Source organism: Mycobacterium paraseoulense, from assembly GCF_010731655.1.
Classification (GTDB): domain Bacteria; phylum Actinomycetota; class Actinomycetes; order Mycobacteriales; family Mycobacteriaceae; genus Mycobacterium; species Mycobacterium paraseoulense.
Genome location: NZ_AP022619.1, coordinates 5,030,418 through 5,486,154, shown reverse-complemented (window position 1 = coordinate 5,486,154; position 455,737 = coordinate 5,030,418). Strand labels below are relative to the sequence as shown.

The 455,737-nt window shown below is 69.5% G+C and carries 412 protein-coding genes, 1 tRNA gene, 11 pseudogenes and 1 riboswitch (1 of these 425 running past the window's edge); of the genes and pseudogenes, 180 read left to right on the top strand and 244 right to left on the bottom strand.

Annotated features, from left to right (window positions below; all coding sequences use genetic code 11):
• A protein-coding gene (locus G6N51_RS25610) for an alpha/beta fold hydrolase (RefSeq protein WP_083173389.1) crosses the window boundary here: on the bottom strand, positions 1-306 show its beginning. The gene continues 651 nt to the left of window position 1, outside the view; 306 of the gene's 957 nt are visible here — the first part of the coding sequence; it begins with the start codon at positions 304-306; its stop codon lies beyond the left edge, outside the window.
• A gap of 131 nt (positions 307-437) precedes the next feature.
• On the opposite strand from G6N51_RS25610, the gene G6N51_RS25605 reads away from it, so the two are divergent.
• Positions 438-1,796, top strand: coding sequence for a flavin monoamine oxidase family protein (locus G6N51_RS25605; protein WP_083173439.1), 1,359 nt, complete (start codon positions 438-440; stop codon positions 1,794-1,796).
• Here G6N51_RS25605 and G6N51_RS25600 read toward each other — a convergent pair.
• The 5 genes and pseudogenes from G6N51_RS25600 to G6N51_RS25580 form a co-directional block, all read right to left on the bottom strand.
• Positions 1,793-2,323, bottom strand: a complete 531-nt coding sequence (locus G6N51_RS25600) for an STAS domain-containing protein (protein WP_083173388.1) — start codon at positions 2,321-2,323, stop codon at positions 1,793-1,795. The two genes, G6N51_RS25605 and G6N51_RS25600, sit on opposite strands and share 4 nt — an antisense overlap.
• A gap of 319 nt (positions 2,324-2,642) precedes the next feature.
• A complete protein-coding gene (locus tag G6N51_RS25595; RefSeq protein ID WP_083173387.1) occupies positions 2,643-3,740 on the bottom strand; it encodes a helix-turn-helix domain-containing protein in 1,098 nt (365 codons plus the stop codon).
• A gap of 44 nt (positions 3,741-3,784) precedes the next feature.
• Positions 3,785-4,963 (bottom strand): glycosyltransferase, encoded by a 1,179-nt coding sequence (locus tag G6N51_RS25590; RefSeq protein WP_083173386.1) that lies wholly within the window; start codon positions 4,961-4,963, stop codon positions 3,785-3,787.
• Between the two features lie 510 nt (positions 4,964-5,473).
• Positions 5,474-6,229, bottom strand: coding sequence for a sulfate transporter (locus G6N51_RS25585; RefSeq protein ID WP_083173438.1), 756 nt, complete (start codon positions 6,227-6,229; stop codon positions 5,474-5,476).
• Positions 6,222-7,213 (bottom strand): annotated as a pseudogene (locus G6N51_RS25580) (chemotaxis protein CheB). Before G6N51_RS25580 ends, G6N51_RS25585 begins: the two are co-directional and overlap by 8 nt.
• A gap of 281 nt (positions 7,214-7,494) precedes the next feature.
• On the opposite strand from G6N51_RS25580, the gene G6N51_RS25575 reads away from it, so the two are divergent.
• Complete coding sequence (locus G6N51_RS25575) at positions 7,495-7,752, top strand: DUF7218 family protein (RefSeq protein WP_083173385.1); 258 nt, start codon at positions 7,495-7,497, stop codon at positions 7,750-7,752.
• Here G6N51_RS25575 and G6N51_RS25570 read toward each other — a convergent pair.
• Positions 7,746-8,336 carry a nucleotidyltransferase family protein gene (locus G6N51_RS25570; RefSeq protein WP_083173384.1) on the bottom strand — a complete coding sequence of 197 codons (591 nt, stop codon included), beginning with the start codon at positions 8,334-8,336 and terminating at the stop codon, positions 7,746-7,748. The two genes, G6N51_RS25575 and G6N51_RS25570, sit on opposite strands and share 7 nt — an antisense overlap.
• A gap of 105 nt (positions 8,337-8,441) precedes the next feature.
• Between G6N51_RS25570 and G6N51_RS25565 the strand changes: the two genes are divergently transcribed.
• Genes G6N51_RS25565 through G6N51_RS25545 form a run of 5 tightly spaced genes read left to right on the top strand, consistent with a single transcriptional unit; the run spans position 8,442 to position 12,326 of the window.
• Positions 8,442-9,167 (top strand): glycosyltransferase, encoded by a 726-nt coding sequence (locus G6N51_RS25565; protein WP_083173383.1) that lies wholly within the window; start codon positions 8,442-8,444, stop codon positions 9,165-9,167.
• Positions 9,164-10,105: an acyl-CoA dehydrogenase family protein gene (locus G6N51_RS25560; RefSeq protein ID WP_083173382.1), complete on the top strand. Its 942-nt coding sequence runs from the start codon at positions 9,164-9,166 to the stop codon at positions 10,103-10,105. The genes G6N51_RS25565 and G6N51_RS25560 overlap by 4 nt, the downstream gene beginning before the upstream one ends.
• A 7-nt stretch (positions 10,106-10,112) precedes the next feature.
• The gene (locus G6N51_RS25555; protein WP_083173437.1) at positions 10,113-10,886 is read left to right on the top strand and encodes a PIG-L deacetylase family protein; all 774 of its coding nucleotides are present in this window, start codon (positions 10,113-10,115) and stop codon (positions 10,884-10,886) included.
• On the top strand, positions 10,883-11,509 hold the full coding sequence (locus G6N51_RS25550; RefSeq protein ID WP_232078480.1) for an SAM-dependent methyltransferase: 627 nt from the start codon (positions 10,883-10,885) through the stop codon (positions 11,507-11,509). The genes G6N51_RS25555 and G6N51_RS25550 overlap by 4 nt, the downstream gene beginning before the upstream one ends.
• A gap of 52 nt (positions 11,510-11,561) precedes the next feature.
• Positions 11,562-12,326: an endonuclease/exonuclease/phosphatase family protein gene (locus tag G6N51_RS25545; protein WP_083173381.1), complete on the top strand. Its 765-nt coding sequence runs from the start codon at positions 11,562-11,564 to the stop codon at positions 12,324-12,326.
• Positions 12,327-12,333: 7 nt separating this feature from the next.
• On the opposite strand, the gene G6N51_RS25540 is transcribed toward G6N51_RS25545, so the two are convergent.
• A complete protein-coding gene (locus G6N51_RS25540; protein ID WP_083173380.1) occupies positions 12,334-12,630 on the bottom strand; it encodes a DUF3349 domain-containing protein in 297 nt (98 codons plus the stop codon).
• A gap of 148 nt (positions 12,631-12,778) precedes the next feature.
• Positions 12,779-13,015, bottom strand: coding sequence for a microaggregate-binding protein 1 (gene mbp1 / locus G6N51_RS25535; protein ID WP_083173379.1), 237 nt, complete (start codon positions 13,013-13,015; stop codon positions 12,779-12,781).
• Between the two features lie 176 nt (positions 13,016-13,191).
• Here mbp1 and G6N51_RS25530 point away from each other — a divergent pair, with 176 nt between their 5' ends.
• The 5 genes from G6N51_RS25530 to G6N51_RS25510 all read left to right on the top strand — a co-directional run bounded on the left by G6N51_RS25530 (position 13,192) and on the right by G6N51_RS25510 (position 20,956).
• Positions 13,192-14,031, top strand: a complete 840-nt coding sequence (locus G6N51_RS25530; protein WP_083173378.1) for an SDR family oxidoreductase — start codon at positions 13,192-13,194, stop codon at positions 14,029-14,031.
• A gap of 348 nt (positions 14,032-14,379) precedes the next feature.
• Positions 14,380-14,778 carry a heme-binding protein gene (locus G6N51_RS25525; protein ID WP_083173435.1) on the top strand — a complete coding sequence of 133 codons (399 nt, stop codon included), beginning with the start codon at positions 14,380-14,382 and terminating at the stop codon, positions 14,776-14,778.
• 119 nt (positions 14,779-14,897) lie between these two features.
• A complete protein-coding gene (locus tag G6N51_RS25520) occupies positions 14,898-15,962 on the top strand; it encodes a DNA topoisomerase IB (protein WP_167528602.1) in 1,065 nt (354 codons plus the stop codon).
• A 297-nt stretch (positions 15,963-16,259) separates the two neighbouring features.
• Complete coding sequence (locus tag G6N51_RS25515) at positions 16,260-18,053, top strand: thiamine pyrophosphate-requiring protein (RefSeq protein WP_083173376.1); 1,794 nt, start codon at positions 16,260-16,262, stop codon at positions 18,051-18,053.
• Between the two features lie 2 nt (positions 18,054-18,055).
• Entirely contained in the window at positions 18,056-20,956 is a 2,901-nt protein-coding gene (locus tag G6N51_RS25510) for an FAD-binding and (Fe-S)-binding domain-containing protein (RefSeq protein WP_232078479.1), read from the top strand.
• On the opposite strand, the gene G6N51_RS25505 is transcribed toward G6N51_RS25510, so the two are convergent.
• Positions 20,946-21,608, bottom strand: coding sequence for a UdgX family uracil-DNA binding protein (locus G6N51_RS25505; RefSeq protein ID WP_083173374.1), 663 nt, complete (start codon positions 21,606-21,608; stop codon positions 20,946-20,948). The two genes, G6N51_RS25510 and G6N51_RS25505, sit on opposite strands and share 11 nt — an antisense overlap.
• Positions 21,609-21,673: 65 nt before the next feature.
• Complete coding sequence (locus G6N51_RS25500; RefSeq protein WP_083173373.1) at positions 21,674-22,234, bottom strand: hemerythrin domain-containing protein; 561 nt, start codon at positions 22,232-22,234, stop codon at positions 21,674-21,676.
• A 145-nt stretch (positions 22,235-22,379) separates the two neighbouring features.
• Between G6N51_RS25500 and G6N51_RS25495 the strand changes: the two genes are divergently transcribed.
• From G6N51_RS25495 to G6N51_RS25485, 3 genes are read left to right on the top strand one after another with little or no spacing between them, the layout of a single operon-like run.
• Positions 22,380-23,417, top strand: a complete 1,038-nt coding sequence (locus G6N51_RS25495; protein WP_083173372.1) for a hypothetical protein — start codon at positions 22,380-22,382, stop codon at positions 23,415-23,417.
• A 59-nt stretch (positions 23,418-23,476) separates the two neighbouring features.
• Positions 23,477-24,481 carry a sensor domain-containing protein gene (locus G6N51_RS25490; RefSeq protein ID WP_163750827.1) on the top strand — a complete coding sequence of 335 codons (1,005 nt, stop codon included), beginning with the start codon at positions 23,477-23,479 and terminating at the stop codon, positions 24,479-24,481.
• A 10-nt stretch (positions 24,482-24,491) separates the two neighbouring features.
• The gene (locus tag G6N51_RS25485; RefSeq protein WP_083173707.1) at positions 24,492-25,463 is read left to right on the top strand and encodes an aldo/keto reductase; all 972 of its coding nucleotides are present in this window, start codon (positions 24,492-24,494) and stop codon (positions 25,461-25,463) included.
• Here G6N51_RS25485 and G6N51_RS25480 read toward each other — a convergent pair.
• The 4 genes from G6N51_RS25480 to G6N51_RS25465 form a co-directional block, all read right to left on the bottom strand.
• On the bottom strand, positions 25,460-26,218 hold the full coding sequence (locus tag G6N51_RS25480; protein ID WP_083173698.1) for an SDR family oxidoreductase: 759 nt from the start codon (positions 26,216-26,218) through the stop codon (positions 25,460-25,462). The genes G6N51_RS25485 and G6N51_RS25480 overlap by 4 nt on opposite strands.
• A 91-nt stretch (positions 26,219-26,309) precedes the next feature.
• Positions 26,310-28,061, bottom strand: a complete 1,752-nt coding sequence (locus G6N51_RS25475; protein WP_083173697.1) for a sensor domain-containing diguanylate cyclase — start codon at positions 28,059-28,061, stop codon at positions 26,310-26,312.
• A gap of 142 nt (positions 28,062-28,203) precedes the next feature.
• A complete protein-coding gene (gene glgX / locus G6N51_RS25470) occupies positions 28,204-30,354 on the bottom strand; it encodes a glycogen debranching protein GlgX (protein ID WP_083173696.1) in 2,151 nt (716 codons plus the stop codon).
• 69 nt (positions 30,355-30,423) lie between these two features.
• Positions 30,424-31,605 (bottom strand): zinc-dependent alcohol dehydrogenase, encoded by a 1,182-nt coding sequence (locus tag G6N51_RS25465; RefSeq protein ID WP_083173695.1) that lies wholly within the window; start codon positions 31,603-31,605, stop codon positions 30,424-30,426.
• Between the two features lie 88 nt (positions 31,606-31,693).
• Between G6N51_RS25465 and G6N51_RS25460 the strand changes: the two genes are divergently transcribed.
• A complete protein-coding gene (locus G6N51_RS25460) occupies positions 31,694-32,845 on the top strand; it encodes an NAD(P)/FAD-dependent oxidoreductase (protein ID WP_232078478.1) in 1,152 nt (383 codons plus the stop codon).
• Positions 32,846-32,862: 17 nt separating this feature from the next.
• Here the strand turns inward: G6N51_RS25460 and G6N51_RS29320 are convergent.
• Positions 32,863-33,005: pseudogene (locus tag G6N51_RS29320) on the bottom strand (ANTAR domain-containing protein); the annotation flags it as partial.
• Positions 33,006-33,244: 239 nt separating this feature from the next.
• On the opposite strand from G6N51_RS29320, the gene G6N51_RS25450 reads away from it, so the two are divergent.
• Positions 33,245-34,555, top strand: coding sequence for an NAD(P)/FAD-dependent oxidoreductase (locus G6N51_RS25450; RefSeq protein WP_083173693.1), 1,311 nt, complete (start codon positions 33,245-33,247; stop codon positions 34,553-34,555).
• Positions 34,556-34,562: 7 nt separating this feature from the next.
• Here G6N51_RS25450 and G6N51_RS25445 read toward each other — a convergent pair whose 3' ends face one another.
• Together G6N51_RS25445 and G6N51_RS25440 are read right to left on the bottom strand one after the other, a co-directional pair.
• Positions 34,563-35,099, bottom strand: a complete 537-nt coding sequence (locus G6N51_RS25445; RefSeq protein ID WP_083173692.1) for a DUF1360 domain-containing protein — start codon at positions 35,097-35,099, stop codon at positions 34,563-34,565.
• A 77-nt stretch (positions 35,100-35,176) separates the two neighbouring features.
• Positions 35,177-35,560 (bottom strand): MerR family transcriptional regulator, encoded by a 384-nt coding sequence (locus G6N51_RS25440; protein ID WP_083173691.1) that lies wholly within the window; start codon positions 35,558-35,560, stop codon positions 35,177-35,179.
• Positions 35,561-35,704: 144 nt separating this feature from the next.
• Here G6N51_RS25440 and G6N51_RS25435 point away from each other — a divergent pair, with 144 nt between their 5' ends.
• Positions 35,705-36,154, top strand: coding sequence for an Hsp20/alpha crystallin family protein (locus G6N51_RS25435; protein ID WP_083173706.1), 450 nt, complete (start codon positions 35,705-35,707; stop codon positions 36,152-36,154).
• 90 nt (positions 36,155-36,244) lie between these two features.
• The gene (locus tag G6N51_RS25430) at positions 36,245-36,925 is read left to right on the top strand and encodes a PAS and ANTAR domain-containing protein (RefSeq protein ID WP_083173690.1); all 681 of its coding nucleotides are present in this window, start codon (positions 36,245-36,247) and stop codon (positions 36,923-36,925) included.
• On the opposite strand, the gene G6N51_RS25425 is transcribed toward G6N51_RS25430, so the two are convergent.
• Entirely contained in the window at positions 36,920-38,296 is a 1,377-nt protein-coding gene (locus G6N51_RS25425; protein ID WP_083173689.1) for a WS/DGAT/MGAT family O-acyltransferase, read from the bottom strand. The genes G6N51_RS25430 and G6N51_RS25425 overlap by 6 nt on opposite strands.
• 108 nt (positions 38,297-38,404) lie before the next feature.
• Between G6N51_RS25425 and G6N51_RS25420 the strand changes: the two genes are divergently transcribed.
• Genes G6N51_RS25420 through ppsA form a run of 4 tightly spaced genes read left to right on the top strand, consistent with a single transcriptional unit; the run spans position 38,405 to position 47,127 of the window.
• Positions 38,405-40,099 carry an NAD(P)-binding protein gene (locus G6N51_RS25420; RefSeq protein WP_372510071.1) on the top strand — a complete coding sequence of 565 codons (1,695 nt, stop codon included), beginning with the start codon at positions 38,405-38,407 and terminating at the stop codon, positions 40,097-40,099.
• Positions 40,096-43,668 (top strand): pyruvate:ferredoxin (flavodoxin) oxidoreductase, encoded by a 3,573-nt coding sequence (nifJ, locus tag G6N51_RS25415; protein WP_083173687.1) that lies wholly within the window; start codon positions 40,096-40,098, stop codon positions 43,666-43,668. The genes G6N51_RS25420 and nifJ overlap by 4 nt, the downstream gene beginning before the upstream one ends.
• Entirely contained in the window at positions 43,668-44,696 is a 1,029-nt protein-coding gene (locus G6N51_RS25410; RefSeq protein WP_083173686.1) for a dihydroorotate dehydrogenase-like protein, read from the top strand. The genes nifJ and G6N51_RS25410 overlap by 1 nt, the downstream gene beginning before the upstream one ends.
• Before the next feature lie 25 nt (positions 44,697-44,721).
• Positions 44,722-47,127: a phosphoenolpyruvate synthase gene (gene ppsA, locus G6N51_RS25405; RefSeq protein ID WP_083173685.1), complete on the top strand. Its 2,406-nt coding sequence runs from the start codon at positions 44,722-44,724 to the stop codon at positions 47,125-47,127.
• Between the two features lie 130 nt (positions 47,128-47,257).
• Here the strand turns inward: ppsA and G6N51_RS25400 are convergent, their stop codons facing one another.
• The 5 genes from G6N51_RS25400 to G6N51_RS25380 all read right to left on the bottom strand — a co-directional run bounded on the left by G6N51_RS25400 (position 47,258) and on the right by G6N51_RS25380 (position 52,752).
• Positions 47,258-48,154: a beta-ketoacyl-[acyl-carrier-protein] synthase family protein gene (locus tag G6N51_RS25400; RefSeq protein ID WP_083173684.1), complete on the bottom strand. Its 897-nt coding sequence runs from the start codon at positions 48,152-48,154 to the stop codon at positions 47,258-47,260.
• Entirely contained in the window at positions 48,138-49,241 is a 1,104-nt protein-coding gene (locus tag G6N51_RS25395; protein WP_083173705.1) for a 3-oxoacyl-ACP synthase III family protein, read from the bottom strand. Before G6N51_RS25395 ends, G6N51_RS25400 begins: the two co-directional genes overlap by 17 nt.
• A 49-nt stretch (positions 49,242-49,290) precedes the next feature.
• On the bottom strand, positions 49,291-50,289 hold the full coding sequence (locus tag G6N51_RS25390; RefSeq protein ID WP_083173683.1) for an Acg family FMN-binding oxidoreductase: 999 nt from the start codon (positions 50,287-50,289) through the stop codon (positions 49,291-49,293).
• 99 nt (positions 50,290-50,388) lie between these two features.
• A complete protein-coding gene (locus G6N51_RS25385; RefSeq protein WP_142275106.1) occupies positions 50,389-51,849 on the bottom strand; it encodes a bifunctional aminoglycoside phosphotransferase/ATP-binding protein in 1,461 nt (486 codons plus the stop codon).
• A gap of 15 nt (positions 51,850-51,864) precedes the next feature.
• On the bottom strand, positions 51,865-52,752 hold the full coding sequence (locus tag G6N51_RS25380) for a universal stress protein (protein ID WP_083173703.1): 888 nt from the start codon (positions 52,750-52,752) through the stop codon (positions 51,865-51,867).
• A gap of 187 nt (positions 52,753-52,939) precedes the next feature.
• Between G6N51_RS25380 and otsB (G6N51_RS25375) the strand changes: the two genes are divergently transcribed.
• On the top strand, positions 52,940-56,575 hold the full coding sequence (gene otsB / locus G6N51_RS25375; RefSeq protein WP_408632576.1) for a trehalose-phosphatase: 3,636 nt from the start codon (positions 52,940-52,942) through the stop codon (positions 56,573-56,575).
• Positions 56,576-56,696: 121 nt separating this feature from the next.
• Complete coding sequence (locus G6N51_RS25370) at positions 56,697-57,506, top strand: universal stress protein (RefSeq protein ID WP_083173681.1); 810 nt, start codon at positions 56,697-56,699, stop codon at positions 57,504-57,506.
• A 24-nt stretch (positions 57,507-57,530) separates the two neighbouring features.
• Here G6N51_RS25370 and G6N51_RS25365 read toward each other — a convergent pair whose 3' ends face one another.
• From G6N51_RS25365 to G6N51_RS25310, 12 genes are all read right to left on the bottom strand, one after another.
• On the bottom strand, positions 57,531-57,899 hold the full coding sequence (locus G6N51_RS25365; protein WP_083173680.1) for a SpoIIAA family protein: 369 nt from the start codon (positions 57,897-57,899) through the stop codon (positions 57,531-57,533).
• Positions 57,900-57,933: 34 nt separating this feature from the next.
• Positions 57,934-58,806: a universal stress protein gene (locus tag G6N51_RS25360; RefSeq protein ID WP_083173679.1), complete on the bottom strand. Its 873-nt coding sequence runs from the start codon at positions 58,804-58,806 to the stop codon at positions 57,934-57,936.
• Positions 58,807-58,817: 11 nt separating this feature from the next.
• Positions 58,818-59,351: a GNAT family N-acetyltransferase gene (locus G6N51_RS25355; RefSeq protein WP_158086246.1), complete on the bottom strand. Its 534-nt coding sequence runs from the start codon at positions 59,349-59,351 to the stop codon at positions 58,818-58,820.
• Between the two features lie 87 nt (positions 59,352-59,438).
• Complete coding sequence (locus G6N51_RS25350) at positions 59,439-61,085, bottom strand: sensor histidine kinase (protein ID WP_083173702.1); 1,647 nt, start codon at positions 61,083-61,085, stop codon at positions 59,439-59,441.
• Between the two features lie 281 nt (positions 61,086-61,366).
• Positions 61,367-62,038: a hypoxia response regulator transcription factor DosR/DevR gene (dosR, locus tag G6N51_RS25345; protein ID WP_083173677.1), complete on the bottom strand. Its 672-nt coding sequence runs from the start codon at positions 62,036-62,038 to the stop codon at positions 61,367-61,369.
• A 59-nt stretch (positions 62,039-62,097) separates the two neighbouring features.
• Positions 62,098-62,922, bottom strand: a complete 825-nt coding sequence (locus G6N51_RS25340) for a universal stress protein (protein ID WP_083173676.1) — start codon at positions 62,920-62,922, stop codon at positions 62,098-62,100.
• A 7-nt stretch (positions 62,923-62,929) separates the two neighbouring features.
• On the bottom strand, positions 62,930-63,700 hold the full coding sequence (locus tag G6N51_RS25335; protein ID WP_083173675.1) for a universal stress protein: 771 nt from the start codon (positions 63,698-63,700) through the stop codon (positions 62,930-62,932).
• Positions 63,701-63,768: 68 nt separating this feature from the next.
• The gene (locus G6N51_RS25330) at positions 63,769-64,773 is read right to left on the bottom strand and encodes a 1-phosphofructokinase family hexose kinase (RefSeq protein WP_083173674.1); all 1,005 of its coding nucleotides are present in this window, start codon (positions 64,771-64,773) and stop codon (positions 63,769-63,771) included.
• 15 nt (positions 64,774-64,788) lie between these two features.
• Complete coding sequence (locus tag G6N51_RS25325) at positions 64,789-66,828, bottom strand: erythromycin esterase family protein (RefSeq protein ID WP_142275104.1); 2,040 nt, start codon at positions 66,826-66,828, stop codon at positions 64,789-64,791.
• A 167-nt stretch (positions 66,829-66,995) separates the two neighbouring features.
• Entirely contained in the window at positions 66,996-67,235 is a 240-nt protein-coding gene (locus tag G6N51_RS25320) for a hypothetical protein (protein ID WP_083173672.1), read from the bottom strand.
• An 8-nt stretch (positions 67,236-67,243) separates the two neighbouring features.
• The gene (locus G6N51_RS25315; protein WP_083173671.1) at positions 67,244-67,513 is read right to left on the bottom strand and encodes a DUF1918 domain-containing protein; all 270 of its coding nucleotides are present in this window, start codon (positions 67,511-67,513) and stop codon (positions 67,244-67,246) included.
• Positions 67,514-67,555: 42 nt separating this feature from the next.
• Positions 67,556-68,533: an Acg family FMN-binding oxidoreductase gene (locus G6N51_RS25310; RefSeq protein WP_083173670.1), complete on the bottom strand. Its 978-nt coding sequence runs from the start codon at positions 68,531-68,533 to the stop codon at positions 67,556-67,558.
• Between the two features lie 186 nt (positions 68,534-68,719).
• On the opposite strand from G6N51_RS25310, the gene acsA reads away from it, so the two are divergent.
• The 7 genes from acsA to G6N51_RS25275 all read left to right on the top strand — a co-directional run bounded on the left by acsA (position 68,720) and on the right by G6N51_RS25275 (position 75,511).
• Positions 68,720-70,519 (top strand): acetate--CoA ligase, encoded by a 1,800-nt coding sequence (gene acsA / locus G6N51_RS25305; protein ID WP_083173669.1) that lies wholly within the window; start codon positions 68,720-68,722, stop codon positions 70,517-70,519.
• Positions 70,516-71,487, top strand: a complete 972-nt coding sequence (pdhA, locus tag G6N51_RS25300) for a pyruvate dehydrogenase (acetyl-transferring) E1 component subunit alpha (RefSeq protein ID WP_083173668.1) — start codon at positions 70,516-70,518, stop codon at positions 71,485-71,487. The genes acsA and pdhA overlap by 4 nt, the downstream gene beginning before the upstream one ends.
• Complete coding sequence (locus G6N51_RS25295; protein WP_083173667.1) at positions 71,484-72,461, top strand: alpha-ketoacid dehydrogenase subunit beta; 978 nt, start codon at positions 71,484-71,486, stop codon at positions 72,459-72,461. The genes pdhA and G6N51_RS25295 overlap by 4 nt, the downstream gene beginning before the upstream one ends.
• Positions 72,458-73,666: a dihydrolipoamide acetyltransferase family protein gene (locus tag G6N51_RS25290; RefSeq protein ID WP_083173666.1), complete on the top strand. Its 1,209-nt coding sequence runs from the start codon at positions 72,458-72,460 to the stop codon at positions 73,664-73,666. The genes G6N51_RS25295 and G6N51_RS25290 overlap by 4 nt, the downstream gene beginning before the upstream one ends.
• 6 nt (positions 73,667-73,672) lie before the next feature.
• Positions 73,673-73,924 (top strand): acyl carrier protein, encoded by a 252-nt coding sequence (locus G6N51_RS25285; RefSeq protein WP_083173665.1) that lies wholly within the window; start codon positions 73,673-73,675, stop codon positions 73,922-73,924.
• A 77-nt stretch (positions 73,925-74,001) separates the two neighbouring features.
• A complete protein-coding gene (locus tag G6N51_RS25280; RefSeq protein WP_142275110.1) occupies positions 74,002-74,961 on the top strand; it encodes an Acg family FMN-binding oxidoreductase in 960 nt (319 codons plus the stop codon).
• 133 nt (positions 74,962-75,094) lie between these two features.
• Positions 75,095-75,511, top strand: a complete 417-nt coding sequence (locus G6N51_RS25275) for a pyridoxamine 5'-phosphate oxidase family protein (protein WP_083173663.1) — start codon at positions 75,095-75,097, stop codon at positions 75,509-75,511.
• Here the strand turns inward: G6N51_RS25275 and G6N51_RS25270 are convergent.
• The 6 genes and pseudogenes from G6N51_RS25270 to G6N51_RS25245 form a co-directional block, all read right to left on the bottom strand.
• A complete protein-coding gene (locus G6N51_RS25270; RefSeq protein WP_232078477.1) occupies positions 75,471-76,910 on the bottom strand; it encodes a bifunctional lysylphosphatidylglycerol flippase/synthetase MprF in 1,440 nt (479 codons plus the stop codon). The genes G6N51_RS25275 and G6N51_RS25270 overlap by 41 nt on opposite strands.
• An 8-nt stretch (positions 76,911-76,918) precedes the next feature.
• A complete protein-coding gene (locus tag G6N51_RS25265; protein WP_083173661.1) occupies positions 76,919-77,710 on the bottom strand; it encodes a universal stress protein in 792 nt (263 codons plus the stop codon).
• A 12-nt stretch (positions 77,711-77,722) separates the two neighbouring features.
• Complete coding sequence (locus G6N51_RS25260; RefSeq protein ID WP_083173660.1) at positions 77,723-78,367, bottom strand: hypothetical protein; 645 nt, start codon at positions 78,365-78,367, stop codon at positions 77,723-77,725.
• Positions 78,368-78,458: 91 nt separating this feature from the next.
• A pseudogene (locus tag G6N51_RS25255) lies at positions 78,459-78,542 on the bottom strand (HPF/RaiA family ribosome-associated protein); the annotation flags it as partial.
• A gap of 48 nt (positions 78,543-78,590) precedes the next feature.
• Positions 78,591-79,409, bottom strand: a complete 819-nt coding sequence (locus G6N51_RS25250) for a slipin family protein (protein WP_142275109.1) — start codon at positions 79,407-79,409, stop codon at positions 78,591-78,593.
• Positions 79,410-79,414: 5 nt separating this feature from the next.
• Positions 79,415-79,918, bottom strand: coding sequence for a flavodoxin family protein (locus G6N51_RS25245; protein WP_083173658.1), 504 nt, complete (start codon positions 79,916-79,918; stop codon positions 79,415-79,417).
• Between the two features lie 201 nt (positions 79,919-80,119).
• Between G6N51_RS25245 and G6N51_RS25240 the strand changes: the two genes are divergently transcribed.
• From G6N51_RS25240 to G6N51_RS25230, 3 genes are read left to right on the top strand one after another with little or no spacing between them, the layout of a single operon-like run.
• Positions 80,120-80,323: a hypothetical protein gene (locus G6N51_RS25240; protein WP_232078475.1), complete on the top strand. Its 204-nt coding sequence runs from the start codon at positions 80,120-80,122 to the stop codon at positions 80,321-80,323.
• Entirely contained in the window at positions 80,320-81,741 is a 1,422-nt protein-coding gene (locus tag G6N51_RS25235) for a trypsin-like peptidase domain-containing protein (RefSeq protein WP_232078474.1), read from the top strand. The genes G6N51_RS25240 and G6N51_RS25235 overlap by 4 nt, the downstream gene beginning before the upstream one ends.
• 17 nt (positions 81,742-81,758) lie before the next feature.
• Complete coding sequence (locus tag G6N51_RS25230) at positions 81,759-82,163, top strand: DUF302 domain-containing protein (RefSeq protein ID WP_083173701.1); 405 nt, start codon at positions 81,759-81,761, stop codon at positions 82,161-82,163.
• On the opposite strand, the gene G6N51_RS25225 is transcribed toward G6N51_RS25230, so the two are convergent.
• The 11 genes from G6N51_RS25225 to G6N51_RS25175 all read right to left on the bottom strand — a co-directional run bounded on the left by G6N51_RS25225 (position 82,114) and on the right by G6N51_RS25175 (position 92,234).
• A complete protein-coding gene (locus tag G6N51_RS25225; RefSeq protein ID WP_083173656.1) occupies positions 82,114-82,614 on the bottom strand; it encodes a hydrogenase maturation protease in 501 nt (166 codons plus the stop codon). The two genes, G6N51_RS25230 and G6N51_RS25225, sit on opposite strands and share 50 nt — an antisense overlap.
• Entirely contained in the window at positions 82,611-83,903 is a 1,293-nt protein-coding gene (locus G6N51_RS25220; protein ID WP_083173655.1) for a Ni/Fe hydrogenase subunit alpha, read from the bottom strand. Before G6N51_RS25220 ends, G6N51_RS25225 begins: the two co-directional genes overlap by 4 nt.
• A complete protein-coding gene (locus G6N51_RS25215; protein WP_083173654.1) occupies positions 83,900-84,655 on the bottom strand; it encodes an NADH-quinone oxidoreductase subunit B family protein in 756 nt (251 codons plus the stop codon). The genes G6N51_RS25220 and G6N51_RS25215 overlap by 4 nt, the downstream gene beginning before the upstream one ends.
• The gene (locus G6N51_RS25210) at positions 84,655-85,497 is read right to left on the bottom strand and encodes an FAD/NAD(P)-binding protein (protein ID WP_083173653.1); all 843 of its coding nucleotides are present in this window, start codon (positions 85,495-85,497) and stop codon (positions 84,655-84,657) included. The genes G6N51_RS25215 and G6N51_RS25210 overlap by 1 nt, the downstream gene beginning before the upstream one ends.
• Complete coding sequence (locus G6N51_RS25205; RefSeq protein WP_083173652.1) at positions 85,490-86,614, bottom strand: 4Fe-4S dicluster domain-containing protein; 1,125 nt, start codon at positions 86,612-86,614, stop codon at positions 85,490-85,492. Before G6N51_RS25205 ends, G6N51_RS25210 begins: the two co-directional genes overlap by 8 nt.
• Before the next feature lie 59 nt (positions 86,615-86,673).
• The gene (locus G6N51_RS25200; RefSeq protein ID WP_083173651.1) at positions 86,674-87,237 is read right to left on the bottom strand and encodes an Rv1733c family protein; all 564 of its coding nucleotides are present in this window, start codon (positions 87,235-87,237) and stop codon (positions 86,674-86,676) included.
• Between the two features lie 41 nt (positions 87,238-87,278).
• Complete coding sequence (locus G6N51_RS25195; protein WP_083173650.1) at positions 87,279-88,277, bottom strand: Acg family FMN-binding oxidoreductase; 999 nt, start codon at positions 88,275-88,277, stop codon at positions 87,279-87,281.
• Between the two features lie 111 nt (positions 88,278-88,388).
• Positions 88,389-88,655: a hypothetical protein gene (locus G6N51_RS25190; RefSeq protein WP_083173700.1), complete on the bottom strand. Its 267-nt coding sequence runs from the start codon at positions 88,653-88,655 to the stop codon at positions 88,389-88,391.
• Positions 88,656-88,742: 87 nt separating this feature from the next.
• Positions 88,743-89,927, bottom strand: a complete 1,185-nt coding sequence (locus tag G6N51_RS25185) for a cation:proton antiporter (protein ID WP_232078473.1) — start codon at positions 89,925-89,927, stop codon at positions 88,743-88,745.
• A 56-nt stretch (positions 89,928-89,983) separates the two neighbouring features.
• Entirely contained in the window at positions 89,984-91,276 is a 1,293-nt protein-coding gene (locus G6N51_RS25180) for an MCE family protein (protein WP_163750959.1), read from the bottom strand.
• 283 nt (positions 91,277-91,559) lie between these two features.
• Positions 91,560-92,234 carry a TetR/AcrR family transcriptional regulator gene (locus G6N51_RS25175; RefSeq protein WP_083175978.1) on the bottom strand — a complete coding sequence of 225 codons (675 nt, stop codon included), beginning with the start codon at positions 92,232-92,234 and terminating at the stop codon, positions 91,560-91,562.
• Between the two features lie 212 nt (positions 92,235-92,446).
• Between G6N51_RS25175 and G6N51_RS25170 the strand changes: the two are divergent.
• From G6N51_RS25170 to G6N51_RS25155, 4 genes and pseudogenes are all read left to right on the top strand, one after another.
• Positions 92,447-92,935, top strand: a pseudogene (locus tag G6N51_RS25170) (glutathione peroxidase).
• Between the two features lie 481 nt (positions 92,936-93,416).
• Positions 93,417-94,460: an ABC transporter permease gene (locus tag G6N51_RS25165; protein WP_083176000.1), complete on the top strand. Its 1,044-nt coding sequence runs from the start codon at positions 93,417-93,419 to the stop codon at positions 94,458-94,460.
• 2 nt (positions 94,461-94,462) lie between these two features.
• Positions 94,463-102,424, top strand: a complete 7,962-nt coding sequence (locus tag G6N51_RS25160; RefSeq protein WP_158086266.1) for a type I polyketide synthase — start codon at positions 94,463-94,465, stop codon at positions 102,422-102,424.
• Entirely contained in the window at positions 102,417-107,735 is a 5,319-nt protein-coding gene (locus G6N51_RS25155; RefSeq protein ID WP_083175982.1) for a non-ribosomal peptide synthetase, read from the top strand. The genes G6N51_RS25160 and G6N51_RS25155 overlap by 8 nt, the downstream gene beginning before the upstream one ends.
• A 36-nt stretch (positions 107,736-107,771) precedes the next feature.
• On the opposite strand, the gene G6N51_RS25150 is transcribed toward G6N51_RS25155, so the two are convergent.
• Complete coding sequence (locus G6N51_RS25150) at positions 107,772-108,779, bottom strand: NAD-dependent epimerase/dehydratase family protein (RefSeq protein WP_083175984.1); 1,008 nt, start codon at positions 108,777-108,779, stop codon at positions 107,772-107,774.
• Positions 108,780-108,788: 9 nt separating this feature from the next.
• A pseudogene (locus tag G6N51_RS25145) lies at positions 108,789-110,236 on the bottom strand (amidase).
• A gap of 323 nt (positions 110,237-110,559) precedes the next feature.
• On the opposite strand from G6N51_RS25145, the gene G6N51_RS25135 reads away from it, so the two are divergent.
• Positions 110,560-111,030, top strand: a complete 471-nt coding sequence (locus G6N51_RS25135) for a glucose-6-phosphate dehydrogenase (RefSeq protein ID WP_083175990.1) — start codon at positions 110,560-110,562, stop codon at positions 111,028-111,030.
• 67 nt (positions 111,031-111,097) lie between these two features.
• On the opposite strand, the gene G6N51_RS25130 is transcribed toward G6N51_RS25135, so the two are convergent.
• On the bottom strand, positions 111,098-111,349 hold the full coding sequence (locus tag G6N51_RS25130; RefSeq protein ID WP_083175992.1) for a hypothetical protein: 252 nt from the start codon (positions 111,347-111,349) through the stop codon (positions 111,098-111,100).
• 256 nt (positions 111,350-111,605) lie between these two features.
• Here G6N51_RS25130 and G6N51_RS25125 point away from each other — a divergent pair.
• Positions 111,606-111,871 (top strand): annotated as a pseudogene (locus G6N51_RS25125) (Hsp20/alpha crystallin family protein); the annotation flags it as partial.
• A gap of 116 nt (positions 111,872-111,987) precedes the next feature.
• Here G6N51_RS25125 and G6N51_RS25120 read toward each other — a convergent pair.
• From G6N51_RS25120 to G6N51_RS25105, 4 genes are all read right to left on the bottom strand, one after another.
• A tRNA-Met gene (locus tag G6N51_RS25120) sits at positions 111,988-112,064 on the bottom strand.
• A 75-nt stretch (positions 112,065-112,139) separates the two neighbouring features.
• A complete protein-coding gene (locus G6N51_RS25115) occupies positions 112,140-112,676 on the bottom strand; it encodes a cupin domain-containing protein (RefSeq protein WP_083175994.1) in 537 nt (178 codons plus the stop codon).
• Between the two features lie 21 nt (positions 112,677-112,697).
• Positions 112,698-113,396 carry a nitroreductase family protein gene (locus G6N51_RS25110; protein ID WP_083175996.1) on the bottom strand — a complete coding sequence of 233 codons (699 nt, stop codon included), beginning with the start codon at positions 113,394-113,396 and terminating at the stop codon, positions 112,698-112,700.
• Between the two features lie 17 nt (positions 113,397-113,413).
• The gene (locus G6N51_RS25105) at positions 113,414-114,064 is read right to left on the bottom strand and encodes an HD domain-containing protein (protein WP_083175998.1); all 651 of its coding nucleotides are present in this window, start codon (positions 114,062-114,064) and stop codon (positions 113,414-113,416) included.
• A gap of 74 nt (positions 114,065-114,138) precedes the next feature.
• On the opposite strand from G6N51_RS25105, the gene G6N51_RS25100 reads away from it, so the two are divergent.
• Positions 114,139-115,119, top strand: a complete 981-nt coding sequence (locus G6N51_RS25100) for a GlxA family transcriptional regulator (protein WP_174814341.1) — start codon at positions 114,139-114,141, stop codon at positions 115,117-115,119.
• 110 nt (positions 115,120-115,229) lie between these two features.
• On the opposite strand, the gene G6N51_RS25095 is transcribed toward G6N51_RS25100, so the two are convergent.
• On the bottom strand, positions 115,230-118,214 hold the full coding sequence (locus tag G6N51_RS25095; RefSeq protein ID WP_163750824.1) for a UPF0182 family protein: 2,985 nt from the start codon (positions 118,212-118,214) through the stop codon (positions 115,230-115,232).
• A gap of 74 nt (positions 118,215-118,288) precedes the next feature.
• Positions 118,289-119,311, bottom strand: coding sequence for a YlbL family protein (locus tag G6N51_RS25090; protein WP_083170049.1), 1,023 nt, complete (start codon positions 119,309-119,311; stop codon positions 118,289-118,291).
• A 76-nt stretch (positions 119,312-119,387) separates the two neighbouring features.
• On the opposite strand from G6N51_RS25090, the gene G6N51_RS25085 reads away from it, so the two are divergent.
• The 3 genes from G6N51_RS25085 to G6N51_RS25075 all read left to right on the top strand — a co-directional run bounded on the left by G6N51_RS25085 (position 119,388) and on the right by G6N51_RS25075 (position 122,078).
• Positions 119,388-120,743, top strand: a complete 1,356-nt coding sequence (locus G6N51_RS25085; RefSeq protein WP_142274878.1) for a zinc-dependent metalloprotease — start codon at positions 119,388-119,390, stop codon at positions 120,741-120,743.
• Positions 120,744-120,924: 181 nt separating this feature from the next.
• Complete coding sequence (locus G6N51_RS25080; RefSeq protein WP_142274877.1) at positions 120,925-121,155, top strand: hypothetical protein; 231 nt, start codon at positions 120,925-120,927, stop codon at positions 121,153-121,155.
• 65 nt (positions 121,156-121,220) lie between these two features.
• Positions 121,221-122,078 (top strand): TOMM precursor leader peptide-binding protein, encoded by an 858-nt coding sequence (locus G6N51_RS25075; RefSeq protein WP_083170045.1) that lies wholly within the window; start codon positions 121,221-121,223, stop codon positions 122,076-122,078.
• Positions 122,079-122,086: 8 nt separating this feature from the next.
• Here the strand turns inward: G6N51_RS25075 and G6N51_RS28825 are convergent, their stop codons facing one another.
• Positions 122,087-122,260 (bottom strand): hypothetical protein, encoded by a 174-nt coding sequence (locus G6N51_RS28825; protein ID WP_167528600.1) that lies wholly within the window; start codon positions 122,258-122,260, stop codon positions 122,087-122,089.
• 87 nt (positions 122,261-122,347) lie between these two features.
• On the opposite strand from G6N51_RS28825, the gene G6N51_RS25070 reads away from it, so the two are divergent.
• The gene (locus G6N51_RS25070) at positions 122,348-123,691 is read left to right on the top strand and encodes a macrolide-binding ATPase MABP-1 (protein ID WP_083170043.1); all 1,344 of its coding nucleotides are present in this window, start codon (positions 122,348-122,350) and stop codon (positions 123,689-123,691) included.
• On the opposite strand, the gene G6N51_RS25065 is transcribed toward G6N51_RS25070, so the two are convergent.
• The 3 genes from G6N51_RS25065 to G6N51_RS25055 all read right to left on the bottom strand — a co-directional run bounded on the left by G6N51_RS25065 (position 123,688) and on the right by G6N51_RS25055 (position 126,465).
• The gene (locus tag G6N51_RS25065) at positions 123,688-123,960 is read right to left on the bottom strand and encodes a WhiB family transcriptional regulator (RefSeq protein WP_083170041.1); all 273 of its coding nucleotides are present in this window, start codon (positions 123,958-123,960) and stop codon (positions 123,688-123,690) included. The genes G6N51_RS25070 and G6N51_RS25065 overlap by 4 nt on opposite strands.
• 140 nt (positions 123,961-124,100) lie before the next feature.
• On the bottom strand, positions 124,101-124,265 hold the full coding sequence (locus G6N51_RS25060) for a hypothetical protein (RefSeq protein WP_163750578.1): 165 nt from the start codon (positions 124,263-124,265) through the stop codon (positions 124,101-124,103).
• A 100-nt stretch (positions 124,266-124,365) separates the two neighbouring features.
• Positions 124,366-126,465 carry an ATP-dependent DNA helicase UvrD2 gene (locus G6N51_RS25055; protein WP_163750822.1) on the bottom strand — a complete coding sequence of 700 codons (2,100 nt, stop codon included), beginning with the start codon at positions 126,463-126,465 and terminating at the stop codon, positions 124,366-124,368.
• 135 nt (positions 126,466-126,600) lie between these two features.
• Between G6N51_RS25055 and mrx1 the strand changes: the two genes are divergently transcribed.
• Positions 126,601-126,855: a mycoredoxin Mrx1 gene (gene mrx1 / locus G6N51_RS25050; protein ID WP_083170039.1), complete on the top strand. Its 255-nt coding sequence runs from the start codon at positions 126,601-126,603 to the stop codon at positions 126,853-126,855.
• Positions 126,856-126,934: 79 nt separating this feature from the next.
• The gene (locus G6N51_RS25045) at positions 126,935-127,567 is read left to right on the top strand and encodes a sensor domain-containing protein (RefSeq protein ID WP_158086205.1); all 633 of its coding nucleotides are present in this window, start codon (positions 126,935-126,937) and stop codon (positions 127,565-127,567) included.
• A 10-nt stretch (positions 127,568-127,577) separates the two neighbouring features.
• On the opposite strand, the gene nudC is transcribed toward G6N51_RS25045, so the two are convergent.
• The 4 genes from nudC to G6N51_RS25025 form a co-directional block, all read right to left on the bottom strand.
• A complete protein-coding gene (gene nudC / locus G6N51_RS25040; RefSeq protein ID WP_083170035.1) occupies positions 127,578-128,510 on the bottom strand; it encodes an NAD(+) diphosphatase in 933 nt (310 codons plus the stop codon).
• A gap of 82 nt (positions 128,511-128,592) precedes the next feature.
• Positions 128,593-129,663, bottom strand: coding sequence for a potassium channel family protein (locus tag G6N51_RS25035; RefSeq protein WP_083170033.1), 1,071 nt, complete (start codon positions 129,661-129,663; stop codon positions 128,593-128,595).
• A 90-nt stretch (positions 129,664-129,753) separates the two neighbouring features.
• On the bottom strand, positions 129,754-133,029 hold the full coding sequence (locus G6N51_RS25030; protein WP_083170106.1) for an ATP-dependent helicase: 3,276 nt from the start codon (positions 133,027-133,029) through the stop codon (positions 129,754-129,756).
• Positions 133,026-136,157, bottom strand: a complete 3,132-nt coding sequence (locus G6N51_RS25025) for an ATP-dependent helicase (RefSeq protein ID WP_083170031.1) — start codon at positions 136,155-136,157, stop codon at positions 133,026-133,028. The genes G6N51_RS25030 and G6N51_RS25025 overlap by 4 nt, the downstream gene beginning before the upstream one ends.
• 110 nt (positions 136,158-136,267) lie before the next feature.
• Between G6N51_RS25025 and G6N51_RS25020 the strand changes: the two genes are divergently transcribed.
• From G6N51_RS25020 to G6N51_RS25010, 3 genes are read left to right on the top strand one after another with little or no spacing between them, the layout of a single operon-like run.
• On the top strand, positions 136,268-136,471 hold the full coding sequence (locus G6N51_RS25020; RefSeq protein WP_083170029.1) for a hypothetical protein: 204 nt from the start codon (positions 136,268-136,270) through the stop codon (positions 136,469-136,471).
• A gap of 43 nt (positions 136,472-136,514) precedes the next feature.
• Positions 136,515-137,300 carry an alpha/beta hydrolase gene (locus G6N51_RS25015; protein ID WP_083170027.1) on the top strand — a complete coding sequence of 262 codons (786 nt, stop codon included), beginning with the start codon at positions 136,515-136,517 and terminating at the stop codon, positions 137,298-137,300.
• Between the two features lie 2 nt (positions 137,301-137,302).
• Entirely contained in the window at positions 137,303-137,605 is a 303-nt protein-coding gene (locus G6N51_RS25010; RefSeq protein ID WP_083170025.1) for an MGMT family protein, read from the top strand.
• Here the strand turns inward: G6N51_RS25010 and G6N51_RS25005 are convergent.
• From G6N51_RS25005 to G6N51_RS24995, 3 genes are all read right to left on the bottom strand, one after another.
• Positions 137,602-138,456 carry a TIGR02569 family protein gene (locus tag G6N51_RS25005; protein ID WP_083170023.1) on the bottom strand — a complete coding sequence of 285 codons (855 nt, stop codon included), beginning with the start codon at positions 138,454-138,456 and terminating at the stop codon, positions 137,602-137,604. The two genes, G6N51_RS25010 and G6N51_RS25005, sit on opposite strands and share 4 nt — an antisense overlap.
• An 89-nt stretch (positions 138,457-138,545) precedes the next feature.
• Positions 138,546-139,733 carry an adenylyltransferase/sulfurtransferase MoeZ gene (gene moeZ, locus G6N51_RS25000; RefSeq protein WP_083170021.1) on the bottom strand — a complete coding sequence of 396 codons (1,188 nt, stop codon included), beginning with the start codon at positions 139,731-139,733 and terminating at the stop codon, positions 138,546-138,548.
• An 83-nt stretch (positions 139,734-139,816) separates the two neighbouring features.
• Complete coding sequence (locus tag G6N51_RS24995) at positions 139,817-140,842, bottom strand: DUF3152 domain-containing protein (RefSeq protein ID WP_180134411.1); 1,026 nt, start codon at positions 140,840-140,842, stop codon at positions 139,817-139,819.
• Positions 140,843-141,040: 198 nt separating this feature from the next.
• Between G6N51_RS24995 and G6N51_RS24990 the strand changes: the two genes are divergently transcribed.
• Entirely contained in the window at positions 141,041-141,727 is a 687-nt protein-coding gene (locus G6N51_RS24990) for a TetR/AcrR family transcriptional regulator (RefSeq protein WP_083170019.1), read from the top strand.
• Here the strand turns inward: G6N51_RS24990 and G6N51_RS24985 are convergent.
• Positions 141,714-141,983 (bottom strand): DUF3107 domain-containing protein, encoded by a 270-nt coding sequence (locus G6N51_RS24985; RefSeq protein ID WP_083170102.1) that lies wholly within the window; start codon positions 141,981-141,983, stop codon positions 141,714-141,716. The genes G6N51_RS24990 and G6N51_RS24985 overlap by 14 nt on opposite strands.
• Positions 141,984-142,189: 206 nt before the next feature.
• On the opposite strand from G6N51_RS24985, the gene G6N51_RS24980 reads away from it, so the two are divergent.
• Entirely contained in the window at positions 142,190-142,909 is a 720-nt protein-coding gene (locus G6N51_RS24980) for an MmpS family transport accessory protein (protein WP_083170100.1), read from the top strand.
• Between the two features lie 3 nt (positions 142,910-142,912).
• On the opposite strand, the gene G6N51_RS24975 is transcribed toward G6N51_RS24980, so the two are convergent.
• The gene (locus G6N51_RS24975) at positions 142,913-143,632 is read right to left on the bottom strand and encodes a ferritin-like fold-containing protein (protein WP_083170017.1); all 720 of its coding nucleotides are present in this window, start codon (positions 143,630-143,632) and stop codon (positions 142,913-142,915) included.
• Between the two features lie 248 nt (positions 143,633-143,880).
• On the opposite strand from G6N51_RS24975, the gene G6N51_RS24970 reads away from it, so the two are divergent.
• Both G6N51_RS24970 and G6N51_RS24965 read left to right on the top strand, forming a co-directional pair.
• A complete protein-coding gene (locus G6N51_RS24970) occupies positions 143,881-145,374 on the top strand; it encodes a DEAD/DEAH box helicase (protein WP_083170015.1) in 1,494 nt (497 codons plus the stop codon).
• Positions 145,375-145,389: 15 nt separating this feature from the next.
• A complete protein-coding gene (locus G6N51_RS24965) occupies positions 145,390-146,610 on the top strand; it encodes an Rv3212 family protein (protein ID WP_083170013.1) in 1,221 nt (406 codons plus the stop codon).
• A 20-nt stretch (positions 146,611-146,630) separates the two neighbouring features.
• On the opposite strand, the gene G6N51_RS24960 is transcribed toward G6N51_RS24965, so the two are convergent.
• Entirely contained in the window at positions 146,631-147,434 is an 804-nt protein-coding gene (locus tag G6N51_RS24960; protein ID WP_083170011.1) for a ParA family protein, read from the bottom strand.
• Between the two features lie 119 nt (positions 147,435-147,553).
• Here G6N51_RS24960 and G6N51_RS24955 point away from each other — a divergent pair, with 119 nt between their 5' ends.
• Genes G6N51_RS24955 through G6N51_RS24945 form a run of 3 tightly spaced genes read left to right on the top strand, consistent with a single transcriptional unit; the run spans position 147,554 to position 149,732 of the window.
• Positions 147,554-148,165 carry an acid phosphatase gene (locus G6N51_RS24955; RefSeq protein ID WP_083170009.1) on the top strand — a complete coding sequence of 204 codons (612 nt, stop codon included), beginning with the start codon at positions 147,554-147,556 and terminating at the stop codon, positions 148,163-148,165.
• Positions 148,162-149,259, top strand: coding sequence for an isochorismate synthase (locus G6N51_RS24950; protein WP_083170007.1), 1,098 nt, complete (start codon positions 148,162-148,164; stop codon positions 149,257-149,259). Before G6N51_RS24955 ends, G6N51_RS24950 begins: the two co-directional genes overlap by 4 nt.
• Positions 149,256-149,732 (top strand): GNAT family N-acetyltransferase, encoded by a 477-nt coding sequence (locus tag G6N51_RS24945; protein WP_083170005.1) that lies wholly within the window; start codon positions 149,256-149,258, stop codon positions 149,730-149,732. Before G6N51_RS24950 ends, G6N51_RS24945 begins: the two co-directional genes overlap by 4 nt.
• On the opposite strand, the gene G6N51_RS24940 is transcribed toward G6N51_RS24945, so the two are convergent.
• The gene (locus tag G6N51_RS24940; protein WP_083170003.1) at positions 149,684-150,133 is read right to left on the bottom strand and encodes a hypothetical protein; all 450 of its coding nucleotides are present in this window, start codon (positions 150,131-150,133) and stop codon (positions 149,684-149,686) included. The two genes, G6N51_RS24945 and G6N51_RS24940, sit on opposite strands and share 49 nt — an antisense overlap.
• 80 nt (positions 150,134-150,213) lie before the next feature.
• On the opposite strand from G6N51_RS24940, the gene G6N51_RS24935 reads away from it, so the two are divergent.
• Together G6N51_RS24935 and whiB1 are read left to right on the top strand one after the other, a co-directional pair.
• Entirely contained in the window at positions 150,214-151,185 is a 972-nt protein-coding gene (locus G6N51_RS24935) for a diacylglycerol/lipid kinase family protein (protein ID WP_083169989.1), read from the top strand.
• 282 nt (positions 151,186-151,467) lie between these two features.
• Positions 151,468-151,722, top strand: coding sequence for a transcriptional regulator WhiB1 (whiB1, locus tag G6N51_RS24930; protein WP_007168139.1), 255 nt, complete (start codon positions 151,468-151,470; stop codon positions 151,720-151,722).
• A 60-nt stretch (positions 151,723-151,782) separates the two neighbouring features.
• On the opposite strand, the gene G6N51_RS24925 is transcribed toward whiB1, so the two are convergent.
• From G6N51_RS24925 to G6N51_RS24915, 3 genes are all read right to left on the bottom strand, one after another.
• Positions 151,783-153,282 (bottom strand): sensor histidine kinase, encoded by a 1,500-nt coding sequence (locus G6N51_RS24925; RefSeq protein WP_083169987.1) that lies wholly within the window; start codon positions 153,280-153,282, stop codon positions 151,783-151,785.
• A 43-nt stretch (positions 153,283-153,325) separates the two neighbouring features.
• Positions 153,326-153,541: a biotin/lipoyl-binding carrier protein gene (locus tag G6N51_RS24920; protein ID WP_083170098.1), complete on the bottom strand. Its 216-nt coding sequence runs from the start codon at positions 153,539-153,541 to the stop codon at positions 153,326-153,328.
• Between the two features lie 120 nt (positions 153,542-153,661).
• Positions 153,662-154,054, bottom strand: a complete 393-nt coding sequence (locus tag G6N51_RS24915; protein ID WP_142274875.1) for a hypothetical protein — start codon at positions 154,052-154,054, stop codon at positions 153,662-153,664.
• A gap of 194 nt (positions 154,055-154,248) precedes the next feature.
• Here G6N51_RS24915 and G6N51_RS29740 point away from each other — a divergent pair, with 194 nt between their 5' ends.
• Positions 154,249-154,323, top strand: a complete 75-nt coding sequence (locus tag G6N51_RS29740) for a 50S ribosomal protein bL37 (protein WP_011728008.1) — start codon at positions 154,249-154,251, stop codon at positions 154,321-154,323.
• A gap of 6 nt (positions 154,324-154,329) precedes the next feature.
• Here G6N51_RS29740 and rsrA read toward each other — a convergent pair whose 3' ends face one another.
• The gene (rsrA, locus tag G6N51_RS24910) at positions 154,330-154,632 is read right to left on the bottom strand and encodes a mycothiol system anti-sigma-R factor (protein ID WP_083169981.1); all 303 of its coding nucleotides are present in this window, start codon (positions 154,630-154,632) and stop codon (positions 154,330-154,332) included.
• Positions 154,629-155,276, bottom strand: coding sequence for a sigma-70 family RNA polymerase sigma factor (locus tag G6N51_RS24905; protein WP_163750955.1), 648 nt, complete (start codon positions 155,274-155,276; stop codon positions 154,629-154,631). The genes rsrA and G6N51_RS24905 overlap by 4 nt, the downstream gene beginning before the upstream one ends.
• A 303-nt stretch (positions 155,277-155,579) precedes the next feature.
• Between G6N51_RS24905 and G6N51_RS24900 the strand changes: the two genes are divergently transcribed.
• Complete coding sequence (locus G6N51_RS24900) at positions 155,580-156,440, top strand: SDR family oxidoreductase (protein ID WP_083169979.1); 861 nt, start codon at positions 155,580-155,582, stop codon at positions 156,438-156,440.
• A gap of 14 nt (positions 156,441-156,454) precedes the next feature.
• Entirely contained in the window at positions 156,455-156,940 is a 486-nt protein-coding gene (locus G6N51_RS24895; RefSeq protein WP_083169977.1) for a YbaK/EbsC family protein, read from the top strand.
• Positions 156,941-156,955: 15 nt separating this feature from the next.
• Here the strand turns inward: G6N51_RS24895 and G6N51_RS29315 are convergent.
• Positions 156,956-157,231, bottom strand: a pseudogene (locus G6N51_RS29315) (poly(3-hydroxyalkanoate) depolymerase); the annotation flags it as partial.
• A gap of 24 nt (positions 157,232-157,255) precedes the next feature.
• On the opposite strand from G6N51_RS29315, the gene G6N51_RS24890 reads away from it, so the two are divergent.
• A complete protein-coding gene (locus G6N51_RS24890; protein WP_232078472.1) occupies positions 157,256-157,699 on the top strand; it encodes a PucR family transcriptional regulator in 444 nt (147 codons plus the stop codon).
• On the opposite strand, the gene G6N51_RS24885 is transcribed toward G6N51_RS24890, so the two are convergent.
• A complete protein-coding gene (locus tag G6N51_RS24885) occupies positions 157,696-158,445 on the bottom strand; it encodes an HdeD family acid-resistance protein (protein WP_232078471.1) in 750 nt (249 codons plus the stop codon). The two genes, G6N51_RS24890 and G6N51_RS24885, sit on opposite strands and share 4 nt — an antisense overlap.
• Positions 158,446-158,558: 113 nt before the next feature.
• On the opposite strand from G6N51_RS24885, the gene G6N51_RS24880 reads away from it, so the two are divergent.
• Positions 158,559-158,855, top strand: coding sequence for a hypothetical protein (locus tag G6N51_RS24880; RefSeq protein WP_232078470.1), 297 nt, complete (start codon positions 158,559-158,561; stop codon positions 158,853-158,855).
• Positions 158,856-158,894: 39 nt separating this feature from the next.
• On the opposite strand, the gene G6N51_RS24875 is transcribed toward G6N51_RS24880, so the two are convergent.
• Both G6N51_RS24875 and G6N51_RS24870 read right to left on the bottom strand, forming a co-directional pair.
• On the bottom strand, positions 158,895-159,773 hold the full coding sequence (locus G6N51_RS24875) for a 3-hydroxyacyl-CoA dehydrogenase family protein (protein ID WP_083169971.1): 879 nt from the start codon (positions 159,771-159,773) through the stop codon (positions 158,895-158,897).
• Positions 159,774-159,800: 27 nt separating this feature from the next.
• A complete protein-coding gene (locus tag G6N51_RS24870) occupies positions 159,801-160,562 on the bottom strand; it encodes an SOS response-associated peptidase (protein WP_083169969.1) in 762 nt (253 codons plus the stop codon).
• A 44-nt stretch (positions 160,563-160,606) separates the two neighbouring features.
• On the opposite strand from G6N51_RS24870, the gene aroA reads away from it, so the two are divergent.
• Positions 160,607-161,899 carry a 3-phosphoshikimate 1-carboxyvinyltransferase gene (aroA, locus tag G6N51_RS24865; RefSeq protein ID WP_163750817.1) on the top strand — a complete coding sequence of 431 codons (1,293 nt, stop codon included), beginning with the start codon at positions 160,607-160,609 and terminating at the stop codon, positions 161,897-161,899.
• Complete coding sequence (gene rsgA, locus G6N51_RS24860; protein WP_083169965.1) at positions 161,896-162,876, top strand: ribosome small subunit-dependent GTPase A; 981 nt, start codon at positions 161,896-161,898, stop codon at positions 162,874-162,876. The genes aroA and rsgA overlap by 4 nt, the downstream gene beginning before the upstream one ends.
• On the opposite strand, the gene G6N51_RS24855 is transcribed toward rsgA, so the two are convergent.
• Entirely contained in the window at positions 162,863-163,336 is a 474-nt protein-coding gene (locus tag G6N51_RS24855) for a winged helix-turn-helix transcriptional regulator (protein WP_083169963.1), read from the bottom strand. The two genes, rsgA and G6N51_RS24855, sit on opposite strands and share 14 nt — an antisense overlap.
• Before the next feature lie 96 nt (positions 163,337-163,432).
• Here G6N51_RS24855 and G6N51_RS24850 point away from each other — a divergent pair, with 96 nt between their 5' ends.
• Genes G6N51_RS24850 through G6N51_RS24840 form a run of 3 tightly spaced genes read left to right on the top strand, consistent with a single transcriptional unit; the run spans position 163,433 to position 166,187 of the window.
• Positions 163,433-164,617 carry a thiolase family protein gene (locus G6N51_RS24850; RefSeq protein WP_083169961.1) on the top strand — a complete coding sequence of 395 codons (1,185 nt, stop codon included), beginning with the start codon at positions 163,433-163,435 and terminating at the stop codon, positions 164,615-164,617.
• On the top strand, positions 164,617-165,705 hold the full coding sequence (locus G6N51_RS24845) for an NmrA family NAD(P)-binding protein (protein ID WP_083169959.1): 1,089 nt from the start codon (positions 164,617-164,619) through the stop codon (positions 165,703-165,705). Before G6N51_RS24850 ends, G6N51_RS24845 begins: the two co-directional genes overlap by 1 nt.
• The gene (locus tag G6N51_RS24840; protein WP_083169957.1) at positions 165,702-166,187 is read left to right on the top strand and encodes a DUF302 domain-containing protein; all 486 of its coding nucleotides are present in this window, start codon (positions 165,702-165,704) and stop codon (positions 166,185-166,187) included. Before G6N51_RS24845 ends, G6N51_RS24840 begins: the two co-directional genes overlap by 4 nt.
• Here G6N51_RS24840 and G6N51_RS24835 read toward each other — a convergent pair.
• From G6N51_RS24835 to G6N51_RS28935, 8 genes are all read right to left on the bottom strand, one after another.
• Positions 166,184-166,720 (bottom strand): hypothetical protein, encoded by a 537-nt coding sequence (locus G6N51_RS24835; protein WP_083169955.1) that lies wholly within the window; start codon positions 166,718-166,720, stop codon positions 166,184-166,186. The genes G6N51_RS24840 and G6N51_RS24835 overlap by 4 nt on opposite strands.
• A gap of 33 nt (positions 166,721-166,753) precedes the next feature.
• A complete protein-coding gene (locus G6N51_RS24830) occupies positions 166,754-168,250 on the bottom strand; it encodes a flavin-containing monooxygenase (protein WP_083169953.1) in 1,497 nt (498 codons plus the stop codon).
• A gap of 75 nt (positions 168,251-168,325) precedes the next feature.
• Entirely contained in the window at positions 168,326-169,399 is a 1,074-nt protein-coding gene (locus G6N51_RS24825; RefSeq protein WP_083169951.1) for an AraC family transcriptional regulator, read from the bottom strand.
• 64 nt (positions 169,400-169,463) lie between these two features.
• On the bottom strand, positions 169,464-170,759 hold the full coding sequence (locus G6N51_RS24820; RefSeq protein ID WP_083169949.1) for a fatty acid desaturase family protein: 1,296 nt from the start codon (positions 170,757-170,759) through the stop codon (positions 169,464-169,466).
• Between the two features lie 83 nt (positions 170,760-170,842).
• Positions 170,843-172,036: a ferredoxin reductase gene (locus G6N51_RS24815; RefSeq protein ID WP_372510106.1), complete on the bottom strand. Its 1,194-nt coding sequence runs from the start codon at positions 172,034-172,036 to the stop codon at positions 170,843-170,845.
• Between the two features lie 98 nt (positions 172,037-172,134).
• Complete coding sequence (locus tag G6N51_RS24810; protein ID WP_142274874.1) at positions 172,135-172,641, bottom strand: DUF6912 family protein; 507 nt, start codon at positions 172,639-172,641, stop codon at positions 172,135-172,137.
• A gap of 1 nt (position 172,642) precedes the next feature.
• Entirely contained in the window at positions 172,643-173,503 is an 861-nt protein-coding gene (gene ppk2 / locus G6N51_RS24805; RefSeq protein WP_083169947.1) for a polyphosphate kinase 2, read from the bottom strand.
• Between the two features lie 44 nt (positions 173,504-173,547).
• Positions 173,548-174,966: a WS/DGAT/MGAT family O-acyltransferase gene (locus G6N51_RS28935; protein ID WP_083169945.1), complete on the bottom strand. Its 1,419-nt coding sequence runs from the start codon at positions 174,964-174,966 to the stop codon at positions 173,548-173,550.
• Between the two features lie 182 nt (positions 174,967-175,148).
• Between G6N51_RS28935 and G6N51_RS24790 the strand changes: the two genes are divergently transcribed.
• Positions 175,149-175,700: an Rv3235 family protein gene (locus G6N51_RS24790; RefSeq protein ID WP_167528599.1), complete on the top strand. Its 552-nt coding sequence runs from the start codon at positions 175,149-175,151 to the stop codon at positions 175,698-175,700.
• A gap of 7 nt (positions 175,701-175,707) precedes the next feature.
• Here G6N51_RS24790 and G6N51_RS24785 read toward each other — a convergent pair whose 3' ends face one another.
• From G6N51_RS24785 to mddA, 3 genes are read right to left on the bottom strand one after another with little or no spacing between them, the layout of a single operon-like run.
• Entirely contained in the window at positions 175,708-176,865 is a 1,158-nt protein-coding gene (locus G6N51_RS24785; RefSeq protein ID WP_083169943.1) for a cation:proton antiporter, read from the bottom strand.
• A gap of 4 nt (positions 176,866-176,869) precedes the next feature.
• Positions 176,870-177,352, bottom strand: coding sequence for a cation:proton antiporter regulatory subunit (locus G6N51_RS24780; protein WP_083169941.1), 483 nt, complete (start codon positions 177,350-177,352; stop codon positions 176,870-176,872).
• Between the two features lie 50 nt (positions 177,353-177,402).
• Positions 177,403-178,158, bottom strand: coding sequence for a methanethiol S-methyltransferase (gene mddA / locus G6N51_RS24775; RefSeq protein WP_083169939.1), 756 nt, complete (start codon positions 178,156-178,158; stop codon positions 177,403-177,405).
• 214 nt (positions 178,159-178,372) lie between these two features.
• Here mddA and G6N51_RS24770 point away from each other — a divergent pair, with 214 nt between their 5' ends.
• A complete protein-coding gene (locus G6N51_RS24770) occupies positions 178,373-180,076 on the top strand; it encodes an ABC transporter ATP-binding protein/permease (RefSeq protein WP_083169937.1) in 1,704 nt (567 codons plus the stop codon).
• 80 nt (positions 180,077-180,156) lie between these two features.
• On the opposite strand, the gene G6N51_RS24765 is transcribed toward G6N51_RS24770, so the two are convergent.
• From G6N51_RS24765 to G6N51_RS24695, 15 genes are all read right to left on the bottom strand, one after another.
• Positions 180,157-180,963, bottom strand: a complete 807-nt coding sequence (locus tag G6N51_RS24765) for an adenylate/guanylate cyclase domain-containing protein (protein WP_083169935.1) — start codon at positions 180,961-180,963, stop codon at positions 180,157-180,159.
• A 52-nt stretch (positions 180,964-181,015) separates the two neighbouring features.
• The gene (locus G6N51_RS24760; RefSeq protein WP_083170086.1) at positions 181,016-182,566 is read right to left on the bottom strand and encodes an HD domain-containing phosphohydrolase; all 1,551 of its coding nucleotides are present in this window, start codon (positions 182,564-182,566) and stop codon (positions 181,016-181,018) included.
• 126 nt (positions 182,567-182,692) lie between these two features.
• Complete coding sequence (secA, locus tag G6N51_RS24755; protein ID WP_083169933.1) at positions 182,693-185,527, bottom strand: preprotein translocase subunit SecA; 2,835 nt, start codon at positions 185,525-185,527, stop codon at positions 182,693-182,695.
• Positions 185,528-185,679: 152 nt separating this feature from the next.
• Positions 185,680-186,348 (bottom strand): ribosome hibernation-promoting factor, HPF/YfiA family, encoded by a 669-nt coding sequence (hpf, locus tag G6N51_RS24750; RefSeq protein WP_083169931.1) that lies wholly within the window; start codon positions 186,346-186,348, stop codon positions 185,680-185,682.
• Between the two features lie 324 nt (positions 186,349-186,672).
• The gene (locus G6N51_RS24745) at positions 186,673-187,314 is read right to left on the bottom strand and encodes a ComF family protein (protein ID WP_083169929.1); all 642 of its coding nucleotides are present in this window, start codon (positions 187,312-187,314) and stop codon (positions 186,673-186,675) included.
• Positions 187,315-187,520: 206 nt separating this feature from the next.
• Positions 187,521-189,278 (bottom strand): MtrAB system accessory lipoprotein LpqB, encoded by a 1,758-nt coding sequence (lpqB, locus tag G6N51_RS24740; protein ID WP_163750813.1) that lies wholly within the window; start codon positions 189,276-189,278, stop codon positions 187,521-187,523.
• Positions 189,278-190,963, bottom strand: a complete 1,686-nt coding sequence (gene mtrB, locus G6N51_RS24735) for an MtrAB system histidine kinase MtrB (protein ID WP_083169925.1) — start codon at positions 190,961-190,963, stop codon at positions 189,278-189,280. The genes lpqB and mtrB overlap by 1 nt, the downstream gene beginning before the upstream one ends.
• A gap of 43 nt (positions 190,964-191,006) precedes the next feature.
• Positions 191,007-191,693 carry a two-component system response regulator MtrA gene (gene mtrA, locus G6N51_RS24730; protein WP_007168097.1) on the bottom strand — a complete coding sequence of 229 codons (687 nt, stop codon included), beginning with the start codon at positions 191,691-191,693 and terminating at the stop codon, positions 191,007-191,009.
• Between the two features lie 80 nt (positions 191,694-191,773).
• Positions 191,774-192,463 carry a dTMP kinase gene (locus G6N51_RS24725; protein WP_083169923.1) on the bottom strand — a complete coding sequence of 230 codons (690 nt, stop codon included), beginning with the start codon at positions 192,461-192,463 and terminating at the stop codon, positions 191,774-191,776.
• Between the two features lie 93 nt (positions 192,464-192,556).
• Entirely contained in the window at positions 192,557-194,029 is a 1,473-nt protein-coding gene (gene ahcY / locus G6N51_RS24720; RefSeq protein ID WP_083169921.1) for an adenosylhomocysteinase, read from the bottom strand.
• Between the two features lie 97 nt (positions 194,030-194,126).
• The gene (gene alkX, locus G6N51_RS24715) at positions 194,127-194,723 is read right to left on the bottom strand and encodes a TetR family transcriptional regulator AlkX (RefSeq protein WP_083170084.1); all 597 of its coding nucleotides are present in this window, start codon (positions 194,721-194,723) and stop codon (positions 194,127-194,129) included.
• A gap of 50 nt (positions 194,724-194,773) precedes the next feature.
• Complete coding sequence (locus G6N51_RS24710; RefSeq protein ID WP_083169919.1) at positions 194,774-194,956, bottom strand: rubredoxin; 183 nt, start codon at positions 194,954-194,956, stop codon at positions 194,774-194,776.
• Entirely contained in the window at positions 194,953-195,126 is a 174-nt protein-coding gene (locus tag G6N51_RS24705; RefSeq protein WP_083169917.1) for a rubredoxin, read from the bottom strand. The genes G6N51_RS24710 and G6N51_RS24705 overlap by 4 nt, the downstream gene beginning before the upstream one ends.
• Positions 195,123-196,358 (bottom strand): alkane 1-monooxygenase, encoded by a 1,236-nt coding sequence (locus G6N51_RS24700; RefSeq protein ID WP_083169915.1) that lies wholly within the window; start codon positions 196,356-196,358, stop codon positions 195,123-195,125. The genes G6N51_RS24705 and G6N51_RS24700 overlap by 4 nt, the downstream gene beginning before the upstream one ends.
• A 99-nt stretch (positions 196,359-196,457) precedes the next feature.
• The gene (locus G6N51_RS24695) at positions 196,458-197,966 is read right to left on the bottom strand and encodes an APC family permease (RefSeq protein ID WP_083169913.1); all 1,509 of its coding nucleotides are present in this window, start codon (positions 197,964-197,966) and stop codon (positions 196,458-196,460) included.
• A gap of 99 nt (positions 197,967-198,065) precedes the next feature.
• Here G6N51_RS24695 and G6N51_RS24690 point away from each other — a divergent pair, with 99 nt between their 5' ends.
• Positions 198,066-199,445, top strand: a complete 1,380-nt coding sequence (locus G6N51_RS24690; protein WP_163750953.1) for an FAD-dependent oxidoreductase — start codon at positions 198,066-198,068, stop codon at positions 199,443-199,445.
• Here G6N51_RS24690 and manA read toward each other — a convergent pair.
• The 4 genes from manA to G6N51_RS24670 form a co-directional block, all read right to left on the bottom strand.
• On the bottom strand, positions 199,423-200,649 hold the full coding sequence (gene manA, locus G6N51_RS24685; protein ID WP_083169909.1) for a mannose-6-phosphate isomerase, class I: 1,227 nt from the start codon (positions 200,647-200,649) through the stop codon (positions 199,423-199,425). The two genes, G6N51_RS24690 and manA, sit on opposite strands and share 23 nt — an antisense overlap.
• Positions 200,650-200,657: 8 nt before the next feature.
• Positions 200,658-201,758, bottom strand: a complete 1,101-nt coding sequence (locus G6N51_RS24680) for a TobH protein (protein ID WP_083169907.1) — start codon at positions 201,756-201,758, stop codon at positions 200,658-200,660.
• Positions 201,755-203,152 (bottom strand): phosphomannomutase/phosphoglucomutase, encoded by a 1,398-nt coding sequence (locus G6N51_RS24675; RefSeq protein ID WP_083169905.1) that lies wholly within the window; start codon positions 203,150-203,152, stop codon positions 201,755-201,757. The genes G6N51_RS24680 and G6N51_RS24675 overlap by 4 nt, the downstream gene beginning before the upstream one ends.
• Positions 203,153-203,263: 111 nt before the next feature.
• Complete coding sequence (locus G6N51_RS24670) at positions 203,264-203,713, bottom strand: DUF3499 domain-containing protein (RefSeq protein ID WP_083169903.1); 450 nt, start codon at positions 203,711-203,713, stop codon at positions 203,264-203,266.
• Between the two features lie 172 nt (positions 203,714-203,885).
• Here G6N51_RS24670 and G6N51_RS24665 point away from each other — a divergent pair, with 172 nt between their 5' ends.
• A complete protein-coding gene (locus G6N51_RS24665; RefSeq protein WP_083169901.1) occupies positions 203,886-204,308 on the top strand; it encodes a metallopeptidase family protein in 423 nt (140 codons plus the stop codon).
• Between the two features lie 27 nt (positions 204,309-204,335).
• Here the strand turns inward: G6N51_RS24665 and G6N51_RS24660 are convergent, their stop codons facing one another.
• Positions 204,336-204,674 (bottom strand): WhiB family transcriptional regulator, encoded by a 339-nt coding sequence (locus tag G6N51_RS24660; protein ID WP_083169899.1) that lies wholly within the window; start codon positions 204,672-204,674, stop codon positions 204,336-204,338.
• Positions 204,675-205,026: 352 nt separating this feature from the next.
• Between G6N51_RS24660 and cofD the strand changes: the two genes are divergently transcribed.
• The 4 genes from cofD to G6N51_RS24640 are packed head-to-tail and all read left to right on the top strand — an operon-like array spanning position 205,027 to position 209,514.
• Positions 205,027-206,040, top strand: coding sequence for a 2-phospho-L-lactate transferase (gene cofD, locus G6N51_RS24655; RefSeq protein ID WP_083169897.1), 1,014 nt, complete (start codon positions 205,027-205,029; stop codon positions 206,038-206,040).
• Complete coding sequence (locus G6N51_RS24650) at positions 206,037-207,377, top strand: coenzyme F420-0:L-glutamate ligase (RefSeq protein ID WP_083169895.1); 1,341 nt, start codon at positions 206,037-206,039, stop codon at positions 207,375-207,377. Before cofD ends, G6N51_RS24650 begins: the two co-directional genes overlap by 4 nt.
• A gap of 29 nt (positions 207,378-207,406) precedes the next feature.
• A complete protein-coding gene (locus tag G6N51_RS24645; RefSeq protein ID WP_083169893.1) occupies positions 207,407-208,981 on the top strand; it encodes an Eco57I restriction-modification methylase domain-containing protein in 1,575 nt (524 codons plus the stop codon).
• Positions 208,978-209,514, top strand: coding sequence for an NUDIX hydrolase (locus G6N51_RS24640; protein WP_083169891.1), 537 nt, complete (start codon positions 208,978-208,980; stop codon positions 209,512-209,514). Before G6N51_RS24645 ends, G6N51_RS24640 begins: the two co-directional genes overlap by 4 nt.
• Positions 209,515-209,530: 16 nt before the next feature.
• Here G6N51_RS24640 and manB read toward each other — a convergent pair whose 3' ends face one another.
• From manB to rfbD, 3 genes are read right to left on the bottom strand one after another with little or no spacing between them, the layout of a single operon-like run.
• The gene (gene manB / locus G6N51_RS24635; protein WP_083169889.1) at positions 209,531-210,610 is read right to left on the bottom strand and encodes a mannose-1-phosphate guanylyltransferase; all 1,080 of its coding nucleotides are present in this window, start codon (positions 210,608-210,610) and stop codon (positions 209,531-209,533) included.
• Positions 210,603-211,511, bottom strand: a complete 909-nt coding sequence (locus tag G6N51_RS24630; protein WP_083169887.1) for a glycosyltransferase family 2 protein — start codon at positions 211,509-211,511, stop codon at positions 210,603-210,605. Before G6N51_RS24630 ends, manB begins: the two co-directional genes overlap by 8 nt.
• Positions 211,504-212,409 (bottom strand): dTDP-4-dehydrorhamnose reductase, encoded by a 906-nt coding sequence (rfbD, locus tag G6N51_RS24625; protein WP_083169885.1) that lies wholly within the window; start codon positions 212,407-212,409, stop codon positions 211,504-211,506. The genes G6N51_RS24630 and rfbD overlap by 8 nt, the downstream gene beginning before the upstream one ends.
• Before the next feature lie 99 nt (positions 212,410-212,508).
• Between rfbD and G6N51_RS24620 the strand changes: the two genes are divergently transcribed.
• From G6N51_RS24620 to ctpC, 4 genes are all read left to right on the top strand, one after another.
• Entirely contained in the window at positions 212,509-213,981 is a 1,473-nt protein-coding gene (locus G6N51_RS24620) for an LCP family protein (RefSeq protein ID WP_083169883.1), read from the top strand.
• Positions 213,969-214,682 (top strand): TIGR03089 family protein, encoded by a 714-nt coding sequence (locus tag G6N51_RS24615; protein WP_197747127.1) that lies wholly within the window; start codon positions 213,969-213,971, stop codon positions 214,680-214,682. Before G6N51_RS24620 ends, G6N51_RS24615 begins: the two co-directional genes overlap by 13 nt.
• A gap of 100 nt (positions 214,683-214,782) precedes the next feature.
• Positions 214,783-215,064, top strand: a complete 282-nt coding sequence (locus G6N51_RS24610; RefSeq protein WP_083169881.1) for a DUF1490 family protein — start codon at positions 214,783-214,785, stop codon at positions 215,062-215,064.
• 10 nt (positions 215,065-215,074) lie between these two features.
• Positions 215,075-217,252 carry a manganese-exporting P-type ATPase CtpC gene (gene ctpC / locus G6N51_RS24605; RefSeq protein ID WP_083169879.1) on the top strand — a complete coding sequence of 726 codons (2,178 nt, stop codon included), beginning with the start codon at positions 215,075-215,077 and terminating at the stop codon, positions 217,250-217,252.
• Here ctpC and G6N51_RS24600 read toward each other — a convergent pair.
• Entirely contained in the window at positions 217,199-218,854 is a 1,656-nt protein-coding gene (locus G6N51_RS24600) for an AMP-binding protein (protein ID WP_083169877.1), read from the bottom strand. The two genes, ctpC and G6N51_RS24600, sit on opposite strands and share 54 nt — an antisense overlap.
• Positions 218,855-218,969: 115 nt before the next feature.
• On the opposite strand from G6N51_RS24600, the gene G6N51_RS24595 reads away from it, so the two are divergent.
• On the top strand, positions 218,970-219,905 hold the full coding sequence (locus tag G6N51_RS24595; RefSeq protein ID WP_083170080.1) for a class I SAM-dependent methyltransferase: 936 nt from the start codon (positions 218,970-218,972) through the stop codon (positions 219,903-219,905).
• Between the two features lie 13 nt (positions 219,906-219,918).
• Positions 219,919-221,115 carry a CoA transferase gene (locus G6N51_RS24590; RefSeq protein WP_083169875.1) on the top strand — a complete coding sequence of 399 codons (1,197 nt, stop codon included), beginning with the start codon at positions 219,919-219,921 and terminating at the stop codon, positions 221,113-221,115.
• 10 nt (positions 221,116-221,125) lie between these two features.
• Here the strand turns inward: G6N51_RS24590 and G6N51_RS24585 are convergent, their stop codons facing one another.
• The 6 genes from G6N51_RS24585 to G6N51_RS24560 all read right to left on the bottom strand — a co-directional run bounded on the left by G6N51_RS24585 (position 221,126) and on the right by G6N51_RS24560 (position 227,432).
• Positions 221,126-221,566: a response regulator gene (locus G6N51_RS24585; RefSeq protein ID WP_083169873.1), complete on the bottom strand. Its 441-nt coding sequence runs from the start codon at positions 221,564-221,566 to the stop codon at positions 221,126-221,128.
• Positions 221,563-223,104: a sensor histidine kinase gene (locus G6N51_RS24580; RefSeq protein WP_083170078.1), complete on the bottom strand. Its 1,542-nt coding sequence runs from the start codon at positions 223,102-223,104 to the stop codon at positions 221,563-221,565. The genes G6N51_RS24585 and G6N51_RS24580 overlap by 4 nt, the downstream gene beginning before the upstream one ends.
• Positions 223,105-223,175: 71 nt before the next feature.
• A complete protein-coding gene (locus G6N51_RS24575) occupies positions 223,176-224,366 on the bottom strand; it encodes a PP2C family protein-serine/threonine phosphatase (RefSeq protein ID WP_083169871.1) in 1,191 nt (396 codons plus the stop codon).
• A gap of 136 nt (positions 224,367-224,502) precedes the next feature.
• The gene (locus tag G6N51_RS24570) at positions 224,503-225,672 is read right to left on the bottom strand and encodes an acyl-CoA dehydrogenase (RefSeq protein WP_083169869.1); all 1,170 of its coding nucleotides are present in this window, start codon (positions 225,670-225,672) and stop codon (positions 224,503-224,505) included.
• A gap of 16 nt (positions 225,673-225,688) precedes the next feature.
• On the bottom strand, positions 225,689-226,210 hold the full coding sequence (gene purE / locus G6N51_RS24565; protein ID WP_083169867.1) for a 5-(carboxyamino)imidazole ribonucleotide mutase: 522 nt from the start codon (positions 226,208-226,210) through the stop codon (positions 225,689-225,691).
• Positions 226,203-227,432: a 5-(carboxyamino)imidazole ribonucleotide synthase gene (locus G6N51_RS24560; RefSeq protein ID WP_180134410.1), complete on the bottom strand. Its 1,230-nt coding sequence runs from the start codon at positions 227,430-227,432 to the stop codon at positions 226,203-226,205. Before G6N51_RS24560 ends, purE begins: the two co-directional genes overlap by 8 nt.
• 97 nt (positions 227,433-227,529) lie before the next feature.
• Here G6N51_RS24560 and G6N51_RS24555 point away from each other — a divergent pair, with 97 nt between their 5' ends.
• Positions 227,530-228,189: a GtrA family protein gene (locus G6N51_RS24555; protein WP_083169865.1), complete on the top strand. Its 660-nt coding sequence runs from the start codon at positions 227,530-227,532 to the stop codon at positions 228,187-228,189.
• On the opposite strand, the gene G6N51_RS24550 is transcribed toward G6N51_RS24555, so the two are convergent.
• Both G6N51_RS24550 and G6N51_RS24545 read right to left on the bottom strand, forming a co-directional pair.
• Positions 228,144-228,662, bottom strand: coding sequence for a PH domain-containing protein (locus G6N51_RS24550; protein WP_083169863.1), 519 nt, complete (start codon positions 228,660-228,662; stop codon positions 228,144-228,146). The genes G6N51_RS24555 and G6N51_RS24550 overlap by 46 nt on opposite strands.
• A 10-nt stretch (positions 228,663-228,672) precedes the next feature.
• Entirely contained in the window at positions 228,673-229,485 is an 813-nt protein-coding gene (locus tag G6N51_RS24545) for a biotin--[acetyl-CoA-carboxylase] ligase (RefSeq protein ID WP_083169861.1), read from the bottom strand.
• Positions 229,486-229,534: 49 nt separating this feature from the next.
• Here G6N51_RS24545 and G6N51_RS24540 point away from each other — a divergent pair, with 49 nt between their 5' ends.
• The 7 genes from G6N51_RS24540 (at position 229,535) to G6N51_RS24510 (ending at position 236,086) form a co-directional block, all read left to right on the top strand.
• The gene (locus tag G6N51_RS24540) at positions 229,535-231,175 is read left to right on the top strand and encodes an acyl-CoA carboxylase subunit beta (RefSeq protein WP_083169859.1); all 1,641 of its coding nucleotides are present in this window, start codon (positions 229,535-229,537) and stop codon (positions 231,173-231,175) included.
• A 23-nt stretch (positions 231,176-231,198) separates the two neighbouring features.
• Complete coding sequence (locus G6N51_RS24535; protein ID WP_083169857.1) at positions 231,199-231,498, top strand: acyl-CoA carboxylase subunit epsilon; 300 nt, start codon at positions 231,199-231,201, stop codon at positions 231,496-231,498.
• Positions 231,495-232,151: a Maf family protein gene (locus G6N51_RS24530; RefSeq protein ID WP_083169855.1), complete on the top strand. Its 657-nt coding sequence runs from the start codon at positions 231,495-231,497 to the stop codon at positions 232,149-232,151. The genes G6N51_RS24535 and G6N51_RS24530 overlap by 4 nt, the downstream gene beginning before the upstream one ends.
• 91 nt (positions 232,152-232,242) lie before the next feature.
• Positions 232,243-233,136 (top strand): sulfurtransferase, encoded by an 894-nt coding sequence (locus G6N51_RS24525; protein ID WP_083169852.1) that lies wholly within the window; start codon positions 232,243-232,245, stop codon positions 233,134-233,136.
• Positions 233,133-233,579, top strand: a complete 447-nt coding sequence (locus tag G6N51_RS24520; RefSeq protein ID WP_083169850.1) for a SufE family protein — start codon at positions 233,133-233,135, stop codon at positions 233,577-233,579. The genes G6N51_RS24525 and G6N51_RS24520 overlap by 4 nt, the downstream gene beginning before the upstream one ends.
• Positions 233,580-233,678: 99 nt before the next feature.
• A complete protein-coding gene (locus G6N51_RS24515) occupies positions 233,679-235,475 on the top strand; it encodes an acetyl/propionyl/methylcrotonyl-CoA carboxylase subunit alpha (RefSeq protein WP_083169848.1) in 1,797 nt (598 codons plus the stop codon).
• Between the two features lie 179 nt (positions 235,476-235,654).
• Positions 235,655-236,086 carry an STAS domain-containing protein gene (locus G6N51_RS24510; protein WP_083169846.1) on the top strand — a complete coding sequence of 144 codons (432 nt, stop codon included), beginning with the start codon at positions 235,655-235,657 and terminating at the stop codon, positions 236,084-236,086.
• Here G6N51_RS24510 and G6N51_RS24505 read toward each other — a convergent pair.
• The 4 genes from G6N51_RS24505 to G6N51_RS24490 form a co-directional block, all read right to left on the bottom strand.
• Positions 236,057-236,845, bottom strand: a complete 789-nt coding sequence (locus G6N51_RS24505) for an RNA polymerase sigma factor SigF (protein ID WP_083169844.1) — start codon at positions 236,843-236,845, stop codon at positions 236,057-236,059. The genes G6N51_RS24510 and G6N51_RS24505 overlap by 30 nt on opposite strands.
• Positions 236,842-237,279 (bottom strand): ATP-binding protein, encoded by a 438-nt coding sequence (locus tag G6N51_RS24500; RefSeq protein ID WP_083169842.1) that lies wholly within the window; start codon positions 237,277-237,279, stop codon positions 236,842-236,844. The genes G6N51_RS24505 and G6N51_RS24500 overlap by 4 nt, the downstream gene beginning before the upstream one ends.
• Positions 237,280-237,669: 390 nt before the next feature.
• Positions 237,670-237,981, bottom strand: coding sequence for a protein UsfY (usfY, locus tag G6N51_RS24495; protein ID WP_083169841.1), 312 nt, complete (start codon positions 237,979-237,981; stop codon positions 237,670-237,672).
• Positions 237,982-238,075: 94 nt separating this feature from the next.
• Positions 238,076-238,459: a hypothetical protein gene (locus G6N51_RS24490; RefSeq protein ID WP_083169839.1), complete on the bottom strand. Its 384-nt coding sequence runs from the start codon at positions 238,457-238,459 to the stop codon at positions 238,076-238,078.
• 353 nt (positions 238,460-238,812) lie between these two features.
• Here G6N51_RS24490 and G6N51_RS24485 point away from each other — a divergent pair, with 353 nt between their 5' ends.
• Genes G6N51_RS24485 through nei2 form a run of 3 tightly spaced genes read left to right on the top strand, consistent with a single transcriptional unit; the run spans position 238,813 to position 244,863 of the window.
• Positions 238,813-239,484 (top strand): TetR/AcrR family transcriptional regulator, encoded by a 672-nt coding sequence (locus G6N51_RS24485; protein ID WP_083169837.1) that lies wholly within the window; start codon positions 238,813-238,815, stop codon positions 239,482-239,484.
• A gap of 39 nt (positions 239,485-239,523) precedes the next feature.
• Positions 239,524-244,095 (top strand): ATP-dependent helicase, encoded by a 4,572-nt coding sequence (locus tag G6N51_RS24480; RefSeq protein ID WP_083169835.1) that lies wholly within the window; start codon positions 239,524-239,526, stop codon positions 244,093-244,095.
• Between the two features lie 12 nt (positions 244,096-244,107).
• The gene (nei2, locus tag G6N51_RS24475; protein ID WP_083169833.1) at positions 244,108-244,863 is read left to right on the top strand and encodes an endonuclease VIII Nei2; all 756 of its coding nucleotides are present in this window, start codon (positions 244,108-244,110) and stop codon (positions 244,861-244,863) included.
• A 222-nt stretch (positions 244,864-245,085) separates the two neighbouring features.
• Here nei2 and G6N51_RS24470 read toward each other — a convergent pair whose 3' ends face one another.
• A complete protein-coding gene (locus tag G6N51_RS24470) occupies positions 245,086-246,003 on the bottom strand; it encodes an extracellular catalytic domain type 1 short-chain-length polyhydroxyalkanoate depolymerase (RefSeq protein ID WP_083169831.1) in 918 nt (305 codons plus the stop codon).
• A gap of 161 nt (positions 246,004-246,164) precedes the next feature.
• Here G6N51_RS24470 and G6N51_RS24465 point away from each other — a divergent pair, with 161 nt between their 5' ends.
• Both G6N51_RS24465 and G6N51_RS24460 read left to right on the top strand, forming a co-directional pair.
• A complete protein-coding gene (locus tag G6N51_RS24465; RefSeq protein ID WP_083169829.1) occupies positions 246,165-246,515 on the top strand; it encodes a DUF732 domain-containing protein in 351 nt (116 codons plus the stop codon).
• A 106-nt stretch (positions 246,516-246,621) separates the two neighbouring features.
• Positions 246,622-246,810 (top strand): hypothetical protein, encoded by a 189-nt coding sequence (locus G6N51_RS24460; protein ID WP_232078467.1) that lies wholly within the window; start codon positions 246,622-246,624, stop codon positions 246,808-246,810.
• 3 nt (positions 246,811-246,813) lie between these two features.
• Here G6N51_RS24460 and mgtA read toward each other — a convergent pair whose 3' ends face one another.
• From mgtA to phoU, 3 genes are read right to left on the bottom strand one after another with little or no spacing between them, the layout of a single operon-like run.
• Positions 246,814-249,444, bottom strand: coding sequence for a magnesium-translocating P-type ATPase (gene mgtA / locus G6N51_RS24455; protein WP_083169825.1), 2,631 nt, complete (start codon positions 249,442-249,444; stop codon positions 246,814-246,816).
• The gene (locus G6N51_RS24450; RefSeq protein ID WP_083169823.1) at positions 249,441-250,439 is read right to left on the bottom strand and encodes a magnesium transporter CorA family protein; all 999 of its coding nucleotides are present in this window, start codon (positions 250,437-250,439) and stop codon (positions 249,441-249,443) included. The genes mgtA and G6N51_RS24450 overlap by 4 nt, the downstream gene beginning before the upstream one ends.
• Before the next feature lie 36 nt (positions 250,440-250,475).
• Complete coding sequence (gene phoU, locus G6N51_RS24445; protein ID WP_083169821.1) at positions 250,476-251,141, bottom strand: phosphate signaling complex protein PhoU; 666 nt, start codon at positions 251,139-251,141, stop codon at positions 250,476-250,478.
• 163 nt (positions 251,142-251,304) lie between these two features.
• Between phoU and G6N51_RS24440 the strand changes: the two genes are divergently transcribed.
• Genes G6N51_RS24440 through G6N51_RS24430 form a run of 3 tightly spaced genes read left to right on the top strand, consistent with a single transcriptional unit; the run spans position 251,305 to position 259,082 of the window.
• The gene (locus G6N51_RS24440) at positions 251,305-255,780 is read left to right on the top strand and encodes a cation-translocating P-type ATPase (protein WP_142274873.1); all 4,476 of its coding nucleotides are present in this window, start codon (positions 251,305-251,307) and stop codon (positions 255,778-255,780) included.
• 9 nt (positions 255,781-255,789) lie between these two features.
• Positions 255,790-256,404 (top strand): DUF5994 family protein, encoded by a 615-nt coding sequence (locus G6N51_RS24435; protein WP_083169817.1) that lies wholly within the window; start codon positions 255,790-255,792, stop codon positions 256,402-256,404.
• Between the two features lie 17 nt (positions 256,405-256,421).
• Positions 256,422-259,082, top strand: coding sequence for a cation-translocating P-type ATPase (locus tag G6N51_RS24430; protein ID WP_083169815.1), 2,661 nt, complete (start codon positions 256,422-256,424; stop codon positions 259,080-259,082).
• On the opposite strand, the gene G6N51_RS24425 is transcribed toward G6N51_RS24430, so the two are convergent.
• Both G6N51_RS24425 and G6N51_RS24420 read right to left on the bottom strand, forming a co-directional pair.
• Positions 259,033-260,589 carry an FMN-binding glutamate synthase family protein gene (locus G6N51_RS24425; protein WP_083169813.1) on the bottom strand — a complete coding sequence of 519 codons (1,557 nt, stop codon included), beginning with the start codon at positions 260,587-260,589 and terminating at the stop codon, positions 259,033-259,035. The two genes, G6N51_RS24430 and G6N51_RS24425, sit on opposite strands and share 50 nt — an antisense overlap.
• A complete protein-coding gene (locus G6N51_RS24420; protein ID WP_083169811.1) occupies positions 260,586-260,990 on the bottom strand; it encodes a CBS domain-containing protein in 405 nt (134 codons plus the stop codon). The genes G6N51_RS24425 and G6N51_RS24420 overlap by 4 nt, the downstream gene beginning before the upstream one ends.
• 107 nt (positions 260,991-261,097) lie before the next feature.
• On the opposite strand from G6N51_RS24420, the gene G6N51_RS24415 reads away from it, so the two are divergent.
• The gene (locus G6N51_RS24415) at positions 261,098-263,470 is read left to right on the top strand and encodes a heavy metal translocating P-type ATPase (protein ID WP_083169809.1); all 2,373 of its coding nucleotides are present in this window, start codon (positions 261,098-261,100) and stop codon (positions 263,468-263,470) included.
• Here the strand turns inward: G6N51_RS24415 and G6N51_RS24410 are convergent.
• From G6N51_RS24410 to G6N51_RS24400, 3 genes are all read right to left on the bottom strand, one after another.
• The gene (locus G6N51_RS24410) at positions 263,459-264,592 is read right to left on the bottom strand and encodes a PPE family protein (RefSeq protein WP_083170075.1); all 1,134 of its coding nucleotides are present in this window, start codon (positions 264,590-264,592) and stop codon (positions 263,459-263,461) included. The genes G6N51_RS24415 and G6N51_RS24410 overlap by 12 nt on opposite strands.
• A gap of 128 nt (positions 264,593-264,720) precedes the next feature.
• Positions 264,721-265,860: a PPE family protein gene (locus G6N51_RS24405; RefSeq protein ID WP_083169807.1), complete on the bottom strand. Its 1,140-nt coding sequence runs from the start codon at positions 265,858-265,860 to the stop codon at positions 264,721-264,723.
• Positions 265,861-266,095: 235 nt separating this feature from the next.
• A complete protein-coding gene (locus G6N51_RS24400) occupies positions 266,096-266,452 on the bottom strand; it encodes a hypothetical protein (RefSeq protein WP_083169805.1) in 357 nt (118 codons plus the stop codon).
• 166 nt (positions 266,453-266,618) lie between these two features.
• On the opposite strand from G6N51_RS24400, the gene G6N51_RS24395 reads away from it, so the two are divergent.
• Together G6N51_RS24395 and G6N51_RS24390 are read left to right on the top strand one after the other, a co-directional pair.
• Positions 266,619-266,909: a CDGP domain-containing protein gene (locus tag G6N51_RS24395; RefSeq protein ID WP_083169803.1), complete on the top strand. Its 291-nt coding sequence runs from the start codon at positions 266,619-266,621 to the stop codon at positions 266,907-266,909.
• 18 nt (positions 266,910-266,927) lie between these two features.
• Complete coding sequence (locus G6N51_RS24390; RefSeq protein ID WP_083169801.1) at positions 266,928-268,238, top strand: adenylate/guanylate cyclase domain-containing protein; 1,311 nt, start codon at positions 266,928-266,930, stop codon at positions 268,236-268,238.
• An 18-nt stretch (positions 268,239-268,256) separates the two neighbouring features.
• On the opposite strand, the gene G6N51_RS24385 is transcribed toward G6N51_RS24390, so the two are convergent.
• The 4 genes from G6N51_RS24385 to G6N51_RS24370 form a co-directional block, all read right to left on the bottom strand.
• Entirely contained in the window at positions 268,257-269,759 is a 1,503-nt protein-coding gene (locus G6N51_RS24385; protein ID WP_083169799.1) for an HNH endonuclease signature motif containing protein, read from the bottom strand.
• Between the two features lie 35 nt (positions 269,760-269,794).
• Positions 269,795-270,655, bottom strand: a complete 861-nt coding sequence (locus G6N51_RS24380; protein WP_083169797.1) for a pseudouridine synthase — start codon at positions 270,653-270,655, stop codon at positions 269,795-269,797.
• The gene (locus tag G6N51_RS24375; RefSeq protein WP_083169795.1) at positions 270,652-272,409 is read right to left on the bottom strand and encodes a glycerol-3-phosphate dehydrogenase/oxidase; all 1,758 of its coding nucleotides are present in this window, start codon (positions 272,407-272,409) and stop codon (positions 270,652-270,654) included. Before G6N51_RS24375 ends, G6N51_RS24380 begins: the two co-directional genes overlap by 4 nt.
• Before the next feature lie 65 nt (positions 272,410-272,474).
• Positions 272,475-273,890, bottom strand: a complete 1,416-nt coding sequence (locus G6N51_RS24370; RefSeq protein ID WP_083169793.1) for an NAD(P)H-quinone dehydrogenase — start codon at positions 273,888-273,890, stop codon at positions 272,475-272,477.
• Between the two features lie 171 nt (positions 273,891-274,061).
• Between G6N51_RS24370 and G6N51_RS24365 the strand changes: the two genes are divergently transcribed.
• The gene (locus G6N51_RS24365; RefSeq protein WP_083169791.1) at positions 274,062-274,541 is read left to right on the top strand and encodes a gamma-glutamylcyclotransferase; all 480 of its coding nucleotides are present in this window, start codon (positions 274,062-274,064) and stop codon (positions 274,539-274,541) included.
• A gap of 83 nt (positions 274,542-274,624) precedes the next feature.
• On the opposite strand, the gene G6N51_RS24360 is transcribed toward G6N51_RS24365, so the two are convergent.
• The 4 genes from G6N51_RS24360 to G6N51_RS24345 form a co-directional block, all read right to left on the bottom strand.
• Complete coding sequence (locus G6N51_RS24360; RefSeq protein ID WP_083169789.1) at positions 274,625-275,506, bottom strand: endonuclease domain-containing protein; 882 nt, start codon at positions 275,504-275,506, stop codon at positions 274,625-274,627.
• A gap of 117 nt (positions 275,507-275,623) precedes the next feature.
• Positions 275,624-276,802: an amidohydrolase gene (locus tag G6N51_RS24355; RefSeq protein ID WP_083169787.1), complete on the bottom strand. Its 1,179-nt coding sequence runs from the start codon at positions 276,800-276,802 to the stop codon at positions 275,624-275,626.
• On the bottom strand, positions 276,799-277,980 hold the full coding sequence (locus tag G6N51_RS24350; RefSeq protein ID WP_083169785.1) for a M20 family metallopeptidase: 1,182 nt from the start codon (positions 277,978-277,980) through the stop codon (positions 276,799-276,801). Before G6N51_RS24350 ends, G6N51_RS24355 begins: the two co-directional genes overlap by 4 nt.
• Before the next feature lie 35 nt (positions 277,981-278,015).
• A complete protein-coding gene (locus tag G6N51_RS24345) occupies positions 278,016-278,681 on the bottom strand; it encodes a cutinase family protein (RefSeq protein WP_083170073.1) in 666 nt (221 codons plus the stop codon).
• A 56-nt stretch (positions 278,682-278,737) separates the two neighbouring features.
• On the opposite strand from G6N51_RS24345, the gene G6N51_RS24340 reads away from it, so the two are divergent.
• Together G6N51_RS24340 and G6N51_RS24335 are read left to right on the top strand one after the other, a co-directional pair.
• On the top strand, positions 278,738-279,544 hold the full coding sequence (locus G6N51_RS24340; RefSeq protein ID WP_083170071.1) for a purine-nucleoside phosphorylase: 807 nt from the start codon (positions 278,738-278,740) through the stop codon (positions 279,542-279,544).
• Positions 279,545-279,602: 58 nt separating this feature from the next.
• Complete coding sequence (locus tag G6N51_RS24335) at positions 279,603-281,186, top strand: phospho-sugar mutase (protein ID WP_232078586.1); 1,584 nt, start codon at positions 279,603-279,605, stop codon at positions 281,184-281,186.
• Positions 281,187-281,190: 4 nt separating this feature from the next.
• Here G6N51_RS24335 and upp read toward each other — a convergent pair whose 3' ends face one another.
• Complete coding sequence (gene upp, locus G6N51_RS24330) at positions 281,191-281,814, bottom strand: uracil phosphoribosyltransferase (protein ID WP_083169781.1); 624 nt, start codon at positions 281,812-281,814, stop codon at positions 281,191-281,193.
• Positions 281,815-281,949: 135 nt separating this feature from the next.
• Between upp and G6N51_RS24325 the strand changes: the two genes are divergently transcribed.
• The 3 genes from G6N51_RS24325 to G6N51_RS24315 are packed head-to-tail and all read left to right on the top strand — an operon-like array spanning position 281,950 to position 285,203.
• Positions 281,950-282,810: an alkaline phosphatase family protein gene (locus G6N51_RS24325; protein WP_438502040.1), complete on the top strand. Its 861-nt coding sequence runs from the start codon at positions 281,950-281,952 to the stop codon at positions 282,808-282,810.
• A 48-nt stretch (positions 282,811-282,858) separates the two neighbouring features.
• Positions 282,859-284,166 carry a protein export chaperone SatS gene (satS, locus tag G6N51_RS24320; protein ID WP_083169779.1) on the top strand — a complete coding sequence of 436 codons (1,308 nt, stop codon included), beginning with the start codon at positions 282,859-282,861 and terminating at the stop codon, positions 284,164-284,166.
• A 53-nt stretch (positions 284,167-284,219) separates the two neighbouring features.
• Positions 284,220-285,203 (top strand): VWA domain-containing protein, encoded by a 984-nt coding sequence (locus G6N51_RS24315; protein WP_083169777.1) that lies wholly within the window; start codon positions 284,220-284,222, stop codon positions 285,201-285,203.
• Between the two features lie 4 nt (positions 285,204-285,207).
• Here the strand turns inward: G6N51_RS24315 and G6N51_RS24310 are convergent, their stop codons facing one another.
• On the bottom strand, positions 285,208-286,215 hold the full coding sequence (locus G6N51_RS24310) for a VWA domain-containing protein (protein WP_083169775.1): 1,008 nt from the start codon (positions 286,213-286,215) through the stop codon (positions 285,208-285,210).
• 48 nt (positions 286,216-286,263) lie between these two features.
• A complete protein-coding gene (locus G6N51_RS24305; protein WP_083169773.1) occupies positions 286,264-287,292 on the bottom strand; it encodes a cupin domain-containing protein in 1,029 nt (342 codons plus the stop codon).
• A gap of 141 nt (positions 287,293-287,433) precedes the next feature.
• Here G6N51_RS24305 and G6N51_RS24300 point away from each other — a divergent pair, with 141 nt between their 5' ends.
• Positions 287,434-288,093 carry a GntR family transcriptional regulator gene (locus G6N51_RS24300; RefSeq protein ID WP_083169771.1) on the top strand — a complete coding sequence of 220 codons (660 nt, stop codon included), beginning with the start codon at positions 287,434-287,436 and terminating at the stop codon, positions 288,091-288,093.
• 98 nt (positions 288,094-288,191) lie between these two features.
• Complete coding sequence (locus G6N51_RS24295) at positions 288,192-288,476, top strand: GlsB/YeaQ/YmgE family stress response membrane protein (RefSeq protein ID WP_067943778.1); 285 nt, start codon at positions 288,192-288,194, stop codon at positions 288,474-288,476.
• A gap of 42 nt (positions 288,477-288,518) precedes the next feature.
• Here the strand turns inward: G6N51_RS24295 and G6N51_RS24290 are convergent, their stop codons facing one another.
• From G6N51_RS24290 to G6N51_RS24280, 3 genes are read right to left on the bottom strand one after another with little or no spacing between them, the layout of a single operon-like run.
• The gene (locus G6N51_RS24290; RefSeq protein ID WP_083169769.1) at positions 288,519-289,610 is read right to left on the bottom strand and encodes an adenosine deaminase; all 1,092 of its coding nucleotides are present in this window, start codon (positions 289,608-289,610) and stop codon (positions 288,519-288,521) included.
• A complete protein-coding gene (locus G6N51_RS24285) occupies positions 289,607-290,893 on the bottom strand; it encodes a thymidine phosphorylase (RefSeq protein WP_083169766.1) in 1,287 nt (428 codons plus the stop codon). The genes G6N51_RS24290 and G6N51_RS24285 overlap by 4 nt, the downstream gene beginning before the upstream one ends.
• Positions 290,890-291,288 carry a cytidine deaminase gene (locus G6N51_RS24280; RefSeq protein ID WP_083169764.1) on the bottom strand — a complete coding sequence of 133 codons (399 nt, stop codon included), beginning with the start codon at positions 291,286-291,288 and terminating at the stop codon, positions 290,890-290,892. Before G6N51_RS24280 ends, G6N51_RS24285 begins: the two co-directional genes overlap by 4 nt.
• Positions 291,289-291,529: 241 nt before the next feature.
• On the opposite strand from G6N51_RS24280, the gene sdhC reads away from it, so the two are divergent.
• The 4 genes from sdhC to G6N51_RS24260 are packed head-to-tail and all read left to right on the top strand — an operon-like array spanning position 291,530 to position 294,909.
• Positions 291,530-291,868: a succinate dehydrogenase, cytochrome b556 subunit gene (sdhC, locus tag G6N51_RS24275; protein WP_065444828.1), complete on the top strand. Its 339-nt coding sequence runs from the start codon at positions 291,530-291,532 to the stop codon at positions 291,866-291,868.
• A complete protein-coding gene (locus tag G6N51_RS24270; protein ID WP_007168001.1) occupies positions 291,865-292,335 on the top strand; it encodes a succinate dehydrogenase hydrophobic membrane anchor subunit in 471 nt (156 codons plus the stop codon). Before sdhC ends, G6N51_RS24270 begins: the two co-directional genes overlap by 4 nt.
• Before the next feature lies 1 nt (position 292,336).
• On the top strand, positions 292,337-294,109 hold the full coding sequence (gene sdhA, locus G6N51_RS24265; protein WP_083169760.1) for a succinate dehydrogenase flavoprotein subunit: 1,773 nt from the start codon (positions 292,337-292,339) through the stop codon (positions 294,107-294,109).
• Positions 294,109-294,909, top strand: a complete 801-nt coding sequence (locus G6N51_RS24260) for a succinate dehydrogenase iron-sulfur subunit (protein ID WP_083169758.1) — start codon at positions 294,109-294,111, stop codon at positions 294,907-294,909. Before sdhA ends, G6N51_RS24260 begins: the two co-directional genes overlap by 1 nt.
• Positions 294,910-294,917: 8 nt before the next feature.
• Here the strand turns inward: G6N51_RS24260 and G6N51_RS24255 are convergent, their stop codons facing one another.
• Positions 294,918-295,988: a GGDEF domain-containing protein gene (locus G6N51_RS24255; protein WP_083170067.1), complete on the bottom strand. Its 1,071-nt coding sequence runs from the start codon at positions 295,986-295,988 to the stop codon at positions 294,918-294,920.
• A 91-nt stretch (positions 295,989-296,079) separates the two neighbouring features.
• Here G6N51_RS24255 and G6N51_RS24250 point away from each other — a divergent pair.
• Positions 296,080-296,697: pseudogene (locus G6N51_RS24250) on the top strand (carboxymuconolactone decarboxylase family protein); the annotation flags it as partial.
• Positions 296,698-296,869: 172 nt separating this feature from the next.
• Positions 296,870-297,724 (top strand): aspartate/glutamate racemase family protein, encoded by an 855-nt coding sequence (locus tag G6N51_RS24245; RefSeq protein WP_158086204.1) that lies wholly within the window; start codon positions 296,870-296,872, stop codon positions 297,722-297,724.
• Here G6N51_RS24245 and G6N51_RS24240 read toward each other — a convergent pair.
• Positions 297,653-298,570 (bottom strand): sigma-70 family RNA polymerase sigma factor, encoded by a 918-nt coding sequence (locus G6N51_RS24240; protein WP_083169752.1) that lies wholly within the window; start codon positions 298,568-298,570, stop codon positions 297,653-297,655. The genes G6N51_RS24245 and G6N51_RS24240 overlap by 72 nt on opposite strands.
• Before the next feature lie 41 nt (positions 298,571-298,611).
• Here G6N51_RS24240 and G6N51_RS24235 point away from each other — a divergent pair, with 41 nt between their 5' ends.
• Complete coding sequence (locus G6N51_RS24235) at positions 298,612-299,946, top strand: aspartate aminotransferase family protein (protein ID WP_083169750.1); 1,335 nt, start codon at positions 298,612-298,614, stop codon at positions 299,944-299,946.
• A gap of 181 nt (positions 299,947-300,127) precedes the next feature.
• The gene (locus G6N51_RS24230) at positions 300,128-302,980 is read left to right on the top strand and encodes an MMPL/RND family transporter (RefSeq protein ID WP_083170065.1); all 2,853 of its coding nucleotides are present in this window, start codon (positions 300,128-300,130) and stop codon (positions 302,978-302,980) included.
• Here G6N51_RS24230 and G6N51_RS24225 read toward each other — a convergent pair.
• Both G6N51_RS24225 and G6N51_RS24220 read right to left on the bottom strand, forming a co-directional pair.
• Positions 302,977-304,218: a hypothetical protein gene (locus G6N51_RS24225; RefSeq protein ID WP_083169748.1), complete on the bottom strand. Its 1,242-nt coding sequence runs from the start codon at positions 304,216-304,218 to the stop codon at positions 302,977-302,979. The genes G6N51_RS24230 and G6N51_RS24225 overlap by 4 nt on opposite strands.
• A 99-nt stretch (positions 304,219-304,317) precedes the next feature.
• Entirely contained in the window at positions 304,318-304,554 is a 237-nt protein-coding gene (locus tag G6N51_RS24220; protein ID WP_083170063.1) for a hypothetical protein, read from the bottom strand.
• A 192-nt stretch (positions 304,555-304,746) separates the two neighbouring features.
• Here G6N51_RS24220 and G6N51_RS24215 point away from each other — a divergent pair, with 192 nt between their 5' ends.
• The 3 genes from G6N51_RS24215 (at position 304,747) to G6N51_RS24205 (ending at position 309,466) form a co-directional block, all read left to right on the top strand.
• On the top strand, positions 304,747-305,988 hold the full coding sequence (locus tag G6N51_RS24215) for a D-alanyl-D-alanine carboxypeptidase family protein (RefSeq protein ID WP_083169745.1): 1,242 nt from the start codon (positions 304,747-304,749) through the stop codon (positions 305,986-305,988).
• A 140-nt stretch (positions 305,989-306,128) separates the two neighbouring features.
• On the top strand, positions 306,129-306,566 hold the full coding sequence (locus G6N51_RS24210; RefSeq protein ID WP_083169743.1) for an MmpS family transport accessory protein: 438 nt from the start codon (positions 306,129-306,131) through the stop codon (positions 306,564-306,566).
• Positions 306,563-309,466 (top strand): MMPL/RND family transporter, encoded by a 2,904-nt coding sequence (locus tag G6N51_RS24205; protein WP_083169740.1) that lies wholly within the window; start codon positions 306,563-306,565, stop codon positions 309,464-309,466. Before G6N51_RS24210 ends, G6N51_RS24205 begins: the two co-directional genes overlap by 4 nt.
• Here the strand turns inward: G6N51_RS24205 and G6N51_RS24200 are convergent.
• Complete coding sequence (locus tag G6N51_RS24200) at positions 309,463-310,776, bottom strand: MFS transporter (RefSeq protein ID WP_083169738.1); 1,314 nt, start codon at positions 310,774-310,776, stop codon at positions 309,463-309,465. The genes G6N51_RS24205 and G6N51_RS24200 overlap by 4 nt on opposite strands.
• A 119-nt stretch (positions 310,777-310,895) precedes the next feature.
• Here G6N51_RS24200 and G6N51_RS24195 point away from each other — a divergent pair, with 119 nt between their 5' ends.
• Both G6N51_RS24195 and nagA read left to right on the top strand, forming a co-directional pair.
• Positions 310,896-312,245, top strand: a complete 1,350-nt coding sequence (locus tag G6N51_RS24195) for a sugar porter family MFS transporter (protein ID WP_083169736.1) — start codon at positions 310,896-310,898, stop codon at positions 312,243-312,245.
• Complete coding sequence (gene nagA / locus G6N51_RS24190; RefSeq protein ID WP_083169734.1) at positions 312,236-313,372, top strand: N-acetylglucosamine-6-phosphate deacetylase; 1,137 nt, start codon at positions 312,236-312,238, stop codon at positions 313,370-313,372. The genes G6N51_RS24195 and nagA overlap by 10 nt, the downstream gene beginning before the upstream one ends.
• On the opposite strand, the gene yhjD is transcribed toward nagA, so the two are convergent.
• Together yhjD and trpS are read right to left on the bottom strand one after the other, a co-directional pair.
• On the bottom strand, positions 313,353-314,381 hold the full coding sequence (yhjD, locus tag G6N51_RS24185; RefSeq protein ID WP_083170061.1) for an inner membrane protein YhjD: 1,029 nt from the start codon (positions 314,379-314,381) through the stop codon (positions 313,353-313,355). The genes nagA and yhjD overlap by 20 nt on opposite strands.
• An 8-nt stretch (positions 314,382-314,389) precedes the next feature.
• On the bottom strand, positions 314,390-315,409 hold the full coding sequence (gene trpS / locus G6N51_RS24180; protein ID WP_083169732.1) for a tryptophan--tRNA ligase: 1,020 nt from the start codon (positions 315,407-315,409) through the stop codon (positions 314,390-314,392).
• Between the two features lie 212 nt (positions 315,410-315,621).
• On the opposite strand from trpS, the gene G6N51_RS24175 reads away from it, so the two are divergent.
• Positions 315,622-316,419, top strand: a complete 798-nt coding sequence (locus G6N51_RS24175; protein ID WP_167528620.1) for an alpha/beta fold hydrolase — start codon at positions 315,622-315,624, stop codon at positions 316,417-316,419.
• On the opposite strand, the gene G6N51_RS24170 is transcribed toward G6N51_RS24175, so the two are convergent.
• Positions 316,412-317,641, bottom strand: coding sequence for an NADP-dependent isocitrate dehydrogenase (locus G6N51_RS24170; RefSeq protein ID WP_083169730.1), 1,230 nt, complete (start codon positions 317,639-317,641; stop codon positions 316,412-316,414). The two genes, G6N51_RS24175 and G6N51_RS24170, sit on opposite strands and share 8 nt — an antisense overlap.
• Positions 317,642-317,672: 31 nt before the next feature.
• Positions 317,673-319,907 carry an NADP-dependent isocitrate dehydrogenase gene (locus tag G6N51_RS24165; RefSeq protein ID WP_083169728.1) on the bottom strand — a complete coding sequence of 745 codons (2,235 nt, stop codon included), beginning with the start codon at positions 319,905-319,907 and terminating at the stop codon, positions 317,673-317,675.
• A 146-nt stretch (positions 319,908-320,053) separates the two neighbouring features.
• Positions 320,054-320,170: riboswitch (SAM riboswitch) on the top strand.
• Positions 320,171-320,335: 165 nt separating this feature from the next.
• Here G6N51_RS24165 and G6N51_RS24160 point away from each other — a divergent pair.
• Genes G6N51_RS24160 through G6N51_RS24150 form a run of 3 tightly spaced genes read left to right on the top strand, consistent with a single transcriptional unit; the run spans position 320,336 to position 323,584 of the window.
• Positions 320,336-321,715 carry a bifunctional o-acetylhomoserine/o-acetylserine sulfhydrylase gene (locus G6N51_RS24160; protein WP_083169726.1) on the top strand — a complete coding sequence of 460 codons (1,380 nt, stop codon included), beginning with the start codon at positions 320,336-320,338 and terminating at the stop codon, positions 321,713-321,715.
• Positions 321,716-321,725: 10 nt separating this feature from the next.
• Complete coding sequence (gene metX / locus G6N51_RS24155) at positions 321,726-322,853, top strand: homoserine O-acetyltransferase MetX (RefSeq protein WP_083169724.1); 1,128 nt, start codon at positions 321,726-321,728, stop codon at positions 322,851-322,853.
• Positions 322,850-323,584, top strand: coding sequence for a class I SAM-dependent methyltransferase (locus G6N51_RS24150; RefSeq protein ID WP_083170057.1), 735 nt, complete (start codon positions 322,850-322,852; stop codon positions 323,582-323,584). The genes metX and G6N51_RS24150 overlap by 4 nt, the downstream gene beginning before the upstream one ends.
• 104 nt (positions 323,585-323,688) lie before the next feature.
• Here G6N51_RS24150 and G6N51_RS24145 read toward each other — a convergent pair whose 3' ends face one another.
• Positions 323,689-324,141 carry a hypothetical protein gene (locus G6N51_RS24145; protein WP_083169722.1) on the bottom strand — a complete coding sequence of 151 codons (453 nt, stop codon included), beginning with the start codon at positions 324,139-324,141 and terminating at the stop codon, positions 323,689-323,691.
• Between the two features lie 130 nt (positions 324,142-324,271).
• Positions 324,272-325,696 carry an FAD-dependent oxidoreductase gene (locus G6N51_RS24140; protein WP_083170055.1) on the bottom strand — a complete coding sequence of 475 codons (1,425 nt, stop codon included), beginning with the start codon at positions 325,694-325,696 and terminating at the stop codon, positions 324,272-324,274.
• A gap of 295 nt (positions 325,697-325,991) precedes the next feature.
• On the opposite strand from G6N51_RS24140, the gene G6N51_RS24135 reads away from it, so the two are divergent.
• Positions 325,992-326,558: a DUF732 domain-containing protein gene (locus G6N51_RS24135; protein ID WP_083169720.1), complete on the top strand. Its 567-nt coding sequence runs from the start codon at positions 325,992-325,994 to the stop codon at positions 326,556-326,558.
• Positions 326,559-326,579: 21 nt separating this feature from the next.
• Here G6N51_RS24135 and G6N51_RS24130 read toward each other — a convergent pair whose 3' ends face one another.
• Both G6N51_RS24130 and G6N51_RS24125 read right to left on the bottom strand, forming a co-directional pair.
• Positions 326,580-326,861 (bottom strand): DUF3017 domain-containing protein, encoded by a 282-nt coding sequence (locus G6N51_RS24130; protein WP_083169718.1) that lies wholly within the window; start codon positions 326,859-326,861, stop codon positions 326,580-326,582.
• A complete protein-coding gene (locus G6N51_RS24125; RefSeq protein WP_083169716.1) occupies positions 326,858-327,703 on the bottom strand; it encodes a bifunctional methylenetetrahydrofolate dehydrogenase/methenyltetrahydrofolate cyclohydrolase in 846 nt (281 codons plus the stop codon). The genes G6N51_RS24130 and G6N51_RS24125 overlap by 4 nt, the downstream gene beginning before the upstream one ends.
• A gap of 138 nt (positions 327,704-327,841) precedes the next feature.
• On the opposite strand from G6N51_RS24125, the gene G6N51_RS24120 reads away from it, so the two are divergent.
• The 3 genes from G6N51_RS24120 (at position 327,842) to G6N51_RS24110 (ending at position 334,352) form a co-directional block, all read left to right on the top strand.
• Positions 327,842-329,059, top strand: a complete 1,218-nt coding sequence (locus G6N51_RS24120) for an NADH:flavin oxidoreductase (RefSeq protein ID WP_083169714.1) — start codon at positions 327,842-327,844, stop codon at positions 329,057-329,059.
• Positions 329,060-329,137: 78 nt separating this feature from the next.
• Positions 329,138-331,780, top strand: a complete 2,643-nt coding sequence (locus G6N51_RS24115) for an FHA domain-containing protein (RefSeq protein ID WP_163750810.1) — start codon at positions 329,138-329,140, stop codon at positions 331,778-331,780.
• A gap of 16 nt (positions 331,781-331,796) precedes the next feature.
• On the top strand, positions 331,797-334,352 hold the full coding sequence (locus G6N51_RS24110; protein WP_083169710.1) for an ATP-binding cassette domain-containing protein: 2,556 nt from the start codon (positions 331,797-331,799) through the stop codon (positions 334,350-334,352).
• 5 nt (positions 334,353-334,357) lie between these two features.
• On the opposite strand, the gene G6N51_RS24105 is transcribed toward G6N51_RS24110, so the two are convergent.
• The 7 genes from G6N51_RS24105 to G6N51_RS24075 all read right to left on the bottom strand — a co-directional run bounded on the left by G6N51_RS24105 (position 334,358) and on the right by G6N51_RS24075 (position 341,541).
• On the bottom strand, positions 334,358-334,909 hold the full coding sequence (locus tag G6N51_RS24105) for a pentapeptide repeat-containing protein (protein WP_083169708.1): 552 nt from the start codon (positions 334,907-334,909) through the stop codon (positions 334,358-334,360).
• Positions 334,906-335,472, bottom strand: a complete 567-nt coding sequence (locus tag G6N51_RS24100) for a GTP-binding protein (RefSeq protein ID WP_083169707.1) — start codon at positions 335,470-335,472, stop codon at positions 334,906-334,908. The genes G6N51_RS24105 and G6N51_RS24100 overlap by 4 nt, the downstream gene beginning before the upstream one ends.
• Positions 335,473-335,485: 13 nt before the next feature.
• Entirely contained in the window at positions 335,486-335,860 is a 375-nt protein-coding gene (locus G6N51_RS24095; protein ID WP_083169705.1) for a DUF742 domain-containing protein, read from the bottom strand.
• A 6-nt stretch (positions 335,861-335,866) separates the two neighbouring features.
• The gene (locus G6N51_RS24090; RefSeq protein WP_083169703.1) at positions 335,867-336,289 is read right to left on the bottom strand and encodes a roadblock/LC7 domain-containing protein; all 423 of its coding nucleotides are present in this window, start codon (positions 336,287-336,289) and stop codon (positions 335,867-335,869) included.
• Positions 336,286-339,030, bottom strand: coding sequence for an ATP-binding protein (locus G6N51_RS24085; RefSeq protein WP_083169701.1), 2,745 nt, complete (start codon positions 339,028-339,030; stop codon positions 336,286-336,288). The genes G6N51_RS24090 and G6N51_RS24085 overlap by 4 nt, the downstream gene beginning before the upstream one ends.
• A 286-nt stretch (positions 339,031-339,316) precedes the next feature.
• Positions 339,317-340,666, bottom strand: a complete 1,350-nt coding sequence (locus tag G6N51_RS24080) for a DUF2254 domain-containing protein (protein ID WP_083169699.1) — start codon at positions 340,664-340,666, stop codon at positions 339,317-339,319.
• A 269-nt stretch (positions 340,667-340,935) separates the two neighbouring features.
• A complete protein-coding gene (locus tag G6N51_RS24075) occupies positions 340,936-341,541 on the bottom strand; it encodes a class I SAM-dependent methyltransferase (protein ID WP_083169697.1) in 606 nt (201 codons plus the stop codon).
• Between the two features lie 17 nt (positions 341,542-341,558).
• Here G6N51_RS24075 and G6N51_RS24070 point away from each other — a divergent pair, with 17 nt between their 5' ends.
• The gene (locus tag G6N51_RS24070) at positions 341,559-342,023 is read left to right on the top strand and encodes a tRNA (cytidine(34)-2'-O)-methyltransferase (RefSeq protein WP_083169695.1); all 465 of its coding nucleotides are present in this window, start codon (positions 341,559-341,561) and stop codon (positions 342,021-342,023) included.
• A gap of 46 nt (positions 342,024-342,069) precedes the next feature.
• Positions 342,070-342,411, top strand: a complete 342-nt coding sequence (locus tag G6N51_RS24065; RefSeq protein ID WP_083169693.1) for a YciI family protein — start codon at positions 342,070-342,072, stop codon at positions 342,409-342,411.
• Here the strand turns inward: G6N51_RS24065 and G6N51_RS24060 are convergent.
• Positions 342,389-343,033 (bottom strand): nitroreductase family protein, encoded by a 645-nt coding sequence (locus G6N51_RS24060; RefSeq protein ID WP_083169691.1) that lies wholly within the window; start codon positions 343,031-343,033, stop codon positions 342,389-342,391. The genes G6N51_RS24065 and G6N51_RS24060 overlap by 23 nt on opposite strands.
• A 99-nt stretch (positions 343,034-343,132) precedes the next feature.
• Positions 343,133-346,414: an error-prone DNA polymerase gene (locus tag G6N51_RS24055; RefSeq protein ID WP_083169689.1), complete on the bottom strand. Its 3,282-nt coding sequence runs from the start codon at positions 346,412-346,414 to the stop codon at positions 343,133-343,135.
• A 164-nt stretch (positions 346,415-346,578) separates the two neighbouring features.
• Here G6N51_RS24055 and G6N51_RS24050 point away from each other — a divergent pair, with 164 nt between their 5' ends.
• Together G6N51_RS24050 and otsB (G6N51_RS24045) are read left to right on the top strand one after the other, a co-directional pair.
• A complete protein-coding gene (locus G6N51_RS24050; protein WP_083169687.1) occupies positions 346,579-347,925 on the top strand; it encodes a wax ester/triacylglycerol synthase domain-containing protein in 1,347 nt (448 codons plus the stop codon).
• Positions 347,926-347,966: 41 nt separating this feature from the next.
• Complete coding sequence (gene otsB, locus G6N51_RS24045; protein WP_083169685.1) at positions 347,967-349,100, top strand: trehalose-phosphatase; 1,134 nt, start codon at positions 347,967-347,969, stop codon at positions 349,098-349,100.
• Here otsB (G6N51_RS24045) and G6N51_RS24040 read toward each other — a convergent pair.
• Positions 349,097-349,969, bottom strand: a complete 873-nt coding sequence (locus G6N51_RS24040; protein ID WP_083170053.1) for a MaoC family dehydratase — start codon at positions 349,967-349,969, stop codon at positions 349,097-349,099. The two genes, otsB (G6N51_RS24045) and G6N51_RS24040, sit on opposite strands and share 4 nt — an antisense overlap.
• An 83-nt stretch (positions 349,970-350,052) precedes the next feature.
• Between G6N51_RS24040 and G6N51_RS24035 the strand changes: the two genes are divergently transcribed.
• The 3 genes from G6N51_RS24035 to G6N51_RS24025 are packed head-to-tail and all read left to right on the top strand — an operon-like array spanning position 350,053 to position 353,595.
• Entirely contained in the window at positions 350,053-350,766 is a 714-nt protein-coding gene (locus G6N51_RS24035) for a histidine phosphatase family protein (RefSeq protein WP_083169683.1), read from the top strand.
• A 49-nt stretch (positions 350,767-350,815) separates the two neighbouring features.
• Positions 350,816-352,810, top strand: a complete 1,995-nt coding sequence (locus tag G6N51_RS24030) for an SDR family oxidoreductase (protein WP_083170051.1) — start codon at positions 350,816-350,818, stop codon at positions 352,808-352,810.
• A 41-nt stretch (positions 352,811-352,851) separates the two neighbouring features.
• Positions 352,852-353,595, top strand: a complete 744-nt coding sequence (locus G6N51_RS24025; RefSeq protein ID WP_083169681.1) for a 2OG-Fe dioxygenase family protein — start codon at positions 352,852-352,854, stop codon at positions 353,593-353,595.
• Between the two features lie 34 nt (positions 353,596-353,629).
• Here the strand turns inward: G6N51_RS24025 and cmaA1 are convergent, their stop codons facing one another.
• Positions 353,630-354,517 carry a cyclopropane mycolic acid synthase CmaA1 gene (gene cmaA1, locus G6N51_RS24020; protein WP_083169679.1) on the bottom strand — a complete coding sequence of 296 codons (888 nt, stop codon included), beginning with the start codon at positions 354,515-354,517 and terminating at the stop codon, positions 353,630-353,632.
• A 39-nt stretch (positions 354,518-354,556) separates the two neighbouring features.
• Between cmaA1 and G6N51_RS24015 the strand changes: the two genes are divergently transcribed.
• From G6N51_RS24015 to G6N51_RS24005, 3 genes and pseudogenes are all read left to right on the top strand, one after another.
• On the top strand, positions 354,557-355,606 hold the full coding sequence (locus G6N51_RS24015; protein ID WP_083169677.1) for a nucleoside hydrolase: 1,050 nt from the start codon (positions 354,557-354,559) through the stop codon (positions 355,604-355,606).
• Positions 355,587-356,045, top strand: coding sequence for a hypothetical protein (locus G6N51_RS24010; RefSeq protein WP_083169675.1), 459 nt, complete (start codon positions 355,587-355,589; stop codon positions 356,043-356,045). The genes G6N51_RS24015 and G6N51_RS24010 overlap by 20 nt, the downstream gene beginning before the upstream one ends.
• 94 nt (positions 356,046-356,139) lie before the next feature.
• Positions 356,140-356,271: pseudogene (locus G6N51_RS24005) on the top strand (lactate 2-monooxygenase); the annotation flags it as partial.
• A 6-nt stretch (positions 356,272-356,277) separates the two neighbouring features.
• On the opposite strand, the gene G6N51_RS24000 reads toward G6N51_RS24005, so the two are convergent.
• The 3 genes from G6N51_RS24000 to guaA all read right to left on the bottom strand — a co-directional run bounded on the left by G6N51_RS24000 (position 356,278) and on the right by guaA (position 360,287).
• Positions 356,278-357,822 carry a DNA polymerase Y family protein gene (locus tag G6N51_RS24000; protein WP_276055417.1) on the bottom strand — a complete coding sequence of 515 codons (1,545 nt, stop codon included), beginning with the start codon at positions 357,820-357,822 and terminating at the stop codon, positions 356,278-356,280.
• Between the two features lie 36 nt (positions 357,823-357,858).
• The gene (locus G6N51_RS23995; RefSeq protein ID WP_083176217.1) at positions 357,859-358,548 is read right to left on the bottom strand and encodes a hypothetical protein; all 690 of its coding nucleotides are present in this window, start codon (positions 358,546-358,548) and stop codon (positions 357,859-357,861) included.
• Positions 358,549-358,718: 170 nt separating this feature from the next.
• On the bottom strand, positions 358,719-360,287 hold the full coding sequence (gene guaA / locus G6N51_RS23990; protein ID WP_174814419.1) for a glutamine-hydrolyzing GMP synthase: 1,569 nt from the start codon (positions 360,285-360,287) through the stop codon (positions 358,719-358,721).
• Positions 360,288-360,515: 228 nt separating this feature from the next.
• On the opposite strand from guaA, the gene G6N51_RS23985 reads away from it, so the two are divergent.
• The gene (locus G6N51_RS23985; RefSeq protein ID WP_083176221.1) at positions 360,516-361,070 is read left to right on the top strand and encodes a peroxiredoxin-like family protein; all 555 of its coding nucleotides are present in this window, start codon (positions 360,516-360,518) and stop codon (positions 361,068-361,070) included.
• On the opposite strand, the gene G6N51_RS23980 is transcribed toward G6N51_RS23985, so the two are convergent.
• Entirely contained in the window at positions 361,046-361,693 is a 648-nt protein-coding gene (locus G6N51_RS23980; RefSeq protein ID WP_083176223.1) for a winged helix-turn-helix transcriptional regulator, read from the bottom strand. The two genes, G6N51_RS23985 and G6N51_RS23980, sit on opposite strands and share 25 nt — an antisense overlap.
• A gap of 78 nt (positions 361,694-361,771) precedes the next feature.
• Here G6N51_RS23980 and G6N51_RS23975 point away from each other — a divergent pair, with 78 nt between their 5' ends.
• The 7 genes from G6N51_RS23975 (at position 361,772) to G6N51_RS23945 (ending at position 370,185) form a co-directional block, all read left to right on the top strand.
• Entirely contained in the window at positions 361,772-363,325 is a 1,554-nt protein-coding gene (locus tag G6N51_RS23975) for an MFS transporter (protein ID WP_083176262.1), read from the top strand.
• Entirely contained in the window at positions 363,322-364,410 is a 1,089-nt protein-coding gene (locus G6N51_RS23970; protein ID WP_083176225.1) for an NmrA family NAD(P)-binding protein, read from the top strand. The genes G6N51_RS23975 and G6N51_RS23970 overlap by 4 nt, the downstream gene beginning before the upstream one ends.
• On the top strand, positions 364,407-365,243 hold the full coding sequence (locus G6N51_RS23965) for a class I SAM-dependent methyltransferase (protein WP_083176227.1): 837 nt from the start codon (positions 364,407-364,409) through the stop codon (positions 365,241-365,243). Before G6N51_RS23970 ends, G6N51_RS23965 begins: the two co-directional genes overlap by 4 nt.
• Positions 365,240-366,043 (top strand): class I SAM-dependent methyltransferase, encoded by an 804-nt coding sequence (locus G6N51_RS23960; RefSeq protein ID WP_083176229.1) that lies wholly within the window; start codon positions 365,240-365,242, stop codon positions 366,041-366,043. Before G6N51_RS23965 ends, G6N51_RS23960 begins: the two co-directional genes overlap by 4 nt.
• A 5-nt stretch (positions 366,044-366,048) precedes the next feature.
• Positions 366,049-366,942, top strand: coding sequence for an alpha/beta fold hydrolase (locus tag G6N51_RS23955; RefSeq protein WP_083176264.1), 894 nt, complete (start codon positions 366,049-366,051; stop codon positions 366,940-366,942).
• Positions 366,943-367,063: 121 nt separating this feature from the next.
• Positions 367,064-367,822: a beta-phosphoglucomutase family hydrolase gene (locus G6N51_RS23950; protein WP_083176231.1), complete on the top strand. Its 759-nt coding sequence runs from the start codon at positions 367,064-367,066 to the stop codon at positions 367,820-367,822.
• Positions 367,819-370,185 (top strand): glycoside hydrolase family 65 protein, encoded by a 2,367-nt coding sequence (locus G6N51_RS23945; RefSeq protein ID WP_083176252.1) that lies wholly within the window; start codon positions 367,819-367,821, stop codon positions 370,183-370,185. The genes G6N51_RS23950 and G6N51_RS23945 overlap by 4 nt, the downstream gene beginning before the upstream one ends.
• 3 nt (positions 370,186-370,188) lie before the next feature.
• On the opposite strand, the gene G6N51_RS23940 is transcribed toward G6N51_RS23945, so the two are convergent.
• Positions 370,189-370,755 (bottom strand): TetR/AcrR family transcriptional regulator, encoded by a 567-nt coding sequence (locus G6N51_RS23940; RefSeq protein WP_083176254.1) that lies wholly within the window; start codon positions 370,753-370,755, stop codon positions 370,189-370,191.
• Positions 370,756-370,816: 61 nt separating this feature from the next.
• Between G6N51_RS23940 and G6N51_RS23935 the strand changes: the two genes are divergently transcribed.
• Positions 370,817-371,719 (top strand): TauD/TfdA dioxygenase family protein, encoded by a 903-nt coding sequence (locus G6N51_RS23935; protein ID WP_083176256.1) that lies wholly within the window; start codon positions 370,817-370,819, stop codon positions 371,717-371,719.
• Here G6N51_RS23935 and G6N51_RS23930 read toward each other — a convergent pair.
• Genes G6N51_RS23930 through guaB form a run of 3 tightly spaced genes read right to left on the bottom strand, consistent with a single transcriptional unit; the run spans position 371,716 to position 376,245 of the window.
• Complete coding sequence (locus tag G6N51_RS23930) at positions 371,716-373,452, bottom strand: GMC oxidoreductase (RefSeq protein ID WP_083176258.1); 1,737 nt, start codon at positions 373,450-373,452, stop codon at positions 371,716-371,718. The two genes, G6N51_RS23935 and G6N51_RS23930, sit on opposite strands and share 4 nt — an antisense overlap.
• A gap of 50 nt (positions 373,453-373,502) precedes the next feature.
• A complete protein-coding gene (locus tag G6N51_RS23925; RefSeq protein ID WP_083176260.1) occupies positions 373,503-374,630 on the bottom strand; it encodes a GuaB3 family IMP dehydrogenase-related protein in 1,128 nt (375 codons plus the stop codon).
• A gap of 7 nt (positions 374,631-374,637) precedes the next feature.
• Entirely contained in the window at positions 374,638-376,245 is a 1,608-nt protein-coding gene (gene guaB, locus G6N51_RS23920; protein ID WP_163750808.1) for an IMP dehydrogenase, read from the bottom strand.
• A 162-nt stretch (positions 376,246-376,407) separates the two neighbouring features.
• On the opposite strand from guaB, the gene G6N51_RS23915 reads away from it, so the two are divergent.
• The gene (locus G6N51_RS23915) at positions 376,408-376,815 is read left to right on the top strand and encodes a DUF5319 domain-containing protein (RefSeq protein WP_046186907.1); all 408 of its coding nucleotides are present in this window, start codon (positions 376,408-376,410) and stop codon (positions 376,813-376,815) included.
• 16 nt (positions 376,816-376,831) lie between these two features.
• Here G6N51_RS23915 and G6N51_RS23910 read toward each other — a convergent pair whose 3' ends face one another.
• From G6N51_RS23910 to G6N51_RS23900, 3 genes are all read right to left on the bottom strand, one after another.
• On the bottom strand, positions 376,832-377,596 hold the full coding sequence (locus G6N51_RS23910) for an anti-sigma-D factor RsdA (RefSeq protein ID WP_232078466.1): 765 nt from the start codon (positions 377,594-377,596) through the stop codon (positions 376,832-376,834).
• Entirely contained in the window at positions 377,583-378,158 is a 576-nt protein-coding gene (locus tag G6N51_RS23905; RefSeq protein WP_083175332.1) for a sigma-70 family RNA polymerase sigma factor, read from the bottom strand. The genes G6N51_RS23910 and G6N51_RS23905 overlap by 14 nt, the downstream gene beginning before the upstream one ends.
• 90 nt (positions 378,159-378,248) lie before the next feature.
• Entirely contained in the window at positions 378,249-379,076 is an 828-nt protein-coding gene (locus tag G6N51_RS23900) for a hypothetical protein (protein WP_232078585.1), read from the bottom strand.
• Positions 379,077-379,428: 352 nt separating this feature from the next.
• Between G6N51_RS23900 and G6N51_RS23895 the strand changes: the two genes are divergently transcribed.
• The 4 genes from G6N51_RS23895 (at position 379,429) to G6N51_RS23880 (ending at position 381,814) form a co-directional block, all read left to right on the top strand.
• On the top strand, positions 379,429-379,737 hold the full coding sequence (locus G6N51_RS23895; RefSeq protein ID WP_083175338.1) for a WhiB family transcriptional regulator: 309 nt from the start codon (positions 379,429-379,431) through the stop codon (positions 379,735-379,737).
• Positions 379,738-379,894: 157 nt separating this feature from the next.
• The gene (locus G6N51_RS23890; RefSeq protein ID WP_083175341.1) at positions 379,895-380,659 is read left to right on the top strand and encodes a superoxide dismutase family protein; all 765 of its coding nucleotides are present in this window, start codon (positions 379,895-379,897) and stop codon (positions 380,657-380,659) included.
• A gap of 55 nt (positions 380,660-380,714) precedes the next feature.
• A complete protein-coding gene (locus tag G6N51_RS23885; protein ID WP_083175343.1) occupies positions 380,715-381,119 on the top strand; it encodes a hydrogenase in 405 nt (134 codons plus the stop codon).
• 44 nt (positions 381,120-381,163) lie between these two features.
• Positions 381,164-381,814, top strand: coding sequence for a DUF1345 domain-containing protein (locus G6N51_RS23880; protein ID WP_083175346.1), 651 nt, complete (start codon positions 381,164-381,166; stop codon positions 381,812-381,814).
• A gap of 29 nt (positions 381,815-381,843) precedes the next feature.
• Here the strand turns inward: G6N51_RS23880 and G6N51_RS23875 are convergent, their stop codons facing one another.
• From G6N51_RS23875 to glmS, 20 genes are all read right to left on the bottom strand, one after another.
• Positions 381,844-382,323: a MarR family winged helix-turn-helix transcriptional regulator gene (locus G6N51_RS23875; RefSeq protein ID WP_083175411.1), complete on the bottom strand. Its 480-nt coding sequence runs from the start codon at positions 382,321-382,323 to the stop codon at positions 381,844-381,846.
• A 14-nt stretch (positions 382,324-382,337) separates the two neighbouring features.
• Complete coding sequence (locus tag G6N51_RS23870) at positions 382,338-383,063, bottom strand: nitroreductase (protein ID WP_083175414.1); 726 nt, start codon at positions 383,061-383,063, stop codon at positions 382,338-382,340.
• A 207-nt stretch (positions 383,064-383,270) separates the two neighbouring features.
• Positions 383,271-384,371, bottom strand: a complete 1,101-nt coding sequence (locus tag G6N51_RS23865) for a ferritin-like domain-containing protein (protein WP_083175349.1) — start codon at positions 384,369-384,371, stop codon at positions 383,271-383,273.
• A gap of 175 nt (positions 384,372-384,546) precedes the next feature.
• Entirely contained in the window at positions 384,547-385,290 is a 744-nt protein-coding gene (locus G6N51_RS23860; RefSeq protein ID WP_232078465.1) for a hypothetical protein, read from the bottom strand.
• A 61-nt stretch (positions 385,291-385,351) separates the two neighbouring features.
• Complete coding sequence (locus G6N51_RS23855) at positions 385,352-385,681, bottom strand: hypothetical protein (protein ID WP_083175352.1); 330 nt, start codon at positions 385,679-385,681, stop codon at positions 385,352-385,354.
• 165 nt (positions 385,682-385,846) lie between these two features.
• Positions 385,847-387,475: a chaperonin GroEL gene (gene groL, locus G6N51_RS23850; protein ID WP_083175355.1), complete on the bottom strand. Its 1,629-nt coding sequence runs from the start codon at positions 387,473-387,475 to the stop codon at positions 385,847-385,849.
• Positions 387,476-387,560: 85 nt separating this feature from the next.
• Positions 387,561-387,863, bottom strand: coding sequence for a co-chaperone GroES (gene groES, locus G6N51_RS23845; RefSeq protein WP_007167930.1), 303 nt, complete (start codon positions 387,861-387,863; stop codon positions 387,561-387,563).
• A gap of 199 nt (positions 387,864-388,062) precedes the next feature.
• Positions 388,063-389,085: a tRNA (adenosine(37)-N6)-threonylcarbamoyltransferase complex transferase subunit TsaD gene (tsaD, locus tag G6N51_RS23840; protein ID WP_083175358.1), complete on the bottom strand. Its 1,023-nt coding sequence runs from the start codon at positions 389,083-389,085 to the stop codon at positions 388,063-388,065.
• A complete protein-coding gene (rimI, locus tag G6N51_RS23835; protein ID WP_083175360.1) occupies positions 389,082-389,549 on the bottom strand; it encodes a ribosomal protein S18-alanine N-acetyltransferase in 468 nt (155 codons plus the stop codon). Before rimI ends, tsaD begins: the two co-directional genes overlap by 4 nt.
• Positions 389,546-390,169 (bottom strand): tRNA (adenosine(37)-N6)-threonylcarbamoyltransferase complex dimerization subunit type 1 TsaB, encoded by a 624-nt coding sequence (gene tsaB, locus G6N51_RS23830; protein WP_083175420.1) that lies wholly within the window; start codon positions 390,167-390,169, stop codon positions 389,546-389,548. The genes rimI and tsaB overlap by 4 nt, the downstream gene beginning before the upstream one ends.
• Complete coding sequence (gene tsaE, locus G6N51_RS23825; RefSeq protein ID WP_174814339.1) at positions 390,166-390,639, bottom strand: tRNA (adenosine(37)-N6)-threonylcarbamoyltransferase complex ATPase subunit type 1 TsaE; 474 nt, start codon at positions 390,637-390,639, stop codon at positions 390,166-390,168. The genes tsaB and tsaE overlap by 4 nt, the downstream gene beginning before the upstream one ends.
• Positions 390,629-391,684, bottom strand: a complete 1,056-nt coding sequence (locus G6N51_RS23820) for an alpha/beta fold hydrolase (protein ID WP_174814418.1) — start codon at positions 391,682-391,684, stop codon at positions 390,629-390,631. The genes tsaE and G6N51_RS23820 overlap by 11 nt, the downstream gene beginning before the upstream one ends.
• Positions 391,685-391,736: 52 nt before the next feature.
• On the bottom strand, positions 391,737-392,903 hold the full coding sequence (alr, locus tag G6N51_RS23815) for an alanine racemase (RefSeq protein ID WP_142275220.1): 1,167 nt from the start codon (positions 392,901-392,903) through the stop codon (positions 391,737-391,739).
• 280 nt (positions 392,904-393,183) lie between these two features.
• Positions 393,184-394,566: a glutamate decarboxylase gene (locus G6N51_RS23810; protein WP_083175369.1), complete on the bottom strand. Its 1,383-nt coding sequence runs from the start codon at positions 394,564-394,566 to the stop codon at positions 393,184-393,186.
• Positions 394,567-394,581: 15 nt separating this feature from the next.
• Positions 394,582-396,003 (bottom strand): NAD(P)H-hydrate dehydratase, encoded by a 1,422-nt coding sequence (locus tag G6N51_RS23805; protein ID WP_083175426.1) that lies wholly within the window; start codon positions 396,001-396,003, stop codon positions 394,582-394,584.
• A 33-nt stretch (positions 396,004-396,036) separates the two neighbouring features.
• On the bottom strand, positions 396,037-396,714 hold the full coding sequence (locus G6N51_RS23800; protein WP_083175371.1) for a rhomboid-like protein: 678 nt from the start codon (positions 396,712-396,714) through the stop codon (positions 396,037-396,039).
• A gap of 74 nt (positions 396,715-396,788) precedes the next feature.
• Positions 396,789-397,637 carry a DUF4436 domain-containing protein gene (locus G6N51_RS23795; protein ID WP_083175374.1) on the bottom strand — a complete coding sequence of 283 codons (849 nt, stop codon included), beginning with the start codon at positions 397,635-397,637 and terminating at the stop codon, positions 396,789-396,791.
• Between the two features lie 22 nt (positions 397,638-397,659).
• Positions 397,660-398,574 (bottom strand): DUF4436 domain-containing protein, encoded by a 915-nt coding sequence (locus G6N51_RS23790; protein WP_083175377.1) that lies wholly within the window; start codon positions 398,572-398,574, stop codon positions 397,660-397,662.
• Positions 398,575-398,634: 60 nt separating this feature from the next.
• Positions 398,635-399,525, bottom strand: coding sequence for a DUF4436 domain-containing protein (locus G6N51_RS23785; RefSeq protein WP_083175380.1), 891 nt, complete (start codon positions 399,523-399,525; stop codon positions 398,635-398,637).
• Between the two features lie 89 nt (positions 399,526-399,614).
• On the bottom strand, positions 399,615-401,480 hold the full coding sequence (gene glmS / locus G6N51_RS23780) for a glutamine--fructose-6-phosphate transaminase (isomerizing) (protein ID WP_083175382.1): 1,866 nt from the start codon (positions 401,478-401,480) through the stop codon (positions 399,615-399,617).
• Between the two features lie 613 nt (positions 401,481-402,093).
• Between glmS and G6N51_RS23775 the strand changes: the two genes are divergently transcribed.
• From G6N51_RS23775 to G6N51_RS23760, 4 genes are read left to right on the top strand one after another with little or no spacing between them, the layout of a single operon-like run.
• Positions 402,094-402,315, top strand: coding sequence for an Rv1535 family protein (locus tag G6N51_RS23775; RefSeq protein ID WP_083175385.1), 222 nt, complete (start codon positions 402,094-402,096; stop codon positions 402,313-402,315).
• 23 nt (positions 402,316-402,338) lie between these two features.
• Entirely contained in the window at positions 402,339-403,178 is an 840-nt protein-coding gene (locus G6N51_RS23770; RefSeq protein ID WP_083175388.1) for a dienelactone hydrolase family protein, read from the top strand.
• A gap of 25 nt (positions 403,179-403,203) precedes the next feature.
• Positions 403,204-403,554 (top strand): nuclear transport factor 2 family protein, encoded by a 351-nt coding sequence (locus tag G6N51_RS23765; RefSeq protein WP_083175391.1) that lies wholly within the window; start codon positions 403,204-403,206, stop codon positions 403,552-403,554.
• A gap of 51 nt (positions 403,555-403,605) precedes the next feature.
• Complete coding sequence (locus G6N51_RS23760; RefSeq protein WP_083175394.1) at positions 403,606-404,649, top strand: LLM class F420-dependent oxidoreductase; 1,044 nt, start codon at positions 403,606-403,608, stop codon at positions 404,647-404,649.
• 4 nt (positions 404,650-404,653) lie between these two features.
• Here the strand turns inward: G6N51_RS23760 and G6N51_RS23755 are convergent, their stop codons facing one another.
• From G6N51_RS23755 to eccCa, 11 genes are all read right to left on the bottom strand, one after another.
• Entirely contained in the window at positions 404,654-406,009 is a 1,356-nt protein-coding gene (locus G6N51_RS23755; protein ID WP_083175397.1) for a hypothetical protein, read from the bottom strand.
• A 2-nt stretch (positions 406,010-406,011) separates the two neighbouring features.
• Positions 406,012-406,341, bottom strand: coding sequence for a type VII secretion target (locus G6N51_RS23750; protein ID WP_083175400.1), 330 nt, complete (start codon positions 406,339-406,341; stop codon positions 406,012-406,014).
• Between the two features lie 123 nt (positions 406,342-406,464).
• Positions 406,465-407,298 (bottom strand): hypothetical protein, encoded by an 834-nt coding sequence (locus G6N51_RS23745; RefSeq protein ID WP_232078463.1) that lies wholly within the window; start codon positions 407,296-407,298, stop codon positions 406,465-406,467.
• Positions 407,298-409,637, bottom strand: a complete 2,340-nt coding sequence (locus G6N51_RS23740) for a putative alpha/beta hydrolase (protein ID WP_083175402.1) — start codon at positions 409,635-409,637, stop codon at positions 407,298-407,300. The genes G6N51_RS23745 and G6N51_RS23740 overlap by 1 nt, the downstream gene beginning before the upstream one ends.
• A gap of 198 nt (positions 409,638-409,835) precedes the next feature.
• A complete protein-coding gene (glmM, locus tag G6N51_RS23735; RefSeq protein ID WP_083175405.1) occupies positions 409,836-411,173 on the bottom strand; it encodes a phosphoglucosamine mutase in 1,338 nt (445 codons plus the stop codon).
• A 138-nt stretch (positions 411,174-411,311) separates the two neighbouring features.
• Positions 411,312-411,788, bottom strand: coding sequence for a 30S ribosomal protein S9 (gene rpsI / locus G6N51_RS23730; protein ID WP_174814417.1), 477 nt, complete (start codon positions 411,786-411,788; stop codon positions 411,312-411,314).
• 17 nt (positions 411,789-411,805) lie between these two features.
• Positions 411,806-412,249, bottom strand: a complete 444-nt coding sequence (rplM, locus tag G6N51_RS23725; RefSeq protein WP_007172542.1) for a 50S ribosomal protein L13 — start codon at positions 412,247-412,249, stop codon at positions 411,806-411,808.
• A 223-nt stretch (positions 412,250-412,472) separates the two neighbouring features.
• Complete coding sequence (locus G6N51_RS23720; RefSeq protein WP_083175669.1) at positions 412,473-412,769, bottom strand: WXG100 family type VII secretion target; 297 nt, start codon at positions 412,767-412,769, stop codon at positions 412,473-412,475.
• A gap of 16 nt (positions 412,770-412,785) precedes the next feature.
• Positions 412,786-413,103 carry a WXG100 family type VII secretion target gene (locus tag G6N51_RS23715; RefSeq protein WP_083175667.1) on the bottom strand — a complete coding sequence of 106 codons (318 nt, stop codon included), beginning with the start codon at positions 413,101-413,103 and terminating at the stop codon, positions 412,786-412,788.
• Between the two features lie 49 nt (positions 413,104-413,152).
• Entirely contained in the window at positions 413,153-414,385 is a 1,233-nt protein-coding gene (locus G6N51_RS23710) for a type VII secretion-associated protein (protein ID WP_083175665.1), read from the bottom strand.
• Positions 414,382-418,068 carry a type VII secretion protein EccCa gene (gene eccCa / locus G6N51_RS23705; protein WP_083175663.1) on the bottom strand — a complete coding sequence of 1,229 codons (3,687 nt, stop codon included), beginning with the start codon at positions 418,066-418,068 and terminating at the stop codon, positions 414,382-414,384. Before eccCa ends, G6N51_RS23710 begins: the two co-directional genes overlap by 4 nt.
• Before the next feature lie 94 nt (positions 418,069-418,162).
• Here eccCa and eccD point away from each other — a divergent pair, with 94 nt between their 5' ends.
• Together eccD and mycP are read left to right on the top strand one after the other, a co-directional pair.
• Positions 418,163-419,575 (top strand): type VII secretion integral membrane protein EccD, encoded by a 1,413-nt coding sequence (gene eccD, locus G6N51_RS23700; RefSeq protein ID WP_083175681.1) that lies wholly within the window; start codon positions 418,163-418,165, stop codon positions 419,573-419,575.
• Positions 419,572-420,873 (top strand): type VII secretion-associated serine protease mycosin, encoded by a 1,302-nt coding sequence (gene mycP, locus G6N51_RS23695; RefSeq protein ID WP_142275236.1) that lies wholly within the window; start codon positions 419,572-419,574, stop codon positions 420,871-420,873. Before eccD ends, mycP begins: the two co-directional genes overlap by 4 nt.
• On the opposite strand, the gene eccB is transcribed toward mycP, so the two are convergent.
• The gene (eccB, locus tag G6N51_RS23690) at positions 420,838-422,208 is read right to left on the bottom strand and encodes a type VII secretion protein EccB (protein ID WP_083175661.1); all 1,371 of its coding nucleotides are present in this window, start codon (positions 422,206-422,208) and stop codon (positions 420,838-420,840) included. The two genes, mycP and eccB, sit on opposite strands and share 36 nt — an antisense overlap.
• A gap of 120 nt (positions 422,209-422,328) precedes the next feature.
• On the opposite strand from eccB, the gene G6N51_RS23685 reads away from it, so the two are divergent.
• Together G6N51_RS23685 and G6N51_RS23680 are read left to right on the top strand one after the other, a co-directional pair.
• Positions 422,329-423,186 carry a cutinase family protein gene (locus G6N51_RS23685; protein ID WP_083175659.1) on the top strand — a complete coding sequence of 286 codons (858 nt, stop codon included), beginning with the start codon at positions 422,329-422,331 and terminating at the stop codon, positions 423,184-423,186.
• 57 nt (positions 423,187-423,243) lie between these two features.
• A complete protein-coding gene (locus tag G6N51_RS23680) occupies positions 423,244-423,864 on the top strand; it encodes a cutinase family protein (RefSeq protein ID WP_083175677.1) in 621 nt (206 codons plus the stop codon).
• Here the strand turns inward: G6N51_RS23680 and truA are convergent.
• From truA to infA, 8 genes are all read right to left on the bottom strand, one after another.
• On the bottom strand, positions 423,861-424,739 hold the full coding sequence (gene truA / locus G6N51_RS23675; RefSeq protein WP_083175675.1) for a tRNA pseudouridine(38-40) synthase TruA: 879 nt from the start codon (positions 424,737-424,739) through the stop codon (positions 423,861-423,863). The two genes, G6N51_RS23680 and truA, sit on opposite strands and share 4 nt — an antisense overlap.
• Positions 424,699-425,316, bottom strand: coding sequence for a 50S ribosomal protein L17 (rplQ, locus tag G6N51_RS23670; RefSeq protein WP_083175656.1), 618 nt, complete (start codon positions 425,314-425,316; stop codon positions 424,699-424,701). Before rplQ ends, truA begins: the two co-directional genes overlap by 41 nt.
• A gap of 57 nt (positions 425,317-425,373) precedes the next feature.
• A complete protein-coding gene (locus G6N51_RS23665) occupies positions 425,374-426,417 on the bottom strand; it encodes a DNA-directed RNA polymerase subunit alpha (protein WP_083175653.1) in 1,044 nt (347 codons plus the stop codon).
• Positions 426,418-426,501: 84 nt separating this feature from the next.
• Positions 426,502-427,107, bottom strand: coding sequence for a 30S ribosomal protein S4 (rpsD, locus tag G6N51_RS23660; protein ID WP_067950708.1), 606 nt, complete (start codon positions 427,105-427,107; stop codon positions 426,502-426,504).
• Positions 427,108-427,117: 10 nt separating this feature from the next.
• The gene (rpsK, locus tag G6N51_RS23655; protein WP_067203479.1) at positions 427,118-427,534 is read right to left on the bottom strand and encodes a 30S ribosomal protein S11; all 417 of its coding nucleotides are present in this window, start codon (positions 427,532-427,534) and stop codon (positions 427,118-427,120) included.
• A 6-nt stretch (positions 427,535-427,540) separates the two neighbouring features.
• Entirely contained in the window at positions 427,541-427,915 is a 375-nt protein-coding gene (gene rpsM, locus G6N51_RS23650) for a 30S ribosomal protein S13 (protein ID WP_083175650.1), read from the bottom strand.
• Positions 427,916-428,089: 174 nt separating this feature from the next.
• Positions 428,090-428,203 carry a 50S ribosomal protein L36 gene (rpmJ, locus tag G6N51_RS23645; protein WP_003879483.1) on the bottom strand — a complete coding sequence of 38 codons (114 nt, stop codon included), beginning with the start codon at positions 428,201-428,203 and terminating at the stop codon, positions 428,090-428,092.
• Between the two features lie 41 nt (positions 428,204-428,244).
• Positions 428,245-428,466, bottom strand: coding sequence for a translation initiation factor IF-1 (infA, locus tag G6N51_RS23640; RefSeq protein WP_003418601.1), 222 nt, complete (start codon positions 428,464-428,466; stop codon positions 428,245-428,247).
• Positions 428,467-428,741: 275 nt separating this feature from the next.
• Between infA and G6N51_RS23635 the strand changes: the two genes are divergently transcribed.
• From G6N51_RS23635 to G6N51_RS23590, 11 genes and pseudogenes are all read left to right on the top strand, one after another.
• On the top strand, positions 428,742-430,427 hold the full coding sequence (locus tag G6N51_RS23635; protein ID WP_083175673.1) for an FAD-dependent oxidoreductase: 1,686 nt from the start codon (positions 428,742-428,744) through the stop codon (positions 430,425-430,427).
• Positions 430,424-430,783: pseudogene (locus tag G6N51_RS29735) on the top strand (cyclic nucleotide-binding domain-containing protein); the annotation flags it as partial. The gene G6N51_RS23635 and the pseudogene G6N51_RS29735, both read left to right, overlap by 4 nt.
• Before the next feature lie 537 nt (positions 430,784-431,320).
• Positions 431,321-431,923, top strand: a complete 603-nt coding sequence (locus tag G6N51_RS29730) for a sensor histidine kinase (RefSeq protein WP_372510110.1) — start codon at positions 431,321-431,323, stop codon at positions 431,921-431,923.
• Positions 431,924-431,952: 29 nt separating this feature from the next.
• A complete protein-coding gene (locus tag G6N51_RS23625) occupies positions 431,953-432,795 on the top strand; it encodes an LLM class F420-dependent oxidoreductase (protein ID WP_083175644.1) in 843 nt (280 codons plus the stop codon).
• Between the two features lie 25 nt (positions 432,796-432,820).
• Positions 432,821-433,687, top strand: a complete 867-nt coding sequence (locus tag G6N51_RS23620; protein WP_083175642.1) for an LLM class F420-dependent oxidoreductase — start codon at positions 432,821-432,823, stop codon at positions 433,685-433,687.
• Positions 433,688-433,713: 26 nt separating this feature from the next.
• Positions 433,714-434,709 (top strand): dTDP-glucose 4,6-dehydratase, encoded by a 996-nt coding sequence (gene rfbB, locus G6N51_RS23615; RefSeq protein WP_083175639.1) that lies wholly within the window; start codon positions 433,714-433,716, stop codon positions 434,707-434,709.
• A gap of 1 nt (position 434,710) precedes the next feature.
• The gene (gene rfbC, locus G6N51_RS23610; RefSeq protein ID WP_083175636.1) at positions 434,711-435,319 is read left to right on the top strand and encodes a dTDP-4-dehydrorhamnose 3,5-epimerase; all 609 of its coding nucleotides are present in this window, start codon (positions 434,711-434,713) and stop codon (positions 435,317-435,319) included.
• 232 nt (positions 435,320-435,551) lie between these two features.
• Positions 435,552-436,730: an acyltransferase family protein gene (locus tag G6N51_RS23605; RefSeq protein WP_083175634.1), complete on the top strand. Its 1,179-nt coding sequence runs from the start codon at positions 435,552-435,554 to the stop codon at positions 436,728-436,730.
• An 86-nt stretch (positions 436,731-436,816) separates the two neighbouring features.
• Complete coding sequence (locus G6N51_RS23600; protein ID WP_083175632.1) at positions 436,817-437,995, top strand: acyltransferase family protein; 1,179 nt, start codon at positions 436,817-436,819, stop codon at positions 437,993-437,995.
• Positions 437,996-438,039: 44 nt separating this feature from the next.
• Positions 438,040-439,125, top strand: coding sequence for an acyltransferase family protein (locus G6N51_RS23595; RefSeq protein WP_083175629.1), 1,086 nt, complete (start codon positions 438,040-438,042; stop codon positions 439,123-439,125).
• A gap of 3 nt (positions 439,126-439,128) precedes the next feature.
• Positions 439,129-440,265 carry an acyltransferase family protein gene (locus tag G6N51_RS23590; protein ID WP_083175626.1) on the top strand — a complete coding sequence of 379 codons (1,137 nt, stop codon included), beginning with the start codon at positions 439,129-439,131 and terminating at the stop codon, positions 440,263-440,265.
• On the opposite strand, the gene G6N51_RS23585 is transcribed toward G6N51_RS23590, so the two are convergent.
• Genes G6N51_RS23585 through G6N51_RS23555 form a run of 7 tightly spaced genes read right to left on the bottom strand, consistent with a single transcriptional unit; the run spans position 440,222 to position 445,254 of the window.
• Positions 440,222-440,623 carry a hypothetical protein gene (locus G6N51_RS23585; protein WP_174814338.1) on the bottom strand — a complete coding sequence of 134 codons (402 nt, stop codon included), beginning with the start codon at positions 440,621-440,623 and terminating at the stop codon, positions 440,222-440,224. The genes G6N51_RS23590 and G6N51_RS23585 overlap by 44 nt on opposite strands.
• Entirely contained in the window at positions 440,620-441,528 is a 909-nt protein-coding gene (locus G6N51_RS23580; protein ID WP_083175671.1) for a metallophosphoesterase family protein, read from the bottom strand. Before G6N51_RS23580 ends, G6N51_RS23585 begins: the two co-directional genes overlap by 4 nt.
• Before the next feature lie 8 nt (positions 441,529-441,536).
• Positions 441,537-441,929 (bottom strand): cupredoxin domain-containing protein, encoded by a 393-nt coding sequence (locus G6N51_RS23575; protein WP_083175620.1) that lies wholly within the window; start codon positions 441,927-441,929, stop codon positions 441,537-441,539.
• A 24-nt stretch (positions 441,930-441,953) separates the two neighbouring features.
• Entirely contained in the window at positions 441,954-442,655 is a 702-nt protein-coding gene (locus tag G6N51_RS23570; RefSeq protein ID WP_083174616.1) for a Rieske (2Fe-2S) protein, read from the bottom strand.
• Positions 442,652-443,200, bottom strand: a complete 549-nt coding sequence (locus G6N51_RS23565) for an RNA polymerase sigma factor (protein WP_083174618.1) — start codon at positions 443,198-443,200, stop codon at positions 442,652-442,654. Before G6N51_RS23565 ends, G6N51_RS23570 begins: the two co-directional genes overlap by 4 nt.
• A gap of 45 nt (positions 443,201-443,245) precedes the next feature.
• Positions 443,246-444,661, bottom strand: a complete 1,416-nt coding sequence (locus G6N51_RS23560; protein WP_083174620.1) for an NAD(P)-binding protein — start codon at positions 444,659-444,661, stop codon at positions 443,246-443,248.
• A gap of 20 nt (positions 444,662-444,681) precedes the next feature.
• The gene (locus G6N51_RS23555) at positions 444,682-445,254 is read right to left on the bottom strand and encodes a helix-turn-helix domain-containing protein (RefSeq protein ID WP_083174622.1); all 573 of its coding nucleotides are present in this window, start codon (positions 445,252-445,254) and stop codon (positions 444,682-444,684) included.
• A gap of 84 nt (positions 445,255-445,338) precedes the next feature.
• Between G6N51_RS23555 and G6N51_RS23550 the strand changes: the two genes are divergently transcribed.
• From G6N51_RS23550 to mmsB, 4 genes are all read left to right on the top strand, one after another.
• Positions 445,339-446,217 (top strand): SDR family oxidoreductase, encoded by an 879-nt coding sequence (locus G6N51_RS23550; protein WP_083174624.1) that lies wholly within the window; start codon positions 445,339-445,341, stop codon positions 446,215-446,217.
• An 84-nt stretch (positions 446,218-446,301) separates the two neighbouring features.
• Positions 446,302-447,822, top strand: a complete 1,521-nt coding sequence (locus G6N51_RS23545) for a CoA-acylating methylmalonate-semialdehyde dehydrogenase (protein WP_083174626.1) — start codon at positions 446,302-446,304, stop codon at positions 447,820-447,822.
• A gap of 6 nt (positions 447,823-447,828) precedes the next feature.
• Positions 447,829-448,989 carry an acyl-CoA dehydrogenase family protein gene (locus G6N51_RS23540; protein ID WP_083174628.1) on the top strand — a complete coding sequence of 387 codons (1,161 nt, stop codon included), beginning with the start codon at positions 447,829-447,831 and terminating at the stop codon, positions 448,987-448,989.
• 10 nt (positions 448,990-448,999) lie between these two features.
• Positions 449,000-449,875, top strand: coding sequence for a 3-hydroxyisobutyrate dehydrogenase (gene mmsB / locus G6N51_RS23535; RefSeq protein WP_083174630.1), 876 nt, complete (start codon positions 449,000-449,002; stop codon positions 449,873-449,875).
• Positions 449,876-449,975: 100 nt separating this feature from the next.
• Here the strand turns inward: mmsB and G6N51_RS23530 are convergent, their stop codons facing one another.
• From G6N51_RS23530 to G6N51_RS23510, 5 genes and pseudogenes are all read right to left on the bottom strand, one after another.
• Positions 449,976-450,482: a MarR family winged helix-turn-helix transcriptional regulator gene (locus tag G6N51_RS23530; RefSeq protein WP_083174632.1), complete on the bottom strand. Its 507-nt coding sequence runs from the start codon at positions 450,480-450,482 to the stop codon at positions 449,976-449,978.
• Positions 450,380-451,556, bottom strand: a pseudogene (locus tag G6N51_RS23525) (pyridoxal phosphate-dependent aminotransferase). The gene G6N51_RS23530 and the pseudogene G6N51_RS23525 overlap by 103 nt, the downstream one beginning before the upstream one ends.
• The gene (locus G6N51_RS23520; protein WP_083174634.1) at positions 451,556-452,575 is read right to left on the bottom strand and encodes a 3-oxoacyl-ACP synthase III family protein; all 1,020 of its coding nucleotides are present in this window, start codon (positions 452,573-452,575) and stop codon (positions 451,556-451,558) included. The pseudogene G6N51_RS23525 and the gene G6N51_RS23520 overlap by 1 nt, the downstream one beginning before the upstream one ends.
• Before the next feature lie 4 nt (positions 452,576-452,579).
• Positions 452,580-453,227 (bottom strand): SRPBCC family protein, encoded by a 648-nt coding sequence (locus G6N51_RS23515; RefSeq protein ID WP_083174636.1) that lies wholly within the window; start codon positions 453,225-453,227, stop codon positions 452,580-452,582.
• On the bottom strand, positions 453,208-454,953 hold the full coding sequence (locus G6N51_RS23510; protein ID WP_083174740.1) for a thiamine pyrophosphate-binding protein: 1,746 nt from the start codon (positions 454,951-454,953) through the stop codon (positions 453,208-453,210). The genes G6N51_RS23515 and G6N51_RS23510 overlap by 20 nt, the downstream gene beginning before the upstream one ends.
• A gap of 79 nt (positions 454,954-455,032) precedes the next feature.
• Between G6N51_RS23510 and G6N51_RS23505 the strand changes: the two genes are divergently transcribed.
• A complete protein-coding gene (locus tag G6N51_RS23505; RefSeq protein WP_083174639.1) occupies positions 455,033-455,728 on the top strand; it encodes an ABC transporter ATP-binding protein in 696 nt (231 codons plus the stop codon).
• Positions 455,729-455,737 lie beyond the last annotated feature (9 nt).

Below are 455,737 nucleotides of genomic sequence, written 5' to 3'. Positions count from 1 at the left end.
CGAATTCAGGTCGGAGGCAAGGTGTTTCAGGCTGTAACCGTCGCGCCGAGGCATTCCGCTGCGCCCATGGCCGCGATGGTCGAAGGCGATCACCCGGTAGTCGTCGGCCAGATCGGCGATCTGGTAGGCCCAGGCCCGGATGGTGCAGGTGATGCCGTGTGCCAGGACAATCGGGTAGCCGCCCGGCGGCCCGAACACCTCGGCGTGCAACCGGGTGCCGTCGGTCGCCCGGACAGTGACCGTTTCGCTGGGTGGTAACACATCGGGGAACGGGTCGACGGCGCGAGCCGATCGTCGAGCACTCATCGCCGCTCCCCCCTCCAACGCGGCCTCGTCGCCGCAGTTAAGGACTGTCGCAAGTTTATCCCTAAGGTCCGTTCGGATTCGGTAAATCCGGCAAACGGTTCTTGTGTGAGACGCTAACACCCGTGTACCCGATGTCCCGTCGGGAATTCGGCGCGGCGGCCGCGGGCGTGGTCGGCGGCGGGCTGATGGCCGCCTGCACCACGCGGCGCCCGCTGACCGCCGGCCGACCGCGCCCGGGCCGCCCGCCGGTGCTCGTCATCGGCGCCGGCATGGCCGGCCTGTCCGCCGCCCGCAGCCTCGCCGATGCGGGCTGGCCGGTGCGGGTGATCGAGGCCCGCGACCGCATCGGCGGCCGAGTCCACACCGACCGCTCCTGGGGCGCACCGCTGGAGATGGGCGCGTCGTGGATCCACGGCACGGTGGACAACCCGCTGATGAAGCTGGCGCGGCAAGCGCAGGCGCAGCTGGTCACAACCGATTACTACAGCTGGGCCAAGCTGGTTGTCGATCCCAAACTTTCACCGCTCGACTACGACCCGACATTATGGCGGGCGTTTGTGGAACGAGCGCGGTTCCAGGTCGACGGTGGCAGCCTGGGCGCCGCGGTCGACGCCGCGGTCGGCGGCGTAGCACTGTCCGCCTCCGACCGCGCCCAATTGGCGTTCTACCTCACCACCGAGATCGAGAACGAGTTCGCCGCCGACGCGAATCAATTGTCAGCCATCACCTTTGACGAGGGCGACTACACCGGCGGCGATCAGGTTGTCATCACGAACGGCTACGACGCCCTGCCAAGGCTGCTCGCCGGCGGGCTGCAGATCGAACTGAACACCCCGGTCACCGCGATCGCGCAGCGCGACGACTCCGTCATCGTACGGTCGAAAGATCGCTCGTTCCAAGGACGCGCCGCCATCGTCACCGTTCCCCTCGGCGTGCTCAAATCCGGTGCGATCACTTTCGATCCGCCGCTGCCCGCCCGCCACCGCCACGCGGTCGACGCCCTGGGCTTCGGAGTGCTGTCCAAGAGCTTCTTCCGGTTCAACCGGCGCGGTTGGACATCGGACAACGCCTTCTACCAATATCTCGCCGCCGACCCCGGCGTGTGGGCCCAGTGGTTCACCATGCCGGCAGCGTCGGGTCCGATCGTACTGGCGCTCAACGCCGGTGACCGCGGTCGCGCCGTGGAGTCCTCCTCACCGCCGGATCTGATGGCGACCGCGCTGCCCGTCGCGCGCCGGCTGTTCGGCGACGTCTCGCCGGTGGAGGTCAAGACGTCGACCTGGAGCTCCGACCCGTACGCGCGGGGCGCCTACTCCTTTCACGCCCCCGGCTCCGGCCTCGACGACCGGCGCCGACTACAGGAACCGATCGGCGACCGGCTCTACCTGGCGGGCGAAGCGGTCGGCATCGACAATCCGGCCACGGTGCACGGCGCCGCGGCCAGTGGCCGGCACGCCGCCGAGCAGTTGCTGCGCCGCTTGAGTCGTTAGGAAGCCAGCCCGCGGACAACCGCCGACACGTCGCGCTGCGGCTCGTGCTGCCGCGCCGGGCCCGACACCAGCCGGCGGCGGGCCGTTGTGGCACATTCGATGTGCGCAAGGGCCGCGGCGACCGATTCGGCGAGGGGCAGCCCGTGGTCGGGCACGACCTGGGTGAGCCGGCGCAACGCCGCGCCGCTGACCACGCTGTATCGCAGCTGGGCCCGCTGCTGCTCCTCGTGGAGGACCAGCAGCGCGCGCAGGCCCGAGCCGGCGAGGAAGTCCAGGCCACCGAGGTCGAGCACCAGCGGGGCCCTCAGCCGCGCAAACCGGCGAACTGCCTCGGTGATCAGGTCGGCGTTGGACGCGTCGACCTCACCGTCGACGCGCAAGACGGTGGCTGTGCTGCGGGCGTGAACGTGGATTGTCGGTCCGGCGCAATCGATTTGGTAGCGGTTGCGCGGTTGGCCGAGCAACTCGGGAACATGTGGAACGGGAGCACGTGGATCGGGGACATGTGGATCGGGGAAAGCGGTCATGGGTTGTGCGCCCTTCAGGCTTGATATTGAGCAGGGCGAGCGACGACGGTGTCCGAGTGGCGCCCGTTGAAAACGGCAGCTGGGGACTCAACCTGTCTCGAGTCTACCGGGTATGGCGGCCGCCGGTGCGCATAAGCGCCGTCGCCGACCCACCGCTTGACCCGGAATAGACGGTCAACCAGGCGGTTTCACCCACGACTCGCGGTGCCGAAGATCACTTTCGGCGTGTACGCGTCGCGACGTGGCACCAAGGTGACGTCCGGTGGCATGCGCGGTGAACGCGGCCCCGCCGACCTGCGACCCGGCGGCGTGTCCGCCGTCACGACCCCGCAGTCATGTGCCGCAGCGTGGTGTGCGGACTCTGGCCGTACTTCTGGCGGTAGACCACCGCGAACCGGCCGGTGTGCGCGAAACCCCAACGCTGTGCGATCTCGGTGACCGTGACGTTGGGCGGCGAGGCCGCCAGCAGTTCATGATGGGCGCGCTCCAGCCTGACCCGGCGAATGTATTCGGTTGGCGTGGTGCCGAGTTGGCGACGGAACAGGTACTGTACCGCCCTGGGTGTCAGATGCACGGCGGCGGCGACGGCGTTGACGCTGACATCCTTGGCGGCGTGCCGATGGATGAAAGACATGGCGCCCCTGAGCGTTTCCGGCAGCGCGGGCTCGTTGACCGGATCCTGCTCGGTGATGTCGGACGGGTAACACTCCAGTAGTGCGCCGCCCAGCAGCGGAGCAAGCCCCGCCACGATCAGCGGCTGGTGGGCGGTGTCCGGGGACGCCAAGGTCATGGCCACGTGGTCGAGTGTCCGATGCCACGCCCGCGCGGCAGCGCGCGACCGTGGCCGCCAATTCAGGAAGTGGATCTGCGGCGGTAACGGCGCATGCCCTTCCGCAGCGACCTTGTGCAGCACTTCCGCGGCGACGCTCACCACGTCGAATCGCGCACCGTTGCACTGCAGCAAGCACGGCATGTCATCGGCGATCAGGATGGGAAAATCCACCGGGCCGAGAGGAGCGCCGGCGACGCCGATCGATCCCGCGCGAGGCTGGATCACGACGGCGCCGTCGGGGGCCGGGATCTCGAGGGCGACCCGGCCCTGAATCGTCACGTCGTCGACCGTCAACGCGCCCGCTTCGCAGCGCCGATGGGCAACGGCCGAGCGGCCGGTGAGTCCGCTGAGGCGCCAGCCCGGATGGTAGGCGCCGGCAAAGAACTGGCCCGCGGCCTGCGCATCGACGGTGCGGAACTGGTGGTATCGAATGGCCGAGGCCGGACCCCCCGCGCGCCCCCGATCATTTGCGATGCCAGGCCAGGCGGGGCCGAGATCGGCTTGCCGCGCGCCGGGCAGTCGATCGACCGGGCCGGCGGCCCCATCGGCGCCGGCCTTATCGGCGGTGCTCGTCATGGTGGTCATCGTTGGTGCTCGACGGCGTGGCCTCGCGTGCGGTCACCATTGCATCACCGGACCCCCGTGGACTGCAACCTCGACGGCGCCCAACCTGGATACCCCCCTCGGTAAATGTTGAGCGCGTCAAGGCCAATCCGGTCCCACGCATAACGTGACATGGCGCGGCTGCGACCCGCCGCGCCCATGCCCTCACATTGAAAACTCTGCGCGAGAAGGCTTCTCAAGGCAGTCGACAAGGCGCCCGGGCTCCCCGACGGAAGCACCAGCCCGGTGACATTGTCCACCACGACGTCGTTGAGCACCCCGACACCGAGGGCCACCACCGCCACACCACAGGCCATCGCCTGTAGCGCGGTTGTGGCGCGCGGTGGCTCTCGCGGCGTGCAGGCGATCACGTCGGCGGATCGCATCACCATCGGCAGTTCGTCACCGGCGACCGTGCCCGCGAACCGGACCCGGTCACCCACCCCCAAGTCGGCGGCGAGATGTCGCAGCCGGGCCCGTGCCTCGTCATGCTCCCGGTTGGTGACTTCGGTCTCCGCAACCACCACCTCCGCACCCGGAACCCGGCGTAGGGCGCCGATGACGATATCGAAGCCGTTGCAGGGCAATGGGTTCGGCGCGATGGACAGCACGCGGCGCAGGTCGGTCCGGACCAGCGCCGGACCGCTCGAGTTGTATCGCTCGACGTCGACACCGCTGGTCAGCGTGGACACGCGGGCGCGGCTGCGGCGCAGCCGGCTCAGCGTATCGACGTCGTCGGCGCTCTCACCGGTGACCCCCGTCGCGCTGCGCGCCAGTAGCGGTTCGATCCGCATCCGTTCGCTGTCTCGCGGCGCCTTCCCGCGAGCGTGGGCGCCACGGGTGGTGGCCAGGCCCAGGAAACTCTGGACGGTCGGCACTTCTCGCCGCGTCGCTGCCAATTGAGCGGCCAGACCGCCCAGCCAGCCGTAAGCATGCACGACGTCGGGTGGCTGCGCTGCCCACGCGCGCTCCAGCGCGCACGCCCACTCGCCCACGTACGGCAGCACGTCCGAGTCCGACTTCGCCGCACGGGGGCCGACGGGCACGCAGAATGTGCGATGACGGTCGGTGCCGGTCCGCGCCGCACGGTGATCGCCGTGGCGAACGAAGTGCGCCACGTCATGCCCGCGACCCGCGAGCGCGACGCACAACCGCCGCGGGTCGTCGCACCTGATGTCGTCGCCGCTCACGATCGCGATCTTCAAGGCACCCCTTTCGTGCCGGTGGCATACCCCCGTCGCCCACCGCGTTGTGCGTAGTTCTTACCCCATCGGGATTTACCCAGACCGGTATCCGGAAAACGCGGCCCCCCCGGTACTTTGTGCGCCCGCGCAATCATTTCGTTTTTTGGATAGTCGGGGCGACACGCGAACGGGGGGCATCGTCAGCGGTACTGCGGCGGGGCCGTCGAGTTGGGAGACTGGATGGGTGGCGAGCGACGCGCGGCAGCCCGTCGCGCTGGTAGTTCTGGTGGCCTCGGCGGGTGGTCTGGACGCCTTGTCGACCGTCTTGGGTGACCTGCCGGCCGAGTTCCGGCCGCGATCGTGGTGCAACAACACCTCGGGGCCCACGACAGCGTGCTGCCGACGATCCTCCGCCGGCTCACCGCCCGGCAGGCGAGCGCAGGAGGGCCTCGAAAGCCTCGTCGGTCGTGCCGTCCATCGATGTCGTCCGCTCCAGGGGGGCTTCGGAGGACTCGAACACTACTCGCGAGCTCACAATTGATTTTCGTGACCGAACAAGGCCCAGACCGTCTTCCCCGACGGGGTCGGCGTACTGCCCCACACGCGGCACAATGCCGAGACGATGGCCAAACCGGACACGATTTCGGCGCCACGCTCATCTTCGTGCCGGCTCGGCAGGCGGTCGCTGCAGTCCTCGACCGCGACGGTGACGGCGTCGCGATAGGTTTCCAGGAGTAGCACCGGCGAACTTTCGGTGTGCTCGAGGACATTCTCGACGAAGACCGTGGCGACCGTGGATGCCGCCGAGATGAGGTCTGGGCGGTCCCATTCCCTGAGCCAATCGGTGACGACGGCGCGGGCAAAGCCGGAGCTGCCGCGCGAGCGCGGGAGCTCCGTGCGCGCCCGCCGCCGGACGTGTAACGACGGGCTCGCGATTGCGTGCAGCGCCAGCTCACGGGTGGCGTGCACCGGCACGTACCGGGTGACGCCGCTGGCGGCGATCGCCCGCCGGGCGCGCTGTTCCGAGCACACCAGCATGATGGGCACGTCGGGCCAGATGCTGACGTGCCAGCGGGCGCTGGTGAACACGGTCCAGGCCGAGGCCGCCGGCGCGGAAAGCCGGTCGACATCGACGATCACCGCACGGGGCTCGTTCAGGGCGGCCTTGATCACCGCGTCGCGCACGCCTCGGTACGTGGAGCTGTCCAGCACCCCGGCGATCAGCAGAATCGGCAGCGCTTGCTCGGTATGTAAGTGGACCCGGATCGTCGGCGCGCCCTCAGCCATCGGCACCGCCGGCGGCTGAACCGCTGTTCGACAACCTCGCGCCGAGCAGGCTCAGCGCCCGTTCGGTTTCTTCGGCGCGGCCGTCGTACCGCCGTTTGAGCGGGCCCGGCCCCACCTTGGCGGCCAGTTCCCGGGCCGGTCGGGCCTTCTCCTGCAGGCTGCGCAGGGCCACCCACAGCGCGCCCCCGAGCTCGACGTCCCGCGCCCTGAGCAGCGCCTCGGCCGTTCGCGCGTGACCCACCTGGCAGCGAAAGTTGCCCTCGCTGATGGAAACCAGCGAGCCATTGCGGTCGGGGCAGGTGTACCCCGACGGGGGGCCCAGTTCCTGGGTGTCGAAGTTGGTCGCGAACCGCGACATCATCGCGATGCGATTCTCGAGTTCCATCGCGGCGTCGTGCTCCATCTCGGGGTCCTCGGGCTGTTGGTGCGAAAACCCCTTGAGGAGCGCGCCGGTCTCGGCGGCCGAGGCCTGCCGTCCAGCACGCCGGCGTCCCGCGCGTTGGTCGGCAACGCGGGGAACAATGCGTCGCCGGGCGACTGGCCGATGGTCGTTCCGCCGCGTGAGCGGATCGCGGCCAGACCGGGCAGGACGCCGACTGCGCGCGGGCCGAATGTCAATGCGACAGAATGGAACATCGCGTTGATCGCGGTTCGGTGCCCGTTCTCGGTAGGGCCGCGGGAGAGCAGGGCGCGATGATCGTCGACCATCAGATGGCGGTCAGGTGGTGAGACGCAGATGTGCGCCGGTCCCAGCCTCGCCCCGTCTTCGGCCGCGACGGCGGGCAGGGGACCGCTCCGGTCGACGATGCTGGCCAGAACGCCCGGCGCATCGGCGGGGATGTGCAGCGTCACCAGGCAGGCATACGGCACGTCCGGCGGCAGACCCGCGGCCAGGTTTGACGGGGCTTCCACTCCCCCCGCAGAGGCACCGATTGCCACCACGCCACGCAATTCGCCGTTGCCGCTGGTCGCCTCGATCACCACTTCCGACTACCCGCCTCAATGGTAGGTAACCCACTCGCCGATGGATAGTCGCCGATGGATAGTCGCCGATGGATAGTCGATGATGGATAGTCGCTTGTCGCGGTTCTTTGCAACATTCGCCCGCGTTCACCCGTGGCAGAGATGCTACGAGATCGCGGGATTCGACCGACGAAACGGGCCGGGAGGAATCGGTTTTGACCCGTTTTGAAAGTTTTCCCCCCGGGCCCGGCGGGCATTCTCACGGGGACGTCAGGGATGTCGCATCGTAGGGAGGATGGATCATGCCGAATTCGTCGATCAAGAACGAGAAGTTGTACAAAGATTTGCGTAAACAAGGCGACTCGAAGGAAAAGGCGGCCCGCATTTCCAATGCGGCCGCCGCACGCGGTAAGTCTTCCGTGGGGCGCAAGGGGGGCAAGTCGGGGTCCTATTCGGACTGGACCGTCCCGCAGTTGAGGAAGCGCGCGAAAGAGCTTGGCATGTCCGGGTATTCGAGCCTGACCAAGGACAAATTGGTGGCCAAGCTGCGTAATCACTGACTCGCGCCGACGCCGGCGAGCCCCAGCCGCTCGACCAACACCAGGAAGGCGACAGCGTAATCGTTGTCGGCGGTGAGCGCCCTCACCTGCTCCCAGTCGACCTGTTCGCGGACGGCGCGCACTGCCGGCAGCAGCTTGCCGAAGTCGCAGTAGTGCTCGCCCAGGGCGCGTAGTTGCTGGACGAGCACCTTGGTGGGCGGCAGCACCGGCATCCTGATGGCCAACACGTCGTGCTGCTCGGCGCAGTCGAGCGTGGACGGCTCCACGCGCACGCCGTTGAGACGGTGCAACACATCGACCACCGTGTCGCCGGTGCGCGCCTTGAACAGCCAATCCTCCGGCGGACGTTCGACGGCGAAACCGGCATTGGTCAGGGTGGCCACGGCGTCGTCCACATCGGACTCGGCCACCACCAGGTCCACGTCGTGAGTGGGTTCCGGTGCGCCGTAGGCCCACAACGCGTAGCTCCCGGCCAGCGCGAAGCGAGGCCCATTCTCCTTGAGCGCCGAGGCCGCGCCGCGCAGCGCCTCCCGCAATTGCGGGCTCGAACCCGGCACGTCGGCGTGGGTCTTGATGGGTGCCATGGTGCCTACGAGATACCCCGCTTACCAGCGGCGCAACCCGGCCGGATGGCCGTGCGCGATGTCAAGACCGTTTAACGTGCTGCTAATTGGGAAAGTCTTCGGGTTATGTCAGCCGCTTGGCACCGCGCCTATGACGCCGCCGCCATCGTGATCCCCGCCCGCAACGAGCGGGCGAAGCTGCCGATCTGCCTGCGAGCCGCGCTCACCGCAGCCCTGTGCGCACCGATCCCGGTCACCACCGTGGTGGTTCTTGACGACTGCGACGACGGCAGCGCCGAGCTGGCCGGTGAGTACGGGCCCGACGTGCATTTCATCAGCGTCGACGCGCACAGCGTCGGCGCCGCGCGGGCGGTCGGCTTCGGTTACGCGCGGTCGCTGTTCGGCGACGACACCAGGTGCTGGTATGCCACTACCGACGCCGACAGCCGGGTCGACCCCGGCTGGCTCGTGCATCAGCTGGCAGCCGACGCGGACATGGTCCTTGGCGTAGTGCGGGTTACCGATTGGCTCCGTCACGCGGCGACGGTCGTAGATCGCTATCTGCGTTCCTACCAAGGCAATCCGCTAGGTACCGAAGGCGATCACGAACACATTCACGGCGCCAACATGGGTTTCAGCGCGCGGGCGTACTGGCGGGTGGGCGGCTTTCGCGCGCTGGCCTCCGGCGAAGATGTCGACCTGGTGCGGCGATTCGAGGCCGCCGGCTACCGCATCCACCGCGACACCGAATTGTCCGTCATCACGTCGGCGCGAACCCGGGCTCGGGCGCCACAAGGGTTCGCTCACCACCTCAGGCAACTGGGGAGATCGGCGGCGGGTGATTGCGCGTGACGGCGGGATTGGTCAGGCACTGGCTGGAGTCCGGACGACTCGAGCTGCCCCTGCCCGCCTCTGGGCGCACCGCCGAACGCTGGCAACGCCTGGCATCGCTGGCCGAGGAGAACATCGTGGCGGCCAGGGTCGCCGAGGCGCATGTCGACGCGGTCGCGATACTTCACGAACTCGGCGGTAAGCCTCCGGAATCGGGCCAGCTGTGGGGCGTTTGGGCGGCCGAATCCCCCGACGCGGTGCTCACGGCAACCGACACCAACGGCGCGTTCACGCTGACGGGCACGAAGGTGTGGTGTTCGGGCGCCGGGTTTTGCACGCACGCGCTGGTGACCGCCCGCCTGGCAGACGCGACACGGGGCCTCTTCGCCGTCCAGCTGACGGATCCTGCCGTCAAACCGTTGCCCAGCACGTGGTGGAACGCCGGGATGGCCGGCAGCGACACCCGGCCGGTCCAGTTCACCAATGCACACGCCGTCGCCGTGGGCGACCCCGGCGACTATCTGCATCGGCCCGGGTTCTGGCACGGCGCAATCGGTGTCGCCGCCTGTTGGCTCGGCGGCGCCCGCAGGGTTGCCGATCCCCTATATCGTTGCGCCGCAAGCGAATCCGCCGACGCTTACTCGCTGGCACACCTCGGCGCGGTGGACGCCGCGCTGGCGGCCGGCGACGCCATCCTGGCCGCGGCTGCAATGCAGGTCGACTCCGATCCGTTCGACCGCACCGGCACGGCCCAGCTGCTGGCCCGTCGCGTGCGCACCGTCGTGGAACACGCGGTCGACGAAGCCATCACCCGCACCGGCCGCGCGCTGGGGCCGGGCCCGCTCTGCCAGGACGGACGGCACGCCCAGCGGGTCGCCGACCTGAGCATCTACATCCGCCAGAGCCATGCCGAACGGGACCTCGCCGAACTCGGTCGGCTCGCCGGCAGCCGGCATTGAGGGCGCCATGAGAACCGCGCCGATCAGCAACTGCGCCCGGTTCGCGGCCAAACCATTGACCCACGGCGGCACCCCGGCGCCGTTGTGGCTGGCCGCTTTCGAGCGTGGCCCCCTGCCACCACTGGATCTCTCGGGATGCCGTCGCCTTGTCGTCGTGGCGGCTCACCCGGACGACGAGACGCTGGGCCTGGGCGCGATGGTCGCGCAACTGGTCGCGGCGGGCGTCGACGTCCGGGTGGTGTCGGTCAGCGACGGGGGTGCCGCTCAGCCCGGGGCGACGCTGTCCGGCCGGATTCGCCTGGCGACCACTCGCCGATACGAACTACGCAGGGCCGCGGCCGCTTTGGGCGTGGCTCCGCCGATGCGGCTGGGTTTGCCCGACGGTGAGCTGGCCGACCACGAGGATCGGCTCGCCGAGTCGCTCGCGGGAGTCCTGCGGACCGCGGGTCCCGACACCTGGTGTGCCGCCACCTGGCGGGGCGACGGGCATCCCGACCACGAAGCCGTGGGACGGGCCGCCGCGGCGGCATGCGCGCGCACCGGCGTCGCGCTGCTGGAATATCCGGTCTGGATGTGGCACTGGGCGACCCCGGCCGACGCCGCCGTACCCTGGGACCGCGCCCGTGCGGTGCCCGCCACGGGTTGGGCCGTGAACCGCAAACGTCAAGCCGTGCAATGCTATCGGAGCCAACTGCGGCCCGGACGCGGTGAGTCGCCACCGGTATTGCCGCCGTTCGTCCTGCAGCGCTTGCTCGCCGTGGGCGAGGTTGTCTTCCGGTGAGCCCGCGGCTGCCCGATGCCTACTTCGACCAGATGTACGTCGGCACCGACGACCCCTGGCAGCTGTCGACGCGGTGGTATGAACAGCGTAAGTACGCCATCACACTCGCCATGTTGCCCGCCCGCCGCTACCGGCACGCCTTCGAACCGGGCTGCTCGATCGGCACGCTGACCGCGGAGCTGGCGCGCCGCTGTGATCACGTGACGGCCGTCGATGTGGCCGACGCGGCGCTGCGCGGCGCCGACGCCAGGCTGCGGGCGGCCGGCTGCCGGGACCGGGTCACGCTGATCCGCTCGTCCCTGGACGCCGCATGGCCGGCCGGACCCTTCGACCTGCTGGTGCTCAGTGAGGTCGCCTACTACCTGACGGCCGAGACGCTGGCCGCCGCGCTGCGCCGCGAATGCCCCCGGCTGCTACCCGGGGCGACGATCGTCGCCGCGCATTGGCGCCACGACGTGGCCGACTACCCGCTCTCGGGCGACGCGGCCCACGACATCATCGCGCGTACGCCCGGGCTGACGTCGCTGGGCCGTTATCGGGACCCGGACGTCGTCGTCGAGGCGTTCGACACCGGCGACGGGCGGTCGGTGGCGGCGCGCGAGGGGGTGCCCGGGGCGAGCTGACGCGGCGCCCGCCACAGGACTGCCTCAGCGGGAAAGTGGGTAGGAAAACCCTATGCGCGTGGCGACCTTCAACATCCTGCACGGCCGCACCGTCGGCGACGGGGTCAAAGTCGAGCGGCTGCGGGACTGCGTGCGCCGCCTCGATCCCGACGTGCTCAGCTTGCAAGAGGTCGACTGCGACCAGCCGCGGTCGGAACGGGCCGACCTCACCGCGGTGGCCGCCGAAGCCATGGGCGCCGTCGAGCACCGGTTCGTGGCCGCCATCTCCGGCACCCCTGGCGCGACGTGGATGGCCGCCACGGGCCGCGAACAACCCGGGACCGCGGCCTACGGAATCGCGCTGCTGTCCCGATACCCCGTGGCCAGCTGGCAGGTCGTGCGGCTGCCCCGCATCCCGATGCGCTTTCCCATGTACCTGCCCGGTCCCAACCGGGTGATGGTCGTCGACGAAGAACCACGGGCGGCGGTGATCGCGCGGTTGCGCACCCCAATGGGAGCGCTGACGGTCGCGAACACGCACCTGTCCTTCGTGCCCGGCTGGAATCGGCGCCAGCTGCGCCGGTTGGTTCACGACCTGCACGGCTTCCCCGGTCCGCGGCTGCTGACCGGCGATCTCAACATGACGCCCAAGACCGTGCGTCGCTGGTCGGGCATGCGGGCGCTGGCCGCCGCCGCGACGTTTCCCGCGGATGCTCCCGACCGCCAGCTGGATCACATCCTGACCGACGGCCGTCGCCTACGCGGCAGCGCCGTGGTGGCCGAGCCCATGGGAATCTCCGACCATCGGCCGCTGGTCGTCGACCTCGAATGCGCGTGAACCGCGCTCAACCGTGGTGGGGGCCGGCCCATCCCGTCGCGCTCAGCCGGCGCTGCACGCGCCCGATCTCGTCCACCGACGGCAGCTCGTCGGTGACCCTGGTGATTTCCACCCCGACGTCGACGTGGTCGACCGAACGACGCCTGGGCGCAAGCAGTTTCCTGGCAATGGTGGTGATTTCGTCATCGGACACCCGTCGCGGCAGCAGCGCCAGGAGCGGCGTGTAGCCGAGGGCGGGCGCACCGTTGGGGTGACCCGCGCGCAGAAACGCGACAATGCTCGCGACCCGGTCGCTCAGGCTCATCTTCCACCTCGTTCATCCGCCGCGCGACACGCACCGGCCCGCGACCCCAGCCAGGAGTAACCGGGCGTGGCGGTTTGAAACCCCGCCGGTCGGGCGGACTTGGAAGGGGTCCGGCCCCACAGCGGGACCGGACCCCTTCACCGATGACCTACTGGTTTTCCTTCTGGCGCTGTTCGGCGGCCTCCGCACCGGCGCGCGCGGACTCGGCTTCGGCCTCCTTCTTGCCCGCGTCACGCTGGGCGTCGGCCTTGTCCTGCTGGGCCTGACCCTCCTTGACCACATCGTCGCGGCCGAGGATCGTCCCGCCGACCTCCTTGACCTTGCCCTTGACGCCCTCGACGGCGCCCTGGACGGCTTCCTGCGGTCCGCTCTTCTGATCCCCCATGGATCTACCTCCCTTTCGTTGCTGACATCTCGCCCCTACGGCGTTCCCGTCGGTCGACCCGTCAAACGCCCCGGCAGGGTGTGCGCGATCACGGGAAAGCGCCTCGCCAAATCGCGGGAATCGGGCCGTTTGCACCGCAAGCCAGTGGGTAGTGCCTACCGACCAACGAAAGCGGGGTGAGGCGTCTGAGGACCATCGCAGTGATCGGAGCGACCGGGACCGCGGGATCCCGCGTCGTCGCGAGGCTAAAGGCCCGTGACGTCGCGGTCGTCGAGGTTTCCCGCGCACACGGCGTCGACCTGCTGGACGGGGCGGCCCTGTACCGGGCGCTCAAGGGAGTCGACGTGGCCATCGACGTGTCCAACCCGGCGCCGAAAGACGGACAGCAGAACGTCACCCACACCTTGACCACCGCCTCCCGCAACGTCATGGGAGTGTGCGCCGCGCGGGACGTGCGGCGTGTGGTGCTGTCGACGATGGCCTGCATCGACGATCCGGCGTTCGACGGGGTTCCCTACTTCGAGGCCAAACGGGCGGCGAAAGACATCCTGCTCGACGGACCGGTCCCGACCGCGGTGGTGAAGTCCACGCCATGGTACGAATCCGCCGCCGGCCCCACAGGGCCGGTGAATTGTGACGGGAACGAGGTGATCGTCGAGGACTGGTTGGTCCAGCCCATCGCCGCCGACACCGTCGCCGACGTGCTCGTCGAGGCGGCCCTGGGACAGACGTATGCGCCACGGACCATCACCGGTCCGGAGGCCATCCGGCTACCGGAACTGACCTCGAAAATTTTTGCGCGCCAGGGTGATAGCCGCCGGGTACGTGCGGTGAAGCCCGCCATTCCCGCGCTCGCCGCGGGAGCGCTGCTGGCCTCTGAACGAGCGGTGGTGGTCGGTCCCGACATCGACACCTGGCTGCGGTCGCTGCCGCCGGCGAGCGTCGACGGCCACGCGAGGGCCGGCAGCGAGATCGTGAGCGCGTCGCCGCACCGGCCCGATTTTTCCCGCACCTGAGCCGGGCGCGCCCCGGCTCGCCCCTCGTCGACCCCGGTACCGAAGCGCTCCAGCTGATCGGCCCGATAAAGTGCCGCGATGCGCCGATTTCAGGTCACGATTCCGTCACGATGTTGATCACGATTCATTAAGAACCCCGGTGTCCTTCTTAAGGGTTCTCAGCAATGCCGGACGGATTTGATGGTCCACTTAGTGAACGCCTTCGTTCCGTGGCCGTATCGATGGATTTCCCGTCAGCCCGGTCGTCTCGGGCGAACACGGCCACTTTCCATTTCCGCTACTTTGGATTTCGAGGATCGGGAGCCTCTGTCGAAGGACACATTCGCAATTTCGAAGGACACATTGATCATGAAAATCAGCAGTATTGTCGCGCGCCGGCGACTGGCCGGCATCAGCGCCGGCTGCCTGCTCGGGGGAATCACCCTGGGTATCGTCGGCGCGCCGTCGGCGGCCGCGACCCCCGACTGCAGCCCGGGCGGAGTGAACGCCACCGTGTCGTCGGTGCAGGGCTCGGCCGAGCAGTACCTGGCGGCGCACCCGGGCGCCAACCAGGTGGTCACGGCCGCCTACACCCAGCCGCGTCCAGATGCCGCGTCGAACCTGCGGAGCTACTTCACGGCCCATCCGCAGGAGTACTACGACCTGCGGGGCATCCTGGCGCCGATCGGCGACACCGAACGGCAGTGCAACGTCCAAGCCCTGCCGCCGACCCTGGAGTCCGCCTACCAGGAGTTCATGGCCGGCTGAGTTGAGCTGGGAGAGAGGACGACCCGCCACGGCGCCGTGGCGGGTCGTTCCTCTGCAACGTGTGAACCGCTCCCGCGGCGGGTAATTGTCCGGTCAGCGAACGTGACTGGAGGGAAATGATGCGGCTGCGTCGCAGCGTCCTCAGCGACCCGGGCATCGCGCGCAAGCGCCGGGGGAAAGGCTTCGCGTACTACGGGCCCGACGGCGAGCTGCTGTCCGACGCCGAAACCGTGCAGCGGATCAAGGATCTGGTCATTCCGCCGGCCTGGAAAAACGTGTGGATCTCGCCGCATCCCAACGGCCACATTCAGGCCGTCGGCGTGGACGCCGCCGGCCGCCGCCAGTACCTCTACCACACCGCATGGCAGCAGGAACGCGCCGAGGAGAAATTCGACCGCGTCCTGGAACTGTCCACCCGGTTGCCACAGTGGCGCGCCGTCATCGCGAAAGACCTGACGCGCAGCGGGTTGACCCGGAAGCGGGTGCTGGCGCTGGCGCTGCGCCTGCTGGATCGCGGTTACTTCCGCGCCGGGGGCGAGCAGTATGCCGAAGAGCACGAGTCGTATGGACTGGCGACCCTGCTGTGCGAGCACGTCGCGGTCCGCCGCGGGGCGGTCGAATTCGACTTTCCCGCCAAGAGTGGTGTGCGGCGCACCGTGGAGATCGAGGACCCCGAAGTGGTCCGGGCGGTGCGCGCGCTCATGCGCCGCCCAGAGCGTACCGAGCGACTGCTGGTGTGCCGCACCGCATCCGGCTGGGTAGATGTGCGATCCGACGACCTCAACGCCCGGTTCAAGGACCTCGTCGGCGACGAGTACACCGTCAAGGACCTGCGGACCTGGCACGGGACGGTGTTGGCGGCGACGGCGTTCGCCGACGCGGACCCGGCCGTCTCCCGGCGGGTGGCCAAACGCGTCGAGTCCGCCGTGATGAACGTGATGAAAGAGGTCGCCGAGGAGCTGGGCAACACCCCGGCCGTGGCCCGTGGGTCCTACGTCGACCCACGCGTCGTCACCGGGTACGAGCAGGGGCTGACCATCGCCGCGGCGACCCGGCGCGCCGAACGCGCCCGGGACCCCGACCGGGCCCAGGAGATCCTCGACAGGGCCACCCGCATGCTGATTCGGCGAGTGGCCAAGGGCCACAGCGCATCCGGAGCATCGACTCTGGCCGAGAGCGCGTGACCCGAAGCTTCGGCGCCGCCCGGCGACGCGTAGCGCTCGGCGTCAACCCCGGTTGATCGCCGCGGGCAGGTTACTGACAATCCGCTGAGAATCGCCGGGCCACCGCGACAGGCCGAATAACGGCGGCGATCGTGGGTATGCCCGTTGTGTGGGAAGCGCTTCAGCCCCCCATTCAGGCTGCGGTCGAAACAGACGGCCGTGGGCTTTCGCAGCAAACTGCACGCCCCCGCGGCCACCGCGTCGGCCGGCGTAGGTAGCGAATCGTCATCGAGAGTTGTCTGTCGAGGAGGAACACCAATGGCCAAGCAAGAGGTCTCGGACTATCTACTGGAGCGATTGCGGGCATGGGGCGTCGAGCACGTCTTCGCCTTCCCGGGCGACGGCATCAACGGTATCCTCGCCGCGTTCGGCCGAGCCGACAACAAGCCCATGTTCATCCAGTCGCGGCACGAGGAGATGAGCGCCTTCGAGGCCGTCGGTTACGCGAAGTTCACCGATCGCGTCGGAGTATGCATGGCCACCTCGGGCCCGGGGGCGATCCATCTGCTCAACGGCCTCTATGACGCGAAGCTCGACCACGTCCCGGTGGTGGCCATCGTCGGGCAGACCAACCGCAGCGCTATGGGCGGCTCCTACCAGCAGGAGGTCGACCTGCTGACGTTGTTCAAAGACGTCGCGAGCGACTACGTCCAAATGGTCACCGTGCCAGAGCAATTGCCCAACGTCTTGGACCGCGCCATCCGGGTGGCGATCGCTCAGCGCGCGCCGACGGCGATCATCATCCCTTCGGATGTGCAGGAATTGGAGTATTCGCCGCCCACGCACGCGTTCAAGATGGTGCCCTCCAGCCTGGGCATCGAGTGGCCGGCGGTGGACCCCGATGACGCGGCTGTCAGGCGCGCGGCCGACGTGCTCAACGCGGGCAAGAAGGTCGCCATGCTGGTCGGCAACGGCGCGAGCGGGGCTCGCGACGAGCTGATCGAGGTCGCCGACCTGCTCGGCGCCGGGGCGGCGAAGGCGTTGCTGGGCAAGGACGTGTTGAGCGACGAATTGCCTTGGGTCACCGGTTCTATCGGACTGCTGGGGACGCGGCCGAGCTATGAGCTGATGCGGGACTGCGACACGCTGCTCACGGTAGGATCCAGCTTCCCCTACACGCAGTTCCTACCGGAGTTCGATCAATGCCGCGCGGTGCAGATCGACATCGACGCCCGCTTCATCGGCATGCGTTATCCCTATGAGGTCAACCTGGTTTCCGACGCGAAGTCCGCACTGCGGGCCCTGATCCCGCACCTGCGTCGTAAAGACGACCGCAAGTGGCGCGAGACGGTCGAATCCAACGTGTCCCGCTGGTGGGAAACGATGGAGAAGGAGGCGAAGGTCAGCGCCGACCCGATCAACCCGATGCGAATGTTCTCCGAACTATCCCCGATGCTGCCGGACGACGCGATCGTCACCGCCGATTCGGGCTCAGCGGCCAACTGGTATGCGCGCCAGCTCAAGTTCCGCGGCAACATGCGCGGCTCGCTGTCGGGGACGCTGGCCACGATGGGCCCTGGGGTTCCCTACGCGATCGGCGCCAAGTTCGCTCACCCGCGGCGCCCGGTCATCGCGTTCGTGGGTGACGGCGCCATGCAAATGAACGGCATGGCGGAACTGATCACCATCAAGCGGTACTGGCAGGAATGGGGCGATCCGCGCCTGATCGTGGCGATCCTGCACAACAACGACCTCAACCAGGTCACCTGGGAGATGCGCGCGATGGCTGGCTCGCCGAAATTCGCCGAGTCCCAAAATCTTCCGGATGTGGACTTCGCGGCGTTCGCCGCCAGCCTTGGCCTCAACGCGATGGCCATCAAGGACCCCGACGAACTCGGGGGGGCGTGGCGCAACGCCTTGTCGGCCGACCGTCCCACCGTGCTCGACGTCTTCACCGACCCCGACATGCCGCCCATTCCGCCGCACGCCACCTGGGACCAGTTCAAGTCGGCCACAGCCGCCGTGCTGGGCGGCGACGAGGACCGCGTCGGCTTCGTCAAGGTCGGCCTCAAAACCAAGGCGCAGGAGTTCATGCCGCACAAGAGGGGGTGACGGTGACCCGACCGGAGCGAACACCCACGTTGTTCGAGGCGGTGGCCGCCGACCTGCGTGACCACGTGGACGGCGAAATCCGATTCGATCCCGGGTCGCGCGCGACCTACTCCACCGATGCATCCAACTACCGCCAGGTGCCCATCGGCGTGGTCGTTCCGCGCACCCCACAGGCCGCGGCCGACGCCATCGACGTCTGCCGCCGCCACGACGTGCCGGTGTTGTCGCGAGGCGGCGGCACCAGCCTGGCCGGGCAGTCCTGCAACGCGGCGGTGGTCGTCGACTGGAGCAAGTACTGCACCCGTATCGAATCGGTCGACCCGCAAGCCGGTGTCGCCGTGGTAGAACCCGGCATCAAGCTCGACGCGCTCAACGACCGGCTGGAGCCCTCGGGCTGGATGGTGGGGCCCAAACCGTCGACCCACGTCAGCTGCACGATCGGCGGCATGATCGGGAACAACTCCTGCGGTTCGACGGCGCAGGCGTACGGCAAGATGGTCGATTCGGTCCGCCGGCTCGAGGTGCTGACCTACGACGGGCTGCGCATGTGGGTGGGGCCGACCGGCGACGACGCACTCGCCGGGATCCTCGACGGCGGCGGGCGGCGGGCCGAAATCTATCGCGGCCTGAAGTCGCTGGCCGACCGCTACGGCGACGACGTCCGCTCGGCCTATCCGCAGATCCCGCGCCGGGTTTCGGGCTACAACCTCGATTCCCTGTTGCCCGAGAACGGGTTTGACGTCGCCAGGGCGCTGGTCGGATCCGAGAGCACACTCGTCACCGTGCTGCGCGCCGAATTGACGCTGGTGCGGATCCCGAAGGCCAGCGCGCTGGCGGTCCTGGGATTCGACGACATCGCCTCGGCCGCCGACGCCGTGCCCGCCATCCTCGAGCACCAGCCGGCGGCGCTCGAGGGCCTGGATCACCGCCTGGTCGAGCTCGAGCACTCGCGGCGGCTGGCCGAGAAGGCCCTGCGCCAACTGCCCGACGGCAGGGCCTGGCTGATGGTCCAGCTCGACGGTGACGACCAGGACGAGGCCGACCGCAAGGCCAACGCGATGATCGGCGCGCTGCGCAAACATGCCCAGGCCAGCGCGATCGTGGTCGACGACCCCGCCCGTAAGAAGGAAGTGTGGGCGGCGCGGGAAGCCGGCCTGGGCGCCACCGCCTACCCGCCCGACGGGCCAGAGACCCACGAGGGCTGGGAAGACGCGGCGGTGCCCCCAGACCGGCTGGGTGATTACCTGCGCGACTTTCACAAGCTTCTCGACCGCTACGACTACGGAACCGCCTCCCTGTACGGCCATTTCGGCCAGGGTTGCGTGCACACCCGGATCCCGTTCAACCTGCGCACGGCCGAGGGGGTGGCCAGGTTTCGCTCCTTCGTCGAGGATTCGGCGCGGCTGGTCGTGCAGTACGGCGGCTCGCTGTCCGGCGAGCACGGCGACGGCCAGGCCCGCGGCGAGTTGTTGCCGATCATGTTCGGCGACCGTGTCGTCGACGCCTTCGAACGGCTCAAAGCCCTCTTCGACCCGAACAACCGGATGAACCCCGGAAAGATCGTGCACCCCTACAAACTCGACGAGAACCTGCGGCAGGGAGTGCACTACCGCCCGGCCGAACCGCACACGCTGTTCGCCTATCCCCACGACGACCACCGGTTCTCGCGCGCCGCAGCGCGCTGCGTGGGCATCGGCAAGTGCCGCGGGCACGAATCGGGGGTGATGTGCCCCAGCTACCGGGCGACCGAGGAGGAAGAGCACTCGACCCGGGGGCGCGCGCGGTTGCTGTTCGAGATGGTCGAGGGCGATGTCATCACCGACGGCTGGCGGTCGACCGAGGTCCGCGACGCGCTTGATCTCTGCCTGGCGTGCAAGGGATGTCGCAGCGACTGTCCCGTCAACGTCGACATGGCCACCTATAAGGCCGAGTTTCTGTTTCATCACTATCGGCGGCGCTTGCGCCCGATGGCGCACTACTCGATGGGCTGGATCCCGCTGTGGGCGCGGCTCGCGGCCGCGGCGCCGCGCGCGCTCAACGCCGTGACTCACGCGCGCGGACTGTCCACGCTGATCAAGAAGGCGGGCGGTGTCGATACCCGGCGTGAACTACCCCAATTCGCCGGGCAGCGATTCACCAGTTGGTTCGCCGGCCGCCCGGCGCGGGCCGTCGAGCCGACGCGGGCGCGGGTGCTGCTCTGGCCGGACACGTTCGTCAACAACTTCGAGCCCGAAATCGGCCGCGCGGCCGTCGCTGTGCTGGAGTCGGCCGGCTTCGCCGTCCAGGTGCCACGCACCACGGTGTGCTGCGGGCTCACCTGGATCTCCACCGGACAGCTCCGCACCGCCAAACGGGTGCTGCGCCGGACGCTTTCGGTGCTGAGCCCGGCGCTGCGGGCGGGTACCCCCGTCGTGGTGCTCGAGCCGAGTTGCGCCGCGGTCTTCCGATCCGACCTGCCGGAACTGCTCTACGGTGACGAGGACGCACAGCGCCTGGCCGACCTGACGCACACGCTGGGTGACCTGCTGGCAAGCCAGGCGCCCGACTGGGAGCCGCCCCCGATCGGCGCCAGTGCCTTGGTCCAGCAGCACTGCCATCAACACGCGCTGCTGGGCTACAGTCACGAGCGGCAGTTGCTCGCCGACGCGGGGGTGAACACCGACCTGCTCGACGCGGGATGTTGCGGCCTCGCAGGCAATTTCGGATTCGAGAAGGGCCACTACGACGTGTCGGTGGCATGCGCCGAAGACAAGCTGATGCCGGCGCTTCGCCAGGCGGACCCCGATGCACTGGTGCTGGCGGACGGCTTCAGTTGTCGCACCCAGATCCGCGAACTCGCGACCGATCGCAGGCCGATGCATATCGCCCAGGTCCTCGCGGGTGCGCTGCCGGTCAGCCGTTAGCCACGATCACGGAACGCGCGTTGCGCAGGTCGTCGACGAAAAGCCGGTAGGCCTCGTCGTGCCGATCGCTGCGGTCGCGCAACACCGCCGACGGATGAACCGTCGCCACCACGATCGGTTCCGGCTCCACGTCCACGACGGACGAGGGCGGCCGCACTTGCCGGCCCCGCTGCGCGGAGACCCGAAAGGCCGTTCCCAGAAGGGATTGCGCGGCGGTCGCGCCGAGACACACGATGACTTGGGGCCGCACCGCCTCGATCTCGGCGATGAGCCAGGGCCGGCAGGCGACCACCTCGGTGCGGCCGGGCTTTTGGTGGATCCGCCGCTTGCCGCCCTTGCGGGTGAACTTGAAGTGCTTGACCGCGTTGGTCTCATACGTCGACGCCGGATCGATGCCGGCGTCTTCGAGGGCCCGGGCGAGCAGCCGGCCGGCCGGCCCGACGAACGGCTTCCCCGCGCGGTCCTCCTGGTCGCCCGGCTGCTCACCCACCAGCATGATGGGTGCGCCCCGGTCGCCGCGGCCGAACACCGTCTGGGTGGCATCGGCGAAAATCGGGCAGCCGCGGCAACATTCGGCCGCCGCCCGCAGCGAATCCAGCCCCCGCTCCTCGGGCAGGTAGCGGGCGGCGCCTGGAGCTTTGGTCGCGGTCACGGTGTTCGCCCAGAGCCGGGGCGGGGTGTCCCGCTCTGCTCGAGCGAGGCACCCCGTGAGGGTTCCTAGCCCTTGCCGACGATGGCGTCGCGGGCCCGGTCCAGCATCGCCGCGAACGGTCCGGCGGCCAGGTTGGCCGCCTGCGACTCGACGCCGGCGTGCGGGCGGGTCGGCGCGATCGCCTCGGCAAGCTTGGCCGCGCGGCCCATCCGTTCGAGTTCCTCGTCGCTCAATTCCTGCCCGAGCTTGGCGAATTCGTCGTGCTCCTCGTGCTCGGCATGCTCGAGGACCGCGTCACGCAGTTTCGTCAGCAGGCGGGTGAACTCCTCGCTGTCGACGTCGAGCTTCTCCAGCTTCTGCAGGACCGTCTTGGCCTCATGCTCTTCGTGCAGTCGCTCGTCGACCACCGCGGACCCGTCGGAGAGCTTCCGCTTGGCCCGCGGGTGCACGATCTCCTCTTCGGCCGTTTCGTGGACGGCCAGCAGTCGCCGGAGTTTTACGAACGCCTTCTCGCGTTCTTTCCCCGACGCCGCCAGCGTTTCGGCGAACAACGCTTTGATCTGCTGGTGTTGACTGACGAGAAAGTCGACCACATCGGTGGGCGACGTGATGGCGCTCTGAGCCATGGTGTCCTTCCCATCTCTGGTTCGCGCGCGGGCTGTTGCGCGCTTTCTTTCGGCTACCCGACGAAATCCGCCGCCAAACGGTACGGCCGCCCACCGGTGGGTAGTTCTCACCAGGTCGCGAGAAGTTCCGAGAAGGAGGAGACGCATGGGCACGGGTGTCCGCGCCAAGGCGGCGATCCTCGGCGCGCTGGCCGTGACGGCCGGTTGCGCCGCGCCGGGCGCGTCGCTGGAAAGCGCACCAGATGTGGTGCTGTGGTCGGTCGCGGCGCCCTTGCGCGCGCCGGTGTGGTCGTATCACTCCCACGTCCTCGTCGCGCTCACCGAAGACCACCGCCTGGCCGAGGTGGCCGCCGGTGACCGCCCGGGCGAGGCCACGACGCGGTTGTCGGCGCCCATGGCGGTCGGACGCAACCTGCAGATCAGCCAGAAGGACGATCGCATGGTGTTCGTGCCCCAGCCCGACCGCGGCCGCGTCGCCGAGGTCGACCTCGAAAGTCTGCGCCAGGTCGGCGATTTCGACGCCGGACCCGCCCCCGCGTATCTAGCCGAGGACGCCGGATTGCGGACGCTGCTCGCGCTGTCGTCGGATGGAACGTCCGTGACGCCGGTGGACCAGTACGGCTTCCGGAAGTTGCCCACCGCACCGATCGCCGGTGATCCCGCCGACAGCATCGACGGCGCCAACCGCGGCCGCGAGATCGAATACCACGTCTACGCGCCATCCGGAATCCGCCACTACCAAGGGACTTCGTCACCCGCGGAAGAGCGCGGCTCGCTGAACATGGATGTGGCGGTGTCGGCGGGCGACGGCACCGCGGTGACGCGCAGCTACGTGGCCGGCCACGACGACAGCACGCTGTACGCCGTGGACTCGCGCCGCGGCGGTGACGGCCTGACGGTGCTGGCCAGCACCCGGCTGCCGTCGCCGATCCGCGAACTGGGCACCGACGACACCAGAATCTACGCCGCCACGGACCACGAGGTGGTGGTGCTCGAGACGGCGAGCTTCACCGGCTTCCCGACGCGGACGATCCCCGTGATCCGCGTCATCGGCTACCGGGCGGGATTGCCGCCGGCGGCCCGATCGGCGGCCTTGTCCGGCATGGCGATTGGGCCCCATCGGGTGTACCTGACCTTGGCGGATACGCCGTATGTGGTCAGCGTCGCCAAACCGCGCCTGTGACGCATCGCCGGATCGTCGGCTACATTGCGGGCAGGTGCGGCCGGTAAGGAGGCGCTGGCGTGACCGACCCGCAGGACTCGTATTGGCAGAACCCGTACACGTACGACCCGCTGGGCCGGCTCCCGCCCGCCCCGCCCCCGGTGGAACCGCCGGTGTTCACGCCGCCGCCCGCACCGCCCCACCGGCAGCCCGTCAACGTGTTGGCGACGCTGTCGCTGGTGTTCGCGTTCGTGTTCGCCCCGGTCGGGGCGATCCTGGGGCACGCCGGGCTGGCGCAGATCCGGCGCACCGGCGAGCTCGGTCGGGACCGTGCGCGGGCGGGCTTGGCGTTGTCGTATGCGTTCATCGCCGTCGCCGTCGTCGCCCTGGTCGCGTGGGCGACCCTGGGCGGCGCCCCGTCCACCCGGACCGCCGCGCCCACGACGACCTCGACGAGCGCGGCGTCCCCGGCGGGCCCGGGCCCGGTCGCGCCCGGCGCCCTGGCGGCGCTGCTGCCCGGCGCCGACGCCCTGAAGAACATCACGACCGACCAGAACCTCGAGGCCGGCCAGACGTGGGACAACCCGGGGGGCGTCAGCGCGGGAGGGGCTATCGACCGGCCCGAATGCTGGGGCAGCATCGCGCCCGGGACGCCGGACGCCTATACCGGCGACGGGCTGGCCGGATACCACGCGGCGGAGTTCCGCGACTCGCGCAGCTTCCTCAAGTCGACCCAGGTCATCCAGGCGGTGGTGGCCTTCCGTGACCCGGCGGCGGCCCAGTCGCAGCTGGCGGCGCTGCTGGCGGGATGGCGTCGATGTGGCGGCCTGACCGTGACCCTGACACCACCCAACGGGGAGGGGCTCCAGTTTGCGGTCGGCGCGCCCGCCGATGCCGGCAACGGCATCACCACGTTGGACCTGACGCCCAGGGGCCTGCAGATCCGCTCGGCCCGCGCGATCGCCGCCAAGGCCAACGTCATCGTCGACCTGATGGTCTCCTGCAGCGGCACGACCGACGCCGAGCAGCCGCGGCTGGCCGGCGTGGGCATCGCCACCTACGTGCTGGGAAAGATCCCTGGCTAAGGTGGGGCGCATGAAGTATCTCGACGTGGACGGAGTGGGACGGGTCAGCCGGATCGGCTTGGGCACCTGGCAGTTCGGGTCACGGGAATGGGGCTACGGGGAGGGCTACGCCTCGGGCGCCGCGCGTGACATCGTGCGCCGCTCCCTCGCCCTGGGGGTGACGCTGTTCGACACCGCCGAGGTGTACGGGCTGGGCAAGAGCGAGCGGATCCTCGGCGAGGCGCTCGGTGACGAGCGCGCCGACGTCGCGGTGGCCAGCAAGATCATGCCGGTCGCGCCGTTCCCCGCAGTGGTCAAGCAGCGCGAGCGCGCCAGCGCGCGGCGGCTGGGCCTCGACCGCATCCCGCTCTACCAGATTCACCAGTCCAACCCGCTGGTCCCCGACACGGTGATCATGCCGGGCATGCGCGACCTGCTCGACGGCGGCAAGATCGGCGCGGTCGGCGTCTCCAACTACTCGCTCGCGCGCTGGCAGAAGGCCGACGCAGCGCTCGGCCGGCCGGTCGTCAGCAATCAGGTCCACTTCTCGCTCGCCCACGCCGGGCCGCTGGAGGACCTGGTGCCCTTCGCAGAGAGGGAGAACCGCATCGTGATCGCCTACAGCCCGCTCGAGCAGGGGCTGCTGGGCGGCAAATACGGCCTCGACAACCGCCCCGGCGGTGTGCGGGCGCTGAACTCGCTGTTCGGCACCGAGAACCTGCGCCGGGTCGAGCCGCTGTTGCAGACGCTGCGCGACGTGGCGACCACGGTCGGCGCCAAGCCGGCTCAGGTGGCGCTGGCCTGGCTGATCAGTTATCCAGGTGTCGTCGCCATCCCCGGCGCGTCGAGCGTCGAGCAACTGGAATTCAACGTCGCCGCCGCCGACATCGAACTGCCCCCGGACGCCCGCGAGGCACTCACCGGGGCGGCCCGCGCCTTCCGGCCGGTCTCGGCCGGGCGCTTCCTGACCGACCTGGCCCGCGAGAAGCTGGGCCGGAGTTAGGACTCCGCGAACGCGGCGGGGCTGGCGGGCGCTCCCCTGGCCACCACGACCGGCATCGAGGTCGCGGCGTTGGTCCGCAGGATGGTGTGCACCACGTCGATGAGGTCCTCGACCGGCATCAGCTTGCCGGGCATGCAGCCGCGGGAGGCCCACAGCGGGACGGCCTTCATGGCGAGGTCCATGTCCCAGCCGATGTTCATTCCCGTCGCCGCGTCCCCCTCGCCGCCCGGGCATTCGCCGACGATGAGGGTGGTGAAGCCGATGTCGGGGTGTTCGGCCCGCCACGCGTCGACCATTCTCTCCAGGGCCGCCTTGCTGACGCCGTAGGCGCCCAGGCCCGGCCACGGCGGCCCGAACGTGCCGGCGTCGGAGGACAGGTAGACCGCCTTGCCCGCGGAGACCGTCAGGTGGGGCACCGCCGCGGCCGTTACGAGCGCCGCGCCGATCACGTTGGTGTCGAAGATGCGCCGCCACGCGGCGGCGTCGGTGTCGACCATGCGGACCAGCGGCCCGACGGCGGGGGTGTAGACGATGTTGTCGATGCCGCCCAGGGCGTCGGCGGCGGCGGCGATCGCCGACCGGCACGACGCCTCGTCGGTGACGTCGCATTCGATGGCGATCGCGCCCCGGCCGGCCTCCTTGGCCGCCGCCTCGATGCGTTCGCGGCGCCGGGCCAACAGGGCGACCTGGTCGCCGCGCTGGGCGAGACCGATCCCGATACAACGACCCAGCCCGCTCGAGGCGCCCACCACCACTGTCCTTGACATATTTGCCCTCTCTTGTAACGAGCTGCCGTCGGCAAGAACCTACCGGATCTCGTGCATCGCGGGGCGAAAGGTCGGCCGCTCAATTCCGGACGACGGTGTTCCGGTCCCCGAACTTGGCCTGGTACATGGCCGCGTCCGCCCTGGCGGTGACCGTGTCGACGGAGTCGCCGGGAAGGGCGAGGGTGGCGCCGATGCTCAGGGTGGCGGAGAACGTCTTGCCGGAGACCTGGATCGGTTGGGCGGCGCGGCAGCGAATCTTCTCGGCGATCTGGGTGAGCTCGTCGATGCTGTGCACGCCGGGCAGCAGGACCAGCATTTCGTCGCCCCCTGTCCGGCCGACGGTGTCCCCGCGGCGGACGCCCTCCCGAACCCGCTCCGCCAGAGTCGCCAACACGAGGTCCCCGATGCCGTGACCCCAGGTGTCGTTGATTTCCTTGAAATGGTCGACGTCGCAGAACAAGACGCCGACATACGTTCCCGGCGGCTGCGCTTGCTCCAGCGCGGCGGCCAGCCGGCCGATCGCCTCGGCCCGGTTGACCAAGCCGGTCAGGGTGTCGAACCGGGCCAGCCGTTCGAGTCGTTGCTCGACCTCTACCTGATCGTCCACGATGCGCAGCGCGGCGATGAGACCATCGGTCCGGCCGTCGGCGTCGACATAGGGCTTCCCGTGGCCATCGACCCAGCGGAAGCTGCCGTCGGCGGAGCGGATCCGGAACCGCTGCAGCACCGATTCACCGCCGGCGATCCGCTGCAGGGCCGCCACGATTGCGTCGCGGTCGTCGCGGTGGATCTGGCGACTGAATCGCGCGCCGGTCCATCGTTCGGGTGGTCCGCCGAACGCGGCCTCCACCGACGGCGAGATCCATGCGACGTCGGCCCCGCGAAGGTGGACGATGACGTCCACCGCGTTGTCGGCGAGGATGCGGTACCGCGCCTCGGCGTCCGCGCGCTGCTTGCTGACCAGCTCCTTCTCGATCAGCAGTCGTTGCTCGTTCTGGATGAACGCAAAGGTGATGACCCCGACGAGGAGGGTGCCCAGCAGGATCGAGAAGGTCCAATCGGCTTGCTCGCCCAGCCCGAGCCGCGTGAAGATCGGCCGCGACACCGCGACGACGACCGGAAGCGCGGCGAGCAGGGCCGCCAACCGCAGCAGCGACGCCTTGTCGGGCCGGGCGAGCAGCCAGGCGACCGGAAAGCGGTCGGGGCGTGCCAGCGTCGTCGCGGCGGCCAGCAGCAACAGGGCCAGCGCCGTCATGAGCGCCTGACCGGTCCCGGGCGAGTAGCCCACCAGCGCCAAGGCGTTGAACAGGTAGGCCCCGACCGTGACGAAGGGGATGGCCCCGCCGGCCGCCATGCACGCGGGCCAGACCACGCGGGTCCACCGATCCACCCGTATCAGGCCGGCGGCCGCCGCCAGGAACAGCACCGACACGCACGTCTGCGGGCTCGGGCGTCCCGGCCACGCCTGTTGCGATGTGCGAACCGCGTCGCCGAACCACATCAGGTCCAGGCCGGGCAGGCCGTGAGTGGCGTACTCCAGGAGGGTGATGGCGGCCAGGGCGGCCACAAGCACGGCCAGGCCGCGACCGGCCCACACGCGCCACCGCGGGGGGTGACCCGACTGCGCCAGGATCGCCGCACCGAGCGCCACCAGCCACAGACCGGTCCACGGCATCATCTGCGGCCAGGTCGGATAGACCCGCGTCAGCGGGTCTATCCCGGCCGCCCAGCCCACCCAGGTCGTTGCGGCAATGGCAAACGACACCAGCAGCGCGATGCGCCTGCACCAGGCCACGTCTTTCAGGCACGCGTCGGGGCCGGCGCTGTCCATCGGCTGCCCCTTCCTCCCCCACGGCGGCGCACCCGACAGTGTGCGCGCACGGGCGACCCGAGTCTGAGGGCACAAGGTAACCAATCTATGGGCGAAACGTCACCAATGGTGCACGATAGCCGCGCCGCAACGCAGGTGAGGGTCAGCCGCCGTCGGGGGCCTGCAACACCACGGCCGTATGGGCGTCCACGGTCAGAATGCCTCCCCCGGGCACCTCCTCCGCGGGCGTCTCCTCTTCGGGTCCGGTGAACACCACCAGTTGCCAGGAGGCACCGAATTCCTTTGGTGGCAAAGTGAATTCGATCGGCTCGTAGTGGGCGTTGAAGCACATCAGGAACGAGTCGTCGAGCACCCGCTGCCCCCGCGCGTCGCGGTCGGGGATGCCGTGCCCGTTGAGGAACACCGCGACGGACTTCGCGAATCCCGCGCCCCAGTCCTCCTCGGTCATCTCGGTACCCTCCGGGGTGAACCAGGCGATGTCGGCCAGCCCGTCCTGGCCGCGGCGGCCCAGCGGCTTGCCGGAAAAGAATCGGCGCCTGCGGAAGACCGGGTGGCCGCCCCGCAGCGCAGAGACGACGCGAGTGAATTCCAGCAGGCCGTGATCCGCCTTCGCCCAGTCGATCCAGGTGAGCTCGTTGTCCTGGCAGTAGCCGTTGTTGTTGCCGTTCTGCGTGCGCCCCAGCTCGTCGCCGTGGCAGATCATCGGCACACCCTGCGACAGCAGCAGCGTGGTCAGGAAGTTGCGCTGCTGGCGGGCACGCAGCGCGTTGACGTCCGGGTCGTCGGTCGGCCCCTCCGCGCCGCAATTCCACGAGCGGTTGTGGCTCTCGCCGTCGTTGTTGTCCTCGCCGTTGGCCTCGTTGTGTTTCTCGTTGTAGGACACCAGGTCGCGCAATGTGAACCCGTCGTGGGCGATGACGAAGTTGATCGAGGCCACCGGCCGGCGTGCGGTGTGCTCGTAGAGGTCGGCGGACCCGGTCAACCGGTAGGCGAACTCGTCGAGCGTCGACGGCTCGCCGCGCCAGAAGTCGCGGACGGCGTCGCGGTACTTGCCGTTCCACTCCGTCCATTGCGGCGGGAAGTTGCCGACCTGGTAGCCGCCCGGTCCGACGTCCCACGGTTCGGCGATCAGCTTGACCTGGCTGATGGTCGGATCCTGTTGTACCAGTTCGAAAAACGTCGCCAGGCGGTCCACGTCGTAGAACTCGCGCGCCAGCGTGGCGGCCAGGTCGAACCGGAAGCCGTCGACGTGCATCTCGAGGACCCAGTAGCGCAGGGAGTCCATGATCAGCTGCAGCGCGTGCGGGTGTCCGACGTTGAGGCTGTTGCCCGTGCCGGTGTAGTCCATGTAGTAGCGCTTGTCGTCGTCGACCAGCCGGTAGTAGGCGGCGTTGTCGATACCCCGCATCGACAGCGTCGGGCCCATGTGATTGCCCTCGGCCGTGTGGTTGTAGACGACGTCGAGGATGACCTCGATGCCGGCGTCGTGCAGCGCCCGCACCATCGCCTTGAACTCCTGCACCTGCCCGCCCGGGGACGTGGCGCTGGAGTATTTGAAGTCGGGCGCGAAGAACCCGATCGTGTTGTAGCCCCAGTAATTCGAGAGGCCCTTGTCCACCAGGGTGGAGTCATTGGCGAAGTGGTGCACCGGCATCAGTTCGACCGCGGTGACGCCCAGGCTCTTGAGGTGGTCGATGATCACGGGGTGCGCCACGGCCGAATACGTGCCGCGCAGCTGTTCGGGGATGTCGGGGTGGGTCTGCGTCAAGCCCTTGACGTGCGCCTCGTAGATGACTGTGTCGGCGTACTGGTGGTCCGGCGGCCGGTCGTTGCCCCAGTCGAAGTAGGGGTTGATCACGACTGACTTGGGCATGAAGGCGGCGGAGTCGTCGTCGTTGCGGCTGTCGGGGTCGCCGAAGTTGTAGCTGAACAGGGCCTGATCCCACTCGAACGAGCCGTCGATGGCCTTCGAATACGGGTCGACCAGCAGCTTGTTCGGGTTGCACCGCAGACCGTTCTGCGGATCGTACGGGCCGTGGACCCGGTAGCCGTAGCGCTGGCCGGGTTCGATGTTGGGGATGTAGGCGTGCCAGACGAACCCGTCGACCTCGGGCAGGGTGACCCGGCTCTCGGTGCCGTCGGCGTCGAACAGGCACAGCTCCACCCGCTCGGCCACCTCGCTGAACACGGCGAAATTGGTGCCCGCCCCGTCGTAGGTGGCGCCCAGGGGGTAGGCGCGGCCCGGCCACACCTCTCCGGTGGGTGTGGGGGCTGGGGTCTCTGCGGAGGTCATGGCGCAATCAATACCCTGCCGGGGCCGCCTCCAAACGGCCGCCCCGGAAGGCCTTGCGTCACAGCGGGTTTACGGCTTGAGGATGACCTTCACCGCCCCGTCCTGCTTCTTCTGAAAGATCTCGTAGGCGTGCGGCGCCTGGTCGAGGGGGAGCTCGTGTGAGGCGAAGCTGTCGACGCCCAGGGGGTCGTCGTCGGTGAGCAGTGGCATGATGTCGGCCACCCACCGCTTCACGTTCGCCTGGCCCATCCGCAGCGTCACCTGCTTGTCGAACAGGGTGAGCATCGGCAGCGGGTCCGCCATCCCGCCGTACACGCCGATCAGGGAGATCGTCCCGCCGCGCCGCACGATGTCGATGGCGGAGTACAGGGCGCTGAGCCGGTCCACGCCGGCCGTCTGCATGAGCCGCTTGGCCACGAAGTCCGGCAGCAATCCGGTGGCCTGCTGCATCAGCTGGGCGGCCGGGGAACCGTGGGCCTCCATGCCGACCGCGTCGATCACCGAGTCGGTCCCGCGGCCGTCGGTGAGGTCGCGGATCGCATCCCCGAGCGGTGAGTCGAGGAGCGCCAGGTCGACGGTGTGGATGCCGCGTTGCGCGGCGCGCGCCAGGCGCTCTGGCACCAGGTCGACGGCGATCACCCGGTAGCCGAGGTGGTCGGCGATGCGTGCGGCCATGTCCCCGATGGGACCCAGGCCGAGCACGGCCACCGTGCCGCCCTCGGGTATGTCGGCGTACGCGACCGCCTGCCATGCCGTCGGCAACACGTCGGACAGATAGACGAACCGCGAATCCGGCGGTCCCACAGGGACTTTGATGTGGGTGAACTGCGCCTGGGGGACGCGCAGCAGTTCGGCTTGGCCGCCGGGGATTTCGCCGTAGAGCTCCGAGTAGCCGAAGAGTGCGGCTCCCATACCCTGCTCGCGCACCTGGGTCGTTTCGCACTGGGTGTAGAGCCGCTGGTCGCACATGTAGCAACTACCACAGGAGATTTGGAAGGGGATGACGACCCGGTCCCCGACCCGTAGGTCGCCCGTTTCGTCGCCGACCTCACGCACGATCCCCATCGGCTCGTGCCCCAGGATGTCCCCGGGCTTCATGAACGCCCCGAGGATCTCGTAGAGATGCAGATCGGATCCGCAGATGTTGGTCGACGTGACTTCGACGATGGCGTCGGTGGGCTTCTCGATCTTGGGGTCGGGCACCGATTCCACTCGCACGTCGCGCTTGCCGTGCCAGGTGACAGCCTTCATGTGCACAGCACATACCCGTCTGGGGCCCGCCGAAACTCCGGCGCGGGACGGGCGTGTTGAACCCTCGCGGCGCGGGTATCAGCCGGTGGTGAGTCCCGGGGTGATCATCGTCGGCAGCGGACCGGCCGGGGTGGCGGCGGCGGCGTCGTTCCGCGACCACGACGGCGACGCGCCGGTACGGATTTTCAGCGCCGACATCGACCTTCCCTATGCCCGGCCGCCGTTGAGCAAGGAGTACCTGCGCGGCCAGACCGACGACGTCGCCTTGCATCCCGCGCAATGGTTTGACGATCGGGCCATCGAATTGACCCCCGGCGCGCCGGTCGACCGGTTGGACGTTGCCGAAAGAGCAGTCTACGCAGGGGATCAGCGCCACACCTACGACACCCTGATCCTGGCCTGCGGCGCGGCTCCGGCGGCACCGCCGATCCCCGGTGGGCGGCGCGCACTCCCGCTGCGGTCGCTGGCCGACGCGGCCGCCCTTCGCGGCGCGGCAAGCACGGCCGCCTCGGCCGTGGTGATCGGCTCCGGATTCATCGGCTGCGAGGCCGCGGCGTCGTTGGCGATGCGCGGGATCCCGGTGACTTTGGTTGCCCCGGGCGCGCTTCCACAGGAGAAGCGGCTGGGCCCCGAAGCCGCCGAGCGGTTGCGCGACCTGGTGACCGCGTCGGGGGCCCGCCATGTGGGTGGGGTGGCGGTCGAGGAAATCACCGACGCCGGTGTGCGGCTGGGCAACGGCGTCACGATCGATTGCGACTTGGTGCTGGCCGCCACCGGTGTGACACCGCAGAGCGGGATCGCCGCCGCGGCCGGGCTGGACGTGCGTGACTCCCGCGTCGTCGTCGGCTCCGACATGGCCACCTCGGCGCCCGGCGTGTACGCCGCCGGCGACGTCGCGCTGGCACGCCACGAGGTCGCGGGGCGGCACCTGGCCATCGAGCACTGGCAAGACGCGACCGACCAGGGTGCCGTCGCCGGCGGCCGGGCAGCCGGCCGGCCTGCGAAATGGGATGCCGTACCGGGGTTTTGGACCTCGATCGGCGACTCGACGCTGAAGTACCACGCGTGGGGCGACGGCTACGAGCGCAGCCGGCTGCTCGAGCGTGACGACGGATTCACCGTCTGGTACGACTCGGGGAACGCGGTGGTCGGCGTCCTCACCTTCAACGCCGACGACGACTACGAGCTGGGTGAGCGCCTGATCGCCGAGCACCGGCCCGCCCCGGTGCCGATGGAATGACGGCCGTCGGCGGTGGCCCGCTCGAGCGGGTGCTCGCTGTCGATCAGCGATCTCGCGATGTCGATGATTTGGTGTTGGACTGTTGCGAGAGGCGGGTGAGCAGTTCGAACGCCTCGACAGCGTCGAGATTGAAGCGCTCCATGATGATTCCCCTGCCCCTGGGCGGCGAAATCCGGGCAGGCTTCTTGTCGAGCGTCGGTTCGGTGCGCCGGTTCCACCAAACGAAGCCCACGAGCCAAAAAACGAAGCGCGAGCTCGCGCGCCGATACCCCGCCTTGTCCGGCATCATCGCCGTATATACGTAACACCCTGGGAGAGAACAGTTTTCGTGCCAATCTCCGGTGGTGCGCCCGCCGTCGGCCCCGACCCGCCGCCCCGGGCCGTCCTACACTCGGATTCGTGACGTCAATAGTGATCGTTGGCAGCGGCTTCACCGGATTCACCTGCGCGCACCGCCTGGCCCGCATCCTGCGCCGACGGCGTGCGGAGGTGGACATCACCATCATCTCCCCGGTGGATTACATGCTGTACACGCCGTTGCTGCCCGACGTCGCCGGCGGGGTTGTCGATGCCAGGTTCGTCGCGATCCCGCTGGCCAACGCCCTCAAAGGGGTGCACGCGGTGCGCGGCCGCGTGGACGGTGTGGACTTCGCGCGACGAACGCTCGAGTTCTGCGATCCCGAGGAGCGCAGCCACACCATGTCCTGGGACCGGCTGGTGCTCACGCCGGGTTCGGTGACGCGGTTGTTCGACGTCCCGGGGCTCGCGACCTGCGCGCGCGGGTTGAAGACCACCGCCGAGGCCCTCTACCTGCGGGACCATTTCGTCGAACAGCTGGAGCTGGCCAACATCGAGGACGACCCACGGGTGGCCGCGGCGCGGCGCACCGTCGTCGTGGTGGGGGCCTCCTATTCGGGCACCGAACTGGTGGCGCAGCTGCGAGCGCTCGCCGACGCGGCGGCCAAGCAGATGAGGTTCGATCCCACCGCCGTCAGGTTCGTGCTCCTCGACCTCGCCGAGCAGGTGATGCCCGAAGTCGGCAAGAAACTGGGCGACGCCGCACAGAAGGTGCTCCGCAGGCGCGGCGTCGACGTCCGGCTCGGCGTGACGCTCAAGGAGGCGCACGCGGATCACGTTGTGCTCAGCGATGATTCGCGCATCGACACGCGTACGATCGCCTGGGTGACCGGCGTCACCGGTGCGCCGCTGATCCAGGAGCTGGGGCTACCGACGGAGCGGGGCCGGCTCAAAGTGCAGGCCGATTTGCAGGTGCCGGACCATCCGGAGGTGTTCGCGGCCGGCGACGCGGCCGCGGTTCCCGACCTGACCCAGCCGGGGAAGATCACGCCGCCGACCGCTCAGCACGCGACCCGGCAGGGCAAGGTGCTGGCGCGCAACGTGGCGGCCAGCCTCGGGTATGGCTCCCCCAAGCAGTACAAGCACCGCAACCTGGGCCTGGTGGTCGACCTGGGACCGTGGCAGGCGGTGGCCAACCCGCTGAACATCCACCTGTCCGGGCTGCCCGCGAAAGTCGTGACCAGGTCCTACCACCTGTACGCGATCCCGCGGGGCGTCAACCGATGGGCGGTGTCGCTGGCCTACCTGACCGACGCGTTGTTCGCTCGGTCGGTGGTCTCCATCGGGTTGGCGTCCGAACAGGACGCGCAGTTCGCGGCCAGCGAGGGCATCCCGATGCCCAAGACCGGATGAGCGCTCGTCAGCCTTCAGCCGACCGCTGGGCAATCGCGTAGCCGAGCTGCAGGAAGTCGGCGCCGGCCAGCACGGTGAAGACGCCGGCGATCAGGCGGGTGAATCGCGGTGCGAACACCAGACCGATGGCGAAGCCGGTCGCCACCCACATGTCCAGGCAGAACGGACAGGTCAACAGCTCCCCCAGGCTGTGCCGCAGTTGGCTCTCGTCCCTGACTTCCTCCTTGACCTCCGCCGGGCCGCCGGTGCCCGCATAGCGCGTGAACGGCGCGCGCAGCGGGCTCGTCACCGCGTCCTTGGTCAGCGTCCGCGAGAGCTTGTGGGTGCCCAGGGCGACCGTGATCAGGTCCTGGATTCGCCAACGCTCCGGTAGCGTGCGCCCGCTGAGCAGCGCGGCCGCGGTCGCGACAACCACCACGACGGAGTAGATCACCAGCACCGCCACGTAGCCGCCCAGCGGTCGGGGCGCCTCGCCGCGGTACGCGTCCGCCTCGCGCCGTGCGCCGTCGACCACCTGGGCCTTGGCCTCCGCCACCTCTGCCATTGCATCTCCTCCCATCAGGGGCACAGCAAGCTGGGTACCCGATGTCGGTGAGCGCAATCGGAGGGCGCCGGCGGCGGTCAGGCGCCTTGATCGCCCGCTCCGGTGGCCGCGTCGGTGAACTTCGCGGATTCGGCAGCCCTCCGCAGCGTCCGGTTGGTCGACCGTAGGTCGGTGTTGGCCGCCGAGAGCGACGCGTTGTGATCCTCGAGGTCGAGGATGCGGGCGACGCCGGCCAGGTTGACGCCGGCGTCGACGAGCTCGCTGATTCGCCTGAGCCGGGCCAGGTCGTGGGCGCTGTAGCGCCTCGTGCCGCCGTCGCTGCGCGCCGGCGTGACCAGTCCATGCCGTTCGTAGAGGCGCAACGATTGCACGGCGATGCCCGAAAGTTCGGCGGCCACCGAGATGCCGTATACGCCGTGATCGGGCGCCGGGGCGCCGGAATCGCCGCGTTGGTCGGTCATCACGCGTCTCCTCGAAGCTAGCGGGCTCAGAAAATCTATTTATCACAGTTGCGCTCTTGTGTCGACGGTGCTATACAAAATCTATGTCTTTGGACATAGGTAATTGCCGGACCACAGCCTAGATTGGAGTGAGAGGTGACCACCATGCTGATGCGGAGCGACCCCTTCCGTGACCTCGACCGGTTTGCCCACCAGGTGTTCGGCACGGCCGCCCGTCCGGCGGTGATGCCGATGGACGCCTGGCGCCAGGGCGAGGAATTCGTCGTCGAGTTCGACCTGCCGGGCATCGACGTCAACTCGCTCGACATCGACATCGAGCGCAACGTCGTGACCGTGCGCGCCGAGCGGCCCGGCCTCGATCCCAACCGCGAGATGCTGGCCACCGAGCGGCCGCGCGGGGTGTTCAGCCGGCAACTGGTGCTCGGCGACAACCTCGACACCGACAAGATCGAGGCGTCCTACCGCGAAGGCGTTCTGCGACTGCGTATTCCGGTAGCCGAGAAGGCAAAGCCGCGCAAGATCACCGTCGAGCGTGGTGGCGCGCAGACCGCCATCGACGAGAACACCTCGCAGCGCGAGGTCATCAACGCCTGATCGCCGGCGGGCAGGGCGGCGGCGCGGGCCCGTGCCAACCGCACGGTGCCGCCGCCCGACCCCCGGGCAGCAAGCTCGACGGGGTGCGAAATGAAGTGGGAACTCGACGGGCAAACGGCCGACGTCGAACGGGCCTTGGCCGGCGGTGCCGCGCAGCCGGCCGGCTGGTTTCGCTTCTACTTCACCGACCAGCGCTGGGAGTGGTCGGAACAGGTGCAACGCATGCACGGGTATGAGCCCGGCAGCGTCACGCCCACCACCGACCTGGTGCTCTCCCACAAGCATCCGGCCGACCGCGGGCAGGTCGCGGCCACCATCGATCAGATCGTGCACACCCGACAGGCGTTCAGCACTCGCCATCGGATCATCGACACCGCCGGGAACGTGCGCCACGTCGTCGTGGTGGGTGACCGGCTCTTCGACGACGACGGCGACGTGGTCGGAACGCATGGGTTCTACATCGACGTCACCCGGGCCCCCGGGCAGGCGAACGAGGAGGTCGTCAGCGCCAAGCTGGCCGAGATCAGCGAGAACCGAGCGGGCATCGAACAGGCCAAGGGCATGCTGATGCTCGTCTACGGCATCAGCGCCAGCGCGGCGTTCGAGTTGCTCAAATGGCTTTCCCAGGAAGCGAATATCAAACTACGACCGCTCGCCGAGCAGATCGCCGAAGATTTCCGCGGCGCCCGCCTGCGTCTGGGCGCCCAACCGGAGTTCGACCACTTACTGCTGACCGCGCATCTGCGCGTCACCCAAGCCGACGGGTCATGACGACTTGCGGCGCCGGGTGCGGGCGGCCGCCACGAGCCGCGCGAGGCCGTCCCCGATACCGGCGGCGAGCGTGTCGATGTCGGGTGCGGTGTCGTAGTCGGCGGTGATGCCGAAGACGAAGGTGTCGGCGTAGCTGAGCATCGCGACGCCGGTGCGCACCTGAAGGGCGATCGGCGGGATGGGCAGCAGCTCCAGCACCCGGCGGCCCATCAGCCGCTGCCGGCTGCGTGGACCGGGCACGTTGGTCGCCAAGGCCACCACCGCACGCTGGGGCAACCGGGAGAGCAAGCGAATCGCCCAGGCGGACAGGGCGAACGGGGTGCGCTGGGCCGCCACAACCATCGCGCTGCCGCCCTCGCTCTGGCTGCTCGCCTTGGCGTGGGCGAGCCGGTCGTGCACGCGCTTCAGCTGCTCCACCGGGTCCGCCTCATCGACCGGCAGCAACGGCAGCATCGCCGAGACCCGGTTGCCGGCGACGTTGAAGTGGTCGACCGCGCGAACCGAGACTGGTACCAGCGTGCGCAGTGAATCCGGGCCGGGCTGTTCCCCGCGTGCCAGCAAGACCTCGCGATAGCTGTGGGTAATCGCGGCCAGCGCAACGTCGTTCAGCGTGACACCGAACGTCCGGGCGACTTTGTGCATGTCGGCCAACCGGGCGCGCGCCGCGCTGTACCGCCGCATCGTGGTGACCGGCCCGTTCAGCGACGATTCGGGGGCGGGGTGCAGCAGGCCGGCGGCCAGCTCGGCCGCGCCGATCGCCGCGCGTTCGACCTCGGCCACGGCGCCGAGCGCGCTTCGACCGATTCCGCTCGCCCAGCTCAACGGGTTGAGGCTGACCTTGGGCAGACCCGCGCGCGCGGGTTTCTTGGCGGCGCCGACGTCGGCGGCGAAGGTGTCGCCGTCGCCGTCGTCGCTGAACTTCGCCAACAGCTGGGTCGTGGCGATGCCGTCGGCGATGCAGTGGTGGATCTTGGTCAGCACCGCCCACCGGCCTTTGCTGAGGCCCTCGATGATCCAGCATTCCCACAGCGGGCGCTCCCGGTCGAGCCGGTGCTCCATCAGCGCGGCGATCATCTCGAACAGCTCCGCGTCGCCACCGGGGTGTGGCAGCGCGACGCGGTGCAGGTGGCGTCCGAGGTCGAAGTGCGGGTCGTCCACCCATTCCGGCGGCCGCAGGTCGAGCGGATGTGTCCGCAGGACCTGCCGGCAGCGCGGGATCGTCTCAACCCGTTCGGCGAACGAAGCGGCGAACTCCTCGTATGTCGGGGCCGGCCCCTCGACGATCGACACCCCGCCGACCGCGAGGCTCACGTGCGGGTCGGAATCCTCCACCTCCAGGAATCCGGCGTCCAGGGCGGTCAATTGCTCCATGGTGCTACTTTCCGCGCCGCAATGCCCTGCTGGCAGGGCCGTAAGTCCTCAGGTACTGAGGCCAAACGGCGGCTGTGGCGGCGCGCCCCCGGCCATATCGTGAGGGGGGTGACGGGAGAGCAATTGAGCAGCGAGGCAGACGCTTTCGCCGCCGCGTCCCGCACCGACCTGGCCGCGCTGCCCGACCTCCTACACGGGCGGCCGCGCACGGGCCCGGTCCGCGAACGCCGCCCGATCTACGTCGATCTGCTGCCGCCGTGCAACGCCGGTTGCCCCGCCGGCGAGAACATCCAGGCGTGGCTCGCACAGGCCCGGGCCGGATGCTTCGAGCAAGCGTGGCGGCAGCTGACCGCCGACAACCCCTTCGCCGCGATCCACGGCCGCGTCTGCTACCACCCCTGCGAATCCGTCTGCAACCGGGCGCATCTGGACTCCTCGGTGTCGATCCACGCGGTGGAGCGGTTCCTCGGCGACACCGCGCGCGCACACGGATGGCTGTTCGACCCGCCGCCGCGGCCGACCGGCAAGCGGGTGCTGGTGGTCGGCGCCGGCCCCAGCGGGCTGTCGGCCGCTTACCACCTCGCCCGGCTCGGCCACCTGGTGGAGGTCCGTGACACCGGCGCGCAGCCGGGCGGAATGATGCGCTACGGCATACCGAAATACCGGCTGCCGCGCGACGTGTTGGACGCCGAGATCGACCGCATCGCCGCGCTGGGCGTGGAGTTCACCTGCGGGCACCGGGTGGAGGACCTGGCCGCCGAACGCGACGCCGGGGGCTTCGACGCGGTGTTCGTCGCCGTCGGTGCCCACCTCGCCAAGCGCGTGGACATCCCGGCCGCCGACGCCGGGTCGATGCTGGACGCCGTCTGCTTCCTGCGCGCCGTCGCCGCCGGGAAAACGCCCGAACTCGGCCGCCGCGTCGCCGTCTACGGCGGCGGCGACACCGCGGTGGACGCCGCGCGCGTCGCGCGCCGGCTGGGTGCCGAGGACGCCGTCATCATCTACCGCCGCACGGCGGCCCAGATGCCCGCGCACTCCCACGAGGTGCAGGAGGCCGAGCGCGAGGGCGTGCGGATCAACTGGCTGCGCACGATCACCGCCTTCGACGGCCCCGAGCTGCAGGTGGAGCTCATGGCGCTCGATGAATCCGGTCGCCCCGTGCCGACCGGGCAGTTCGAGACGCTGGCGGCCGACACGGTGATCATGGCGCTGGGCCAAGAAACCGAGTCGGCGTTCATGCGCAGCCTGCCCGGCGTGGAGTTCGACGACGACGGTTCCGTGCGGGTGTCGTCGTCGCTGATGACGGGCTGCCCGGGGGTGTTCGCCGGCGGCGACATGGTGCCCTGCGAACGCACCGTGACGGTCGCCGTCGGGCACGGCAAGAAGGCGGCCCGCCACATCGACACGTGGCTGCGCGGCGGCGACGTTGTCGGCGTGCAGCGCCCGCCCAAGCATCCGACCGCGGAGTTCGACCGGCTGCACCTGTGGTACTTCGGCGACGCCTCCCGGCGGTCCGAGCCCGAACTTCCTGCCGCGCAACGCATCAGCGGGTTCGACGAGGTGGTCGGCGGCCTGTCGGGGCAGGCCGCGACGTACGAGGCGGGCCGGTGCCTGTCGTGCGGCAACTGCTTCGAGTGCGACGGCTGCCTGGGCGCATGCCCCGAGGACGCGGTGATCAAGCTGGGGCCGGGTCACCGGTACCGCTTCGACTACGACCGCTGCACCGGGTGCGCCACCTGTTACGAGCAGTGCCCGGTACACGCCATCGAAATGGTCCCCGAGATGATCCCGGAGCCGCGATGACGCGCGCCACGATCGACGGCAACGAGGCGGCAGCATCGGTGGCCTACCGCCTCAACGAGGTGTGCTGCATCTACCCGATCACCCCGTCCTCGCCCATGGCGGAGCTGGCCGACGACTGGTCGAGCCGGCACCGGCCCAACCTCTGGGGCACGGTGCCCACGGTGGTGGAGATGCAAAGCGAGGGCGGGGCCGCCGGAGCGCTGCACGGCGCCCTGCAGGGCGGCGCGCTGGCCACGACGTTCACCTCGTCGCAGGGCCTGTTGCTGATGATCCCGAACATGTACAAGATCGCCGGCGAGCTGACCTCGGCGGTCATTCATGTCGCGGCGCGATCGATTGCTGCGCAGGGTCTTTCGATTTTCGGTGACCACCAGGACGTGATGGCGGTGCGCCAGACCGGCTTCGCGCTGCTGTCGTCGGCCTCGGTGCAGGAGGCACACGACCTGGCCCTGGTTGCGCAGGCGGCCGCGCTGCGCACCCGAATCCCGTTCCTGCACTTCTTCGATGGCTTCCGCACCTCGCACGAGCTGAACACGATCGAGCTGCTCGACGACGACGACCTGCGGGCCCTGGTTCCCGAGGAGCTGGTGCTCGCCCACCGCGAGCGCGCCCTGTCCCCTGAGCGGCCGTTCGTCCGCGGCACCGCGCAGAATCCCGACACCTACTTCCAGGCCCGCGAGACCGTCAACCCGTTCTACGCCCGGGTGCCCGAGGTGGTCGAGGACCTGATGAGCGAACTCGGCCGCCGCACCGGGCGGCCGATGCACATCGTCGAGTACACCGGACACCCGCAGGCCGACCGGGTGGTGGTGCTGATGGGATCGGGCGCCGAGACCGCCGCCGCGACGGTGGCGGCCCTGACCGCGCGCGGCGAGCGGGTCGGGGTGCTGCGGCTGCGGCTGTACCGGCCGTTCCCGGTGCGGGCACTGCTGGCCGCCCTGCCCCCGACCGTGCGCGCGGTCGGCGTGCTCGACCGCACCAAGGAACCCGGGTCGCACGGCGAGCCGCTGTATCTGGACGTCGTCGCCGCCCTCGCCGAGGCGTACGCGAGCGGCGAACGCTCGGCGCTGCCGATGGTGTGCGGTGGGCGCTACGGGCTGTCGTCGAAGGAATTTACCCCGGCCATGGTCGCCGGCGTGTTCGCCGAACTGGCGCGCGACCGGCCGCGGGCCCGCTTCACCGTGGGCATCGACGACGACGTCAGCGGCACGAGCATCGACTACGACCCGGCCTTCGACATCGAGCCGGCCGACGCGGTGCGCGCGGTGTTCTTCGGCATCGGCTCGGACGGCACCGTCGGGGCCAACAAGAACACCATCAAGATCCTCGGCGGCGAGGAAGACCTCTACGCCCAGGGCTACTTCGTCTACGACTCGAAAAAGTCCGGCTCGCAGACGGTTTCGCACCTACGGTTCGGGCCCGAGCCGATCCGCGCCCCCTACCTGGTGCAGCGGGCCTCCTTCGTCGGCTGCCACCACGAGCGGTTCCTGCACAAGCTCGACGTGCTGGGCCGAGCCGCCGAGGACGCCGCGCTGTTGCTCAACACCAGGCGCCCGCCCGAGAAGGTGTGGGACACCCTGCCCGGCAGCGTGCAGCGCCAGATCCTCGACAAGCGCATCCGGCTGTACGTCGTCGACGCCAGCGGCATCGCCCGCGAGGTCGGGCTGGCCGGGCGGATCAACATCGTGCTGCAGACCTGCTTCTTCGCCATCTCCGGTGTGCTGCCCCTCGAACAGGCGCTCGCCAGGATCAAGGACAGCGCGGCCAAGACCTACGCCGGGCAGGGCGCCGACGTGGTGGCCCGCGAGGCCGAGGCCGTCGACCGCGCCCTGCAGCGGCTGCACCAGGTCGACCTCCCGGACGCCGCGACGTCGGTCGTCGCGCTCGAACCACCGGTCGGAGCCGACGCGCCCGAATTCGTGCGGGCGGTGACCGGCGAGATGATCGCCGGCCGCGGCGACGCGCTGCCCGTCAGCGCCCTGCCGATCGACGGCACCTACCCCAGCGGCACCGCCGCCTACGAGAAGCGCAACGTCTCCGACCTCGTCGCCGTCTGGGACCCCGACACCTGCATCCAGTGCGGCAACTGCTCGTTCGTGTGCCCGCACAGCGTCATTCGCACCAAGTTCTACGACCAGGAACACCTCAACGACGCCCCCGCGGCGTTCCCCTCGGCACCGCTCGACGCGGTCGGCCTGCCCGACACCCGCTACACCCTGCAGGTCTATGTCGAGGACTGCACCGGATGCGACCTGTGCGTCCAGGCCTGCCCTGCCGTGGTGCCCGGCACGCCGGTGACCAAGGCGATCAACCTGGCGCCGCGCGAACCGCTGGTCGCCCCCGAACGCGTGAACATCGCGTTCTTCGAAACGCTGCCGGTGGCCGACCGCTCGAGGGTCGATTTCGGCACCGTCCGTGGCACGCAGTTCCTGCAGCCCTTGTTCGAATTCCCCGGCGCGTGCGCAGGTTGCGGGGAAACGCCCTACCTCAAATTGCTCTCGCAGCTCTTCGGCGACCGTTTGGTGATCGCCAACGCCACCGGCTGCTCGTCGATCTACGGCGGCAACCTGCCCACCACGCCCTGGACGGCCAACGCCGCGGGCCGCGGGCCCGCCTGGTCGAATTCGTTGTTCGAAGACAACGCCGAATTCGGGCTCGGGCTGCGGCTGGCCGCCGACACCCATCTCCGGCAGGCCCGCCAGCGGCTGACCGAACTGCGCGGCGCGCTGGGCCCCGACCTCGTCGACGCCGCCCTAGCCGCCCCGCAGCGCCGCGAATCCGAGCTGGACGAGCAGCGCCGGCGGGTCGCCCAGCTGCGGGACCGGCTGGACCGGCTGGACCCGGCCGCCGGCGACGAATTGCGCAGCGTCATGGAGCATTTGGTGCGCCGCAGCGTATGGATCGTCGGCGGGGACGGCTGGGCCTACGACATCGGCGCCGGCGGCCTGGACCACGTGCTGGCCAGCGGTCACAACGTCAACGTGCTGGTGCTCGACACCGAGGTGTACTCCAACACCGGCGGGCAGATGTCGAAGAGCACACCGCTGGGCGCGGTGGCCAAGTTCGCCGCCGGCGGCAAGACGGTGCCGCGTAAAGACCTTGCTTTGCAGGCGATCTCGTACGGCAACGTCTACGTCGCGCGGGTCGCCTTCGGCGCCGACCCGCAACAGACATTGCTGGCCTTCCGCGAGGCCGAGGCCTACGACGGGCCGTCGCTGATCATCGCCTACAGCCACTGCATCGCGCACGGCTTCGAGATGCGCAACGGCCTGGACCAGCAATACCGCGCCGTCGCCAGCGGCCACTGGCCGCTGATCCGCTACGACCCGGTGCTGCGCGCCACCGGCAACCCGCCGTTCCTGCTGGACTCGCACCGGCCCCGCCTGCCCCTGGCCGACTACCGCAACCGCGAGCTGCGCTACCGGAGCCTGACCAACACCCACCCTGACGAGGCCGAACGCCTCACGGCGCTGGCGCAGGAGTCGATCGACCAGCGCTGGGAAGTTTACGAGGACATGGCCTCCCGCGCCCCGCACCACTTCCCGTCCGACCCAAGGGGGGAGGGCTGATGGACCTGACCACCGACTACCTGGGGCTGAGGCTGCGCAACCCGCTGCTGGCATCGGCATCCCCGCTGAGCCGCACGCTCGACGGGGTGCGCCGGCTCGCCGACGCCGGCGTCGGCGCGGTGGTGCTGTACTCGCTGTTCGAGGAGCAACTGCGCCGCGAGGCGGCGCACAACGAGGCAATGGCGTTGCAGGGCAGCGAAAGCTACGCCGAGTCGCTCAGCTACTTCCCCGCCACCGTCCAGGCATCGGATAATGGCAGCGGCGCCCAGCGCTACCTGCGCCTGCTCGAGCGCGCGGTCGCCGCGGTCGACGTCCCCGTGATCGGCAGCCTCAACGCGGCCACGCCCGGCAACTGGGCACACTACGCCCGCAGCATGCAGGACGCCGGCGCGGCGGCCATCGAGCTGAACATCTACTACCTGCCCGGCGACGCCGGCGTGGACGGCCGCGCGGTGGAGCAGCGCCACCTCGACGTGCTGGCCGAGGTCAAGGGCGCGGCCGGCATCCCGGTCGCCGTCAAACTCAGCCCTTACTTCAGCGCGACCGCCGACATGGCGCACCGGCTGGACGCGGCGGGCGCCGACGGCCTGGTCCTGTTCAACCGATTCCTGCAGCCCGACATCGATCCCGAGACGCTGGGCGCCGTGCGCACCGTCGCCCTGTCCGGCCCGGCGGACACCCGCCTACCGCTGACGTGGATCACGTTGCTGCACCGGCAGATACACGCCTGCCTGGCCGCCAGCACCGGAGTCGAGACGGCCCGCGACGTGGCCAAGTACCTGCTCGCCGGGGCCGACGTCGTCCAGTCGGCGTCGGCGCTGCTGCGCCACGGTCCCGAGTACGCGGCCGTGCTGCTGCGGGACCTGGCCGACTGGATGGACCGCAAGGGTTTCCAGCGCCTCGACGAGGTGCGGGGGCTGCTGGCGGCGCCCGGCGGCGAGGAGCCGGGATCGTTGGCCGCCCGGGAACGCGCGGACTACGTCTGGGCCATGCGAAAAGCGAACAGCGGTATCTACGAAACGTATTGATGCAAACCACCGGAGGAAGAACACCATGAGCGATTTCACCTACATCCGCTTCTTCGAGGAGATCGGCATCTCCGACGTCCCGCTGGTCGGCGGGAAGAACGCCTCGCTGGGCGAGATGTTCCAGAAGCTGACCGGCCAGGGCGTGCGCGTCCCGCACGGGTTCGCGATCACCGCCGACGCCTACCGCCACATCCTGGACAGCGCGGGCGCCTGGGACGCGCTGCACGCCGCGCTCGACGACCTCGACCCCGACGACGTCACCGCGCTCGCCCGCAAGGGCAAGCGGGCCCGCGAAATCGTCTACGGCGCGGGGCTTCCCCCCGAGGTCGCCGCCGAGATCACGGCCGCATACCGCCGGCTTCAGGAGGAATACGGCGAAGACGTCAGCCTGGCCGTGCGCAGCTCGGCAACCGCCGAAGACCTGCCGAACGCCAGCTTCGCCGGCCAGCAGGAAACCTTCCTCAACATCACGGGCGCCGAGAGCCTGCTGGACGCGTGCCGCCGGTGTTTCGCCAGCCTGTTCACCGACCGGGCCATCCACTACCGGATCGACCAGGGCTTCGACCACTTCAAGGTCGCGCTGTCGATCGGCGTCATGAAGATGGTGCGCTCCGACCTCGCCTCGTCAGGGGTGATGTTCACCATCGACACCGAATCGGGCTTCAACGACGTCGTTTTCATCACCGGCGCCTACGGCCTCGGCGAGAACGTGGTCCAGGGCGCCGTCGACCCCGACGAGTTCTACGTGCACAAGCCGACGTATCAGGCCGGCCACCGCGCCGTGCTGCGCCGGCTGATCGGCGACAAGGCGGTGAAGATGATCTTCGTCGAGGGCGGCACCAAGCAGACGACCCGCAACGTCCCCACGCCGAAGGCCGACCGCGCCCGCTTCTGCGTCACCGACTCCGACGTGCTCGAGCTGGCCGGCTACGCCTGCGCCATCGAGGGCCACTACGGGCGGCCGATGGACATCGAATGGGCCAAGGACGGTCTCGACGGGAAGCTCTACATCGTCCAGGCGCGCCCCGAGACGGCGGCCTCCCAGCGCAGCCTGACGGTCGTCGAAAGCTACGTGCTCGAGGGTAAGGGCGCCGAAGGCAAGGAGGTGCTCGCCGAGGGCCGCTCGGTCGGCGAGAAGGTCGCCACGGGCATCGCCAGGCGGATGGACAACCTCGGGAAGCTGTCGGAGTTCCAGCCCGGCGACGTGCTGGTCGCCGACATCACCACGCCCGACTGGGAACCCATCATGAAGATCGCCGCGGCCATCGTCACCAACCGCGGCGGCCGCACCTGCCACGCGGCGATCATCGCCCGCGAGCTCGGCATCCCCGCGGTGGTCGGCGCGGGCAACGCCACCACGAGCGTGCCCGACGGCGAGGTCGTCACGGTGTCGTGCGTCGAGGGCGACACCGGGCGGGTTTACCGCGGCGAGTTGGGTTTTCGCGTCGATCGCACCGAGGTGTCCGACCAGGATCGGCCGCACACCGAGATCATGCTCAACCTCGGCAACCCGGATCTGGCGTTCAAGACGTCGTTCTTGCCCAACGACGGCGTGGGGCTGGCCCGGATGGAGTTCATCATCAACGAGTACATCCGGGTGCACCCGCTGGCCCTGCTCCACCCCGACCGGGTGGACGACCCCGAGGCCCGGCGGACCATCGAAACGCTGACGTACGCCTATTCCGACGGGGCGGAATTCTTCGTGGAGCGCCTCTCGGAGGGGATCGGCACCATCGCCGCGGCGTTCTGGCCCAAGCCCGTCGTCGTGCGGATGTCGGACTTCAAGACCAACGAGTACGCCAGCCTGGTCGGCGGCAGCGGCTTCGAGGCGACCGAGAGCAACCCGATGATCGGCTTCCGCGGCGCCTCGCGCTATGCGCACCCGGCCTACGCCGAGGGATTCGCGCTGGAGTGCCGGGCGATGAAGCGGGTGCGCGAACAGATGGGGCTGACCAACGTCGTGCTGATGTTGCCGTTCGTGCGCCGGGTGGCCGAGGCGGACCTGGTCCTGGCGGAGATGGCCAAACACGGTCTGCGCCGCGGGGAGAACGGACTCAAGGTGTACGCGATGTGCGAGATCCCCAACAACGTCATCCTCATCGACGAGTTCGCCAAGCGCTTCGACGGGTTCTCCATCGGGTCCAACGACCTCACCCAGCTGACCCTCGGCGTCGACCGGGACAGCGAGATCGTGGCCTTCGACTACGACGAACGCGACGAGGGCGTCAAGGAGATGATCCGCCTGGCCGTGGACGGCTGCCGGCGCAACGGGATTCACTCCGGGTTGTGCGGTCAGGCGCCGTCGGACTACCCCGACATGGCCGAGTTCCTGGTCCGCTGCGGCATCGACTCGATCAGCCTCAACCCCGACGTGGTGGTCAAGACCACCCGGCAGATCCTGGACCTCGAGCGCGCCGTGCAACTGCAGTGATCGAGGGGACTCCCGCCGAGATTGCCGGGAGGGTCGTCCAATGAGCGCATACACAACCCTGAACGCAATCTCGCGTGGATGTGCGCCGGCCAATCTCGCTGACGTGAGCGTCCAGTGACCAGTTCCGTCGTTATGACGCCGCGGCCCGGGGTGGCTGGCGATAGAGGGCGGCGCCGGCGACGACGTCGGCCCCGGCCGCGACGAACAGGACCCGCGCGCCCGCCGGCAACCGCTCGGCCCGCTGCCCGAACGCGGCGGCCAGGGCGGCGGTGTGCATGTGTTCGTCGTCGGCGACGCTGATCGCCTCGACCGGCACGCCCAGCCGAGCGCCCAGCGCGGCGCGGTATCCCGGCCGGGCGGGGGCGGCCACGATCGCGTCGACGTCGGACAGCCGCACCGACTGCTCGGCAAGGCACGCCAACACCGCCCGCCCGGCCGCCGCGGCGAACCGCTCGTTTGTCGCAGCCGACTCGGAGAATCTCAGGACGTTGCGGGAATCAGCGAATCCCACTGTGGCGCTGAAGGTTTCGTCGCCAGCGTCACTCGGGTCGTTCACCCAGGAGACCCGGCTGAGGCCGTAGTCGTCGTCGGACCAGCCGCACAGCATCGCCGCCCCGGCGGCCGAGAAGGGGAAGTGCTCGCTCATCCCGTGGCCGGGGTCGGCGTCGCTGGCGACGACCAGCGCGCGCCGGATGGCGCGGCTGCGCATGAACCCGTCGACGATCTGCAGCGCGGTCAGCAGCCCGCAGGTGCCGTTGGCGATGTCGAAGGAGAAGGTGCCGTGGGCGCCCGCGTGCGGGTCCCCGGGGTTGGCACCGATGTCGTCCTGGATCAGCGCGGCGAGCGCCGGCTCACCGAGGTTGCGGTCGCGGTAGATACCGGCGTTGACGACGAGGTCCAGGTCCGAGGCGTCACATCCGGCCCGCTTGAGGCAGTCCTTGGCGGCGACGACGGCCAGGTGCAGCGCGCTGTGGCGCCCCCGCAGCCGCGGATGCGAGACGTCGATCCGATCAATCACCGTGCCCATAGCGGCTCACCACATCCTCGTCCAGGGTCAACAAGACCACACCGATCTCCAGCCCGGAGGCCAACGCCAGCAACGCGATCCGCTCCCCGGGCTTGATCCGCCCGGCCTCGAGTTCCTCGACGAGCGCCACGGTGTGGGTCGTCGAGGCGGTGTTCCCGTAGCGGTCGACGGTGATCACCGCGTCGTGGCGCGGGCTGTCGCCGAACACCTCCGACATCCGGGCCATGCCCTTGCGGATGGCGCGCGCCGAGGTCTGGTGGGTGATGACGTGGTCGATGTCGTGGATCGAAAGACCAACGGTGTCAAGCACTTCGCTCAACAGCAACGGGGTGTCGGCGATCGCGGCCTTCTGGATGGCGCGGGAGTTGGTGAACATCCGCGCGCCCGGGTCGTCCCCCTGCGGATAAGCCAGGCAGAGCCGGCTGTAGTCGGCGACGGTGGTGAAGCCGGCCAGGGCGATGCCGGCCGAACCGGCCGGCGCCCGCTCCAGCAGCAGCGCCGCGCCGGCATCGCCCAGGGTCAGGCACGCCAGCTCCTTGCTCATGATGTTGCGGATGTGCCGGGCGGCGTTGTTGGACAGCTGCGAGATGTACTCGCCGCTGACGACGAGCCCGCGCTCGACGACGCCCTGTCGGATCCAATTGTTCAAAATCGTGACGCCCGTGAGCATTCCGGCGCACGCGTTGGACACGTCGAACGTCATCGCGTTGTTCGCCCCGATCCCGCGCGCCACGGCGCTGCTCATGGTCGGCTCGAGCCACTGGGTCAGCCCGTCGCGGAACTTCGTGATGCTGCAGCTGATCACCACGTCCAGCGCCGCCGGATCCTGCTGCGCGGTGGCCAGGCAGTTCAGCGCCGCCGAGCTGGCCAGGGAGTAGGAATCCTCGTCGCCCACCGACACCCGGCGTTCGCGGATCCCGGTCAGCCGCTCGAGGTCGATGTGGGTGCGGTGGCGGGTGGACGCCATGAGATCGTCGGTCGTCAGGTGGGTGCCGGGCAGATGCCGGCCCGCGGCCGCCACCCGCGCCACGAAGGGCGCCTCGCCGCCTTCCCCGGTTGTTTCCATCACCAGCCAGTGCCGAGTCATCGATGGCACCTCCTTGGCTTCGTCCTTGGTGTAGGGCTTGGCATGTCGGTTACTCACGTATCTCGAGGACTTCGGTCACCGGACGCCGGGCGGTGGGTTGCGCGTGTTGGTCGTGGGCCGGTGACCGGCCGACCCGGATCAGCAGCTGGGGCTGGCCGGAGCCGCCGGTGATCTGCCTGATGATGTCGCGGCTCAGCGCCATCTCCGTCATGTGGGTCAGCGTGCAGGTGGCCATGCCGGCCAACGTGCATTCGAGCAGCACCGCCGACAGCGCCTCACCGCAGCGCAGCACCTCGGCCGGCGCATCGTCGTGATGGGTGGACAGGACCACGATCTTGGAGTGGTCCTGGTCGATCGCGGGTCGCCGGCGGCCCCCGCCCGCCGGCGGGAACGCGCGGGCGACGTCGACGCGCGCCGCCTCGGAACTGGACAGCAGGGCGCTTTCTGGCACGTGGTCGCCGTTCGCCTCGAAGGGCGATGTCCACCAACGCAATTCGGTCAGATAGGACGTGTCGTTTCGGCGCAGCTGCTCGGTGAGCCGCGACGCCTCGGCCAGCCGCGGCCGCTCGTCGTCGTCGACCACGTCCAGCGACACGTCGTACGGGGTCACCGCGCGGCTCAGGGCCGAATGCAGAGTGGGCCACGCGGTCGGTGCGCCCAGAGGCAACCGGTCGGTGCGGCGGCGAAGGATCGCGTCGGCCCGCAGCCGGCACTGCGCCGTCACGTTCTCCACGGGCAAAAAGCCGACACTCGCGAGGTGATCCGGTCTGCCCGCGGTGGGAAAACGTTCGGTGACGCTTTCCCAGCCCGCGGCGGCCATGGCGACCCGCAGGTGGTCGAGGACGGCGCCGCAGCTCAGGATCAGCTCCCGGCCGGTGTGGTCGGTGGCGTGCATCGCGTGGCGTGGGTCGGCCCACAGGTGCAGCCTCGCGCCGTCGGCCACCCAGCGCCAGGGCTGGCTGTTGTGCAGCGAAGGCGCGCGGCACGCGAGCGTCACCGCGTCCCGGATGACCTGCTCGGTCGGCACTTTCGCGTCCATCTCCACCATTTCGTCGATTAGGTGAGCCAAACTCTATGCGCCGGGCGCCGGGTGCGGGCAGGGCCGTTGGTCCCCGACGGCCGGGACGTTGGAACCTCCTGGCGGCCGTTACGTCGCGCGCCGCCACAGGTCGTGCGCCTCGCCCGCGACGAGGTCGGGACTGCGGGAGGTGTCGATCCGGTACGCGCCGTCCCAGTCGGCGTGCCCGTCCGCCAGGGCGGCCGCGATCTCCGGGGTCACCTCGGAGTTGCCCGGGGGCCTGGTCTTGATCCGGCCGGCCGCCACGTCGGCCGTCGCCGAGCACACGAATTCGACCAGTGCCGAGTGCGTCTCGGCGGCCAGCCGGTGGGCCCGGGCGCGCGTCCGCGGATCGCGCCAGGTCCCGTCGAGGATCACCGAGCGCCCCTCGCCCAGCAACTGCCGCGCCCGGCCCAGGGCGGTCTCGTAGACCAGCGCCACCTTCTCGGGGCTGTACAGCCCGGCGTTCAGCACGCCGGGCTCACCGGCGATGGCGCCGGAGTCGCGAAGCTCCCGGCGCACGTCGTCGGTAGAGATCAGCTGCGCCCCAAACGATTCGGCCAGCCCACGGGCCACGGTGGACTTCCCGGTGCCCGGGCTGCCGCCGACGAGCGCCAGCCGAACGGTGCCACTCTGCAGGTGCCGGGTGGCGATGGCGAGATGGCGGGCGGCGTCATCGGACGCCCCGGGACTGCCCTGGGTGACCCGGACGCAGTCCACCTTCGCCCGCACCGCGGCCCGGTAGGCGATGTAGAAGTCGCACAGCGCCGGCGGCGCCGCGCGACCCGCGTGCTCGGCGTAACGCTGCAGGAAGTAGTCGCCGAAGTCCTTGCGGCCCAGGAACTCCAGGTCCATCGCGAGGAAGGCGGCGTCGTCGATGCAGTCGACGTGGCGCAGCCGGTCGTCGAACTCCAGGCAGTCCAGCAGCGCCGGCGTACCGCCGACCCAGAAGATGTCGTCGGCGAGCAGGTCGCCGTGCCCGTCGACGATGCGCCCCTCGCGGATGCGCCGCGCGAACAGCGGCGCGCGCCCGGCGACGAACTGGGCCACCAGGCGCTGCACATGAGCTACCGCACTTTCGACGACGCCCAAAATCGATTGGTTCGCATACCGTTCCAATTCGGACAGGTTCTCCCGCCAGCGCCCCTCGATCGCGGCGGCCTTGCCCTGGGCGTCGATCCGCTCGCCGCGCTCGGCGCGTTCGTGGAAGCGGGCCAACACGGCCGCGACCGCGTCCAGCACGCGGTGCACGGACTCTCCGGTGTCGTGGGCCACCAGGTACGCGAGGCGGTCCTCGTCGCGGTAGCGCCGCATGACCACGACCGGCTCGGCCGGCCCGCCGAGCGGGTCGGTGAGGTGGGCGACGCCGAGGTAGGTCTCGGGCGAGAGCCGGCTGTTGAGCTCGATCTCCCGGCGACAGGCGTGCTCGCGCTGCTGCGGCGCGCGGAAGTCGAGAAAGTCGGTCAGCACCGGCTTCTTGGCCTTGTATGCGCGGTCGCCAGCGAGAATGACGACGCCCGTGTGGGTTTCGTGCAGCTCGAGATACGGCACGGCGGCGGCGCGACCCTAGGACGGCCGCGCGACGATCACCGGCATCCGGGTGGCGTGGACCACGGCGTTGCTCACCGAACCCAGCAACACGCCGGACAGGCCGCCGCGGCCATGGCTGCCCACGACGACGAGTTGCGCGGATTCCGATTGCTCGATGAGCTGACGGGCCGGCCGGTCCGCGACGACGATCCGGCGCACCGTGACGTCGGGATAGCGTTCCTGCCAGCCCGCCAGTTGCTCGGCCAGGCTCCGCTCGGCTTCCGACTTCACCGCCGACCAATCCACCCCGGGGAGTTCGAAAACGTCGACGTCGCTCCACGCGTGCAGTGCGGTCAGCTCGACACCGCGACGCGACGCTTCGTCGAACGCGACGCCTACGGCTGCCTCCGAGGCGGGCGAGCCGTCGATGCCCACGAGCACCGGGGCTTGCTGCGGATGCTCCATGAGCGGATCTTCGTCGCGGACGACCGCGACCGGGCAGCGCGCGCTGCGTACCACGCTGCTGCTCACCGAACCCAGCAGCAGCCTCTCCAGCGCGCCGCGACCGTTGCTGCCGACGACGACCATCTCGGCCTCTTTGGACATCTCGACCAGGGTGGGCACCGGGGGCGCACACCTGAGCTCGCTTCGGACGTCGATCTTGCGGTCGGTGGTGACGGCGTCCTCGGCGATCTTCACCGCGTCTTCGAGGACCTGCCGGCCTTGCTCTTCCTGCCACACCGCCACACCGGTCGACAACGGCAGCGCCGGGTACATGGGCACGGTGGCGTTCACCATGTGGACCACCGTCAGCGGCACGTGCCGCATGGCCGCGTCACGGGCCGCCCAACAGACGGCGGCGTTGGCGGCCGGCGATCCGTCGATTCCGACGACGATGCCGTGGCGGTTTGCGAGTGCGGACATGATGTTCTCCCTCTCCTCCCCCAAAACGCTATGGCGGCTGCGACCGTCGATCATGAGGCTTTAGTCACCAACCGCATGGCCATGAGGCCCCCCTGCGCCGACGACCCTTGACGGGCTCCCGCACTGTGGCATCGTCGCAAAGGTGACCGAATGGCCAGTCATTGTCGATAGGCGCTACCACGATGCCGTGATTCTCGGGATCGACTGTGTGGTCGCAGAAACGGCACCGGGCGCGGTCGAGGCCCGCGAGTCGACCGCCGCATTCCTGCAGCGGCTGCGCGACGCCGGTGTCGCCACCGCCGTTTACTCGTCCACCCGTGACTGCGCGCCCCTGTTGCGCGCCGCCGGGATCGAGGAGCTCGTCGGCGTGGCGGTCGGCGCCGCCGGCACCGCCGAGGGGGTCGATGCGGCTCTGATGACGACGGTGACGCGCCTGGGGGTACGCCCGGTGCGTTGTGTCCTGATCGACTGTGGCGAAGCGGGGGTGGCGGCCGGCCGAGACGGTGACTTGGGCCTCGTCCTCGGCCTCGAGCGCAACGGGGGGGCCGACGAATTGCTGTCGCGCGGGGCGGACACCGTCGTCGCCGACCTCGCGGAGATCTCGGTGCGGCGCGGCGGCGTCCCGATCTCGACCATCGCCGACGCGATGGGTGTCTACAGCCAGCTCAAAGAGCTGGTGGCGAGCCGGCGACCGGCCGTGTTCCTGGACTTCGACGGCACGCTGTCCGAGATCGTCGGCCGGCCGGAATCCGCCACGCTGGTCGAGGGCGGCCTCGAAGCGCTGCGCGCGCTGGCCGCAGAGTGCCCCGTCGCGGTGATAAGCGGCCGCGATCTCGGCGATCTTCGCGAACGCGTGCCGGTCGACGGAATTTGGTACGCGGGCAGTCACGGCTTCGAACTCGTCGCGCCGGACGGGACCCAACAGGAGAACGCCGCCGCGGTCGACGCCATGGGTGCCCTGACGCGTGCGGCCGACCGGACGGCGGAGCTGCTCAACGACATCGCCGGGATCTGGGTGGAGCGCAAGCGATTTGCCGTCGCGATCCACTATCGCAACGTCGACCCGGCAGAGGTCGACCGCATCATCGCGACGACACGCAAACTCGCGCGATCCCAGGGCCTGCGGGTCACGATGGGCCGCAGAGTCATCGAGCTGCGCCCCAGCCTCGATTGGGACAAGGGGAAAACGCTGCACTGGATCCTCGAACGCATCGAGGGAGCGAGTTCCGGCGCCATGCTGCCGATCTACGTCGGCGACGATATCACCGACGAGGACGCTTTCGACGCCGTCCAATTCGACGGCGTGGGAATCGCGTTGCGCCACAACGAGGACGGGGATCGCCCGTCCGCCGCGCTGTTCAGCCTGGCCGATCCCCCCGCGGTGTGCGAATTCGTCCGGCGGCTGGCTCGCGATCTGCACGAGGCGGCGGCCGCCCCCAGCGATCCATGGCAGTTGGTTTATGAGGGTTACGACCCGAGTTACGAGCGGCTGCGCGAAACCCTGTGCACCGTCGGTAACGGCTACGTCGCCACCCGGGGCTGCGCTCCGGAGGCAGCGGCGGCCGAGGCGCACTACCCGGGGACATACGCGGCCGGTGTCTACAACACGCTGGCCGATCGCATCGCGGGCCGAACCGTCGAGAACGAAAGCCTGGTCAACCTACCCAATTGGTTGACGCTGACATTCCGGATCAACGACGGGCCGTGGTTTCACATCGACGACACCGAGTTGTTGTTCTACCGGCAGACTTTCGACCTGAGACATGCGACGTTGATCCGCACGATCCGATGCCGCGACGGTGCGGGCCGGATCACGACGATGACCCAAGAGCGGTTCGCCTCCATGCACCAGCCGCACGTGCTCGCGATGCGGACCACGATCGTTGCGGAGAACTGGTCGGGCACCGTCGAATTCCGGTCGCTGCTGGACGGGGGCGTGCGCAATACCATGGTCGAGCGCTACCGCTCGTTGTCGAGCACCCACCTCGCATCGCCGGTGATCGACGAAACCGCAACTGAATCGGTGGTATTGCGCACCGAGACGTCGCAGTCGCGGATCGCCATCGCGGTGGCCGCGCGCAGCACCGTGTGGAGCGGCGACACACCCGCCGATGCGCGGTACAAATTCGTGCGAGAAGCCGACCGGGGCGGTCACGATATCGCGGTGGAGCTGGCCGCCGGGCAATCGGTCACCTGCGAGAAGATCGCGACGATCTTCACGGGCAGGGACAGCGCGATCTCGGAGCCGGCGAGCACCGCCCAGCTGCACCTCGACGCCGCCGACCGCTATGCCGAGCTGCATCGTCAGCACGCCCGGGCCTGGGATTTGCTGTGGGAACAATGCACCATCGGCCTGACCGACGGCGCCGACGCGCTGCGCGTCCTCCGGCTGCACTTGGTGCACCTGCTGCAGACGCTCTCACCGCACACCGCCGAGCTCGACGCGGGAGTCCCCGCGCGCGGGCTGCACGGCGAGGCATACCGCGGACATGTCTTCTGGGACTCGCTCTTCGTCTCCCCGGTGCTCAGCGTGCGCATGCCCAACGTGGCCCGGTCACTGCTGCTCTACCGTTATCGGCGGCTCCCCGAGGCCCGCCGGGCGGCGCGCCGAGCCGGCTATCTGGGCGCGCTGTATCCCTGGCAATCGGGGAGCGACGGGCGCGAGGTGAGCCAGGAACTGCACCTCAATCCGCAGTCCGGCCGGTGGAATCCGGATGCCAGCGCCCGCGCACACCATGTCGGCCTCGCCATCGCGTTCAACGCCTGGCAGCACTACCAGGTGACCGGGGACCGCCAGTTCCTTGTCGACTACGGCGCCGAGATGCTGGTCGAGATCGCGCGTTTCTGGGTGGGGCTCGCGGGCTTTGACGAAAGCCGGGGCCGCTACACGATCAACGGCATCATCGGCCCCGACGAGTTCCATTCGGGCTACCCCGGCAAGGAGTACGACGGGATAGACAACAACGCCTACACGAATGTCATGGCGGTCTGGGTGATCCTGCGGGCGATGGACGCCCTGGACTTGCTGCCGCTGCGCGACCGACTCGATCTCGTCGGCAAGATCGATCTCACCAGCGACGAGCTCGACCGGTGGGATCACGTGACGCGGCGCATGTTCGTCCCCTTCCACGACAACGTGATCAGCCAGTTCGAGGGGTATTCCCAACTGGCGGAGCTGGATTGGGAGCAGTACCGGCAGCGCTACGGGAACATCCAGCGGCTCGACCGCATCCTGGAGGCCGAGAACGACAGCGTGAACAACTACAAGGCGTCCAAGCAGGCCGACGTGCTGATGCTGTTCTACCTGCTGTCCTCCGACGAGTTGCTGGCCGTGTTCGGCCGGCTCGGTTATCGCTTCGCGCCCGAGCGGATTCCGGAAACCGTGGACTATTACCTCGCGCGCACCTCGGACGGGTCGACGCTCAGCTCGCTCGTCCATTCATGGGTGCTCACCCGCGCCAACCGGCATCACGCCATGAAGTACTTCGTGCAGGTGCTCGCCTCCGACGTCGTCGACATCCAGGGCGGCACCACGTCGGAGGGGATACACCTGGCCGCGATGGCCGGCAGCATCGACCTGCTGCAACGTTGCTTCACCGGGCTGGAAACCCGCGACGACCGGCTGATCCTGAGCCCGCAGTGGCCGAAAGGGCTGGATCCCATCGAGTTCCCGTTCGTGTACCGGGGCCAGCGGCTGCACCTTCGGGTCAGCGGCCGGGCGGCCGACCTGACCTCCGAGGCGGGCAACAGCGCGTCGATCGCGGTGGAATGCCGCGGCCGGATGCAAGACCTGTTACCCGGGCACACCGTCCAGGTCGCCTGACCCGGTGTGACCAATGCCCCGGAACCGGGGTCGAACGGCCCTGCTGGACCAAGCCTGTCTTTCCATAACGTGGCCAGTGACGGGCCTTGGCGCCCGATAGCCAGTCACACGGGAGGACTCGATGAGCAATCCGTCGCAGCGGATCGTGGTGGGTATCGACGGCTCGGAGGCCGCCATCAACGCGGCCAAATGGGCCGTCGACGAGGCCGTCAGCCGCAACACCCCGCTGCGGCTCATCCATGCCGTTCCCGAGCGGCCCGCGGACACCGCGGGCGACGACAGCCTGGACATCCAGTACGCGCAGGCGTCGTTGCGCGCCGCCGATGCGGCGATTCAGGCCATGGGTAAGCCGGTCAAAATCGAATGCGACGTGGTGCGCGGTTCCCCGGAAAGTGCCTTGGTCGACGAATCGCGCAACGCCGCAATGGTTTGCGTGGGGTCGGTGGGGACGGGCTGGGTGGCCCGCAAGGTCCTCGGCTCGACCGCGGACACCGTGGCGCAGAAGGCGAACTGCCCGGTGGCCATCATCCGCACTAACCACGACGGGACGCAGCCCGATGGTGGATATGTCGCCGTTGCGGTCGACGAATCGGCCGGCAACGACGCGGTGCTCGAGCACGGCTTCCATCAGGCGCGCCTTCGGGAAGCACCCATCCTGGCGATGGGGGTCTGGCGGTGGGGCCTCGGCGAGATTCCCTACCAGCAGCTGAATCATCGGCTCGGGCCGTGGGTGTCGAGGCATCGCGAGGTGCACGTCCAGCCCGCCGCGGCACGACGTGGACCCGCCGAATTCCTCACGCACACATCCGAGCCCGTTCAACTCGCGGTGGTGGGCAGCGACGAGGCCGACAAGGTCGCGCGCATCGTCGGGCCGGTCACCACCCATCCGAACGGCCACCCGGGCTGTTCGGTGCTCGTCGTACGCGACTGAGTCGGACGCGACCGAGCGGTCGGGTTACCCGGCCGCCCATTGTTTGGCGCGCTCGAGCTCGTCGAGCCCGAACACGGCGATCTCGCCGGGGACCAGCCACGCCAGGGCGTGCAGGACGGGGGCCACCCAGTCCTTGTCGGAGACCACCGCGATCCGTTTGAACGCCGAATGGTGCGGCAGCACGGTGCCGAAGCCGAGCTTGAGATCCTCGAGGAATCCGCCGGGCCCGAATCCCTGGTAATCGGATTCGATCACCTCGACGATCCTGACCTCGCCCGTCTGTAGCACCCGGTCGATCTCGGGCTTGAAGTCACGCAGCTCGTCACCGCGCAGCCGGCCCGACACGCGGATGCCGATCACATTCTCCGGCATGTCTTCCAGCAGTTCGATCATCGCAAGCCTCCTGCAACGCCGTCGATTCTCTTCGTCAACGGACGACCAGCACCGGTATCCGGGCCGACTGTGCCACCGCGGAACTCACCGAGCCGAGCAGCATGCCGGGGAATCCGCCCCGCCCGCGGCTGCCGACCACCAGCAGTTGGGCGCGTTCGGACTCCTGCAGCAACCACTCGGACGGCTTGTCGCAGAACAGCTTCCGTTCGACGTGCACGTCGGGATAGCGTTCTTGCCAGCCGGCCAGGCGTTCGGCGAGGATTTCCTGAGCTTCCTTCTCCCGGTCATGCCAGTCCATGCCGAGGATGGGGAACACCCCCACGTCGCTCCACACGTGCAGCGCCACCAGCCCCACTCCCCGGCGTGACGCTTCGTCGAAGGCCAGGGTGGTCGCGGCTTCCGATGCCGGCGACCCGTCGATGCCCAGCACCACCGGGGCGCTGGAGTCCGGCGCCGCCCCCTCGTCGGAGTGGATGACCGCGACCGGGCAGTGCGCGTAGTGCAGGAGCCCCGCGGTCACCGAACCGAGCAGCAGGCGCCCAAGCGCACCAAGGCCCTGGCTTCCCGCGACGAGCATCCAGGCATCCTTCGATGCCTCGATCAACGCCGGGACGATGGCCGAATACACCGTCTCCGTGTGTATTTCGGGCGGTTCGGAATCGCCCAGGCTGGCGCGAAGCATCTTGCGGGCCTGGTCTATGACATGTTGAGCGCTGTCTTGCTGCCATTCGGGCATGTCCGCATACAGCTGGCCCACCGGCCAGCCCACCACGACGGGCGGGACAGCGTACATCAGCGTGATGGGCAATCCGCGCATGACGGCCTCACGGGTGCCCCAGGCGACGGCGGCGTCGGACGCCGCCGAACCGTCGACACACACCAGCACTCCGTGTTTCTTAGCACTCATGGTCCGCTCCTCTATGCCGACGCCTCGTCCAGTTCGGGTAGGTCGATCTCGAGATGGCGGATCGAGCCGTAATCGATTGGCCGGCACGGCCAGCCGAGATCGAAGAAGACCGTGAGCATGGGGTGGTTCTCGCCGAGGACGTCCGCGGTGAATCGCACGATCCCGTGCGCCCGGGCCACGGGAGCCAGCTGCTTGAGCAGCGCCGTGCCCACGCCCACCGAATGGTCTTCGTGGGCGACCACGATCGCGACCTCGGCGACCTTCGGGTCCTCGACCACGATGCAATGGGCCACCCCGATGAGCCGATCGGCGTCGAAGGCGCCAAGAGCGTACAACCCGTCCGCGGGCTCGGTCAGTTTCGCGACGAGCTCGTGCAGCGGCGACAGCTGCAGCGTGAAGAAGCGGAAGTACCGGTCATAGTCGGACAGGTGTTCGTGGAGCGCCAGGACGGCGTCGGCGTCGGCGGCGGTGAGGGGACGCAGCGAGACCAGGCGCCCGTCGAGCAGCCGCGCCGTGGCGGCGACGTCCACCGAGCGATCACTCACCTGCCCGAGGTTAATCGCGGGCCGACGGGGTTGGGCAGGGCCGTTAGACCCCTCGGCCGTCCCCATTGGTCCCGCCGCGGACGATCGCTACTGATCGAGGAGCGGGGCCACCCAGTGGACCCGGGTACCGCCCTCCGGCGGCCCGGTGATCTCGCACGCACCGCCCAGTTGTTCGGCGCGGCGCTTCATGTTGGCCAGACCGCTGTGGCGCGTGTTGCCGGCGGGTATGCCGGAGCCGTTGTCGATGATGTCGAGGACGAACATGTCGGCGACGCTGATCTCGACGGTCAGCCGCGAGGCGCCCGAATGACGCAGGGCGTTGCTGACGGCCTCCGTGCTCACCGCTTCGGCGTGGTCGGCAAGCTCACCCCCGACGGCGGTCATCGGTCCGTGCATGCGGAGGGTGGTGACGACGTCGCGGTGCTCGGTCAGGTCGGCGACCATTTGCTGGATGCGATGCCGGAAGTCGTTCTTACCCGGCGGGGATTTCAGCTGGAAGATCGTGGTGCGGATCTCCTCGATGATGGTTTGCAGATCGTCGAGCGTGCGGTTGAGCCGGTCGGACACCTCCGGGGAGCGCGCCCGGGCGAGCGTTCCCTGCAGATCCATGCCGGCGGCGAACAGCCGCTGGATGACGTGGTCGTGCAGGTCGTGCGCGATGCGTTCGCGCTCGGCCAGGATGGTCACCTGGCGCGCGTCGTCACGAGCCGACGCGAGCACGAGCGCTATCGCGGCGTGCGTGGCGAAATCGCTGACCAGATCGAGGTAGCTCTCGTCGAAGGGCGGCTGGTCGCTGGCGCGGGCGATGGCGATGACGCCGACGACCTCGTCGTGGGCGCGCAGCGGCATGAGGATGGCCGGGCGCTGCCCGACATCGGTGAAGGCCTGAATCGGGTAGCGCAGCGTCTCGGTGATCATCGGTTCGCCGGACCGGAAAACGGCGCCGCTGGTAGACCCGTCCACCGGGACGTGTTGGCCGACCACTTCGGTGGCGTGCACCCCCACCGCCGCCGAGACCACCAGCGTGTCGACCTCGTCATCGGGCAGGTCCGGATCGGCCGGCACCAGGACGATCGCCTGCTCGGCATCGGTCAGGGTACGGGCACGTTCGGCGATCAACTGCAACGGGCGCCGGTGCGGATCGGCGTTGGACAGCAGCGCGGTCGTGATTTCGCGGCTGGCCTCCATCCACTTGGCGGCTGTGCGTTCGCGTTCGAACACCTGCGCGTTGTCGATGGCGATCGCGGCGGCGAACGCCAGCGCGCGGGCGGCCACCTCGTCGGAGTCGGAGAACACCCGCTGCGGATCGACGTGAGTGAGGTACAGGTTGCCGAACACGCTGTCCCGGATGGTGATCGGCACGGCGAGGAAGGCGCGCATCGGGGGGTGGTGTTCGGGGAACCCCACGGCGGCCGCGTGGGCGGTGAGGTCGTCCATCCGCAGAGCCGGCGTGTCCAGCAGCGACAGGCTCAGCAGTCCCTTGCCGACCGGCAGGTGCCCGATCCGGGACGCCGTGTCGGCGTCCATTCCCTCATGGACGAACGAGAGCAACTCGCCGTCGGGATCGCGGATGGCCAGGGCGCCGTAGGGGGCGGAGGTCAACCTCCTGGCGGCGCCGATGATCCGGTGCAGGGTGGCGTCGAGGTCGAGGCCGGCGCCGATCTCGACGATGACCCGGAGCAATTGCTCCATCTGGTCGCGGGCCGCCAGCAATTCGTCGAGCTGCTGGTGCATCCTGCCGACCAGCCCGCGCTGGCCGAGGTCGGCGAACGCCGAACCCTTCTCGTCGTCAATCACCCGGACAGAAACCTCCCTGCTTTCTCAGGGCTATGGCTCTAAGGGCTGTGCGAAACGCGCAGTACACAACGCGAAGATGCCGCCACCAGCTTAGCCCTGACCGGTACCGGACGCCTAACAAAGCCGGCGGATGTCCTCCGCCAGTCGGCGACGGCTCAGCGACGCCTGGTAGCAAATACCTGTGGCCGCCGAAGCAGGACACCGCACGTCCGCGCCGATCAGTCCGGCGGGGCCTCTTTCGGGATACCGGTATGGTTGGAGTGTTGATCCAGCTTCGACGCGAACACCGCCGCCTGAGTGCGGCGCTCCATGCCGAGCTTGGCCAGCAAACGCGAAACGTAGTTCTTCACCGTCTTCTCGGCGAGGAACATCCGCGCGGCGATCTGCCTGTTCGTCAACCCTTCACTGAGCAGGCCCAGCAGCGTTCGCTCCTGTTCGGTCAATCCGGACAGCGGGTCTTCGCGTTCGGCCGCACCGCGCAGCTTCGCCATCAGCGCGGCCGCCGCCCGGTTGTCCAGCAGGGATTTTCCGGCGCCGACCTCCTTGATGGCGTGGGCCAGCTCCATGCCCTTGATGTCCTTGACGACGTAGCCGCTGGCGCCGGCCAGGATCGCCTCCAGCATCGCCTCGTCGGAGGTGAACGACGTCAGCATCAGGCAGCGCAGGTCGGGATGATCGGACACCAGGTCGCGGCACAGCTCGATGCCGTTGCCGTCCGGAAGCCGCACGTCAAGCACGGCCACGTCGGGTCGCAGTGCGGGTATCCGCGCCTTGGCTTCGGAGACGGAGCCCGCCTCGCCGACGATTTCCAGCTCGGGATCGGAGGCCAGCAGGTCGGCGAGGCCGCGCCGGACGACCTCGTGGTCATCGACCAGGAAAACCTTAACCATTACGAGCCCTTTCGCCGGTCATAGGACCTTCAATATCACATATCCATCATCGTCCAAGCTCACAAGTGTTGCCGATTTACGACCAACAGCGAACAGTTGGCGTCCTGCATCACCGAACTGCCGACCGGTCCGACGAGTTCGGCCACATGCGCACGATTGTGGGCGCCGACAATCACCAAGCCGACCGGCCCGCGCGGACCGGCCAGGTATTCCAGCAGACCGACGTGCACCGCGACCGACTCGAGCCGCAGCTGCGGATGGCGCCGCTTCCACCGGACCAGCCGGCGTTCCAGGTCGGCGAGCGCCTGGCGGTCGGCCTCGCTGATCCCCACAGCGCCTCCCGCCGGGCCGATCCGTCGCGAGATGACCGCCTCCAGGGTGGCGCCACGCAGCAGAGCCTCGTCGATGGCGGCGTCGAGCAGATGAGGGTCCGCGGACCCTTCGATCTCGACGACGGCTTTGTCCCCGGGTTGCGGGCGGTGACCGTCTCGGCCACGGACGATCCCGACCGGGCAGCGCGCCGATACTGCCAGGGCCGCTGCCGTGGAGCCGACCCGACCCGGTTGGAAGTGCCGGAGTCCCACGGCACCCACGCAGACCATGGCCGCCGACGCCGACGAGCGGATCAGCGACCCGACCGCGGGCCCGGCGACGACCTCCGTCTCGATCTGCACCGGCTTGCCCGCCGCCCGGACCGCGGTCACCGCCTGGCGCACCGCCAGCTCCGCGTGTTCGGGGGCGTCGTCGCGCTCGGTCGCGTGCAGGAGGCGCAGCGGAACGCCCCGACTCACCGCCTCGTCGACCGCCCACAGGGCCGCGCGGATCGCCGCCTTGGAGCCATCGATGCCGGCGACGATCGACTGGGTCCTGGCTGACTCGGGCATCGGTCTCTTAGTGGCGGACCACAAGTACCGAGCAGTCGGGATAGCCGACGATCGGATGGCAGTTCGGCGTGGCCAGCCCCACCATCTCTTCGGCATCGGCGCTACCCACCACCGCCAGGTCGATTGCCCCACCGAGCTTTTCGCTGGGCCTCACACCGGTCCCCGCCGCGACGGTCTGGACGTGGACATCCGGATAGCGGCGGACCCAGCTGTTCAGGCGCCGGTCGATCTGGCGCACGGTGGCGTGGCGACGCCGCCCCTCCTCCATGGCCTGGTGCACGACCTCGTCGTTGTCGGCGTCGTCGTTGAGCACCACGGCGATCACGCCGAGCTGCGTCGGCGATCCGTCGGGGTTGGTGCGGATGACGGCGACCGGGCAGTGCGCGTGTGCCACCAGGCCCGCTGCGGTGGGGCCCAACAGCCCGTCGGAGGCCCAGCCCCGCCTGGCGGTGCCGACGCAGACCAGCGCCGCGTCCTCGGATTGGCCCACCAGCACCTGCGCCGGGTCCCCCGAGAGGATCGCGGTCTCCACGTCGACCGGCTTCGCTGTCGTCTGCAGGGCCCACTCGGCCTGTGACAGCGCCGTTTCCGCGCGCTCGAGTGCCCATTCGGAGGTGGGGGCCGACCCGCCCGGCGCCTCTCGGCCGGCGATGACGTAGACGAGGCGCAGTGGCAGTTGCCGGCTCACCGCCTCGTCGACCGCCCATTTGGCGGCGTTTACCGCTGCTTGCGAGCCGTTGATGCCCACGACCACTGACTTCGCGTCCAGTTCCGTCATGTCGGCTCCTGACTGATTCTCATCGCTGCTGTCAGGGTATTGCGCCCGCGGCCGTCGCGGAGGGGCCGTTAGGCCTCAGCCCGGATGCCGTTCGTCCCGACGTCGGTGACGTCGCTGGGCTCGCCGACGAGGTCGAACAGTCTCTCCACATCCGCGCGCTCGCAGACCTGTGTGCCGGGCGTCATCAGCTTCGCGGTGCCGGCGGCGATTCCGAATCGCACGGACTTGGCCAGCGGCCATCCGCGACTGAGAGCCACCGTGATCGCGGCAACCATCGCGTCGCCCGCGCCGACGCCGCTTCCGCTGGGCATCGGTATCGCCGAAAACCGGTGGCTGGTATGGCGCGTCGCCAACAGCGCACCGTAAGAACCCAGGGACACCACCACCACGTGTGCGCGGCCAGTCTCGATCAGCTCGTGGGCGGCGGCGAATTGCTCGGGCTCGGTGGCGAGCCGGCGGCTGACGCATTCCCTGAGTTCCCGCACGCTCGCCTTGAGCAGAAACACCCCGGAGGAGATGTGCTGCAAGCCGCCGCCGGACGTATCCAAAATCAGTGGCACGCCCAGCTGTTGGCAGATATCGGCGACGCCCTGGTAGTAGTCGGCCCGCACACCCGGCGGCAGGCTGCCGCTGGCCACGACGAAGCGGGCCGATTCGGCCGCGATCTTCAGTAGGTCGAGGCAGCGCTCCTGCTCCGGAACGGTCAGCTCCGGGCCCGGCAGGACGAACCGGTATTGCTGGCCGGTGCTGGTCTCGTTGACCGTGAAGCTCTCCCGCGTCTGCGCGTCGATCGGAATCCGCCGGAACGGCACCTCCGCGTCGCTGAGCAGGCTCGTGACGAGACCGCCGTGCGAGCCGCCCGCGGGAAACACCGCCAGCACCGAGGCTCCCAGGGCCTGCGCGACCCGGGCCACGTTGATGCCTCCCCCGCCCGGGTCGTAACGAGTCGCGGAGCAGCGCAATTTATCGGTCGGCCGCACCACGCCGACGCTCGTCGTGATGTCGAGCGCCGGATTCATGGTCAGCGTCACGATCTGCGCGCGGTCCGCACCCCACTCGGCAGCCGTCTCCATGTCTTTCGTTGCCCCCTAGAGCCCGCTCGGGTAGGTTTCCGGCGTTTCGCCCGCCACCCACACGCTGGTGACCTCCAGGGGTTCCAGCGCCCGGGTGCGGTCGATGTGAATCATCGCGTCGAACTGGTCGGCCGGCCGGACGTGGAAGTAGTGGCTCTGCCGCTCGGTCTCGGGCCGGTAGATCACGCCGATGGCGCGCCCCAACCGGACCGCGCTCAGCGGCTCCGCGGCCCCCGAGCCGATGTGAGGCGACACCAGGAACTCGCCCCTGCCCGTCTCGTGCAGGAGCTCTTCGATGCTCCCGTTGAGCGCCGGGCGGACGACCTTTCGTTCGGCGATGCCACCCCAGTCGCTGGCCGCGGTGACCGTGCCCGAGTAGGTGCTGAAGCCGATCAGACGTGATTCGTCGCCGTGCCGCTGCCGGACCAGTTGACCCAGGGTGAGTTGTCCGTCGGACCACACTTCGGTGGCGCGCGCGTCCCCGACGTGGGAGTTGTGTGCCCACACCACGATTCGTGCCGACGGCACGTCGTGGTGGCGGTCAAGATGCTTCAGCAGCGCCTCGAGCGTCTGCGCCATGTGCTTGTCCCGGAGGTTCCACGAAGTGACCCGCCCGCTGAACATCGCCCGGTAGTACACCTCCGCGTTGTGCACCGTCTGGGCGTTTTGGTGGGCGTAGAACAACTCGTCCTCGGCGAGCAATCCGTCGCGGCGCGCATACGCCAACGCATTGCGCTGGATGTCGACCAGCTGGTCGATGGCTTCCCTCTCACACGACGGGCCGGCGCCGAAGGCCGCCGAGAACCCGTACGCCTGAGCGTCATCCGCCGAGGCGTGGTCGAAGCAGGCGTAGCGTTCGCGCGCCCGCGCCGCCGCCCTGGGGTCGATCTTGTCGAGGTAGGCGATCACCTCCTGCATCGACCGGTGCAGGCTGTAGAGATCCAGTCCGTAGAACCCGGCCTGCCGCTGGCCGTTGTTCTCGTGCCGCCGGTTTCGGGTGCGCAGCCACTCGGCGAAGTCACGGACGACGGTGTTGCGCCACATCCAGGCGGGGAAGCGCTCGAAACCGCTCAATGCCTCGTCGGCGCTCGTGTCGTCCCCGATGCCGCGGACGTAGCGATTCACCCGGTAGGCGTCGGGCCAGTCCGCCTCGGCGGCGACCGCGCAGAACCCCTTCTCCTCGATCAGCCACTTCGTGATCTCCGCGCGGGCCTCGTAGAACTCGTGCGTCCCGTGCGAGCTTTCACCGATCAGCACGATGCGCGCATCGCCGATCAGCTCGTCGAGCGTGTCGCGCGGGGGGACACCCGCGGGCGCGTCGATGGCCGCCCGGTCGATCAGCTCGGCGGGCGTGTGTGCCGCGGCGCTCTTCGGCGCCCCGGTCGTCGGGGTGGCCAGCAGCCGGCGCACCTCGTCGTCGGTGACCTGGCGGAAATCCCAGAACGACTCCCCGACCGCGAGGAACGGGGTGGGCATGCTTGCGCATACGACATCGTCTACCAGGCCGGCGAATTCCCGGCACGTCGACTCGGGCGCCGCCGGCACGGCGACGACGATGTGGGCCGGCTCGGCTTCGCGAAGCGCCTGCACCGCCGCGGACATGCTTGCGCCGGTGGCCAATCCGTCGTCGACGAGGATGACCGTCTTGCCGGCGACGTCCACGGGTGGGCGGCCGTCGCGATAGGCGGCCTCGCGCCGAACCAGTTCCCGGCCTTCGCGTTCGGCGACGGCACGCAATTCCTGCGGGGTGATCCGCAAACCCCGCACGACGTCGTCGTTGACCACGACGCGGCCCCCGCTCGCCAACGCCCCCACGGCGAACTCCTCGTGGCCGGGGGCGCCGAGCTTGCGCACAATGAAGGCGTCCAGCGGCGCGCGCAGCGCCGCCGCCACCTCCCACGCCACGGGGATGCCGCCGCGCGCCAGCCCCAGCACGATCACATCGGGCCGATCGCGGTAGGCGCCGAGGAGGTCGGCCAGGATCCGGCCGGCCTCACCGCGGTCCCGGAACACGCGCCGCGGCGAGCTCCGGGCAGCGTCAGCGGCTCTGGTCATCGCACACCGCGCTCGGTGCCCGTTGGACTGCGCTTGGGCGGCGGACGGTGAGGGGGGGCATGGGAATCTCCTCACGTCTTCGTGTCAACCTCGACGAATCCATCCGACCGCACCGGCGTAATCGGCGGTAGGGACCGAAGTCCCGGGCTTGCGGGTCGTTCGTCGGCTCAGCTTCGTCGGCGCAACTCGCCGATGTAGATCATGACGCGGTTGAGGATGAGGTCGTAGGCGTCGCCGTCTTCCACCAGACGAACCAGCCCACGGTTGCGGAGAAAGCCCTCCAGGCGCCGGTCCAGGCACCAGTCGACATAGGTGTCGCCGGCATACGGCGAGTGCAGGAACGTGTACGCGAGCTCGTCGACGTCGGAATCGGTCGGCGACGGACATCCGTCTGTGGTGGAGGGCATTTGGCTTCCTACGCGCCCCGCGCCCGGTCCCTGATCGCGGCCTGTATCGCGGTGAACCGGGACAGCGCGCGCTCGTCGGCGGCTTTCTGCTCCGCGGCCGTGACGATGATCGCGTCGGGGCCCGGGAACACGGTCGCTTCCTCCCCGGTGGCCAGCCACCGGACGCGGTAGGGCGGTTCACCGTTCGGCGAACGCACCGAGGTGATCAACCCGCGCACATCCGGGCGGCCGATCGTGCCGCTCTTGATGACGAGCCAGTCCCCCTCGTCGGCGTGCATGTCGTCTCCTTTCGAAAAGGTTGGGGCGCAACCGGTCTCGTGCTACTGGCGCATCTCCAAGACGTCGCGTATCGCCCGCCGCGGTGTCGGTTCCGGAGCCCCCCGGCCCGGGGGTGCGGCGCCGACGCGGATCAACACCTGGGGTACCGCTTCGGCATCGGGGATGAGTTCGCAGATCATGTCCCGACTGGGTCGCAGCTCCGTCACGTGTGTCACGGTGCAGGTCGCGAAGCCGGCCATGGTGCACTCCAGCAGGACCGCCGAAAGCGCCTGGCCGCAGCGGAAGGCGTCCGCGCGGGTGTCCCCGGGCGTGGACAGCACGAGCACCTCCGCGTGATCCTGCGGACCCGGCGAGCGCGCGCGGCTGTGCTCCTCGGCGGGAAACTGGCGGTTCACGTCGACGGCGCGCGTCTGGTTCACCAGGGCTTCGGGGATGCCGTCGTCGTGCCTGCCCGGCGCCGTCCACCAACGTAATTCGTGCTGATAGTCGTCGTCGTAGCGGCGTAACGCCTCGTTGAGTCGGGCGGCCTCGACCAGCCGTGGCCGCGCGTCGTCGGCCAGCACGTCGAGGCGGGCCAAGTCGGGGTCGAAGGCGCTGCGCAGCACCGGCTCGAACGACGCCCACCCCCGGGGCGCACCCAGCGGGCGCCGGTCGGTCCTGCGGCGCACGATCGCCGCGGCGCGGTCTCTTCGGGCGACGCCGACGTAGTCGGCGGAAGCGAAGTCGATCGACGCCAGGTGGTCGAGGTTGTTGGGATTGGGAAACTCGTCTACGCCGGTCTCCCACCCCTCGGCGGCCATCGCGACCCGGAAGTGATCGAGCACCGCGCCGCAGCTGATGATCGACTCGCGGCCCGAGCTGTCGGCCGAGGACACCATGCGGTCGGGGTCGGCGAACAGGTCGACGGTCCGACCGCCGGCAACCCATCGCCACGGCTGACTGTTGTGCAGCGAGGGTGCCCGGCACGCGAGCTCCACCCCCCGGGTGAGCACCTTGTTGTCGACCATCGTTGGGGTCATCGCTCGTCGCCTCTCCTGTCTTACTTGGACCCTCTGGTATGCGGGCAACGCGCGCCAGGGTCCTTGGTCCCCAGGGTCGGGTCATACGGCCCGCGGGAGGGCCGCCGCGACTGATGACCTTTGTCTCTATTGCGCCGTCGCCGCGCGGCAAACGATGAAGGCACCACGCACCCTGAGGACCCTGTTATGGACGTCATCCACAAAACGGCCGCCGACTCTCGTGTCCGGCCCAACCTCACCGACTACGAGCAGGAACGCGCCCGGTTCGACTGGTCCGATGTGCCGAACCTGTGCGAGGGCATGGGGCCGGGCTTGTGCAACATCGCCTACGCCGCCCTGGACAGACACGCCGCCGGCCCGGCCGCGACCCGCACCGCCCTGCGGTTCGTCACCGACAGGCCGGTGGACGGCGCGATCGCCACCCACGAGCTCAGTTACGCCGAACTCGGCCGGCTGGCCCGGCGATTCTCCAGCGCGCTGCGCTCGCTGGGCATCGACAAGGGCGCTCGCGTGTTCACCCTGATGGGCCGCACCCCCGAGCTCTACATCGCGATGCTGGGCGCGCTGCGCAACGGCAGCGTCGTCTCACCGCTGTTCTCGGCCTTCGGGCCCGAGCCGATCGCCACCCGGGTCAACATCGGGCAAGCCGACGTCCTGGTGACCACCCGGGCGATCTATCAGCGCAAGGTCGCCAAGATCCGCGACCGGCTGCCCTCGGTGCGGCACGTCTTCGTCGTCGACGACGGTCAGGGTGACGGCGTCCCGCCGGACACGCTCGACTTCCGGCAGTGGGTGGACGCGGCCGACGAGAACCCTCCGATCGAGCCCACCACCGCCGAAGACCCGGCTCTGCTGCACTTCACCAGCGGCACCACGGGTACGCCCAAAGGCGCCATCCATGTGCACGGCGCCGTCGCGATGCACTACGTCACCGGCCGGTACGCGCTTGACCTCCACCCCGACGACACCTATTGGTGCACAGCCGATCCGGGCTGGGTGACGGGCACGTCCTACGGCATCATCAGCCCGCTGCTGCACGGCGTCACCTCCATCGTCGACGAGGCGGACTTCGACGCCGAACGCTGGTATCGCATCCTGCAGGACCAGGGCGTGTCGGTGTGGTACACCGCACCGACCGCCATCCGGATGCTCATCAAGGCGGGACCGGAACTGCCTGCGCAATACCACTTTCCGCGGCTGCGCTTCATCGCCAGCGTCGGAGAACCGCTCAACCCCGAAGCGGTCTGGTGGGGAAAACGGGTGCTGGGCTTGCCGATTCACGACAATTGGTGGCAGACCGAGACCGGCGGCATCATGATCGCCAACACCCCGGCGTTCGACATCAAGCCCGGCTCGATGGGCCGGCCCCTGCCCGGTGTGGACGCATTCATCGTGCGGCGCGACGACGACGGGCCCGTCGAGGTGATCGACGAACCGGGTGTCGAGGGCGAGCTCGCGCTCAAACCGGGCTGGCCGTCGATGTTCCGCGGTTATCTCAACGCCGAGGAGAGATACCGGAACGCCTTCGCCAATGGGCTGTACCTGAGCGGGGATCTCGCCAAAAAGGACGCCGACGGCTATTTCTGGTTCGTCGGGCGCAAGGACGACGTGATCAAGTCCGCGGGACACCTGATCGGTCCGTTCGAGGTGGAGAGCGCCCTGACCGACCACCCCGCGGTCGCCGAGGCGGCCGTCATCGGCATACCCGACCCGACGGTCGGCGAAATGGTGAAAGCCTTTGTCACGCTGAAGAACGGCGTGGTGGCCGACGAAGACCTGCGGCTGGAGCTGCTGGGCCACGCCCGCAAGCGGCTGGGGGCGACGGTGGCGCCCAAGGAGATCGAGTTCGTCGACTCCTTGCCGCACACGAGCAGCGGCAAGATCATGCGGCGGCTGCTGAAGGCCCGAGAACTCGGGCTGCCCGAGGGGGACACCTCCACCATCGAGCGACAACCCGCCGGCCGAGCACAGGGAGTGCCGTCATGACCGATACCAAACTGGCCCACGAGCTCCTGTCGGACATGGTCCGCGTGCGGCGCATGGAGGAGAAGTGCGCGGAACTCTACAGCGCGGCCAAGATTCGCGGATTCCTGCACCTCTACGTCGGTGAGGAGGCCGTGGCCGCCGGGTCGCTGCGCGCGCTCGCCGACGACGACGCGGTGGTCGCGACCTACCGCGAGCACGCGCACGCGCTGCTGCGCGGCATCCCGATGCCCTCGATCATGGCCGAGATGTTCGGCAAGCAGGAGGGCTGCTCGCGCGGCCGGGGCGGCTCGATGCACCTGTTCGACGCGGCCAAGCGGTTCTACGGCGGCAACGCGATCGTGGCCGGCGGCCTGCCCCTCGCGGTGGGCATCGCGCTGGCCGACGCCATGCTGCAGCAGAAGCGGGTGACCGCCTGCTACTTCGGCGACGGCGCGGTGGCCGAAGGCGCGTTTCACGAGTCGTTGAACATGGCGGCGCTGTGGAACCTGCCGGTGCTGTTCTGTTGCGAGAACAACCTTTACGCGATGGGCACCGCGCTGGACCGGGCCCAGTCGCAGACCGACCTCACCGTCAAGGCGGCCGCCTACCGCGTCCCCACCCTGGCCGTCGACGGGATGGACGTCGAGGCGTGCCATGCGGCCGCGCAGCAGGGCGTCGACCACGTCCGCGACACCGGCGGCCCGTTCTTCATCGAATTCCGCACCTACCGCTTCCGCGCGCATTCGATGTTCGACCCGGAGCTGTATCGGGACAAGGCCGAGGTCGAACGGTGGCGCGAGCGCGACCCGATCCAGGCGTTCACCGAGAAGTGCTTGGGCGACGGCACGCTGTCCGACGCCGACGTGCGCGCGATCGAGGACGCGGCCGCCACCGAGATCGAGGAGGCGGTGGCGTTCGCCGACGCCGGAACCTGGGAGGACGTGGCGGATTTGGAGCGCGACGTGCTGACGGAAGAGGCGGTGCGATGAAGACCAGCTACCGGACCGCAGTCCACGACGCGCTGCGCGACGCGCTGCGCGACGACCCGCGCGTGGTGCTGATGGGCGAGGACGTCGGGCGGTATGGGGGAACGTATGCGGCCTCCAAGGGCCTGCTGGAGGAGTTCGGCCCCGATCGCGTGCGGGACACGCCGCTTTCGGAATTGGGGTTCGTCGGCATCGGGATCGGCGCGGCGCTGAACGGGTTGCGGCCGATCGTGGAGGTCATGACGGTGAACTTCAGCCTGTTGGCGCTCGATCAGATCGTCAATACCGCTGCGGCCCTGCGTCATATGTCCGGCGGGCAGTTCTCGGTGCCGATCGTCGTGCGGATGGCGACGGGAGCCGGGCGTCAGCTCGGCGCCCAGCACTCGCACAGCCTGGAGCCGTGGTACGCCCACATCCCCGGCATCAAGGTCCTCGCCCCGGCCACCGTCGAGGACGCGTACGGCATGCTCGGTCCGGCCCTGGCCGACCCGGACCCGGTGGTGATCTTCGAACACGTCCAGCTCTACAACACCTCGACGGACGTCGACGCTCTCGCGCCCACCGACATCTCGCGGGCGGCGGTCCGCCGCAACGGCGGCGACGTCAGCCTGATCACCTACGGCGGGAGCCTGCCCAAGACGCTCGACGCCGCCAACGAGCTGTCGCTGGCCGGAATCGACTGCGAGGTCATCGATCTGCGTGTGCTGCGCCCCCTCGACGACGCCACCATCCTGGACTCCGTCCGCAAGACCCATCGCGCGGTGGTCATCGACGAGGCGTGGCGCACCGGCAGCCTGGCCGCGGAAGTCACCGCACGCGTGATGGAGGGCGCGTTCTACGACCTCGATGCGCCGGTGGCCCGGGTGTGCAGCAACGAAGTGCCCATGCCCTACGCCAAGCACCTCGAAGAGGCCGCCCTGCCCCAGGCCGCCAAGATCGTCGCCGCCGTGCAGAGCCTGTTCGGGGAGCGGTCGTGATCGAATTCAAGATGCCCTCGCTCGGCTCCGACATGGATGAGGGCACCCTCAACGAGTGGCTGGTCAAACCCGGGGACAAGGTCACCCGCGGTCAGGTCGTGGCGATCGTCGAGACCACCAAGGCCGCGGTCGAGGTGGAATGCTGGCAGGAGGGCATCGTCAGCGAGCTCGTCGTCCCGGTCGGTGAAACCGTCCAGGTGGGAACGACATTGGCCACGCTGGCGGAGCCCGGCGAGCAAGCGGAGAAGCGGCCCGCGCCGCGCCCGTCGACGAAGGCCCCCGCAAAACCGGCGACGGCGCCGCCGAAGCCGCCGTCGGCCCCCAGCGCTCCCCCGGCCGCCGCCGGGCGGCGCCGCTGGGTCTCGCCCGCCGCGCGCCGGCTGGCGACGTCGCTCGGGGTCGACATCGACGCGGTGAGCGGCACGGGACCGCAGGGCGCCGTCACCATCAACGACGTCGAGCACGCGGCCGCGGCCAAGCCGGTCGCGGCCAAGCCGGCCGCCCAGCCCGGGGCCAAGCCGACCGCGGCCGACCGCGCGATGCAGATGCGTAAGTCGATCGCCGCGGCGATGAGCCGGTCGAAGCGGGAGATCCCGCACTACTACCTCGCCGAAGAGATCATGCTGGAAAAGGCGCTGTCCTGGCTGACGACGAGGAATGCGCAGCGGTCCATCGACGAACGGGTGTTGCCGGCCGTCCTGCTCCTGAAGGCCGTAGGTGTCGCCGCCCAGCGGTTCGCCGAGTTCAACGGATTCTGGCGGGAAGCGGGGTTCGAGCCCGCGGCCGGCGTACACGTCGGTGTCGGGATCTCGCTGCGGGGCGGGGGCCTGGTCGCGCCGGCCATCCACGACGTCCCGGAGAAGAAGCTCGATGAATTGATGGGCGACCTCACCGATCTGGTGGCCCGGGCGCGGTCCTTCTCACTGCGCAGTTCGGAGATGTCGGACCCGACCATCACGGTCACCAATCTCGGCGACCAGGGTGTCGACGCCGTCTTCGGTGTCATCTACCCGCCGCAGGTCGCGATCGTCGGCTTCGGCCAGCCGGCCGAGCGGGTCTGCGTCATCGACGGCGGGATCCGGGTCGTCACCACGGTTCAGGCCACGCTCGCCGCCGACCACCGCGCCAGCGACGGGCACCGGGGCGCGCTGTTCCTCGCCGCGATCAACGAGCTGCTCCAGCAGCCCGACCTCCTAGAAAAGTGATGTGCAATGACCAATGAAGACACTCGCGCCGTGGTGTTGTCGGTGCTGACGACCATCGCCCCCGAGATCGACCCCGACGACATTCGCGACGACGTCCTGCTTCGCGACCAGGTCGACCTGGATTCCATGGACTGGCTGAGCTTTCTGCGCGGGATCCACAAGCGGCTGCACGTCGACATCCCGGAATCGGACTACGCATCGTTGCGGACACTGGCCGATGTGGTCAGCTATGTGGAGACGAACGCGTCCACGGTCTGAGCCGCGAAGCGCAACGGACGCGGCGGTTTTCGGGACGCACTCAGCAGGGGGCAGTCGTGACGGGTACGACACCGGACATCGGGACGATCGAACGGGCCGTGCTGCTGGCCTGCCGCGCCCCCTCCGTGCACAACAGTCAGCCCTGGCGCTGGGTGATCGGGGACGGTGCGCTGCGCCTGTTCGTCGACCGGCACCGGGCGATAGGGGCCACCGACTATTCCGGCCGGGAAGTGATCCTGTCCTGCGGCGCGGTCCTGGACCACCTGTGCGTCGCCATGACAGCCGCGGGCTGGGAGCCGAAAGTCGAGCGGTTTCCCGACTCGGATGACCCCGACCAGCTGGCCGCCATCACCTTCAGCCCCATCGAGCGCGTCACCGAGGCCCAGCGCCGCCGGGGCGAGGCGATCCTGCAACGGCGCACCGACCGACTTCCGTTGGGACGCCCCACGTATTGGGACCTGTTCGAGCCCACGCTGCGGGGCACCTTCGACGACACCGAGGTCAGCCTGGAGGTTCTGGGTGATGACGTGCGGCCGCTGCTGGTGGAGGCGTCGCAACTCACCGAGGAGCTCCGCCGCGACGACTCCTACTATCACGCCGAACTCGAGTGGTGGACATCGTCTTTCGTGTTGACCGAGGGGATGCCACCAAGCGCGCTGGCCTCCGACAAGGAGAGCTGGCGGGTCGACGTGGCCCGCAGCTTCCCGGTCAGGAGTCACGCGGACCGGCGCGGCGAGGTCAAGGCGGACTGGGCGAAAATCCTTGTGCTGTCGACCCCTGAGGACACCAGGTCCGACGTGTTGCGGTGCGGCGAAGTGTTGTCGACGGTGTTGCTCGAATGCACGGTGGCCGGCATGGCGACGTGCCCGCTCACCCACCTCATCGAACTGGACGACAGCCGCGACATCGTGCGCGAACTCGTCGGCGGGCGCGGCGAACCGCAAGTCCTGATCCGCGTGGGGATAGCCCCGCCGCTGGAACACCTCCCGCCGGCGACACCGCGACGGGCGTTGGGCGATGTCCTGCGGGTCCGCTAGGCGTTGCGCGGTGCGACGGTATGGCCAGCCGGGTAGACAACCTTTGGCCCGGCCCCGCGGGACCTTCGGCCGCCGACCCCGGCGGCCGTCCGCAATACGATGTGTGTAGCGATGCCGACGAAGGGGATGACCGATGTCACTGACTCATGATGGGGTTTCCATCCTGCCGGTGAACGAATGCTGGGATCTCCTGGCGGGCGTGACGCTGGGCCGACTGGTCACCAGCGTTGACGGTCAACCCGAGATCTTCCCGGTCAATTACGTCGTCCAGCGGCGCACCGTGCTGTTCCGCACCGCCGAGGGCACCAAGTTGGTCAGCACCGCGATCAACAACCGGGTGCTGTTCGAGGTCGACGACCACAACGTCGCCGAGGGGTGGAGCGTGATCATCAAGGGCACCGCGCGCTCCCTGCACACCAACGAGGACATCGAGGAAGCCGAGCGCGCCCAGGTGCTGCCGTGGACGTCCTACGACAAGTCGCACTACGTGCGGATCGTTCCCGAGATCGTCACGGGCCGCCGGTTCCGCTTCGGTGTGCCCGTCCAGTGATCCCGCTACTCGGCCTCGTGTGGCGTGGCCGCGGCACGAACTCCAGCGACAGCAAGACCACCAGCGCGGCCGGAATATGGTGGACGCACAACACCACGTAGCGCCGCCGCGACAGCGCGTGGAATTTGCGCAGGTAGCGGTACAGGGACTCCAGCCGGATCAGGGGGTCCAGCAAGTGGATCAGCCGCAGCGCGATTCGTTGTAGCGGCCCCGGTCGAGCGGCCTCGAAGATCTCCGGGAACGCGGCGAACGCCAGCGAAAGCCGCCGTCCCCCCGTGTTTTTCGCGTGCGCGATCATGTCGACGCTGAGCCGCTCGTCGACACCGTTGGGGGCGTCCGGGCGGCGGAACGGAACGTCGAGGCTGACCTCCGATCCCGCACCGGCGGTCAGGTATCGGTGAAACGCGACCGCCCGTCCGCTCTGGTCCCGGGCAACGGCCAACGTGACACCGGGGAAGCGGCCCTGCAGCGCACCGTCGAGGTTCATGCAGAATCCGCGGTCGGTGCGCGCCGCGCGGTGAGCGGCGTACAGCACCTCGGTGAGTTCGGCCCGCGTTGGGCCGTCGAGTTCTTGCTCGTCGACGAACTGGGTCGTGACTGCGCAGTTGTGGGTGCGCTGCACCGCCTGGCGCAGATTGCGAAAGCGGCGCCCCCTCAGGGTGAAGTGGCGGATGTCGACCACGACGTCGCGGCCGATCGGCACCGCCAGCATGGGCTGCCCCACCGTGTCCCTGCGCCACAGCCCAAGGTGGCGTTCGCCGGCGGCCAACACGACGATCTGCCATCCCCGGCTGCGGCACATGCGGACGAAATCGGCTGCCAGGTCGTCGAATCGGGCCGCATCGCCGATCGGGTCGCCGCTGACCACGGCGAAGCCGAGCCGCGTGCGGTAGGCGATCGCGGCAGTCCCGTCGGTGTTGAAGTGATAACTCTTGCTCGAGTGCATCGCAAACGGCGCCAAGGGGTCCCCGCGGGTGGCGTTGACCAGCCCCCACACCTGGCTCAGCAGCTCCGGCTGCGGCCGGGCCGTGGTCGGCAGCATGAGCGCCAGCCCACCGCCGGCAATGAGGACGTTGCCCAGTACCGCCCAGGACAGGAAATGCGCCCCCACGCCGGCTCCCACGGCGCCGGCCGCGTACATTGCGTGCGCGCTGGTCACCGGGCGGCCGAGGAAGATGCCGCGCGCGATCAGGGCGGTCGCGCCCAGCAGCGCCACCGACCAGCCGAACCGGCCCGGGGCGACGCGTTCGTAGCCGAGATGTTCCCGCGCGACCAGCACCACCAGCCACAGCAGGACGCACAGCAGCAACAACACGCTGCCGCGGCGCGCCGCCGGGACATCGGCGCCGACCAGGACCCGTCCCCCGCCGGCGCGGCGGCTCCCGGGACTGATCTTCACGGCGCCCGCTAGCGCACGACGAGCACGGAGCATTCGGGATGGCGGAAGAGCGGATGCCCCTGCGGCCCGACCAATTGCGCGAGCTGACGGGCCTCGTCCCCGCTGATGACGGCGAGAAGCACTCTTTCGTCGTTGGCGTTCAGGTAGCTGGCGATCCCGTGCTTCGTGGTGATCGGGTAGACCCGCACCTCGGGACAGCGTTCCCGCCATTGGGCCACCCGGCGTTCGAATGCGCCGTCGGCGTGCTCGGTGAGCTCCTCGGGGCGGCCGCCGAGCACCAGCATGGGAGCCCTGCGCAGCTTCGCCTCCGCGGCGGCATAATTCACGACGGTGTCGTTACCGGGTGCGTCCGTCATCCGGACGACGATCCAATTGACTTCCGGCGGTGGCTGATCCGAGCCGGTCCGCAAGACCGCCACCGGGCAATGCGCCTTCTCGGCGAGTTCCGTCGCCGTCGAACCCACGATGGACCGGGCGTACCGCCCGATGCCGACACAACCGACGCAGATCAGGTCGGCCGCCGCGGACGCTTCCACCAGCACCGACCCGGCGGGACCGCGCGGCGTGTCCGTCTCGACCGCGACTGATTTGCCGGTGGCCTCGATCGCGAGTCTTGCTTGCTGGAGCGACTTCTCGGCATGCGCGACGTCGCGCTCGTAGTCGTCCGGGGACTCATGCGTCGGCTTGACGACGGAGATGAGTCGCAGTGGCACACCGCGGGTGATCGCCTCGTCGATGCCCCACAGCGCGGCCGCGATCGCCGCCGACGAACCGTCGATTCCTACGAGGACCGATTTCATCGTCCGACCCCGTCAATTCGTCCCGGCAGAGGAGCGGACCGGCGCCGTCAGCTCGACGCGCTCCGCCCGGCGCTTGACCGCGAGCAACAGCGCACGGGTCCCGAGCGAAATCGCCGGCCTGGCCAGTTCCAGGACGAACACTTCGCCCGGGTAGCGCAAGCCGATCCGGGCACGCGCGAGGAGTCGCACGCGGTCTTCCCAATGCGGCTGGAGGTGAAATGACAGGACCGCATTCCAGCGCGGCTCGGATCGCATGGCGTTGAGCACGACGTACTTTTCGGGCACGATCTCCGCGACGCGCAACGTCACCCCGTCGGGCAGCCCCAGCCAACCCTCGGGAGCCAGCCGGACCGCATCCCCGACCCGCAGCCCCTCGTTATTGTCCTGGCCGACAGCGCTTCCCATCCCGTCGACGTCGTCACGTTCGCCGCGTTCCTGGCCCATCTGCAGCAGTCGGGACCACACCGCGGGCACGGGGGCGTCGACGTCGACCGCCTCGGTGGTCTGGACCGCCGGATCGCTCACCGAGGCGTCGCCCGGAAATTGCATCTGCGACTCGGCCTTGGTCGCGCCCCAGTTGCGGTAGTACCTGCGCGCGCAATACAGGACGGTGAGCAGCCCGCCGACCTGGGCGATCCGCTTTGTCGTGTTGGCCATGGCGCCAGTCTGCGCGGGGCGCCGCCATGCCTGCGAGGGTCCTTGGTCCCCGGTGGGCCGCCGATGTGCCCTGCGCGCCCCGGTTACGTGCTTAGCCGGCCGGGGTGATCAAGCCGTAATGCCCGTCGTCGCGGTGATACAGCACGGCGGCGCAGCCGTCGGCGGCGTGGATGAACAGCCTGGTGCGGGACGGGGCCAAACGTCACCGGACCGCACGCGGCGTTCAGTGCAGCGCCGCCGCCCGCACCAGCTTCTCCCCGGATTGGTCGCTGCCGGCGGCGCCGGTCTCGCGCGCGAGGAAGGCGGTGAGTTCTCCGATCGCCGTCATCAGCGGGGCGGGGAACACGATCGTGGTGTTCTTCTCCACCCCGAGTTCGAGCAACGTCTGCAGATTGCGCAGCTGCAGTGCGAGTGGGTGCCTCATCATGGTGTCCGAGGCGTCGCCCAGCGCGGCCGCCGCACGCGCCTCCCCTTCGGCGGCAATGATTTTGGCCCGCTTCTCCCGCTCGGCCTCGGCCTCGCGCGCCATGGCGCGTTTCATGCTGTCCGGGAGCTGAATGTCCTTGAGCTCGACCAGGGTGACCTCCACGCCCCATTCCACCGTGGTGGCGTCAAGGATCTGGCGGATGCTGCCGTTGATCTTCTCGGTTTGGGCCAGCACCTCGTCGAGGGAGTGCTGCCCCACGACGTTGCGCAGGGTGGTCTGTGCGATTTGGTCGATGGCCGCGTTGACGTTTTCGATGACGACGACGGCCTTGCGGGCGTCGACGACGCGGAAGTAGGCGACCGCCGCGATGTCGACGCTCACGTTGTCGCGGGTGATGATGCCCTGGGACTGGATCGGCATGGTCACGATGCGCATGGAAATCCGCCACAGGCGGTCGATGACGGGAATGATGATCCGCAACCCGGGTTCGCGGACGCCGATCACCCGGCCGAGCCGGAAATGCACGCCGCGTTGGTATTCCTGCACCACCCTGATCGACGCCAGGGCCAGCAGCACCGCCACGACGCCCGCTGAGACCACCAGAGTGACGGCAATCTGGTTCACGAGGACGACCTCGATTCAGGTCGCTGGCGACCTCCGGCGGCGCGCCTGCGGACACGGGCGGCAAACGCCGCGGCGCGATCGAGGTCGTGATCGTCGGGCCGTCCCCTGTTGATGCCGCCGATGAATCCGAATGGCCCGACCGTGTCGAAGCCCCGGCAGGAGAAGGATCCGATCACCTCGAAACCCTTTTCTTCGAGCTTTTCCCGAATCGGCCTGTGGTAGCCCAACAGCGGAATCTCCCGGGCCCCGCTGGTGAAGAACGTGAACGCGGCGGTGTGATAGCCCGTCGCCGGAAGCTGACGGATCAATTTCCGCAGCCTCGCGTCCGTCATCATGTAGTAGATCCCGGACCCGAAACCGACGAGGTCGTAGTCACCGACGGTGCCGGGGTCGACCGACTCGGGGGTGACGACCTCGGCATCCAGCACCCCGGCCATCCGATCGGCCACCAGTCGGGTGTTGCCGTGTGATCTGGAAGCGCAGACGATAAGCGACCTCATGGCCAACTCCTTTGCGACGGCTGCTCGAACACTTCATGCTGCCCAGGAACCCGCGACCGGGTAAGGGCGCAAAGGCACAGCGGCCCGGGGCCTTGGTCACTTCCGGGCATCACCCCTGGTGAACGCGGGCGAACGGAGGTCCTTCGCGGTCGGGACTTCGGTCCCTATCGGCGTGTCCGGCGAACGGCTGGAATAGGGGTTGTGACTGTGACAGTTCCCGCAACGGAGCCAGGCACCGTGGCACCCGTCGTCGGCGCGAAGGTGATCGTCCTCGAGTCGCATCCGGCCTGGATCTCGGCGCAGCGGCATGCCGCCGAACTCGTCGAGGCCATGCGCCGTCATCCGTCCTCGATGGGCCGCCCCGCCCATCGGACTCCGACCCGGATCCGGCGGCCCCGGCCGTGACCGGGACAGCGGTGCGTGAGCGGGCGCGGAGGACCGTCGCACGAACGGCGGCTTTGTCGGCGGCCGCCCTCATGTTGTGGGCGGGTGCGCCGGGCCTCGCGGCTGCCGACAGCGGGCGTCCACAGGCCAAGCCCGAGGAGCGAGCGGCGGCCCTGATTCGGCCGTCCATCATGTATCTCGTCGGTGAGGGCTACGGCCTGGTCCGGCTGCCCAGCGGCGAGGTCCTGTCCCAATTCGGGCGGGGTACCAGCATGCCGTTCCTGGCCTCGTGGAATTGCACGGCTTTCGTCGTCAACCCGGACGGTTGGGTGGCGACCGCGGGCCACTGTGTCGACCCGGCGAGCGCCACGGAGCTGATACTCAAGCGGGCGGCCGCCGAATATCGGAGCCAGTTCCCCGATGCGCCCGAATCTAGCGATCCGGCAACGACTTTGGAGTGGCTGCAGAAGAACGCGAGGGTGGAGGGCGACACTCCCGGCCAAGCCCCCCACGTGGGCATCACGCTGATGTCCGGTGCGGGAACGAAGCTGGCGGACAAGGTGGTCGCCAACGTCGTCGATTTCCGGCCCCTCGGAAAGGGCGACGCCGCCCTTCTCAAGGTGGCCAAGCGCAACCTTCCGTCGTCCGAACTCGATACCGACGCCGACGTCACCATCGGGACTCCCGTTCTCGCGGTGGGCTTCCCCGAGAGCACCCAAAACGTCACCGGCCCTTCGCTCGACCCCACTTACAAAAGCGGCAAGGTCAGCAAGAAGTCGATCGCGGGATCCAATCCGGCCTACGAGATCGACGCCGCGATGACGGACGGCATGAGCGGCGGGCCGACGATCGGGCTGAACGGCAAGGTGATCGGCCTGAACAGCTTCGCCCCCGCCGGCGAGACGCAGCCGTTCAATTTCATCGCCCCGGCCGACGGGATCGCCGCGATATTGGCGAGCAAGGGCGTCAAGCCGATGCTCGGGCCCGCTGATCGGTTCTATCGCAAGGGGCTCACCGACTTCTACGCGGGCCACTACACCGATGCGATCGCCGAATTCGACCAGACGCTGGCCATGTCGCCCGGTTACCCCGGCCTTGACGAACTCAAGACCAACGCGGTCAATCTGCGCCAGCAGTACGGGGACGTCTCGTCGCTGAGCGGCCGGAATCTGGTGTGGTACATCGTCGTCAGCGTCGTCTCGGTGCTGGGCCTCGGCGCCGGGTTGACTGTCCTCTGGCTCAAGGCGCATCGCCGGATTCGCCCGGCACCCGACGTCCAACCGCTTCGTCTGATGCCCAGCCATGAGTTGGGGGCCGACGAACCGCACTTCTGCGCGCACTGCGGGGCCGAGCATCATCCGAGCGAGCGATTCTGCCCGAACTGCGGCAAGCACGTCGAGATTCCGGCGGCGGCGCGGGGAACCGGGCTGATCTCTTGACGGACGCGCCCACCGCGATGCATTCGGGATTGTCAACCAGATTGGCGATCCCGTTCGACGACGCGGTGGCCCGCACTCGGGCGGCCCTGGCGGGGCAGGGATTCGGGGTCCTGACCGAAATCGACGTCACGGCGACGTTGCGGGTCCAACTCGGCGTGGACATCGAGGATTATCTGATCCTCGGTGCCTGCAATCCGGCTGCGGCGTATCGCGCTATCAGCGTGGACCGGGAGATCGGGCTGCTACTGCCGTGCAACGTGTTGGTGCGCGCCGACCCGGGAGCCGCGGACACCGTGATCGTCGAGGCGATGGATCCCCGGCTCCTGGTCGAGGTGACCGGCGAGCCGGCCCTCATCACCCTCGCCGCCGAGGTCACCGAGAACCTGCGTGCCGCGATCGCTTCCCTGACCGGAAGCGATTGATCTCGGCGGCCACCATGGCGACCAGGATCGGTACGGCCGCGGCGACGCGAGGGGTCAGGCCGGCGCCCTGGCCGGTGTCCGCCGCCTCGACGGCGAAGACCACGACGGCGCCGGGCGCCCGCCCAAGTGCTCGAGCCAACGCGTGGGTGCGGCCGATGTCGATGCTGTGCGAGCTCAATCCCTCGCGCTGGTCGGGCAACTCAGCCAGCTTGTAGCGATGGATGCGCCCCGGAGTGGCCGCGGAGGCGTGCGCCGCGTCGATGACCACGGCCAGCCCCGCGCCCGACCAGGCCTCGAGAAGACCGGTCGGCTCCGCGATACCGGTTGTCACAACGACATTCGGCAAGGAGAGCCCTTCCAGCGCGGTGGCGGCCGCGACACCCACGCCGTCGTCGCGCCGGTAGCAGTTGCCGAGTCCGATCACGGCGACGGGTCGGTCACCCTCGGTCATTGTCGCTGCACGGTCAGCTTCAGGAAGTGCGCCGAGCAGGAAATGCAGGGATCGTAGCTGCGGATCACCCGCTCGCACAGGTCCGTCAGCGCGGCATCGTCCAGGGCGAGGTTCTCGGACACCACCCGGGCGAGATCCGCTTCAATGGCGGCCTGGTTCTGCGACGTGGGCGGGATCATCGTCGCCGCGGACACCAGCCCCTCGTCGTCGATCTCGTAGCTGTGATACAGCAGCCCCCGGGGCGCCTCGCTGACGCCGTGCCCGATCCCGGGGCGGGCCGGCACGTCGACGAAGGGCCGTGGCGGCCGCTCGTAGGAGTCGATGATGCGCAGCGCCTCCTCGATCGCGTAGACAACCTCGACCGCGCGAACGATGATGCTGCGGAACGGGTTTCGGCATTCGCCCGAGAGCCCGGCCGCGGCGGCGGCCTGGGCCGCGATCGGTGAAAGAGCCGACGAATTCAGGCTGTATCGCGCCAAGGGGCCGGTGAGGTAGCGGCCGCCGTCGAGTGTCGCGTGCAGGGCGGTGGAGTGCGGCACCTGCGACTCCCGGACGTGTGCGGTGAAGTCTTGCACCGGGAACGACGGGCCGGCGCTGCGCGCGATGACGCCGTTTTCGATGGGGTACTGCCCGTTCTGGCTCAGCGCCAGCATCTCGTGGTCGAGCTCGAGATCCGGGAAGTCGAAACCGGCCACCCACTCGACCGTCGCGACCGCGTCGTCGAGTGCCCGGCGCAACTGCTCGGCGACGGGGGCGAACTGCGAGCGGCTGGGCACCGAGTAGAACCCGCCCAGGCGCACGTTGATCGGGTGGATCGCTCGCCCGCCGACGAAGTCCATCAGCGCATTGCCGGCCTTCTTCAACCGCAGGCCGCGTTCCACGATCTCGCGCTCGTCGCGGGCCAGCGCGATCGCGTCGGGGTAGCCGAGGAAGTCGGGCGCGTGCAGCAGATAGATGTGCAGCATGTGGCTGTGGATCCATTCGCCGCAGTACAGCACTCGGCGCAGCGCCACGAGCTCTGGATCCACTTCGACGCCGCAAGCGCTTTCGATCGCGTTGCAGGAGCTCACCTGGTAGGCGACGGGGCAGATTCCGCATACCCGGGCGGTCAGATCCGGCGGCTCGGTGTAGGCGCGTCCCCGCAGGAACGCCTCGAAAAACCGTGGCGGCTCATAGATGTTCAGCTCGACGCTGTCCAGCTCGCCGTCCTTGAGCCTGACGTGCAGCGCACCCTCGCCTTCCACGCGCGTCAGCGTGCCGACGCTCAGCGTGCGGTTCTCCGGATTCACTGCTTGGCCCGTTCTTCCGTAAACGTCGCGACGTTGAACGTCGAGAACACCCGGTCGACGTCGCCGTCGGACATCCCGTCGCGGCGCAGCAGCGGAATCAGCGTCCCGATTTGCGGCGTCGCCGCCGGGCCGAAACAGCCGTAGCAGCCGCGACGATGGCTGGGGCACAACGCCCCACAGCCGGCGTGCGTCACCGGACCCAGGCACGGGGTGCCGTCGGCGACCACCACGCAGGTCACGCCGCGCATTTTGCACTCGGTGCACACCGTCTTGGCCGGCAGCCGGGGTTTGCGCCCGATCAGCAGCGCGGCCAGCGTGTCCAGCAGCTGGCCCCGGTCGATCGGGCAGCCCGGCACCTGGTAGTCGACCTTGACGTGCGCGGCCGCCGGGGTGGACGTCGCCAGCGTGTCGATGTAGTCGGGCCGGGCGTAGACGAGCGAGGCGAACTCCTCAACGTCGGCGAAGTTGCGCAGCGCCTGCACTCCCCCGGCCGTCGCGCACGCGCCGATGGTGACCAAAACCTTGGACTGCTCGCGGATTTCGCGGATGCGCTGCTCGTCGTGGCGGGTGGTGACGGAGCCTTCGACGAGCGACACGTCGTAGGGTCCGCCGACCATCGAGCTCGACGCTTCGGCGAAGGTGGCGATCTGCACCTGGTCGGCGAGCGTCAGCAGCTCGTCCTCGCAGTCGAGCAGCGTCAGCTGGCAACCGTCGCAGGAAGCGAACTTCCACACGGCCAGGGTGGGGACCATTACAGCTCCTTGACTGCCAGTAGCGGGCCGGCGACGTCGTAACCGACGACGGGCCCGTCGCGGCACACCAGCAGCTGGCCCAGCTGGCAGTGGCCGCAGGTTCCGATCCCGCATTGCATGTTGCGCTCCAGCGATACCCGAATATCCTTGGCGGCCAGGCCTTTGGCCAACAACGCCTCCGCGGCGAACCGCAGCATCGGCTCCGGACCGCACAGAAACGCCGTGGTGCGGTCGGTATTCAGCGCGAGTCGCTTCAGTGGCTCGGTGACCAGGCCGACTTCGCCGCGCCAGCCGTGGACCGGGACGTCGACGGTCATGTGCAGCTCGATCTGCGGGTCAGCGGACCATTTCTCGAGCTGGGCGGCGAACACGAAGTCCTCGCGCGAACGCGCACCCGCGATCAGGGTCAGCTTGCCGTACCGGGAGCGGCCCGCCAGCGCCCCCAGTATCGCCGGGCGCAGGGGGCACAACCCGACGCCACCGGCGACCATGACCAGGTCTCGCCCGGCGGCTTCCTCAAGCCCCCAGGTGGTGCCGAACGGGCCCCGCACCCCGATGATGGCGCCGGGCTGCGCGTCGTGCAGGGCGCGGCTCACCGCCCCGACCGCGCGGATGGTGTGCGTGATCGAACCGTCGGTGACCGTGGGGTCGCCGCTGATCGATATCGCCGCCTCGCCGATGCCGAAGGCGTACAGCATCATGAACTCCCCGGGCTGCGGGGTGCGCAGGACATCGCCGAGCGGTTCGAGGCACAGTGTCGCCGAATCGGGGCTTTCCACGACGCGGCTGCGTACCCGGTAGGGGTTGGGCGCCATCGAGGACGGTGGTGTGCCGTCAGTCATCGCGGGCCATCTTGTTCATCTCTTCGGTGATGTCGATCCCGGTGGGGCACCAAGCGATGCAGCGCCCGCAGCCGACACAGCCGGACATGTCGAACTGGTCGTGCCAGGTGCCCAGCTTGTGGGTGATCCAGTGCCGGTAGCGCGATTCCGGGGACTGGCGCACGCTGCCGCCGCCGTGCACGTAGGTGAAATCGAACTCGTAGCACGACGCCCAGTGCTGCCAGCGCTCGGCGTGCTCGCCGGTCAGGTCACTGACGTCTTCGGTGCTGGTGCAGTAGCAGGTCGGGCACACCATCGTGCAGTTGCCGCACGTCAGGCAGCGGCTGGCGACCTCCTCCCACTGCGGCGATTCGCGCGAACGAAGCAGCAAGTTCCGCAGGTCGGTGTCCGGCATCTGGCGGCCCATGTGGTGCGAGGCGGCCTCCACCGCGGCGTGCGCCGAGCCGATCTCCGCATCGTCGGCAACCCGATGGGGAACGGCCGCAAGGACGTCGGCGCCGTCTTCGGTGCCCACCTCGACCACGTAGGTCACGTCCTCGCCGTCTGGCCGCTCGGTCAGGGACAAGTCGTATCCCGGACCGGCCGCGGGGCCGGTGCCCATCGAGGCGCAGAAGCACAGGCCACCCGGTTCCGTGCAATTCACCGCGACCACGAAGATCTGCCGATGCCGGCGGACGAAGGAGTTGTCGGGGAACTGGCCACGGCCGAGGACGCGGTCGAGCGTCGCGATCGCGGCCAGGTCACACCCGCGCACTCCCAGGAATGCGTACCGCGGAACCTCCTCGTCGGAATCGGCCGTGCTGAACCCGTCCCGGCTGCCGGACCACAGCCGGCGCCGCGGCGGGTGCAGGAACTGCTTCCAGGACTGGGGCCCCGCCGAGTGCCCGAATGCCGCGCCGTCGTCGCGCCGGCGCACCCGGTAATGCCCGGGGGCCACGTCGACGCCCCACCCCCAGGGCAGGTCCGCGGCGGAGTCCAGTTGGTCGAGGACGATGGCGTCGTCGCGCAACGTCGGACCGATGACGCGGTATCCGCGCTCCATCAGGACCTCGACGAGGCGGTGCAGCCCGACCGCGTCCAACGTTGCGGCACCGGAATTTTCGCCGTATCGGCTCATCGCCACATCATCCGCCAGTCCGACTGTGCTGTATAGGGGTTGACAATCGGGGCCGCCGGCTACCAGGCCTCGGCGAGCAGTTCGATCTCGCGCTCCCACAGGGCGTCGCGAGCTCGATCCAGCCGCGACCGGACGACGGCCAGGAGAGCCGCCATCGCCATGGTCACTCCCAGCGCGGTCACCACCGCCACGCCGACCGCCTCCGCCGCGGCGAGCCAGGTCGGGGTGGGTGCGACCACCGGTTCGCCGTCCCGGTCCACCCAGATTTCGACGGTCCCACCCGCCCTGGCGGGTTCGGTGAGGTCCAGTGTTCCGCTGCGCTCGCCGTTGGGTCCCGGCCACTTCGCCTGCACGACGGTCACGCCCAAGTCCTCGACCCGGGCATCGGCGACCGTTGCCGTGACGCGGTGCCGTTCGTGCGCCTCTCGGGTGTAGACCCGCTCCCGCGCGCCGTAGGTCACCGCGCCGACGACGCCGCCGACGGGGACGGCGAGCAGGGTCACGACCAGCGCGACCAGGACGGCCAGTGCTTCGATGCGGTCCGTGCGACGAAGCAACGGGTTACCGCCGAAAACGCGCGCGACCTGCCAACGGCGTGGATCCCAAGTGAATGTCGTCTCCATCGTGTCCTTTGCGCCGCAACCGTTTCCGTAAATTCGCCGTCTCAGCCGACGGCCTGGTGCTGGTGATCGACCGTCCACTCGACGAAGTCGGGGAGGTCGCGCCGCGGTGTGGCCGGCAAGGGGTCGGCGTTGATCGGTGCCCAACCCACCCGGAGCAGCATCTGCGGATGGTTGCTGCCGCCGAAGATGTCGGATTCGACCTCCGCGCGCGTTCCGGGCGTCTCCAACGGTTCGGTCACCGGGCAACTGGCCAGCCCCAGCGACGTCGCGGTGAGCAGCACGACGCTGGTCGCCTCACCGGCACGCAGCTGGGCCAGGCGGTCGTCGTTGCGGGTCCCCAATGCCAGGACGACGGCGTTTTCGTCGGCCGATGAGGAGTCCGGCGGCATCGGCAGCACGGGGCCGGCGAAGAACCGACCCGGAATCTTCGCCGTCGGATCCGGCACGGGCGTGTTGCGGGCGGGAACGCCGGCCACCGACGCGTAGCGGCCACTCCATGTCGTGAGCTCGGCGAGATAGTCCTGGTTCAAGTGCTCCTGAACGGATTGGGCGACGATCGTCCGCAGGTTGTCGAGGTCTTCGACCTGGCACAGCGTCACCCCGCTGCGAGCCGCCCGCGCCGCCATCAGGGCGACGTCGCCCACCGGCACCGGCCAGGAGCTGTAGTAACGCCGGTCGGTTCGCCGTCGCGGAATCGCCGCGGCCAGCGCAATGTCGACGGAGTCGGCGCGGTGCGGCGAAAGTTCGATCGCCGCAAGGTGCGTGGGGTCGGCGGGATTCGGGAACCGGGTCACCTTGGAGAGCCACCCGACCGCCGCCAGCGCGACAACGCAGTGGTGCAGGGCCGCACCGCAACTCAACATCAGGTCCCGGCCGTCCGGGTCGATGTTGGGCAGCCGCCGGCTCTCGTCGGAGTAGAGGTGCAGGCTTGCCGCGTCCACCCGCCACCGCCAGGGTTGGGAGTTGTGCACCGAGGGTGCCCGGGATGCCAAACTCAAGACCGTCCGGACCGTGCCGGCATCCGGAAATCGGGTGTTCATGGCGGTCGTCCCCTTCGAGTTGCTGAGTCTTGTTTACGATCGCGGATTGCTGCCGGCTCTACGAGAGCCTGAGGGCTCTAGCTCGAGGGACTTTGGGCCAATACCGCGGGGCTAGGCGGCGGCCGAGACGGCCACGTCAACGGATAGCTGATCGCCGATCGCACAGGCCAGCGACCAGTCGCCGACACGGGCCGCCCGTGCCAGCTCGTCGACCAGGGGGCTGTGGGCGCCCAGCTCCGCCAGCCATGCCGACACGATGGGTGCGATCTCGTGACCGGGCACCCGGACGGTGCGTCCGCAGTGCAGACGATCGGTAACGCGGAACATCGTCGCGACCGGCACGGCCCGCAGGTGGTGACGTCGTGTCGCAAACCTCATGACGGCCTCCTCGATCGAGCTTGGAATCCATCCGACCACTTCCCGGCTTCGGGCCACAGGGCCGAACGCAACCGGGCGGCAAGTGCTTCAGTCGTGCTTTCGAGGATTCGGAGGTCCCGCGGCGGAAGGGCCCTTGGTCACTTGGGTGCGCGACGCGACCGCACCCGCGATCGAGGTGGCAGCGATGGTCAGCAAGGCGCCGAACATCAACGCCGACGCTTCGCCGGCCACGAGCAGGTGTTCCTCGGCACCGATGGTGGCGGCGGCCACCGGCACACCGAGTTGAGCCGCCGAGAGCACCGCCAGGGTGAACGGTTGACCGAGCAACCTGCCCGCGCAGTGCGCCAGCACGGCGCCGAGCCCCAGGCCGGCGCCGAGCAGGATGAGTCTCGGATGCGAACCCAGCTCGCGCACCTGCAGTGAGGCGCCCAGCCAGACGAAGAAGAGTGGGCTGAAGAACCCCTCGGTGATGCCGAAAAGCTGACGTGCCAGCCGCCGCGGTTCACCGGCCCTGGCGAACACCAGGCCGACCGCGAATCCCGCCAGCATGACGGACACGTGCGTGCTCACGGCCAGTGCTGCCAGAGCGAACAGCACGATGAGGTTGGTCCGCAATTCCAGCGCGAACCGGCGGTTCTCGGAGTAGACGTGCATGCGGCGACGCCAGCCCCTGACGTTGGAGACGCGCAGCAGCACGTAAAGCATCACGGCGCATGCGGCAACCGCCAGCGCGCCCAATGCGGCGGCGGGCGCATGCCGCAGGTCAATCACCAACGGCAGCAGGACGATACAGGCGGCATCGGCGATGGCGATCTGGGCGGTCACGGCGATCACCTGCGGTCCCTGCAACCGCAGGGAATCGATCACCGGCAATGCCAGCGCCGCCGACGACGAGGCCATCAGGACCGCGTACATCGCCGCATGGCCGGTTCCGAAGACCGCCGCCAGCGCGGCACCGAGCACCACCGCGACCGCGCCGGCCAGTGCCGCCCGGGCCAGCGCCCGCGGTAGCGACGACCGCAGCGCTTCGGCGCCGACCGGGACATGGGAGCCCACCACGAACATGACCAGCGCGAAGCCGACGTTGGCGAGCAGCTGGAACGTCGGGTTGGTGTAATCGAGGACGCCGAAGCCGGTACGGCCGACGACCAGGCCGGCGATCAGCTCACCGATGATCACCGGTATCCGTAGGCCCGGCAGCGCGGCCAACAGCGGACCGGCCAAGCCGATGGCGGTCAGCAGCGCCAGGGTGTGGAAGCCGAACCCCGGCACGTCAGCGGTCCCTCGGCGCCAGCACGAAGACATTCTGCATTCTTCACGTCGCAGATCTAGGGATTGATGGTGTTATCCCCGACCTGGCGGCCCCAGACGTACTCGATCGCATACGGCGATCCGGTGTCGAGGTGGTTGTACGGCGCGATGCTGTTCCCGGTGTCCATCACCAATTCCGGTGCTGGCCAAAGGTGTCGGGTGATCGGCTGCCAGCAACCCGGGGCACCGCCCGGCCCGCCGCGCGCGTTCACCCGCGGCAGGTTCTCCGGGTAGGTGTAGGGGTTCGGCGCGCCGCCGACCACCCCGGCCAAGCCGCCGACCAGGCTGGCGATGGTGGCCACCGCCGACACCGGGTTGGCCAGCAGCCCCAGCCCGGACAGCGCCTCGGTGTTCATGTTCAGCGAATAGCCGTTGAAACCGCCTTCGGACGCACCGGTCAGGGGCACCACGTCGTGGTAGTTGCGCAGCGTGCAATAGATCGCCGGGCTGTAGGTGTCCAGCAGCTGGGCGCTGGGCACCAGGTCCTGCGCGCCGCGCGCCAGGTACGGGCCGCCCCTGTTGAAGATGTCGGCGCCGGTGTTGCCGAACCCGGCCGCCGCCAGCAGCGCCTGGTCCAGATCCTTCTGCTGCGCGTTGATGGTCCGCGACGTGATCACCGCGTTGTTCAAGAAATCGAACAGGTCGGGCGCCGCGTTGGCGTAGGTGTCGCCCAGCCCGGCCAGCTGCTGAATGTCGCGGCGCGCCTGCGGCATCTGCGGGTTGACGTCATCGAGGACCGCGTTGGCGTTGACCACCGACTGCCCGAATTTGTCGCCCAGCCCGGTCAGCGCTTGGGCGGCCGCACTCAGGGTCAGGTTCAGCTTGACCGGATCCACCTTCTCGTTGATCGACACGATCGTCTGGAACAGCGTGTTGATCTCGGTGGTCACCGACCGCGCGTCGATCACGGTGTGCGGGTTGAGCTTTTGCGGCGACGGGTTGTCCGGGGCGGTCAGCGACACGTACTTGCCGCCGAACACCGTGGTCGCCTTGATGTCGGCGTTCACGTTGGACGGGATCAGCGACAGATACCGCGGATACACCTCCAGCGTGAACTTGGCGGCGGGCTTGCCGTCGCGCACCGTCTCGGAGATGTTGCCCACCCGGCCGATCTCGACCCCGTTGTAGGTGACCTTCGAGCCCGGATCCATCACCAGCCCGGCCCGCGACGCCAGCATCGTCAACTCCGTCTTGGGCGTGAAACCCCCGCGGAACTGCACATACACCAGCGCGAAGACGATGGCCAGGACCACCAGGACGGCAACGGCGATCCACCGGTACGGCGGGAGGCGCTGGGAATTGACCTGCACCGGGGAAGACGTGGTCACCAGTGCCCCTCACCTCTGCGCCGCGCCCCGGTGCCGCGGCGGAACCTCATCCCCTGCGCGGGGCTCTGTACACACTTGCAATAACGAACGCCACAGGAATGTACCTTGACCGCCGCCACTCGTGCGAACCGGCGTTCGCAGAATCGCGAGTCGCCGCAGCAGGACGCGCAGGCCGGCGGCCACACGCGGAAATGGCGGTACACCAATCCAATCGGCGCGGAAGCTCGACCGTGATCGACAGCCGCCGCGATGCCGTTCCGACCGCCTACCCGACCGCGCTCCCGCTACGCAGTGTCGGCGTCTGCTGCACGGCAAGCGCGGTGCGCCGCCGGAGGAATTGCTCGAAGTACTCGTGACGGTCGGGCTGCAGGATTCCGCTCATCAGCAGGGTCCAGCACTTCTGCAGGTCGGATAAGAATCGCTGCGGGTCGTCCAGGCTGCTCGTCTTTCGGAGTCCCATGTGCACGGACAACATCATCCGTCCCAGGCCATCGGGGGCACAGCCTTCAGAAATGTCGCCCTCACCGATGGCTTGCTCGACGACTGCGGCCAGGGCTTTGATCCATTGGCCGAACAAATTCCGATGCCGCCCTTCCGATTGCCCCACCGACTCGATCAGGTTCAACGCCGCCCTGAACAGATCCGACTTGATGTCCCGCGCGGCCACCAGAAACGAGAAGTCGATGAGGGTCTCCAAGCCGGACAGCCCCCGGGTCAGCAGGTCTTGCAACGAGCCCGTCGCCGCGGCGGTCTGCTCGTCGATGATCGCGAGTGCTAACGCGTATTTCGAGCTGAAATGGAAATACAGTGCGCCTTTGGTCAGCCGGGCCTCGGCGAGAACGTCGTCGAGACCGACCTCGTGATAGGGCCGCCTGGCGAACTGATGCGCGGCGGCCCGAATGATCTGTCGCCGAGTCGCGTCGGCCGAGGGGCTCGCCACGGTTAGGTTATTCGGCCCGGCAACGCCACGACCGGCTGAAATACCGACAAGTCCCCTCCCGCGCAGCTAAAACCCAAGCGATTCAACGATAACCGCTGCCGCCGCAGGTTAGCGGCGCGCCCACCCGTATTCTTCATCTCACTACCCGAACGGGCAGCGGCAGTTGAGCCGACTCTCGGTGGTTCTGGCCAGATTGCGTTAGCGTCGTCGGCGTGACCCTCAAAGACATCCCACTGACCACCCTCGATGGCCAACCCACCACGCTGGCCGAATTGTCCGACGGCGCAACGCTGGTCGTGAACGTGGCGTCCAAGTGCGGACTGACTCCGCAGTACACGGCGCTGGAGAAACTGGCGAAGGACTATGGTGACCGCGGCCTGACGGTCGTCGGCGTGCCCTGCAACCAGTTCATGGGCCAGGAACCGGGCACGGCCCAGGAAATCCAGGAGTTCTGCTCGACGACATACGGGGTGACGTTCCCGCTGCTGGCGAAGACCGACGTCAACGGCGCCGACCGGCACCCGCTCTACGCCGAGTTGACCAAGGCCGCCGATCCCGCCGGCGAGACGGGAGACATCCAGTGGAACTTCGAGAAGTTCCTCATCGCACCCGGCGGTGAGGTGGTGTAGCGATTTCGGCCCCGCACCGAGCCCGACGCCCCGGAGGTCATCAGCGCCATCGAGGCCGTGCTGCCGCGATAGGCGTGAAAACGGCCCGCGGAGTAGTTCCGGGGGCCGTCTTACCTGGTAGCGGGGACAGGATATTCCTCATGGCAGCCGGGTAGCTCATTACGAGAGTCGCCTTCCCGCGCCGGTAATGCCAAGCGATTCAACGGTAGCCGCTGAGGACACTCAGCTTAGCGTCGCGCGCTGGAGTGGGCTCCGCCCGAGTGGTCGTCGAGTTGAACGAGCCATCCGCACCGAGCGATGTTCTCGCCCAGGGCGTTTCGGCCCTCACTCGCCGTGATCGCGCGGCGGAACATGCGGACGGAGCCTCCCAGGGAGACCCAAGAACCACCACGTCGAGCCCGCCTGGCCTGCGAAAACGAGGCGTAGGTCATGTCCGATAAAGGCCCTTCGGCTCTACGCGAGCCACCGTCCAGCCGACATTGTTGCAAGGAACTCAGATCGGAGGTCGGCAGTGGGATCTATTGGTGACCTGCGAAAACAGCTGTGCGCGCCAATGCTGATCACCGCGTTCCGGGACATGCAATGGCGCCTGCGACGCTTCATCATCGCGGCCGTCGGCACCGGAATGGTATTCGCGCTGACCCTCATCCTGACCGGGCTGACGCACGGTTTTCGTGTCGAGGCGCAGCGTGTGGTCGACTCGATGGGCATTGACACCTACCTCATCCAGACGGGCGCAGTGGGTCCGTTCATGGGTTCATCGAGGTTCCCGGAGGCGGAAGTACAGGCGATCGCACGGCTCCCGGGCGTCGCATCGGCGATCCCGGTGGTCTATGGCAACACGATCCTGCAAGATCGGCGCTCGCCGCAAAACGTGAACGTCTACGGCGTGCCTGACCAAGCGATGCCGCCGATCGTTGCGGGACGGGCACCGTCGAATCCCGGTGAAGTCGCCATGTCGAACACGCTGGGGCGACCCGTTGGTGGCGACGTCGAGATGGGTTCGGAGATGCTGCGGATCGTAGGGCTGGTCGACAAGTCGACCACGCTCGCAGGCCAACCCAATGCGTTTCTGACCGTTGCGGGGGCGCAGCGGTTGATGTTTTCCGCGCAGCCGGTGGTCTCCGCCATCGGTGTTCGCGGCACACTCGCCCACATACCCTCCGGCTATCGCGCCGCGGATCGCCGCGCTGCGATCGACGACATGGTCCGCCCGCTGCACGGGGCTCGCCTGGCGATGTTCTATATGGCAATTCTGCTGTGGGGAGTGGCGGCGATGATCGTGGGATCGCTGATCTATCTCTCTGCGCTGGAGCGCACCCGCGACTTCGCGGTGTTCAAAGCCCTCGGCGTCCCCAGCCACTCGGTGCTCACCGGGCTCGCGCTACAGGCAGTGCTCGTCGCGTTGGTCGCCGCGGTCCTCGGTGGGCTGCTGGCGGTGGTGCTCGGCCCGATGTTTCCGATGCTCGTGGTGGTGACCACCTCGACCTTCCTGTCGTTGGTGGCGACCGCGGTGGTGATCGGCCTGCTGGCGAGCTTGGCCGGCGTGCGGCGCGCGGTGGCGGTCGACCCGGCGCTGGCGTTCGGAGGGTCATAGTCGTGGGTGATCTGCGCATCGACGATCTCGTCGTCGAGTACTCCAACGGTGGGCAGGCGCTCCGCGTCATCGACGGTCTGGACCTGGAAGTCAAGGCCGGATCTCTGGTGATCGTGTTGGGCCCCAGTGGGTGCGGGAAAAGTTCATTGCTGTCGTGTATCGGCGGCATCCTCAGCCCAACCGGCGGGCGCATCCTGGTCGGCGGCATCGACGTCACGACGCTGGACCGTCGCAGGCTGACCACTTACCGCCGCAGCACCGTGGGCATCATCTTTCAATCATTCAACCTGGTGGCAAGCCTCACCGCACTGGAGAACGTGATGGTGCCGCTGTGGGCGGCCGGGTGGTCGCGGCGCGCGGCGCGCGAACGCGCCGAGGAATTGCTGACTCGCGTCGGTCTGCGCGAACGCATGACACACCGGCCCGGCGACCTCAGCGGCGGTGAGCGCGAACGGGTTGCGGTGGCCCGCGCGATCGCGCTGGACCCGCCGCTGATCTTGGCCGACGAACCCACGGCCCACTTGGACCAAGTCCAGGTGCAAGGGGTGCTGCGGTTACTCCGGGAGTTGGCCAGCGGTGAGCGCATCGTCGTGGTCGCCACCCACGACACGCGAATCCTGCCGTTCGCCGACCACGTGGTCAGGCTACTGCCGGATGTCAACGCGACCGACTCCGAGCCCGAAACCGTGTGTCTACCAAGCGGTTCGGAGTTGTTCGAGCAAGGCAGCATTGGGGACCTGATCTACGTCGTCGCCGACGGCGAACTGGAAGTCGTCCGCGAATCGGCGGACGGGGCGCAGGATCTGCTCAAGGTCGCCACCGCCGGCGACTACGTCGGCGAGCTCGAGCCGTTGTTCCAGATGGCCCGCTCGGCGACGGTGCGTGCACGCACGGACGCGGTCGTTACCTGCTACACCGTGGAGGGATTCCGCGGATTTCTCGAGACCAACTCCGAGGGCGCCGTCATCGAAAGCCCCAAAAGCGGCTTGAGGCAGGGAAATGGCGAGACCAACCACCCACACGACGGGGCAATGCTGATGACACGAGTCCGCAAAACGAGTGGCCGGGCCAAGGCCGACGGGGGAAGCGAGACCGGCGTCGCCGACAAAAGCGATGCCGAGCGTGCGCGCGTCGAATCGGGTTGGAAAATGGCGGATTATCCGCCGCTCACCGCGCCGACGCTGGTCGGGCAATTGCAGCAGCGGGCCGCGCGCTACCGGGACAAGCTTGCGTTCACCTACTCTCGCGATGGCGAGGAAAAAGACGTCAGCCGGCTGAGCTATCAGCAACTGGATGCCCACGCTCGACAAATCGCGTCGACCCTCCAGAGCCTGGGCGCCACCGGCGAGCGCGTCCTGGTCCTGTGCCCGCCGGGCCTGGACTTCGTCGCCGGCTTGTTCGGGTGTCTTTACGCCGGAGCCATCGCCGTACCGATGCATCCACCGGTACGCGATCACCTTGTCCCGCGCGTCGAGGCGATCATCGCGGACGCGCAACCCGGCTTCGCCCTGTCCACCACCGAGATCCAGGCGAGGATCCGGCCCACGGTGGACGGTCTGGTCAGGGGGCGTCCGTTGCGCTGGGCCGTCACCGACACGGCGGGCGATGACCGGACGTGGATTCCACCAGACATTGACGCCGGCGCAATCGCAATGGTGCAGTACACCTCGGGCTCCACGGCCACACCGAAAGGCGTTGTGCTGTCGCACGGCAACCTGGTCCACAATCTGGAAACCATTCGGCGGACGTGGAAGTCGGGATTCGACGCGAACGCCCACGGTGTGTTCTGGCTGCCGCCCTACCACGACATGGGTCTCATCGGCGGTATCCTCGAGACCCTCTATGTCGGGGGGACTTCCGCCCTCATGCCGCCGGGCGCGTTCATCAAGCGCCCCATGCGGTGGTTGGAAGCGATGTCGAGGCACCGCGCCGTGATCACCGCAGCACCCAACTTCTCCTACGACCTCTGCGTCGAACTCAGTACCCCCGAAGAGCGTGCGGCGCTCGATCTGTCCAGCTGGTCGATCGCCATGTGCGGTGCGGAGCCGGTGCGTAGCGCGACCCTGCGGGGTTTCGCCGAGGCGTTCGCCCCGGCCGGTTTTCGGCCGGAGGCGTTCTATCCGGTGTATGGGTTGGCGGAGGCGACGCTGCTGGTCTCCGGCGGGTCGGACGCCCCGGTACCGTTGGTTCGGCACATCGATCGCATCGCACTGCGCGAACGCCGGGTCGCGGAGGTCATGCCGGAAAACCCCAACGCTACAACGCTTGTCGGTTGCGGTCGGCCCCAAGGTGGCCAGCAGGTCGTCGTCGTCGACCCCGAGACCCGGCGGCCGTGCGGGGCCGACGAGGTCGGCGAGATCTGGGTCGCCGGGCCGAGCGTTGCACAGGGTTACTGGCAAAAGCCCGAACAGACCGAAGCCGCATTCTCAGCGCACCTTGCGGGCACCGGCGACGGCCCGTTCCTCCGTACCGGAGACCTGGGCTTCTTACAGTCCGGGGAGCTGTTCGTCACGGGACGCCGCAAGGATCTGATCATCATCCGCGGCAGCAACCATTACCCCGAGGACATCGAGCTCACCGTGCAGGCCTGTCACCCGGCACTGCTGCGCGGCCGGGGTGCGGTCTTCTCCATCGCTCCCGGACCCGACGCCGCCGAGCAGCTCGTCGTCGTGCAGGAGGTGAGCCACCAACAGCTCGGTGCGGGCGAACTCAACGAAATAGTCGACGCGATCCGGACCGCGATCACCGAGCACCACGAGATTCAGGTAGACGCCGTTATCCTCTTGGAGCCGTTGCGGATTCCGACGACGTCCAGCGGCAAGATCCAGCGGTCCGCCTGCCGGCAGCAGTTCATCGACGGCCAGCTCGAGGCGGTCGTTGAATGGCGCGCACCGCGGCTCGAGATCCACCCCACGACCGCTTCGCCGGAACACGCCGGGCGCAGTGCCGCGGAACTCGCGGACTGGTTCGTCTCCCAGCTCTCTGGTGAACTCGGCATCCCCGCAACGGATATCGACCCATCCCGTCCATTCGCCTACTACGGCCTCGATTCCGTCCACGCCATCCGGCTGACCGCCGCATTGGAATCCTGGCTCGGACGCGAACTTTCGCCCACACTCCCCTACGAGTACCCCACGATCGACCTGCTCTCCCGCCATCTGGCCGAGGAGGTCCCCGCCAGCGACCGCACTGCCGCACCGGCCGGTGACGGCGGTGGCGCACGCGCCGCGGACGAGCCGATCGCCATCATCGGCATCGGCTGCCGTTTTCCGGGCGCCGACGGGCCGTCGGCCTTCTGGCGGGAGCTGTCGGACGGCGTGGACGCGATCAGCGAGGTACCGCCGGACCGCTGGGACGCCGACGCCTTCTACGACGCGGACCCGTCCGTGCCGGGCACCTCGGTCACCCGGCGGGCCGGTTTCGTGCCCGGGATCGACAAGTTCGACTTCGGATTCTTCGGCATCTCGCCGAGGGAGTCGGCGCAAATGGACCCCCAGCAGCGCCTGATCCTCGAAGTGGCTTGGGAGGCATTGGAAGACGCCGGGCAGGTGCCAGAGCGGCTTGCCGGTAGCGACACCGGCGTATTCGTCGGCATCTCCACCACCGACTACGCAAATCTGCGGGCCGGCCAACTGCAGCTCGTCGACGCCTACACCGGTACCGGAAACGCGTTGAGCATCGCCGCCAACCGGCTGTCCTACTTCTACGACTTCCACGGACCGAGCATGGCCATCGACACCGCCTGCTCGTCGTCGTTGGTCGCCGTGCACCTGGCCTGCCGCAGCCTGCGGGACGGCGAGTGCTCGCTGGCCTTGGCCGGAGGCGTGAACGTCATCCTGTCGCCGGCGCTCATGATCAACTTCACCAAGGCCAGGCTGATGGCGCCCGACGGCCGCTCCAAGACTTTCGACGCCGGCGCGGATGGCTACGTCCGCGGTGAAGGTGCCGGGATCGTGGTCCTCAAACCACTCAGCCGGGCGCTGGCCGACAACGACCCGATTTATGCGGTGATCCGTGGCACCGCGATCAACCAGGATGGCCGGACGAACGGGCTGATCGCACCCAGCCGGCAATCGCAGGAGGCGGTGCTGGCCGCGGCCTACCGCCGCGCCGGTCTTTCGCCCGGCACCGCCCAATACGTCGAGGCGCACGGCACCGGAACGTTCCTCGGTGACGCGATCGAGGCGAACGCGCTGGGCACCGTCCTGGCGGACGGCCGTCCGCCAAACAGCCCATGCCTGATCGGCTCGGTCAAGACCAACATCGGCCACCTGGAGGCGGCGGCCGGGGTGGCCGGGCTCATCAAGGTGGCGTTGGCGTTGCAGCACAAGATGATTCCACCGAGTCTGAACTTCGTCGAGCCCAACCCCGAGATCCCCTTCGACGACCTGCCGGTGCGGGTGGCGCGAACCCTCACCCCGTGGCCGGCAAATGGCGGGCGAGCGGTCGCCAGCGTCAGCTCGTTCGGCATGGGGGGCACCAACGCGCACGCCGTGCTCACCGAAGCCCCGCAGGTTCGGACCGCGGCCGAACCCGGCACGACAGCACCGGACCGCGCCGAGTTGCTGCCGCTTTCCGCGCACTCCCCCGAGGCCCTGGCCGCACTGGCCGACCGGTACGAGTCGGCGCTGGCATCCGGGGCGGGGCTGGCCGACCTGTGCTACACGGCCGGTGCCCGTCGCGGCCACTACGAGCATCGGTTGTCCGTGGTCGCAGACTCCCCCACCGCGATGTCGGAGTCCCTGGGCGCCCACCGGCACGGGCAGTCGCGGCCCGGGTTATCCGTCGGACAGTGCCGTACCGGCCAGCGACCCAGAGTGGTGTTCGCGTTTCCCGGCCAGGGCTCACAGTGGCGCGGCATGGGGCGGCGACTGCAAACCGAGGAGCCGGTGTTCCGCGACGCCTTGGCGGCGTGCGACCGCGCGCTCACGCCCCACCTCGGCCAATCAATCCTCACGCTGCTGGCCGAGGAAGAGGAATTCACCGACATCAGCCTGATCCAACCCGCGATCTTCGCCATGCAGGTCGCGCTGGCCGCCCTATGGCGCTCATGGGGGGTCGAGCCCACCGCGGTGGTGGGGCACAGCATGGGTGAGGTCGCGGCGGCGCACGTCGCCGGTGCGCTGAGCCTCGAAGACGCCGCGCGGGTGATCCACTTCCGTGCGCTCATGCTCCGCACGGTGCGCGGCCGCGGGACCATGATGGCGGCGGAGCTCAGCCTCGCCGAGGCGCAGGAGCTCATCGCCGGCCAGGAACGCAAGGTCTCGATCGCCGCCAGCAACAGCCACCGATCGACGGTGCTGTCCGGGGACCGAAAGGTTTTGGCAAAGCTGATGGCGGTGCTGCAGCAGCGCGACCGATTCTGCCGGTGGGTCGACGTCGACGTAGCCGCCCACAGCCCGCAGATGGACGCGTTGGCTCCCGCCCTGCGCGGCGGGCTCGCCGGACTGCGCCCGACCGCACCGGCGATACCCATTTACTCCACGGTGACCGGCGATCTGCTCACCGACCGCCTGGCCGACCCCGATTACTGGGCGGAGAATTTGCGTTCCCCCGTGCATTTCTCGCCCGCGCTGCGCCGGCTGCTCGAGGGCGGGCATGACGCTGTCATCGAGATCAGCCCGCACCCCGTTCTCTTGACCTCGATCCGGGAGGACGCCCAGGATCTGGGGCGGAGTTGCGCCGCGCTGCCGTCGATGCGGCGTGACGACGGGGGACGGGCGACGGCGCTGACATCGCTCGGCACCCTCTACACCCTCGGTCAGCCGGTCACCTGGGAAGCGGTGTACCCCCCGGGCAGCCACTACGTGCCCGCACCGACGTACCCGTGGCAGCGTGTCCATTCCTGGCTGGACGTCGGGGCGATCACCCCGAACGGCTCCGGCCCGCTGCCGCAGGCCCCCGGCGCGACCGAGGTCGCGGGCCTGCGCGACCGGATGTATCGGCTGCGCTGGCAGCCCACATCCAGCGCGGCGGAGCGGAACGGGTCGAGCCGGCCGGACGGAGCAGGCAGCTGGCTCATCCTGGGCGACGGCGGGGCTGCCGCGGACACCCTCCGGACGCACCTCGAATCGCATTCTCAACGGTGCGTGCTGGCCCAGCCGGCACCGACCGGCGGAGGCTACGAGCGTCTTACCCCGGACAGTTACCGCCTTGACCCCGCGCAGCCCGAACACTTCAAACAGCTGCTCGAAGACGCCTTCACCGACGACGGGCCGCCGTGCCGCGGGGTGGTGCACCTGTGGGACCTGCTGGCCGCGCCACCGGCCGACACGTCGCTCGAATCGCTGGATTCGGCAACCACTTTGGGCCCGGTGAGCGTCGTGCATCTGGTGCAAGCGCTGGCGCGGGCCGGTTGGTCGGCGTCGCCGCGGCTGTGGCTGGTGACGCGGGCGGCGCAGGTGACCGACGCCTCGGAGGCCGAAACCGTGTCGATCGCGCAGGCTCCGGTGTGGGGAATGGCCCGCACGATCGACCATGAGCACCCGGAACTGGGCTGCACCTGTGTCGACCTGTCCGCCGCCGGCGGTCCGGAAGATCTCGAAGCCCTGTTCCGCGAGGTGTGGGCCGATGACCGCGACGGCGACGTGGCGCTCAGGGGCGGCCGCCGCTATGTCGAGCGGCTGACCCGATACGACGAGCCGGAGCCCAACGAGACCGCGTCCTTCAAGGAGGACGCCACCTATCTCGTCACCGGCGGGCTCGGCGCGCTGGGCCTCGTGGTGGCCGCATGGATGGCCGAGCATGGTGCCCGGCACCTGGTCCTGATGGGACGTGGCGGCGCCTCGGCGGAGGCGCAAAAGGCGCTGGACGGCCTGCGCGCGGAGGGCACCGAGGTAACCGTCGCACAGGGCGACGTCGCCAAAGCCGACGATGTTGCGGCCATGCTCGAGTCGATCGCCGAGTCGATGCCACCTTTGCGCGGGGTGATGCATGCGGCGGGGATCACCGACGACGCCATTCTGCAACGCCTCGACGCGCGCAAACTCCGCAAAGTCATGGCGCCCAAGGTTCAAGGTGCCTGGAACCTGCACGCGCTGACCAGAGACGCGGAACTCGACTTCTTCGTGCTGTTCTCGTCGGCCGCTTCCTTGCTGGGCCCGCCCGGGGCGGCGAACTACGCGGCAGCAAACGCCTTCCTGGACGCGATGGCATGGCACCGCCGCGCCGAAGGCCTCCCGGCGTTGAGCGTCAACTGGGGGCCATGGGCCGAGCTCGGCTTCTTCAGCAGGTCTGAGCTGCAGAGCTACTTCGCCCAGTACGGCGTCGCGGCCATGCCCGCCGCCGATAGCCTCCGGGCGCTGTCGTCCTTGCTGGCGCGGTCGGCGACGCAGGCGGTGGTCCTCGACATCGACTGGTCGCGATGGCAACCCGACGTGCAGCCGCCGCTGCTCGCGGAGCTTGGCGTCGCGCCCTCGGGTGACAAGCCTCAAGGCGGGACCGCGCCCGGGCCGGGAAGTGGACTTTCCGACGCGCTGCAGGGCGCAACACCGGAGGAGCGCCAACGGCTGCTCGAGTCCTACCTGTGCGAGCTCGCCGCCGGCAAACTCGGTCTGGCGCCGGCGAGCCTGGACAAACAGACACCGCTGAACAGCCTCGGCGTCGACTCGCTCATCACGGTGGAGTTGCGTATGCAGGTCGAACGCGACCTGGGCGTCGTCGTGCCGGTCACCCGGCTGCTGGAGGGACCCAGCGTGGCCAGTCTCGCCGAATGGCTTCGTGAGCATCTGCCGGCGGTGGCGGCGGGCGCACCCGCGACGCCGCCCGACGGGGCGGCGCCGCAGCAGGCCACCCCGGAGCACACGACCTCGCAGCGAACGGACGGCGCGCCGTCACGCGGGATCGACCTGCTCACCCGTGTGCCTGAGCTTTCCGACGATGCCGTGGACGAACTGCTCCAGCAGGTCTTGGACGAGAGGGGCGCCCCGCGAGAGCTCGCCGTGAAGGACGGCGGAGATGACTGATAAGTCCATCGACATCTCCGGTCTGTCTCCCGAGAAAAAGCGCGCGCTGCTGTCCCAGCTGCTGATGGCGGAAGCCGAGGAATCGGCCTCGGCGCATCCGATGTCGTACGGACAGCGATCCATGTGGTTCATCCACAAACTTGCACCGACCAGCGCCGCCTACAACGTCACGTATGCCGGGCGGATCAGCGGCGAGCTCGATGTGCCGGCGCTGGAACGCGCGGCCCAGGCACTCGTCGACCGGCATCCGACGCTTCGGACCACGTACGCCGAGCGCGACGGGCAACCGGTCCAACTCGTTCATCCGCACTGGCCGGTGCGCATCGCAAGGCATCATCTCGGTTCCGGTGAGCCCGGGGTCGACGAGTGGATCCGCCGGGAGACCGACCGTCCTTTCGACCTGTACACCGGCCCGGTGCTGCGGCTGACGCTGCTGGAGCGCACACCCGAGGAACATGTATTGCTCTTGGGTTTGCATCACATCGCCGTCGACTTCTGGTCCATCGACGTCATTCTCGACGAGCTGCGCCTGCTCTACGCCGCCGAGCACGGTGCGGCCCCACCCCCGCCGCCCGCGGAAAGCTTCGTCGACTATGCCGACCAGCAGGCCCGCATGCTCGCGGGTGCCAAAGGCGACGACCTCTGGACCTATTGGCGTGAGCAGTTGGCCGGCGAACTGCCGGTCCTCCAATTGCCCACCGACCGGCCCCGACCGGCCGTCCAGACCTACCCCGGCACCGTGCACCGGTTCACCATCGACGACACGGTGACGGCCGGGATCATTCAACTGGGCCGACGCGTGGGTGCGACTCCCTACATGACGCTGCTGGCGGCCTACGCCGCGTTGCTGCACCGCTACAGCGGACAGGGCGAGGTGGTCATCGGCTCACCTTTCGCGTGCCGCGACCGGGTCGTGCTGGAGGATCTGGTCGGCTACCTCACCAACCCGGTCGCCCTGCGCGCCGACCTGCACGACAACCCGGCGTTCATGGCCCTGCTCGGCCGCATCAAGGACACCGTGCAGGGCGCCCTCGAACACCAGGACTATCCCTTCGCGCTGCTCGTGGAGCGGCTTCGGCCGGTGCGCGACCCGAGCCGCACGCCACTGTTCCAGGTCTCGTTCGCCTGGGAACAGACGCGCCGCTTCTCCGACGACCCGGACCCGCAACGCGGGGGGCTGCCGCTCGAGACGCTTCATGTCGGGCAGGGTGGCGCGCCGTTCGACCTGATGATGGAGATAGGCGAACGCGACGGGAAGCTGTCCGGTGTCCTGCAGTACAACACCGACCTCTTCGAGGCCGGGACGATCGAGCGGCTGGCCGGGCACTTCGTCACGCTCCTCGCCGGTATCGTCGCCGATCCCGGCCGGCGGGTCTCGCAGCTGCCGCTGCTCACCGACGGGGAGCGCCGTCAGCAGCGCGCCTGGAATCAATCCGAGGCCGCCTATGACGCCCCGGCCTGCCTGCACGAGATGGTCGCGGCCACAGTCGTGCGCACCCCGGATGCCGTCGCGGTGACGTGTGGTGACCGCGAGGTGACCTACGCGGAACTCGACCGCCGGGCCAACGGTCTCGCACACCGGCTGCGGCAGCTCGGCGTGGGCCCCGAGGTCGTCGTGCCCGTCCTGCTGGACCGCTCCGAGGACCTGGTGGTGGCGGTGCTGGGCGTCCTCAAGGCGGGTGGCGCCTTCATGCCGCTCGACTCGGCGCAGCCCGCGCAGCGCATGGCCACGATGCTGGACGACGTACCGGAAGCGCCGGTCTGCGTCACCCACCAGAGCAATCTGGTGCACCTGCCGCCCGGCTTCACCGGTCACCGGCTCTGCCTGGACCTGCCGTCGGCACCGTCGGGCGAGGACGCCGCCCCCACCGCCGAGACGTCACCGGCAAGCCTCGCCTACGTCATCCACACGTCCGGTTCCACGGGTAAGCCGAAGGGGACGCTCAACACTCACGCCGGGATCCGCAACCGGCTGTTGTGGATGCAGGACGCCTACCGGCTGACCCCCGAGGACCGGGTGCTGCACAAGACTCCGGTGAGCTTCGACCCATCCGTCTGGGAGCTCTTCTGGCCCTTGATCGTCGGCGCCCGGGTGGTCATCGCAAAACCCGAGGGCCACAAGGATGCCGCGTACCTGGTTCGGACCATCGTCGAACAGCGCGTCACCACAATGCATTTCGTGCCGTCGATGATGCGCCGGTTCCTCGCCGAGCCCGGGGTGGCCGCGTGCACCGCACTGCGCCAGGTGTTCTGCAGCGGTGAGGCGCTGCCGTACGACCTGCGCGACCACTTCCTGGCCACGCTGGACGCCGAGCTGTACAACCTCTACGGGCCCACCGAGGCGGCCATCGACGTCACCCACTTTCACTGCGAGCGAGGCGAATCCGGCACGCTGGTGCCGATCGGGCGACCGATCGCCAACATCCGCGCCTACATCCTGGACGCGCATCTGCAACCGGTGCCGGTGGGCGTGCCCGGCGAACTGTACATCGGCGGCGTGGGACTCGGCCGCGGCTACCTCAACCGGCCGGACCTGACCGCCGCCGTCTTCGTGGCCGATCCTTTCGCGGAGCACCCCGGTGAGCGGCTCTACCGCACCGGCGACCTGACCAGGTATCTGCCCGACGGCAACATCGATTACCTGGGGCGCATCGACTTCCAGGTCAAGATCCACGGCTTCCGGATCGAGCCGGGCGAGGTGGAGGCAGCGCTGGCGCAACACCCCGCGGTGGCCGAGAACGCGGTGGTGATCAGAACCGACAGCCGCGGAAACCTCATCCTGGTCGCGCATGTCGTGCCGGCCGGCGGCGGCGCGCCGTCGACGGCGGAGTTGCGCCGCTTCCTGATTGACTTGCTTCCCGCCGCCATGGTGCCCGCGGTCTTCGAGGTGACGGACGCGCTGCCGCTCACGTCGAGCGGAAAGGTGGACCGCAGGGCCTTGACGGCGGCCGACAGCGCATCGGGACCGCAGGAGCCGGTGTTCGTGGCTCCGCGCACGCCCACCGAACAGGTTCTGGCCGAGATCTGGTGCGAGGTAATGGGTCTGGAACGGGTCGGCGTCAACGACGACTTCTTCGCCCTCGGCGGCGCCTCGACCCAGAGCCTGGAAGTAGCGGTCCGGGCGAACGCGGCAGGCCTGCCCCTGCGACCGGAGTCGATGTTCGTCTACGGCACGATCGCCGAACTCGCCAGCGAATACGGCCCGATCGCCGGCGAGGCAACGGATCGGCGCGATAGCCCCGCCGAGGCGGACCTGACGGCGCCCGCCCCTGCGAATCCGGTGCAAACCACACCCGAGGATAAGCGAAACACGGTGATCGAAAGCCTCGGCGTGTACCTCCCGGCGCGAACCGTGTCGACCAAGACGGTCATGGCGGAGTGCGCCAACGAAATCCGCATACCGCTGGAACGCCTGACCGGCATCAAGAACCGGCGGGTGGCCGGCCAGGACGAGTTCTCGATCGACCTTGCGCGGAAGGCGGCGGAGGACTGCCTCTCCCGGTCCAGCTATCGCCGCGAGGAGATCGACCTGATCATCGCCTGCAACATCTCCCGCTGCGACGGACTCGGCCATCGGTTCACCTTCGAGCCCAGCACCTCCTCGCGGCTGCGCGACCAATGCGGCCTCGTCAACGCCTTGGCCTTCGACATCAGCAACGCCTGCGCCGGGATGTTCACCGGCATCACCGTGGCGGACGCATTCCTGCAGACCGGATTGGTTCGGAGCGCGATGGTGGTCAGCGGCGAATACATCAGCCACCTCACCGAGACCGCGCAAAAGGAAATCGAGGGGCCGATGGACCCGCGCCTTGCGTGCCTGACCCTCGGGGACGCCGGCGCGGCGGTGATCCTGGAGCGCGGGCCCAACAACCGGGTCGGCTTCCACGACATCGACATGACCACCCTCAGTCGCTACAGCAGACTGTGCATCGCCAAGGCGACCGAGGCCCCGCACGGCGGCGCGATCATGCTCACCGACTCCGTCACTCAGACCGCGATCGCAGTCAAGCACGCGGTGCCCTACGTCGCTGCAGTCATGCAACGGCACGGATGGCGGCCGGAGACCTGTGATCACCTCTTGATGCACCAGACGTCCGAGGCATCACTCAACGACGCGGTCGTCGCCGTCAATCGGATGTTCGGACCGGGCGCAGCCCACCGGGGAAACACCATCTACAACGTGGCAGAGCGCGGGAACACCGCCACCACGACACACTTCGTCGCGCTGAACGACTACATCCTCAGCAACCGGATCAACTCCGGAGACAACGTGGTCTTTTCCATCACCGGTTCCGGACAGACCGTCGGTGCCGCGCTGTACACCTTCGACGACCTGCCCGACCGGATGCGCCGAGGCGCCGGCGGGCAGGACGGCCGCAGCATGCGGACCAGCGCCCGCAGAGATGTACCGGCGACGCCCCGCGTGCGCATCGGCAGCCTGGGCATCGCTCCCGCAGCGCAATCGGCTGCTCCGAGCTCGATACGGTTCGCGGTTCAAGCGGCGACGGCGTGCCTTGACCAAAGCGGCCTTGATCGCGCGGCAGTCGGTCTGATCATTCACGCCGGCGTCTACCGTGACGACTTCCTCAGCGAACCGGCCGTTGCCTCGCTCGTCGCCGGCGAACTCGGCATCAACGGCGACGTGCAGTCGCCGGACGGTCCCAAGACCCTCGCCTTCGACGTCCTGGGCGGCGCGGTCGGCTTCCTGAACGCCTGCCACGTCGCCACGGTGATGATCGGGGCGGGAAAGGTTGAACATGCGATGGTCGTGGCCTCGGAGATAGAAAACAACACCCCCGAAAGCGGCGATCCGCTAATTGGCATCAACCAGACCGGCTCGGCCGTTCTGGTCAGCCGAAGCGACGGCACGGAAGGCTTCGGCCGCTTCATCTTCCAGCAACACCCGGAGTACGGCGCGGCGCTTGCCACCTACACACAGGACCGTGACGGCCGGACCCGGCTGCAGGTCGACCGCGACCCCAACCTCGCCGACATCTACCTGAGCTGTATCCCCTCCGCGGCCAAGGAACTCTTGGCGTTGGAGGGACTTGACCCCTCCGACATCGCGGTCGTGTTGCCGCCGTACCTGTCACGGGCCGCGCTCGACGAGCTGGGCGCCCAGATCGACATTCCGAGATCGCGATTCGTCGACCTCGCCGATGAGGAGCCGGCCGCCGACCCGTTCACCTCGTCGCTGCCGTATGGGCTGCAACAAGCCCGGCGGCGCGGGCTGGTGCGGCCGGGCGACATCGCGCTGATCGTGACGGTCGGCTCAGGTGTCCAGGTCGGTTGCGCCACCTACCGCTTCTGACTCTGGCGCTCCGGAGCGCCTACAGGCGCGTGTGCATCATGGAATGTCCACGGATGGGATCATGCCTCGAGCGCGAAACCATATGACCGCGTTGCGGATTGCAGGTTCAATCGGTCGCACTACATAGCCCAGCTCTCGCGCCGCCTTGTCGCACCGGTACCGGTACCGGTCGGTGAACGCGTATCCGACAGACATCGAGTTCACTGTGGTTTCCCGACCGGTGGCGACCTCGAACAGGTCGCCGGCCTTACCTGCTATCCATGCGACCGGGTAGGCCAGCCGTCTACGCGGCGGATCGACCCCGACCACGCGCGCCACTCGCTCGAGGTACTCGCGATACGTCAGCTCCTGGCCGCCCAGGATGTAGCGTTCGCCGCGTTTCCCGCGCAGCCACGCGGCGATCATGCCACGCGCCACCTCGCAGACATCCGCGAAGTTGTTGTATCCCGGTGTCCAATAAGGGATTCTGCGGTTGGCGACCTCGACGATGAGACGGCCGGAACTGGGCCTGGCATCGCGCGGGCCTACCAGGTAGGTCGGGTTGACGATGACTGCATCCAGCTTGTCGCAGGCCCGCTGCACGAGGATTTCGCCGCGCCGTTTGGTCACTGGGTAAGCGCCGGCCAGCCCGGCACGGTCCCAGCCCCATGGTGTCTGCTCGTCGGCGGGTGTGCCGTCGGGTGTGGGTCCGATCGTGTTCGCGGTCGAGGTGTGGACGACCCGCGGCGTACCGACGGCGATCGCGGCCTCGATGGCAGCTCGAGTCGCGTCAACATTGACCGCCGAGATCGCCGGCGTGACCCTCCGCCCGGTCGAAACGCATGCGGCGCAATGGAAGACAACGTCGGCGCCGACGAACACATCGCGGAGTTCTGCTACCGAGCCGAGGTCAGCGCAGACCCACTCGATCGGCAGATCGGCCAGCGAACTCGTATCGGTGCTCGGGCGACGCGTCGCGGTCACAGTGTGCCCCTGCGCGATCAGTTCGGCGGCCAGGTTGGCCCCCAGCAGCCCGCTTGCTCCGGTTATCACGGTGTGTGCCATCGGTGCGGGTCAACCGGACGCTGGGGTGCGATACGGCGCGACCGGTGGCCGGCGATGGGCCCATGGTTGTGCTGATTCCAGTTGCGCGGCAAGCGAAACGAGTGTGGATCCGTCGTGGGGTCGCCCGACCAGATGGACCGCTCCGGGCAGGCCGTCGACCGCGACGCCGGCCGGAATCGACATGGCTGGTTGCCCCGTGTAGTTCTGCGGCGGGGTGAACGGCATGAACGCCAACACCCGCGCCATGGCGCGGGTTGGCCCTATCCCCTCGAGGTGTCCGACAGGCACCGGAGGCTTAGCCAGTAGCGGCGTCATCAGCACGTCGCAATCGGCTATCGGCCGCAAACCCCGCTCGCTCATCCGGTCCCGCGCGGCCAGTGCGCGGTGAGCCAGCCAGTCGGGGACCAGCCGCGCGGTGCGACCCTCCGCCCGAATCCGCGGTTCCAGCAGCTCGGGTGTGGGCAGTCGGGCGATTTCATCGGCGAGACCATGCATCATCAGCGCGAATACCGAGAGGATCGCAGCCGGCGGATAGAGTGGGTCACGCTCGACGACCTCGTGGCCGAGCGAGCGCAGCAACTCGGCGGTTTCCCACACGGGCCGGCGCACCTCCTCGCTGACCGGCACGGGAACCACCGGCTTGAAGGACATCGCGATTCGCAGACGACGGGGCGGGCGCGATACCGCGTCCGTCAGCGGCGGTGCCGGTGACGCAGGGGGGATCTCGTCGTTGGGCTCGCCGCCGGCCATCGCGTCGTGCAGCAGCGCCGCATCGGCCACGCTGCGGGCCAGCGCGCCGATGTGGTGCAGCCCGTGGAACCGGTAAGCCCGCTCGGGTGATTGCTTGGTGCTGATCCATCCGCGTTGCCCCTTAATGCCTACCAGGCCGCAGCACGCGGCCGGGATGCGAACCGACCCGCCCCCATCGGTGCCCAGCGCGCCGGGCACCATGCCGGCTGCCACCGCGGCCGCCGAACCACCGCTGGAACCTCCGGTTGTGCGGGACGGATCCCACGGATTGCGCGTCACTCCCCAGGTCGGCGACTCGCACATCGGGACGGCACCGAACTCGGGCAGATGCGTCTTGCCGATGATCACCGCCCCGGCCGCCCGGAGGCGCCGCACCGCGGCGCTGTCGCTGCTCACCGGGCCCGTATCGATCCCGGTGCCGCACATCGACGAAACCCCGCCACATCGGTGTCGTCTTTGACCGCAACCGGCACCCCCGCCAGCGGCAGCACCTCCCCGGCGGCGAGCCGCCGTTCGACCTGCGCTGCATCGGCCATCGCCCGCTCGTCCAGCACGACGCGAAACGCGTTCAACACCGGGTCGAGTTGGGCGATCCGCTCCAAGTAGAGCGCCACCACGTCCCGCGGCGAAACCTCGCGACCGCGGACCAGCTGCGCCAGCCGTACCACCCCGGCAAAAACCAGGCCTTGATCATCAACGGTGGTCATCGGTGTCCTTCGCGCAAAACCCACTACTCAGCTTACGCATCAGCGCGAAACAAGGCGCACGACATGATCACGTGCCGGACGCTTTTTCAGCCCATATTCGTCGAAACCTGGCAATCTGCAATGGTTCTCGCCCTCGGCAGGCACCGCCGCGGTGTTTCACTGAGCCGCTTCTGGGGTTCGGCCGGCAACGCTGTCGTTCATGCCGTCGGTGTGCGGGCGATCGTTGCGTGTTCGCGGACCCCACGCCTTCCGGGCCAAACCGGTGCTCAGCTCACGGTGCGGGCGCATAATCGAGGTGCATGTCTGAAACTTAGGAAGCTGCCATGAGCGAGCTACGGTACGACTTTTTCGGCCAGATTTTCCAGCGGTACTTCCGCAACGCCGTCGACACATATCCGCGAACGGGTGGGGCACTCGTCGAAAAGTTACTCACGTTAAGTGACGATGCCCTGGACAGGCTGACGCAGCCCCGGTGCGCCGCAATTGCATCGGCTCAAGCCGAGATCCCGAATGCCAGAATCACCTCGGAATTTTTCGTGGTCACCCAACACGGACTGGTTTATGCCGCCGAGTTGAACGGGTCGCGCCGGTCGGTGTACTACCTGGCCACACCGCGCGCATTCTTCGATCCGTTCGTCGATCAGGTCGGCAGCGCCGAACTGCGCGATGGCGCGGTAGTCGTGGTGGACGCCCGGTTCACCCGCGATCTCGCATCATCCGGGGACCCGATGGACGCCGCGCTGCGCCGGATACTCGATGAGCACTTGGCGTTGCGGGTGGATCTGCCCGCTTAGCCGATTTTTCGCCGCGGTCTCCCCGATGCCGCGATGATCGACGCCTCGTGCACCACGCCGCAGCGTCTCACCCGTCAGGGGTGTCCACCAGGTCAACCCCACTGGCGAGCTGTTTGAGCTCGTCGAGCCGGTCGAATAGTGCCCGTCCCTCGATGATCCAGCCTGCGAAGTCGCGGTGACGCCGCGCTGGTTGCCGCGCATACCAATCAGCCATTCCCTGTTCCCAGCACCAGTATTCGATCATGAGCGCTCGCAGCAGTGGTTTGGCGAGGAGCTCCTGTGCCGACACCGAAGAAAACATCGCGGGCAGATCGACCAAGAACGACGATCGATGTACTGAATTACCGTTCGCCATTACACTTTTCGTTTCCTCGGGGTGCAGATACAAAGATCGGCGGGCAAGATGGCAACCCGGTCCTGGCTCATGGTCACCGAATCGCACAGATGACACCACGGCCGAAAGGCCCTTTGTCTGAGTCGAAGTGCTCATTGACCGAAAACTGCCTGGCAGGCCCCGAACCTTCTACCACCGTAGTCATCCCCTTCGGCCCACGAGTTCGGAGACGGAGACGTAACCCGGAATCGACCCGGCCAAGGACGTCGACATCACCGTGCGCGATGGCCGGTTGACGATCAAGGCCGAGTGCGTGAGAAGAAGGAAACCAAGGGCCGCTCGGAGTTTTGCTACGGCTCGTTCGTTCGCTCGGTTTCGCTGCCCGCCGGTGCGGATGAAGACGACATCAAAGCCACCTATGACAAGGGCATCGTGACCGTGTCGGTGGCCCTTTCCAAGGAGGCTGTGCCAGCAGAGAAACACATCCCCGTGCAGGCCACCAGCTGACTGACGCGGCAGACATGTCGCCGCGCACTGCCGGCGTGGGGGTGTTCGTGGCGCAAAGGTGTGTTGCCATCCGGCACGAAAACGGCCCCCGGAGTAGTTCCGGGGGCCGTTCTACCTGGTAGCGGGGACAGGATTCGAACCTGCGACCTCTGGGTTATGAGCCCAGCGAGCTACCGAGCTGCTCCACCCCGCGTTGGTGAATGCCAGGTTACCGAACCGGCGTCACGGCGACCAAATCGCGCGGTCACGGGGTCCGGCGCGGCTCGGTTCAGTGTGACGGCGGGTTCAGCCCGAACCGCTGGGCGATGTCGTCCATCCAGTCGGGCGAGCCGTAGGTCAGCCCGTACTTGTCGGCCAGCTCGGCGAACTCGGGCAACTCGTGCAGGACCATGCCGCCCGGGTCGTCGGCGTGCTCGAGGAGCAGCTCACCGAGCTCGCGGAAGTAGTTCTCGAACCCGCCGGGCGTGATGACCTCGATGATGCGCCCCGGCTCGCTGCCGGCGTTCCACATCGCGTGCATCTGCCCGCGGGGCTTGGTGATGTAGCCGCCGGGACCGAGGACGACCTCGCTGTCGTCGGAGCGGAAGCCGATCTCGCCCGTGAGCACGATCGAGTGCTCGTCCTCACGGGTGTGCATGTGCGCCGCCGTGAGCAGGCCGACCTCGAACGGGTGCTCGACGATCGACACCTCACCCCCGTTGGCCTTGCTGGACAGCTTGAACACCGCCCCGAATCCGGGGAGGGCGACGTACTCGCCCGCCCCCGGCTGCACCACGGTGACCCCGATATCGTTCGATCCGGTCATCTGACTCACCTTCCTCGGTCGTTATCCCGCCGCCGCGAGGCCGGCGGTTTCCCGCGGCGACCAGAGTGGCTCCGGCACCTCGACACCGAACGGCTCGCCCCAGTGGTTGCGGGATGAAACCTCGTGCACGGGACGACGGTTGGCCGCGACACCCCACCTGCCCCGCGGGTAGCCGAGGGCCAGCATGGCCGACATCTTCCAGCCTTGCCCGACGGGCACGCCCAGCAGTTCGTTCACCTTGTCCTCGAAATTACGGAGCACCATCGTCATGACGCCGCCGACGCCCTCGGCGCGGGCGGCGAGCAACGCGCTCCAGATCGCGGGGTAGATGTTGGCGCCGCCGAGGTCGTCGATCGCGAAGACGAAGAGCAACAGCGGGATTTCCTCGAAATGGTCGGCCAGGTAGTTCCCCGAGCCCTGCATGCGGCGCATCGTTTCGGCATGCGCGGCCGGGTCGGCACCCGGCGCCGGCGCCGCCATCGGCCCCGCCCCGGTGCGGTATTTCTCGTATTCGATGGCGCGGGCCTGACGGAAGAGTTCGGCGAACTCGCGGATGAGTCCGCGATCGTCCACCGCCACGAAGTGCCAGCGCTGGGTGTTGCCGCCGTTGGGGGCGCGCACGGCCGCGTCGAGGATGCGGGCCTGCGTCTCCAGCGGAATCGGGTCCGGCCGCAGCCGGCGCATCATCCTGGTGGTGTACAGCGCTTCATAGAGATCCATTTGTCTGCTCCTTCCCGCTACTCCGGCCAGCTGTTGTTGAGGATCTTGTCGACGAAGTCGACGCGCTCGAAGGCCGGATCGAAGTGCGCCAGCACGTCGGCGTTCATGGTGCCGGCGGTGGTCTGCGGACGGTGCTTCATGCCGTCGTGGAACGCCGCCAGGATGCGGTTCTTGAAATCGGGCCGCGGGTGGGCGGCGGTCACCGCCGCGAGGGCGTCGGGAGCCAGATCGTCGCGGCCCACGCCGACCACGTCGACTTCCACCCCGGCCTGCAGCAGGGCGACTTCGGGTGCGAGGAACTCGGGAACGCCGGGGGTGGTGTGCAGGGCGATCCCGAGCCACACCTTGTCCGCGTCGGCCCGGTCGACCCCGCGCGCCGTCAGGAAGTCGCGGGCCGCGTCGGCGCCGTCGACCTCGAAGCGGACGGTCGAGGTGCGGTAGCGCCCGGTGAGCCCGAGGTCGTGGAACATCGCGGCGACGTAGAGCAGCTCGAGATCCGGTTGCATTCCGCGGCGCAGGCCCCGCAGCGCACCGAAGAGGAATACCCGGCGCGAGTGGTTGAACAGCAGGTCGTCCTCGGCGTCGCGGATGAAATCGGTGGCCTCGCGCACCAGCGAGGTGTCGGGGATCTGGATGCCGGAGATGGTTTCCATTGATCGAGTATTCATGACCGTCAGTCTGCGACCGCACGGCCGAGCCGACCCTGGGCGTTCGGGCCGTCCTGTCCACAGAAAGCGACACAATGTGTTACGTGGCCGGAGCCGGAGCGCGTTCGCGGGTGGTGGTGATCGTCGTCTTCGACGACGTGACACTGTTGGACGTCGCCGGGGCCGGCGAGGTCTTCGTCGAAGCCAACCGGTTCGGCGCCGACTACCGGCTCAAGATCGCGTCGGTGGACGGGCGGGACGTGACCACCTCGATCGGGACTCGATTGGGTGTCAGCGACCGCATCGCGGCGATCGATTCGGCCGACACCGTCCTGGTCGCCGGCAGCGACCACCTGCCCGGGCGGCCGATCGACCCCGCGCTCGTCGAGGCGGTCAGATCGTTGTCGGCACGGTCGCGGCGGATGGCGTCCATCTGCACGGGGTCGTTCATCCTGGCCCAGGCCGGCCTGCTCAGCGGCCGGCGCGCCACCACGCACTGGCACGACGCCCGGCTGCTGGCCCGCGCCTTCCGGGATGTCACCGTCGAGCCGGACGCGATCTTCGTCCGCGACGGCGACGTCTTCACCTCGGCCGGGATTTCGTCGGGCATCGACCTGGCGCTGGCGTTGGTCGAAATGGATCACGGAACACAACTGGTCCGCGACGTGGCCCGCTGGCTGGTCGTCTACCTCAAACGCGCGGGGGGCCAATCGCAATTCTCGGTGCTGGTCGAGGCCGATCCGCCGCCGCGGTCGCCGCTGCGCGCGGTCATCGATGCGGTGGCGGCCGACCCCGCCGCCAACCACAGCGTGGCGTCGCTTGCGGCCCGCGCGTCACTGAGCACCCGTCAGCTGACCCGGCTCTTCCAATCCGAGCTCGGCATGAGCCCGGCGCGCTATGTCGAACTGGTTCGCGTCGACTTCGCCCGTGGCGCACTCGAATCCGGCCGCTCCGTCACCGAGACGGCGGGCATGGCCGGCTTCGGCAGCATCGAAACGCTGAGACGGGTGTTCGTCAACCACCTGGGCATCAGCCCGAAGGCCTATCGGGAGAGGTTCCGGACGGCCTACGCCTGAAAGCACCGCCACCTGACCGGCGGCCGCGCCGGCGAGCGTGCGCAGAATGCCATGTTTTGCGGCGTGTCCGCGTACAGACACGCACGCTCGCGACAGGCACCGCCTGAAAGCTATTTGGTGTTGTTGTACTTGGTGATGGCGTCGTCCAACCGCTGCAACGCCGCACCGTAACCGGCGAAGTCACCCTTCTTCTGGGCGTCCTTGGCCGCGCCTAGCGCCGCCTGAATCTCTTGCAGGGCAGCGGCTTTGGCTGGAGACAGCGTCACCGACCCGTCCGGGACCGGGGGAACCGCCGCGGCCGGCGGTGGCGATCCCGATGCTCCGGCCGGCGGGGGCGGGCTCACCGGCGGGGCCTGGGGGGCGGCGCCGCCTTCGGTGGGTTGAATGCTGGTCGCGGCGGCGCCGGCGCCGGGACCGAACAGCCCGGTCAGGGCGTCGCGCACGGTGGGTCCGTAGCCGATCTTGTCGTTGTACATCATCGCCACCCGGATCAACCGCGGATACGACGAGGCGGCGTCGCTGGCCCCCGGGGAGGCGTAGACCGGTTCGACATACAGCAGACCGCCCTGGCCGACCGGCAGGGTGAGCAGGTTGCCCCAGCGGATGCGGTTCTGGTTGTCGCGACCGATCACGCCGAGGTCCTGCGACACCGCCGGGTCGGTGGTGATCGCATTGTTGGCCAGCTTGGGCCCGTTCACCTGACCCGGGACGGTCAGCACGGTGATCCTGCCGTACGTCGCCGGGTCGGAGCTGGCGCTGATGTAGGCGGCCAGGTAGTCGCGCTTGAACCTGTTCATCGCGCTCGTCAACTGGTAGGACGACGAATTATCGTTCTTGGCAATGTTTTTCGCGACGATGTAGTAGGGCGGCTGATAGCTGCTGGCCGTCGGGTTCGGGTCCAGCGGCACGTCCCAGAAGTCGGATGTGGAGAAGAACGTCACCGGGTCGTTGACGTGGTACTTGGCCAGCAGCATCCGCTGCACCTTGAACAGGTCTTCGGGGTAGCGCAGGTGCTCGGCGAGCTCGGGGGTGATGTCGCTCTTCGGCTTGACCGTTCCGGGGAAGACCTGCATCCACGCCTTGAGCACCGGGTCCTGCTCGTCCTGCTGATACAGCGTGACGGTGCCGTCGTAGGCATCGACCGTGGCCTTGACCGAGTTGCGGATGTAGGAGACCTGCTTGTCGGGGGCCAGCTTGTTGAACGCCACCTCGTTGGAGTCGGCGGTCGCCGACTCCAACGAGGTGAGTTCGGAGTACGGGTAGTTGTCCAACGTGGTGTAGCCGTCGATGATCCACACCAGTCGCTTGTTGACGATCGCGGGGTACACGGAGCTGTCGGTGGTCAGCCACGGCGCCACCGCCTCCACCCGCCGGGCCGGATCGCGGTTGAACAGGATTCGGCTGTTGGAACCGATCACGTTGGAGAACAGGAAGTTTCGCTCCGCGAACTTGGCGGCGAACACGCTGCGGGACAACCAGTCCCCGACGGGCACTCCCCCCAGCCCGGTGTAGGTGTAGTTCTTGGTGTCGGCGCTGGTCTCGTAGTCGTATTCGCGGTCCGCACCGTTGCGGCCGACGATCGCGTAGTCGGCGGACGTGTTCGAGATGACGGGGCCGTAGTAGATGCGCGGCTGGTCGAGCTGTGCCGGGCCGTCGGACACGACGTTGCCGTTGGCGCCCACGACGTTGACCAGGAATTCGGGATAGCCACCGTTTTGGTTGGGGTCGTTGGCGATTCCGCGCACGGTGTTGGCCGGCGAGGCGATGAACCCGTTGCCGTGGGTGTAGACGGTGTGCCGGTTGATCCAGTCCCGCTGGTTGTCGATCAACCGGTCGGGGTTGAGTTCGCGGGCCGCGACGACATAGTCGCGCAGCGCGCCGGTGCGGTCCAGGTACCGGTCGATGGAGAGCTGGTCGGGGAAGTAGTAAAAGTTCTTGCCCTGCTGGAACTGGGTGAACGCCGGGCTGACGATCGTCGGGTCGAGCAACCGGATGTTGGAGGTGGTCGCCCGGTCGTCGGCCACCTGCTGGGCGGTGGCCTGCGTGTCGCCGGCGTACGTGCGGTAGGTCACCACGTCCGACGTCAGGCCGTACGCCTGCCGCGTCGCCGCGATGCTGCGGCTGATGTACTCGCTTTCCTTCTGTGCCGCATTTGGTTTGACGCTGATCTGCTCGACGATCAGCGGCCACCCCGCACCCACGATCAACGACGACAGCAGCAACAACACCAAGCCGATGGCGGGAATCCGCAAGTCGCGCAGCACGACCGCTGAGAACACCGCGGCCGCGCAGATCAGCGCGATCGCCATGAGGATCAGCTTCGCCGGCAGCACGGCGTTGATGTCGGTGTACCCGGCGCCGGTGAAGGGCTTGCCCCCGCGCGTGTGCGACAGCAACTCGTAGCGGTCCAGCCAATACGCGAGCGCCTTGAGCAGCACCAGCAACCCCACCACGGTCACCAGCTGGATTCGGGCCGAGCGGCTCAGCGTGCCGGTGCGCCCCGACAGGCGGATGCCACCAAAGACGTAGTGCGCCAACAGGTTGGCCACGAACGCCAGGAACACGGCGACGAACAGGTAGCTGAGCAGCAGCCGGTAGAACGGCAGGTCGAACGCGTAGAAGCCGAGGTCCTTGCCGAACTGCGGATCCCGGATGCCGAAGTCCCCGCCGTGCAGGAACAGCTGGATCCGCACCCAGTAGCTTTGCGCGACGATGCCGGCCAGCAGACCGATCGCGACCGGGACCCCGATGCCCACCAGCCGCAGCCGGGAGAGGACGACCGCCCGGTACCGGGCCACCGGATCGTTGTCGCTACTCGGCACGAACACCGGGCGGGTGCGGTAGGCCACCGCCAGGCCGGCGAACACGATCCCGCCCACCAGCAGACCGGCCACCAGAAAGACCACGAACCGGGTCACCAGCACGGTCGTGAACACCGAGCGGTAGCCGAGCTCACCGAACCACAGCCAGTCCACGTACGCGTCGACCAGCCGGGGGCCGGCGAGCAGCAAAGCGATCACACCGAGTGCGATCAGGATCAGAACCCGGCTACGCCGAGTCAGCTTCGGCATCCGTGCGGTGGGCCGCATCCCCACTGGCCACGCTCCCTGCTCGATTGATCGACGGTGACAACTCTACGCATCGCGCGACCTGCGATCCCGGCCGCGCTTCAGCAGCTCGGCGCCTGGCCCCCCGACGTGATCGCGTGCAGCGCGTCGACCGCCTGGCCGAGGGTCTCGACCTTCACCAGGCGCAGGCCGGACGGATTGTCCGAGTTGGCCTCGTAGCAGTTCTTGGCGGGCACCAGAAAGACGGTCGCGCCGGCCGCGTGGGCGGCGACCATCTTGTGCGTGATGCCGCCGATCTGGCCGACCTTCCCGTCGGCCGAAATGGTGCCGGTCCCCGCGATGAACTTCGACCCCGCCAAATCGCCGGTGGTCAGCTTGTCGACCACCGCCAGGCTGAACATCAAGCCGGCCGACGGCCCGCCCACGTTGGCGAGGTTGAAGTCGACGACGAACGGCGCCCACGGCGCGGTAAGCACGGCCACACCGAGGAAGCCGTAGTCGCGATCCTTGTTCGCGCCCAGCGTAATTTGCGTCACGCCGGCCGGCTCGTTCTTGCGTCGGTAATCGATGATGACGGTCTGGCCGGGCTTGGTGCCCTTCAGCAATCCGGTGAACTGGTCCACGTCGGCCACCGGGACGCCGTTGACCGCGTCGATCGCGTCGCCGGCCTTCAGCTTGCCCGCCGACGGGCCCGGATCGGTGACCCTGGCGACCGTCACCGCCGCCGGGTACTTGAGGTAGCCCAGGGCGGCGTACTCGGCGCTGTCCTCGGAATCCTTGAAGTCCGCGTTGTTGGCCTTGTCGACCTCGTCCCGCGACTTGCCCGGCGGGTAGATCAGGTCGCGCGGGACCAGCTGCTCCTGGCCCGAAAGCCACAGGGTGAGCGCTTCGCCCAGCGTCAGCTCGTCCCGCTGGGACACCGTGGTCATGTTCAGGTGCCCGGTGGTCGGATGCGTCGTGGTGCCCTCGATTGCCACCACCTGCTTGCCGTCGACCTCGCCGAGCGTGTCGAAGGTCGGCCCGGGGCCCAACGAGACGAACGGCACGGTCACCACCGCGAGCAACACGCCGAAGACCAGGATCGGCACCAGCGCGACCATCAAGGTCAGAATCCGCCTGTTCACGCCGATTACACTAGACGGAGCCCCCCGCCCCGGTTCAGCCACAAGCTGACCCGAGACCGCCCGCTCCGTTCCCGCGGTGAGTACCGTTGACGGTATGGCTGACCTGCCTTTCGGCTTCTCCCCCGGAGAAGACCCCGACAAACCCGGGAAGAAAGACCCCGATTCCGGCGGCTCCGATCCGTTCGGCGCTTTCGGCATGGGCGACCTCGGGCAGATCTTCACCCAGCTGGGTCAGATGTTTTCCAGCGCGGGCACCACGATGGCCGGGGGCGAAACCTCGGGACCGGTCAACTACGAACTGGCGCGCCGGGTGGCGACGAATTCGATCGGATTCGTCGCGCCTATCCCGCCGACGACGCACTCGGCGATCGCCGACGCGGTGCACCTCGCCGAGACCTGGCTGGACGGCGCCACGGCGCTGCCCGCCGGCACCAGCAGGGCGGTGGGCTGGAGCCCGGCCGACTGGGTCGACAACACGTTGGAGACTTGGAAACGGTTGTGCGACCCAATGGCACAACAGATTTCGACGGTATGGGCGTCATCGCTGCCCGAGGAGGCCAAGGGCATGGCCGGCCCGCTGATGGCGGTGATGTCGCAAATGGGAGGCATGGCCTTCGGCTCCCAGCTGGGGCAGGCGCTGGGCCGGTTGTCCCGCGAGGTGCTGACGTCGACCGACATCGGTCTGCCGTTGGGGCCCAAGGGCGTTGCCGCCGTCCTACCCGACGCAGTGGAGTCGTTCGCCTCGGGGCTCGAGCAGCCCCGCAGCGAGATCATGACGTTCCTGGCCGCGCGAGAGGCCGCCCACCACCGGCTGTTCGGCCACGTGCCGTGGCTGTCGAGCCAGCTGCTGGGCGCCGTGGAGGCCTACGCGATGGGCATGCAGATCGACATGAGCGGGATCGAGGAGCTGGCCCGCGACTTCAACCCGGCGACCCTGTCCGATCCGGCGGCCATCGAAAACCTATTGGGGCAGGGCGTTTTCGAGCCCAAGGCGACCCCGGCGCAGACGCAGGCGCTGGAACGCCTCGAGACGCTGCTCGCGTTGATCGAGGGTTGGGTGCAGGTGGTGGTGACCGCGGCCCTGGGCGACCGGATTCCGGGGGCGGCCGCGCTCAGCGAGACGCTGCGCCGGCGCCGCGCCACCGGCGGCCCGGCCGAGCAGACGTTCGCGACGCTGGTGGGCCTCGAGCTACGGCCCCGCAAGATGCGCGAAGCCGCCGCGCTGTGGGAGCGCCTCACCGAGGCCGCCGGCATGGATGCCCGCGACGCCATCTGGCAACACCCCGATCTGCTGCCCGACGCCGAGGACCTCGACGAGCCGGCCGGCTTCATCGACCGGGTCATCGGCGGCGACACCAGCGGTATCGACGAGGCGATCGCCAAACTCGAGGAGAACCCCGAGGGCCCGGACGCCGGCCCTGTGGATAACTGACCGGGGCGGCGGTCCCATGAAACATGCGCGTGCGCACAACGTAATTCGCGCATAGTGCACGCCACCGTTTCGAAGTCTACGAGCAGCGTGGGCGATGTCCCGTTGAGGTCGAGCGCATCGGCCCGATCCATTAGGCTGGGAACGCATGCTGGCTAGGGACGCTAGATATTAGGTGGGGCAAATGCGGAGACAACCAATCATCGCCGCGGGGCTGGCGACAGTCGCCCTGGCGTTCAGCGCCGGGGTCGCGCAAGCCGATCCGGCACCTGACCCGAATGATCCCGGCAACCAGGCCAACTGGCCCTGCGGCGTCACGGTCGGACCGGTGACCACGACGACCGGAACGATCATTGGAATACGCGGCGGCAAGCCGTGCCCACCGCCGCCGCCCGCACCGGCTGGACAACCCTGACGGTCCGGCGGTTCTGTGGATAACTGACCGGGCCCATCGCCACCGGCGTGGCACAGTCGGCATCCATGCCGCTGACGGCCTCTGCTCTCTTCGCGCTGGACCCGGCCATGCCGGTGCTGCTGCGGCCCGACGGCGCCGTGCAGGTCGGCTGGGATCCCCGCCGCGCCGTGCTGGTGCGTCGCCCGGGCGGCCTGGGCGCGGCGGAATTGGCCGCGTTGCTGCGGTCCATGCGCTCACCGACGCCGCTCTCGGAGCTGCAGCGCCGCGCCGCCGACCGCGGCCTGCTGGATGCCGACGGCCTGAGGGACCTGGTCGCCCGGCTGATCGGTGCCGGCGTCGCGACCGAATGCGCGAAGTCCCGCGGTCGTTCACCGTCCATCCGGATCCACGGCCGCGGCCCGCTCTCGGACCTGCTGGTCGAGGCGTTGCGCTGCTCGGGAGCCCGAATCGCGCACACCAGTCAACCGCACGCCACCGTGTCCGCCACCGACGTCGACCTGATGGTGCTGTCCGATTACCTGGTCGCCGATCCGCGCACGGTCCGCGACCTGCACACCCAGCGTGTCCCGCACCTGCCGGTGCGGGTCCGCGACGGCATCGGGCTGGTCGGCCCGCTGGTCATCCCCGGCAAGACCAGCTGCCTGGACTGCGCCGACTTGCACCGCCGGGACCGCGACGCCGCCTGGCCGGCCATCTCGGCGCAGCTGCGAGAAACGGTCGGGGTCGCCGACCGGGCGACGCTGCTGGCAACCGCGGCACTGGCGCTCAGCCAGGTGAACCGGGTGATCGCGGCGGTGCGCCGGCAAGAGGCGGTACCCGATCCGGGCCCGCCCCAGACGCTCAACGCCACACTGGAATTCGATCTCAACGCCGGCGCGATCGTCGCGCGGCAATGGACCCGGCACCCGCTGTGCGCATGCTGATGCGGGAGCTAACCCCGCTGCCCCTGGTCCGGAACGTTCGTCGATACCGATTCGTAGGCCGTGGCGAGCTGGTGCAGGATCTCCGCGGTCAAGGTGCGGTCGGTGCGATGTTTGTCCAGCGTCTCGATGATCGCCCTGAACAAGGAGTCCGCGGCGTCGTGCTGCGATTGCTTTGCTGACATGGCCTGGCCGCCCTTCGGATGCGCCCTTCGCGGAGCCGCGCGGGGACGAGGTGTTGTGAAGATCAAGCGCGAGCCGAGCCGGCCGTCATGGATGATGGATACGTGGCAGACATCAAACGCGGCCGGGCGGCGCGGAACGCGAAGCTGGCCAGCATCCCGGTCGGCTTCGCCGGGCGCGCGGCGCTCGGCTTCGGCAAACGGCTGACCGGCAAATCGAGGGACGAAGTCCAGGCCGAGCTGATGGAGAAAGCCGCCAACCAGCTGTTCACCGTCTTGGGCGAGCTCAAAGGCGGAGCGATGAAGGTGGGCCAGGCCTTATCGGTCATGGAGGCCGCCATCCCCGACGAGTACGGCGAGCCCTACCGCGAGGCGTTGACCAAGCTGCAGAAGGACGCCCCGCCGCTGCCCGCCAACAAGGTGCACCGGGTGCTCGACGCCCAGCTGGGCACCAAGTGGCGGGAGCGGTTCAGTTCGTTCGACGACAAGCCCATCGCCTCGGCCAGCATCGGCCAGGTGCACAAGGCGGTGTGGTCCGACGGCCGCGCGGTCGCCGTCAAGATCCAGTACCCGGGCGCCGACGAGGCGCTGCGTGCCGACCTGAAAACCATGCAGCGGATGGTCGGCGTGGTCAAACAGCTCGCCCCGGGGGCCGACGTCCAGGGCATCGTCGACGAACTGGTCGAACGCACCGAGATGGAACTCGACTATCGGCTGGAGGCCGACAACCAGCGCGCCTTCGCCAAGGCCTACGAGGGCCACCCCCACTTCGTGATACCCCACGTCGTGGCCAGCGCGCCGAAGGTCGTGGTCCAGGAGTGGATCGAGGGGTTGCCGCTGGCGGAGATTATCCGCAACGGGACCCGCGAGCAGCGCGACCTCATCGGCACCCGGCTGCTCGAGCTCACCTTCGACGCGCCGCGCCGGCTGGGGATGCTGCACGGCGATGCCCACCCGGGGAACTTCATGCTGCTGCCCGACGACCGGATGGGCGTCATCGACTTCGGCGCCGTGGCCCCCCTGCCCGGCGGCTATCCCATCGAGCTCGGGATGACGATCCGCCTGGCCCGCGACAAGAACTACGACCTGCTGTTGCCGACGATGGAGAAGGTGGGCTTCATCCAGAAGGGCCAGCAGGTGTCGGTGCGCGACATCGACGAGATGCTGCGCCAGTACGTCGAGCCCATCGAGGTCGACGAATTCCACTACACGCGCAAGTGGCTGCAGCGCATGACCGTGGGCCAGATTGACCGGTCGGTGTCGCAGATCAAGACCGCCCGGCAGATGGACCTGCCGCCGAAGCTGGCCATCCCGATGCGCGTCATCGCGTCGGTGGCCGCGATCCTGTGCCAGCTGGACGCGCGGGTGCCGATCAAGGCGCTCTCCGAGGAGCTGATCCCCGGCTTCGCCGAGCCCGACAGCGCGATCGTCTAAGCCGCGACCCCGTCGACTTTGCGGGGACGTCCGCGCGGTCGTTTGAAGCTCAGGATCGAGCCCCTGTCGAAGATCTCCCCGCCCCATACACCCCAGGGCTCGGCCCGCTCCAGCGCCGCCGCCAGGCACTGGCGGCGGATCGGGCAGCCCGCGCAGAGCGCCTTGGCGCGCTCGAGGTCGGCCGGGGTCTCGGCGAACCAGAGGTCGGGATCGCCGGCGTGGCACGGCAACACCGGCGACGGCTGTCGGGCGACTGTCTGTACCGACATGTCCTGCTCACCTGCTTCCTGGTCGGGGCTTCCTTCTTCTGATCCGGACCAGGTTGCGGGCTGTGAAAACTGGACGCCCTAAAACTGTGGCCACGGATCCTTTGACTTCGGGTCCGTGGCCGTTCGGTGAAACCGGGCTGTCAGGTGGCCATTCGGTGGACCTCGAGTCCCGCGGACGCGTGCGTCGCGGCGGCGGCGGCGCGATGCTTGAGCGCGGCCGCCGGCGTAGCGGTGTGGGCGGCGTGGAAGGTGCGCGCGGGCAGTGCCGCGGCGGCCACGCCCACATCGAACGCGTCGTTGATCATCGTGGCCACCTCCTTCCCGTTAGCGCGCAGAACGCGGTTTCGAGGGTAGATCGTAGCCGCCGTTCGCCACAACCGATTTTCTGACCTGCGCCTTCACCGGTCAGCGGCCGCGCACCAGCTCCAGCACGTCGGGTCCGTACTGTTCCAGCTTGCGCGCGCCGATGCCGGGGATCGCGATCAGCGCGTCCTCGTCGTCGGGGCGCAGCTCGGCGATCGCGATCAGCGTGTTGTCGGTGAACACCACATAGGCGGGCACCTTCTGCTCCTTGGCGATGTCCAGCCGCCATGCCTTGAGCCGCAGCAGCAACTCCTCGTCGACGTCGGCGGCACACGTTTCGCAGCGCCGCAGCATGACCGCCGCGGCGGTGGACAGGTCCTTGTTGCAGATCCGGCAGCGGGGTGCGGGTCCCCGGTTGCGTCGGGGCCGGCCCGGCGCGGTGTCGGCGCGGGCCTGCGGCGCGATCCCGTTGAGGAACCGCGACGGCTTGCGGCCCTGCCGCCCGCCCGGGCTGCGGGCCAGCGCCCAGCTGAGCGCCAAATGCGTTCGTGCCCTGGTGATTCCGACGTAGAGCAGCCGGCGCTCCTCTTCAACGGCCTCGCTTTCGGGCCCGTGTGCCAACGCGTGCGAGATGGGCAGCGTGCCGTCGGCCAGCCCGACCAAGAACACCGCATCCCACTCCAGGCCCTTGGCGGCGTGCAGTGACGCCAGCGTCACGCCCCGCACTACCGGCGGGTGCCGCGCGTCGGCCCGCAGCCGGAGTTCCGTCAGCAGGCCCGTGAGCTCCAGCTGTGGGCGCTGGGCCACCTCGTCGTCGACCAACTCGGCGAGCGCGGTCAGCGCCTCCCACCGCTCCCGGGCGCGGGTGCCGACCGGCGGCTCGGCGGTCAGCCCGAGGGGCTCCAGGACCGCCCGCACGACCGCGGGCAGCGGCCCCTCGGCGCCGCGCTCGGCCGCCCGCTGCAGCGCCAACAGCGCCTGCTTGATCTCCTGCCGGGTGAAGAACCCCTCGCCGCCGCGGACCTGATACGGGATGCCCGCCTCGGTCAGCGCCTCCTCGTAGGCCTCGGACTGCGCGTTGACCCGGTACAGCACGGCAATCTCCGGCGGCGGCGTACCAGATTCGATCAGCCGGGCGATCGAGGCGGCGACCGCGGCGGCCTCGGCCGGTTCGTCGGGATATTCGTGAAACGACGGCGCCGGGCCCGGCGGGCGTTGCCCCAACAGGTGCAGCTTGCTGCCGGCGACCCGGCCGCGGGCCGCGGCGATCACCTGGTTGGCCAACGACACCACCTGCGGGGTGGAGCGGTAGTCGCGCTCCAGACGGACCACGGTGGCGTCGGGATACCGCCGCGAGAAGTCGAGCAGGAAGCGGGGCGAGGCCCCGGTGAACGAGTAGATGGTCTGGTTGGCGTCGCCGACGACGGTCAGGTCGTCCCGGTCGCCCAGCCACGCCGTCAGCACCCGCTGCTGCAGAGGGGTGACGTCCTGGTATTCGTCGACGACGAAACACCGGTAGCGGCCGCGGAACTCATCGGCCACGGCGGCGTCGTTCTCGATCGCGGCCGCGGTGTGCAGCAGCAGGTCGTCGAAGTCGAGCAGCGTCACCGATTCGTCGCGGACCTTCAGCGCCTCGTAGGCGGCATACACCGTCGCGACCCGGGCCGCGTCCAGCGGGATGTCGCGCCCCGCCTCGGCCACGGCGGCCGGGTACTCCTCGGGGCTGATCAGCGACGCCTTGGCCCATTCGATCTCGCCCGCCAGGTCGCGGACGTCATCGGTGCTGGCGTTGATCCGGGAGCGGCTGGCCGCCCGCGCCACCACCGCGAACTTGGTGTCCAGCAGCTGCCAGCCGGTGTCCCCGACCACCCGCGGCCAGAAGTACCGCAGCTGCCGGTGCGCCGCGGCGTGAAACGTCAGGGCCTGCACCCCGCCGACGCCGGTGTCGGTGCCCGCGGCGGCGTCCAGCATCCGCAGCCGGGAACGCATCTCCCCCGCCGCGCGCTGGGTGAAGGTGACCGCCAGCACCTGCCCGGCGGCCACATGACCGCTCGCCACCAGCTGGGCGATCCGGTGTGTGATGGTGCGGGTCTTGCCCGTCCCGGCGCCCGCGAGCACGCAGACCGGTCCGCGCGGAGCCAGCACCGCCTCGCGCTGCTCGTCGTCCAGCTCGGCGGTCAAGGCGTCGGCGAGCATCGGCATGGCGTCCATCTTGACAGCGGCGGCCGACAAACCGGGGCCCCGCCCGGTGCGCGTCGGCGAGTTGTCGTGACACACCGGCGTACGCGTGGCGCCCGCGGCGCGGAACACATTTCCGCCGGGTTACGTTTAGCAGCTATGACCACTGCCCCGATCACGGTTTACACCACCTCATGGTGTGGCTACTGCCATCGCCTCATGACCGTGTTGAAGTCCAACGGAATCCCGTACGAGGCGGTCGACATCGAGCATGACCGCGCGGCGGCCGAGTTCGTCGGTTCGGTCAACGGCGGCAACAGGACGGTTCCCACGGTGAAGTTCGCCGACGGGTCCACGCTGACCAACCCGAGCGCGGCCGAGGTCAAGGCCAAGCTCGCCGAAACCGGCGCCTGAGGACCCCCGCGGCGGCCTAACATAGGTGACCATGGCGTCGAGTCTTCGGTCGAGCCGCTTTCTCCGGCGCCTACCGGGGATGGGCAGAACTTCGGCCGTGATCGCCTCCGGCGCGGTGGCTCTTGCGTCGGCGTGCGCGCACTCGCCGAGTAACACCGCGGCGCCGGCCCCCGATCACGCCTACGCCGAATCACTGGTCGTCAGCCTGGCGGACGCGCGTCGCATCGCCAATTTCGAAGGACTGCAACCGTATTCGTATGCCGACCGGCATGATCCGCCGCGGGAGACCGTCGGCAACCCACCCGCCCCCTGCCGGGCGGTGGGATCGACGGACCTCACATTCGCCGAGGGCTGGAAGGAGTACCGTTCGGTGGCCTACAGCGGCTCGACCGACGACCTGAGGCCCGGCGGCATCGCCCCGATCAACGAGATCACCAACACCGTCGTCATCTACCCGGACGCGGCCGCCGCGGGCGGAGCGCTCAACCAGCTGCACACCACCCTCGACCAGTGCGCCGCGCTGCACCACAGCGCCTACGACTTCGCCCTGAACAAGCCGGATTCTGCGACCCTCAAGCTCGGCTCCGACGGATGGATTCACCTGTACACGGTGAAGTCGTCGGTGCTGGTGTCGGTCGGCGTGCTCGGAATCGAACCCACCGAGCAGGTCGCCAACGCCGTCCTGCAGACGGTGACCGACCGCATCAAGTAGCCGCGCCGGGTCAGTCGAGCGCGGCCCAGGACTCGATGATCACGCGCGCGATCGAGATCGACCCGGGCAGCAGCAGTGTGGACTCCGCCGAACTGGACCAGTCACCGGCCGCCAGCGCCGCACGCACCTCGTCGCGGGTGAACCACGCCGCCTGCGCGATCTCGCCGTCGTTGAACGAGAAGTCCTCCGCCGGGTCGGCGACGGCGTGGAAGCCGACCATCAGTGAACGCGGGAACGGCCAGGGCTGGCTGCCCAGGTAGCGCACATCGCGGACGGTCAGGCCGATCTCCTCGCGGATCTCGCGGGCGACGCAGACCTCGAACGACTCGCCGGCCTCGACGAACCCCGCCAGCAGCGAGAACATCCGCTCCGGCCACACCGCCTGGCGGGCCAGCACCGCGCGGTCGCCGCCGTCGTGGACCAGGCAGATCACCGCCGGGTCGATGCGCGGGAACTCCTCGTGGCCGGTGACCGGGTTGACCCGCGCCCAGCCCGCCCGCGCCGGCCGGGTCGGTGAGCCGTCCACCGAGCTGAACCGCGCGGAGTCATGCCAATTGAGCAGCGCGAGCGCCGACGACACCAGCTGGCTGCTGGTGTCGTCGAGAATCGAGCCGAGGCCGCGCAGATTCACCACCTCGGCGCGCACGTCGGGGTCCTCGGGCGCCTCCAGCGCGCCGCGGATGGCCCACACGTGACGGTCGTCGGCTATGCGGCCCAGGAACACCGCCTCCGGTGGCGGCCTGTCGCCCAGACTGGCCGCGGCGCCCAACACCACCCGGCCGTCGGCGACCAGCACCTGACTGCGCGAATCCACCCGCAGCAGCGCCGCGTCCGCCCACCCCTTTGCGGCCGCCTCGACGTCGGTGCGCAGCTGGTCGGCCCGGTCGGCCCCCACGCGCGACAGCAGCGGAACGTTGCGCAGCTGAAAGTCCGCAACGGCCACTAGACCGTCACCTCGTGACGACCCGCCGCGACCGGTCCCCCGCACGCGGGAGGTGCCCCCATCGCCGCTCTTGCGATCGCCACTAGTGCCCCGCGTGCCGGATGTAGAGCAGCCGGTCGTTGGCCTCGACGGCGTCCACCTCGGGTGCGCCGATGCGCAGCAGGCGGCCGTCGCGCACCACACCGAGCACGATGTCGCGCAGATGCCGCGGGGAACCGCCGACCTCGGTCGGCTCGACCTCGCGCTCGGCGATCGCCAACCCGACGTCCGGCGTCAGCAGGTCTTCGATCATCTCCACGACGCTGGGAGTGGTGGTGGCGAGGCCGAGCAGCCGCCCGGCGGTCGCCGAGGACACCACCACCGAGTCCGCGCCCGACTGCTGCAGCAGGTGCTGGTTTTCGGACTCCCGGATGGACGCCACGATCTTGGCGTTCGGCGCGATCTCCCGCGCCGTCAACGTCACCAGCACCGCGGTGTCGTCGCGGCTGGTGGCGACGATGATCGACGCCGCGTGTTGCGCCCCGGCGAGCCGCAGCACGTCCGCCTTGGTGGCGTCGCCGTGCACGGTGACCAGGCCGGCGCTGGCGGCGTGCTCGAGGGTGCTGCGATCGGTGTCGACGACGACGACGTCCCCCTGGGCGGCCTCGTCACCGAGGATGGCGGCTACGGCCGTCTTGCCCTTGGTGCCGTAGCCGATCACGATCGTGTGGTTGCGCACTCTGCTCCTCCAACGCTGAATCTTCCACCCTTGCCGGGAACGCTCGGAGAGCACTTCGAGGGTCGTGCCGACCAACACGGCCAGGAACGCTATCCGCAGCGCGGTAAAAATCAGCGTGTGAACCAGCCGCGCGGTTTCGGTGTACGGGGTGATGTCGCCGTATCCGGTCGTCGACAGCGAGACCGCGGAGAAGTACACGCAGTCGAGGAAGGTCAGCGGCTGGCCCCGCACATCGCGGTACCCGTTGCGGTCCGCGTAAACGATCACGGCCGCGGCGAACAACACCACGAGCGCGATGGCCACGCGGCGGGTGATGACGCGGATGGGGCTGGCGTGCTCCTCGGGGATACGCACCACGCCGATCAACTGGTGGCCTCGCTGGGCGGTGAGCGTCTCTTCCAGGCCGCTCAGCTGTCGGGACTTACCGTTGCGCACGGCGGTCCGTCATCGGCTCGACGCCAGCGCAGGTGACACGCACGACTCAATGTAACCACGACCGCGACCCCCGTACCCGGGCAGCGCAGCTCACCCGGCGCCGGTGAGCAACCCGGCCAGCTCCGCGGGGGCGGGCAAATCATCGGGCGCGACCGTGGTGCGGGCGCGGACGTAGTAGAAGGCGGTCCGCACCGACGATTCCGGAACGCCGGACAAGGCGGCCCATGCCAAGCGGTAGACGGCGAGCTGGACGGCGGCCTGCCGTATGGCTTCGGGCTCGCGCGGCGGGTCACCGGTCTTCCAGTCCACGACCGTGACGCCGCCGTCGGGGTCGGCGAACACTGCGTCGATGCGGCCGCGCACCAGGGTGGCGCCGATCGGCATCTCGAACGGCACCTCGACGGCGATGGGAGTGCGGGCCGCCCAAGGAGATTCGGTGAACGCGGCCTGCAACTTGGCCAATTCCCGGGTATCGCCGACATCGGAGTCCGCCGCGCCCGGCAGGTCCGCGAGATCGAACAGGCACTCGGCGCCGTAGAATTGCTGGACCCAGGCGTGAAAAGTGCTGCCCAGCAACGCATGACGGTCGGGGCGGGTGGGCAGCCGATGCCTGAGCCGCTGCGCCGCGCCCCCGGGGTCGCGGGCCAGGTCCACCAGCCCGCTGACCGACAACTGGCTGGGCAGCGCGGCGGTGGGCGGTTCCACCAACCGCGCGCGCTCGGCCAGTAGCGCGTCGACGTCGGCAGCCCACCCCTCGATGTCGCCGCCGGCCGCGCCCGCATCGCCCGACATCGCCCGGGTCACCAACGCCGCGCCGCTTTCGACATCGCCGCGCCGGGCGGCCAGCGGATCGGCGGGCCATACCGCCTCGATAGTGTTGTCGCGCAACGGGTTCCGGTCACCGTCGGCGGGCGCGGCTGCCCACCGGTCCACCACCCCGCAGGGCTCCCCGGCCGCCGCCGAACTGTCGATGACCGACTTGATCTCGCGCAGGAAGTCCGAGGGGCCGCGCGGTTTGACCCCGGTGGTGCCCCAATGATGCCCCGACACGAGCAGGGTGTCTTCGGCCCGGGTGATGGCAACATACAGCAGCCGGCGTTCCTCGTCGACGCGCCGCTGCTCGAGCTGGCGGCGATGCTCGGAGATCCTGTCGGAGAGCTGCTTTCGATTGGTGACGTCCGACGTGTCGAGCAGCGGGATGCCCAGTGCGCCCGCCGTTGCGCGGTCGCCCCGCAGTAGCGGTGGCAGCTCCGCCGCGTCGGTGAGCCAGCTGCTCCGGGACGCGGTCGACGGGAAGATGCCGCCCGACAGGTGTGCCACGGCCACCACCTGCCATTCCAGGCCCTTGGCGGAGTGCACCGTGAGCACCTGGACCCGGTCGCGCGCCGCCACCGGCGGTGCCGGCGGCAAGCCGTTCTCGACGGACTCCGCCACCTCCAGGAAGGCCAGCAGGCCCGACACCGACGCCGTCGCGCACCGGTCCGGCCCTCCGGCGTCGGCCCGCTCCGCGTAGGCGGCGACCACGTCGGCGAACGCGTCGAGGTGCTCGGTGCCGGTCCAGCCCGCGTTCACCCCGGCCGCGGCGCGGACCTCGCAGTCGACGCCCAGCGCGCGGCGCACCTCGGCGACCAGGTCCGGCAGGGAATGGCTCAGGTGGCCGCGCAGGGCGCGCAGCTCGGCGGCCAGCGCGGCGATGCGCTGATAGCCCGGGGCCGAGTACGCCTCGGCCGGACCCGGATCGGCGATGGCGTCGGCGAGGCAGGCGGCGTCGGCGTCCGGGCCCGCCGCGATCGCGATGGATTCCGGCCCCGACGCCCCGCCCGGGCCCAGGCCTTCGCCGAGTGTGCGGGCTCGCCGCCAGAGGGCGGCGATGTCCCGACCGCCGAGGCGCCAGCGGGGACCGGTGAGCACCCGCATCGCCGCCGGGCCCGCGGTGGGATCGGCGACGAGCCGCAGCATGGCCACGACGTCGGCGACCTCGGGGATGGACAGCAGTCCCGCCAATCCGACGACCTCGACGGGGATCCCGCGGGCGCGCAGGGCATCGGCGATCGGGGCGGCGTCGGCGTTGCGGCGCACCAGGACCGCCGCGGTCGGCGGGCTCGCGCCATCAGCCCGGGCCGCCCGGTACCGCGCGGCCAGCTCGTCGACGATCCACTCCCGTTCGGCCTGTACGTCGGCAAGTAATGCGCAGCGGACGGTCCCGACCGGGGCGTCCGGGCGCGGCCGCAGCGCGTGCACGGCGACCGACCTGCGCCGCGCCTCCGCCGATATCGCGTTGGCCAGCTGCAGGGTCCGCGGCGGGTTGCGCCAGCTGGTCCGCAGCTCCAGGACCGGCGCGGGCGTGCCGTCGGACAGCGGGAAGTCGGTGGTGAAGCGCGGCAGGTTGGTTGCCGAGGCGCCGCGCCAGCCGTAGATCGACTGGATGGGGTCGCCCACGGCGGTCAGTGCCAGCCCGTCGTCGACCCCACCGCCGAACAACGCCGACAGGGCGACCCGCTGGGCATACCCGGTGTCCTGGTACTCGTCGAGCAGCACCACCCGGTAGCGGCCGCGCAGGTCCTCGCCGACCTGCGGGTAGTGCGCCGCCAGCCTTGCCGCGCAGGCCATCTGCACGCCGAAGTCCATCGCCTTCGCCGCCCGCATGCGCTCGCCCAGCGCGTCGAGCAACGGCACCAGCTCGGCGCGCTGGGTCTGCGTGGCCAGCAGCCGCAGCAGCCACTGGCTGGGCCCGCGGTCGCGTTGATAGGGGCCTGCCGGCAGCGCGTGGATCAACCGCTCGAGCTCCACGTGGGTGTCGCCGAGCTGCCGGGTGTCCACCAGGTGTTCGGCCAGCTGGCCCCACAACCGCAGCACCATCGCCGTGACCGCCGCGGGCGTCTTGTCGGTGCGCAGCTCCCCCCGGTAGCCGCTCACCACGTCGAAGGCCAGCTGCCACAGCTCGGTCTCGCCGAGCAGCCGGGTGTCGGGCTCGACCGGCAGCAACAGCCCGTAGTCGCGGATCAACGAGCCGGCGAAGGCGTGGTAGGTGCTGACCGTCGGGGCATCCGCCGGTTCCGCAGGAACGGCCCCATCGGGCCCCAAGCCGACGCCGGCCAGCCGGGCCAGCCGCGACCGGACCCGGCGCAGCAGCTGGCCGGCGGCCTTGCGGGTGAACGTCAACCCCAGCACCTGGCCGGGGTCGGCGTAGCCGTTGGCGACGAGCCACACGACCCGCGCGGCCATGGTCTCGGTTTTGCCGGCGCCCGCGCCGGCGATGACGACCAGCGGTCCCGGCGGTGCCGCGATGACGGCGGCCTGCTCATCGGTGGGTGGGAAAAGCCCAAGCGCACAAGCCAACTCGGCGGGGCTGTACCGCGGGTTCACTGTGCCGCCCCGTCGGCGTGGGCCGGACACGAGGGCCGAACCGGGCAGTGCGAGCACCCGTCGTTGCGGCGGGCGACGAAGCGGGGACCGGCGGTCGCCTCGGCCGCGCGCCGGACCAGCCGGCGCCATTCGTCGCGGGCGGCAGGCGTCAGCGGATCCTGCTCCCGTTCGGTGGCGCCCGCGGCGCCCGCCTTGCCGAGGTAGACCAGCCGCCCGCCGCCGGGCTCCTCGCCGGCGGCGACCATGCCTTCGGCCACCGCCAGCTGATACATCGCCAGCTGCGCGTGTTGCTGGGCATCGTCCTTGCTGACCGGCGTCTTGCCGGTCTTGATGTCGACGATCACCAGCCGGCCGGCGGCGTCGCGCTCCAGCCGGTCGACCCGGCCGCGCAGCCGGACCTCACCGCCGCCGCCCTCGCCGAGCGCCTCCATGGTTCCGTCGATCTCGATCTCGACGCCGACCTCGGTCAGCGCGCCCCGGGTCTGCGCCCGCCACTCGACGAAGGTTTCGATCATCGCGCGGTGCCGCGCCAGCTCGTTGGCCGAATGCCACGGCGCCTCGAACGGCAGGTGCCGCCACGCGCGGTCCAGCTCGGCCAGCAATTCCGTTGCGCTGCGCCGCGGTTCGGCGACCAGCGCGTGCAGCACCGAACCGATGGTGGAGCGCAGATCGCGGGGATTGGCTCCCCCATGCCGTTCGGCCAGCCAGCGCAGCGGGCAGTCGTTGAGCATCTGCAGGGTCGACGGGGTCAGCGTGACCGGCTCGTCGACGCCGCGCAGCGGTTCACTGGTGCTGACCGGGATCAGCCCGTGCCAGCCGGCCGGATCGGCGCCCGGCACCCCGGCGCGGGCCAGCCGCGCCAGTTGCTGTGCCGCGCAAGCGCGCGCGGCGTCGTCGACCGCACCGTCGGGGGCGCAGACGACGCCGCGCAGCCGGCCCACCAGCGCCGCGGCGGACAGCACCCGGGGCGCCCAGACGGGTTGCGCGGCGGCGACATCGCCGCCCTCGGCCCACTGCGCCAGTTCGTGGCAGAAGGCCGACGGCAGCGCCGCCTCGTGGTCCCCGCCGGTGTCGCCATCGACGGCGGTCACCAGCAACCGGCGGCGGGCCCGGCCCATCGCCGCCACCAGCAGCCGCCGTTCCTCGGCCAGCAGGGGCGCCCGCACCGACGCGTCCTCGGTCACGCCGTCGAGGACGTCCAGCAGCCGCTGGGTGCCCAGCACGCCGCCGCGCGGAACGGTGTTGGGCCAGAACCCCTCTTGCAGGCCCGCGATGACCACGAGGTCCCATTCGTGACCCAAGGCGGCGTGCGCGCTGAGCACCCGCACCTGCTCCACGAGGGATACCGGCTCCTCGTTCACGCCCGGCAGGTGCAGCGCGGCGACGTACTCGACGAGCCCGCGTAGCGACGCACCCGACGTGCGGGACACGTATTGATCGGTGATGTCGAACAGCGCGGTCACCGCCTCCAGGTCCCGGGCGGCCTGCGCTCCGGTCGGGCCGCCGCGCTCGGCGGCCGCCAGCCAGCGCCGCTGCAAGCCGGAGCGCTGCCAGGCGGCCCACAGCGTGTAGCGCGGGTCTTCGCCCGCTCGATGGGAGCGCGCGGCCGCATCCAGCACCGCGCGGACGTGGTGCACCGCACGAAACTGCGGGCCCGGTGGCGGAGCGTCGCCGGACAGCGCCTCGGAAAGCAGGTCCGCGACATCACCCGACGCGCGATCGGGGTTGGCGCGCTGCAGCTTTCGGCGCAGCTGCCGAAGCGAAACCGGGTCGACGCGCCCGATGGGGCCGGTCAGCAGCGCCAGGGCCCGGTCGCCGTCGAGCCCGTCGGCGGTGGCCTCCAGAACGGTGAGCAGCGCCCGGGCCGCCGGCTCGTCGGACAGCGGTCCGCTCGCCGCGGCAGCGGCCACCGGCACCCCCGCGGCGGCCAGCGCGCGCGGCAATCGGGCACCGACCCGTGGCACCGAACGGACAATGACCGCCATCTGCGACCACGGCACGCCGTCGACCAGGTGCGCGCGCCGCAGCGCGTCGGCGATCATCGCCGCCTCCGCGTGCGCCGACGCGGCCAGGCGCACCGTGACCGACCCCTCCTCGGACCCCGTGCCCTCGATCCGCCTGCCGCCGCTACCGCCGGGCAGCCGCTGCGCGACGCCACTGACGGCGCGCGCCACCGCCGGCGCGCAGCGGTGCGAGACCGTCAACGTCACCGACGGTGGATCGCCGGTTAGCAGCCCGGCGGATTCACCGCCGCGGAAGCCGAACACGGCCTGGTTGGGGTCGCCGGCGATCAATGCCAGCTCGGCGCCGGCCGCGAGCACCCGGACCAGCTGGGCCGCCTGCGGGTCGAGCTGCTGGGCGTCGTCGACCAACAGGACCCGCACCCGCGCCCGCTCGGCGGCCAGCAGCTCCGGATCGACGGCGAAGGCCTCCAGGGCGGCGCCCACCAGCTCGGCGGCCCCGAGGGCGGGCGTCGTCGCCTGGGGCGCCGCGGTTCCGGCCGCCGCCCGCAGCAGCATCACCTGCTCGTACTGCCGGGCGAATTGGCCCGCGGCGGTCCATTCCGGGCGCCGGTACCGACGGCCCAGCCGCTCCAGCTGCTGCGGGTCCACGCCACGTTCGGCGCAGCGCGCCAACATGTTTCGCAGCTCGGTGGCGAACCCCGCGGTCGTCAGCGCGGGGTGCAGATGGGCCGGCCACGCCGCCGCCGCGCGCGGCCCGTCCTCGAGGTCACCGGCCAGCAGCTCGCGGATGATGGCGTCCTGCTCGGCGCTGGTGACCAACCGCGGGGGCGCATCGCCGGCCCGCTCGGCGGCTCGGCGCAGCACCGCGTACGCGTAGCCGTGCACGGTGCGTACCAGCGGTTCGCGGACGGCGGCCCGGCAGGGCCCGGTGGAGCGGGGCCGCAGCAACGCCGTCGTCAACCTGCTGCGCGCCGCCGTCCCCAGCCGGCCGGAACCGGTAAGCAGCAGAACCGATTCCGGGGCGAGGCCGGCGTGGATCTGGGCGACCGCGGCCTCGATCAGCAGGCTGCTCTTACCGGTGCCGGGCCCGCCCAGCACCCGGACCGGGCCGCGCACGCCCGGCGCCAGCACGGCCTGCGCCTCGGTGCCCCAGGTGTACGCCATGGCTGCATGCAATCACCAGGGTCTGACAAGTCGGCCCGACCCGAACCGCCGACGGCCCCTACGCTGGAGGCCGCGAGCAGCCCGACGAACGGTGAGAAAGGTAGGTAATCGTGACAGACGTCGAACGCGGCTTTCCCGACGACGAAGCCCCCGAAGGCGACGCCGCGGAGCAACTGCAGCCCGTCGACTTCGAGGACGAGGCCGGCTTGGACACCGAGTATCTGACCGTTGCCGACCGCGAGGCGAACGAGGCCGACCTGATCGAACAGGCCTATGTCGTTCCCACCGACGACGAGTGGGACGACGAACGCTGAGCCGCCCACGCACGGCCGTCGCGGCGGCTGGCACGATCGACGAGTGAGCGCGGATCTTCATGTGCACCGCTACGGGCCCCCGGGTCCGGTGCGCGTACTGGCCTTGCACGGGTTGACCGGTCACGGGCAGCGCTGGCAGCGGCTGGCCGGCCTGTTGCCCGAAACCACCTTCGCCGCGCCGGATCTGATCGGACACGGCCGGTCGTCGTGGGCGGCGCCGTGGAGCATCGACGCCAACGTGGCGGCGATGGCCGCGCTGCTCGACGACGAGGCCGAGGCACCGGTGCTGGTGGTCGGGCACTCCTTCGGCGGCGCCCTCGCCATGCAGCTGGCCGCGACCCGACCCGACCGGGTGGCGGCGCTTCTCCTGCTCGACCCGGCGGTCGGGTTGGACGGGGAGTGGATGCGCGAGATCGCCGACGCGATGCTGGCCTCGCCCGACTACCCCGACGCCGAGGAAGCGCGCCTGGAAAAGGCGCACGGCTCCTGGTCGGACGTCGAGCCCGCGTTGCTCGACGCCGAGATCGACGAGCATCTGATCGAGCTGCCGGGCGGCCGGTACGGCTGGCGCGTCAGCCTGCCGGCGATGATGTCGTACTGGAGCGAGCTGGCCCGCGACGTCGTGCTCCCGCCGGCCGGGACGGCGACGACCCTGGTGCGCGCCAAGCGCACCTCCCCGCCATACGTGAGCGACCAATTGATCACCGGGCTGCGGGAACGGTTGGGATCGGACTTTCGTTTGCTGGATTTCGACTGCAACCACATGGTGCCCTACGCCGCCCCGGCGGAGGTGGCCGCGCTGACGCGCGAGCTGCTGGGGGTCCGCTGATCGTGGCGCCGGTCACCGACGAGCAGGTCGAGCTGGTGCGCGCGCTGGTCGCGGCCATCCCATCCGGCAGGGTCGCCACCTACGGCGACATCGCCGCCGCCGCAGGGCTTTCCAGCCCGCGGATCGTCGGTTGGATCATGCGGACCGATTCCTCGGACCTGCCGTGGCACCGGGTGATCACCGCCTCGGGGCGCCCGGCGCGTCATCTGACCACCCGGCAGCTGGAGCTGCTGCGCGCCGAGGGCATCCTGGCCACCGACGGCAGGATCGCGCTGGGCGAGGTCCGTCACGACTTCCGGCGCTAGAGGACCAGCCGGACCAGCGCCGCGGTGCGGGCCAGCCCGGGGAAGGCCTCGGCCGTCGACCGTGGGTGCAGCGCATGGACGGCCAGGCGGAACATCAAGGCGCGCAACAACATCTGCGACCACTCCGGCAGCGCGTTCCAGCGTTCGATGAGTCCGTCGTCGGCCTCGCCCCAGGACAGGGCGTCGACGACGACGACACCGGCCGCCCACGAGGCGGGCCGCCAGTAGGGGGTGATGTCGGTGATCCCCGGGGCGGCCGTGCCGATGAAAAGCACTGTCCCGTAAAGATCTCCGTGCACCAGCTGGTTCGGGCTCTTGGTCGGCCTGCGCAGCGTGGCCAGCTGGTTGATCAGCTCCACCGATCGCTGCGCGTCGGCGGTCGGCGGGGCGGTCCGGGCGCCCGGGGGCACCGAGGCCAGCGGCCGTTCCTCCCAGGCGGCGCGGTCGGCGGCGATGAAGATGTCGACATCGCCCCACGGCGCGGTGGGACCCTGAGTGAGGAATCGGGGACGCTCGAGTTTGCCGGTCGCCTCGTGCAGGCGGACCGCCGCCGAGACCACCTCGTCATGCCTCGGTTCGGGCGTGCCGGCGACGAAAGTGTCCGCCCGCCATCCGGAAACCACGTAGCGCCCGTCCGTCGAGCGGACCGGGCGGGCCAGCCGAACGCCGTCCACGAACAACGTCTCCCGCACCCGGGCAGACCAAGCCGCCCGGGCGTGGTCGGCCACCAGCGACAGCACGACTTCGCCGCAGCGCCAGCCGCCTTCCCAGCTGGCGCCCAGATAGACGGGCTGCACGCCGGTCAAACCAAACGCCGCCAGCACATGCTCCGGCGGTGGTTCGACTGTCACACGGGAAGCTTAGACGAGGCCAGCTGCGGCGATCGTGAGCGCGGCAAACGGGCGCGGCGGGTCGCCGCGGATATGCACGGCGTACCGGCTCAGTACATCACCATGTCGGGCTGCATCTGCTGCGCCCACGCCACAATGCCGCCCTGCAGGTGCACCGCATCGGAGAACCCGGCCTTGTGCACCGCGGCCAGCGCCTCGGCCGAGCGCACCCCCGTCTTGCAGTACAGCACCGGCATGCGGTCCTGCGGCAGCTTTGCCAGACCCTCACCGGAGTCGATCGACGACTGCGGGATCAGCTGGGCCCCCTCGATGTGCACGATGTCCCACTCCGCGGGCTCGCGAACGTCGATCAACGCCAGCTTCTTGCCCGAGTCCAGCAACTCGCGCAGCTCCCGCGGGGTGATCGTCGAGCCGGTGACGACCGGACCGGCGTCATCGGGCGTTGCACCGCAGTACTGCTCGTAGTCGATCAGTTCGGTGATCTTCGGCGAGGCGGGGTCCTTGCGGATCGCGATGGTGCGGTAGGACATTTCCAGCGCGTCGTAGATCATCAACCGGCCCAGCAGCGATTCGCCGATCCCCGTGATGAGTTTGATCGCCTCCGTGCCCATCACCGACGCGATCGAGGCGCACACGATGCCCAGCACCCCGCCTTCCGCGCACGACGGCACGGTGCCGGCCGGCGGCGGCTCGGGGTAGAGGTCGCGATAGTTGAGGCCGCGCCCGCCCGGCGCGTCCTCCCAGAACACCGAGACCTGCCCCTCGAACCGGTAGATCGACCCCCACACGTACGGCTTGGCGGCCAGCACGGCGGCGTCGTTGACCAGGTACCGGGTGGCGAAGTTGTCCGTGCCGTCCACGATCAGGTCGTACTGCGCGAACAGCTCGACGGCGTTGCCCGACTCGAGCCGGAACTCGTGCAGGCGCACCTTGACCAACGGATTGATCGCGGCGATCGACTCGCGCGCCGACCGGGCCTTGGGCCGCCCGATGTCGGCCACGCCGTGGATGATCTGGCGCTGCAGGTTGGACTCGTCCACGACGTCGAAATCGACGATGCCGATCGTCCCGACGCCGGCCGCGGCCAGGTACAGCAGCGTCGGCGCGCCGAGCCCGCCCGCGCCGATCACCAGCACGCGCGCGTTCTTGAGCCGCTTCTGCCCGTCGACGCCCAGGCCGGGAATGATCAGATGACGGCTGTAGCGGGACACCTCATCGCGGGTCAGCTGGTCAGCCGGCTCCACAAGGGGCGGCAGCGATGTCTGGGATGTCGACACGCCCGAACATCTCCTCGATCTCGATTTGCGGTCCGTCTACACCCACTACAGCAGCCGCCGCGGTGCACGGCAATCGAGCGGGGTCAGGCGATCGGGAACGGCCAGGGATTGAAGCGGCACGTCTTTCCGTCCGCCTTGACGAAATCGGGATCGAACTGGGCGGCGTCGTTATTCGATGTGGAGAACGTCTGTTGCATCATCACCGGCGCCAGGGCGCCCTGCTGTTCACACGGCTCGTGGCGCACGTACCCGATGGCGTGGCCGACCTCGTGGTTGATCACGTACTGCCGGTAGGAACCGATGTCCCCCTCGAACGGGACGGCGCCGCGTACCCAGCGCGCCTCGTTGATGAAGACCCGCGACTGCCGGTCCCTGCCGAATGACGGGTTGTAGCAGGAGGTCTCCAGCCGGAATTCGTAGCCACAACCCTCGCGGACCGTCACCGGAGACACCAGTGAGATCCGGAAATCGGGCTTTCCGTCGTCGATCCGGATGAACGCGAATTGCGGATTGTGGGTCCAGCCCTTGGGATTGGCCAGCGTCTGGTCGACCATCTGGGCAAAAGCGTTGTCGCCGCCGAACATCGTGGGGTCGATGCCGTCCTCCACCTCCACGGTGTACCGGAACACCTTGACGGTGCCCTGGCCGATCTGCGGCGTGGTGCCGGGCACCACGTGCCAGGTCTTGTCGCCCGCCTCGGTGAACGGGCCGCCGTCCGGCAGCGTCCCGGCGGGCAGGTTGGCGTCGAACGCGGCGAGCCCGCGAGGTGGCGCGTCGATGATCGACGTGCCCACCTCGCCGATGGCCTGCGGACTCTGGATGGGCTGGTTCGCCATGGGCTTCGTCGCCGCGGTGCCGGTCACCGTCTGGTAGACGACCACCGCGGTGACCGCCGCCAACACCGGCAGCGCGTAAGCGCGCCAGCCGTAGGTGGAGACGAACCGTCCAAGCCAGGTCTGTTTGCGCCACTGACGCGGCCGCTCCCGGTCGGCCCGGGTCCGTCCGGCGTCGCGGGCGATCGGGTCACGCAGGGCACGGAGCGGTTCCCGCCACTCGTCGCGCAGCACCGGAACTCGACCGGTGCCACGCGAGGGTCGCTGGGACGTCATTTCCCCAGGATTACACAGCCACCCGGCGCGGCCGTCCGTGGCGCGCCCGAATGCACCGCCCGGCACGCTTTCTGCCAGCGACGACGGCGGCGACGACACCGGCGCGAACCACACGGGTAGTAATGTCTGTCGCAACGAGCCGCGCGCGGCCGGCCAACGTGCCGACGGCCGGTTGCCGACACATCAGATGGGGACCCGATGAGCGAACTCGCCAAACCCGCGGCGCGGCGGGCCGTCAGGTCCGCCGAGCGTGGTCGGCCCGGGGACGGCATTGCGGCTTCGAACCGGCGCGGCAACCGGTTGCCCCGAGACGAGCGCCGCGGGCAGCTGCTGGTCGTGGCCAGCGACGTCTTCGTCGATCGCGGGTACCACGCCGCCGGCATGGACGAGATCGCCGACCGCGCAGGCGTGAGCAAACCGGTTCTGTATCAACATTTTTCGAGCAAGCTCGAACTCTACCTCGCCGTGCTGGCCCGGCACGTCGAGAACCTCGTCTCGGGCGTACAGCAGGCGTTGAACACCACCACCGACAACCGCCAGCGGTTGCACGCGGCGGTCCAGGCGTTCTTCGACTTCATCGAGCACGACAGCCAGGGGTACCGGCTGATCTTCGAGAACGACTACGTCACCGAACCCGAGGTGGCCGCGCAGGTGCGGGTGGCCACCGAATCGTGCATCGACGCGGTGTTCGCTTTGATCAGCGCGGATTCGGGTCTCGACCCGCACCGCGCCCGGATGATCGCGGTGGGACTGGTCGGCATCAGCGTCGACTGCGCCCGGTACTGGCTCGACTCCGACCGCCCGATCTCCAAGGCGGACGCCGTCGAGGGCACCGTCCAGTTCGCCTGGGGCGGGCTGTCACACGTGCCGCTTACTCGCCTTTAGCGCCCTTGCCGGTCAGTTTGGCCACTTCGGCGCCGATGCCGAAGCCCACGCGGCGCGCGTCGGCGGGGCCGATCTCGACGTAGGCGATCTTGCTGGTTTGCACGAGGAAGCGGCGGCCCCGCTCGTCGTCCAGCCTCAGCAGGCCCGATCCCTCGCTCAGCGCGGCGCTGACGAGCTCTTCGACTTCGGCCGGCGTCTGCGCGCTGGAGAGGACCAGCTCGCGCGGACTGTCCGTAATACCGATCTTGACCTCCACGGTCACCCCTTCCGTTGGTGTCGAAGTCGACAGACCTGTCAGCTGCAGGCTAGTGGACGCGGCGGGCCCGCTGCCCCGACGGCCCCCGCCGCGCGGTTCGCGGTCAGCGAAACGACGGTCGCGAGCAGGTAACGATTGGCTTGCAGAAGATCTCACACCCGGGTTCGCAACCCGATCCGTGTTTTCCCATCGCTAACTTCGGCACCATGGGTACCACACTGGCCGATCCCGACAAGGTGCGGGACTACCCCGACGACGAGACCGACGAGCTTTACCGAGCCGACTCCTACCCCGAGGGCGACTACACCTGGACCGGCTGGCCGGCCGAGCTGCGCTGGCGCCCGGCCACGGCGATCGTGGGCGCCATCGTGGCCGTCGGCGCGATCGCGACCGCGGTCATCATCAACAGCGGCGACAGCGCCACGACCAAGGCCACTGTCGCGCCGGCCCAGCAGCCGGTGACGTCCGCGCCGGCGACGACGAAGAGCTCCGCCGCGCCCAGCGCGCAGCCCAGCCCGACGCGCACGGCCCCCTTGCCGCCCGAAACGGTCACCACGCTGACCCCGCCCAGCGCTTCGGCGAGCCTGGCGCCGACCGGAACGCCCACCGCCGCCCCGCCCCTGACGCTGACGCCCCCGCCGTCGGCCGCGCTCAACCCACGCACCGTCGTCTACAGCGTGACCGGCAGCAAGCAGCTGCTGGATTTGGTGAACATCGTCTACACCGACGGGCAGGGCTACTCCCAGACCGAGTTCAACGTGTCGCTGCCGTGGACCAAGGCGGTGATCTTGAATCCCGGCGTGCAGAACCCGTCGGTGGTCGCGACCAGCTTCTACGGCCGGCTCAACTGCTCGATCGTCAACGCCGCCGGTCAGCTGGTGGCCGCGTCGACCACCAACTCGAGCCTGGCGACCTGCACGCGCTGACGGTCAGCTCAGACCCAGTTCGCGCATCCGCCTGTCGTGCGTGTGCTGCAGCCGGTCGAAGAACGCGCTGAGCTGGCCGAGGCTGCCGGTGCCCGACACCACCAGGTCGACCAGCTCGTCGTGGTCGGCCAGCAGGTACTGGGCCTGCGTGATCGCCTCGCCGAACAGGCGGCGCGACCACAGCGCCAGCCGGCTGCGCTGCTTGCCGCTGGCCGTCACGGCGGCGCGCACCTCGGCGACGACGAACTGCGAGTGCCCGGTCTCCGACAGCGCCGCCCGCACCACGCCGGCGATCTCGTCGGGCAGCCCGTCGGCGATCTCCAGGTACAAGTCGGCGGCCAGCGCGTCGCCGACATAGGTTTTCACCAAGGCCTCCAGCCAGGTGCTGGGCATCGTCAGCCGGTGGTAGTTCTCCAGCGCCGAGACGTACTTCGACATCGCCGACACCACGTCGACACCCCGCCTTTCCAGGGCGTCGCGCAGCAGCTCGTAGTGCTGCATCTCGGCGGCGGCCATGCTCGCCATCGAAATGCGTCCGCGCAGGTCGGGGGCCATCCGGGCCTCGTCGGTGAGCCGATAGAACGCGGCGATCTCGCCGTAGGCCAAGACGGCGAACAACTCGTTGACGCCGGGGTGATCGGCGGGCAGGCGAGGGGCGGGCGAATCGTCCCCCTGGTCGGCTTCCAGGTCGGCTTCGGACGGCTGCCAAGAGGGCCGGGTCATGGCAACACTGTAGTCGGCGGACCCCGCGCCAACGGGGGCCCAGCGGTCGACCGGCTATCATGTACGTAGATAGCGGCTGTATTTCTTCACCAAGCCGCTATCGGCGAAATGTGCGTGCACAGCTGGCCCGCCCAGAGCAGGGCCCGCGACTCGGCGACGTATTCGGAGTCGGAACTCGTGCGCGCGTGACCGCGACAGAGAAACACCGACACAAACCGATACGTCACCGAAAGGCTTCCTACCCACGCATGAGCACACTGACCAGCACAACTGAATTGACCTTTGCCAATCTCGGCGTTCGCGACGAAATCGTGCGCGCCCTCGCGGAAAAGGGCATCGAGCGGCCCTTCGCGATTCAAGAACTCACCCTGCCGCTGGCGCTCGCCGGCGACGACCTGATCGGCCAGGCCCGCACCGGCATGGGCAAGACGTTCGGCTTCGGCGTACCGCTGCTGCAACGCATCACCGCCCAGGCCGCGACGCGCCCGCTCAACGGGGCGCCCCGTGCCCTGATCGTGGTGCCGACGCGCGAGCTGTGCGTGCAGGTCACCGAGGACCTGGCCACCGCGGCCAAGTACCTGACCGCCGAGGGCGGCCGACGGCTGTCGGTGATCTCCATCTACGGCGGTCGCGCCTACGAGCCCCAGATCGACGCGCTGCGCGCCGGCGCCGACGTCGTGGTGGGGACCCCCGGCCGACTGCTCGACCTGGCCCAGCAGGGCCACCTGCAACTCGGCGGGCTCTCGGTGCTGGTGCTCGACGAGGCCGACGAGATGCTCGACCTGGGCTTCCTGCCCGACATCGAGCGCATCCTCCGCCAAATCCCCTCCGACCGGCAGTCGATGTTGTTCTCGGCGACCATGCCGGGGCCCATCATCACGCTGGCCCGCACGTTCATGAAGCAGCCGACCCACATCCGGGCGGAGGCACCGCATTCCTCGGCGGTGCACGACAAGACCGAGCAGTTCGTCTACCGCGCCCACGCCCTGGACAAGGTCGAACTGGTCAGCCGCGTGCTGCAGGCCGAGAGCCGGGGCGCGACGATGATCTTCACCCGCACCAAGCGCACCGCGCAGAAGGTCGCCGACGAGCTGGCCGAGCGGGGTTTCAAGGTCGGCGCCGTCCACGGCGACCTCAACCAGGCCGCCCGCGAGAAGGCGCTCAAGGCCTTCCGGTCCGGGGACATCGACGTGCTGGTCGCCACCGACGTGGCCGCGCGCGGCATCGACATCGACGACGTCACCCACGTCATCAACTACCAGATCCCCGAGGACGAACAGGCCTACGTGCACCGCATCGGCCGCACGGGCCGCGCCGGCAAGACCGGCGTCGCGGTCACCCTGGTGGACTGGGACGAGCTGCCCCGCTGGTCGATGATCGACAAGGCCCTGGGCCTGAACTGCCCCGAACCCGCCGAGACCTACTCGAGCTCGGCGCACCTGTACGAAGAGCTGGGCATCCCCGCCGAGACGAGCGGCACCGTCGGCGCGCCGAAGAAGCCGCAGGGCCACCGCCGCAGCGCCGAGCGTGACCCCCAGACGACGGAACGGTCCGGGCGTGCCCGCTCCGGCGCGCCGCGGCGCCGCACCCGCGGCGGCCAACCGGTCACCAGTCACCCCGGCGGGGCCGCGGCCAGCGCCACCAACGGTGAAGCCGCCGCGGAGGCGTCCGGCAACACCGGGACCAGCCGGCGCCGTCGTCGGCGCCGCAAGCCCGCCGAAGCCGGCACACACGCAAACTGAGCCGCGCGCCCACGGATGGTCAGACCCGAACGCCGCACCAAGGGTGACGTTTTGGCCGCCGCGGCGATCGCGGTCGTGGTCGCCGCCGTCGCCTCACTGATCTGGTGGACCAGCGACGCCCGGGCCACCATCAGCCGGCCGGCGGCCGTCGCGGCGCCCAACCCCAACCCCGCCAGGCAGGTACCGGCCACGCTGCATGAGCTGTGGACGGCGGCCAGCCCGGCCACCACCGCGCCCGTGGCGGTCGGCGGGACGGTGGTCACCGGCGAGGGGCGCCGGGTGGACGGGCGCGATCCCCGCTCCGGCCAGTCCCGCTGGAGCTACCAGCGCGGCAGCGACCTGTGCGGCGTGTCCTGGATCTACCACTACGCGGTCGCCGTCTACCGCGACGACCGCGGATGCGGGCAGGTGAGCACGCTCGACGGTTCCACGGGTCGGCGCGGGCCCGCCCGCAGCGGCTATGCCGACCCGCGCGTGCGGTTGTCCACAGACGGCACGACGGTGTTGTCGGCCGGCGACACCCGGCTGGAACTGTGGCGCTCCGACATGGTCCGGATGGTGGCCTACGGCGAGACCGACGCGCGGGTGAAGCCCTCGGCGCGCGGGCTGCACTCGGGCTGCAAGCTGGTGTCGGCGGCGGCCAGCTCGGCGGCCGTGTCGGTGCTGGAGAGCTGCGTGAACCAGGCCGACCTGCGGCTCGTGCTGCTGCGGCCCGGAAAGGACGACGACGAACCGCAGCAGCGCATCGTCGCCGAACCCGGGACCACCGCCGACTCTGGCGCCCGGGTGCTGGCCGTCTGGGAGAGCAACACCGCGGTGTACCTGCCGTCACCGCAGCCCCGGGTGGACGTGGTCGACGAGACCGGCACCACAGTGTCGAGCACCCTGCTGCCCAAGCCGCCGTCGGGCCCGGGGGCGGTCTCGCATGCCGGCAGCCTGATCACCTGGTGGACCGGGGATTCCGTCATGGTCTTCGAGACGGGCAACCTGTCGCTGCGCTACACGATCGCCGCCGGCGACACGACGGCGCCGTTGGGCCCGGGCGCGATGATGGCGGGCCGGCTACTGGTGCCGGTCACCGGCGCGATCGGCGTCTACGACCCGGTCAGCGGCGCCAGCGAGCGCTACATCCCGGTGAACCGGGCGCCGGGCGCGCCCGGGCGGGCGGTGGTGCCGGCCGTCGCGGGATCCCAGGTCTTCGAGCAGCGCGGCGACACCGTGGTGGCCCTGGGCTGATTTCGCGCCTGCGCCCCCGGCTAGACCTCGACGGCGAACGTCGGCAGCGGCTTGCCGGTCTTCCAGTGCTTGATCAACGCCTTCGCCAGGTCGGCGTACGCCGACGCGCCCTTGTTCTTACGCCCCGACATCACCGACGACCCCGAGGCGCTGGCCTCGGCGAAGCGCACGGTGCGCGGGATCGGCGGGGCCAGCACCGGCAGGTTGTAGCGGTCGGCGACGTCCAGCAACACGTCGCGGGTGTGGGTGGTCCGCGAGTCGTACAGCGTCGGCAACGCACCCAGCAGCCGCAGATCCGGGTTGGTGATCTGCTGCACGTCGGCGACCGTACGCAGGAACTGGCCGACGCCGCGGTGCGCGAGCGTCTCGCACTGCAGCGGCACGATCACCTCGTCGGCGGCGGTCAGCCCGTTGAGGGTGAGCACCCCCAGCGAGGGAGGGCAATCGATGATGACGACGTCGAAGTCGTCGGAGAGCTTTGCCAGCGCACGCTTGAGCGCGTATTCGCGGCCGGCACGCATCAGCAGCATCGCTTCGGCTCCCGCCAGGTCGATGTTGGCCGGCAGCAGCGTCATGCCCTCCATCGTGGTGACCAGCGCGGCGTTGGGCTCGACCTCGCCGAGCAGCACCTCGTGCACGGACACCGGGAGTTTGTCGGGATCCTGGCCGAGCGAGAAGGTCAGGCAGCCCTGCGGGTCGAGGTCGACCAGCAGCACCCGTTTACCCTCGTCGGCCATCGCCGCGCCCAGCGAGGCAACCGTCGTCGTCTTGGCGACGCCGCCCTTCTGGTTGGCCACCGCCAACACCCGGGTCTTACCAGCCATAGGCGCGGCTCTCCCCTCTGCCTCGTCGCCATGCGGTCAACAGTGCCCATCCTGGCACGTTCGCTCGCCCCGCGCCGCGGCTGACGGGCCCGGCATGTCGTCCGGCAGAATCGGTCGATATGGGCTTGCACAACCATCGACTGGTCCTACTCCGCCACGGCGAGACCCAGTGGTCGAAATCCGGCCAGCACACGGGTCGGACCGATCTCGAGCTCACCGACACCGGCCGCGTCCAGGCCGAGCTCGCCGGCCGCGTCCTGCGCGAGCTGAACCTCGCCGACCCGTTCGTGGTCAGCAGCCCGCGCATCCGCGCCCTGACCACCGCCAAACTCGCCGGGCTGGCCGTGGACGAGGTCTCTCCCCTGCTCGCCGAATGGGACTACGGCTCCTACGAGGGTTTGACGACCCCCCAGATCCACGAATCGGTCCCCGATTGGCTGGTCTGGACGCACGGCTGCCCCGGTGGCGAGAGCGTGGCGCAGGTCAGCGACCGCGCCGATCGCGCCGTCGCCTTCGCGTTGGAGCAGATGGATTCGCGCGACGTGGTGTTCGTCGGGCACAGCCACTTCTCCCGCTCGATCATCACGCGCTGGGTCGAGCTGCCGCTCGTCGAGGGCAGCCGCTTCTGGATGCTGGCCGGCTCCATCGCCGTGTGCGGTTTCGAGCACGGGGTGCGCCAACTCGCCGCGCTCGGATTGACCAGCCAGCCGCAGGCGATCAAGCCCGGGTGAATACCGAACCGGTGTTCGCGTTGTGCGGACCGAACCAAACCCTCGTTGCCGAGGGGGCGCGGCAGCGTTACCGCGAAGTGGGCGCCGCGCAGGACGCGCTGCATTCCGGGTTGATCCCAATAGTCTTGGGCGCGTTACCCTTTGATGTCGACCAGCCCGCGGCGCTGCTGGCGCCCGATGCGGTGCGGCGCACCGACGCGCCACCGGACTGGCCGACCGGCCCGCTGCCGCCGGTGCGCGTCGCCGTCGCCGACCCCCCGCCGGCCGAGTATCGCGCCCGCATCAGCCGGGCCCTCGATCAGCTCACCGCGCCCGACAGCCTGATCACCAAGGTGGTGCTGTCGCGCGCGCTGCGGCTGGTCGCCGACGCCCCCCTGGACGCCCGGGTCATCCTGCGCCGCCTGATCGCCGCCGACCCGGCCGCATACGGCTACCTCGCCGACCTGACCGGCGCCGGCGACGCCTACGCCGGCGTCGCGCTGGTGGGTGCCAGCCCGGAGCTGCTGGTGGCCCGCGCCGGGGACCGCGTCACGTGCCGGCCGTTCGCCGGTTCGGCACCCCGGGCCGCCGACCCCGAGATTGACGCCGCCAACGGCGCGGCGCTGGCCGGCTCGGCCAAGGACCGGCACGAGCATCAGCTGGTCATCGAGGCCATCCGGGCGGCCTTGGAGCCGCTGTGCGACGGGTTGACGATCGCCGCCGAGCCGGAGCTGAGCCGCACCGCCGCCGTTTGGCATCTGTGCACCCCGGTCAGCGGGCGGCTCCGCGACACGTCAACGAGTGCAATAGATTTGGCCCTCGCCCTGCATCCCACCCCGGCCGTCGGCGGCGTCCCGACCAAGGCCGCGGTCGAGCTCATCGCCGAGTTGGAAGGCGACCGCGGGTTCTACGCGGGGGCCGTGGGCTGGTGCGACGCGCGCGGCGACGGCCGCTGGGTGGTCTCCATCCGCTGCGCACAACTGTCCGCGGACCGCCGCACCGCGCTCGCCCGCTCGGGTGGCGGCATCGTCGCCGAATCCGACCCCGACGCCGAAGTCGCCGAAACCACAACAAAATTCACCACCATCCTGAATGCATTGGACGTCGAGCAATGACCGTCCGCCGCGCCACGCCCGAAGACGCCGGCGCGATCACCGAAATGATCCACGCACTGGCCGAATTCGAAAACGCCGCCGACCATTGCACGGTCACCGAAAACCAGATCGCGGCAGCGCTTTTCGGTGATGCGCCGGCGGTATGTGGGCATGTCGCGGAAGTCGACGGCCAGCTCGCCGCGATGGCGTTGTGGTTTCTCAACTTCTCCACGTGGGACGGCGTGGCGGGCATCTACCTCGAAGACCTGTTCGTGCGGCCGCGGTTCCGCCGGCGCGGCCTGGCCCGGGCGCTGCTGGCGGCCCTGGCGGCCGAATGCCTCGACAAGGGCTACACGCGGTTGTCCTGGGCCGTGCTGAACTGGAACGCCGATGCCATCACGCTGTACGACGCCGTCGGCGGCGAACCGCAGCGCGAGTGGACCACCTACCGGGTGTCCGGTCCGCGATTGGCCGAGCTGGCGGAGTCGCGCTGATCGCCGCCGGCGGCCCAGCGCACGCCCGCGGGGCTGAACAACAGCCCCAACACCGCCAGCGCCACCACGCCCGCGGGAATCCCGAACGCGGGGCGGTGCGAATCCGCCGTCAGATACCACGCCACCGGCAGTAACAGCAGCTGCGTGATCACGGCCGGCCCACGGCCCCAGCGCTTGCCGAGGATGAGCGCGCGGCCGGCGCCCAGCACCACCGCCCCGGCCAGGAGGAAGAACACCGCCGTGCCGAGCCCGTTGACCACGTGCTGGTCGGCCCCCGCGACGCCGCGCACCACCAGCACCGCCGCCATGACCAGCGCGGCCGCCCCCTGTACCACCACGAGGAGTCCGGCGCCGCGCACGGCGGACGGGACGCCCCCTGGGTTGCGGCGGAAACCTGTCACCCGCGTCAGCGTAGTCACCCGTGTCGGCGGGGGAGTTCCCCACAGCGCGGCCTTAAGCCGCCCGCATAAGCTCGTGCTTCATGCGCGCCGTGCTGATCGTGAATCCCACAGCCACCTCCACCACCCCGGCCGGTCGCGACCTGCTGGCGCACGCGCTCAAGAGCCGCCTGCAGCTCACGGTCGAACACACCAATCACCGCGGTCACGGCGCCGAACTCGCGGAGAAGGCGGTCGCGGACGGCGTCGACCTGGTCGTCGTGCACGGCGGCGACGGCACGGTGAGCGGGGTGGTCAACGGCCTGCTCGGCCGTCCCGGCGCCGCATCGGGGCCCATCGGCCCGGTGCCTGCGGTCGCGGTGGTACCCGGCGGCTCGGCGAACGTGCTGGCGCGGTCGCTGGGCATCTCGCGGGACCCGGTCGCCGCCACCAACCAGCTCATCCAGCTGCTCGACGACTACCACCGCCACCACACCTGGCGGCGCATCGGCCTGATCGACTGCGGCGAGCGGTGGGCGGTGTTCAACACCGGGATGGGCGTCGACGCGGAGGTGGTCGCCGCGGTCGAGGCCGAACGCGACAAGGGCGGGAAGGTGACGGCCTGGCGCTACATTCGCGCCGCGGTGCCCGCCGTCTGGGGCTACACGCGCCGCGAACCGATGCTCACCCTCGAACTGCCGGGCCGCGACCCCATCGCCGGGGTGAGCTTCGCGTTCGTCTCCAACTCCAGCCCCTGGACGTTCGCCAACGACCGGCCGGTATGGACCAATCCCGGCTGCACCTTCGAGTCGGGGCTGGGCGTGTTCGCGCCCACCACCATGAAAACGATTCCCACCCTGCGCATCGTGCGGCAGATGTTCGCCAAGCGGCCGAAGTTCGAGTTCGACCACCTCATCACCGCGGACGATGTGCCCTGCGTGCGCGTCACCTCGACCGGGGGCCCGGTCGCCTGCCAGTTCGACGGGGATTACCTCGGCGTGCGCGAAACCATGACGTACAGGGCGGTACCGGACGCGCTCGCGGTGGTCGCGCCACCCCGGAAGAATCCGCTCTGACCTGCGCCAACGACGGGCCTACGGGCGGGGCGGCGAAATTTTTCCGTGAGAGGGGCCCGTCAGTGTAGTACAACGGAGTAAGGGCTCGGCTACCGAATGATCAAAGTGAGATAGCCCACGAGCTAACTCGGGCCTATTGACTTCTGTTGAGCCTGTGAAACGATCGAAAGGTTGCATGCAGAAATTTAGATAGGGGTACGGACCCTTTTCTTGTGCACGCGTTAACAGCCGAAGAAAATTGGCCGTGCGCCTTGCTGCGCACTCAGTGAGGAGTGAGAACGTATGGATTGGCGCCACAAGGCGGTCTGTCGCGACGAGGACCCGGAGCTGTTCTTCCCGGTAGGGAACAGCGGCCCGGCGCTCGCGCAGATCGCTGACGCGAAACTGGTCTGCAATCGGTGCCCGGTGACCACGGATTGCCTGTCCTGGGCCCTGAATACCGGCCAGGACTCGGGCGTCTGGGGCGGCATGAGCGAAGACGAGCGGCGCGCCCTCAAGCGTCGCAATGCCCGGACGAAGGCCCGCAGCGGAGTCTGATTCACTCAGAGCAAACAGTGCGGCCCCGACGAAAGTCGGGGCCGCACTGTTGTGTCAGGCCTATATCACCAGTCGTGCCCGCCGGCCGATCGGCACCCGCAACACCACGTCGGTGCCGCGGGCCGGGGCCTGGCGCATGCCCAGCGTGCCGTCGAGCTCGGCCGACACCAAGGTCCGCACGATCTGCAGACCGAGGCTGTCGGACGTCTCCAGGCTGAAGCCCTCGGGCAACCCGCGGCCGTCGTCGTGGACGACGACGTCGAGCCAGCGGGCCGACCGCTCGGCACGGATGGTCACCGACCCCGCCTCGACCGCCGGGTCGAACGCATGCTCGATCGCGTTCTGAACCAATTCGGTGATCACCATGATCAGGGCGGTCGCCCGGTCGGAGTCCAGCACACCCAGGTCCCCGACCCGGTTGATCCGGATCGGCCGGTCCACCGACGCCACGTCGTTCATGATGGGCAGGATCCGGTCGATGACCTCGTCGAGGTTCACCTGTTCGTCGACCGACATCGACAGCGCATCGTGCACCAATGCGATCGACGAGACCCGGCGCACCGACTCGATCAGGGCTTCGCGCCCCTCGGCGTTGGCCGTCCGTCGGGCCTGCAGGCGCAGCAGCGCCGCCACCGTCTGCAGGTTGTTCTTCACCCGGTGGTGGATTTCGCGGATCGTGGCGTCCTTGGAGATCAGCGCCCGGTCGCGGCGCTTCACCTCGGTGACGTCGCGGATCAGCACCGCCGCCCCGGCGCCGGCGCCGTCGACCACCAGGGGCAGCGTCCGCAGCAGCACCGTGGCGCCGCCGGCGTCGACCTCCATCCGCATGCTCTTCCCCCCGGCGAGCAGGTCGAGCACGTGCTCGGCCAGCTCCTGCGCCTCGAAGGGATCCGAGATCAGCGGCCGCGTCACCTTGACCAGGTTGCGGCCCTCCAGCTCGCTCGTCAGGCCCATCCGGTGGTAGGCCGACACCGCGTTGGGGCTGGCGTACGCGACGACGCCGTTGACGTCCAGCCGGATGAAGCCGTCGCCCGCCCGGGGCGTGGAGCGGGACATGACGACGTCCCCGACGTCGGGAAAGGTGCCGTCGGCGAGCATGTGGACGAGGTCGCTCGCGCACTCCCGGTAGGCGGTCTCCAGTTGGCCGGAGGTGCGGTCGGCCGCGCCGGCGGTTTGATGGCGCGTCAGCACGGCCACCACCCGGCCGCCGTACCGCACGGGCGAGGCCTCGACGTGCGGGCCGGGCAGCAATGAATCCTTTTGGCCCGCACCGTAATCCCGCTGGGCGGTGCCGGATTCGAAGGCCTCGGCGACGAGCGTGAGCCGGTCGGCGGCGATCACACTGCCCACCGAGTCGGTGAGCAGCACCGTGGGCGCGGTGTTCGGCCGGCACTGCGCCACACACACCAACATGCCGTCGTCGCGGCGAACCCACATCAGGTAGTCGGCGAACGACAGGTCCGCCAGCAGCTGCCACTCCCCCACCACCGCATGCAGGTGGTCCACCGCGTTGCCCGGCAGCACGGTGTGTTCGGCAAGCAGATCACCGAGAGTCGACATCACTCACTCCCCGGGGCATCCCCGGCAACAGACGGTCCAACGGCTAGCTGATCACGGCAATCAGGTCGCCCGCCTGGATGACATCGCCCACCGAGACGCTCACCCTGCTGACGGTGCCGTCGACCTCGGCCAAGACCGGAATCTCCATCTTCATGGACTCCAGCAACACCACGACGTCGCCTTTGCCGATCTGATCGCCCTCGCTCACCACGACTTCGAGCACGCTGGCCACGATCTCGGCGCGGACATCCTCGGCCATCTTCACCCCACTCGTATCGGCCATTCGCGTGTGCTGGCTGCTGGTCAAGCTCAGCTATATCGAACCATAGGTGCGGCCGGGGCCGCGGCACGCGGGCCTCTGATGCTGTGCCGGTGGTAGTTACGTCAGGCCTGCGGGGGCTGTACGCGCACGATGCCGCCCTCTGAGCAGCATCAGGCTGCCGATGAGCGTGTAGGTGGCCCCGCCGCCGACGCCGATGAGCGCGCTCCTTCGCGTCATATGACGGCTCGCCAGCAGCGTGGCTGCGGTGTCAACGGCGTCGGCGACGATGCCGACCTTCAACCACAGCGAGTCGGGCGTAGCGTTCGCCACCAGGCCAAGCCCGATGCCCAGGTCCCGTCCGCCGATACAGCGCAAGAGCGCGGTGCCTGCCACTTCGGGATTGGGTTCGCCGAACCACAGTTCGCCGGGCCGTCGCGGCGCGAGCGCGAGCCACAGACCCAGTGCCATCCGAGATAGACCGAATGCCCGAATCGAGGCTGTCGTCTTCACGTGTAGCAGTGTGACGGAAGGATGGGACAAACCGAAGCCGGCGGGAATTTTTGGCGGCGAGCCGATTGACGCCGTTCGCTCGCCGAAGCGGCGCACGGGCCGTTGTCGCCGCGTCCGACTTCCGTGAGAGACTGGGCGGCAGGCTGACGGGCGCCGGGCGCCCGCATCACAGACAATCGACGGAGGGTTCGACCATGGCCAAACGGGGCCGTAAGAAGCGCGACCGCAAGCACAGCAAAGCCAACCACGGCAAGCGGCCCAACGCCTGAGGACCGCTACCGCGACTCACGGATGATGGTGGTCCGCCGGATCTCCAGCCGTAGCCGCTCGCGGAGGCCTTCGGGGGCCTTCTCGCCCCGGCATTTGGTGGCGATCAACGCCTTGATCCGCTCCTCGAGGCCGTAATGCTTGAAGCAGCCGGGGCACGCTTCGAGGTGGCGGCGCAACTGGTCCCGCGACTCCGGCGTGCACTCACCGTCGAGCAGGAGCCAGACCTGGCGGATCACCTCGGCGCAGCCGACGGCGCCGTGGGCGTCGTCGTTGGGGCAGGTGTCGCTGGGGCCGGAAAGCTCGCTCATGACGACACCTCCTCGTGCGCCTGCTGGCCGCGGTTGAAGCCCCGCTCTTTGGCCACGTCCGCCAACAGCCCACGCAGTTGACGCCGGCCGCGGTGCAGCCGTGACATTACCGTCCCGATGGGCGTGTCCATGATCTCGGCGATTTCCTTGTACGGGAACCCCTCGACATCGGCGTAGTAGACGGCCATCCGGAATTCCTCCGGCAACGCCTGCAGTGCTTCCTTGATCTCGGTGTCGGGCAGCGCCTCGAGCGCCTCGACCTCGGCCGAGCGCAGCCCGGTGGACGAGTGCTCGGCGTTGGAGGCCAGCTGCCAGTCGGTGATTTCCTCGGTCGGGTACTCGGCCGGCTGGCGCTGCCTCTTGCGGTAGCTGTTGATGTAGGTGTTGGTCAGGATCCGGTACAGCCACGCCTTGAGGTTGGTGCCGGCCCGGAAGGAACGAAACCCGGCGTACGCCTTCACCATCGTCTCTTGCAGCAGGTCTTCGGCGTCGGCGGGATTGCGCGTCATGCGCAGGGCGCCGCCGTAGAGCTGGTCCAGCAGCGGTATCGCGTCGCGCTCGAAACGCGCCATGAGCTCCGCGTCCGTCTCCTGCGGGGCGGCATCGGGAACCTCGCGTGCTGTCGCGCCGTCTTGGTCGGCCATGTCGATGAACCCGGTCCCTTCTGCTGCGGTGTCGCCGGGCAGCACTGAAAGCGCCACCGGGCTTGCAGGAACGCAAGCCAACTGCTCGGCACCCATTGGACGGTCCAACAGGCTCGTCGCCGCTGACACCAAACCGCTCCTCCCAATCTAGAGGCTGCCACCGACAGTGTCTGCCCGGGTGCACCCACGTCACATCAGAGACCGCTTGCTTCAACAGCGGGGGCCGACGTGCTATTTCCCCCGGAATCCGGGCCCGCCCGTCCCCCGATCCGCGCGAGCGGGCCAGGACGTTAATGTGACGCCATGTCCCACGCCACGTCCCTTGCGGGCAAAACCATGTTCATCTCCGGCGCCAGTCGCGGTATCGGCCTGGCGATCGCCAAGCGCGCCGCCCAAGACGGCGCCAACATCGCCCTGATCGCCAAGACCGCCGAGCCCCACCCCAAGCTGCCGGGCACGGTGTACACCGCCGCCAAGGAGCTCGAGGACGCGGGCGGGGCGGCCCTGCCGATCGTCGGGGACGTCCGCGACCCGGACTCCGTCGAGTCCGCGGTCGCCAAGACCGTCGAGCGGTTCGGCGGCATCGACATCTGCGTCAACAACGCGTCGGCGATCAACCTGGGGTCCATCACCGAGGTGCCGATGAAGCGGTTCGACCTGATGAACGGCATCCAGGTGCGCGGCACCTACGCGGTGTCGCAGGCCTGCATCCCGCACCTCAAGGCCGCGGAGAACCCGCACATCCTGACGCTTTCCCCGCCGGTGCTGCTCGGCAAGGAATGGCTGAAGCCGACGGCCTACATGATGGCCAAGTTCGGCATGACGCTGTGCGCGCTCGGGATCGCCGAGGAGATGCGCGAGGCGGGCATCGCGTCCAACACGCTGTGGCCGCGCACGCTGGTGGCCACCGCGGCGGTGCAGAACCTGCTCGGCGGCGACGAGGCGATGGGCCGCGCCCGCAAGCCGGAGGTGTACTCCGACGCGGCCTACGTCATCCTCAACAAGCCCGCCCGCGAGTACACCGGCAACACCCTGCTGTGCGAGGACGTGCTGGTCGAGTCCGGGGTCACCGACCTGTCGGTCTACAACTGCGTACCGGGAGGGCAGCTCGGTGTCGACTTCTGGGTCGACGGCGTGAACCCGCCGGGGTACTCCGGCCCCTAGTCGGGGCCTGCGCCGTGCCTGGCGCCGCCACGCCCGCGCTTACCGCGTTGGTGAAAGCCGGCGTGGCGCACGAGGTTGTCACCTTCGACCACGATCCCCGCGAGCGGTCGTTCGGCGTCGAGGCGGTCCACGCGCTGACGGAGCGCGGCATCGCGGCCGAACAGATCTTCAAGACCCTGGTCGTCGCCGTGCCGGGCGGGCTGGCGGTCGCGATGCTGCCGGTGCCGGCCCGGCTCTCGCTGAAGGCGGCCGCCGCGGCGCTCGGGGTGGCCAAGGCGAGCATGGCCGACCCGGCCGTGGCCCAGCGGGCCACCGGCTACCCGGTGGGCGCCGTGTCGCCGTTCGGGCAGCGCAAGGCCCTGCCGGCCGTCGTGGACGCGGGCGCGCTGGGCTGGGACCGGGTGTACTGCAGCGCGGGCCGCCGCGGCTGGGACGTCGGGGTTTCACCGCGGGACCTGATCCGGTTGACCGGCGCGGTCACGGCGGACCTTACGACCTAGAGAGTCCGCGGGCGCCTATGCCCGTTCGCCAGGTTCGGCCAAGAACTTCTCGATGACGGGCGCGAGCTCGGTCGCGTTGTGTACGACGTCGATGTGCCCGCCCGAATGCAGGTGCAGCATCGAATGGGGCAGCAAAGCGTGCAGGATGCGGGCGTTGACCACCGGGATGATCGGGTCGTCGGTGCCCGCCACGATCAGCGTCTCCTGCCGCACGGCCGGCAACGCGAACAGGCTGGTCCAGACGGCGCCCGCGAGCAGCTGGTGCAGGTAGCCCATCTTCGACCCAGCGTGCAAGCCCTGAACACCCTTGTCGAAATGCTCGGCCACGTCGCGATCGCGCGGGTCGGCATCAGCCCGCCGTTTCGCGAACTGGCCGAAACCAGCGACGCGTTGCGACTAGCCCGGTTGGCGCTCACCGGCAAACCGTCTGGTGCGTCCCTGATCTCGGTCTTCGACGACACCCCGCTGGCTGTGTTGGCGGTCAGCGCGCCCGAGGCGATGGCAAAGATCAGGTCGTCGCTGTTCCGGCGGGTGGACGAACTGCCCGCCGAGGAGCGCGCGGTCCTTCTCGATACCTTCCAGGCTTGGCTGGACTCGGGCGGCTCCGCCAGCGACGCCGCGTCGAAGATCTTCTGCCACCCCAACACGGTGCGGCACCGGCTGCGCCGCATCGAGGAGTTGACCGGCCGATCACTTTCGCGGCCAAGGGATGTCGCGGAGCTGTGTCTGGTGTTCGAGGCTGAGCGGCGGCTCCCCTAGACTCCCGCCACGCCCTTGGCCCGGCTGCGAACTTGAAGCGCCGTGATGATGTCCACTATGCCGATGGCGATCAGCCAGCAGCCGGCGACCAGGGTCAGGACGGCGATCGAGTCGAGCGGCGAGACGATCAGCACGGCGCCGCCGATCACGATGATCAGCCCGGACAGCACCTGCCAGCCGCGGCCGGGCAGGTGGTCGAACGACAGCGCCGCCGCGAGCAGGGTGAATCCGCGAAACAGCCAGCTAACTCCGATCCATATGGCCAGCAGGGTGACCGCCTCGAATTTGTCGCGGAAGCAAAAGAGGCCGAGGACCAGCGACACGATGCCGGTGATGAACGTCAACACCCGCATCGCGGCCCCGGTGTGTGTGCCGAACGCGGCAAACACGTATCCAATCCCGGAAACCACCAGGTAGATGCCGAACAGCACACCCGCCACGAATAGTGTCTTGCCTGGCCAAGCCAGCACGATGGCACCGAGTGCCACCGCCAGGACACCGATGAGCAAAAGCAACTGCCACGCGCTGCGGGCGAGTTGCTGCAGGGGACCCTCAAAAACGGTCTGGTCGGTATTCGTCATGCCAATATGGTTCGCCATCGTCGGCGCAAAGAAAATGTCTTTGGCGAAACAATTCGGTATCACGCGCGGGTCTCGCGGACAAACGTTGAACCAAATTCCCGTTGCATTGTCTGGGGCCGCGCGATAACCGCGCGTCCGCGCCGTCCATTCTTCGGCGGGAACCAAACGACGTTGCCCGGTTCGGGCGGCTCGTGGGCTCGTGTGGTCCTACACTTTGCGCTAACGCGGGTTCGTCTCCCCCTCACGGACCACCAGATGGAGCGCCACAGGAGGATTGAATGGAAACGAAGCGATCGTTCAACGGGACGCGGCCGGGTGTCAAGAAATCGGCCGGCAAAGCGCGCGCCGGGACAATCCTTGCCGCCGGCGCACTGGCATTCGCGGGGTTGATGACGACCGGCGTGGTCGTTAGCCACGCCGACACATTTCAGACCGAGGGTAACTACCCAACCCGGGAGGCGTGCCAGAACGCCGGGCCGGGCGTGAAGGCCACCACGCCGGGTACCTGGAACAACTTCTGGTGTATTCCGGATCGTAACGTCAACGGTAACTGGAAGCTGGTTCTCAGCAATTAGGCCGCGCGTTCGGCCGGGACTGGCTCGGCGGCGTCACGGTCACGCCCCGGACCGATAACTGTAGAAACCTTCGCCCGATTTCACGCCGAGCTTGCCGGCATCGACGTACGACTGCAGCAACTCCCGCACGTGCCTGGGGAGGTGCGGGAACTCGTCGGCGTAGTGGTTCTCGATGTCGAGCACCACGTCCAGCCCGACCGCGTCCATCATCTGGAACGGGCCGGCCGGCACGCCCAGGTTGCTCTTGAACATCCCGTCGACATCCTCTGGGCGGGCCACACCCTCGGCGACCACGGCCAGGGACTCGCGCTTGATCGCCGCCCAGATGCGATTGAAGATGAAGCCGGTGCATTTCTTGCGCGCCTCGAAGGGATGAACGCCGAACTCGGGCAGCACGGTCAGCAGGGTGTCGAGCAGGCCGCGGTCGGTCTGCCCGTCGGACATCAGGTCGACGGCGTTGGCCTCGGGCGGCATGTAGAAGTGCGTGTTGCACAAGCGGGTCTTGTCGCGCACGCCGCGGGCCACCAGGCGCGACGGATACGACGAAGAGTTGGTGCCGAAGATGGTGTCCGGCGGCGCGGCTTGGTCGATCTGGTCCCACGTTGCGATCTTGATCTCCAGTTTCTCCGGGACGGACTCCACGACAAGCCAGGCGTCGTCCAACGCCTCTTCCAGCGACCCCGCGGCCGTCGCGCCACCCAGTTCACCAAAGCCGCGGTCCTGCAACAGCTTCGGTAGGGCTTCCGCGACGTAGTGCACCGCGGCGGCGCGCTGTTCGGCGCGTGGGGCGAAGATACGGACGGTGCCGCCGCGGCTGGCGAACATCAACGCGATGCGGCGGCCCAGCGTTCCCGCCCCGACCACCGCGACCGGACGGTTCCGGATGTCGTCGAATGAGTATGTGTACGAGGCAGTCACACAAGCATGCTAAGTCCGCCTCAGCGACTAGAGCAGGGTCGCCTGCTCGGGTTCCGGGCCGGCCGGCTCGAGCAGCTGCGGGCCGTTGTTGCGGACGTTGTTGACCAGCGTCGAGACCTCGCGCATGCGGATGCCGCGCACGTCGGGCGGCCGGCGCAGCAGCTCTTCGTCGACCGGGGCGTCGGGGTCGAGCCAGCGGTCCCACTCCCGTTCGGGGACCACCAGCGGCATCCGGTCATGGATCTCGGCCAGCTCCCCGGGCGCGTCGGTGGTGATGATCGTGCAACTCAGCAGCGGCGACGCGTCCTTGGCGGGCTTCCACACCGACCACAGGCCCGCCATGAACAGCGGCTCGCCGTCCTCGCGGTACATGAAGAACGGCGTCTTGCGGGACTTCTTGCCGGCGACGGCGTCGTTCACGCGCCATTCGTAGTAGCCGTCCATCGGGATCAGGCACCGCTTCGACTTGGCGCTCGACCGGAACGCGGGCGAGGCGGTGACCTTGTCCGCGCGGGCGTTGATCAGCATCGGGCCTTTGGTCTCGGGTGCCCCGTCGGAACCGGCCTTGGCCCATGGCGGCACCAGGCCCCAGCGCATCAGCCGGACCCGTCGGGTGGGTTCGTCGTCGGGGTCGCTGTGCCGGCTGACGACAGTCGCGATGGTCGACGTCGGGGCCACGTTGTAATTGGGCGCGCCGGCGCCCTCCGAGGCGCCGGTGGCCTCGTCGATCGCCTTGATCTTCTGGGCCAGCAGCGCGGGATCCGTGGTGACCGCGAACCGTCCGCACATACCTTCCATGGTGGCAGAAGTCGGTGACACGCCATGATGGACCGGTGAGTATGTGGACGGCCCCCAGCGCGCCGAAACCGGTGCACGCGATCGTGACCGTTCCGGGCTCGAAGTCGCAGACCAACCGGGCGCTGGTGCTGGCGGCGCTGGCGGCCGCGCAGGGCTCGCCAATCGGGGGCACCCCGAGCATCAGCGGGGCGCTGCGCAGCCGGGACACCGACCTGATGATCGGTGCGCTGCGCGCACTGGGTTTGCGCGTCGACGGCGAGGGGTCCGAGCTGACGGTCAGCGGCCGCATCGCGCCCGGGCCCGACGCGCGGGTGGATTGCGGGCTGGCCGGCACGGTGCTGCGGTTCGTGCCGCCGCTGGCTGCGCTGGCCGAGGCGGTGGTCGAGTTCGACGGCGACGAGCAAGCCCGGGCGCGGCCCATCGCGCCGCTGCTCGACGCCCTGCGCGGCCTGGGCGTGCCGATCGAGGGCGCCGGTCTGCCCTTTCGGGTGCACGGCAGCGGGTCGGTCGCCGGGGGCGCCGTGGCCATCGACGCCTCGGCGTCGTCCCAGTTCGTCTCGGGGCTGCTGTTGTGCGCGCCGTCGTTCGCCGAGGGCCTGACCGTGCAGCACACCGGCGCGACGCTGCCGTCGGCGCCGCACATCGCGATGACCGTGCAGATGCTGCGGCAGGCCGGGGTCGACGTCGACGATTCGGTCCCCAACCAGTGGCGGGTGCGCCCCGGTCCGGTCGCGGCCCGGCACTGGGAGGTGGAACCCGATCTGACGAACGCCGTGCCGTTCCTGGCGGCGGCCGTGGTCAGCGGTGGAACGGTCCGCATCACCGGCTGGCCGGCCGCCAGCGTGCAACCCGCCGAGAACATCCTGACCGTTCTGGGCAAGCTGAACGCCGTTGTCAACCAAGGTGATTCGTTCCTCGAGGTGCAGGGTTCGGCCGACTACGACGGGTTCGACGTCGACCTGCGCGCCGTCGGCGAACTCACCCCGGCGGTCGCGGCCCTCGCCGCGCTGGCCAAGCCCGGCTCGGTGTCGCGCCTGGCCGGCATCGGCCACCTGCGGGGTCACGAGACCGACCGGCTCGCCGCCCTGAGCGCCGAGATCAAACGCCTCGGCGGCGATTGCATGGAAACACCCGACGGCTTGGTGATCACCGCGACGCCGTTGCGGCCCGGGGTGTGGCGCGCCTACGCCGACCACCGGATGGCGATGGCGGGCGCGATCATCGGGCTGCGAGTGACCGGGGTCCAGGTGGACGACATCGGCTCCACCTCCAAGACGCTGCCCGAGTTTCCGCAGCTGTGGGCACACATGCTGGAGTCCGATATTTGAGGCCCGGCGATTACGACGAGTCCGACGTCAAGGTCCGCTCCGGCAGGGGCTCGCGACCGCGCACCAAGACTCGTCCCGAGCACGCCGACGCCCAGCCCGCGATGGTGGTCAGCGTGGACCGGGGCCGCTGGGGGTGCGTGCTCGGCGGGGACCCCGATCGGCGGGTCACGGCCATGCGGGCCAGGGAACTGGGCCGGACCCCGATCGTGGTCGGTGACGACGTCGACATCGTCGGCGATCTGTCCGGGCGGCTGGACACCCTGGCCCGCATCGTGCGGCGCGGGGAACGGCGAACGGTGTTGCGCCGCACCGCCGACGACACCGACCCCGCCGAACGCGTGGTGGTCGCCAACGCCGACCAGTTGCTGATCGTGGTGGCGCTGGCCGACCCGCCGCCGCGCACCGGCCTGGTCGACCGCGCGCTCATCGCCGCCTTCGCCGGCGGGCTGACGCCGATTCTGTGCCTGACCAAGACCGACCTCGCGCCGGCGGAGCCGTTCGCCGCGCAGTTCGTCGACCTGGACCTGACGGTAGTCGTCGCGGGCCGCGATGACCCGCTGCTGGCGGTGGCCGACCTGCTGGCCGGCAAGATCACCGTGCTGCTCGGGCATTCCGGCGTCGGCAAATCGACGTTGGTGAATCGCCTTGTGCCCGAGGCGGAACGGGCCGTCGGCGAGGTCACCGACATCGGCCGGGGCCGGCACACCTCCACCCAATCGGTCGCGCTCCCCCTGGCCACATCGGGCTGGGTGATCGACACCCCGGGCATCCGTTCGTTCGGGCTGGCCCACATCCAACCCGACGACGTGCTGATGGCCTTCTCGGACCTCGCCGAGGCGATCGAGGACTGCCCGCGCGGCTGCGGGCACATGGGGCCGCCCGCCGACCCCGAATGCGCGCTGGACGCGTTGTCCGGCCCCGCCGCCCGCCGGGTGGCCGCGGCCCGGCGGCTGCTGGCCGCGCTCAACCAGACTTAGCCAGCCGCATGCCGAGCTCGTCGGGCGCCACCTTATGGCCTTGCGCGCAACGGATTTCGACGCCCGCCTCGGCACCGCACCCGAGGTGGGTCAGCCGGAGGCGGTTGTGCCCCGGCAGGTGGCGCCGGCCCCACTCGAACATCGCCCACACCACCGGCATGAAGTCGATGCCGGCCTCGGTGAGCACGTATTCCTGGCGGCGGCGCTGCCCGGGTTCGTGGTACGGCTGGCGCTTCAGTAGCCCCAGCTCGACCAACTCGGACAGCCGCGCCGAGGTGGCGGCCTTCGTGATGCCCACCCGGCGGGCGAAGTCGTCGAAGCGCGTGGTGCCGTAATACGCCTCGCGCATGATGAGCATCGCGGATTTGGTGCCCACCACCGCCATGGTCTTCTCGATCGCGCACTCGCCCACGGCCGACCAGGCATCGCGATCGGCCAGCGGTCCCTGCAGCAGTGTCATAGATCACCTCCCCGTCTGGGTTGCGTTTAGTGTACCTAGATGTTTATCTGGGTACAGCGATCTATACCTAGATCCGCAGGGACTCGAGGAGGAGCCATGAACCGCGACGCCGTCATCGTCGGAGCCGTCCGCACCCCCATCGGCAAGGGCAAACCCAGCGGTGCCCTGCACGAGGTTTTGCCCGCCGACCTGCTGGCGCACAGCCTGCGCGAACTGGTGGCGCGCACCGGGGTGGACGCGGCGCAGGTCGACGACGTCATCGCCGGCGCGGTGGCCCAGGTCGGCGACCAGGCCGTCAACATCGCCCGCAACGCGCTGCTGGGTGCCGGATTCCCCGAGTCGGTTCCCGGCGTCACGATCGACCGGCAGTGCGGCAGCAGCCAGCAGGCCATCAGCTTCGCCGCGCAGGGCGTCATCTCCGGCGCCTACGACCTGGTCGTGGCCGCCGGCGTGGAGTCGATGGGCCGTGTCCCCATGGGCAGCTCGGTGCTGCCGGGCAGCAATCCCTTCGGCGACGACATGACGCGTCGCTATCCCGATGGCCTGGTGCCGCAGGGCATCAGCGCCGAGCTGATCGCCGCGAAGTGGGGATTCTCGCGCACCCAGCTCGACGAATTCTCCGCCGGCAGCCACGACAAGGCCGCCCGCGCGACCAAGGATGGGCTCTTCGACAACGAGCTGATTCCCATCGCCGGCCTTGCCTCCGACGAATTCATCCGGCCCGGCACGACGATCGAGACCCTGGCCGGGCTGCAGCCCGCGTTCTACAGCGAGGCGATGAAAGCCCGTTTCCCGCAGATCAATTGGGAGATCACCGCCGGCAACTCCTCGCCGCTCTCCGACGGCAGCGCCGCGGTCATGATCGCCAGCAGCGAGACCGCCCGCAGGCTGGGCCTGCGTCCGCTGGCCCGCATCCACACCACCACCGTGGTCGGCTCCGATCCGCTCTACATGCTGACCGGGGTCATCCCGGCCACCGAGAAGGTGCTGCGGCGGGCCGGCTTGACGCTGGCCGACATCGACCTGTTCGAGGTGAACGAGGCCTTCGCACCCGTCGTGCTCGCCTGGGCCAAGGACGTAGATGGGGAGCAAACCGGCATCCTCGACCGGACCAACGTCAACGGGGGTGCCATCGCTATCGGCCACCCGCTTGGCGCGAGTGGTGCCCGCATCATGACCACACTGGTCAACGCTCTCGAACAGCGCGGCGGACGGTATGGGCTGCAGACGATGTGCGAGGGCGGCGGCATGGCCAACGCGACCATAATCGAGCGGCTGTAATGTCTTCCGACACCGGCTCGAGAGTCTTTGTCATCGGCGGCACCGGAGCCCAGGGCATGCCGGTCATACGTGCCCTGGTCTCGGACAAGAAGTACTCCGTTCGATTCCTCAGCCGCGACCCCGCTTCCCGGCGGGCCAAGGAGCTCCTCGCCCTCGACAACGTCGCCGTCCTGGAAGGTTCGTTCGCCGACGAAGAGGTTCTGCGCGAAGGGTTTCGCGGTGCCGACGCAGCGTTCATCAACATCGACGGGTTCAACACCGGAGAGAAGACCGAGATCTATTGGGCGATGCGCGCTTACGAGATAGCCATCGAAGAGGGCATCAAGTTCTTCGTCTATGGAAACCTCGACTACGGGCTCAAGAAGTCGGGATATGACTCCAGATTCCGCACCGGGCACTATGACGGCAAGGGCCGCGTGGGTGAGTGGATCCTGTTTCAGAATCAGGTGAACGGCAATCGAATGGGCGCGGCGGTGTTCACGTCCGGCCCGTACATCGAGATGGTGATTTCGCCCGGGACGCCGATGGCACCCACCATCGAGGACGGCGTGGTGACGTGGCGGGTTCCGCTTGGCGAGGGAGCCGTGCCGCACGTGGCCCTCGAAGACTGCGGATATTACGTCCGTTGGCTTTTCGACCATCCCGAGCGCGCGAATGGCCTCGACCTCGAAGTCGCCATCGACCAGATCCGCTACGCCGATCTTGCCGCGGCATTCGAGAGGGTCACCGGGCATCCGAGCCGCTACATCGACACCGATCTGGACACCTACTGGCGCGAGGGTCCCCTCAGCAGGGCCGCGGATGCGCCCGCCGGGTACAACGCGGACCCGAAAGACAAGAGCACCATGAACATCCGCGACAACTTCACGGGATTCTGGAATCTGTGGAAGCACGAGGTCATCAAGCGCGATTACGCCCTGCTCGACGAGATTCACCCGAATCGGATCAAGAGCGCCGAGGAGTGGTTCCGCAGGGAGGACCAGTCGGCAACGGCGCTGGGCACGGGCGGCCTGTGGGAAAGGGTTCAGCCGGAGAACCGGACTCCGATCCTTAAGATCGGCGAGGACCGAAGGACGGGGAAATTATGACCGAGACGGTTTTCAACGGCGTACGCGTGCGCTACCAGAGTGCCAAGAGCCACGACGAGGTGCTCGCCGCGCTCCTGGCCGACATCGGCGAGCGTCCCGTCCCGATCAACGACATCGCGGCGGCCACCGATGACTGGGCTGCTTACCGGCAGCGCGTCGAAACGCATGTCGGGCCAAGCGGGTTCATGCTGTTCGGGGCCTTCGACCACGGCGCCTGGATCACCAAGGCGGGCATCGACCGCAAGGTGGTCCGCGTCATCCTCGGCAACCCGTTGATCGCGATCACGATGCTGCGCCACGACGTGACCGCGGGCCTGTTCGCCCCCGTCGAGCTGCTGATCGCCGACGAGGGCGCCGGCAGCAGCCTGACCTACGTCAAGCCGTCGTCGCTGATGGTCGTCGCACCGAATCCCGAATTGCTCGAGGCCGCAACCGACCTCGACGCCAAGCTGGCGGCGCTGGCGGAGAAGGTGACCGGCTAGAGCCAGCCGGTGCGAGCGGCGGCGACAGGCTCTTCGGGCGACGGGGCCAATTCTCCGTCCCGCACGCCGTCGAGCATCCGTTTGACCGCGGCGACGATCTCCGGAGCCGCCGCGGCGAGCCCGGCCTTGTCGGCCTCGCTGACCTCGTCGGGGTCGACGCCCGCCCGCGTGAGCACGGCGGCCGGGTCGGCGAGCTGGCCGGCCAGCCAGCCCACCGGGTCGGCCGACAGCTCGGGGACGAAATGCCGGCGGCCGGGTTCCCACCCGTCGAAACGGGGGTGGTGATGGGCCCGGTCGAGCGTCCCGGGCGGGCTCTCGGTGGATCCGAACAGGTCCACCCGCCACACCGGGCGGTTGAAGGAGATCGGAACCCCCGCGTAGATCGACCCCTGCGGCTCGTCGCGGTCGACGAGGCGCAGTTCCAGTCTGACTCCCCGCTCCGGGGTCTCCTGGCCTTCGAGCGGGCGGGGGTCAACGAAGAACATGTCCCCGACGACCACACCCATGGTTTCGAATCCGAACGCTGCGAGCATGTTTGCGAGCGTAGTCCCGGCCGCCGAACAGGGTTAAGCGCCGACCTTCTTGGTTGCGCGTTCGGGAAGGACCACCTCGTAGTCCGCGAGCACCGCGGTCCGGGTGCGGCGTTGGTATTCGTGCACCAGGCCGGGCCAGTTGGTGGTGACGCGGCCGGAGGCGGTGCGGTACCAGGAGTCGCAGGTGGTCCACACGCCGGCATCGAGGCGGGCCTGGACCTCCGCGTCGTAGGCCTGCTCCACGGCGCGGCGAACCTCGAACGCGCGGGACACACCCCCGCGGGCAAGCTCCTCGGTGATCTGGCGGATGTAGCGGGCCTGCTGCTCCATCATCAGGATGATCGAGCTGCTGCCGAGGTTGGTGTTCGGCCCGTAGATCAGGAACATGTTCGGGAAACCCGGCACCGCCATGCCCAGATGCGCGCGGGCCCCCTCGGCCCACTCGGCGGACAGCTCCCGCCCGTCGCGGCCGGTGATCGTCACCGGCGCAAGGAATTCGGTGGCCTTGAACCCGGTGCCGTAGATGACGACGTCGACCTCGTGCAGGCGCCCGTCGGCGGTGCGCACACCCGTGGGCGTCACCTCGGCGATCGCGCCGGTCTCCACCTCGACGTTGTCGCTCGCCAGCGCGGGATACCAGTCGTTGCTGAACAGGACGCGCTTGCAGCCGACCGGGTAGTCGGGCGTGAGCTTGGCCCGCAGCACCGGGTCCTTGATGTGGTGCTTGAGGTTCGCCGACGCGACGACGCCTATCAGCCAGGCGAGCGGGGCGACCTTGGTCAGCGCAAGGCCGAAGAACTCCGAGATCTCCCAGATCAGGCCCCGCATCGCGGCGGCGAACCCGGGCACCTTCCGGAACGCGGCGTGGTGCGCACCGGTGTAGGCACGGTCGGGCTTGGGGATGATGTACGGCGCGGAGCGCTGAAAGACGGTGACCCGCCCGGCCGCCTCGCGGATGCGCGGGACGAATTGGATCGCCGACGCGCCGGTGCCGAGCACCGCCACGCGCTTGCCGGCCAGGTCGACGTCGTGGCGCCACTGCGCCGAATGGAACGACGGGCCCGCGAACGTGTCGAGCCCCGGGATGTTGGGAAACGCCGGCCGCGACAGCTGGCCGACCGCGGGCACCAGGACGTCGGCCTCGAAGACGTCACCCGACGCGGTCTCCACCCGCCAGGTGGCGGTGTCGTCGTCGTAGCGGGCGGAGGTGACCTCGACCCCGGTCCGCACCAGGTCCCGCAGGCCGAACCGGTCGGCGGTGTCGTGGATGTAGCCGAGGATGTCGGGCTGCTCGGCGTAGCGCCGCCCCCAGTCCGTCTTTCGGGCGAAGGAGTAGGAGTACAGGTTCGACGGGACGTCGCAGGCCGCGCCGGGGTAGGTGTTCTCCCGCCACACGCCGCCGATGTCGCCGGCCTTCTCCAGCACCGTCACGTCGGCGAGGCCGTCCCGGGAGAGCTCGTGGGCGGCGGCCAGGCCGCCGAATCCCGCGCCGATCACCAGCACGCGGGGCTTGCGAGTGGTCGAAGTCATGCGCCAAACGTTAGGCGTCGACGGCACGCCGCAGGCAGCCGATAGCGGTCGGCAAATCCATGATTCCGGCCACGATCAGCCGGCGGCCAACCGGGCGCGCGGCGCGACCGAACGCTGATAGCGTGCCGGCGTCGTGCCCGTCCACCGTTTGAACGCGGCGATGAAACTCGTCGCCTCGGCGTACCCCAGCCGCAGCGCGACGTCGTCGACCGACAGCGCGCCGGTTGCCAACAGCTCCTCGGCGAGGACACGGTGGACCTCCTCGACCAGGTCCCGGAAGCTCGTGTTCTCCTCGACCAGCCGGCGGCGCAGCGTCCGCTCGCTCATCGCCAACTGCCGCGCGACGGCCGCGATGGTGTGGGGTTCGCCGTCGATCGACGCCAGGCGCTCACGCACCCGCCGCGCCACCCCGGTCCGCTGCCGACGGCGTTCCAGCAATTCGCGGCACTGCTGCTCGCACGTGGCCACGGTCATCTCGCTGGCCCGGGGCAGCGGATTGTCCAGCAATGCGGCCGGCCAGCGTGCCACGTTGGCCGGCGAGTCGTAGCGCGGCGTCACACCAAAGGCCTTGCGGGCCAAGGCATCACCCGACGACGGGGCGGGTCCGGCGAACTCGATCGAGGTGAACGGGACGGGACGGCCCAGCATCTCGGCCATGACCCGGGCGATCGCCACCAGGTCGCGCCGCACCAGGAACTCCGCCACCGGACCGGTCAAGTCGGGCAGGTCGAGCCGCATCGCCGCCACGGGCCCGTCCACCGTGACGGTCGGCAGGCAGAAGCCGTAGCTCAGCTCGTAGAACCGGGCCGCGAACCGGACGGCGTCACCCAGCGTCGAACTGGTCAGGCAGGCGAAACCGAAGATGCCCAGCGCCCCGACGTGATAGCTGCCGCCCACCCGCACCCCCAGGTCGGCCGCTCCGCCCTCGTTGCCCAGCAGGTTCACCAGGTTCGTCGCGACCGCCAGTTCCTGGCGCCCGACGATCGTCCGGTTGGGGTCGCGCAGGTCGGCCTCCGACAGATCGGTCCCTTCCAAGACGTCGGCCACGGCACAGCCGTTGCGGCAAGCGAACTCGGCCATCAGCGCGACGCTGGCCGTGCTCCGCGGGAAATCCCAGTGGGACACCTGCGAGCCGACGAACACCTGCACTTACCCAGTATGGCGAACAGGCCGGCGTCGGCGCCCAGGCCGAGCGCCGGCTTCGATCCGAACGCTAGGCCGCGAGGTCGTCGGCCCCGCCGACCGTGCGCCGCGCATCGCGCTGCGCACGCTTGGCGCGCCGCCAGCCGCGCACGGTCGCGATGGCGGTCTTCAGCCCGCGCCGCCGGCCGGTCTGCGGGTCGGTGCCCGCGAAACCGGGCTCCAGCTCGGCGAACATCCGCTCGCTGCGGGTTTCCGGCGCGTCGTCGGCGCTGTCGCGCAGGTAGGAGTTCGGCAGCGACAGCTTGGCCAGCGTGCGCCAGGTCTTGGCGTACTGCACCAGGAACGAGCCGGTGGTGTAGGGCAGGTCGTACTTGTCGCACACCTCGCGCACCCGCACCGAGATCTCGGCGTATCGATTGCTCGGCAGATCCGGGAACAGGTGGTGCTCGATCTGGTGGCACAGGTTGCCGCTCATGAACCGCAGCGCGGGCCCGGCCTCGAAGTTGGCGCTGCCCAGCATCTGGCGCAGGTACCACTGGCCCTTGGTCTCGCCGATCATGTCGGTCTTGGTGAATTTCTCTGCGCCGTCGGGGAAATGGCCACAGAAGATCACGGCGTTCGCCCATACGTTGCGGATCACGTTGGCCAGCGCGTTGGCCTTCAATGTGGACGTGTACGTGGCCCCGGGCGACAGCGCGGTGAGCGCCGGGAACGCGACGTAGTCCTTGAGCACCTGCCGGCCGGCTTTGGCCAGGAACTCGTCGACCCGCTGCCGCGCGTCGTCGGAATCCATCCGTTTCTTGGCGATCTTGCCGAGCTCCACGTGCTGCAGGCCCACACCCCATTCGAACAGCAGCGCGAGGATGGTGTTGTAGACCAGGTTGAAGATGTTGAAGCGCTTCCACTTCTGGTCGCGCGTGACGCGCAGCAGGCCGTAGCCGACGTCGTCGTCCATCCCGAGGATGTTCGTGTATTTGTGGTGCACGAAGTTGTGGGTGTAGCGCCAGTGCTTGGACGACCCGCTCATGTCCCACTCCCACGCCGAGGAGTGGATCTCCGGATCGTTCATCCAGTCCCACTGGCCGTGCATGACGTTGTGGCCGATCTCCATGTTCTCGATGATCTTGGCCACGCCCAGGGTGACGGTTCCCGCCCACCATGCCGAGCGGCGGGAACTCGCGGTCAGCATCAGCCGGCCGGATACCTCCAGCGCGCGCTGCGCTGCGATGGTGCGGCGGATGTAGCGGGAGTCCCGCTCGCCGCGAGAGTCTTCGATGTCCTGGCGGATGGCGTCCAGCTCAACGGCCAGGCTCTCGATGTCGGCGTCCGTCAGATGGGCGAATACGTCGACGTCGGTGATCGCCATCGTCTTCCTCCCTGCGGTCGATTGTGTGTACTAGACCTACGCTATCGTAACCTACGAATCCGTAGGTTACCTGTGAGTAGCCTTTAGATGTCGAGCACACAATCGCCGGACGCGGCCGATATGCAGGTCTGAATCCGGGTGCCCGGCTCGTGCTCCGCGCCGGTGCGCAGGTCACGGACGTGGCCCTCCACGAGGCCAACCACGCACGACTGGCAGATACCCATTCGGCAGCCAAACGGCATCTGCACGCCGGCTCCCTCGCCCGCGTCCATCAACGACGTCGCGGCGTCGGCCGCGACGGCGCGACCGCTGCGGGCGAACGTGACCGTTCCGCCCGCACCGGCCGGCGCGGCCCTGGACACGGCGAACCGTTCGAGGTGCAGCCGGTCGCCGATACCCGCCGCCGACCAGATCTTCTCGGCCCGGGCCAGCATGCCCTCAGGTCCGCAGGCCCAGGTGTGGCGTTCGCGCCAGTCCGGTACCTCGTGGTCGAGCCGGGCGAGGTCGAGCCGGCCTTGGGTGCGCGTCTCCCGCAGGAGCAGGCGGTAACCCGGATGGTCGGCCGCCAGCGCGGCCAATTCGGCGCGAAACATCACGTCGGCTTCGCTGGGCGCCGAATGGACATGCGTAATGTCACCAATCTGGTTGCGGCGCACCAGGGTTCGCAGCATCGACATCACCGGCGTGATCCCCGAGCCGGCGGTGAGGAACAGGATCGACGGCGGCGCCGGGTCGGGCAGCACGAAGTTGCCCTGCGGGGCGGCCAGCCGGACGATGGTCCCCCGCGCGACGCCCGCCACCAGGTGGGTGGACAGGAACCCCTCGGGCATCGCCTTCACGGTGATGGTCACCGTGCGCGCCGAACTGGATCCCGATGTCTCGGCGGGGCTGGACGTGAGCGAATACGACCGCCAGCGCCAGCGTCCGTCAATCAGCAGGCCGATCCCGATGTACTGCCCCGGCTGGTAGTCGAAGTTGAAGCCCCAGCCCGGCTTGATCACCAGCGTCGCGGAGTCCTCGGTCTCACGGCGCACCGCCAGCACGCGGCCTCGCAGCTCGCGCGCCGACCACAGCGGATTGGCCAGATGCAGGTAGTCGTCGGGCAACAGCGGCGTGGTGATCCGCGCGGCCAGCTTGCGCAGCGCGTGCCAACCGGGATGCCGGTCGGTGCCGGCGACGACGGGCCGCCTGGTCTCGACGACGTCGCCCGTGATCGAGGGGTTACGTCTGCCCAGTGGATGCTCCTGCTCACGATGCTGCGTCTTGCTTGCACTCACCATTGTGGTCGACTCTTTGGGCATCACGAAACCTACGGTACCGTAACCTACGGTTCCGTAGCCAGCGCTCTGGTGGGCGCGGTTGCGTCACACCCCCGTCAGAGCAGCTCGAGCAGGAACGGCAGCTCCTGGTTGGCGTACCACGCCAAGTCATGGTCTTGAGCGTCGCCGACGATCAACTCGGCATCCTCGTCGCCCAGGTCGGCGGCGTCGATGGCCTCGATCGCCTTCGTCACGTCCGGCTCGGCGTCCGCGTTGTCGACGTAGGCGGCGATCACGTCCTCGAGCGCGACCGGCCCGCCGAGCCGCACCACCGCGTCGTCGAGGTCGGGCCGGTAGCTGACGTCGCCGGCCTCTGCGGCCAGCACCGCGCGCCGCGGCGGCAGCGATCCGGCCGCGGCGGCGTCATCCGCGAGCAGGCGCAGCGACGCCAGCGCCGCCTCACGCAGCGCAACCTCGGCGAGCTCGTCATCGTCACCCTCGGCGTAGGCCTCGCGCAAGGTCGGCGTCAGCGCGAACGCGGTGCCGTTGACGGGGCGGAACTCGCCGTCGGCGACCAGCCGCTGCAACATGGCCAGCGTGGCCGGAATGTAGACGAGCGTCACGTCATCGATCCCCGATCAGTGTGGCCGCGTAGTCGTCGACGTACTTGGACAGCTCGCGCGGCGGGCGCCGGTAATTCCCGCTCACCACCGGAGTCTTGGGCAGTTTGACGCGCGGCCGCTCGACGTCGTGATAGGAGATCGTCGACAGCAGATGCGCCATCATGTTCAGCCGCGCGTGCTTCTTGATGTCCGATTCCACGACATACCACGGGCTGACCGGGGTGTCGGTGTGCACCATCATCTCGTCCTTGGCGCGCGAATAATCCTCCCGCCGGTACAGCGATTCGGTGTCCATCGGGCTCAGTTTCCATTGGCGCACAGGGTCAGTCAGGCGAGCCTTGAACCGGCGCAGCTGCTCGCCCTCGGAGACCGAAAACCAATACTTGCGCAGCAGGAGCCCGTCGTCGATGAGCATCTGCTCGAAGATCGGGGTCTGCCGCAAAAACAGCGCATGCTCTTGCGGCGTGCAGAATCCCATGACCTTCTCCACGCCGGCGCGGTTGTACCACGACCGGTCGAACAACACGATCTCCCCTTTGGCGGGAAGCTGGGCAATGTAGCGCTGGTAATACCACTGGCCGCGTTCCCGCTCGGTCGGCGCCGGCAACGCCGCGATGCGGGCGACGCGCGGATTGAGGTATTCGGTGATCCGCTTGATGGTTCCGCCCTTGCCCGCCCCGTCGCGCCCTTCGAATACCACCACCAGGCGTTGGCCGGTATGCCGCACCCATTCCTGCAGCCTCACGAATTCCGTTTGCAGCCGGAATAATTCGGCCTGGTATACCTCGTCGGAAATCCTGGGCGCGTTCGGCGCCGCTGATTTCGCCGATTTCGCCTTGGGGCCCTTCGTCGTGGTGCTCACAACAACGAATGATAGAACCGGCCACCGCTTTTCACTGCGACTAATCAGCGGGAGGCTTCCAGCAATTCCTCGAGCGATTGGCTCAGCAGGCCGGGCAGCAGCTCGACGTCACTCATCGCCTCGCGGTCGGCGTTGATGCCGAAATACAGCATGCCGTTGTAGGACGTCACGCTGATCGCCAGCGCCTGGTTGTGCAGCAGCGGGGGGACGGCATACGTCTCGAGCAACTTGGTGCCCGCGATGTACATCTGCGACTGGGCCCCGGGCGCGTTGGTGATCAGCAGGTTGAACGTCCGCCGGGAAAAGCTGGGGAAACTGGTGGCGACCCGGATGCCCATGGCGTGCAGCGTGGGTGGGGCGAATCCCGACAGCGTGACGATGGTCCTGGCATCCACCAGGCGGGCGGCCGTCGGGTTGGACTCGGTGGCGTGCGCGATCTGCGACAGCCGCACCACCGGGTTCGGCTCCCCCACCGGCAGGTCGACCAGGAACGGCATCACCTGGCCGATGGCCTGGCCGGGGCCGGTCGCGTCGAGCTGACTATCGGCGTAGATGGACAGCGGCGCCATGGCCCGCACCGTCGCGGTCGGCGATACGGCGACCCCGCGCGACATCAGCCAGTTGCCCAAGGCGCCGGCGATCACCGCAAGCACCACGTCGTTGACGTCGCAGTCATACCGCGCGCGCACGGTGCGGTAGTCGTCGAGGTTGCAGCTGGCGACCGTGAACCGCCGGTGACGTGAAACGGTGGCATTGAGCGGGCTGCTCGGCGCGGTGCCCCGCGCCACAGCCCGCGCGTAATCGACGACCCGGCGACCCGCGGCGAGGAGTTCGCCATGGTTGGTCACCAGCCCCCCGAGGGCCGACCCGACGGCCTGCAGCTGGGTGCTCGGTCCCACGAACCAGTCGCCGACGGCGCCGAAGATCAGCCGCACGTTGCCGGGGTCGCGTTCCGGGACCCAGATGTCCTCGGGCAGCGCCGGGGGGCGTTTGGTGCGATCGGCGATGACGTGGTTGATCTCCAGCGCCGCCATGCCGTTGATCAAGGCTTGATGCGACTTGGTGTAGAGCGCGACGCGGTTCTTGGACAGGCCCTCGACCAGATACATCTCCCACAGCGGCCGCGACTTGTCCAGCGGCCGGGCGGCCAGCCGGGCGATCAGCTCGTGCAGCTGTTCATCGCTGCCCGGGGAGGGCAGCGCGGAGCGCCGCACGTGGTAGGTGATGTCGAAGTCGGCGTCGTCGATCCACACGGGCCGGGCCGAGCCGACCCGCACCTCCCGGACCTTCTGCCGATAGCGCGGGATTTGCGGCAACCGCCGTTCGACCGTGGACAACAGCGTCTCGTAGCTCAACCCCGCGCGCGGACGGCGCAGGATCGACAGCGATCCGACGTACATCGGGGTGGCCGTGTTTTCCAGCCGGAAAAACGACGCGTCCGATGGGGACAACCGGGTCACCATGGGGCGCTGTCCTCCTCATCGAATCATCGCCCTGCCGCAAAAGGAGATGCCTCGCCCACGGTAATCGTCCGGCCGGGCCGGGTCCGAGCGCGGGTACGCGCGAGCCGGAGTTGTGCCATGATGACCACTGCCTGCCACTCTCCAGCGGGCTCCGGTTCGGCCGAAGAGTTGGAGAGTGCGCGTTGAACACCAGTCCCGCCGTGAGTCCGTCCGACGCCTTCGCCGTCCTGCCCGTCGTCGACTACGAGCCGCCGGCGCAGGACGTATCGCGGAATGTCCCCGCATGCCGGCAATCGGCACGTGCGCCGTCGCTCCGGCGCGGCACCCATGCGCAGTACCGGCCCCATCCGGCCGCCAGGCAGCCTGCGGGCGGGCCGCGCGCCGCGATGTCCGCGCAGATGCGGCAGGCGGCGGCCTTCGCCGACGCGGCGCTGCGCCGGGTGCTCGAAGTCATCGACCGCCGCCGTCCGGTCGCCCAGCTGCGGCCGTTGCTGACGCCCAGCCTGGTGGATTCCGTGGTCTCGGTGGGCCACTCGGCCGCCGGCCGCCAGGGCGCCGCGGTGCTGCGGCGGATGCGGTTGCAGCCCGCCGGTCACCGGGACCCCGACGCCGCGGCCGAGGTTTCCGGCTCGTACAGCCGGGGCAACCGGATCCACGCCATCGCCTGCCGCGTCGAGCGGTTGCCGACCGCGACCGGCAACCGGTGGCTGGTGGTGGCCCTGCACATCGGTTGACCCGGCGTCAGTGCGGGGGCCCGGCGCTGGGCGCCAGCGGTCCGCCCGTGTAGCGGGCCAGCACCGGACCCGCGATCGCCATGATGAAGACGTAGGACGTCGCCAGCGCGGCGACCGCGGGGATCGACGTGCCCGCCAATCCGATGATGATCAACGAGAACTCGCCCCTGGCGATCAGCGCGGTGCCCGCGCGCAACTGCCCCCGGCGGGCCACCCCGTCGCGCCGGGCGGCGAAGATCCCGGTGGCCACCTTGGTCGCCGCGGTCACCGCGGCCACGATCAGCGCCGCCGGCAGCATCGGGATCAGCTCTTGCGGGTCGACCGAAAAGCCGATCGCCAGAAAGAAGATGGCGGCGAACAGGTCCCGCAGCGGGCCCAGCACCTTGCGCGCCCGGTCCGCCGTCTCCCCGGTGAGCGTCAGCCCGACCAGGAAGGCGCCCACCGCGGCCGACGCGTGCAGGGATTCCGCCACGGCCGCCACGATCAAGGTGATGCCCAGCACCCGCAGCAGCAGCTGTTCGGAGTCGGGGTGTTCGACCAACCGGCCCACGTGGTGGCCCCAGCGGTACGACGCGGCGAACGCCGCCAACAGGGCACCCACCGCCGCCACCATGCCGCCGACGGCGCGAAGCCAGCCGCCGCCCGACGCCAGGACGGCGAACAGCGGCAGGTAGGCCGCCATCGCGAAGTCCTCGAGGACCAGCACCGAGAGCACGGCCGGGGTCTCCCGGTTGCCCAGCCGGCGCAGGTCCACCAGCAGGCGCGCGATGACGCCCGACGAGGAGATGTAGGTGACGCCCGCCAGGCACAGGATCGCCACGCCGTCCAAACCCAGCAGCCAGCCGGCGATCGCGCCGGGCGCCGCGTTGAGGACGACGTCGACGCCCGCGGACGGCAGGTGGTGGCGCAGGCTGGTCGCGAATTCGGCGGCGGAGAACTCCAGGCCCAGGGTCAGCAGCAGCAGCACGACGCCGATGGGCGCGCTCGTCGTGATGAACTGGCCGCCCGCGTCCAGCGGGAGGATCCCCCCCTTACCCAGCGATAGACCGGCGAGCAGGTACACCGGGATCGGGGACAGCGCGAACCTGCGTGCGACGCCGCCCAATACGGCCAGCATGGCCAGGAGGGCGCCGAGTTCCAACAACAGCGCCCACGAAACTTGCACCGGCTCAGCCCTTGTCGATGATCTGCTCGACGCCGGCGATGCCGTCATTGGTACCGATGACGATCAAAACGTCTCGGGCATAAAGTGTTTCGGCCGGGCCGGGCGAGGCGAGCACCTCCTCGTTACGCACGATCGCGACGATGGAGGCCCCGGTGCGGGTGCGCGCATGGGTGTCACCCAACGGGTGGCCCACGAAGGGACTGCTGGCCAGGATGTGGACCTGCCCCGTCTCGAGTCCGGGTATCTCCCGGGCCAACTCGGTGAACCGCTCCGCGATCCGCGGGGCTCCCAGGATCTGGGCCACCGCCTCGGCCTCCTCGTCGCTGAGGTGCAGGAGCGGGCGGGCCTCGTCCGGATCGTCGCGGGCATAGACGACGACGTCGAAGTCGCCGCTTCGCCGCGCGATGATGCCGATGCGGTCGCCCTTGTGATCGGTGAACTCGTAGCGAAGGCCGACGCCCGGCAGCAGCACCTCCTTGACATCCATACCGTCAATCCTGACAGGTCGGTGGAGGCGCGGTCACCGGTGCGCGGGAATCAACCCTGCCGCGCCACGCCGGTGGGCTGCCGGCGTGGAATCGGCAGCAGCATCGATACCTCGCGCTGGTAAGCGCTGTATTGGTCGCCGAGCGACGTGACCAGGTCACGCTCCTCCAGCTGCGTGGCGACCAGGATGTAGCACGTCATCCCGGCCGAGAACAGCAGATGCCCGGCCGTCATGACGGGCGCGGCCCAGAACGCGATGACCATCCCGAGCATCAGCGGGTGGCGCACCACCCGGTAGAGCAGCCGGACCCGGAACTCGATGCTGGTGTAGGGCTGTTGGCGCGACGCCAGATACACCTGCCGAAGCCCGAACAGGTCGAAATGGTTGATCAGGAACGTCGCCAGCAGCGCGACCGCCCAGCCGAGCCAGAACAAGACCCACAGCAGCGCCCGGGCCGCCGGCATCCGCACGTCCCAGATGACCGTCGGCATCGTGCGCCACTGCCAATACAGCAGGGCCAGCACCGCGCTCGACAGCAGCACGTAGGTGCTGCGCTCGATCGACGGCGGCACGACGCGTACCCACCATCGCTTGAACGCGGGCCGGGCCATCACGCTGTGCTGGACCCCGAACGCGGCGATCAGCGCCGCGTTGATCAGCGCCGCCTCGGCGACGGGCGCGGTGAGCCCACGGTCGACGCTTCGTGGCAGCGCGAAGTTGCCTACGAAACCGATGAGATACAAGAAGGCCGCGAGGAAGAGCAGGTACGCCGCGGCGCCGTAACCCAGCGTCAGATATCGCTTCATGGGCTCAGTGTCCGCCGTGTGCGCGCGCTCGACTATAGGTCGTTTGCCTCATTTTTCGTTGCCGCGCTCTAGGCAATTTTGACTAGCTCATTTCCGAGCGCATACCCACCGGCGGACTTTGCCATTTGAGGCAAACGCCTCATGCGACGGCGGAAGCGGTGGACCGATGATCGATCCTGACGAAGTTACCTCAAGAAAGCACGGAGATCAGATCATGACCGAATTAGCATGTGCTGCAACGACATCCGATGTGCCAGTGGGTGCTCGGATCGATGCGATCGACATCGGCCGGCGCGCCGGCGGGCGGCAGGTCCTGCAAAAGATGTCGCTTTCAGTGGAACCCGGCGAATTGGTCGCCATCGCCGGCGGCAGCGGGGCGGGCAAAACCACCTTGCTGGAGGTCCTCGCGGGACTGCAACCGCCGTCAACCGGAGAGGTACGGCACGACGGCGTTGGCCGCCGTCCACGCATCGTCACCGACTCCCGAGTGGGCTACGTACCTCAGGACGACATCATCCACCTGGAGATGCCCCTGCGCCGAACGCTGCGGTACGCGGCACTGCTACGGCTTCCAGCCGGTACGTCCGCGGCGGAAACGGAACGGATCGTTGAGGAGACCCTGCAGGACCTCGACTTGGCCGACCGTGCCGACGTGCCGGTACGTGCGCTGTCCGGCGGTCAACGCAAGCGGGCCAGCATCGCCGTCGAGCTGCTGACCGGGCCGAGGCTGTTCTTTCTCGACGAACCCACCTCTGGGCTCGATCCGTCGACCGCGGCCGAAGTGATGCGCCTGCTGCGCCGGCTCAGCCGGCGCGGGGTAACCGTCATTCTCACCACGCACGAGCCGGCCGGAATCGATCGGTGTGACCGGGTGGTCTTCCTGGCTCGCGACGGCCACTTGGCCTTCACCGGCAGCCCGGCCGCGGCGCGGCGCTACTTCGGTGCGCAGGACCTCACCGAGGTGTACGAGCGCCTGGCGTGCGAAGGCACTCCGCAAATCTGGGCGGAGCGATTCGCGGGAAGCCGCGTCTACGCGTCAACTCGCCACGGCTCCCCTCAACGGCGCGTCCCCCACACCCCGCCCCGCCTCAAGCACACCGGCAGGGTCCGACAATGGTGGCTCCTGACCCGGCGCAATGTCGACGTTCTCTCTCGCAACCGGCTGACCCTTGCGATCCTGCTCGGCTCGCCGGTGCTGGTGACGGTGATGATGGCGACGCTGTTCAAGCGCGGAGAGTTCGATCCGCGTGCCGCAGCCGGTGTGGGTCCGGCCCAGATCGTGTTTTGGATCGCTTTCGACGGCTTCTTCTTCGGCCTCACGTACGGCCTGCTCCAGATCGTCGGCGAGATGGCCGTTTTCCGGCGCGAACGGCTGGCCGGGCTCAGCGTGGGCGCCTACGTGGCATCGAAGATCGCGGCGCTGCTACCGGTCTTGGCGGCAGTGAGCGCGGTGTTACTGGTTGTGTTGCGCGCGCTCGGTCGGCTCCCCGCGGTCGGATGGGACGTCTACGCCTTCCTGTTTGCGACGATTCTGATCGAAGCGACCTCTGCCCTGGCGTTGGGCCTGTTCGCCTCGGCCGCGGTCTCCAATGCCGCACAAGCGGCCCTCGCCCTGCCGATGCTCTGCTTCCCGCAGGTTCTGTTCGGCGGCGCCATCGTCCCCGTCGACCAGATGGCGACCCCCGGGCGCCTGATGAGCCTGATCCTGTCCAACCGCCACGCCTTCGACGCCTTGGGGCGCGGCCTGGCGCTCGACCGCTACACCGCCACGCTGCCGGCCATGTCGGCCTACCACGACACCTTCCACGGAGGCACGGCCGTGAGCCTGATCGCGCTCGCCTCTTTCGCCGTTACCCTCACGCTGGCCACCGCGTGGGTACTGGACCGGCGATCGAGGCCGGGCGCATCGCCGCGATAACGCCCCCGCGCGGTCCGGCCCGCGATCCTCAACAGGATCGCGGGCCGAGTCTGCCGGCCGCGTAAAGATTTTCGGAATACTCACATTTTCCGGATGAAGGCGCCGAGTGGGTCTTGCTGCCCGCGAAGATTCAGTGTGCGTTGCGGCGCACCGGCCATGAGTTCGTCGGCGACTCCGCGGGCAACCAGCAACTCGCCCCCGGCGGCGTGTTGTTGCATCCGGGCCGCGGCGTTGACCGGACTCCCGAGGGCGGTGAAGTCGACCACCGCCCCGCCGACGTTGCCGACGTATGCCACGCCCGCGTTCACCGCTATTCCCACGTCCAGCCAGGGCCCGTCGGGGGTGCCGTATCCGACCGCTTCGAGCAGCTCGATCCCCGCCTGAACCGCCCGCTGACGATACCGGGGGCCGCTGATGCCCTGGACGAAGAACGCCATCACCTCGTCGCCGATCAGCTTGTCGATCACCGCGTCGTGGCGCAGAAGTGTCTGCGTCGCGGCACCATAGAACCGGTTGAGCAACGCGGCGAAATCCGCGGCGGGCCGGCGGTCGCCGAGCGCCGTGGAGCCGCGGACGTCGGCGAACAGCACCGCGATGTCCACCTCCGCGCCGCCCCGCGGCAGTGCGTCGCAGCATCGCTCGCACAAGTTCGGGTTCTTGCGCGAACGGCGAAAACCGGCGGCGGCGAAGATCCGGCCGACGGGACCGCCGAACGGGTTGTTGCACAGCTTGCATCGCGGGGCCGAAGGCAGATAGCGGAACGCGCGCCTCGCTCGGATCAAGGAAGCGTGGCCGTCGGTGAGTACCTTGTCCCACAGACCCGACGAGGGGACCGACTGCCGGGTCGGCGCGACGACCGCGGATTGCCGTTGGGCAGTGCGAGTCATGGGAAAATGGTCTCGCCGATTTCCTGCCCGCACATGAGGCATCCGCCCCAAATCAGTCGAGCGCGCTGGCGGTCAGGCCGTGCCGTGTCGCGTACAAGCTGGCCCCGATCCTGTTCGAGACCCCGATTTTGGCATAGATGCGCTCGACGTGATTGCGAACGGTCTTCTCGGAAATCCAGAGGGCCGAGGCGATCTCGCGGTTGGATTGCCCGCGCGCAACGTGCAGCAACACCTCGGCTTCGCGCCGCGTCAGTCCCTCCGGCCTGACGGCTCTGCGCGACGGCCGGTGACCCGCAGCCTCCAGCACGGCTTCGACCACATCACCGTCGAGGCGCCCGCGGGCGGCCTCGCCTCGTAGCCGCCTTGCGGCGTCGGTGTCGTCGAGGGCGTCACGGTAGGGCCGTGGTTCCATTGAGGAGCAATAACTTTCGGCAGCGGCGAGGATCCGATCGCGAACGGACAGGTCTTCACCCCGCACACCGTTCGGATACCCCGACCCGTCGAGTCGCTCGTGATGGTTCACCGCGGCCTCCCGGACGGCCTTCAGCCCACCCACCCGGGCCAGAATTCTGCCGGTCAGGTACGGGTGGATCTGCACCCGCTCGCGTTCGGCACCGGTCAACCCGCCCGGCTTCTCCCAGACCCGGTTCGACACGCCGATCCGGCCGAGGTCGTGGACGTAGCCGGCGCGGCGCAAGATGTCGATCTCGTTCTGCGGCAGCCGAGCACATTTTCCGGCGTTCTCCGCCAGCTCGGCCACGGCGCGGGAATGGCCAAGCGTGAACGGGCACTTGAGGTCCACGAAATCACCCATGGCGCGCAGCAGTGCGTCGAGTGCGGGGCCGGTCAGCGCCTCCCCCGGGTCCGGGGCCAAGTCGGCGGCGGTCGACCATGCATCTTCGCTGTCGTTCAGCAGCTCGTCGGCGGCAGCTGTGAACACCGCGACGATATCCGGATCGAACTGTGTGCCGCTGCGTCGGCGGACCTCCGCGACGGCGGCGTTCGCGCCGTACGCGCGATGGTGCACCTCGGCGATGTCGGCAACCTGCGCCACGCGCATTGTCACCGGTATCTGCCCGCCGGCGGCGCCACCGGGAAGGCCGCTGCCGTCCCACCGTTCGTACGCATAGGGCAGGGCCTCGCACACGTCCGCACCCAGGCCGATCTCGTCGGCGAGCAATGCGGCCGACAGGCAATGGGACTGCACCAACGCGCCGAGGTTGCCACGCGCGTCCAAAAAGACTTTGGCCGCCAGCTGCGCCCGTTTCGGCAATGTCGACCCACGACCGAGGTTGCCCAGCAGAAATCGCCGGTACGGTGCCCCCGACCAGTCGATGAAGTGGCTGTCGTGTCGCATCGCGATGTCGTCGCCGAACCATCGCGTGTACTCGTGGGAGTCGGCGTGACACCCGATCCACATCACCAGACCGGTGTAGAAGACGGTCCCGCGCTCACGTTCACCGAGCCCCAGCCGCTCGGCGAGCCTGGTGCCCATGGCCGCCGACCGCAGCATGTGGTCCATCGGCTGGCCGAGCCCGAGGTCGACCGCCAAAGACAGCGCCGCCAGTACCTCGATTCGCGACACAGCTCCGTCGAAGGGCATGAAACTCGCCCCTTCCTTGACCGGGCGCGGTCGCGGGGTCATCTGTAGCCAGACAGCAGGTGATGCCTGATTAGCCTATGGCATCGGCGTTGCTGCCGGGTGGAGAAATGACGGCTCCGGGCGCGGCTAGCGCCGCTTCACCGATTTCGGCGGCTTGGCGCCGCGGCCCTGCTGCCGCGCGGCCGCGCGCCGCTCGCGCCGGCTGGCCCCGCCGGGCACCCCGGCCGGGGCCTTCCCGTCGCCGCCGTTGCGCTGCACCTGCGCCGAGCCGTCCTCCGACGGACCCGAGTAGGTCAGCGCGGGCCGCTCGTCGTCGATCCCCTTGGCGCGCAACATGCTTGGGGCCTCATCGCGCACGGCTGCCGGCGCGCCGCCCTGTTGCTCGGCCCCCGCGGCGGCGGTCGCGAATTCCGCCAGGCCCTCCGGCGCTTCCACCGGCGCGACCTGCGGTGCGGGCACCGCCTCGACGGTGACGTTGAACAGGAAGCCGACCGACTCCTCCTTCATCGCGTCGAGCATGGCCATGAACATGTCGTAACCCTCGCGCTGGTACTCCACCAGCGGGTCGCGCTGCGCCATCGCGCGCAGCCCGATGCCCTCCTTGAGGTAGTCCATCTCGTAGAGGTGTTCGCGCCACTTGCGATCGATGACGTTGAGCAGCACGTTGCGTTCCAGCTGCCGCATCGCGCCCTCGCCCGCGATCTCCTCGAGCTCGGCTTCCCTTGCGGCATAAGCGCGTTCGGCGTCTTTGAGCAGCTCGTCGAGCAGCTCCTCGCGGGTGAGGTCGTCGCGCTCGGAGTCACCGTCGAGGCGCACCAACGTCTCGTGATCGATGCCGACCGGGTACAGCGTCTTAAGCGCCGTCCACAACGCCTCCAGGTCCCAGTCCTCTGCGTAACCCTCGGCCGTCGCGCCGTTGACGTAGGCGGTGACCACGTCGCGCACCATGTCCAGCGCCTGCTCCCTGAGGTTCTCGCCCTCCAGGATGCGGCGGCGTTCGGCGTAGATCACCTTGCGCTGCTGGTTCATCACCTCGTCGTACTTGAGGACGTTCTTTCTGACCTCGAAGTTCTGCTGCTCGACCTGGGTCTGGGCGCTCTTGATCGCGCGGGTGACCATCTTGGCCTCGATGGGCACGTCGTCGGGCAGGTTCAGCCGGTTCAGCATCGCCTCGAGCGCGGCGCCGTTGAACCGGCGCATCAACTCGTCGCCCAGCGACAGGTAGAAACGCGACTCGCCCGGGTCGCCCTGGCGGCCCGAGCGGCCACGCAGCTGGTTGTCGATGCGCCGCGACTCGTGCCGCTCGGTGCCCAGCACGTAGAGACCGCCGGCCTCGACCACCTCATCGGCCTCCTTGCCGGCCTCCTCCTTGACCTTGGGCAGCTCCTCGTGCCAAGCCGCCTCGTATTCCTCGGGCGTCTCGACCGGATCGAGGCCGCGCTCGCGCAGCCGCTGGTCGGTGAGGAAGTCGACGTTGCCGCCGAGCACGATGTCGGTGCCGCGGCCGGCCATGTTGGTGGCGACGGTGATGCCGCCGCGGCGGCCGGCCACCGCGACGATGCCGGCCTCCTGCTCGTGGTATTTGGCGTTGAGCACGTTGTGCGGGATGCGCCGCTTCTGGAATTGCCTCGACAGGTACTCCGAGCGCTCGACGCTGGTGGTGCCGATCAGCACCGGCTGGCCCTTCTCGTAGCGCTCGGCGACGTCGTCGACCACCGCGATGTACTTGGCCTCCTCGGTCTTGTAGATGAGGTCGGAGCAGTCGGTGCGGATCATCGGCCTGTTGGTCGGGATCGGCACCACGCCGAGCTTGTAGATCTCGTGCAGCTCGGCCGCCTCGGTCTGGGCGGTGCCCGTCATCCCGGACAGCTTGTCGTAGAGCCGGAAGTAGTTCTGCAGCGTAATGGTGGCCAGCGTCTGGTTCTCGGCCTTGATCTCCACGTGCTCCTTGGCCTCGATGGCCTGGTGCATGCCCTCGTTGTAGCGCCGGCCGTAGAGCACGCGGCCGGTGAACTCGTCGACGATGAGGACCTCGCCGTCGCGGACGATGTAGTCCTTGTCGCGGTTGAACAGCTCCTTGGCCTTCAGCGCGTTGTTCAGGTAGCTGACCAGCGGCGAGTTGGCGGCCTCGTAGAGGTTGTCGATGCCGAGTTGGTCCTCGACGAACTCGACGCCGAGTTCGTGCACGCCGACGGTGCGCTTGCGCAGATCCACCTCGTAGTGGACGTCCTTCTCCATCATCGGGGCCAACCGGGCGAACTCGAGGTACCAGTTGGAGGCGCCGTCGGCGGGTCCGGAGATGATCAGCGGGGTGCGGGCCTCGTCGATCAGGATGGAGTCGACCTCGTCGACGATGGCGAAGTTGTGTCCGCGCTGCACCAGGTCGTCGAGCGAGTGCGCCATGTTGTCGCGCAGGTAGTCGAAGCCGAACTCGTTGTTGGTGCCGTAGGTGATGTCGGCGTTGTAGGCCACCCGGCGCTCGTCGGGCGTCATCTGGGCGAGGATCACGCCAACGTCCAGGCCGAGGAAGCGGTGCACGCGGCCCATCCACTCGCTGTCGCGTTTGGCCAGGTAGTCGTTGACCGTGACGACGTGCACGCCCTTGCCGCCGATGCCGTTGAGGTAGGCCGGCAACACGGAGGTCAGGGTCTTGCCCTCACCGGTCTTCATCTCCGCGACGTTGCCGAAGTGCAGCGCCGCCGCCCCCATCACCTGCACGTCGAACGGGCGCTGGTCGAGCACCCGCCAGGCCGCCTCGCGGGCCACCGCGAACGCCTCTGGCAGCAGGTCGTCGAGGCTTTCGCCGTCGGCGTGCCGCTTCTTGAACTCGTCGGTCTTGGCCCGCAGCTCCGCGTCGGTCAGCTTTTCGACCTCGTCGGACAAGGTGTTGACGTAGTCAGCCACCCGCTTGAGACGCTTGAGCATGCGACCTTCGCCGAGGCGCAGCAACTTCGACAGCACGGTGTTGTCCCCTTTTGGGATGTTCCCCTATTGGTAGGAGTCTCTTCTCGTAAGCGACTCCCATGGTAGGTGACAACCCCGCGAGGGCCGCCGCAGCGGCGATCGCGAGCGCGGCGCAGCCGGGCGCGGCGCGTCGCCGCCGACAGACGGCGTTAAGAGAGCCTGATCAGCCCGTAGTCGTAGGCGTGGCGGCGATACACCACGCACGGCCGCTCGGTCTGCTTGTCGTGGAACAGAAAGAAGTCGTGCCCGACGAGTTCCATCTCGTAGAGCGCTTCGTCGACCGTCATCGGCCTGGCCGGGTGCTCCTTGGTCCGCACGATGCGCCCGGGCTCGTGGTCCGCCTCGGCGCCGTCGTGGTCGCCGGCCGGCTCCGGCGCGCGTTCCTGCGGGGGTGGCGGCACGACCGCGGTGGCGGCGGCCAGCGACACCGGCGTCTTGTCGCCGTAGTGGACCTTGCGGCGGTCCTTGGCGCGGCGCAGCCGGTTCTCCAGCTTGTCGACCGCGGACTCGAACGCCGCGTAGAAGCTGTCGGCGCAGGCCTCCGCCCGGCTTACCGGCCCGCGGCCGCGGGCGGTGATCTCCACGCGCTGACACGATTTGCGCTGGCGCCGGTTGGGCGCGTGTTTGAGCTCGACATCGAAGAGGTAGATGGAGCGATCGAACCGCTCGAGGCGGGCGAGTTTCTGGGAGACGTAGACACGGTAGTGGTCGGGGATTTCTACGTTGCGGCCCTTGAAAACGACCTCGGCGGTCGCCGTCGGTTGAGGTTGGCCGTCGGTTTGCGTCGGCGGTTGGTCGAGAATCTGACCGGAATCCACGGATAGCCTTGACATACGTGACAACTCGTTTCTCTTTCACGTCGCACGCGCCCTGCGTGCCCGGCTTACTACGACGCGCCGACGAGGTGGGAGAGCGGTCCTTGTTTCAGAAGTCACCGCCGCAGGCTGCTCGCCGATGCAAGGTGTCGAATACTCACCCCTTCCCGCGAGTGGGGTCTCAACCTGGGAATGTCGCGACCAGTAAGTCAGACCAAGTGAGTCGATTGATGTTGTCCTCGACGTTAGCTCGTGTTCGCCTCGCCATGCCACTGATTTCGCGGAGCTGTTGCGAGTTCTTCACATACTCTTGGCGACCGCACAGCCTCACGCGGCCGCGACCGTCAGAACGGCGGTGACGCGGACACCGGCGGCGGTCAAGACCCGCACCGACTCGCGGGCCGTCGCCCCGGTGGTGACGATGTCGTCGAGGATCAACACCTCGGCGTCGAGCAGCCGTGCGCGCGTTCGGCGCAGCAGCACCCGGCCCGCGACGTTGCGTTCGCGGGCGGTGCTGTCCAGGCCCACCGAGTCGCGAACCAGCGCGCGCAGCCGCAGCGCCGGGGCCACGGTGATGGCCGGGTGGCCGGCCACCGCGGTGCGCGCCAGCCGGGTGACGGGGTCGCCGCCGCGCCGGCGTGCCGCCGAGCGCCGCGTCGGCGCGGGCACGACGATCAGCGGCGTCTCGACGATCCCCCACGACAGCAGCCGGTGCACGCCGGTGGCCAGCGCGCCGGCCAGCGGCCCGACGAGATCGGCGCGGCCGTGCTCCTTGAGCGCCAGGATCGCCTGCCGGCGCGCGCCCGCGTAGCGGCCCAGGGCGAACACCGGCACCTGCGGGTCGACGCGGGGGTTCACCACATGCGGCTGGTCCGCGGCCACCGACAGCTCCCGGGCGCAGGCGTCACACCAGCGGGTCGACGGCGCCCCGCAGCCGCCGCACTGCAGCGGCAGGATGAGGTCGAGCATGGGCGCCAGTGTCGCGGGCGGGGGTGACAACGCCCTGGCTGTCTCAGCCCGATGCGCGACCCGCCGCGCCCGGCTCCGCCGCGCTTGCGATCGCCACTAGCCCCACGGTGGCGACCCACCGCGCCCGGCTCCGCCGCGCTTGCGATCACCACTAGCCCCACGGTGGCGACCCGCCGCGCCCGGCTCCGCCGCGCTTGCGATCGCCACTAGCCCGGCAGCACCGGCGCGGCCCCGAACACCGTCAGCCCGGGCACCTCCGACCACGCCTGCTGGCTTTCGGCCGCCGCCGCCGAATACTGGAACACCCCCTGCGGGGCCCCCACGTAGATCGTCGACGGGTTGGCCGCAACGGTCAGTACCGGCATCTGCAGGCCCCGGGCGGGTGCGTCGGAGTTCACCCCGTCGAGGTTGACGTAGGACACCGGATGGCTGGCGTCGGTGCGGGTCACCACGATGTCGTCGCCGGTGCGCCAGGACAGCGACACCACCGAGTTGCCCAGCCCGAAGCCGAGCCGCCGCGGGTACGTCAGGGCGAACTGGCCGGCCTGGGTCTGCTCGACGCTGGCCAGGATCACCTGGCCGCCGATCACCATCGCGGCGCGGGCGCTGTCGCGCGACAGCTGCAGGTCGGTGATCGGCCCGGGGAACCGGCTGGAGACGGCGACGGAATCGACCGGGATGCGGGCAGGTTGCCCCGACGCCGGCTCCTGGATCGCGCGCAGCACGTTGTTGCCGTCCACCACCGTCCAGACCGCGTCGTCCAGCGACCAGCTGGGCCGCGTGAGGCTGTGACCGTCGGCGGATTGGACCGCCTCGCCGCCGAGGTCACCGATCCACAGCGACGCCGCCTCGTCGGGCGCGCCCCGGTGCAGCGTGACGACGGACGCCACCTGCCGCCCGCTGCGGGACAGCGCCGCACCGGTCTGGTCACCCATGCGCCCGAAGGCGCCGGGCACGTTGCTGAAGCGCTGTCCGTCCAGCGATACCAGCGAGCCGTTCACGAGGGCATGCAGCCCGGCGCCCGCGCCGTCGGCCACGCCGGGGTCGGTGGCGGCGACATCGGAGGTCGTCCAGCCCTCGGCGAACCTGTCGTCCAGCGGCGCGCCGTCGGCGTTTATCACGTACGGCCCCCGGATGTCGGCCCTGGCCAGCGTCCAAATGATCTGTGCGGCAAGCAATTGCCGGCTGTGCGGATCGGTGGTGGACAGCTTCTCCAGGTCGATGCGCGCGCCGCCGTACCCGCGCCCGATCCCGTTCTTGCCGCCGTCGGCCCGGGCCACCGGTCCGCGCAGCCGCAGCGGCGGGGCGAGCAGGTTGCGGACGGTGTGGGCCATCTCGGGGCGCGGACCGGCGATGAGCTTGGAGACCAACTCGGTGGCCAGCTGATCGTGATCGGCGACCGCAACGTAGCGCGGGTCTGGTACGACCGTCTTGCCGGTCGGGTCGGCGAAGTAGAGCGTGTTGCGCTTGTAGGTCGACTGGAACTGCTGCCAGTCCAGGAACACCCCGTTGGGCAGCCGGTCGATCCGCCACCCGCCCGAGGTCTTGACCAACTCGATCGGGCCCGGGTCGGGCAGCACCCCCTCGGCGGTTTCGAACACCCCCATGTCCGACAGCGACCCGAGGATGTCCGCCCGCATGTTCGCCGAAACGCGTTCGGCCGCACGGGTTTCCACGAACACCACGTGGTCGATCAGCAGGGCGCTACCGGCGTCGTCCCAGGCGTTGGACGCCGACTGGGTGAGGAACTGCCGGGCCGCCAGATGCCGGTTCGCGGGATCGGCGGTGGCCTTGAGGAATTCGCGCAGCAGCACGTCGGGATCCATGCCCGGCGTCGGCTTGGGCAGATTGGACGGGGCCGGGCGTTCGACGGTGCCGATGGCCTGGGGCGCCGACGAGCTGGGCACCCCCGCACACCCGGCCAGGACCACCGCGAGGAACAACAGGCCGAGCAGCCGCCGCATCACCCGCTCCTCTCGGCGTGTTCACGTTGCCGCGACCGGTCTTTGGTCTGTTGCGGGCCGGTCGCACTCGCCGTGGCGGTGGGCGGGATGGGCTTCATGGGCAGCGGGCTGGTGGTGACCTTGTGGCCGCGCACCAGGGGAAGCGTCAGCCGGAAGCACGAGCCCTCGCCGGGCTCGCCCCACGCCTCCAGCCGGCCCTGGTGCAGGCGGGCGTCCTCCACGCTGATCGCCAGGCCCAGCCCGGTGCCCCCGGACCGGCGCACCCGCGACGGGTCGGCCCGCCAGAACCGGCTGAACACCAGCTTCTCCTCGCCGGGCCGCAGCCCCACGCCGTAGTCGCGGACGGTGACGGCCACGGTGTCCTCGTCGGCGCCCATCCGGATCTGCACGGGCTTGTGTTCGGCGTGGTCGATGGCGTTGGCGATCAGGTTGCGCAGAATCCGCTCCACCCGCCGGGTGTCGACCTCGGCGATCACCTCGTCGGCGGGCAGGTCGACCAGCAGCTCGATGCCGGCGTCTTCGGCCAGGTGGCCCACGTTGCTCAGCGCGCTCTGCACGGTGGTGCGCAGGTCCACCGCCTCGACCGACAGCTCGGCCACCCCGGCGTCGTGCCGCGAGATCTCCAGCAGGTCGTTGAGCAGCGACTCGAACCGGTCGAGCTCGTTGACCATCAGCTCGGTGGACCGCGCCAGCGTGGGATCGAGGTCGGCGCTGTGGTCATAGATGAGGTCGGCGGCCATTCGCACGGTGGTCAGGGGGGTGCGCAGCTCGTGGCTGACGTCGGAGGTGAACCGGCGCTGCAGGTTGCCGAACTCCTCGAGCTGGGTGATCTGGCGGGACAGGCTTTCGGCCATGTCGTTGAAGGACACCGCCAGCCGGGCCATGTCGTCCTCGCCGCGCACCGGCATCCGTTCGGACAGGTGCCCCTCGGCGAACCGCTCGGCGATCCGCGACGCGGACCGCACCGGCACCACCACCTGGCGGGAGACCAGCAGCGCGATCCCGGCGAGCAGCACCAACAGCACCGCGCCGCCGGTGATCATGGTGCCGCGGACCAGCGTGATGGTGGCCTGCTCGTTCTTCAACGGGAAGATCAGGTACAGCTCCAGATTGGCCACCTGGGACGACGCCGGCGTGCCCATGACCAGCGCGGGACCGGAGAAGCCGTCGGTGTGCACGGTGGCGTACTGGTAGGACGCCTGCCCGGCCTTGACGAAGCCGCGCAGGGAATTGGGCACCTGGTCGACGGGGCCGGCCGTGGTCGCCGCGCGCGGCCCGTCGCCGGGCACGATCAGCACCGCGTCGAACGTGCCGGCCAGCCCGGCGCCCGACGCGGAGTCGGTCTTGGAGGTCAGCGTGTTGCGGGCCAGCTGCAGGCTGCTGTCCAGCGAGCGCGTCTCCTCGCCGCTGACGATCCCGCCGACGGTGGTGCGCGCCCGCTCGATCTGCTCGATGCCGGCCTTGACCTTGACATCGAGCACACGATTGGTGACCTGAGAGGTCAACACGAAGCCGAGCGCCAGGATCACCGCCAGGGACATTCCGAGCGTCAGCGCGACGACACGCAGCTGCAACGACCGGCGCCAGGCCACGGCAACGGCTCGACTCACCGCACCGATGCCGCGGGTCATGGGGCCGGAACGCCCCCAACGGCTCCGAGTGCGTCGCCGGGAGCCCCAAATCACCGCCGGCGCCCTCCCCCACGACGAACTAGATGGCGCTCGTGGGTCACGGAGGTCCGGCCTTGTAACCCACTCCTCGAACGGTCAACACCACGGTCGGGTTTTCGGGATCCTTCTCAACCTTGGCCCGCAGACGCTGGACGTGCACGTTCACCAGGCGGGTATCCGCCGGGTGCCGGTAGCCCCACACCTGTTCGAGCAGCACATCACGAGTAAACACCTGCCGCGGTTTGCGCGCCAACGCGACCAGCAGGTCGAACTCGAGCGGCGTCAGGGAGATCTGCTCGCCGTTGCGGGTCACCTTGTGCGCCGGCACGTCGATCTCGACGTCGGCGATGGAGAGCATCTCGGCGGGCTCGTCGTCGTTGCGCCGCAGCCGGGCCCGCACCCGGGCCACCAGCTCCTTGGGCTTGAACGGCTTCATGATGTAGTCGTCGGCGCCCGACTCCAGGCCCAACACCACGTCCACGGTGTCGGTCTTGGCGGTCAGCATCACGATCGGCACACCGGAGTCGGCGCGCAGCACGCGGCACACGTCGATGCCGTTCATGCCCGGCAGCATCAGGTCCAACAACACCAGATCGGGGCGCAGTTCGCGCACCGCAGTCAGGGCCTGGGTACCGTCACCGATGACCGCGGTGTCGAAACCCTCCCCACGCAACACGATGGTGAGCATCTCGGCCAGCGAAGCGTCGTCATCGACGACCAAAATCCTTTGCCTCATGGAGTCCATGGTGTCACCAGAACGGGACAAACCCGGCGCGCCACACGGGCGTTTCGTGCTCCGAGCCGCAAATATGGAGGCAAATCCGGTCAAAAACCCCTGCCCGGCGCCCGCGGCGTGCCCTCCCGGACGGTCGCGGGGACGTCCGCGGCGCCGATGAGGGTGGCGACCAGCCGGCCCGGATCGACGTCCGCGTCGGCGACCAGCCACGGCCCACCCCAGCCCGCGGCGGCCAGCTCCGCGTAGACCGCGCCCGTACGCAGTTGCAGTTCGGCGTCGCGTTCATAGCTGTCGCGCGCCCGCCCGGGGTCGGACTGCGCGCGGCTGCGCGCGCGCTGCCCGGCCAGCTCCGCGGGCACCGCGAGCAGCACCTGCCAGTCTGGCGCCGGCAAACGCAGCCGGCGGTACTCGAGCTCGAGTACCCAGGCGGCCGCCGCGCCGGCCGCGTCCTCGTGCAGGCGCGCGGCGCTGTAGGCGGCATTGGATGCGACGTAGCGATCCAGGATCACCACATCGTGGTCGCGGCGCAGCGCCTCGATGTCGTCGACGGCGCCCGCGCGGTCGAGCGCGAACAGCACCGCCATCGCGTAGACCGATGACGCGAGGTCACCGTGCTCGCCGTGCAGGGCCTCGGCCGCGACGTCGGCGGTCACCGACTTGCCGTAGCGCGGGAAGGCGAGGATCGCCACGGACTTCCCGGCCGCCTCGAAGGCCTTGCGCAGGCCCTCGGACAGCGTCCGCTTGCCCGCGCCGTCGACCCCTTCGATCGCGATCAGCACGGCGCCGAGCCTATCGGGCCGTCGAGTGCCCGGCTGGCCGGGCACTCGGTCCCGAACGCCCGGCTGGCCGGGCGTTCGGGCACCACGACAGACTCAGTAGCGGTAGTGGTCGGCCTTGTAGGGGCCGTCGACGTCGACGCCGATGTACTCGGCCTGCTCCTTGGTGAGCTTGGTGAGCGTGCCGCCGAGCGCCTCGACGTGGATGCGGGCCACCTTCTCGTCGAGGTGCTTGGGCAGCCGGTACACCTCGTTGTCGTACTCGTCGTTCTTGGTCCACAGTTCGATCTGCGCGATCACCTGGTTGGAGAAGCTGTTGCTCATCACGAACGACGGGTGCCCGGTGGCGTTGCCCAGGTTCAGCAGCCGGCCCTCGGAGAGCAGGATGATCGACTTGCCGCTGTCGGGGAACGTCCACACGTCCACCTGCGGCCGGATGTTGGTCTTGGTGGCGCCGGAGCGCTCGAGCTGGGCGACCTGGATCTCGTTGTCGAAGTGCCCGATGTTGCCCAGCACCGCGTAGTCCTTCATCGCCTTCATGTGCGCCAGCGTGATGATGTCCTTGTTGCCGGTGGCGGTGATGACGATGTCGGCGGTGCCGATCGCGTCCTCGACGGTGGCGACGTCGTAGCCCTCCATCAGGGCCTGCAGCGCGTTGATCGGGTCGATCTCGGTGACCACGACGCGCGCACCCTGGCCCTTGACCGACTCGGCGCAACCCTTGCCCACGTCGCCGTAGCCGCAGACCAGCACCTTCTTGCCGCCGATCAGGACGTCGGTGCCGCGGTTGATGCCGTCGATCAGCGAGTGCCGGCAGCCGTACTTGTTGTCGAACTTGGACTTGGTCACCGAGTCGTTGACATTGATCGCCGGGAAGGCCAGGTCACCGGCCGCGGCGAACTGGTAGAGCCGCAGGACGCCGGTGGTGGTCTCCTCGGTGACACCCTTGACCGACTCCGCGATCGTGGTCCACTTGTCCTTGTCGGTCTCGAAGCGCTTGCGCAGCAGCTCCAGGAAGACCTTCCACTCGGTGGGGTCGTCCTCTTCCGCGGGCGGCACCACGCCGGCCTTCTCGTACTGCGCGCCGCGCAGCACCAGCATGGTGGCGTCACCGCCGTCGTCGAGGATCATGTTGGCCGGCTCATCGGGCCAGGTCAGCATCTGCTCGGCGGCCCACCAGTACTCCTGAAGCGTCTCGCCCTTCCAGGCGAACACCGGCACACCCTTGGGCTCCTCGGGGGTGCCGTGCGGCCCGACGACGACGGCGGCGGCGGCGTGGTCCTGGGTGGAGAAGATGTTGCACGACGCCCACCGGACCTGCGCGCCCAGCGAGACCAGGGTCTCGATGAGCACGGCGGTCTGCACCGTCATGTGCAGCGAGCCCGAGATCCGCGCCCCCTTGAGGGGCTGCACGTCGTGGTACTCGCGGCGCAGCGACATCAGACCCGGCATTTCCTGCTCGGACAGTTCGATGTCCCGGCGACCGTATTCCGCCAACGACAGGTCGGCGACCTTGAAATCGATGCCGTTGCGGACGTCGGCGGTCAGCGAACTTTCGGTCGTCGTCATAAAAGTCTCATTCCTTACTACGGCTTGGGTTCCCAGCGGATTACTTAGCTTAGGTATGCGCTCTTGCGCCACTGTAGTCGGCGGCCGCGGCAGGGCGTCAGGGGACGTTGACGACGCCGTGACGCTCGGCGAACGGCGTCATCAGCCGCGCCAGGTCGGCCGCCACGTCGTGGTCGGCCTCCGGCGGCATCGACACGTAGCTCATCGCCAGCCGCACGATGGCCCGCGCCAGCACGCCGGCGTCGGAGTCACTGGTGGCCACCCAGCTCTGGGCGAAGGCCGCACCCAGCCGGTCGGACGCCCGCGTGATGATGGGTCCGCTGTCGGTGGTGATGATCTGCAGCAGGTCCGGCTTGGCGACACCGGTCAGCAGCGAGATCACCAGCGGGTCCGCCGCCGACTCCGCGAAGAAGTCGCGGAAGCCTTGCAGGAACGCCTCGTAAATGTTGCCGACGTTGGCGTCGATCGCGGCATGGACGGTGTCGACCAGCCGGTCGGCCAGGCGCAGGGCGTACCCCTGCGCCAGCCCCTGCCGCGAGCCGAACTCGTTGTAGATGGTCTGCCGGCTGATGCCCGCGGCGCGGGCGACGTCGGCCAGCGTGATCGCGGACCAGTCCCGGCTTCCCAGCAGCTCCCGCATCGCGTCGAGCACCGAGTCGCGCAACAGGACGCGGGACGCCTCGGCGTACTGCATCCGCTTCACAGGCGCGACAATAGCCGCTTGGGCCACGCCGTTGGTGCCGATCACGCCCGGGCTATCTCGACCATCTCGAAGTCGGATTTCGCCGCGCCGCAGTCCGGACAGCTCCAGTCGTCGGGAATGTCGTCCCAGCGGGTGCCGGGGGCGATGCCGTCCTCGGGCCAGCCCTTGGCCTCGTCGTACTCGAATCCGCACTGCACGCAGATGAAGAGCTTGTAGTCGCTCACCGGTTCACTCCTAAATTCTCGAAATCGACCTTCTCGCGCACCGCACAGTCGGGGCAGCACCAGTCGTCGGGGATGTCACTGAAGGGCGTGCCCGCGGGAAAGCCTTCCCGCGGAGCGCCTTTCGCTTCGTCGTAGGTGTAGTCGCAGCCGGGGCAACGGTAGGCGGTCATGCGGGCACCCCGTACTTGGCCAGCACCCGCTCCCGCATCCTCGGCTGGATGTTGACCTTGGTGACGTCGCCGTCGTAGTGCTCGAGCACCCGGCGGTCCATCACCTTGCGCCACAGCGGCGGGAAGTAGGTCAGCGAGATCATCGACGCGTATCCGCTCGGCAGGTTGGGCGCGCCTTCCATGCTGCGCAGGGTCTGGTAGCGCCGGGTGGGGTTGGCGTGGTGATCGCTGTGCCGCTGCAGGTGGTACAGGAACAGGTTGGTGACGATGTGGTCGGAATTCCAGCTGTGCACCGGGGCGCAGCGCTCGTAGCGGCCGTTGGCATTCTGCTGCCGCAGCAGCCCGTAGTGCTCCAGGTAGTTGACGGCCTCGAGCAGGCTGAAACCGAAGACGGCCTGGATGATCACGAACGGGACGAGCGCCGGGCCGAAGACCCCGATCAGCACACCCCACAGCACGACCGACATCAGCCAGGCGTTGAGCACGTCGTTGGACAGATACGTCTTGGGATTCCAGGGGCTCGAGCCCTGCCGGCGTATCCGTTGCGCTTCCAGCCGCAGCGACGAGCGCAGGCTGCCGAAAACGCTGCGCGGCAGGAACTCCCAGAACGTCTCGCCGAAGCGGGCCGATGCCGGGTCCTCCGGGGTCGAGACCCGCACGTGGTGGCCGCGGTTGTGCTCGATGTAGAAGTGGCCGTAGCAGGTCTGCGCCAGGGTGATCTTGGACAGCCACCGTTCCAGCGAATCCTTCTTGTGGCCCATCTCGTGCGCGGTGTTGATGCCGACGCCGCCGAGCACGCCGACCGACAGCGCCACGCCCAGCTTGCCCGCCCAGCCCAGCGCGCCGTCAAAGCCGAGCCAGTGCAGGTTGGACGCGGTGAACAGGTAGGCACCCATGATCACGCTGAGGTACTGGAACGGAACGTAGATATAGGTGCAGAAGCGGTAGTACTTGTCGTTCTCCAGCTGTTCCATCACCTCGTCGGGCGGGTTCTGCCCGTCGGGCCCGAACCGCAGGTCGAGGATCGGCAGCAGGACGTAGAGCAGGATGGGCCCGATCCACAGCGGCACCTGCGCGGCGACGTGCCAGCCGAGCTGGTTGAGCGCCCAGGTGATCGGCAGCATGACGAACAGCGCCGTAGGGGCGATCAGCCCCATCAGCCAGAGCCGGCGCTTCTTGTCCCGCCAGACGGGCGCCTCCGCGACGTCCGATTGCGGCCTCAATGTCGTCATATGCCAAACCTCCTTGTGAGTCACACCACGCTTGAGGTTGACAATATCGTCTATTGCGTCTCGTGTCTAGACACAAGAGGCCATTTTGTAAAGCGGTGCCTAGCGCACGGTGCCGGGTTCGGCCCGCGCGGGCGGCTGGATCCCCTCCGCGTCGCGACGGCCCTGCACCGAGTGCCGATATCCATAGCCGACGTAGATGGCGGTCCCCACCGCCAGCCAGACGCCGAACCGCACCCAGGTCAGCGCGGTGAGGTTGACCATCAGCCACACACAGGCGCAGATCGAGGCGATCGGCAGCACCGGCACCCACGGGGCCCGGAAGCCGCGCTCCAGGTCCGGGCGGGTCCGGCGCAGCACCATCACGCCGGCCGAGACCAGGACGAACGCGAACAGCGTTCCGACGTTGACCATCTCCTCGAGCTTGGTGATCGGGAACACCGAGGCGGTCGCGGCCACCACCACCGCAACGAGCACGGTGATGCGGACCGGGGTCCCGCGCGCGCCGGTCTTCGCCAGCTGCCGCGGTAACAGCCCGTCGCGCGCCATGGCGAACAGCACGCGGCACTGGCCGAGCATCAGCACCATCACGACGGTGGTCAGCCCGGCCAGCGCGCCGATCGCGATGATCTTGCTAGCCCAGTGGATCCCGTTGGCCGTGAACGCCGTGGCCAGGTTCGCCGGCTTGTGACCGGGGGCGGTTTTGAGCTGGGTGTAGGAGACCATCCCGGACAACACCACCGATACCGCCACGTACAGCACGGTCACGATGGCCAGCGACGCCAGGATCCCCCGCGGGACGTCGCGCTGGGGCCGCTTGGTCTCCTCGGCCATGGTGGCGACGATGTCGAACCCGATGAACGCGAAGAACACGATCGACGCCCCCGCCAGCACGCCGTACCAGCCGTAGTGGCTGCTGTGCGCGCCGGTCAGCAGCGACAGCACCGATTGATTGACGCCCGAGGCCTCATGCCCGGCCTCGGGCTTGGGAATGAACGGCGAATAGTTGGAGCCCTTGATGTAGAAGGCGCCGACGACGACGACCAACAGCACCACCGACACCTTGATGCCGGTGATGACCGCGGAAAACCTCGACGACAGCTTGGTGCCCACGGCGATCAGGGACGCCACCCCGGCGACGATCAGCAGCGCGCCCCAGTCCAGGTCGATCGACCCGAATTGGGAAGTGCCGCCCGCAAATCCGAAGACGTTGCCCAGGTAGCTGGACCACCCCTTGGCCACCACCGCCGCGCCGATCGCGAGCTCCAGCAGCAGGTTCCAGCCGATGATCCAGGCGAGGAACTCCCCGAAGGTGGCATAGGAGAAGGTGTAGGCGCTGCCGGCGACCGGCAGCGTCGAGGCGAACTCGGCGTAACACAATGCCGCCAGCGCGCAGGTGACCGCCGCGATGATGAACGAAACCCAGATCGCCGGTCCGGTGATGTCGCCGGTCGTCGACGCGGTCACCGTGAAGATACCGGCGCCGATCACCACCGCGACGCCGAAGACGACCAGGTCCAGCCAGGTCAGTTCCTTGCGTAACCGGGTGTCGGGCTCGTCGGTGTCGGCGATCGACTGTTCGACCGACTTCATCCGCCATCGGTTGGCCATCCGCCGCCCTTTCCCATCAACTGGGACCCATTGGTCCGTCACAGTACTGGGTACTCTGCCGAGATGCCGGACACCAAAGCAAACATCAGGGACCATGCGGTGGTCATCGGGGGCAGCATCGCCGGCCTGTGCGCGGCGCGGGTGCTCTCGGACTCCTATGCACGCGTCACCGTCTACGAACGCGACGAATTGCCGGACACACCGTCGAACCGCGCGACCGTCCCGCAGGACCGGCACCTGCACATGCTGATGGCCCGCGGCGCAATGGAGTTCGAGAGCCTGTTCCCCGGGCTACTCGAAGACATGGTGTCCGCGGGCGTGCCCATGCTGGAGAATCGGCCCGATTGCATTCACCTCGGCGCCGCCGGCCACGTGCTCGGGACCGGGCACACCCTGCGCGACGAATTCACCGCGTACGTGCCCAGCCGCCCGCATCTGGAGTGGCAGTTGCGCAAACGAGTCCGGGACACGGACAACGTCGCGATGGTGCGGCGCTCCGTGGCCGAACCGCGGTACGACCCGTCGCGCCAGCGGGTGACCGGGGTGCTGTTGGATCCCGCCGACGCCGACAAGGGCGACCCAGAATTTGTTGCCGCGGACCTCGTCGTCGACGCGGCGGGTCGCGGCACCCGGCTGCCGGTGTGGTTGGAGCAGTGGGGCTACGAGCGCCCGAGGGAAGACCTCCTCGACATCGGCATCTATTACGCCACGCAGCAGTTCCGCATCCCCGACGGGCTGATCGCCGAGAAGGTGGTGGTCGCCGGCGCCTCGCACGACAAATCGCTGGGGCTGGGCATGCTGTGTTACGAGGACGGCACCTGGGTGCTGACCACGTTCGGGGTGGCCAACGTCAAACCGCCGCAAACCTTCCCCGAGATGCTGGCCCTGGCCGAAGAGCTGGTCCCGGACCACGTCAACGCGGCGCTGAGGCGGGCCGAACCCCTGGGCGAGCCGGCGTTCCACGCCTTTCCGGCCAGTAAGTGGCGCCGGTACGACAAGCTGGACCGCTTCCCCGCCGGCATCATCCCCTTCGGCGACGCCGTCGCCAGCTTCAATCCGACCTTCGGGCAGGGCATGACGATGACCTCCCTGCAGGCCGGTCACCTGCGGCGCGCGCTGGGATCCCCCGATGACCAGTTGGCCGCGGAGCTGAGCCGGGCCACCGCCAAGACCACCTTCCCCGTCTGGACCATGAACGCCATCGGCGACGTCAGCTTCCACCACGCCGGGACCAAGGGGCCCCTCCCCTGGTGGTGGCGGCCGGTCGGCGCGCTGTTCGACCAGTTCCTGGGGGCCGCCGAGACCGATCCGGTTCTGGCGGAGTGGTTCTTGCGCCGCTTCTCGCTGCTCGACAGCCTCTATATGGTTCCGCCGCCGCGCATCGTGGGCCGGACCATGGCGCACAACCTGCGGCTGTGGCTGGGCGAGCGCCGCGCCGCCAAAGGCCGGCGGCGCCTCACAGCCCTACGGTCGCCCTGAACAGCTTGGTGGGCTCGTGCGCGACCAGCCGGATCGGGGCGTCGTCGGCCGCCACCCAGGCGGCCATCCCCCGGTGCAGCGTCAGCGATCCGGACTTGCCGTGCACGGTCGTGCGACCCTCGGTGCACAGCAGGATCTGCGGACCCTCATGGCTGCACGTGGCGTCGACCTCGTGGCCGAGGTAATCGCCGTCGAGCTCGAGCAGCGCGACCGCGAACTCGTCGGCCGGGGTCTCATAGATCAGGCCGAAGCCCTCGCGGCGGATGTGGGGCCGCACCTCCGCCTCGGTGGTCGGGGTGAAGTCGAGCACCCGCAGCAGCTCGGGGACGTCGACGTGCTTGGGGGTCAGGCCGCCGCGTAACACGTTGTCGGAGTTGGCCATCACCTCGACCGCGAAACCGCGCAGGTAGGTGTGCAGGCTGCCGGCCGACACGAAGATGGCCTCGCCCGGGGCCAGGATGATGCGGTTCAGCAACAGGGCCGCCAGCACGCCGGCGTCGCCGGGATAGCGTTCCCCGAGTTCCAGCACCGTCTTGACCTCACCGGCGAATTCCGTTGCCCCGGAGCTGATGTACTGGATGGCGCCGTCGAGCACGGCGGGGATCAGCACGTCGATGTCGGGCTGGGGTGCGGTGATCCAGGTGGTGAACAGCGCGCGCAGGCCGTCGGCGTCGGACTGGTCGTTGAGCAGGTCGATGAAAGGGTCGAGGTCGGAGACGGCCAGGGCCCGCAGCAGCTCGACCGTGCGGGAGACCTGACGGAATCCGGCGAGCGCCTCGAACGGCTGCAGCGCCACCAGCAGCTCGGGTTTGTGCGAGGTGTCCCGGTAGTTGCGCACCGGGGAGGACAGCGGGATGCCCAGCCGCTCCTCGCGCAGGTAACCCTCGGCGGCCTGCGCCGCGCTCGGGTGGGCCTGCAGGGACAGCGGCTCGTCGGCCGCGAGCACCTTGACCAGGAACGGCAGCACGTCACCGAAGCGGGCGCGCGCCGCGGGGCCGAGCTGACCCTCCGGATCGGCGACCAGCTCGTCGAGCAGTGAGATCTCGCCCGTGTCCGTTTCCAGCCAGGCCGGGTCGCCCGGATGCGCGCCGAACCAGAGCTCGGCCTCCGGATGGGCGGCCGGAACCGAACGCCCGGTGAATTCCGCTATGGCCGTACGCGATCCCCAGGCGTACGTACGTAAGGCCCCGCGAAGCAGTTCCACTGTTCTATCTATCCCCGCACCAGTCGCGCGTAAACCGCGGCCATCTCCAGCCGGACGGCCAGTACCGCCAGTTGCTGCTCGGCGCTGATGGCCCCGCCCAACGCCGGCGCGACGGTCGAACCGGCCGAGCCGCCGGGTCCGTCGGGCACGTCTTCGGCGGCGAGCAGGTACACGTCGTCGAGCCCGGCGGTGCGGGCGGCGACCACCGGCTGTTCGGCGGACAACGTCAGCGCCAACACCAGCAGCCGGGCGGGCAGCGGCCCGTCGATCTGCTCGTCGTGGAAGAGCGCCTCGTCGGGGTCCCGGAAGCCGCCGGCCACCACAGCGCGCAGCGCGGCGACCGCGTCCGACAACCCGGTGGCCGCGACCACCTGGTGGGCGGTCCGCAGCAGCACCGAGCTGCCGTGGCGCGCGAGCGCCAGCGTCGCGGCGCAGTCGCCGGCCAGCGCCACCTGGCGGTCGGCCAGGCGCGCGGCGATCGTCTTGGCCGGGTTGGTGAACAGCTCGCGGCCCGCGCTGTTGCGCAGCGCCTCGGCGTCCAGCTCGTCGGCGAGCGCCCGCAGGTCGACGGACGGTCGCTGGTCCACGGTTTGCACGACGGCCAGGCCGGCGGCCAGGTACCGGGACAGCCCGAACTCGTCGGAGATGGCGAGCCGGGGCGCCAGCACCGCCGCCCGGCCGGCCGCGGAATCCCGCAGCGGCCCCTCGTACGGCGCGACCACGACGACCCGGGCCCCGCGGCGCACCCCGGTCGCGGCGGCGGCGACCAGCGCGGGGTCGCCGGGATCATCGCCCGCGACGACCAGCACGTCGAGCGGGCCGATCCACGGCGGAACCTCGGCGGTCAGCGCGATCGGCTCGGAAGCCGCACCGCCCACCGTCGCGGCCAGCATGGCGCCGGCGCTGTCGGCGGCCCCGCGGCCGGCCACCCAGATCAGGCTGCGCGGGCGGTCGGCGGTTCGCAGCGCGTCCAGCGCGCCCTCGTCGACCGCGGCGGCTATCGCACGCACGTGCGCGCCGGCCGACGACGCCGAGCGCAGCAGCCCGTCGCGGTCGGCGGCGAGCAGGCCCTCGGTGTCCTCGAGATCGATCGCCCGAACGGCGCTCACGGGGAGACCTCGGCGGGCGCCGCCTGGGCCTCGATCTCCGCACTGATCTGGGCAACCACCGCGTCGACGTCCTCGGTGCTGCGCCCCTCCACATTGAGCCGCAGCAACGGCTCGGTGTTGGAGCTGCGCAGGTTGAACCAGCTGCCGCCGCCCAGGTCGACGGTGACCCCGTCCACGTGGTCGATGGAATGGATGCGGCTGCCGAAGGACTTCAGCACCGCCTCCGTGCACAGGGACGCGTCGGCGACCGTGAAGTTGATCTCGCCGGACGATTCGTAGCGCTGGTAGTCGGCGGTCAACTCCGACAACGGCCGGTCCTGCTCGCCCAGCGCGGCCAGCACGTACAGCGCCGCCAGCATGCCGGAGTCCGCACCCCAGAAGTCACGGAAGTAATAGTGCGCCGAGTGCTCGCCGCCGAAGATGGCGCCGGTGTCGGCCATCATCGCCTTGATATAGGAGTGTCCGACGCGGGAGCGCAGCGGTGTGCCGCCGCGTTCGGTGACCAGCTCGGGTACCGCCCTGGACGTGATCACGTTGTGGATGATGGTGGCGCCGATCTCCCGGCCGAGCTCGCGGGCGGCCACCAGGCTGGTGACCGTCGAGGGCGACACCGGCCGCCCGCGTTCGTCGACGACGAAGCAGCGGTCGGCGTCCCCGTCGAAGGCCAGCCCGACGTCCGCGCCCGTGTCGCGCACGTACGCCTGCAGGTCGGCCAGGTTGGCCGGGTCGAGCGGGTTGGCCTCGTGGTTGGGGAACGAGCCGTCGAGCTCGAAGTACAACGGCAGCAAGGTGATCGACTCGATCGCCCCGAGCACCGCCGGCGCGGTGAGCCCGGCCATGCCGTTGCCCGCGTCCACGGCCACCCGCAGGGGCCGCAGCCCCGACGTGTTGACCAGCGAACGCAGGAACGTCCCGTAGGCGTCCAGCACGTCGCGGTCGGTGACGGTGCCGGGCGGCCCGTCATAGGGCTGCACCCCGGCGATCACGTCCTCGCTGATGGTGCGCAGGCCGCTGTCGGCGCCGACCGGTTTGGCGGCGGCCCGGCACAGCTTGATCCCGTTGTAGACCGCCGGGTTGTGGCTCGCGGTGAACATCGCGCCGGGGCAGTCCAGCGACCCGGAGGCGAAGTAGAGCTGGTCGGTGGAGGCCAGGCCGATCCGCACCACGTCCAGGCCCTGGGCGGTCACCCCGGCGGCGAAGGCGGCGGCCAGTGCCGGCGAGCTGTCGCGCATGTCGTGGCCGATCGCCACCCGCCGGGCGCCTTCGCCGCGCATCAGTCTGGCGAAGGCCGCCCCCAGCGCGGTGACCAACGGCTCGTCGAGCTCCTCGCCGACCAGCCCTCGCACGTCGTAAGCCTTGACGACGCGGTGCACGGTCGCGGCGAGCCGAGACATGCGGGGCCTCCTGACGCCATCGATTCCTTCGCCTCTTGGCCGTCAGCCTATCGGCCCCCGGGAAACACGGACCGCCGCGGTGCGCGGTGATCGGGCGCGATGCCGCGACAGCTAGTCGCTGGGGTCGGGCAACACCCGCAGATGCCCGCGGCGGCGACCGGACCGATGCTCGGGCGGCGCGAGCACGCTGCTGCTGGGCGCGGTGGCCTGGGTCCCGCCGTGGGAGATGTGCGGGTCGGCGAAGCCGTTGAGCGGCGAGCCGGTGCCGCCGTAGGGCACGGCCCGCTCGCCGGGGCCGCCTTCGCGCACCGCGTCGGCCAGGGCGACCAGGTCGTCCTCATCCGGATGATGGGTGGGCAGTGGACCGGCGTGGCGCACGAGATCCCACCCACGGGGTGCGGTGATCCGGCCGGCGTGGCCGACGCACAGGTCCCACGAGTGCGGCTCCCGCGCGGTCGCGAGTGGCCCCACCACGGCCGTCGAGTCCGAGTAGACGAACGTCAAGGTCGCCACGGCGTAGTGCGGACACCCGGGCCGGCAACAGCGACGGGGAACGTTCACGCCGAAAGGCTATCGTGCACAAACGCCGCTGAACCGCCGGACACGCGCAACCGGCCGACCCCCGATGTTCAACCGTTACCATCGGCGCGTGGGCGATTCGCGCAGCTCCCCGCGGAGGGATCGGTCCCAGGGCCGGTTCGCTTCCCGTCGGTCCGCCCGGCGGGGCCGCGACGTGCGCGGCCCATTGCTGCCGCCGACCGTCCCCGGGTGGCGCAGCCGGGCCGAGCGGTTCGACATGGCGGTGCTGGAGGCCTACGAACCCATTGAGCGGCGCTGGCAGTCGCGCCTCGCCGAGCTCGACGTGGCGGTCGATGAGATTCCCCGCATCGCGGCCAAGGATCCCGACAGCGTGCAGTGGCCGCCGGAGGTCATCGCCGACGGGCCGATCCCGCTCGCGCGCCTGATCCCGGCCGGCGTCGACGTCCGCGGCAACGCCACGCGGGCGCGAATTGTGTTGTTCCGCAAGCCGATCGAGCGACGGGCCAAGGACACCGTCGAACTCGGTGATTTGCTGCACGAAATCTTGGTGGCCCAGGTGGCCATCTACCTCGATGTCGAGCCGTCGGTCATCGACCCGACGATCGAGGACGAATAGCGCTGGCGCGTTGGCGCCTTCGGCGCTTTAGATGATGCCGCGCTTGAGGCGGCGGCGCTCGCGCTCGGACAGGCCGCCCCAGATGCCGAAGCGCTCGTCGTGCTCGAGGGCGTACTCCAGGCACTCGTGGCGTACCTCGCACCCGAGGCAGATCTTCTTTGCCTCGCGGGTGGAGCCGCCCTTCTCCGGGAAGAAGGCCTCGGGATCGGTTTGGGCGCACAGCGCCCGGTCTTGCCATTGGTCCGCGACAGGCGCCAGCATCGGCTCGGGCTCGAATGCGACTGGCGCATCGGGAACCACGGTCAGGTGCGGCCGAACGGGTCGGACCGGCGCTGAGCCGATAGGGGTGTGCGGCGTGCTCGCCATGACTCCTCGAAGATGTTCGTAAGACATACGGTCGTCCGCCTCCTCAGTTTGATTGAGAGAGTGAGTGGTTCCCACTTTTCTGATGTGTACAGACAATTCGAACAAGTGATCGAATCTCGGTCTGCGACACCGGAACCGGCCGGCCAACCGGGAAATGACACTGTTGTGATTAGACACGGGTTGACCAGCCGGGTCAAGCACTTCGGCGCATTTCCATACCATCTCGTGACCGAATTACGGCGTTTCCGTTGTTTTGCGCATTCGGCGTGTCGATCACACCGCCCACGATTAGGCTTAAGGGCCGCGTAACGGGCCCGCCACCACACGGTCGTCGGGCAGTACTGTCGTCCACGTGAAGGTCACCGTTCTGGTCGGTGGGGTTGGCGGCGCCCGCTTCCTGCTGGGGGTTCAACAGCTGCTCGGGCTGGGGCAGTTCGAAACGCAACGGCACCCAGACGCGGGAGCCAGCAACCACGAACTTAGCGCGATCGTCAACATCGGCGACGACGCCTGGATTCATGGACTGCGGGTCTGCCCGGATTTGGACACCTGCATGTACACCTTAGGTGGAGGGGTAGACCCGGAGCGAGGGTGGGGTCACCGCGACGAAACCTGGCACGCCAAAGAGGAATTGGCGCGCTACGGCGTGCAGCCGGACTGGTTCGGGCTCGGCGACCGGGATATCGCCACCCACCTGGTGCGCACCCAGATGCTGGGCGCCGGCTACCCGCTGTCGCAGATCACCGCGGCGCTGTGCGATCGCTGGCAACCCGGCGCCCGGTTGCTGCCGGCCAGCGACGACCGCTGCGAGACGCACGTGGTGATCACCGATCCGGACGACGGCACCCGGCGGGCGATCCACTTCCAGGAGTGGTGGGTGCGCTACCGGGCCGGCGTGCCCACGCACAGCTTCGCTTTCATCGGCGCCGAAAAGGCCACCGCCACAAGTGAAGCTGTCGCGGCCATCGCCGACGCCGACGTCATCCTGCTGGCGCCGTCCAACCCGGTGGTGAGCGTCGGCGCCATCCTGGCCGTCCCCGGGATTCGCGCCGCGTTGCGCTCGGCGGCCGCCCCGGTCGTCGGCTACTCGCCGATCATCGGCGGAAAACCCCTGCGCGGCATGGCCGATGCCTGCCTGTCGGTGATCGGGGTGGAATCCACCGCGGAGGCGGTCGGCCGGCACTACGGCGCGCGCGGCGGCACCGGAATCCTGGATTGCTGGCTCGTGCACGAGGGCGACCTGGATACCTTCGAAGCCGACATCGACGGCGTCGCGGTGACCGCCGTGCCGCTGTTGATGACCGACCCGAAGGCGACGGCCGAGATGGTCCGCGCCGGGCTCGAGCTTGCGGGCGTGCACCCGTGACGGAACACGGCTCGGCGGCGGCGATCGAGATCCTGCCCGTTCCCGGGCTTCCCGAATTCCGGCCCGGCGACGACCTGGCCGCGGCGCTGGCCGCGGCCGCGCCCTGGCTGCGCGACGGCGACGTGGTGGTGGTGACCAGCAAGGTGGTGTCCAAGTGCGAGGGCCGGCTGGTGCCGGCTCCGCAGGACGCCGAGGAGCGCGACGAACTCCGGCGCAAGCTCGTCGACGCCGAGGCGGTGCGGGTGCTGGCGCGCAAGGGCCGCACCCTGATCACCGAGAACCGCATCGGCCTGATCCAGGCCGCCGCGGGCGTGGACGGATCCAACGTGGGCCGCGACGAGCTGGCGCTGCTGCCGGTCGACCCGGACGCCAGCGCCGCGGCGCTGCGCGCCGGCCTGGCCGAGCGGCTCGGCGTCGACGTCGCGGTGGTCATCACCGACACGATGGGCCGCGCCTGGCGCAACGGCCAGATCGATGCCGCCGTGGGCTCGGCCGGTCTGGCTGTGCTGCACGGCTATTCGGGGTCCGTCGACCCCCACGGCAACGAGCTGGTGGTCACCGAGATCGCGGTCGCCGACGAGGTCGCGGCGGCGGCCGATCTGGTGAAGGGCAAGTTGACCGCCATGCCGGTGGCGGTGGTGCGCGGCCTTGCCGTCTCCGACGACGGCTCGACGGCGCGGCAGCTGCTGCGCCCCGGCGAGGAGGATCTGTTCTGGCTCGGCACCGCCGAGGCCATCGACATGGGGCGCCGGCAGGCGCAGCTGTTACGCCGATCGGTGCGCCGGTTCGGCGCCGAACCGGTGCCGCCCGGGCTGATCGAAGCCGCCGTCGCCGAGGCGCTCACCGCCCCGGCGCCGCACCACACCCGCCCGGTCCGGTTCGTCTGGCTGCAGACCCCCGAGGTCCGGCTGCGGCTGCTGGACCGCATGAAGGACAAGTGGCGGTCCGACCTCGCCGGCGACGGCCGGCCGGCCGACGCGATCGAGCGCAGGGTGGCTCGCGGCCAGATCCTTTACGACGCACCCGAGGTCGTCATCCCGATGCTGGTTCCCGACGGCGCGCACGCCTATCCCGACGCCGCCCGCACCGGCGCGGAGCACACCATGTTCACCGTGGCGGTCGGGGCGGCCGTGCAGGCGCTGCTGGTCGGGCTGGCCGTGCGCGGGGTGGGCAGCTGCTGGATCGGCTCGACGATCTTCGCCGCCGACCTGGTGCGCGCCGAGCTGGAGCTGCCCGACGAGTGGGAGCCGTTAGGCGCCATCGCCATCGGCTACCCCGAGGAGCACGCCGGGCCGCGCGACCCGCCGGACGCCGGGGATCTGTTGATCCGCAAGTGAGCCGCGTCCGTTCGGAGATACTCAGGCCCATGGGATTCGCCGGTAAGGCGCCCGCGTCCGCCGAGAAGGCCCGCGGCGGCTACTACACGCCCGCGCCGGTGGCGCGCTTCCTGGCCGGCTGGGTGCGGGAAGCCGGGCCGCGCATCCTGGAACCGGCCTGCGGCGACGGCGCCATCCTGCGCGAGCTGGCCGGCCTCGGCGGAGGAGTCCACGGCGTCGAGCTGGTCGCCGAGGAGGCGGCCAAGTCAAGGGAATTCGCCCCCGTCGACGCCGCCAACCTGTTCACCTGGCTCGCCACCGCCGAACCCGGCGGGTGGGACGGGGTCGCCGGGAACCCGCCCTACATCCGGTTCGGCAACTGGGCGGCCGAGCAACGCGAGCCCGCGCTGGAACTGATGAGGCGCGCGGGATTGCGGCCCAGCCGCCTGACCAACGCCTGGGTCCCCTTCGTGGTGGCGAGCTCGATCCTGGTGCGCTACGGCGGCCGGGTGGGCCTGGTGCTTCCCGCCGAGCTGCTCCAGGTCAGCTACGCCGCGCAGCTGCGCGAGTTCCTGCTGAGCCGATTCAGCGACATCACGCTGGTGACGTTCCAGCGCTTGGTGTTCGACGGCATCCTGCAGGAGGTCGTGTTGTTCTGCGGGGTCGCGGGCGCCGGACCCGCCCGCATCCGCACGGTCCACCTCGCCGACGCCGATTCGCTCGCGGCAGCGGACCTCGACGTCGAATCGGCGCCCGCGCTCCTACACGAGAACGAGAAGTGGACCAAGTACTTCCTGGATCCGGGCGCGATCCGGCTGCTGCGCACGCTCAAGGGGTCTACGGCCCTGACCCGGCTCGGGTCGGTCGCCGCGGTGGATGTGGGCATCGTGACGGGCCGCAACAGCTTCTTCACCTTCACCGACGCGCAGGCCCGCGAACTCGGGCTGCTGCCGCACTGCGTCCCGCTCGTCTCACGCAGCGCCCAGCTGTCCGGGTTGGTATACGACACCGACTGCCGGGCAAGCGATGTGGCCGCCGGGCATCGGACCTGGCTGCTCGACGCGCCGCGCGCCCCGGCCGACCCCGCCTTGATCACACACATCCAGGCCGGTGAGTCCGCCGGGGTGGACCGGGGCTACAAGTGCTCGATCCGCAAACCGTGGTGGAGCACGCCGTCGCTGTGGATCCCCGACCTGTTCCTGCTGCGCCAGATCCACCTGGCGCCGCGGCTGACCGTCAACGCCGCCGCGGCGACGAGCACCGACACCGTGCACCGGGTCCGGCTCGCCGCCGGTGTGGACCCGGCCGCGCTGGCCGCGGTGTTCCACAACAGCGTCACGTTCGCCTTCGCCGAGATCCTCGGCCGCAGTTACGGCGGGGGCATCTTGGAGCTGGAACCCCGCGAGGCCGAGCAGCTGCCCATTCCCCCGCCGGCGCTCGCCGGCCCCGAGCTGGCCCGCGACGTCGACCTGCTGTTGAAGGCCGGCGAGACCGAGAAGGCGCTCGACCTCGTCGACCGCCACGTCCTGACCGACGGGTTGGGGCTGCGACCCGAGGCGGTGGGGCAGTGCCGCGCGGCCCGGGTCTGTCTGCGGGATCGCCGGACACGGCGGGGTTCTCGATGAGCGTCCGGGAGTCGGTGATCGCGCTGCTGTCCGACTGGCAAGCCCCCGACGCGGCGCAGGACGCGTTGCGGCACGCGGTGCTGGCCTTCGTGCTCGCCCGCCCCGACGCCTGCCGGCGCGAGTGCGTGCCGGGCCATGTCACCGCCTCGGCGCTGGTGCTCGACCACACCGGCGAGCGGGTGCTGCTCACCCTGCACCCCCGCGTGGGCCGGTGGGTGCAACTGGGCGGCCACTGCGACGAGGGCGACGGCGACATCGTCGCCGCCGCGCTGCGCGAGGCCACCGAGGAGTCCGGCGTCGACGGCCTGCGCATCGCGCCCGGGCTGGCCGCCATCCACGTCCACCCGGTCACCTGCTCGCTGGGCGTGCCCACCCGCCACCTCGACCTGCAGTTCGTCGCGCACGCGCCGCCCGGCGCGCGGATCGCGATCAGCGACGAGTCGGAGGACCTGCGGTGGTGGCCTGCCGACGCGTTGCCGGTCGGCGCCGACCACGCGCTGGCGTACCTGGTGGGGCGGGCCCGCCACCCGTAGCCGCGAACGAGGGGGGCTAGACGTCGGAGGAGTAGCGGATCCCGCCGTCGGGAATCGAAACACCGGGCCAGACGCGGGCGCCGCGCAGCAGCTCGCAGCGCGCGCCGATGTCGGCGCCATCGCCGATCACGCCGTCGCGGATCAGCGCCCGCGGGCCGATGCGCGCGCCGAAGCCGATGATGGAGCGCTCGATCACGCTGCCCGCCTCCACCTTGACGCCGTCGAAGATCACGGCGCCGTCCAGCCGGACGCCGGGGCCGATCTCGGCGCCCCGCCCGACGACGGTCCCGCCGACCAGCACCGCGCCCGGCGACACCGCCGCGCCGTCGTGCACCAGCTGCTCGCCGCGGTGCCCCTGCAGCGCCGGCGACGGCGCGATGCCGCGCACCAGGTCCGCCGAACCGCGCACGAAGTCTTCCGGCGTGCCCATGTCCCGCCAGTAGGTGGCGTCGACATAGCCGCACACCTTGACGTCCGGATCGGAGAGCAACGCGGGGAACACCTCGCGTTCGACCGACACCTCGCGGCCCCGCGGGATGCGGTCGATGATGTCGCGCGCGAACACATAGGTGCCGGCGTTGATCTGATCGGTGGGTGGATCCTGCGTCTTCTCCAAAAAGGCGGTGACGCGGCCGTTTTCGTCGGTGGTCACGCAGCCGAAGGCCCGCGGGTCGCCGACCCGGACCAGGTGCAGGGTGACGTCGGCCCGGCTGCCGTGGTGAAAGTCGAGCATCTGGCCCAGGTCGGCACCCGAGAGGACGTCGCCGTTGAACACCATCACGGTGTCGTGGCGCAGGTGGCCGGCGACGTTGGCGATGCCGCCGCCGGTCCCCAGCGGCCGCTCCTCGGTGACGTATTCGATCTGCAGGCCCAGCTTGGACCCGTCGCCGAACTCCGCCTCGAACACCGCGGCCTGATACGAGGTGCTCAGAATGACGTGCTCGATGCCCGCGGCGGCGATCCTCGACAGCAGGTGGGTCAGGAACGGCAGCCCGGCGGTGGGCAGCATCGGCTTGGGCGCCGACAGCGTCAACGGCCGCAGCCGGGTCCCCTTGCCGCCCACCAAGATCACGGCATCGACTTGCGGGTTAGCCATGTGAGCGCCGCCCTTCCGCCAGTTTCCGTCTCCGCCCGCGCAGCGCGCCGCGCACCATCAGCCGGGACCGTACCGCCAGCGCGGCCCACAGCACCCAGCGCAGCGGCGCGCGCCACCAACCCGAATGCCGGTCGGCCAGGAACATATAGGTGCTCTTGTGATGCGCTGCCAGGTGGCTCGCCGGGTCGTCCCCGGTGGAGTGGCCCTTGTGGTGCAGCACCTCGGCCGACGGCACGTAGACGCTCAGCCAGCCGGCCCGGCCGAGCCGGTCCCCGAGGTCGACGTCTTCCATGTACATGAAGTAGCGCTCGTCGAACCCGCCGACCTGGGCGAAGGCGGACCGGCGGACCAGCAGGCACGACCCCGACAGCCAGCCGACCGGGCGCTCCGTGGGCTCCAGCCGCTCCTGCCGGTACGCCGCTGTCCACGGGTTGCGCTTCCAGAGCGGCCCGACGACCGCGTGCATGCTGCCGCGGACCAGGCTGGGCAGGTGGCGCGCCGACGGGTAGACCGAGCCGTCCGGATCGCGGATGAGCGGGCCCAGCGCCCCGGCCCGCGGCCAGCGAGTGGCGGCGTCGAGCAGGGCGTCGATGCTGCCCGGGCCCCACTGCACGTCCGGGTTGGCCACGATCACCCAGTCGTCGTCGACCTCCGGTGTCTCGGCGAGCTGCGCGACCGCGCGGTTGATCGCGGTGCCGTACCCGAGGTTGGCCCCGGTGTGGAACAGCCGCGCGTTCGGGTAGCGCTCGAGGGCGGCCTGCGGGGTGCCGTCGGTGGAGCCGTTGTCGGCCATCACCACGCACACGGGCCGCTCGGTGGCCAGCGACAACGAGGCCAGGAAGCGCTCGAGGTGCGGGCCCGGTGAGTAGGTCACCGTCACGACCGGCAGGACGTCAGTCACGCGTAGAGGGTAACGGTCGATCAGCGGCGACGGTGGTATCGGTGGCGGCCAGCGCCGCGACAAGCGCAGCGCGCCAGGGCCTTAACGGCCGCAGCCCGGCCGCGGCGGACCGGCGCCCCGACAGCGCGGAGTAGCTGGGGCGCGGCGCGGGGCGGGGAAATTCCGCGGTGCTGACCGGATGTACCCGGGCCGGGTCGGCGCCGCACTCCTCGAAGATCGCCCGGGTCTGCTCGAAGCGGGAAACCGCGCCCTCGTTGGCGGCGTGCAGGATGGGCCCGGGCACGCGGTCGTCGACGATTTGCAGCAGGGCCGCCGCCAGGTCGCCCACGTAGGTCGGGGAGCCGACCTGGTCGTGGACCACCCGCACCGGTCCGTCCCCCGCGGCCAGCCGGCGCATGACGGCGACGAAGTCCTTGCCGTCGCCGCCGGTGTAGACCCAGGCGGTCCGGACGATGACGGCATCCGGCAGCGCCGCCAGCACGGCCTGCTCCCCGGCGAGCTTGCTGCGCCCGTACACGCCCACCGGGGCGGTTTGGTCGTCGGGTTCGTACGGACGCGGGTCCGCCCCGCCGAAGTCTCCGTTGAACACGTAGTCGGTGGAGACGTGGATGAACCGCGCGCCGGCGCGCGCGCAGGCCTTGGCGATGTTCTCGGGGCCGGCGGCGTTGACGGCGTAGGCGCCGGCCTCGTCGCTCTCGGCGCCGTCGACGTCGGTGTAGGCCGCGCAGTTGATCACCACGTCGCCGCGCTGGACGATCCGCCCGGCGGCGGCCGGATCGGTGATGTCCCACTGCGACGACGTCAGCGCCAGCACGTCGCGGCCCTCGGCGGCCGCCAACGAGCGCAAAAAGCCGCCGAGCTGCCCCCCGGCACCGGCGATCACGATCCTGCTCGACATCGTTCGAGTCTGGCATGCCCAGGAAAGCGGGGGCGAACGCCCGGGGCGCGCGGGGCCTCGCTACCCACGAAGCGTCTGTGTCGCAAGTAACCTAGTGGGATGCCTGTGCAACGTGTGATTCGTGTGATTGCCACTGCGCTCACGCTCGTCGTCGTCCTCGGCACCGGCCTGGCGTGGAGCAACGTCCGGTCCTTCGAGGACGGCATCTTTCACATGTCCGCACCCTCGCTCGGCAAGGGCGGCGACGACGGCGCGATCGACATCCTGCTGGTCGGGCTCGACAGCCGCACCGACGCCCACGGCAACCCCCTGTCGCAAGAGGAGCTGGCCACCTTGCGGGCCGGCGACGAGGAAGCCACCAACACCGACACGATCATCCTGATCCGGATCCCCAACAACGGGAAGTCGGCGACCGCCATCTCGATCCCCCGCGACTCCTACGTCGCGGCCCCCGGGCTGGGCAAGACGAAGATCAACGGCGTCTACGGCCAGACCCGCGAGGCCAAGCGCGCCAGCCTGGTAAAGGCCGGCGACTCGGCCGAGGACGCCGCGGCGCAGGGCACCGAGGCCGGGCGCGAGGCGCTGATCAAGACCGTCGCCGACCTCACCGGCGTCACCGTCGACCACTATGCCGAGATCGGCCTGCTCGGCTTCTCCTTGATCACCGACGCGCTCGGCGGCGTGGATGTCTGCCTCAAAGAGCCGGTGTTCGAACCGCTTTCGGGCGCCGACTTCCCTGCGGGCCCGCAGCGGCTCGACGGGCCGGAGGCGCTCAGCTTCGTCCGCCAACGCCACGAGTTGCCGCGCGGCGACCTGGACCGGGTGGTGCGCCAGCAGGTGGTGATGGCCTCGCTGGCCCACCGGGTCATCTCCGGCAAGACGCTGTCCAGCCCCACCACGGTCAAGAGGCTGGAGTCCGCCGTGCAGCGCTCGGTGGTGATCTCCCAGGGTTGGGACGTCATGGATTTCGTCCAGCAGATGCAGAAGCTGGCCGGCGGCAACGTCGCGTTCGCCACCATTCCGGTGCTGGACGGGGCCGGCTGGAGCGACGACGGCATGCAGAGCGTGGTGCGGGTGGACCCGCGTCAGGTGCAGGACTGGGTCAGCGGGCTGCTGCACGACCAGGAGCAGGGCAAGACCGAGGAGATCGCCTACACCCCGGCGAAGACGACCGCCAGCGTGGTCAACGACACCGACATCAACGGCCTGGCGTCGGCGGTCTCGCAGGTGCTGACCGCCAAGGGATTCGGCGCCGGCACGGTGGGCAACAACGACGGCGGCCACGTCAAGGGCAGCCAGGTGCGGGCCGCCAAGACCGACGACCTCGGCGCCCAGGAGGTGGCCAAGGAGCTGGGCGGGCTGCCGGTGGTCGCCGATCCCTCCGTCGCGGCGGGCTCGGTCCGGGTGGTGCTGGGCAACGACTACAGCGGCCCCGGCTCGGGGCTCTCCGGCACCGGGACGGTGATGCCCGCCAAGGTGTCCAACGTCGGTTCGGTGGCGGCCGACCCCAACGTCCCGGCGCCCTCGCCGATCCTGACCGCCGGTTCCGACAAGCCCGAGTGCATCAACTGAGCACGCTCTCCGGCGCCATCCTCGACCCGATGCTGCGGGCCGACCCGGTCGGCCCGCGCATCACCTACTACGACGACGCGTCCGGCGAGCGGATCGAGTTGTCCGCGGTGACGCTGGCCAACTGGGCGGCCAAGACCGGCAACCTGTTGCGCGACGAACTGGGCGCCGGGCCGGGCAGCCGGGTCGCGATCCTGCTGCCGGCGCACTGGCAGACCGCGGCCGTGCTGTTCGGGGTGTGGTGGATCGGCGCCGAGGCGGTGCTCTCCGGCGCGGGGGACATCGCCATGTGCACCGCCGAACGGCTGGACGAGGCGGACTCGGCGGTGGCCGGGGAGGTCGCGGTGCTGTCGCTGGATCCGTTCGGGCGCCCGGTCCCCGACCTGCCGATCGGGGTCACCGACTACGCCACGGCCGTGCGGGTGCACGGCGACCAGATCGTCGCCGAACGCCATCCCGGCCCGGCGCTCGAAGGCCGATCGGTCGACGAGGTCCTGGCCGATTGTCAAAGTTCAGCCGCCGCAAGGGAATTGACGGCCGCCGACAGGGTGCTTTCCACCGCGGCGTGGTCCGGGCCCGACGAGTTGGTGGACGGCCTGCTCGCGATCCTGGCAGTCGGCGGGTCGCTGGTGCAGGTGGCCAATCCCGACCCGTCGGCGCTGCAGCGCCGGGTCGAGACCGAGAAGGTCACCCGGGTGCTGTAGGGCCGCCGTCCCGCCCCGATTCATATTGATATCGCAATATTTCGATGTTAACGTCGAGCGAGCATCAACTGACGCCGCGACGACAGGGAGGTCCGGGCACATGGCGGGGTACGCGCTCTTGGCAAAGGCGGCATCGACGGTGGTCACCGGCCTCGTCGGCGTGACGGCCTACGAGGTGGTGCGCAAGGCCGTGGCCAAGGCGCCGCTGCACGAGACCGCCGTGTCGGCCGCCGAACTGGGGCTGCGGGGGACACGCAGGGCCGAGGAGGCCGCCGAGTCGGCCCGCCTGAAGATCGCCGACGTCATGGCCGAGGCCCGCGAACGCATCGGCGAGGAGTCCCCGACGCCGTCGGTCACCGACGCCCACCAGCACGAGCACTGATCGGGCGGGCATGTCCCCCGGTACGGTCGCGCTCCCCGACATCACCACGGAAGACCCCGCGCTGCAGATCGTTTCGGACGCGGCGGGGCGCATGCGGGTGTCCGTCGAATGGGTCCGGTGCAACTCGCGGCGCGCGGTGGCGGTCGAGGAGGCCGTCGCCACGTGCGACGGCGTGCGCGTGGTGCACGCCTACCCGCGCACCGGATCCGTCGTCGTCTGGTATTCGCCGCGGCGCTGCGACCGCTCCGCGGTGCTGGCGGCGATCGGGTCGGCCGCGCACGTCGCCGCCGAGCTGATCCCGGCGCGGGCGCCGCATTCGTCGGAGATCCGCAACACCGACGTGTTGCGGATGGTCGTCGGCGGTGCGGCGCTGGCCCTGCTCGGCGTGCGCCGCTACGTGTTCGCCCGGCCGCCGCTGCTCGGCCCGAACGGCCGGGCGCTGGCCACCGGCGTCACCGTCTTCACCGGCTACCCGTTCCTGCGCGGCGCGCTGCGCTCATTGCGCTCCGGCCGGGCCGGCACCGATGCCCTGGTGTCGGCCGCGACCGTGGCGAGCCTGGTGCTGCGCGAGAACGTGGTGGCGCTCACCGTGCTCTGGCTGCTCAACATCGGCGAGTACCTGCAAGACCTCACGCTGCGCCGGACCCGGCGCGCCATCTCCGAACTGCTGCGCGGCAGCCAGGACACGGCGTGGATCCGGCTGACCGACGGGACGGAAGTCCAGGTGCCCATCGACGGCGTGCAGATCGGCGACGAGGTGGTCATTCACGACCACGTCGCGATCCCGGTGGACGGCGAGGTGGTCGACGGCGAGGCGATCGTCAACCAGTCCGCGATCACCGGCGAGAACCTGCCGGTCAGCGTGGTGGTCGGCGCGCACGTACACGCCGGGTCCGTCGTGGTGCGCGGACGGCTGGTGGTACGCGCGCAGGCCGTCGGGAACCAGACCGCGATCGGGCGCATCATCAGCCGGGTCGAGGAGGCCCAACACGACCGGGCGCCCATCCAGACCGTCGGCGAGAACTTCTCCCGCCGTTTCGTTCCCACCTCGTTCGTCGTCTCGGCCCTGACCCTGGCGGTCACCGGCGACGTGCGCCGCGCGATGACCATGCTGCTGATCGCCTGCCCCTGCGCGGTGGGCCTGTCCACCCCGACCGCGATCAGCGCCGCGATCGGCAACGGCGCCCGCCGCGGCATCCTGATCAAGGGCGGCTCCCACCTCGAACAGGCCGGCAGGGTGGACGCGATCGTGTTCGACAAGACCGGGACGCTGACCGTCGGCCGCCCGGTGGTCACCAATATCATTGCCCTGCACAAGGACTGGGAGCCCGAGCAGGTGCTGGCGTACGCGGCGAGCTCGGAGATCCACTCGCGGCACCCGCTGGCCGAGGCGGTGATCCGCTCGACCGAGGAGCGCCACATCACCATCCCGCCGCACGAGGAGTGCGAGGTGCTGGTGGGCCTGGGCATGCGGACCTGGGCCGACGGCCGCACCCTGCTCCTCGGCAGTCCCGGGCTGCTGCGCGCCGAAAAGGTGCGGGTGTCGAAGAAGGCGTCGGAGTGGGTGGGCAGGCTGCGGCGCCAGGCCGAGACCCCGCTGTTGCTCGCGGTCGACGGCAAGCTGGTGGGGCTGATCAGCCTGCGCGACGAGGTGCGGCCCGAGGCGGTCGAGGTACTGAAGGAGTTGCGCGACAACGGCATCCGCCGGATCGTCATGCTCACCGGCGACCACCCCGACATCGCCGAGGTGGTCGCCGAGGAGCTGGGGATCGACGAGTGGCGCGCCGAGGTGATGCCCGAGGACAAGCTCGAGGTGGTGCGCGGGCTGCAGAACGACGGCTACGTGGTCGGCATGGTCGGCGACGGCATCAACGACGCGCCGGCCCTGGCCGCCGCCGACATCGGGATCGCCATGGGCCTGGCCGGGACCGACGTCGCCGTCGAGACCGCCGACGTGGCGCTGGCCAACGACGACCTGCACCGCCTGCTCGACGTGCGGGACCTGGGCGCCCGGGCCGTCGACGTCATCCGGGAGAACTACGGCATGTCCATCGCGGTCAACGCCGCCGGGCTGATCATCGGCGCCGGCGGGGCGCTGTCCCCCGTGCTGGCCGCCATCCTGCACAACGCGTCGTCAGTTGCCGTGGTGGCCAACAGCTCCCGGCTGATCCGCTACCGCCTGGACTGATCCGCCCGCGGCCAGCACCCGCTTGAGCACCTTGCCGCCCGCGTTGCGGGGCAGTGCGTCGACGAACAGGACGTCGCGGGGAACCTTGAAGCGGGCCAACCGGTTCCGCACGTACTCCTTGACGTCGTCCTCGGTCAGCGCCGCGCCCGGCCGGACCACCACGTACGCGCGCAACCGTTGGCCGAACTGCTCGTCGTCCACGCCGAGGACTGCGGCCTCGACGACGTCGGGATGATGCGCGAGCGCGTCTTCGACCTCGCCGGGGTACACGTTCTCCCCGCCGGAGACGATCATCTCGTCGTCGCGGCCGTCGATGAAAAGCCTTCCCTCGGAATCGAAATGGCCGATGTCGCCGGTCGACATCAGACCCCCGATCGACTCCTTGGTGCCGCCGCCGGTGTAGCCCTCGAAGGCCAGCACGTTACCGACGAAGATCCGGCCCGGCGTCCCCGGCGCAACCTCATGGCCGTCGTCGCCGAGGATCTTGACGACCGATCCGGGCACCACCGCACCCACGCATCCGGGCGCGGCGGCCAGGTCGGCGGGCGTGGCGATGGTGGCATAGGCCACCTCGGTGGACCCGTACATGTTGTAGACCACGGGACCGAGCGCCTCGAGCGCCCGGGTGGCCAGCGCGGCACCGAGCTGCGAGCCGCCGACGAACACGATGCGCAACGAGGACAGGTCGTGCTCGGCCAGGGCCGCCGGCCCCAGATCGAGGATGCGCCGCAACATGATCGGCACGACGATCATGGCGCTGGCCCGATGCGCGGCCACGCCGGCCAGCGCTTGGCGGGCGTCGAACTGGCGGCGCAGCACCAGGGTCGAGCCCAGCACCATCGCGTACATCGCGTGGCTGAACCCCATCGAATGGAACAGCGGCACACAGCATTCGGTGACCTCCCGGCCGCGGAACGGTGCCTTGCCGAGCAATCCGCCGACCGGTATCAGCGAACTGGGTTCGGAACGCGCGGCGCCGTTCGGCGTACCCGTGGTACCGCTGGTCGCGATGACGATCTTGGGCCGCCCACCCGACGGGGGCGGCGGACCGGGGTCACCGCGTTCGATCAGCGCGTCGAGGCTGTCGGGGGCGGGGGTCTGGGTCCAGGCCCGGATCCGGCCCAGCCTCGGCCGGACGTCGGCGACGACGGCGTCGTACTCCTCGTCGTACACCAGCAGGTCGGCGCGTTCACGGGACAGCATCTCGGCCAGCTGCGCGGCGCCGAACCCGGTGTTGAGCAGCAGGACACCGGCGCCGCACTTGGCGGCGGCGTACACGGCTTCCAGGAAGCCCCGGTGGTTGCCCACCAGGATCGCCACGCCGGCCCCCGGTCCGAGGCCGCGCCGCCGCCACTCGTTGGCCAACGCGTTGGTGCGCTCGTCCAGCTCGCCGAACGTCAGGGGGCCCCGCTCGTCGATCAGCGCCAGCCCGTCGCGGTCTCGCCCGGCCGCGATGGCCGTCGCCGCCCCGAGCAGGCCGAAGCGCTCCAGGGCGCGCAGCACCGAGGGGATTTGTCCGGGCGCGATCCACCGCAGGCCCCCGGACCGGGCATAAAGAAGCAGCGACCGGGCTTCCAGACCCGCGCGCCGGACGATTTGCACACGTCGATGCTGCCGCCCGGCCCGGTCCGGGGTAAGGGCGCAACGCCACTACCGGGTGGGGCCTTTGGTCACCATCGTTATTCTGGCTAACGACTAGACGGAAGGGGCGGTGCCGATGACGCGTACCGAGGACGACACCTGGGACCTGGCCACCAGTGTGGGGGCCACCGCGACCATGGTGGCCGCCGGACGGGCCCGGGCCACCCGCGACGGGCTCATCGACGACCCGTTCGCCGAGCCACTGGTGCGCGCCGTCGGCGTCGACTTCATGACCCGGTGGGCCGCCGGTGAATTGAGCTCCGCCGCCGTCGACGAGCCGGGCGCCCCGTGGGGCATGCAGCGCATGACCGACATGCTGGCCGCCCGCACGCGCTACATCGACGCGTTCTTCGCCGAGGCCGGCGCCCAACAAGACCCGGCCATCCGCCAGGTCGTCATCCTGGCCTCCGGCCTGGACGCGCGCGCCTACCGGCTGCCGTGGGCGGCGGGCACCACCGTCTTCGAGATCGACCAGCCGCAGGTCATCGAATTCAAGAACGCCACCATCGCCGCGCTCGGCGCCGAGCCCACCGCCGAGGTCCGGGCCGTCCCGATCGACCTGCGCCACGACTGGCCGTCGGCGCTGCGCAGGGCCGGGTTCGACACCGGGCGGCCCGCCGCCTGGGCCGCCGAGGGACTGCTCGGCTTCCTGCCGCCCGAGGCGCAGGACCGGCTGCTCGACGACATCACCGCGCTCAGCGCCGACGGCAGCCGGCTGGTGGCCGAGGTCTTCGTCAACTCCGGGACCAGTGGGGACGCCCTGAACGCCGCCAGCCAGAAGTGGCGGGACAACGGCCTGGACATCGCGCTGGGCGACCTGGGCTTCCCCGGCGAGCGCAACGACGCGGCGGCCTACCTGCAGCGGCGCGGCTGGCGCGCGGTTCGAACCCCCCTGAATCGGCTGTTGGCCGACAACGGGTTACCTTTGCAGCGCACCGACCCCGGTGCGCCGTTCGCCGAGAACTACTACTGCACGGCCATTTTGCCCAGGGCCGAGCGCGCTGCCCGTTGACGGAAGGCCACCCATGGCAAACAGCACCCCGGCCAAGCCCCTGGACGGATTCCGGGTACTCGATTTCACCCAGAACATCGCCGGGCCGCTGGCCGGGCAGGTGCTGGCCGACCTCGGTGCCGAGGTGATCAAGGTCGAGGCGCCCCACGGCGAGGCGGCCCGGCAGATCACCGCGGTGCTGCCCGGGCGCCCGCCGCTGCCCACGCTGTTCCTGCCGCACAACCGGGGCAAGAAATCGGTGGCGGTCGACCTCACCGACGACGCCGCCAAGCAGCAGATCCTGCGGCTGGTCGACACCGCCGACGTCGTGCTGGAGGGGTTTCGCCCCGGCGTGATGGAACGCATGGGTCTGGGCCCCGACGACCTGCGCGCCCGCAACCCCAGGCTGATCTACGCGCGGCTGTCGGCCTACGGCGGCAACGGCCCGCACGGCAGCCGGCCCGGCGTCGACCTGATGGTCGCGGCCGAGTCGGGCATGACCACCGGGATGCCGACGCCGACCGGCAAGCCGCAGATCATCCCCTTCCAGCTGGTGGACGCCGCGAGCGGGCACGTGCTGGCCCAGGCGGTGCTGGCCGCCCTGCTCAACCGCGAGCGCCACGGCGTGGCCGACGTGGTGCGGGTCGCCATGTACGACGTCGCGGTCAACCTGCAGGCCGGCCAGCTCACCATCCACCTGAACAAGCCGACGGAGGCGGCCAAGCCGAAGCCGGACTCCGAGCCGAAACCCAAGAAGCGCAAGGGTGTCGGCTTCGCGACCCAACCGTCGGACGCGTTCCGGGCCGCCGACGGGTACCTGGTGATCAGCGCGTACGTGCCCAAGCACTGGGCCAAGCTGTGCCGGATCATCGGCCGGCCGGACCTGCTGACCGACGAGCGATTCATCGACCAGCGTTCGCGCGCAATGAATTACCCCGAGCTGACCGAGGAGCTCGAGTCGGCGCTGGCGACCAAGACCGCGGCCGAATGGGTTGAGCTGCTTCAAGAAGGCGGCCTGATGGCCTGCCTGGCCTACACCTGGAAGCAGGTGGTGGACACCCCGCTGTTCGCGGAGAACGAGCTGGCCCTGCGGGTTGGCGGCGAGGACCCGATCACCGTGGTGCGCATGCCCGCGCGCTACTCGAGCTTCGACGCGGTGACCACCGATCCCCCGCCGGCGCCCGGGCAGCACAACGACGAGTTCCTGAGCGCGCCGCAGACGGCGGGCTAGGCGGACACCGTCACAGGCTGGGCAGGCGCACCACCTGGACGAAGAACTCGTCGATCTGCCGGACCGCCTTCATGAACTGGTCCAGGTCAACGGGTTTGGTCACGTAGGCGTTGGCGTGCAGCTTGTAGCTGCGCAGGATGTCCTCCTCCGCCGAGGAGGTGGTCAGCACGACCACCGGGATGCGGGCCAGGTCCGGGTCGGACTTGATCTTCTCCAGCAGCTGGCGGCCGTCGTACTTGGGCAGGTTGAGGTCCAACAGGATGAGGTCGGGCCGCGGCGCGTCGGTGAACTGGCCGCGCCGGTAGAGGTAGTCGAGACCCTCCTCGCCGTCGTGCGCCACGTGCAGCCGGTTCTGGAGTTTGTTGTGCTCGAAGGCTTCTCGCGTGATGAGCTCGTCTCCCGGGTCGTCTTCGACGAGCAGGATGTCGATGGCTCTACCGGCCGATGTCATTCATGCGCTCCTTCCAAAGCGGCTGGGCGTGACGCGTCCGCGTCCGGGTCGGGCTCGGGCCCGGCCATGGGCAGGGTGAACTCGAACCGCGTTCCCTCGGTGCGGGGCGTGTCGATCCGAATGGTGCCGCCATGGTGCTCGACGATCTTCTTGACCAGCGCGAGGCCGACGCCGGTCCCGGCGTACACCTCGCGGCCGTGCAGGCGCTGGAAGATGACGAAGACCTTGTCGGCGAATTCCGCCGGGATGCCGATGCCGTTGTCCGACACGGTGATCACCCATTCGCCGTCGTGGTTGCCGGCGCCCGGCACACACTCGATGACGACGCGAGGCCGGCGATCCTTGTGCCGGAACTTCACCGCGTTGCCGATGAGGTTCTGCCACAGCATCGTCAGCAGCATCGGATCGCCCTTGATACGCGGCAGGGCGTCGGGTCGCACGATCTCGGCCTCGGACTCCTCGACCGCGAGGGCCAGGTTGGCCAGGGCCGAATCCAGCGTCGCGTCGACGTTCACATCGGTTTCCGTGGTGCCCAGCCGGCCGACGCGCGAGAAGGTGAGCAGGTCGTTGATCAGCGCCTGCATCCGCTTGGCCCCGTCGACCGCGAACCCGATGTATTCGATGCCGCGCTCGTCGAGCTTGTCGCCGTAGCGACGCTCCAGCAGCTGACAGAACGAGGCGACCTTGCGCAGCGGCTCCTGCAGGTCGTGCGACGCGACGTAGGCGAACTGCTCGAGTTCGGCGTTGGACCGGCGCAATTCGGCCGCCTGCTCGTCCAGTTGCGCCTGGGCCGAACGCGACACCTCGAGCTCCTCGACCATCCGTTTGCGCATGTTCTCCACGTCGATCGCCATGTCGCGAACGTCCTTGGGCCGCCTCGGCGGTGTGATGCTCTCATCGAAGCTGCCCTGGGTGATCCGCCTGCACGCCGCGGCCAGCGCCGCGAGCGGACGGGCGACCGTGTCCCGGACCAGGAAGCCCAGCAGCCCGGCGGTGACGAAGAACAGCAACACCATGGCGCCGAGCACCCGGTTGCGCCAGGCGTCGGTGTGTTTGAGTTCGTAGGCGGCGGTCACCCGGGCCGCGGACAGGTTCGCGTTCTGCCGATCGAAAAGCGTTCGCAGATGGTCGAATTCGTTCTTTCCGCGCTCCGCCGACGGCTTGCTTGTGACGTTCTTGCCGGTGGGCATCACCGTGGCGATGACCGGTTCGGCGTAGCTCGCCCGCCAGTTGGCCGCGGCGTCCTCGATCGCCACCAGGTCGACGATGAGGTCCGGGCGCTGGCCCAGGCGGCGCCGGATCTCTTCCGCCGCCACCTGTTCGGCGTGCTGCCCGTCGTAGTACGGCGTGAGGAATTGCCGGTCCCCGGCGATCAGGTAGCCGCGGATTCCGGTCTCCTGGTCGCGCAACGCGGCCTGCAACTGGAAGGCCGCCACGCGCGCCGGCTGGATGTTGTCGACGAGCTGGTGCGTCATCTCGTCCGTGCGGTTCAGCAGTGCCGCGCCGATCAACGCGCCGGCCAGCACCATCACGCCCATGCTGACCAGGATGAGGGCCTGCCATCCGCGCACGGTGAGCTGCGACAGCCGCAGGCGGCGCAACCTGGGGGTCACCTGGTGGTCCTTTCGACCCGCAGCACGGCGATGTCGTCGGTCAGCCCGCCTTGGGGCTGAGCGAGGCGCTGGGCCCCGTCGATGAGCGCGTCGACGAACTCCGGACCCGGCCGGTCCGCGTGCGAGCGGGCGAGCTCGAGCAGGCCCTCCTCGCCGAGGCGGCGGGCGCCCTGCCCCGCATATCCCTCGAACAGCCCGTCGGTGAGCAGCAGCAGGCCGTGCCCCGCGGGCAGATCCATCTCGTGTAGCGGCCAGTCGTCATCGGCGCGCAGGCCCAGCGCCGGGCCCCCCGGCGGCTCCACCCATTCCACGGAACCGTCGCGCTGTAACAGCATCCCGGGATGGCCGGCCCGGATGGCGGTGATGCGCGAGCCGTCGGGCGGGATCTCCAGACTGAGCACCGTCGCGAAAACCCCTGTGCCCGTTCGTTCGGAGTGCAGCACCCGCTCGAGTTGCCGCATCAGTTCCACCCCGTGCACACCGGCGAAGGTGAGCGCGCGAAAGGCGATCCGCAGCGCCGCGCCCAGGGCGGCCTCGTGCGGCCCGTGCCCGGCGACGTCGCCGATCAGGACGTGGACGACACGGTCGGGCGTCTGCACCACGTCGTAGAAGTCCCCGCACAGCAGCGCGTCCTCCCGGCTCGGCCGGTACCGGGCGACGATGTCGACGCCCGGGTTGTCCAGCAGCAGCGGGGAGGGCAGCAACCCGCGCTCGAGTAGCGCGTTCTCGCGGGCCCGCAGCCGGGTCGCGTGCAAATCGGCGGCGATCAGCTCGGCGCGCTTGCGCTCGATCGCGTACAGCAGCGCGCGCCGCAGCATCTCGGGCTCGACGCGGCCCTTCACCAGGTAGTCCTGGGCGCCGGCCGCGACCGCGGAGGCCCCGAAGAACTCGTCGTTCAGGCCGGTCAGCACGACGATCGGGACGGTGGCGTCGCGCTTGGCGATGCGGTCCAGCGCGTCCATGCCGTTGGCGTCGGGCAGGTGCAGGTCCAGCAGCACACAGTCGGGCCGGGCGGAGGCCAGCTCGCGCTCGGCGTGCGCCATGGACTGCGCCCACACCACCCGGATGTCGGCGACCGCGTCGGCGATCAGGTCTTCCACCAGGACCGCGTCGGCGCGGTCGTCCTCGACCAACAGCAACGACAATGACTGCCAAGCCGCCGGTGTCATCGGAGCGCGCACGGGCATCAATTCCCGGTCATTCGAGGATGCGCAGAGGTAGCCACTCTGTTCACTTCAGACCCCCTGCCGCGGGCAAGACCCATCGCACGACTCTACGTCCGGCCTACCACCCCGAATGGTCAACCGTCGGAGATCCTATCGGTCAGCGCAGCAACGCCCGCGACATGACCACGCGCTGAATCTGATTGGTGCCCTCGTAGATCTGGGTGATCTTGGCGTCGCGCATCATCCGCTCGACCGGGAAGTCGACGGTGTAGCCGGCGCCGCCGAAGAGCTGCACCGCGTCGGTGGTCACCTCCATCGCGACGTCGGAGGCCCAGCACTTGGACGCCGCGGAGATGAAGCCCAGGTTGGATTCGCCGCGCTCGGCGCGGGCGGCCGCGTGGTAGACCATCAGCCGGGCGGACTCGAGCTTCATCGCCATGTCGGCGAGCATGAACTGCACACCCTGGTTGTCGCTGACCGGACGGCCGAACTGCTTGCGATCCCTGGTGTAGGCGATCGCGGCGTCCAGCGCGCCCTGGGCGATGCCCACCGCCTGGGCGCCGATCGTGGGCCGGGTGTGGTCCAGGGTCGCCAGCGCGGTCTTGAAACCGGTGCCGGGCTCGCCGATGATCCGGTCGCCCGGGATGCGGCAGTTCTCGAAGTACAGCTCGGTGGTCGGCGAGCCCTTGATGCCCAGCTTGCGTTCCTTGGGACCGACGGTGAAACCCTCGTCGTCGGCGTGCACCATGAACGACGAGATGCCGTTGGCGCCCTTGTCCGGGTCGGTGACCGCCATCACCGTGTACCAGGACGACTTGCCGCCGTTGGTGATCCAGCACTTCGCGCCGTTGAGGATCCAGTCGTCACCGTCGGCCTTGGCCCGGGTGCGCATCGAGGCGGCGTCGCTGCCTGCTTCCCGCTCGGAGAGCGCGTAGGACGCCATCGCGGTGCCGTCGGCGATCGACGGCAGCACCTGCTTCTTGAGCTCGTCGGAGCCGCGCAGGATCAGCCCCATGGTGCCCAGCTTGTTCACCGCGGGGATCAGCGACGCCGAGGCGTCGACGCGGGCGACCTCCTCGATCACGATGCACGCGGCGACGGAATCGGCGCCCTGGCCGCCGTACTCCTCGGGCACGTGCACCGCGTTGAACCCCGAGGCGTTCAACGCCTCGAGCGCCTCGTCCGGGAACCGGGAATTCTCGTCAACGTCGGCGGCGTGCGGGGCGATCTCCTTCTCCGCCAGCGCACGGATCGCGGCCCGCAGTTCCTGGTGTTCCTCGGGCAACTGGAACAGATCGAACGTGGGGTCTCCGGCCCAACCAGCCATCTCGAGCCTCCTATAGCTACTCGCCGGTAACTTTACCCTGACGCTGTTGCAGCGCCTCGTCCTTGGCCCGCACGCTCTCGGCCAGCTGGGCCTGGAACTCGACGATCCGCGCGCGCAGCGCCGGGTCGGACGCGCCGAGCATGCGCACGGCGAGCAGGCCCGCGTTGCGGGCGCCCCCGATGGAGACCGTGGCCACCGGGACGCCCGCCGGCATCTGCACGATGGACAGCAGCGAGTCCAGGCCGTCCAGCCGCGCCAGCGGCACCGGCACGCCGATCACCGGCAGCGGCGTCGCGGACGCAACCATCCCGGGCAGGTGCGCGGCGCCGCCGGCGCCGGCGATGATCACCTCGATGCCACGCTCGGCCGCCCCGCGCGCGTAGTCGAACATGACCTGGGGCGTGCGATGCGCCGAGACCACCCGGACCTCGGCCGGTATGTCGAATTCGGCCAGCGCCTCCGCGGCGTCGGCCATCACCGACCAGTCGCTGTCGCTGCCCATGATCACCCCGACGCGCGGCGCCTGAGTACTAGTCATGCGGATCCCATCCGTCCGTCCACTGCCCGTGTGACAACCAGTGTGCCGCCAGCTCGGCGCGCGTCCGCAGCGCGGCCACCTCCGCCATATCGGTGCCCAGGAAGTTGATGTGGCCGACCTTGCGACCGGGCCGTTCGTCCTTGCCGTACAGGTGAACCCGGGCGTCTGGCATCCGCGCGAACAGGTGGTGCAGCCGCTCGTCGATCGTCATCGCCGGCCGCTGCGGCGCGCCGAGCACGTTGGCCATCACCGTGACCGGCGCGACGGCGTCGGTGTCGCCGAGCGGATAGTCCAGCACCGCGCGCAGGTGCTGCTCGAACTGGCCGGTGCGCGAGCCGTCCATGGTCCAGTGCCCGGAGTTGTGCGGCCGCATCGCGAGCTCGTTGACCAGCAGGGCGCCGTCGGTGGTCTCGAAGAGCTCGACGGCGAGCACCCCGACCACGCCGAGCTCGGCGGCCAAGCGCAACGCCAGCTGCTGGGCGGCCGCGGCCATGTCGTCGGGCAGCTCGGGCGCGGGCGCGATCACCTGCACGCAGATCCCGTCCCGTTGCACGGTCTCGACCACCGGCCACGCCGCGCCCTGGCCGAACGGGGACCGCGCCACCAGCGCCGAGAGTTCGCGGCGCAGGTAGACCTGCTCCTCGGCCATCACCGGCACCTCGTCGGCCAGGAAAGTGGCCGCGATCTCTCGGGCGTGCAACGGGTCGCGCGCCATCCGCACCCCGCGCCCGTCGTAACCGCCGCGGACCGCCTTCACGACCACGGGACCGGCGATGCGGTGCGCGAAGGCATCGAGTTCGTCGAGGCTCCGGATCTCCGCATAGCTGGGCACGGGAACGCCCAGCGCCTCCAGCCGCCGGCGCATGACCAGCTTGTCCTGGGCGTGCACCAGCGCCTGCGGCGGCGGCGCGACGTTGACGCCTTCGGCGACCAGCTTGTCCAGCAGCTCGGCCGGCACGTGCTCGTGGTCGAACGTCAACACGTGGGCACCGGCCGCGACCCGGCGCAGGTCTTCCAGGTCGGTGTGCGAGCCGATCACGACGTCGGGGGTGACCTGCGCGGCCGACTCGTCGGCGGCGGTGGCCAGCACCCGCAGGGTCTGCCCGAGGGCGATCGCGGCCTGATGGGTCATCCGGGCCAGTTGACCGCCGCCGACCATGGCGACCAACGGCGATACTGCGGGGACGGGCCCGGGCGGGCGTGTACTCGGCACGGCCATCATGGTGTCATGGCACCGGCGGCGTGTTGACCGGCGGTGACGCCGAATCGTTATGTACCATTTTGCGTCGATTTTGTGTGCATCCGTACACTGACGACTTGTGCCCTTCGCCGAAGCCGCAATCGAGCGTCTGCCCGGGTTTATTCAGCCCTATTTGCTGCGCCACCACGAACTGATCAAATTCGCCATCGTCGGCGGAACGACGTTCGTGATCGACTCGGCGATTTTCTACACGCTGAAGCTGACAATTCTGGACTACAAGCCGGTCACCGCGAAGGTCATCGCCGGCATCGTCGCGGTGATCGCGTCCTACGTGTTGAACCGCGAATGGAGCTTCCGCGACCGCGGCGGCCGTGAACGCCACCACGAGGCGCTGCTGTTCTTCGCCTTCAGCGGCGTGGGGGTGCTGCTCTCGATGGCGCCGCTGTGGTTCTCCAGCTACGTCCTGCAGCTGCGGGAGCCCACGGTGTCGCTGACCGTGGAGAACATCGCCGACTTCATCTCGGCCTACGTCATCGGCAACCTGCTGCAGATGGCGTTCCGCTTCTGGGCGTTCCGGCGCTGGGTGTTCCCCGACGAGTTCGCGCGCAACCCCGACAAGGCGCTGGAGTCCGCGCTGACCGCCGGCGGCATCGCCGAGATGCTCGAGGACGAGATCGAGGGCGGGAACGTCACGCCGCTGCGGGCCTGGCGCAACCGGGCCAGCCGGTTGACTCAGCTGGGCGACTCCTCCGAGCCGAGGGTGTCGAAAACTTCGTGATACAGCAGCGCGTGCACGTCGCGCAGCCGCGGAATGTCGGAGAACTCCAACGGATCTTGTGACGCCGATTCGATAATCAGCGTTCCCGTGCGAAACATCCGTTCGGTAATCCGGTCGCGGAATTCCACGCTGTTGATCCGCGCCAGCGGGATATCGATTCCGCTGCGGGTCAGCACCCCGTGCCGAAACATCACCCGCCGGTTCGTCACGACGAAGTGCGTGGTCAGCCAGGACAGGAACGGCCACAGCGTCAGCCAGCCGACGATCACCAGCCAGACGCCCCAGATGACGCCGTAGATGACGTTCTTGGCCAGCTGGCCCCAATGCGTCGAGTTGAGGTAGCCGGAGCCGAACGACGCCAGCGCCGTCGCCAGCAGGAGAGCCACCACCGGCCAGATCAGCCGCTTCCAGTGCGGGTGGCGGTGGACGATCACCTGCTCGCCGGCCGCCAGGACGTTATCCGGATAGCTCACTCGCCCGAAGCTACCGCAAATGCACCACGTCACCGGCGGAAACGACGACGGTCTGTCCCCCGGCCTCGATGCACAGCCGGCCCTGGTCGTCGACGGCGCTCGCCAGGCCGACGACCTCCTTGCCGCCGGGCAGGTGTGCGCGCACCCGGTTGCCGAGGGTCAGGCTGCGCGCGCGGTAGTCGGCCGCCAGCGCCCAGTCGGCCCCGCGCGCGGCGCGCCAGGCCACGATCCGCCGGCCGAGCTCGGACAGCAGCCCGCACACCAGCCGGGTGCGGTCGGGCACCGGCACCCCCAGGTCGAGCAGCGAGGTGGCCCCCTCGATGCCGTCAGGGGCCTGGAATACGTTGAGCCCCAAGCCGATGACCACCACCGGCTTGGCCACCTCGGCCAGGATGCCCGCCAGCTTGCCCGGCGACTCCGGGGGACCCGCCAGCACGTCGTTGGGCCACTTGAGCCCGACCCGAAGCCCGTCGAGCAGCGGGGCGACCGTGTCGACCACCGCCACCCCGGTGGCCAGGGGCAGCCACCCCCACCCGGCGGTCGGCACGTCGACGATGCTGACGCCGACCGACATCGTGATCTGGGCCCGCGGGGTGGCCGACCAGTCGCGGCCGTGGCGCCCGCGACCGGCGGTCTGGTGCTCGGCGATCAGCACGGCGCCGGCCACGTCGGTCCCCGACGCCGCTTGCGCGAGCAGGTCGGCGTTGGTGGAGCCGGTCTGTTCGACGACGTCCAGCCGGCGCCAACCCAGCCCGGCGCCGATCAGTTCGGCACGCAGCGCGGCCTCATCCAGCGGTGCCCGGAGCTCATCGGTGTCCATCACCGCCCAGCCTAAAACTCCGCCCCGACGGCGGCCGATACCATCGGATCCCATGACAAGCGTTACCGACCACACCGCGGAGCCGGCCGCCGAGCACACCATCGACATTCACACCACCGCAGGCAAGCTGGCCGAACTGCACAAGCGCCGGGAAGAGTCGCTGCACCCGGTGGGCGAAGAGGCGGTCGAGAAGGTGCACGCCAAGGGCAAGCTGACCGCCCGCGAGCGCATCCTCGCCCTGCTCGACGAGGACTCGTTCGTCGAGCTCGACGCCCTGGCGCGGCACCGCAGCAAGAACTTCGGCCTGGAGCACAACCGACCGCTCGGCGACGGCGTGATCACCGGCTACGGCACCATCGACGGCCGCGACGTCTGCATCTTCAGCCAGGACGCCACGGTGTTCGGCGGGAGCCTCGGCGAGGTGTACGGCGAGAAGATCGTCAAAGTCCAGGAGCTGGCGATCAAGACCGGCCGCCCGCTGATCGGCATCAACGACGGCGCCGGCGCGCGGATCCAGGAGGGCGTGGTCTCGCTCGGCCTGTACAGCAAGATCTTCCGCAACAACATCCTGGCCTCGGGCGTGATCCCGCAGATCTCGCTGATCATGGGGGCGGCCGCCGGCGGGCACGTCTACTCCCCCGCCCTGACCGACTTCGTCGTGATGGTCGACCAGACCAGCCAGATGTTCATCACCGGGCCGGACGTCATCAAGACCGTCACGGGCGAGGACGTCACGATGGAGGAGCTCGGCGGCGCCCACACCCACATGGCCAAGTCGGGCACCCTGCACTACGTCGCCTCCGGCGAGCAGGACGCCTTCGACTGGGTGCGCGACCTGCTGAGCTACCTGCCGCCCAACAACGCCACCGACGCCCCGCGCTACGCCGTGCCCATTCCCGAGGGCGCGATCGAGGACAACCTCACCGAGGAGGACCTCGAGCTGGACACGTTGATCCCGGACTCGGCCAACCAGCCCTACGACATGCACGAGGTGATCACCCGCATCCTCGACGACGACGAGTTCCTGGAGATCCAGAACGGCTACGCCACCAACATCGTCGTCGGGTTCGGCCGCATCGAGGGCCGGCCGGTCGGCATCGTGGCCAATCAGCCCACGCAGTTCGCCGGCTGCCTGGACATCAACGCCTCGGAGAAGGCGGCCCGGTTCGTGCGGACCTGCGACTGCTTCAACATCCCGATCATCATGCTGGTGGACGTCCCGGGCTTCCTGCCGGGCACCGGCCAGGAATACAACGGCATCATCCGGCGCGGCGCCAAACTGCTGTTCGCCTACGGCGAGGCCACCGTCCCGAAGATCACCGTGATCACCCGCAAGGCCTACGGCGGCGCGTACTGCGTCATGGGCTCCAAGGACATGGGTTGCGACGTCAACATCGCCTGGCCGACCGCGCAGATCGCGGTCATGGGCGCCTCCGGGGCCGTCGGCTTCGTCTACCGCAAGCAGCTGGCCGAGGCGGCCAAGGAGGGCAAGGACGTCGACGCGCTGCGGCTGGAGCTGCAGCAGGAGTACGAGGACACCTTGGTCAACCCCTACGTCGCCGCCGAGCGGGGTTACGTCGACGCGGTGATCCCGCCGTCGCACACCCGCGGCTATATCGGCACGGCGCTGCGGCTGCTGGAACGCAAGATCTCGCACCTGCCCCCCAAGAAGCACGGGAACATTCCGCTGTGAGCCGAACGAGCGGAGCGAACGCAGTGAGCGACGGGAGTAAGGCGAACAATCGGGCTGTGACAGACAAAAACGGTTCCGCGCCAACCCAACCCGCGCACGAGGCACACGAGTCGCACGAGCCGCACATCCACATCGTCAAGGGGCATCCCACCGACGAGGAGCTGGCCGCGCTGGTCACCGCGCTCGGCCTGGTCGGCGGCGGCGTCCCCGAGCCCACCGAGCCCGAGCCCACCCGCTGGGGCCTGCCGGTGGACCGGCTGCGGTTCGCGATGTCCAACTACCAGCGGCTCACCATGCAGCAAATGACACACATGAAGCGTTGACCCGCCTGGTCCTCGCGTCGGCCTCGTCGGGCCGCCGCAAGGTGTTGCGGCAGGCCGGCGTCGATCCGCTGGTCGTGGTCTCCGGTGTGGACGAGGACGCCGTCGTCGCCGAGCTGGGGCCGGGCGCCGAGCCGGCCGAGGTGGTGTGCGCGCTGGCGGACGCCAAGGCCGCACGGGTGGCGGGCGAACTGGGCGGCGCCGTCGCCGCGGATTGCGTTGTGCTCGGCTGCGATTCGATGCTGCACCTCGACGGCGAGCTGTGCGGCAAGCCCGGCTCGGCCGACGCTGCGATGGCCCAGTGGCGGGGCATGGCCGGCCGGTCGGGCCGGCTGCACACCGGGCACTGCCTGTTGCGGCTGAGCGGCGGCGCGATCACCGGCCGCGAAGTGCAATCGGCTTGCACCACAGTGCGTTTCGCCGACCCCTCGGACGCGGACCTGCGGGCCTACGTCGGCGGCGGCGAGCCGCTGCACGTCGCCGGCGGGTTCACCCTCGACGGGCTCGGCGGCTGGTTCGTCGACGGCATCGACGGCGACCCGTCGAACGTGATCGGCGTGAGCCTGCCGCTGCTGCGGTCGATGTTGGGCCGCGTCGGCCTGTCGGTCGCCGCGTTGTGGGCGGCAAACCGGGCAGCCGACATCCCCGAGACGTGAACCACGGCGGCCCGATCCGGCGTCTCGTCGCCATGGCGTAAGTGTCGCGGCGGCAAACGGCGCTTCCGGCCCTGACGGTAGGCTCGGTTGCGTGGCATTACCCCCCGACCCAAGCCCGACGCTGAGCGACTACGCCCACCCCGAACGGCTGGTCACGGCCGACTGGGTCTCCGCCCACCTGGGCACCCCCGGCCTGGTGATCGTCGAATCCGACGAGGACGTCCTGCTCTACGACGTCGGCCACATCCCCGGTGCGGTCAAGATCGACTGGCACACCGACCTCAACGACCCGAGGGTCCGCGACTACATCAACGGCGAGCAGTTCGCCGAGTTGATGGACCGCAAGGGCATCTCGCGCGACGACACCGTGGTGATCTACGGCGACAAGAGCAACTGGTGGGCCGCCTACGCGTTGTGGGTCTTCACGCTGTTCGGCCACCCCGACGTGCGCCTGCTCAACGGCGGCCGCGACCTGTGGCTGGCCGAGCGCCGGGAGACCACCCTGGACGTGCCGACCAAGACCTCCACCGGCTACCCCGTCGTCGCGCGCAACGACGAACCCATCCGGGCCTTCAAGGACGACGTGCTGGCCATTCTGGGCACCCAGCCGCTGATCGACGTGCGCTCGCCGGACGAGTACACGGGCAAGCGCACCCACATGCCCGACTACCCCGAGGAGGGCGTGCTGCGCGGCGGCCACATCCCCACCGCCCGGTCCATACCGTGGGCCAAGGCGGTCGACGAGAGCGGGCGCTTCCGCAGCCGCGAGGAGCTCGAGGAGCTCTACGACTTCATCACCCCCGACGACAAGACCGTGGTGTACTGCCGCATCGGGGAACGATCCAGTCACACCTGGTTCGTGCTCACCTACCTGCTGGGCAAGCCCGGGGTGCGCAACTACGACGGATCGTGGACGGAGTGGGGCAACACCGTGCGCACGCCGATCGTCGGGGGCGAAGAGCCGGGGGACGTTCCCGCCCGATGACCCTGCCCGCCCCGCTGGCTGAGGTGGTGTCCGACTTCGCGGAGGTCGAGGGCCAGGACAAGCTTGCGCTGCTGCTGGAGTTCGCCAACGAGCTCCCGGCCCTGCCCGCCGAATTGGAAGAGCACGCCATGGAGCCGGTGCCCGAGTGCCAGACCCCGCTGTTCCTGCACGTCGACGCCTCCGACCCGAACCGGGTGCGGTTGCATTTCAGCGCGCCCGCCGAGGCGCCGACCACGCGGGGGTTCGCCGCGATCCTGGCCGCCGGTCTCGACGAGCAGCCGGCCGCCGATATTCTGGCGGTGCCCGAGGATTTCTACGCCGAACTGGGGTTGGCCGCGCTGATCAGCCCGCTGCGGTTGCGCGGCATGTCGGCGATGCTCGCGCGCATCAAGCGGCGGCTGCGCGAATCCGGTCAAAATACCGGCACCGCCTCACCGGCCTGACGGCGCGGCGCATAGACTTCCCGATCAGTGTAAGAAACTCTCTTAAAGAAGCCCACGGCGGAAACACGTCCGCTTCAGATATGCCAAACAGGAGGCGCAGTGGCTAATCACGCCAGCTCGAGGATCTCCAAAGTGCTTGTCGCCAACCGCGGCGAGATCGCTGTCCGGGTGATCCGGGCGGCCCGCGACGCGGGCCTGCCCAGCGTGGCGGTGTACGCCGAACCCGACGCCGACGCGCCACACGTGCGCCTCGCCGACGAGGCGTTCGCCCTCGGTGGCCAGACCTCCGCGGAGTCCTACCTGGACTTCGGCAAGCTGCTCGACGCGGCGGCCAAGTCGGGCGCCAACGCCGTGCACCCGGGCTACGGCTTCCTCTCGGAGAACGCCGATTTCGCGCAGGCGGTGATCGACGCCGGGCTGATCTGGATCGGCCCGAGCCCCCAGTCGATCCGCGACCTCGGTGACAAGGTCACCGCCCGCCACATCGCCGCCCGCGCCCAGGCCCCCCTGGTGCCCGGCACCCCCGACCCGGTCAAGGACGCCGACGAGGTGGTCGCCTTCGCCAAGGAGTACGGCGTGCCGATCGCCATCAAGGCGGCCTTCGGCGGCGGCGGGCGCGGCATGAAGGTGGCGCGCACCATCGAAGAGATTCCGCACCTCTACGAGTCGGCGGTGCGCGAAGCGGTCGCCGCGTTCGGCCGCGGCGAGTGCTTCGTCGAGCGCTACCTGGACAAGCCCCGCCACGTCGAGGCGCAGGTGATCGCCGACCAGCACGGCAACGTCATCGTGGCCGGCACCCGCGACTGCTCCCTGCAGCGTCGCTTCCAGAAGCTGGTGGAGGAGGCGCCCGCGCCGTTCCTGACCGACGCGCAGCGCAAGGAGATCCACGAGTCGGCCAAGCGCATCTGCAAGGAGGCGCACTACTACGGCGCCGGGACCGTCGAGTACCTGGTCGGCCAGGACGGCCTGATCTCGTTCCTGGAGGTCAACACCCGCCTGCAGGTCGAGCACCCGGTCACCGAGGAGACCGCGGGCATCGACCTGGTGTTGCAGCAGTTCAAGATCGCCAACGGCGAAAAGCTGGACCTCACCGAGGATCCCACGCCGCGCGGCCACGCCATCGAGTTCCGGATCAACGGCGAGGACGCCGGGCGCGGCTTCCTGCCGGCGCCCGGCCCCGTCACCCGCTATGACACCCCCAGCGGACCCGGGGTCCGGCTGGATTCCGGTGTCGAGGCCGGTTCGGTGATCGGCGGCCAGTTCGACTCGATGCTGGCCAAGCTCATCGTGTACGGCGCCACCCGCGAAGAGGCATTACGACGCGCCCGCCGTGCTCTTTCTGAATTCCACGTCGAAGGGCTGGCCACCGTCATCCCGTTCCATCGCGCCGTGGTGTCCGACCCGGCGTTCATCGGCGACGGCGACGGCTTCTCGGTGCACACCCGCTGGATCGAGACCGAATGGAACAACACGATCGAACCCTTCACCGGTGGCGAGCCCCTCGACGAGGACGACGCCCGTCCCCGCCAGAAGGTGGTCGTGGAGGTCGGCGGCCGCCGGCTCGAGGTGTCGCTGCCGGCTGACCTGGCACTGGGTAACGGTTCCGCCGCCGATCCGGCCGGTGTCATCCGCACGAAGCCCAAGCCGCGCAAGCGCGGTGCGCACGCGGGCGCCGCGGCTTCCGGTGACGCGGTGACCGCCCCGATGCAGGGCACCGTGGTCAAGGTCGCTGTCGAGGAGGGGCAGGAGGTCGCCAGCGGCGACCTGGTCGTGGTCCTCGAGGCGATGAAGATGGAGAACCCGGTCACCGCACACAAGGACGGAGTGATCACCGGACTCGCGGTCGAGGCCGGCGCCGCCATCACCCAGGGCACGGTACTCGCCGAGATCAAGTGATCCGGCGTTCCTGAGAATTACCACAGGAATCGTTGTCGGCCCGCAGCACCGCGGGTAGGGTCAGGTCAGGTTGAGTTCACAGCCGTGCGGATCAGTCGACGGGCGCCGGGATTTTGAACTCACAGCTCTCTCCCTTGGGTCCACGCCTGGCCCATTCCGCAGCACATCCTCCTCTATGGATGGAGTCAGCCATGCCTGTGGCCCAATCTTGGCAGCACAGCCGCGCGGCGCAGTTCACCGCGCGCGGCGAACCCTCGGGAACCCTGATCACGGTCGACGGTGAGCTCGACGCCGCCAACGCCGACCAGCTGGCGGCGTACGTCCGCCAAAGCATCGGTTCCTCGCGCCGCGCGGTCCTCGACCTTCGTGGCCTGAAATTCATTGGTACAGCGGGCTTTTCGGCACTGCACCGGATCAACGTCATGTGCTCGGGCGCCCAGGTCGATTGGGCCATGGCGCCGAGCCCGGCCGTGTCGCGGCTGCTGCGTATCTGCGACCCCGACGGCACGCTGCCCGTGACGACGCCCACGGCCGAGCCGCTGCTGGAACCGCTGCGGGCGGAAGGCGAAGAGTCGCTGTCCCTATTGCAATTGGTCACGCAGCCGCGCTAGCGACTTCGCCAGCAGCCGGGAGACGTGCATCTGCGAGATGCCCACCCGTTCGGCAATCTGTGTCTGCGTCATCGACTCGAAGAACCTGAGCACCAACACCGTTCGCTCCCGTTCGGGCAGCGCCTCGAGCAGCGGGCGCAGCGACTCCTGGTCCTCGATCCGGTCCAGACCGGTGTCCACGTCACCCAGGGTGTCGGCGATGGCGCGGGCCTCATCCTCGTCGCTGCCGCCGCCGCTGTCGATGGACAGCGTGTTGTACGAGCTCCCCGCCACCAGCCCCTCGACGACCTCCTCGCGGTCCATGCCGAGTTCGGCGGCGAGTTCGGTTGCGGTGGGCGCCCGGCCGAGCCGCTGCGACAGATCGGCCGTCGCGGTGCCCAGGCGCAGGTGCAGTTCCTTCAGGCGCCGCGGCACCTTGACCGACCAGCTGTTGTCGCGGAAGTGCCGACGGACCTCGCCCATGATCGTGGGCACCGCGAACGACACGAAGTCGGAGCCCGTCTCCACGTCGAAACGGACCACCGCGTTGACCAGTCCGACCCGCGCCACCTGGACGAGGTCGTCGCGCGGTTCGCCGCGACCCTCGAACCGGCGGGCGATGTGGTCGGCCAGCGGCAGGCAACGCTCGACGATCTTGTCCCGTTGGCGCTGGAATTCCATCGAGCCGGCGGTCACGGTAGCCAACTCGCGGAACATGTCCGGGACATCGGCGTACTCGTTCGGACGCGAGACCGAGCCGCCGGCAGCTGGTGGTGTCACCTGCTGGAGGCCGCCCGTCGCGCCGTCAGCGTGATACCGAATACGCTGCCGGTTTGGTTGGGTTCACGACCATCGTGGAAGGTCTGGACGTCATCGGCCAAGGACGTCAGCACGTGCCAACTGAAGCTGCCGGGCGCCACCACGTCGTGGGTGTCGCACGCCGCGGACGCCTCCACCACCAATTGATCGTCTTGCGGGTCCACCACGACGACCAGGACGGCGTCGGGGGTGGCGCAGCGGATCAACCGGGTGCACACTTCGTCGACCGCGAGCCGCAGATCCGCCACCGCGTCGAAGTCCAGGTCCTCGAAGGTGCCGATCGCACCGACCAGCGTCCGCAGCATCGCGAGGTTTTCCAGGCGCGCCGCGACGTGCAGTTCGACGGCGCGATGCCCGCGCTGACGCTGGTTGGTGCGCAATCCCGCATCGTTCATCTGGTCTCCCGGCAATGATTGACTGACAGTACTACCGCCCGGCAGACCGCCGTGGACCGTGCGTTCGAGCCGATTAGTCATGTTTGCCGCCGGGTATGCGACCCGTTATGGACGGGCCGGAAACCACCGAAACGCTCCGGACGCGACGGCTCAGGCGCGTGGCGATGGCAGCCGGGACCCCGCTGGCCGTAGTGGTGGTTCTGGCGGTAAGCATCTATGTCGGTGTCTTCGTGATCTTGTCCCCCATGCTGGGGTGACCACGCAGACGCAACCCTTCCGGCACTCATCATGGTGCACACCTGATACCCACTCGACGGGGCTGGTAACCCCCCGTATCTGCTCACCCGAAAAATGGTCTGGCGCTCACCCGGAGCGCGGCCGTCGCGCCCGCTAGCTGGCGGGCCGCTGCCGCCGCACCTCGGGATGCTCGGCGTACCAGCGATCCGCCAGCCGGCGGATCCGCCGGTGTTCGATCGCCACCCACGCCAGCCCGACGACCGCGGCGATCACGGCCAGCACGCCCGCGGTCACGCCCTCGTGATGATGTCCGCTTCCGAAGGCCGCCAGACTTCCGCACGCCCCGACCACGCCGGCCAACACCAGCAGATACCCGGGCCAGTGCAATACGTCGATCAATGACTCGCCGGCGAGCGGCCGCGTGGTCCTCAGATGGTCGACAGGGTCATGAAATGTGTCTCCCATGGCTGCTCCTCGTGGAGATTTCGTACTCGTGCGCAGCTCAATACGGGTTGCACCATCAACGGTAGATCCACCGGAAGGCTTTGGCGAGACCCGCTCAGAGCGCCAGCGCCGGACCGGCGATCGGAGCCACCCCCAGGGCCACCATCAGCACCATCAGGGTGAACAAGAACCAGCCGGCACCGTGCCATCCCCACCACGTGCCCTGCGACTTCCAGACCAGGTAGGTGCGCAGGAACGCCCAGAGTCCGGCCACCAGCAGAATCAGCGGCCCCCCCAGCGCCAGCAGCGTGCGCTGCGGAGCGCCGCAGGCCGCGGTGTCCACTCCGGTGCCCGGGCAGGTGCTCACCCACAGCGCCGCCATGACCAGAAACCCCACCGCCGCCGCGGCGGACAGCGCCGCGAACCGGACGGCGGCGCGCACTTCGCCGTCTTCCTGCCCCAAGCGATCACCACCCGATCGCTCCTCCGCTTTGTGCATCCCTACCCCTAATGTCCCCCGCGTCGTCAACGCTTTCTTCATCGTTTGCTGCGTCGCAATAGTTACCGCGCGATGACAAATGGGCGACGAAACTCGGCGCTGCGATCGCGCTGGCACCAGCGGAATACGCATGGGGACAGATACCCACCGGTAAAAGCGGTGAAACCGGGCCACGTTGCCACGGCCGGCGCCGTGCTGCAGAGCCCGGTTCCGGCGCGGGCCCCGGCCCCCGACGCGCGGGGGCCGCCGACGCCACCGTCAATTACTCCACCTATTGTCGCTGGCACAGGGCGCGGAGCCCGGATGAACACAATCCGGTCGGTGTCTCAGGACCGGTGAGTACTATCTCTCACATGCCGACAGCCAGAAGGCGGTTATCCCCCGAGGATCGACGCGCTGAGCTGCTCGCTTTGGGGGCAGAAGTCTTCGGAAAGCGGCCCTACGACGAGGTGCGCATCGACGAGATCGCCGAGCGCGCCGGAGTGTCGCGGGCGCTGATGTATCACTACTTTCCCGACAAGCGGGCCTTCTTCGCCGCCGTGGTCAAGGACGAGGCCGACCGGCTGTACGAGACCACCAACATGGACGACGCCACCGGCCTGACCATGTACGAAGAGGTGCGGATGGGGGTCATGGCATACATGGCGTACCACGAGCAGAACCCGGAGGCCGCGTGGGCCGCGTACGTCGGCCTGGGCCGGTCCGACCCGGTTCTGCTGGGCGTCGACGACGAAGCCAAGAACCGCCAGCTCGAACACATCATGAGCCGCATCCACGACCTGGTGGCCAACATCTCGGGGGCCAAGTTGGAAGGCGACGTCGAGCGGGACCTCCGGGTGATCTGTCACGGCTGGCTGGCGTTCACCTTCGAGCTGTGCCGCCAGCGCATCATCGATCCCACGATCGACGCCGACCGCCTCGCCGACGCGTGCGCGCACTCGCTGTTCGACGCCATCGAACGGGTTCCCGAGATACCCGAGGAACTGTCCCACGCGATGGCGACGGCCCGCATCCAGCCGCGCTAGGTCGCGCTCTTGTCGGTGCAGCTTGGCACCATGGTGTAGGTGACCACCCGTGACCCGCTAGGCCGGTTCAGCGCGACCACCCGCGAATGGTTCACCAGCACGTTCGCCGGGCCCACCACCGCGCAGGCCGAAGCCTGGGACGCCATCGCCGACGGCGACAACACGCTGGTGATCGCGCCGACGGGCTCCGGCAAGACACTCGCGGCGTTCCTGTGGGCCCTGGACTCCCTGGCCGCAGGTGCCGGCTCCGGCGACAGGCCGGGCGGCACCCGGGTGCTGTATGTGTCGCCGCTCAAGGCGCTGGCGGTCGACGTCGAGCGCAACCTGCGCACCCCGCTGGCCGGCCTGACCCGCATCGCCGAGCGCCACGGCCGGCCGCCACCGGACATCAGCGTCGGCGTCCGCTCGGGCGACACCCCGGCCGCCGAGCGCCGCCAGCTCATCGCGCGGCCACCCGACGTGCTGATCACCACGCCGGAGTCGCTGTTCTTGATGCTCACCTCGGCCGCGCGCGAGACCCTGGCCGGCGTGCAGACGGTGATCGTCGACGAGATCCACGCCATCGCCGCGGGCAAGCGCGGCGCCCACCTGGCGCTGTCACTGGAGCGGCTCGACGAACTGCGGGAAGCTCCGCCGGCCCAGCGCATCGGATTGTCGGCGACGGTGCGCCCGCCCGAAGAGCTCGCCCGGTTCCTGTCCGGTCAGCAACCGACGACCATCGTGGCGCCCCAAGCGGCCAAGACCGTGGAGCTGGCGGTGCAGGTGCCGGTGCCCGACATGGCCAACCTGGCCAACAACAGCATCTGGCCGGACGTCGAGGCCCGGCTGGTCGACCTGATCGAGGCGCACAATTCGACCATCGTGTTCGCCAATTCGCGGCGGCTGGCCGAGCGGCTGACCGCGCGGCTCAACGAGATCCACGCCGAACGCTGCGGGATCGAACTGGCCTCGGACGCCAACCGCGGGGTGCCGGGCGGGGCGCCCGCGCACATCATGGGCAGCGGCCAGACCTACGGCGCCGACCCGATACTGGCGCGCGCCCACCACGGCTCGGTGAGCAAGGAGCAGCGGGCCCTGGTGGAAGAGGACCTCAAGCGCGGGCTGCTCAAGGCTGTGGTGGCGACCTCGAGCCTGGAGCTGGGCATCGACATGGGCGCGGTCGACCTGGTGATCCAGGTGGAGGCGCCGCCGTCGGTGGCCAGCGGCCTGCAGCGCATCGGGCGGGCCGGCCACCAGGTCGGCGAGGTCTCCCAGGGCATCCTGTTCCCGAAGCACCGCACCGACCTGATCGGCTGCGCGGTGACCGTGCAGCGGATGCTGGCCGGCCAGATCGAGACGATGCGGGTGCCCGCCAACCCGCTGGACATCCTCGCGCAACAGACGGTGGCGGCCGCCGCGCTGGAGCCGCTGGACGCCGACCGGTGGTTCGACACCGTGCGCCGCAGCGCCCCGTTCGCGACGCTGCCGCGCAGTGTGTACGAGGCCACCCTGGACCTGTTGTCGGGCAAGTACCCGTCGACCGAGTTCGCCGAGCTGCGGCCGCGCCTGGTCTACGACCGCGACACCGGCACGCTGACCGCGCGGCCCGGCGCGCAGCGGCTGGCCGTCACCTCCGGCGGCGCCATCCCCGACCGCGGGCTGTTCACCGTGTACCTCGCGTCCGAGGCCGAAAAGCCCACGCGGGTGGGTGAGCTCGAGGAAGAGATGGTGTACGAGTCCCGGCCCGGCGACGTGATCTCGCTGGGCGCCACCAGCTGGCGGATCACCGAGATCACCCACGACCGGGTGCTGGTGATTCCCGCGCCCGGGCAGCCGGCCCGGTTGCCGTTCTGGCGGGGCGACGGCGTGGGACGGCCGGCCGAGCTGGGTGCCGCGCTCGGCGCGTTCACCGGCGAGCTGGCCGGGCTGGGCCGCGAGGCGTTCAATGCCCGCTGCGCCGGCCTGGGCTTCGACGCCTACGCGACGGACAACATGTGGGCGCTGCTGGACGAGCAGCGGACCGCCGCGGGGGTGGTTCCCACCGACACCACCCTGCTGGTCGAGCGGTTCCGCGACGAGCTGGGCGATTGGCGGGTGATCCTGCACTCGCCCTACGGGCTGCGCGTCAACGGGCCGCTGGCGCTGGCGGTGGGCCGCCGGCTGCGGGAGCGCTACGGCCTCGACGAGAAGCCGACCGCGTCCGACGACGGCATCGTGGTGCGGTTGCCCGACACGCTTTCGGATTCCGGCGAGACCCCGCCCGGCGCCGAACTGTTCGTTTTCGACCCCGACGAGATCGACCCCGTCGTCACCGCCGAGGTGGGCGGTTCGGCGCTGTTCGCATCGCGGTTCCGGGAGTGCGCGGCCCGGGCGCTGCTGCTGCCGCGCCGCCACCCCGGGCGCCGCTCGCCGCTGTGGCAGCAGCGCCGGCGCGCGGCGCAGCTGCTGGAAGTGGCGCGCAAATACCCCGACTTCCCCGTGGTGCTGGAGACCGTCCGCGAATGCCTGCAGGACGTCTACGACGTCCCCGCCCTGGTCGCGCTGATGGCCGGCATCGCCCAGCGCAAGGTGCGGATGCTCGAAACGGAGACGGCGCGGCCGTCCCCGTTCGCCGCGTCCCTGCTGTTCGGCTACGTCGGCGCGTTCATGTACGAGGGCGACTCGCCGCTGGCCGAGCGCCGGGCCGCCGCGCTGTCGCTGGACAGCACGCTGCTGGCCGAGCTGCTCGGCCGCGTCGAGCTGCGCGAGCTGCTCGACCCGGACGTCATCGCCGCGACCGGTCGCCAGCTGCAGCACCTGTCGGAGGACCGGGCCGCGCGCGACGCCGAAGGCGTCGCGGACCTGCTGCGGCTGCTGGGCCCGATGACCGAGGACGAGATCGCCGCCCGCGCCGGCGGGGCCGAGGTGGGCGGCTGGCTCGAAGGCCTGCTCGCGGCCCGGCGGGCGCTGACCGTGTCGTTCGCCGGCCGCAGCTGGTGGGTGGCCATCGAGGACATCGGCCGGCTGCGCGACGGGGTGGGCGCGCCGGTCCCGCTGGGCGTGCCCGCCGCCTTCACCGCGGCGGTGGCCGACCCGCTGGGCGAGCTGCTGGGCCGCTACGCGCGCACCCGCACCCCGTTCACCACCGCCGACGCCGCCGCCCGGTTCGGGCTGGGGCTGCGGGTGACGGCCGACGTGCTGGGCCGGCTGGCCGCCGACGGCCGGCTGGTACGCGGCGACTTCGTCGCCGCCGCCGAGATTTCCGGCGCGTCCGGCGGCGAGCAGTGGTGCGACGCCGACGTGCTGCGCGTGTTGCGGCGCCGCTCGCTGGCCGCGCTGCGCGCGCAGGTGGAACCGGTGAGCACCGCCGCGTACGGGCGGTTCCTGCCGGCCTGGCACCGGGTGGCCTCCCCCGGTTCGCCGGGCCCTTCGGGGCTGGACGGGCTGATGTCGGTGGTCGACCAACTGGCCGGTGTCCGGATGCCGGCCTCGGCGATCGAACCGCTGGTGCTGGGCCCCCGGGTCCGGGACTACTCCCCCGCCATGCTCGACGAGCTGCTCGCCACCGGGGAGGTGACCTGGTCGGGCGCCGGGCCGATTTCGGCCGGCGACGGCTGGGTCGCCCTGCACGTGAGCGATTCCGCGCCCTTGACCCTGGCCGGGCCCGCCGAGATCGACTTCACCGACGCCCATCGCGCGATCCTGGACACGCTGGCCGGCGGGGGTGCGTACTTCTTCCGCCAGCTGGCCCAGAGCGGGATCCCCGACGCCGAACTGAAAGCCGCGCTGTGGGAACTGGTCTGGGCCGGCTGGGTCACCGGTGACACGTTCGCCCCGGTGCGGGCCGTGCTGGGCGGCGGCGTGGGCAGCCGCAGGCGCGCGGCGCCGGCGCACCGGTCACACCGGCCGCCACGCCTGAGCCGCTACAGCGTCGCCCACGCGCAATCCCGCCCGGCCGACCCGACGGTGGCGGGCCGCTGGTCCGCCCTGCCCGCTCCCGAGCCCGACTCCACCGTGCGCGCCCACTACCAGGCGGAGCTGCTGTTGGGCCGCCACGGCGTGCTGACCCGGGGCGCGGTGGCGGCCGAGGGCGTCACCGGCGGGTTCGCCACGCTCTACAAGGTGCTGAGCGGCTTCGAGGAAGCCGGCCGGTGCCAGCGCGGTTACTTCGTCGAGTCGCTGGGCGGCGCCCAGTTCGCCGTCGCCTCGACCGTCGACCGGCTGCGCACCTACAGCGACGACGTCGACCCCGAGCGCCCCGAATACCGGGCGGTGGTGCTGGCCGCCGCAGACCCGGCCAACCCGTACGGCGCCGCCCTGCCATGGCCGACGCCCGGCGGCGAAGGCGTCGGGGTCGGCGCCCGGCCGGGCCGCAAGGCCGGCGCGCTCGTCGCGCTGGTGGACGGGCACCTGGCCTGGTTCCTCGAGCGCGGCGGGCGGTCCCTGCTCACCTTCACCGGCGACCCCGCCGCCCACCACGCGGCGGCCGCGGCGCTGGCCGACCTGGTCGCCACCCGGCGCGTCGCGTCGATCCTCATCGAACGCATCGACGGGGCGCCGGCGCTGCAGCCCCAGGATGGACCCGGCCAGGTGGCGAACGCGTTGCAGGAAGCCGGGTTCGCCCGCACCCCGCGCGGGCTGCGGCTGCGGTAAGGCCGGGTAGCCATGCCCGAAGGAGACACCGTCTTTCACACCGCGGCCGTCCTGCGAGAGCACCTGGTGGGGCGCACCCTGACGCGCTGCGACGTCCGCGTGCCGCGGTACGCCACCGTCGACCTCACCGGGCAGGCGGTCGACGAGGTGCTCAGCCGGGGGAAGCATCTGTTCATCCGGGTGGGCCAGGCGAGCATCCACTCGCACCTGAAGATGGACGGCAGCTGGCGGGTCGCCGGCCGGCCGGTCCGGGTCGACCACCGTGCGCGCATCGTCTTGGAAGCCGGCGCCGTCCGCGCCGTCGGCGTGGACCTGGGCGTCCTGGAGATTCTCGAGCGTGACCGCGACGGCGACGCCGTCGCGCATCTGGGACCCGATCTGCTGGGCCAGGACTGGGACCCGGGGCTCGCCGCCGCCAACCTGGCGGCTGAGACGGATCGGACGCTCGCCGAGGCGCTGCTCGACCAGCGGGTGCTGGCCGGCATCGGCAATGTCTACTGCAACGAGCTGTGCTTCGTGAGCGGACACCTGCCCAGCACGCCGGTGAGCGCGGTCTCCGACCCGCACCGGCTGGTCTCGCGTGCCCGAGACATGTTGTGGCTGAACCGGTTCCGTTGGAACCGCTGCACCACCGGCGACACCCGGACCGGGCGGCAGCTGTGGGTCTACGGGCGGGCCGGGCACAGTTGCCGTCGCTGCGGCACCCCCATCGGTTACGACGGCGCCGGGGAACGCGTGACGTACTGGTGCCCATCCTGCCAGCGCTGAGGCGGTGCCCACGGTGGCGACCCGCAGCGCCCGGCCACGCCGCGCTTGCGATCGCCACTAGCCCCACGGTGGCGACCCGCAGCGCCCGGCTCCGCCGCGCTTGCGATCGCCACTAGCCCCACGGTGGCGACCCGCAGCGCCCGGCCACGCCGCGCTTGCGATCGCCACCAGCCCCACGGTGGCGACCCGCAGCGCCCGGCTCCGCCGCGCTTGCGATCGCCACTAGCCCCGGGCGTGCGCCAGGAAGAACTGGGCGATGGCTTCCGACCCGTCGAGCGCACGGGTGGTGGGCCCGATGATCGCCTTGGGCAGGTACTGCCTGCCGCCCGGCCACGTGTGCCCGCCGCTGTCGATCTGGTAGAAGACCACCTCGGTGGACGCCGCGCACGACGTGGAGTCGAACCGGTGCACCACGGTGCCGTCCCCGACGTTGGGCAGCACCTGCACCACCGGGTCGCCTTGGCAACCGTCGGCGGAGCGCCACGTGTTCACCATGCTGTCGGCGGAGATGGCGTGGCTGACGCCGCCGCGACCGCGCACGACACCGCCGCGGAACGGTACCAGCGGGTCGGCGGTGCCGTGGGCCGCCCACACCGAGACCGGCCGCGACGGGTGGCATGCCACGCCCACGCCCAGGGTGCCGGCCACGGGCGCGACCGCGGCGAACACGTCGGCGCGGTCACACGCCAACCGGTTGGACATGAAGGCGCCGTTGGACATCCCCATGACGAAGACGTCTCCCGGCGCGATGCCGTAGTCGTTCCGCAGCTTGTCCACCAGCCCCACCAGGAAGCCGACATCGTCTATGCGGCGGCGATCCGCCGGCGACGCCCCCCGCCCGTCGGCCCAGCTCTTGTCGTAACCGTCGGGATACACCACCAGCAGGTTGTGGGCGTCGGCGACGGCGTCGAATCCGGTCAGGCCCCGCTGCCCGTTGCCGGTGCCGCCGCCGCCGTGCAGGCTCAACACCAGCCCGACCGGGGTACCCGGCGGCACGTGCAGCAGGTACGTTCGGTCCATGCCGCCGGAACGGAAGGTCCCGGAAGCATCCCGAGCGCTGGCCGCCGACACATCCCGCACACCACAGCCCGCCACGCACACCGCCACGACGACCAGCGCCAACCAACGCACATACGGCATATCGTCGCTACACCGACGGAACCGGCGCAGGAGCCGAGCTGGGTGTGGCAATGGTCGCAATATCATTGATCCTGCACCGTGCGAGCCCGCCGCGTGCAAATATTCGGGCAGCCCCCGCTGTCAGCGAGCAACGGCACTTCGATGTCACGGGAGTATCAGAAATGACGAGGACCCAGGTGCGCAACCCCGGCCTGCTGGTGTTGCTGGTGGCTGCCGGCGTCGTCCCGGCGGTCGGGCTGCTGGGCGCGCTGGCAGCGGCCCCGACCGCCCACGCCACCGCCGCCGATGACGCATTCCTCGCGGCGCTGACGGCCAAGGGCATCAACTACGAATCGCCCGAAACCGCGATCCGGTCCGGCCACCTGGTGTGCCAGCAACTCGAATCCGGTGAGGCGCCGCAACAGGTCGCAAACGACGTCATGTCCAACAGCCACCTCGACGGCTACCACGCCGGCTACTTCGTCGGCGTGAGCATCCGGGCGTACTGCCCGAAGTACGGCACCCAGGCCTGAAAGTTAACAGCTAGTTGACAGGGCCGTGACAAGCGCGCCGGTAAGATTAAGCCTGAACAAATCTCGAGAACTCGAAGGCCAAATGATTCCTAAACTTTTGGTCGGCGTGGCACTCACCATCGGCGCTGCATGCTGGACGGCAGCATCGGCCAACGCCGACCCAAGCCCTTTCAACACCCTCAGCTGCAGTTGCCAGGAGACGGCTCCGGCGGGCAGCACGACCCTGATGGACAAAGTCGACCGGGGAATCCAGCAAGGCCTTTCGGACGTGCCGACCCTGCAAGTCGAGCACTGAAACCTAGTTCCGCTTCCGCATCCCCCGCTCGGCGTAGTGGTGGTAGCGCGCGGCGCGTCGCCGGATGCGGTACGCGCTTCCGCGGGTGCGGCGCGGCTGCCCGTTGAGGCGCGTCGGCTCGCTGTAGAAAAGGAGCTTGCCGAGTTCCACCAGCACCAGGTAACAGACGACGAAGGTGCCCAGCACGGCGAAGAACTGCCACGGCAGCGGCGTGAACCCCAGCGTGCGGGCCAGCGGTGAAATCGTCAGCCCGGCGCCGACCGCGACCACGGTCAGACTGGTGAAGGCCAGCAGCGCGCTGGGCCGGCTCCGGAAGAACGGCACCATGCGGGTGCGGATGACGAAGATGATCAGCGTCTGCGTCGCAAGGGATTCCACGAACCAGCCGGTCCGGAACTCGATGGCGCCGGCGTGCAGCACTCCCAGCATCAAGCCGAACGTCAGGAAGTCGAACAGCGAACTGATCGGACCGAAGATCAGCATGAACCGGCGGATGAACGCGACGTCCCAGTGCGACGGCGCCTGCAGCTGCGCCGCGTCGACCCGGTCGCTCGGGATCGCCAGCTGCGAGGTGTCGTAGAGCAGATTGTTGAGCAGGATCTGGCTGGGCAGCATCGGCAGGAACGGCAACAGCGCCGACGCGGCCGCGGCGCTGAACATGTTGCCGAAGTTGCTCGACGTGCCCATCAGCACGTACTTGATGGTGTTGGCGAAGATGCGCCGGCCCTCGGCCACGCCGGTGGCCAACACACCGAGGTCCTTTTCCAGCAGCACCACGTCGGCGGCGTCCTTGGCCACGTCGGTGGCGCTGTCGACCGAGATCCCCACGTCGGCGGCGTGCAGGGCCAGCGCGTCGTTGACACCGTCGCCCAGGAAGCCCACCGATCGCCCCTCGCGCCGCAGCGCGACGATCAGCCGCGCCTTCTGCTCGGGCGAGATGCGCGCGAAGATCGTGTGGTTCTGCGCGATGCGGGTGAACGCGTGGTCGTCCAACCCGTCGAGCTCCGCGCCGGTGATGGTGCCCTTGGAGGCCAAACCCAGCTCGCCGCATACCTTTTCGGCAACCCGCGGGTTGTCGCCGGTGGCGATCTTGAGCTCGATGCCCAGGTTGGCCAGCTCCGAAAGCGATTGCCGCGCAGCGGATTTAGGCTCGTCGGCGAACACCAGGAATCCCGCGAGCGAGAGCTCGCATTCGTCCGTCCGAGTCAGCGTCGTCATCGCGGGCGCGGGTTTGGTGGCCACGGCCACCACCCGGCGCCCGGCGGCGAACAACGCCGACAGGGTCTGCTCGGCCGCCGGCGGGACCGCCCGGCATTGGGCCAGCACCTGCTCGGGCGCCCCCTTGACCACCAGCAGCCGGCCGCCGTCGTCGTCGACCAGCACCGACGTCGCCCGGCGCTCGTGGTCGAACGGCAGCATCGCGACCCGCGCGGCGCCGGCCACCAAGGGGTGCGCCTGCGGGGACTCCCAGAGCGCGGCGTCGAGCGAATTGGCGCTGGCGCCACCGGTTTCGGGGTCCACATCGGTGGCCAGCAGCCCCAGCCGACGGACCGCGTCGCTGGGTGCGCCGGTGGGTTCGACCGAGTCCACCAGACGGATCCGGCCTTCGGTCAGGGTTCCGGTCTTGTCGGTGATCAGGATGTCGATGTCGCCGAGGTCCTCGATGCACACCAGCCGCTTGACCAGCACCTTGGCCTTGGCCAGCTGCCGTGATCCGGTCGCCAGGCCGGTGCTGACCACGGCGGGCAGCAGCTGCGGCGTGATGCCGACCGCGATCGCCAGTGAGAACAGCACGGAATCGATGATCGGCTTGGACAGCAGCAGGTTGCTGATCAAGATGATCACCATCAGCGCGACGGCGACTTGCAGCAACAGGTAGGAGAACCGCCGCAGCCCCACCTGGAAGGCGGTTTCGGGCTGGTGTTCGTCCAAACCCGCGGCGATCCGCCCGAATTCGGCGTTCCTTCCGGTGGCGTACACCACCCCGGTGCCCTCGCCGGCACTGACGATGGTGCCCATGAAGGCCAGGTCGGTGGCGTCGGCCAGGCCGGTGCCGGCGGGCACCGGTTGCACCGATTTCTCCGATCCGGTCGATTCCCCGGTCAGGATGCTCTCGTTGCATTCCAGCCCGTTGACCTCGATCAGCCGAATGTCGGCGGGCACGGCCTCCCCCAGCGACAGCCGGATCACGTCGCCCGGCACCAGCGCGGTCACGGCGAGCGAGACGAACTTCCCGTCGCGGCGCACCACGGCGTTGTGGTGCACGCTGGCGTGCAGGTCGGCGGCGGCCCGCTCGGCGCGGTATTCGTTGATGAAGCCCAGGCCGATGCTGGCCGCCAGGATGATGCCGATGATGACGGCCTGCATGCTGTCGCCCAGAAAGTACGAGACGACGGCGGTGCCGGCCAGCAGGATGAGCACGGCGTTGCGCAGTTGACGGCCCAGCACCGCAAAGACGTTGACGCGATGGGTGCGCACCGCGTTGGGCCCGTAGCGCGTCAGCCGGGCGGCGGCCTCCGCACTGGACAACCCGGCGGCCGAGCTGTCCAGCCGGCGCAGCACCTCGTCGACGGGGGCGGCGGCGACCAGCGACGCGTTCGCGGCCGCGGACTCGGTCAGCAGGTCAACGGTCATAGCCAGTCCCGCCGTTTGAACATCACGTAGATGACCACCATCAGAACGAATATCAAGGTGGTGCTGGCAAGGAATCCGGCGAGGTGGCCGAAGCCCGGATAGGGGACGTTCTGGCCGTAGAAGCCCGTGATCGCGGTGGGGACGGCGATGATGGCCGCCCATCCCGTCAGCTTCTTCATGATGGTGTTCAGCCGGGCGTCCTGCAGGGACAGGTTGGTTTCGAAGATGGTGGTGACCATGTCCCGCAACGACTCCGTCCACTCCGACACGCGAAGCACGTGGTCGTAGAGGTCGGCATACAGCGGGTCCAGTTCGCGGGCCGTGCCGACCTCGTGGCGGTGGTGCTGGATCGAGTTGACGACCTCCCGCATGGGCAGCGCCACCCGCCGCAGCGCCACCAGGTCGCGTCTCATCTGGAAGGTGCGGCGCTGGAAGCCGGCCTGCCGGGGCGTGCCGTCGAACAGCTCGTCCTCGATGTCTTCGACGCAGTCGTCGAGGGCCTCCACCGCGGCGAAGTGACTGTCGACGACGACATCGAGCAACCCGTGCACCAGGGCGCCCACACCGTACTGCTGGGCACCGATCTCCTCCCAGCGCCGCGTGACCTGAGCCATGTCGAAGTCCTTCGTCAGGCGCACCGTGATCAGCCCGCGGGGAAGCACGAACGCCGAAATCCGGTGCATGGACAGCATCCGCCGCGGCTCGTCGCCGGCGTCCGCCGCGACCAGAACGGCGTAGACGGTGAAGAAGGTGTGCGTGTCGTACGCGGTGGCCTTGACCCGTTCGGCCGCCGCGACGGCGTCCTCGACGGCCCACGTGTTCAGGCCGAGCTCGGCCGCCAGATCGCACAAGGCGTCATGGTCGGGGGCGCACAGATCCACCCAGACGAGGGTGTCGGGCTCGCGCAGGTAGTCCGAGATGTCGTCGAACGTGAAGTCTTCCTGCGGCTTACCGTGGCGCCAGACGCGGCCCTGGATGTTCGATGTGCCCTGCACGGCGCAATCTTCTCAGCCCGGCCCCACCAGCGCCGTTCAGTAGGTCGTGATCTCGTCCGGCGCGGGGAGATCGCCGCTGACCACGAAGACGATGCGCCGGCCGATTTCCACGGCATGGTCGGCAAAGCGCTCGTAGAAACGCCCGAGTAACGCCGCGTCCACGGCGACGGGAATGTTGTCCCGCCAGTCGTCATCCAGCAGCGCGGTGAACAAGTTCCCGTACAGCTCGTCCATCGCGTCGTCTTGTTCGCGGAGCCGGGCGGCCCGCTCGGGGTCGCGGGTAATCAGCACCTGTTTTGCGTTTTCGCCCAGCGCGACGGCCACCTTGGCCATGTCGGCGAAGCACGCGCGGAGGTCGTCGGGCAGTATCCGGTTCGGGTGCTCCCGCCGGGCGATCTTGGCGATGTGCACCGCCAACGCCCCCATGCGTTCGATGTCGGCGATGATCTGGATGGCGCTGAAAATCGCCCGCAACTCACCGGCAACCGGTTGTTGCAGCGCCAGCAGGGCGAACGCTTCTCGTTCCGCCCGGGCCCGCATCTCCACCAACCGGTCATGCTCCCGGATGACGCGTTCGGCGGCGTCGAGGTCGGCTTCCAATAAAGCTTGGGTTGCGCGCCGCATGGCTTCGTTGGCCAGGCCGCACATCTCGCCGAGCTGGACGGTCAACTCGGCCAGCTGGTGGTGATAAGCGGTTCGCATAGCGCAACGGTGGCCAATGCGAGCGCTTTTGACAAGGGACAAAAGGCACCCGAAAAGGGCCTGAACGACTTTTCCCGCGCTCTTCACCGCCCGTTAAGCTGCCGCTGTAACCCTTGCGGCATAGCCGACACTGGTCGTCAACCCACCCGAGCCCGGAGAACACGTGAGCACACGACGGGGCCTGCCCGGCCTGGGCTTGCTGACGGCGCCATTGCGCGTCGCCGTGCTGGGCACCGAGATCGCCGCCGGCACCGCCCTGTTGGGTGGCCATGTCGCGGCGAGCCTGGGCAAGTCGCTGGCGCACGCCACCCCGGACGTACCCGCGCTGACCCGGGCGGCGGCGGGCGCGATGCTGGAGGCCGCGGGCGGCCCACCGGCCCGGCGGGTCAGCGACAACGGGCCGAGGCGCTGGATCGAGGTGCGCGGGCTCGACGGCGAGCACGGGGCGGCGATCGCCGCCGACGTGCTGGCGGCCGTCCGGGCGATGCCCGGCGTGCGGCGGGCCTATCTGAACGGCACCCTCGGGCGGGCGGTGGTCACCGTGGCCGACGACGGACCCTCGGCGGCCGAGCTGTGCCGGGCCGTCGCCCATGCGGAACGACGCCACGGAAGGGGCCCGGGCAGGTCGCTGCCGGCCAGCCTGCCGGGCGACGACGCGGTCTTGATGGGCCGGATGGTGGCGGCCACAGCCGCCTCCGTGGGGTTCGGCCTTTCGCTGACCGGCAGCCTGCTGCGGCTGCCGCGGCTCCCCGACCTGGTGGCCGTGCCGACGACGGTGGCCGACCACCTGCCGCGGGTGCGACGAGAGGTGGAGCGACGCCTCGGGCCGGAGGGCGCCGACGTGTTGTTCGGCATCGTCAACGCCGCCTCCGCCGCCTTGACGCTGTCGCCGACGGCGGCGGCCGCCGAGGCCGTCACCCGCACCATGCTGGCCGCCGAGGCGTGGAACGGCAGGCTGGCGTGGGTCCGGCACGAGCCCGGGTTGGCCGACCGGCCGGTGCCCGACGGTGCGGCGTTGGCACCCATCGGCAACCCGGCCCCGCCGGACGGGCCCGCGGAACGGTACGCCAACCGCGCCGGCTTGGCCGGCATCGGCGCCGCCGCGGCGGTCGGGCTGCTCACCCGCAACCCCGACGCGGCCGGCGCCGCCGCGCTGGCCGCCGTCCCCAAGCCGTTGCGGACGGTGCGGGAAGCGTTCGGTTGCACGATGAACCGCGGCCTGACCAGCCGCCACGACGCGCTGGTGCTGCGCCCCCGCGTGTTGCGGACCCTCGACCGGGTTGACGCGATCATGATCGACCCGCGAGCGCTGTACACCGACGAACTGACGGTCAGTCGTGTTCTCGGAGTGGAGAATTCGGCTCGCGCCCACGCCTGGGAGGCGGTGCGGGCCGCGCTCGACGATGACGGCCTGGAGCCGGGATGGCACCGGCTGGCCGACATCCCCGGGGCCGGCGACGTCGGCGAGGCGCTCATCAGCCCGGTCCGCGACCCGCTCGCGGCGGCGGTGCTCACCGAAGCGCGGCGGTCGCAACCGCGCGTGTACTCCCTCGACGACGACGGATTGCGTTCCCTGGCACAGGGTTTCGACCAGCTCTATCCCGCGGATGGGTCGATCGACCACGCCGTGGCGGCGGCCGTGGCGGAATTGAAGGCGGCCGGGAACACCGTGGCGCTGCTGACCACGTCCGACATGCGGGCCGCGCACCGCTCCGACGTCACGATCGGCCTGCTGCGGCCCGGGCACGCCCCGCCGTGGGCCGCCGACGTGATCGCGGACGACCTGACCGGCGCCTGGCGTGTGCTGCACGCGCTGCCCGCCGCGCGCGCCGCCACCGAGGGCGCCGTCCGGCTGTCCGCCTCGGCATCCGCGATCGGCGCGTTGATGCTGATTCCCGGTGTGCCCGGGCGCAGCTCGGCCTCGGTCAACGTCGGTATGGTCGCCAGCCTGTGGTTCGGCTACCGCGCCGCCATCAAAACCCTGCGGGATCCGCTGCCGGAGCCCGAAACCAGCCACGACTGGCACGCGTTGCCGGTCGCCGAGGTGCAGCGGCTGCTGCCCCGCCCGACCGAGGAGGACCGCGAGGCGGCGCCCGCGTGGTGGCAGCAGGTGCCCGCGGTGCGCGCGCTGCACGACGCGACCGCGGCGTCGTGGGGAGCCGTCCGCGACTTCGCCGAGGAGATGCGCGGTGACCTGGCGGACCCCATCACCCCGCTGCTGGCCACCGGCGCGGCGGCCAGCGCCCTGCTCGGCTCGCCGCTGGACGCGGTGCTGGTGGGAAGCGTGCTGTTGGTCAATGCCGCCCTGTCGGCCGAGCAGCAGCTGCACGCCGAACGCACGCTGAATCGCTTACTGGCCGTGCAGGATCCGCCCGCCAGGCGACGGGTGGGCGCGCTGGAGGCCAAGCGCCGCGAGAAGGTGCCGACCAAGCGGCTGCGGCTGGGCGACATCATCGAAGTCCACGCCGACGAGGTGGTCCCCGCGGACGCCCGGCTGCTGCACGCGTCGAACGTCGAGGTCGACGAGTCGACGCTGACCGGCGAGTCGCTGCCGGTGGCCAAGCAGACCGAGCCCACGCCGGGCGCGCCGCTGGCCGAACGGAACTGCATGCTCTACGCCGGCACCACGGTGGTCGCCGGGACGGCGGTGGCCGTGGTCACCGCCGTGGGATCACGGTCCGAGTCGCGCCGGGCGCTGGCGATGGCGCCGAGGAAGCTGCAGGAGATCGGGCTGCAGCGGCAGTTGCGGCACATCACCCGTCGGGCCCTGCCGTTCAGCGTGGCCGGCGGCGCACTGGTGGGACTGCTCAGCGTGGCGCGGGGCACCGGGCTGCGCGAGGCGGCGTCCAGCGCGGTCACCCTGATCGTCGCCGCCATTCCGGAGGGCCTGCCGCTGGTGGCGACGCTGGCCCAGCTGTCCGCCGCCCGCCGGCTCACCGGACAATCGGTGCTGATCCGCAACCCCCACTCGGTGGAGGCGCTGGCCCGGCTGGACGTGGTGTGCTTCGACAAGACCGGCACGCTCAGCGAAAACCGGCTGAAGGTCAAGGCGGTGCACCCGCTGACGGGCTACACCCCCGGCGCGGTGCTGGACGCGGCGTTGAGCACCAGCTATGCCAGGCACACCCACCGGGTCGACCACGCCACCGACGATGCGATACACCGGGCCGCCGACGATCCCGAGCTGCGCGGCGACGGCTCGAAGCCGCAGCGGCTGACCCGTGACGCGTTCCTGCCGTTCCAGTCCGGCCGCCCGTTCGCGGCCGCGCTGGTCGGCACCCGGCTGAGCATCAAGGGCTCACCGGAGGTGCTCGCGTCGGCGTTGCTGCACGACGACCACCCCCTGACGCAACGGGTCGACGAGATGGCGGCCAACGGATTTCGGGTACTGGCGGTGGCCGAGCGCGAACTCAGCCCGGACGAAGCGGCCGCCGCTGCCAAGGATCCCGACCACCTGGAGGCGCTGTGCACCGCCGGGCTCACCCCGATCGGCCTGCTCGGGCTGGCCGACACCCCGCGGGCCGCCGCCCCTGCGTTGCTGAAGGAGCTCGGCGAGCGTGGCATCGGCGTCCGGCTGATCACCGGTGACCACCCGGCGACCGCGGCGGTGATCGCCCGGGAGTTGGGGCTCGACGTCACGCCCGACCAGGTGATGACCGGGAGCGAGTGGGAGGCGCTGTCCGCCGACGGGCGCGCCGCCGCGGCCGCGTCGCGGGTGGTGTTCGCGCGGATGACGCCGGAGCACAAGATCGACGTCGTGCAGACCCTCGAGCGGGCCGGGCTGGTGACCGCGATGGTCGGCGACGGCGTCAACGACGCCGCCGCGATCCGGGCGGCCAGCGTGGGCATCGGCGTGGCGGCGCGCGGCAGCGACGCGGCCCGCACCGCGGCCGACGTGGTGCTGCTCGACGAACGGATCGAGGCGCTGCTCGACGCCCTCGACGAGGGTCAGCAGCTGTGGCGCCGCGTGCAATCCGCGGTGTCGATGCTGCTGGGCGGCAACCTCGGCGAGGTGTGCTTCGCCCTGATCACCACCATCCTGACCGGACGTTCGGTGCTCAACGCCCGGCAGATGCTGCTGGTCAACATGCTCACCGACGCGCTGCCGGCGGCCGCACTGGCGGTCAGCCCCCAGACCAGCACCGCCGGCGTCGACCGCGACGAGGCGGCGATGTGGCGGGCGATCGGTATCCGCGGCGCTGCCACCACCGTCGGCGCCACGGCGGGCTGGGCGATGGCCAGCGTGACCGGCACGCAGCGCCGCGCCGGGACGGTCGCGCTGGTCGCGTTGGTGGGCGCGCAACTCACCCAGACCCTGGTCGACTCCCGCGCCCCGCTGGTGGTGCTGACGTCGATCGGCTCGCTGGGGGCGCTGGCGGTGGTGATCAGCACCCCCGGGCTCAGCCAGCTGTTCGGCTGCACCCCGCTGGACCCGTTGGGCTGGGGTCAGGGCCTGTTGGCCGCGTCGGCGGCCAGCACCCTGTCCGCCGTCGCACCCGGCCTGCTGCTGCGCGCGTCGCAGGGCATGCAGCGGCGCTGGCTCGGGGTCGAGCCGGCGACCGGATCGGAAAGAGCAGAAAGTCCCATCCCTTCGGTGCGGCGGACCCTGCCGGGTTCCGATCACGCCGACCACGATTGAGGCGTGCACATGGATAATCGCTTACAGCTCAAGCCCTATCGGTCCGTATCGGAGCACATCGACGGTGCCTGGTGGCCGCGAACGACAAGCCTGGTCGACGAGTTGCCGGAACTGCTGACGTCGGTGTCCGAGCGGCTCGGCCCGGTCGTGATGGTCGGCTACCGCCGCAACGGCTGGCAAGAGACCCCTCCGCTGGTGCAGATCGGCGGCAAGACGGTCGAACTGCTGCCCTTCACCAGCGACGAGCCGTCCAGCGTCATCCTGATCGGGGAGGACGGCCACCACCTCACACTGCACGTCATCCGTCCGGACGCCGGCGAAGAGGTCGCCCGTCAAGCGCTGGAAGACGCGCGGATGCCCCCCGACGGCGGAGCTTTGCCGCAGAGCCGTTCGAACGTGGCGCGATCCGTGGCCGACGTGGCCGACAAGCTGGCCCGGCACGAAGGCCTCGGCGACGAGCGGCGGACCGCCCAGATCAAGCGCTGGTCGGAGGAGGCCGCCGAGCAGTTCGTCAACGCCCCGGTCCAGACCTTCGTGCCGATCCTGGTCGAACACATCGTGCGCAACCGGATGGTGGAGTCGCGCAGGCAAGCCCAGTCGCCGCTGCCGGCGAGCCACCACTGAACGGCTGAGCGCGCTCGGTGGACGCCGCACTGCTCGACCCCGACCCCGCGCTCCTCGACGTCACAGCGGTCGTCGCCAGGCTGCGCACCGACCCGGAAGCGGGACTGACCACGGCGGAAGCCGCCCGCCGGCTCGCCGTGGTGGGCGCGAACGATATCGACACCGTTCCACCCGCGCCGGCCTACCGAAGGCTGCTGGCGCAGTTCCGCAGCCCCCTGATCTACCTGCTGCTCGCCGCGCTGGTCGCCTCGCTCGCGGTCTGGGTCGTCGAGGGGGCCGGCGACTGGCCGGTCGACGCGGTGGTGATCGCCGTCATCCTCGTCCTGAACGCGATCCTGGGTTACGCGCAGGAGGCGCGGGCCGAGCGCGCGGTCGGCGCGTTGGCGCGGATGGCCGCGACCTCGGCGACGGTCGTTCGCGACGGGGCGCGTCGCGCCGTCCCGGCGAGCGAGGTGGTGCCCGGCGACGTGCTGCTGCTCACCGAGGGTGACGCCGTGGCGGCCGATGCCAGGCTGCTCTCGTCCGCGGGGCTGGAGGTGTCGGAGGCGGCGCTGACGGGCCTGAGCGAACCCGTCCTCAAGGATGCCCGGACGCTGGCGGAGCCGGCGGCGCTCGGGGACCGGGCGGACATGGTGTTCAAGGGCACCGCCGTCACCAAGGGCGTCGGGCGGGCGGTGGTGACCGCGACGGCGATGGCGACCCAGACCGGTCAGATCGCCGGCCTGGTCCGCACCGCCGACCACGAGCCGACGCCGCTGCAGCGTGAGGTGGCCCGCGCCAGCCGGCTGCTGGGGATCGCCGTGCTCGTGATCGCCGTGGTGGTGATCGCGACCATCGTCGTGGTATTCGGCATTCACAGCGCCCACGACGCGGTGACGGCGGCGCTGCTGGGCGTCTCGCTGGCCGTGGCGGCGGTGCCGGAAGGCCTGCCCGCGATCATGTCGGTCGTGCTCGCCCTGGGCATGCGGCGGATGGCCGGTCTGAATGCCGTCGTCAAGGAGCTGTCCTCAGCCGAGACCCTGGGCTCGGCGTCGGTGGTGTGCTCGGGCAAGACGGGCACGCTCACGACCGGGGAGATGACAATCGTGCGGGTGATCACCCTCCTCGGGGAGGTGAGGGTCACCGGCGCCGGGTATCGGCCCGAGGGTCGCCTCGAGCATGGCGGCGCGCCGCTGGGCGAGGGCGACGACCTGTGGCGCCAGGCCGCGCTGGTGCTCGACGCCGGCGCCGCCGCCGGCCGTGATGCCGCCCTCGACGTGCAGGACGGCCGGTGGACGGCCCGCGGCGATCCGGTCGACGCGGCCTTCGTGGTCGCCCGCGGGAAGCTCGGCGACGGGCCCCGGCCGACTCCGGCCGACGTGACGACGGGCGACCCCGACGAGCTGCTCGGCCGGTGCACGCACCTGCAGGCCGGTGATCGGCTTGCTCCGCTCGACGACCCGGCCCGGGCCACGATCCGAAGCGATGCCGAGCGGCTGGCGTTCGATGCCCTGCATACGGTGGCGGTCGCCTGCCGGTCCGACGGGCACCTGGTGTACCTGGGCATGGTGGGGATCACCGATCCGCCCCGGCCGGCGGCGGCGGCGGCGATCGCCGAGGCGCGCCGCGCCGGGGTCCGGGTCGTGATGATCACCGGCGACCATCCCCGGGTGGCGGCGCGCATCGCCCGGAAGCTGGGCATCGAAGACGGCGAGTCGGCCGTGTCCGGCGCTCAGCTCGCGACGCTGGACGACGAGCAGCTGCGCGAAACCGTGCGCCTGCACTCGCAGTACACCCAGGTCGATCCGGCGGACAAGCAGCGCATCATCGACGCGCTGCACGCCGACCATGAGATCGTCGCCGTCACCGGGGAGGGGATCAACGACGCGCCCGCGCTGAAGTCGGCCGACATCGGCATCGCCATGGGCCGCAGCGGCACCGACGTCGCCAGGGAGGCGGCGAACATGATCCTCGCCGACGACAACTTCGCGACGATCGTCCAGGCGATTCGTGAGGGCCGGGGCATCTTCGCCAACATCAAGAAGTCGCTGCGCTACCTGCTGTCCTCCAACATGGGGGAAATCTTCACGGTCTTCTTCGGCGTGGTGCTGGCCGGGACCGTCGGCCTGTCGCAGGGCGGTACCGTCGCGCTGCCGCTGCTGGCCACGCAGATCCTGTGGATCAACCTGCTGACCGACGGCGCGCCGGCCCTGGCGCTGGGCGTGGACCCGCAGACCGAAGAGGTGATGAGCCGGCCGCCGCGCTCGGTCTCGGACCGGGTGATCGACGCGCGGATGTGGAACAACATCATCGTGATCGGCGCGGCGGTGGCGGCCGCCACGCTCTTCACGATCCGGCTCTACGCGCCCGGCGGGCCCCTGCCGTCCTCCCTGGACACCGCCCGCACCGCCGGCTTCACCGTGCTGGTGATCGCCCAGCTGATCAACTGCATCAACGCCCGCTCGGAGACCCGGTCCGCTTTTCACCGGTTCTTCGCCAACCGGTGGCTGTGGGCGGCGATCGGGTTGTCGGCGCTGCTGCAGGTAGCCGTGGTTCAGCTGCCCGTGCTCAACACGGCCTTCACCACCACGCCCCTCTCGCTGAGCCAGTGGCTGGTGTGCATCGCGATGGCCAGCACGGTCCTGTGGGTCAGCGAGATCCGCAAACTCGTCCTGCGCCGGTGGACATCACGGCCGTGATCGCCTCGATGTCGGCCGGGCCGGGCAGGCCCCAGTCGGGCGGGTAGTCCACCAACTCGTCGACTCGCACCGTCTTCATGTCGATGTCGAGAAGTTCGATGGCTTCCAGCGGCACCAGCGCCGGATGGACGTAGCCGCAGGTGCGGGCCAGCTGCAGCAGCTCGAAGCGCAGGGTGGCGAGATAGTTGGCGCAGCGCACCGACTTCAGGGCCGGGTCGAGGCCGTGCTGCAGCCACGGCGACTGCGTGGCCACGCCCGAGGGGCAGCGGCCGGTGTGGCAGCGCTGGGCCTGAATGCAGCCGATGGCGAACATGGCCGTCCGGCCGACGTTGATCATGTCGCAGCCGGTGGCCAGCGCCAGCAGCGCGTTCTCCGGGATGCCGAGCTTGCCCGACCCGATGAACACCACATCGTGGTGCAGCCCGTGCTCGGCGAAGGCCCGGTAGACCCGCGGGAGGGCCCACTTGAACGGCAGGGCGACGTGGTCGGTGAACACCAGTGGGGCCGCGCCGGTGCCGCCCTCGCCGCCGTCGACGGTGACGAAGTCGACGCCGGTGCCGGTGCGGGCCATCCGCGCGGCCAGGTCGCACCAGAACCGGCCCTGTCCGACCGCCGACTTGATGCCCACCGGCAGGCCCGTCTCGGCGGCGATGGTCTCCACCAGCTCCAGCAGCCCGTCGACGTCGGCGAAGGCGGAGTGCCCGGCGGGGCTCTTGCAGTCCACGCCGGCCGGCACGCCGCGGATGGCGGCGATCTCGGGGGTGACCTTGGCCCCCGGCAGCACGCCGCCCAGGCCGGGCTTGGCGCCCTGGCTCAGCTTGATCTCGATGGCCCGGATCGCCGGAGTGGCCGCCACCCGGTCGATCAGGCGGGGCAGGCTGAAGCTGCCGTCGTCGTCGCGGCAGCCGAAGTAGCCGGTGCCGATCTGCCAGACCAGGTCGCCGCCGGCCAGGTGATACGGCGACACGCCGCCCTCGCCGGTGGTGTGCAGCGCGCCGGCGATACCCGCGCCCTTGTTCAGGGCGGTGGTGGCCGCGCCACCGAGCGCGCCGAAGCTCATGCCGGAGATGTTGACCAGCGACGACGGGCGGAAGGCCCGGGCGCGGCCCCGCGCGCCGCCGAGGACCTTCGCCGCCGGCAACGGCACGGCCGGGTCCGGATGCTCGGGTTCGCCGGCCGGCGCGGCGACGGGGAACGCCGCGTGCTTGATGATGGGATAGTTGTGCACCCGTTCCAGGTCGTTGTCGGTGCCGAAACCGAAGTAGCGGTTGGCCAGCTTCGACGACGTGTACACCCAGCGACGCTGGTCGCGGCTGAACGGCCGTTCCGCGTCGTTGTCGGTGACGATGTACTGGCGCAGCTCCGGGCCCACCGCTTCCAGCAGGAACCGCAGGTGCCCGATGATCGGGAAGTTGCGCAGGATGGTGTGGCGGCGCTGCAGCAGGTCCCATCCCGTCAGCCCGGCCAGGCCCCCGCCGACCACCGCGGCCACCGCTCGCGACCTCAAGAATCGGAATCCGCGTACACGCCCAGCAGGTCGCGGGCCGAGACGATGCCGAGCAGCGCGCCGTCGCGCTCCACCAGTACGTGGCGGATGTAGCGGTCCATCATCCGGGCGCCGACCTGGTCGACCGTGGCGTCGGCGTCACACCACACCAGCTTGGTGCTGGCCACGGCGGACACCGGGGCCGTCGCGGGATTTCGCCCGGCCGCCACCGCCCGCACGATGTCGCGCTCACTGACCAGCGCGGTGGGCAGCGCGTCGTCGCCGACCGCGATCGCGCCCACGTCGCAGGTCACCATGGCCCTGGCCACGTCGGCGATCGTGGCGTCGGCGGGAACGCGGGCCACGGGGTCACCGGTGATGGTGGAGATCGGCAGGGAACCGGCGCAATTGCTGTCGCTCACGTCACCATGCTGGCGGGGACACCTCACCCCGTACTAGTGACCTGAGTCCTCAATCCGCGTCCATCCGGCCCTAGCCGTCGCGGGGACGCCAGGGAAGGCTGGCAAGCATGGATGCGCCCGCGCTCGAGCGGTGGAGGTGGTCCGCGCGGCGGGTTGAACCGGTCCTTGCCGCGCTGACCGCCGTCGCCCTCACCGCCGGCGGGATCGCCTGGTTGGCCGGTGCGCCGCGGGTCGCCGACGGCTGCTGGATCGCGGGCACGGTAACGGCGGTGGTCCCCGCGGTGGTGTGGGTGCTCGCCGCGCTGCGCCGGGGCCGGTTCGGGGTTGATCTCATCGCGGTGTTGTCGCTGGTCGGCACGCTGCTGGTGGGCGAGTATCTCGCGGGCGCGCTGATCGCGGTGATGCTGGCCGGCGGGCGGGCCCTGGAGGCGGCGGCCGAACGCCGCGCGTCCCACGACCTGCGGGCGCTGCTGGAGCACGCGCCGCGGTTCGCCCGCCGCCGCGTCGGGTCGGCGGTGGACGTCATCGCGCTGGCGGACGTGGCGGTCGACGACTTGCTGGTGGTCGGCCCGGGCGAAGTGGTGCCCGTCGACGGGCGCATGGCCAGCCCGGTCGCGGTGCTCGACGAGTCGGTGCTGACCGGCGAACCCCTGCAGGTGGAGCGCACCGCCGGCGAACCGCTGCGTAGCGGGGTGGTCAACGCGGGCAGCGCCTTCGAGATGCAGGCCACCGCGACCGCCGCGGACAGCACCTACGCGCAGATCGTCCGCCTGGCCGCGGAGGCCGGAGCGGAGAACGCGCCGGTCGTGCGGCTGGCCGACCGGTACGCGGCGTGGTTCCTGCCGTTGACGCTGTTGGTGGCCGGCGCGGCATGGCTGGCCAGCGGTTCGCCGGTGCGGGCGGTGGCGGTGCTGGTGGTGGCGACCCCGTGCCCACTGTTGCTGGCCGCGCCGGTCGCCATCGTGTCCGGGCTGTCCCGGGCGTCGCGTCGCGGCGTGGTGATCCGCGGCGGCGGTGCATTGGAAAACCTCGGCCACGCAACCACTTTGGTGATGGACAAGACCGGCACCCTGACCATGGGGCGCCCGGTCGTCATCGACGTCGCCGCCGCGCCCGGCCGCGACGCCATCGAGATCCTGCGGGTGGCGGCCTCGGTGGATCAGATGTCTCCGCACGTGCTGGCCGAGGCGATCGTCACCGCGGCGCGGGCCCGCGGCCTGCAGCTGTCGTTGCCCGCCGATGTGGTCGAGGAGCCCGGCCGGGGGGTCACCGCCACCCTGGACGGCCGGCGGGTGCACGTCGGCAAGCTCTCGTCGGACACCGCGAACGCGGAATGGGCCCGCGCGGTAGTCAACCGCGCCCTGCTCGACGGCGCCGCCATCGCGTGGGTGTGCGTCGACGAGCGGCCGACGGGCGCGGTGCTGCTGCGTGACCCGCTGCGCCGCCACGCACCGCGCACCGTGCGCCGGCTGCGCGAGGCGGGGCTGAACCGGCTGGTCATGCTCACCGGAGACCGCGCCGAGCCCGCCCGGGAGGTCGGTGCTGTGCTGGGGTTGGACGAGGTGTACGCGGAACAGAGTCCGGCGGACAAGGTGGCCGCCGTGCGCGCCGAGAAGGACCGCGCGGTGACGGTGATGGTCGGCGACGGGGTCAACGACGCACCCGCGTTGGCCGCGGCCAGCGTCGGCGTGGCGATGGGCGCCCGCGGCGCCACCGCGTCCTCGGAGGCCGCCGGCATCGTGTTGACCACCGACCGGCTGGAGCGGCTCGCCGATGCGATGGACATCGCCCGGTGGTCACGGCGCATCGCCGTGCAGAGCGCGGTCGCCGGGATGACCCTGTCGCTGGCCGCGATGGCCGTCGCCGCCGTGGGGTGGCTCCCTCCGGCCGTCGGTGCGCTGGTGCAGGAGGGCATCGACGTCGCCGTGATCCTCAACGCACTGCGCGCCCTGCGCGGCAATCCGGACATCGAGGTCGACCTCCCCGCGACGACCGAACAGATGTTGCGGCGTTTCGACGCCGAACACGACGAACTGCGCGACGCCGTGGAGTTGTTGCGCGATGCCGCCGACCAATTGGCCGCCGCGCCCGACCAGCCGGCGATGGAGGGGATCCGCCACGCCTACACCATGCTCACCGAGCGGATCATCCCGCACGAACGCGCCGAGGAGACCCAGCTCTATCCCGCGCTGGCCCACCCGCTGGGCACCAGCGAAGCGACGGCCCCGATGAGCCGAACCCACGCGGAAATCCAGCGGCTCTCCGACCGGATCGGCACGCACCTGGCGTTGGCCCAAAGCAACGGAGCGATCGGCGCCGACCAGGTCGACGACCTGCTCTCGTGCCTTTATGGGCTGCACGCCCTGCTACGCCTGCATTTCCTGCAGGAGGAGGAAAGCTACTTCACGCTGGCCGACGACGAGCCCGGTTCGCCACCGCCGGAGCCACGCCAGGCCCTGGGGCACGAGCTATCCCGCTGACGGCGGCCGCTTCATGACGGTGCCGGGCAGCTCCGCGCCGATTTCGATGTCGTCGTAGTCCCGCCCTTCGCCACGACCCCCCTTGCCGCCCAGCGGCGGCCGGATCGGGGCCACCGGCACTCCCGGTGGCTGCGCCGCCCCCGGCGGGAGCGCGGAGACCGCCGAGGCCAGCTGCACCGGCGGCTGGGCGCCGGGCAGCATCCCCACCGTCGCGGGCGGCATGCTCAGCTTGCCCACCAGGACCGAGACACCCAACGCGCCTCGAGGCGCCAGCCCCCCGGAGCCGATCGCGCCGACCAGCCTGGCCTCCGCCGATGCCAGGGCGGCCGACCCCTCCGAGAGGCCCAGGCCGATGTCGCTGCTGACACCCTGAAGCGCCTGGGCCGCATTGACCTGCGCGATATAGCTGAGCAGGTTGACGGGAAGTCCGCCCGCGATGGTCTGATTGCCCCAGGTGCTGAAATACCCGAACCAGCCCTTGTTGGGGTCGAAGGGGGTGGCGCCGAGCGCGTCGAGAACCGACCCCGTGCCGGTGGTCGAGGAGCTGGTCAGCGCGTTCGCCGAGGGCACGATCGTGGCCTGGGTGGAGACCGCCGTGGGGTTGGCAACCTGCGGCGGCGGGGAGAACTGGGACAGCCGGACGGCGTTCAGCGACGTCGCGCCGTAGCGGTACATCGCCGTGGAGTTGTTCACCCACATGGCGTTGTACTCGGCTTCGGTTTCGGCGATGGCCGGAGCGTTGATCCCGAAGAAATTGGTGGCCAGCAACACGGCCAACCGCGCCCGGTTGGCCGCCACCACGGCGGGATGCACCACCGTCCAGTGGGTCAATTCGAATGAGGCCGTGACGGTTTCCACCGAGGCGGCGATCTCCTGGCACTGCGCCGCGGTGGTGCGCAACCAGGCGAGGTAGGGCTCGAAGGCCTGCGCCATGGCCAGCGCGGAGGGGCCGCGCCAAGTCGCCATCAGCGCCGCCAGCTCCGAGGCGTAGCTGCTTGCGGCCCCCTCCAATTCGGCGCTGAGCTCTTGCCATGCACCGGCGGCGTCGATCATCGACCAGGCGCCGGGTCCGGCATGGATCAGCGCGGAGGTGATTTCGGGCGGCAGCAGCCCAAAATCGATCACGGGTCGCCCAGACAGACATGCCACGCCCGAATCGCCGCGCGGGCGCAACGACTCGCTCGCGCCGCCATCGACCTATCCGGCGGCGAAATTCGACTTCCGGAGTGGTGAGGGACCGTCATCGGCTCTCATCCCCCGCTTGGCGGTCGGTGAATCACCTTCTTCGGGAGTTCCGCCCCGTATTCAAGGTCCTCAAACTTCTGCTGCTTGCGCTTGCGCCACCCGCTGCCCGCCGAGTTCGTCGACGGCGCCATCATCGGCATCAGCGGCATCCCGGTCAGTCCGGCGTCGGCCGGCAGGGGCGACACCGACGAGGCCAGCTGCACCGGTGTCTGCGTCGCCGGAAGCAGCCCCACCACCGCGGGCGGCGCCGTGAGCTTGCCCAGCGAAACCCCGACGCCCATCGCGGCCGCGGGCGCGCCCCCCGGGGCGGCTTGCAAGGCACTTGCCAGCCTGGTCACCGACGACGCCAGCGCCCCCTCGCCCTCCGAGAGGCCCAGGCCGATGTCGCTGCCCACGCCCTGCAGCGCCTGGGCCGAGGTGTTCTGCGCCAGGTAGCTGAGCATGTTGATCGGGAAGCCGGACGAGATGAACTGGTTGCCCCAGGTGCTGAAATAGCTGAACCAACCGGCGTTGGGGTCGAAGGGGGTGACCCCGAGCTGGTCGATGGCGTTCCCCGTGCTCGAGGCCGTGCTGAGCAAGGAAGCATTGGAGACCGCGGCGTTTTGGTTGATCGACGCCGCCGGGTCGGTGACGGCCATCGGCGAATTGAATTGGGACAGCTGGCTCGTGGTCTGGTTCGTGGCCGCCTGATACTGCGTCATCGCCGCCGAATTGTTCGCCCACATGGTCTGGTATTCGTCTTGGGTCGCGGCGATGGCCGCCGTGTTCTGGCCAAACCGGTTGGTGGCCAGCAGTTGCGCCAGCCGCGTCCGGTTGGCGGTCACCTGCGCGGGAGTGACCACCGCCGAGCGGACGGCGGCGAATGCCGTCGCCGCCGACTCCGCCGAGGTGGCCATTTGCTGGGCCTGTTGTGCGGTGGCGCGCAGCCAGATGAGATAGGGCTGCACGGCCTGCAGCATCGCCATGGAGGAGGGGCCATCCCAGGACTCGATGAGCGTCGAGAGGGACGACGCGTAGCCCGCCACGGAGTTCTCCAGCTCGACGGCCAGTTGCTGCCACGCGCCGGCGGCCTCGATCAGCGAACCCGCTCCCGGTCCGGAGTGGATGAGCGTCGAGGTGACCTCAGGTGGCGCGAATAGGTCCATCACATCTCACATTGTCTACGCCGAGTACGCGGCCGGAAAATTTCGTTTACCAGGTTGCAAAGACGCCGGAAACATTACGCATTCTCCCCCAGGGTGCGCCCGATATCCTTCGCCGTCGAGTCCCGGATGTGACGAACGATATACCCGTGTCGTTAGGGTAACCAAAGTATTAACCGAGCGGGCCTTTTCCAGCGCCGCTCGCGCGGCCGGCGACCCCGCTCGCCTTCGATGCCCGCTATAGCCCTGGCAGGCAGATGGGGGCTCCGTAGCAGGGCGGCGGGCCCAGCGGGCGCCGGGGTGCGTCTCCCTCCCAGACGAATTGGCCGACGTTGCCCATGCCCCCGACGGGGACCCAGTACCAGTGGTGGCAGACGCCCATGTCCCAACGCACATCGGGCATCGGCAGCGGCTGCCCCGGGCACCAGTCGTGCGGGACCGTGAAGTTGTCGACGGGCAGTGGGCGATTGAATTGCGGCAGGAAGCCGGGCTCCGCCTCTGCGGCGCCCGCGACCAGTCCCACACCGGCCGCCGCCATGCCGCCGGCCAGCAGCGCCCCGGCGATAAGATTCCCGATCTTGCGATTGTGCGACATTGCCTCGCGCCTTTCCGATATGGACTACGTGAATCAGCAGACGACAAAAGGTTCGCTACCGATCCCACAAAGGCGGTAGCGTCAAAGGTTGCTGGCTGGGTTGTCGACGGCGTTGGCACCACATGCGCTCGGCACCGCCCCAGCGGCGATGTGACGGGAGGCAACCATGAAGCGCGGCGTCGTCGCAGGAGTGGCCGCCCTGCTGATGGGCGCAGAGCTGATCGCCTTCGCGCCATCGGCGGGGGCCGGCTGCCAGTACGGAGGAGGGGTTCTCAGCAGGTGCGATGGGCCCGTCCAGCCCGACGGCACCTGGCAACGTTGCGTGGCAGTCGCCCGGTTGATCCCCAACGGCGCCAGTTCCTACCTCGTGCCCGACGGGCACTGCGACGTGATGGGTCCCGGCCGCCCCCCTTCGGATTTCACCTTCGCCGACCCGCCGACGCACATCGACGGCTGAGCCGAGAACACTGCCCCCGTGTTCTGCGAGACGCGCTACGCGATGAACGGGGATCTGCGCGTCGCCTACCGCACGTCGGGTGAGGGCGAGCGCGACATCGTGGTCGTGCCGAACTGGTTCACCAACTGCGAAGTCTTCCCGGAGCTGCCCGGCGTTCGAGGCTGGATGGAGGCGATGACGTCGCTCGGTCGGCTGATCCTCTTCGACCAGCCGGGCACCGGGGCGTCCGATCCGGTCGAGCCGGGCGCACTGCCGACCTTGGAGCAATGGGCCGACAGCATCACCGCGGTGCTCGACGCCCTCGGGATCCCCGAAGCGGCCCTGGTCACGTACGCCGGCGCGAATTCGACGGCGACGCTCTTCGCGGCCACGCACCCGTCCCGCACCACCGCCCTCGTCTTGGTCGAGAGCACCGCTGACGCGGCAGACCGCACGACTTCGATGCAGGAACTCGGCGACGTGGCTCCCGTCCTATGGGGCACCGGCGAATTGGAACACATGCTCAATCCGGACATGCCGTGGAACGAGGAGATCCGGGCCGCGTGGGCGCTACACGAGCGCCTGGCGGCGAGCCCGCGGACGTTTGAACTGATGTTGCCGCTGATCTCGGAAGCCAGCGCGCAGGCGATCCTTCCGACCGTCCGCGTACCCACCCTGGTGGTGCATCACCGCGACGATCCCCTCCTGCCGCCCGAGAAGGGCAAGGTAGTCGCCGACCAGATCGAGGGCGCGAAATTCGTTGAGATTCCGGGGCGAAACTTCTACCACGTCGTCGAACCGTGGCGCGAGTCCTTCCAGGAGATCGCCAAGTTCCTTACCGGCGAGCAGCCCGACGTGGCCGACGACCGCGTTCTCGCCACCGTGCTGTTCACCGACATCGTGGACTCGACGCGGCGCGCCGCAGCGATGGGTGACCGCGACTGGCGCGCCTTGCTCGATGCCCACGACGCCATCGTGCGGTCACAACTCAACCGCTTCCGTGGCCGTGAGGTGAACACGTCGGGCGACGGATTTCTCGCGACATTCGACGGCCCGCAGCGAGCGATCCGCTGCGCCATGGCAATTCGTGATGCGGTGCGGGCACTGGGCATCGAGGTGCGCGCCGGGTTGCACACCGGCGAGTGCGAGGTCCGTGGCGACGACATCGGTGGGATCGCCGTGCACATCGGCGCGCGGGTGTGCGCGCTCGCGGGGCCGAACGACGTACTGGTGTCCAGCACGCTGCGCGACCTCGTGATCGGATCGGGACTCGAGTTCGAGGACCGGGGCGCTCATGGACTCAAGGGCGTGCCCGGGCAGTGGCGTCTCTTCGGTGTCGCCTCTGCTTGACAGCGACGACGACCGGCTTCAGAAGGGCGGTGGGTCGTTATCGCCAGGTGGCGCGGGGCCGGTTTTCGCGGTTCGGCGGGCGAGCCGGGCCTGGCGGTTGTGTCGGCGTTCGGTGGCGATACGGGTGGCGCGGTCCTGGGTGCGGGTGCGGGTGCGGCGGGGCATCATGGCGCCGCGTTCGGCGCATAAGTCCTGCGGGGGGTCGGCTTCGGGGGCCGCCATGCCGCCCACGGCGTGGCACAGGCTGGGAAACAGCAGCGCGCTGCCCGGGGTGGTGACGTAGGTTTGCCCGGCCGGGGACGTCAAGATCAGCGTGCCGTCGGCGAGCTGTTTTTCCTGCCAGCCCCAAAACGTTTTCACCAAATGATGGGTGCGGCAGTAACACTTGAGGTTGCCCGCGTGGGTGGGGCCACCCCGGCTGTAGGGGATCGTGTGGTCGAGGTCGCAGGACACCGCCGGGCAGTCACAGCCCGGCCAGCGGCAGGTCAAATCCCGGCACCGCACGAAATCGGCCAACGCCTGCGAGGGCACATACCCTGGTTCAGGCGGGGCGTCGCCGGGGTGGACCAGCGGCGCCAGCCTCGCGGTGGCGGCCAACTCGGCGACCAGTTCCGGGGGAATCAATCCCTCAGCGCCCAGCTGGCAGCCCGCCGCGCCGCCGTCACCGGCCAGGGTTTCCTGCTCGGCGATCACATGGATCACCACCGGAGCGGCCGCGGGCCGGGCGCCGGCGGCGCAGTCCGCCCGTCCGCACCGGCATGCCAGCCGGTCGGCCCCGCCCGCCAGCGCCCCCAGCGCGTCGGCGCGGCGCTGCTCGCGGCTACGCGGATCGTGGGCGCACACCGTGGCAGCCACCGCATCCAGGCGCGCATCCAGGGCGGCAGCATCGGGGCTGAACATGACGCCCTCGATGCGGGCCAATCCCTCGCCCATCTCGCCGATCCATACCTCGCGCCCGGCCGCGCGGTCCCGACGCCGGCGCACCGCATCGGCATCGGCAGCCGCCACGATCCTGTCCACCCGCGCGGCCAACCGGGCGGGGGTCAGCGCCGGCCAGCGCCCCACCTGCGCGGCCAACTGCGCGTCCACCGCCGCCACCACCTCGGGGTCGGTGATCAGATCGCTGCGATACACCAGCGTCGCCACCAGCCGGAAATCGATGTCCCCGGCGACGAACACCTCGGCCACCTTCGGCAACCGCTCGCGCAGCGCCCGCGCATACCGCACCCGGCTGGCCGCCAACCCCTGACTGATCCCCAACTGCGCAGCCACCTCGGCGGCCACCGCCGCCTCGGTATCGATAGCCCAGTCCTTGGTCTCACCACACCGTGAGAGCCGATAGGCGAACAACTCACCGATCCCGGCCAACTGCGCGGCCACCGCCCGATTCTGCACCCGCGCAAAACAGCCGATCCGCTCCAGCAGCCCCGCCGACTCGACCGTCCTGGACGGATAACGCCGCTCAAAGAGCTCGTCGAACGCCGCGATCACCTCCACCGACGACCCCCTCGAATCGAACATACATTCGACTATGCCACCCCGGACCGACAAATGGTTCAGTCCAGCGTTCGACGGCTGACGAACTCGCGCCGAGCGCCCGTCAGTGGATCGTCGAACTCGATGCGCTGCGCCAGCAACCGCAGCGGCGTGCTGAAGTCCTCGGGCGGCACGTCGATAACGTTGGGATACAGCGGATCCCCGTCGATCGGCACGCCCAGCGCGGCCATGTGCACACGCAGCTGGTGGGTGCGCCCGGTGCGTGGGGTCAGCCGGTACAGGCCGTCCGGGCGGACGAGCTCCACCAGCGTCTCCGCGTTGGGGGCGCCCGGTTCGCAGACGGCCTGTAAAACCCCGCGCCGCTTGACGATCCGGCTGCGCACCACGCGCGGCAACACCAGGGCCGGGTCGACGCTCGCGCGCGCCAGATACGTCTTGCGCACCACTCCGCGGGAGAACAGGGTCTGATAGGCGCCACGCATGTCGCGGCGCACCGTGAACACCAGCACCCCGGCGGTCAGCCGGTCGAGCCGATGGGCCGGGCTCAGCTCGGGCAGGCCCAGCTCCCGGCGCAGCCGCACCAGCGCCGTCTGCGCCACGTGCCGGCCCCGGGGCATGGTGGCCAGGAAGTGCGGCTTGTCGACCACCACGATGTGCGCGTCACGATGAAGCACCGGGATATCGAAGGGGACGGGCACCTCGTCGGGCAGTTCCCGATACATGTAGACGAAGGACCCGGCACCAAGCACCGTGGCCTCGTCGACCACCGCGCCCCGGGCGTCGACCACCTCCCCGGCCAGCACCTTCGACCGCGCCGACGCGCCGAACCGGTCGGTCAGCTCGTCCAGCACCGGCCCGCCACGCAGCCGCACCCGCGCCGGGCCGAGGCCGTCCCGCACCGGAAGCGGCGCAGGCCTCAATTGAGCGGTACCGGTTCGAGGATCTCGGCGCGCGCCTCCGGGGCGCTGGCCCGCAACTCGTCGGCCGATACGTCGTCGGGCTGGGCCTGCGACAAGATCTCGGCCTCCACCCGCGCGGAGTAGTTGGCCACCTCACGTTCGATGTCCGCAGCGCTCCAGCCGAGGACGGGCGCCACCACGTCGGCGACCTCGCGGGCGCAGTCGACGCCGCGGTGGGAGTACTCGATGGAGATGCGCATCCGGCGGGCCAGAATGTCCTCCAGGTGCAGCGCCCCCTCGGCGGTGACGGCGTACAGCGCCTCCACCTTGAGGTAGCCCGGCGCCTCCTTGATGGGGTTGAGCAGGTCGGCGTTGCCGGCCGCCAAACCCAGCACGTCGCCGATCAGCGAGCCATAGCGGTCCAGCAGGTGCCGCACCCGGTAGGGATGCAAATCCTGAAGCGCCGCTACGTGTTCCGCCTGATTGACCAGCGCGAAGTAGCCGTCGGCGCCCAGCAGGCTGACCTTCTCGGTGATGGACGGTGCCACCCGGGCCGGGACGAACTGGGCCGCGGCGTCGATCGCGTCGGCGGCCATCACCCGATAGGTGGTGTACTTGCCGCCGGCGATGGCCACCAGGCCCGGCGCGGGGACCGCCACCGCGTGCTCGCGGGACAGCTTGGAGGTCTCCTCGCTCTCCCCGGCCAGCAGCGGCCGCAACCCGGCGTACACCCCGTCGATGTCGGCGTGGGTGAGCGGGATCGCGAGCACGGTGTTGACCGTCTGCAGGATGTAGTCGATGTCGGCCTTGGTGGCCGCGGGGTGGGCCAGGTCCAGGTTCCAGTCGGTGTCGGTGGTGCCGATGATCCAGTGGGTGCCCCACGGGATGACGAACATCACCGACTTCTCGGTGCGCAGGATGATGGCGACGTCGCTGACGATGCGGTCGCGCGGCACCACCACGTGCACGCCCTTGGACGCGCGCACCTGAAACCGGCCGCGCTGCTTGGACAGCGCCTGAATCTCGTCGGTCCATACTCCGGTCGCGTTGACGACGACGTGGCCGCGAACTTCGGCGACGGCGCCGTTCTCGGAGTCGCGGACCCGCACGCCGGTCACCCGGTCGCCCTCGCGCAGCATCGCGACCACCTGGGTGGAGGTCCGCACCACCGCGCCGTAGTGGGCGGCGGTGCGGGCGACGGTCATGGTGTGCCGGGCGTCGTCGACGACGGTGTCGTAGTAGCGGATACCGCCGATCAGCGCGCTGCGCTTGAGGCCCGGGCTCAACCGTAACGCGCCAGCCCGGGTCAGATGCTTTTGCGCGGGAACGGATTTCGCGCCGCCCATCCGGTCGTAGAGGAAGATGCCCGCGGCGACGTAGGGACGCTCCCACACCCGATTCGTCAGGGGGAACAAGAACGGCATCGGCTTGACCAGATGCGGCGCCAGGGTGGTCAGCGACAGCTCCCGCTCGTAGAGCGCCTCGCGCACCAGCCCGAACTCCAGCTGCTCGAGATAGCGCAGCCCGCCGTGGAACATCTTCGACGAGCGGCTCGACGTGCCCGACGCGAAATCGCGCGCCTCGACCAGCGCCACCTTGAGCCCGCGGGTGGCCGCGTCCAACGCGCAGCCGGAGCCCACCACGCCGCCGCCGATGACGACGACGTCGAACTGCTCGGCGCCCAGTCGCTCCCACGCCAGCGCGCGCTGCTGGGGTCCCAACGTGGAAGCCGCCCAGGTCTGGGCGCTGTCGGGCGCCTGTATCGGGTTGCTCACGGCAGCGGACTCCTCACCGGAAACTCCTGTCGGTTACTCGCCAGTAGGACGGTGTCGAACCAAGGCTAGTCCAGATCGTCGTGGGCCATCAGCCGACGAGCGGCCTCGGTGATCGACCCGGACAGCGACGGATAAACGGCGAGCGTCTGCGCCAGCTCGGTGACGGTGATGCGGTTTTGGACGGCCACCGCGATCGGCAGGATGAGTTCGGAAGCGATCGGGGCCACCACCACGCCGCCGATGACCACGCCCGTGGACTTGCGGCAGAACATCTTCACGAAACCCTGTCGCAGCCCGGACATTTTGGCCCGCGCGTTGGTCCGCAGCGGCAGCATGATCGTGCGGGCCGACACCGAACCGTCGTCGATCATCGTCTGCGGCACGCCGACGGCCGCGATCTCCGGCCGGGTGAACACCGTGGCCGCCACCGTGCGCAACCGGATCGGGCTGACGCCCTCGCCAAGCGCGTGATACATCGCGATCCGGCCCTGCATGGCGGCCACCGACGCCAGGGGCAGCAAGCCTGTGCAGTCCCCCGCGGCGTAGATGCCGGCCACCGAGGTCCGCGACACCCGGTCCACGGTCAGGTAGCCGCCGCGGCCCAGCTCGATGCCGACCCGGTCCAGGCCGAGGCCGCCGGTGTTGGGGACCGACCCGATGGTCATCAGGGCGTGGCTGCCCTCGACGGTGCGCCCGTCGGCCAGGGTGACCAGCACGCCGTCGTCGGTGCGGGTGACCGATTGGGCGCGGGCGTTCTTGACCAACTGGACGCCTCGTTCGGAGAACGCCTCCTCCAGGACCAGCGCGGCGTCGGCGTCCTCGTAGGGCAACACCCGGTCCCGGCTGGCGACCACGGTCACCGGCACGCCCAGCTCGGTGTAGGCGTGCACGAACTCGGCGCCGGTGACGCCCGACCCGACCACGACGAGGTGCTCGGGCAGCGCGTCGAGGTTGTAGAGCTGCCGCCAGGTCAGGATGCGCTCGCCGTCGGGCTGGGCCGACGGCAGGACACGGGGGCTGGCGCCGGTCGCGATCAGCACGACGTCGGCCGCGTACTCGCTGACGGTGCCGTCGGCCGCGGTCGCCTTGACGCGGTGGCAGGCCAGCCCCGGCGTGGGGTCGATCAGCTCGCCGTGCCCGGCGACCACGTGCACGCCCACGCTGAGCAGCTGTTCGGTGATGTCGGCCGACTGCTCCGTGGCCAGTTGCTTCACCCGGGCGTGAATCTGCGGCAGCGAGATCTTGGCGTCGTCGATGTCGATGTCCAGCCCCAGCCGCGGCGCGCGGCGCAGCTCGGTGCGCAGCCACGTCGAGGCGATGAACGTCTTGGACGGCACGCAGTCGTCCAGCACGGCCGCGCCGCCGATCCCGTCGGAGTCGATCACGGTCACGTGGGTGGTGTCGGGGTGGGAGGTCGCGGCCACCAGCGCGGCTTCGTAACCGGCAGGGCCGCCACCGAGGATCACGATGCGGGTCGCCACAGCCCCAACCTAGCGGGGAGACCGGGCACCCCGCAGCGCGGCGACGATGCACGCCGCAGGGCGGCGTGAGGTGGGGGTCCCCCCGCTTGCGGGGGAGAACCGCGCCATCGGACAGGGCGGCGAAATCCTTGGGACACGACCGCTCGTGCGGGTGACGTCTAAGATTTCCCCGTGCCGCTCTACGCCGCCTACGGGTCGAACATGGATCCTGAGCAGATGCTCGAGCGTGCACCCCATTCGCCGATGGCCGGAACCGGCTGGCTGCACGGCTGGCGGCTGACGTTCGGCGGCGAGGACATCGGCTGGGAAGGCGCGCTGGCCACCGTCGTCGAAGACCCCACCTCGAAGGTGTTCGTCGTCCTGTACGACATGACCCCGGCCGACGAGAAGAACCTCGACCGCTGGGAGGGCTCGGAGTTCGGCGTCCACAAGAAGATCCGCTGCCGGGTGGAACGCATCTCGTCGGACACCAACACCGACCCCGTGCTGGCGTGGCTTTACGTGCTCGACGCCTGGGAGGGCGGCCTGCCGTCGGCGCGGTATCTCGGTGTGATGGCCGACGCCGCCGAAGTCGCCGGGGCCCCAGCGGATTACGTGCACGGCCTGCGGACGCGGCCGGCCCACAACGTCGGCCCGGGAACCGGCTCCTAGGACCCAGACCGTGGCCCGCCAGCGTGCGTGTTTGTACGACGACACGCCGGCACACCTGGCAATCTACGCACCTTCGCGCGGCTTCAGGCGGCCCGGCGCAAATACGTGCTGAGTCGGCCGAGGAGTTCGTGGGGCCGATGTCTGACATCTTCGGCAACGATGGGCACCACCAACCACCCGAGCTGTTGGAGTGCGGATAAGCGACGGCGATCCCGCAGGAAAGCCTCGGGCCCACTGTGCCAATCGACGCCGTCGTACTCCGCACCGACGCGAATTCCGGGCCAAGCGAAGTCGAGCCGCCACGTGCGGCCCTGCAGGTCGACCACCTCGTACTGCAGGACGGGAGGCGGCAAACCCGCGTCGATCATGACGAGGCGCGTTTCGCTTTCCATGGGCGACTCCGCCAGCGGCGAGGCCAACCCGAGGAGGTCGCGCACGGCCGCGATGCCACGACGGCCGGATTGGCCCCTCGCTGCGTCTTCCAGGTGCTCAGGCTTGCACGTGCCGCTGCGCAGCGCCGCGTCCAAGGTCGCCAGCGCGCGGGGCCGGCTCAAGGCGCGCGAGACCTCGACCGCCGTCCATGCCGGTGTGGTCAGCGGCCGGCCCGCGACCGCAGTCAACGGCGCACCGGTGCGTCGATGCACTGTCAGGCCCTCCGTCGATCGCAACTGCCGGCCGATGGGATTGAGGATGTGCATATCGGGGGTGCGCTCGGTGTCGAAGCCGTAGGCAGCGGCGGCAGTACCCATGCACGCGGCGACCTTCGTACCGGCAGCCAAGTCAAGGCCCCGCAGTCGCAAAGCAGTGGTCGGCTCACCGCGACCGTAGATGCCGTACCAAACCCTGTGCAGCGCACCATATTCCAGGTGTGCTTCCAGCTCTCGCCTGGTGAGGAATCTCAGTGCCTGAGCAGAGGTGACCACTCCGCCCTGGACATCGAGCAGGCGGCTGAGCTGTGAATGCATGCCGGCAATGGTCGGGGCTGACCGATAGGTCGACAATTCAGCTTGCCGACCGTGCACAGAATGCCGGTCAGTCCGGCGTGTCCCTGTGCAAACACGCACGCTCGCGGCCGGGACGACCTAGGCCAAGGAGAACGCCGCCGACTGCTCGACGATGTTGACCATCACGCGCAGCCCGATCGCCAGGGCCCGCTCGTCGAGGTCGAACGTCGGCTGGTGCAGGTCCAGCTGCGGCCCCTGTCCCGGCCAGACCCCCAGGCGCGCCATCGCGCCGGGAATCTCCTCGAGGTACCAGGAGAAGTCCTCGCCCCCGCCGGACTGGCGGGTATCGGCCAGCGCGTCCGGGCCGATGGCCTCGATCGCGTGGGTGAGGATGCGCGTCGAGACGTCCTCGTTGACCACCGGCGGCACGCCGCGCCGGTACTGCAGCGTGTGGTCGATGCCCAGCGGCGCCAGCAGCGCCGACACGGTCTCCCGGATGATCTCCTCGAGGCCGACCCAGGTCTGCCGGCTCGCGGTGCGGACCGTGCCGCCCAGCACCCCGGCCTGCGGGATGGCGTTCGCGGCCACCCCCGCGTTGACCGCCCCCCACACCAGCACGGTGCCGTTGCGCGGGTCGATGCGGCGCGAGAGCACCCCGGGCAGCCCGGTGATCAGCGTGCCGAGGCCGTAGACCAGGTCGGCGGTCAGGTGGGGGCGCGACGTGTGGCCGCCCGGGGAGTGCAGCGTGATCTCGATCTGGTCGGCCGCCGAGGTGATGGGGCCGTGCCGGACCGCGACCTTGCCGACCTCCAGCCGGGGGTCGCAGTGCAGGGCGAAGATCCGCGACACGCCGGAGATCGCGCCGGCGGCGATGGCGTCGATTGCGCCCCCGGGCATCAGCTCCTCGGCGGCCTGGAAGATCAGCCGGACCCCGACCGGCAGCTCGGGCACCGACGCCAGGGTGAGCGCGGTGCCGAGCAGGATCGCGGTGTGGGCGTCGTGCCCGCAGGCGTGCGCGACGTTGGGCATGGTGGAGGTGTAGGGCGCGCCGGTCCGCTCGGCCATGGGCAGCGCGTCCATGTCGGCCCGCAGCGCGATCCTCGGCTCGTGTTCGGGGCCCAGATCGCAGACCAGCCCGGTGCCGCCGGGCAGCACCTTGGGGTTGAGCCCGGCGTCGGCCAATCGCTCGGCGACGAACTGGGTGGTGGCGTACTCCTGCCGGCCCAGCTCGGGGTAGCGGTGGATGTGCCGGCGCCAGTCGACCAGGTCGTCGTGGTGTGCGGCCAGCCAGGAGGTGGCGGCGTCGGCGAGGCTCATGCGGACGCCCGCCGTTCCCGCGCGGCCAGCACGCGGTCGCGTTCCGCGGGCGTCTGGGCCAGCTGGACCACCGTGCGGGCCAGCATGATGGCACCCTCGACGACGGCGCGGTCGGCGCTGGGGCTGGCGGCGGCGGTGGTGAACGCACGCTGGTGAACCATGGCGCCGCCGGCGTCGACCCCGACCACCGGATGGATCCCCGGCAGCACCTGGGTCACGTTGCCCATGTCGGTGCTGCCCATGGGCAGCGCCGCCTCGAACTCGCGGGCCACGGGCTCGCGCCCGAGCCGGCGCATCTCCTCGCGGAAGACGTCGGCCAGCCACTCGTCGGGCGTGAGTTCGTCGTACGCGGGTGCCGGGTTGTCGATGTCGTATTCGCAGCCGGTGGCCAGCGCGCCCGCGGCGAAGCACGCGTACATCCTGCCCTCCAGCTGTCGCAGCGAATCCGATTCCACCGCCCGCATCGCGTACTGCAGCGCCGCGTGCCCGGGGATGACGTTGACCGCCTGCCCGCCGTCGGTGACGATCCCGTGCACCAGTTGGCCCGGGGCAAGTTGCTGCCGCAACAGCCCGACGGCCACCTGCGCCACCGTCACGGCGTCCGCGGCGTTGATCCCCTGATACGGCGCGACGGCGGCGTGGGATTCCTTGCCACGGTAGTGCACGGTCGCCTCCGACAGCGCCAGCGAGCGGGCCGCCGCGATGTCGGTGGGCCCGGGGTGCAGCATCACCGCCGCCGCGATGTCGTCGAACACCCCGGCCTGAAGCAGCAGCGCCTTGCCGCCGCCGGCCTCCTCGGCGGGCGTGCCGATCAGGGCCACCCGCAGGCCCAGGTCGTCGGCCACCTCGGCGAGCGCCAGCGCGGTGCCCACCGCCGACGCGGCGATGATGTTGTGGCCGCAGGCGTGCCCGATCTCGGGCAGCGCGTCGTATTCGGCGCAGATCCCGACGGTCAGCGGGCCGCTGCCGAAGTCGGCGCGAAACGCGGTGTCCAGGCCGCCGGCCGGCGCGGTGATCTCGAAACCGCGTTCGGCGACCAGCGCCTGGGCCTTGGCGCAGCTGCGATGCTCGGCGAACGCCAGCTCGGGCTCGGCGTGGATGGCGTGGGACAGCTCAACCAGCTCGGAGCCACGTCGCCGCACGACATCCTCGACGTCATCCAATGCGGTGGTGGGCATTCTCGCAGTATCCCACCGCGACCTCGGGGACCGGGCTATACCAGCCCGGAGATGAATCCCGCCGCCTGTCCGGGGTAGGGCGGCACGCCGTAATCGTGGTGGGCATCGCGGTCCCGGCCGCCGACCACGCACACCGGATCACCGGGGCTGCAGATGTCGATGGCGCGTCCGGCGAACAGCCCCGTCGTCGACAGGGGCGTGTTGAAGCGGTTGCCGGGGTTGCCGAACACCGCGACGGCCGCAACCTTGTTCGCCAGACCGGGATCGAGCGCCGGAGCCGACCCGAAGTTGCCGATCCGCTCGCCCAGCGGCGGCACCCCGGCGAGCATCGAGACCGCCGCGGCGCCCTGCGAGAAACCGCCGAGCACCAGCTTCGTCGACGGGCACTGGTCGACCATCTGCGCGATGTGGTCGCGCGCGTCGTTGGCGCCGTCGGCGGTCTGCAGGAAGTTGTAGCTGGCCGGGTAGTTCACCGGGTAGGCGTCGACGCTGCGCGAGCCGAGGTCCGCGCGCAGCGCGCCGAGCAGCGCGTCACCGGCGACCCCAAGGCCGGGCGGCTCGGCGGTGCCGCGGGCGAAGATCAGCTGCACGTCTGGGCACCCGTCGGCCCGCGCCGACGGCAGCGCGCCGCTGGTGATCGAAAACACCGCCGCCGCAACGGCGACGGCCAGGCCGACGACCGGCCACCTACGAAGACTCATGCGGCAGATTTTCACATATTCCGGCGGGCACCTGCGCAGGGCTAAGGTCGATGGCCGTGGCCGAACCCCCGACCGACCCCGACGACCTCGCCCGGCGGGCGGCGCAATTCATCGCCGAACGCACCGGCGTAGCCGAGCACGACGTCGCCGTCGTCCTCGGCTCGGGGTGGCGCCCCGCGGCGGACGCCCTCGGCGCCCCCACCGCCGTGCTGCCCCAGGCCGACGTCCCCGGCTTCGCGCCGCCCACCGCCGTGGGGCACACCGGCGAGCTGATGTCGACGCGCGTCGGCGAGCGCCGCGTGCTGGTGCTGGTCGGCCGGGTGCACGCCTACGAGGGCCACGACCTGTGCCACGTGGTGCACCCGGTGCGGGCGGCCTGCGCGGCCGGGGCGCGCATCGTCGTGCTCACCAACGCGGCCGGCGGGCTGCGGCCCGACCTGGCGGTCGGCCGGCCGGTGCTGATCAGCGACCATCTCAACCTCACCGCGCGGTCGCCGTTGGTCGGCCCGCAGTTCGTCGACCTGACCGACGCGTACGCACCGCGGCTGCGCGACCTCGCGCGCCTCGTCGACCCGGACCTGACCGAGGGCGTCTACGCCGGCCTCCCGGGGCCGCACTACGAGACGCCGGCCGAGGTGCGGATGCTGCGGATGCTGGGCGCCGACCTGGTCGGGATGTCCACCGTGCACGAGACCATCGCGGCCCGGGCGGCCGGCGCCGAGGTGCTGGGGATCTCGCTGGTGACCAACCTGGCCGCGGGGATCGGCGGTGAGCCGCTGAGCCACGCCGAGGTGCTCGCCGCCGGCGCCGCGTCGGCGAGCCGGATGGGCACGCTGCTGGCCGACGTCCTGGCCCGGTTCTGATGCGATGACGCCCGACCAATGGCGGCGACCCGCGGCCCCCGGCCACGCCGGGCCTGCGATCGCCGCGGCGGAATGGATCGCGCACGACCCCGACCCCGCCACGGCCGCCGAGCTCGCGGCGTGCGGGCCCGACGAGCTTGCCGCGCGCTTTGCCCATCCCCTCGTGTTCGGCACCGCGGGCCTGCGCGGTCCGGTGCGCGGCGGGCCCGACGCGATGAACGTGGCGGTGGTGTCGCGCGTGAGCTGGGCGGTGGCGCAGGTGCTGCGCGGGCGGGGCCTGGCCGGCGCGCACGTGATCGTCGGGCGCGACTCCCGGCACGGCTCCGCCGTCTTCGCCACCGTCACCGCTGAAGTTCTTTCGGCACAAGGGTTTTCGGTCCAGCTGCTGCCCGGTCCGGTCCCCACGCCGGTGGTCGCGTTCGCGGTGCGCGATACCGGCGCCGCCGCCGGGATACAGATCACCGCGTCGCACAACCCGTCGACCGACAACGGCTACAAGGTCTACGCCGACGGCGGCATCCAGATCGTCTCCCCCACCGACCGCGAGATCGAGGCCGCGATGGCCGCTGCTCCCCCGGCCGACGAAATCGGCCGGGCACCCGTGGAACCCGCCGTCACCGATCTGGTCGAGCGCTACATCGCGCGGGCCGCGGGGGTGCGCCGCGCCGCCGGTTCGGCTCGGGTGGCGCTCACCCCGCTGCACGGGGTGGGCGGCGTCGTGGCCGTGGAAGCGTTGCAGCGCGCCGGCTTCGGGCAGGTGCACACCGTCGGAGCACAGTTCGCACCGGACCCCGACTTCCCCACCGTGGCCTTCCCGAATCCCGAGGAGCCCGGCGCCACCGACGCGCTGCTCGCGCTGGCCGCGGACGTCGGGGCCGACGTCGCGATCGCGCTGGATCCCGACGCCGACCGGTGTGCGGTCGCCATCCCGGCCGGCTCGGGGTGGCGGATGCTCTCGGGAGACGAAACCGGTTGGCTGCTCGGCGATTACATCTTGTCGCGGGCAGCCGATCCCCGGACGGCGGTGGTCGCCAGCACCGTGGTGTCGTCGCGGATGCTGGCGGCGATCGCGCGTCACCGCGGAGCCACCCACGTCGAAACCCTCACCGGCTTCAAGTGGCTGGCGCGCGCCGACGCCGACGTGCCCGGCGCCACCCTGGTGTACGCCTATGAGGAGGCGATCGGGCACTGCGTCGACCCCGGCGCCGTGCGCGACAAGGACGGCATCAGCGCCGCGGTGCTGGTGTGCGATCTGGTGGCCGCGCTGAAGGACCGGGGCCGTTCGGTGGCCGACGCGCTCGACGACCTCGCCCGGCAATACGGCGTGCACGACGTCGCGGCGGTGTCGCGCCGAGTCGCCGGCGCCGCCGAGGCCGCCGAGCTGATGCGGCGGCTGCGGGCCACGCCACCGCGGACACTGGCCGGCTACGCCGCGACCGTCACCGACAGCGCCGACGCGCTGATCTGCACCGGCGGTGACGACGACGCGTCGGTCAGGCTGGTGGTGCGGCCGTCCGGGACCGAGCCGAAGCTGAAGTGCTACATCGAGGTTCGCTGCGCGGTGAGCGGAGACCTGCCCGAGGCGCGGCAGCGGGCCGGCGCACTGCGCGACCAGCTGGTGTCCGCGGCCCACAGCCTGTAGGCGGCTAGCGGGGCCCGTACTGACGGTCGCCCGCGTCACCGAGACCCGGCACGATGTAGGCGTTCTCGTTGAGGCCGTCGTCGACCGCCACGGTGAACAGCCGCGCCTCGGGCACCGTTTTCTCAAGCGCGGCAATGCCTTCGGGCGCAGCCACCGCGCACAACACCGTGATATCGGTTGCGCCGCGGTCCAGCAGCAGGCCCAGCGTGTACTTCACCGACCCGCCCGTGGCCAGCATGGGGTCCAGGACCAGCACCGGCAGGCCGGAAAGGTCGTCGGGCAGCGACTCGAAATACCCACTCGCCTCATGGGTTTCCTCGTTGCGCGCGACACCGACGAACCCGACCCGCGCCCGCGGCAGCAGCGCAAGTGCCTGATCGACCATGCCCAGCCCGGCCCGCAACACCGGCACCAGCAGGGGCGGCTTCGCCAGCCGCACGCCCAGCGTCTCGGCCACCGGCGTGTGGATCGGGAAGGTCTCCCGGGGCGCGTCCCGCGTGGCCTCGTAGATCAGCATCGCCGTCAGATCCCGCAACGCGGCCCGGAAACCGTCGTTGTCGGTGCGTTCGTCGCGCATCGTCGTCAGCCGGGCGACCGCCAGCGGGTGATCGACAACGTGCACCTCCACGGTGTTCGACCCTATATAACGATGCGGCAGCAATTCGCTAACGCCCCGCCGAAGCCGTCCGCGTCGGCGCCGCCGCCGCGGTGGCTCCGCGCCTATGCTCGCTTGGTGCTGAGCGGAGTCGCGGGTTCAACAGGATTGACGGGCAGCGCATTTCGAGTCTTGCGGCTGCTCGGCGCACTGGCCTTGGTGGGGTTGGCGGGCGGCCCGCTCGCTTCGCGGATACACCTGGTGGCAGCGGCCATTCCCCAGCCGGCGCACATCGTGATCGTGGTGGAGGAGAACCACTCCGAAAACGGCATCATCGGCAACAAGTCGGCCCCCTTCCTCACCGCGCTGGCCGCGGGCGGCGCCAACATGACCCAGTCGTTCGCCGAAACACACCCCAGCGAGCCGAATTACCTGGCGCTGTTCGCCGGCAGCACCTTCGGGGTGACCAGAGACCTGTGCCCCGTCAACGCCGGCGCCGCCCCCAACCTCGGTTCCGAATTGCTGGCCGCCGGTTACACGTTCGCCGGCTTCGCCGAAGGCCTGCCCGCGGTCGGCTCGCCGGCGTGCACCGCAGGCAAGTACGCGCGCAAGCACGTGCCCTGGGCCAACTTCGCCAACGTGCCGCCGGCGAACTCCCTGCCCTTCTCGGCGTTCCCGATGGGCAATTACGCCGGTCTGCCCACCGTGTCGTTCGTCATCCCCAACAACGACGACAACATGCACGACGGGTCGATCGCGCAGGCCGACGCCTGGCTGAACCGCCAGCTGTCGGGCTACGCCAACTGGGCGGCCGCCAACAACAGCCTGTTGATCGTGACGTTCGACGAGGACGACGGCGGAACCCGCAACCAGATCCCCACGGTGTTCTACGGCGCCCACGTCCGTCCCGGCAATTACGCCGAACAGATCAACCACTACAACGTGCTGTCCACGATCGAGGAGATGTACGGGCTGCCCAAAACCGGCTACGCGGCCGGCGCGCCGCCGATCACCGACATCTGGGGCTAGGCGTCCCGACGGCGGGCACCTCCCCGGGCCGTCGCTATTGTGTGCCGCATGGCTGCTGACCTCGTGCCCATCCGCCTGAGCCTGTCCGACGGTGACCGCTACACCGTGTGGGCACCCCGCTGGCGCGACGCCGGCGACGAGTGGGAGGCGTTCCTGGGCAAGGACGAGGACCTGTACGTCTTCTCCTCCGTCGCCGACCTGGTCGCGTTCGTGCGCACCGATACCGACAACGACCTGGTCGATCACCCGGCGTGGAAGGACCTGACCGCGGCGCACGCGCACAAGTTCTCCCCGGCCGAGGACAGGCAGTTCGATCTGGTCGCGGTCGAGGAGCTGGTATCGGAGAAGCCGACCGAGGAGTCGGTGACCGAGCTGGCCCGCACGCTGGCGCTCGTCTCGTCCATCGGATCGGTGTGCGAGCTCGCGGCGGTGCTGAAGTTCTTCAACGGCAACCCCACGCTGGGCACGGTGTCGGGCGGGATCGACCACTTCAGCGGCAAGGCCGGCCTCAAGCGCTGGAACGCGATCGGCGAGGTCATCGGGCGCAGCTGGGACGACGTGCTCAGCGCGATCGACGACATCGCCACCACCCCCGACGTCGACGACAAACTGTCGGCCAAGGCGGCCGACGAGCTCGCCGAGGAGCCCGAGGAGCCCGAGGAGCCCGCGGAGGAGGACGCGGAGGACACCGAAGCCGCCGACGAGTCCGACGAGGAAGACGACGCGGAAGCCGACGAGTCCGCGGGGGCCGGCGACGAAGACGACGACGAATCGCGCGCGGCCGGCGACACCGTCATCCTGGGCAGCGACGAGGATTTCTGGCTGCAGGTGGGCATCGACCCGATTCGGATCATGACGAGTTCGGGCACCTTCTTCACGCTGCGGTGCTACCTGGACGACCGCCCGATCTTCCTGGGCCGCAACGGGCGAATCAGCGTGTTCAGCTCGGAGCGGGCGCTGGCCCGCTACCTCGCCGACGAGCACGACCACGACTTGGCCGACCTGAGCACCTACGACGACATCCGCACCGCCGCCACCGACGGGTCGCTGGAAGTCAAGGTCAGCGAGGACAACATCTACGTGCTCAGCGGGCTGGCCGACGACATCGCCGACGGGCCCGACGCCGTCGACCGCGAGCAGCTGGACCTGGCCGTCGAGCTGCTCCGCGACATCGGCGACTACTCGGAAGAGGGCACGGTCGACAAGGCGCTCGAGCCGGGACGCCCGCTCGGCAAGCTGGTGGCCTACGTGCTCGAGCCCGGCTCGGTCGGCAAGCCCTCGGCCCCGTACGCCGCGGCGGTACGGGAATGGGAGAACCTCGAGCAATTCGTGGACGGGCGGCTCAGGCGCGAGTAGGGCGGGAGCGGCTCCCCGTTTGACGGGCCTGCGAGTCTCATCTTTACTGGCGGGTGTCGCTTCCCGGGGTAGGCCCGTTACCGCTGTACGGCTTTCAACGCCCGGGGATGCTGTTGTTCGGCTTGCTCCCGCTGGGTCTGCTCGCGGTCTACGTCCTGGTTCAGGCCCGCCGCCGGCGCCGGCTGCGCCGGTTCACCGAGGCGGACGTGCCGCAGTCGCCGACGCGGCACCTCCCGATCGCCGTGGCACTGCTCAGCCTGGTCCTGTTGACCATCGCGCTGGCCACGCCCACCCATGACATGCGCATCCCGCGCAACCGGGCGGTCGTCGTGCTGGTCATCGACATGTCGCAGTCCATGCGGGCAACCGACGTCCCACCCAACCGGCTCAAGGCCGCCGAGGAGGCGGCCAGCCAGTTCGCCAGTCAGCTGACGCCGGGCATCAACCTCGGGCTGGTCGGCTTCGCGGGCACCCCGTATCTGCTGGTGCCGCCGACACCGCAGCACCAGGCGACCATCGATGCGCTCAAGAAGCTCGACTTCGCCGACAGCACGGCCACCGGCGAGGCCATCTTCACCGCCCTGCACGCGGTCAGCGCCAACGCCATCACGGGCGGCGACACCCCGCCGCCGGCCCGCATCGTGCTGCTGTCCGACGGCAAGGAGAACAAGCCGTCCAACCCCAGCGACCCGCACGACGGGGTCTACACGGCGGCGCGGCTGGCGCGGGACGAGGGGGTGCCCATCTCGACGATCTCGTTCGGCACCAAGACCGGCGAGATCGAGATGGACGGGCAGCGGGTCGCCGTCCCGGTCTCGACGGACCAGATGAAGATGATCGCCAAACTCTCCGGCGGGCAGTCCTACACCGCCGGCAACCTCGCCGACCTTTCCAAGAGCTACAACGCCATCGAGAAGGACATCGGCTACCGCACCGTGGCGGGTCCGGGCAGCGCCGGGTGGCTGCGCCTGGGCGTGCTGGCCGCCCTGATCGCGACGGCGCTGGCGCTGCTGATCAACCGGCGGCTGCCGGTCTGAGCGCTCAGGACGGCAGCCGGCGGTTCAGGAACAGTCCCGCCAGGATGGCGCCGGCCATGGCGACCGCGCCCAGCAGCATCCAGGCCAGGCTGGCGTCGCCCTTGACGGTCTCGTAGCCGATCTGCCGCTGCAGGGTCGCGTAGACGTTCTTCAGCGATTCCAGGCTGTCGGCGTGGAACGACTGGCCGTCGGTGATCTCACAGATCTTCTGCAGCGTCTGGTCGTCGACGGGAACCGGGATGGTGGCGCCCTCGTACTCGACGGTGCCGTAGGGCGTCCCGAAGGAGATCGTCGAGATCTGCACCCCCTCGGCCTTGGCGGCGCGGGCGGCGGTGAACGCCCCCTGTGGCGCGTTGGGGTCCAGCGGCACGTTCTCGGCGCCGTCGGACTCCAGCACGATGCGCGCCGGCGGCGGGCCCTCCCCGCCGCCCATCACCGAGCCCACCGTCGCGATGGCCTGCAGCGCGGTGAACAGTCCTTCGCCCGTCGCGGTCTTGGGCGCCGGCTTGAGGCTGTCGATGGCCGCCTTCACCGCCGCGCGGTTGGTCGTCGGCGAGACCAGCAGCGAGGCGTTGGCGGCGAACTCCACCAGCCCCAGGTTGATGGCGGGGGTGAGCTCGTCGGCGAACTGCTTGCCGGCCACCTTGGCGGCGGTCAGCCGGTCGGGTGTCACGTCGGTGGAGGCCATGGACTCCGACACGTCGATGACCAGCATGACGACCGCCCGGTTCAGCGGGATCCGGACGTCGGAGGTCGGGCCCGCCATCGCGGTGGTCAGCAGCACCAGCGAGGTGGCCAGCAGGATCGTCGGGACGTGCCGCCACCGGCTCGGATGGGCCGGCGCGACCCGCTCCAGCACCTCCATGTTGGCGAAGCGCAGCACGCGCCGGCGGCGGGCGAATTGCAGCACGACGTAGATGCCCAGGACCAGCAGAACGACCAGCAGGACCAGGAAGAACCACGCGTTCTGGAAGCCGGTGACCGACACGGGGCCGAGCAGGGGCAACTTCATGTCCAGCCACACTATGCGGCAACTGTGGACCGTGCACGGCCCGGCGGGTCAGCCGGCGACGAGGTCGCGGCGCTGCGTGAACTTGATGTCGAGGCTGCGGAGGTGGGTCTGCAGGCCGGCGTCCTGGATCGGGATCAGGTGCGCGGGCTGGTCGGTCTCGTTGTAGTGCGCGTGCCACATGCCCGGCGGGGTGGTGAAGGCACAGCCCGCCCGCCAGTCCACCCGGATCGGGTCGACGATGTCGCCGTGCTCGTCGAGCCGGGTGCCCAGCAGGGTGTAGCAGCCGTGGGCCGGCGCGTCGAGGATCAGGTCGAGCGCCACCGACTGGTGCCGGTGCGGGCGCTGCACCTGGTTGGCGGGCAGCACACCGAACATGGCCCACAGCACGTGGGTGATGGTCAGCGTCTGTTCCTGGTTGGCGTTGGCCAGCAGCACGCTGACCCGGCTCTTCTCGTTGGCGCCCGGTCGCGACGCGATCTCCTCCAGCTTGGCCACCGCGTCCGAACGGCGGAACTTGGTCGCGCGGAACCGCGGCTGGGTGGCTTGGGCGCCCAGGTAACGCATGAGCGGCTCGTCGTGCACCCAGTACATGGCCGTGTCGGCGGCCGCGTAGAACACCGAGTGGGTGCCCGCGGGCAGGGTCAGGAAGTCGCCCTTCTCCCACCCGACCAGCTGGCCGTTGACGGCCGCGAAGCCCCGCCCGTACAGCACGTAGTACAGCTGCGAGGTGGCGTTGGGGCTGGTGTCGATCTGTTCACCGGGGCGGATGCGCACGAAGTTGGCCAGCAGCGCGGGGCTGGTCGCCGCGCCGGTCTCGATACCCAGCTGCATGGACAGATCCAGCGGGATCACACCGGTCGGCTGGTCGGTGTAGACCTCCGGATCGAAGCGGGTAATCGGGACCTGCGGGACATGACCCGAGCCGATGGGGTTGGCGGCCTTGGAGTATTCGAAGTACTCCGCGTCCTGCGCCCAGTCCTGGAAACGGCCTTCGAACCCGTACTCGGCCACGTTGACCATCGGGGCGGGGATCGTCGGGTCGAGGTTCGGGGACAGGGCTTGTTCCGTGACCGGCATTTCGCGTCTCCTTCGGACGGCTCGAGTGCACCTTGCGTCTATCTGGTATCTATCTTGTATCTAAGTTGCCGGATTGTCAATGCCGAGTTGGTGTACCGTCACCACACTGCTGGGATACGACTTAGCTACCGGAAGGCTGCAGTGGCAACGGGGAACCCCAGGCCGGTCACGGCCAAGGACCGCGCGCTCGATTACGTCAAGACGCAGGTGCTCACCGGCGCGTTCCCGGGCGGGGAGCTGATCAGCGAGGGCGACGTCGCCGCGGCGCTGGGAATGTCCCGCACCCCGGTGCGCGAGGCGTTCCTGCGGCTGGAGGCCGACGGGCTGCTGCGGCTCTACCCGCAGCGCGGCGCCCTGGTGGTCCCCGTGTCGCCGGACGAGGTCCGCTCGGTGATGGAGGCGCGGCTGGTGCTCGAGCAGTTCGCCGCGACGAAGGTGGTGGGCCGCGGGCCGGCCGCGTGCGCCGCGGTCTTCGAGCGGTTGTCGGGCGAGCTGGCGCGGCAGCGCACCGCCGTCGACCGCGCCGATTGGGCCGAGTTCCTCGACGCCGACCGCGCCTTCCACGCCGTGACGCTGGCCGAGTCGGGGAACGCCATCCTGTCGGGTTTCTATGCGTCGCTGCGGGATCGTCAGATGCGCATGATCGGCGAGTCGGCGCTGCGCGAACCCGACCGGGTGACGACGATCCTGGACGAGCACCGCGAGATCGCCGAGGCGCTGCGCGACGGCGACGGCCCGCGAGCGCTGCGCGCGGTGCAGACGCACCTGGCCGGCACGGTGCGCGCCATCGGGCTCGCCTGATCTGGCTTCCGACCGAATTGTGTTAGAAGTCCGTCTTTTCGGGGAAGTCCCCCTCGAAGATGGCGCCCACCCCGGGAGCCGTTATGACAGGAGCTGAAATGGTCGGATCCATCATCCTCGCCATCATCGTGGGCGCCATCATCGGTGTGGTCGCGCGTCTGGTGATGCCGGGTAAACAGAACGTCGGCATGATCATGACCGTCGTGATCGGCGCCGTGGGCGGTTTGATCGGCTCGGCGGTCGCCAGCCAGTTCGGATACCACAACGCCAATGGCGGCATCGCGTGGATTCCGTTCTTCATCGGAGTCGGCGCCGCCATCGTCTTGATCGCGCTCTACGAGGCGCTGACGGGGCGTCGCACGGGCACGCGCCTCACCCGCTGAGCCGAAAGCTGGGCCGCTCGCCCGTTTTTCGGGCGAGCGGCGTCAGCCCGCGATCAGCACGGCGTACCGCGGCTTGATCACGTCGTCGATGATCGCCAGTCGCTCGTCGAACGGAAGGAACGCCGACTTCATCGCGTTGATGGTGAACCGCTCCAGGTCGCTCCACCCGTAGCCGAAAGCCTGTACCAGCCGGTGCATTTCGAGGCTCATCGAGGTGTCACTCATCAACCGGTTGTCCGTGTTGACGGTCACCCGGAAGCGCGTGCGGGCCAGCAGGTCGAACGGATGGTCCGCGATACTTTTCACCGCACCGGTCTGCACGTTGGAGCTGGGACACAGCTCCAACGGAATTCGCTTGTCCCGCAGAATCGATGCCAGCCTGCCCAATCGGACCCGGCCGTCGCCGAGGATGTCGATGTCGTCGACGATGCGTACGCCGTGGCCCAGGCGGTCGGCGCCGCAGAACGCGATCGCCTCGTGAATCGAGGGCAGCCCGAACGCCTCGCCCGCGTGAATGGTGAAGCGCGCGTTGTGGTCTCGCATGTATTCGAAGGCGTCCAGGTGTCGCGTCGGCGGGTTGCCGGCCTCGGCGCCCGCGATGTCGAAACCGACGACGCCCTTGTCCCGGAACCGGATCGCCAGCGCGGCTATCTCGCGGGACACCGCGGCGTGCCGCATGGCGGTCACCAGCAGCCGCACCACGATCGGCCGGCCCGCGGCGGCGCAGGCCTTCTCCCCGTCGGCGAAACCGGCCAGCACGGCGTCGACGATCGCATCGAAGGACAGCCCCCGGTCGATGTGCAACTCGGGCGCGAACCGGACCTCGGCGTAAACGACGGAGTCGGCGGCCAGGTCTTCCACGCACTCGTAGGCGACGCGGTGCAGGGCCTCTGGTGTCTGCATCACCGCCACGGTGTGGGAGAACGGCTCTAAGTAGCGCTCCAGCGAGCCGCTGTGCGACTGGGTGCGAAACCAGGTGGCCAGCTCGTCGACGTCGGTGGTGGGCAACCCGTCGTAGCCGACCTGGCCGGCGATCTCCACCACGGTCGAAGGTCGCAGTCCGCCGTCGAGGTGATCGTGCAGCAGCGCCTTGGGCGCCTTCCTGATCTGCTCGAGGCCCAGGGGGGTCCTCACGTGACGATCCGATCGATGATCAGGGGCCGCGCGGCCGGCGGCGCGTCACCGACGCTGTAGCCGCGGTCCAGCTCGGCCAGCGCGGCGCCGAGTCGCTCCGGGGTGTCGGTGTACACGGTGAACAGCGGCGCACCGGCGGTGACCGGCTCGCCGGGGCGGCGGTGGATCCGGACGCCGGCGCCGGCCTGCACCCGTTCGCCCGGACGGGACCTGCCCGCGCCGAGCCGCCAAGCCGCCAGCCCCACTGCCATCGCGTCGATATCGCCCATTGTGCCGCCCCGCGCGGCGGTCACGGTGTCGGAATGCGCACCGATCGGCAACGGAACCGACAAATCACCGCCCTGCGCGGCGATCATCCGGCGAAACCGGTCCATCGCGGTGCCGTCGCGCAGCGTGTCGGCGGGGTCGCGGCCGTCCAGCCCGGCCAGCTCGAGCATCTCGCCGGCCAGCCGCAGCGTCAGCTCGACCACGTCGGGCGGGCCGCCGCCGGCCAGCACGTCCAGCGACTCGGCGACCTCGAGGGCGTTCCCGACGGTCGCGCCGAGCGGGACGTTCATGTCGGTCAACAGCGCGCGGGTGGGCACCCCGTGCGCGGCGCCCAGCTCCACCATGGTGTGGGCCAGTTCGCGGCACCGCTCCGGCGAGCTCAGCAGCGCCCCGGAGCCGACCTTCACGTCGAGCACCAGCGCCCCGGCCCCCTCGGCCAGCTTCTTGCTCATCACCGAGCTGGCGATCAGCGGCAGCGACTCGACGGTGGCGGTGACGTCGCGCAGCGCGTAGAGCTTGGCGTCGGCCGGTGCCAGCTCCCCGGCGGCGAAGATGGCCGCGCCGACGTCGCGGAGTTGCTCGCGCACCCGCCGGTTGGGCAGCGCCGCGGTGAACCCGGCGATGGACTCGAGCTTGTCCAGCGTGCCGCCGGTGTGCCCGAGCCCCCGCCCCGACGCCTGGGGCACCGCCGCGCCGCAGGCCGCGACGACAGCCACCAGCGGCAGGGTGATCTTGTCCCCCACGCCGCCCGTGGAGTGCTTGTCCACCGTCGGGGTCCGCAGGTCGCGGAAGTCGAGCCGGTCGCCGGACGCCAGCATCGCCGCGGTCCAGCTGGCGGTCTCGTCGCGGTCCATGCCGCGCAGGAAGATCGCCATCAGCAGCGCCGACATCTGTTCCTCGGCGACCCGGCCGTCGGTGTAGGCGTCGATGACCCACTCGATCGCGGCGTCGGACAGCCTGCCGCCGTCGCGCTTGGTCCGGATCACGGTCGGCGCGTCGAAGTCGAAGTCGGTCAACGGGCTTCCCGTGGCAGGTCGGCGCTGAAGGCGTCGGGGAGCAGTTCGCCGAGGGGTCGCGGCCCGGCCGGATGGTCGATCAGCAGGCCGGGGCCGCCGTGTTCGAGCAGCACCTGGCGGCATCGCCCGCACGGCATCAGCGTGGCCCCCCGGCCGTCGACGCAGGCCAACGCGATCAGCCGGCCGCCGCCGGTCGTGTGTAGGGCGCACACCACACCGCATTCGGCGCAGAGACCAAGGCCATATGAGATGTTTTCCACATTGCAGCCGGTGACCACGCGGCCGTCGTCGACCAGCGCGGCCGCCCCCACCGGGAACCGCGAGTACGGCGCGTAGGCCCCCGCCGCGGCACCGATTGCCTTGTGACGCAGCGCATCCCAATCGACATCTGGCATAACGCAACCCCGCTCGGGTAAGGGGACGTGAGACTGCCACCCTAACTCTGGCATGGCACGTGGATGGGGCGGACTGCTCGGCGCGGACCCCGCCCCGGCCGGGTTAGGCTGAACTGCCCCGATGTCAGAAGGCGGTGAGGACTGGGTGACCACACAGGCGACGACCGCGGATCCGGCAAAAGAATCTGCACCCTCGCGCAAGCGACGTCCACCCCGAACCCTGTATCGGGGCGACCCGGGCATGTGGTCGTGGGTGTTGCATCGCATCAGCGGCGCGACCATCTTCTTCTTCCTGTTCGTCCACGTGCTGGACGCCGCGATGCTGCGGGTCAGCCCGCAGACCTACAACGCGGTGATCCACGACTATCAGACCCCGGTCGTCGGCCTGATGGAGTACGGCCTGGTGGCCGCGGTGGCATTCCACGGGCTCAACGGCATCCGCGTCATCCTCATCGACTTCTGGTCCGAGGGCACCCGCTACCAGAAGCTGATGTTCTGGATCGTCGGCGTCGTCTTCCTGCTCCTCATGGTCCCGGCCGGCGTGGTGACCGGCATTCATATCGCCGAGCACCTCCGATGAGCTCCCCCGACCTGCAGCTGGGCCGGGGCCAGGTGGCCCCGGTGCGGCAGCGCAGTCACGACCGGCCGGCCAGCCTCGACAACCCGCGCTCACCGCGGCGCCGGGCCGGCATCCCCAACTTCGAGAAGTTCGCGTGGCTGTTCATGCGGTTCTCCGGGGTCGCGCTGATCGTCCTGGCCGTCGGCCACCTGTTCATCATGCTGATGTGGGACGACGGCGTGTACCGCATCGACTTCAATTACGTGGCGCAGCGCTGGGCCTCGCCGTTCTGGCAATTCTGGGATCTGGCGCTGCTGTGGCTGGCGCAGTTGCACGGCGGCAACGGCCTGCGCACCATCATCGACGACTACAGCCGCAAGGACAGCACCCGCTTCTGGCTCAACAGCCTGCTGCTGCTGTCGATGGGTTTCACATTGGTGCTCGGCACCTACGTGCTGGTGACATTCGACCCGAATATCGGAGGCTGAGGTGATCCAGCAACACCGATACGACGTCGTGATCGTCGGGGCCGGCGGTGCCGGCATGCGCGCGGCGGTGGAGGCCGGTCCGCGGGTCCGCACCGCGGTGTTGACCAAGCTGTACCCCACCCGCAGCCACACCGGCGCCGCCCAGGGCGGCATGTGCGCGGCGCTGGCCAACGTCGAGGACGACAACTGGGAATGGCACACCTTCGACACCGTCAAGGGCGGCGATTATCTCGCCGACCAGGACGCGGTGGAGATCATGTGCAAGGAGGCCATCGACGCGGTGCTCGACCTGGAAAAGATGGGGATGCCGTTCAACCGCACCCCGGAGGGCCGCATCGACCAGCGCCGGTTCGGCGGGCACACCCGCGAACACGGCAAGGCCCCGGTCCGCCGGGCGTGCTACGCGGCCGACCGCACCGGCCACATGATCCTGCAGACGCTCTACCAGAACTGCGTCAAGCACGACGTCCAGTTCTTCAACGAGTTCTACGCGCTCGACCTGGTCCTCACCGAGACGCCCGGCGGGCCGGTGGCCACCGGCGTGGTGGCCTACGAGCTGGCCACCGGCGAGATCCACGTCTTCCACGCCAAGGCCGTGGTGATCGCCACCGGCGGTTCGGGCCGGATGTACAAGACCACCTCCAACGCGCATACGCTCACCGGTGACGGCATCGGGATCGTGTTCCGCAAGGGACTTCCGCTGGAGGACATGGAGTTTCACCAGTTCCACCCGACCGGGCTGGCGGGGCTGGGCATCTTGATCTCCGAGGCGGTGCGCGGCGAGGGCGGCCGGCTGCTCAACGGCGAGGGCGAGCGGTTCATGGAGCGCTACGCGCCGACGATCGTGGACCTGGCGCCGCGCGACATCGTCGCCCGCTCGATGGTGCTGGAGGTGCTCGAGGGCCGCGGCGCCGGGCCGCACAAGGACTACGTCTACATCGATGTCCGCCACCTCGGCGAGGACGTGCTCGAGGCCAAGCTGCCCGACATCACCGAGTTCGCCCGTACCTACCTGGGTGTGGACCCGGTACACGAACTGGTCCCGGTGTACCCGACGTGTCACTACGTGATGGGCGGCATCCCCACCACCGTCACCGGACAGGTGTTGCGGGACAACACGTCGACGGTGCCGGGCCTGTACGCGGCGGGCGAGTGCGCGTGCGTGTCGGTGCACGGCGCCAACCGGCTGGGCACCAACTCGCTGTTGGACATCAACGTCTTCGGTCGCCGCGCCGGCATCGCCGCCGTCAATTACGCGCGGGGGCACGACTTCGTCGACATGCCACCGAATCCCGAGGCGATGGTCGTCGGCTGGGTGGCCGACATCTTGAACGAGCACGGCAACGAGCGGGTGGCCGACATCCGCGGCGCGCTGCAGCAGACGATGGACAACAACGCCGCGGTGTTCCGCACCGAGGAGACGCTGAAGCAGGCGCTGACCGACATCCACGCGCTCAAGGAGCGGTACTCCCGAATCACCGTGCACGACAAGGGGAAGCGCTTCAACAGCGACCTGCTGGAGGCCATCGAGCTGGGCTTCCTGCTGGAGCTGGCCGAGGTCACGGTGGTCGGCGCCCTGAACCGCAAGGAGTCCCGCGGCGGGCATGCCCGCGAGGACTACCCGAACCGCGACGACGTCAACTACATGCGTCACACGATGGCCTATAAGGAAATTGGGGCCGATAAACAGGGCCCCGATCTGCTGAGCGACATCGCGCTGGACTTCAAGCCCGTCGTGCAGACCCGCTACGAGCCGAAGGAGCGGAAGTACTGATGTCCGAGAGCGTCGATGTCGAGGTGGACCGGGGACCGGAGCCGCCCTTGCCACCCATCCCCGATGGGGCGGTGATGGTGACCCTCAAGATCGCCCGGTTCAACCCCGACGATCCCGACGCCTTCGCGAAAACCGCTGGCTGGCAAAGCTTTCGGGTGCCATGCCTGCCCAGCGACCGGCTGCTCAACCTGCTGATCTACATCAAGAGCTACCTGGACGGAACGCTGACCTTCCGGCGTTCCTGCGCCCACGGGGTGTGCGGTTCGGACGCCATGCGCATCAACGGCGTCAACCGGCTGGCCTGCAAGGTGCTGATGCGCGACCTGCTGCCCGAGAAGAAGGGCAAGCAACTCACCGTCACGGTCGAACCGATCCGCGGCCTGCCCGTGGAGAAGGATCTGGTCGTCAACATGGAGCCCTTCTTCGACGCCTACCGCGCGGTCAAGCCGTACCTGGTCACCAGCGGGAATCCGCCGACGCGGGAACGCATTCAGAGTCCCACCGACCGCGCGCGCTACGACGACACCACCAAATGCATCCTGTGCGCGGCCTGCACCACCAGCTGCCCCGTGTTCTGGCACGAGGGCAGCTATTACGGCCCCGCGGCGATCGTCAACGCGCACCGGTTCATCTTCGACAGCCGCGACGAGGCCGCCGCCGAACGCCTTGACATCCTCAACGAGGTGGACGGCGTGTGGCGGTGCCGCACCACCTTCAACTGCACCGAGTGCTGCCCGCGCGGCATCCAGATCACCAAGGCCATCCAGGAGGTCAAGCGCGCGCTGATGTTCACGCGCTGACCGGCGGGTCAACAGAGTTCGTGATGACTACTTCGGTTGCCCCCCAACCGTTTAGCCTGGTACATCGCCGCGTCGGCGGCGGTGATCAACTCGCCCAGAAGAGCTTGCGGTTCGACCGACGTGTCGTCGAGGCGGGCGCAGGCGGTGCCGATGCTGGCGGTGACGCCCGCGGTCGAGGCCGCGATGGCCCGGCACATCCGCGCGGCCAACGACTCGGCGTTGCAGGCCGCCGACGTGCCGGCCAACAGGAATTCCTCGCCGCCGCTTCGCGCCACCACCGCCTGGCCGTCGGCGGCAGCCAACAGCGCCTGCGCGACCTGGACCAGCGCATGGTCGCCGGCGGCGTGGCCGCACCTGTCGTTGAGGGCTTTGAATCTGTCGAGGTCGATCAGCATGACCACGAGGTGGGAGTCGATGCCCCGGCGCGCCAGGATCATCCCCAGCGCCTCGTGCTGAAATGCGCGCCTGTTGAGCAGGCCCGTCAACGGATCGCGGTCCGCGGTCAGCAGGTCTCCCGACAGGGCGCGCACCAGGACCCGGATCGCCAACGGCAGGGCGATGTTCACCTCGATCACCAGCCACAAATCCACCCCGGCAAGGTTGGGGTGCCCGGATCGCGCCAGCGACAAGGCCTCCCATGAGCCGACCGCGGCGGCCACCGCGAAGTTGTACAGCACCAATCCCGTCGTGTGGAAGAACGCCATGTAGGCGCCGAACGTCGCGAAAGCGATGCACCCGATCAGGGCGGCCAGCGGGTTCGGGTGCGCCAGACACGCCAGGGCGACCGCGGTGTTGCACGTGACGGCGAAGACCACCGACTGCCGGTGTGTGGGCCAGCGCCATACCCACAACAACACTCCAGCGACCCCGCCGGCGACGGCGACCCACGTCATCGCCACCGGGACCTGCCCGCGGGGACCGTCCGAACCGGCCAGCAGCGCGAGGAGGCACAACACCATCGACGCGGCGATCGATGCCATCACCGCCCGGGTGGCTCCGCTGAGACGTCGCGAAGCGAGGTAACCGGAGAGCCAGTCGTACTGATCGGCGCGCCACCACGGGCTGAACAGCGCGGTCATCGTCGGCTCCCCATTGCTGACCACCGGTCATTGATGCCGAGTGGCTAGCGGCATGGTACGACCCGCGCGGGGCCGACGAGGCGCATTCCGCCCGTCACACTTGTCCGGCCCGGTTCGTCTCAGGGGTATGACTCAGAAAACCCGCATCGAGCCCCTGTCCCCCAAGCGAGCCGGGCTGCTGACCCGCGCGATGTACCGGATCGCCAAGCGGCGCTACGGCCAGGTTCCCGAGCCCTTCACCGTGGCCGCCCACCATCGCAAGCTGATGGTTGCGGGCGCCGTGCACGAGACGATGATCGACCGGGCATCCACGCAGCTGCCGGTGAGCGTGCGCGAACTCGCCGTGCTGTGGACGGCGCGCAGCATCGGCTGCTCCTGGTGCGTCGACTTCGGGTCCATGCTGCAGCGCCTGGACGGCCTCGACATCCAGCGGCTCAAAGACATCGACAACTACGCCACCTCAACGGCTTTCACCGACGACGAACGGGCCGCGATCAGCTACGCGGATGCGATGACCACCGATCCGCACACCGTCACCGACGAGCAGGTCGCCGACCTGCGGGCCCGCTTCGGCGACGCCGGGGTGTTCGAGCTGACGTATCAGATCGGCGTCGAGAACATGCGGGCCCGCATGAACACCGCGCTGGGCATCACCGAACAGGGCTTCAACTCCGGCGACGCCTGCCGCATCCCGTGGGCGAACGTCTAGCCGAAGAAATCCCTCCCCCGATCGGCGGACCCGGCGATCATCCGAAATGGGGAAACCCAACTCCGCCGACGCACGAACCGATTGGTGGAAAGACACCGCCCCGGTTAGCGGAGATAGTCGTCGTGTACCCGAATGCGGCCACCGCATCAGACACCCGACTGGGAGAACCGACATGGACCAACTGACGAGCCCGGCACCGGATCGGCGGGCGCGGCAACGGCGGCTGGGGGTCGTGGACGGGCTGGGCCCCCACGCCACCGCCCAGTTTTACGCGATGCTGTGCGAGCACCATCGGGCGCTGACGGGTGGTTCCAGTCCGGACGTGATGGTGCACACCATCACCGTGCAGCGGCAGCCCGGTAGACCGGCCTCGACCGGCCTGTCCCGGCCCGGGCGCCCGGAGGGGTTGCCGCAGTTGGTGACCCGGACATCTCGATCGCTCGCCGGAAGCGGCGCCGACGTCGTCGCCGTCGCATGCAATGCCACCACGATCGACCCCGCGGCGGGCGCACCGGCATGCATCGGGATGGTCGAGGCGACGGCCCGGACGCTGCAACGGCTCAACGTCCGCCGGGTTGGCCTGCTCGCGTCGAGCGTCATGGTGTCCACGGCGGCCTACGAACGCGGCCTGGGCCAGGTAGGGGTCGCCGTCGTGGCACCGGGCCCGCGCGATCAGGAGATCATCGACCGGTTCATCGAGTCGCTGCGACGGTCACGGATTCCGGTCCCCCTCCCGGGAGAAGTCCTGCGGGCCATCACCGGGCTCGGCGACGACGTGGACGCGCTGCTCCTCGACTGCGCCGAGCTCTCCGGCGTCCTCGACGCCGAGATCGCGGGCAAACCCGTCATCGACAGCGTGCGCGCGCTCGTCGAGCAGTCGTGTCGCGCACTGCTGGATCCGGGCTCCGAGGTGGTCAGACCCCTTGCCGGAACACGACCGCCCAGCCGCCGGTCGCTATCCGGTTGGCGGCCTTATCGACCGCAGCGGAGAGCCGGTGAACTTGTCCGGGTTGGCGATATCCCATAGGGCACAAACCTTTCCGTCGCGCACGGTCAGCGCGGTGATCCGCGGCAACATCTCCCGATACCCGTCGGAAGCGGGACAGCCGGCCGTGTAGATGCCCAGTTCGCCGTTGACCAGCCCCAGCTGATACGAGGTGAACATCGCCGGTCCGTAACGTTGCGCAAGGCCCAGCATGAACCGGACCACCTTGTCCGGGCCGCGAATGACCTGAACGGCCGTGGGCGCCTTGCCATTCGAATCGCCGGTGAAGGTGACGTCGGGATGCAGCAGCGAGACCACGGCGTCCAGGTCGCCGGCGGCCATCGCGGCCATCAGCAGTCCCACCACCTCGTCGTGCGACGGGTCGGGCTTGGGCGGGGGTTCCGCCGCGACCGCTTTGCGGGCCCGCGACGCCAGCTGGCGGGCTGCGGCCTCGCTGGTGCCCAGCACGGCGGCAACTTCGGCGAAGGGCACCGCGAACCCGTCGTGCAGCACGAAGGCGACCCGCTGATCCGGCGACAGGCGCTCCAGCACCACCATCGCCGCGAACCGGGCGTCCTCGCGGGCCACCACGGCCGACAGCGGATCCGCGCGGTCGAGGCCGGTCACCACCGGCTCCGGCAGCCAGTTGCCGGTGTAGGTCTCGCGCCGATGCGCCGCCGAACGCAGCTTGTCCAGGGCCAGCCGGCTCACCACGGTCGTCAGCCAGGCCCGCAGGTCGGTGATCTCGGCCTCTTGGCCGTCCCACCGCAGCCAGGCTTCCTGGACCAGGTCCTCGGCGTCGGCCACCGTGCCCGTGAGCCGGTAGGCGACCGCCATGAGGTGCGGCCGCAGGGCTTCGAATTGTGAGACCTGTTCGGTCCCGGTCATATGCGAAGCCTAGCCCGCCGAGCGTTACGCTCACGGTCGAGATGACTGAACACCTGTGGCTGCACTTCGCCCGGCACGGCGCCGGCATCACGCCGCCGATCATCGTCCGCGGCGACGGCGTCACCATCTACGACGACCGCGGCAAGAGCTACCTCGACGCGCTGTCCGGGCTGTTCACCGTGCAGGTCGGCCACGGCCGCACCGAGCTCGCCGAGGTCGCCGCGCGGCAGGCGAGCACGCTGGCGTACTTCCCGCTGTGGGGCTATGCGACCCCGACCGCCATCGAGCTCGCCGAACGCCTCGCGCGCTACGCCCCGGGTGATTTGAACCGGGTGTTCTTCACCACCGGCGGGACCGAGGCCGTCGAGACCGCGTGGAAACTGGCGAAGCAGTATTTCAAGCTGACCGGCAAACCCGGTAAGCACAAAGTCATTTCGCGCTCGATCGCCTACCACGGCACCACCCAGGGCGCCCTGGCCATCACCGGCCTGCCGGCGTACAAGGCGCCGTTCGAACCGGTGACGCCGGGCGGCTTCCGGGTGCCCAACACGAACTTCTACCGCGCGCCCGAACCGTTTGCCAACGACCCCAAGGCCTTCGGGCAATGGGCCGCCGACCGGATCGCCGAGGCGATCGAGTTCGAGGGCCCGGCGACCGTCGCCGCGGTGTTCCTGGAACCGGTGCAGAACGCGGGCGGCGCGATCCCCCCTCCCCCGGGGTATTTCGAACGGGTGCGCCAGATCTGCGACGAATACGACGTGCTGCTGGTATCCGACGAGGTGATCTGCGCCTTCGGCCGGATCGGCTCGATGTTCGCCTGCTGCAGTGAGATCGGAGACTTCGGCTACGTGCCCGACATGATCACCTGCGCCAAGGGCCTGACGTCGGGCTACTCGCCGCTGGGTGCGATGATCGCCAGCGAGCGATTGTTCGAACCGTTCAACGACGGTGCCACGGTCTTTCCGCACGGCTATACCTTTGGCGGACACCCGGTTTCGACGGCGGTGGCGCTGGCTAACCTCGACATCTTCGAGCGCGAGGGCCTCAACGACCGCGTCAGGCAACACGCGCCCGCGTTCCGCGCGACGCTGGAGAAGCTGTACGACCTGCCCGTCGTCGGCGACGTCCGCGGCGAGGGCTACTTCTACGGCATCGAGCTGGTCAAGGACAAGGCCACCAAGGAAACGTTCAGCGACGCCGAATGCGAACGGCTGCTGCACGGCTACGTGTCGCCCGCCCTGTTCGAGGCGGGCCTGTATTGCCGCGCCGACGACCGCGGCGATCCCGTCGTCCAGGTGGCGCCGCCGCTGATCAGCGGCCAGGCCGAATTCGACACCATCGAATCGATCCTGCGCGCCGTGCTCCGCGAGGTGTAGCCGCTGCCCGGGCGAGCGCCGGCAAACATAACGATTAACTGAAATACAAGTCGCGCTCGGCCTTCGCAGGTGTACGTTCGCCGCGATGGGCGCTCTCAGCCGAACCTCTTAAAGGAGCCGCGGCAGGGTGAAGACCGGACCAGGGGCCGGACCGGCCGGCAAAGCGCCGTTTCTGCCGCGGATGATCACCCGCTTTGCGGTGCCGATCGTCCTGTTATGGCTGGGCCTCACCGCGATCCTCAATCTCGCCGTCCCGCAGCTCGAAGTGGTCGGAAAAGCGCACTCGGTGTCGTTGAGCCCGAAAGACGCGGCCGCGGTCCAGGCGATCAAGCACGTGGGTCAGGTGTTCGGCGAGTTTGATTCCAACACCGCGGTGACGATTGTGCTGGAAGGCGACAAGCCGCTCGGTACCGATGCGCACCGGTTCTACACCGAGCTGATGCGCAAGCTTTCGGCGGACACCGGGCACGTCGCGCACATCCAGGACTTCTGGAGTGATCCGCTGACCGCCGGGGGATCGCAAAGCGCGGACGGCAAGGCCGCGTACGTCCTGGTCTACCTCGTCGGCAACAACGAAACGCAGGCGTACAACTCGGTTCACGCGGTCCGGCACGTCGTGAACAGCACACCGGCGCCGCGCGGGGTCAAGGCATATGTCACCGGCCCGTACGCATTAATCGCCGACCAAACCGAGGCCGGCGACCAGAGCGTCGCCAAGGTCACCGTGATCACCACCTTGGTGATCGCGGCGATGTTGCTCTTCATCTACCGGTCCGTGGTCACCATGGTTCTCGTCCTCGCCATGGTCGGTATCGACCTGGGGGCGATCCGCGGGGCCGTCGCATTCCTCGCCTACCACAACGTTTTCGGGCTTTCGACCTTCGCCACGAACCTGCTCACGCTGCTGGCCATCGCCGCCAGCACGGACTATGCGATATTCATGCTCGGCCGTTACCACGAGGCGCGCTACGCGGGCGACGATCGAAAAGCCGCGTTCTTCACCATGTTTCACGGGACCGCCCATGTGATCATGGGCTCGGGCTTGACCATCGCCGGCGCCATGTACTGCCTGAGCCTCGCCCGACTGCCGTACTTCAAGACGCTCGGCGCGCCCTGCGCCGTCGGCATGTTGGTGGCGGTCTTCGCCGCGCTCACGCTCGGACCGGCGGTGCTCACCGTCGCCGGCTTCTTCAAGCTCTTGGACCCCAGACGACGGCTGAACACTCGCCGGTGGCGCCGGGTGGGCACCGCGATCGTGCGCTGGCCCGGCCCGGTGCTAGCCGCAACGTGCGCGGTGGCGTCCATCGGCCTGCTGGCATTGCCCAATTACCAGACCACCTACGATCTGCGCGGGTTCATGTCGGCCAACATGCCGTCCCTGGTCGGCGATGCGGCCGCGGGTCGACACTTCTCGCAGGCCCGGCTCAACCCCGAGGTGCTCTTGCTCGAGACCGATCACGACATGCGCAACCCGGTGGACATGCTGGTGCTCGACAAGGTCGCAAAGGCCATCTTTCACAGCCCCGGGGTCGCACAGGTCAAAGCGATAACCAGGCCGCTGGGAACGGCCATCAAGCACACGTCGATCCCGTTCATCCTCAGCATGCAAGGCGTGATGAACGCCGAGAACATGCAATTCATGAATGGCCGGCTGGACGACATGCTGGTCCAGGAGCACGCGATGGATGCATCGATCGAAGCGATGCAGCGCATGTATCAATTGATGGGCGAGATGGTCGACAACACCGTCGACATGGACCACCTCACCCACGACATGTCGAACATCACCGACACCATCAGGGATCACCTTGCGGACCTCTCGGATTTCCTCCGGCCGATCGGCAGCTATTTCTACTGGGAAAGGCATTGCTACGACATCCCGGCGTGCTGGGCCATCCGGTCGGTGTTCGACACGTTCGACAACATCGATCAGGTGAGCGAGAAGCTGCAATTTCTCGCCAAGGATATGGATACCTTGACCAAGCTTTTGCCGCAGATGCGCGCGCAGATGCTGCCCATGCTTTCGACGATGACGATCATGCGCGACATGCTGGTGGTCTGGCACGGCACCCTGGCGTCCTTCAGCAAGGAGCAGGAGATGAACAGCAAGGACCCCGGCGAACTGGGCCGGGTCTTTGACGCCGCCCAGGTGGACGACTCGTTCTACCTGCCCCAGTCGGCATTCGACAGTCCGGATTTTCAGCGGGTCCTGAGGATGTTCCTGTCGCCGGACGGCAAGGCGGCCCGCTTCATCATCTCCCTGCAGGGAGATCCCGCGACGCCCGAGGGCATCTCGCGCGTCGAGCCGATCCAGCAGGCCGCACGGGAGGCCGTCAAGGGAACTCCGGTGCAGGGCGCCGCGATCTCGATGGGCGGTGTCGCCGCGACGTTCAAAGACCTCCAGGAGGGCGCCCTCTACGACCTGCTGATCGCCGTCGTGGCCGCGATCAGCCTCATCTTGATCATCATGATGATCGTCACCCGAAGCGTGATCGCCGCCGCGGTCATCGTCGGAACCGTGCTGGTTTCCCTGGGCTCCTCGTTCGGCCTGTCCGTGCTCGTCTGGCAGGACATTCTCGGCGTCGACCTGTACTGGCTGGTGTTGGCGATGTCGGTGATGCTGCTGCTGGCGGTGGGATCGGACTACAACCTGTTGCTGATCTCCCGCCTCAAAGAGGAGATCGGCGCCGGCTTGAACACGGGAATCATCCGCGCGATGGCCGGCACCGGAGGGGTGGTGACCGCCGCCGGCCTGGTGTTCGCCGTCACCATGTCCCTGTTCGTGTTCAGCGATCTGCGCATCATCGGCCAGATCGGCACCACCATCGGCCTGGGCCTGCTCTTCGACACCCTGATCGTGCGTTCGTTCATGACGCCGTCGATGGCCGCGCTGCTCGGACGCTGGTTCTGGTGGCCGCAACGGGTGCGCCCGCGCCCCGCCAGCCAGATGCTTCGGCCCTACGCGACCCGCCGTCTGGTGCGCGCCCTGTTGCTGACGCCCCCCGAAAAGCCGGAGGCGACAGGCCGGCGCTAGGCGGGCACCGCCGCAGGGCGCGGCCGCGACGCGGGCGCGCCCAGCGCCGCGACGGCGGCGGCGACGGCCAGGATGAGGACGATGCCGACCGGCCAGACCGTGGAGTGGTTTTGTGCGATGCCGCCGAGCGCTCCTCCCAGCGCCGTGGTCTCGATGGCAAGCAGCGTCGAACAAAAGCCGATCAGCGTGCCACGGTGGGGTTCGGCCGCCACCACGCCGACCCACGAGATCGCCGCGGCGAAGACTGCCAGGGCGGCCACCGTCGCCAGTAAGAACACGGTGCCGTAGGCCCAGATGTGCGACCACTGGCCGCACGACTCGGCCGCGATGCACAGCACGCCACCGGCGGCGCTGAGCAGGGCACTGCCCAGCAGCATGCCGCGCACCCCGAACAGCTGGTAGACCTTGCGCCACAGCGCGGACCCGACGACCAGTCCGGTGCTGGACAGGAACACCAGCACATGCAACGTGCCGCTCTGGTGCGCGGTGCGCAGGGCATAGAAGGTGGTGCCCAGCGTGAGCGGGGCGAACAACAGGCACGTGATCACATACCGGCGAAACCACGGCTGGGCGCGGGCGACCCCGAAGCCCTGCCTGCAGGTGTCCCGGACGGACATCCGTGGGGCGATTGACGTGGGCCGCGCCGGGCCGACGAACAGGGCCGCGAAGCCGGAGGCGGCCAGTCCGAACGCGCCCAGACCCAGCAGATCGCGGTGCAACGCCATCTTGTCGCCGGTGGCCAGCCCCGGCACGACGAACACCGCGGCGACGGTGGCCACCACCGAGGCGATGGCCCCCTGGACCACCAGCAGCTTCAAGGCGGAGATCTTGCCGGAGGTCGTGTCGGGGCAGGCGATATTGGATACCGCGACGATCACCCCGCCCCCGGCGCTCGTCAGCAGGAATACCGCCGCCGCGAGCACGCCATTCCAGGCGATCAGGGCGTCACACAAGATCAGCGCGGCCGCGCTCGCCGCCATCGCCGCCAGCAGCAGGTGTCGCATCTGGCCGACTCGCCGCAGCACCGCCGGCGACACCGAATTTCCCACGATCGAGCCCAGGCCGTAGGCCGGAAACAGCAGCGCGGCCAGCCAGGTGAGACCCAGGTGTGCGCAGATGAACGGCAGCACCACCGCGCCATTGCTGAACTGCATCCCGGCCGTGTAAAAGGCGCCCTGGGAGGGCAGGCGCGGGAACGGGTTCGTCTGCGCTGGGACCCCCTCGAGCAATCCGGCCATGACACCGAGGCTATGGGCGCTGAACAGGCAAAACTATCCCCCGATCGGACACCGGCGGACGAATCGCGGGTCCCCCGATCGGGGGACGGCGGCAGCGGCTCAGCCGGCCGCGAGGGTCCGATTCACCTCGTAGGCGGCCAACGACATCTCCCGGGCTCGCTGAGCCGTCGGCTCGTTCAGAAACCGCGCCACGGCGTTGCACAGCCAGGTGAGCGCGGAACGCAGGTCGGCGTCGTGTGTGCCATCACGATGCGCCTTCAACTCGGTCAACACCCGGTCGAGCCCCGAGCGGCGAACCTGCGTCGCCTTTTCGACCTGCTTGATCAGGTGTTTCAGCGGTCGCAGGTCGGGCGCGCCGCTACCATCGCGGGACGCCCGCAGCCGAGACCACAACCCACCGTTTGGAATAGCCGCCAGTGTAGGGGCTTCACGCGGCCGCCGCGCAGCGACCAGCTTGCAACTTGCGCCCCACCAGTCACAGCGCGGCTCCCCCGGATCGGGCCCGCGATCGCCTAGTCTGCACAAGCAATGGACTTGCTACGTTCCGCATCATGCCTGGCAGCGACCCTTTTCCTGACGGCCGCTCCGGTGGCATTCGCCGCGCCGATCGCGAGCGCCGAGCCCGGCGCCGAACCCAACGCCGCCCCCGCGAACTGCCCATTCAAGGTGAACACCCCGCCCGCGGTGGATTCCTCGGAGGTGCCCCAAGCCGGCGATCCGCCGATACCGCTCGCGGTGCCCGCCAAGCCGGTCGGCGGCGACGCGCTGGGCGGCTGCGGCATCGTCGCCGCCCCCGATACGCCGGCGCTGCCGACCGACGTCTCCGTCGACGCGTGGCTGGTGGCGGACCTGGACAGCGGCGCGGTGATCGCGGCCAAGGACCCGCACGGCCGTCACCGCCCCGCCAGCATCATCAAGGTGCTCGTCGCGATGGCGTCCATCAACGCGCTCAACCTGAACAAGTCGGTTCCCGGCACCGCGGAAGACGCGGCCGCCGAGGGCACCAAGGTCGGTGTCGAAGAAGGCGGGGTGTTCACCGTCAACCAGCTGCTGCACGGCCTGCTCATGCACTCCGGCAACGACGCCGCGCACGCGCTGGCCATGCAACTCGGCGGCATGCAGCAGGCGGTGGAGAAGATCAACGTGCTGGCCGCCAAGCTCGGCGGCAAGGACACCCGGGTCGCGACGCCGTCCGGGCTGGACGGGCCCGGCATGAGCACCTCGGCCTACGACATCGGCCTGTTCTACCGCTACGCCTGGCAGAACCCGACTTTCGCCGACATCGTGGCGACGCGGACGTTCGACTTCCCCGGCCACGGCGACCACCCCGGCTACGAGTTGGAAAACGACAACCAGCTGCTCTACAAGTACCCGGGCGCCCTGGGCGGCAAGACCGGTTACACCGACGACGCGGGCCAAACCTTCGTCGGTGCGGCCAACCACAACGGGCGGCGCCTGATGGCGGTGCTGTTGCACGGCACGCGGCAGCCGATCGCCCCGTGGGAGCAGGCGGCGCACCTGCTCGACTACGGGTTCAGCACGCCGCAGGGCACCCAGGTCGGCAATCTGATCGAGCCCGACCCATCGCTGGCCCCCGCCAAACGCGACAGCGCCGCCGACCGACAGGGCAACGGCGCGCAGGCCGCCGGCCTGCTGCCGTCGGCCGATGCGTTGCCGGTGCGGGTGGGCGTCGCCGTCATCGGAACGATCATCGTGTTCAGTCTGATCATGGTGGCGCGCGCGATGAACCGCCGGCCCCAGCATCGCTGACGGCAACACCCCGCCTTTTCGAAAAGGGCATATAACGATTAGCTGAAAACCCAGGATGCTGCGGTCCCCCGGCGGTAGCGTCTACGTCGCTATCGCACGGGACAAGAAATTGCGACGCGGGGCACAGCGCGAGGGTAAAAATGAATTCGGTTACCAGAGCCGTGAAGCGAATGTGGTTGCTGCTGGCCGTCATCGCCATTGCCGGTGTCGCGAGTTTCGGTATCTATCGTCTCCATAGCATGTTCGGCGTTCACGGACATCCCGTTGTCAGGGTCAAAGCCGATCTCGACGATCCATTGTTCGACCCGAAACACGTGACCTATGAGGTCTTTGGCCCCGCCGCGACCGCCAAGATCGCCTATCTGGATCCCGACGCGCGCGTGCAACGTCTGGAAGACACTCCCCTGCCGTGGTCGCAGACGCTGACGACGACGCTGACATCGGTCACCGTCAACCTGCTGGCGCAAAGCAACGGCGGCGAGATCGGCTGTCGCATCAAGGTGAACGGCGCAACGAAGGACGAGCGGTCCGAGACCGGGCCGAAAGCGCTGACCTTCTGCCAGGTCAACGCCGGATGAGCGAAACAACCACCCCACCGGCCTTTCGGCCCCCGCCTTTTCCGCGGCAGATCCGCCGGTTTGCGGTGCCGATCGCCCTGTTGTGGCTCGGGCTGACCGCCGTCCTCAACGTCGCGATCCCGCAGCTGGAAGCCGTGGGCAAAGCGCACTCGGTTTCGATGAGTCCGGCGGGCGGCGCTTCGATTCAGGCGCTCAAACGCGTGGGCAAGGTGTTCGGCGAATCCGGCTCCGACAACGTGGCCACGATAGTGCTGGAAGACAGCAAGCCGCTCGGCGACGACGCCCACCGCTTCTATAACAAGCTGTTGCAACGCCTTTCGGCCGACACCCGCCACGTCGCGCACATCCAGGACTTCTGGAGCGATCCCCTGACCGCGGGGGGATCCCAAAGTCCCGACGACAAGGCCGCCTACGTCGTGGTCTACCTCGCCGGCAAGAGTGAGACGGCGGCATACGATTCGGTGTACGCCGTGCGGCACATCGTGGACACCACGCCGGCGCCCCGCGGGCTCAAGGCGTACGTGACCGGCATGACGGCGATGATCGCCGATCAGTCGGAGGCCGGCGACAAGAGCATCGCGAGGGTCACCCTGATCACCGGTGTGGTGATCGCGGCGATGTTGCTCTTCATCTACCGGTCCGTGGTCACCATGATTCTCGTCCTCGCCATGGTCGGTATCGAGCTGGGGGCGATTCGCGGGGTGGTCAGTTTTCTGGCTTCCCACAACGTTTTCGGGCTTTCGACCTTCGCGGTCAATCTGCTCACGCTGCTGGCCATCGCCGCCAGCACGGACTATGCGATATTCATGCTCGGCCGTTACCACGAGGCGCGCTACGCGGGCGACGATCGAGAAGCCGCGTTCTTCGCCATGTTTCACGGGACCGCGCACGTGATCTTGGGCTCCGGGCTGACCATCGCCGGTGCCATGTACTGCCTCAGCTTCGCCCGGTTGCCGTACTTCAAGTCGCTCGGGCCGCCCTGCGCGGTGGGCATGTTGGTCGCGGTGCTGGCCGCGCTCACGCTCGGACCGGCGGTGCTCACCGTCGCCGGCTTCTTCGGGTTCTTCGACCCCAAGCGGAGGATGGCGACCCGGCGGTGGCGCCGGGTGGGCACCGCGATCGTGCGCTGGCCCGGCCCGGTGCTCGCGGCGACCTGCGCGGTGGCGTTCATCGGGTTGCTGGCGTTGCCGAGTTACCGGACCACCTACGATCTGCGCGGGTTCATGCCGGCCAGCATGCCGTCCCTGGTCGGGGACAGGGCCGCCGGTCGACACTTCTCGCAGGCCCTGCTGAACCCCGATGTGCTGTTACTCGAGACCGATCACGATATGCGCAACCCGGTCGACATGCTGGTGCTCGACAAGGTCGCGAAATATATCTTTCACAGCCCGGGAATCGCGCAGGTGAAATCGATAACCCGTCCCCTGGGAACGTCGCTCAAACACACCTCGATCCCGTTCATCATCAGCATGCAGGGCGTCTCTAATGCCGAGAACATGCAATTCATGAAGGACCGATTGGACGACATGGTGGTGCAGCAGCAGGCCATGACCGTGTCCATCGAAACCATGAAGCACATGTACGACCTGATGGGTCAGATCGTCGACAACACCGTCGACATGGACCACCTCACCCACGACATGTCGAACACCACCGACACCATCAGGGATCACCTCGCGGACCTCTCGGATTTCCTCCGGCCGATCGGCAGCTACTTCTACTGGGAAAGGCATTGCTACGACATCCCGGCGTGCTGGGCCATCCGGTCGGTGTTCGACACGTTCGACAACGTCGATCAGCTGAGCCAGAAATTAGAGGGCCTCGTCAAGGATTTGGACGTCCTCACCCGGCTCCTGCCGGAGATGCGGGCGCAAATGCCGCCCATGATTTCGACGATGACGATCATGCGCGACATGCTGGTGGTCTGGCACGGCACCCTGTTGTCCTTCTACAAGGAGCAGGAGATGAACAGCAAGGACCCCGGCGCCATGGGCCGGGTCTTTGACGCCGCTCAGGTGGACGACTCGTTCTACCTGCCCCAGTCGGCCTTCGACAATCCCGATTTCCAGCGCGGCCTGAAGATGTTCCTGTCTCCGGATGGCAAGGCGGCCCGCTTCATCATCGCGATGGAGGGAGATCCGTCGACGACGGAGGGGATTTCTCGCGTCGAGCCGATTCAGCTGGCGGCCAAGGAGGCCATCAAGGGAACGCCGGTGCAGGGCGCCGCGATCTCGATGGGCGGCACCGCTTCGACGTACCGGGATATCCAGGAGGGCGCCGTCTACGATCTGTTGATCGCCGGGGTCGCCGCGATCAGCCTCATCTTGATCATCATGATGATCGTCACCCGAAGCGTGATCGCCGCCGCCGTGATCGTCGGGACGGTCCTGCTTTCCCTGGGCTCCTCCTTCGGCCTGTCCGTCCTGCTCTGGCAGGACATTCTCGGCGTCGACCTGTACTGGCTGGTGTTGGCGATGTCGATGATCCTGCTGCTGGCGGTGGGATCGGACTACAACCTGTTGCTGATCTCCCGCCTCAAAGAGGAGATCGGCGCCGGCTTGAACACGGGAATCATCCGCGCGATGGCCGGCACCGGAGGAGTGGTGACCGCCGCCGGCCTGGTGTTCGCCGTCACCATGTCCCTGTTCGTGTTCAGCGATCTGCGCATCATCGGCCAGATCGGCACCACCATCGGCCTGGGCCTGCTCTTCGACACCCTGATCGTGCGTTCGTTCATGACGCCGTCGATGGCCGCGCTGCTCGGACGCTGGTTCTGGTGGCCGCAACGGGTGCGCCCGCGCCCCGCCAGCCAGATGCTTCGGCCCTACGCGACCCGCCGTCTGGTGCGCGCCCTGTTGCTGACGCCCCCCGACAAATCGCCGGAGACGGTGCGGCCCTAGGCGGCCTGCAGGCTCAGCGACGGCGACGCCGCGGGGACGGACCGGTCCGGGCTTGCGACGCGAACCTGGACCGCCCGCCGCCGCTCCGGCGCGGGCGCGCCCAGCGCGGCAAGGGCGGCGGCGATAGTCAGGATCAGCAGGATGACGTCCGGCCAGACGGTGGTGTGGATCTGGGCGATCGCGCCGAGGGCGGCTCCCAGCACGGCGGATGCGACGTTGAACAGTGTCGAGGCGAAGCCGATCAGTGTTCCGCGATGCTGCTCGGCGGCCAGGACGCTGATCCACGAGACCGCCGAGGGGAAGATGGCCTGAGCGCCCACCGTGGCCAGGAAGAACGCCGTGCCGTACGCCCACGCGTGGGACCACTGGCCGCTCGACTCCGCCGCCAGGCACATCACCACGGCGGCGACGCTGAGCAAGGCACTGCCCAGCAGCATGCCGCGCACCCCGAACAGCCGGAACACCTTGCGCCACAGCGTCGAACCGACAACCAGTCCGATGCTGGAAAGGACGATCAGCACATGCAGGCTGCCGTGGTGGTGGGCGGCGCGCAGGGTGTAGAAGAAGGTGCCGAGGTTGACCGGAGCGAACAACAGGTACGTGAGGACGTACCGGCGAAACCACGGCTGGGACCTGGCGACCGCGAAGCCCTGGCGGTAGGTGTCCCGCACCGACATCCGGGTGGCGATCGAAGCGGACCGCATCGGGCCGACGAACAGCGCCGCGACGGCAGACGCGATCAGCCCCGCCGCGCCCAGCCACAGCAGGTCGCGGCGATATGCCATTTCGTTGCCATGGGCAAGCATCGGCACGACCAACAGCGTGACGCCGGTGGCCAGCACCGACCCGATGGCCCCTTGGACCAGCAGCAGTTCGCCCCGCCGCGATGCCGACAGCTTGTTGGACACCATGTCGGGATAGGCGACGCAGCCGATCCCGACGGCGACCCCGCTGACCACGCAGGTCAGCAGGAACACCGCGGCGGTCAACCTGCCCGTCCAGGGAATCAAAGCGTCGAGCAGGACCATGGCCGCCGCGGTCGCCCCGATCCCCGCCAGCAACAGGTGGCGCATCCGGCCCGATCGCTGCAGGACCGCCGGCGAGATCGAGTTTCCGGTGATCGCGCCCATTCCGTACGCCGGAAAGATCAGGCCGGCCGCCCAGCTGATGCCCTGGTGCGTGCAGATGATGGGCAGGACGACGGCGCAATTGCTGAGTTGCATCCCCGTCGTGTAGAGCGTGCCCTGCGACAGCAGTCGCCCGAAGGCGTTGGTCTGTGCGGGGGCGGTGGGCACCAGCGTGAGGGGCATGAATGGAATTTATGGGCGCTGAGCAGCCACGAACATCCCCCGATCGGACATGACGGGTGGAATTGCCTGTCCCCCGATCGGGGGACAAGCGGCCCGGGCGCGACACTAGACTCACCCAGATGACTGACGCCCGGCGGGGATTGCTGGTCGGGCTGACCGCCGCCAGCGTCGGCGTCATCTACGGCTACGACCTGTCCATCATCGCCGGCGCGCAGCTCTACGTCACCGAGGACTTCGGGCTGTCGACGCGGCAACAGGAGCTGCTGACGACGATGGTGGTGCTCGGGCAGATCGCCGGGGCGCTCGGTGCGGGCGTACTGGCCAACGCGATCGGTCGCAAGAAATCCGTGGTGCTGCTGCTGGTCGCCTACGCGGCGTTCGCGCTACTGGGTGCGCTCTCGGTGTCGCTGCCGATGCTGTTGGCGGCCCGGCTGCTGCTGGGCTTGACCCTCGGGGTGGCGGTGGTGGTCGTCCCGGTCTACGTGGCGGAGTCGGCCCCGACGGCGGTGCGCGGCTCGCTGCTGACGGCCTACCAGCTGGCCATCGTCAGCGGACTCATCGTCGGATACCTGACCGGCTACCTGCTGGCCGGCACCCACAGCTGGCGCTGGATGCTGGGACTGGCCACCGTGCCCGCAATGTTGTTGCTGCCCATGCTGATTCGAGCGCCCGACACGGCGCGGTGGTACGTCCTGAAGGGCCGGTACGACGACGCCCGAACGGCGCTGCTGCGCGTCGAGCCCACCGCCAAGGTCGACGAGGAACTGGCCGAGATGGCCCGCGCGCTGGGTGAAGGTGGTGGCGGCTGGTCGGAGATGCTGCGCCCGCCGTATTCGCGGGCCACCGCCTTCGTGATCACGCTCGGCTTTCTGATCCAGATCACCGGCATCAACGCGATCATCTACTACAGCCCGCGGATATTCGCGGCCATGGGCTTCACCGGCAATTTCGCGTTGCTGGGACTGCCCGCCCTGGTCCAGGTCGCCGGCCTCGCGGCCGTGGGCGCATCGCTGCTGCTCGTCGACCGGGTGGGCCGGCGCCCAATCCTGTTGTCCGGCATCGCCATGATGATCGCCGCCGACGTCGTGCTGATGGCAGTGTTCGGACGGGGCCTCGGCGGCGCATTCCTCGGCTTCACCGGCATACTGCTGTTCATCATCGGCTACACCATGGGGTTCGGCTCGCTGGGCTGGGTGTACGCGAGCGAGAGCTTCCCGTCCCGGCTACGGTCCATCGGGTCGAGCACGATGCTCACGTCGAACCTGGTGGGCAACGCGATTGTCGCCGCCGTGTTCCTCACCATGCTGCATTCCCTCGGGGGCGCGGGTACTTTCGCGGTGTTCGCGTCCCTCGCGGTGGTCGCGCTCGTCGTCGTCTACCGGTATGCGCCGGAGACCAAGGGCCGCCAGTTGGAGGAAATCCGGCACTTCTGGGAAAACGGCGGCCGCTGGGAGGACCCGTGCCAGTGATCGCCGCGGGCACGATGGTGCTCGACGGGCAGGTCCGCCGGCCGGGCTGGCTGGAGACGGACGGCGGGCGGATCCTGGCCTGCGGCCGGGGCGCTCCGCCCCGCCCGGCCGACGCGGACTTCCCCGACGGCACGGTGGTGCCCGGCTTCGTCGACATGCACGTACACGGGGGCGGCGGGGCGTCCTACACCGACGCCGACGGGATCACCGCGGCGGCGGAATTCCACCGGCGGCGCGGCACCACGACGACCCTCGCCAGCTTGGTGACCGCCCCGCCGGCCGAGCTGCTGGCCGGGGTGCGCGCGCTCGCCGACGCCACCCGGCGAGGCGTCGTCGCGGGCGTCCACCTGGAGGGGCCGTGGCTGAGCCGGGCCCGCTGCGGCGCGCACGACCCCGCCCAGATGCGCGAGCCGGACCCCGCCGAAATCGACGCCGTACTCGACGCCGGCGCCGGCACGATCCGGATGGTCACCCTGGCCCCCGAGCTGCCCGGGGCCGACGATGCGATCCGGCGTTTTCGTGACGCCGGAGTCGTTGTGGCGGTGGGGCATACGGACGCCACCTACGAGCAGACCGAGCACGCCGTCGCGCTGGGCGCCACGGTCGGCACCCACCTGTTCAACGCCATGCCGCCGCTGCATCATCGCGAGCCCGGGCCGGCGCTCGCCCTGCTGCGCCACCCTGGCGTCACCGTGGAGGTCATCGCCGACGGCGTGCACGTGCACCCGGCCGTCGTGCGCGCGGTGATCGAGACCGCGGGCCCCGACCGCGTCGCCGTAATCACCGACGCCATCGCCGCGGCCGGCCGCGACGACGGGGCGTTTCGCCTCGGCGCTGTCGCCGTCGACGTCGTGTCCGGTGTGGCGCGGGTGCGCGGGACGCCGACGATCGCGGGCAGCACCGCCACCATGGACCGCATCTTTCGCGCCGTGTACGCGGGCGCGGGGCTGGCCGTCGCGGCGCAGACCACCTCGGCGACGCCGGCGCGGGCGCTGGGCCTCGAGCGGGTGGGCAGCCTGCGCGCCGGGTATAACGCGAATCTCGTTGTGCTGGACGGCGATTTGGGAGTCGTCACCATCATGGTGGCAGGCCGTTGGCAGGGTTCGGCTAACGAAGCCGCCGGGTGAACCGGGAAAGTGCCAGCGCCCCAAGGGCTCCCATCGCCGCCGCGGTCAATGTCTGCCGCGTGCTGATCCCCTCGTCCAGTTGCACGCGGGGGGCGATGACCGCCGGCGCGGGAGGCGGGACGTGGCGGGTGCGCGGGCGACCGGATGCCGTCGCCGCCCACGCCGTGCAGAAGAGCACGAGATACGCGGTGACGTAGGCGAACACCATCAGGCCCAGCACCGGGCCGAAGGTGGCGCCGGCGGGACTGCGCAGCACCACCCGCAGATAGATTGAGCCGACCTGTTTGAACGCTTCGAACCCGATCGCCGCCATCAGCGCGGCCCGCGCCGAATCGGCGACGCTGACCTTCTCGCGGGGCAGCCGGGCGATCATCCAGGCGAACAACAACCACGACACCGCCGTCGAGATGACGATCGCCAGCAGCCCGAAGAGCCAGTCCAGCACCGAAAGTTTCGGAACGCCAAGCCATTTCAGCGCCGCGGCGAGGGGCGCGTCATGACTGAGGGTGGTGAGGGCGACGGTGGCCATGGTCACCGCGAACGTCCCCATCAGGGCCAGCAGGTCGGAGAGCTTGTTGTGCACGAAGCCCGGCGACTCGATGCGCTCGTCCCACCACATCTCCGTCAGCGCCTGGCGCAAGTGCGATATCCAGCCCAGGCCCGCCCAGAGCGCGGTCGCCAGGCCGATGATGCCCACCGACGTCCGCGCGTCGATCGCCGAGTTGATCAAGTGCCGCAGCTGATCCCCCAGGGCGCCGGTCACCTGGGCCCGGATGTGCGCGTCGATCGTCTTCAGCAGCTCCGGGCGCCGGACGAGGACGAACCCGAAGGCCGCGAAACCGACCATCAGCAAAGGGAATAGCGCGAAGATCGTGTAATAGGTGAGGCCGGCCGCGAAGAACCCGCCGTTGCGGTCGTCGAAGCGCTGGTAGGCACGGATGACATGGTCGAGCCACCCGTGCCGGTCCCGCAGCCGGTCGAGGATGCCCGCCTTGCCCGGCTCGTTCATGGTGTGACTCATCCCCGCTGCGGAAGGAAACCCAGCCGATCGTAGACCCGCCGGACGGTCTTGCCGGCGACGTCCTCGGCCCGCTGCGCCCCGGCCGCGAGTATCGCCTCCAATTCGGCCGGGTCGGCCAACAATTCGTCGACGCGGGCCTTGATCGGGCTGACGAACTCGACCACCGCCTCGGCGGTGTCCTTCTTCAGGTCGCCGTAACCCCGCCCGGCGTAACCGTCCACGAGCTTGTCGATGCCGGCACCGGTGACCGCGGACTGGATGCTCAGCAGGTTGGACACGCCCGGCTTGGCGTCGGTGTCGAAGCGGATCTCGCGCTCGCTGTCGGTGACCGCCGAGCGGATCTTCTTGGCCGACGCGGCCGGGTCGTCGAGCAGGTTGATCAAGCCGGCATCGGTGGCCGCCGACTTGCTCATCTTCGACGTCGGATCCTGCAGGTCGTAGATCTTGGCGGTGACCTTCGGGATGAGGAGGTCGGGAACCACGAACGTGTCGGGAAACCGGCTGTTGAACCGCTGCGCCACGTCGCGCGCCAGCTCGAGGTGCTGGCGCTGGTCCTCGCCCACCGGCACCAGCTCGGCGTCGTAGGCCAGGACGTCGGCGGCCTGCAACACCGGGTAGGTGAACAGGCCCACGGTGGTGGAGTCACCGCCCTGGCGGGCCGACTTGTCTTTGAACTGCGTCATCCGGGAGGCCTGCCCGAAGCCGGTGAAGCAGCCCAGCACCCAGGCCAGCTGGGAGTGGGCGGGCACGTGGCTCTGCACGAAGATGGTGCTGCGGGCGGGGTCGATGCCCAGCGCCAGGTATTGGGCGGCGGTGACCAGGGTCCGGCGCCGCAGCGCCTCGGGGTCCTGGGGGATGGTGATGGCGTGCAGGTCGACCACGCAGAAGAAGGGGTCGTGGTCGTCCTGCAGCGCCACCCACTGGGTGATGGCACCCAACGCGTTCCCGAGGTGGAGCGAATCGGAGGTGGGCTGCACGCCGGAGAAGATCCGGCGGGATCCGGTAGCGGTGCTCATGATGCCCCGATCTTTTCACGCGACCCGCTTCCGCCGAGTCCCCGGCCAGCCGGGCGCTCGCCCTCGGATGCCCGGCCGGCCGGGCGCCCGCGCCGCACCTCGCTTGCGGTACCGGCGGTACCGCCTTTAATGTCGGCGGTATGGGGAGCAAGCGGACCAACAGCAACACGGGGACCCGGCCACCGATCCACCTCGGCTCGGGGGAGCCGGTGCTGTTGCTGCATCCGTTCCTGCTGTCGCAGGCGGTCTGGGAGGACGTCGCCCGGCGGCTGGCCGACACCGGGCGCTACGAGGTTTTCGCCCCGACGATGGCCGGCCACAACGGCGGGCCGCCGGCGGGGACCTGGTTTCTGTCCTCGGCGGTGCTGGCCGACCACGTCGAGCGGCAGATGGACGAGCTGGGCTGGGATACCGCGCACATCGTGGGCAACTCGCTGGGTGGATGGGTCGCGTTCGAACTCGAGCGGCGCGGACGGGCGCGCAGCGTGATGGGCATCGCCCCGGCCGGCGGGTGGACGCGATGGAGCCCGGCCAAGTTCGAGGTGATCGCCAAGTTCATCCTGGGCATTCCGCTGCTGGTGCTCGCCTGGCTGTTCGGCCCGAAGGTGATGCGCCTGCCGTTCAGCCGCCAGCTGGCCACCTACGCGATCAGCGCGTCGCCGGACGGGGTGAGCGATGAACAGCTGCTGGGCTGCATCGACGACGTCGCGCACTGCCCGGCCTACTTCCAGCTGCTGGTCAAGTCGCTGCTGCTGCACGGCCTGCGCGAGCTGGCCGACAACGCCGTCCCGGCGCACCTGGTGATCTGCGAAAAGGACCGGATCGTGCCCGCACCCAGGTTCAGCCGGCATTTCACCACGCATCTGCCCGACGACCACCAGGTCACCAAGCTCGACGCCGTGGGGCACATCCCGATGTTCGAGGCGCCGGAGCGCGTCGCCGACCTGATCACCGAATTCCTCGACGAGTGCTGCCCGGCGAGCCGGGGCGCCAACCCCTCGGCTAGTTAGCCAGCTTCTTTTCCAGGTTCTCGGCGATCGAGTCGAGGAACTCCTCGCTCTGCTGCCATTCCTGGTCGGGGCCGATGAGGATGGCGAGGTCCTTGGTCATCTTGCCGCTCTCGACCGTCGCGACGACCACGTCCTCCAGGGTCTGCGCGAACTCGATCACCTCGGGCGTGTTGTCAAGCTTGCCGCGATGCTGCAGCCCACGCGTCCAGGCGAAGATCGAGGCGATCGGGTTGGTCGACGTCGGCTTGCCGGCCTGGTACTGCCGGAAATGCCGGGTGACGGTTCCGTGCGCGGCTTCGGCCTCGACCGTCTTGCCGTCGGCGGTCATCAGCACCGACGTCATCAGCCCCAGCGAGCCGTAACCCTGCGCGACGAGGTCCGACTGGACGTCACCGTCGTAGTTCTTGCAGGCCCACACGTACCCGCCCTCCCACTTGAGGCAGGCGGCCACCATGTCGTCGATCAGCCGGTGCTCGTAGGTCAGCCCCTCGGCCTCGAACTTGTCCTTGAACTCCTCGTCGTAGATGCGCTGGAACTCGTCTTTGAACATGCCGTCGTAGGCCTTGAGGATGGTGTTCTTGGTGGACAGGTACACCGGCCACTTGGCGTTCAGGCCGTAGGCCAGCGAGGCGCGGGCGAAGTCGCGGACGGATTCCTTGAAGTTGTACATCCCCATCACGACGCCGCCGTCCTCGGGGATGGACACCACCTCGTGCACCATCGGCTCGCTGCCGTCCGACGGCGTGAACGTGATGCTGACGGTGCCCGGCTTGTCCACCTTGAAGTTCGTCGCCCGGTACTGGTCGCCGAAGGCGTGCCGGCCGATGACGATCGGCTTGGTCCAGCCCGGCACCAGACGCGGCACGTTGGAGATCACGATCGGCTCGCGGAAGATGGTGCCGCCCAGGATGTTTCGGATCGTACCGTTGGGCGACAGCCACATCTTCTTCAGGTTGAATTCGGAGACGCGGGCCTCGTCGGGGGTGATGGTGGCGCACTTGACGCCGACGCCGTGCCTCTTGATGGCGTACGCGGCGTCGATCGTCACCTGGTCGTTGGTGCGATCGCGGTTTTCGATGCCGAGGTCGTAGTAATCCAGGTTGATGTCGAGATGCGGCAGGATCAGCAGGTCCTTGATGAACTTCCAGATGACGCGGGTCATCTCGTCACCGTCGAGCTCGACTACGGGCCCCTTGACTTTGATCTTGTGTTCGCCTGACATGTCGAGTCCGACTTTCTCTTCGCGGCGGCCCTTAGCCCTGCGAAGCGGCTAGCGCTTCGTTGAATGTCTTGCTCGGCCGCATGACTGCAGTCGTCTTCTCGCTGTCCGGGTAGTAGTAGCCGCCGATGTCGACCGTCTCGCCCTGCGCCTCGGCGAGCTCGGCCACGATGGTCTCCTCGTTCTTGCTCAACGAGTCGGCCAGCGCGGCGAAGTGCTCACGCAGCTCCTCGTCGTCGGATTGCGCGAGTTCCTGCGCCCAGTACAGCGCCAGGTAGAACTGGCTGCCGCGGTTGTCGAGCTCCCCGGCCTTGCGCGACGGGCTCTTGTTGTCCTCCAGCAGCCTGCCGATCGCGGCGTCCAGCGTCTTGGCCAGGATCTTGGCGCGCTCGTTGTCGGTCTTGATGCCGATGTCTTCGAAACACGCTCCGAGAGCGAGGAATTCACCGAGAGAGTCCCAACGCAGGTGGTTCTCCTCGAGCAACTGGTGGACGTGCTTGGGCGCCGAACCGCCCGCCCCGGTTTCGTACATGCCGCCACCGGCCATCAGCGGCACGATCGACAGCATCTTGGCGCTGGTGCCCAGCTCCAGGATGGGGAACAGGTCGGTGAGGTAGTCGCGCAGGATGTTTCCGGTCACGGCGATGGTGTCCTGCCCGCGCATCGCGCGCTCCAGCGTGTACCTCATCGCCCACACCTGCGGCATGATGTTGATGTCCAGGCCCTCGGTGTCGTGCTCCTTGAGGTAGGCCTTGACCTTCTTGCGCAGCTCCACCTCGTGCGGCCGTTCGGTGTCGAGCCAGAACACCGCCGTCATGCCCGAGTTACGCGCCCGGGTGACGGCCAGCTTGACCCAGTCCCGGATCGCCTCGTCGGTGACGATCGGCATCCGCCAGATGTCGCCCTCCTCCACGTTCTGGGTGAGCAGCACCTCCCCGGTGTCGAGGTCGACGATGTCGGCGACGCCGTCCTCGGGGATCTCGAACGTCTTGTCGTGCGAGCCGTACTCCTCGGCCTGCTGCGCCATCAGGCCGACGTTGGGCACGGTGCCCATCGTCGTCGGGTCGAACTGCCCGTGGGTCTTACAGAAATTGATGATCTCTTGGTAGATGCGGGAGAAGGTGGACTCGGGGTTGACGGCCTTGGTGTCCTTCTGCCGCCCGTCGGCGCCCCACATCTTGCCGCCGGCGCGGATCATCGCCGGCATCGACGCGTCCACGATCACGTCGCTGGGCGAATGAAAGTTGGTGATGCCCTTGGCCGAATCGACCATCGCCAGCTCCGGGCGGTGCTCGTGGCAGGCATGCAGGTCGCGGATGATCTCCTCGTGCAACGACGCGGGCAGCGACTCGATCTTGCTGTAGAGATCGACCAGCCCGTTGTTGACGTCGACGCCGAGCTCGTCGAAGAGCTCCTGGTGCTTGGCGAAGGCGTCCTTGTAGAAGACCTTCACGGCGTGGCCGAAGACGATCGGATGCGACACCTTCATCATGGTCGCCTTGACGTGCAGCGAGAACATCACGCCGGTCTCGTAGGCGTCCTGCATCTGTTCCTCGTAGAACTCGACCAGGGCCTTCTTGCTCATGAACATGGAATCGATGACGTCGCCTTCGCGCAGCTCGACCCTGGGCTTGAGCTCCAGGGTCTTCCCGCTCTTGGTCTGAAGCACCATCTTCACGTTGCGCGCGCGATCCAGCGTCATCGACTTCTCGCCGTGATAGAAGTCGCCCTGGCGCATGGTGGCGACGTGCGTGCGCGAGGCCGGGGACCACTCCCCCATGCTGTGCGGGTGCCTGCGCGCGTACTCCTTGACGGCCTTGGGCGCGCGCCGGTCCGAGTTGCCCTGCCGCAGCACCGGGTTGACCGCACTGCCCAGGCACTTGCCGTAGCGGGCGCGGATCTCTTTGTCCTCGTCGGTCTTCGGACTCTGCGGGAAGTCCGGAATCTTGAATCCCTTGCCCTGCAGCTCCTTGACGGCGGCGATCAGCTGGGGCACCGAGGCGCTGATGTTCGGCAGCTTGATGATGTTGGTGTCCGGCAGCTTCGTCAGCCGGCCCAGCTCCCCCAGGTTGTCGGGAACGCGCTGGTCTTCGGTCAGGTCGTCGCCGAACTCGGCGAGGATCCGTGCAGCCACGGAGATGTCACTGGTCTTGATCTCGATGCCCGCCGGCTCGGCGAACGCGCGCACGATCGGAAGGAACGCGTAGGTCGCCAGCAACGGCGCCTCGTCGGTCAGTGTGTAGATGACGGTCGGCTGTACGGCGCTCACGGTCCCTCTCCCGGCGTCAAAATATTCAAATATCGGTCAGATCTCTGGGGGGCTCAGCGTTCTTGCTGCCACGTTATCAAGGGCGTTTGGGCAGGTGTCGACCTGCCATTGGCACTGAGTCGGCACAGTAAGCTAGTCTTTGTATCGGTCATGAGCGCCAGCATCAAGCCCCGGCTTGCTGGCCGGCAACCCTCCAACCGCGGTGGGGTGCCCCGGGTGATGACCAGGTCTAGTAGCCACAGGCTGCGCGGCAAGCGCGGGTCCGCCATAACGGACCCCTGACTAGAGGGGAAGACGTGATGTGCACATCTTTAGCTCCTTGCGATCGGCTCATGTGTCGAAGCGTGTGTCGCTGTTAACCCACGGCCACCCGGCCGCCGCGACCCCGACACCCGATCCGCAAATCTCGAAGCAGAAAGCAAACCCACGTGAGCCCCGACAACAGCACCACCAGCAACGACGACGCCGACCCGACCGCGCAATGGTCCTTTGAGACCAAGCAGGTACACGCCGGCCAGCAACCGGACCCGGCGACCCACGCCCGCGCCCTGCCGATCTACCAGACCACGTCCTACACCTTCGACGACACCTCGCACGCCGCGGCCCTGTTCGGGCTGGAGATTCCGGGCAACATCTACACCCGGATCGGCAACCCCACCACCGATGTCGTCGAGCAGCGCGTGGCCGCGCTCGAGGGCGGCGTGGCCGCGCTGTTCCTGAGCTCGGGTCAGGCCGCTGAGACCTTCGCCATATTGAACCTCGCGTGTGCCGGGGATCACATCGTGTCCAGCCCGCGGCTCTACGGCGGCACCTACAACCTGTTCCACTACTCGCTGGCCAAGCTCGGCATCGACGTGAGCTTCATCGACGATCCGGACGACCTGGACTCCTGGCAGGCCGCGGTGCGACCCAACACCAAGGCGTTCTTCGCCGAGACCATCTCGAACCCGCAGATCGACGTGCTGGACATCCCCGGGGTGGCCGGCGTCGCCCACGCCAACGGGATACCGCTGATCGTCGACAACACCATCGCCACGCCCTACCTGATCCAGCCGTTCTCCCACGGCGCCGACATCGTGGTGCACTCCGCCACCAAGTACCTGGGTGGGCACGGTTCCGCGATCGCCGGGGTCATCGTCGACGGCGGCACCTTCGACTGGACGCAGGGCCGCTTCCCAGGGTTCACCACGCCCGACCCCAGCTACCACGGGGTGGTGTTCGCCGAGCTCGGAGCGCCGGCGTACGCGCTCAAGGCGCGCGTGCAGCTGCTGCGCGACCTCGGCTCCGCCGCCTCGCCGTTCAACGCGTTCCTGGTGGCCCAGGGCATCGAGACGCTGAGCCTGCGCGTCGAGCGCCACGTCGCCAACGCGCAACGGGTCGCCGAGTTCCTCGAGGGACACGACGGCGTCCTGTCGGTCAACTACGCGGGGCTGCCCAGCTCGCCGTGGCACGAGCGGGCGAAGAAGCTGGCGCCCAAGGGAACCGGCGCGGTGCTCTCATTCGAGCTGGCCGGGGGCGTAGAGGCCGGCAAGGCGTTCGTCAACGCGCTGAAACTGCACAGCCACGTCGCCAACATCGGCGACGTGCGCTCCCTGGTGATCCACCCGGCGTCGACCACCCACGCCCAGCTCAGCCCGGCCGAGCAGCTGAGCACCGGCGTCAGCCCGGGCCTGGTGCGGTTGGCCGTCGGGATCGAGGGCATCGAGGACATCCTGGCCGACCTGGAACTTGGCTTCGCCGCGGCGCGCAAGTTCCGGGCGGACGCGCAGACGTCGGGCGCCGACCCGCAAGCAGTGGCGGCGTTCTAGGAGCCCGGCCGTGACGATCTCCGACGTCCCCACCCAGACGCTGCCGGCCGAAGGCGAGATCGGCCTGGTGCACATCGGCTCGCTGACCACGGAGAGCGGCGCCGTGATCGATGACGTCTGTATCGCCGTTCAGCGCTGGGGTGAGCTGTCGCCGACCCGCGACAACGTGGTGGTGGTGCTGCACGCACTGACCGGCGATTCGCACATCACCGGCCCCGCCGGCCCGGGACATCCGACCGGCGGCTGGTGGGACGGGGTGGCCGGGCCCGGCGCGCCGATCGACACCGACCGCTGGTGCGCGGTGGCCACCAACGTGCTGGGCGGGTGCCGCGGTTCCACCGGGCCCAGCTCGCTGGCCCGGGACGGAAAACCTTGGGGCTCAAGGTTTCCGGTGATCTCCGTGCGCGACCAGGTGGAGGCCGATATCGCCGCCCTGGCCGCGCTGGGAATCGACCAGGTGGCCGCCGTCGTCGGTGGATCCATGGGCGGCGCAAGGGCTTTGGAGTGGATGGTGGGCCATCCCAGCCGGGTCCGGGCCGGGCTGCTGCTTGCGGTCGGCGCGCGCGCGACCGCCGACCAGATCGGCACGCAGACCACGCAGATCGCGGCCATCCAGGCCGACCCGAACTGGCAGGGCGGCGACTACCACGGCACCGGCCGCACACCGGACACCGGGCTGACCATCGCCCGTCGCTTCGCCCACCTGACCTACCGGGGGGAGGCGGAGCTCGACACCCGGTTCGGCAACGACAAGCAGGGGGGCGAGGACAGCCGCTACGCCGTGCAGAGCTACCTGGAGCATCAGGGCGACAAGCTGTTGGCCCGCTTTGACGCGGGCAGCTACGTGACGCTGACCGAGGCGCTGAACAGCCACGACGTCGGCCGCGGTCGCGGCGGGGTGCGCAAGGCCCTGACCGGTTGCCCGGTGCCGGCCGTGGTTGGCGGCATCACCTCCGACCGGCTCTATCCGCTGCGGTTGCAGGAGGAGCTCGCCGAGCTGCTGCCGGGCTGCGGCGGCCTGCAGATCGTCGAGTCGATCTGCGGGCACGACGGCTTCCTGGTGGAATCCGAGGCGGTCGGGGAACTGATTCGCAAGACGCTGGATCTCGCCGCCAACGAAGGCACGTGCCGGCGGTGACCCGTTCTCGCCACGACCGCTCCCTGTCGTTCGGTTCGGCGGCGGCGGCCTATGAGCGGGGACGTCCCTCCTACCCACCGGAGGCCATCGACTGGCTGTTGCCGCGCGGCGCGCGGCAGGTGTTGGACCTGGGTGCGGGCACCGGCAAGCTCACCACCCGGCTGGTGGAACGCGGGCTGGATGTGGTGGCCGTCGACCCGATTCCCGACATGCTGGAGGTCTTGCGCACCTCTTTGCCGGAGACCCGGGCACTGCTGGGCACGGCGGAGGGCATTCCGTTGCCGGACAACAGCGTCGACGTCGTCCTGGTCGCCCAGGCCTGGCATTGGGTGGATCCCGAGCGCGCCATTCCCGAGGTGGCGCGCGTGCTGCGGCCGGGCGGGCGACTGGGCCTGGTGTGGAACACCCGCGACGAGCGGCTGGGCTGGGTGCGGGAGCTGGGCGAGATCATCGGCTCCGACGGTGACCGGGACCGCTTCGACGTCGCGCTGTCCGATGCGTTCACCCAGCCGGAGCGCCACCAGGTCGAGTGGACCAATTACCTTACGCCGCAGGCCCTGATCGACCTCGTCGCGTCGCGCAGCTACTGCATCACCTCACCCACCGAGGTTCGCACCAGGACCCTGGACCAGGTGCGTGAACTGCTGGCCACCCATCCGGCGCTGGCGAATTCGACCGGGCTGGCGCTGCCCTATGTGACCGTGTGCATCAGGGCGACCCTCGCCGGGTGATCGGGCTGAGGCTGGTCGCCGCCACCACCGGCGGACGCTCGCTCTGATCCGTTCTACGAGGGAGCACGCCGCCACGGACCTCGTGGTCACCGGCTGAAAAGGCCTCAGCCCAGGTCTTCGACGAGGATGTCGTTGACCGTCTTGAGGTCGTCGATCGCGCGCTGGGTGAACAAGTCGGCTTGGTCCAGATCGGCCAGTGTGCTGTTCGGCCCCAGCGACATGCAGAGGTGCGTCGCCGTGTGGAAGTCGTTGATCTCGGACTGCAGCGCCTTGGTCAGCGCGGGGTCCGGCGTGGGCAGGTGGGCCTGCAGACCGATCGTTTGCTCGTCGTGGACGGCCGAACACGCCGATCGCAGAGCGCCGAGGTCGTTGGCTTCGATCGCATCGACCACCGCCTGCATGTACTTCGCCGTGTTGGCCAGATGCTCTTGGGCCTGGGAGTACCACTCCGGGACACCGGCGTAGTCCGCGCCGGCCGTTCCCGTTGTACCCATGGTGCAAAGACCCGCCGCGACAGCGACGGCACCGCCCCAGCGCTTGAGTGCCTGCGTGAACATGTCTGACCTGCCTTGGGTGTGCAGCCGTGATACCCAAAGTTTCCGCACCAGGCCGCCACGTTCGCTAGGGCCTTCGGGCCCGCTTTGTGGGCCAAAGGACCCGCGCTGGACGTTCCGACGGACGCAAACCTCAGAAGTTCAACCCGGAGAACATGATCCGGTTCGGGTCGTACTTCTGCCGCACCGTCGTCAGCCGCGACAGATTCGAGCCGAAGTACCGCGCGGGCGCGCCGCCGGCCTCCAGATAGTTGACGTATCCGCCGACCGAAATCTGTTGCACCGCTTGGTGTGCCGAGCTCAGCCAGGTGTTTGCGGCGGTGACCTGGTTGCCGGCCGGCTCGACGTACCACTGCAAGACGGCGGACTGATTGCGCCAGGGGAACGCGGTGTCGCCCGATGCCACGTCCGCGACGGCGCCACCGAGCGGGTCGACGAGGACCGATGCCTGCCCGGCGCCCGAGGGCCACTGCCCGATCGCAGTGGCAATGGCGCGCGCCGCGGTGGAATCGACCGGGCCGATGACGTCCGACCCGGCGACGAACGAACGCGCCGGCGGCGTGGAAGTACCGCCGGCCAGGAACATCATCAAGTCGGTCCGGCTCATCGTCTTGTTCGAAACCGAGGTGGGCGCCACCCCGACCGCGGACTTGATCGCATCGACCACTCCAGACCCCGCCCCCGCGGGGCAGGTCGCCAGCACGTGGCAATTCGGCGCCGAGCCGACCATGAGATCGACGATGCCCCAGGTGTTTCGGTCGGCCGCGCTGAGCCAGGACTGCCAGCCGACGAGCACCTGCGTGGCCGACGCGGGCGGGAAGTCGAGCCGCACGACGTCGCTGTCGGTCGTCGCGAAGGTGGAGAACGTCATCGACGTCGTCACCCCGAAGTTTCCTCCGCCCCCGCCACGCAGCGCCCAGAACAGATCCGGATTGTCGTTGGCGGACGCGGTCACCACGTCGCCGCTGGGCAACACCACCGTCGCCGACTGCAGCGCGTCACAGGTCAGGCCGGCGTGGCGGCTGTCGGGGCCTATCCCCCCGCCCAGCGCGAGTCCCGCGACGCCCACCGTCGGGCAGGTGCCGCTCGGTATCGCCCGACCGGTCAACGCCTGCTGGATCGCGTAGAGCGTGGTCGCCGGGGTGACGGTGACGTTGTTGCCATCGAAGTTGGCACCACCCGGGAGCCCGCGCAGGTCCAGCACCAACGTGCCGTTGGCGCTGGACGCACCGACGTACGAATGCCCACCCCCGCGCGGGGCGATCTTGAGGTTGTTGGCCGTCGCGAACGCGACCGCCTTCTGCACGTCCGCCTGCGATGAAACCGTCACTACCGCGGCTGGACTGGAGCTGTCGTAGAACGAGTTGAAAACCTTTTTGCTGGTGGCGAATTGAGCGCTGTTGGTGGGCAGCACAACGGTGCCGCCGATGGAGGACGCCAGCCCGCCCCAGCCGACGGCGGGGTCGGCGGCCGCCCGCGCGGTGCCCAAAACCGCGCCGGTGGCCAACATTCCGACGGCGCCGCGAAGAAAGGCCTGGCGCGAGATGGTCCGCTGCAAGCAGGGGTCCGGCGGACGGCTGTGATTCGTCGTCATGTGCGGAGATTCTCAAACATTTCTCACGCAAAAGCCCGATGTCGGCGCCCGTGTCAGATCACAGTGTGGCTTCGATCCGCCGGGCGGCCCGGCGCCGCGCGTGGCGCCTTTTAAGCGACGTCCGGGGATCGGCGACCCCGCAAAACGCTTATTGTGCGAACCTTTACCCCACCGTGTCGTAAACGTGACTGTGATGGCTCAGAGTTCGTAACGTGACTCGAGTGCCCTCGGCGCACTCCACGAACGAGGGGGAGGCTGCATGAGGGCAGCGGCGCGAACGCATCACTGGATCTGGCTGTTTCGGAACCAGCCCCTCACCGTTCGCCTGCTGGCCGTGGCCGCCGCCCTGCTCACCGCGGCGTCGGCGTTCGCCGCGCCCGCCGGGGCGGACAACCCCGACGACAACTTCATCGACGCGCTCAACCACGCGGGCATCGACTTCGGCGAACCCGGAAACGCGATGTCGGTGGGCCAGTCCATCTGCCCGATGCTCGCCCAGCCGGGCGGCAACTTCGCCGCGGCCGCCTCGAGCGTCTCCGGCAGGGGCATGTCACCGATGATGGCGCGCATGTTCACCACCATCGCGATACAGACCTACTGCCCCGAGCAGATGGCGAACCTGGCCAACGGCAATCTTTCGGTGCCACAAGTGCCGGGAATGCCCGGGATGCCCGGGCAGATCCCCGGCATGGCCGGGCAGATCCCCGGGATGACGGGCCAGATCCCCGGGATGACGGGCCAGATCCCCGGGATGGCGGGCCAGATCCCCGGGATGGCGGGCCAGATCCCCGGGGTGGCGGGGCAGATCCCCGGCCTGCCACGGTAGATCTCGACGGGCGCCGGGTTTCTAGCCGGTGCCCAGCGGGTCGATGGTCCACGCAATGTAGACCATCGCCGTCGCGACCGTCGCGGTGGTGACGAAATCAATTCCCTTGCTGCGCACCACCAGAAGACCGGACCGCTCGTCGGGCAGCACCAGTCGCAGCGCCGCGGCCAGGCCGACACCGATGCCGATCAGCAGCGAGCCCCGGCGCCAGAAGTTTGCCCCCACCAGGACAAGCGCCGTGGCGAAGGTCAAGCCCACCAGCAGGATTGGCCACTGGGCCCTGACGACGGACCTCGCGCTCATTCCCGCTCGGCGAGCTCGACGACGTTGCTCAGCAGGAACGCCCGGGTCAATGGGCCCACGCCGCCGGGATTCGGCGACACGTGGCCGGCCACCTCCCACACGTCGGGGTGCACGTCGCCCACCAATCCGTTGTCGGTTCGGCTGACGCCCACGTCGACGACCGCGGCGCCGGGACGCACCATGTCGGCGGTCAGCATGTGCGGCACCCCGACCGCGGCGACGACGATGTCCGCCTGCCTGGTGTAGGCCGCCAGATCACGAGTTCCGGTGTGGCACAACGTGACCGTGGCGTTCTCGGAACGGCGGGTCAACAGCAGCCCCAACGGGCGACCGACCGTCACGCCGCGGCCGATGATGACGACGTGCGCCCCCGCGATCTCGATGTCGTAGCGCCGCAGCAGGTGCACGATCCCACGTGCGGTGCACGGCAGCGGCGCGGGAACGCTGAGCACCAGCCGGCCCAGGTTCGTCGGGTGCAGCCCGTCGGCATCCTTGTCCGGGTCGACCCGCTCCAGCGCCGCGTTCTCGTCCAGATGCTTGGGCAGCGGCAACTGCACGATGTACCCGGTGCAGTCCGGGTTGGCGTTCAGCTCGTCGATGGTGTCGTGCAGGGCCGCGGTGCTGATGTCGGCGGGCAGGTCGCGGCGAATCGACGTGATGCCGACCTTGGCGCAGTCCGCGTGCTTGCCCCGGACGTAGGCCTGCGACCCCGGATCATCACCGACCAGGATGGTGCCCAGGCCCGGGGTGCGGCCCGACGCTGTCAGGGCGGCCACCCGTTGTTTGAGGTCGACGAAGATCTCGTCACGGGTGGCCTTGCCGTCCAGTGTGATTGCGCCCACGCCTGACAGTCTGGCACGGTCGACGACGGCGACCCGCCGCGCCCGGCTTCGCCGCGCTTGCGATCGCCGTCACGGCCGATGATGGCGACCCGCCAAGCCCGGCTTCGCCGCGCTTGCGATCGCCATTAAGCTCCCGATATGTCTACCCCTCCGGACGTGTTCAGCCCCGCCAAGCTCGGCCCGATCACGCTGCGCAACCGCACCATCAAGTCGGCCACGTTCGAGGCCCGCACGCCCGACACCCTGGTGACCGACGATCTGATCGAATACCACCGGCAGCCGGCCGCCGGCGGCGTCGGCATGACGACCGTCGCCTACTGCGCCATCTCCCCCGGCGGCCGCACCGAGGGCAACGGGATCTGGCTGCGGCCCGAGGCGGTGCCCGGGTTCCGCCGGCTCACCGACGCGATCCACGCCGAGGGCGCCGCCGTCAGCGCACAGATCGGCCACGCGGGCCCGGTCGCCAATGCCAAATCGAACAAGGCCAAGGCCCTGGCGCCGGTGCGGTTCTTCAATCCCATCGGAATGCGATTCGCCAAGAAGGCGACCCGTGACGACATCGACGACGTCATCGAGGGGCACGCCAACGCGGCCCGCCTGGCCATCGAAGCCGGCTTCGACGCGGTCGAAATCCATTTGGGCCACAACTACTTGGCGAGCTCGTTCCTGTCCCCGCTGATCAACCGCCGCGACGACGAGTTCGGCGGGTCGCTTCAGAACCGGGCGAAGGTGGCCCGCGGCATCGTCATGGCCGTGCGCCGCGCGGTGGAAAAGGAGGGCACGCCGATCGCGGTGACCGCCAAGCTCAACATGGCCGACGGCGTTCGCGGCGGCATCAGCACCGAGGAATCGCTGACCACCGCGAAGTGGCTGCAGGACGACGGTGGCCTGGACGCGATCGAACTCACCGCGGGCAGCTCGCTGGTCAACCCGATGTATCTGTTCCGCGGCGACGCGCCGCTCAAGGAGTTCGCCGGTGCATTCAAACCGCCGCTGAGTTGGGGAATGCGCATGACGGGCAAGAAGTTCCTGCGCGAGTACCCCTACCGCGAGGCCTATCTGTTGCGCGACGCCAAGCTGTTCCGCGCGGAGCTGACGATGCCGCTGATCCTGCTCGGCGGCATCACCAACCGGGAAACGATGGACCTGGCGATGGCCGAGGGATTCGACTTCGTCGCGATGGCCCGCGCGCTGCTGGCCGAGCCGGACCTGATCAATCGGATCGCCGCCGACGGCGCCCAACACAGCGTGCGGTCGGCATGCACCCACTGCAACCAATGCATGCCCACGATCTACACCCGGACACGCTGCGTGGTCACGGGCGCCCCGGATGTCTTGGCGGGCAATCGCACCTAGCGCACCCACGAGAGCCGGACCGCTGACGCACATTTGGGCCTCAGGGTGGCCTTGGGTTCACGAGATACAGTTGGACCGATGAGTGCACCAGCCCAGCCCGTCTTGACGGTTCGCCATGACGGGTCAGAACGCACCTTCGCCGCCGGTCACGACGTGGTGGTGGGGCGCGATCTGCGCGCCGACATGCGCATCACGCACCCACTGATCTCGCGCGCCCACCTGCTGCTGCGCTTCGACCAGGGCCGGTGGCTGGCGATCGACAACGGTTCGCTCAACGGCACTTTCGTGAACGGCCGGCGCGTGCCGGTGGTCGAGATCCACGACGGGCAGTGTCTCAACATCGGGAACCCCGACGGGCCGCAGCTCACGTTCGAGGTCGGCCGGCACCAGGGGATGGCCGGGCGCCCACCGCAAACCGAGTCGATGGGCATCCCGATGGCGGCCCAACAGTCCGGGATGGCGTGGTCCGCCGCGCCCGCGGGCCCTCCGGCCGCCGCCCCGCCCGGCCCGCCACCCGGCCCGACGGGCCGCCCGCCCAGCTGGGCGTCGCCGCCGCGCAGGCCGCACCCGGGCGCGCCGGGGCCGCGCCCCGCACCGCCGCCTCAACCGATGTATGCCGGCGGCGGCCGCGCGCCGGCCCCACCGCCACCACCGCCCAACTTCCCTCCGCAGCCCAAGGTCTCCGGCCTGGCGTCGCCGCAGACCGAGATGTCGCGCAGAGCCGCCAAGCAGCCCGAGGTGGCGAACCTGGCGACCAAGATGTTCCAGGCGCTCAGGCCTTCTCGGTCCGGGGCGCTGCAGAAGCCGTCCGGCGCACTGACGATCGGCCGTGCCACCGACAACGACGTCGTCATCCAGGACGTCCTGGCGTCCCGCCATCACGCGTTCCTGACCCAGACGCCGCTGGGCACCGAGATCCGCGACGCCCACAGCGTCAACGGCACCTTCGTCAACGGCGTGCGGGTGGGGTCCGCGGTACTCACCGAGGGTGACGTGGTCACCATCGGCAACGTCGACCTGGTGTTCACCCGCGGTGAGCTGCTGCGCCGTACCGAGGCCGCGACGCGCACCGGCGGGCTGGAGGTGAACTCGGTCTGCTTCAAAATCGACGGCAAGCAGCTGATCGACCACATCTCGCTGAGCGCCCGGCCCGGGACGCTGACGGCCATCATCGGCGGTTCGGGCGCCGGCAAGACCACGCTGTCGCGGCTGATGGTGGGCTACACCAGCCCCAGCTCTGGCTCGGTGACGTTCGAGGGCCACGACATCCACGCCGAATACGCGTCGATGCGCAGCAGGATCGGGATGGTGCCGCAGGACGACGTCGTGCACCGGCAACTGACCGTCAACCAGGCCCTGAACTACGCCGCCGAGCTGCGGCTGCCCCCGGACACCAGCAAAGCCGAGCGGGCCCAGATCGTCGCCCAGGTCCTCGAAGAACTCGACATGACCAAGCACGCCGAAACCCGGGTCGACAAGCTTTCGGGCGGCCAGCGCAAACGCGCCTCGGTGGCGCTCGAGCTGCTCACCCAACCGTCGCTGCTGCTGCTCGACGAGCCGACCTCCGGCCTGGACCCGGCGCTGGACCGCCAGGTCATGCTGATGCTCCGCCAGCTCGCCGACGCGGGCCGCGTGGTGATGGTGGTGACCCACTCGGTGTCGTACCTGGACGTCTGCGACCAGATCCTGCTGGTCGCACCGGGCGGCAAGACCGCCTTCTGCGGCCCGCCCGACCAGGTCGAGGCGGCCATGGGCACCCGCAACTGGGCCGACATCTTCGCCAAGGTGGGTGCCGACCCCGACGAGGCCAATCGCCGCTTCCGGGAGCGCAATCAGCAGCAGTCCCAGGCGCCGTCCGCGCAAAGCCCCGCCGACCTGGGCGAGCCACCGAGGACCGACCTCTGGCGGCAGTTGTCCACGATCGCCCGCCGCCAGGTCCGCCTGGTCGTGTCCGACCGCGGCTACACGGTCTTTCTGGCGGTCCTGCCTTTCCTGATCGGCGCGTTGTCGCTGACGGTGAAGGGCCCGCACCCCGGGCTGGGCCCCGCCGACCCGCTCGGCCCCGCGCCCACCCAGCCGCAGTACATCATGGTGCTGCTGAACATCGGCGCCGTCTTCATGGGCACCGCGCTGACCATCCGCGACCTGATCGGCGAGCGCCCGATCTTCCGCCGCGAGCAGGCCGTCGGCCTGTCCACCACCGCCTACCTGCTGGCCAAGATCGCGGTGTTCTGCGTGTTCGCGACGGGCCAGGCGGCCGTGGCCACCATCATCGTGCGGCTCGGCAAGGGCGCGCCGACGGCACACCCGCCGTTCTTCGGCAACTCCACCTTCTCGCTGTTCGTCACCGTCGCCGGGACCTGTGTGGCCTCGGCGATGCTGGGCCTGCTGCTGTCGGCCCTGGCGCAGTCCAACGAACAGATCATGCCGCTCCTCGTCGTGTCGATCATGTCGCAGCTGGTGTTCTCCAGCGGCATGATTCCGGTGTATCAGCGCTTCGGCCTCGAGGAGCTCGCATGGCTGACACCGGCACGGTGGGGCTACGCCGCGGGCGCCTCGTCGATCGACTTTCCGTCGCTGGTGAAGGTCAAACAGATCCCGACCAACGACCCGATCTGGCAGCACTCGAAACACATCTTCGTGTTCGACATGGCGATGCTGGCGTTCCTGTCCGTCGCCTACACCGGCTTCGTCCGGTGGCACATCCGGCTGAAACGCTGAGCTTGCGGCCGGTCCGATGACTCAAGCCGCCGAGCAAGTGCTGACTGTTCGATCCGACCGATCGAAGGGCAGCTTCGCGGCCGGCCGCGACGTGGTCGTCGGCAGCGACCTGCGCGCGGACCTGCGGGTCGCACACCCGCTGGTCGCCCGCGCGCACTTGCTGCTGCGCTTCGATCGCGGCAAATGGGTGGCGCTGGACAACAAGTCGCTGAACGGCTTGTACGTCGACGGCCGGCGGGTGCCGGCGGTCGACATCGAGGACGGCCAGACCATCAACATCGGCAAACCCGACGGTCCACGGATCACCTTCGAGATCGGCCACCACACCGGGACCGTGGGCATGCTTCCGCCGACCACGGAATCGATCCCGGTCATCGCGCCACCCGGCGACGCCGGCCGCGCGAAGCCCGCCGCGCAGCGGCCACCGGCCCCGCCGCGGCAGCCCCCGGCCCCACCGCCGCGCCCGCACCCATGGCAGGGCCCGAGCCGCACGACGGCCGTCCCGATCGTGCGGCCGGACGCCGCGACCCGGTCGGTGCCGCAGTCCGGTGGGCCGCCCGAACTGAACCAGCCGACCGAGATCGGCGTGAGCGGCCAGGCGGCGGAGTTCCCGACCACGCGGGTGAAGAACCTGGGGCCCGACGGCGAGCGGGTGACCGACCGGCCCGGACGCCCCGCCTGGATCGGGCGCGCGCTCGACAACGACATCGTCATCCACGACGTGCTGGCGTCGCGCCACCACGCGTTCCTGACCCCGACGCCCGCGGGTCCCGAGATCCGCGACGCCAACAGCAGCAACGGGACCTTCGTCAACGGCGTCAAGGCCGCGTCGGCCGTGCTGTCCGAGGGTGACGTGGTGACCATCGGGAACGTCGACCTGGTGTTCTCCGGGGGCATCCTGGTCCGCCGGCAGGAGGCGGCGACGCGCACCGGCGGTTTGGAGGTGCGCGGCGTCGACTTCGCCGTCAACGGCAAGAACCTGCTCGAGAAGGTCTCGCTGACCGCCCGCCCGGGCACGCTGACCGCCCTCATCGGCGGGTCCGGCGCGGGCAAGACCACGCTGTCGCGGCTGATCGCCGGGTACGCCACCCCGACCTCGGGGCTGGTCACCTTCGAGGGCCACGACATCCACACCGAGTACGCGTCGCTGCGGACCCGGATCGGGATGGTGCCCCAGGACGACGTCGTGCACCGCCAGCTCACGGTCAACCAGGCCCTCGGCTACGCGGCCGAACTGCGGCTGCCACCCGACACCACCAAGGCCGACCGCGAAGAGGTCGTCGCGCAGGTGCTCGACGAACTGGGGCTGACCCAGCACGCGGACACCCGGGTCGACAAGCTCTCCGGCGGGCAGCGCAAGCGCGCCTCGGTGGCCCTCGAGCTGCTCACCGGGCCGTCGCTGCTGATCCTCGACGAGCCGACCTCGGGCCTGGACCCGGCGCTGGACCTGCAGGTCATGACGATGCTGCGCCAGCTGGCCGACGCGGGCCGGGTGGTGCTGGTGGTCACCCACTCGCTGACCTACCTCGACGTGTGCGACCAGGTGCTGCTGATGGCGCCCGGCGGCAAGACCGCCTTCCTGGGCCCGCCCGACCAGATCGGCTCGGTCATGGGGACCACCAACTGGGCGCAGATCTTCGCGAAGGTGGGCGCCGACCCCGACGAGGCCAACCGCCGCTTTTTGGCACAGAACAAACCGCCGCCGCCCGTGGAGACGGAGGCACCGGCCGATCTGGGCGTCGCGCCGCGCACCGGCATGCGCCGCCAGTTCTCCACCGTGGCCCGCCGCCAGGTTCGCCTCGTCGTCTCCGACCGCGCCTATTTCGTGTTCCTGGCGCTGCTGCCGTTCATCATGGGGGCGCTGTCGCTGACCGTGCCAGGCCACACCGGGTTCGGCTACGCCGACCCGACGAGCGATTCGGCCGGCGAGGCCGGGACGATCCTGACCCTGCTGACCATGGCCGCAGCGTTCATGGGCACGGCGCTGACGATCCGCGACCTGATCGGCGAGCGCCCCATCTTCCGCCGCGAGCAGGCCGTCGGGCTGTCCACCACCGCCTACCTGCTCGCGAAGATCGCCGTGTTCTGCGTGTTCGCCGTCGTGCAGGCGGCGATCGCCACCGCCATCGTGGTGATCGGCAAGGGCGCGCCCAAGCGGCCGGCCGTGCTGCTCGGGAACGCCACCCTCGAGCTGTTCGTCGCCGTCGCGGCGACGTGCGTGGCGGCGGCGATGCTGGGGCTGCTGCTGTCGGCGCTGGCGCGCTCCAACGAGCAGATCATGCCGCTGCTGGTGGTGTCGCTCATGGGACAGATGGTGCTTTCCGGCGGAATGGTGCCGGTCACCAACCGGATCTTCCTCGACCAGCTGTCCTGGGTGGTGCCCTCGCGCTGGGGGTACGCCGCGCAGGCGTCGACCGTCGACCTGTGGACCGTGGCGCCCGGCCCGCAGAACCCGCGGGACAGCCACTTCCAGCACACGCCGGGAGCCTGGCTGTTCGACATGGGCATGCTCGCGGCCTTGTCGGTCGCCTATGCCGGCCTGGTGCGGTGGCGCATCCGGCTCAAGCACTGAGCCGATCAGCCGTCGAGGCGCAGGCCCTGCGCCGCCGCGAAGGCCACCGCCTGGCCGACGTCCACGCGGGCGCCCGCCAGCGAGGCGGTCCGCCACAATGCGGGATCCACGGCCGCGCCGCGCAGGTCGGCGCCGTCGAGCCGGGCGCCCGTCGCCCGCGCGCCGGACAGGTCGGCCCCGCGCAACACCGCCTTGCGCAGGTCCGCCTCCACCAGGCTGGCCTCCCGCAACCGGCAGCCGCTCAGGTCGACGCCGCGCAGGTCGTTACCGCCGAGCACCGCCAGCGTGAAGTCGACCTCGTCGAAGGTGATGGGCCGCAGCCGGCACTGCACGAACACCGAGCCCAGCATGCTGCACTGGGTAAACACGCTGTGCCACAACGAGCTTCGCCGGAAGGTGCAATTGCGGAACGCCGACCCGCGGTGTTGGGACTCGGCCAGGTTGGCGCCGTTGAAGTTGCACCCGTCGAACACGGCCCGCTCGGTGTGCAGCCGGCTGAGGTCCTCGTCGGTGAAGTCGTGGCCTTCGAAGTGGCGATCAGCCCACCGCTCGCTCAACTGGCGGTCAGGCTGGTCAGGGCGTATTCGCTGACCGCGATCAGCGCGTCGGTGGCCGACCGGCGGTCCCGGGCGTCGACCGTGATCACCGGGATATGCGCGGGCAGGGTCAGCGCTTCGCGCACCTCCGCGACGGGATAGCGTGGCGCGCCGTCGAACTCGTTGACCGCGACCAGGAACGGTAGGTTGCGGTGCTCGAAGAAGTCGACCGCGGCGAAGCTGTCCTCCAGGCGCCGGCAGTCCACCAGCACGATCGCCCCGATGGCCCCGCGAACCAGGTCGTCCCACATGAACCAGAACCGGCGCTGACCCGGCGTCCCGAACAGGTAGAGCACCAGGTCCTCGTCCAGCGTGATCCGGCCGAAGTCCATCGCGACCGTGGTGGTCCGCTTGTCCGGCGTGGCGTCCAGCGCATCGACGACGGCCGAGGCGTCGGTGAGCATCGCCTCGGTGCGCAACGGCATGATCTCCGACACCGCCCCCACAAACGTCGTCTTGCCGGCGCCGAATCCGCCGGCGATGACGATCTTCGTCGAGGCGTGGGCCCCGGAGTCGGGCCGCATCTCGGAGTGCGTGTCAGAGTGCCTTAAGGCCACGCAGCGTCCTTCCTATCAGTTCGTGGCGCTCATCTCTGGTCGAACGCTCGGACAACGTCCTATGCACCCGAAGGTAGCCGGACAAAACCAGATCACCGACCAGGACGCGCGTGACGCCGAGCGGAAGATCCAGCCGGGCAGAGATTTCCGCCACCGACGGGCTGCCGACGCACAGTTGAATGATCTTGCCTTTCGCGTCGTCGGGGGGCCATCGGTGAGCCAGGCCGGCCTGCAGCGTCTGAATCGGCGCTTCCACGGGAAGGTCGACGTCGGTGCCGGTCCGTCCGGACGTCAGGGTGTAGGGGCGGACCAGGTTGCCTTTACGTGCGGTCGGCCGGGGCTCGCGTTCGTCCATCGCGGCTCACGAGACGCCAGACCGGCGGGTGGACTGCACCACGCCCCCGACCCGCTCGACCAGGATGGCCATCTCGTAGCCGATTTGACCGATGTCGCACGATGTCGCGGCCAGCGTGGCCAGATGCGAGCCGTCGCCGACGCGCATCAACAGCAGGTAGCCGTGCTGCATCTCGACCACCGACTGCAGCACCTGGCCGCCCTCGAACAGCTGCGCGGCGCCGGTCGCGAGGCTGGCCAGCCCGGAGGCCACCGCGGCCAGCTGGTCGGCGCGCTCGCGCGGGAGATGCTCGCTGGCGGCGATCGGCAGCCCGTCGACCGAGACCAGCAGGGCGTGCGCCACGCCGGGGACCTCGCGGGCGAACCGCGTCACCAGCCAGTCCAGGGAGGGGACACCGCCCGCTTGCGGGGGATTTCCGGGTGCGGTCATTGCTCATCGGGCCCTTGGGGATCGCGGGCGTGCGACCGGCCGGTGCGCACCCCGCCGAAGTGGCTGCTGAAGGAGGCGCGCACCGCCTCGGGATCACGGCCCGCGGCGGCGTGCTGCGGTTCGCGGTCGGAGGCGGGCTGGTCCTGGTCGGGCAGGCTCGTCCCGTTGGCCGCGCCGGGAACCAGCCGGGCGCCGGGCGTGCGGACCGGCAGGCCGTGCTCGGCGGTGCGCGACTCCACGGGCTTGTCCTCGGCCGCGGCGGCCAGCGTCCAGCCGCGGTCCCACACCGACTGCCAGTCCAGGTCGGCGCTGTTGACGAGGTCGTGCGGATCGCCGAGCATCTCCGACAGCATCCGCCGGTAGATCACGTCGTCGTCGGCCGGGGCCGTTTCGCTCTTGGGTGCGGCCGGGATCGACGGGCCAGGCGCGCTGGGCGCCGCGGTCGCCGGCTTGTCGGCCTCGCGCGAGCGCGCGGAGAAGAACGCCGACGTGTCCGACGCCGTCCGCGCCGGCGCGGGCTTGGGCTCCGGCTCGGCCGGGGTCACCGGTGCCGCCGGGGCCCCGCTCTCCCACCACGGGGTGGGCAGCTCGCGCCGGTGCCGCCGGGGCGGCTGTTCGGCGGGCTGGGCGGGCACCTCGGTGATGCCGCTGGAACCGGGGTTGCGCCGCGGCAGCAGCGTGACCGGCGGCGCGGGCTTCTCGCCCGCGGGCTGGACGGAGGGTTCGGCGGTGGGTTCCGGCGCGGCGATCGCCGCGGCGAGTTGCGCGCTGGGCGACGAAACCGCGCGGATCCGCGCGGTGCGGACCGGCTGGGCAGCGCCCTCGAGGATGGCCGGCGGCAGGTAGATCTCGGCGGTGGTACCCGAGCCCGTCTCGTTGGCCGCCGGGCCGCGCAGCCCCACCCGGATGCCGTGCCGGGCCGCGATCCGGCCCACCACGAACAGGCCCATGTGGCGGGCGTTGTCGGGGCTGACCTCGCCCCCGGCCTGCAGCCGCATGTTGGCGATGCGCCGATCGGTGTCGTTCATGCCCAGGCCGGCGTCGGCGATCCGCACCACGACTCCCCCCTGGGGATCCGAGCCGCCGCGGGCCGCCGACACCCGCACGGTCGTCGACGGCGGCGAGTAGCGCAGGGCGTTGTCGATCAGCTCGGCGAACAGGTGGATGGCCCCGCCGGCGGCCGCACCGATCAGCGTGCTGTTGTCGGGCAGCCCGGCGATTTCGACGCGGCGGTAGTCCTCGACCTCGGACACCGCGGCGTTGAGCACCGTCGACAGCGGCACCGGGTCGCGCTGGTCGCGGGCGAGCTGCGCGCCGGCCAGCACCAGCAGGTTGGCGCTGTTGCGGCGCAGCCTGGCCGCCAGGTGGTCCAGCCGGAACAGGCTGTCCAGGCGTTCGGGGTCCTCCTCGTTGCGTTCCAGCCGGTCGATGAGCGACAGCTGCTGGTCGACCAGCGAGCGGCTGCGCCGCGACATGGTCTCGAACATGTCGTTGACCAGCAGCCGCAATCGGGCCTCGTCGCCGGCGAGCAGCAGGGCCTGGGTGTGCAGTTCGTCGACCGCGTGGGCGACCTGGCCGATCTCCTCGGTGGTGTAGACCGGCAGCGGCTGCGGCGTCGGCTCGGCGCCGCCCGCCTTGACCCGGGCGATCTCCTCCTCGAGGTCGGTGTGGGCCACCTTGAGGGCGCCGTCGCGCAGGATGCGCAGCGGGCGCACGAGGGCGCGCGCCACCAGCAGCACGACGCCCAGCGCGATGACGATGGCGGAGAGCACCAGGACGGTGTCGACGATCGCGGCGTTGCGCTTGTCGGCGGCCTGGGCATGCACGGACTTGGTCACCGACGCGGTGGCGTCCTTGATGACCTGGTCGGCGATCTCGTCGGTGGTCTGTATCGAGCGCAGCAGGTCGGCGTTGTCGACGAGCACGCTGGCCGGATCGGACATGATCGCCATCCGGGTCACCAGTTGCTGCTGGAGCGTCTTGGCCTCGGGCGAACCGGCGCCGAGGACTTCGCTCATCCCGAACAGCGTCGACGGCTCGGTCCCCGCCAGGGTGATCATCGACGTCCGCAGTTGCGGCTCGGGCAGCTCCGCGCCCCGGGTGACCAGGATCTTCTGCATCGTCATCTGGCCGCGGGCCCCGACCGCCCGGCTCAGGCCCTGGGTCTGGGCGCGGATCTTCTCGTCGTCGACGCGCACCGACGCGTTGATGACGTCCTCCGCGGTCAGCAGGATGGGGGCGTACAGGGTCACCCGCTCCCGCAAACCGAGGCCGTTGTCGGTCGCCTTATTCACGAGCATCTGACCGCCGTCGAGCAGGTTGTTGACTCCCGATCGGACCTCGGGGCTCACGTCGGTGTCACGCAGCCGCGTGTCCAGTTCGTACTTGCGCGCCTCGAAGTTCTTCTTGGCCCCCTCCACGTCGCGCCCTGTGCTGCCCGCCACCAGGGCGACGTCCAGGGCGGACATGTACTTGGTGATCACCGGGACCACGTCGGCGCGGGCCGCGGCCAGCCGCAGGCCACTCGAATTCGCCATCGCGCCCTCGATGCGCAGCGCCCCGAACACCGTCGCCAACAGCAGCGGGACCAGCACGATGGCCAGGACTTTCCACCCGACCGGCCAGTTGCTCAGCGACCAGGCCGGCGGGCGTTTGGCCGGCGCCGCGTCGGCGGCGCCGGGCTGTGCGAACTCGGGCGCGGCCGCCTCGGCCGAGTGGGCCGGGCGGGCGAACATGGTCACGTCGCCACGGCCGCGCGACCGGCCGCTGCGCTGATGCTCAGCGCTCGAGAAAACGAGAGGCTCATGAGACTTCCTGCTTTATCCACCCGTGCCACGCCAGAGGGGGCGCGAGCGCGTTGACGTGGCAATCCGACGAGTATGACAGCCCGCGGCCCAGCTCACCAGAATCCGTACTGAGCAGACAGGCCCCTCCAAGGTGAACCCGCGCGCGGGCGGACGATTCTGGCAAACAGGGGCCGCCGGAAAGCTACGCCGGGCGGAGGCGGAAGATCGCGCATCGCACCTGTTAGCGGTTCGGACGTGCATCGCTTCGATCGACGAGGTGGGTGAGGGCGTGCTCGACCCGGCGCGCCGCCTCCTGCAGTTGTTCGATCTCCGTGTCGTCGAAGTTCGAGCGGGCGACCGTGCCCCGCAACCGGTCGAGCTGCCCACGAACGGACGACTCGTCATCGACGTGCCAGGCCAGTTCCTCCAGGAGCAGGAACAGGCGGGCGATCACCTGTGGATCACTGGAGCCGTACCGACGTGGCTGAGTGATCGCGAGGTCGAGGATGTGGGTGAAGCTGGGGCGGCGCAGCGTCACCCGCACCCGGTCGTCGTCGTCGCGCAGCAGCACCGGGCCGAGATCACGGCCGGCCAGTTGGCACAACAGCGCGGAAATATGCCCCAGCGCGTGGATGGCGGTCGTCGGGTCGTTGATGCCCGGCGAGAGCGCCTTGTTCGCGACGTCGGTGAGCTGCCGCAGACCGTAAGACACGTCCTGCGCCGCGGTGCGCTCATAGCCCACCCTGATGGAGCGCTGCACCGCGCGCTGAAGCCGTTCGAAGGCCTCGTCGGTCATGCGGTCCTGCCGGGGCCATGCCACTCCGATCGGAACCCCTTCGACCAATGAGCTGCCGGGATAACAGTCGATGATCAGGTTGGCGTCCGAGTCGATTGCCGCGCAACGCATCCCGGCCTCGTCGATGCTGGTCAGGAATCCCGATGACGGGGCGGTGATGGCCAGAGCGTCGGCGGGCGGGGCGGGGAGAGCGGGAGGCGGGCGCCGATCGTCGAGCGGGCCCGTCGCGATGCGCACCGTGCGGCTCGCATCATCATGGACATCGCGCAGCATGGTCTCGACGCGGATCTGGCGCGCCAGGTGGGCCAGGAACAACACCAGGCCCAAGACGCTCACGATGCCGAGCAGGAAGGCGACCGTCACCGAGACCCGTGGCACGGACGCCGCCCCGCCGCCGTCGCCGCCACGGACCGCACGCAGGACTGTCAGCGCATAGGTGAACGTGGACAAGAACACCGCCAACGTCGCCTGAACGAAAAGGTCGCTGGTAAAGGTCCGCAGCAGTCGTGGAGAGAACTGACTGCTCGCCAGCTGCAACGTCACCACGGTGAGAGAGAACGTCAACGATGTCACGGTGATCAGTGAGGTGGCGATTGCACTGAGAAGAGCGCGAGCCGCGCCCCCGTCGCCACCGAACAACGCATCGGTCACCCATGGCGGCAACCCCTCGTCTATCCGCGCGTCCAGCATGGGCAGACACACCCCTGCCAGCGCCGCGCAGATGACACTCGCCAGCGGCAACGGCCACAACCGGGTCCGGACGCCGTCGCGCGCGGACTCGAATGTCCGCCTCACCGAAATGTCCGCCTCACCGAACAGCCGCCCCGACGGACCGTCCCAACGGCTGCGACGCCATCCCGGACGGAAAAGATCCGCCGTCGGCGGGCCGGGTTTCTGTTGGGCAAGGGCGGCGGTGGGGATGGGCGCGATCGCGTCGACGTGGCAATCCGACGAGTATGACAGCCCGCGGGCCAGCTCACCAGAATCCGTGCTGAGCAGACGGGCCCCTCCAAGGTGAACCCGCCCGCGGGCGCACGGCCCTGGCAAACAGGGACCGCCGGAAGCTACGCCGGGCGGAGGACCGCGACGAGGAAATCCGAGTCATCGGTGAACGGTCGCAGGTCCCAGGTGGACAGCAGCAGGTCGGGCGCGAACCCGGCCGCCGCCGCGTCGCCGAGGAACTCCGCGAAATCGTAGTCGCGGCCGGCGCCGAAGCCGATCGCCGCCCGGCCGTCGTCCGCGAGGTGGGCCCGCAGCCGGCTCAGCACCGGTCCCCGGGTGCTCGGGGCGAGGAACGCCATGACGTTGCCGGCGGACACGATCACGTCGAACGGTTCGGCGATGCCGCGCGCGGGCAGGTCCAGCTCGGCGAGGTCTCCGACGAGCCAGCGCGGGCCGGCGTAATCCTGCTCGGCGGCCTCGATGAGCGCCGGGTCGACGTCGACGCCGACGACGTGGTGACCGGCGGCGGCCAAGTACCCGCCCAACCGGCCGGGACCGCAACCGGCGTCCAGGATCCGCGCGCCGCGGGGCGCGATCGCGTCGACGAAGCGGGCCTCGCCGGCCAGATCGTCACCGGCCCGCGCCATGGCGCGGAACCGCTCGATATACCAGTGCGAATGTCCGGGATCGGCAGCGACTTTCCGCATCCAGAGGCTCTGCTCGACCATGCGACCATTATCGCGTTGTGTTCAAGCTGATGTTCTACTCCCCGCGCATCCCCCCGAATACGGGCAACGCCATCCGGACCGCGGCGGCCACCGGCTGCGAACTGCATCTGGTCGAGCCGCTGGGGTTCGACCTGTCCGAGCCCCAGCTCCGGCGGGCCGGGCTCGACTACCACGACCTGGCGTCCGTCACCGTCCACCCGTCGCTTCAGGCCGCGTGGGACGCGCTCTCGCCGGCGCGGGTGTTCGCCTTCACCGCGCAATCGACCACCTCGTTCGCCGACGTCGGTTACCGGGCGGGCGACGTGCTGCTGTTCGGGCCCGAACCCACGGGCCTGGACGCCGCGACGCTGGCCGATCCGCACATCACCGAGCGGGTGCGCATCCCGATGCTCGCGGGCCGCCGATCCCTGAACCTGTCCAACGCCGCGGCCGTCGCGGTCTACGAGGCGTGGCGGCAACACGGCTATGACGGGGCGGTGTAGTCGACCGCCGCGATGAGAATCGGGCCGCGCGGCGGTCAACAATGGCATGGCAACCTTCATCACGATCGGTTATGGCGACGAAGCCGGCTACCACCGGGTCAGCGACGAATGCAAACAGGCCGCGCACGCGCGCGACGATGAATTGGGCGCTGCCGGCGCAGTTGTGGGGATCGCGGGACGGCCCGTGACGGTGCGCAATCCGGACCGGGCGGGCGTGCGGGTCGAGGAGGGCCCGTTCCAGCGGTCGGCGCTGCCGATCGCGGGGTTCGCCGTGTTGGAGGCCGACGACCTCGACGCGGCGATCGAGCGGGTGAGTCACACGCCCTGCGCGGTCGCGCATGGGGTTGTCGAGGTGTGGCCGCTCGTTACCAGCCGTTCCAGTGCGTGACCTGCTCGGCGGGCAGCCGCTTGGCGGGGCGGAAGTCGGTGCCCTTGGTGTAGGCGATCGGGAACAAGCCGCCCTGGCTGTACTTGCCGTAGGGAATGCCCAGCACGTCGGCCACCTGCTGCTCACCGTCGCGGAGCAGGTGCAACGTCGTCCAGCACGAGCCCAGCCCGCGGGAACGCAGCGCCAGGCAGAAACTCCAGACCGCGGGGAACAGCGAGGCCCAGAACGACACCCCGCCCAACGGCGTCTGGTCGTCGCGGCCCTCGATGCACGGGATCAACAACACGGGCGCCTCGTGCATGTGCTCGGCGAGGTAGGTCGCGGAGTCGCGGACCTTGCCCATCCGCTCGCCACGGGTGTCCCCCTCGCCGTACTCGGGAGCGGGTGAGCTGAGGTAGGCCCGGGCGTTTTTCAGGTAGACGTCGCCGATCGCCTTTTTCTTCTCGGCGTCCTCGACGAACACCCATTGCCAGCCCTGCGAATTGGATCCCGTGGGCGCCTGCAGCGCCAGTTCGAGGCATTCCATCAGCACGTCGCGGCCGACGGGCTTGTCGAAGTCGAGGCGTTTGCGGACCGAGCGGGTGGTGGTGAGGACTTCGTCGACGGACAGGTTGAGGGTCATGCTTGGAGACTACCGAGGCGGCCGACCCCCGCCGAGCGTGCACTCAGCGCGAAAAATGAGCCGGAATCTCCGCAGTGGATACACGTTCGGCCAAAGAGGTCACCGGAAGTCGCGCGAGCGCGAGCCGACCGCCAGGGTGATGCGGCCCAGCCGCTCGGCGACGACGGTGACTGCGCCGCTTGCGTTTTGGACCTGGCCGCGCACCAGCATCGCGGGCGCGGTGTTGGCCAGCTTGCGGTGCCGCGCCCACACCGCCGGCGTGCAGAGGACGTTGACCATCCCCGTCTCGTCCTCGAGGTTGAGGAACGTCACCCCCTGGGCCGTCCCGGGCCGCTGCCGGTGGGTCACCGCGCCGGCGATCAGCACCCGGTCGCCGTCGGGCACGCCGAGCAGCTTCTCGGCGGGCACCACCCCCATCGCGTCCAGGTCCGCCCGCAGGAACTGCGTCGGGTAGCTGTCCGGGGACACGCCGGTGGCCCACACGTCGGCGGCGGCCAGCTCCAGCTCGCTCATCCCGGGCAACGCCGGGACATGCGACGACGAGCCCACGCCCGGTAACCGGTCCGGGCGTTGGGTGGCGGCCGCCCCGGCCGCCCACAGCGCCTCGCGCCGGGACATGGAAAAGCAACCCAGCGCCCCGGCCGTCGCCAGCGCCTCCGTCTGCGGCACCGAGAGCTGCAGCCGGGTCGTCAGGTCCAGCAGGGAAGCGAACGCGCCGTTGGTGTTTCGCTCCTCGACCAGCCGCTCGGCGAGGTCGTCGCCGATGTGGCGAACGGCGCCCAGCCCGAGGCGGACGGCGTTCCCTGCATCTTCCAAGGTGGCGTGCGCCAGGCTGGCGTTGACGTCCGGGCCGTGCACCGTCACGCCGTGCCGGCGTGCGTCGGCCACCAGCGACTGCGGCGAATAGAAACCCATCGGCTGCGCCCGCAGCAGCGCCGCGCAGAACGCCGCCGGGTGATGCAGCTTGAACCACGACGAATAGAACACCAGCGACGCGAAACTCAGCGCGTGGCTCTCCGGGAAGCCGAAATTGGCGAAGGCCTCCAGCTTTTCGTAGGTCCGGTCGATCACCTCGTCGGGGGCACCGTGCAGCGCGCGCATGCCGTCATAGAACCGGCCGCGCAGCCGCCGCATGCGCTCGGTGGAACGCTTGGAGCCCATCGCGCGGCGCAGCTGGTCGGCCTCGGCGGCCGAAAAGCCGGCGCAGTCGACCGCGAGCTGCATCAGCTGCTCCTGAAAGAGCGGCACCCCCAGCGTCTTTCGCAGCGCCGGCTCCATGGACGGGTGGTCGTAGACGACCGGGTCCAGCCCGTTGCGCCGGCGGATGTAGGGGTGCACCGATCCGCCCTGGATGGGCCCGGGCCGGATCAGGGCGACCTCGACCACCAGGTCGTAGAAGATCCGCGGCTTCAGCCGCGGCAGGGTCGCCATCTGCGCCCGCGACTCCACCTGGAACACGCCGACGGAGTCGGCGTGCGCCAGCATCTCGTACACCGCCGGCTCCGAGAGGTCGAGCCTGGCCAGGTCCACGTCGATCCCCTTGTGCTCTGCCACCAGGTCGATCGCGTAGTGCAGCGCTGACAGCATGCCCAGCCCGAGCAGGTCGAACTTCACCAAACCGATTGCCGCGCAGTCATCCTTGTCCCACTGCAGGACGCTGCGGTTCTCCATGCGCGCCCACTCAACCGGGCACACGTCGGCGATCGGCCGGTCGCAGATCACCATGCCGCCGGAGTGAATACCCATGTGCCGCGGCAAGTTACGAATCTGGTTGGCCAGGTCGACCACCGGCGGTGGGATGCCCTCGACATCGGGCGAATCGGCGAGCCCGTCCCAATGGCCGAGCTGCTTGCTCCAGGCGTCCTGCTGGCCCTGCGAGAACCCCAGGGCGCGGGCCATGTCGCGCACCGCGATCCGTCCCCGGTAGGTGATGACGTTGGCGACCTGGGCGGCGTAGTCGCGGCCGTAGCGGTCGTAGACGTACTGGATGACCTTTTCGCGCTGGTCGGACTCGATGTCCATGTCGATGTCGGGCGGTCCGTCACGGGCGGGCGACAGAAAGCGCTCGAACAACAGCTCGTTGGCCACCGGATCCACCGCGGTGACGCCCAGGGCGTAACAAACCGCGGAGTTGGCCGCCGATCCCCTGCCCTGACACAGGATGTTGTTGCACCGGCAGAACCGGGCGATGTCGTGGACCACCAGGAAGTAGCCCGGGAACGTCAGGTGCGCAATGACTTTCAACTCGTGTTCGATCTGGGAGTACGCGCGCGGCGCGGCATCGGCCGGCCCGTAGCGGTCTCGCGCCCCCATCATGGTCAGTTGCCGCAGCCAGCTGTCCTCGGTGTGCCCGGCGGGCACGTCGAAGGGCGGCAGCTGCGGGGCGATCAACGCCAGCCCGAATGCGCACTGTTCACCGAGCTCGGCGGCGGCGGTCACCGCCTCGGGCCGCTGGCCGAACAGCCGGGCCATCTCCTCGCCGGACCGCAGGTGCGAACCACCCAGTGGGGCCAGCCAGCCCGCGGCGGCGTCCAGGGACTGCCGCGCCCGGATGGCGCCCATCGCCATGGCCAGCCGACGCCGCGACGGCCCCGCGAAATGCGCCCCGGTGGTGGCGACGACGCCGACGCCGAAGCGCGGCGCGAGGGCGGCCAGCGCCGCGTTGCGCTCGTCGTCGAGCGGTTGACCGTGGTGGGTCAACTCGATGCTGACCCGCCCAGCGCCGAAACGATCCACCAGGTCGGCCAGCGCTCGCTCCGCCGCGTCCGGACCGCCATTGGAAAGCGCTTGGCGGACATGGCCTTTGCGGCATCCGGTGAGGATGTGCCAGTGCCCGCCGGCGGCCTCGGTCAGCGCGTCGACGTCGTAGCGCGGCTTCCCTTTCTCCCCGCCGGCCAAGTGCGCCGCGGCCAGCTGCCGCGACAGCCGCCGGTAGCCCTCCGGGCCGCGGGCCAGCACCAGCAGGTGCGGGCCGGGCGGATCGGGCGTCTCGGTGCGGGCCCCGCGCCCCAGGGACAGTTCCGCGCCGAACACGGTGCGCAGCTCGAGCTCGGCGGCCGCTTCGGCGAACCGCACCGCACCGTACAGGCCGTCGTGGTCGGTCAGCGCCAGCGCGCGCAACCCCAGCCGGGCGGCCTCCTCGACCAGCTCCTCCGGCGTGCTGGCCCCGTCGAGGAAGCTGAACGCCGAATGCGCGTGCAGCTCGGCGTATGGAACGGACGAGCGGGCCGCCCGGGTGTCGTCCGGCGGCCGGTACGTTCCGCGCCTGGGTGACAGGGGGGCGTCTTCCCCGGGCACCACCGGCACGCCGGCATGGCGGGGCTTGCCGTTGAGCACCCGCTCCATTTCCGCCCAGCTCGGCGGGCCGTTAAACCAACCCACGGCCGACAGTCTATCGAATGTGTGTTCGAATTTCCTCCGGCCCGGCCAACCGTTGTTAAACCGATCTTCAACTCATAAACAAGCTCTTAACGCCGCGCGCCTACCGCGGGCGCGGGGGCCGGGCAGACACTGGTAACCAGGCGAGATTTTCGGCGGGGGCGAGCATGGCGCAGGTGAGGGCACTGGATACGGCATTCCTGACGGCGCGGGATCCCGACCAGCACGCCGGCCTGGCGATCGCCGCCGTGGCGATCGTCGACGGCGGCGCACCCGATTACCGGCGCCTCAGTCGCCTTCTGGCCGAACGCATTCGGACGATACCGCGCTGCACGCAAGTGCCGCGTGCGCACCCGCCGGATCAGGACTGGGTCGACTGCCCGGGATTCGACCTCGCCCAGCACGTGCACAAGGTGGCGATCCCCCGGCCGGGCGACGACGCCGAGCTGGCCGGGGCCATCTCCCACGCCCTCGAGCGCCCCCTGCGCCCGGACCGTCCGCCGTGGGAGTGCTGGGTGATCGAGGGCCTGAAGGGTGGCCGGTGGGCGATCCTGATGAAGACCCATCACCGCCTGCTCGGCGGCAGCTCACCCGCGCATCTGCTCACCAGGCTGTGTGACGACGCCGACGACGACGCCTTCGCGGATGCCTCCGTGGACAAGCAGCTTTCGCGGCCGTCGAGGCGGCGGGAGGTCTGGGCCGATGCGCTGTGGCGGGCGTCGTGGACCGCGACCGGCGCCGTGCTCGCCGCGGTCTGGCCCGCGCTGCGGACGGGGGACCGGGCCGCCATCCTGCGCCGCTACGCCACGGTGCGCGTCCCGATCGCCGACGTTGACCGCGTCTGCCGCCGGTTCGATGTCACCATCGACGACGTCGCGCTGGCCGCGGCCACCGAGGGCTTCCGGACCGTGCTGCTCGGCCGCGGGGAGGAGCCGCGGGCGGGCTCGCTGCGCGCCCTGGTGCCGGCGCCCGCCCGTTCGCCTTACCTGCCGGTCGAACACGACGACCCGGTCCAGCGCTTGCGCGCGGTGCAGGCGAGGTGGAACGACAAGGAAACTCACCCGCCCCACACCGGCGGCATCGTCGAGTCGGCGCTCAACTCCTTGCCGAGCGTGGTGCGGGACAACGTCATACAGCTGCTGTCGCGGCTGCCGCAGCGCGCCGTCGTGACCTTGACGACGAACGTGCCCGGACCCCGGCACCGGCTGCGCCTCATGGGCCAGACGATGGTGCGCGTGCTGCCCGTCCCGCCGACCGCCGTTCAGTTGAGCACCGGGGTCGCGGTGCTGAGCTACGGCGACGAACTCGTCTTCGGCATCACCGCCGAGCCCGGCGCCGCGTTCGACGTCACGTGCCTGGCCGCCGGGATCGAGCTGGGCATGGCGCGGCTGGTCGCGCTCAGCCAGGACTCGGTCCTGCTGTTCAGCGGTCGCCGCCGCAAGCGGTCGCCGCGCGCGTTCCCCGGCCGCGCGCCGGGGCCGCGCCCGCCTTTCCCCGGACAAGCGCGGCACTGACCCGCTCCCGGCCGGTCCGACCATCGTGAGAAGGTTGGGGCATGCCACAGTCGGGGCCGGTCGTCATCGACCCACGCCGCCATGACGCCGTGCTCTTCGACGCATCCGACGCCGCCCTGGACGGGCGGCTGCGTGAGATCGGGGTGGGCACCGCCGCTTTCTCCTCCCCCGAAAGCCTGTCGAGGGTGGCCGACGGCCTGGGCGCGCGACCGGGCCGGTGCGTGGTCGTCACCACCGACGCGGCGGCCGTCGAGGCCGCGCGTGCCGGCGGGTTCGCGTTGGTCATCGGCGTCGACGCCGGGCCTGGTGACGCGCTGCGAGGCGCCGGCGCGGACGCGGTCGTCGCCGACCTCGGCGAGGTGACCGTGCGCACCGGGGACCGGCGAATGTCGCAGCTGCCCGACGCGCTGGTGGCCCTCGACGACCTGGCCGCTCGGCGGCCGGCGGTGTTCTTCGACTTCGACGGCACGCTGTCCGACATCGTCAACGACCCGGATGCCGCCACCCCGGTCGCGGGCGCCACCGAGGCGCTGCAGCAGCTGGCCGCCCGGTGCCCGGTCGCGGTGCTGTCGGGCCGGGATCTGGCCGACGTGACGAAACGGGTTGGGGTGCAAGGAATCTGGTATGCCGGTAGTCACGGCTTCGAGCTGACGGCGCCCGACGGCGCGCATCACCAGAACGACGCCGCCGCGACGGCCGTGCCGGTGCTGGAGCGTGCGGCCGGCGAGCTGCGGGAGCGGCTGGGCGCCATCCCCGGTGTGGTGGTGGAGCACAAGCGCTTCGGGGTCGCCGTGCACTACCGCAACGCCGCGCGCGACCGGGTCGGCGAGGTGGCGGCCGCGGTGCGCGCGGCGGGCCGGCGCGACGGGCTCCGGGTGACCACCGGCCGCGAGGTCATCGAGCTGCGCCCGGACCTGGACTGGGACAAGGGCAAAACGCTGCGCTGGGTGCTCGATCACCTGACCGAGGCCGAGTCCGGTGTCCGGACGCCGGTCTATCTCGGCGACGACATCACCGACGAAGACGCGTTCGACGCGGTGCGCGACGGTGGCGTGCCGATCCTGGTGCGGCACTACGACGACGGCGACCGCGCTACCGCGGCGCAGTTCGCGCTGGACAGCCCGGCGCGGGCCAGCGAGTTCACCGCCCGCCTTGCGGGCCGGCTGTCCCGCTAGGCCTGGACGTATTCCACCGCGCCGTCGTCGAGCACCACGCGAGGGCCGGAACCCTCGGCGTCCGACGCCTCGGTCCGGAACACCGCCTTGCCCGGTTCGGTGCGCCAGATCAGCGTGGTCAGCGTCTCGCCGGGAAACACCGGCGAGGTGAACCGCGACGCGATCGAGGTGACGTTGGCCGCGACGCCGCCACCGAGCTCGGCGACCAGCGCGCGGCCCGCCACCCCATAGCTGCACAGCCCGTGCAGGATCGGCTTGGGAAACCCGGCCATCTCCCGGGCGAACCACGGATCGCTGTGCAGCGGGTTGCGGTCACCGGAAAGCCGGTAGATCAGCGCCTGGTCCTCCCGGGTGGGCAGCGGGACCCGGGCGTCGGGCTCGCGGTCGGGGATCTCCGGAGCCACCGGCCGCTGACCGGGCACTCCCCCGAACCCGCCCTCGCCCCGGATCACCAGGGTGGTCAGCGTCTCGGCGATCAGCTTCTCCGAGTCGGGGTCGGTGCCCCGGCCGCGCAACACCAGGATCGCGTTCTTGCCCTCGCCCTTGTCCTGGATGTCGGCGACCTCGGTGACCACCGACAGCTTGCCCGCGGGCGGCAGCGGCGCGTGCAGCCGGATTTCCTGCGAGCCGTGTAACAGCATGGCCCAGTTGAACGTTCCGACCTTGCCGGCCGCCCCGAACGCCGGGCAGCAGATCACCGCGTACGTGGGCAGCACCTGCTGGTCGATGCCGTGGCTGTTCTCGGTGGTGAAGGACAGATCGTCGAGGCCGGCGCCGACGCCGAGCGCGTACAGCAGCGTGTCGCGGTCGGTCCACTCCAACAGCATGGGTTCGGTCACCGCGCCGACCGCACTCGGGTCAATCGCCATCTGAGTCTCCTTCTGACGTATTTTCTCCACCTAACCATCGCAAACCCTTCCCACCGATGCGGTCGGCAGGGCAGGCTATCGACATGCCGAAGCGCAGGTTGGTCCGGAATGTCTCGAAGGTCGTCGCGGCGCTCACCGCGGCCGTAATCGTCGGCGCCTGTGGCGGATCGCCGCAGGCACGCAGCATCACGGTGACGTTCATCCGGCACGCCGAGTCCGAAGCCAACGCCAGCGGGATCATCGACACCTCGGTGCCGGGCCCGGGCCTGAGCCCCGAGGGCAAGGGGCAGGCCCAGCAGGTCGCCCACCAGGCGGGTCATAAGGACTACGACGGCATCTACGCCTCCACCATGGCCAGAGCCCAGCAGACCGCCGCGCCGCTGGCCGCCGAGCTGGGCAAGCAGGTCGAGGTGCTGCAAGGCATCCAGGAGATCAACGCCGGCTGGTTCGAGGGCAAGCCGGTTGCCCAGGAGGGCGCGACATACCTGCTGGCGCCGGCGGACTGGCTCAGGGGCGACAGGCAAGACAGCATCCCCGGGTCGGTCAACGGCAGGGAGTTCAACGACAGGTTCACCGCGGCCATCCAGAAGGTCTACGCCAGCGGCCAGCACAATCCCGTGCTGTTCTCGCACAAGTTCGCCATCGAGTACTGGACGCTGATGAACGCCAAGAACGCCAAGGACACCCTGCTGACCAGCCACCCGCTGCCCAACATCGGGCGCGTGGTGATCACGGGTAACCCGGTGACCGGCTGGACCCTGGTGGACTGGGACGGCATTCGCGACTTCCACAGCTGACGCGCGGGAACGGTTGACGCGGTGGCCCCCAGCCGCCACGATGGGCTGCATGCGGTATGTCGTTACCGGCGGTACCGGGTTTATTGGGCGCCACGTCGTCGGTCGCCTGCTGGAGGCCCGGCCCGATGCGCAGGTGTGGGTGCTGGTCCGGCGGCCGTCGCTGGGCCGCTTCGAACGGCTCGCCTCCGAGTGGGGTGAGCGGGTCAAACCACTGGTCGCGGGGCTGCCGGAGCTGGAGCTGACCGACGAGACCCTCGCCGAGCTGGGCCGCATCGACCACGTCGTGCACTGCGCGGCCATCTACGACATCACCGCCGGCGAAGCCGAGCAGCGGGCCACCAACGTCGAAGGCACCCGCGCCGTGATCGAGCTGGCGCAACGGCTGGGCGCGACGCTGCATCACGTGTCCTCGATCGCCGTGGCGGGCGAGCACCCCGGCGAGTACACCGAGGACGACTTCGACGTCGGCCAGCAGCTGCCGACCCCGTACCACCGGACGAAGTTCGAAGCCGAGCTGCTGGTGCGGTCGACGCCCGGGCTGCGTTACCGGATCTACCGCCCGGCGGTAGTGGTGGGCGACTCCCGCACCGGCGAGATGGACAAGATCGACGGGCCGTACTACTTCTTCGGCGTATTGTCGGCGCTGGCCGTATTGCCCAAGGTCACGCCGATCCTGCTGCCCGACACCGGCCGCACCAACATCGTGCCGGTCGACTACGTCGCCGACGCGCTCGCCGCGCTCATGCATATCGACGGCTTGGACGGCCGCGCGTTCCACCTCACCGCCCCCAAAACCGTTGGGCTGCGCGGCATTTACCGTGGTGTCGCGAAAGCGGCCGGGCTGCCGCCGGTGCGCGGATCGCTGCCCGGCTCGGTGGCCGCACCGGTGCTGAAGGTGCGCGGGCGGGCCAGGGTGCTGCGCAACATGGCCGCCACCCAGTTGGGAATCCCGGCCGAGGTTTTCGACCTCGTCGACCTCAAGCCGACGTTCGTCAGCGACAAGACCCGGGAAGCGCTGCGGGGCAGCGGAATCGGCGTACCCGAGTTCTCCAGTTATGCCCCCAAGCTGTGGCGCTACTGGGCCGAACACCTCGACCCCGACCGAGCCCGGCGCAGCGATCCGCTGCGCGGCCGGCACGTCATCATCACCGGCGCCTCCAGTGGCATCGGCCGGGCGGCGGCGATCGCGGTGGCGGAAAGGGGAGCGACGGTCTTCGCCCTGGCCCGCAACGCCGACGCGCTGGACCAACTGGTCGCCGAGATCCGCACGGGCGGCGGCGACGCCCACGCCTTCACCTGCGACGTCACCGATTCCACCTCGGTCGAGCACACCATCAAGGACATCCTGGGCCGCTTCGACCACGTCGACTACCTGGTGAACAACGCCGGCCGGTCGATCCGCCGCTCGGTGGTCAACTCCACCGACCGCCTGCACGACTACGAGCGGGTGATGGCGGTCAACTACTTCGGCGCGGTGCGCATGGTGCTGGCTTTGTTGCCGCACTGGCGCGAGCGCCGCTTCGGCCACGTGGTCAACGTCTCCAGCGCCGGCGTGCAGGCGCGCAACCCCAAGTACAGCTCGTACCTGCCCACCAAGGCTGCGCTGGACGCATTCGCCGACGTGGTCTCCTCGGAGACGCTGTCCGACCACATCACGTTCACCAATATCCATATGCCCCTGGTGCATACGCCGATGATCGCGCCGTCGCACCGGCTCAACCCGGTGCCCGCGATCAGCCCGGAGCGGGCGGCCGCCATGGTGGTGCGGGCCCTGGTGGAAAAGCCGGCGCGCATCGACACCCCGCTGGGCACCCTCGCCGAGGCCGGCAACTATTTCGCGCCGCGGACGTCCCGGCGCATCCTGCACCAGCTCTACCTGGGTTACCCCGACTCCGCCGCCGCCCGCGGGCTGCCCACCGAACCGCCCGCGGCCGCCCAGGCCCCACGCAAACCGAGGCGGCCCGTCCGCGCGGTCACCGCCGGCATCCGGACACCGCGAGGAGTCAAGCGGTTGGTGCGCCTGGTGCCCGGGGTGCATTGGTAATTCGGGCGTTTCAACCCATCCGATCGCGGTATTCCGGCGCGATGAGCCGGACTCTTCCCGAAAAGCGGGCGGACGCCGACCCGGTGGCCGCCGCGGCCCGGCTGGTCGCCGCGACGGGCGCCGCGGTGATGTCCGCGTTCGACGTGACGCGCGGCCTGGGCGCGGCCCGCGAGGAGTGGACCCGGTTCGCCGGGCACTGGCGGCGCCTGGGCCCCGACCCCTACGCGGCCGAGCTCGGTGTGCAGCGAATGCGCCGGTACGGCCAGTACGCGTTGCGCGATCGCGTGCTGCGCCCGATGCCCAGGACCACGTTCGTGCAGCCGCAGGACTCCAACCCCCTCTACATCGGCAGGGAGCGCGACTTCGAGCCCCTGACGGATGCGTTCGCCCGGGATCCCTTGCTGCATAAGCTGATCGGGTTGCTGGCCCGGGTGGCGGCGGCCCTCGACGAGGTGGCGGAGTGGAACGTCAAGGTCCATCCGTTCCGGATTCGGTCGTCGACGGACGAGGGCGGCCATCCCACGCCCGAGGGCATGCACCGCGACGGCGTCACCCTGGTCACCTCGTTGCTGGTCGGGCGGCGCAACGCCATCGGCGGCGAGAGCACGGTGTGCGACTCCGACGGCCGCCAGTTGCTGGCGACCACGCTGGCCGAGCCCGGCACGCTGATGCTGGGCGACGACCGCCGCACCCTGCACGGCGTCTCCCCGATCCGGCCGATCGACGACTCGGGCCCGGCGCAGCGCGACGTCCTCGTGATCACCTTCGCCTCGGCCTGGCCGTAGTACGGCGGCGGCCGCCCGCGGGGTGGGCGGGGAGTTACTTCAGCAGCGTGAACTGATTGACGTCGACGTAGCCGATGCGGAACATCTCGGCACAACCGGTCAGGTATTTCATGTACCGCTCGTAGACTTCCTCGGATTGCACCGCGATGGCCTGATCCTTGTGGGCCTGCAATGCGGCGGCCCAGATGTCGAGCGTTTTCGCGTAATGCGGCTGCAGCGATTGCACGCGGCTCACGGTGAAGCCGTTCGCGGTGGCGCGCTCCTGCACCATCGGTATCGACGGCAACCGCCCACCCGGGAAGATCTCGGTGACAATGAATTTGACGAAGCGGGCAAACAGGAACGACAAGGGCATGCCACGTTCCACCATCTCCGTCGGGTGCAGCCCGGTGATGGTGTGCAGCAGCATGACCCCGTCGTCGGGCAGCAGGCCATGCGCCAGGCTGAAGAACTTGTCGTAGCGCTCGTGCCCGAAGTGCTCGAAGGCGCCGATGCTGACGATCCGGTCGACGGGCTCATCGAACTGCTCCCAGCCCTGCAGCAGGATCCGCATCGAGCGGGGGCTGTCGGACCGGGCGATCAGCTGCTCGACGTGATTGGCCTGGTTGCGGCTCAGGGTGAGGCCGACGACGTTGACGTCGTAGGTTTCCACGGCGCGCATCATGGTGGCGCCCCAGCCGCAGCCGACGTCCAGCAACGTCATGCCCGGTTGCAGCCCAAGTTTGCCGAGGGCGAGATCGATCTTGGCGATCTGCGCTTCTTCCAGCGTCATGTCGTCGCGCTCGAAGTAGGCGCAGCTGTACGTCTGGGTCGGGTCCAGGAACAGCCGGAAGAAGTCGTCCGACAAGTCGTAGTGGGCCTGCACATCGTCGAAGTGCGGCGTTAAGTCTGTCCCCCCGGGGGGCTCCGACGTCGTTGGCATCGTGACAGCCTAACCGCCGGTCTGAGTATCTTGGACACAATGAAGTCGCCCGTTTTCGTCGACGTCGATACCGGCGTCGACGATGCGCTCGCACTGATCTACCTGTTCGCCAGCCCGGACGCCGACGTGGTGGGCATCGCCTCCACCGGGGGAAACGTTGCGGTGCAGCAGGTTTGCGAGAACAACCTGGGCCTGCTGCAGCTGTGTGGCGTCACCGGCGTGCCGGTCTCCCGGGGCGCCGGCGAAACCCTGACCGGACCGATGCGTCTGCCGTCAAAGGTCCACGGCCCGAGGGGATTGGGGTACGCCGAGCTGCCGCCCACCGATCGCCGGCTCACCGACCACGATTCGGCGACCGCCTGGGTGCGCGCCGCGCACGCGTTCCCCGGCGAGCTGATCGGCGTCGCGACCGGCCCGCTGACCAATCTGGCGCTGGCGCTGCGCGCCGAACCGGAGCTGCCGAGGCTGCTGCGCCGGTTGGTCGTCATGGGCGGTTCCTACGATCACCGGGGCAACACCACCGCGGTGGCGGAGTGGAACATCAGCGTGGACCCCGAGGCCGCGGCCGAGGTGTTGGCCGCCTGGGACGCCGACGCCGTTGGCCAACAGCGCCTTCCGATCCTGTGCGGCCTGGACCTGACCCGTCAGGTGGCGATGACGCCGGATCACCTCGCCAGGCTGGCGGCCGCCGCCGGGTCGACGGCGACGCCGATGAGCGAGGACGACGAGCCCGGCACCCGCTCGGCGGCGTCCAATCCGTTGATTCGGGTGATCGAGGACGCGATGCGGTTCTACCTGGAGGCCTACCACGACATCGGCCACGGATACCAGGCGCATCTGCACGATCCGCTGGCCGCCGCCGTGGCGCTGGATCCGGGGCTCGTCGCCACCCGTCCCGCGACCGTGGACATCGAACTCACGGGGACGCTGACGCGCGCCATGACGGTGACCGACTGGTCGGGCCGGCGGGAACCCAACGCGCTGATCGGCGTCGACGTGGACGCGGCGGCCTTCTTCGACCGGTACATCGAACGGGTTGGGCCCTTCGCGCGCGGGTTACCCGTAGTGCATGAAGATTCGTCTCATTGAAGTCCTGCGCGCGGGATGGGGCGCGGTGCTGCTGGCCGCCCCGTCCGAGGTCCTCGACCACATCCACGGGGTGCAGGTCGATCGCAAGGCGCTCGTCGTCACCCGGATCCTGGGCGCTCGCCATCTCGGCCAGGCGTTGCTGTCGGGAGTGAACCCGGGCCCGGAGGTGCTGGCGGCCGGCGTCTGGGTCGACGCCGTGCACTCCGCCACCGCGCTCGGCCTGGCCGTGGTCGACCGGCGGAGGGCCCGCGGCGCAGTGACCGACGCGGCCGTCGCGGCGTCGTGGGCGGGCCTGGGCTGGCGCCACCTGCGCGCCGGCAAGACCAGGACCGACGGCGTCACCGGGCGCGACCGGCTGGCCCGCACCGTCGTGGGTGCGCTGCCCGGGGGCGCCGGGCTGATGGCGCGGGCGCAGGCGGTCCGCGACCAGCAGGCCTGAGGCTCGAGCCGTTTGGCCGTCCAGACGCCGGGTACTGCCACGGTCATGGCCTTCGCCGATTACCAAACCGAGCTGTACGACCAATCGCTGCACGGCGCTCGGCGGTGTCGACGGCATCGTGCACGTGCTGCGCTCCCTGTTGGCAGAGGCGGACCTGATCATGGCCGTCGACGGGTATCCCTCGCTGAAGGACCTGACGCCGGACGCGTTGCGGCCCACCGGGTAAGCGCCGTCACTCGTAGCTGCCCTCGAGGTACCAGCGCCGCTGGCGATAGCACAGCAGGAACGCCCGCTCGCTCTCCAGCAGGACCTGCGCGCGGGCGGTGCGACCACCCCCTTGACCGCCCGCAGGGCGGTCATCCCACCACCGCTCGTCGACCGGCCACGGCCCGGCCCACCAGTCCAGCCGCTCGTCCCGGCCGTGCACCATCAGCGCTACCGGGTCGGCGGAGAACAGCCCCCGGTTCGTCACCCGCACCGGGTTACCCTGGGCGTCAAGCATTTCCACCGGGTCGTCGAGCAACACCGCCGGTGATGGCTCGGGCAGCCGGCCGGGCCACGGCAGCCCCGGGTCGGCCCGCGGGAGGAGTTCGTCACCCAGCGGAGTCAACGTGATGCGCTCGGCCGGCCCGCGCCCGCCGGACAGCACCGGCACCCGTACCGCCTCCGGGCCGAGCAGGCCCTGCACCCGCACCAGGGCCCGGCGGGCCCGCAGCCTGTCCTCCTCGCCCAAGCCGCCCCACAGCGGCAACTGCAGCGCCCCGGCCGACACCACCTCGACGGCCTGCAGCCGCAACACCGTCACCGCCGCCGTCGGGCGGGGGTTGCGCGCGGTCCGGCTGCTCAACCAGCCGTCCAGTTGCCAGCGCACCCGGTCGGCGGTGGCGTCCTCGGTCAACGGCTCGGCGCACCGCCAGACCCGGTGCAGCTCTTCGCCGTTGGCGGTGACGGCGTGGATGGCCAGCCGGGTGCAGCCCACCCCGGCGGCCATCAGCGTCCGGTGCAGCGCGCCGGCCAGCGAGCGACCGGCGAAGGCCGCGGCGTCGACCCGGTCGATCGGCGGGTCGCAGTCCAGCACGGCCTCCAGCTCCTCGGGCGGCTCCCGCCCGGACGGGCCCCGTTCGGGTTCGCCGCGGGCCATCCGGTGCGCGGTCACCCCGTCGGCACCGAACCGGGACGCCACATCGGTGGCCGACAGCGCGGCGAACTGGCCGACGGTGCGAATCCCCAACCGCCACAACAGGTCTGTCAGCTCTTCGCGCCCCGGGCCGCACAGGCTCGGCTCGGTGGCGAGTTGGCGGATCGACAGCACCGACAGGAACTTCGCGTCGCCGCCCGGCGGGACCACCCGGCCCGCCCGCGCGGCGAAGACCGCGGTGGACAACCGGTCGGCGATTCCGACCTGACACTCGGCGCCGGCTGCGGCCACCGCGTCGATCAGCCGCTCGGCGGCGTCGGCCTCGGAGCCGAAATAGCGGGCCGCGCCGCGCACCGGCAACACCAGAAGCCCCGGCCGCAACACCTCGGCGCGTGGCACCAGGTCGTCCACCGCCGCGATGACCGCCTCGAAGAAGCGGGCGTCGCGGTCCCCGTCGGCGGTGCCGACGTGCAGCTGCGGGCACCGCGCCGCCGCCTCCCGGCGCCGCAGCCCCCGCCGCACCCCCGCCGCCCGGGCGGCCGCCGAGCAGGCGATCACCCGGTTGGCCAGCGTGACCGCCACCGGGGCCGTCGCGGACAGGCCGGCGGCCGCGGCCGCCGCGACCGCCGGCCAGTCCATGCACCAGATGGCCAGCACCCGGGATGTCACCGGAATTCACCCGGCTCGCGCCCGGGCGGTCACCCGTCGTCCCGCACACACCCCGCTGACCTGCAGCCGCACCCGGCTGATCCGCCCGAATCCGGGGCGGCTTCCCGGCGTGATCTCGTAGCCGCAGACCCGGGCCTCCAGCCGGGTGGGCGCCCCCTGCCAGTCACCGTCGGTGACCAACACGGTGCACCCCTTGTTGCGGGCCCGCGCCACCACCGCCCGCGCCCGGGTATGCGGCACCCGGCGCCCGCCCAGGCCGAGGACCACCAGATCCATGCCGTCGACGAGCACCGCGGCCACCTCCACCGGATCGTTGCCGGGGTCCGGTATCACGGCGAGCCGGCTCAGATCCGCGCCCATCTCCGCGGCGGCCAGCAGCCCGATGTCCGGCTGGCCGACGATTGCCACGTTGCCGCCCGCCGCCGTCACCGCAGCCACCATGCCCAGCAGCAGCGACCGGGCGCCCGAGAGCACCGCCACCGTCCCGCGCGGCAGCGGCGCCGGCAGCGACTCCGCCAGCCACTGCGGCAGCGCCAGCCGGGATTCCGTTTCCGGCAGCAGGTCGTCGGTACAAAAGGCTTCGCCGGATGCGGGCCCCGGCACCTTCCCGGCGATCACGGCCATCCGTCGGCGCAACGCTTCGAGCTGCTCAGCGCGGGTTTCCCGGCGCTGATCCGAGGCGAAAGCCGCAGTCATGACCAGCCTCCTACCACCGCTCTCGCACGACTATTTTCGAAAGTATGTTCGACTGATTGAGAGTAAACACCCGCCCTCCGACAACCGTCAAGAAACGCAAGGGGCGGCTTTATGCGATCGATACCGGTGGGGCGAATGGGTGGGATGTGGCGGGATTTCGCGCCGGCCGGTCACTCCCACTCGATGGTGCCGGGGGGTTTGCTGGTGATGTCCAGCACCACACGGTTGACCTCGGCGACCTCGTTGGTGATCCGGGTGGAGATCCGCTCCAGTACCTCGTAGGGCACCCGGGTCCAGTCGGCGGTCATGGCGTCCTCGCTGGACACCGGCCGCAGCACGATCGGGTGCCCATAGGTGCGGTTGTCGCCCTGCACACCGACCGAGCGAACCTCACCCAGCAGCACCACCGGGCACTGCCAGATCAGGTTGTCCAGACCCGCGGCGGTGAGCTCCTCGCGCGCGATCATGTCGGCGCGGCGCAGGGTCTCCAACCGCTGCGCGGTGACCTCGCCGACGATCCGGATGCCCAGACCGGGCCCCGGAAACGGTTGGCGCGCAACGATTTCTTCCGGCAGTCCGAGTTCACGCCCGACGGCTCGCACCTCGTCCTTGAACAGCAGCCGCAGCGGCTCGACGAGCTTGAACTTCAGGTCGTCGGGCAGACCCCCGACGTTGTGGTGGCTCTTGATGTTGGCGGTCCCGCTGCCCCCGCCGGATTCCACCACGTCCGGATACAGTGTGCCCTGGACCAAGAAGTCGACCTCAGACCCGGTGTCGCTCAATATATCTCGCACCGCGCCCTCGAACGCCCGGATGAACTGCCGTCCGATGATCTTGCGCTTGCCCTCGGGGTTGGTCACCCCCGACAGCGCGGCCAGGAAGGTGTCGGCGGCGTCGACGGTGACGAGGTTGGCGCCGGTGGCGGCGACGAAGTCGCGCTGCACCTGCGCGCGCTCGCCGGCGCGCAACAACCCGTGGTCGACGAACACACACGTGAGCCGGTCGCCGATGGCGCGCTGCACCAGTGCGGCGGCCACCGCCGAGTCGACCCCGCCGGACAGCCCGCAGATCGCGTGGCCGTCGCCGACCTGTGCTCGCACCTGCTCGACCAGGGCCTCGGCGATGTTGGCGGGCGTCCAGTCCGCGCCCAGCCCGGCGAAGTCGTGCAGGAACCGGCTGAGCACCTGCTGACCGTGCGGGGTGTGCATGACCTCCGGGTGATACTGCACGCCGGCCAGCCGGCGGGCCCGGTTCTCGAAGGCCGCCACCGCCGCCCCCGGGCTGCTGGCCACCACGTCGAATCCGTCCGGCGCGGCAGTGACCGCGTCACCGTGACTCATCCAGACCGGCTGGACGCCCGGCAGTCCCGAATGAAGCTCACCGCCAACCACTTTCAACTCGGTGCGGCCGTACTCGCTGGTGCCGGTGCGGGCGACGGTCCCACCCAGGGCCTGCGCCATGGCCTGAAATCCATAGCAGATGCCGAACACGGGCACGCCGAGGTCGAACACCGCCGGATCGAGCTGCGGGGCGCCCTCTTCGTAGACGCTCGACGGCCCACCGGAGAGCACCAGCGCCGCCGGGCGGCGGGCCTTGATCTCGTCGATCGAGGCGGTATGCGGGATGACCTCGGAGAAGACCCGCGCCTCCCGGACGCGCCGGGCGATCAACTGCGCATATTGGGCGCCGAAATCGACCACCAGCACGGGCCGCGGCGAGGGGTTTTCCACGGCAGCCAGCTTAGTGGCTACCGAGGACTGCCCGGCTGGAACCGTACCGTCCCCGGCGTCACATCGGGTGCGTCGGTTGCGCAATGCCGAACCGGGTGCCGGCGTAGCGCTTGAGGCGGCCGGGCCGAAGTACACGTGCCGGCCGGCGGTGCGGATCGACGCCCTGCCCGGGGGGTGGGAATCAGCCCAGCCATTTCCTGGTTGGAGAGGGGAGCCTCTTATAGACGGGAGCCGCCCATGAGCATGGATGCTGCGATAGGCCGGGGCAGCGTGCTCGCCCCGCGAGAACTGACCACGGTTTCGGGCGAGGCCGTCCCGATCCCCGACCCCAACCGACTGGTCCACCTGCAGTTTCGCCGTTTCGCCGGCTGTCCCATCTGCAACCTTCACCTGCAGTCGATCGTGCGCCGGCACGACGAGATCGCCGACGCCGGTGTCCGCGAGGTCGTCGTCTTCCACTCGACCGACGACGAATTGCGGCAGTACGTCGGCGATTTGCCGTTCTCAGTGATCGGCGACCCCGGCAAGCGGCTTTACGCGGAGTTCGGTGTCGGCTCCTCCCCGCGTTCGCTGGTGCACCCGCGGGCGTTGGGTCCCGCGGTCCTGGCGGCCGGATTTCGGCAGGGTGTGCGCAACACGAACCTGCATCCCACCGGCGGCCATCTGGGGTTACCCGGGGACTTCTTGATCGGCCCGGACGGCCGGGTATTGGCGTGTAAGCGCGGTCGCCACGCCAATGATCAATGGACGGTGGACGAGGTGCTGGCCTACGCCCGCAGCGCGAACGCCTGACGCACCGCCTCGACGGTCTCCGGCTCACCGTCGAACGTCACGCGCCGCAACGCCGCCCTGCGCTTGGCGTCGCTGGACCCGAGGCGCGCGGTGACCAGGTCCACGGCGCTGGCGATGATCGTCACCGCGGGTTCGCCGCGAGCGCCCGCGAGCCGGCCCTGTGTCACCGCGAATTCGAAACGTCGGCCGTCGATTTCGATGCGGATCGTCGCCTCCAGTCCGGCTGCGCCACCCGAATCGAAGCCGAGCAGGAATCCGGCCAGAAAACCGTTCAACGGCGATGCCGGACCGTCCCCGATCGGATCCAGCCGGTCCAGCCCGAACAACGCGACGCTCCGCAACACCGGCAGCACCCGCTGCCAGCCCATGTCGCTGAGGGTGTAGACCGTCCGCCCGATCGGGGCGGGCAGGTCGGTCCTGTCGACGAGCCCGGCCTCTTGTAACTCCTTGAGCCGCTCGGCCAGCAGGTTGGTCGCAATGCCGGGCAGCGCGTCGCGCAGGTCCCCGTAGCGGCGGGCTCCGCCAACCAGCTCGCGCAGGATCAGCAGGGTCCACCGCTCGCCGAGGACGTCGAGGCCGCGCGCGATCGGGCAGTTCTGGTTGTAGTTCCTGCGGGACGCCACCGGCCCATGCTACCACGCCAGACAAGTTTTTCCACTCTATACTTGATTTGTTTGTCTCTTAGCTTTACGGTCTTGTTCATGAGCAACGAACCCCCGCTTCGAAACCGCCCGATCGCCGCGCTCGCCGTCATCTGCCTCGCGGTCTTCGTCATCAGCGTCGACGCCACCATCGTCAACGTCGCCCTGCCCACCTTGGCGCGCGACCTCGGCGCCGACACCGCGCAGCTGCAATGGATCGTGGATGCCTACACCCTGGTGATGTCGGGCCTGCTGCTCTCGGCCGGCAGCCTGTCCGACCGTTACGGCAGGCGCGGCGCGCTGAGCCTCGGCCTCGCCCTGTTCGCGGTCACCTCCGGTCTTGCGGCACAGGTGAATTCGGCTGATGCGCTGATCGCGGCCCGCGCCGCCATGGGCATCGGCGCGGCGGTGATCTTCCCCACCACGCTGGGCCTGATCACCAACATCTTCACCGACCCGGTGCCGCGCGCCAAGGCGATCGGGCTGTGGGCGGCCATGGTGGGAGTCGGGGTGGCCGTGGGGCCGATCAGCGGCGGCTGGCTGCTCGAGCACTTCTGGTGGGGGTCGATCTTCATGGTGAACATCCCGATCGCCGCGCTGGCCATCGTCGGGGGCGCCCTGTTCGTGCCGACGTCGCGCGACCCGGCCGCCCCGCGGGTAGACGTCCCCGGCCTGGTCTTGTCCGCGGTCGGCATCACGGCGCTGGTCTACACCGTCATCGAGGCGCCCACCTGGGGATGGACCGACGTCCGGACGGCGAGCGGGTTCGCCCTGGCCGCAATGGTTCTCGCCGGGTTCGCGCTGTGGGAGCGGCGCAGCACCCACCCGATGCTGGACGTCTCGGTGTTCGCCAACCGCCGATTCTCCGGCGGCAGCCTCGCGGTGACCGCCGGCTTCCTGACGCTGTTCGGATTCATCTTCGTCATCACCCAGTACTTCCAATTCATCAAGGACTACACCGCATTTCAGAGCGGGGTGCGGTTGCTACCGGTCGCCGGCTCCATCGCGCTGGCCAGCATCGCGGGTCCCCGACTGGTGGAACGGGTGGGCAGCACCGCCGTCGTCGCCGCCGGCCTCACCGTTTTCGCCGCCGGGCTGGCCTGGGCTTCCACCGCCGACGCCGCCACGCCGTATACGCAGATCGCCACGCAGATGCTGCTGCTCGGCGGCGGGCTCGGCCTGACCGTTTCGCCGGCCACCGAGGCGATCATGGGGTCGCTGTCCGCCGACAAGGCCGGGGTCGGCTCGGCCGTCAACGACACCACCCGAGAACTCGGAGGCACGCTCGGCGTGGCCATCGCGGGCAGCATCTTCGCCTCGGTCTACTCGGGACACCTCGGGACCGCAGCGCTGCCGGGTTTGCCCGTCGAGCCGATGCGGCACTCGATGGCCCTGGCGCACCAGGTGATCGAGCAGCTGCCGGTGCAACAAGCCGGCTACGTCCGCGGCGTCGTCAATCACGCGTTTTTGGACGGCCTGCAGGTGAGCTCCCTGGTATGCGCGGGCATCGCGCTGGGTGCGGCGATCATCGTCGGCTGGCTGCTGCCGGCCCGAGCCAGCCAACCGGCACCTTCCCGGGAGCCGGAACGTCAATTGGAAAGGGAAATCCGATGAATCGTCGAGTACTGGTAACCGGCGCCACGGGCAAGATCGGCGGCGCGGTCGCGGCCCAGCTCCTGCAGCAAGGCGTCCCAATCCGGGCCATGGTGCATCGCGAGGACGCGCGCGGCGCCCGGCTGCGCGACCTGGGCGCCGAGGTCGTCGTCGCGGACATGTTCGACATCAGCCAGGTGTCCTCCGCGATGGCGGGGGTCGACCGGCTCTACTTCAACCCTCCCTATCATCCCCACGCGCTGGACAGCGCCGTCGCCTTCGCGGTGGCAGCGCGGCGTTCGGGCGTGGCGGCGGTGGTGGCGCTGGGCCAATGGCTGGCCAGCCCCGAGCATCCGTCGCTGATGACCCGCCACGCCTGGCTGACCGACAAGTTGTTCGCGCTGCTGCCGGATACCGCGCACGTGGCCGTCGACCCGGGCTACTTCGCCGACAACTACCTGCAGCTGGTGCCGATGGCCGCCCAGCTGGGAGTGTTGCCGACGCCGACCGGGGGCGGCCGGAACGCGCCGCCCTCCAACGAGGACATCGCGCGGGTCGCCGTCGGCGCGCTGCTCGACCCGCACCGTCACGATGGCCGGGCCTACCGCCCGACCGGACCGGCGCTCCTGTCGGGAGCCGAGATCGCCGACGCCGTCGGCGAGGCGCTGGGCCGGCGCGTTCGCCACATCGACATTCCCCCGTGGATGTTCATGCGCGCCGTGCGCGTCAACGCGAAACGCCTTGGCGCCGATGAGTTCTTCCAGTCCAGCCTGCGCCACTACCTGCCGGAGTACGGGCTGGGGACCTGGGCTGTGGGTGGCCCGACGACGCACGTCCGCGACGTGGCGGGGGTCGAGCCCGAGGACTTCGTGACGATCGCGCGCCGCTACGTCACGGGTCCCCAAACACGGCGCACGCCAGCCAATTTCCTGCGCGCGACGTGGGATTTCGTGCTGACCGGGCTCGTGCCGATGCACCGGCTGGACACGTTCGACCTGCTCCAGCAGCACCCCCGGCCGGCGCATCCCCGGCTTTCGGGCCGATCCGCGGTGTGGCGACGTGAGCACACCGCGACCTTCGAGCCGGAAAGGGCAGCGACGCGATGAACACGACGCCAGCCGCCGCGGCAAGCGACAGCACGTACGTCCTGGGCCACGCCGACGCCGAGGTGCAGCGGCTGCTCCTGCAGGGCCGGCTGTACGACGACCTCACCGAGCACGCGCTGCGGCTCGCCGGGCTGCGGCCGGGCATGCGGGTGCTCGATATCGGCAGCGGGCCGGGTAACGTGTCGTTCGTCGCCGCCCGACTCGTCGGTCCCACGGGAAGCGTTCTGGGGGTGGACGCCGCCGCGCAGATGGTCGAGCTGGCCCGCGCCCGAGCCGCCGAACAGGGCTTGTCCGCAGCGCATTTCATCCATTCCGCGATCGACGCGATCGAACTGGACGAGCCCGTCGACGCGGTCGTCGGCCGGTTGATCCTGATGCACCTGCCCGATCCGGCCGCCACGCTGCGCCGGCTCGGCGCCTTCGTGCGACCCGGCGGCGTGATCGCGTTCTCCGAGAACGACATCGCCGAGGCGCGCAGCGTCCCGGACATGCCGCTGTTCACCCGGGTGATACCCGGGATCGTGCGCGCCTTCGAGGCCATGGGCCTGTCCGCGCGGTTCGGCACCACGCTGCACACGATCTTCGCCGACGCCGGCCTGGGTGCGCCGCGCCTGACGCTCGGCGCCCCGATCGGCACCGCCGCCGACACCGACATCCTGGCCTACGGCGCGGCGGTCTGGCGGCTGGTCTCCCCCATCGCACAACAGGGCGGCTTCGCCATCGACGAGGTCGCCGACATCGACAGCTTCCTACCACGCTTCCGCGAGGAGGCGATCGCGGCCAACGCCCTCATCACGATGCCACCCATCATCACGGCGTGGGTGCGGAAATGAGCAACATGATCCAGGACCAGTATTCGACCGGCCTGTCGCGCAACAACATCGAGCGCGCGCTGCGCTCCGCCGGGAAGGACCTCGACCGCCTCGCCCCCGCCGACCTGGGCCTGCTGGAGGACTTCCACACCATGGGTCGCATCGCCACCGCACAGCTGGTGGAGCTGGCGCAGATCACCGGCGAGAGCATGGTGCTCGACGCCGGCAGCGGGGTCGGCGGCACCGCCCGCTACATCGCCGACCGGTACGGCTGCGCGGTGACCGCCGTGGACCTCACCGACGAATACTGCGAAACCAACCGCTGGCTCAATCGACTCGTCGGCCTCGACGACCGGATATCCGTTCATCGGGCCGACGTCACCGAGCTCCCCTTTCCCGACGCGGTTTTCGACGTCGTCGTGAGCCAGCACGTCCAGATGAACGTCGCCGACAAGGCGCTGCTGTACTCCGAGACGCGCCGAGTGCTCAAAGACGGCGGCCGGCTTGCCCTGTGGGACATCACGAGTGGGGATGGCACCCCGCTCGACTATCCGCTGCCGTGGGCCGATCACCCCGGTCGCAGCAAGCTGGTCGGCCCGAACGAATTGCGGGCCGCCGTCGAGTCGGCCGGGTTCGCCGTCGAACACTGGAACGATCTCACCGACCAGGCGGCCTCGGTGATGCGGGCCATCTTGGCCCAGCCCGCCAACCCGCTGGGCCTGCACGCCTTCGTCACCGACTTCCAACGCAAAGCCGACAACCTCACCCAAGCCCTGGCCGACGGACGCCTGCGGGCCGTCCAGGCCGTTTGCAGGCGGTGAAGGCCATGCGGCCCAACGAGATTCCAGACAGCCGCCACACGACGAAATGGAGCGGCGGGCGCGGTGAGGTCAGGTTCCTCCGACGGTCCGACGGATCCCGGTTGCGCTACTTCACGACGGGAACCGGGCCCCCGCTCGTCCTGCTGCACACCGTTCGCACCCAGCTGGACTACTTCCAGCGTGTCGTGCCCGGGCTATGGGGCGAATTCACGGTGTACGCGCTGGATCTTCCCGGGATGGGGTGGTCGGACATCGTCCCCGGCGCGCGGTACGGCGAACCGGAACTGCGCAGCGCCGTGGTCGAATTCGTCGAAACCCTCGACCTGGGCGACGTGACGTTGGCCGGCGAATCGATGGGCGCCGCGATCGCGTTGTCGGCCTCGATCGAGCTGAGCGACCGGGTAAGCGGCGTGGTGGCCTTCAACCCCTACGACTACCCGAGCGGCCTGGATCGCGGCAACTGGTTCGCGCGCTTCATCGGAACGGGCGTCCGGCTGCCCGGCACCGGACCGGTCTTCGCGCGGCTGGAGAATCGCCCGATCCTGCGGGGCGTGCTGCGGGGCGGCTTCGCCGACCGCCGAGCCCTCCCGGCTGACCTACTCACGGAGCTCCGCCGAAGCGGCCGGCGACCCGGCTACCCCGCGGTGAACCGGGCCATCATGCGCAGCCTCGACGGGTTCGTCGGCGCACGAAGCCGCTACCGGCAGGTGACGGCGCCCGTCACGCTGGTCTACAGCGAGCACGATTGGTCTCGGACCACCGAGCGTGAGCACGTCGCTCGCCTGCTGAATGTCCAGAGCGTCACCGTGCCCGGTGCCGGCCACTTCTCGGCGCTCGAGCGCCCGACGGAGATGGTTCGCATTATCCGGCAAAGCGGAGGACGGCCGGCCGATACGTGAGGCCAACCACGGTCGCGTCGGGCATGCCGGCTGCGGGTCCGTCGTCGCGCGACCCGGTGAGCGTTTGGCGACAGACATGTCCGCATGGTGGAGTGGGTATCGCTTAACTTGTCCCCGACGGATGGGAAGCGAGGTCCCCGTGCTGGGTCTGCCGGAGAAGGTGCATGCCTGCCTGTTCGACCTCGACGGTGTGCTGACCGACACCGCCAGCGTGCACACCAAGGCCTGGAAGGCCATGTTCGACGACTACCTGTCCGAGCGGGCCAAGCGCACGGGGGAAGAATTCGTCCCCTTCGACGCGGCCGCCGACTACCGCCAATACGTGGACGGCAAGAAGCGCGAGGACGGGGTCCGGTCGTTCCTGCAGAGCCGCGGGATCGACCTGCCCGACGGAAGTCCCGACGACGCGGGAGACGCCGAAACGATATACGGCCTGGGCAACCGCAAGAATGAGATGTTCCAGCAGGTCCTGCGCAAGGACGGCGTCGAAGTCTTCGAAGGTTCACGCAGATACCTGGAGGCGGTCTCGGCAGCCGGCCTGGGCATCGCGGTGGTGTCCTCGAGCGCCAACACGCGCGACGTCCTCGAGATCACCGGCTTGGACCGGTTCATCCAGCAACGGGTGGACGGCGTCACGCTGCGCGACGAGCACATCGCCGGCAAGCCCGCCCCGGACTCCTACCTGCGGGGCGCCGAGCTGCTCGGCGTGCCCGCCGACGCCGCCGCCGTCTTCGAGGACGCGATCTCGGGCGTGCAGGCCGGTCACGCCGGACACTTCGGCTACGTGGTGGGCGTCGACCGGGTGGGCCAGGCCGACGATCTGCGGCGCAACGGCGCCGACGTGGTGGTCACCGACCTCGCCGAGCTGCTGCCGTCATGATCGATGAAGCATCCTTCCCGGTCGAGCCGTGGCACTTCCGCGAGACCGAGCTCGACCTCAACCTGCTGGCCCAGACCGAATCCCTGTTCACCCTGTCCAACGGCCACATCGGGCTGCGCGGCAACCTCGACGAGGGTGAGCCCTACGGCCTGCCCGGCACCTACCTGAACTCCTTCTACGAAATCCGGCCGCTGCCCTACGCCGAGGCCGGCTACGGCTACCCGGAGGCCGGCCAGACGATCGTCGACGTCACGAACGGCAAAATCATCCGCCTGCTGGTCGAGGACGAGCCCTTCGACGTCCGCTACGGCGAATTGATCTCGCACGAGCGGGTTCTCGACATGCGCGCCGGGACGATGTCCCGCCGCGCGCACTGGCGCTCCCCCGCGGGCAAGGAGATCAAGCTGGTGTCCACCCGGCTGGTGTCGCTGGCCCAGCGCGGTGTGGCCGCCATCGAATACGTCATCGAAGCGGTCGGCGACTTCGTTCGGGTCACCGTGCAGTCGGAGTTGGTCACCAACGAGGACCAGCCCCAGACCTCGGGCGACCCGCGGGTGTCGGCCATCCTGGAGAGCCCGCTGGTGGCCGTCGACCACGAAAACACCGACACCGGAGCGCTTCTCATGCACCGCACCCGCAGCAGCGCCCTGATGATGTCGGCGGCCATGGACCACGAGATCGATGTGCCCGGCCGCGTCGAATTCAGCACCGACGCCCGCGACGATCTGGCGCGGACCACGGTGATCTGCGGCCTGCGCGCCGGGCAGAAGCTGCGCATCGTCAAGTACTTGGCGTATGGCTGGTCGAGCATGCGTTCGCGCCCGGCGCTGCGCGACCAGGCCGCGGCCGCCATCCACAGCGCCCGCTACAGCGGGTGGCAGGGGCTGCTGGACGCGCAGCGGAAATACCTGGACGACTTCTGGGACTGCGCGGACGTCGAGGTCGAGGGCGATCCCGAATCCCAGCAAGCGGTGCGGTTCGGACTTTTTCACCTGTTGCAGGCCAGCGTGCGCGCAGAGCGTCGCGCCATCCCCGCCAAGGGGCTCACCGGAACCGGCTACGACGGCCACGCCTTCTGGGACACCGAGAGCTACGTGCTGCCGGTGCTCACCTACACCGCACCGCACGCGGTGGCCGACGCGCTACGGTGGCGGGCGTCCACCCTGGACCTGGCCAAGGAGCGGGCGGCCGAGCTGGGCCTCGAGGGCGCCAGCTTCCCCTGGCGGACCATCCGCGGGCAGGAGTGCTCAGCCTACTGGCCGGCCGGCACCGCGGCCTGGCACATCAACGCCGACATCGCCATGGCCTTCGAGCGATACCGCATCGTCACCGGCGACGAGGAACTGGAAAAGAATTGCGGCTTAGCGGTACTCGTCGAGACCGCGCGGCTCTGGCTCTCCCTGGGCCACCACGACCGGCACGGCGTCTGGCACCTCGACGGCGTCACCGGCCCCGACGAGTACACGGCGATCGTGCGCGACAACGTGTTCACCAACCTGATGGCCGCGCACAACCTGCGCACCGCCGCCGACGCCTGCAACCGCCACCCCGAGGTGGCGGAGGAGATGGGCGTCACCACCGAGGAGACGGCGTCCTGGCGCGACGCCGCCGATTCCGCCAACATTCCCTACGACGCCGGCCTCGGGGTGCATCAGCAGTGCGAAGGGTTCACCACCCTCGCCGAGTGGGACTTCCAGGAGAACCACGCCTACCCGCTGCTGCTGCACGACCCCTACGTGCGGCTCTACCCCGCCCAGGTGATCAAGCAGGCGGACCTGGTGCTGGCGATGCAGTGGCAGAGCCACGCGTTCACCCCGGAACAGAAGGCCCGCAACGTCGACTACTACGAGCGGCGCATGGTGCGCGACTCGTCGCTGTCCGCCTGCACCCAGGCCGTGATGTGCGCCGAGGTCGGGCACCTGGAGCTGGCGCACGACTACGCTTACGAGGCGGGGCTGATCGACCTGCGCGACCTGCACCACAACACCCGCGACGGGCTGCACATGGCCTCGCTCGCCGGTGCCTGGACGGCGCTGGTGGGCGGCTTCGGCGGCCTGCGCGACGACGAGGGCATCCTGTCGCTGGATCCCGCTCTGCCCGAAGGCATTTCGCGGCTGCGGTTCCGGCTTCGGTGGCGCGATTTCCGGGTGACCGTCGACGTGAATCACGCGCACGTCACCTACACGGTGCGCGACGGGCCGGGGGGCCAGCTCACCATCCGGCACGCGGGCGAAGAGGTCACCCTGAGCACCGACGCGCCGAAAACGATTGCGGTGCACCACCGCGAGCCCCTGCTGCCGCCCCCGCAGCAGCCGCCGGGCCGCGAGCCACTGCATCGCCGGGCGCTGGCCCGGAAAAAGTGAGCATCAGTCGGGAGTGAGGATCCGGCCCACCTCGGCGCGGGCCGCCTGCCGTATTTCGTCGTCGGTCAGCTCGTCGATCCCAGTCGCCGACCGCAGGATCGGCGCGAACAGGCGCCAACCGAATTGCAGCGCAAGGGCGTTGGCGACCGCGAGGCGGCCTTCGGTCTCGTTCTCATAGAGCGGCAGCACCCAGTCGAGTAGCGTCGCGATGTTGGGAAAGCGCTTCTGCAGCTGCCCCGCCGGATATCCGTCGAGCACGGTGCGGGCCATCACACGCATCTGCCGGTCGAGGGCCCGGTCCAGTTCCTCGGCGGGGGCCCCGTCGCGCAGCAGCGCCGTGAGGTTGGCACCCAGGTGATCGAGCACGGCGCCGACCAGATTCTCCTTGCTGCCGAAGTGCCGAAACACCAGCCCGTGGTTGACGTTGGACCGGGCGGCGATGTCTCGGATCGAGGTCGCGGCCGGGCCGCGCTCGGCGAACAGCTCGGTGGCGCCCTCCAGGATGGCCGCGGCCACCTCGGCCCGTCCGGTGGGCATGTTGGCGCGGCCACTTGCGGAACCCGTAGTCATGCGACTACAGTACTCCATGTAGTCAATTGACTACACACCTTTCACACGAGGATCGAAGAAAATGACAGGTCAGATCACGGTCACCAAGCTGGGCAGCCGCATCGGCGCCCGGGTCGACGGCGTGCGCCTCGGAGGCGACCTCGGCCAGGAGGCGATCGAGAGGATCCACCGGGCGCTGTTGACCCACAAGGTGATCTTCTTCCGCCACCAGCACCACCTCGACGACCAGGCACAGCTGGCGTTCGCCGGCCTGCTGGGCACGCCCGTCGGCCACCCGGCCGCCGAGGTGCTCGCCGCCAAGAACGCGCCGGTCATCACCCCGATCAACTCCGAGTACGGTAAGGCCAACCGCTGGCACACCGACGTCACGTTCGTCGCGAACTACCCGGCGGCCTCGATCCTGCGGGCGGTCACGCTGCCGCGATATGGCGGGTCGACGCTGTGGACCAACACCGCCGCCGCCTACGAGGCGCTGCCCGAGGCGCTCAAGGGCCTGGTCGACAACCTCTGGGCGCTGCACACCAACCGCTACGACTACGTGACCAGCGACTCGGCGCGGGCCATGAGCGACGCGCAGCGCGCGTTCCGCCAGGTCTTCGAGAAGCCGGACTTCCGGACCGATCACCCGGTGGTGCGGGTCCACCCCGAGACCGGCGAGCGCACCCTGCTGGCCGGCGACTTCGTGCGGGGCTTCGTCGGCCTGGACAGCCACGAATCAAGCGTGCTGCTGGAACTGTTGCAACGGCGAATCACGCTGCCGGAGAACACCATTCGATGGAACTGGGCGCCGGGCGACGTCGCCATCTGGGACAACCGGGCCACCCAACACCGCGCCATCGACGACTACGACGACCAGCCTCGGCTGATGCACCGCGTCACCCTGATGGGCGACGTGCCGGTCGGCGTGCACGGGCAGCGCAGCCGGGTGGTCAGCGGCGCGCCGCTCGAGGCGATCGCGAGCTAGCCGGTCGAGCTCACCGGCGTGATCGGCAACCAGCGCAGAGCACCCGGTGCGTCGACGGGCACCACCGGGTGCTCCGGCGCGATCGGGTCCAGCCGGCGGTAGGGCTGGTCCTGCGGTGGGCGTTGATCGTTCTCACCCTTGTTCGGCCACAGCGCGGCGGCCCGTTCGGCCTGCGCGGTGATCGACAGCGACGGGTTGACGCCCAGGTTCGCCGAGATCGCGGCGCCGTCCACGACGAACATCGTGGGGTAGCCGTAAACCCGGTGGTAGGGGTCGATGACCCCGTGCTCGGGGCTGTCGCCGATGGCCGCGCCGCCGAGGAAGTGCGCGGTCAGCGGGATGTTGAACAGCTCGCCCCAGGTGCCCCCGGCCACACCGTCGATCTTTTCGGCGATACGCCGGGTGACCCGGTTCCCGACGGGAATCCAGGCCGGGTTGGGGTCCCCGTGGCCCTGCTTGCTCGTGTACCACCGGATGCCCAGCTTCCCGCGCTTGGTGTAGGTGGTGATCGAGTTGTCCAGGTGCTGCATCACCAGGGCGATCAGGGTGCGCTCGCTCCACTGATGGACGTTGAGCATCCGCATCATGCGGCGCGGGTCCTCGCGGGCCTGGTCCAACAGCTGCTTCCAGCGCGGCACGTCGGTGCCCTCGGGGCCGGTGCCGTCGGTCATCAGGGTCTGCAGCAACCCCATCGCGTTGGAGCCCTTCCCGTAACGGCAGGGCTCGACGTGCGTGTCGGCAGTGGGGTGGATCGACGAGGTGATCGCCACCCCGTGCGTCAGGTCCAGGTTGGGGTCGACCTCGAGCTTCCCGGCGCCGACGATGGACTCGGAGTTGGTGCGGGTCAGCACGCCGAGGCGCTCGGACAGCCGCGGCAACGTGCCCCTGTCGCGCATCTTGAACAGCAGATGTTGTGTCCCCCACGTGCCCGCCGCCAGGATCAGGTGTGTCGCGGTGTAGGTGCGCCGGTCCCTGCGCAGCCAGCTTCCGGTGCGCACCGTGCGGACCTCCCACACCCCGTCGGGCCGCTGCTGGAAGCCCTTGACCGTTGTCATCGGGATGACTTGCGCCCCAGCCGATTCGGCGAGGCCGAGGTAATTCTTCAGCAGCGTGTTCTTGGCGCCGTAGCGACAACCGGTCATGCAGCAACCGCACTCCAGGCAACCGGTGCGCTCCGGTCCCGCGCCACCGAAATAGGGGTCCGGCACGGTCTTGCCCGGGGTCTTGGTGCCGTCGGGGCCGAAGAACACGCCCACCGGGGTGGACACGAAGGTGTCGCCGCAGCCCATCTCGTCGGCGACCTCCTTCAGGATGCGGTCGGCGTCGGTGAACGTCGGGTTGGTGACCACGCCGAGCATCCGTTTCGCCTGCTCGTAGTGCGGCATCAACTCGTCGCGCCAGTCGGTGATGTGCGACCACTGCCGGTCTTTGAAGAATGGCTCCGGCGGCACGTAGAGCGTGTTGGCGTAGTTCAGCGAGCCGCCGCCCACGCCGGCGCCGGCCAGGATCATCACGTTGCGCAGCGGGTGGATCCGCTGGATGCCATAGCAACCCAACCGCGGCGCCCACAGGAACTTGCGCAGGTCCCAGGAGGTCTCGGCGAAGTCCTCGTCGGCGAAGCGCCGCCCGGCCTCCAATACGCCTACGCGGTAGCCCTTTTCGGTGAGCCGCAGCGCGCTGACGCTGCCCCCGAAACCCGAACCGATGATCAGAACGTCGTAATCCGGCCTCATCGCACCAGTATGGCCTTACCCACGGGTAACAAGCCAGGGGCCCCGGGCCTTCAGCTGCCGACCGTCAGGCCGACCTTCTGGAACTCCTTGAGGTCGCAATACCCGGCCTTGGCCATCGACCGGCGCAGGCCGCCAACCAGGTTGAGGGAACCGAACGGGTCGTCGGAGGGCCCGCCCAGCACCCGCTGAAGCGGCGGCCGTTCGCCGAGGGCGATCTGCAGCAACGCCCCGCGCGGCAACGACGGGTGCGCCGCCGCGGCCGGCCAGAACCAGCCCTCGCCGAGGGCTTCGGCGGATTCGGCGAGCGGCGTGCCGAGCACCACCGCGTCGGCGCCGCAGGCGATCGCCTTGGCCAGCTCGCCGGAGGTGTGGATGTCGCCGTCGGCCAGCACGTGCACATAACGGCCGCCGGTCTCGTCGAGGTATTCGCGCCGCGCGGCGGCGGCGTCGGCGATGGCGGTGGCCATCGGCACGCTGATGCCCAGCACCTCGTCGCTGGTGGTCACGCCGCGGGTCGAGCCGTAGCCGACGATGACGCCGGCCGCGCCGGTGCGCATCAGGTGCAGCGCGGTGCGGTGGTCGAGCACCCCGCCGGCCACCACCGGGATGTCGAGCTCGGCGATGAAGGTCTTCAGGTTGAGCGGCTCACCGTCGCTGGCCACCCGCTCCGCGGACACGATGGTGCCCTGGATGACCAGCAGGTCGATGCCGGCCTGCAGCAACACGGGGGTGAGCGCCTGGGCGTTCTGCGGGCTGACCCGCACCGCCGTGGTCACCCCGGCCTCCCGGATGCGCGCGACCGCGGATCCCAGCAGGTCGGGGTTCAGCGGCGCGGCGTGCAATTCCTGCAGCAGCCGGATCGACGCCGACGGTTCGGGCTCCTTGGTGGCGGCCTCGACGAGCTGGGCGATCTTGGCCTCGACGTCGGCGTGCCGGCCGATCAGCCCCTCGCCGTTGAGCACGCCCAGCCCGCCGAGGCGGCCGAGCTCGATGGCGAACTCGGGCGACACCAGGGCGTCGGTCGGGTGGGCCACCACCGGGATCTCGAACCGGTAGGCGTCCAGCTGCCAGGTGGTGGACACGTCCTGCGAGGACCGGGTGCGCCTCGACGGCACGATGCTGACTTCGCTCAGCTCATAGGTACGACGGGCGTTGCGGCCCATCCCGATTTCGACCATCCCGGCCTCAGCGCGCAAAGTAGTTCGGCGCTTCGACGGTCATGGCGACGTCGTGCGGATGGCTTTCACGCAGCCCGGCCGAGGTGATCCGGACGAACTGCGCCTGTTGCAACGCCTCGATGGTCGGCGAGCCGGTGTAGCCCATCGCGGCGCGCAGCCCGCCGGTGAGCTGGTGGATCACCGAGGACAGCGGGCCGCGGAACGGCACCCGGCCCTCGATCCCCTCGGGGACCAGCTTGTCCTCCGAGAGCGCGTCGTCTTGAAAGTAGCGGTCCTTGGAGTACGACTTCCCCGCTGAAGCCCCGCCTCTACCTTGCATCGCGCCCAGCGACCCCATGCCGCGGTAGCTCTTGAACTGCTTGCCGTTGACGAAGATCAGCTCGCCGGGGGCCTCGGCGGTGCCGGCCAGCAGCGAGCCCAGCATGGCCGTCGAGGCGCCGGCGGCCAGCGCCTTGGCGATGTCGCCGGAATACTGCAGTCCGCCGTCGGCGATCACCGGCACGCCCGCGGGCCCGCAGGCCGCGACGGCCTCCAGGATCGCCGTGATTTGTGGCGCGCCGACTCCGGCCACCACCCGGGTGGTGCAGATCGAGCCCGGTCCCACGCCGACCTTGACCGCGTCGGCGCCCGCCTGGACCAGCGCCAGGGCCGCCGACCGGGTGGCGACGTTCCCGCCGATCACCTCGACCTTCTCGCCCACCTCCGCCTTGAGCTTGCCGACCATGTCGAGCACCAGGCGGTTGTGCGCGTGCGCGGTGTCGACGATCAGCACATCAGCCCCGGCGTCGACCAGCATCATCGCCCGGACCCAGGCGTCGCCGCCGACGCCGACGGCCGCGCCCACCAGCAGCCGGCCGTCGCTGTCCTTGGTGGCCAGCGGGTGCTGTTCGGTCTTGACGAAGTCCTTGACGGTGATCAGCCCGGTGAGCCGGCCGTGACCGTCGACGACGGGCAGCTTCTCGATCTTGTTGCGGCGCAACAGCCCCAGCGCCGCGTCCGCGCTCACGCCTTCCTGGGCGGTGATCAGCGGGGATTTGGTCATCACCTCGGCGACCTTGCGCGTCTGGTCGACCTCGAACCGCATGTCGCGGTTGGTGATGATGCCGACCAGCGCGCCGGTGTCGTCGACCACCGGCAGACCCGAGATCCGGAACCGGGCGCACAGCGCGTCGACCTGCGCCAGCGTGTTGTCGGGCCGACAGGTGACCGGGTCGGTGACCATGCCGGCCTCGGAGCGCTTCACCATCTCGACCTGGCCGGCCTGCTCGGCGACGGGCAGGTTGCGGTGCAGCACGCCCATCCCGCCCGCCCGGGCCATGGCGATGGCCATCCGCGACTCGGTGACCGTGTCCATCGCCGAGCTGACCAGCGGCACCTTGAGCCTGATCTTCTTGGTGAGCTGGCTGGACGTGTCCGCGGTGGCGGGGACCACGTCGGACGCGGCGGGCAGCAGCAAGACGTCGTCGAAGGTGAGGCCCAGCATCGCGACCTTGTTCGGGTTGTCGCCGCCGGTGGGCACCGGGTCGTCGAGCAGCCCCCCGATCCGCGGGTCGTGCACGTAGGGACTGCCGACGAGGTCGGAGCTGTCTTCCAGGTGGGACATGCCACGGGTCATCGGTGGGGCCCTCCATACGATGCGGCGCGAGAACCCCATCCTATCGGCTCGGCTGCCCCTCCAACCGCTTGCCGGGGCGCGCCGCGGACGCGAAACGGCGCGGAGACGACGGGCGGCTTGCGTGCTGGCGTTATCCCGGCCGGGCTGCGTAGGCTAGTGTGCGTGCGCGATCACCTCCCGCCGGGTTTGCCGCCCGACCCCTTCGCCGACGACCCCTGCGATCCGTCGGCTGCGCTCGAAGCCGTAGAGCCCGGGCAACCCCTGGACGCCCAGGAGCGGATGGCGGTCGAGGCCGACCTCGCCGACCTGGCGGTCTACGAGGCCCTGTTGGCGCACAAGGGCATTCGCGGACTCGTCGTGTGCTGTGACGAATGCCAGCAGGATCACTATCACGACTGGGACATGCTCCGGGCGAACCTGTTGCAGCTGTTGATCGACGGCACCGTCCGCCCGCACGAGCCGGCCTACGACCCCGAACCGGACGCCTACGTCACGTGGGACTACTGCCGGGGGTACGCCGACGCCTCGCTCAACGAGGCCACCTCGGACGCCGACGGATACCGCCGCTGAGCGGTCGGCTCCCTCGCTAGGGATTGTTCGGCGTCACCGCCGACGGGGTCCAACTCTCGCCGTGATGCCGGTGCTTGCTCCATGACTGACTCGGCGACGGCGTCACTGACGGGCCCGCGGAAGCCCCGGAAGGCGTAGCGGCCGCGGTCGGGACCGGGGTGGTCGGAGTCGACCACCCCGGCGGCGTGTTCGCCGGGGGCGGCAACGTCGCGTTCGGGTTGCGCGACCGGACCCTGGCATCCAGCAGTTTCAGCTGGTTGGTCAGCTCCTGTTTGCTGGCCGGGTCGTCGATCGACTGGACCAAGCTGCTCACCTCGGTCAGCTGATTCCGGGCCTGGTCCCACTCACCCCGGTCGATCGATTCCTGCACCTTGGCCAGGTCGGCCTTGGCGGACAGCAAGGCCTGATGCTTCTCGTTGACCCGGGGCTGGTCGAAGAACATCGCGTGCAGGCCGTACAGCGTGGTGCCGGGACGGGCCTCGACCACCATGGCGCCGAAGCCGCTCATCACCAGCAGCGCCGCGGCCACTGATCCGATGGTCGCCAGGCCGCGGCGGCCGCGGCGTCGGTCGGCCAGGCCGGTGCGCAGGGCGTCGACCGCCTCCTCGGCCGACACCAGCGCGCTGGCCGGTGGCCACCGCAGGTTGTCGCGCCAGTCCTCCAGGAGGGTGGCCATCGCGTCCATGTCGGGGTCGCCGACGTGCACCGGCCGGCGCTCGGCGAGCGCGTCGAGGAGCAGATCGGTGCGGGCGAATTCGTCCAGGGATTCAGGCACAGTCACCCGCCGCGATCATCTCGGACTTCAGCCGGGACAGCGCACGGTGCTGGGCCACCCGGACCGCCCCGGTGGTGCTGCCGACGGCGGACGCGGTCTCCTCGGCCGACAGGCCGACGACGACACGCAGGATCAGGATTTCCCGCTGCTTGGCGGGCAGGATTTCGAGCAGTTCGCTCATCCGGCTGACCGAATCGGCCTCGATGGCGCGCTGTTCCGGGCCGGCGTCGGAGGACCAACGCTCGGGGATCACCTCGGTCGGGTAGGACAGGTCACGGCCGGCGGCGCGATGGGCGTCAGCGACCTTGTGCGCCGCGATGCCGTACAGGAACGCCAGGAAGGGACGTCCGCGGTCCCGGTAGCGCGGCAGCGCCGTGATAGTCGCCAAGCACACCTCCTGTGCCACGTCATCCGCTGACAGGCCACCCCGCTCGACTGTCCCGACCCGCGCGCGGCAATAACGCACGACAATCGGACGGATGGTCTCCAGCACCTCCCGTAGTGCGTTCCTGTCCCCCGCCACGGCCTTGGCCACCACGACGTCGAGACGATCCCCTTGAATTGTCATCGACGGCGGTATCTCCAACGTTACGAACCGGACACATCGCGGGCTAACCGGGCTAACTAACGAACTGACAATAACGGGCCGGAGGCCATTTCAAGCGGAACGCCACGTCGCACCGGCGCGCCGCACTTGGCCTGCGCAGACATCGCGAATTTCGCGCAGCTGTTGTGTCGAATACGTGACGCTGCCGAGATCAATCAGCAAGCACGCCACCGCCCACCGCAGCGGGACCAGGCCCAGCGTGCCCGCCGCCTTAAGGGCCGCCTCCGCGTTCGCGCGGGCACGCTCGGCGGCGCCGGCGCTGCACAGGGCGGCCGCCAGCACGACTTCGCTCTTCACCGCGTGCCGCGCCGACGGGGTGGCCATGGCGCCCGCGAGCCGCACCGCGTCTCGTGCATGCCGGACGGCGGCTTCACCGTCGCCGCGGGCCATCGCCAATTCGGCGGCCACCCACGCTCGTCGCACGGGCTGCCGGTCGGGCAGCGGCCCGGCGTCCACCTCGGCGTCGGCCCGGGCCAGCAGCGTCGCTGCGGCCGCGAACCGGCCGACGCCCAAAGCGTCGGCCGCCAAACCGATCAGGGCGTCGGTCCGCGCCTCGGCGGCATCGTCGTCCCTGCCGGCCAGCGCCAGGGCACGCCCGTCCCAGCCGCGCGCCAACGTGTGCCAACCGAGTTGGCGCAGAAACGACCCCTGCGTGCTGTGCGCCAGGGAGGCCAGCCGGCCGGCGGGGGCACCGCGCCGCAGCGCCGCCAGGTCGCGAGAGGCGCTGCCGTAGCGGCCCTGCCCGCCCGCGGCGACGGCGCGCAGCCACAAGTCCTCCGGCGTGAACGCCGTCGGCAACGGCCAGGTACCGGGCTGGTCACCAAAGGCGGCGGCGGCCACCTTTCCGCCAATCACAGAAGTGTGACGAGTTTCAATCACCACGATGGTAGTAAACAGTTTGTGCTGTTCTCGTTACCGAACTGTTAATCACAATAGTTCCTGTACTAATCGCGGTCGACCTTCCCTCGGGCTGTGAGCTGGGAAATCTCGCTGCGGTCAAGTCGCTGGTAGCACGGTGCGTGTTTCACCATTGCGCGGCAGATGAACGCGACGTTAATTCTTTTATAACCATTACATACTTTGTCGGGCTAAGTGGCTATTGACGCAAATTCACCGTCCGCCCTAACGTACGCATGACGGGTAGTCATCGGTGACGCCGCTTCAATTCAGTTGCACTATCGCTTCGCGAACCTGACCTTACTGGGCGTGCCGTGCAGAGAGGGAGACACCAATGCCACAGCCGGAGCAGCTACCCGGGCCCAACGCCGACATCTGGAACTGGCAACTGCAGGGCTTGTGCCGTGGCGTTGACTCGTCGATGTTCTTCCACCCCGACGGTGAGCGCGGTCGTGCCCGCATGCAGCGCGAGCTGCGCGCCAAGGAGATGTGCCGGCAGTGCCCGGTCATTCAGGAATGCCGTTCCCACGCCCTCGAAGTCGGTGAGCCCTACGGGGTTTGGGGTGGTTTGTCCGAATCGGAACGCGACCTGCTGCTGAAGGGCGACATCGGCCGCGCCCGCGGCATCCGCCGTTCGGCCTGATCTCCCGCGCCACTTTCACGCCCGCCCCATCGATTGAACGGTCGGCGGTCGCCTGAGCAGACTGTGAAGATGGCGACCGAAGTTTGAAGGCGGCCGGCATGGTCGGCACCGCGTGCCCACCCGTTTCGACAGCGGCCAATTCGGGTAGGCCCGCCCCATGAACAAGGGCGTATCCCTCGCGACGGCGGTGCTTGCCGCGAGCATTGCACCGTTGGCCGCATGCGCGAACCAGCAGGGCGGCCAGGCCACCAGTTCATCCTCCAGCGCTCCGCCGGGCACGGAGCGGATGACCACACAGTTGAAGAGCGCCGACGGAAGTCAGGTCGGCACCGCCACCATCGATTTCGCGAACGGCTACGCGACGGTGTCCGTGGACACCGGCCCCAACCAGGTGCTGAGCCCCGGTTTCCACGGGCTGCAAATCCACTCGGTGGGTAAGTGCGAGGCCAACTCGGCCGCGCCCGCGGGAGGTGCGACCGGCGACTTCGACTCCGCCGGAAGCGTCTACCAGGCGCCCGACCATACGGGCTTTCCGGCCAGCGGTGACCTGACCGCATTGCAGGTACGCACCGACGGCTCGGCGAAGCTCGTCACCACCACCAACCTGTTAACCGCGGCGGACCTGCGGAACAGTTCGGGCACCGCGCTGATCGTCCACCAGACCGCGGACAACCTGAGCAACGGTTCCACCGGTGAGTCGGGCAAGCGGGTGGCCTGTGGCGTGCTCGCCGCGGCCTCCGCGACGACGACCTCGTCCACCTCGACGACGACCAGCGTCACGACGATCACCTCTACGACCGCCGTGCCACCGCCGTCCACGAGCACCAGCACGAGCACCGTCACGGTCACCAGCGGCCCGACGTACACGTCCGCGCCGACCACCACGGTGACGACCCCGCCCAGCCTTCCGCCCGGCCGCTGACGGCGATCGCCATAACCGCAAGCTCGCGCGGCCTGACGGCCCTTACTGTTCTGACATGCAGACGGCGCTGTTCACGCTCGGGTTGGTCCTGTTCCTGTTGGGCCTGCTCACCGGGTTCGGCATCCCGGCGCTGAAGAACCCCCGCATGGCGCTCTCGAGCCACCTCGAGGCCGTCCTCAATGGCATGTTCCTCGTGCTTCTCGGCCTGCTCTGGCCCCACCTGCACCTGCCCAAAGTGTGGGGCGTTACCGCAGTCGCACTGATCGTGTACTCCGCCTACACGAACTGGTTGGCGACGCTGCTCGCGGCGGCATGGGGCGCCGGCCGCACACTCGCGCCGATCGCGGCGGCCGCGCACGAAGCTCCAGTCGCCAAGGAACGGCTCGTCAGCTTCCTGTTGGTGTCACTGGCGCCGGCGGTCGTGGTCGGCGTGGGCATCGTCATCGTCGGGCTGTGGTAGGCGGTCGCACGCGTCGACATCTGTGCTCGTGCTTAGGTCGGGTTGTGAAATCCCTCGTTACGTTGTTTCGCGATACGGTCGCGGCTCGGATAGCGGTTGCGGTCGCACTCGGCGTCGCCGTCGCCCTCGCGGTGGGCAACACGGTCGGTTGGCGATTCGCGCTTGCCGGTTGGGTCGTCACCGCCGGCGTCTACGTGGTGTGGACGCGGATCCTGCTGAGCGGAATGGATGCCGAGCAAACCTGCAGATATGTGACGAAGGAGGACCCCACCCGGTGGGTGGCCGACGCGGTCATCGTGTCGGCAAGCGTGGCGAGCCTGGGCGGGGTCGGCTACGTGGTGGCCGCCTCGTCGCGCACCGGGCCCGGAGCCGTAGAAGCCGCCGTCCTGGGCATCCTGACCGTCGCCGCATCCTGGTTTGCCGTGCACACGTTGTTCACCGTGCACTACGCGCGGCTCTATTACTCGGACGAACCGGGCGGAATCAACTTCCACGACCCGGAGCGACCCCGCTTTCGGGATTTCGCGTATGTGGCCTTCACCGTCGGCATGACCTATCAGGTGTCAGACACCGAGATCGGCTTGACGTCCATCAGGGCTACGGTGTTGCGCCACGCGTTGCTGTCCTACCTGCTCGGCGCGGTCGTCCTGGCGGTCACCATCAACCTGGTCGCGGGATTGAGCTCCAAGTTGTAGTCACAGGGTTCCCGCACTCCCCGGCGGCTTTACTGTTCGCCAGAAGCGGTGAAGCGCGTGAGCAGATCCTTCAATTGTTCTGCCTCCGCCGGGCCCAGCACCGATACCAGGCGCTCAGCCAGTGGCTCCGCGGCCTTATGAGCGGCGTCGAAAACCTCAATCCCCTTTGGGGTGATCTCCACCGCCCGCACCCGCCGGTCCCCCGGAACGGATTTGCGGACGGCCAGCCCCTTACGCTCCAGGTCGTCCACGACCCGCATCATTCCCGCCTTGTCCGAACCCGTCGCCTCAACCAGGGCCCGCTGCTGCGTGGGCCCGTGGTTGACGAGGACGAGCAGCACGGCGAAATGCCGCAACTCGATGCCCAACGGCCGAAGCGCCTCCGACATCACCGCGGCCGCGCGCCAGTGCGCCCGGCGCAGCAACAAACCGAGAGCGAAGGGCGAGGGATCTCCGGGCCGGTCGGTCGCACGCCCGACGGGGGCGGGCTCGGAAGCGTCGCGGGTCATGACCGTCGCATCCTTCATCTGAATCGACCGGACTCGGCCCGGGCGGAATGCTCTACCTTCCGAAGGCCCGACGACTCGTCGTCGACGAACGTGACCGTCTCGTCGAGCGGTGCCCGTCCTGTACGGACGTACTTCACCGCGGGGTCTTCGTACCCAATTGACATGCCGCAGAAGAGGATCAATCCGTCCGGTGGTGACAGGACCTCCGCAACCGTTTCGCGAACCTGCGACCACGCCATTTGGGGGCAGCTGTGCAGCCCTTCGGCGCGGAGTAGCAGCATGATGGTCTGCAAATACATCCCGACGTCGGCCCACTGCGCCACGCCCAGGTCGTGGTCGATGTAGCAGAACAGCGCGGCAGGTGCACCGAAGCAGTTCCAATTCGCTATGGCCGCCCGCTGGCGCGCCTCCCAGTCCTCACGCGCAATTCCCAGCGCGCTGTAGCGCTCCTTCCCGAAAGCGGAACGGCGCTCGTCGTACGGCGACTTCAGTGCGGGAGGGTACATCTGGTACTCCCGCTCGTCCCAGGGGTCACCGTGGGCCACGCGCTCGACGGCGCGCGTCTTGAGCTCGTCCAGCAGCCCGCCGGTCACCACATAGGTGTTCCACGGCTGGATATTCGAACCTGACGGCGACCGCGCCGCGGCGGACAGGACACGTTCCAACGCTTCTCTGGGCACCGGCTGACCGGTGAATCCGCGCACTGCCCGTCGGCTTGCGACTGCCTCGTATACGTCCATGATCGCCACCTAAATGTCCGTCTCATCTTCTGTTTCATTCGATACTATATCGATTGATACTATTCCACGGTCGGGCGGCGTTCCAAACGTCGCGGCGGATGCACCGACAAAGCGAAGGCCCCCGTTCCTCAGCGGATACGGGGGCCGTGCGGTTCCTACCGCGTAATGCCGTTTGGTGGTGTCGCCGCGGTCAAACCGGATGTCGGGTCAGCTCGCGCCCGCCGCGATCACCTCGTCCACCTCGACGGCCCGGGCGGCCATCTCGGAGTGCGCCTGGTCCAGCGCGGCGGCCTGATCCTCGTCGGCCTTCATCAACGCCTCGATGTCGAAGCCGGCCATGTCGAGCACACCCATGTCCCGGAAGGCCGTCTGCACCTTGTCGCCCCACAACCCGATGTCCTTCACGATCGGCACGATGCGGCTGAACAGGTGCGAGCGGAACTGGATCATCAGCGGCGACTTGTCGACCCACTCGGCGCATTCTTCGACGTCCATGCCGAGGGTCTCGAAGACCTCCTCGCCGCGGAACCGGTCGCGCATCAGATAGCAGGCGTCCACCACGAACTCTTCCCGCTCGGCCCGCTCGGCCTCGGTCAGCGCGGAGTAGTAGTCCTTCAGCGAAATTCGGCCGAACGCGACGTGCCTGGCCTCGTCCTGCATGACGTAGGCCAGCACCTGCTTGGCCAGCGAATCCGGCGCCGCCATGTCACGCAGCACGCCGAAGGCGGCGAGCGCGAGCCCTTCGATGAGCACCTGCATGCCGAGGTAGGGCATGTCCCAGCGCGAGTCCCGCAGGGTGTCGTCCAGCAGTGCGGTCAGGTTCTTGTTGATCGGGTAGACCAGGTCCACCTTCTCCTGCAGGAACCGTGAGAACGCCTCGACGTGCCGCGCCTCGTCCATGGTCTGGGTGGCCGCGTAGAACTTCGCGTCCAGGTCGGGGACGACCTCGACGATCTTGGCCGCGCACACCATCGCACCCTGCTCGCCGTGCAGGAACTGCGAGAACTGCCAGGCCTGGAAGTGCCGGCGCATCTCGGCGCGACGCGCGTCGTCTGCGGCGTCCCACATCGGGCTGCCGAACAGCGGATGGAACTCCTCGGGCAGCGCGACCGGGTTCATCGGGTCGACGTCTTGCGCCCAGTCGATCCGCGACTGGGCGTCCCACTGCTTGTCCTTTCCCTTCTGGTAAAGGGACAGGAGCCGGGCGCGCCCGTCGTCGTACTCCCAGGTGAAGCGTGCGTCGCCGACGCTGGGGACCTCCCACGAGTACGGCGCGGGCACCTCCGTGTACTTGTCCCTCGTGCTCATGAGCGGCCGCCTCTCTCCGCGGTGTGACCAGTGGTCATATGACGAGTATCACACTGCACCTGGGTACCGCACCGCGTCAAGCCTCGCGCGCCAGCGCGCCGTTACGGCCGGGGGTGTCGACCGGCGGCCTCAGGGACTCGACCACCGCAGTCATGACACCGAGCGGGTAGCGGAGTTACCGGTGCGTGAATTCAGCGAGCCTGGCGTTGACCGCCGCGGGATCCGGTTCCGCATACATCTTCGGATCGCGCTTTTTGATCCATACCAGGAATGGGCAGCTGGCCGCGGGGCCGTCCACCGCTCCCAGCTGTTCGATGTGCTTGCCGGTCCTCGCCGCGCGGAGTTCGATGTCGTACTGCACGGCGTAGTAGTCAACGGCGACGTGTTCGCCCGCGTCGGTCTTGAAGTCGCAGGTGCGGGACCTCACCTCGGTTCCGGGTTTGCGGGTAAGGCAGGCAACAACGTTCACCGACTGGAAGTCGTCGGGACTCCCCCGGTAGTCGGCACGGGAATCTATTGCCACTTCGCTCCAGTGGACGGATGTCAGTTCGCGCATCGGGTCCGGCTCGTCGTACGGGGCGAACGCCGCGATCTTGTACGGCTTCCCGTACGTGGCGGCGTTGCTGATTGACCCGCGATCGCACACCACGTCGAAGTCCGACAGCGAGGTGGCTTTCTTGCTTTCACCGCGCCCGTCGCGGGCCATGTCCTGGATCACGAAGAACCCGACCAACGCCACCGGTACGACGACGACGATCGCCGCGAGCGTGAGCACGACGATCAGCACGACGTTGGTCTTGCGCAGCGCTGCCGCCGGGGGCGGATACCGCCCGGGCGGCGGGTACTGCGGGGGCCATTGTTGGGGGTGCTGCGGCGGCGGTGACCACTGCTGCGGATAGCTCACACTCGTGCCCCCCACGTCATGGTGCGGTCAGCGTAGCAATCGGCGCGGGCCCCAACACGAAACGTGTGCGACCGGCCTAGGGGCACATGAAGGCGATCGGCGGGCAATGCCTGATGGTGATCGCCTCGATCGGCGGGTTATCGCCGTCCCAGATCGAGGTCGGCCGGCCCTGCATGGTGACGTTGCCCATCCCGTACTGGGTCGGATACCAGGTGTGGCAGACACTCCAGTCCCAGTCGATGTACTGGTTCACGACATAGGGCATCTGCTTCGGGTTACCCGGGCACCACCGGTGCGGCGCCATCGTGTCGGCGTGGGCGGTCCCCACACCCCACCCGGTTAGCGCGGTACTGCCTGCCAGCAGTGCGGCGGCGATGAATCTCTTCGTCATCTGGGCAACCAGCATGGTCCTGTCCTCCCTGGTGTGTTCGTGGCAACCAGTGCACAAGCCCCACGTCGCTACCAATCCCAACAAGCCGCGTAGCGCGTCGCGGATGGAACCGTAACTCTCGCCCGGCCTGACGAAAACACCCCCGGCCGCCAGGCCGGGGGTGTTTTCGTAGCCGATCTTCTAGTGGTGGTGATGCCCGTGGCCGTGGCCGTGGCCGTGATCGTCGTGGTCGTCGGCGGGCTTGTCGACGATGGCCGTTTCGGTGGTGAGCACCATCCGGGCCACCGACGCCGCGTTGACAACGGCCGAGCGGGTGACCTTGACCGGGTCGATGACGCCGGCGCCGAGCAGGTCGCCATAGGCGAGCGTCTCGGCGTTCAGGCCCTGCCCGGCGGGCAGCTCGCTGACCTTGTTGACCACGACCGAGCCGTCCAGCCCGGCGTTGGTGGCGATCCAGTACAGCGGGGCCGCCAACGCCTCGAAGAACACGTCGACCCCGAGCGCCTGGTCGCCGCTCACAGTGCCGCGCAATTCCGTCAGCGCCTTGCGGGCGTGGATGAGCGCCGTTCCACCGCCCGCGACGATGCCCTCCTCGACGGCCGCCTTGGCGGCCGAGACGGCGTCCTCGACGCTTTCCTTGCGCTCCTTGAGCGCGGTCTCGGTGGCGGCACCGACCTTGATCACGGCCACGCCGCCGGCGAGCTTGGCGAGCCGCTCCTGCAGCTTCTCGCGGTCCCAATCCGAGTCGCTGTTCTCGATCTCGGCACGCAGCTGCTTGATGCGGGCCTCGACCGCGTCCTTGGAGCCGCCGCCCTCGACGACGATGGTGTCGTCCTTGCTGACCACCACGCGGCGGGCCGAGCCCAACACCTCGGTGCCGACCTCGCGCAGCAGCAGGCCGGCGTCGGGGTTGATCACCTGGCCGCCGGTGACCACCGCCAGGTCCTCGAGGAAGGCCTTGCGCCGGTCGCCGAAGAACGGCGCCTTGACGGCGACCGCCTTGAGCGTCTTACGGATCGAGTTGACCACCAGCGTCGCCAGGGCCTCGCCCTCGACGTCCTCGGCGATGATCAGCAGCGGCTTCCCAGACTCGGCGATCTTTTCCAGCATGGGCAGCAGGTCGGGTAGCGAGCTGATCTTGTCCTGGTGCAACAGGATCAGCGGGTCGTCCAGCACGGCTTCCTGCGAGTCGAAGTCGGTGACGAAATACGCCGACAGGAAACCCTTGTCGAAGCCGACGCCCTCGGTGAACTCCAGCTCCGTGTTCAGCGTCGAGGACTCTTCGACGCTGACCACGCCGTCGGCGCCGACCTTGGTCATGGCCTCGCCGACCAGCTCGCCGATCTGCTGGTCGCGCGACGACACCGTCGCCACCTGCGCGATGCCCTCCTTGCCGGCCACCGGGATGGCCTCCGCGAGCAGCGCCTCGGACACCGCGTCGCCGGCCTTGCCGATCCCGACGCCCAACTCGATGGGGTTGACGCCGGCGGCAACCATGCGCAGGCCGTCCTTGATCAGCGCCTGCGCCAGCACGGTCGCCGTGGTGGTGCCGTCGCCGGCGACGTCGTTGGTCTTGGTGGCCACCGACTTGACCAGCTGGGCGCCCAGGTTCTCGAACGGGTCGTCCAGGTCGATGTCGCGCGCGACGGTGACGCCGTCGTTGGTCACCGCCGGCCCGCCGAATGCCTTGGCCAGCACCACATGCCGACCGCGCGGGCCCAGCGTCACGCGTACCGCGTCGGCGAGCTTGTTCACGCCGGCCTCCATGGCCCGGCGGGCGGTCTCGTCGTACTCAATGATCTTGCTCATCAGGCTCCTTCACCCGCTACGAACGCATGCCGCCCCGGAAATCACCCGCGGTGTGCGCGGGGATCGCCGGGGCGGAACACGGTCCTTACTTGGATACGACAGCCAGCACGTCTCGGGCGGACAGGATCAGGTACTCCTCGCCGTTGTACTTGATCTCGGTGCCGCCGTACTTGCTGTAGATGACGGTGTCGCCTTCCGAGACGTCCAGCGGGATGCGCTTTTCGCCGTCCTCGTCCCAGCGGCCGGGACCGACTGCGACGACGGTGCCTTCCTGCGGCTTCTCCTTGGCGGTGTCAGGAATGACCAGACCGGACGCGGTCGTGGTCTCGGCCTCGTTGGCCTGCACGAGAATCTTGTCCTCGAGTGGCTTGATGTTCACCTTCGCCACGATTGGAGCCTCCACTAGTTAGATCGGGTCCGGGGCGGGTGCCCCGGAATTATCGAGGGATTCGGCAGCCGTCCGTGCCCGAGCGTCGTCGTCGCGGGTGCCGACACAGGGTTTGGCCGATTGCCACCTAGCACTCTATACACGAGAGTGCTAGCACTCAAGGGCGGCCCGCTGCGTATCGGGTATTCGCTACGGGCGATCAGCTCACCTGGGCTTTTACCACCGGCAGTCCCGGATCGGTGGGCGCATCCAGTGGCGACTCCGGCGCCCCGGCGGCCACCAGGTGCGCGGCGAATGAGGCGATCATCGCCCCGTTGTCGGTGCAGAGCCGTGGCCTGGGGATCCGCAATGTCAGCCCGGCCGCAGCGCATCGCTGCTCCGCCAACTCCCGCAGCCGCGAATTGGCGGCCACTCCCCCGGCGATCAGCAGGGTCGAGACGCCCAACCCGGTGGCCGCGCGTACCGCCTTCATGGTCAGCACGTCGGCGACGGCCTCCTGGAACCCCGCGGCGACGTCGGCGTTCACCGCGTCCGGATGACTCTCCAGGTACCGCGCCACGGCCGTCTTGAGCCCCGAGAAGCTGAAGGCGTAGGGGTCGTCGTCCCGGCCCGTCATGCCTCGCGGGAAGGCGATGGCCTTCCGATCGCCGGTGCGGGCCAGGTCGTCGAGCACCTTGCCGCCCGGGTAGCCCAGCCCCAGCAGGCGGGCCACCTTGTCGTAGGCCTCGCCCGCGGCGTCGTCGACGGTGCTGCCCAACTCGACGATCGGTTCACCGAGGGAACTCACGTGCAGCAGGTGGGTGTGGCCGCCGGACACCAGCAGCGCCACGCACTCGGGCAGCGGCCCGTGTTCGTAGACGTCGGCGGCCAGGTGCCCGCCCAGATGATTGACGGCGTAGAACGGCACCCCCCACGCGGCCGCATACGCCTTGGCCGCGGCCACTCCGACCAGCAGCGCGCCGGCCAGACCGGGACCGATCGTGGCGGCGACGATGTCGGGCTTGGGCACGCCGGCCGTCGCCAGCGCGCGGCGCATGGTGGGGCCGAGCGCCTCCAGATGCGCCCGCGACGCGATCTCGGGAACCACGCCGCCGAAGCGGACGTGTTCGTCGACGCTGGAGGCCACCTCGTCGGCCAACAGTGTCACGGTGCCGTCGTGATCGAGCCGCGCGATGCCGACTCCCGTTTCGTCGCAAGAGGTTTCGATGGCCAAGATGATCATTGGGCTTCCCTGCGCATGGTGTAGGCGTCGGCGCCGCTCGCCCGGTAGTAGCGCCGGCGCAGGCCGATCTGCTCGAATCCCACGCTGCGGTACAGCGCGATGGCCGCCTCGTTGTCGGTGCGCACCTCCAGGAAGACGACGCCGCCGCCGGCGAAGACGAGCAGCTCGTCGAGCAACCGGCGGCCGATGCCGCGTCCCTGGTAGGCGGTGTCCACGCCGATGGTGTGGACCTCGTACTCGAACGGCGGGGTGCGGCCCAGCCGGGAGATCCCGGCATAGCCGACGAGCTCCCCACCCACGCGCGCGCCCACGTAATGATTGTGCTGGCTGGCCAATTCTCGGGTGAAGGCCGCCGCGGGCCACGGGTCGTCACCGTCGAACAGCTGCGTTTCCAGCTCGGCGCAGCGCGCCGCGTCGGAAGGCGTCAACGCGCCCAGCGTCACGGGTTCGCTGGTGGCGGTCACCCGCGCGCCGCCATCGGTTTGGCGTCGGGGCGGCGCAGATACAGCGCCACCAGCGGCGGTGGGGGCTGCGACCAGTCGGGCACGGCGGCGACCAGCCCCGCCGGTGTCGGATGGGTCGGCGCGCGGTGCGGCAGGCCGAACAGCGCCGCGTGCTCCTTGGAGCCGGCCACCGCCTGCGCGGCGCCGGGATCGACGTCGGCGGGCGCGTTGACCCCCGGCCCGTCGATGCGAATCCCGTCCCGGTACCGCGCCCAGTAGACCTCGCGTCGGCGGGCGTCGGTGACCACCAGCACCTCGCCGGTGGTGCGCACCCCGATGGCGTCCAGGCTGCACACGCCGTGCACCGGGATGCCCAGCGCATGCCCGTAGGCGGCGGCGGTCGCCATCCCCGCCCGCAGGCCGGTGAACGGGCCTGGGCCGCAACCGACCACGACGGCGTCCAGCTCACCCATCGCCAGCCCGGTATCGGCCAGGGCCGCCAGCACATTCGGTGTGAGCCGTTCGGCGTGCGCCCGGGCGTCGAGGGTGACCCGCTCGGCCAGTACGCTCCCATCTTCACGGCGCACAATCCCCGCCGTCACGGCCGGGGTCGAAGTGTCAAGGGCGAGAACGACACTCACGAGCAGACCCACTGCCAGGAGGCGATCCGCACGTCGGACCCGCTGAGCCGTTCCAGACGGATGTCGAGGTGCCGCTCGGCGAGGCGCTCGACGAGCCCCTCGCCCCACTCCACGACGACGACCGCGTCGTCGAGATCGGTGTCGAGGTCCAGCGAGTCGAGCTCGCCCAGCAGGTCGGCGCCGCCGGTGTCCAAGAGCCGGTACATGTCGACGTGAATCATCGCCGGCGCACCGGGCCGCCGCGGCGGGTGCACCCGCGCCAGCACGTACGACGGCGAGGTGACCGGGCCGTCGACGTCCATCGCCGCGGCAATGCCCTTGGCCAGCACCGTCTTTCCCGCGCCGAGCGGACCGGTGAGCACCACCACGTCGCCCGCGCGCAGCCGCTCACCGAGGCGCGACCCCAGCGCGACGGTGTCCGCCACGCGTTCTAGGGTGGCCGTGCCCGAAAGTGCGGGCCTAGCCACCACGGCGCCGCAGCCTTTCCCACATCCACCGCGCGGCCAGCACGGCCCGGCCCGGGGTGGCCCGCTTGACCAGCCGGACCAGCCCGTCGTTGATCGCCTCGGGCTTGTCCAGCAGCGCCAGGTGGCCGGCCCCGCGAACGATGACCAGTTCGGATTGCGGCAGCGAGGCCGCCATCTTGCGCGAGTACTCGTCCGGGGTCAGCAGGTCGTGGTCCCCGCAGGCGATCAGGGTGGGGATGCGCAGCAAGGTCCACAGGCCGGCGGTTTCGTCATGGGCCTCCAAGGCGTCCAGGAACTCCACCATCGTCGCGATGGGGGTGCCGTTCATCATCCGCTGGGAGAAGGCGTCCAGGCTCCGGCTGACATGCAGGTCGCTGTAGGAGGCGGCCCGCAGTACGGGGCCGATCAGCGAGCGCGAGACGTTGCGGCCGCGGTGCATCAGCTTCGGCGCGGACCGCGCGGTAAACCGGAACGCTTCCAGCGCGGGGTTTTTCAGAATCTCGCCCAGCGGGGAGCGGGCAACGCCTTCCGCCGCGGACGAAATCAGCGCGGCCCCGACGATCCGGCGCCCGTACTGGTCGGGGTATTGACGGGCGTGCGACAACACGGTCATGCCGCCCATCGAGTGGCCCACCAGCACCACCAGCCCGCGCGGCGCGACCACCTGGAGCACGCTTTGCAGGTCTCTGCCGAGTTGGGTCAGCGTGTAGGTCTCGGGCGGGGCCTCATCGGACTGACCGTGCCCGCGCTGGTCGTAGAAGACCATCCGGACGCCCGGGCCCACGTGGTGGGGCAGGCGCGTGCGCTGAAAATGGAAGGCGCCCATCCGCAGACAGAATCCGTGGACGAAGACCATCGTCAGCGGGGCGTCCGCGGGGCCGGCCTCGCGGATCGACAACGACACCCCGTCGGGGGTGGTGACCACCGAACGGCGGTCGTCGTCGATCCGGTCGAAATCCTCGTCGGCGTAAGGGTCTTCGAGGCCGCGGGCGCGCCGGATCATCGAACGCCGGGCCGAGGCTCCGACGATGGTGGCCAGGGCGGTCAGCCCGGCACCTCCCGCAAGCCACGCCCTCCCGTTGTGATGCCTGCGAGCGTTCTCAGGGCTCAATGGTTCGTGCCTCACGGTAGGTCCTGGTGATGCGCCCGCGCGGGCTGGTCACCACTTCGTAGTGGATCGTGCCGAGCAGGTCGGCCCAGTCCTGCGCGGTGGGTTCCCCGCTGCTGCCGGGGCCGAACAGGATCGCCTCGTCGCCCTCGGTCACGTCGGTCCGGCCGGGGCCGAGGTCGACGACGAACTGGTCCATGCAGATCCGCCCGACCCCGGGCCGCCGCTTGCCGTTGATCAACACGTCCAAGCGTCCCCCCAGCGAACGGAAGACGCCGTCGGCGTAGCCGACCGGCAGCAGGGCCAACGTCGTGTCGCGTTCCGCGGTCCACGTGTGCCCATACGAGACGCTCTCGCCCGCGGAAATCGACTTCACCAGGGCCACAGGGCATTTCACCGTCATAGCCGGCACCAACCCCATGTCCCCGAGCTCGGGCACCGGGCTCAGGCCGTACACCGCGACGCCGGGCCGCACCAGGTCGAAGGCCAGGTCGGGACGCGACATGGTGGCCGACGAGTTCGCCAGGTGCGCGACCTCGAACCGCACCCCCCGCTCGCCCGCCTGGGCCAGCATGTCGCTGAAGCGTCGGGCCTGAAGATCGTTGACGGGGTTGGCCGGTTGATCGGCGAACACCATGTGCGACATCAGGCCGCGCAGCCGAACGGCCTCGTCGGCGACGGCCCGGCGCAGCGCGGTCAGCATCGACGGGTATCGGGCGGGGTGGACGCCGTTGCGGTTGAGCCCGGTGTCGACCTTGACGGTGACCGTCGCGGTCCGGCCCGTCCGGTGCGCCGCGTCCAGCAGGTCGTCGAGCTGGCGCTCCGACGACACGGCGATCTCCACGTCGGCCAGCAGCGCGGGCCCGAAGTCGATGCCGGGCGGGTGCAACCAGGCCAGCACGGGTGCGGCGATGCCGTCGGCGCGCAGCGCCAGCGCCTCGGCGACGGTGGCGACGCCGAGTTCGGTCGCGCCGCCGGCCAGCGCCGCGCGGGCGGCCCGGGTGGCCCCGTGGCCGTAGCCGTCGGCCTTGACGACGGCCATCACCTGCGCGCGGCCGGCGTGTTCGCACAGCAACCGCACGTTGTGTTCAATGGCGCCCAGGTCCACCAGAGCCTCGGCGACCAGCCCCGGCGTCAGCGATATCGGCGTAACGGCCACGGCCGCCATTGTCCCAGAACCGGGCGGGCACGCCGCCCGGCCTTGTCGCAATGGCCCCATTCGCCACACCCGACGCCGCACCGGGGCGGGACCGGTGTGCCCACCTCCGAGCGACAACCGACGACGTCAGCGCGCCGAAGCGCGGAATCGGCGCGGCCAACCGCCGTTTCAGCGGTGGCGCGGGCGCGTTGTCGCTGTGAGGCGGGCAACACGGGCATCGCCTCGCGAGCCGGGACGGAAGTGGCGTGTGTGACCGAGCGCCAGGCGGAAGTCCGCCCGCTCAGTGCGCGAAGTGCTGGGCTTCGTAATGACCGCCGGGCTTGAGCTTGTCCAGCGAGGTCAGCGCCGAGACGGCGTCGTCGTGCAGCGCGCGGGCCAGGTCCGCGGACAGGCCTTCCCGCACCACGATGCGCAGCACCGAGACGTCGGTGGCGTTGTCGGGCATGGTGTAGGCGGGCACCTGCCAGCCGTAACCCCGCAGCTCGTGGGAGACGTCGAACTCGGTGTACCCGCGGTTCTTGGCCAGCCGGAAGGCGATCACGGGGATCGCCGAACCGTCCGAGATCAGCTCGCAGTGGTCGCTGACGCGCAGCTGCTCGGCCAGCCAGCGGGCCGTGCCCGACAGCGCCTGCATCACCTTGGTGTAGCCGTCGCGGCCCAGCCGCAGGAAGTTGTAGTACTGGCCGACCACCTGGTTGCCGGGGCGGGAGAAGTTCAGCGTGAAGGTCGGCATGTCGCCGCCGAGGTAGTTGACGCGGAAGACCAGCTCCTCGGGCAGGTATTCCTTGCTGCGCCACACCACGAACCCGACGCCGGGATAGGTGAGCCCGTATTTGTGGCCGCTGACGTTGATCGACACCACCCGGGGCAGCCGGAAGTCCCACTTCAGTTCGGGGTGCAGGAACGGCACCACGAACCCGCCGCTGGCGGCGTCGACGTGCACCGGGACGTCCACCCCGCCGCCAGCCGCCAGCTTGTCCAGCGCCGCGCAGATGTCGGCGACCGGTTCCAGTTCGCCGGTGTAGGTGGTGCCCAGGATCGCCACCACGCCGATGGTGTCCTCGTCGACGGCGTCCAGGACCTGTTCGGGGGTGATGACGTAGCGCCCCTCCTCCATCGGCAGATAGCGCGGCTCGACATCGAAGTAGCGGCAGAACTTCTCCCACACCACCTGGACGTTGGAGCCCATCACCAGGTTGGGCTTGCGGCCCTCCCAGCCCTTCCCGATCTTGGCCCGCCAGCGCCACTTCATCGCCAGCCCGCCCAGCATCACCGCCTCGCTCGAGCCGATCGTCGACACCCCGCAGGCACTGTAGGGGTCAGCGTCGTCCAGGTCGTCGGCGTGGAACAGGTCGGCCACCATGCACACGCAGCGCTGCTCGATCGCCGCGGTCGCCGGGTACTCGTCCTTGTCGATCATGTTCTTGTCGAACGTCTCGGCCATCAGCCGCCCGGCCTCGGGATCCATCCAGGTGGTGACGAAGGTCGCCAGGTTCAGCCGGGAGCTGCCATCGAGCATCAGCTCGTCGTGGATGAAGCGGTACGCGGCCTCGGGGTCCATCGACTCGTCGGGCATCCGCAGCGCCGGGACCGGCGCGGTGAACAGGCGGCCGGTGTAGGCGGGGGCGATCGAGTGCGCGGGCAGGGACGGATGTTGGGGCACTGCGGAATTCCTTTCCTATAGGGCGGCCAGGGCGGCCCTGATGTGGGGCACGATGCGCGACGACGACGTGGGCGCGTCACCGGGGCCCGGGTCGGCGGCCGACAGGGCTGCCGCCCGCGCGTGGACGAACGCCGCCGCGGCGGCCGCCTCGGCCGCGGGCAGGCCCGCCGCGAGCAGCGCGCCGATCATCCCGGACAGCACGTCGCCGGAGCCGGCGGTGGCCGCCCAGGATTGCCCGGCCGGGTTGAGGTACACCGGGCCGCCCGGGTCGGCGATCACGGTGACGTTCCCCTTGAGCAGCACCGTGGCGCCGAAGGTGTCGGCCAGTTTGCGGCACGCCCCCACCCGGTCGTCCCCGGGGGGTTTGCCCGCCAGCCGGGCGAATTCCCCGGCGTGCGGGGTCAGCACCGTGGGCGCGGTGCGGTTGGCGACCAGCTCGGGGTGCGCCGCCAGGATGGTCAGCCCGTCGGCGTCCACGATCACCGGCAGGTCGGTCTCCAGCGCGAACCACAGCGCGGCGGCCCCGGCGTCGTCCGTGCCCAATCCCGGCCCGACGACCCAGGATTGGACCCGCCCTGCCGACGCCGGGGTGGGTGACGCGATGACCTCCGGCCAGCGCGCGAGCACCTCGCGGTGCGCGCTGCCGGCGTAGCGGACCATGCCGGAGGTCGCCGCAACGGCGGCGCCGGTGCACAGCACGGCCGCGCCCGGATATGTCGACGATCCGGCCATCACCCCCGTCACGCCCTGGGTGTATTTGTCGTCGTGGGGCCCGGGCACCGGCCAGCATCCGGCCGCGTCGGCGGCCTCGAAACCCAGCACGTCCGTCTTCGGCAAATCAAGCCCGATGTCGATCAGCCTCACCCGCCCGCAGTCGGCGAGCGCGTGCACGGGCTTGAGCCCGCCGAAGGTGACGGTCAGCACGGCGTGCACCGCCGGGCCGGCGATCGCCCCGGTCGCCACGTCGATGCCGCTGGGGATGTCGACGGCGACCACCGGGATCGCCGCGTCGTCGACGGCGGCGAACACCTCGGCGGCAGCCGGGCGCAGCGGCCCGGAACCGGAGATGCCGACCACCCCGTCGATGACGAGATCGGTTGTCGGCGAGACGGTCTCCACGATGCGGCCGCCGGCCTTGGTGAAGGCCGCCAGGCCCTTGCGGTGGGTGCGCTCCGGGTTGAGCAGCACCGCGTCGGCGGCCGCGCCGCGGCGGCGCACGAAGGTGGCGGCCCACAGCGCGTCGCCACCGTTGTCGCCCGAGCCGACGACCGCGCACACCCGGCGGCCGGCCACCCCGCCGGTGCGGGCCCGCAATTCGGCGACGATCTCGGCGGCGAGCCCGAAGGCCGCGCGCCGCATCAGGGCCCCGTCGGGAAGGCTGGCCAGCAGCGGCGCCTCGGCCTGGCGGATCGCGTCTACGGAGTAGTAGTGCCGCACCATTGCCACACTACGGGCCAGCGGCCGCACCGCTCAGGCCGACGCCTCGGGCGTGCGGCGCCGCCGCGACATGGCCCGCAGGCGCGCCGGGCTCAGCTGCCGCGGGTCCTGGTGCCGCGTCATGGGGTAGAAGCAGAGCCCGACGAGGATCGAGGTGAAGTGCCCGATCGCGGTGAAGTTCAGCTCGATCCGGTCCATCGCGATCAACGGGAAACCGAAGATGATGAACAGCACGCCGAGGTAGCCCCAACGCCACGGCCGCGCGATGTGGTAGGCCAGCACCGCCATCACCCCGACCAGGAAGTAGCTCACGCCGATGTCGCGGGCGTGCACCAGCCGCTCCGAGGCGTCGTGTTCTTCGATCGCGAAATACAGCAGCCCCTCACTGAAATAGGTGGACAGGATGTGGGCGCTCAATCCCACTGTCAGCCAACGCAACTGGCCCAGCCAGTGTTCGGCGGGGGCCAGGAACAACGAGAACAGGATCAGGTATGGGGTCAGGTTGTCGCCGTCGATCCACAGCAGGCTGGAGAACAGCACGTCGAGCGGGTCCCGCGCCAGCCCGTGGATGTTGGTGGAATGGTGCATCAGCATCGAGTGCAGTTGCCGCTGGGGCAGCCAGTGCTGGATGAGCGTCGTGATGAACAGGACGAGCAACCAGCCGTACGTCAGCGGCGCGCTGCTGACGTAATGCCAGACCACGAGCCCCATGCTGCGCAGGCGGGACCGCCCCGATGCATTCGTCACGTCATCACCTTTGCACGCTGGTCGCTGCGCCGCCGCACTTACGGAGCGGGCGCGCCGGGCTGTTGGGCGTCTGGCCGCAAATGCCGCCACCAGCAGGCGATGTAGAGCAGCATCGCTATCACCAACACGACGAGCACCCAGAGGACGATGGTGATGTCGATCCAGCCGCCGAACGGCGGTGACCCTGGTAGCGCGTTGCGCAACGGCACCACCGCGAAAAGCATCGCCGCATACCACGTCGTCATCGGGGGCTGAAACTTTCGCCGGTCACGGAGGGTCTGGACCGCGACAAACAGGCCGAGCGCGGCAATGGTGATGAGCACACCGCAGATGACGATGCCGAACGCCGCCGCGCTCAGGGACCGCTGCAGCGTCACTCGGTAGGGACCGAGCCCGCCGCCGTTACTGGCGGCGACCTGCCAGCCGGGAAGGTGATTGACGAACGTGGCGGGCAAACGCTCGGGGACGCCACCTTCGCCACCGTGCAGAAGTTCCACCTCGATCGGCCCCGAGTCGTAGCGATCGAAGGGCCACCGTTCGATTTCGCCCGCAATGGTCACCGGGACGGGAAACACTCCGGGCAGCATGCCTTTCGTCCAGGTGCGGCGGGTGGGCGACGCCGCGGACCTGACCCAGAGGCTGAGGTCTTCGTTGAGGTGCTGGGTCTGCGGATCCAGCAGCGCCGATCCGGGTGAAATCGCCAAATTGACAACGAGGACGCTGTAATTCGACTGAATGTCTTCGACCGAAAACGTCGCCACACTCGCGGCCCCCGCGGCCGGGACTTCCGTCCGATGGTGCGCCGTGCGGCTTTGGGCGTACAGCGCAACCGACGCGACGTATGCCGCAACGAAGGACACGATGAGACCTACGACGGCGAACCTCATGACCGTTGCCCCGTTGCCCCGACTATGAGCGGCCGGCGGTGCTCGACGGCGCCGGATTCGCCGGCGCCGCAACAACCTCAGGCCTCAGATGGCGCCACCAGCAGGCAATGTAGAGCAGCATGGACACCACCAAGACAACGAGCACCCACAAGACCAGTGTGATGTCGATCCAGCCGCCGAATGGCGGCGAACCTGGAAGCGCGTTGCGCAGCGGCACCACCGCGAAAAGCATCGCCGCGTACCACGTCGTCATCGGCGGCTGAAACTTCCGCCGATCGCGCAGCGTCTGGACGGCAACGAAGAGTCCCAGGCCGGCGATGGCGACGAGTACGCCGCAAATGACGATGCCGAACGCGGCCGCGCTGAGCGAGCGGTGCACGCTCACCCGGTAGGGGCCGGTCCCGTCGGCGGACACCTGCCAACCGGAGAGATGGTTGACGAAGGTCACCGGCACGCGTTCGGGGACGTTCCCGGGGCCGTGCATGAGCTCGATCTCGATCGGCCCGGAACCGTAGTGGTCGAAGGGCCAGTTCTCGATGTCACCCGCGATGGTCAGGGGGACCGGGAAGACGCCGGGCAGCATGCCCGCCGTCCACGTGCGGCGGGTCGGTGTTGCCACGGATCGCACTCGGAGGCTGAGGTCTTGGTTGAGGTGCTGGGTTTGCGGATCCAGCAGGGCCGATCCGGGCGAGATGGTCAGGTTGGCCATCAGCACGCTGTAGTTCGACTGAATGTCCTCGATGACCAGCGTGGCGGCGCTCCGGTCACCCGCGGCCGGGGCTTCGCGGTGGTGGTGACCCCCGCTGTGGGCGTATAACGCGACCGAGGCGACGTACGTGCCGACGACGCCCACGATCAGAGCGATGATCCCGAATCTCACGACGGCCCCCTGCCCTGCGTGGCCTCCGCGGCCACCTGACGCCAAATACCTGCCCATGGGCAATGTAGTTGAACTGCCGCCGGAAACACCTTGAAACGAAAGGAATTCGACCCCACGTCAGCCCGATGGCGCCGGGACCGGATCCGCCGGCGGGGCAACCACCTCAGGTCTCAGATGCCGCCACCAGCACACGATGTAGAGCAGCATCGCTATCACCAACGCGACGATCACCCAGAGCACGATGGTCACATCGATCCACGCCCCGAACGGGGGCGAGCCCGGAAGCGCGTTGCGCAGCGGAACCACCGCGAAAAGCATCGCCGCGTACCAGGTCGTCATCGGAGGCTGAAACTTTCGCCGGTCACGCATCGTTTGAATCGCCACGAACAGCCCGAGGCCGGCGATGGCGATGAGCACGCCGCAAATGACGATGCCGAAGACCGCGGTACTCAGCGCGCGGCGCACGCTCAGTCGGTACCCCTCGTGGCCGGCGATCTTGGTCGCGGACACCTTGAATCCGGGGAGGTGGTCGATGAGTCGCACCGGGATGAGTTCGGGCGGTTTCGTCGTATCGGCACCGTGGAACAGCTGCACCTCGATCGGTCCCGAGGTGTAGTTGTCGAACGGCCAACGTTCGACATGACCCGCGATGGTCAGTGGGAGCGGAAAGACGCCGGGCAGCATGCCTTTCGTGTAGTCGCGCCGACTGGGCTGGGCCGAAGACCTGACGCGCAGCATGAGATCTTCCTTGAGACGGTGGGTGACCGGATCCAACAGCGCGGGTCCGGGCGCGACCGCCACGTTGGCAACCACCGCGCTGTAGTTCGACTGCATCTCTTCCACGGTCAACGTCGCCATGCTCTGGCTGGCCGTTTCCGCATTGTCGCTCAGCGTGCCGGCCGACGATCCTTCGACCGTGTTCTGGTAGAGCCCGATCAATGCGACGTAGGTCCCGGCGATGAGGACGATGAAACCCACTGCGGCGAATCTTTGAACGGCCGACCGCATGCTGCTCCTACCCCCTGGAATCGATATTTCCCAGGGAAATCTAGCGGAGCTAAGCGCATCTCGCGGCGATACGGCCGAAGCGGGGTTACCTATTCCACGGTGACGGACTTGGCGAGGTTCCGCGGCTTGTCGACGTCGTAGCCGCGGGCCTGGGCAACCGACGCGGCGAACACCTGCAGCGGGATCGTCGACAGCAGTGGCTGCAGAAGCGTTGACACCGCAGGGATTTCGATCAGGTGGTCGGCGTAGGGCCGCACGGTGTCGTCGCCTTCCTCGGCGATCACGATCGTGATCGCGCCGCGGGCCTGGATCTCGCGGATGTTGGACAGCAGCTTGGCGTGCAGCGTGGCCTGCCCCTTGGGCGAGGGCATGACGACGATGACCGGCAGGTCGTCCTCGATCAGCGCGATGGGGCCGTGCTTGAGCTCGCCGGCGGCGAACCCCTCGGCGTGCATGTAGGCCAGTTCCTTGAGCTTCAGCGCGCCCTCCAGCGCCACCGGATAACCGACGTGGCGCCCCAGGAACAACACGGTCGAGGATGTGGCAAATCGATATGCCAGCGCGGCCACCGGCTCGATCATCGCGAGCACCCGCGCGACCAGGTCCGGCATGGCCTCCAGCTCCTGGTACTCCCGCTCGACCTCGTCGGGGTACTTCGTGCCGCGGGCCTGGGCCAGCGCCAGGCCCACCAGGTAGTTGGCGGTGATCTGGGCGAGGAACGTCTTCGTCGAGGCGACGCCGATCTCGGGCCCGGCGCGGGTGTAGAGCACGGCGTCGCATTCGCGCGGGATCTGAGAGCCGTTGGTGTTGCAGATGGCCAGCACCTTGGCCTTCTGCTCCTTGGCGTGCCGGACGGCTTCGAGCGTGTCGGCGGTCTCCCCGGACTGCGAGATGGCGACCACCAGCGTGCTGCGGTCCAGCACCGGGTCCCGGTAGCGGAATTCGCTGGCCAGCTCCACCTCCACCGGCAGCCGGGTCCAGTGTTCGATGGCGTATTTGGCGAGCAGCCCCGAGTGATACGCGGTGCCGCAGGCGACCACGAACACCTTGTCGATCTCGCGCAGCTCTTGGTCGGAGAGCCGCTGCTCGTCGAGCACGATCCGGCCGTCGACGAAGTGCCCGAGCAGGGTGTCGGCCACCGCGGCGGGCTGCTCGGCGATCTCCTTGAGCATGAAGTACTCGTAGCCGCCCTTTTCCGCGGCGGCCAGGTCCCAGTCGATGTGAAACTCGCGGTACTCGACGTCCGCGTTCCCGTCGAAGTCGGTGATGCGGTAGCCGTCCGCGGTGAGCACCACCGCCTGATCCTGGCCCAGTTCGATGGCGTCGCGGGTGTGCGGGATGAACGCGGCGACGTCGGAGCCGACGAACATCTCGCCGTCGCCGATCCCCAGCACCAGCGGGGTGGAGCGGCGCGCGGCCACGATGGTGCCGGGCTCGTCGGCGTTGGTGAACACCAGGGTGAAGTGGCCCTCCAGCCGGCGCAGCACGGCCAGCACCGAGGCGGCGAAGTCGCCGGCGGTCGCGCCGTGCCGGTAGGCCTGGGCCACCAGGTGCACCGCCACCTCGGTGTCGGTGTCGCTGGTGAATTCCACGCCGTAGGCCTCCAGCTCGTGGCGCAGGCTCGGGTAGTTCTCGATGATCCCGTTGTGGACGACGGCGATCTTGCCGGCGGCGTCGCGGTGCGGGTGCGCGTTGCGGTCGGTGGGGCGCCCGTGGGTAGCCCAGCGGGTGTGGCCCAGGCCGGTGGTGCCGCCCAGCGACTCCGGCGGCATCTGCGCGACCGCTTCCTCGAGGTTGGCCAGCCGGCCGGCGCGGCGGCACACGGTGAGCGTCCCGGCACCGTTGACCAGTGCGATGCCCGACGAGTCGTAGCCGCGGTACTCCATCCGGCGCAGCGCATCCATGACGACCTTGCAGGCAGGCTGCTGCCCGACGTAGCCGACGATTCCGCACATTCGAACCAGGGTAGTGCAGGTGGACCCCCAACCCCGCACTCCGCGGTCATGGTTAGGCCGCCCACCTGCACCGAAGGCATGGTTGCCGGGCGGTGGAGTCTGTCTCCCGCCCCGCCCACAGCCGTCGCTGAGCCGCCGGGCCGGTACGGCGTGGTGGACCAAACCAGCCGGCTTCCCACCGTCGGCCCGATCACCATTCTCTCTACATCGCCTTCATAAACGGTCGAAACGCTTTTCACCTGATGTATTTGTGGCGTTTTCGTTTGCGTCATCGCTCTAGCGATTTGCCCACTTAGAATTCTGGAATCGGCTACCACCGGCAACCGCTGAAGCCACCAGAAAGGACAGCTTGTTGACGCCCGCCTGATCATCACTGCCTGGCGAAATAACCGTTTTACCAGCGTAAATGCGCAGAGCACAATCGCATCCTCGTGAGAATGCCCCCTTTATGCACACATCAATGATGATGGAGTAGCTATCCGAAAATCGCGTTTGGCGCGCTGCAAATAATTTGCCTCAGACATTAATGGGAAAGCAGTGCGTAAGCCGCCGGATAGATAACCGTTAGTAACTGTTAATCCGAAATTTTGCACCCCTTCTTCAAGGAGAGATCATGACCGCCGTTCTGTTTGACGACGTGGTAACCACGCTGCCCGCGCCCGGCCTGACGCTCGCGCCGGCGCCCGCCCCCAAGCCCGCGGCACGGCGGCGTCATCGCGAGCCGATCGCCAGTGGCGACCCGATGGTGGACACGGCTGCCCGGCTGCTGAGCATCCCGCTGCGCCACATGTATGCGGCGCTCTGGCGGGTGGGCGTGATCGAGGTCATGGCCTGACCGGCATGCGCTAACGTCGACGCGTGGCCCGCACCCGCAAGCTGTTCGCAGCACTCAGCCGCCGTGGTCCGCATCGGGTTTTGCGTGGTGACCTCGCCTTCGCCGGATTACCCGGGGTGGTGTACACCCCGGAGGCGGGGCTGGGTCTGCCCGGCGTCGCGTTCGGTCACGACTGGCTCACCAAGGCCGGCCGCTATTCGGGTCTGCTCGAACACCTGGCGTCCTGGGGCGTCGTGGCGGGCGCTCCCGACACCGAACGCGGCCTGGCCCCTTCCGTCCTGAACTTCGCCTTCGACCTCGGCACCGCGCTGGACATCGTGTCTGGTGTGCGACTCGGGCCGGGCAAGATCAGCGTGAATCCGGCCAAGCTCGGCGTGGTCGGGCACGGTTTCGGCGGCTCGGCCGCCGTGTTCGCCGCGGCCGGCATGCCGAACAAGCTGGCGGCGGCGGCGGCGTTGTTCCCCACCGTCACCAGCCCCCCGGCCGAGGCCCCCGCGACGACGCTGAAGCTGCCGGGGTTGATCCTGACCGCGCCGGGGGATGCCAAGTCGCTGAACTCCAACGCGCTGTCGCTGTCGCGGGCGTGGGACGCGGCCACGCTGCGCATCGTCAGTAAGGCCCAGCCCGGCGGCCTGGTGGAGGGCCGGCGGTTGACGAAGGTGTTCGGCCTGGCCAGCCCACACCGGCGCACGCAGCGCAAGGTGCGCGCGCTGCTGACCGGTTACCTGCTCTTCGCGCTGGGCGGCGACAAGACCTACCGCGACTTCGCCGATCCCGACGTCGCCCTGCCCCAGACGGACCCACTGGATCCCGAGGCGAAGCCGGTCGCCTTGGAAGAGAAGATCGTCGCGCTGTTGAAGTGAGGCGGTGACGGGGTAATCGCCCACTGTGTCGACCGTGCAAGCGCTGTACGAACGCTGGATCACCGAGCTGTGGGCCGGCCGGCCCGTCGCGTCCGAGATCGTGACCGACGACTTCGTGGGTCACTGGCCCGGCCGCGATGTCCACGGCCCCGAGGAGCTGGCGCGGATCGTCGAGGAAGCCCGAAACATGGTGGCCGACTTGACCTTCGCCATCGAACTCGGCCCGTTCTCCGAGGGCGACCTGGTGGCGGGCCGCTGGGTCGGCACGGGCCGCGGGCCGGACGGCCCGGCCTCCTTCACCGGCAACGACATCCTGCGCCTGTCCGCTGACGGCCGACGGTTCGCGGAGTACTGGACGGGCACCTCGGCGGGCTGATGCCTTGCCCGCCCCCGCGGGCCGCGGGCGCGGTCGTGGTATGTGTCGTTGATGCGAATCGGGATCGCTCTGGACTATTCGGGCGGCTTTCACCAGGCCGTGGACCGCGTGGTGGTGCTCGAGAAGGCCGGGATCGACATCGCGGTGGTGGCCGAGGCGTACGCCTTCGACGCCGTGAGCCAGCTGGGGTATTTGGCCGCCAAGACGAGCACCGTCGAGCTGGCGTCGGGGGTGTTCCCCATTTACATCCGCACCCCCTCGCTACTGGCGATGACGGCCGCTGGCCTGGACTTCGTGTCCGACGGGCGCTTCCGGCTGGGGATCGGCACGTCCGGGCCGCAGGTGATCGAGGGCTTCCACGGCGTCGAGTTCGACGCCCCGCTGGGCCGCACCCGCGAGATCGTGGAGATCTGCCGCAAGGTGTGGCGCCGGGAACGCCTGCAGCACCACGGCAAGCACTACCAGATCCCGTTGCCCCCCGACCGCGGAACGGGTCTGGGCAAGAGCCTGCAGCTCATCAATCACCCCGTGCGCGAACGCATTCCGATTACGATCGCCGCGCTGGGCCCCAAGAACGTCGAGCTGACCGCCGAGATCGCCGAAGGCTGGCAGCCCGTCTTCTACCTTCCGGACCAGGCCGCGTCGGTGTGGGGCGACGCGCTGGCGGCCGGTGCGGCCAAGCGGGATCCGGCGCTGGGGCCGCTGGACGTCATGGTGCACGCGTCGGTGGCGATCGGCGATGACGTCGACGAGCGGCTAGCGTGGGTCAAGCCGCAGCTGGGCCTCTATCTGGGCGGGATGGGCGCCAAGGGCCGCAACTTCTACCACGCCCTGGCGACCCGGTACGGGTTCGGCGAGGTCGCCGATCGCATCCAGGAGCTCTACCTGTCGGGCCGCAAGCGCGAGGCGATCGACGCGGTGCCCGACGAGCTGGTGCGCGGCATGTCGCTGGTCGGCCCGCGCGGCTACGTCGCCGAACGCCTGGCCGCCTTCGCCGAGGCCGGCGTGACGACGATGTTGCTCAGCCCGCTGGCCACCGACCGCGCCGAATCCGTGCGCTTCGTCGAGGAGGTCCTGCAGCTGCGCCCGGCCTGAGCCGTCACCGCCCGGCTTGCGGGAGCTGGTCCGCGGCGATCTCACAGGGCGTCTTTCCGTCGGTGACCGGCGGCACCGGCGCGCCTGCGGTGGGTGGGCCGATCGGTGGCGGCCCGTTGACCGGCGCGTCGACGGTTGGTGGCGGCGGGTCCCCGGGCTTCGGCGCGCCGACGGGCGCCGGCTCGCCGACCGGCGCGGGTGCGTCGAGCGGCTGAGCCGCCGCGTCGGTCGTCCCCCCTTCGGTGTCCTCGGCGTCTTCGGTGTGGTCGGTGCCCGCCGGCTCGTCGTGGTCCGTGTCGTCGGGCGTGAAGGGGTCCTCGTCGAAGGCGTCGTGCTCGCCGAAGGGATCGGCGGCCCCCGACTCGTCACCCGAGCCGAGCAGCCCACCGACCGCGTCGATGATCCTGCCCGCCAGCCCGAGCAGACCCGCGCCACCGCCGCCGAGGCCAGCGCCACCGAGTCCACCGCCCAGATCGCCCGCCGGCATGCCGGCGTCACTGAGCGCGGTTCCCCAATCCGGTTGCGGCGCAGCGGGAACGGGAGCCGGCGCGAGTGTGGTCGCGGTCGGCGCGGGATCCGACGGCGGGCTCGCGGTCATGGCCGCCGCGGGGGTGACCGCCACGGGCGGGGTGCTGGGCGGGGCCGCCCGCAGCGGTTGGTAGCCGGGCCCGAGATCACCCGGAGCTTCGAAGCGTGCGGTCGGCGCGGTGGCCATCCGGTCGGTGACCATGTCGTAGGAGGTCCTGACACCGTCGCGGGTCGACCGCATGGTCGTCAGCCAGTCGTTGCGGATCTCGTTGTCCACGTAGGGCACTACCTGCTCGCGTATCACCTCTTCGGCGGCGTGCCGGTCCCCCACGCCGGTCCTGACCACCGCCGCGGCGGCCAGCCAGGCCGGCCGCTGCGCCTGGCTGCCGTCGTCGATGGCGATGGTGGTCGCGACCTTCGCGTCGACCAAGTACCACAGGTTGTCGCGCAGGGATTCGCACCGTTGCGCCGCCGCGCGCAGTTCGGTCGCCACCGCGCCGGCGGCGTCGCAGTGGCGTTCCAGAAACCGCACCGCGGCGTCGGCGGCCGGCCCGGTCCATGCGGCGGCCAGCTCGGCCCCCTGCGCGCGCTGCATCCGCAGCGCTTCGGTGATCGCCTCGCCGGCCGCCCGCAGCTCCGCGCAGTCACGGTCGAGGGCGCGCAGGTCGAGGCCGTCTTCGGTGCCGTACCAATCGCGGGCCTGCGCGGGGTGCGCCGTCAGGTCAGGATGTTGGTAGCCCACGGCATGGCAGGCCTGCACGTAGCTCTGGGTGTGCTCGACGGCGGGCAGACCCTCGGCGAGGCGCCCGGCGACATCCAACCGCTCGGCCACCGTCAGGCGATCCGTTCCGCGGCATACATCTCGGCGTCGGCGTACCGGTCGGCGCTTGCTCGCAGGGCGGTGGCGATCTCGGTGGACGCGCGCGACCACTGCGCCACTTCGGCCGTCAGGCGGTCCAACTCGACGCGCAGCGCGTCGCCGCGCGCGGTGTGCGCCCGCCCGGCGGCGGCCCCACCGAAGGCGAGCCTGCCGAGCTGATCGCTGAGGGCGCGGTCGAGGAGGTCGGCGGCCGCACGGAACTGGTCGGCGATTTGATGGGTCGCCGCGACGTCGATCTCGGTGCGGGCCATGGCGGTCGGTCGTATTCCCCTGTCGAATCTCATGCCTAATCCGACGCCGGGGAACGCCCCGCGGTTCCGGCCGTAATCAGGGGGCGGGCGCTGGCCACCCCGGCGCGCCCATAACGATGGAAATCGTTGGGGCTAGCGCGTTTTGATTGCTTTCCCTCAGGATGCGGCGCTCGTGGCCGGCCAGCCGGGCGAGGGTGGCAGGGTGGGGAAGTCGGAGCGGGGATATTCACCGCCGCGCACGAGTTCGGGGTGTGGGGGCGCTTTGGCACGGCAGGCATCGGTGTCCTGAGCAATTCCAGGCCATTCGGAAGCGAGACCGTATTCGGCGAAGTAGCCGCCCTGATGGCTGGTGATCCTCCAACCGCCGAACACATCCGTCGACGGGGCCTTAGCCGGTCCCTGTTGTGCGGGCATTTGCGGGCCGGTGGCGGCGGGCGCCGTCATCGTGATTCGCATCGGGTCGATGCCCGAATCGGGGGGCGGCTGTCCGATGTTCGGGGTGTATCCGCGACCGTGTGGCTGCGCGGTGCCGAACAGATATTCACAGGCCACCACCGTCACGTCACGGCCGGATGTCGCGATGGAAAGGATATGGGCCTGTTCGGTTCCTACCCAGGGATTTTCCGGCCTGCGGTCGGTCTTCGGCCACCGGAACCGGCTGCCGGTCGGGTTATCGATTGACTTATTGGGGTCTACCGACTGCCCAAATCCCGGGTACAGGAATTTTTCGTCGCCGGTGACGGAGGCCAGCAGGTAGGACTCGGTGTAGGCCCGCACCACCACGGCGGGCCCGGTGGTCAGGTCGATACCCGGCTCCGCGCTCCACACCACGCTGAAATCGTTCAGCGTCGGCGGCCACCCGGGCGGCGCCGTGGTGGTGGGCGACGCGGCCTGGCCGGGGTGACCGCCCGAGGCGCAGCCGGTCACCAGGACGACGGTCGCGGTCGACAGCGCCGTGAAAGTGCGCAGTCCGCGCGGGATGTTCATCATCACTTCCCAGGGGGTTGCGGTACCCCGATGACGTTGTTGTAGCGGTCGACCATGTACTGGTCCGGCGACATCTTCTCATTCGGCGGCAGGTCCAGTGCCTGAGACAACACGGGGCCGAGGACATTGTTGTACTGACCTGCCGTGAGATCGGGATGTTTGGCTTGCATCTCGTCCAGGGTCGCTATTCGGCCGTTGGGGTGATCATGGTCGTAGACAAGATATTCGGGCGGCAATCCTGAGATGTGTTGGTTAGCCCCGAGCATCGCATCGAGCATGTGTTCGTCGGCGTTTCCGATGTCCATGGGCTGGATCGGCGTTTGGCCCGGCGCCGTGGGCGCTGGCCCCAGCATGTCGTTTTCCAGGTTATGCCCGACCATTCCAATCGTGGGTCCGGCGACTTTGCCCACCCCCGGGACCCAGCCACCCACCGTGCTGGCGGCCTGGACGCTGTCCTCGTAGGCCAGCTTCTTCGAGTCGTATTCCGAAAGTTGTTGGTGGTAACCGTTTTGTTCGTTCGCTTCGTAGGCGTTGTGGGTCCCGACGTCGACGAGACCCCGCAACGTGGCGGCGTCGTAGAGCTGGTCGCTGTAGCCGTCATGATGCGGGTTCAACGCGAACGAAGAGTCGTGCAGCAACGCCTGCGTGTACGCATTCTTGTTGAAGTCCCGCGCCGCGGTGGGGTCGCTGTCGATCACCGAGAAGATGCCCTTGGCGAGAGGCAGTGCGCCGGAATGGACGTCACCGGTGCTGTCGAGCGGTTTGCCGAAGTCCGGCAGTCCATTGGATGTTCCGGCGATGTTGTTGACGTACGGGTCGAGGCCGTGGGCCATCGCTTGGACGAGGTTGGGGTTCACTTGCCCCAAGGTGTGATTGCCCGGGAGATGCAGCAAGTCGGTGGACGCGTGGTGGCCGACGTAATCCGCGTACGCGCGGGCGGTTTCACCGGCGATCTTGGCCTCCGGCCCCTGCGCGGCGTCGCCGGTCCAGGAGAACAACGAACCGACCGCCTGGCCGTTGTCCTTCCAGGCGTGATGGGTCAGGTTCTGCAGGAACTTGTCGTGATCGCTGCCGGTCATGGTGTCGTGGACGACCTGGTGATCGGGCGACATCGCGGATAAGACGTTGGACACCGTGGGGTCCATCGCGGGATCGCGCTCGACGTTTTGGCCCTGGCTGGCCGGGTCGTGCTGCCAGAGCGGGGTGTTCATCATGGCCCCGGCCTTGCGGATCATCGCCCGATCCAGATCGGTGTTCGTCTGGAAGGACTTGTCGCCGTCCTTGACGATGCTGGCGATGTCGTTGGTTTGGCGCATGTATTCCAGGCCGGATGAGTTCAACGCCTGCTGAACGCTTTCCGGCAGCTGCGCCGCCCCACCCTTCACCGTGTCGGTCCCCTGCTTCGCCCCGACCTGAAGCGGCGTCTTCGGGAACGTGAGGTTGGGGTTGCTCATCAGCTGCCACGAGTTGCCGATCATGCCCTTCTCGTCGCCGAGGCGCTGTTCGGCGGTGTTGAGGGCGTCGATCGACATGCCGTGTTCTTGAGCTTGCAGCTGGCTCAGCACCGAAGCCTGCTCGGCGCTCAACGGCACCTTTCCCGCCCGCTGATCGGGCGTGATCGAGGTGAGCACCCCGTTGACGCGGGCGGCGGCCCCCTTGTCCCCGGCGAGTGCGCCCTTGACGTCTTTCTCGGCCTGCTCGGGCGTCTCGGCCTCGTGGGCGTCGGCGCCGAACAGCGGCGTCGGGTCGTATCCGTCGTTGGCGAGGTTGGTCTGCGCCTGGCGCAGCGAACTCGAATAGTTGTCGCGGGTGGCGTGCAGCTGGTCGAGCGCATCTTTGGTGTCACTGACCGCGGCCGCTTTGAGCATCTTGATGATCGTGTGCAGCTCCTGCTGGCTCGCCGCGTCCGGGTGGTCCTGCAGATCCTTCATCGCCAGGTCGATCAGTTGATCGAGGTGCTCCAACTGGCCTTCCAAGGTGGCGATCTCTGCGGCACCGGTCTTTTGCGCCTCGGCCAACGCGGCGGCGATGTTTTCCAGATCCGCGCCGATCTTGGGCAACTGCTCGGACTGTGCGCCCAGCGCCTGGGCGGTGCGCTGCACTTCGGCGGAGTCGTTGATGGGGTGATCACCGTTCTGGTGATTCCAGGCCGCCTCGAATCGCTTGCGGGCTTGCTCGAAGGCATGGTCGGCCTCGGCAGTAGAGCGCCCGGCGCCGTGAAAGGCGTTGGCCAGGCCGGAGATCTGTCCGGGCTGGCCCGCCTGCAGAGTCCGGTTGACCTCCCACGGATCACCTCCGGCCCCGGCGACCAGCTCCCCGATGGTGAGATGCTTCAACTGCACCGCACCCCCCTGCCGCGTTGCGATGGCCGTCCAATCGCGTCCCCCACGCGGCGACGAGCGAAGCGGACCGCGACCTGCGGCCAGCCGCTACCGACAAGCATCACCACCCCCGTTTCGGCGCTGGCGACAAGATTACTGCCAGCGCCGTGGTGATCAATTCAGTCGCGGCCCCAGGAGCGTGCGCGGGCCCGGCCGGATTCAGCGCGCGGAGCTGACCGCCTCGGCGACCCGGTTCGCCACGCGCTGGGCCACGTCGGCCTCGGGCGCCTCCACCATGACCCGGATGACGGGCTCGGTTCCGGAGGGGCGCAACAGGATTCGGCCGGTGTCGCCGAGTTCGGCCTCGGCGTCGCCGACCGCGGTGCGCACGGCGGGCGCCGCGGCGGCGGTGTCCTTGTCGGTGACCCGGACGTTGATCAGCACCTGCGGCAGCGTCTGCATCGGCGCGGCGAGCTCGCTCAGCGAGGAGCCGGTCTGCGCCATGCGGTTCATCAGCCGCAGACCGGTGACGATGCCGTCGCCGGTGGAACCCAGCGCGGGCATCACGATGTGGCCGGACTGCTCGCCGCCCAGGCTGTAGTCGCCGGCGCGCAGTTCCTCGAGGACGTAGCGGTCGCCCACGCCGGTGGTGCGCACGGTGATGCCTTCGGATCGCATGGCCAGGTGCAGCCCGAGGTTGCTCATCACGGTGGCCACCAGGGTGTCGGAGGCCAGCTCGCCGGCCTCGCGCATCGCCAGGGCGAGCACCACCATGATGGCGTCGCCGTCGACGAGTTCGCCGTTGGCGTCGACGGCCAGGCAGCGGTCGGCGTCGCCGTCGTGGGCCAGGCCGAGGTCGGCCCGGTGCGCGATGACCGCGGCGCGCAGCGAGTCCAGGTGGGTTGAGCCGCAGTTGTCGTTGATGTTCAGGCCGTTGGGCTCGGCGTTGATCGCGATGACCCGCGCACCGGCCGCGCGGTAGGCGCGCGGCGCCACCGCCGAGGCCGCGCCGTGCGCGCAGTCGACCACCACGGTCAGGCCGTCGAGCCGCAGCGTGCTGGCCTTGCTCAGGTGGCGCAGGTAGCGGTCGGCGGCGTCCTCGGCGTCGATGACCCGGCCGATCCCGGCGCCGACCGGGCGCAACCCGGTTTCCGCCGTCACCAGGGCCTCGATCCGGTCCTCGGTGTCGTCGTCGAGCTTGCGGCCGCCGGGGCCGAAGATCTTGATGCCGTTGTCGGGCATCGGGTTGTGCGAGGCCGAGATCATCACCCCGAAGTCGGCGTCATAAGCGCCGGTCAGGTAGGCCACCGCGGGCGTGGGGAGGACCCCGACCCGCAGCGCGTCGACGCCGTGGCTGGTCAGCCCGGCGATCACCGCGGCCTCGAGCATCTCGCCGCTGGCGCGGGGGTCGCGCCCGATCACGGCGACGCGGCGGCCGGGTCGGCCCGCGCTGGCCAGGTGCCGCGCGGCGGCGGCGCCCAGCTCGAGCGCCAGCTCGGCGGTCAACTCCCGGTTGGCGACGCCGCGGACACCGTCGGTGCCGAATAGTCGACCCATGCGGACAAACCTCTCACAATTGACGGTCCAGCACCTAGCGTGCCCGTTCTTTTCTGACCGAAACGGGGCGCGTTTGGGCGCAGACACGCCGACGACGCACGTGATGAGGCCCCGTTGCGGCCAGAAAGTGATGGTTGATCAGCGCTTGCTGTACTGAGGCGCCTTGCGGGCCTTCTTCAGCCCGTACTTCTTGCGCTCGGTGGCGCGCGGGTCACGGGTGAGGAAACCGGCCTTCTTCAGCGCGGGCCGGTCCTCGGGCTGGGCCACGATCAGCGCCCGGGCGATACCCAGGCGCAGCGCGCCGGCCTGCCCCGACGGGCCGCCGCCGTGCAGCAGGGCGAAGATGTCGAAGTTGTCCACCCGGTCGACCGTGACCAGCGGGGCCTTGATGAGCTGCTGGTGCACCTTGTTCGGGAAGTAGTCCTCGAGGCTGCGGCCGTTGAGGTCGAACTTGCCGGTGCCCGGCACCAGGCGCACCCGCACCACGGCCTCCTTGCGGCGGCCGACGGTCTGGATGGGCCGGTCGAAGACGAAGGCCTCGACCGCCGCGGGGGCGGGCGCCTCGGCCGGGACGTCGGGGGTTTCCGGGGCTTCCGGGGTGGCCGTGGGGTCCAGGGCCTCGGTCGTTTCGGTCACTGGGCCACCTGCTTGATCTCGTACGGAACCGGCTTTTGAGCGGCGTGCGGGTGCTCCGGGCCGGCGTAGACGTGGAGTTTGCGCTGGATCTGACGGCTGAGCTTGTTCTTGGGCAGCATGCCGACGATCGCCTTCTCGACGACGCGGTCGGGGTGCTTTTCCATCAGCTCGCCGGTCGTGCGCGAGTGCAGGCCGCCGGGATACCCCGAGTGGCGGTAAGCCAGCTTGCTCTGCAGTTTGTCGCCGGACAGGGCGACCTTGTCGGCGTTGATGACGATGACGAAGTCACCGCCGTCGACATTGGGGGCGAACGTCGGCTTGTGCTTGCCGCGCAGCAGGGTGGCTGCCGCGACGGCAAGGCGGCCAAGCACCACGTCCGTGGCGTCGATGACGTACCACGACCGCGTGGTGTCACCCGCCTTTGGCGCGTAGGTGGGCACAGCGCTTACCTTTTCTTTCTCGAGGTGGATCCCGGGTCGAGCCGGGTGCCGGTCAGGCGTTCGCGGTGGGGTTCGTCTCGGCGACCGACATTGACCCGAGGCCCCGGCGTACCGCACGCCAACCGAGCAGCTTACCGATGCACGTCCCCGCAGGTCAAAACGACTGTGTGGTCCCGACGGCTCTCCCCCGCCGGGACCACACAGACGACCAAGGGTGCTGCGGCTACCGTCCCCAGGCGCCGGCCGCCCGCCGATCAGCGTTCTCCACCTCTTGCGCGCCGTCACGCACCGCGTTTCCGAGATCGACCAGGATCTCGTTGAGGGCGGTCGCCGCCTGGTGCCACTTCTGCTGCTCGACCTGGTAGGCGGCCGCCGCCTCACGGGTCCAGAGCTGCTGCAACGGCACGATCTGCGACCTCAGTTCGTCCAGCGCCGCATTGAAACGGGCCGACGTGGCGTGGATCTCCTGGCGCACCGAATACTCGATCTCACCGAAGTTGTAGGAAAATGCCGATTCCACGGATGAGTCCTCTCGATCACAGGTTTCCGCCGGCGGCGGCGATGTGGGTCGCATGGTCGTGGCCGGCCTCGCGCAGGGTGGCCGCGTTGCGCCGGATGGTCTCGCCGATCGCGTGCAGGACGTGGTAGAGCCGCAACGACTCGGCGTTCCAGCGATCCACCACGTCCCTGAACCGCGCGGCGGCGATCCCGCCCCACACCGACGGCGGCACCTCGCTCATGCGGCCGATGAACGCCTGCAGCATGGCCCGGATCTCCTCGTTGCGGGCATCCGTGGTACCCGCGATCGACCGCATCAGGTCGAAGTCGGTGCTCAGTGTGTTCGGTGTCGCCATACTGAATTCGACCGCGTCGGCGCTCTTTTGGTTCCACCGTTTTCGGGCTTCATCCGATCGCGTGGGCCGACCGCACCGCCTGCTCGCACACCGCGCGGACCGCCTCTTCCCTTCCGGGCCGGCTCTGGCATCCGAGGCCGATCCGCACCGGCCCGTCCAGCAACACCGTCCACCGCACGTCATGGCCGGCGCGGACTTCGCGGTACGTCACCGCCGGCCTGCCGACGCTGGTCCCGGAGGCATTGAAGTCGACGAACGATCCAGCCGGCGCCGCCTCGATCGCGCGTCTCAGCCGCTCGGCGGTGCCACTCAGCGTCTCGCCGGTGACCGGCGACTGCGTGACATGCAGCGCCACTTCGGGATCCGAGGGCGACGTGACCTGTACGCGCGCCGACCCCGGCCCGACGGTCACCCGTTGGGTGGACCAATCCGCGGGCACCGTCACCGCCACCCTGCCTTCCACCAGGAATGTGGTGGGCGTGGCTTCCACCGCCAGCGGGGTTGGCTCGCGGTGCCGGCCCACCGTGGTCGCGGCCGGGGCCGACACGGCGAGCACGATGGCGGCCGCGCCGAGGCCGCGCAGCGTCCGCGCTGAAGACCGGACACGATCACCACTTCCGGGTGCCGCGCGCGGCTCGTGGCGATCGGACACCACCGATCGGGCCAGCCGGGCCAGCCGCACGTCGTCGATGAGCAGTGCCGTCTGCCCGTTGCCGCGCACGGCGCCGGCGATCGACGCGGCAAGGGCCGGCGCTCCGGGGACCAACCCCGGTGTGTCGATGAGGACGACGGCCGCGGGCATGCCCGCGAGTGCGGCCACCACCTCGCCGGCCACGCAACGCGGTGGGGGCCGACGCGGTATGGCGACGAGTTCGGCAGCGCCGACCACCACCATCCGCTCGGTGATCTCCACGACGACCGTCGGTTCGCCGTCGGCCTGGGCAGCCCGCCTGAGCAACCACGACCGCGGCCGTGCGAGCACGTCGTCGGACACCGCGGCCGCCGCCGCGCTCAGCGTTGCGCTGCGCGACGCCGACCACCACGAGGGATGCACCACGACGATGCCATCGGCACGCGTGCAGACCGCCGACCGAAGCGCATCACTCCACAGCGAAGCGACGGCAACCGGCTGTCCGCCCACCAGCGTGACCCGATCGTCGATCGCGCCGAGCGCCGCCGCGATGAGCTGCGAGGGCCCGCCACCGGTGACGGCATTTGTGCCGCAACATAATCGGCGGATCGTGCCGGGCCCGGCTTCGATGACGGCGCGATGAGGGTTCACGGCGCGCTCCAGGCCACCTGGACGAGCTGTTCGTCACCCTCGCGGGTGAGCAGGACACCGCGGCCGGGCGGCAGCCGCGCGGGGCGACGGGCGCCGAAGGGCGCCTCCGCGCCGGGGAATCCGTCCATCGTCAGCATCATGCAGCCGACGTCACGTAATCCGGCCAGCAGCGGCTCGAACAATGCGCGCTCCGCGCCGCCGCTGCGCCGCGCGATGACCAGATGTAACCCGAGATCCGCTGCGTAAGGCAGGTATTCGACAATGGGTGTCAGCGGGTTGCCGCCCGGACCGGCGACCAGGTCGTAATCGTCGACGACGAGATAGATGTCCGGCCCGGACCACCATGATCCGGCTCGCAGCCACTCCTGGCTCGCGTCGGCCGGGGGCATCCGCCGCCGTATGAGGTCGAGCAGATCTGGCAGCAGTCCGGCGAGCGCGCCCGGTGACATGGCATAGCCCCAGAGGTGCTCCGGCTCGACGGCACCGAGCAGCGTGCGCCGAAAGTCGGCGATCACGAGGTGGGCTTCCGCGGGGGTCGTGGTACGGACGATCTCGCGGCACAGGGCGCGTAACGTCGCGGTCTTCCCGCACTCCTGGTCTCCCAGCACCAAGAGATGAGGCTGTCGGTCGAACTCGAGCGTCACCGGCTGCAGTCGGCGCTCGTCGATGCCCAGCACGATGGAGTCACCCGCCCGCCCGACCACGGTGTCAAGCTCCACCAGCCGCGGCAACAACGGGATGGGCGGTGCACCAAAGTCACTCGGACCGATCTCAGCGGCGGGCAGGGCGATCATCAAGTGGGAACCGTCGCCGCAGAGACCGCGCCCGGGTCTGTCCCGGGGCACGTGTTGGGCCGCTTTCCGGTTCAGTTCGGAATCCACGGGATCACCCAACCTGAGCTCGATACGCGTGCCGATCTGGTCCCGCAGCGCCGGCCTGATGTCGGCCCACCTCGACGCCGACAGGACCACGTGCACGCCGAACGAGAGTCCCTGGGTCGCAATGGCGGTGACCGATGCCTCCAGCCCGCCGAATTCCTCACGCAAGCTCGCCCAGCCGTCGATGACGAGGAAGACGTCCCCGAACCGATCGGCGTCCCACGCCTTGTGCTGCGCCCGTAGTTGACGGTATTCCGCGATGGAGCCGATCCCGTGGTCGCCGAAAACGGCTTCCCGTGACCGGATGACCGACTCGCATTCGGCAACGATCCGCGTGACGAGCCGCGGTTCGGCCCGGCCGGCGACGGCGCCGACGTGCGGGATTGTCCGTGTCGATGCCAACGTTCCGCCGCCGAAGTCCAGGCAGTAGAACTGCACCTGCCGCGCGTCGTGAGTGGCCGCCAGCGCCGTCACCAGCGTCCGCAGCGCCGTCGACTTACCGGATTGGGGCGCCCCGACGAAGGCCACATTCCCCGCGGCCCCGCGCAAGTCGGCTATCAGCGGCGTCCGGCGTTGCTCGAACGGACGGTCGACGATGCCGAGGGGAACGGTCAGGGCGGTCGGCGCGGTCACCTCGTCGCGAAGCAGCGTGTGCAGGGCGGGCGCCGGGCCCAGCGGCGGCAACCAGACCCGGTGCGCGGGTGGTCCGTGTCCGGCCAGGCGGTCCAGGATCGCCTGCAAGACCGAGCGCTCCGACGACTCGCCGGACTCGGCGGCGCGAATGGTCTCGCCGACTTTCTCGGTGCCATACCGCTGCACGCAGGGCGCCGTCGCAGGCCGGAAGGCGGGCGCGCCGGCCGGCGCCGGTCCCGAAACGTACGCGGCGGAGAAGCGAACCAGCTCACCGGCGCTCGTACGCAGGTAGCCCGCGCCGGGCTCGTTCGGCAGTTCGTACGCGTCGAGTGTTCCCAGCACGGCGCGTGATTCGGCGGCCGACAGTGTTTTCAGGCAGATCCGGTAGGACAGGTGGGCGTCCAGTCCGCGCAGCCGGCCCTCGTCGAGCCGCTGGCTGGCCAGTAGCAGATGCATGCCCAGCGACCGGCCGAGCCGGCCGAGAGCCACGAACATCTCGGCGAAATCCGGGTGTTGGCTGAGCAGCTCGGAGAATTCGTCAACGATGATGAACAACGTGGGCAGCGCCGCCCATGCCGCACCCGCGCGCCGCTTGATTTCGTACGCCGCGGCGCTGACACAGCCCGAGGCGCGCAGCAGCTGTTGTCGGCGATTCATCTCGCCGGCCAGGGCATCGCTCATCCGGGCCACCAGCGGCGCCTCGTCCGCGAGGTTGGTGATGACCGCCGCCACGTGCGGAGCCCGCGCATAATCGAGAAATGTTGCACCGCCTTTGAAGTCGATGAGCAACAGGTTGAGCACCTCGGGAGAGTTGCGCAGCATCATGCCGAGCGCGATCGTCCGAAGTAGCTCCGACTTACCCGATCCCGTGGCACCGACGCAGAGCCCGTGCGGACCCATACCGTGTTCGGCGGCCTCCTTGATATCCAGCGTCAGCCGCGCGCCGTCGGCGCCGGTGCCGATCGGGGCGCACAACCGATCACGATGATCTTGGCTGCGCCACAAGGCAACCGGATCGAAGCGATCCACGTCCTCGATTCCCACCAGGCCCGGCCAGCCCATACCGCCGCCGTGGAACCCCGCGCCGCCCCGATACGCCGCCAGCCGGCGGGCACATACCAGCGCGTCCACGGGGTCCATCCGGTCGGGGCGCAAGAGCCGATGAGTTTCGCCTAACACGCTGACCGTCACTGGTGCGCCGTCGCGGCCGCTGCCGACCTCGACAATGGTCGCGCCCGCGAACCCGTCGACGTTGTCGTCCAGGTCGGCGACCACCACCGCGTGCGCCGGCCGGGCACCGGCGAGCGCGTCTTGAGCCTCCCCCGCACTGCGGTACACCATTCGCAATCGCCCCACCGCATCGGCGGCGGTCGGATGGTGGTTGTGCGGCAACCATTTCAACCATTCCCAGTGTCGACGGTTCCCGTCGCTGGTCGCGGCGACGATCAGCAGCTGATCGGGAGGGTGAAAGAGGGCGAGTTGGCAGATCATCGCGCGCAGCGTTCCGCGTGCAGCGGTCGCGTCACCGTCGATGACGATGCGCCGACTTTGGCGCAAGCCGATGGCGATGGGCGCGACGACCGTCGAATGGGTTCGCATGAAGCGGTGCAAGGCGCTGACGGTCACCGGGTCGGCAGCCTCGCTCGTCCGCGGGGCCACCAACGGGGTGGCGAGGGGCTGGGCTCCGGTCCCGACTCGCACGAGGCAGAAGTCGGGATCGGCGGCTCGGCGCTCCCACATTCGGGGACCGCCGATCAACGTCCAGAGTGCGTCGGGGTCGGGGTGACTCCACATCAGCGAGAAATGCTGCGCGGCAGCCGTTTCGACGACGGTGTTGCGCAAGCGGCTGAGGTATTCGAGGTAACGAAGGCGGTCGCCGTCGATGTCACCGTGCCCGCGGCGGACACGCCCGGACAACACGGTCACCAGCGACGAGGCCAGCATCATGATCGGAAAGGCCACCAAGGCGGGGGCGCGTCCGCCGCCCTGCCCCGAGCGCAATGCCACCGCCATCACGCCGATCCCGGCCACCGCAAGCGCGGACGGCAGCACGCGTGACAGCAGTCCGGGCGCCGCCGGAGCCGGCGGGTCGGGCGGCGCATCGACGACGACGTCCGCGGTCGGCACCGTCGGTGGCGGGCGCCGCGGCACCGGCACGAAAGCCTGGGTCATCTCGTCCCCTCCCGTTCGGCGAACGGTAGGCAGCACCGAAGCCGCGGACAAGTCACCTGTGGACACCCGCATACCCGCCGACCGAAAGCTGGCTATGTTCGCGGCAATCCGACCGAAGGGATCACTGTTGCCCGCAACCGATCCGGGGCTGTGCCGGGTGTCGATACAGTCCGGCACCGCCGTCGCCGACCTGGCCCTACCGGCCGGGATTCCCGTCACCGTGCTGACCCCCTCCATCGTGGACATCCTGAAGCCGGGCGAGGACGGAGACGGTCTGACCGCCAAGCGCTATCGCCTGTCGCTGCCCGGCTCCGCCGCGCTGGATCCGTCGAAGACGCTGGCGCAAAGCGGAATCCCCGACGGCGCCGTACTGCTTCTGAGTCGGGCGGCGGCCCCGCCACCCGCCGGGCGTCACCACGACGTCGCCGAGGCGGTGTCGGAGACGCTGGCGGTGGATTCGGCGCCGGGCCCCGGGCGCCGACCGGTGACCCGGCTCGCCGGTGCGATCTCCGCAATCTGCGTGATCGTCACCGGCGCGCTGGCGATGGTCCGGAACACGTCCGGCGCCAATGGAAACCATGAGGGCCGCGCCGCGGCGGGCGTGCTGACGGTTGCGGTCGTGGTTGCCTTGCTGTCCGCTGCGGTTGCGCACCGGGCCTACCGGGATGCGGTCGCCGGGGTGACGCTCAGCGCCATCGCCACGGCGTTCGCTGCGGTCGCGGGTTTTCTGGCGGTCCCCGGCGCCCCGGGGGTCTGGCACGTAGTGCTGGCCTCGACGGCGGCGGCCGCGACCTGCGTTCTGGCGACGCGGTCGTCGGGCTGCGGTGCGGTCACGCTGACAGCCCTGTCATCCGTCGCGACGGTCGTCGCGGGGGCCGCGCTGGTGGGCGCGATCACTGCCGCCCCGCCGCAGGCCATCGGCGCGGCGGCGGCGCTGGTGTCGCTCGGCCTGCTCGGGACTGCGGCGCGGGCATCGATCGTCCTTGCGGGGTTATCACCCCGGCTGGCGACCAGCTCGGACACCGACGAGACCGAAGCCGCCGTGGCCGGGCGAACCCTCCGCGCCGACGCCTGGCTGTCGAGCCTGCTTGCCGGGTTGTCGTCATCGGCGGCGCTCGGCGCCGTCGTCACCGTCTTGGCCGGTGCACCGCGCCTGTCTTGCATCGCATTCGGCGGCATCACCGGCACCCTGTTACTGCTGCGTGCACGGTCCGCTGACAACCGACGGATGCTGGCCTTCGCCATCACCGGAATCGGCGTCGTGGGAACAACTTTCGGTGTTGCCGCCTTCAGGGCCACCGGGCACGGCCCATGGGTGGCCGCGGCGACGGCGACGCTGACGGCCGCGGCGATCTACCTCGGCTTCGCCGCTCCGACGTTGTCGCTTCCACTCATTGCACGCCGTAGCGTCGAGGCGCTGGAGTGGCTGGCGCTGATCGCGGTCGTCCCACTGACCTTCTGGATCTGTGGACTGTACGGTGCCGCGCGAGGAATGGCTTTCACGTGAGGGCCTCGCGCGCCGCCCGCCTGCTGTCGGTGCCGGCGCTGGTGGCGATCTCACTGGTGGGAACGGCCCCGGCGCAGGCGGTTTCGCCGCCGCGGGTCGACGACAAGTGGTTACCGAAGCCCGCGCGGCCCGCGCCGCCGTCGCCGACCGTGCAACGCGAGGTGTGCGCGACGATGGCCAGCGCATCGGCGCCGGGTCGACCGGCGGACCTCCCCGACATGGCGCGGGTGTGGCAGCTCTCCCGCGGCGCCGGGCAGCGGGTCGCGATCATCGACACCGGTGTTTCGCCGCATCGCCTGCTCCCCGAGGTGGTGCCCGGCGGCGACTACGTGTCCAGCGGCGACGGCACCCAGGACTGCGACGCCCACGGCACGATGGTGGCCGCGATCATCGGTGCGACAAAGGATTCGATGGCGGCCGGCTTCAGCGGGGTGGCGCCCGAAGCCACCCTGGTCAGCATCCGGCAGTCCAGCGGAAAGTTCTCCCCTGCCAACGATCGGTCCCGCGGCGGCGTGGGCGACGTCGACACCATGGCGAAAGCCGTGCGCACTGCCGCCGACCTCGGCGCGTCGGTGATCAACATCTCCGCGGTCGCGTGCGTTCCGGTCGCGTCGGCGCTCGATGACCGCGCGCTGGGCGCCGCACTGGCGTACGCCGTGGACGTCAAGAATGCCGTCGTCGTGGCCGCGGCGGGCAACACCGGCGGTGCCGGGCAGTGCCCACCACAGCGCCCGGACGCCGGCTGGGAGAACGTCACCGTCGCGGTGAGCCCGGCGTGGTACGACGACTACGTGCTGACCGTCGGTTCGGTGAACGCCGAAGGGGCCCCGTCGGCGTTCACCCTGGCCGGCCCCTGGGTGGACGTCGCCGCCCCCGGCGAGGCGGTGACACCGCTCGGCGCGGCACCGGTGTCCGGCACCAGTTATGCCGCGCCGGTGGTCAGTGGGCTGGCCGCGCTGATCCGATCCCGGTTCCCGGCGATGACCGCGCGGCAGGTGATGCAGCGCATCGAGTCGACCTCCCATCACCCGCCCGGGGGTTGGGATCCGCTCGTCGGCAACGGCACCGTCGACCCGCTGACGGCGGTCAGCAGCGATGCCGCTCCGCCGGCGACCGCGCCGCCACCGGTGCCCGCGCCGATCGCGGCGCCGCCGCCTGCCGAAGCACCGAACACCCACGCGCGGACCACCGCGCTGCGCGGCTCGGCCATCTGCCTCGCCGGCCTGGTGATGGCGCTGGCCGCGGGTGCCGCCGTGAGCCGACTACGGGGTCCCCGAAACGGAATCGCGGGGGATTGACGCCGTGCCTCGGCTCAGCTCGGGTCCCGCCGGCAGCACCCCCAGGACCGACCACGGCGCCGGGTTCGGCGCGGGCAGCCCGAGGGCATGCGCGGCGTCGTCGTCGTGGATCGCGAACCGCACCCCGCTGTCGGTGACCAGGTAGCGCGTGCCGACTCGCACGTAGAGACTCCGGCCGGGCGGCACGTACACGCCGTCCAGCGCGGGGCCGGGTCCGTCGGCCTGTGACAGGGTCAACGGCGCCTGACCGGCCGGCAACGGTAGCCGGCTGCCGGCGAAAAGGGCGGCGCCGGATTGGCCGGATGACGCGGCCTGCGACGAGACGCAGAACGTGCTGGCGTCGTCCGACAGTGTCGGCGCCCGCTCAGGGAAACCGGCCACCGGCAGCGACTGGACGATCGGGGCGGCGCGGATGGCGTCGGGTGTCACCGGGACGGCATTGACGGCGCCCTGGGAGTTGCTGAAGCGCAGGAGATCGGCCGCGACCTCCCCGATGCGCTGGACGCCGGCGGCGAGCACCGCGTAATACTCGTCACCACCGGCGCGTGCGATGCGCATCACACTGCCCACCCCGAACCCGGGTATCGCGGCCGACCTCTCGCCGGCGCCGCGGATCCGCGGCGACCTGATCGGCGGCGCCTCGGGAATGGCGTTCAGCAACGATGGCGAGACGGGTCGCGGTGCCCGCCCTTCGATGCGGAGCGCGCGCACCACCGCAGGGTCGGCGACATCGACAAGGGCACGCTGGCCGTCGTAGAGCAGGTAGGCCGGCGCACCCGGGGCGGGCGCGACCAGCGCGGCCTGACCCGGACCGAGGCGACGGGCCGTCGCCGCGTCGGTCGCGCCGACGACGACCGTCGTCGCGCCGGCGCCGTCCGTATCGCAGATCGTCCACGCCGATTCGTCCGCCCTCAACGGCTCGCCGATAACCTGCGGCGCGCCCGGGATGCCCAGCAGCGGACCCCGTTTGGCGCGCGTCAGATCAGCTTCGGGCACCGGGCGGGGATTGGCGGCCGTCGCCGCGATCAATCGCGCCGACGCCAGGTTCAGCACCGGGTGCCAGGTATCCCCCACGCGCACATACAGCGCCCCGGATTCCCGCCCCATCACCAACTGGGCGCCATCCAGCGCGACCCGCGGCCGCAGCAACGCGACGAGCGCCGCTCCCGCCACGGCGACCGCCGTCAGCACGCACCCGACGGTCAGCGCCGCCGTTTGCGCCCGCGAGCGGACGCTGAGGGTGTGGATGTTGCCGCCCAGCAACGCACACTCGAGGCGACGCAGCAGGAATCGGTACCCGCTGACATGCAGCCACGTGGCCGGCTGACGCCACACTGGTTCCCCCACCCTGCATCGTTGTTGCACACACGCTAGAGCGGCCGAGCGAGGGGGCGCTTAATTGATCCACAGGCCAGCGAACTTTCGATCCGTGCTTAGGGTAGGTAAAGTTACGGCGTGCTTTCCCACCGCTTAGGTCGCTGGGCGGGCCCGGGGGTGTCTGCAGTGGTTACCGCCGCCGGCCTGCTCGTATCCCCCGCTGCGACGCCAACAGCCTCCGCCTTCGACTGCCCGGACGTCGAGGTCATCTTCGCCCGCGGCACCAACGAACCCCCTGGTCTGGGCCGGGTCGGCGACGCCTTCGTGGACTCGCTGCGCCAGCAGACCCACCTGAACATCCTGCCCTACGGGGTGAACTACGCCGCCAGCAAGCTGCAGCTGCACGGCGGTGACGGCGCCAACGACACCATCGACCGCGTCAAGAAGAGCGTGGAAACCTGCCCGAACACCAAGATCGTGCTGGGCGGCTACTCGCAGGGCGCGTCGGTGATGGACATCGTGGCCGGCGTGCCGATCGGCGGCATCACCTGGGGCAGCTCGCTGCCCGCGCAGTACGCGCCCAACATCGCGGCGGTCGCCACCTTCGGCGACGTGGCCGACCGCGCCGGCGGCACGCTGCCCAGCCAGAGCGCGCTGCTGGGCTCCAAGGCCATCGACCTGTGCAATCCGCAAGACCCGATCTGCCACGCGGGTCAGGGCAACGAGTGGACCGGGCACACCGAGGGCTACGTCCCCGTGTACACCACCCAGGCCGCCGCGTTCGTCGCGAGTAAGTTGCTGGCCGGCTCGGGCCAGTCGGTTCCCGGGTTCGGGCCGCCGCTGGGCCCCGTTCCGACGCAGCCCGGCCAGCCGTCACCGGTCTACGGCCAGCAGAGCCCGCCCGGGTCGCCGCCCTCGATCCACGACGGAACCGGCACCGCGCCGAACGCGCCGGCCGCCCCGACCACGGTGACTCCGCAAGCTCCTCTCGTCTAAATCGTTACCGGCGCGAGATCAACGCGCCCCTAACATCGTGGGGTGCGGCTCATTCCATTGACGCTGGGCGCCGGCCTGCTCGCCGGCGCCGCGATAGTGGTTGCTCCCCAGCTGCTTCCGCAGGCCCTGGCCTCCTGCCCCGGCGTTGAGGTGGTCTTCGCCCGCGGGACCGACGAGCCGCCCGGTGTGGGCAAGGTCGGCGGGGCGTTCGTCGACTCGCTGCGCCGGCAGACTTCCAAAAGCGTTGGCTCCTATGGGGTGAACTACCCGGCCAGCAAGGACTTCCTGGCCGCCGCCGACGGCGCCAACGACGCCAGCAACCACATCCAGCAGATGGCGGGCAACTGCCCCAACACCAAGCTGGTGCTCGGCGGTTACTCCCAGGGCGCGGCCGTCGTCGACATCGTCACGGCCGCACCGCTGCCCGGCCTCGGGTTCCGGCAGCCGCTGCCGGCCGCGGCCGCCGATCACGTCGCCGCCGTCGCGCTGTTCGGCAATCCGTCGGGCCGGGCCGGCCAGCTGATGAGCGCCCTGACCCCGGAATTCGGGGGCAAGACCATCGACCTGTGCAACCCGGGCGACCCGATCTGCTCGGGCGGCACCCAGTGGGCGGCGCACCTGAGCTACGTGCCCGGCCTGACCAATCAGGCCGCGCGCTTCGTCGCCGCCAAGGTTTAGCGGGTGCGCAGGTCCCGGGTGATGAGGTTGCGCGCCTCGAGTTGGTCGTCGGGCGGATAGTCGACGCGTTCCAGCGTCAGCCCGTGCGCCGGCGCGGCCGCGAAGTCGCTGGAGCGGCTTGTGGCGCTGAGCAATTCAGCACACCACGACACCGGACGGCGGTGCTCGCCCACCGCCAGCAGCGCCCCGACCAGCGAGCGCACCATCGACCAGCAGAACGCGTCGGCGGTGACGTGCGCGGTGATCAGGTCACCGTCGCGCGACCACTGAAGGCGCTGCAGGTCGCGGATGGTGGTGGCGTTCGGCCGGTGCCGGCAGAACCCCGCAAAATCGTGCAACCCCAGCAGTTCTCGCGACGCGGCGGCCATCGCGTCGACATCCAGGGGCCGGGGCCAGGCGGTGACGTAGCGGGCCTGCTGCGGCCGCACGCCGTACGGCGCCACCGACAGCCGGTAAGTGTAATGGCGCCGCAGCGCCGAGAACCGGGCGTCGAAACCCGCAGGGGCGCGGGCGATGTCGAGCACCCGGACATCGGCGGGCAGGAACCGGCCGAGCCGGCGCACCAGCGGCTCGAACTCCGACTCGCCGGCGCGCGACGAGCGCGGGTAGGCGTTCGGCAGCGCGGCCGGCGGCACGTCGACGTGGACCACCTGACCGGTGGCGTGGACCCCGGTGTCGGTGCGCCCGGCCGCCCGCAGCCGCATCGGCGTGCGGAAGACGGTCGTCAGCGCGTCGTCGAGCACTCCGGCGACGGTGCGCTGGCCGGACTGGGGGGCCCAGCCCGCGAAATCCGTTCCGTCATAGGCGATGTCGAGCCGCAGACGGACGTGATCGTTAACTCTCGTCAGCCTCGTCGGCCTCTTCGGCCTTCTCAGCCTCGGCCCGCGCCTCGATGGCCTCGTCGTGCTTTTCCTCGGCGGCAGCCTCGGCCTCCGTGACCTCAGGCTCCTTGGCCTCGGTCTCGGTCGCCTCCTCGGCCGTCGGGCCGACGGCTTCCTCAGGCTCAACCGCCGCCTGAGGTGCCGCCGCCGCCGCGACGGGCGCCTTCTTGGGCGTCTTCGCCCGGCGCGCCCGGTCGGCCTCGGAGGTGACCGTCTTCTCCAGCACCAGCTGGATCACCGCCATCGGGGCGTTGTCGCCCTTGCGCGGCTCGACCTTGATGATGCGGGTGTAGCCGCCGTTGCGGTCGGCGAAGAACGGCCCGATCTCCTCGAACAGCTTGTGCACCACGTCCTTGTCGCGGATCTTCTTGAGAACCTCACGCCGGTTGTGCAGCGTGCCCTTCTTCGCGTGCGTGATCAGCTTCTCCGCATACGGGCGCAACGCCCGCGCCTTCGGCTCGGTCGTCTTGATCTGGTTGTGCTCGAACAGCGACGTGGCCAGGTTGGCCAGCAGCGCCTTCTGGTGCGAAGACGACCCGCCGAGGCGAGGACCCTTGGTGGGCTTGGGCATTGCACTATCTCCTAAGTGGGGCCGACCCCCGTATCAGGTAGGGCCGGGACGGACTGATTAGAGCTGTTCGGTTTCCGCGTAGTCCTGGTCGTCGTAGGCGCCCTCGGTGGACCAGGTGCCGGTGGCCACGTCATAGCCGGCGACCTGCGACGGGTCGAAGCTCGCCGGGCTGTCCTTGAGCGACAGGCCCAGCTGGTGCAGCTTGACCTTCACCTCGTCGATCGACTTCTGACCGAAGTTGCGGATGTCGAGCAGGTCGGACTCGGTGCGGCTCACCAGCTCGCCGACGGTGTGCACGCCCTCGCGCTTGAGGCAGTTGTACGAGCGCACCGTCAGGTCCAGGTCGTCGATCGGCAGCGCGAACGAGGCGATGTGGTCGGCCTCGGCCGGCGACGGCCCGATCTCGATGCCCTCGGCCTCGACGTTGAGTTCGCGTGCCAGGCCGAACAATTCGACCAGCGTCTTACCGGCCGACGCCAGCGCGTCGCGCGGGGTGATCGAGCTCTTGGTCTCGACGTCGAGGATCAGCTTGTCGAAGTCGGTGCGCTGCTCGACACGGGTCGCGTCGACCTTGTAGGTCACCTTGAGCACCGGCGAGTAGATGGAATCGACCGGAATGCGGCCGATTTCGGCGCCGGAGGCCCGGTTCTGCACCGCCGGCACGTAGCCGCGGCCGCGCTCGACGACGAGTTCGACCTCCAGCTTGCCCTTGTCGTTCAGCGTCGCGATGTGCATCTCCGGGTTGTGCACGGTCACACCGGCGGGCGGCACGATGTCACCCGCGGTGACCGCGCCCGGGCCCTGCTTGCGCAGGTACATGGTGACGGGCTCGTCCTCTTCCGAGGACACGACCAGGCTCTTGAGGTTCAGGATGATCGCGGTGACGTCTTCCTTCACCCCGGCGACGGTGGTGAACTCGTGCAGCACGCCGTCGATGCGAATGCTGGTCACGGCCGCGCCGGGAATCGACGACAGCAGCGTCCGGCGCAGCGAATTGCCCAGGGTGTAACCGAATCCGGGCTCGAGGGGCTCGATGACGAACTGCGAGCGGTTGTCGGTGAGGACTTCCTCCGACAGGGTGGGTCGCTGAGAGATCAGCATGGTGTTTCTTCTTCTCCTTCTCGGCACCCGCTATTTGATGCCGTTGGGTGTCCGCCCGCCGCGGCCGCGGCGTGCGGAAGTCCGTTACTTCGAGTAGAACTCGACGATCAGCTGCTCGGCGAGGGGCACGTCGATCTGCGCCCGCTCGGGCAGCTGGTGGATCAGGATGCGCTGGCGCTCCCCGACCACCTGCAGCCAGCTGGGGATCGGGCGGTCGCCCGCCGTCTCCCGCGCGATCTGGAACGGCACCGTGTTCAGCGAGCCGTCCCGCACGTCGATGATGTCGTACTGCGACACCCGGTAGCTGGGGACGTTGACGTGCACGCCGTTGACGCTGAAGTGGCCGTGGCTGACCAGCTGGCGGGCCATCCGGCGCGTCCGGGCCAGCCCGGCGCGGTAGACGACGTTGTCCAGCCGGCTTTCCAGAATCTTGAGCAGCTCCTCACCCGTCTTGCCGGGCTGCCGGGTCGCTTCTTCGTAGTAGCGGCGGAACTGCTTCTCCATGACGCCGTAGGTGAAGCGGGCCTTCTGCTTCTCCTGCAGCTGCTGCAGGTATTCGCTTTCCTTGATCCGCGCGCGGCCGTGCTGGCCGGGCGGGTAGGGGCGCTTCTCGAAGGCCTGGTCGCCACCGATCAGGTCGGTGCGCAGCCGGCGCGACTTGCGGGTGATGGGTCCGGTGTAACGAGCCATGATCTATTCCCTAGACCCTTCTCCGCTTGGGCGGACGGCAGCCGTTGTGCGGCTGGGGGGTGACATCGGAGATGGCGCCGACCTCGAGGCCCGCCGCCTGCAGCGACCGGATCGCCGTCTCCCGGCCCGAGCCAGGGCCCTTGACGAACACGTCGACCTTCTTCACGCCGTGCTCCTGCGCCTTGCGCGCGGCGTTCTCGGCGGCGAGCTGCGCGGCGAACGGCGTCGACTTCCGCGAGCCCTTGAAGCCGACGTGGCCCGACGACGCCCAGGCGATGACGTTGCCCTGCGGGTCGGTGATGCTCACGATCGTGTTGTTGAACGTGCTCTTGATGTGCGCGGCACCGTGCGGAATGTTCTTCTTTTCCCGCTTGCGGGTCTTCTGCCCCTTCTTGGGGGCAGACGATGCCTTCTTGGCTGGTGGCATGGGCGGTTACCTGGCCTTCTTCTTGCCGGCGATGGTGCGCTTGGGGCCCTTGCGGGTGCGCGCATTGGTCTTGGTCCGCTGGCCGCGCACCGGCAGGCCGCGGCGGTGCCGCAGGCCCTGGTAGCAGCCGATCTCGATCTTGCGGCGAATATCGGCCTGCACCTCGCGGCGCAGGTCACCCTCTACCTTGAGGTTCGCTTCGATGTAGTCGCGCAAGTGGGTCAGCTGGTCGTCGGTGAGGTCCCTGGTGCGCAGGTCCTTGTCGATTCCCGTCGCTGCCAGGATCTCGTTGGAACGGGTGCGGCCGACCCCGAAGATGTAGGTCAGCGCGACCTCCATCCGCTTATCGCGCGGCAGGTCGACGCCTACTAATCGAGCCATAGGTGGCGTTTCCTCTTTTTTCTAGGCGGAGGTCTTATCCCAGTCCGTTCCCTGCCGGAAAAACGATTCCGGCATCGGGGCCCGGCCTCCGTCCGAGCGTGGCTGAGCGGCGTATCCGCTCAGTGGTACTGGGAGGTCTGCATTCAGTTGTGGGGCAAGCGCTTGCGATCGCCGCTAGCCTTGGCGCTGCTTGTGGCGCGGATCGGAGCAGATCACCATGACCCGCCCATGCCGACGGATCACCCTGCACTTGTCACAGATTGGCTTGACGCTCGGGTTGACCTTCACGGCTGTTCGATCCTGTTCTTCTCGTGGTCCAAATCGGGCTTCTACTTGTACCGGTACACGATGCGGCCCCGGGACAGGTCGTAGGGAGACAGCTCCACCACCACCCGGTCCTCGGGCAGGATGCGGATGTAGTGCTGCCGCATCTTGCCGCTGATGTGGGCGAGCACCTTGTGACCGTTCTCCAGCTCAATGCGGAACATCGCATTGGGCAGGGGCTCGACCACGCGGCCCTCGACCTCTATGGCACCGTCCTTCTTGGCCATAACTGTTCAGCAATCCTCGTCTTTGGTTTCGTATCCTTGATGTGCGCCCATTACCGGCGCAGCATTCGCCCGACTTGAAACGTGAGCCAAGGGCAGGAAATTCCAGGGAATTCCTAAGACAGGGCACGCAAAAAGTCGGCGCGGATGACGCACCGTTGTTCCACAATACCCGGTCAGGCCCCCGACCCAAAATCGCGGACGGCGAAATCCCGCCGCCCGCCGAGCCGCCTCCTCGACCTGCCGCGAGGGCCCTGACGAGGGCATACTTGAACCCGATGACGAGCCCCGCGAGCCCCGCCGCCCCCTCCCTTCAGCCTCGCAAGCCGGTCCTGCTGACCGTCGACGACGACCCCTCGGTCTCGCGTGCGGTCGCCCGCGATCTGCGTCGCCACTACGGCGACCGGCACCGGGTCGTGCGGGCCGAGTCGGGCCCCGACGCCCTGGAGACGCTCAAGGAGCTCAAGCTGCGCGGCGAGACGGTCGCGGTGATGATCGCCGACTACCGGATGCCGCAGATGAGCGGCATCGAATTCCTCGAGCAGGCGATGGACCTGTACCCGGCCGCGCGGCGAGTGCTGCTGACCGCCTACGCCGACACCCACGCCGCCATCGACGCGATCAACGTCGTCGACCTGGACCATTACCTGCTCAAACCGTGGGATCCGCCGCAGGAGAAGTTCTATCCCGTCATCGACTCCCTGCTGGACGCGTGGCGGGCGGCGCCGGAGCACCCGATCCCACACACCAAGGTGATCGGGCACCGCTGGTCGGAGCGGTCCTGGCAGGTCCGCGACTTCCTGGCCCGCAACGGGCTGCACTACTCGTGGTTCATGGCCGACGACCCGGACGGCGAGCGGTTGCTCAAGGCGGCCGGCGAGGACGGCTTGCGGCTGCCCGTCGTCGTCACCGAACGCGGCGACACCCTCGTCGAACCCACCGACGCGCAGCTGGCCGACACCCTGGGCCTGACCACCACGCCGTCGCAGGAGTTCTACGACCTGATCGTCGTCGGCGGCGGGCCGGCGGGCCTGGCCGCCGCCGTGTACGGCGCCTCGGAGGGGCTGCGCACGGTGCTGATCGAACGCACCGCGACGGGCGGCCAGGCGGGCCAGAGCTCGCGGATCGAGAACTACCTGGGCTTCCCCGACGGGGTGTCGGGCGGCCAGTTGGCCGACCGCGCGCGGCGGCAGGCCGAGAAGTTCGGGGCCGAGCTCATCACCGCCCGCACCGCGACGGCGCTGGAGGTCAACGGCCCCAAGCGCACCGTGCGGTTCGACGACGGTGGCTCGATCGACGCGCACGCCGTCATCCTGGCCACCGGCGTCGCCTACCGGCAGCTGCCGGCGGAGGGCTGCGGCGAGCTGACCGGCCGCGGCGTCTACTACGGGGCGGCCGTCTCCATCGCGTCGGAATGCGCGGGCGAGGAGGTCTACGTCGTCGGCGGGGCCAACTCCGCGGGCCAGGCCGCGATGTACCTGTCCCGGGAGGCCAAGTCCGTGACCATCGTGGTGCGCGCCCCGTCCCTGGACGCCTCGATGTCCTACTACCTGATCCAGCAGATCCGCGAGCGTCCGAACATCACCGTGCGCACCTGCACCGAGGTGCGCCGCGCCGTCGGGGCCGACCACCTGGAGCGGCTCACCCTGGTCGACAACCGGACCGGGGAGACCGAGGACGTCACCTGCGCCCGCATGTTCATCTTCATCGGCGCCGCGCCGCGCACCGAGTGGCTGGACGGCGTGCTCGCCCGCGACCCCCATGGCTTCGTCCTCACCGGACCGGACCTGCGCAACGTGTGCGGCTGGACGCTGGACCGCCCGCCGCACCACCTCGAGACCAGCGTGCCGGGCGTGTTCGCCACCGGCGACGTGCGGGCCGAATCCGCCAAGCGGGTCGCGGCCGCGGTCGGCGAGGGATCGATGGCCGTCATGCTGGTGCACCGCTATCTGGCGGAATCGTGACCGCCAAGACGCCGTGCGAGCCCGACGAGCTGCGCAGCCTGTTCCTGTTCGAGGCGCTCACCGACGAGCAGTTGGCGGTGTTGTGCGCCAACGGGCACATCGAGAATTACGAACCGGGCCCAATCTGCGTCGAGGGCGAGCCGGCGACCTGCTTCTACGTCCTGATCGACGGCGAGCTGACGATGTCCAAGCTTTCCGGCGGCCAGGACATCGAAACCAACCGCACCTCGCAGCGCGGCGTCTACTGCGGGGCCTGGCGGGCGTTCACCGGCGGCAAGCAGAAGAGCTACGACGCCTCGGTGCACGTGACCAAGCCGTCGCGGTTCTTCGTGATGGACGCGCCGGTGTTCGCGCAGTTCATGAGGGACCAGTTCCCGATGGCCGTCCACCTGCTCGACGGCATCGCCGTCGGCACCGACCGGACCCGCCGCATCATCGACAACCGGGAGAAGCTGCTGGCGCTGGGCCGGCTGTCGGCCGGGCTGACCCATCAGCTGAACAACCCCGCTGCGGCCATCGCCCGCGCGGCGGCCGACCTGCGCGGCCGGGTCGCCGGGATGCGGGGCAAGCTGGCCATGCTCGCCGACGGCACCGTCAGCCCCGAGGCGCTCAGCGCCCTGGTGCACCTCCAGCAAGGGGTGGCCGAGCAGGTGGCAAAGTCGGCGACGGAACACCTGAGCGCGATGGAAACCGCCGACCGCGAGGACGCCGTCGGCGACTGGCTGGAAGAACACGGCGTCGAGGGCGGCTGGGACATCGCGCCGACGTTCGTCGAGGGCGGCATCGACACCGACTGGCTGGAGCGGATTTCCACGGTCAGCGAGGAACTCGCGTCGACATCGTTGGAGGAGGCGATCCGGTGGATCAACTACACCATCGAGAGCGAGCTGCTGATGAACCAGATTCTGGAAGCGAGCAAACGGATTTCGGCGTTGGTCGCCGACGCCAAACAGTATTCGCAGCTTGATCGGGCCCCGTTCCAGGTGGCCAATATCCACGAACTGCTGCGCAGCACGCTGGTGATGTTCGCCGACCGGTTGACCAAGGACGGGAGCAAGGACGGCAGTAACAGTAACCACCCCGTGATCACCCTGGTCAAGGATTTCGACCGGTCGCTTCCCGAAATCCCCTGTTACCCAGGCGATCTCAACCAGGTGTGGACCAACATCATCGACAACGCCATCGCCGCGATGCGCGACACCGGCGGCACGCTGACCGTGCGCACCTGCCGGGATGGCGAGAACATGGCCCGCGTCGAGATCTGCGACACCGGCCCCGGAGTGCCCGAGGACGTGCGCGAGCACATCTTCGAGCCGTTCTTCACCACGAAACCGTTCGGCGAAGGCACCGGGCTGGGGCTGGACCTGGCGTTCAACATCGTCGTCAAGAAGCACCGCGGGGATCTGCGCGTGGAATCGGTGCCCGGCGATACCCGGTTCATCGTGCTGCTGCCGCTTCAGGCACCGCCGGCCGCGGAACTGGACCTCCCGGAATAGCGGCACCACCCCGCCGGTTGGGAACAACCATGACCGATGCAGCGCGCAAGCCCGATCTCGGCCGGTTCGGAGTTTTCGGACGCGGCGTCACACCTGAACAGGCCAGGGACATCGAATCCCTGGGCTACGGGGCCGTGTGGGTGGGCGGTTCGCCGCCCGCCGAGCTGGCCTGGGTGGAGCCCATCCTCGAAGCGACCACCGCCCTGCAGGTGGCCACCGGCATCGTCAACATCTGGACGGCGGCCGCCCAGCCCGTGGCCGAGTCGTTCCACCGGATCGACAAGGCCTACCCCGGCCGCTTCCTGCTCGGCATCGGCGTCGGCCATCCCGAGGCGCACACCGAATACCGCAAGCCCTACGACGCGCTGGCCGACTACCTGCAGCAACTCGACGATTACGGGGTGCCCGCCGACCGCCGAGTGGTTGCGGCCCTGGGCCCGCGGGTGCTCAAGCTCTCGGCGCAGCGCGCCGCCGGGGCGCACCCGTACCTGACCACCCCCGAGCACACCGCGCGGGCGCGCGAGCTGATCGGCCCGTCGGCGTTCCTGGCGCCCGAACACAAGGCGGTGCTGACCACCGACGTGGACAAGGCCCGCGCGGTCGGCCGCAAGGCGCTCGACATCTATTTCCAGCTCGCCAACTACCGCAACAACTGGAAGCGGCTGGGCTTCTCCGACGAGGAGGTCACCAAGCCGGGCAGCGACCGCCTGGTCGACGCGGTGGTGGCCTACGGCACGCCCGACGCGATCGCGGCCCGCCTGAAGCAGCACCTCGACGCGGGCGCCGACCACGTGCCCGTACAGGTCTTGACGAAGGATGAAAACCTGGTCCCGGCGCTGGCCGAATTGGCGGGGCCGCTCGGGCTGAGCTAGCAGACGACGTACGAGGGGGACGTAGGTGACCGAGCCAGTAGCACTCAAACCCAACCTGGGCCGCGTCGGCGTCTGGCTGCCCAGCCGTTCCATCACCCCCGAACTGGCGGCACGGATCGAGTCGCTGGGCTACGGCGCCGCGTGGATCGGCGGTTCACCCGACGCCGACCTGGCGTGGGTGGAGCCCGCCCTGGAGCAGACGGCGTCGTTGCAGCTGGCCACCGGGATCGTCAACATCTGGACCGCGCCCGCCAAGCGGGTGACCGAATCCTTCCAGCGCATCGAAAGCGCTTATCCGGGAAGGTTCTTGCTGGGCATCGGGGTCGGGCATCCCGAGCACACCCAGGAGTACGTCAAGCCGTATGACGCGCTGGTCGCCTACCTCGACGAGCTCGACTCGGGGATGGTGCCGACCAGCCGCCGGGTGCTCGCGGCGCTGGGGCCCCGCGTGTTGCGGCTGGCGGCGCAGCGCAGCGCCGGCGCGCACCCGTATCTGACCACCCCGGAACACACGGCCAAGGCGCGCGAACTGATCGGGAACTCGGTGTTCCTCGCGCCCGAACACAAGGTCGTGCTGACCACCGACGCCGAGAAGGCCCGCGCGGTGGGCCGCAGGTACGCGAACTTCTACCTGGACCTGAGCAACTACGTGAACAACTGGCTGCGGCTGGGCTTCACCGAAGCCGACGTCCGCAAGCCGGGTAGCGACCGGCTGATCGACGCGGTGGTGGCCTACGGCACGCCCGAGGCGATCGCGCAACGCCTCCGCGAACACCTGGACGCCGGGGCCGATCACGTCGCCGTCCAGGTGCTGGACAGCCAGGACGACGACGCGCTGGTGTCGGCGCTGGGCGAATTGGCCGGGCCGCTGGGGTTGACTCCCGCAAGCTGACCGTCACGCTCGGTTAGGGTTTGACCATGCGGCTACTGGTCACCGGCGGCGCTGGGTTCATCGGCGCCAATTTCGTGCACAGCACCGTCCGCGAGCACCCCGAAGACTCCGTCACGGTCCTCGACGCCCTGACATACGCCGGCCGGCGCGAGTCCCTGGCCGACGTCGAAGACGCCATCCGGCTGGTGGTGGGCGACATCTGCGACGCCGAGCTGGTCTCCCGGCTGGTGGCCGAGTCCGACGCCGTGGTGCACTTCGCCGCCGAGAGCCACGTCGACAACGCGCTGGACGATCCGGGCCCGTTCCTGCACACCAACGTGGTCGGGACGTTCACCATCCTGGAAGCGGTGCGGCGCCACGGCGTGCGGCTACACCACATTTCGACCGATGAGGTCTACGGCGACCTGGAGCTCGACGATCCCAACCGGTTCACCGAGTCGACGCCCTACAACCCCTCGAGCCCGTACTCGGCGACCAAGGCCGGCGCCGACATGCTGGTCCGGGCCTGGGTGCGGTCGTATGGCGTGCGCGCGACGATTTCGAACTGCTCCAACAACTACGGGCCGTATCAGCACGTCGAGAAGTTCATCCCTCGCCAGATCACCAACGTGCTCACCGGCCGGCGGTGCAAGCTGTACGGCAGCGGCGCCAACGTGCGCGACTGGATCCACGTCGACGATCACAACAGCGCCGTGCGGCGCATCCTGGAAAAGGGCGAGATCGGCCGCACCTACCTGATCAGTTCCGAGGGCGAGCGCGACAACCTCAGCGTGCTGCGCACGCTGTTGAAGATGATGGGCCGCGAACCAGACGACTTCGACCACGTGACCGACCGGGCGGGCCACGACCTGCGTTACGCCATCGACCCGTCGATGCTGTACGACGAACTGTGTTGGGCGCCAAAGCATACCGATTTCGAGGAGGGCCTGAGCGCCACCATTGACTGGTATCGTGCCAACGAATCCTGGTGGCGTCCCCTGAAAGACGCCGCGGAAGCCCGTTACGAAGAGCGTGGTCAGTAAGATGAAGGTGCGCGAGCTCGCCATTCCCGGAGCCTGGGAGATCACCCCCGCCGTTCACGGCGATTCCCGTGGCCTGTTCTTCGAATGGCTTACCGACCGCGGGTTCACCGAGTTCGCCGGTCACCGCTTCGATGTCCGGCAAGCGAACTGCTCGGTTTCGGCCGCCGGGGTGCTGCGCGGCCTGCACTTCGCCGAGCTGCCGCCGAGCCAGGCCAAATACGTGACGTGCGTGCGCGGTTCGGTGTTCGACGTCGTGGTGGACATCCGCGAGGGTTCGCCCACATTCGGGCAGTGGGATTCCGTTCTGCTCGACGACAAGGACCGCAGGACGATTTACCTTTCCGAGGGCCTGGGGCACGGCTTCCTTGCCTTGCAGGACGATTCGACGGTGATGTATCTGTGCTCGGCCGAATACAACCCGCAGCGCGAGCACACGATTTGTGCGACCGATCCGGCGATCGGGATCGAGTGGCCGTTGGTGAACGGCGCCGCACCCAGCCTGTCCGACCGCGACGCCGCGGCCCCCGGCTTCGAAGAAGTCCGCGCCGCCGGGCTTTTGCCCAGCTGGGCGGAGACGCAGCGCTTCATCGACGGGATGCGTCACCGGTAATCGCGCGGCCCGGCATTTCGACCGAATGCGACGGTCCTTATCTCACAACGCACTTGGCGACTCGTGGTGCGCGGAAATGCATTCATTACCTGACCAGCTTCTCACGCGCGTATGGGCTAACCGCTCATCCGCCCATTGCGCGTTACCTCAGGTACCGCGAACCAGCCCTTTTTGAGTTTCGTTGCGCTACGATGACGCCGATTAAGCCCTGTGGGGACTACGGGGGAGGCGGATGAAACTCGGGCAGGTCTTCGATCCGCGCATTAATGCACTGAACGCCTGGCGGCTTGCGCTGGCAGGCGAGGTGATCTTTTGGCACACCTTCCCGATCAGGGGCCACCTCCCGTCGGCCCGAGCCGTTCTGCAGCTTCTTCTTTGCGTAGGGGTGGACGGGTTCTTCGGCATCTCCGGATTCCTCATCACCGCGAGTTGGCTCAGCAATCCCCGCCTCCGTGAGTATCTGGCCGCTCGCGCGCTGCGCATCCTGCCCGGCTTCTACGTCTGCCTGCTGGTGACCGCGTTCGTCATCGCCCCGATCAGCGTGGCGATTCAAGGCGGATCGTTTACCAAACTCATCACGTCAGGCGCGTCGCTGGACTTCGTGTTGAAGAACAGCGCCGTGGCGCTGGTCAAGTTCGATATCGGCGGCACACCCACCGGGGTTCCGAGCGCGGGCGTCTGGAACGCTTCCCTGTGGTCCCTCATCTGGGAAGTGATGTGCTACCTCATCGTTGCCGTCATCGGCGTCATCGGACTCGCCAACCACCGGTGGGTCTCGCTCGCATTTTTGCTGCTGGCGACGGGCGGGGCGATGATGCTGCCGGGGCTGAAATTCCCCGACGTAATGACCCAACACGAGGGCGACGTCCGCACAGCCCTGTTCTACTTGGCGTGCCGCGCCGCGATCATGTTCGCGGCCGGTGCGTTCCTGTATCAGTGGCGAGATGTGATACCCGCCCGCTGGTCGCTCGTCGCGGTAAGCGCGGTCATCGTCGTGGCGGCGGGCTGGCTGCCGGACTACCGGGTGGTCGGCGCCCTGCCCCTGGCCTATGCCGTAGTCGTGTCGGGGACCCTGATCCGCAACAAGCACCTGCGACTGCGCACGGACCTGTCCTATGGCATGTACATCTATGCGTACCCGACCCAGCAACTGCTGCTCGTCTGCGGGCTCATCACCCTTAATCCGCTGCTGTTCACCGGTGTCACCGCCGCCGCCACGCTGCCGCTGGCGGCCGCGAGCTGGTTCCTGATCGAGAAGCCGGCGCGTCGCCTCAAAGCCCGGTTCAGAAAGAAATCTTTGGCCCCCCAAGATCAAGATCGAGACCAGAACCAAGAGCAAGCGGTGATGGCGCGGCCCGTGCAGGAGGTCGCACGGCCGGCGCTTCCCCCGGAACTTCCGGGCACCGCGTAGTCGACAGTCTCCATCCGGCCACGCCCGCCACCTCGGGCCGATACGATGGCGCGGACGGTGCGGGAGGGGACGACGGTCGGAGTTGGATGAAGCTGGGGCAGGTATTCGATCCGCGCAGTAATGCGTTGAACGCGTTGCGGTTAGCGCTTGCGGCCGAGGTCATGCTCTTCCACTCGTGGGCTGTCACGGGCCGGCCGCCGCCTGCAGCGATCAATCAGCTGTTCTTTTCTGTGGGTGTCGACGGCTTCTTCGCGATCTCGGGCTTCCTCATCACCAGGAGTTGGCTCACCGACCCGCGCGTGCGTGACTACCTCACCGCGCGAGCCCTGCGCATCCTGCCCGGGTTCTACGTCTGCCTGGTGTTGACGGCGTTCGTGTTCGCGCCGGTCAGTCTGCTGATCCAGGGCGGATCGGCGATGAAGCTGCTCAAGTCCACTGCGCCCATCCAGTACCTTCTGAATAACAGCGCGGTGGCCTACCTCCAGCCCACCATCGCCGGCACATTGCGTGGGGTTCCCAGCGGGCCCACCTGGAACGCTTCGCTGTGGTCCCTCGTCTGGGAATTGCTGTGTTACCTCGCCGTCATCCTCATCGGCGTCGTCGGGCTCGCCAACCGCAGGTGGGTTTCTCCTTTGCTGCTGGTGGTGGCCGTGTTTGCGGCACTGGCGTTTCCGCCGCTGACCTTCCCCGGTGCGTGGACCATCCCCCAGCTCGCCGCCCGTTCGGCCATCATGTTCGCCGCCGGAGCGGTGATGTATCAGTGGCGCGACGTGATCCCGGCCCGCTGGTCGTTGGTCGCGGTCTGCGCGTTCATCGTGTTCGCGGCCGGGTTCCTGCCCGATTACCGCGTCGTCGCGGCCCTTCCTCTGGCGTATGTCGTCATCGTGTCGGGCGCCCTGTTGCGCCACAAGCGGCTGCGGTTGCGCACGGACCTGTCCTACGGGGTGTACATCTACGCATATCCCACTCAGCAGATGCTGGCCGTTTGCGGGCTCGCGACCTTGACTCCACTTGTGTTCTTTGGCCTCAGCGCCCTAGGCACCCTGCCGCTGGCCGCCCTGAGCTGGTTCGTCATCGAAAAGCCGTCGATGTCCCTCAAACGCCGGCTCAAGCAGAAGTGGGGCGCGGCCGTCCCCGATTCCGGCGATGATCGTGCCGGCGACCTCGTCGCCGACGGGCCCGCCCCCAATGCTCCGCGTCTGACCCCGGTACACCAGCCGGTCAAAATCACCGATAATCCGAACACGCGCGACGGCGTGACATAGTATTCCGCGGACGGCTGCCGGGGGGCGATGTGGGTGGAGGCCAAATGACCCTCGGGCAAGTATTCGATCCGCGGAAGAACGCGCTCAACGCGCTGCGTTTGGCGTTGGCGGCCGAGGTGATGCTCTGGCATTGCTGGCCCGCGACCGGGCGCATACCGCCCGCCCCGATCCTCCAAGTCTTCTTCTCGGTGGGGGTCGACGGGTTCTTCGCGATCTCGGGCTTCCTCATCACCAGGAGTTGGCTCACCGATCCGCGCGTGCGTGACTACCTTACCGCGCGAGCCCTGCGCATCATGCCCGGCTACTACCTCTGCCTGGGAGTGACGGCATTCGTCTTCGCACCGCTGAGTGTGCTCATCCAGGGCGGCTCGGCGTGGCAGTTGCTGGGCTCCACTGCGCCCCTCGAGTACGTAGTGAAAAACATCGGATTGGCCTACGTGCATTTCGACGTCGGCGGAACACCGCGCGGAATCCCGCATTCCGGCGTCTGGAACGCCTCGATGTGGTCGCTCATTTGGGAAGTGCTGTGCTATCTCGCCGTTGCCGGCATCGGCCTGGCCGGGCTGGCCAACCGCCGGTGGGTTCCGGCGGCGATATTGGCGGTGGGGGTGGTTGCGGCCACACAGCTGCCGCCGCTGACCTTCCCGGGTGTTTGGACCGTGCCGCAGCTCGCGGTGCGCGCCGCCATCATGTTCGCGGCCGGCTCGCTCCTGTATCAGTGGCGCGACGTGATCCCGGCCCGCTGGTCGTTGGTCGCGGTGAGCGTGGTCATCGTGTTCGCGGCCGGCTTCCTGCCCGACTACCGCGTCCTCGCGGCGCTTCCGCTGGCGTACGCCGTCATCGTGTCGGGCGCCCTGCTGCAGCACAAGCGGCTGCGGTTGCGTACGGACCTGTCCTACGGGGTGTACATCTACGCGTTCCCCACTCAGCAAATGTTGGCCGTCTGTGGGTTGGCGGGGCTGAATCCCTTTGTGTTCTTCGTCTGCAGCGCCCTCGGCACGCTTCCGCTGGCCACCCTGAGCTGGTTCGCGATCGAGAAGCCCTCGCTGTCCCTCAAGGGCCGGCTCAAGCAGAGATGGACCGCATCTTCGAATGAAGGTGATCGTGCTCCCGCATCGGCGGCGAGTTGAGACATGAACCTCGGACAGGTTTTCGACCCTCGGCAGAACGCGCTCAATGCCTGGCGACTGACGCTGGCGACCTCCGTGATCGTCGGGCACTCGTTCATCCTGACGGGACACGCATGGACGGGCGCGGAATACATTGCCGCCGGTGGGGTCGACGGCTTCTTTGCCGTCTCCGGTTTCCTCATCACCGCGAGCTGGCTTCGCCACCCGCACCTGCGGGATTATTCCGCCGCGCGGGTTCTGCGTATCCTTCCCGGCTACTACGTCTGCCTGGTCGTCACCGCGTTCGTCATCGCTCCGATCGGCGTGGCGATTCAGGGTGGCGCGGCGCTCAAGCTGCTCCTGTCCACTGCGCCGGTCGCCTACGTCGCCATGAACAGCGCGGTGGTCATGCTCAAGGCCGATGTCGGGGGTACACCCCAAGGGGTCCCCTATCCGGGGAGCTGGAACAGTTCGCTGTGGACATTGGTTTTCGAGCTGGGGTGTTACGCCGCGGTCGCCGCTATCGGCATCGCTGGGCTTGCCCACCGCCGATGGGTATCTCCCGTAATATTGGCGGCGGCGGTTCTCGGGGAGGCGTTATCGCCGCCCATCGCCCTGGGCCAGCCGTTTGCAGGCCAGTTCGCCGCCGTGGTCTCGCGATTCGCCGTCATGTTCGCGGCCGGAGCGTTGCTCTACCAATGGCGGGACAAGATTCCGGCTCGGTGGTGGCTGGTCGCGGCCAGCGCAGTCACCGTTGCCTTGGGCGGCACCCTGCTCCCGCACTACCGGCTGCTCGGTGGGATTCCGCTCGCGTACGCCGTCATCGCTTCCGGTGCGATGCTTCGGAACAAACGCCTGAGACTACGTACGGATCTGTCCTATGGCGTGTATATCTACGCCTTCCCGATTCAGCAGTTGCTGGTGATCTGTTGGCCTGGCCGGCCGAATGCGGTTGTGCACGCTGCCGTTGCGGCGATGGCCATACTGCCGCTGGCCGCGCTGAGCTGGTTCCTGGTCGAGAAACCCGCCATGTCGCTCAAGGCTCGGCTGTTGAGCAAGTGGGCAGCCGCCGAGGCTGCTGCCGCTAAGCCAGACCATGCCGCCGATGCCCGCGACCTCATGCTTGAGGAGCCGACTGGCGAGGTATCCGGCCCCGCCTAGCCGTCACATCACCCGCCCACAGCAGCACCGTCAGCGCTTCCGCGGCCACACTGATGACGGCGTGCGGCGCGGGATCCAAGCCCTGTTCCATAAAGCCAAGGACCCCAACGGTTCTCGACAAGGCGAACGCGACCAGTGAACCGCCCGCCACGGCGGCCGCGGTCCAGCGGAGCCACCCGGGACCGCCGAGCAGGATCAGCAGGGCGATCGCGAACGAAACGCTGGCCTGCACCAGGAATGCGGTGCCGATATCCGGGATGTGCCGATAGCCGTGCACATACAGGTAGGCGTGGCTGACCGCGCTGACCGCCAAGGAAGCGGCGAACCCGATGCGGATCGCCAGGCCCGCCACAGTCATTGCAGCGCCTGCTCTTTCAACGCCAGGGCGGTCTCGCCCCTGGTGTAGGTCACCTCGCGGATGCCGAGCGCGTCGCGCAGCTTGCCGGCGGGCAGGGTGACCGGCTTGGGCGCCGGCCCGTCGCCGGGCCGCGGCAGCGGGTACGCCGTCGTCGTTCCGCTGTAGAACGTCACGTTTCCCTCCGTCTTGGAAAACAGCTGGTGCACATGCCCGTTGAGGCAGGTGACCGAGGAGAATCGGCGAAGGTAGCTCAACGCCCGGCCGGCGTCGTCGGTGCCCCAACCCCAGTCGGGATACATCGCGAACAACGGGATGTGGCTGAACACGATGATGGGAGTGTCGCTCGAGAGCCGGGCGACGTCCTTCTCGATGAAGTCCAGCTGGTCGGTTCCCAGATGTCCGAGCTTGCGCAGGTTCAACGTGTTCACCAGTGCGATCAGGTGCACGCCGGCGATGTCGGCGCTGTACCAGCCGTCACCGACGGAGCCCGCGCCGAAGGCGTTTCGGTACTTCTGCCCCGCGTCGTCGACCGAGTCGTGCTCGCCGGGAACCGTGAACACATGTGGTGTCTTGAAGGCGCTCATCATCTGCTTCACCTGGTCGAACTGCGCCGGGCTGGACAGGTGGGTGAGATCGCCGGTGTGTATGACGAAATCCGGTGTGTAGCCGAGGCTGTTGACCTGGTCGATCGCGCGCCCGAACGTGCCGGCGACGTCGGGGTTGGGCGCCCCGGTGAAGCCGATGTGGCTGTCGCTGACCTGCGCGAACCGCAGGGTGGGCCGGGCGTGCGTGTGCTCGGCCGCCGCCGTGCCGGCGACGTGCGAAATCACCTCGCCGCCGACGACGGCGAACCCGACCGCAGCGCCGAACCACGCCGTGTGCCGCATCAGTTGGCGCCGACTCATCTCGGGGTTCACCGCGTCACCACCACGGTCCCGTGCATCATCGGGTGGATCGAGCAGACGTAGTCGAAAGTGCCGGGGTCGGTGAAGGTGTGGGTGAAGGTGGCCCCGGTCCCCATGCCGGGCGAGTGGAACGAGCCGTCGCTTGCCGCCACCGTGTGCGGCTCCTCGTCGCGGTTGGTCCACGTGACGGTGGTGCCGACCGCGACGGTCAACGTGGCGGGTGCGAACGCGAAGTTGTCGATGCTGACCTGGTTGCCGCCGACCGGAGCAGCCGGTGCGGTCACCGACGTCGAGCCGGTGGGCACGCCGGTGCCGGCGGCGGGCCGCGAAACCGAGCAACCGGCCAGCAGCACGGCGGCGGCCAGCGCGGCCGCCGAGTGTGTTCGAAGCGTCATGCCCAGGAATAGGGCGGGGGGTTACACCGGTCAGGCGGGCTGGTCGGGGCGCGGGGGGGCGAACACCTCGATGACGCCGTCGACTTCACGAACCAGTAACGGCGGCAACGGCTTCGGAGCAATCGGCAGTTGATGGGTGAGCACCTGCCCGGTCGGCGAGAAGGACGTCGAGTGGCAGGGGCAGCGCAGCGTGTCGTCGGGCGCGTCGAACCACAACCGGCACCCCTGGTGGGTGCACACCCCGGAGATGGCCTGGGGCTTGCCGTCGACGCGGCGGACGAATCCGCTGACCGAACCGAGGTCGAAGGGGTGCATGACGCCGTCGGGCACCTGCGAGCTGGCCGCCACCCGCTGCCAGATTCCGGCGTTGGGCGTCAGAGGCGTGTTGTCGGCGGCGGGGACACCGCCGGTTTGACCGGTGATCACCGCTCGGTCGATGGACACCGCGGTGACCGCGGCGGCCGCGGCGGCCGACGTGCCGACGATGACCTGGCGGCGGGTGCTGCTGTGCTTGGCCGCCACTTCTCCTCGCCCGTCGGAGATCTGCTCGGCGAGGCGGCGGTGCAGATCGTCGAGGAATTCCGGGCGGGGCGCGTCGCCCCTGCGTCCGGCCGCGCGCAGTTCGATCGCCGTGCGCAGCTGCGCCGCCTCGAAGTCGTCGGGGGCGAACGGCCTGGGCCGCCGGCCCCGCAACAGGTCATCGACGTATCGGCGCAACCCGCGCGCGTTCATGGCTGACCCCCATCATTGACCTGCGCCGCCAGCCGCAGCGCGCGATGCTGGAGCACCTTGGCGTTGGCGACGCTGACGCCCAATTCCGCTGCGGAGTCCTTGATCGAATGCCCTTGCAGGAAGCGCAATTCCAGGATCTGCCGGTAACGGTCCGGCAGATTGTCGAGAACCCGGGCGACACGCTGCGGCGCGGTGCTGATCGCTTCCTCGCTCTCCGGTGGTTGTTCGATGTCGTCGATCGAGGTTATCTCCCGGCCCAGGGTTTCCCGCCAATGCGCGGCGAGCACCGTGCGGGCGGTGACCCGCAGATAGGCGCGCACCTCCCCGATGCTCGCGCTCAGGCGCAGCGGCCGCAGCGCGGCGAGGAAGACCTCGGCGGTCAGGTCCTCGGCGTCGGCCCGGTTGCCGACCCGGGCGAACAGCGTCCGGTACACCCAGGACGCGTTGTCGGAGTACACGGCCTCCCAGTCGGGGTAGCCGGCGTCAACGCCACTGTCGGGCACCGCCCGCAGTGGCCGTTTGACCGGTTCGTTTCGTGCCGCCACGTGTCTCCTCCACCCGATCCATATCGAGCCGGGTTACACCGGGTATCACGGCGCGGCGAGCTGGGTTTGTTCACCGAGCAGCTCGTCGAGTTTGGCGGCGGTGGCCGAGAACACCGACTTGGCGATGCCGAGTATCCGCTCGCGCACCCGGGGCTTCGCCGATGCCGGCGGCAGCAGGTGGCCGATCAGATGGCCGAACAGGTCCAGGCGGGCCGCCGACATCCAGGCGGTCAGGTCCGGGTCGTCGAGCCAGCGCAGCTGATTCGTGTAGTCGGCCAGCGCCAGCCGCAGCCAGTCCAGGTCGGTGTCGGGATGCGGCAACGGCACACACAGTTCGTTCTTCGCCCGGTCGTCCTGGTACGCGGCTTCCACGTGGGCGATGAGCGCGGCACTGAAGATCTGCTGGCAGCCGCGCACGCTTTGCAGCGTGATCCGGCCGTCGTCGAAAATCGGTGTCGATGGGCGCTTTTCGGCGCCGTCGGCGGTGCAGTCGACGTACAGGGTGCGGCCGTCCCGGGCCACCGCACCGCCGTCGAGGATCATCCGGTCCGCGTCGACGCGTCGCAGGTGGCCCAGCCGCACCAGGTCGCCGATGCGTCGCAGCTGCTCGAGTTCCTGCCGGGTGACGGTCGCGCAGCGATACATCGTCGGTCGGACCGCAGGATCTATCCGCAGCAGACCGCCGGATTCCTCGAGCCGCGCGAAAAGGTCCTCGACCGACGTGGCGTCGCTGATGGCGCGAAGCTGCGCGATGAAGCCGGCTTTGATCTGGTCGGCGAACAACGATCCGGGCTGCATCTTCGCGCGGTCCAGCAGCCAGGAGTCGCGGGGCATGATCCAGGTCAGCCGGTCGGGCGCGATGCCTTGGCCAAGCAGCCACAGGCAGGTGTCGATGCCGGTCTTGCCGGCCCCGACGATCACGTACCGCTCGTGCGCGCCGCATTTCGGCAGGTCGTTGGGCGGCACGCAGGTCACGCCCGGCGCGAGGGGATAGGGCGGCGGGCGCATGGCCGGCACCGTGACGTGCATGTACGTGGCGTCGACGACGCGGCGCGTCGCGTTGACGGCGTAGTCGATCCCGGCGAGCGTGGTGAAGCGGCCGTCACCGCGGTATTCGCTCATCGGGAAGTAGCTGACCCGCCCGCTCGCCAACAGCTGCCGGCGCAGCACGTGGTCGTAGTACGCACAGACCTCGCCCGCGGTGGCCAGCTCGTAAAGCCCTTGGTTCCAACCGATCTGGTCGATCGAGTCGCCGCCGAGTCTCAGCGAGTTGACGCCGTAGAACGCCGAGGGCTGATGCAGCCGCACGAACGGGTAGGCCATGGTCCAATGCCCGCCCGGCTGGTGGTTGCGGTCGACCAGCACCACGCGCGCGTCCGTCTCCGACACCAGCGTGTCGACGAACGCCATTCCCATGGCGCCCGCGCCGACCACCAGGTAGTCGGCCTCGATGGTGCGCATACGCCTGAAGGCTAGCGTGCTCAGTCGATGTCGGCCGCCGCGGCGCGGAGGTCATTGAGGGCTTTGCGGGCCAGTTCGCCCAGGTCTTGGTCGTCGTCGGCGGCAAGCCACGCGGCGAATGCCTCCTTGAACGCGAGCACTCCCATTTCGGCCGCCAGGGTCGCCGCGCGGTCCGCCACCCCCCGGGCGCGCAACGCGTCCGCCATGGCCGCGGCAAGGCCCACCTGTTTGAGCGCGTCACGGGCCTGCAGCTCGGTGCTGGTGGCGATGACGGCCTGCACCCGGGGCCCGAGCTCGCGATTGAACGGTGTCATCGGCCCGGCCGCCCGTGCGAGCCCGGCGGCGACCGCCGCGAGCGGGCCCGCGTCCGCGGGCGCGGAGGCGATCCCCTCGGTCAGCAGTTGCGCCAGGGTCTCCTGGCCGGCCGCCAGCACCTCCCGCTTGTCGGGGAAATACCGAAAAAAGGTGCTCTTGGTCAGGCCGGCGTGGTCGGCGATCTCGGCGACGGTGGTCCGGTCGTAGCCCTGCTCGGAGAACAGCTGTAGCGCGGCGGCGACCAGCCGCGCTCGCGCATCGGGTTCCCATCGGGGCATCCCGCCATCGTAGGCGATGGGACTTTTGCCCCATCACCCTGTAGCGTGATGAGACATTAGTCCCATCACTCAGAGGAGTTGCTCATGCGCGTTTTCGTCACGGGTGCCACCGGAGGGATCGGCTCCGCCGTCGTGCCCGAGCTCATCGGCGCGGGCCACGACGTTCTCGCGCTGGCCCGCTCCGATGCGTCGGCGCGGGCCGCCCGGTCCATGGGAGCCGAGGTGCTGCGCGGTGACCTCGACGACCCGGAGGCCCTGCGCCGGGGCGCCGCGGCGTCCGACGGCGTGATTCACCTCGCCTTCCTCCACTTCGACGATTTCCAGAAGGCGGTCGCCCAGGAGGCCGGCGCCGTCGAGGCCTTCGGCGCCGCGTTCGAAGGCAGCGGAAAGCCGTTCGTCATGGCCTCGGGCACACCCGTGATCCCCGGCCGCACCGCCACCGAACGCGACCCGGCGCCGGCCGACGGACCCATCGGCGGGCGCGGCCGCAACGCGCGCGCCGCGCTGGAACTGGCCGCCAAGGACGTCCGGTCGGCGGTGGTGCGCCTGCCGCGGTCCGTGCACCGGGAAGCCGGCCCCTGCGGGTTCGCGTCGCTGCTCATCGAGGCGGCGCGACGCACCGGGGTCTCCGGCTACGTCGGCGACGGCACCCAGCGCTGGCCGGCCGTGCACGTCCTCGACGCCGCGCGCCTGTTTCGCCTGGTGCTCGAAGACGCCACCCCGGGGACGGTGGCGCACGCCGTCGCCGACGAGGGGGACCCGATGCGCGCGCTCGCCGAGGCCATCGGGCGCGAACTCGATGTGCCCACCGCGGCGGTCCCGGCGGACCATTTCGGGTTTTTCGGCGCCGTTTTCGGGGCGGACCAGCCGGCGTCGAGCGCGCTGACCCGCGAGAGATTCGGCTGGCAGCCCGCCCATCCGAGCCTGCTGGCGGATCTGGCGGCCGGCCACTACCCGGCGTGAGACCGGCGTCCTTGCGACGCCCGCCCGCGGTTACTAGGATATCCAAGTATCCGCCTCTCACGCGCGCACCAACCCGAGGACACCATGACCACACAGATCCCCCACTTCATCGACGGGCAGCGCACGGCCGGCCAGTCCGGGCGCACCGCCGACGTCTTCAACCCGAGCACCGGCGAGGTGCAGGCGCAGGTGCCGATGGCCGGCAAGTCCGAGATCGACGCCGCGGTGGCATCCGCCGTCGAGGCCCAAAAGGGTTGGGCCGCATGGAATCCGCAACGCCGCGCCCGGGTGATGATGCGGTTCATCGAGCTGGTCAACGACCACATGGACGAGCTGGCCGAGATGCTGTCCCTCGAGCACGGCAAGACGGTGGCCGACTCGCGCGGCGACGTCCAGCGCGGCATCGAGGTGATCGAGTTCGCCATCGGCATCCCCCACCTGCTCAAGGGCGAATACACCGAAGGCGCCGGGCCGGGGATCGACGTCTACTCGCTGCGCCAGCCGCTGGGCGTGGTCGCGGGCATCACCCCGTTCAACTTCCCGGCCATGATCCCGTTGTGGAAGGCCGGGCCGGCGCTGGCGTGCGGCAACGCGTTCGTCCTCAAGCCGAGCGAGCGCGACCCGTCGGTGCCGGTGCGGCTGGCCGAGCTGTTTCTCGAGGCCGGCCTCCCGCCAGGCGTCTTCCAGGTCGTGCACGGCGACAAGGAGGCCGTCGACGCCATCCTGCACCACCCCGACATCCAGGCGGTGGGCTTCGTCGGCAGCTCCGACATCGCGCAGTACATCTACGCGACGGCCGCGGCCACCGGCAAGCGGTCGCAATGCTTCGGCGGCGCCAAGAACCACATGATCGTGATGCCCGATGCGGACCTCGATCAGGCCGTCGACGCGCTGATCGGCGCCGGATACGGCAGCGCCGGTGAACGGTGCATGGCGATCAGCGTCGCGGTGCCGGTCGGCGAGCAGACGGCGAATCGCTTGCGCGCCAGGCTCATCGACCGGATCAACAACCTGCGGGTGGGCCACAGCCTGGACCCCAAGGCCGACTACGGTCCGCTGGTCACCGAGGCGGCGCTGGCGCGGGTGCGCGATTACATCGAGCAGGGTGTGGCCGCGGGTGCCGAAATCGTGATCGACGGGCGCGAACGCGGCAGCGACGACCTGACCTTCGACGACGCCAGCCTCGAGGGCGGATTCTTCATCGGCCCGACGCTGTTCGACCACGTCACCCCGGACATGTCGATCTACACCGACGAGATCTTCGGACCCGTGCTGTGCATCGTGCGCGCGCACGACTACGAAGAGGCGCTGCGGCTGCCGTCGGAGCACGAGTACGGCAACGGCGTGGCGATCTTCACCCGCGACGGCGACGCCGCCCGCGACTTCGTCTCCCGGGTGCAGGTGGGCATGGTCGGCGTCAACGTTCCCATCCCGGTTCCGGTGTCCTACCACACCTTCGGCGGCTGGAAGCGCTCCGGCTTCGGCGACCTCAACCAGCACGGGCCGCACTCGATCCTGTTCTACACCAAGACCAAGACCGTCACGTCGCGGTGGCCCTCCGGGATCAAGGATGGCGCCGAATTCGTCATCCCCACAATGGATTAAGACACCATGTTCACCCTGAACGACGACGAGCGCGTCATCACCGAGACGGCGGCCGCGTTCGCCGCCAAGCGCCTCGCCCCGCACGCCCTGGAATGGGACGCGACGAAGCACTTCGCGACCGAGGTGTTGCGGGAATCCGCCGAGCTGGGGATGGCGGCGATCTACTGCCGCGAGGACGTCGGCGGTAGCGGGCTGCGCCGGCTCGACGGGGTCCGCATCTTCGAGCAGCTGGCCATCGCCGACCCGACCACCGCCGCGTTCCTGTCCATCCACAACATGTGCGCGTGGATGATCGACACGTTCGGCACCGCCGAACAGCGCAAGGCCTGGGTGCCGCGGCTGGCCTCGATGGACGTCATCGCCAGCTACTGCCTCACCGAGCCGGGCGCCGGGTCGGACGCCAGCGCGTTGAGCACCCGCGCCGTCCGGGAGGGCGGCGACTACGTGCTCGACGGCGTCAAGCAGTTCATCTCCGGCGCCGGTGCCTCCGACGTCTACGTGGTGATGGCCCGCACCGGCGGCGACGGCCCGCGCGGCATCTCCGCGTTCGTCGTCGAAAAGGGCGCCGACGGGCTGAGTTTCGGGGCCCTCGAGGAAAAGATGGGCTGGCACGCCCAGCCCACCGCGCAGGTCATCTTGGACGGCGTGCGGGTGCCGGCCGACGCCATGCTGGGCGGCTCGGACGGCGAGGGCGCCGGCTTCGGCATCGCGATGAACGGCCTGAACGGCGGTCGGCTCAACATCGCGGCATGCTCGCTCGGCGGCGCGCAGTCCGCCTTCGACAAGGCGGGCGCCTACGTGCGCGAGCGCGAGGCGTTCGGCAGGGCCCTGCTCGACGAACCCACCATCCGGTTCACCCTGGCGGACATGGCCACCGGGCTGGAAACCTCGCGAATGATGTTGTGGCGGGCCGCCGATGCGTTGGACAACGACGACCCCGACAAGGTCGAGCTGTGCGCGATGGCCAAGCGCTACGTCACCGACACCTGCTTCGAGGTGGCCGACAAGGCCCTGCAGCTGCACGGTGGCTACGGCTACCTGCGGGAGTACGGTCTCGAGAAGATCGTGCGCGACCTGCGCGTGCACCGAATCCTGGAAGGGACCAACGAGATCATGCGGGTGGTGATCGGCCGGGCCGAGGCCGCGCGAGTGCGGTCGAGCGCGTAGAAAGGCGACCATGACGAGCATCGCTTTCCTCGGTCTGGGCAACATGGGCGGGCCGATGTCGGCGAACCTGGTGGCCGCGGGACACATCGTGCGCGGGTTCGACCCGGTGCCCGCGGCGGTCGCCGCCGCGGGCGGCAACGGGGTGACGACGTTCGACAGCGCGGCCGACGCGGTGGCCGGGGCCGACGTGGTGATCACCATGTTGCCCAACGGGGACCTGGTCAAGCGCTGCTACGCCGACGTGCTGCCCGCCGCCCAGTCGGGCGCGCTGTTCATCGACAGCTCCACCATTTCGGTCAACGACGCCCGCGAGGTGCACGCGCTCGCGGAAGCGCAGGGGGTCTCGCAGCTGGACGCGCCGGTCTCCGGCGGCGTGAAGGGCGCCGTCGCCGGGACACTGGCGTTCATGGTGGGCGGCGACGAGGCCGCCCTGGACCGCGCCCGGCCGGTGCTGGAACCCATGGCGGGCAAGGTGATTCACTGTGGCGCGGCCGGGGCCGGGCAGGCCGCCAAGGTGTGCAACAACATGGTGCTGGCGGTGCAGCAGATCGCCGTCGGCGAGGCGTTCGTCCTGGCCGAGAAGCTCGGGCTTTCGGCGCAGTCCCTTTTCGACGTCATCACCGGCGCGACCGGCAACTGCTGGGCCGTGCACACCAACTGTCCGGTGCCGGGCCCGGTGCCGACGTCACCGGCCAACAACGACTTCAAGCCGGGTTTCGCGACCGCGCTGATGAACAAGGACCTGGGGCTGGCCATGGACGCGGTGACCTCCACGGGGTCGGCCGCGCCGCTGGGCCGGCACGCCGCCGAGATCTACGCCAAGTTCGCGGCATCCCACGCCGACAAGGACTTCAGCGCGGTGATCGAGATGCTGCGGGAGAGCTGACCCGCCTCAGCGCGCCGAGCGTGCACTGAACGTGAAATATCGCGCGAAAAATCGCTGTGGGTACACGTTCGGCGAACGACGGTCTTTCCATCGATGCAGCCTAGAAGTCTCCCGCGGCGCGGCGCAGCGTCTCGATCGACGAAACCAGCGCCCGCGCTTCGGTTTCGGACATCCCGATATCGGCGAACACCTGCTCGTTGAGCGTGACCGTGGCGTCCTCGACCGTCGAGCGGCCCAAATCGGTGATCTGCACCAGCGTGGTGCGCCCGTCGGTGGGATGCGGCACCCGCTGCACCAGTCCGTCGGCCTCCAGCCGGCGGATCGCGTGGGTCACGCTGGTGACGTGGACCTGCAGCCGGTCGGACGCCTTGGTGATCGGCAGCGCGCCGGTCCGGCTGAAGGCCAGCAACCGCAGCAACTCGTAGCGGGAGAAGCTCAGGTCGTAGGGACGCAACGCCGTTTCGACGCGGGCCAGCAGGATCTGGTGGGCGCGCATCACCGACGTCACCGCGACCATGCCCTGCGCCACGTCGGCCCAACCGGAGCGCTCCCAGTTGTCGCGCGCCGCGGCGATCGGGTCACGCTTGCGCGGTCGTGAAGCAGGCACGCCCCTTCATACCGCACTTGGCGCGCGAGCGTGGCCTTTCCCCAGCGCCGACAGCACCGCCAGCGTCGACGCGCGGTGGCCCACGGTGACCCGCGCACCGCCGTCCGGGTAGCACCGCACCTGTAGACCGCTGTCGGCGAAAACCTCATGCCACGGCCCACCCCGCCCATCCCCTCTCGGCGGCAGGTACATGAAGTTCGCGTGCGCGTCCGTCGTGTAGATCCCCATCGCGCTCAGCCGCATCCGGAGGTAGCAGCGTTCGGCGTTGATCAACCGGACCCGTTGCAGCAGCTCGCTTTCCGCGCCGTATGACGCGACGACCGCGATCAGACTGGTGATCGCGGCGCCGAACGGCAGCTGATGGGACCACAGCGCATCCGCCAACTCCGGTGACGCCACTGCGTAGCCGATCCGCAACCCCGCCAGGCCGTACGCCTTGGAAAAGGTCCGCACCACGATCACATTGGGAAACCGGGCGACTAACGCCGACACCGCGATGCGGTGCTCGGGCGCGGTGAACTCGATATACGCCTCGTCGAGCAGGACGACGGTGTCGCGCGGCACGCGGCGCAGGAACGCCGAAACGGCCGCGGCGGACTCGAGTGTTCCGGTGGGGTTGTGCGGCCGGCACAGCACCACCACCCGGGCATCGGCGGCGGCGCGGGCCAGCCCGTCGAGGTCGTGATGACCGTGCTCGTCGAGGGGAACGGTCCGCGTCTTCAGCCGCGCCATCCGCGCGAGGATCGGGTATCCGTCGAAGGTCGGCGTCGCCATCGCCATCGTGTCGCCCGGAGCGGTCACCGCCCGCAGGGCCTGCAGCACGACACCCGTCGCCCCGGCGCCCGGCGCCACGCGGTCGGCGGGCACCCCGATGTGGTCGGCGATCACACCGCGCAGCCGTTCGGGCAGGAACTCCGGGTAGCGGTTCATGGCGTGGATGGACCGGATCAGCGCCGACCGCACCGACGGCAGCGGCGGGAAGGGATTCTCGTTGAGCGACAACGCAAACGGATCCACCGCGTCGGGTAACGCGTCGCAGGTGCAGGGACCCGCCGGGCTCGGGTTGGGCTGCATCAGCCTCGCCCTCCCCAGCGCACCGCCGCCGCACCGGCGAAGTCGCCGGCATGGGCGAAGGCCGCCATCATCACGACGTCGCCGGCCCCGACCTGCCCGTCGGAGATGGCGCGGTCAAGGTTGATCGGAATCCCGGCACCGAAGAGGTTGCCACACTCGTCAAAGGTGTCCCGATGGCGTTCGGGCGGCAACTCGAGCGCCTCACGCCAGTTGCGCAGGAACACACGGTTGGGCTGGTTGGTGACCAGTAGATCGAGGTCCTCGGCGGGCAACCCGATTCGGTCACAGACCGCCAGCGCCACCTCGGGAACCTGACGGTTCCCGCGCGCCAGCACCTTGGTGATCTTGCTTTCGGTGAAGCCGATGCTGCCCTCGCCGGACCCGGCCTGCCACCACTTGCGGGGCGGGTCGTAGGACAGCGTCATCTCACCGGCGTACTCGCCGTAGGTACGGCACTCGACGTCGAGGATGGGTGACCGGTCGCTCAGCGCGACCAGGCCCACCGCCGCGCCGTCCCCTGGCACCGCGGACTGCGCCTTGCGCCGGATGGTCGGCTGATCGAAGAACTGCCCGGCGGCGTTCTGCGCGATGGCGATCAGCGCGGTGCGCCCGGCGCCGGAGGTCAACAGTTTGCGAGCCACGTTGAGCGCCAGCACGAACGCCGCGCAGCCGCCGTTGTTGAGGTCGAGGACCCAGGACGGTCGAATGCCCAGCCGGTGCGCGATACCGCCGCCCTGGCCGTAGAAGGCCATGTCCGGCACCTGGGTGTGGGTGATCAACACATCGGCGCCCTCGACCGCATCGTGGCCATGCCGCTCGATCAGGCCGTTGGCCGCGCGTTCGATCATGTCGATGGAACTCTCGTCCGGCCCGACGTGGTGACGAAACTTCGGGGCGCGGAACATGACGTTCTCGCGCAGGGCATCGGATTCGGCGAATTGCGCGTAATAGTCGACGCCGATCGGCGCACCCGGCAGGTAGCTGGAAACGTCGATCAGGCTGACGCTCGGTTGGCTCATGTGACTACCTCATCCATTCCGGCGTCACCGGCAGGCCGTTGCGGTGCCGGTATTCGGCGATCGCCTTGAGGTTCTGCAACTCCAGCGCATGCCCGGCGCCGAACATGTCCCAGAAGTCGCCCACCCACACCGGGCGCTGCGCCGGCGCGGTCTCCGGATAGGGGTTGTGGTCGTAGAACGGGTGGTGGCAATTGGTCCACAGCACCACCGATCCCGGCTTGTCGAGGACCACCTGCGCGTCGACCACCCGCATCAGATAGACCATCCACAGGTGCTTGCCCTGATCCCACGCGCAGTGGTAGTCGACGGTCCGGGCCTCCGGGTTGGCGACGGTTCGCGTGTAAATCTCGGTCTCCGAACCCAGCCTGTCGTAGGCCAGCCACAGGCCCGGTTCGTCGGTGGGCGTGAAACCGCGCAGGCTGTAGGTCCACTCCTCGAGGCTGCGGGTGTCCGCCATGTACTCGTACAACTCGTCCGGCGGGCACGCGACGTAGTCGTTGACCGTGCAGTACTGCCCGAAGACCTGATCATGCGGGTAGACCGACCGCATCATCTCCATGATGATCGGGGTCGCCTTCTCCCGTGGACTGGTTTCTATGCGGACCACCCCGTTGATGGGGGTGGGGATATCCTCAAGCGCTGGCAGCGACATCGTTCCGGTTCTCCTTCGCGGTCGAAACCTGTTCTGTGACGGCGGCGTTTCCTGACAGCGCGGTGAGAAACGGTGCGAACGGCGGGATTTCGTCGGCGTCGCACTCGACGCTGACCACCGCCGGGCCCTCGACGTCCAGGGACGCCCGAAGCGCCGCGGCCAATTCGGTGGGCACGCTGACATCGACCGATGTCAGGCCGGGAAACATCGCCGCCAGACCGGTTCCCAGCGCGCTGGGCCGGAAGCGGTTGTAGCTGTAGCGGTTCTGATAGAACAGCTGCTCGCGGGTCACGCACATCGCATGGGCGTTGTTGTTGAACAACACGAACGTCACGGGAAGCGCGTATTGCACGGCGGTGTGCACCTCGAGGCCGTGCATGAAGAACGCGCCGTCCCCGGCGATCACCACGGTTCGGCCGGCGGCACGGCCGCCGTTCGCACGTCCGAACGCCATCCCGATCGCGGCACCGAAGCTGTAGCCCATGCCGCCCATGCCGAGCGCGGCCACGAACCTGCCGCCGCGCCGCGCCGGCAGGTGATGGATCGCGGCCGCGCCGGTATTGCCGGCGTCGACCACGATGTCGGCCCCGTCGGGCAGGACGCGGTCCAGCACCGCGATGGCATCGCGGTACCGGATCCCCGGTCCGGAGCAGGCCGGCGGTGTCAACTCGGTGCGGCGCACCAGATCCGGCACGCGCAGGCCGCTCGGGCGTCCGTGACCGCGCAGCGCCTGGATCAGCAGGCGCAGCGAGCCACGCAGGTCGTCGGTGTGCACGTGGGTGCAACGCGGGTAGGGCCGCGCCGACCCGATGGACACCGTTCGCACCGCCGCGAGCGCGTCATCCAGACCACCGCGCGCGGTGACCGTCAACCGGGTGCCGACGATGAGGCACACCGCGCTGGCTGCCACGGCTTCGGCCACGCTCGGGTGGCCCATGACGCCGGTCACCCCGAGCGCCGACGACGACCCGAAACCCGGTGTGCCCGCGACATCTTTCGCGTCGGGGACGGTGGCCACCCGCGCGCGCAGCAGCGCGCGCAGGTGCTCGAGCTCGGCCCGCGCGTCGTCGCGGGCCACCTGCTCGCCGGCGATGATGGTGATGTGACCGGTCGCGCGGCGCAGCTCGGCGGCGATCAGATGCGGGTTTCCGATCGGCGCGCTGAAACTGTCCGGTGGCTCGTCGGGGTCGTCGACGGTGATGCGCGCTTGCTGAATGTCCTTGGGCAGCAACAACACCGCGGGGCCGCCGGTGCGTGCGGCGGAGACGGCCCGAGGCAACGCCGAAACGATGTCGGCCGGCGCGAGCACCCGCTCGCAGAACACCGACACCGTCGAAAACAGCGCGTGGGCATCCAGGGAGCCGTTGCGGCCGCTGGTGTCCTGGAAGCTGCCCCGGCCGTCCATCGTGGTCGCGGGCTGGCCGACCAGGGCCAGCACCGGAACCCGGCTCGCGAACGCCTCGCCCAGGCCGGCGACGAGGTTCAGCGCTCCCCCTCCCGACGTGGCCACCACCACGCCGAGCCCGGCGCCGCTGCGGCTGTACCCGTCGGCCATGGTCGCCGCCGAGAACTCGTGCTTGGCCAGGACCGCGGTGATCTCGGGTTCGAAGTGGGCGGCGTCGTACAGATCCTCGATGTTGGCGCCGTCGACACCGAAGACGTGGTCCACCCCGAGCGCGGCGAGGTGACCGACGATGTGGTCGACCACCCGATAGCTGCCGAACATGTCATCAGACACGAGCCCGGCGCTTGATCGGTTCACCGCGGCGGGTGAACCGATCACCGGTAACCCTCGTGGTGTCTAGATGACCATCGAACTACGCGACGTGGTGCGCGAGTATCGGGTCGGCGGTCAAACGGTCCGGGCGCTCGACGGGATCAGCCTGCACCTCGGGAACGGTCAGTTCGTGTCGGTGGTCGGGCCTTCCGGCGCGGGTAAGAGCACGCTGCTGCATTTGCTCGGCGCATTGGACTCCCCGGATTCCGGCTCGATCACGTTCGACGGCGAGGAGATCGGCCGGCTGGGCGACGAGCAGCAGTCCGAGTTCCGCCATCACCGCGTGGGTTTCATCTTTCAGTTCTTCAACCTGTTGCCGACTCTGTCGGCGTGGGAGAACGTCGCGGTACCCAAGCTGCTCGACGGCGTCCGGCTGGGCCGGGCCAAACCGGACGCGATCCGGTTGCTGGACCGCGTCGGGCTGGGCAACCGGACCGAGCACCGGCCGGCGGAGCTGTCCGGCGGCCAGATGCAGCGGGTCGCGGTCGCGCGTGCATTGATGATGGATCCGGCGCTCATCCTCGCCGACGAGCCGACCGGTAATCTCGACTCCGCGACGGGCGCCTCGATCCTGGCGCTCCTTGCCGAGGTGGCCCACGAGGAGGGCCGCGACCGGTTGGTGGTGATGGTGACCCACAATTCGGACGCCGCCGCGGCGACCGATCGGGTCATCACGCTGCAGGACGGGCGCGTCGGTTCCGACCTACCGGCGGTCCCCGCGTGAGGATATCGG

What these genes read in the sequence shown, in the direction of transcription:
- G6N51_RS25605 (WP_083173439.1), top strand. Translation starts at nt 438, where the DNA reads ATGTCCCGTCGGGAATTCGGCGCGGCGGCCGCGGGCGTGGTCGGCGGC.
- G6N51_RS25600 (WP_083173388.1), bottom strand. Translation starts at nt 2,323, where the DNA reads ATGACCGCTTTCCCCGATCCACATGTCCCCGATCCACGTGCTCCCGTT.
- G6N51_RS25595 (WP_083173387.1), bottom strand. Translation starts at nt 3,740, where the DNA reads ATGACCACCATGACGAGCACCGCCGATAAGGCCGGCGCCGATGGGGCC.
- G6N51_RS25585 (WP_083173438.1), bottom strand. Translation starts at nt 6,229, where the DNA reads ATGGCTGAGGGCGCGCCGACGATCCGGGTCCACTTACATACCGAGCAA.
- G6N51_RS25575 (WP_083173385.1), top strand. Translation starts at nt 7,495, where the DNA reads ATGCCGAATTCGTCGATCAAGAACGAGAAGTTGTACAAAGATTTGCGT.
- G6N51_RS25570 (WP_083173384.1), bottom strand. Translation starts at nt 8,336, where the DNA reads ATGGCACCCATCAAGACCCACGCCGACGTGCCGGGTTCGAGCCCGCAA.
- G6N51_RS25565 (WP_083173383.1), top strand. Translation starts at nt 8,442, where the DNA reads ATGTCAGCCGCTTGGCACCGCGCCTATGACGCCGCCGCCATCGTGATC.
- G6N51_RS25555 (WP_083173437.1), top strand. Translation starts at nt 10,113, where the DNA reads ATGAGAACCGCGCCGATCAGCAACTGCGCCCGGTTCGCGGCCAAACCA.
- G6N51_RS25545 (WP_083173381.1), top strand. Translation starts at nt 11,562, where the DNA reads ATGCGCGTGGCGACCTTCAACATCCTGCACGGCCGCACCGTCGGCGAC.
- G6N51_RS25540 (WP_083173380.1), bottom strand. Translation starts at nt 12,630, where the DNA reads ATGAGCCTGAGCGACCGGGTCGCGAGCATTGTCGCGTTTCTGCGCGCG.
- mbp1 (WP_083173379.1), bottom strand. Translation starts at nt 13,015, where the DNA reads ATGGGGGATCAGAAGAGCGGACCGCAGGAAGCCGTCCAGGGCGCCGTC.
- G6N51_RS25525 (WP_083173435.1), top strand. Translation starts at nt 14,380, where the DNA reads ATGAAAATCAGCAGTATTGTCGCGCGCCGGCGACTGGCCGGCATCAGC.
- G6N51_RS25520 (WP_167528602.1), top strand. Translation starts at nt 14,898, where the DNA reads ATGCGGCTGCGTCGCAGCGTCCTCAGCGACCCGGGCATCGCGCGCAAG.
- G6N51_RS25515 (WP_083173376.1), top strand. Translation starts at nt 16,260, where the DNA reads ATGGCCAAGCAAGAGGTCTCGGACTATCTACTGGAGCGATTGCGGGCA.
- G6N51_RS25500 (WP_083173373.1), bottom strand. Translation starts at nt 22,234, where the DNA reads ATGGCTCAGAGCGCCATCACGTCGCCCACCGATGTGGTCGACTTTCTC.
- G6N51_RS25495 (WP_083173372.1), top strand. Translation starts at nt 22,380, where the DNA reads ATGGGCACGGGTGTCCGCGCCAAGGCGGCGATCCTCGGCGCGCTGGCC.
- G6N51_RS25485 (WP_083173707.1), top strand. Translation starts at nt 24,492, where the DNA reads ATGAAGTATCTCGACGTGGACGGAGTGGGACGGGTCAGCCGGATCGGC.
- G6N51_RS25475 (WP_083173697.1), bottom strand. Translation starts at nt 28,061, where the DNA reads ATGGACAGCGCCGGCCCCGACGCGTGCCTGAAAGACGTGGCCTGGTGC.
- glgX (WP_083173696.1), bottom strand. Translation starts at nt 30,354, where the DNA reads ATGACCTCCGCAGAGACCCCAGCCCCCACACCCACCGGAGAGGTGTGG.
- G6N51_RS25465 (WP_083173695.1), bottom strand. Translation starts at nt 31,605, where the DNA reads ATGAAGGCTGTCACCTGGCACGGCAAGCGCGACGTGCGAGTGGAATCG.
- G6N51_RS25445 (WP_083173692.1), bottom strand. Translation starts at nt 35,099, where the DNA reads ATGGCAGAGGTGGCGGAGGCCAAGGCCCAGGTGGTCGACGGCGCACGG.
- G6N51_RS25440 (WP_083173691.1), bottom strand. Translation starts at nt 35,560, where the DNA reads ATGACCGACCAACGCGGCGATTCCGGCGCCCCGGCGCCCGATCACGGC.
- G6N51_RS25435 (WP_083173706.1), top strand. Translation starts at nt 35,705, where the DNA reads ATGCTGATGCGGAGCGACCCCTTCCGTGACCTCGACCGGTTTGCCCAC.
- G6N51_RS25430 (WP_083173690.1), top strand. Translation starts at nt 36,245, where the DNA reads ATGAAGTGGGAACTCGACGGGCAAACGGCCGACGTCGAACGGGCCTTG.
- G6N51_RS25425 (WP_083173689.1), bottom strand. Translation starts at nt 38,296, where the DNA reads ATGGAGCAATTGACCGCCCTGGACGCCGGATTCCTGGAGGTGGAGGAT.
- nifJ (WP_083173687.1), top strand. Translation starts at nt 40,096, where the DNA reads ATGACGCGCGCCACGATCGACGGCAACGAGGCGGCAGCATCGGTGGCC.
- G6N51_RS25410 (WP_083173686.1), top strand. Translation starts at nt 43,668, where the DNA reads ATGGACCTGACCACCGACTACCTGGGGCTGAGGCTGCGCAACCCGCTG.
- ppsA (WP_083173685.1), top strand. Translation starts at nt 44,722, where the DNA reads ATGAGCGATTTCACCTACATCCGCTTCTTCGAGGAGATCGGCATCTCC.
- G6N51_RS25400 (WP_083173684.1), bottom strand. Translation starts at nt 48,154, where the DNA reads ATGGGCACGGTGATTGATCGGATCGACGTCTCGCATCCGCGGCTGCGG.
- G6N51_RS25395 (WP_083173705.1), bottom strand. Translation starts at nt 49,241, where the DNA reads ATGACTCGGCACTGGCTGGTGATGGAAACAACCGGGGAAGGCGGCGAG.
- G6N51_RS25390 (WP_083173683.1), bottom strand. Translation starts at nt 50,289, where the DNA reads ATGGTGGAGATGGACGCGAAAGTGCCGACCGAGCAGGTCATCCGGGAC.
- G6N51_RS25380 (WP_083173703.1), bottom strand. Translation starts at nt 52,752, where the DNA reads ATGTCCGCACTCGCAAACCGCCACGGCATCGTCGTCGGAATCGACGGA.
- G6N51_RS25370 (WP_083173681.1), top strand. Translation starts at nt 56,697, where the DNA reads ATGAGCAATCCGTCGCAGCGGATCGTGGTGGGTATCGACGGCTCGGAG.
- G6N51_RS25365 (WP_083173680.1), bottom strand. Translation starts at nt 57,899, where the DNA reads ATGATCGAACTGCTGGAAGACATGCCGGAGAATGTGATCGGCATCCGC.
- G6N51_RS25360 (WP_083173679.1), bottom strand. Translation starts at nt 58,806, where the DNA reads ATGAGTGCTAAGAAACACGGAGTGCTGGTGTGTGTCGACGGTTCGGCG.
- G6N51_RS25350 (WP_083173702.1), bottom strand. Translation starts at nt 61,085, where the DNA reads ATGCACCAGCAGCTCGACGAATTGCTGGCGGCCCGCGACCAGATGGAG.
- dosR (WP_083173677.1), bottom strand. Translation starts at nt 62,038, where the DNA reads ATGGTTAAGGTTTTCCTGGTCGATGACCACGAGGTCGTCCGGCGCGGC.
- G6N51_RS25340 (WP_083173676.1), bottom strand. Translation starts at nt 62,922, where the DNA reads ATGCCCGAGTCAGCCAGGACCCAGTCGATCGTCGCCGGCATCGATGGC.
- G6N51_RS25335 (WP_083173675.1), bottom strand. Translation starts at nt 63,700, where the DNA reads ATGACGGAACTGGACGCGAAGTCAGTGGTCGTGGGCATCAACGGCTCG.
- G6N51_RS25330 (WP_083173674.1), bottom strand. Translation starts at nt 64,773, where the DNA reads ATGGAGACGGCTGCCGAGTGGGGTGCGGACCGCGCGCAGATCGTGACG.
- G6N51_RS25325 (WP_142275104.1), bottom strand. Translation starts at nt 66,828, where the DNA reads ATGACCAGAGCCGCTGACGCTGCCCGGAGCTCGCCGCGGCGCGTGTTC.
- G6N51_RS25320 (WP_083173672.1), bottom strand. Translation starts at nt 67,235, where the DNA reads ATGCCCTCCACCACAGACGGATGTCCGTCGCCGACCGATTCCGACGTC.
- G6N51_RS25315 (WP_083173671.1), bottom strand. Translation starts at nt 67,513, where the DNA reads ATGCACGCCGACGAGGGGGACTGGCTCGTCATCAAGAGCGGCACGATC.
- G6N51_RS25310 (WP_083173670.1), bottom strand. Translation starts at nt 68,533, where the DNA reads ATGACCCCAACGATGGTCGACAACAAGGTGCTCACCCGGGGGGTGGAG.
- acsA (WP_083173669.1), top strand. Translation starts at nt 68,720, where the DNA reads ATGGACGTCATCCACAAAACGGCCGCCGACTCTCGTGTCCGGCCCAAC.
- pdhA (WP_083173668.1), top strand. Translation starts at nt 70,516, where the DNA reads ATGACCGATACCAAACTGGCCCACGAGCTCCTGTCGGACATGGTCCGC.
- G6N51_RS25295 (WP_083173667.1), top strand. Translation starts at nt 71,484, where the DNA reads ATGAAGACCAGCTACCGGACCGCAGTCCACGACGCGCTGCGCGACGCG.
- G6N51_RS25285 (WP_083173665.1), top strand. Translation starts at nt 73,673, where the DNA reads ATGACCAATGAAGACACTCGCGCCGTGGTGTTGTCGGTGCTGACGACC.
- G6N51_RS25275 (WP_083173663.1), top strand. Translation starts at nt 75,095, where the DNA reads ATGTCACTGACTCATGATGGGGTTTCCATCCTGCCGGTGAACGAATGC.
- G6N51_RS25265 (WP_083173661.1), bottom strand. Translation starts at nt 77,710, where the DNA reads ATGAAATCGGTCCTCGTAGGAATCGACGGTTCGTCGGCGGCGATCGCG.
- G6N51_RS25260 (WP_083173660.1), bottom strand. Translation starts at nt 78,367, where the DNA reads ATGGCCAACACGACAAAGCGGATCGCCCAGGTCGGCGGGCTGCTCACC.
- G6N51_RS25245 (WP_083173658.1), bottom strand. Translation starts at nt 79,918, where the DNA reads ATGAGGTCGCTTATCGTCTGCGCTTCCAGATCACACGGCAACACCCGA.
- G6N51_RS25230 (WP_083173701.1), top strand. Translation starts at nt 81,759, where the DNA reads ATGCATTCGGGATTGTCAACCAGATTGGCGATCCCGTTCGACGACGCG.
- G6N51_RS25225 (WP_083173656.1), bottom strand. Translation starts at nt 82,614, where the DNA reads ATGACCGAGGGTGACCGACCCGTCGCCGTGATCGGACTCGGCAACTGC.
- G6N51_RS25215 (WP_083173654.1), bottom strand. Translation starts at nt 84,655, where the DNA reads ATGGTCCCCACCCTGGCCGTGTGGAAGTTCGCTTCCTGCGACGGTTGC.
- G6N51_RS25210 (WP_083173653.1), bottom strand. Translation starts at nt 85,497, where the DNA reads ATGACTGACGGCACACCACCGTCCTCGATGGCGCCCAACCCCTACCGG.
- G6N51_RS25205 (WP_083173652.1), bottom strand. Translation starts at nt 86,614, where the DNA reads ATGAGCCGATACGGCGAAAATTCCGGTGCCGCAACGTTGGACGCGGTC.
- G6N51_RS25200 (WP_083173651.1), bottom strand. Translation starts at nt 87,237, where the DNA reads ATGGAGACGACATTCACTTGGGATCCACGCCGTTGGCAGGTCGCGCGC.
- G6N51_RS25195 (WP_083173650.1), bottom strand. Translation starts at nt 88,277, where the DNA reads ATGAACACCCGATTTCCGGATGCCGGCACGGTCCGGACGGTCTTGAGT.
- G6N51_RS25190 (WP_083173700.1), bottom strand. Translation starts at nt 88,655, where the DNA reads ATGAGGTTTGCGACACGACGTCACCACCTGCGGGCCGTGCCGGTCGCG.
- G6N51_RS25165 (WP_083176000.1), top strand. Translation starts at nt 93,417, where the DNA reads ATGCTGATCACCGCGTTCCGGGACATGCAATGGCGCCTGCGACGCTTC.
- G6N51_RS25155 (WP_083175982.1), top strand. Translation starts at nt 102,417, where the DNA reads ATGACTGATAAGTCCATCGACATCTCCGGTCTGTCTCCCGAGAAAAAG.
- G6N51_RS25150 (WP_083175984.1), bottom strand. Translation starts at nt 108,779, where the DNA reads ATGGCACACACCGTGATAACCGGAGCAAGCGGGCTGCTGGGGGCCAAC.
- G6N51_RS25135 (WP_083175990.1), top strand. Translation starts at nt 110,560, where the DNA reads ATGAGCGAGCTACGGTACGACTTTTTCGGCCAGATTTTCCAGCGGTAC.
- G6N51_RS25115 (WP_083175994.1), bottom strand. Translation starts at nt 112,676, where the DNA reads ATGACCGGATCGAACGATATCGGGGTCACCGTGGTGCAGCCGGGGGCG.
- G6N51_RS25110 (WP_083175996.1), bottom strand. Translation starts at nt 113,396, where the DNA reads ATGGATCTCTATGAAGCGCTGTACACCACCAGGATGATGCGCCGGCTG.
- G6N51_RS25105 (WP_083175998.1), bottom strand. Translation starts at nt 114,064, where the DNA reads ATGAATACTCGATCAATGGAAACCATCTCCGGCATCCAGATCCCCGAC.
- G6N51_RS25100 (WP_174814341.1), top strand. Translation starts at nt 114,139, where the DNA reads ATGTGTTACGTGGCCGGAGCCGGAGCGCGTTCGCGGGTGGTGGTGATC.
- G6N51_RS25080 (WP_142274877.1), top strand. Translation starts at nt 120,925, where the DNA reads ATGCGGAGACAACCAATCATCGCCGCGGGGCTGGCGACAGTCGCCCTG.
- G6N51_RS25075 (WP_083170045.1), top strand. Translation starts at nt 121,221, where the DNA reads ATGCCGCTGACGGCCTCTGCTCTCTTCGCGCTGGACCCGGCCATGCCG.
- G6N51_RS28825 (WP_167528600.1), bottom strand. Translation starts at nt 122,260, where the DNA reads ATGTCAGCAAAGCAATCGCAGCACGACGCCGCGGACTCCTTGTTCAGG.
- G6N51_RS25070 (WP_083170043.1), top strand. Translation starts at nt 122,348, where the DNA reads ATGGATGATGGATACGTGGCAGACATCAAACGCGGCCGGGCGGCGCGG.
- G6N51_RS25065 (WP_083170041.1), bottom strand. Translation starts at nt 123,960, where the DNA reads ATGTCGGTACAGACAGTCGCCCGACAGCCGTCGCCGGTGTTGCCGTGC.
- G6N51_RS25060 (WP_163750578.1), bottom strand. Translation starts at nt 124,265, where the DNA reads ATGATCAACGACGCGTTCGATGTGGGCGTGGCCGCCGCGGCACTGCCC.
- G6N51_RS25055 (WP_163750822.1), bottom strand. Translation starts at nt 126,465, where the DNA reads ATGCCGATGCTCGCCGACGCCTTGACCGCCGAGCTGGACGACGAGCAG.
- mrx1 (WP_083170039.1), top strand. Translation starts at nt 126,601, where the DNA reads ATGACCACTGCCCCGATCACGGTTTACACCACCTCATGGTGTGGCTAC.
- G6N51_RS25045 (WP_158086205.1), top strand. Translation starts at nt 126,935, where the DNA reads ATGGGCAGAACTTCGGCCGTGATCGCCTCCGGCGCGGTGGCTCTTGCG.
- G6N51_RS25025 (WP_083170031.1), bottom strand. Translation starts at nt 136,157, where the DNA reads ATGGCGTACACCTGGGGCACCGAGGCGCAGGCCGTGCTGGCGCCGGGC.
- G6N51_RS24995 (WP_180134411.1), bottom strand. Translation starts at nt 140,842, where the DNA reads ATGACGTCCCAGCGACCCTCGCGTGGCACCGGTCGAGTTCCGGTGCTG.
- G6N51_RS24990 (WP_083170019.1), top strand. Translation starts at nt 141,041, where the DNA reads ATGAGCGAACTCGCCAAACCCGCGGCGCGGCGGGCCGTCAGGTCCGCC.
- G6N51_RS24980 (WP_083170100.1), top strand. Translation starts at nt 142,190, where the DNA reads ATGGGTACCACACTGGCCGATCCCGACAAGGTGCGGGACTACCCCGAC.
- G6N51_RS24975 (WP_083170017.1), bottom strand. Translation starts at nt 143,632, where the DNA reads ATGACCCGGCCCTCTTGGCAGCCGTCCGAAGCCGACCTGGAAGCCGAC.
- G6N51_RS24970 (WP_083170015.1), top strand. Translation starts at nt 143,881, where the DNA reads ATGAGCACACTGACCAGCACAACTGAATTGACCTTTGCCAATCTCGGC.
- G6N51_RS24965 (WP_083170013.1), top strand. Translation starts at nt 145,390, where the DNA reads ATGGTCAGACCCGAACGCCGCACCAAGGGTGACGTTTTGGCCGCCGCG.
- G6N51_RS24960 (WP_083170011.1), bottom strand. Translation starts at nt 147,434, where the DNA reads ATGGCTGGTAAGACCCGGGTGTTGGCGGTGGCCAACCAGAAGGGCGGC.
- G6N51_RS24955 (WP_083170009.1), top strand. Translation starts at nt 147,554, where the DNA reads ATGGGCTTGCACAACCATCGACTGGTCCTACTCCGCCACGGCGAGACC.
- G6N51_RS24945 (WP_083170005.1), top strand. Translation starts at nt 149,256, where the DNA reads ATGACCGTCCGCCGCGCCACGCCCGAAGACGCCGGCGCGATCACCGAA.
- G6N51_RS24935 (WP_083169989.1), top strand. Translation starts at nt 150,214, where the DNA reads ATGCGCGCCGTGCTGATCGTGAATCCCACAGCCACCTCCACCACCCCG.
- whiB1 (WP_007168139.1), top strand. Translation starts at nt 151,468, where the DNA reads ATGGATTGGCGCCACAAGGCGGTCTGTCGCGACGAGGACCCGGAGCTG.
- G6N51_RS24925 (WP_083169987.1), bottom strand. Translation starts at nt 153,282, where the DNA reads ATGTCGACTCTCGGTGATCTGCTTGCCGAACACACCGTGCTGCCGGGC.
- G6N51_RS24920 (WP_083170098.1), bottom strand. Translation starts at nt 153,541, where the DNA reads ATGGCCGAGGATGTCCGCGCCGAGATCGTGGCCAGCGTGCTCGAAGTC.
- rsrA (WP_083169981.1), bottom strand. Translation starts at nt 154,632, where the DNA reads ATGAGCGAGCTTTCCGGCCCCAGCGACACCTGCCCCAACGACGACGCC.
- G6N51_RS24905 (WP_163750955.1), bottom strand. Translation starts at nt 155,276, where the DNA reads ATGGCCGACCAAGACGGCGCGACAGCACGCGAGGTTCCCGATGCCGCC.
- G6N51_RS24900 (WP_083169979.1), top strand. Translation starts at nt 155,580, where the DNA reads ATGTCCCACGCCACGTCCCTTGCGGGCAAAACCATGTTCATCTCCGGC.
- G6N51_RS24890 (WP_232078472.1), top strand. Translation starts at nt 157,256, where the DNA reads ATGCTCGGCCACGTCGCGATCGCGCGGGTCGGCATCAGCCCGCCGTTT.
- G6N51_RS24880 (WP_232078470.1), top strand. Translation starts at nt 158,559, where the DNA reads ATGGAAACGAAGCGATCGTTCAACGGGACGCGGCCGGGTGTCAAGAAA.
- G6N51_RS24870 (WP_083169969.1), bottom strand. Translation starts at nt 160,562, where the DNA reads ATGTGCGGACGGTTCGCGGTCACCACGGATCCCGCGCTGCTGGCCCAG.
- G6N51_RS24855 (WP_083169963.1), bottom strand. Translation starts at nt 163,336, where the DNA reads ATGACACTGCTGCAGGGACCGCTGGCCGATCGCGATGCCTGGTCGGCC.
- G6N51_RS24850 (WP_083169961.1), top strand. Translation starts at nt 163,433, where the DNA reads ATGAACCGCGACGCCGTCATCGTCGGAGCCGTCCGCACCCCCATCGGC.
- G6N51_RS24845 (WP_083169959.1), top strand. Translation starts at nt 164,617, where the DNA reads ATGTCTTCCGACACCGGCTCGAGAGTCTTTGTCATCGGCGGCACCGGA.
- G6N51_RS24840 (WP_083169957.1), top strand. Translation starts at nt 165,702, where the DNA reads ATGACCGAGACGGTTTTCAACGGCGTACGCGTGCGCTACCAGAGTGCC.
- G6N51_RS24835 (WP_083169955.1), bottom strand. Translation starts at nt 166,720, where the DNA reads ATGCTCGCAGCGTTCGGATTCGAAACCATGGGTGTGGTCGTCGGGGAC.
- G6N51_RS24830 (WP_083169953.1), bottom strand. Translation starts at nt 168,250, where the DNA reads ATGACTTCGACCACTCGCAAGCCCCGCGTGCTGGTGATCGGCGCGGGA.
- G6N51_RS24820 (WP_083169949.1), bottom strand. Translation starts at nt 170,759, where the DNA reads ATGGCGATCACCGACGTCGACGTATTCGCCCATCTGACGGACGCCGAC.
- G6N51_RS28935 (WP_083169945.1), bottom strand. Translation starts at nt 174,966, where the DNA reads ATGGTGACCCGGTTGTCCCCATCGGACGCGTCGTTTTTCCGGCTGGAA.
- G6N51_RS24780 (WP_083169941.1), bottom strand. Translation starts at nt 177,352, where the DNA reads ATGGATGTCAAGGAGGTGCTGCTGCCGGGCGTCGGCCTTCGCTACGAG.
- mddA (WP_083169939.1), bottom strand. Translation starts at nt 178,158, where the DNA reads ATGAAGCGATATCTGACGCTGGGTTACGGCGCCGCGGCGTACCTGCTC.
- G6N51_RS24770 (WP_083169937.1), top strand. Translation starts at nt 178,373, where the DNA reads ATGACCGAATTAGCATGTGCTGCAACGACATCCGATGTGCCAGTGGGT.
- G6N51_RS24765 (WP_083169935.1), bottom strand. Translation starts at nt 180,963, where the DNA reads ATGACTCGCACTGCCCAACGGCAATCCGCGGTCGTCGCGCCGACCCGG.
- G6N51_RS24760 (WP_083170086.1), bottom strand. Translation starts at nt 182,566, where the DNA reads ATGCCCTTCGACGGAGCTGTGTCGCGAATCGAGGTACTGGCGGCGCTG.
- G6N51_RS24745 (WP_083169929.1), bottom strand. Translation starts at nt 187,314, where the DNA reads ATGCTCGACCTCATCCTGCCGCTGCAGTGCGGCGGCTGCGGGGCGCCG.
- lpqB (WP_163750813.1), bottom strand. Translation starts at nt 189,278, where the DNA reads ATGCGGCGGCTGCTCGGCCTGTTGTTCCTCGCGGTGGTCCTGGCCGGG.
- mtrA (WP_007168097.1), bottom strand. Translation starts at nt 191,693, where the DNA reads ATGGACTCCATGAGGCAAAGGATTTTGGTCGTCGATGACGACGCTTCG.
- ahcY (WP_083169921.1), bottom strand. Translation starts at nt 194,029, where the DNA reads ATGACGACGACCGAAAGTTCGCTGACCGCCGACGTCCGCAACGGCATC.
- alkX (WP_083170084.1), bottom strand. Translation starts at nt 194,723, where the DNA reads ATGCAGTACGCCGAGGCGTCCCGCGTCCTGTTGCGCGACTCGGTGCTC.
- G6N51_RS24705 (WP_083169917.1), bottom strand. Translation starts at nt 195,126, where the DNA reads ATGACCGCCTACCGTTGCCCCGGCTGCGACTACACCTACGACGAAGCG.
- G6N51_RS24700 (WP_083169915.1), bottom strand. Translation starts at nt 196,358, where the DNA reads ATGACGACATTGAGGCCGCAATCGGACGTCGCGGAGGCGCCCGTCTGG.
- G6N51_RS24695 (WP_083169913.1), bottom strand. Translation starts at nt 197,966, where the DNA reads ATGGCCAACCGATGGCGGATGAAGTCGGTCGAACAGTCGATCGCCGAC.
- G6N51_RS24675 (WP_083169905.1), bottom strand. Translation starts at nt 203,152, where the DNA reads ATGTCTCGGCTCGCCGCGACCGTGCACCGCGTCGTCAAGGCTTACGAC.
- G6N51_RS24660 (WP_083169899.1), bottom strand. Translation starts at nt 204,674, where the DNA reads ATGGCGAGCACGCCGCACACCCCTATCGGCTCAGCGCCGGTCCGACCC.
- G6N51_RS24645 (WP_083169893.1), top strand. Translation starts at nt 207,407, where the DNA reads ATGGGATTCGCCGGTAAGGCGCCCGCGTCCGCCGAGAAGGCCCGCGGC.
- G6N51_RS24640 (WP_083169891.1), top strand. Translation starts at nt 208,978, where the DNA reads ATGAGCGTCCGGGAGTCGGTGATCGCGCTGCTGTCCGACTGGCAAGCC.
- manB (WP_083169889.1), bottom strand. Translation starts at nt 210,610, where the DNA reads ATGGCTAACCCGCAAGTCGATGCCGTGATCTTGGTGGGCGGCAAGGGG.
- rfbD (WP_083169885.1), bottom strand. Translation starts at nt 212,409, where the DNA reads ATGTCGAGCAGGATCGTGATCGCCGGTGCCGGGGGGCAGCTCGGCGGC.
- G6N51_RS24620 (WP_083169883.1), top strand. Translation starts at nt 212,509, where the DNA reads ATGCCTGTGCAACGTGTGATTCGTGTGATTGCCACTGCGCTCACGCTC.
- G6N51_RS24610 (WP_083169881.1), top strand. Translation starts at nt 214,783, where the DNA reads ATGGCGGGGTACGCGCTCTTGGCAAAGGCGGCATCGACGGTGGTCACC.
- ctpC (WP_083169879.1), top strand. Translation starts at nt 215,075, where the DNA reads ATGTCCCCCGGTACGGTCGCGCTCCCCGACATCACCACGGAAGACCCC.
- G6N51_RS24595 (WP_083170080.1), top strand. Translation starts at nt 218,970, where the DNA reads ATGACGCGTACCGAGGACGACACCTGGGACCTGGCCACCAGTGTGGGG.
- G6N51_RS24590 (WP_083169875.1), top strand. Translation starts at nt 219,919, where the DNA reads ATGGCAAACAGCACCCCGGCCAAGCCCCTGGACGGATTCCGGGTACTC.
- G6N51_RS24585 (WP_083169873.1), bottom strand. Translation starts at nt 221,566, where the DNA reads ATGACATCGGCCGGTAGAGCCATCGACATCCTGCTCGTCGAAGACGAC.
- G6N51_RS24580 (WP_083170078.1), bottom strand. Translation starts at nt 223,104, where the DNA reads ATGGGCGTGATGGTGCTGGCCGGCGCGTTGATCGGCGCGGCACTGCTG.
- G6N51_RS24575 (WP_083169871.1), bottom strand. Translation starts at nt 224,366, where the DNA reads ATGCCCGTGCGCGCTCCGATGACACCGGCGGCTTGGCAGTCATTGTCG.
- G6N51_RS24570 (WP_083169869.1), bottom strand. Translation starts at nt 225,672, where the DNA reads ATGGCTGGTTGGGCCGGAGACCCCACGTTCGATCTGTTCCAGTTGCCC.
- purE (WP_083169867.1), bottom strand. Translation starts at nt 226,210, where the DNA reads ATGACTAGTACTCAGGCGCCGCGCGTCGGGGTGATCATGGGCAGCGAC.
- G6N51_RS24560 (WP_180134410.1), bottom strand. Translation starts at nt 227,432, where the DNA reads ATGATGGCCGTGCCGAGTACACGCCCGCCCGGGCCCGTCCCCGCAGTA.
- G6N51_RS24540 (WP_083169859.1), top strand. Translation starts at nt 229,535, where the DNA reads ATGACAAGCGTTACCGACCACACCGCGGAGCCGGCCGCCGAGCACACC.
- G6N51_RS24520 (WP_083169850.1), top strand. Translation starts at nt 233,133, where the DNA reads ATGACCCTGCCCGCCCCGCTGGCTGAGGTGGTGTCCGACTTCGCGGAG.
- G6N51_RS24510 (WP_083169846.1), top strand. Translation starts at nt 235,655, where the DNA reads ATGGAGTCAGCCATGCCTGTGGCCCAATCTTGGCAGCACAGCCGCGCG.
- G6N51_RS24500 (WP_083169842.1), bottom strand. Translation starts at nt 237,279, where the DNA reads ATGAACGATGCGGGATTGCGCACCAACCAGCGTCAGCGCGGGCATCGC.
- usfY (WP_083169841.1), bottom strand. Translation starts at nt 237,981, where the DNA reads ATGGGAGACACATTTCATGACCCTGTCGACCATCTGAGGACCACGCGG.
- G6N51_RS24490 (WP_083169839.1), bottom strand. Translation starts at nt 238,459, where the DNA reads ATGCACAAAGCGGAGGAGCGATCGGGTGGTGATCGCTTGGGGCAGGAA.
- G6N51_RS24485 (WP_083169837.1), top strand. Translation starts at nt 238,813, where the DNA reads ATGCCGACAGCCAGAAGGCGGTTATCCCCCGAGGATCGACGCGCTGAG.
- nei2 (WP_083169833.1), top strand. Translation starts at nt 244,108, where the DNA reads ATGCCCGAAGGAGACACCGTCTTTCACACCGCGGCCGTCCTGCGAGAG.
- G6N51_RS24470 (WP_083169831.1), bottom strand. Translation starts at nt 246,003, where the DNA reads ATGCCGTATGTGCGTTGGTTGGCGCTGGTCGTCGTGGCGGTGTGCGTG.
- G6N51_RS24465 (WP_083169829.1), top strand. Translation starts at nt 246,165, where the DNA reads ATGACGAGGACCCAGGTGCGCAACCCCGGCCTGCTGGTGTTGCTGGTG.
- mgtA (WP_083169825.1), bottom strand. Translation starts at nt 249,444, where the DNA reads ATGACCGTTGACCTGCTGACCGAGTCCGCGGCCGCGAACGCGTCGCTG.
- phoU (WP_083169821.1), bottom strand. Translation starts at nt 251,141, where the DNA reads ATGCGAACCGCTTATCACCACCAGCTGGCCGAGTTGACCGTCCAGCTC.
- G6N51_RS24435 (WP_083169817.1), top strand. Translation starts at nt 255,790, where the DNA reads ATGGATAATCGCTTACAGCTCAAGCCCTATCGGTCCGTATCGGAGCAC.
- G6N51_RS24415 (WP_083169809.1), top strand. Translation starts at nt 261,098, where the DNA reads ATGGATGCGCCCGCGCTCGAGCGGTGGAGGTGGTCCGCGCGGCGGGTT.
- G6N51_RS24405 (WP_083169807.1), bottom strand. Translation starts at nt 265,860, where the DNA reads ATGGACCTATTCGCGCCACCTGAGGTCACCTCGACGCTCATCCACTCC.
- G6N51_RS24400 (WP_083169805.1), bottom strand. Translation starts at nt 266,452, where the DNA reads ATGTCGCACAATCGCAAGATCGGGAATCTTATCGCCGGGGCGCTGCTG.
- G6N51_RS24395 (WP_083169803.1), top strand. Translation starts at nt 266,619, where the DNA reads ATGAAGCGCGGCGTCGTCGCAGGAGTGGCCGCCCTGCTGATGGGCGCA.
- G6N51_RS24385 (WP_083169799.1), bottom strand. Translation starts at nt 269,759, where the DNA reads ATGTTCGATTCGAGGGGGTCGTCGGTGGAGGTGATCGCGGCGTTCGAC.
- G6N51_RS24360 (WP_083169789.1), bottom strand. Translation starts at nt 275,506, where the DNA reads ATGCATTCACAGCTCAGCCGCCTGCTCGATGTCCAGGGCGGAGTGGTC.
- G6N51_RS24355 (WP_083169787.1), bottom strand. Translation starts at nt 276,802, where the DNA reads ATGAGCCTCGCCGACGCCGCCACCTCCTGGCTGGCCGCACACCACGAC.
- G6N51_RS24350 (WP_083169785.1), bottom strand. Translation starts at nt 277,980, where the DNA reads ATGCCCACCACCGCATTGGATGACGTCGAGGATGTCGTGCGGCGACGT.
- G6N51_RS24345 (WP_083170073.1), bottom strand. Translation starts at nt 278,681, where the DNA reads ATGAGTCTTCGTAGGTGGCCGGTCGTCGGCCTGGCCGTCGCCGTTGCG.
- satS (WP_083169779.1), top strand. Translation starts at nt 282,859, where the DNA reads ATGGCTGCTGACCTCGTGCCCATCCGCCTGAGCCTGTCCGACGGTGAC.
- G6N51_RS24310 (WP_083169775.1), bottom strand. Translation starts at nt 286,215, where the DNA reads ATGAAGTTGCCCCTGCTCGGCCCCGTGTCGGTCACCGGCTTCCAGAAC.
- G6N51_RS24305 (WP_083169773.1), bottom strand. Translation starts at nt 287,292, where the DNA reads ATGCCGGTCACGGAACAAGCCCTGTCCCCGAACCTCGACCCGACGATC.
- G6N51_RS24295 (WP_067943778.1), top strand. Translation starts at nt 288,192, where the DNA reads ATGGTCGGATCCATCATCCTCGCCATCATCGTGGGCGCCATCATCGGT.
- G6N51_RS24280 (WP_083169764.1), bottom strand. Translation starts at nt 291,288, where the DNA reads ATGCCAGATGTCGATTGGGATGCGCTGCGTCACAAGGCAATCGGTGCC.
- sdhC (WP_065444828.1), top strand. Translation starts at nt 291,530, where the DNA reads ATGTGGTCGTGGGTGTTGCATCGCATCAGCGGCGCGACCATCTTCTTC.
- G6N51_RS24270 (WP_007168001.1), top strand. Translation starts at nt 291,865, where the DNA reads ATGAGCTCCCCCGACCTGCAGCTGGGCCGGGGCCAGGTGGCCCCGGTG.
- G6N51_RS24260 (WP_083169758.1), top strand. Translation starts at nt 294,109, where the DNA reads ATGTCCGAGAGCGTCGATGTCGAGGTGGACCGGGGACCGGAGCCGCCC.
- G6N51_RS24255 (WP_083170067.1), bottom strand. Translation starts at nt 295,988, where the DNA reads ATGACCGCGCTGTTCAGCCCGTGGTGGCGCGCCGATCAGTACGACTGG.
- G6N51_RS24245 (WP_158086204.1), top strand. Translation starts at nt 296,870, where the DNA reads ATGGACCAACTGACGAGCCCGGCACCGGATCGGCGGGCGCGGCAACGG.
- G6N51_RS24240 (WP_083169752.1), bottom strand. Translation starts at nt 298,570, where the DNA reads ATGACCGGGACCGAACAGGTCTCACAATTCGAAGCCCTGCGGCCGCAC.
- G6N51_RS24235 (WP_083169750.1), top strand. Translation starts at nt 298,612, where the DNA reads ATGACTGAACACCTGTGGCTGCACTTCGCCCGGCACGGCGCCGGCATC.
- G6N51_RS24230 (WP_083170065.1), top strand. Translation starts at nt 300,128, where the DNA reads ATGATCACCCGCTTTGCGGTGCCGATCGTCCTGTTATGGCTGGGCCTC.
- G6N51_RS24225 (WP_083169748.1), bottom strand. Translation starts at nt 304,218, where the DNA reads ATGGCCGGATTGCTCGAGGGGGTCCCAGCGCAGACGAACCCGTTCCCG.
- G6N51_RS24215 (WP_083169745.1), top strand. Translation starts at nt 304,747, where the DNA reads ATGGACTTGCTACGTTCCGCATCATGCCTGGCAGCGACCCTTTTCCTG.
- G6N51_RS24210 (WP_083169743.1), top strand. Translation starts at nt 306,129, where the DNA reads ATGAATTCGGTTACCAGAGCCGTGAAGCGAATGTGGTTGCTGCTGGCC.
- G6N51_RS24205 (WP_083169740.1), top strand. Translation starts at nt 306,563, where the DNA reads ATGAGCGAAACAACCACCCCACCGGCCTTTCGGCCCCCGCCTTTTCCG.
- G6N51_RS24200 (WP_083169738.1), bottom strand. Translation starts at nt 310,776, where the DNA reads ATGCCCCTCACGCTGGTGCCCACCGCCCCCGCACAGACCAACGCCTTC.
- G6N51_RS24195 (WP_083169736.1), top strand. Translation starts at nt 310,896, where the DNA reads ATGACTGACGCCCGGCGGGGATTGCTGGTCGGGCTGACCGCCGCCAGC.
- yhjD (WP_083170061.1), bottom strand. Translation starts at nt 314,381, where the DNA reads ATGAACGAGCCGGGCAAGGCGGGCATCCTCGACCGGCTGCGGGACCGG.
- trpS (WP_083169732.1), bottom strand. Translation starts at nt 315,409, where the DNA reads ATGAGCACCGCTACCGGATCCCGCCGGATCTTCTCCGGCGTGCAGCCC.
- G6N51_RS24170 (WP_083169730.1), bottom strand. Translation starts at nt 317,641, where the DNA reads ATGTCAGGCGAACACAAGATCAAAGTCAAGGGGCCCGTAGTCGAGCTC.
- G6N51_RS24145 (WP_083169722.1), bottom strand. Translation starts at nt 324,141, where the DNA reads ATGTTCACGCAGGCACTCAAGCGCTGGGGCGGTGCCGTCGCTGTCGCG.
- G6N51_RS24135 (WP_083169720.1), top strand. Translation starts at nt 325,992, where the DNA reads ATGAGGGCAGCGGCGCGAACGCATCACTGGATCTGGCTGTTTCGGAAC.
- G6N51_RS24130 (WP_083169718.1), bottom strand. Translation starts at nt 326,861, where the DNA reads ATGAGCGCGAGGTCCGTCGTCAGGGCCCAGTGGCCAATCCTGCTGGTG.
- G6N51_RS24120 (WP_083169714.1), top strand. Translation starts at nt 327,842, where the DNA reads ATGTCTACCCCTCCGGACGTGTTCAGCCCCGCCAAGCTCGGCCCGATC.
- G6N51_RS24115 (WP_163750810.1), top strand. Translation starts at nt 329,138, where the DNA reads ATGAGTGCACCAGCCCAGCCCGTCTTGACGGTTCGCCATGACGGGTCA.
- G6N51_RS24110 (WP_083169710.1), top strand. Translation starts at nt 331,797, where the DNA reads ATGACTCAAGCCGCCGAGCAAGTGCTGACTGTTCGATCCGACCGATCG.
- G6N51_RS24100 (WP_083169707.1), bottom strand. Translation starts at nt 335,472, where the DNA reads ATGCGGCCCGACTCCGGGGCCCACGCCTCGACGAAGATCGTCATCGCC.
- G6N51_RS24095 (WP_083169705.1), bottom strand. Translation starts at nt 335,860, where the DNA reads ATGGACGAACGCGAGCCCCGGCCGACCGCACGTAAAGGCAACCTGGTC.
- G6N51_RS24090 (WP_083169703.1), bottom strand. Translation starts at nt 336,289, where the DNA reads ATGACCGCACCCGGAAATCCCCCGCAAGCGGGCGGTGTCCCCTCCCTG.
- G6N51_RS24075 (WP_083169697.1), bottom strand. Translation starts at nt 341,541, where the DNA reads ATGGTCGAGCAGAGCCTCTGGATGCGGAAAGTCGCTGCCGATCCCGGA.
- G6N51_RS24065 (WP_083169693.1), top strand. Translation starts at nt 342,070, where the DNA reads ATGGCAACCTTCATCACGATCGGTTATGGCGACGAAGCCGGCTACCAC.
- G6N51_RS24060 (WP_083169691.1), bottom strand. Translation starts at nt 343,033, where the DNA reads ATGACCCTCAACCTGTCCGTCGACGAAGTCCTCACCACCACCCGCTCG.
- G6N51_RS24050 (WP_083169687.1), top strand. Translation starts at nt 346,579, where the DNA reads ATGGCGCAGGTGAGGGCACTGGATACGGCATTCCTGACGGCGCGGGAT.
- otsB (WP_083169685.1), top strand. Translation starts at nt 347,967, where the DNA reads ATGCCACAGTCGGGGCCGGTCGTCATCGACCCACGCCGCCATGACGCC.
- G6N51_RS24040 (WP_083170053.1), bottom strand. Translation starts at nt 349,969, where the DNA reads ATGGCGATTGACCCGAGTGCGGTCGGCGCGGTGACCGAACCCATGCTG.
- G6N51_RS24035 (WP_083169683.1), top strand. Translation starts at nt 350,053, where the DNA reads ATGCCGAAGCGCAGGTTGGTCCGGAATGTCTCGAAGGTCGTCGCGGCG.
- G6N51_RS24030 (WP_083170051.1), top strand. Translation starts at nt 350,816, where the DNA reads ATGCGGTATGTCGTTACCGGCGGTACCGGGTTTATTGGGCGCCACGTC.
- G6N51_RS24025 (WP_083169681.1), top strand. Translation starts at nt 352,852, where the DNA reads ATGAGCCGGACTCTTCCCGAAAAGCGGGCGGACGCCGACCCGGTGGCC.
- cmaA1 (WP_083169679.1), bottom strand. Translation starts at nt 354,517, where the DNA reads ATGCCAACGACGTCGGAGCCCCCCGGGGGGACAGACTTAACGCCGCAC.
- G6N51_RS24015 (WP_083169677.1), top strand. Translation starts at nt 354,557, where the DNA reads ATGAAGTCGCCCGTTTTCGTCGACGTCGATACCGGCGTCGACGATGCG.
- G6N51_RS24010 (WP_083169675.1), top strand. Translation starts at nt 355,587, where the DNA reads ATGAAGATTCGTCTCATTGAAGTCCTGCGCGCGGGATGGGGCGCGGTG.
- G6N51_RS24000 (WP_276055417.1), bottom strand. Translation starts at nt 357,822, where the DNA reads ATGGACTGGCCGGCGGTCGCGGCGGCCGCGGCCGCCGGCCTGTCCGCG.
- G6N51_RS23995 (WP_083176217.1), bottom strand. Translation starts at nt 358,548, where the DNA reads ATGACTGCGGCTTTCGCCTCGGATCAGCGCCGGGAAACCCGCGCTGAG.
- G6N51_RS23985 (WP_083176221.1), top strand. Translation starts at nt 360,516, where the DNA reads ATGAGCATGGATGCTGCGATAGGCCGGGGCAGCGTGCTCGCCCCGCGA.
- G6N51_RS23975 (WP_083176262.1), top strand. Translation starts at nt 361,772, where the DNA reads ATGAGCAACGAACCCCCGCTTCGAAACCGCCCGATCGCCGCGCTCGCC.
- G6N51_RS23970 (WP_083176225.1), top strand. Translation starts at nt 363,322, where the DNA reads ATGAATCGTCGAGTACTGGTAACCGGCGCCACGGGCAAGATCGGCGGC.
- G6N51_RS23965 (WP_083176227.1), top strand. Translation starts at nt 364,407, where the DNA reads ATGAACACGACGCCAGCCGCCGCGGCAAGCGACAGCACGTACGTCCTG.
- G6N51_RS23960 (WP_083176229.1), top strand. Translation starts at nt 365,240, where the DNA reads ATGAGCAACATGATCCAGGACCAGTATTCGACCGGCCTGTCGCGCAAC.
- G6N51_RS23955 (WP_083176264.1), top strand. Translation starts at nt 366,049, where the DNA reads ATGCGGCCCAACGAGATTCCAGACAGCCGCCACACGACGAAATGGAGC.
- G6N51_RS23950 (WP_083176231.1), top strand. Translation starts at nt 367,064, where the DNA reads ATGGGAAGCGAGGTCCCCGTGCTGGGTCTGCCGGAGAAGGTGCATGCC.
- G6N51_RS23945 (WP_083176252.1), top strand. Translation starts at nt 367,819, where the DNA reads ATGATCGATGAAGCATCCTTCCCGGTCGAGCCGTGGCACTTCCGCGAG.
- G6N51_RS23940 (WP_083176254.1), bottom strand. Translation starts at nt 370,755, where the DNA reads ATGACTACGGGTTCCGCAAGTGGCCGCGCCAACATGCCCACCGGACGG.
- G6N51_RS23935 (WP_083176256.1), top strand. Translation starts at nt 370,817, where the DNA reads ATGACAGGTCAGATCACGGTCACCAAGCTGGGCAGCCGCATCGGCGCC.
- G6N51_RS23930 (WP_083176258.1), bottom strand. Translation starts at nt 373,452, where the DNA reads ATGAGGCCGGATTACGACGTTCTGATCATCGGTTCGGGTTTCGGGGGC.
- G6N51_RS23925 (WP_083176260.1), bottom strand. Translation starts at nt 374,630, where the DNA reads ATGGTCGAAATCGGGATGGGCCGCAACGCCCGTCGTACCTATGAGCTG.
- guaB (WP_163750808.1), bottom strand. Translation starts at nt 376,245, where the DNA reads ATGACCCGTGGCATGTCCCACCTGGAAGACAGCTCCGACCTCGTCGGC.
- G6N51_RS23905 (WP_083175332.1), bottom strand. Translation starts at nt 378,158, where the DNA reads ATGACAATTCAAGGGGATCGTCTCGACGTCGTGGTGGCCAAGGCCGTG.
- G6N51_RS23895 (WP_083175338.1), top strand. Translation starts at nt 379,429, where the DNA reads ATGCCACAGCCGGAGCAGCTACCCGGGCCCAACGCCGACATCTGGAAC.
- G6N51_RS23890 (WP_083175341.1), top strand. Translation starts at nt 379,895, where the DNA reads ATGAACAAGGGCGTATCCCTCGCGACGGCGGTGCTTGCCGCGAGCATT.
- G6N51_RS23885 (WP_083175343.1), top strand. Translation starts at nt 380,715, where the DNA reads ATGCAGACGGCGCTGTTCACGCTCGGGTTGGTCCTGTTCCTGTTGGGC.
- G6N51_RS23875 (WP_083175411.1), bottom strand. Translation starts at nt 382,323, where the DNA reads ATGACCCGCGACGCTTCCGAGCCCGCCCCCGTCGGGCGTGCGACCGAC.
- G6N51_RS23870 (WP_083175414.1), bottom strand. Translation starts at nt 383,063, where the DNA reads ATGGACGTATACGAGGCAGTCGCAAGCCGACGGGCAGTGCGCGGATTC.
- G6N51_RS23865 (WP_083175349.1), bottom strand. Translation starts at nt 384,371, where the DNA reads ATGAGCACGAGGGACAAGTACACGGAGGTGCCCGCGCCGTACTCGTGG.
- G6N51_RS23855 (WP_083175352.1), bottom strand. Translation starts at nt 385,681, where the DNA reads ATGCTGGTTGCCCAGATGACGAAGAGATTCATCGCCGCCGCACTGCTG.
- groL (WP_083175355.1), bottom strand. Translation starts at nt 387,475, where the DNA reads ATGAGCAAGATCATTGAGTACGACGAGACCGCCCGCCGGGCCATGGAG.
- tsaD (WP_083175358.1), bottom strand. Translation starts at nt 389,085, where the DNA reads ATGATCATCTTGGCCATCGAAACCTCTTGCGACGAAACGGGAGTCGGC.
- G6N51_RS23800 (WP_083175371.1), bottom strand. Translation starts at nt 396,714, where the DNA reads ATGGGGCTCGTGGTCTGGCATTACGTCAGCAGCGCGCCGCTGACGTAC.
- G6N51_RS23795 (WP_083175374.1), bottom strand. Translation starts at nt 397,637, where the DNA reads ATGAGGTTCGCCGTCGTAGGTCTCATCGTGTCCTTCGTTGCGGCATAC.
- G6N51_RS23790 (WP_083175377.1), bottom strand. Translation starts at nt 398,574, where the DNA reads ATGGGCAGGTATTTGGCGTCAGGTGGCCGCGGAGGCCACGCAGGGCAG.
- G6N51_RS23785 (WP_083175380.1), bottom strand. Translation starts at nt 399,525, where the DNA reads ATGCGGTCGGCCGTTCAAAGATTCGCCGCAGTGGGTTTCATCGTCCTC.
- glmS (WP_083175382.1), bottom strand. Translation starts at nt 401,480, where the DNA reads ATGTGCGGAATCGTCGGCTACGTCGGGCAGCAGCCTGCCTGCAAGGTC.
- G6N51_RS23775 (WP_083175385.1), top strand. Translation starts at nt 402,094, where the DNA reads ATGACCGCCGTTCTGTTTGACGACGTGGTAACCACGCTGCCCGCGCCC.
- G6N51_RS23760 (WP_083175394.1), top strand. Translation starts at nt 403,606, where the DNA reads ATGCGAATCGGGATCGCTCTGGACTATTCGGGCGGCTTTCACCAGGCC.
- G6N51_RS23750 (WP_083175400.1), bottom strand. Translation starts at nt 406,341, where the DNA reads ATGAGATTCGACAGGGGAATACGACCGACCGCCATGGCCCGCACCGAG.
- G6N51_RS23745 (WP_232078463.1), bottom strand. Translation starts at nt 407,298, where the DNA reads ATGATGAACATCCCGCGCGGACTGCGCACTTTCACGGCGCTGTCGACC.
- glmM (WP_083175405.1), bottom strand. Translation starts at nt 411,173, where the DNA reads ATGGGTCGACTATTCGGCACCGACGGTGTCCGCGGCGTCGCCAACCGG.
- G6N51_RS23715 (WP_083175667.1), bottom strand. Translation starts at nt 413,103, where the DNA reads ATGGCGACACCGAACACACTGAGCACCGACTTCGACCTGATGCGGTCG.
- eccCa (WP_083175663.1), bottom strand. Translation starts at nt 418,068, where the DNA reads ATGACCCAGGCTTTCGTGCCGGTGCCGCGGCGCCCGCCACCGACGGTG.
- eccD (WP_083175681.1), top strand. Translation starts at nt 418,163, where the DNA reads ATGTTCGCGGCAATCCGACCGAAGGGATCACTGTTGCCCGCAACCGAT.
- rplQ (WP_083175656.1), bottom strand. Translation starts at nt 425,316, where the DNA reads ATGCCCAAGCCCACCAAGGGTCCTCGCCTCGGCGGGTCGTCTTCGCAC.
- G6N51_RS23665 (WP_083175653.1), bottom strand. Translation starts at nt 426,417, where the DNA reads ATGCTGATCTCTCAGCGACCCACCCTGTCGGAGGAAGTCCTCACCGAC.
- rpsD (WP_067950708.1), bottom strand. Translation starts at nt 427,107, where the DNA reads ATGGCTCGTTACACCGGACCCATCACCCGCAAGTCGCGCCGGCTGCGC.
- rpsK (WP_067203479.1), bottom strand. Translation starts at nt 427,534, where the DNA reads ATGCCACCAGCCAAGAAGGCATCGTCTGCCCCCAAGAAGGGGCAGAAG.
- rpsM (WP_083175650.1), bottom strand. Translation starts at nt 427,915, where the DNA reads ATGGCTCGATTAGTAGGCGTCGACCTGCCGCGCGATAAGCGGATGGAG.
- infA (WP_003418601.1), bottom strand. Translation starts at nt 428,466, where the DNA reads ATGGCCAAGAAGGACGGTGCCATAGAGGTCGAGGGCCGCGTGGTCGAG.
- G6N51_RS23635 (WP_083175673.1), top strand. Translation starts at nt 428,742, where the DNA reads ATGACGAGCCCCGCGAGCCCCGCCGCCCCCTCCCTTCAGCCTCGCAAG.
- G6N51_RS29730 (WP_372510110.1), top strand. Translation starts at nt 431,321, where the DNA reads ATGAACCAGATTCTGGAAGCGAGCAAACGGATTTCGGCGTTGGTCGCC.
- G6N51_RS23625 (WP_083175644.1), top strand. Translation starts at nt 431,953, where the DNA reads ATGACCGATGCAGCGCGCAAGCCCGATCTCGGCCGGTTCGGAGTTTTC.
- rfbB (WP_083175639.1), top strand. Translation starts at nt 433,714, where the DNA reads ATGCGGCTACTGGTCACCGGCGGCGCTGGGTTCATCGGCGCCAATTTC.
- rfbC (WP_083175636.1), top strand. Translation starts at nt 434,711, where the DNA reads ATGAAGGTGCGCGAGCTCGCCATTCCCGGAGCCTGGGAGATCACCCCC.
- G6N51_RS23605 (WP_083175634.1), top strand. Translation starts at nt 435,552, where the DNA reads ATGAAACTCGGGCAGGTCTTCGATCCGCGCATTAATGCACTGAACGCC.
- G6N51_RS23600 (WP_083175632.1), top strand. Translation starts at nt 436,817, where the DNA reads ATGAAGCTGGGGCAGGTATTCGATCCGCGCAGTAATGCGTTGAACGCG.
- G6N51_RS23595 (WP_083175629.1), top strand. Translation starts at nt 438,040, where the DNA reads ATGACCCTCGGGCAAGTATTCGATCCGCGGAAGAACGCGCTCAACGCG.
- G6N51_RS23590 (WP_083175626.1), top strand. Translation starts at nt 439,129, where the DNA reads ATGAACCTCGGACAGGTTTTCGACCCTCGGCAGAACGCGCTCAATGCC.
- G6N51_RS23585 (WP_174814338.1), bottom strand. Translation starts at nt 440,623, where the DNA reads ATGACTGTGGCGGGCCTGGCGATCCGCATCGGGTTCGCCGCTTCCTTG.
- G6N51_RS23580 (WP_083175671.1), bottom strand. Translation starts at nt 441,528, where the DNA reads ATGAGTCGGCGCCAACTGATGCGGCACACGGCGTGGTTCGGCGCTGCG.
- G6N51_RS23570 (WP_083174616.1), bottom strand. Translation starts at nt 442,655, where the DNA reads ATGAACGCGCGCGGGTTGCGCCGATACGTCGATGACCTGTTGCGGGGC.
- G6N51_RS23560 (WP_083174620.1), bottom strand. Translation starts at nt 444,661, where the DNA reads ATGCGCACCATCGAGGCCGACTACCTGGTGGTCGGCGCGGGCGCCATG.
- G6N51_RS23555 (WP_083174622.1), bottom strand. Translation starts at nt 445,254, where the DNA reads ATGCCCCGATGGGAACCCGATGCGCGAGCGCGGCTGGTCGCCGCCGCG.
- G6N51_RS23550 (WP_083174624.1), top strand. Translation starts at nt 445,339, where the DNA reads ATGCGCGTTTTCGTCACGGGTGCCACCGGAGGGATCGGCTCCGCCGTC.
- G6N51_RS23545 (WP_083174626.1), top strand. Translation starts at nt 446,302, where the DNA reads ATGACCACACAGATCCCCCACTTCATCGACGGGCAGCGCACGGCCGGC.
- G6N51_RS23540 (WP_083174628.1), top strand. Translation starts at nt 447,829, where the DNA reads ATGTTCACCCTGAACGACGACGAGCGCGTCATCACCGAGACGGCGGCC.
- mmsB (WP_083174630.1), top strand. Translation starts at nt 449,000, where the DNA reads ATGACGAGCATCGCTTTCCTCGGTCTGGGCAACATGGGCGGGCCGATG.
- G6N51_RS23520 (WP_083174634.1), bottom strand. Translation starts at nt 452,575, where the DNA reads ATGAGCCAACCGAGCGTCAGCCTGATCGACGTTTCCAGCTACCTGCCG.
- G6N51_RS23515 (WP_083174636.1), bottom strand. Translation starts at nt 453,227, where the DNA reads ATGTCGCTGCCAGCGCTTGAGGATATCCCCACCCCCATCAACGGGGTG.
- G6N51_RS23510 (WP_083174740.1), bottom strand. Translation starts at nt 454,953, where the DNA reads ATGTTCGGCAGCTATCGGGTGGTCGACCACATCGTCGGTCACCTCGCC.
- G6N51_RS23505 (WP_083174639.1), top strand. Translation starts at nt 455,033, where the DNA reads ATGACCATCGAACTACGCGACGTGGTGCGCGAGTATCGGGTCGGCGGT.